General features: G+C 59.3%; 319 protein-coding genes, 10 tRNA genes, 1 other RNA gene, 4 pseudogenes and 4 riboswitches (1 of these 338 only partly in view). Of the genes and pseudogenes, 175 read left to right on the top strand and 159 right to left on the bottom strand.

The features are described 5' to 3' along the window. Positions 1-55: 55 nt before the first annotated feature. Together HUV26_RS02920 and HUV26_RS02915 are read left to right on the top strand one after the other, a co-directional pair. Entirely contained in the window at positions 56-814 is a 759-nt protein-coding gene (locus HUV26_RS02920; RefSeq protein ID WP_174408570.1) for an HI_1402-related protein, read from the top strand. Positions 815-1,309: 495 nt separating this feature from the next. Next, complete coding sequence (locus tag HUV26_RS02915) at positions 1,310-1,564, top strand: hypothetical protein (RefSeq protein ID WP_174408569.1); 255 nt, start codon at positions 1,310-1,312, stop codon at positions 1,562-1,564. Positions 1,565-2,185: 621 nt separating this feature from the next. Here HUV26_RS02915 and HUV26_RS02910 read toward each other — a convergent pair. Continuing rightward, positions 2,186-2,261: transfer RNA gene (locus HUV26_RS02910), tRNA-Thr, on the bottom strand. A gap of 332 nt (positions 2,262-2,593) precedes the next feature. Here HUV26_RS02910 and HUV26_RS02905 point away from each other — a divergent pair. After that, entirely contained in the window at positions 2,594-3,772 is a 1,179-nt protein-coding gene (locus HUV26_RS02905; RefSeq protein WP_174408568.1) for a MerR family transcriptional regulator, read from the top strand. Positions 3,773-3,905: 133 nt separating this feature from the next. On the opposite strand, the gene HUV26_RS02900 is transcribed toward HUV26_RS02905, so the two are convergent. The 4 genes from HUV26_RS02900 to HUV26_RS02885 all read right to left on the bottom strand — a co-directional run bounded on the left by HUV26_RS02900 (position 3,906) and on the right by HUV26_RS02885 (position 8,047). Then, entirely contained in the window at positions 3,906-4,652 is a 747-nt protein-coding gene (locus HUV26_RS02900) for a UPF0280 family protein (RefSeq protein WP_174408567.1), read from the bottom strand. Positions 4,653-4,689: 37 nt separating this feature from the next. Beyond that, positions 4,690-5,832 carry a glycosyltransferase gene (locus HUV26_RS02895; RefSeq protein ID WP_174408566.1) on the bottom strand — a complete coding sequence of 381 codons (1,143 nt, stop codon included), beginning with the start codon at positions 5,830-5,832 and terminating at the stop codon, positions 4,690-4,692. 91 nt (positions 5,833-5,923) lie between these two features. Next, complete coding sequence (locus HUV26_RS02890) at positions 5,924-6,862, bottom strand: glycosyltransferase family 2 protein (protein ID WP_174408565.1); 939 nt, start codon at positions 6,860-6,862, stop codon at positions 5,924-5,926. 30 nt (positions 6,863-6,892) lie between these two features. Beyond that, complete coding sequence (locus HUV26_RS02885; RefSeq protein WP_174408564.1) at positions 6,893-8,047, bottom strand: glycosyltransferase family 4 protein; 1,155 nt, start codon at positions 8,045-8,047, stop codon at positions 6,893-6,895. Between the two features lie 372 nt (positions 8,048-8,419). Between HUV26_RS02885 and argF the strand changes: the two genes are divergently transcribed. The 4 genes from argF (at position 8,420) to rbp (HUV26_RS02865) (ending at position 12,626) form a co-directional block, all read left to right on the top strand. After that, positions 8,420-9,319: an ornithine carbamoyltransferase gene (gene argF / locus HUV26_RS02880; protein ID WP_174408563.1), complete on the top strand. Its 900-nt coding sequence runs from the start codon at positions 8,420-8,422 to the stop codon at positions 9,317-9,319. Between the two features lie 90 nt (positions 9,320-9,409). After that, on the top strand, positions 9,410-10,606 hold the full coding sequence (locus HUV26_RS02875) for an argininosuccinate synthase (protein WP_174408562.1): 1,197 nt from the start codon (positions 9,410-9,412) through the stop codon (positions 10,604-10,606). A gap of 27 nt (positions 10,607-10,633) precedes the next feature. Next, positions 10,634-12,013, top strand: a complete 1,380-nt coding sequence (gene argH, locus HUV26_RS02870; RefSeq protein WP_174408561.1) for an argininosuccinate lyase — start codon at positions 10,634-10,636, stop codon at positions 12,011-12,013. A 349-nt stretch (positions 12,014-12,362) separates the two neighbouring features. After that, positions 12,363-12,626: an RNA-binding regulator gene (rbp, locus tag HUV26_RS02865; RefSeq protein ID WP_174408560.1), complete on the top strand. Its 264-nt coding sequence runs from the start codon at positions 12,363-12,365 to the stop codon at positions 12,624-12,626. Positions 12,627-12,756: 130 nt separating this feature from the next. On the opposite strand, the gene HUV26_RS02860 is transcribed toward rbp (HUV26_RS02865), so the two are convergent. Beyond that, entirely contained in the window at positions 12,757-13,830 is a 1,074-nt protein-coding gene (locus HUV26_RS02860) for a branched-chain amino acid aminotransferase (protein WP_174408559.1), read from the bottom strand. A gap of 600 nt (positions 13,831-14,430) precedes the next feature. Between HUV26_RS02860 and rbp (HUV26_RS02855) the strand changes: the two genes are divergently transcribed. After that, positions 14,431-14,703 carry an RNA-binding regulator gene (rbp, locus tag HUV26_RS02855; RefSeq protein ID WP_174408558.1) on the top strand — a complete coding sequence of 91 codons (273 nt, stop codon included), beginning with the start codon at positions 14,431-14,433 and terminating at the stop codon, positions 14,701-14,703. A gap of 217 nt (positions 14,704-14,920) precedes the next feature. Here rbp (HUV26_RS02855) and HUV26_RS02850 read toward each other — a convergent pair. Continuing rightward, positions 14,921-15,015 (bottom strand) — tRNA-Sec (locus HUV26_RS02850). A gap of 326 nt (positions 15,016-15,341) precedes the next feature. Here HUV26_RS02850 and ftsH point away from each other — a divergent pair. The 13 genes from ftsH (at position 15,342) to HUV26_RS02785 (ending at position 30,867) form a co-directional block, all read left to right on the top strand. Beyond that, a complete protein-coding gene (ftsH, locus tag HUV26_RS02845) occupies positions 15,342-17,393 on the top strand; it encodes an ATP-dependent zinc metalloprotease FtsH (protein WP_174408557.1) in 2,052 nt (683 codons plus the stop codon). Continuing rightward, positions 17,393-18,259, top strand: coding sequence for a dihydropteroate synthase (gene folP / locus HUV26_RS02840; RefSeq protein WP_174408556.1), 867 nt, complete (start codon positions 17,393-17,395; stop codon positions 18,257-18,259). Before ftsH ends, folP begins: the two co-directional genes overlap by 1 nt. A gap of 129 nt (positions 18,260-18,388) precedes the next feature. Next, the gene (gene cdaA, locus HUV26_RS02835; RefSeq protein ID WP_174408555.1) at positions 18,389-19,138 is read left to right on the top strand and encodes a diadenylate cyclase CdaA; all 750 of its coding nucleotides are present in this window, start codon (positions 18,389-18,391) and stop codon (positions 19,136-19,138) included. A gap of 2 nt (positions 19,139-19,140) precedes the next feature. Continuing rightward, on the top strand, positions 19,141-20,043 hold the full coding sequence (locus HUV26_RS02830) for a CdaR family protein (RefSeq protein ID WP_174408554.1): 903 nt from the start codon (positions 19,141-19,143) through the stop codon (positions 20,041-20,043). A 67-nt stretch (positions 20,044-20,110) separates the two neighbouring features. After that, positions 20,111-21,463, top strand: a complete 1,353-nt coding sequence (glmM, locus tag HUV26_RS02825) for a phosphoglucosamine mutase (RefSeq protein WP_174408553.1) — start codon at positions 20,111-20,113, stop codon at positions 21,461-21,463. Between the two features lie 40 nt (positions 21,464-21,503). Further along, the gene (gene galU / locus HUV26_RS02820) at positions 21,504-22,376 is read left to right on the top strand and encodes a UTP--glucose-1-phosphate uridylyltransferase GalU (protein ID WP_174408552.1); all 873 of its coding nucleotides are present in this window, start codon (positions 21,504-21,506) and stop codon (positions 22,374-22,376) included. 147 nt (positions 22,377-22,523) lie between these two features. Then, a complete protein-coding gene (gene priA / locus HUV26_RS02815; RefSeq protein ID WP_174408551.1) occupies positions 22,524-24,950 on the top strand; it encodes a replication restart helicase PriA in 2,427 nt (808 codons plus the stop codon). Between the two features lie 107 nt (positions 24,951-25,057). Then, complete coding sequence (locus HUV26_RS02810; RefSeq protein ID WP_174408052.1) at positions 25,058-25,414, top strand: hypothetical protein; 357 nt, start codon at positions 25,058-25,060, stop codon at positions 25,412-25,414. Between the two features lie 201 nt (positions 25,415-25,615). Further along, entirely contained in the window at positions 25,616-26,002 is a 387-nt protein-coding gene (locus HUV26_RS02805; RefSeq protein ID WP_174408550.1) for a response regulator, read from the top strand. Positions 26,003-26,007: 5 nt separating this feature from the next. Next, positions 26,008-27,627 carry a response regulator gene (locus HUV26_RS02800; protein ID WP_174408549.1) on the top strand — a complete coding sequence of 540 codons (1,620 nt, stop codon included), beginning with the start codon at positions 26,008-26,010 and terminating at the stop codon, positions 27,625-27,627. Between the two features lie 346 nt (positions 27,628-27,973). Further along, positions 27,974-29,218 carry an OmpP1/FadL family transporter gene (locus HUV26_RS02795; protein WP_174408548.1) on the top strand — a complete coding sequence of 415 codons (1,245 nt, stop codon included), beginning with the start codon at positions 27,974-27,976 and terminating at the stop codon, positions 29,216-29,218. A gap of 77 nt (positions 29,219-29,295) precedes the next feature. After that, positions 29,296-29,754, top strand: coding sequence for a tRNA (cytidine(34)-2'-O)-methyltransferase (locus HUV26_RS02790; RefSeq protein WP_174408547.1), 459 nt, complete (start codon positions 29,296-29,298; stop codon positions 29,752-29,754). A gap of 12 nt (positions 29,755-29,766) precedes the next feature. Further along, entirely contained in the window at positions 29,767-30,867 is a 1,101-nt protein-coding gene (locus HUV26_RS02785; RefSeq protein ID WP_174408546.1) for a CobD/CbiB family cobalamin biosynthesis protein, read from the top strand. Here HUV26_RS02785 and HUV26_RS02780 read toward each other — a convergent pair. After that, positions 30,856-32,049, bottom strand: a complete 1,194-nt coding sequence (locus HUV26_RS02780; RefSeq protein WP_174408545.1) for a BaiN/RdsA family NAD(P)/FAD-dependent oxidoreductase — start codon at positions 32,047-32,049, stop codon at positions 30,856-30,858. The genes HUV26_RS02785 and HUV26_RS02780 overlap by 12 nt on opposite strands. Before the next feature lie 127 nt (positions 32,050-32,176). On the opposite strand from HUV26_RS02780, the gene HUV26_RS02775 reads away from it, so the two are divergent. Then, entirely contained in the window at positions 32,177-33,172 is a 996-nt protein-coding gene (locus HUV26_RS02775) for a YheT family hydrolase (RefSeq protein ID WP_174408544.1), read from the top strand. 257 nt (positions 33,173-33,429) lie between these two features. Here HUV26_RS02775 and HUV26_RS02770 read toward each other — a convergent pair whose 3' ends face one another. The 5 genes from HUV26_RS02770 to HUV26_RS02750 form a co-directional block, all read right to left on the bottom strand. Beyond that, positions 33,430-33,783 carry a hypothetical protein gene (locus tag HUV26_RS02770; protein ID WP_174408543.1) on the bottom strand — a complete coding sequence of 118 codons (354 nt, stop codon included), beginning with the start codon at positions 33,781-33,783 and terminating at the stop codon, positions 33,430-33,432. 156 nt (positions 33,784-33,939) lie between these two features. Further along, positions 33,940-34,770: a Fur family transcriptional regulator gene (locus tag HUV26_RS02765; protein WP_174408542.1), complete on the bottom strand. Its 831-nt coding sequence runs from the start codon at positions 34,768-34,770 to the stop codon at positions 33,940-33,942. Continuing rightward, positions 34,767-35,597: a metal ABC transporter permease gene (locus HUV26_RS02760; RefSeq protein ID WP_174408541.1), complete on the bottom strand. Its 831-nt coding sequence runs from the start codon at positions 35,595-35,597 to the stop codon at positions 34,767-34,769. Before HUV26_RS02760 ends, HUV26_RS02765 begins: the two co-directional genes overlap by 4 nt. Beyond that, positions 35,597-36,460, bottom strand: a complete 864-nt coding sequence (locus HUV26_RS02755) for a metal ABC transporter ATP-binding protein (RefSeq protein WP_174408540.1) — start codon at positions 36,458-36,460, stop codon at positions 35,597-35,599. The genes HUV26_RS02760 and HUV26_RS02755 overlap by 1 nt, the downstream gene beginning before the upstream one ends. Before the next feature lie 3 nt (positions 36,461-36,463). Continuing rightward, positions 36,464-37,552: a metal ABC transporter solute-binding protein, Zn/Mn family gene (locus HUV26_RS02750; protein ID WP_174408539.1), complete on the bottom strand. Its 1,089-nt coding sequence runs from the start codon at positions 37,550-37,552 to the stop codon at positions 36,464-36,466. 338 nt (positions 37,553-37,890) lie between these two features. Here HUV26_RS02750 and ispG point away from each other — a divergent pair, with 338 nt between their 5' ends. The 11 genes from ispG (at position 37,891) to HUV26_RS02695 (ending at position 49,133) form a co-directional block, all read left to right on the top strand. Then, on the top strand, positions 37,891-38,973 hold the full coding sequence (gene ispG, locus HUV26_RS02745; protein WP_174408538.1) for a flavodoxin-dependent (E)-4-hydroxy-3-methylbut-2-enyl-diphosphate synthase: 1,083 nt from the start codon (positions 37,891-37,893) through the stop codon (positions 38,971-38,973). Then, positions 38,973-40,703 carry a proline--tRNA ligase gene (locus HUV26_RS02740; protein WP_174408537.1) on the top strand — a complete coding sequence of 577 codons (1,731 nt, stop codon included), beginning with the start codon at positions 38,973-38,975 and terminating at the stop codon, positions 40,701-40,703. The genes ispG and HUV26_RS02740 overlap by 1 nt, the downstream gene beginning before the upstream one ends. A gap of 132 nt (positions 40,704-40,835) precedes the next feature. Continuing rightward, a complete protein-coding gene (xseA, locus tag HUV26_RS02735; protein ID WP_174408536.1) occupies positions 40,836-42,239 on the top strand; it encodes an exodeoxyribonuclease VII large subunit in 1,404 nt (467 codons plus the stop codon). Between the two features lie 68 nt (positions 42,240-42,307). After that, positions 42,308-43,255, top strand: a complete 948-nt coding sequence (locus HUV26_RS02730; RefSeq protein WP_243451234.1) for a M23 family metallopeptidase — start codon at positions 42,308-42,310, stop codon at positions 43,253-43,255. Positions 43,256-43,340: 85 nt separating this feature from the next. After that, entirely contained in the window at positions 43,341-43,586 is a 246-nt protein-coding gene (locus HUV26_RS02725; protein ID WP_174408535.1) for an exodeoxyribonuclease VII small subunit, read from the top strand. Further along, positions 43,567-44,463, top strand: a complete 897-nt coding sequence (locus HUV26_RS02720; RefSeq protein ID WP_373869047.1) for a polyprenyl synthetase family protein — start codon at positions 43,567-43,569, stop codon at positions 44,461-44,463. Before HUV26_RS02725 ends, HUV26_RS02720 begins: the two co-directional genes overlap by 20 nt. Positions 44,464-44,592: 129 nt before the next feature. Next, on the top strand, positions 44,593-46,497 hold the full coding sequence (gene dxs / locus HUV26_RS02715) for a 1-deoxy-D-xylulose-5-phosphate synthase (RefSeq protein WP_174408533.1): 1,905 nt from the start codon (positions 44,593-44,595) through the stop codon (positions 46,495-46,497). Positions 46,498-46,795: 298 nt separating this feature from the next. Continuing rightward, positions 46,796-47,362, top strand: a complete 567-nt coding sequence (locus HUV26_RS02710) for an RNA polymerase sigma factor (protein WP_243451233.1) — start codon at positions 46,796-46,798, stop codon at positions 47,360-47,362. Continuing rightward, positions 47,355-47,681, top strand: a complete 327-nt coding sequence (locus tag HUV26_RS02705; protein WP_174408531.1) for a hypothetical protein — start codon at positions 47,355-47,357, stop codon at positions 47,679-47,681. The genes HUV26_RS02710 and HUV26_RS02705 overlap by 8 nt, the downstream gene beginning before the upstream one ends. 11 nt (positions 47,682-47,692) lie before the next feature. Beyond that, complete coding sequence (locus HUV26_RS02700; protein ID WP_174408530.1) at positions 47,693-48,124, top strand: hypothetical protein; 432 nt, start codon at positions 47,693-47,695, stop codon at positions 48,122-48,124. A 349-nt stretch (positions 48,125-48,473) separates the two neighbouring features. Beyond that, entirely contained in the window at positions 48,474-49,133 is a 660-nt protein-coding gene (locus tag HUV26_RS02695; protein WP_174408529.1) for a Spy/CpxP family protein refolding chaperone, read from the top strand. A 111-nt stretch (positions 49,134-49,244) separates the two neighbouring features. Here HUV26_RS02695 and HUV26_RS02690 read toward each other — a convergent pair whose 3' ends face one another. From HUV26_RS02690 to HUV26_RS02645, 11 genes and pseudogenes are all read right to left on the bottom strand, one after another. Next, the gene (locus HUV26_RS02690) at positions 49,245-50,105 is read right to left on the bottom strand and encodes a zinc metalloprotease HtpX (protein WP_174408528.1); all 861 of its coding nucleotides are present in this window, start codon (positions 50,103-50,105) and stop codon (positions 49,245-49,247) included. Between the two features lie 347 nt (positions 50,106-50,452). Next, a complete protein-coding gene (locus HUV26_RS02685; protein ID WP_243451232.1) occupies positions 50,453-51,577 on the bottom strand; it encodes a 4Fe-4S binding protein in 1,125 nt (374 codons plus the stop codon). A 433-nt stretch (positions 51,578-52,010) separates the two neighbouring features. Further along, positions 52,011-53,750: a phosphoribosylanthranilate isomerase gene (trpF, locus tag HUV26_RS02680; RefSeq protein ID WP_444979611.1), complete on the bottom strand. Its 1,740-nt coding sequence runs from the start codon at positions 53,748-53,750 to the stop codon at positions 52,011-52,013. Between the two features lie 201 nt (positions 53,751-53,951). Continuing rightward, positions 53,952-54,482, bottom strand: a pseudogene (locus HUV26_RS17065) (ATP-binding cassette domain-containing protein); the annotation flags it as partial. Positions 54,483-54,600: 118 nt separating this feature from the next. Continuing rightward, a complete protein-coding gene (locus HUV26_RS02675; protein ID WP_174408526.1) occupies positions 54,601-55,422 on the bottom strand; it encodes a histidinol-phosphatase in 822 nt (273 codons plus the stop codon). 15 nt (positions 55,423-55,437) lie between these two features. Then, the gene (locus HUV26_RS02670; RefSeq protein WP_174408525.1) at positions 55,438-55,728 is read right to left on the bottom strand and encodes a late competence development ComFB family protein; all 291 of its coding nucleotides are present in this window, start codon (positions 55,726-55,728) and stop codon (positions 55,438-55,440) included. A gap of 212 nt (positions 55,729-55,940) precedes the next feature. Beyond that, positions 55,941-57,110 (bottom strand): phosphate ABC transporter permease PstA, encoded by a 1,170-nt coding sequence (gene pstA / locus HUV26_RS02665; protein WP_174408524.1) that lies wholly within the window; start codon positions 57,108-57,110, stop codon positions 55,941-55,943. A gap of 13 nt (positions 57,111-57,123) precedes the next feature. Continuing rightward, positions 57,124-58,368, bottom strand: a complete 1,245-nt coding sequence (gene pstC, locus HUV26_RS02660) for a phosphate ABC transporter permease subunit PstC (protein WP_174408523.1) — start codon at positions 58,366-58,368, stop codon at positions 57,124-57,126. 96 nt (positions 58,369-58,464) lie between these two features. After that, positions 58,465-59,499 (bottom strand): PstS family phosphate ABC transporter substrate-binding protein, encoded by a 1,035-nt coding sequence (locus HUV26_RS02655; RefSeq protein WP_174408522.1) that lies wholly within the window; start codon positions 59,497-59,499, stop codon positions 58,465-58,467. Between the two features lie 118 nt (positions 59,500-59,617). Beyond that, the gene (locus tag HUV26_RS02650) at positions 59,618-62,161 is read right to left on the bottom strand and encodes a methyl-accepting chemotaxis protein (protein WP_174408521.1); all 2,544 of its coding nucleotides are present in this window, start codon (positions 62,159-62,161) and stop codon (positions 59,618-59,620) included. 276 nt (positions 62,162-62,437) lie between these two features. Then, the gene (locus HUV26_RS02645; RefSeq protein WP_174408520.1) at positions 62,438-63,628 is read right to left on the bottom strand and encodes a PhoH family protein; all 1,191 of its coding nucleotides are present in this window, start codon (positions 63,626-63,628) and stop codon (positions 62,438-62,440) included. Positions 63,629-64,082: 454 nt separating this feature from the next. Between HUV26_RS02645 and HUV26_RS02640 the strand changes: the two genes are divergently transcribed. After that, positions 64,083-64,538: a hypothetical protein gene (locus tag HUV26_RS02640; protein ID WP_174408519.1), complete on the top strand. Its 456-nt coding sequence runs from the start codon at positions 64,083-64,085 to the stop codon at positions 64,536-64,538. Positions 64,539-64,638: 100 nt separating this feature from the next. On the opposite strand, the gene HUV26_RS02635 is transcribed toward HUV26_RS02640, so the two are convergent. Continuing rightward, complete coding sequence (locus HUV26_RS02635; RefSeq protein WP_174408518.1) at positions 64,639-66,885, bottom strand: DUF3536 domain-containing protein; 2,247 nt, start codon at positions 66,883-66,885, stop codon at positions 64,639-64,641. 274 nt (positions 66,886-67,159) lie between these two features. Between HUV26_RS02635 and HUV26_RS02630 the strand changes: the two genes are divergently transcribed. Both HUV26_RS02630 and HUV26_RS02625 read left to right on the top strand, forming a co-directional pair. Beyond that, on the top strand, positions 67,160-68,116 hold the full coding sequence (locus tag HUV26_RS02630) for a tetratricopeptide repeat protein (protein WP_243451231.1): 957 nt from the start codon (positions 67,160-67,162) through the stop codon (positions 68,114-68,116). Between the two features lie 166 nt (positions 68,117-68,282). Further along, entirely contained in the window at positions 68,283-69,065 is a 783-nt protein-coding gene (locus HUV26_RS02625; RefSeq protein ID WP_174408517.1) for a tetratricopeptide repeat protein, read from the top strand. Between the two features lie 124 nt (positions 69,066-69,189). Here HUV26_RS02625 and HUV26_RS02620 read toward each other — a convergent pair whose 3' ends face one another. The 3 genes from HUV26_RS02620 to HUV26_RS02610 form a co-directional block, all read right to left on the bottom strand. After that, positions 69,190-69,501, bottom strand: coding sequence for an FmdB family zinc ribbon protein (locus tag HUV26_RS02620; protein ID WP_174408516.1), 312 nt, complete (start codon positions 69,499-69,501; stop codon positions 69,190-69,192). A 162-nt stretch (positions 69,502-69,663) separates the two neighbouring features. Then, on the bottom strand, positions 69,664-70,731 hold the full coding sequence (locus tag HUV26_RS02615) for a phosphodiester glycosidase family protein (protein ID WP_174408515.1): 1,068 nt from the start codon (positions 70,729-70,731) through the stop codon (positions 69,664-69,666). A 111-nt stretch (positions 70,732-70,842) separates the two neighbouring features. Continuing rightward, positions 70,843-71,121 (bottom strand): hypothetical protein, encoded by a 279-nt coding sequence (locus HUV26_RS02610; RefSeq protein WP_174408514.1) that lies wholly within the window; start codon positions 71,119-71,121, stop codon positions 70,843-70,845. 245 nt (positions 71,122-71,366) lie between these two features. Here HUV26_RS02610 and metF point away from each other — a divergent pair, with 245 nt between their 5' ends. Further along, entirely contained in the window at positions 71,367-72,239 is an 873-nt protein-coding gene (metF, locus tag HUV26_RS02605) for a methylenetetrahydrofolate reductase [NAD(P)H] (RefSeq protein ID WP_174408513.1), read from the top strand. Positions 72,240-72,403: 164 nt separating this feature from the next. Here the strand turns inward: metF and HUV26_RS02600 are convergent, their stop codons facing one another. Further along, positions 72,404-73,054: a nitroreductase family protein gene (locus tag HUV26_RS02600; RefSeq protein WP_174408512.1), complete on the bottom strand. Its 651-nt coding sequence runs from the start codon at positions 73,052-73,054 to the stop codon at positions 72,404-72,406. A gap of 306 nt (positions 73,055-73,360) precedes the next feature. On the opposite strand from HUV26_RS02600, the gene HUV26_RS02595 reads away from it, so the two are divergent. Both HUV26_RS02595 and HUV26_RS02590 read left to right on the top strand, forming a co-directional pair. Next, positions 73,361-73,870 (top strand): MarR family winged helix-turn-helix transcriptional regulator, encoded by a 510-nt coding sequence (locus tag HUV26_RS02595; RefSeq protein ID WP_174408511.1) that lies wholly within the window; start codon positions 73,361-73,363, stop codon positions 73,868-73,870. Positions 73,871-73,934: 64 nt separating this feature from the next. Further along, a complete protein-coding gene (locus HUV26_RS02590) occupies positions 73,935-74,429 on the top strand; it encodes a hypothetical protein (RefSeq protein WP_174408510.1) in 495 nt (164 codons plus the stop codon). A 104-nt stretch (positions 74,430-74,533) separates the two neighbouring features. Here HUV26_RS02590 and HUV26_RS02585 read toward each other — a convergent pair whose 3' ends face one another. The 4 genes from HUV26_RS02585 to HUV26_RS02570 all read right to left on the bottom strand — a co-directional run bounded on the left by HUV26_RS02585 (position 74,534) and on the right by HUV26_RS02570 (position 77,826). Next, the gene (locus tag HUV26_RS02585; protein WP_174408509.1) at positions 74,534-74,905 is read right to left on the bottom strand and encodes a hypothetical protein; all 372 of its coding nucleotides are present in this window, start codon (positions 74,903-74,905) and stop codon (positions 74,534-74,536) included. Between the two features lie 321 nt (positions 74,906-75,226). After that, on the bottom strand, positions 75,227-76,327 hold the full coding sequence (locus tag HUV26_RS02580) for a carbonic anhydrase (protein ID WP_174408508.1): 1,101 nt from the start codon (positions 76,325-76,327) through the stop codon (positions 75,227-75,229). A gap of 179 nt (positions 76,328-76,506) precedes the next feature. Continuing rightward, a complete protein-coding gene (locus tag HUV26_RS02575) occupies positions 76,507-77,409 on the bottom strand; it encodes a LysR substrate-binding domain-containing protein (protein WP_174408507.1) in 903 nt (300 codons plus the stop codon). A gap of 204 nt (positions 77,410-77,613) precedes the next feature. Then, positions 77,614-77,826 (bottom strand): hypothetical protein, encoded by a 213-nt coding sequence (locus HUV26_RS02570; protein WP_174408506.1) that lies wholly within the window; start codon positions 77,824-77,826, stop codon positions 77,614-77,616. Between the two features lie 608 nt (positions 77,827-78,434). Here HUV26_RS02570 and HUV26_RS02565 point away from each other — a divergent pair. Genes HUV26_RS02565 through HUV26_RS02555 form a run of 3 tightly spaced genes read left to right on the top strand, consistent with a single transcriptional unit; the run spans position 78,435 to position 80,720 of the window. Further along, positions 78,435-78,884 carry a DUF2318 domain-containing protein gene (locus HUV26_RS02565; RefSeq protein WP_174408505.1) on the top strand — a complete coding sequence of 150 codons (450 nt, stop codon included), beginning with the start codon at positions 78,435-78,437 and terminating at the stop codon, positions 78,882-78,884. Further along, on the top strand, positions 78,884-80,047 hold the full coding sequence (locus tag HUV26_RS02560) for an ABC transporter permease (RefSeq protein WP_174408504.1): 1,164 nt from the start codon (positions 78,884-78,886) through the stop codon (positions 80,045-80,047). The genes HUV26_RS02565 and HUV26_RS02560 overlap by 1 nt, the downstream gene beginning before the upstream one ends. A 7-nt stretch (positions 80,048-80,054) precedes the next feature. Next, positions 80,055-80,720 (top strand): ABC transporter ATP-binding protein, encoded by a 666-nt coding sequence (locus tag HUV26_RS02555; RefSeq protein WP_174408503.1) that lies wholly within the window; start codon positions 80,055-80,057, stop codon positions 80,718-80,720. A gap of 76 nt (positions 80,721-80,796) precedes the next feature. On the opposite strand, the gene HUV26_RS02550 is transcribed toward HUV26_RS02555, so the two are convergent. Further along, a complete protein-coding gene (locus HUV26_RS02550) occupies positions 80,797-83,910 on the bottom strand; it encodes an efflux RND transporter permease subunit (RefSeq protein WP_174408502.1) in 3,114 nt (1,037 codons plus the stop codon). Between the two features lie 2 nt (positions 83,911-83,912). Next, on the bottom strand, positions 83,913-85,190 hold the full coding sequence (locus HUV26_RS02545; RefSeq protein WP_174408501.1) for an efflux RND transporter periplasmic adaptor subunit: 1,278 nt from the start codon (positions 85,188-85,190) through the stop codon (positions 83,913-83,915). Between the two features lie 361 nt (positions 85,191-85,551). Here HUV26_RS02545 and HUV26_RS02540 point away from each other — a divergent pair, with 361 nt between their 5' ends. Then, complete coding sequence (locus HUV26_RS02540; RefSeq protein ID WP_174408500.1) at positions 85,552-86,133, top strand: NanQ anomerase/TabA/YiaL family protein; 582 nt, start codon at positions 85,552-85,554, stop codon at positions 86,131-86,133. A 143-nt stretch (positions 86,134-86,276) separates the two neighbouring features. Here HUV26_RS02540 and HUV26_RS02535 read toward each other — a convergent pair whose 3' ends face one another. The 8 genes from HUV26_RS02535 to HUV26_RS02500 all read right to left on the bottom strand — a co-directional run bounded on the left by HUV26_RS02535 (position 86,277) and on the right by HUV26_RS02500 (position 94,531). After that, positions 86,277-88,238, bottom strand: coding sequence for a PAS domain-containing sensor histidine kinase (locus HUV26_RS02535; protein ID WP_174408499.1), 1,962 nt, complete (start codon positions 88,236-88,238; stop codon positions 86,277-86,279). A gap of 84 nt (positions 88,239-88,322) precedes the next feature. Beyond that, positions 88,323-88,676, bottom strand: coding sequence for a response regulator (locus HUV26_RS02530; protein ID WP_174408498.1), 354 nt, complete (start codon positions 88,674-88,676; stop codon positions 88,323-88,325). 118 nt (positions 88,677-88,794) lie between these two features. After that, positions 88,795-89,400, bottom strand: coding sequence for a DUF1641 domain-containing protein (locus tag HUV26_RS02525; RefSeq protein WP_174408497.1), 606 nt, complete (start codon positions 89,398-89,400; stop codon positions 88,795-88,797). A gap of 11 nt (positions 89,401-89,411) precedes the next feature. Continuing rightward, a complete protein-coding gene (gene sqr, locus HUV26_RS02520; RefSeq protein ID WP_174408496.1) occupies positions 89,412-90,656 on the bottom strand; it encodes a type III sulfide quinone reductase, selenoprotein subtype in 1,245 nt (414 codons plus the stop codon). Between the two features lie 227 nt (positions 90,657-90,883). After that, complete coding sequence (locus HUV26_RS02515) at positions 90,884-91,303, bottom strand: RrF2 family transcriptional regulator (RefSeq protein WP_174408495.1); 420 nt, start codon at positions 91,301-91,303, stop codon at positions 90,884-90,886. Between the two features lie 593 nt (positions 91,304-91,896). Continuing rightward, positions 91,897-92,328, bottom strand: coding sequence for an RrF2 family transcriptional regulator (locus tag HUV26_RS02510; protein WP_174408494.1), 432 nt, complete (start codon positions 92,326-92,328; stop codon positions 91,897-91,899). A 522-nt stretch (positions 92,329-92,850) separates the two neighbouring features. Continuing rightward, entirely contained in the window at positions 92,851-93,042 is a 192-nt protein-coding gene (locus HUV26_RS02505) for a hypothetical protein (protein ID WP_174408493.1), read from the bottom strand. A 517-nt stretch (positions 93,043-93,559) separates the two neighbouring features. Next, complete coding sequence (locus HUV26_RS02500) at positions 93,560-94,531, bottom strand: radical SAM protein (protein ID WP_174408492.1); 972 nt, start codon at positions 94,529-94,531, stop codon at positions 93,560-93,562. Between the two features lie 206 nt (positions 94,532-94,737). Here HUV26_RS02500 and HUV26_RS02495 point away from each other — a divergent pair, with 206 nt between their 5' ends. Continuing rightward, positions 94,738-95,580, top strand: coding sequence for a sulfotransferase family 2 domain-containing protein (locus HUV26_RS02495; RefSeq protein WP_174408491.1), 843 nt, complete (start codon positions 94,738-94,740; stop codon positions 95,578-95,580). A gap of 41 nt (positions 95,581-95,621) precedes the next feature. On the opposite strand, the gene ablB is transcribed toward HUV26_RS02495, so the two are convergent. After that, positions 95,622-96,605, bottom strand: coding sequence for a putative beta-lysine N-acetyltransferase (gene ablB, locus HUV26_RS02490; protein ID WP_174408490.1), 984 nt, complete (start codon positions 96,603-96,605; stop codon positions 95,622-95,624). Beyond that, positions 96,592-97,905, bottom strand: a complete 1,314-nt coding sequence (gene kamA, locus HUV26_RS02485; protein WP_174408489.1) for a lysine 2,3-aminomutase — start codon at positions 97,903-97,905, stop codon at positions 96,592-96,594. Before kamA ends, ablB begins: the two co-directional genes overlap by 14 nt. A gap of 598 nt (positions 97,906-98,503) precedes the next feature. Here kamA and HUV26_RS02480 point away from each other — a divergent pair. Then, positions 98,504-100,312 (top strand): c-type cytochrome, encoded by a 1,809-nt coding sequence (locus HUV26_RS02480; protein ID WP_243451230.1) that lies wholly within the window; start codon positions 98,504-98,506, stop codon positions 100,310-100,312. A 107-nt stretch (positions 100,313-100,419) separates the two neighbouring features. On the opposite strand, the gene HUV26_RS02475 is transcribed toward HUV26_RS02480, so the two are convergent. From HUV26_RS02475 to HUV26_RS02450, 6 genes are all read right to left on the bottom strand, one after another. Next, positions 100,420-103,017, bottom strand: coding sequence for an ATP-binding protein (locus HUV26_RS02475; protein ID WP_174408488.1), 2,598 nt, complete (start codon positions 103,015-103,017; stop codon positions 100,420-100,422). Positions 103,018-103,112: 95 nt separating this feature from the next. Continuing rightward, positions 103,113-103,646 carry an HAD family hydrolase gene (locus tag HUV26_RS02470; protein ID WP_174408487.1) on the bottom strand — a complete coding sequence of 178 codons (534 nt, stop codon included), beginning with the start codon at positions 103,644-103,646 and terminating at the stop codon, positions 103,113-103,115. Next, on the bottom strand, positions 103,634-104,446 hold the full coding sequence (locus HUV26_RS02465; RefSeq protein WP_243451229.1) for an ABC transporter ATP-binding protein: 813 nt from the start codon (positions 104,444-104,446) through the stop codon (positions 103,634-103,636). Before HUV26_RS02465 ends, HUV26_RS02470 begins: the two co-directional genes overlap by 13 nt. A 38-nt stretch (positions 104,447-104,484) precedes the next feature. Then, on the bottom strand, positions 104,485-105,372 hold the full coding sequence (locus tag HUV26_RS02460) for an ABC transporter permease subunit (protein ID WP_174408485.1): 888 nt from the start codon (positions 105,370-105,372) through the stop codon (positions 104,485-104,487). Next, positions 105,369-106,247 (bottom strand): PstC family ABC transporter permease, encoded by an 879-nt coding sequence (locus HUV26_RS02455; protein ID WP_174408484.1) that lies wholly within the window; start codon positions 106,245-106,247, stop codon positions 105,369-105,371. The genes HUV26_RS02460 and HUV26_RS02455 overlap by 4 nt, the downstream gene beginning before the upstream one ends. Position 106,248: 1 nt before the next feature. Beyond that, positions 106,249-107,082 (bottom strand): phosphate ABC transporter substrate-binding protein, encoded by an 834-nt coding sequence (locus HUV26_RS02450; RefSeq protein WP_174408483.1) that lies wholly within the window; start codon positions 107,080-107,082, stop codon positions 106,249-106,251. A 445-nt stretch (positions 107,083-107,527) separates the two neighbouring features. Here HUV26_RS02450 and HUV26_RS02445 point away from each other — a divergent pair, with 445 nt between their 5' ends. From HUV26_RS02445 to HUV26_RS02430, 4 genes are all read left to right on the top strand, one after another. Further along, the gene (locus tag HUV26_RS02445; protein ID WP_174408482.1) at positions 107,528-108,004 is read left to right on the top strand and encodes an NfeD family protein; all 477 of its coding nucleotides are present in this window, start codon (positions 107,528-107,530) and stop codon (positions 108,002-108,004) included. Positions 108,005-108,143: 139 nt separating this feature from the next. Next, positions 108,144-109,076: an SPFH domain-containing protein gene (locus tag HUV26_RS02440; RefSeq protein ID WP_243451228.1), complete on the top strand. Its 933-nt coding sequence runs from the start codon at positions 108,144-108,146 to the stop codon at positions 109,074-109,076. 481 nt (positions 109,077-109,557) lie between these two features. Further along, on the top strand, positions 109,558-111,114 hold the full coding sequence (locus HUV26_RS02435; protein WP_174408481.1) for a sigma 54-interacting transcriptional regulator: 1,557 nt from the start codon (positions 109,558-109,560) through the stop codon (positions 111,112-111,114). A gap of 172 nt (positions 111,115-111,286) precedes the next feature. After that, positions 111,287-111,880, top strand: coding sequence for an HAD family hydrolase (locus tag HUV26_RS02430; RefSeq protein ID WP_243451227.1), 594 nt, complete (start codon positions 111,287-111,289; stop codon positions 111,878-111,880). Between the two features lie 103 nt (positions 111,881-111,983). Here HUV26_RS02430 and HUV26_RS02425 read toward each other — a convergent pair whose 3' ends face one another. After that, entirely contained in the window at positions 111,984-112,253 is a 270-nt protein-coding gene (locus tag HUV26_RS02425; RefSeq protein ID WP_174408480.1) for a hypothetical protein, read from the bottom strand. Positions 112,254-112,390: 137 nt separating this feature from the next. After that, positions 112,391-112,494: riboswitch (SAM riboswitch) on the bottom strand. Between the two features lie 260 nt (positions 112,495-112,754). On the opposite strand from HUV26_RS02425, the gene murJ reads away from it, so the two are divergent. Beyond that, complete coding sequence (murJ, locus tag HUV26_RS02420) at positions 112,755-114,338, top strand: murein biosynthesis integral membrane protein MurJ (RefSeq protein WP_243451226.1); 1,584 nt, start codon at positions 112,755-112,757, stop codon at positions 114,336-114,338. A gap of 188 nt (positions 114,339-114,526) precedes the next feature. Here the strand turns inward: murJ and HUV26_RS02415 are convergent, their stop codons facing one another. Beyond that, positions 114,527-114,919, bottom strand: a complete 393-nt coding sequence (locus HUV26_RS02415; protein ID WP_174408479.1) for a hypothetical protein — start codon at positions 114,917-114,919, stop codon at positions 114,527-114,529. Positions 114,920-114,963: 44 nt separating this feature from the next. After that, complete coding sequence (locus HUV26_RS02410; RefSeq protein WP_174408478.1) at positions 114,964-115,269, bottom strand: hypothetical protein; 306 nt, start codon at positions 115,267-115,269, stop codon at positions 114,964-114,966. Positions 115,270-115,672: 403 nt separating this feature from the next. Here HUV26_RS02410 and HUV26_RS02405 point away from each other — a divergent pair, with 403 nt between their 5' ends. Continuing rightward, positions 115,673-116,236, top strand: a complete 564-nt coding sequence (locus HUV26_RS02405) for a hypothetical protein (protein WP_174408477.1) — start codon at positions 115,673-115,675, stop codon at positions 116,234-116,236. Positions 116,237-116,269: 33 nt separating this feature from the next. On the opposite strand, the gene HUV26_RS02400 is transcribed toward HUV26_RS02405, so the two are convergent. Then, on the bottom strand, positions 116,270-116,860 hold the full coding sequence (locus HUV26_RS02400) for a hypothetical protein (RefSeq protein ID WP_174408476.1): 591 nt from the start codon (positions 116,858-116,860) through the stop codon (positions 116,270-116,272). A gap of 241 nt (positions 116,861-117,101) precedes the next feature. Between HUV26_RS02400 and HUV26_RS02395 the strand changes: the two genes are divergently transcribed. After that, entirely contained in the window at positions 117,102-118,835 is a 1,734-nt protein-coding gene (locus HUV26_RS02395; protein WP_174408475.1) for an aldehyde ferredoxin oxidoreductase family protein, read from the top strand. Positions 118,836-119,185: 350 nt separating this feature from the next. On the opposite strand, the gene HUV26_RS02390 is transcribed toward HUV26_RS02395, so the two are convergent. Together HUV26_RS02390 and HUV26_RS02385 are read right to left on the bottom strand one after the other, a co-directional pair. Continuing rightward, positions 119,186-120,346: an AI-2E family transporter gene (locus tag HUV26_RS02390; RefSeq protein WP_174408474.1), complete on the bottom strand. Its 1,161-nt coding sequence runs from the start codon at positions 120,344-120,346 to the stop codon at positions 119,186-119,188. Between the two features lie 24 nt (positions 120,347-120,370). Further along, the gene (locus HUV26_RS02385; protein WP_373869046.1) at positions 120,371-120,526 is read right to left on the bottom strand and encodes a hypothetical protein; all 156 of its coding nucleotides are present in this window, start codon (positions 120,524-120,526) and stop codon (positions 120,371-120,373) included. A gap of 353 nt (positions 120,527-120,879) precedes the next feature. Between HUV26_RS02385 and HUV26_RS02380 the strand changes: the two genes are divergently transcribed. After that, positions 120,880-121,077: a hypothetical protein gene (locus HUV26_RS02380; protein ID WP_174408472.1), complete on the top strand. Its 198-nt coding sequence runs from the start codon at positions 120,880-120,882 to the stop codon at positions 121,075-121,077. Between the two features lie 224 nt (positions 121,078-121,301). Here HUV26_RS02380 and HUV26_RS02375 read toward each other — a convergent pair whose 3' ends face one another. The 3 genes from HUV26_RS02375 to HUV26_RS02365 form a co-directional block, all read right to left on the bottom strand. Next, complete coding sequence (locus HUV26_RS02375; RefSeq protein ID WP_174408471.1) at positions 121,302-122,603, bottom strand: hypothetical protein; 1,302 nt, start codon at positions 122,601-122,603, stop codon at positions 121,302-121,304. 93 nt (positions 122,604-122,696) lie between these two features. Beyond that, positions 122,697-123,542, bottom strand: coding sequence for a nucleoside triphosphate pyrophosphohydrolase (mazG, locus tag HUV26_RS02370; RefSeq protein ID WP_174408470.1), 846 nt, complete (start codon positions 123,540-123,542; stop codon positions 122,697-122,699). A 68-nt stretch (positions 123,543-123,610) separates the two neighbouring features. Further along, entirely contained in the window at positions 123,611-124,081 is a 471-nt protein-coding gene (locus tag HUV26_RS02365; RefSeq protein WP_174408469.1) for a CvpA family protein, read from the bottom strand. Between the two features lie 260 nt (positions 124,082-124,341). Between HUV26_RS02365 and HUV26_RS02360 the strand changes: the two genes are divergently transcribed. From HUV26_RS02360 to HUV26_RS02340, 5 genes are all read left to right on the top strand, one after another. Continuing rightward, the gene (locus HUV26_RS02360; RefSeq protein WP_243451225.1) at positions 124,342-125,604 is read left to right on the top strand and encodes an HDOD domain-containing protein; all 1,263 of its coding nucleotides are present in this window, start codon (positions 124,342-124,344) and stop codon (positions 125,602-125,604) included. Beyond that, complete coding sequence (locus HUV26_RS02355) at positions 125,597-126,577, top strand: PAS domain-containing protein (protein WP_174408468.1); 981 nt, start codon at positions 125,597-125,599, stop codon at positions 126,575-126,577. The genes HUV26_RS02360 and HUV26_RS02355 overlap by 8 nt, the downstream gene beginning before the upstream one ends. After that, the gene (locus HUV26_RS02350; protein WP_174408467.1) at positions 126,574-127,641 is read left to right on the top strand and encodes an HD domain-containing phosphohydrolase; all 1,068 of its coding nucleotides are present in this window, start codon (positions 126,574-126,576) and stop codon (positions 127,639-127,641) included. Before HUV26_RS02355 ends, HUV26_RS02350 begins: the two co-directional genes overlap by 4 nt. A gap of 1 nt (position 127,642) precedes the next feature. Continuing rightward, a complete protein-coding gene (locus HUV26_RS02345) occupies positions 127,643-127,867 on the top strand; it encodes a MoaD/ThiS family protein (RefSeq protein ID WP_174408466.1) in 225 nt (74 codons plus the stop codon). A gap of 376 nt (positions 127,868-128,243) precedes the next feature. Then, a complete protein-coding gene (locus tag HUV26_RS02340) occupies positions 128,244-130,880 on the top strand; it encodes a putative bifunctional diguanylate cyclase/phosphodiesterase (protein ID WP_174408465.1) in 2,637 nt (878 codons plus the stop codon). 6 nt (positions 130,881-130,886) lie between these two features. On the opposite strand, the gene recQ is transcribed toward HUV26_RS02340, so the two are convergent. From recQ to HUV26_RS02255, 17 genes are all read right to left on the bottom strand, one after another. After that, a complete protein-coding gene (gene recQ / locus HUV26_RS02335; protein ID WP_243451224.1) occupies positions 130,887-133,172 on the bottom strand; it encodes a DNA helicase RecQ in 2,286 nt (761 codons plus the stop codon). An 11-nt stretch (positions 133,173-133,183) separates the two neighbouring features. Continuing rightward, a complete protein-coding gene (locus HUV26_RS02330) occupies positions 133,184-133,681 on the bottom strand; it encodes a putative phage head morphogenesis protein (protein WP_174408464.1) in 498 nt (165 codons plus the stop codon). A 195-nt stretch (positions 133,682-133,876) separates the two neighbouring features. Then, positions 133,877-134,611, bottom strand: a complete 735-nt coding sequence (gene hisA, locus HUV26_RS02325; protein WP_174408463.1) for a 1-(5-phosphoribosyl)-5-[(5-phosphoribosylamino)methylideneamino]imidazole-4-carboxamide isomerase — start codon at positions 134,609-134,611, stop codon at positions 133,877-133,879. Continuing rightward, positions 134,608-135,252: a hypothetical protein gene (locus tag HUV26_RS02320; protein WP_174408462.1), complete on the bottom strand. Its 645-nt coding sequence runs from the start codon at positions 135,250-135,252 to the stop codon at positions 134,608-134,610. The genes hisA and HUV26_RS02320 overlap by 4 nt, the downstream gene beginning before the upstream one ends. Further along, positions 135,249-135,842, bottom strand: a complete 594-nt coding sequence (hisB, locus tag HUV26_RS02315; protein ID WP_174408461.1) for an imidazoleglycerol-phosphate dehydratase HisB — start codon at positions 135,840-135,842, stop codon at positions 135,249-135,251. The genes HUV26_RS02320 and hisB overlap by 4 nt, the downstream gene beginning before the upstream one ends. 70 nt (positions 135,843-135,912) lie before the next feature. Continuing rightward, positions 135,913-136,683, bottom strand: coding sequence for a twin-arginine translocase subunit TatC (gene tatC / locus HUV26_RS17060; protein ID WP_444979610.1), 771 nt, complete (start codon positions 136,681-136,683; stop codon positions 135,913-135,915). A gap of 437 nt (positions 136,684-137,120) precedes the next feature. Beyond that, on the bottom strand, positions 137,121-137,564 hold the full coding sequence (tatB, locus tag HUV26_RS02305) for a Sec-independent protein translocase protein TatB (RefSeq protein ID WP_174408459.1): 444 nt from the start codon (positions 137,562-137,564) through the stop codon (positions 137,121-137,123). 30 nt (positions 137,565-137,594) lie between these two features. Continuing rightward, on the bottom strand, positions 137,595-139,145 hold the full coding sequence (gene guaA / locus HUV26_RS02300) for a glutamine-hydrolyzing GMP synthase (protein ID WP_174408458.1): 1,551 nt from the start codon (positions 139,143-139,145) through the stop codon (positions 137,595-137,597). 27 nt (positions 139,146-139,172) lie between these two features. Continuing rightward, entirely contained in the window at positions 139,173-140,630 is a 1,458-nt protein-coding gene (guaB, locus tag HUV26_RS02295) for an IMP dehydrogenase (RefSeq protein WP_174408457.1), read from the bottom strand. A gap of 733 nt (positions 140,631-141,363) precedes the next feature. Then, positions 141,364-141,963, bottom strand: coding sequence for a tetratricopeptide repeat protein (locus HUV26_RS02290; protein WP_174408456.1), 600 nt, complete (start codon positions 141,961-141,963; stop codon positions 141,364-141,366). Beyond that, positions 141,953-142,105 (bottom strand): CcmD family protein, encoded by a 153-nt coding sequence (locus HUV26_RS02285; protein ID WP_174408455.1) that lies wholly within the window; start codon positions 142,103-142,105, stop codon positions 141,953-141,955. Before HUV26_RS02285 ends, HUV26_RS02290 begins: the two co-directional genes overlap by 11 nt. A gap of 30 nt (positions 142,106-142,135) precedes the next feature. Continuing rightward, on the bottom strand, positions 142,136-142,810 hold the full coding sequence (locus HUV26_RS02280; protein WP_174408454.1) for a cytochrome c biogenesis protein: 675 nt from the start codon (positions 142,808-142,810) through the stop codon (positions 142,136-142,138). 73 nt (positions 142,811-142,883) lie between these two features. Continuing rightward, positions 142,884-143,561 carry a heme exporter protein CcmB gene (locus HUV26_RS02275; RefSeq protein WP_174408453.1) on the bottom strand — a complete coding sequence of 226 codons (678 nt, stop codon included), beginning with the start codon at positions 143,559-143,561 and terminating at the stop codon, positions 142,884-142,886. Continuing rightward, positions 143,555-144,202 carry an ABC transporter ATP-binding protein gene (locus tag HUV26_RS02270; protein ID WP_174408452.1) on the bottom strand — a complete coding sequence of 216 codons (648 nt, stop codon included), beginning with the start codon at positions 144,200-144,202 and terminating at the stop codon, positions 143,555-143,557. The genes HUV26_RS02275 and HUV26_RS02270 overlap by 7 nt, the downstream gene beginning before the upstream one ends. Next, a complete protein-coding gene (locus HUV26_RS02265; RefSeq protein WP_174408451.1) occupies positions 144,192-146,105 on the bottom strand; it encodes a heme lyase CcmF/NrfE family subunit in 1,914 nt (637 codons plus the stop codon). Before HUV26_RS02265 ends, HUV26_RS02270 begins: the two co-directional genes overlap by 11 nt. Positions 146,106-146,182: 77 nt before the next feature. After that, a complete protein-coding gene (locus tag HUV26_RS02260) occupies positions 146,183-146,599 on the bottom strand; it encodes a cytochrome c maturation protein CcmE (RefSeq protein ID WP_174408450.1) in 417 nt (138 codons plus the stop codon). A gap of 424 nt (positions 146,600-147,023) precedes the next feature. Then, entirely contained in the window at positions 147,024-148,061 is a 1,038-nt protein-coding gene (locus tag HUV26_RS02255) for a CNNM domain-containing protein (RefSeq protein ID WP_174408449.1), read from the bottom strand. Between the two features lie 206 nt (positions 148,062-148,267). Between HUV26_RS02255 and HUV26_RS02250 the strand changes: the two genes are divergently transcribed. Then, positions 148,268-148,924 carry a D-glycero-alpha-D-manno-heptose-1,7-bisphosphate 7-phosphatase gene (locus HUV26_RS02250; protein ID WP_174408448.1) on the top strand — a complete coding sequence of 219 codons (657 nt, stop codon included), beginning with the start codon at positions 148,268-148,270 and terminating at the stop codon, positions 148,922-148,924. Further along, complete coding sequence (locus tag HUV26_RS02245) at positions 148,921-149,976, top strand: glycosyltransferase family 9 protein (protein WP_174408447.1); 1,056 nt, start codon at positions 148,921-148,923, stop codon at positions 149,974-149,976. The genes HUV26_RS02250 and HUV26_RS02245 overlap by 4 nt, the downstream gene beginning before the upstream one ends. A gap of 96 nt (positions 149,977-150,072) precedes the next feature. Here HUV26_RS02245 and HUV26_RS02240 read toward each other — a convergent pair whose 3' ends face one another. The 4 genes and pseudogenes from HUV26_RS02240 to HUV26_RS02225 form a co-directional block, all read right to left on the bottom strand. Next, positions 150,073-150,858 (bottom strand): energy-coupling factor ABC transporter ATP-binding protein, encoded by a 786-nt coding sequence (locus HUV26_RS02240; RefSeq protein ID WP_174408446.1) that lies wholly within the window; start codon positions 150,856-150,858, stop codon positions 150,073-150,075. After that, on the bottom strand, positions 150,855-151,634 hold the full coding sequence (gene cbiQ / locus HUV26_RS02235; RefSeq protein ID WP_174408445.1) for a cobalt ECF transporter T component CbiQ: 780 nt from the start codon (positions 151,632-151,634) through the stop codon (positions 150,855-150,857). The genes HUV26_RS02240 and cbiQ overlap by 4 nt, the downstream gene beginning before the upstream one ends. A 174-nt stretch (positions 151,635-151,808) precedes the next feature. Continuing rightward, positions 151,809-152,408 (bottom strand): annotated as a pseudogene (gene cbiM / locus HUV26_RS02230) (cobalt transporter CbiM); the annotation flags it as partial. A 226-nt stretch (positions 152,409-152,634) separates the two neighbouring features. Further along, positions 152,635-154,014 carry a sodium:proton antiporter gene (locus HUV26_RS02225; protein ID WP_174408608.1) on the bottom strand — a complete coding sequence of 460 codons (1,380 nt, stop codon included), beginning with the start codon at positions 154,012-154,014 and terminating at the stop codon, positions 152,635-152,637. Between the two features lie 496 nt (positions 154,015-154,510). Here HUV26_RS02225 and HUV26_RS02220 point away from each other — a divergent pair, with 496 nt between their 5' ends. After that, positions 154,511-155,101: a TrmH family RNA methyltransferase gene (locus tag HUV26_RS02220; protein ID WP_174408443.1), complete on the top strand. Its 591-nt coding sequence runs from the start codon at positions 154,511-154,513 to the stop codon at positions 155,099-155,101. Between the two features lie 305 nt (positions 155,102-155,406). Here HUV26_RS02220 and HUV26_RS02215 read toward each other — a convergent pair whose 3' ends face one another. After that, on the bottom strand, positions 155,407-156,654 hold the full coding sequence (locus HUV26_RS02215; RefSeq protein ID WP_174408442.1) for a glycosyltransferase family 2 protein: 1,248 nt from the start codon (positions 156,652-156,654) through the stop codon (positions 155,407-155,409). Between the two features lie 5 nt (positions 156,655-156,659). Continuing rightward, positions 156,660-158,327 (bottom strand): glycosyltransferase family 2 protein, encoded by a 1,668-nt coding sequence (locus tag HUV26_RS02210; protein ID WP_174408441.1) that lies wholly within the window; start codon positions 158,325-158,327, stop codon positions 156,660-156,662. Between the two features lie 164 nt (positions 158,328-158,491). Here HUV26_RS02210 and HUV26_RS02205 point away from each other — a divergent pair, with 164 nt between their 5' ends. The 10 genes from HUV26_RS02205 (at position 158,492) to HUV26_RS02160 (ending at position 170,912) form a co-directional block, all read left to right on the top strand. Further along, positions 158,492-160,138, top strand: a complete 1,647-nt coding sequence (locus tag HUV26_RS02205; protein ID WP_243451223.1) for a glycosyltransferase — start codon at positions 158,492-158,494, stop codon at positions 160,136-160,138. Positions 160,139-160,169: 31 nt separating this feature from the next. Next, on the top strand, positions 160,170-161,384 hold the full coding sequence (locus HUV26_RS02200; RefSeq protein ID WP_174408440.1) for a THUMP domain-containing class I SAM-dependent RNA methyltransferase: 1,215 nt from the start codon (positions 160,170-160,172) through the stop codon (positions 161,382-161,384). Positions 161,385-161,756: 372 nt separating this feature from the next. Next, positions 161,757-162,245: a xanthine phosphoribosyltransferase gene (gene gpt / locus HUV26_RS02195; RefSeq protein ID WP_174408439.1), complete on the top strand. Its 489-nt coding sequence runs from the start codon at positions 161,757-161,759 to the stop codon at positions 162,243-162,245. A gap of 114 nt (positions 162,246-162,359) precedes the next feature. Next, positions 162,360-163,508 (top strand): BMP family ABC transporter substrate-binding protein, encoded by a 1,149-nt coding sequence (locus HUV26_RS02190; RefSeq protein ID WP_174408438.1) that lies wholly within the window; start codon positions 162,360-162,362, stop codon positions 163,506-163,508. Positions 163,509-163,546: 38 nt separating this feature from the next. After that, positions 163,547-164,677, top strand: coding sequence for an ABC transporter permease (locus tag HUV26_RS02185; protein WP_174408437.1), 1,131 nt, complete (start codon positions 163,547-163,549; stop codon positions 164,675-164,677). Beyond that, a complete protein-coding gene (locus tag HUV26_RS02180; protein WP_174408436.1) occupies positions 164,674-165,594 on the top strand; it encodes an ABC transporter permease in 921 nt (306 codons plus the stop codon). The genes HUV26_RS02185 and HUV26_RS02180 overlap by 4 nt, the downstream gene beginning before the upstream one ends. A 4-nt stretch (positions 165,595-165,598) precedes the next feature. After that, positions 165,599-167,146 carry an ABC transporter ATP-binding protein gene (locus tag HUV26_RS02175; protein WP_174408435.1) on the top strand — a complete coding sequence of 516 codons (1,548 nt, stop codon included), beginning with the start codon at positions 165,599-165,601 and terminating at the stop codon, positions 167,144-167,146. Between the two features lie 80 nt (positions 167,147-167,226). Beyond that, positions 167,227-168,285, top strand: a complete 1,059-nt coding sequence (locus HUV26_RS02170; RefSeq protein ID WP_174408434.1) for a ThiF family adenylyltransferase — start codon at positions 167,227-167,229, stop codon at positions 168,283-168,285. A 273-nt stretch (positions 168,286-168,558) separates the two neighbouring features. After that, positions 168,559-169,485, top strand: coding sequence for a cation diffusion facilitator family transporter (locus tag HUV26_RS02165; RefSeq protein WP_174408433.1), 927 nt, complete (start codon positions 168,559-168,561; stop codon positions 169,483-169,485). 278 nt (positions 169,486-169,763) lie between these two features. Next, positions 169,764-170,912 (top strand): alpha/beta hydrolase, encoded by a 1,149-nt coding sequence (locus tag HUV26_RS02160; RefSeq protein WP_205245103.1) that lies wholly within the window; start codon positions 169,764-169,766, stop codon positions 170,910-170,912. 46 nt (positions 170,913-170,958) lie between these two features. Here HUV26_RS02160 and HUV26_RS16960 read toward each other — a convergent pair whose 3' ends face one another. The 5 genes from HUV26_RS16960 to HUV26_RS02130 form a co-directional block, all read right to left on the bottom strand. Beyond that, entirely contained in the window at positions 170,959-173,388 is a 2,430-nt protein-coding gene (locus HUV26_RS16960; protein ID WP_308483137.1) for a dihydrolipoyl dehydrogenase family protein, read from the bottom strand. Positions 173,389-173,565: 177 nt separating this feature from the next. Then, entirely contained in the window at positions 173,566-174,585 is a 1,020-nt protein-coding gene (locus tag HUV26_RS02145) for a glucokinase (protein ID WP_243451222.1), read from the bottom strand. A gap of 241 nt (positions 174,586-174,826) precedes the next feature. Continuing rightward, positions 174,827-175,327: a hypothetical protein gene (locus HUV26_RS02140; protein WP_174408431.1), complete on the bottom strand. Its 501-nt coding sequence runs from the start codon at positions 175,325-175,327 to the stop codon at positions 174,827-174,829. Between the two features lie 56 nt (positions 175,328-175,383). Next, the gene (gene msrA, locus HUV26_RS02135; RefSeq protein WP_174408430.1) at positions 175,384-176,088 is read right to left on the bottom strand and encodes a peptide-methionine (S)-S-oxide reductase MsrA; all 705 of its coding nucleotides are present in this window, start codon (positions 176,086-176,088) and stop codon (positions 175,384-175,386) included. A gap of 269 nt (positions 176,089-176,357) precedes the next feature. Beyond that, positions 176,358-177,380 carry a phosphotransferase enzyme family protein gene (locus tag HUV26_RS02130; RefSeq protein WP_174408429.1) on the bottom strand — a complete coding sequence of 341 codons (1,023 nt, stop codon included), beginning with the start codon at positions 177,378-177,380 and terminating at the stop codon, positions 176,358-176,360. Positions 177,381-177,857: 477 nt separating this feature from the next. Here HUV26_RS02130 and HUV26_RS02125 point away from each other — a divergent pair, with 477 nt between their 5' ends. Then, positions 177,858-179,444, top strand: coding sequence for a DEAD/DEAH box helicase (locus tag HUV26_RS02125; protein ID WP_174408428.1), 1,587 nt, complete (start codon positions 177,858-177,860; stop codon positions 179,442-179,444). Between the two features lie 98 nt (positions 179,445-179,542). Beyond that, entirely contained in the window at positions 179,543-180,034 is a 492-nt protein-coding gene (locus tag HUV26_RS02120; RefSeq protein WP_174408427.1) for a YajQ family cyclic di-GMP-binding protein, read from the top strand. A gap of 157 nt (positions 180,035-180,191) precedes the next feature. On the opposite strand, the gene HUV26_RS02115 is transcribed toward HUV26_RS02120, so the two are convergent. From HUV26_RS02115 to HUV26_RS02105, 3 genes are all read right to left on the bottom strand, one after another. Beyond that, on the bottom strand, positions 180,192-180,575 hold the full coding sequence (locus tag HUV26_RS02115; RefSeq protein WP_174408426.1) for a hypothetical protein: 384 nt from the start codon (positions 180,573-180,575) through the stop codon (positions 180,192-180,194). Between the two features lie 238 nt (positions 180,576-180,813). Further along, the gene (locus HUV26_RS02110; protein WP_243451239.1) at positions 180,814-181,674 is read right to left on the bottom strand and encodes a methyl-accepting chemotaxis protein; all 861 of its coding nucleotides are present in this window, start codon (positions 181,672-181,674) and stop codon (positions 180,814-180,816) included. A gap of 17 nt (positions 181,675-181,691) precedes the next feature. Continuing rightward, a complete protein-coding gene (locus HUV26_RS02105; RefSeq protein ID WP_174408425.1) occupies positions 181,692-182,519 on the bottom strand; it encodes a nitrogen regulation protein NR(II) in 828 nt (275 codons plus the stop codon). A gap of 633 nt (positions 182,520-183,152) precedes the next feature. Here HUV26_RS02105 and HUV26_RS02100 point away from each other — a divergent pair. From HUV26_RS02100 to HUV26_RS01985, 24 genes are all read left to right on the top strand, one after another. Continuing rightward, entirely contained in the window at positions 183,153-185,138 is a 1,986-nt protein-coding gene (locus tag HUV26_RS02100) for an ATP-binding cassette domain-containing protein (RefSeq protein WP_174408424.1), read from the top strand. 202 nt (positions 185,139-185,340) lie between these two features. After that, positions 185,341-186,177: a hypothetical protein gene (locus HUV26_RS02095; protein ID WP_174408423.1), complete on the top strand. Its 837-nt coding sequence runs from the start codon at positions 185,341-185,343 to the stop codon at positions 186,175-186,177. 339 nt (positions 186,178-186,516) lie between these two features. Further along, complete coding sequence (locus tag HUV26_RS02090) at positions 186,517-187,017, top strand: transporter substrate-binding domain-containing protein (RefSeq protein ID WP_373869045.1); 501 nt, start codon at positions 186,517-186,519, stop codon at positions 187,015-187,017. A gap of 78 nt (positions 187,018-187,095) precedes the next feature. Then, positions 187,096-187,872 carry a substrate-binding periplasmic protein gene (locus HUV26_RS02085; RefSeq protein WP_174408421.1) on the top strand — a complete coding sequence of 259 codons (777 nt, stop codon included), beginning with the start codon at positions 187,096-187,098 and terminating at the stop codon, positions 187,870-187,872. Positions 187,873-187,884: 12 nt separating this feature from the next. After that, positions 187,885-190,344: an ATP-binding protein gene (locus tag HUV26_RS02080; protein ID WP_174408420.1), complete on the top strand. Its 2,460-nt coding sequence runs from the start codon at positions 187,885-187,887 to the stop codon at positions 190,342-190,344. A gap of 310 nt (positions 190,345-190,654) precedes the next feature. Then, positions 190,655-190,939, top strand: a complete 285-nt coding sequence (groES, locus tag HUV26_RS02075; protein WP_174408419.1) for a co-chaperone GroES — start codon at positions 190,655-190,657, stop codon at positions 190,937-190,939. Positions 190,940-190,974: 35 nt separating this feature from the next. Next, positions 190,975-192,618, top strand: coding sequence for a chaperonin GroEL (gene groL, locus HUV26_RS02070; RefSeq protein WP_174408418.1), 1,644 nt, complete (start codon positions 190,975-190,977; stop codon positions 192,616-192,618). Between the two features lie 140 nt (positions 192,619-192,758). After that, complete coding sequence (locus HUV26_RS02065; RefSeq protein ID WP_174408417.1) at positions 192,759-193,097, top strand: Hpt domain-containing protein; 339 nt, start codon at positions 192,759-192,761, stop codon at positions 193,095-193,097. A 123-nt stretch (positions 193,098-193,220) separates the two neighbouring features. Then, a complete protein-coding gene (locus tag HUV26_RS02060) occupies positions 193,221-193,919 on the top strand; it encodes a hypothetical protein (RefSeq protein WP_174408416.1) in 699 nt (232 codons plus the stop codon). Between the two features lie 12 nt (positions 193,920-193,931). After that, entirely contained in the window at positions 193,932-194,771 is an 840-nt protein-coding gene (locus HUV26_RS02055) for a FlgO family outer membrane protein (protein WP_174408415.1), read from the top strand. Between the two features lie 393 nt (positions 194,772-195,164). Beyond that, the gene (gene rpmH, locus HUV26_RS02050; RefSeq protein ID WP_174408414.1) at positions 195,165-195,299 is read left to right on the top strand and encodes a 50S ribosomal protein L34; all 135 of its coding nucleotides are present in this window, start codon (positions 195,165-195,167) and stop codon (positions 195,297-195,299) included. Further along, on the top strand, positions 195,287-195,676 hold the full coding sequence (rnpA, locus tag HUV26_RS02045; protein ID WP_308483139.1) for a ribonuclease P protein component: 390 nt from the start codon (positions 195,287-195,289) through the stop codon (positions 195,674-195,676). Before rpmH ends, rnpA begins: the two co-directional genes overlap by 13 nt. Next, entirely contained in the window at positions 195,673-195,930 is a 258-nt protein-coding gene (gene yidD / locus HUV26_RS02040) for a membrane protein insertion efficiency factor YidD (RefSeq protein WP_174408413.1), read from the top strand. Before rnpA ends, yidD begins: the two co-directional genes overlap by 4 nt. A 10-nt stretch (positions 195,931-195,940) precedes the next feature. Then, the gene (gene yidC, locus HUV26_RS02035; RefSeq protein ID WP_174408603.1) at positions 195,941-197,551 is read left to right on the top strand and encodes a membrane protein insertase YidC; all 1,611 of its coding nucleotides are present in this window, start codon (positions 195,941-195,943) and stop codon (positions 197,549-197,551) included. 41 nt (positions 197,552-197,592) lie between these two features. Beyond that, complete coding sequence (locus tag HUV26_RS02030; RefSeq protein WP_174408412.1) at positions 197,593-199,056, top strand: protein jag; 1,464 nt, start codon at positions 197,593-197,595, stop codon at positions 199,054-199,056. Between the two features lie 118 nt (positions 199,057-199,174). Continuing rightward, positions 199,175-200,608, top strand: coding sequence for a tRNA uridine-5-carboxymethylaminomethyl(34) synthesis GTPase MnmE (gene mnmE, locus HUV26_RS02025; RefSeq protein ID WP_174408411.1), 1,434 nt, complete (start codon positions 199,175-199,177; stop codon positions 200,606-200,608). Positions 200,609-200,981: 373 nt separating this feature from the next. Then, positions 200,982-201,626 (top strand): 4Fe-4S binding protein, encoded by a 645-nt coding sequence (locus tag HUV26_RS02020; protein WP_174408410.1) that lies wholly within the window; start codon positions 200,982-200,984, stop codon positions 201,624-201,626. Next, the gene (locus tag HUV26_RS02015; protein WP_243451219.1) at positions 201,623-203,023 is read left to right on the top strand and encodes a 4Fe-4S binding protein; all 1,401 of its coding nucleotides are present in this window, start codon (positions 201,623-201,625) and stop codon (positions 203,021-203,023) included. Before HUV26_RS02020 ends, HUV26_RS02015 begins: the two co-directional genes overlap by 4 nt. Before the next feature lie 114 nt (positions 203,024-203,137). Continuing rightward, positions 203,138-203,755: a 3'-5' exonuclease gene (locus HUV26_RS02010; RefSeq protein ID WP_174408409.1), complete on the top strand. Its 618-nt coding sequence runs from the start codon at positions 203,138-203,140 to the stop codon at positions 203,753-203,755. Positions 203,756-203,990: 235 nt separating this feature from the next. Continuing rightward, the gene (locus HUV26_RS02005; protein ID WP_174408408.1) at positions 203,991-204,680 is read left to right on the top strand and encodes a response regulator; all 690 of its coding nucleotides are present in this window, start codon (positions 203,991-203,993) and stop codon (positions 204,678-204,680) included. Positions 204,681-204,706: 26 nt separating this feature from the next. After that, positions 204,707-205,456, top strand: a complete 750-nt coding sequence (pstB, locus tag HUV26_RS02000) for a phosphate ABC transporter ATP-binding protein PstB (protein WP_174408407.1) — start codon at positions 204,707-204,709, stop codon at positions 205,454-205,456. A 10-nt stretch (positions 205,457-205,466) separates the two neighbouring features. After that, on the top strand, positions 205,467-206,126 hold the full coding sequence (phoU, locus tag HUV26_RS01995) for a phosphate signaling complex protein PhoU (protein ID WP_174408406.1): 660 nt from the start codon (positions 205,467-205,469) through the stop codon (positions 206,124-206,126). Positions 206,127-206,471: 345 nt separating this feature from the next. Beyond that, positions 206,472-206,723 carry a hypothetical protein gene (locus HUV26_RS01990; RefSeq protein ID WP_174408405.1) on the top strand — a complete coding sequence of 84 codons (252 nt, stop codon included), beginning with the start codon at positions 206,472-206,474 and terminating at the stop codon, positions 206,721-206,723. Positions 206,724-207,116: 393 nt separating this feature from the next. Further along, positions 207,117-208,319 carry a GAK system CofD-like protein gene (locus HUV26_RS01985; RefSeq protein ID WP_174408404.1) on the top strand — a complete coding sequence of 401 codons (1,203 nt, stop codon included), beginning with the start codon at positions 207,117-207,119 and terminating at the stop codon, positions 208,317-208,319. A gap of 94 nt (positions 208,320-208,413) precedes the next feature. Here the strand turns inward: HUV26_RS01985 and alaS are convergent, their stop codons facing one another. Both alaS and recA read right to left on the bottom strand, forming a co-directional pair. Then, the gene (alaS, locus tag HUV26_RS01980) at positions 208,414-211,059 is read right to left on the bottom strand and encodes an alanine--tRNA ligase (RefSeq protein WP_174408403.1); all 2,646 of its coding nucleotides are present in this window, start codon (positions 211,057-211,059) and stop codon (positions 208,414-208,416) included. A 111-nt stretch (positions 211,060-211,170) separates the two neighbouring features. Beyond that, positions 211,171-212,217: a recombinase RecA gene (recA, locus tag HUV26_RS01975; protein ID WP_174408402.1), complete on the bottom strand. Its 1,047-nt coding sequence runs from the start codon at positions 212,215-212,217 to the stop codon at positions 211,171-211,173. Between the two features lie 168 nt (positions 212,218-212,385). Here recA and HUV26_RS01970 point away from each other — a divergent pair, with 168 nt between their 5' ends. Then, positions 212,386-213,510, top strand: a complete 1,125-nt coding sequence (locus HUV26_RS01970; RefSeq protein WP_174408401.1) for an adenine nucleotide alpha hydrolase family protein — start codon at positions 212,386-212,388, stop codon at positions 213,508-213,510. 496 nt (positions 213,511-214,006) lie between these two features. Beyond that, the gene (locus tag HUV26_RS01965; RefSeq protein WP_205245102.1) at positions 214,007-215,365 is read left to right on the top strand and encodes a sodium-dependent transporter; all 1,359 of its coding nucleotides are present in this window, start codon (positions 214,007-214,009) and stop codon (positions 215,363-215,365) included. 204 nt (positions 215,366-215,569) lie between these two features. On the opposite strand, the pseudogene HUV26_RS17055 reads toward HUV26_RS01965, so the two are convergent. From HUV26_RS17055 to HUV26_RS01945, 5 genes and pseudogenes are all read right to left on the bottom strand, one after another. After that, a pseudogene (locus HUV26_RS17055) lies at positions 215,570-216,178 on the bottom strand (methyl-accepting chemotaxis protein); the annotation flags it as partial. Positions 216,179-216,481: 303 nt separating this feature from the next. Next, positions 216,482-217,945, bottom strand: a pseudogene (locus HUV26_RS17050) (Cache 3/Cache 2 fusion domain-containing protein); the annotation flags it as partial. Positions 217,946-218,227: 282 nt separating this feature from the next. After that, a complete protein-coding gene (locus HUV26_RS01955; RefSeq protein WP_174408399.1) occupies positions 218,228-220,090 on the bottom strand; it encodes a peptide ABC transporter substrate-binding protein in 1,863 nt (620 codons plus the stop codon). Continuing rightward, positions 220,068-220,625, bottom strand: a complete 558-nt coding sequence (locus tag HUV26_RS01950) for a thermonuclease family protein (RefSeq protein ID WP_243451218.1) — start codon at positions 220,623-220,625, stop codon at positions 220,068-220,070. The genes HUV26_RS01955 and HUV26_RS01950 overlap by 23 nt, the downstream gene beginning before the upstream one ends. Before the next feature lie 323 nt (positions 220,626-220,948). Then, positions 220,949-221,311, bottom strand: a complete 363-nt coding sequence (locus HUV26_RS01945) for a molybdenum cofactor biosynthesis protein MoaE (protein WP_174408397.1) — start codon at positions 221,309-221,311, stop codon at positions 220,949-220,951. A 32-nt stretch (positions 221,312-221,343) separates the two neighbouring features. Here HUV26_RS01945 and HUV26_RS01940 point away from each other — a divergent pair, with 32 nt between their 5' ends. After that, complete coding sequence (locus HUV26_RS01940) at positions 221,344-223,956, top strand: tetratricopeptide repeat protein (protein WP_174408396.1); 2,613 nt, start codon at positions 221,344-221,346, stop codon at positions 223,954-223,956. Between the two features lie 70 nt (positions 223,957-224,026). Here HUV26_RS01940 and HUV26_RS01935 read toward each other — a convergent pair whose 3' ends face one another. Beyond that, on the bottom strand, positions 224,027-225,004 hold the full coding sequence (locus HUV26_RS01935; protein WP_174408395.1) for a LysR family transcriptional regulator: 978 nt from the start codon (positions 225,002-225,004) through the stop codon (positions 224,027-224,029). Between the two features lie 118 nt (positions 225,005-225,122). On the opposite strand from HUV26_RS01935, the gene HUV26_RS01930 reads away from it, so the two are divergent. Beyond that, positions 225,123-226,547, top strand: coding sequence for an APC family permease (locus HUV26_RS01930; protein WP_174408394.1), 1,425 nt, complete (start codon positions 225,123-225,125; stop codon positions 226,545-226,547). 49 nt (positions 226,548-226,596) lie between these two features. On the opposite strand, the gene HUV26_RS01925 is transcribed toward HUV26_RS01930, so the two are convergent. Continuing rightward, positions 226,597-228,327: a YcaO-like family protein gene (locus tag HUV26_RS01925; protein WP_174408393.1), complete on the bottom strand. Its 1,731-nt coding sequence runs from the start codon at positions 228,325-228,327 to the stop codon at positions 226,597-226,599. A gap of 1 nt (position 228,328) precedes the next feature. Next, the gene (locus HUV26_RS01920; RefSeq protein ID WP_243451217.1) at positions 228,329-229,072 is read right to left on the bottom strand and encodes a class I SAM-dependent methyltransferase; all 744 of its coding nucleotides are present in this window, start codon (positions 229,070-229,072) and stop codon (positions 228,329-228,331) included. Between the two features lie 275 nt (positions 229,073-229,347). On the opposite strand from HUV26_RS01920, the gene HUV26_RS01915 reads away from it, so the two are divergent. Beyond that, entirely contained in the window at positions 229,348-229,854 is a 507-nt protein-coding gene (locus HUV26_RS01915; protein WP_174408391.1) for a peptidylprolyl isomerase, read from the top strand. 200 nt (positions 229,855-230,054) lie between these two features. Here HUV26_RS01915 and HUV26_RS01910 read toward each other — a convergent pair. The 5 genes from HUV26_RS01910 to HUV26_RS01890 form a co-directional block, all read right to left on the bottom strand. Then, a tRNA-Gly gene (locus tag HUV26_RS01910) sits at positions 230,055-230,129 on the bottom strand. Between the two features lie 34 nt (positions 230,130-230,163). After that, positions 230,164-230,238 (bottom strand) — tRNA-Gly (locus tag HUV26_RS01905). Positions 230,239-230,316: 78 nt separating this feature from the next. Beyond that, a tRNA-Gly gene (locus tag HUV26_RS01900) sits at positions 230,317-230,391 on the bottom strand. 4 nt (positions 230,392-230,395) lie between these two features. Continuing rightward, a tRNA-Cys gene (locus tag HUV26_RS01895) sits at positions 230,396-230,470 on the bottom strand. Positions 230,471-230,897: 427 nt separating this feature from the next. Continuing rightward, a tRNA-Gly gene (locus HUV26_RS01890) sits at positions 230,898-230,972 on the bottom strand. A gap of 485 nt (positions 230,973-231,457) precedes the next feature. Between HUV26_RS01890 and dksA the strand changes: the two genes are divergently transcribed. The 3 genes from dksA (at position 231,458) to HUV26_RS01875 (ending at position 235,095) form a co-directional block, all read left to right on the top strand. Then, positions 231,458-231,820 (top strand): RNA polymerase-binding protein DksA, encoded by a 363-nt coding sequence (gene dksA / locus HUV26_RS01885; RefSeq protein ID WP_174408390.1) that lies wholly within the window; start codon positions 231,458-231,460, stop codon positions 231,818-231,820. Between the two features lie 21 nt (positions 231,821-231,841). After that, entirely contained in the window at positions 231,842-233,596 is a 1,755-nt protein-coding gene (locus HUV26_RS01880; RefSeq protein WP_174408389.1) for an NFACT RNA binding domain-containing protein, read from the top strand. Positions 233,597-233,853: 257 nt separating this feature from the next. Then, positions 233,854-235,095 carry an EAL and HDOD domain-containing protein gene (locus HUV26_RS01875; RefSeq protein ID WP_243451216.1) on the top strand — a complete coding sequence of 414 codons (1,242 nt, stop codon included), beginning with the start codon at positions 233,854-233,856 and terminating at the stop codon, positions 235,093-235,095. Between the two features lie 52 nt (positions 235,096-235,147). Here HUV26_RS01875 and HUV26_RS01870 read toward each other — a convergent pair whose 3' ends face one another. Continuing rightward, entirely contained in the window at positions 235,148-235,939 is a 792-nt protein-coding gene (locus HUV26_RS01870) for a NikL family nickel/cobalt ECF transporter subunit (protein ID WP_174408387.1), read from the bottom strand. 174 nt (positions 235,940-236,113) lie between these two features. After that, positions 236,114-236,227, top strand: a riboswitch (TPP riboswitch). Between the two features lie 166 nt (positions 236,228-236,393). After that, positions 236,394-236,502: riboswitch (TPP riboswitch) on the top strand. 76 nt (positions 236,503-236,578) lie between these two features. Here HUV26_RS01870 and thiS point away from each other — a divergent pair. The 7 genes from thiS to HUV26_RS01835 all read left to right on the top strand — a co-directional run bounded on the left by thiS (position 236,579) and on the right by HUV26_RS01835 (position 241,664). After that, positions 236,579-236,779: a sulfur carrier protein ThiS gene (thiS, locus tag HUV26_RS01865; protein ID WP_174408386.1), complete on the top strand. Its 201-nt coding sequence runs from the start codon at positions 236,579-236,581 to the stop codon at positions 236,777-236,779. Next, entirely contained in the window at positions 236,779-237,570 is a 792-nt protein-coding gene (locus HUV26_RS01860; RefSeq protein WP_174408385.1) for a thiazole synthase, read from the top strand. Before thiS ends, HUV26_RS01860 begins: the two co-directional genes overlap by 1 nt. Next, positions 237,571-238,698: a 2-iminoacetate synthase ThiH gene (thiH, locus tag HUV26_RS01855; protein WP_174408384.1), complete on the top strand. Its 1,128-nt coding sequence runs from the start codon at positions 237,571-237,573 to the stop codon at positions 238,696-238,698. Positions 238,699-238,737: 39 nt separating this feature from the next. Continuing rightward, positions 238,738-239,406: a sulfur carrier protein ThiS adenylyltransferase ThiF gene (gene thiF, locus HUV26_RS01850; RefSeq protein ID WP_174408383.1), complete on the top strand. Its 669-nt coding sequence runs from the start codon at positions 238,738-238,740 to the stop codon at positions 239,404-239,406. Then, entirely contained in the window at positions 239,403-240,032 is a 630-nt protein-coding gene (gene thiE, locus HUV26_RS01845; RefSeq protein WP_174408382.1) for a thiamine phosphate synthase, read from the top strand. The genes thiF and thiE overlap by 4 nt, the downstream gene beginning before the upstream one ends. A gap of 225 nt (positions 240,033-240,257) precedes the next feature. After that, positions 240,258-240,635 carry a hypothetical protein gene (locus HUV26_RS01840; RefSeq protein WP_174408381.1) on the top strand — a complete coding sequence of 126 codons (378 nt, stop codon included), beginning with the start codon at positions 240,258-240,260 and terminating at the stop codon, positions 240,633-240,635. Between the two features lie 42 nt (positions 240,636-240,677). Continuing rightward, on the top strand, positions 240,678-241,664 hold the full coding sequence (locus HUV26_RS01835) for a type I glyceraldehyde-3-phosphate dehydrogenase (protein WP_174408380.1): 987 nt from the start codon (positions 240,678-240,680) through the stop codon (positions 241,662-241,664). A gap of 127 nt (positions 241,665-241,791) precedes the next feature. Here HUV26_RS01835 and HUV26_RS01830 read toward each other — a convergent pair whose 3' ends face one another. Further along, positions 241,792-243,144: an ATP-binding protein gene (locus HUV26_RS01830; protein ID WP_174408379.1), complete on the bottom strand. Its 1,353-nt coding sequence runs from the start codon at positions 243,142-243,144 to the stop codon at positions 241,792-241,794. Positions 243,145-243,154: 10 nt separating this feature from the next. After that, positions 243,155-244,108, bottom strand: a complete 954-nt coding sequence (locus HUV26_RS01825; RefSeq protein WP_174408378.1) for a hypothetical protein — start codon at positions 244,106-244,108, stop codon at positions 243,155-243,157. Between the two features lie 424 nt (positions 244,109-244,532). On the opposite strand from HUV26_RS01825, the gene ybgF reads away from it, so the two are divergent. Genes ybgF through HUV26_RS01795 form a run of 6 tightly spaced genes read left to right on the top strand, consistent with a single transcriptional unit; the run spans position 244,533 to position 250,619 of the window. Beyond that, entirely contained in the window at positions 244,533-245,771 is a 1,239-nt protein-coding gene (gene ybgF / locus HUV26_RS16750; protein ID WP_243451215.1) for a tol-pal system protein YbgF, read from the top strand. A gap of 15 nt (positions 245,772-245,786) precedes the next feature. Further along, a complete protein-coding gene (gene dprA, locus HUV26_RS01815; RefSeq protein ID WP_174408377.1) occupies positions 245,787-247,205 on the top strand; it encodes a DNA-processing protein DprA in 1,419 nt (472 codons plus the stop codon). A 42-nt stretch (positions 247,206-247,247) separates the two neighbouring features. Then, positions 247,248-247,697, top strand: a complete 450-nt coding sequence (locus HUV26_RS01810) for a hypothetical protein (RefSeq protein ID WP_174408376.1) — start codon at positions 247,248-247,250, stop codon at positions 247,695-247,697. After that, positions 247,694-248,536, top strand: coding sequence for an HDOD domain-containing protein (locus HUV26_RS01805; RefSeq protein ID WP_174408375.1), 843 nt, complete (start codon positions 247,694-247,696; stop codon positions 248,534-248,536). The genes HUV26_RS01810 and HUV26_RS01805 overlap by 4 nt, the downstream gene beginning before the upstream one ends. 9 nt (positions 248,537-248,545) lie before the next feature. Then, positions 248,546-249,499, top strand: a complete 954-nt coding sequence (locus HUV26_RS01800) for a GGDEF domain-containing protein (RefSeq protein WP_174408374.1) — start codon at positions 248,546-248,548, stop codon at positions 249,497-249,499. Further along, positions 249,474-250,619 carry a tyrosine recombinase XerC gene (locus tag HUV26_RS01795; RefSeq protein ID WP_373869044.1) on the top strand — a complete coding sequence of 382 codons (1,146 nt, stop codon included), beginning with the start codon at positions 249,474-249,476 and terminating at the stop codon, positions 250,617-250,619. The genes HUV26_RS01800 and HUV26_RS01795 overlap by 26 nt, the downstream gene beginning before the upstream one ends. A gap of 145 nt (positions 250,620-250,764) precedes the next feature. Here the strand turns inward: HUV26_RS01795 and HUV26_RS01790 are convergent, their stop codons facing one another. From HUV26_RS01790 to HUV26_RS01775, 4 genes are all read right to left on the bottom strand, one after another. Next, a complete protein-coding gene (locus HUV26_RS01790) occupies positions 250,765-251,493 on the bottom strand; it encodes an MgtC/SapB family protein (RefSeq protein ID WP_174408373.1) in 729 nt (242 codons plus the stop codon). 130 nt (positions 251,494-251,623) lie between these two features. Beyond that, complete coding sequence (locus HUV26_RS01785; RefSeq protein ID WP_174408372.1) at positions 251,624-252,331, bottom strand: aspartate/glutamate racemase family protein; 708 nt, start codon at positions 252,329-252,331, stop codon at positions 251,624-251,626. A 224-nt stretch (positions 252,332-252,555) separates the two neighbouring features. Next, positions 252,556-253,854 (bottom strand): nickel pincer cofactor-dependent isomerase, group 22, encoded by a 1,299-nt coding sequence (locus tag HUV26_RS01780; RefSeq protein WP_174408371.1) that lies wholly within the window; start codon positions 253,852-253,854, stop codon positions 252,556-252,558. 3 nt (positions 253,855-253,857) lie between these two features. After that, the gene (locus HUV26_RS01775) at positions 253,858-254,301 is read right to left on the bottom strand and encodes a PPC domain-containing DNA-binding protein (protein WP_174408370.1); all 444 of its coding nucleotides are present in this window, start codon (positions 254,299-254,301) and stop codon (positions 253,858-253,860) included. A gap of 229 nt (positions 254,302-254,530) precedes the next feature. On the opposite strand from HUV26_RS01775, the gene HUV26_RS01770 reads away from it, so the two are divergent. Both HUV26_RS01770 and HUV26_RS01765 read left to right on the top strand, forming a co-directional pair. Next, positions 254,531-255,193 carry a TetR/AcrR family transcriptional regulator gene (locus HUV26_RS01770; protein ID WP_174408369.1) on the top strand — a complete coding sequence of 221 codons (663 nt, stop codon included), beginning with the start codon at positions 254,531-254,533 and terminating at the stop codon, positions 255,191-255,193. Between the two features lie 132 nt (positions 255,194-255,325). Then, a complete protein-coding gene (locus tag HUV26_RS01765; protein ID WP_174408368.1) occupies positions 255,326-256,699 on the top strand; it encodes a sensor domain-containing diguanylate cyclase in 1,374 nt (457 codons plus the stop codon). 204 nt (positions 256,700-256,903) lie between these two features. On the opposite strand, the gene HUV26_RS01760 is transcribed toward HUV26_RS01765, so the two are convergent. From HUV26_RS01760 to HUV26_RS01745, 4 genes are all read right to left on the bottom strand, one after another. After that, positions 256,904-258,007 carry an NAD(P)H-dependent flavin oxidoreductase gene (locus HUV26_RS01760; protein WP_174408367.1) on the bottom strand — a complete coding sequence of 368 codons (1,104 nt, stop codon included), beginning with the start codon at positions 258,005-258,007 and terminating at the stop codon, positions 256,904-256,906. A 122-nt stretch (positions 258,008-258,129) separates the two neighbouring features. Further along, the gene (locus HUV26_RS01755) at positions 258,130-261,291 is read right to left on the bottom strand and encodes a PD-(D/E)XK nuclease family protein (protein WP_174408366.1); all 3,162 of its coding nucleotides are present in this window, start codon (positions 261,289-261,291) and stop codon (positions 258,130-258,132) included. A 13-nt stretch (positions 261,292-261,304) separates the two neighbouring features. Then, positions 261,305-264,721: a UvrD-helicase domain-containing protein gene (locus HUV26_RS01750; protein ID WP_174408365.1), complete on the bottom strand. Its 3,417-nt coding sequence runs from the start codon at positions 264,719-264,721 to the stop codon at positions 261,305-261,307. A gap of 62 nt (positions 264,722-264,783) precedes the next feature. Further along, complete coding sequence (locus tag HUV26_RS01745) at positions 264,784-266,127, bottom strand: ATP-dependent 6-phosphofructokinase (protein ID WP_174408364.1); 1,344 nt, start codon at positions 266,125-266,127, stop codon at positions 264,784-264,786. Between the two features lie 260 nt (positions 266,128-266,387). On the opposite strand from HUV26_RS01745, the gene pdxA reads away from it, so the two are divergent. The 3 genes from pdxA to HUV26_RS01730 all read left to right on the top strand — a co-directional run bounded on the left by pdxA (position 266,388) and on the right by HUV26_RS01730 (position 270,455). Next, the gene (gene pdxA / locus HUV26_RS01740; RefSeq protein ID WP_174408598.1) at positions 266,388-267,386 is read left to right on the top strand and encodes a 4-hydroxythreonine-4-phosphate dehydrogenase PdxA; all 999 of its coding nucleotides are present in this window, start codon (positions 266,388-266,390) and stop codon (positions 267,384-267,386) included. A 110-nt stretch (positions 267,387-267,496) separates the two neighbouring features. Next, entirely contained in the window at positions 267,497-269,161 is a 1,665-nt protein-coding gene (locus HUV26_RS01735; protein WP_174408363.1) for a hydantoinase/oxoprolinase family protein, read from the top strand. A gap of 19 nt (positions 269,162-269,180) precedes the next feature. Further along, a complete protein-coding gene (locus HUV26_RS01730) occupies positions 269,181-270,455 on the top strand; it encodes a glycoside hydrolase family 3 protein (RefSeq protein WP_243451214.1) in 1,275 nt (424 codons plus the stop codon). 184 nt (positions 270,456-270,639) lie between these two features. On the opposite strand, the gene HUV26_RS01725 is transcribed toward HUV26_RS01730, so the two are convergent. The 3 genes from HUV26_RS01725 to HUV26_RS01715 all read right to left on the bottom strand — a co-directional run bounded on the left by HUV26_RS01725 (position 270,640) and on the right by HUV26_RS01715 (position 272,743). Then, positions 270,640-271,350 (bottom strand): TVP38/TMEM64 family protein, encoded by a 711-nt coding sequence (locus HUV26_RS01725; RefSeq protein WP_243451213.1) that lies wholly within the window; start codon positions 271,348-271,350, stop codon positions 270,640-270,642. 216 nt (positions 271,351-271,566) lie between these two features. Further along, positions 271,567-272,001 carry a hypothetical protein gene (locus HUV26_RS01720; protein ID WP_174408362.1) on the bottom strand — a complete coding sequence of 145 codons (435 nt, stop codon included), beginning with the start codon at positions 271,999-272,001 and terminating at the stop codon, positions 271,567-271,569. Between the two features lie 19 nt (positions 272,002-272,020). After that, positions 272,021-272,743 (bottom strand): glycosyltransferase family 2 protein, encoded by a 723-nt coding sequence (locus HUV26_RS01715; protein WP_174408361.1) that lies wholly within the window; start codon positions 272,741-272,743, stop codon positions 272,021-272,023. A gap of 89 nt (positions 272,744-272,832) precedes the next feature. On the opposite strand from HUV26_RS01715, the gene HUV26_RS01710 reads away from it, so the two are divergent. Beyond that, positions 272,833-272,909 (top strand) — tRNA-Met (locus HUV26_RS01710). Positions 272,910-273,388: 479 nt separating this feature from the next. Continuing rightward, positions 273,389-274,183 (top strand): class I SAM-dependent methyltransferase, encoded by a 795-nt coding sequence (locus HUV26_RS01705; protein WP_174408360.1) that lies wholly within the window; start codon positions 273,389-273,391, stop codon positions 274,181-274,183. A gap of 232 nt (positions 274,184-274,415) precedes the next feature. On the opposite strand, the gene HUV26_RS01700 is transcribed toward HUV26_RS01705, so the two are convergent. Next, a complete protein-coding gene (locus HUV26_RS01700; RefSeq protein WP_174408359.1) occupies positions 274,416-276,413 on the bottom strand; it encodes a multicopper oxidase family protein in 1,998 nt (665 codons plus the stop codon). Positions 276,414-276,561: 148 nt separating this feature from the next. After that, entirely contained in the window at positions 276,562-276,780 is a 219-nt protein-coding gene (locus tag HUV26_RS01695) for a rubredoxin (protein ID WP_174408358.1), read from the bottom strand. A 420-nt stretch (positions 276,781-277,200) separates the two neighbouring features. Between HUV26_RS01695 and HUV26_RS16910 the strand changes: the two genes are divergently transcribed. The 4 genes from HUV26_RS16910 to HUV26_RS01680 all read left to right on the top strand — a co-directional run bounded on the left by HUV26_RS16910 (position 277,201) and on the right by HUV26_RS01680 (position 282,084). Continuing rightward, positions 277,201-277,332 carry a hypothetical protein gene (locus HUV26_RS16910; protein ID WP_274602446.1) on the top strand — a complete coding sequence of 44 codons (132 nt, stop codon included), beginning with the start codon at positions 277,201-277,203 and terminating at the stop codon, positions 277,330-277,332. Between the two features lie 118 nt (positions 277,333-277,450). Further along, positions 277,451-279,130, top strand: a complete 1,680-nt coding sequence (gene ilvB, locus HUV26_RS01690; RefSeq protein WP_174408357.1) for an acetolactate synthase large subunit — start codon at positions 277,451-277,453, stop codon at positions 279,128-279,130. Continuing rightward, positions 279,123-279,413 carry an acetolactate synthase small subunit gene (ilvN, locus tag HUV26_RS01685; RefSeq protein ID WP_174408356.1) on the top strand — a complete coding sequence of 97 codons (291 nt, stop codon included), beginning with the start codon at positions 279,123-279,125 and terminating at the stop codon, positions 279,411-279,413. Before ilvB ends, ilvN begins: the two co-directional genes overlap by 8 nt. Positions 279,414-279,735: 322 nt before the next feature. Beyond that, positions 279,736-282,084 (top strand): methyl-accepting chemotaxis protein, encoded by a 2,349-nt coding sequence (locus tag HUV26_RS01680; protein WP_174408355.1) that lies wholly within the window; start codon positions 279,736-279,738, stop codon positions 282,082-282,084. 142 nt (positions 282,085-282,226) lie between these two features. On the opposite strand, the gene HUV26_RS01675 is transcribed toward HUV26_RS01680, so the two are convergent. After that, the gene (locus tag HUV26_RS01675) at positions 282,227-283,999 is read right to left on the bottom strand and encodes a methyl-accepting chemotaxis protein (protein WP_174408354.1); all 1,773 of its coding nucleotides are present in this window, start codon (positions 283,997-283,999) and stop codon (positions 282,227-282,229) included. 283 nt (positions 284,000-284,282) lie between these two features. After that, positions 284,283-286,622 (bottom strand): GGDEF domain-containing protein, encoded by a 2,340-nt coding sequence (locus HUV26_RS01670; RefSeq protein ID WP_174408353.1) that lies wholly within the window; start codon positions 286,620-286,622, stop codon positions 284,283-284,285. Positions 286,623-287,187: 565 nt separating this feature from the next. Here HUV26_RS01670 and HUV26_RS01665 point away from each other — a divergent pair. Then, positions 287,188-288,225 carry a glycosyltransferase family 9 protein gene (locus HUV26_RS01665; protein WP_174408352.1) on the top strand — a complete coding sequence of 346 codons (1,038 nt, stop codon included), beginning with the start codon at positions 287,188-287,190 and terminating at the stop codon, positions 288,223-288,225. Here HUV26_RS01665 and HUV26_RS01660 read toward each other — a convergent pair. Continuing rightward, positions 288,197-289,024 carry a tetratricopeptide repeat protein gene (locus HUV26_RS01660; protein ID WP_174408351.1) on the bottom strand — a complete coding sequence of 276 codons (828 nt, stop codon included), beginning with the start codon at positions 289,022-289,024 and terminating at the stop codon, positions 288,197-288,199. The genes HUV26_RS01665 and HUV26_RS01660 overlap by 29 nt on opposite strands. A gap of 258 nt (positions 289,025-289,282) precedes the next feature. Between HUV26_RS01660 and HUV26_RS01655 the strand changes: the two genes are divergently transcribed. Next, positions 289,283-291,037, top strand: coding sequence for a diguanylate cyclase domain-containing protein (locus HUV26_RS01655; protein ID WP_274602449.1), 1,755 nt, complete (start codon positions 289,283-289,285; stop codon positions 291,035-291,037). Here the strand turns inward: HUV26_RS01655 and nadD are convergent. Both nadD and HUV26_RS01645 read right to left on the bottom strand, forming a co-directional pair. Continuing rightward, on the bottom strand, positions 291,027-291,719 hold the full coding sequence (gene nadD, locus HUV26_RS01650; RefSeq protein ID WP_174408349.1) for a nicotinate (nicotinamide) nucleotide adenylyltransferase: 693 nt from the start codon (positions 291,717-291,719) through the stop codon (positions 291,027-291,029). The genes HUV26_RS01655 and nadD overlap by 11 nt on opposite strands. A gap of 1 nt (position 291,720) precedes the next feature. Then, positions 291,721-292,980, bottom strand: a complete 1,260-nt coding sequence (locus tag HUV26_RS01645; RefSeq protein WP_174408348.1) for a glutamate-5-semialdehyde dehydrogenase — start codon at positions 292,978-292,980, stop codon at positions 291,721-291,723. A 260-nt stretch (positions 292,981-293,240) separates the two neighbouring features. Here HUV26_RS01645 and HUV26_RS01640 point away from each other — a divergent pair, with 260 nt between their 5' ends. From HUV26_RS01640 to HUV26_RS01625, 4 genes are read left to right on the top strand one after another with little or no spacing between them, the layout of a single operon-like run. Continuing rightward, positions 293,241-294,053, top strand: a complete 813-nt coding sequence (locus HUV26_RS01640; RefSeq protein WP_174408347.1) for a tetratricopeptide repeat protein — start codon at positions 293,241-293,243, stop codon at positions 294,051-294,053. A gap of 60 nt (positions 294,054-294,113) precedes the next feature. Next, complete coding sequence (iorA, locus tag HUV26_RS01635) at positions 294,114-295,952, top strand: indolepyruvate ferredoxin oxidoreductase subunit alpha (RefSeq protein WP_174408346.1); 1,839 nt, start codon at positions 294,114-294,116, stop codon at positions 295,950-295,952. Continuing rightward, a complete protein-coding gene (locus HUV26_RS01630) occupies positions 295,953-296,543 on the top strand; it encodes an indolepyruvate oxidoreductase subunit beta (RefSeq protein ID WP_174408345.1) in 591 nt (196 codons plus the stop codon). A gap of 15 nt (positions 296,544-296,558) precedes the next feature. Then, positions 296,559-298,139, top strand: a complete 1,581-nt coding sequence (locus tag HUV26_RS01625; protein ID WP_174408344.1) for a sigma-54-dependent Fis family transcriptional regulator — start codon at positions 296,559-296,561, stop codon at positions 298,137-298,139. Positions 298,140-298,284: 145 nt separating this feature from the next. Here HUV26_RS01625 and HUV26_RS01620 read toward each other — a convergent pair whose 3' ends face one another. Continuing rightward, entirely contained in the window at positions 298,285-299,940 is a 1,656-nt protein-coding gene (locus HUV26_RS01620) for a gamma-glutamyltransferase family protein (RefSeq protein ID WP_174408343.1), read from the bottom strand. A 199-nt stretch (positions 299,941-300,139) separates the two neighbouring features. On the opposite strand from HUV26_RS01620, the gene HUV26_RS01615 reads away from it, so the two are divergent. From HUV26_RS01615 to HUV26_RS01595, 5 genes are all read left to right on the top strand, one after another. Beyond that, a complete protein-coding gene (locus HUV26_RS01615; protein ID WP_174408342.1) occupies positions 300,140-300,409 on the top strand; it encodes a 4Fe-4S dicluster domain-containing protein in 270 nt (89 codons plus the stop codon). Positions 300,410-300,411: 2 nt separating this feature from the next. Continuing rightward, positions 300,412-301,560, top strand: coding sequence for a 2-oxoacid:acceptor oxidoreductase subunit alpha (locus HUV26_RS01610; protein ID WP_373869043.1), 1,149 nt, complete (start codon positions 300,412-300,414; stop codon positions 301,558-301,560). Positions 301,561-301,567: 7 nt separating this feature from the next. Continuing rightward, positions 301,568-302,389, top strand: coding sequence for a 2-oxoacid:ferredoxin oxidoreductase subunit beta (locus HUV26_RS01605; RefSeq protein WP_174408341.1), 822 nt, complete (start codon positions 301,568-301,570; stop codon positions 302,387-302,389). Beyond that, positions 302,389-303,009, top strand: coding sequence for a 2-oxoacid:acceptor oxidoreductase family protein (locus tag HUV26_RS01600; protein WP_174408594.1), 621 nt, complete (start codon positions 302,389-302,391; stop codon positions 303,007-303,009). Before HUV26_RS01605 ends, HUV26_RS01600 begins: the two co-directional genes overlap by 1 nt. 348 nt (positions 303,010-303,357) lie before the next feature. Further along, positions 303,358-303,648 (top strand): hypothetical protein, encoded by a 291-nt coding sequence (locus HUV26_RS01595; protein ID WP_174408340.1) that lies wholly within the window; start codon positions 303,358-303,360, stop codon positions 303,646-303,648. A 108-nt stretch (positions 303,649-303,756) separates the two neighbouring features. Here HUV26_RS01595 and HUV26_RS01590 read toward each other — a convergent pair whose 3' ends face one another. The 4 genes from HUV26_RS01590 to HUV26_RS01575 all read right to left on the bottom strand — a co-directional run bounded on the left by HUV26_RS01590 (position 303,757) and on the right by HUV26_RS01575 (position 307,844). Continuing rightward, positions 303,757-303,990, bottom strand: a complete 234-nt coding sequence (locus HUV26_RS01590) for a hypothetical protein (RefSeq protein ID WP_174408339.1) — start codon at positions 303,988-303,990, stop codon at positions 303,757-303,759. An 80-nt stretch (positions 303,991-304,070) separates the two neighbouring features. Further along, positions 304,071-304,511, bottom strand: a complete 441-nt coding sequence (locus HUV26_RS01585; protein WP_174408338.1) for an AMIN domain-containing protein — start codon at positions 304,509-304,511, stop codon at positions 304,071-304,073. A 75-nt stretch (positions 304,512-304,586) separates the two neighbouring features. Continuing rightward, a complete protein-coding gene (locus HUV26_RS01580; RefSeq protein WP_174408337.1) occupies positions 304,587-306,452 on the bottom strand; it encodes a DegV family protein in 1,866 nt (621 codons plus the stop codon). Between the two features lie 222 nt (positions 306,453-306,674). Further along, entirely contained in the window at positions 306,675-307,844 is a 1,170-nt protein-coding gene (locus HUV26_RS01575) for an MFS transporter (protein WP_243451211.1), read from the bottom strand. A 295-nt stretch (positions 307,845-308,139) separates the two neighbouring features. On the opposite strand from HUV26_RS01575, the gene HUV26_RS01570 reads away from it, so the two are divergent. After that, entirely contained in the window at positions 308,140-308,301 is a 162-nt protein-coding gene (locus tag HUV26_RS01570; protein WP_174408336.1) for a hypothetical protein, read from the top strand. Positions 308,302-308,388: 87 nt separating this feature from the next. On the opposite strand, the gene ybeY is transcribed toward HUV26_RS01570, so the two are convergent. The 3 genes from ybeY to HUV26_RS01555 are packed head-to-tail and all read right to left on the bottom strand — an operon-like array spanning position 308,389 to position 312,426. After that, positions 308,389-308,955, bottom strand: coding sequence for an rRNA maturation RNase YbeY (gene ybeY / locus HUV26_RS01565; RefSeq protein ID WP_174408335.1), 567 nt, complete (start codon positions 308,953-308,955; stop codon positions 308,389-308,391). A gap of 14 nt (positions 308,956-308,969) precedes the next feature. Then, the gene (locus HUV26_RS01560; RefSeq protein WP_174408334.1) at positions 308,970-311,462 is read right to left on the bottom strand and encodes an HD family phosphohydrolase; all 2,493 of its coding nucleotides are present in this window, start codon (positions 311,460-311,462) and stop codon (positions 308,970-308,972) included. Next, a complete protein-coding gene (locus tag HUV26_RS01555) occupies positions 311,425-312,426 on the bottom strand; it encodes a PhoH family protein (RefSeq protein ID WP_174408333.1) in 1,002 nt (333 codons plus the stop codon). The genes HUV26_RS01560 and HUV26_RS01555 overlap by 38 nt, the downstream gene beginning before the upstream one ends. 246 nt (positions 312,427-312,672) lie before the next feature. Between HUV26_RS01555 and HUV26_RS01550 the strand changes: the two genes are divergently transcribed. The 3 genes from HUV26_RS01550 to HUV26_RS01540 all read left to right on the top strand — a co-directional run bounded on the left by HUV26_RS01550 (position 312,673) and on the right by HUV26_RS01540 (position 315,587). Continuing rightward, positions 312,673-313,314, top strand: coding sequence for a hypothetical protein (locus HUV26_RS01550; RefSeq protein ID WP_174408332.1), 642 nt, complete (start codon positions 312,673-312,675; stop codon positions 313,312-313,314). A 111-nt stretch (positions 313,315-313,425) separates the two neighbouring features. Then, the gene (locus tag HUV26_RS01545) at positions 313,426-314,541 is read left to right on the top strand and encodes a glycosyltransferase (protein ID WP_174408331.1); all 1,116 of its coding nucleotides are present in this window, start codon (positions 313,426-313,428) and stop codon (positions 314,539-314,541) included. Positions 314,542-314,555: 14 nt separating this feature from the next. Further along, entirely contained in the window at positions 314,556-315,587 is a 1,032-nt protein-coding gene (locus HUV26_RS01540; RefSeq protein WP_174408330.1) for a threonine aldolase family protein, read from the top strand. Between the two features lie 74 nt (positions 315,588-315,661). Here HUV26_RS01540 and HUV26_RS01535 read toward each other — a convergent pair whose 3' ends face one another. Continuing rightward, positions 315,662-316,762 (bottom strand): polysaccharide deacetylase family protein, encoded by a 1,101-nt coding sequence (locus HUV26_RS01535; protein ID WP_174408329.1) that lies wholly within the window; start codon positions 316,760-316,762, stop codon positions 315,662-315,664. Positions 316,763-316,896: 134 nt separating this feature from the next. On the opposite strand from HUV26_RS01535, the gene HUV26_RS01530 reads away from it, so the two are divergent. The 5 genes from HUV26_RS01530 to HUV26_RS01510 all read left to right on the top strand — a co-directional run bounded on the left by HUV26_RS01530 (position 316,897) and on the right by HUV26_RS01510 (position 322,130). Further along, positions 316,897-317,835, top strand: coding sequence for a DnaJ C-terminal domain-containing protein (locus HUV26_RS01530; RefSeq protein ID WP_174408328.1), 939 nt, complete (start codon positions 316,897-316,899; stop codon positions 317,833-317,835). Between the two features lie 24 nt (positions 317,836-317,859). Then, entirely contained in the window at positions 317,860-318,177 is a 318-nt protein-coding gene (locus tag HUV26_RS01525; RefSeq protein ID WP_174408327.1) for a chaperone modulator CbpM, read from the top strand. Between the two features lie 59 nt (positions 318,178-318,236). After that, complete coding sequence (gene clpB / locus HUV26_RS01520) at positions 318,237-320,849, top strand: ATP-dependent chaperone ClpB (protein WP_174408326.1); 2,613 nt, start codon at positions 318,237-318,239, stop codon at positions 320,847-320,849. Positions 320,850-321,134: 285 nt separating this feature from the next. After that, positions 321,135-321,629 (top strand): peptidylprolyl isomerase, encoded by a 495-nt coding sequence (locus tag HUV26_RS01515; RefSeq protein ID WP_205245101.1) that lies wholly within the window; start codon positions 321,135-321,137, stop codon positions 321,627-321,629. A 51-nt stretch (positions 321,630-321,680) separates the two neighbouring features. After that, positions 321,681-322,130: a polyribonucleotide nucleotidyltransferase gene (locus HUV26_RS01510; protein ID WP_205245100.1), complete on the top strand. Its 450-nt coding sequence runs from the start codon at positions 321,681-321,683 to the stop codon at positions 322,128-322,130. 125 nt (positions 322,131-322,255) lie between these two features. Here the strand turns inward: HUV26_RS01510 and HUV26_RS01505 are convergent, their stop codons facing one another. Then, on the bottom strand, positions 322,256-324,679 hold the full coding sequence (locus tag HUV26_RS01505) for a cyclic nucleotide-binding domain-containing protein (protein WP_174408324.1): 2,424 nt from the start codon (positions 324,677-324,679) through the stop codon (positions 322,256-322,258). 670 nt (positions 324,680-325,349) lie between these two features. On the opposite strand from HUV26_RS01505, the gene HUV26_RS01500 reads away from it, so the two are divergent. From HUV26_RS01500 to HUV26_RS01485, 5 genes are all read left to right on the top strand, one after another. Next, the gene (locus tag HUV26_RS01500; protein WP_174408323.1) at positions 325,350-326,069 is read left to right on the top strand and encodes a cyclase family protein; all 720 of its coding nucleotides are present in this window, start codon (positions 325,350-325,352) and stop codon (positions 326,067-326,069) included. Positions 326,070-326,935: 866 nt separating this feature from the next. Further along, positions 326,936-327,328, top strand: coding sequence for a DUF2589 domain-containing protein (locus HUV26_RS16905; protein WP_205245099.1), 393 nt, complete (start codon positions 326,936-326,938; stop codon positions 327,326-327,328). After that, complete coding sequence (locus tag HUV26_RS16900) at positions 327,325-327,516, top strand: DUF2589 domain-containing protein (protein WP_205245098.1); 192 nt, start codon at positions 327,325-327,327, stop codon at positions 327,514-327,516. The genes HUV26_RS16905 and HUV26_RS16900 overlap by 4 nt, the downstream gene beginning before the upstream one ends. Before the next feature lie 145 nt (positions 327,517-327,661). Beyond that, positions 327,662-327,940, top strand: coding sequence for a hypothetical protein (locus HUV26_RS01490; RefSeq protein ID WP_205245097.1), 279 nt, complete (start codon positions 327,662-327,664; stop codon positions 327,938-327,940). Positions 327,941-327,963: 23 nt separating this feature from the next. Next, the gene (locus tag HUV26_RS01485; protein ID WP_174408322.1) at positions 327,964-328,527 is read left to right on the top strand and encodes a DUF2589 domain-containing protein; all 564 of its coding nucleotides are present in this window, start codon (positions 327,964-327,966) and stop codon (positions 328,525-328,527) included. 136 nt (positions 328,528-328,663) lie between these two features. Here the strand turns inward: HUV26_RS01485 and HUV26_RS01480 are convergent, their stop codons facing one another. The 14 genes from HUV26_RS01480 to HUV26_RS01415 all read right to left on the bottom strand — a co-directional run bounded on the left by HUV26_RS01480 (position 328,664) and on the right by HUV26_RS01415 (position 344,490). Continuing rightward, entirely contained in the window at positions 328,664-329,386 is a 723-nt protein-coding gene (locus tag HUV26_RS01480; protein ID WP_174408321.1) for an SIMPL domain-containing protein, read from the bottom strand. Between the two features lie 247 nt (positions 329,387-329,633). Beyond that, positions 329,634-330,086 (bottom strand): 4Fe-4S dicluster domain-containing protein, encoded by a 453-nt coding sequence (locus HUV26_RS01475; RefSeq protein WP_174408320.1) that lies wholly within the window; start codon positions 330,084-330,086, stop codon positions 329,634-329,636. A gap of 18 nt (positions 330,087-330,104) precedes the next feature. Beyond that, a complete protein-coding gene (locus tag HUV26_RS01470; RefSeq protein ID WP_174408319.1) occupies positions 330,105-332,201 on the bottom strand; it encodes a molybdopterin-dependent oxidoreductase in 2,097 nt (698 codons plus the stop codon). 22 nt (positions 332,202-332,223) lie between these two features. Next, on the bottom strand, positions 332,224-332,385 hold the full coding sequence (locus HUV26_RS01465; protein WP_174408318.1) for a hypothetical protein: 162 nt from the start codon (positions 332,383-332,385) through the stop codon (positions 332,224-332,226). A 321-nt stretch (positions 332,386-332,706) separates the two neighbouring features. After that, positions 332,707-334,311 carry a PAS domain-containing sensor histidine kinase gene (locus HUV26_RS01460; RefSeq protein ID WP_174408317.1) on the bottom strand — a complete coding sequence of 535 codons (1,605 nt, stop codon included), beginning with the start codon at positions 334,309-334,311 and terminating at the stop codon, positions 332,707-332,709. A gap of 10 nt (positions 334,312-334,321) precedes the next feature. Then, a complete protein-coding gene (locus HUV26_RS01455; RefSeq protein ID WP_174408316.1) occupies positions 334,322-335,779 on the bottom strand; it encodes a sigma-54-dependent transcriptional regulator in 1,458 nt (485 codons plus the stop codon). A gap of 8 nt (positions 335,780-335,787) precedes the next feature. Continuing rightward, the gene (locus tag HUV26_RS01450) at positions 335,788-337,053 is read right to left on the bottom strand and encodes a phenylacetate--CoA ligase family protein (protein ID WP_174408315.1); all 1,266 of its coding nucleotides are present in this window, start codon (positions 337,051-337,053) and stop codon (positions 335,788-335,790) included. 60 nt (positions 337,054-337,113) lie between these two features. After that, on the bottom strand, positions 337,114-337,911 hold the full coding sequence (locus tag HUV26_RS01445) for an ABC transporter ATP-binding protein (RefSeq protein WP_174408314.1): 798 nt from the start codon (positions 337,909-337,911) through the stop codon (positions 337,114-337,116). A gap of 98 nt (positions 337,912-338,009) precedes the next feature. Beyond that, positions 338,010-339,167 (bottom strand): ABC transporter substrate-binding protein, encoded by a 1,158-nt coding sequence (locus HUV26_RS01440; RefSeq protein WP_174408313.1) that lies wholly within the window; start codon positions 339,165-339,167, stop codon positions 338,010-338,012. A 49-nt stretch (positions 339,168-339,216) separates the two neighbouring features. Next, complete coding sequence (locus HUV26_RS01435) at positions 339,217-340,260, bottom strand: branched-chain amino acid ABC transporter permease (RefSeq protein WP_174408312.1); 1,044 nt, start codon at positions 340,258-340,260, stop codon at positions 339,217-339,219. A 2-nt stretch (positions 340,261-340,262) separates the two neighbouring features. After that, entirely contained in the window at positions 340,263-341,150 is an 888-nt protein-coding gene (locus tag HUV26_RS01430) for a branched-chain amino acid ABC transporter permease (RefSeq protein ID WP_174408311.1), read from the bottom strand. Between the two features lie 9 nt (positions 341,151-341,159). After that, entirely contained in the window at positions 341,160-343,055 is a 1,896-nt protein-coding gene (locus HUV26_RS01425; protein ID WP_174408310.1) for an AMP-binding protein, read from the bottom strand. Beyond that, on the bottom strand, positions 343,056-343,850 hold the full coding sequence (locus HUV26_RS01420; RefSeq protein ID WP_174408309.1) for an ABC transporter ATP-binding protein: 795 nt from the start codon (positions 343,848-343,850) through the stop codon (positions 343,056-343,058). Next, positions 343,837-344,490: a CBS domain-containing protein gene (locus tag HUV26_RS01415; protein ID WP_174408308.1), complete on the bottom strand. Its 654-nt coding sequence runs from the start codon at positions 344,488-344,490 to the stop codon at positions 343,837-343,839. Before HUV26_RS01415 ends, HUV26_RS01420 begins: the two co-directional genes overlap by 14 nt. A 412-nt stretch (positions 344,491-344,902) precedes the next feature. On the opposite strand from HUV26_RS01415, the gene HUV26_RS01410 reads away from it, so the two are divergent. Beyond that, complete coding sequence (locus tag HUV26_RS01410) at positions 344,903-345,202, top strand: type II toxin-antitoxin system RelE/ParE family toxin (protein ID WP_174408307.1); 300 nt, start codon at positions 344,903-344,905, stop codon at positions 345,200-345,202. Continuing rightward, a complete protein-coding gene (locus tag HUV26_RS01405; RefSeq protein ID WP_174408306.1) occupies positions 345,202-345,504 on the top strand; it encodes an addiction module antidote protein in 303 nt (100 codons plus the stop codon). The genes HUV26_RS01410 and HUV26_RS01405 overlap by 1 nt, the downstream gene beginning before the upstream one ends. A 44-nt stretch (positions 345,505-345,548) precedes the next feature. On the opposite strand, the gene HUV26_RS01400 is transcribed toward HUV26_RS01405, so the two are convergent. The 4 genes from HUV26_RS01400 to HUV26_RS01385 all read right to left on the bottom strand — a co-directional run bounded on the left by HUV26_RS01400 (position 345,549) and on the right by HUV26_RS01385 (position 347,651). Further along, positions 345,549-345,812 (bottom strand): Txe/YoeB family addiction module toxin, encoded by a 264-nt coding sequence (locus HUV26_RS01400; protein ID WP_174408305.1) that lies wholly within the window; start codon positions 345,810-345,812, stop codon positions 345,549-345,551. Beyond that, positions 345,812-346,069, bottom strand: coding sequence for a type II toxin-antitoxin system Phd/YefM family antitoxin (locus tag HUV26_RS01395; RefSeq protein ID WP_174408304.1), 258 nt, complete (start codon positions 346,067-346,069; stop codon positions 345,812-345,814). Before HUV26_RS01395 ends, HUV26_RS01400 begins: the two co-directional genes overlap by 1 nt. Positions 346,070-346,390: 321 nt before the next feature. Continuing rightward, positions 346,391-346,749, bottom strand: a transfer-messenger RNA (tmRNA) gene (gene ssrA, locus HUV26_RS01390). Positions 346,750-347,066: 317 nt separating this feature from the next. Further along, a complete protein-coding gene (locus tag HUV26_RS01385; RefSeq protein WP_174408303.1) occupies positions 347,067-347,651 on the bottom strand; it encodes a hypothetical protein in 585 nt (194 codons plus the stop codon). Between the two features lie 357 nt (positions 347,652-348,008). Here HUV26_RS01385 and HUV26_RS01380 point away from each other — a divergent pair, with 357 nt between their 5' ends. Together HUV26_RS01380 and HUV26_RS01375 are read left to right on the top strand one after the other, a co-directional pair. Continuing rightward, the gene (locus tag HUV26_RS01380) at positions 348,009-348,272 is read left to right on the top strand and encodes a hypothetical protein (RefSeq protein WP_174408302.1); all 264 of its coding nucleotides are present in this window, start codon (positions 348,009-348,011) and stop codon (positions 348,270-348,272) included. A 2-nt stretch (positions 348,273-348,274) separates the two neighbouring features. After that, positions 348,275-352,015, top strand: a complete 3,741-nt coding sequence (locus tag HUV26_RS01375) for a PAS domain S-box protein (protein WP_174408301.1) — start codon at positions 348,275-348,277, stop codon at positions 352,013-352,015. 126 nt (positions 352,016-352,141) lie between these two features. On the opposite strand, the gene HUV26_RS01370 is transcribed toward HUV26_RS01375, so the two are convergent. The 3 genes from HUV26_RS01370 to HUV26_RS01360 form a co-directional block, all read right to left on the bottom strand. Continuing rightward, positions 352,142-352,218 (bottom strand) — tRNA-Met (locus HUV26_RS01370). Between the two features lie 148 nt (positions 352,219-352,366). Next, positions 352,367-352,443 (bottom strand) — tRNA-Met (locus HUV26_RS01365). A 112-nt stretch (positions 352,444-352,555) separates the two neighbouring features. Beyond that, on the bottom strand, positions 352,556-353,362 hold the full coding sequence (locus HUV26_RS01360) for an undecaprenyl-diphosphate phosphatase (protein WP_174408300.1): 807 nt from the start codon (positions 353,360-353,362) through the stop codon (positions 352,556-352,558). A 194-nt stretch (positions 353,363-353,556) separates the two neighbouring features. Here HUV26_RS01360 and HUV26_RS01355 point away from each other — a divergent pair, with 194 nt between their 5' ends. The 17 genes from HUV26_RS01355 to ribB all read left to right on the top strand — a co-directional run bounded on the left by HUV26_RS01355 (position 353,557) and on the right by ribB (position 371,966). Continuing rightward, the gene (locus tag HUV26_RS01355; RefSeq protein WP_174408299.1) at positions 353,557-353,739 is read left to right on the top strand and encodes a hypothetical protein; all 183 of its coding nucleotides are present in this window, start codon (positions 353,557-353,559) and stop codon (positions 353,737-353,739) included. Positions 353,740-353,766: 27 nt separating this feature from the next. Continuing rightward, positions 353,767-354,930, top strand: a complete 1,164-nt coding sequence (gene lptF / locus HUV26_RS01350; protein WP_243451210.1) for an LPS export ABC transporter permease LptF — start codon at positions 353,767-353,769, stop codon at positions 354,928-354,930. Further along, the gene (locus HUV26_RS01345; RefSeq protein ID WP_174408298.1) at positions 354,927-356,105 is read left to right on the top strand and encodes an LptF/LptG family permease; all 1,179 of its coding nucleotides are present in this window, start codon (positions 354,927-354,929) and stop codon (positions 356,103-356,105) included. Before lptF ends, HUV26_RS01345 begins: the two co-directional genes overlap by 4 nt. Before the next feature lie 130 nt (positions 356,106-356,235). Further along, positions 356,236-357,141, top strand: a complete 906-nt coding sequence (locus tag HUV26_RS01340; RefSeq protein WP_174408297.1) for a hypothetical protein — start codon at positions 356,236-356,238, stop codon at positions 357,139-357,141. 61 nt (positions 357,142-357,202) lie between these two features. Next, positions 357,203-359,248, top strand: coding sequence for an elongation factor G (gene fusA / locus HUV26_RS01335; protein WP_174408296.1), 2,046 nt, complete (start codon positions 357,203-357,205; stop codon positions 359,246-359,248). Between the two features lie 62 nt (positions 359,249-359,310). Then, entirely contained in the window at positions 359,311-360,000 is a 690-nt protein-coding gene (locus HUV26_RS01330) for a DUF2062 domain-containing protein (protein ID WP_243451209.1), read from the top strand. A gap of 57 nt (positions 360,001-360,057) precedes the next feature. Then, positions 360,058-360,876: a 16S rRNA (adenine(1518)-N(6)/adenine(1519)-N(6))-dimethyltransferase RsmA gene (gene rsmA, locus HUV26_RS01325; protein ID WP_174408294.1), complete on the top strand. Its 819-nt coding sequence runs from the start codon at positions 360,058-360,060 to the stop codon at positions 360,874-360,876. 194 nt (positions 360,877-361,070) lie between these two features. After that, positions 361,071-361,343: an HU family DNA-binding protein gene (locus tag HUV26_RS01320; RefSeq protein ID WP_174408293.1), complete on the top strand. Its 273-nt coding sequence runs from the start codon at positions 361,071-361,073 to the stop codon at positions 361,341-361,343. 24 nt (positions 361,344-361,367) lie between these two features. Beyond that, positions 361,368-361,562, top strand: coding sequence for a hypothetical protein (locus tag HUV26_RS16740; protein ID WP_243451236.1), 195 nt, complete (start codon positions 361,368-361,370; stop codon positions 361,560-361,562). A gap of 277 nt (positions 361,563-361,839) precedes the next feature. After that, positions 361,840-362,043 (top strand): 30S ribosomal protein S21, encoded by a 204-nt coding sequence (gene rpsU, locus HUV26_RS01315; RefSeq protein WP_174408292.1) that lies wholly within the window; start codon positions 361,840-361,842, stop codon positions 362,041-362,043. Between the two features lie 126 nt (positions 362,044-362,169). Next, entirely contained in the window at positions 362,170-362,613 is a 444-nt protein-coding gene (locus HUV26_RS01310) for a GatB/YqeY domain-containing protein (protein WP_174408291.1), read from the top strand. A gap of 22 nt (positions 362,614-362,635) precedes the next feature. Next, a complete protein-coding gene (locus HUV26_RS01305; RefSeq protein WP_174408290.1) occupies positions 362,636-364,942 on the top strand; it encodes an endonuclease MutS2 in 2,307 nt (768 codons plus the stop codon). 78 nt (positions 364,943-365,020) lie between these two features. Next, positions 365,021-367,039 (top strand): DNA primase, encoded by a 2,019-nt coding sequence (dnaG, locus tag HUV26_RS16735; protein WP_243451208.1) that lies wholly within the window; start codon positions 365,021-365,023, stop codon positions 367,037-367,039. Then, positions 367,026-368,795: an RNA polymerase sigma factor RpoD gene (rpoD, locus tag HUV26_RS01295; RefSeq protein ID WP_174408289.1), complete on the top strand. Its 1,770-nt coding sequence runs from the start codon at positions 367,026-367,028 to the stop codon at positions 368,793-368,795. The genes dnaG and rpoD overlap by 14 nt, the downstream gene beginning before the upstream one ends. A 56-nt stretch (positions 368,796-368,851) precedes the next feature. Then, positions 368,852-369,694, top strand: a complete 843-nt coding sequence (locus HUV26_RS01290; protein WP_174408288.1) for a thermonuclease family protein — start codon at positions 368,852-368,854, stop codon at positions 369,692-369,694. Positions 369,695-369,811: 117 nt separating this feature from the next. Continuing rightward, the gene (locus HUV26_RS01285; RefSeq protein ID WP_174408287.1) at positions 369,812-370,888 is read left to right on the top strand and encodes a GGDEF domain-containing protein; all 1,077 of its coding nucleotides are present in this window, start codon (positions 369,812-369,814) and stop codon (positions 370,886-370,888) included. A 127-nt stretch (positions 370,889-371,015) separates the two neighbouring features. Then, positions 371,016-371,179, top strand: a riboswitch (FMN riboswitch). A 124-nt stretch (positions 371,180-371,303) separates the two neighbouring features. Further along, positions 371,304-371,966, top strand: a complete 663-nt coding sequence (gene ribB / locus HUV26_RS01280; RefSeq protein WP_174408286.1) for a 3,4-dihydroxy-2-butanone-4-phosphate synthase — start codon at positions 371,304-371,306, stop codon at positions 371,964-371,966. A 168-nt stretch (positions 371,967-372,134) separates the two neighbouring features. Here the strand turns inward: ribB and cimA are convergent, their stop codons facing one another. Further along, a protein-coding gene (gene cimA / locus HUV26_RS01275) for a citramalate synthase (protein WP_174408285.1) crosses the window boundary here: on the bottom strand, positions 372,135-372,699 show its end. It continues 1,055 nt past the right edge of the window; the window shows 565 of its 1,620 coding nt (coding positions 1,056-1,620); its start codon lies off the right edge, out of view; it ends in the stop codon at positions 372,135-372,137.

Here is a 372,699-nt window from a genome sequence, read left to right as displayed (position 1 = left end):
GCGGCGATGGCGGGAATGGCTCTGTTATTCAACACACCATATTGTAGGAGCAACCATGCAATATAAATACAAAGACGGCTCCATAGCTGCTGCGCGAGATGTGGTCCACGGCGGGCATGTGTATCCCCGATCCAGTCTGGCCCGGTGCACTGGCGAGGTGGAGCAGGCATGGGCAGACCGGCTCGCGGCCATAGGCGTGGTGCCGGTGCGGGTGAGCCCGCCCGACGTGGACATTAATCGGTACGATTTCGGCGACCCGCTGGAAACGAACGAGGATGGCGTGCTGGTGATCAGCTACCCCAACCCGGTGGCCAAGACGCCCGTGTGGTCCACGTCCACGCGGGAACGGATGTACGTTTCCGCAGGCGCGGACGTACCGCCTAGCTATACACCGCAGGAGCCGCCGGATAGCCCGTATGCAGTCTGGGGCGGCGATGCGTGGCTGGTTGATGTGGATGCCGCCCGCTCCGCAAAACGGCGGGAGATAGTTGCTCGCGCTGATGCGTTCATGGCAACGCTGACCGCAAACTATTCCGAACATGAGAAACTGTCGTGGAGCAAACAGGAGGCGGAGGCCCGCGCGCTGTCAGCAGACCCGGACGCTGCCGCACCGCTGCTCACCGGCATTGCCGCAACGCGCGGTATTCCGCTGGCCGATCTGGTAACCCGCGTACTGGCCAACGTGGCCACGTATGAGGCCGTATCCGCCGCAGTGCTGGGCCAGCAACAGCGATACGAGGACCAGCTGGCCGCCGCCGGTGATGATGCCGGGGCTATTGCAGCCATTGACCCTGTGTACGTGCTGCCGGGATAGCGACAGCAGACAAAGCCCCCTAAACCAAACTACAAGCGCCCGGCTGACAACCGGGCGCTTGAATTTTGTTCCGCATTATGGAACCAAATGGACTACATCGTTATATCGCACCGAGCGGCCGCGTTTTCGCGCCGCGCATCACAAGTGCTTTTGTTTTATGCTCAGGTCTCCTCTTCCTTCATTCGTCCCTTCCCACCCCTTGACACCCCCCACCCCTCTCTGTAATCCTGATCTCCTCAAATCTACAGGGCTCCCCCGAGTCCTACGCCTTCGTGCGTCCAGTCGGGGATTTTTTATGCGCTTTTCCCAGTGAACAGACGGGAGGGGTGCATCCCCAGTTTGTCTGCTTTTGCCGCATAGCCGTCACTATGTGGTATAACGAGCGGCCAAGTGTCCGGATCGCCGTGAGGTCCCGGGGGTTCCTGTAGAACCTGAGAGCACTTGGTCGCTCTTTTATTGGTTTTCTCTCAAACTCAAATCTACAGGAGGCCCGGAATGACCCACAATGCCAACACCACCCTGAACGTGGAAAGCCCCCTAGCCCCCAACCCGGTAAACAGAATGTACGGCGTGGCCCGCGCCATGAACCGCATGGCCGAGATGATGGACGCAGCAGAAGACCCTTTGGCTGAAATGATGCGTTTGCTATCGGAAGATATGGAGCGCTGCGCCGCCTGGGTTGATGACCATGCCGCCAGCATGCAGCCCCATGCAGACAGCGGTGAGCGTGATCGGCCAGCAGAGCATTGATGCCTGTGGCTGTTGCTGGATGAAACAGGAAATGAAGAAGCCCCGCCGGATGGTGGGGCTTCTCTTATGCAGGGCGCTTTACGCAAAAAAAACGCCGCAGGCGGGAAAAATCGAACTCTGCAGCCCCCCGCCTTCGCGGTTTATGGGGCGTTTTTGTGCAATACGAATAGGGGCGCAATGGGGGAAGCAGAGCGCGCGGCGTATGGCTATTTACCACGATGCCTCAATTGCACGATGTGCAGGACTGTGCAAAAAATTGCAAACCGTGAACAGGGGCGGAGAGGGGGCGGGATTCTGTATAGCGACAGAGAATGCGGTCTGCAGGCTTTTTTTCAAAATGCGAGCGCACCGTGCTGCATGTAATTTCTTCTGCGCGATTGTTGGGTATAAAAAACGAGAGTGGCTATGGTTGGCGCGGGTTGAAAGGATCATGCAAGGATGAACTTGGAATTGCACAATCAGATTGTAGAGGCTTGGGGTGATGGTGAGGCTTTTGCGTAAAAAAGTCTTTACGCAAACTTTACGCATTGGTGCGTAAAAAACTGACCAGTATTGACCATTTTTGACCAGTACAAGAAAAGGCCTGATGCGGTTAAACCCCGCGTCAGGCCTTACTTTTCCTGGAGCCAGTAGTCAGAATTGAACTGACGACCTACTGATTACGAATCAGTTGCTCTACCGACTGAGCTATACTGGCAGGATCTGGCGAAATGAGAAGGGCCTTATAGCTTTAAGGGCGGGAGGCGTCAAGCGTTTCGTGCGGTCTGGTTTGGCGGGGCCGGATATGTTTGTAGTGGTGGCGGGTGGGATGCTTTTTCCTTGCCGGTTCAAACGGAGAGCGGGGCAGTGAATTGCTGCCGGTAGGGTGGCGGGAGGGTGTCGTGTGGGTTTTTAGTTGGTTAATCATTGGTTATTTGTTGTTTTATTAGGCAGGCGATGAGGGCTTAACTTTTTGAAATAGATGTTGACAATACTTATTGATCAAGTATGGTGTTCAAAATCCAACAGTAGGACAACTATTCGGCAGCCATGAGAGAATCGTACAGCCTGAGAGAGATTGGGCGGCAGCTTGATATTCCGCCCTCCACCATCTCGTACTACAAGGACAGGTTTGTCCGGTTTATCCCCGTTGCGGGCGGTAGGGGGCGGCGCGTGCGGTATACTGCCGAGGCAGTGGTTCTATTCAGGGAGATACGGGAAATGTTCACCAGAAACTGGTCGGCTGAAGAGGTCGAGGAACGGCTTTTTGCCATGTGTCAGGGCGTTTCCGGGGATGTGGAGGCTGCTGCGGGTGATCCTGCCAGCTCTGCAAGTTCTGCCAACTCTGTCGGTTCGCACGGCTTGATAGGTTCGCATGGTTTGATCGGTCCGCATGGTCAAGCCGGGCAGGCCGGGTCCGTCTTTCAGGCTGACCGCTCTGCGGGGCAGCGGGGTTCCGGCGGGGTTTCTTCTCCTTCCGGCACGGCGGCGTTCGGTTCCTCTTCCGCCGCAGGCGCAGCAGCGGACAGGCAGGGCTTTCACAGCAGCGTGCGCCCCGGTCAGCATACGCTTGTGCAGGAGCTTTCCGGCATACTGGACACCATGTCTTCCGTTCTTGAGGTGCAATCGCACCTGCGGGCAGAGGTGGCGGCATTGCGCGGCGAGGTGGCGCATCTGCGTCAGGAGCGGGCGGACCTAGTGCGCGGTTATGAAGAACGGCTTGCGGAACTGGATGCGGAGCTTGAGCGGTTCCGGCGCGAGCGCGCGGATATGGTGGGCCAGTTTCTGGACGATTACTATGCGGCGACGGGAAGCGGACGTGCTGCTTCCTCTGTGTCTGGCGGGCATGGAGGCGCTACGGTCATGCCTGAGCGCGCGCTTATGGAGCAGCCGCTGGTGGTCCGCTCCGGAGGGGAGTATCTTGGTGTGGCGGGCAAGGGCAAGCCGTTTTCGCTGCATGAGCTTATAGGTCTTATCCGCCGCAACGCGGGCACCCAGAAGGTGCAGGGAATGGACTGGCAGCATGCCGAAGGCGTGTGGCAGCTGCGCATTCTTTCGCAGGACGATGCAGGCAAGGGCCACGAGTACCGGCTGGAGGTGGTGCACACGATAACCCCCAGCAAAAACGCGGTGACGGAACTGCGCAGCATGCACGTGGACGGCGAGCAGGTGCCTGATAAATTTGTTCTTATGCTCTTCAAGAATGTGAAGGAAGGGCTGGAGCGGTAGCGTAAGACCGCGAAGGCGCAGGGCTAGCAGGTTTGCAGGTTAGCAGTTCACCGGCGTAAGTGTGGGCTGCCGGGCTTGCTGAGTTTGTTCCGACACACGGCAGAGCTTATGCGGAACTGGCGGGCGGGGAGGTCTACACCACCGCCAGTTCCATCTTCCCCCAAATGGCGACACGCCCGCCGCATTGTGCGAACACGCCCTCGATGCCCTGTGCTTCGAGGGCGGCGGCGCGTTCTGTGACCAGCGTTATGGCATCCGGCGCGGTGAGCAGGTTGCACAGGGCGGTGGCACAGGCGTCCGCAAGGCTGCCGCAGCGGGAACGCACGGCCACAAGGTCGCCTTTGCCCAGACTCAGCGAGTGGCCGATGGTGGCCGAAGAGGCGCATATGCTCACGGGAAATTCGTGCGCGTGTACGACAATGCCGATGGTGGCATCGCTGTGCGGGTCGGGCAGCAGACCCGCAACGCGGTCGCGGGTGGAGAGCATGTACACATCGCCGCCGTTTTCCACGATGAGTTCCGGGCTTTGTGCGGCAAACTCTTCGCATACCATCTGGGAAATGGTTCCTGCCACAGCGGCCATGGGGCCGACTCCGGCGATGGCGGCGGCATGGGCCATGCGGCGGATTATGGGGGCCGCAGAGGCGGGAACCTCTACGGGCACACGGCTTGTGAGGAATTCCGGATGCAGCAGCATGTATGCCTTGAGCTGCCCGCGTAAGGCGGAGACGTAGCGGCCCATGTCTGCGGCAAGGTCTGCGCTTGCGGTTACGTGCAGGTCCGTTTCTTCCACGACCACCTGAAACGCGTGCTCGCCTGCGTGCCGGGTGTATTGCTGCCTGTAGTGCCGCAAGGGGCTGAGGAATACGTTGTTGTTCATGCGGGGGCTATACTGCTGCGTGCTCCGGTTGACAACCCTAGCGGGCAGGATGTTCCTGCGCGCGGTTGTGGAGCAGGGCAAGGTAGAGCGCCCGAGTGCGTTCCGCCATGGCCTCTATGCTGAAGCGGTCGCGGAAGGCCAGCTGGTCTGCGGCGGGCAGGCGCAGGGCGGCTTCCAGGGCGGCAGGCGGGGCCGTATTGTCATCCATGAACAGGATGCGGGGATAGTAGGCGGATATCTCGCGCACGGGGGCGGTCTCGCGCGCCAGCACCGGCAGACCGAAGGAGCATGCTTCCAGCACGACGCCGGGCATGCCTTCCCATTCCGCATCGGACGGGAAGAAATAGAGGTCGAACAGGTTGTAGAAGTTGGCCACGTCTTTGCGCTCACCCGTGAAGACCACGCTTGCCCCGTCGCCCCAGCCTGAGGCGGCCTTGCGCAGTGAGCGGAGCTTTTCTTCCGGTGCTCCGCCCACGATAACAAAGGCGTAGCGGTCTGAAGCGGCAAGGCACTGTTTTGCGAATTCCATGCAGAACTCCACGCCCTTGCCTTCTACCAGCCTGCCCACGAAGCCTATGATGGTTTTGTGGCGGGCAATGCTCAGCGAGGCGCGCAGGGCGGCCGGGTCTGTGTCGGGCAGCATGGCATTGAAGTCCACACCGTTGTGCAGCACGGCGAGCTTGCCGGAGGGCAGCCCGGTCTGCTGTGCGAAATAGTCCAGCGATTCCTGCGAAACGTGCAGTACCTTGTCCGTGAACAGGCGGTGGATAAGGGTTTCTTCTGCCTTCTGCTTCCAGCGGTGCAGGGGGCTGCGGGCGTACCAGTGCACGCCGCGGTGGTGCACCTGCCCGATGCGGACGGGCACTTTTGCCAGTGCGGCGGCCAGAATGCCTGAAATGTTGCCGCCCAGAGAGTGGGTGTGCACGATATCGGTCCCGCACTGGCGGAAGAGTGCTGCCATGCGCCGGATGCCGCCCATGTCCCACTTGCCGTTCAGGGGGACAAAATGCGTCTGCACGCCGTGGTGGGGGAGTTCTTCCCAGAAGATTCCCTTGTCTTTGTAGGTGACCACGTGCACGTCAAACGTATCGGTCAGCAGGGGCAGCACGGAGCGGATGCGCCGCTGCACACCGCCGATATTGAGATTGTTTGTAACCCGGAAGAGAACTGGTTTGCGCATTCCGTATCCTGTGAATGATGTGACGGGCCTGTTTGCGGTTTGGCTGACGGCAGGGCATGTGGCTGCGGTATGCCGCTGCCGGCGGGGGCCGTCACTGGTATGGTAAAAGGCTTTTGCCGTATTTGACAAGCAGGCGGGGCGACAGCGCACAGCGCACGGCAAGCAGCCCGAAGCGGGCGTACAGGTGCCGGAGAAACGTGCGCAACCCCTGCCTGTCTTTGTGTTTGATGAATTTGCTTATGGCACCGCGCGCGTACTTGCGCACCATGGTCGACCGCCAGCGGCGCAGGGCGGCGGGCGGGGCCAGTTGCGCCTTCAGGGCATGGTCATGCGGGTTTGTCACGAAGGCGAGGTCGTCCATGAGCACCTGCGGTTCCCTGTTGCGCGAATAGCCGCCGGAAAAATCTCTGTGGTCGCATATGATGGCGGGTTCCCATGCCACGTCACCCGCCAGAGCGGCACGCAGCCCCATCAGTTCGTCAAGGCTGATCATCCGGGGCGGGATGTCTTCCGCGAGCAGGGCCTTTGCCACATCGGCTCGGATGAGCATGCGCGAGAACAGCGTGAGCGGCACCTTGGCATAGGTTCGCAGAAAATAGTCCATGCCCTGCGTGCGCGGGGGCAGCGGCTCCCGTTTTTCCATGACCGCGCCGTTTTCCTTGAGCATACGGCAGCCGCCGAGCACGAGGCTGACACTGGCATCGGTGCGGCGCATGAGCCGCTCCAGCCCTTCAGGGTGCAGGATGTCGTCATCATCAAAAAATTTCAGCCAGCGGCAGGAGGCGAGGCGGGCAAGCTGCAGGTAGTTGGCCGCCAGTCCCAGCGACGGCGTGTTGCGCACGTAACGCAGGCGCGGGTCTGCAAGGTGCGGCTCCACAATGCGCCGGATGTCGTCTGTGGGACAGTCGTCCGAAATGATGATCTCCCGTGCGGGCAGGGTCTGGGCAAGGCAACTGCGCAGGCACTGTTCAAACCATTCCGGCTTGTAGGCGGGGATGAGGAGCGAGACGTCTGTGTCCGTATTCTGCATGGGCGGGTGGTGCTACAGGGGTTTGGGTGGTCAGCGCACGCGCGCCACGCGCTCTATGAGTTCCACGTAACGCGAAAATACTTCGGTATCGTCCTGAACGCTGCCGAAATTCTGTCCGGCGGTGATTCCTTGCAGGTCCAGAATGGCGTTTGCAAGCGCCTCCGGTTCCGGAACCGGCACTACAACGCCGTTTACGCCGTTGGTGATGAGGTCGCAGGCACCCACATCGCGCGTGGTGACGGCGGGCACGCCCATGGCAAGCGCCTCTGCCACCACGCTGCCAAAGGTGTCGTAGAACGAGGGGTGGCAGAACACGTCCAGCGCGGCGTAGAATTTGGGCATATCTTCTACCTTGCCCGGGAAAAAGATGCGCTCATGCACCTTCAGCTTTCTGGCGTATTCGATGTATTTGGCGTGGTTTCGTCCGCCTGCGGCAATGACGACGTATTCCTGCGGCAGCAGGGGGAGCGCCTTGATGAGCCTGTCCAGTCCCTTGAGTTCGAAATTTGTGGAACAGAACCCCACGGCTTTTTGCCCCTCGCGCAGCGAATACCATATGCGTGCCTGTTCCCGCAGTTCTTCCAGACGGGCGGGATTGAAGCGCGATGTGTCCACGCCGTTGGGGATGACGACCACCTTGCCCCGCGTGCCGGGAAAGGCTGTTTCCGCCGCCTCGCGCACTTTTTCGGAAATAGCGAGGATGCAGCGGGTGCGCGGGTGGGAGTATATGGAAACATCCAGCATGGGCAGAAGCCAGTTAACCGGTGAAAACGCTCGGCTGAGAGCCTTGCCCAGTCTGCGCAGGGGAGACCGCTGTGCCCGCAGGCTGCGCCGCATGAAGTCTACATGGGGGCCGCCGGAGCGGTAGATGCTGCACCCGGCAAAGTTGCCGAAGCAGAAGGATACCGTTTCCGGGGGCAGGTGGGCGAGGCGTCGTCCCATCTTTTGATATAGGCTGAAATGCTTGAGAAAGCGACCGGGGCGCCACATGCCCACGGTGGTTACTTCCGGGCGCGGATGGCCTGCCTGTGCCTCGTCGGACATATCTTCGCCGCAGAACACGGTTACGGGATACCCCCGCTGCTTGAGGTATTCCGTGAACCTGTAGCAAAACTGCTCCACCCCGCCGTAGCGGGAGAAGGTTTTTACGAACAGGGCAACCGGAGGGCGTGGAGATTCCTGCATGGGCATACCGGGTGAAAGGGTGTGTGCCGCCTGCCGGGCGCGTGGGTCTGTCGCGGGCCGGACGGCGGTTTGAGAACAAGTTCGCTGGCCTGTCGCGTTGCGGGGCTGCCCGGTGCATATCCCGGTAATTACAGCGATGCGTGCGTGCTCCGGGCTGAATGCCCGTTGCGGCGCAGCTGGTTGGCAATGTGCAACAGCCTATGCAGGCGTGTGTAGCAGATGAGGCGGGCAGGATGCAAACATTCCCGGGGCAGGCAAAAAATCTGCGGCGCATGCGCCTAACTGCGGGTTTACAAATATGGACTTTTGGGCCTAAAAACACTCTTTTCGCAACGAGTGCGGAATGAACGACATACTGAGAGGTTTTCCCGAATGACCAGACACTTCACGAAAATACGGGACTTGGGCTGTGAGAGCGCGCATCGGCTTTTGGTCCGCGCCAAGGAAATGAAGGACACGGATTTCCGCAGCGATCTTATGCAGGGCAAAACCGCCATTCTGCTGTTCGAGAAAGCCTCTACCCGGACCCGCGTGTCCTTTGAGACCGCTCTGTTCCATCTGGGAGCCAAGACAATTTTCATGACGCCCGCCGAAAGCCAGCTCGGCCGCAGCGAACCGCTGAAGGATACCGCGCGGGTTCTTTCCCGCTATAATGACTGCATGATCGTGCGGACCTTCGGGCAGGAAAAGATTGACGAGCTGGTGCGTTATGGCACCATTCCTGTGGTGAACGCGCTGACCGATCAGGGGCATCCCTGCCAGGTGATGAGCGACCTGCTCACCATATATGAGCGCACACCGGACCTCAGCAAGGTGCGCGTGGCATGGATTGGCGACGGCAACAACATGGCCAATTCGTGGATTGAAGCCGCCATCTATTTCCGGTTTGAACTGTTCATGGCCTTCCCGCAGGGATACGAGCCGGACAAGAGCCTGCTCACACTGGCGTTGCAGGCCGGGGCCAAGATATTCTGCACCAATGATCCGCAGATGGCCATTGACGGTGCACACTACGTGAATACGGACGTGTGGGCCTCTATGGGGCAGGAAGCGGAGCAGAAACGCCGCGAAAAGGCCTTTGCGGGCTTTATGGTGGATGAGCAGCTGATGAAGTATGCGGCGGCCGATGCCAAGTTCATGCATTGCCTGCCCGCGCACCGGGGCGAAGAGGTGAGCGAGGGCGTGTTTGAAAGCCCTGCTTCCATTGTTTTTGATCAGGCGGAGAACCGCCTGCATATGCAAAAGGCCATTCTGGAGTGGATTTTCTCCTGATTGCCTGAAAAATAACTTTGCAGTCCGGGCCGGAACGCGCGGCAGACTGCAGAACGCGCTTCATTGTATGCGAGACGATAAGGAAAGAGAATGAGCAAGGATATAAAGAAGGTTGTGCTCGCCTATTCCGGCGGGCTTGATACGTCTGTGATCCTCAAGTGGATCGCCCTTACCTACAACTGCGAGGTGGTAACCCTTACCGCCGATCTGGGACAGGAAGAAGACCTTGACGGCGTGGATGCCAAGGCTTTGGCCACCGGTGCTTCCCGTGCGTATGTGGAAGACCTGCGCGAGGAGTTTGCCCGCGACTTCATCTATCCGATGATGCGCGCCAACGCCGTGTACGAAGGGCGCTATCTGCTGGGTACCTCCATTGCACGACCGCTTATTGCCAAGCGTCTGGTGGAAATAGCGCATCAGGAAGGCGCACAGGCCGTGGCGCACGGCGCCACGGGCAAGGGGAACGATCAGGTTCGCTTTGAACTTGCGGCCATGGCGCTGGACCCCAGACTGAAGGTTATTGCCCCGTGGCGCGAGTGGAACTTCCGTTCCCGCACCGACCTTACCAATTTTGCTCAGGAGCACGGCATTCCGCTGCCGGTGGCCGCATCGCGCAAGCAGTACAGCATGGACCGCAACATGCTCCACTGCTCCTTTGAGGGCGGCGAACTGGAAGACCCGTGGAGCGAACCGCTGGAAGGCTCGTACCTTATGGCTGTTCCCATGGAAAAGGCCCCGGACACTCCGGAATACATCGAACTGGAGTATCTGAACGGCGATGCAGTGGCCCTGAACGGCGAACAGCTTTCTCCCGCTGCCATGATAAAGGCGCTGAACACGCTGGGCGGCAAGCACGGCATTGGCCGTCTGGACATGGTGGAGAACCGCTTTGTGGGCATTAAGTCGCGCGGGGTGTACGAAACGCCCGGCGGCACTATTCTGTACAACGCCCACCGTGATCTGGAAGGCATCTGCCTTGACCGTGAATCCATGCACCTGCGCGACTCGCTCATCACCCGGTATTCCGAATGCGTGTACAACGGGTTCTGGTTCGCGCCGGAGCGCGAGGCGTTGCAGAAGCTCATAGACGAAACGCAGCGTAACGTTACCGGCACCGTGCGTATGAAGCTCTACAAGGGGCATGCCGTTCCGGTGGGGCGCAAGTCTCCCTATTCCCTCTACCGCATGGACCTTGCCACCTTTGAGGAGGACGAGGTGTACAATCAGGCGGACGCGGCGGGTTTCATCCGCCTGCAGGGGCTGCGGCTGCTCGGCTACAAGAAGTAGCGACAATCCTCTTTGCACGGAAACATCATGGCAGAAAAGAAGATGTGGGGCGGGCGGTTCCGCCAGAAGACCGCCGCAAGGGTGGAGGAATACACCCAGTCCGTTTCATACGACAGGCTTATGTATCGGCAGGATATTGCCGGGTCCATGGCGCATGCCCGCATGCTGGCGCGGCAGGGCGTTATCTCCGCGCAGGACGCGGAACAGATTGTGGACGGGCTTGAGCGCATCCGGCAGGAGATTGAATCCGGCCAGTTTGTGTGGCGTGCGGAACTGGAAGACGTGCACATGAATATTGAGAGCCGCCTTTCCGAACTGGTGGGCGATGCGGGCAAGCGCCTGCATACCGGCCGATCGCGCAACGATCAGGTGGCGCTGGATTTCCGGCTCTACGTTTCAGACGCCGTGCGAGAATGGCAGGAACTGGTGCGCGGGGTGATTGCGGAACTGGTGAAGCAGGCGGAACAGCACGTGGATACGCTGCTGCCCGGCTGCACCCATATGCAACCCGCACAGCCTGTGAGCCTGGGGCATCATCTGCTTGCCTATGCATGGATGTTGCGCCGCGACTATGACCGTCTTGCGGATTGCGACAGGCGCACGCGCGTGTGCCCCCTTGGTGCAGCCGCCCTTGCGGGCACCACGTATCCGCTGGACCCTGCGTCCGTGGCGGAGGAACTGGGCATGCACGGCACTTTCCGCAATTCCATGGATGCCGTATCGGACAGGGATTTCGCCTTGGAAGCCCTGTTCTGTGCCTCGCTGATCATGGCACATCTTTCCCGCTTCTGTGAGGAGATGATCATTTGGGCGAACCCGAACTTCGGCTATATTTACCTGCCGGATGCCTATGCCACCGGTTCCAGCATAATGCCGCAGAAGAAGAATCCGGACGTGGCGGAGATTATGCGCGGCAAGGTGGGGCGTGTTTACGGTGCGCTCATGACCCTGCTGACCACGGTCAAAGGGCTGCCCATGACCTACAACCGCGACCTTCAGGAAGACAAGGAACCGTTCATGGATACGGACAGAACCGTATCCGCATCCCTGTCGCTCATGGCGGGTATGCTCTCGGAACTGCGGTTCAACACGGGGCGTATGGCGAGCGTTCTGCGTTCCGGTTTTCTGAATGCCACGGAGCTTGCGGACTATCTTGTGGGCAAGGGCATTCCCTTCCGCGAGGCGCACCATCTTACCGGTGCGGCGGTTGCGCTGGCAGAAGACCGGGGCAAACCGCTGGAAGACCTTACCATGGATGAATTCCGCACCATCTCCGAGTGTATTGATGACGATGTGTACGCGGTTCTGGCATATGATGCGGCTGTTGCCCGTCGCAGAACGCAGGGCGGCACCGGGCCGGATTCTGTCCGGGCGCAGATTGCTGAGCTTGCGGACTGGCTGGAGTAGGCCGGGTTGCAGTCGCTCTTGTTGTGAGAGAGATCGCTTCTATATTGAATGGTTACGATTGCCCCGCTCCGGCGGGGCAATCGTTGTTTGCAGGGGCTGCAATTATGCGCGCGGAATGACTGAATGGAAGCGTACGCATCAAGCTATAAACGTGTTGACATGATTTGTATGATTCAGCTACTCGGGGTTTACGTGGAAGAGCGGATTGGCCCTCTCCCGCTGTGTGGAGCGGGGCTGTTGCCGGTCGTGCTGGTGCATCCTGTATGATTTCCCGCAGGGGTAGGTGTGTTTTTAAGGCCATGAGCAGGATGCGGCACTTTTTGAATCTTTTTTATCGGAGTTGTTGGTCATGTCGAAGAACATTTATGTTGGAAATCTGGCCTGGTCCGCGAAGGATGAAGATTTGCGTACCCTTTTTTCTTCCTATGGTACCGTGCTTTCCGCCAAGGTGGTAGAAGACCGCGAGACCGGGCGTTCGCGCGGTTTCGGGTTTGTGGAGATGGAAGCCGCCGATGCTTTGCAGGCGATTGAAGCCCTGAACGGGCAGAACTTTCAGGGACGCGATCTGCGCGTGAACGAGGCACAGCCCCGCGAACGCCGTCCCCGCTACTAGAGACGTCTACCCGCGCGCACAGATATCCCGCCTTTCGGCGGGATTTTTTTGGAAGCGGTCGGGCATTATAAAACGCCCCGCCATGGGAGGCGGGGCGATGTGCGTTCTGCAGAGCGGCAGAGGGCGTGGGTTAGAAGTGAGGCACCTTGGCCAGCCAGCCCTTGGTGTCCGGGATGATTCCCTTCTGGATGCCGGTATAGGTATCATACAGCTCCTGGGTGATGGGACCGATGGAGCCGTTGCCCACGGCGAAGGAATCACCGGCATCGGTGATATATTTGCCAACGGGGGTAATGACAGCCGCCGTGCCGAAGCCGCCGGCCTCCACGATATCGCCGGATTTAACCATGGAAACGAAATCGGAAAGCTTCACCTTCTCCTGCCGTGCGTTGGGCAGCAGCTCCAGAACGGATTCGGAGGTTATGGAGCGCAGGATGGTGTCTGTGAATTCCGGAATGATCAGCGAGCCGTCTTTCAGCACATGGAAGTGGTTCATGGCACCCACTTCTTCCAGATAGGTGTTGCTGGCATCCAGATACAGCACCTGTGCGGCTCCCTTGGACTGAGCGAAAAGCTGTGCCCGCAACGAGGCGGCGTAGTTGCCTGCTGCCTTAGCCGCGCCGGTGCCGCCGGGGGTTGCGCGGTGGAACTGTTCCGTGATCAGCAGGGTGACGGTCTTGTTGAAGCCACCGGCATAGTAGGGGCCGCTGGGGGAAAGCATGATACAGAATGTGTACTTCTCACTGGGCTTTACGCCCAGAGCGTCTTCCGTTGCGAACAGGAAGGGGCGGATGTACAGCGATGATTCCGGTATGGTGGGGCACCATTCCCGCTCTATGTCCAGCAGACGCATGAGACCGGCAATCTGCATTTCCTCCGGAACGGAGGGCATGCACATAATGGCTGCGGAGCGGTTGAGACGCTCGGCGTTTTTTTCGAAACGGAAGGTGTAAATCTCTCCGTCTTCGTGGCGGAAGGCCTTGGCTCCTTCGAAAATGGCCTGCCCGTAATGCAGCGCGATGGCGCCGGGGGGAATGCTGAAGTTGCCGTAGGGCACTATGCGCGGGTTGGACCATGTCTTGTCGGCGTAGTCCATCAGGAACATGTGGTCGCAGCGCAGCTTGCCAAAGGGCAGGCTGTCCATGCCTTTAAGAACGGAGTGCCGCCTTTCCGATTCGGGCAGCAGGTTAAGCGAAATTTCCATTGTCCTTCCCTTCGGTTCATGAATGACGTGCGGATTGGCGAGATGCCCCTTCCGGTTCCGGCGGTTGCGAATCAGGGATATCCTGCAGTTTCGGCTTTCCGGCCAGGTGGTTGCAGGGGAGTGCCGTGCCGTTATGGCGAAAGATAATTCCGTGAGCGGCGTGTTTTGTCAATGGGGGACCGCGGGACAGGCGGGACAGGCGGGAGAGCGGGAAGCGGGGGAGAGTGCCGGAAGAACGTGGGGGAGCGGGGTGATGCGTGGACATGGCACAGGCGAAGTATGGACGAAATATGGAAGAAGCGCGGGAAGCGTTGTTGCGGAGCGGCTGGGAATGCGGGAATGGCGGAATTCTGACCCGTGCCCGAGGAGACGAACGAAGCAGGGGAGAAAGACCGTGCGGGAAATGTGTAGCGGAATTGTATGGATTACGGCTTGTTGTGCGGAAAAAATAAAATGGGGACAAAGAAAAAAATATCATGAACTTCACTTGACATGGATGAGTGAAACCCATTATGTCAGCGATAGCAGTGCTGTCATTTCCTGAGTTGGTTTAGGATTTTGCGGTACATCCCTTTCCTTTTTATTTTCGGAGATATTGTCTTGTCTAAGAACATTTACGTTGGCAACTTGGCTTGGTCTACCACTGATGCGGATCTGCGCAACCTCTTCGCTGATTATGGCGATGTTATTTCCGCTCGCGTCATTGAAGACCGTGAAACCGGCCGCTCCCGTGGTTTCGGTTTCGTGGAAATGGACGATGCCGGCGCTGCGCAGGCCATTCAGGCACTGAATGGCAAGAGCATCGGTGGCCGCGACCTGAAGGTTAACGAAGCTCAGCCCCGTGAGAGCCGTCCGAGCCGTCCCCGCTACTAAGCGAACGATCGAAAGCGAATCACGAAGCCCCCGCCCTGCGGGGGCTTTTTCGTTGCAGGGATGCAAGGGGTGCGCCTTTGCGGTTTTTCCATCATACGCCTCGTCTCGTGGCGGGCCTGCGTGTGTTGAAGGTGGACTTGGGTGACAAGGGACAAGGCGCTGCGCGATCTGTGTGCCGGATGGCAAAAAAAAGCCCAGCAGGGCTGGGCGTGTGTGCTGGCGGAAGCGTATAGGAGTCGAACCTACCGGGGACATCTCTGCCACCCCACCGGTTTTGAAGACCGGGCGCCACACCGGTGACGAAACGCTTCCACGGGAAAGCTCAAACTGATGTGGTGCTTCCGATGGTGAGCGCGGGGTTTGCCGTTGCCCGCCATAGCTTGCTGGTGCTCACTGTTGCTCACGATTGCTCAGGTCTCCGTGAGGTTCCATGGAAAAGCTCAATTTGAGTCGGCATTTCCTAGCAGGTTTTGCAATGGCGGGCAAGCAGATGGATTCATTCGGTCAAATGTTCTGATTGTTCGTGAAAAATTGGGAAATCAGCAAAGCTTGTCATTGTCAAATGCGGCGGTACGTCTTAGTAATAACAATTCGGACCCTGCAAGAGTAATCCGACACAACCTCGGAGGCATAGACGCTTGAATCAGTTTTCACGAAATCTCGTCCTGTGGGCGGTTATTTCCGTTCTCATGGTAGTATTGTTCAATCTTTTCAGCCAACCTCAATCCGCGCAGAACAAGGTAAGCTACACCGAGTTTTTGCAGCTGGTGGAAGGCGGGCAGGTGATGCAGGTGGACATTCAGGGCCAGCGGCTCACTGCGCGCCAGCAGGATGGCAGTGCTGTTGTCACCTTTGCACCGGATGACCCGCAGCTTGTCCAGCGCCTGCTGGGACAGGGAGTGCGGGTGAACGCCCTGCCGCCCGAAGATTCTCCGTGGTACATGACCTTGCTTGTATCGTGGTTCCCCATGCTGCTGCTCATAGGCGTGTGGGTCTTCTTCATGCGGCAGATGCAGGGGGGCGGCGGCAAGGCCATGTCGTTTGGCCGTTCCCGTGCCCGGCTCATTTCGCAGGAGCAGACCCGCGTTACCTTTGACGATGTGGCGGGCGTGGACGAAGCCAAGGAAGAATTGACCGAAGTGGTCGATTTTCTGTCCAACCCCAAGAAGTTTACCCGCCTTGGCGGGCGCATTCCCAAGGGCGTGCTGCTCGTGGGGCCTCCCGGTACCGGCAAGACGCTGCTTGCGCGTGCGGTGGCAGGCGAAGCGGGCGTTCCGTTCTTTTCCATTTCCGGTTCCGACTTTGTGGAAATGTTTGTGGGCGTGGGTGCCTCGCGCGTGCGCGACCTGTTTGTTCAGGGCAAGAAAAACGCTCCCTGCCTTATCTTTATAGATGAAATTGACGCCGTGGGCCGTCAGCGCGGTGCGGGTCTGGGCGGCGGTCATGACGAACGCGAACAGACCCTGAACCAGTTGCTGGTGGAAATGGACGGTTTTGAGTCCAATGAGGGCGTCATCCTTATTGCGGCAACCAACCGGCCCGACGTGCTGGACCCCGCGCTGCTGCGTCCCGGCCGTTTTGACCGGCAGGTGGTGGTGCCCACCCCCGACCTTAAGGGCCGCAAGCACATTCTGGAAGTGCACGCCAAGCGCACGCCCCTTGCCAAGGATGTGAACATGGAAGTGCTTGCCAAGGGCACTCCCGGTTTCTCCGGTGCAGACCTTGAGAACCTTGTGAACGAGGCGGCCCTGCAGGCTGCCAAGAATAACAAGGATCAGGTCAACATGTACGATTTTGAGATGGCCAAGGATAAGCTTCTGATGGGCAAGGAGCGCCGCAGCCTTGTCATGAGCGACCACGAGAAGCGTGTTACCGCCTATCATGAGGCCGGTCATGCCCTTACGGCCATGTTGCTTCCTGAGACGGACCCCGTGCATAAGGTGTCCATTATTCCGCGCGGACGCGCCCTGGGCGTGACCATGCAGTTGCCTGACGGTGACCGCCACGGATATACGCGCACCTTCCTTGAAAACAACCTTGTGGTGTTTTTGGGCGGACGTGTGGCCGAGGAGCTCATTTTTAACGAAATGACCACCGGCGCGGGCAATGACATTGAGCGGGCCACCAAGATGGCCCGGAAGATGGTCTGCGAATGGGGCATGTCTGACACTATTGGCCCCATGAATATTGGTGAACAGGGTGAAGAGGTCTTCATCGGACGCGAATGGGCGCATTCGCGTAATTACAGTGAGGAAACCGCCCGCCTTGTGGATGCGGAAGTGAAGCGCATTATGGAAGAGGCGCGTCATCGTGCCCGCCAGCTTCTTGAGGACAACATCGAGCACCTGCACAAGATTGCGGATGCCCTGCTTGAGCGCGAAACCATAAGCGGAGCCGATATTAAGATTCTGCTGGACGGTCAGGAGCTGCCGCCTGCCGAGATTCTGAATGATCCTGCGGAAGCCGAGGAGCGTGACAACCGCGCCCGTGCGGCAGCCGCATACAGGGATCAGCAGACTTCTGCCCGGCCTTTTGCCCGGCCTGCCGCCGCGCCGCGCGAGCAGTCGCCCGCTGCGGGCGGGGGAGAGTTTACGCTGGAAGAAGAGCCGGGTGAGGCAAAGGACGGCGAGGGTCGTTCCGATGACTCAGACAACGAAACGAAGAAACCCGAAGGCGGAGAGCAGTGCTGATGCTTGCTCCGGTACACTGGGAAATCCGGGGGGGCAGGTCTTTGGGCCCTGCCCCCTTTCTTATATTCGGTATTTTGAATGTGACGCCGGATTCCTTTCATGACGGTGGCCAGTATGCAAACACGGATGCCGCCCTTGCCCATGCCGCAGTGCTTGCGGGGGAGGGGGCGCACGTGCTGGACGTGGGGGGTGAATCCACCCGGCCCTTTGCCGAGCCTGTGCCGCCGGAAGAGGAGCTGGAGCGGGTGATTCCCGTCGTACGCGGGTTGAACGGGCTGCGATGCGGCAACGGCATGCCGTGGGCTGTTTCCGTGGATACCTATAAGGCGCGCACGGCGGCTGCCGCACTGGATGCCGGAGCGGATATCATAAATGATGTTTCCGCCTGCGCTTTTGACCCGCAACTGCTGGATGTGCTTGGGCAGTACAGGCCCGGCTATGTGCTCATGCACAGCAAGGGCAGGCCGGAGGATATGCAGAAGGCTCCGGAATATGAGGATGTGGTGGAGGAAATTCTGGACTTTTTCGAGAAAAAGCTGAAAGAATTGACCTCAGCGGGAATGCCGGAGGCGCGCATACTGCTGGACCCCGGTATAGGGTTCGGCAAGACGCTGGAACATAATCTCGCAATTTTGCGCAGTATGGACAGGTTTGCGCAGTTGGGGCTGCCCCTTATGGCGGCGGTTTCCAATAAATCCATGTTCGGCGCGCTGTGTGATGCCCCGCCCGGGCAACGGCAGAATGCCACGCAGGCGGCCACGGCCATTCTGGCATCTCGCGGGGTGTTTGCGCACCGGGTACACGATGTGGCCCTGACGGTGCAGACCCTGCGGGTGGCGGAGGCGCTGGCGCCACGGGTTGCGTAACCGCCATGGAGTGAAGGGAAGCGGAGGCTTCGGCCGCAGGCGTATGCGTTTGCGGCAAAGGCAGTGTGCAGGAACAGGGGCGGGAAGGCTGCGGCCGTCCGGCCCGGAACGTATGGAGCACCCACGGGCATGCTGCAAATCGGCAATATAAGCGTCGGATGGCGCGACATGGTGGATGTCGCGCTGGTCACGCTGCTTTTCTACCGCATCATACTCATGGTGAAGGGCACGCGCGCCGTGGCTTCCATCTACGGCCTGCTGCTTGTGCTGGTTGTCTATTTTGTGGCCGAGGAGGTGGGGCTGTATACCCTGCACTGGCTGCTCGGTAATTTTCTTGGCTCCATCTTTCTGGTTATCATCATCCTCTTCAACCGCGATATACGCCGCGCCCTGACGGAAATGGGGGCGAGGGGGTTCTGGCGTAAGCAGGTGGTGGAGGACGATTTGCTCAACGAAGTGGTGGGAGCTGTGCTCAGCCTTGCCCAGCGGCGCGTAGGGGCGCTTATAGTGCTGGAACGCAACGTGCCCCTGGGGGATACCGTGGAGCGCGGCGTTCCGCTGGATGCCAAGGTGACGAAGGAGCTTCTCATATCCGTGTTCCAGACCTCCACCCCGCTGCATGACGGCGCGGTGGTGCTGCGTGGCGGCAGGCTGAGTGCGGCAGGCTGTATTCTGCCTCTGGCCGTTGCGCCGCAGGACAGGCCGGAATACGGCACACGGCACAGGGCGGCCATGGGTATTACGGAAGAAACCGATGCGGTGGCCATTGTGGTTTCCGAGGAGCGGGGAGCTGTGACGGTTTCCATAGCCGGAAGGCTGACCACGGCGCTTGACGCCACCCGGCTCAAGCGCGTTCTGCGCAATGCACTGGAGCGATAGCTATGCGCGCGAATTGGCAATTTTTTCTTCTCGCGCTGCTTATGGCATGCACCCTCTGGTTCATGGTTTCGGGCCGTGAAGAGGTGGAGGCGTGGGCCAAGATGCGTATTGAAATGAAGGGCATGCCGCCCAACCTGATCGTCATGCAGGGGCTGGAACCCACTGTGGACGTGCGCGTCCGCGCGCCCAAGGGGTTGCTGCGGGGCATAACGGACAGGCAGCTTGCCTATTCGCTGGACCTTTCTGCCCTTACGCCGGGAGTGAACATTATTCCCGTTCAGCCGGAAAGAGTGCCTCTGGGCAGTGCCTATGAGGTGGTGGAGGTTCGTCCCTCGCGCCTGACGCTGAACGTGGACAGCATAGAAAGCCGTGATGTGCCTGTGAGCGTGCAGGTTGTCGGTTCGCCCGCAACAGACATGAAGGTGACAGGAACCACTGCCGCTCCGGGGGCGGTTTCTGTGCGGGGGCCTTCTTCACTGCTTTTGCAGGTGGAGGGGGTTGAGGTTGTGGCAACCGTGCCGGACGTGACTGAGCCCGGCGTGGTGGAGGTGCCCGGTATTGTGAACGTGCCTGAAGGGCTGGAGGCGATTCCGCCGAGGGTGCAGGTGGCCTTTGTTCTCAGTTTGAAGACCGTGCGCCGTGAAGTGGTGCGCACGGTGGAGATTACGGCCCCTGAATCTTTGGAGGTAAAGGCCAAAACCCGCAGGGTGACGTTGCAGCTTGAGCTTCCTGAATCCAGAAGCACTGATGCCGAACTTTTGGAATCCGTGCAGGCGGCACTTGAGGTGCCGGAGAATCTGGAACCGGGGACGCATTCCCTTCCCTACCGTGTGCATCTGCCGGAGGGCGTGTGGATGCGGTCTGCAACGCCGAGCACCCTGTCCGTGACAATCCGGGAGAGATAGCGTATTGCTTCCGCGCCGTGGCGGAGCAGGTTCCGCCCGGCTATTCCAATGTGCATGAGGATGACTGATGGGAAAACGACTCTTCGGTACCGACGGCCTGCGCGGGCAGGTGAATATATATCCTATGGTTCCCGATGTGGCCCTGCGTCTGGGGCTGGCAGCGGGGACTTTTTTTCGGAACGGCAAGCGCCGCCACAGGGTGGTTATAGGCAAGGACACGCGCCTTTCCGGTTATATTTTTGAAACGGCCCTTACGTCCGGGTTGTGCGCCTCGGGCATGGACGTGTTTCTTGTGGGGCCGCTGCCTACTCCTGCCATTGCCTTTCTTACCCGCAATATGCGCGCGGACCTTGGGGTGGTTATTTCTGCCTCGCACAATCCGTTTATGGACAACGGCATAAAGTTCTTTGACAGCGCGGGCTTTAAGCTGGCGGATGAGGCAGAGGACGCCATAACCGAGATGGTGCTGAACCCCGAATATGCTTGGAACTATCCTGCCCCGGAGAACGTGGGCAGGGCCTACCGCATAGAGGACGCTCCCGGCCGGTACATTGTTTATCTGAAGAACAGCTTCCCCACCGACCTGACGCTGGACGGCCTGCGTGTTGTGCTGGACTGCGCCCACGGAGCCAACTACCGCGTGGCACCGCTGGCTCTGGAAGAGCTGGGGGCTGATGTGGTGAAGATAGGCGTTTCCCCGGACGGGCTGAATATCAACCAGCAGTGCGGGTCGCTGTATCCGGGCGTTGCGGCGGAGCGGGTGCTTGCCCATGGTGCTGATATAGGTCTTGCGCTGGACGGCGATGCGGACCGCCTTATCGTTGTGGACGAGAAGGGGCACGTGCTGGACGGTGACCAGATTATGGCCATCTGCGCGCAGGATATGATGGAGCGCGGTGTGCTGCCGGGGAACACGCTGGTGGCAACGGTGATGAGCAACATGGCGCTGGAAGTGTTCATGAACGAGCGCGGCGGGCGTCTTGTGCGCACCCCCGTGGGCGACCGGCACGTGGTGGAAGCCATGCGCAGGGAAGGCGCGACCATGGGCGGGGAACAGTCCGGGCATCTTATTTTTTCGCAATACGGCACAACCGGAGACGGTCTGCTTGCGGCCCTGCAACTTTTACGTATCATGAAACAGAAAGACAGGCCGCTTTCCGAACTGGCGGGCTTGCTCCAGCCCTTCCCGCAGCAGCTTGTGAATGTGCATGTGCGCCGGAAGATTCCTTTTGACGACTGCCCCGAAGTGGTGGAAGCAAGAAGGAAGGTGGAGAACGAGCTGGGCACGCGGGGGCGCGTGTTGCTGCGCTATTCCGGCACGGAGGCTGTGTGCCGCGTGATGGTGGAGGGCGAGGACGAGGAGCAGGTTCGCCGGCTCACAGAATATCTTGCCGAGGCTGTTCAGACGCATCTGAAGTAGACGGGAGTTTCAGCACTACAACCGCAAAGGAGCACTGGGCATGAACATCCGTAAGGTCGTGATTCCCGTTGCAGGGTGGGGTACCCGGTCCCTGCCTGCGACAAAGAATATTCCCAAGGAAATGCTGCCGGTCTACAACAAGCCGGCCGTGCAGTACGTGGTGGAAGAAGCCATGCGCTCCGGCATGAGCGATGTAGTGTTTGTGACCAACCGCGATAAGAAGATCATAGAGGACCACTTCGACCACAACCTGCAGCTTGAGTCGATTCTGGAACGCGCGGGCAAAAAGCCCATGCTGGATGTCATCCGCGAAGTGGCGAACATGGTCAACATAATCTCCATTCGCCAGAAGCAGCAGCTCGGACTGGGGCATGCGGTGCTGTGCGCCAAGCATGTGGTCAGCGAGGAAGCGTTCGGGGTTATGGTGGGTGATGACCTTATGTTCGGCATGGAGCCGGGCCTGCGGCAGCTTATGGACGTGGCTGTAGCCGAGAGACTGCCTGTTGTGGGCGTTATGGAGGTGGAGCCGGACAAGGTGAGCCGCTATGGTATTGTGGCGGGCGACGAGATTTCTCCCGGCACATACCGTGTGACCAGTCTGGTGGAAAAGCCTGCCGCCAACAAGGCACCTTCCCGTCTTGCCATTGTGGGACGCTACGTGCTTACGCAGGACATCTTTCCTGCGCTGGAGAAAACGGCTCCGGGAGCGGGCGGGGAGATTCAGCTTACCGATGCGCTTTCCACCCTTGCCTCCGGACGCGGACTGCTGGCGGTGAAGATGCGCGGTATGCGGTTCGACGTGGGTGACTGGGTGGAGTATCTCACTGCCAACATTTACTTTGCGTTGCAGGACGAGGAAATTCGGGACGACCTTGTCAAGCACCTCAAGCCGTTGCTTCCGTGGAAGTGCTGATGCGCCGTGCGGTTCCGCGCCTGCGGTATCGTCTGTTCCGGACCGGATGCGGTCCGCAGGCCGGCAGGATCGGCAACGAGTGAAATGACTGGGCGGTCTGCACGGACCGCCCGGATTTTTTTGTCGAATGTGCAGACAGGACGCACCATGCCTGTAAGGACTCCGCCCATGCTTTCCGTTGCCCTTCTCAGCCCGCCGTATGTTACGTTGCACTATGCCGCGCCCTCGTGGCTGCCCGTCTTTGCGTGGCAGCCGGGTATGCGTGTGGCCGTGCCGCTGGGCAAGGCCGGTGGCTTGCGGGTGGGCGTGGTGCTGGATGCCGATGCGCCTGCCGCGCCGGAGGGGGTGGAGGTGAAAGAGGCGCTGTGGCCGCTTGAGCGCATGCCGTTGCTGACGCCGGATTATCTGGAGATGGTGCGGCAACTGGCCGTGCGGCATCTTGCCTCTCCGGGCGATGTGCTGGGCAGCCTGCTTCCTGCCGGGCTGCGTACCTCGCGCGTGCGGCTGCGTCTGTTCGGCGAGGGAAAGCCGCGCACCTTGCAGCTTAAGGACGTGGGCAGGATGGGCGAGGCGGAACGGCGTGTGCTTGGCGAGGCGTGGACAGGGGGACAGCTGGAAATGCTGGATGCCGCTTTTGACGCCGATGCCAGCGAGGTGTGTGTGGTGACCAAGGACCCGCCGTGGCCTGTGCGTCCCTCTGCCAAGCGGCAGATTGAGTTGCTGGAATATCTTTGGGAAAAGGGGGCGGTGCCGCGCAGCGTGGTTACGGGGGCCTTTGGTGCTTCCTGTGCAGCGGTGCTGGGCACGCTGGCGGAGCGGGGCCTTGTGGCTGTGGGGCCGCCGCAGGCCGTATGCGCATGTGCGCCGGAGGACGATGACGCAGGAGCGGGCGGAGAAAGCGGCCCTGCGTGCGTGGCGGAGCTTGCGGACGGTAACGGCCATGGTGGCGGGTATGTGCTTACGCCCGCGCAGCGCGGAGCGGCGGATGAGTTTGCGGCGGCACTGGATGCACCGCACCCGGAGACCCGTCTTCTTTACGGCATTACCGGAAGCGGCAAGACTGCCGTGTATCTGGAGCTTGCCGCGCACACTCTGCGGCAGGGGCGTTCCGTCATGCTGCTTGCGCCGGAGGTGGCACTGGCCTGCAAGCTGCACCGGGCCGCCCGCACCGTTTGCGGCGGGCAGGATATTTTTCTGTTCCATGGCTACCAATCCCCCGGTGAACGGGAGCGGACATTCAGAGCCATTGCCGCGCGCACTGAGCCGTGCCTTGTGGTGGGAACGCGTTCGGCGCTGTTTTTGCCCGTGCCTGCTCTTGGGACCATTGTGCTGGACGAGGAGCATGATGCCTCGTTCAAGCAGGATGAGGGCATGGTCTATCAGGCCAAAGAGGTGGCGCATTTCCGGATGCAGCAGGTGCGGGGCCTGCTTGTGCTCGGTTCCGCCACGCCCGATGTGAAGACCTTTCATGCCGCACGGTCCGGGCATATTCCCGTGGCCCGCCTGTCTGACCGGGTGGGAGGCGGCACGCTGCCTGATGTGGAGCTGGTGGACATCAAGGGGCTTTCCACCGCAGAGAGCCTGCTTGCGCCCCAAAGCCTGCAGGCCCTCAGAGAGGTGGTGGAACGCGGGGAGCAGGCCGTTATTCTGCTGAACCGCCGCGGGTATGCTCCCCTGATGTATTGTCTGGACTGCGGTGCCGTGGCGCGTTGCCCACAGTGCGAGATAGGCCTGACCTACCACAAGGGGCGTGAACGGCTTGTGTGCCACTATTGCGGACATTCCGTCCCCTACCCGGCCCCGTGCGAGGCGTGTCGGGGGCTGCATTTTCTGCCCATGGGAGAGGGAACCGAGAAGCTGGAGGAGAGCCTTGCCCATCTGTTGCCTCCGGGCAGCCGGGTGCTGCGTCTGGACAGGGATTCCACCCGCCGCCCGGGCCGCATGGAAGCCATTCTGGACAGCTTTGCCCGGGGCGAGGCGCAGGTGCTGGTGGGCACGCAGATGCTCTCTAAGGGGCACCATTTTCCGGAAGTTACGCTGGCCATTGTGGCGGACGGTGATCTGGGATTGAATCTGCCCGACTACCGTGCGGCCGAACGGACGTTTCAACTGCTGGTGCAGGCATCGGGTCGCGCGGGGCGGGGTGAGAAGCCGGGACGCGTGTTCATTCAGACGCGGGATCCGGCCCATTACTGCTGGCAGTTTGTGCGCGCCGCAGATTACGAGGGTTTTTTCGATGAAGAGATACGTCGCCGTGAACGACGGCGGTATCCGCCTTTTGTCAAACTTGCGCTGGTACGGGCCAGTTTTCCCGCAGACTGGGACAAGGGCATGGCGTATGTGGAGCAGCTTACCGCCCTGGCGCGGGAGCGCGGGCGGGCGCATGGTGTGATGGTGCTGGGGCATACCCCGTCGCCCCTTGCCTTGCTCCGGGGACGCAAGCGGTTTCAGTGGGCTCTCAAGGGGCCGGAATGGCCGGGCATACGGGCGGTGTTTCACGAAATGCGCGCTGCTGCGCCGCGGGGCGGGCAGTTGCGGCTGGGGCTGGATATTGACCCTGTGAATATGTTGTAGGGGCGGGGTTTCCGCATAACGGAAGAACCGCATCGGAAGCCGGATATTGGCGTGCGGGAAGGAGCAGGAATATGATATGGGTTGCAGGAACATGCGCGGAGTGCCCTATGTATTGGACGGATGGGCACGGCGCGGGCGATGTGGGTGAACACGGGTTCTGTGCCGCGCCTGCGGCAAAGCGGCCCGGGTTTGGCCCCAAGGAAGCCGCAGCGGGGCGTCCGGATTGGTGTCCGCTGGAGGCGGGGAGCATACAGGTTCGGGAATCTGATGAAGGAGCCTGTGCGCCTGGTGCTGCGCCGGGCAGCGTGTGTGCATGCGATGACTGTCCGTTTTTCTTTCAGACCGACAAACGCCGCTGCAATATTGCCACGCCCAAGGGGCGTCCTTTGCTGACGGATGAGCCGCGTCCTTTGTGGTGCCGCTTGCGCAGGGAAGGGGTTATTATCCGAAAACGGGCAAAGTGAGCGGGAGTTGCTGTTCGGCATTGCACACTTTTCAAGGTAACGGTATGGTAAGTGTATACAGGGTAGGCATGCCTGCGCCGGGCATGCATCCCTTTGCCGCAGCTTTTGCATGACAGCCCCGTGAATCCGGGTAGCCGGAGGCGGGGCGATGTATGCGGCTGTCGGGAGGCAGAGACCAACGGACAAGCCCCGGGAGTGCCGATGTCAAACGAACCGATAGTAATCCTGGTCGTGGATGACGAAGAGATGGTGCGCGAAAACCTTGAGGCCTATCTTGAGGACGAGGGTTTCGTGGTTCACACGGCAGGGAGCGGCGAAGAAGGGCTTGAAGTGCTTGCCGGGGTGAGCCCGCATGCGGGAATCATCGACATGCGGCTGCCAGGCATGAGCGGCAACGATTTTATCGTGAAGGCGCATGAGCGGCGGCCCGGGCTTAAATATCTTATCCATACCGGGTCCACCAACTACAAACTGCCCCTGGAGCTTATGAATATCGGCATTTCGCGTGACGATGTGTACATTAAGCCGTTGCAGAATATGGATGATCTGGTGGAAGGCATTTTCCGCATTCTCAAGCTGGAAAGGTAAGCCGTATGGCACGTTCGTTCAAGGCAAGGATTCTGGCCATTGACGATGAGATTCTGGTCCGGGAGAGCCTTGCCGCCTTTCTTGAGGACAGCGGGTTTGAGGTGCTTCAGGCCGCCAACGGAAAAGACGGTCTGCGGGAATTCACTGAAAACGCCCCCGACCTTGTGCTCCTTGACCTGCGCATGCCCGGTATGGACGGGCTGGAACTGCTGGACAACCTCTCTTCTCTTGCACCGGAAACGCCGCTTGTGGTGGTATCCGGAACCGGTGCCATCAAAGATGTCATAGAAGCCCTGCGACGGGGCGCGTGGGACTACATCACCAAGCCCATTCACGATCTCACCTTCCTTGAATGCGTGGTGCAGAAGGCTCTTGAGCTGGCACGTATCCGGCGGGAGAAGCGCAGCTATCATGAGCGGCTGGAGGCCGAGGTGGCCCAGCGTGCGACCGAACTGGAGCAGGCGCGGGATGAGGCGGAATCTGCCAGCAAGGCCAAGACGCAGTTTCTGGCCAATATGAGCCACGAATTGCGCACGCCGCTGAACGGCATCATCGGGCTTACGGATCTGCTGCTGGGAGGCGAAACAACGCCCGAGCAGGCAGAGTATATGCAGATGGTCCGTCAGGCAGGGCGCGAACTGCTGGCCATAGTCAACAATCTTCTGGATATGTCCAGCATTGAGGCTGGCAAGATGGTGCTGCGGGAATCTGTGTTTTCCGTGCGCGGGTGTCTGGCTGACGTGCTCAAGGTGCTGGATGTGCAGGCCCGGTGGAAGAATCTGCATCTGGACCACATGGTGGACGACAATGTGCCGGAATCGGTCTGCGGGGATTCGGGCAGGCTCAAGCAGGTTATCAGCAACCTTGTGGTCAATGCCATTAAGTATACGCAGCGGGGCGGCGTGACCGTGCATGTGCGGCTGCACCGCCAGCGTAAGAAGGATGTGTGCCTTGCCTTTGTGGTGCAGGACACAGGGGTGGGCATTCCGCAGGAAAAGGTGGAGGAGGTGTTTGAACCGTTCTCGCTTGCGGAAAGCTTTATGACCAAAAAGTATGGCGGAGCAGGGCTGGGGCTGGCCATTTCACGCGAGATAGCACGCAAGATGGATGGGGATATCCACCTTGAGACGGAACCGGGAAGGGGCAGCACCTTTACCTTTACAGCCTGTTTCCGCAACGCCAAGGGAAAGGAAGACGAGGAGGAGGCGGAAGGGATGCCCGTTATTCGCGGGATAAGCCGTCCTTTGCGCATTCTGCTGGCGGAAGACGACATCATCAACCGCAAGCTTGCCGTCTACTTCTTTGAGAATCAGGGCCATGAGGTGGTGTGCGTGGGCAACGGCGTGGCCGTGCTGGAAGCCATGGTCAAGGAGACGTTTGACCTCATCCTCATGGATATTCAGATGCCGGACATGGACGGGGTGCAGGCCACCCGTGCCATACGGCAATCCGCAAGCCCGGAAATCCGCCGGGACATCCCCATTATTGCCATGACTGCCCATGCCATGAAGGGCGACCGGGAACGCTTTATTGAAGCAGGTATGGATGAATACATATCCAAGCCTGTGGATTTTGCTCATCTGGTGGCCGTGGTTGAGCGGGCACTTGCTCCAAAAAAGGTGTAACTCTCACTTTTTTTACGCTTTCACTCCACTTTTTTGCGCAAAACCGCGTTCAGGCGGTTGCCTAAGTGAGAGTGTTCCTATTATAACCCCACAAGTTTTTTGATTGGAAGAGGAGAACCGCGCGTGTCCGCTGCACTGCCAGCAAGCGAGGGACGGGACGCCGCGGTGTCTGAGTGTTGTCCGGTGGCTGCAGGGGAACGGCTGGCGGTCTGCCGTGTTGTGCGGAAAATGGCCTTGCTTTGGGGCGGGGGATTTTCCTGACGGCGCGGCGGGTGACGGATGCATCCGGGCACGGGTGCGTTCACGGGATGCCATGCGTTGCCGGACGTGAATCAAAGGGGTTATCATGAAGCGACGTCTCGTATCCGTTACCGTCTGTCTTGTCTGTCTGTTCGCCTTTACCGTCTCCGCTTCCGCTGCCGGATTCGCCCTGTATGAATACAGCGCGCGCGGCAATGCACTGGGTGGTGCCGTTATCGCCCGCGCGGATGATCCTTCCACCATTGCCTTTAACCCCGCAGGCCTGACGCAGCTTGAAGGCACGCAGGTGGCCACCGGTGTTTCCGCCATTCTGCCCAACATGGACGTGAAGGTGAACGGCGATAAGGTTCACGGGCAGAACAATGTCTGGCTGCCGCCGCACCTGTACATGACGCACAAGTATAACGACAAATGGTCGTTCGGCGTGGGCATGTACACCCGTTTCGGGCTTGGCACCGAGTATGATGCCGACTGGGCGGGCAAGGCCAACGTGACCCACGCGGTGGTGCAGTCTTATTCCATCAATCCCAACGTGGCCTATCAGGTGAACGATAATCTTTCGCTGGCCGTGGGCGTGGAATATATCCATGTTATGATGGAGATTGACAAGACCATCTCGCTGGCCCCCTTTGCCTTAGCAGGAGGCGTGCTCAGCAAGACCAAGGCGGAAGGCTACGGCACGGCACTTACCCTTGGCATGCTGTACAAGTTCAATGACCAGTGGCGTCTGGGCGTGGGCTACCATAGCCAGGCCGAAATAGGGGCCAGCGGCGACCAGCGTTTCCACGACGTACCTGCTGCAGTGGGCGGACTCTTCCCCAACAACCACGTGACCGGCACGGTTATTCTGCCGGAAATGATCAATGTGGGCCTTGTCTACTATCCGTGGGAAGACCTGAGCATTGAAGTGGGCGGTGTGTATACCCGCTGGTCCACCTACAACCGTCTGCGCTTTGAATTCTCCAAGCCTGTGGGCGGCTCGTTCCATAGCGATACCCCCAAGGACTGGGAGGACGTGTGGCGCTACAATGTGGGCGTGGAGTATGCCGCCACCGACTGGATGAAGCTGCGCGTGGGCTACACCTATGACGAATCGCCCCTTAACGACAGCCAGCTGGACTACCTTATTCCCGGCAATGACCGCCAGCTGTACAGCGTGGGCGTGGGATTCAACTACGATGCGTGGACGCTGGACCTTTCCTACACCTACCTGTGGATGAAGGGCCGCGACTACGCCAATACCCGCACGGTAACCGGGGTGAACCCCAACTCCCATTCCATGAATGCCCGCACGGACATCTACGGCGTGACGCTGGGCTACAAGTTCTAAGTTTCTGTTTTACGCTTGCCACGGGGCCGGTTCGGGTGCATTCCTGAACCGGCCCTTTTTACGACAGGACGGCGATTATGCAGATAGTTTTGTTCCAACCGGAGATACCGCCCAACACGGGCAACGTGGCGCGCCTGTGTGCCGCGACACAGACCCCGCTGCACCTCATTGAGCCGCTTGGGTTCAGTCTGGACGACCGCTATCTCAAGCGGGCCGGGCTGGACTACTGGTCCCATGTGAACGTGCGAGTGTGGCCGGACTGGGAAACCTACGCCGCAGAGGGCGGGGCGGGAAGACGGCATGTCATGACCAGTGCGCGGCAGGGGGAGGCTGTGCATCGGTTTGCCTTTACGGAGCGGGATGCCCTTGTCTTCGGGCCGGAAACGCGCGGCCTGCCTGAGTGGCTCACGGAACGCTACGCGGACCATGTGCGTATTCCCATATGGGGAGAGGTGCGAAGCCTCAACCTTTCCACCGCTACGGGTATAGTGCTGTATCAGGCCTACGCTGCGCTGGGCACGCTGGAGGGACGGTAGGTGGCATGGGACATGCCTTGGGCAATACCGTGGAGTGGATTGCCGGGGGCAGCGGGCTGGAGCCTGTGGCTGCCGCCTTTTGCGCTGGCTCTGGACCTTGTGCTGGCTGACCCGCGCAGACTGCCGCATCCTGTGCAGGCCGTGGGGTGGCTGCTTGACCGCATGGAGGCGGTGGTGCGCGCCCGCGTGCATCCGCCCACCCGGCTGGCGGGAGTCTGCTGCCTGTGCCTGCTGCTTATCGCGGTTGCTGCGTGCGTGCAGGGGATTCTGGCTCTGCCCGTGGCGGGCGCTCTTGCGGCCTGCTATCTGGCGTGGGCCGGCCTTGCGGCCGGGAGCCTGCTGCGTGAGTGCGGCAGGGCGCTTGAGGCGGTTGCCCATGAAGATATTGCCGTTGGTCGGCATGCCGTGAGCATGCTGGTAAGCCGCGATGTTTCGCAGGCGGGCAGGGACGATCTGCACCGCGCGCTGGCGGAAACCCTTGCCGAAAATTTTAATGACGGTGTGATCGCGCCCTTCTTCTGGCTCGTGCTGGGCGGCCCTCTGTGGCTCTGGCTCTACAAGGCGGTTTCCACAATGGATTCCATGTGGGGCTACCGCACGGAGCAGTGGCGTGCGCTGGGTTGGGCAGGGGCGCGGCTGGACGACTGCCTTGCCTTTGTACCCGCGCGGCTTGCCGCCCTGTTTTTGTTGCTTGCGGCACCGCTTGCGGGCGTTCGTGCTGCAGATGCGGGCGGCAGGGCAAAGGGGGCGCCGGATGTGTGGTGCTGTTCCGGCCTTTTATCCCGCCTGAAGGGAGTATTTTGTTTGATCGGCCTCATTGCGGCAGACGCCCGGACCATGGAAAGTCCCAACGCGGGATGGCCCATGGCTGCAGCCGCATGGCTGCATGGCAGACGCATGGGAGGGCCTACGGCCTACTTCGGGCAGACCAAGGACAAACCCGTGCTGGGACCCCGTGAGGGGCGTGGGGATGAAGCGCAGCCAGAAGTGCAGCCAGAAGCGCAGGCTCCGGGGTGGGATGCCGTTTCTGTTCGGGCCCTTTTGCGGCATGTCCGCGTGGCAGTTCTGCTGGGATGCGCCGTCATGTGGGGCGCGGTATCGTTACTCTTTTGAAGCGGGGCGCAGGGCCAGCCCTGCCGCCTGACCGGAAGCCCATGCCCAGTGCAGGTTGAATCCGCCCAACTGGCCTGTTACATCCAGCACTTCTCCGATGAAATACAGACCCGGTTGCAATGTGCTTTCCATGGTTTTGGAAGAGATGTGCCCGGTGTCCACGCCGCCTGCGGTGACCTCTGCCCGGCGCATGCCCTCTGTACGGGCGGGCGTGGCGGTAAGAGCGTGCACCCGCTGGCGCAGGGTGTCTGTATCCTGCCGCGAGAGTTGGGCCACCTGCATACCGCCCAGTTTTTCAGGCACAAGCGCCAGTGCCAGCCGTTCCGGCAGGAGCCTGCCGAGAACCGTGCGCACCAGCGGTTTGCCTCCGGCCTCCCGCAGGGCGTTCTCTACGGACAGTGCGGGCAGAAAATCCATTTCCAGCGGCATGCCGGGTTGCCAGAGGCACGAGGCGTGCAGAACGGCGGGACCGCTTATGCCCGTGTGGGTGAAGAGCAGGTTTTCTTCAAACCGTCTGCCCGCACAGGTTATGGCGGCGGGGACGGCAATGCCCGAAAGCCCGTGCAGGGGCCAGTCGCCGGGCATGGCGAAGGGGACGAGCGCAGGGCGTGCGGGTACGACAGGGTGCCGGAACTGCCGGGCCACGCGGTGGCCCATGTCCGTAGCTCCCGCCTGCGGCCATGCGGGGCCGCCCAGCGCAATCACAAGGCTGGAGGATGTCAGTTCTTCCACCCCTTCAGCACCGGAGACGCGCACCGTGTATCCCGTGGCTGTTGCGGCGATGTTCTGGACCGTGTTCCGCAGCATCCAGCAGACACCGTGCCGGGTGCATTCGGCTTCCAGAGCACAGGCAAGCTCGTCCGCGCTTCCGGTGCAGAAAAGTTGCCCGTGGTCGCGCTCTTCCCACGCGATGTTATGGACGGAGAGGTATTCCACCATGTGCCACGGAGAAAAGCGGGCCAACGCGGATTTGCAGAAATGGGGGTTGGCTCCGGTGTAGTCGCCGGGATGGACATGCAGGTTGGTGAAGTTGCATTTGCCGCCCCCGGCGATGCGGATTTTCTTGCCCGGTTTTCGGGCGTGGTCCACAAGGCAGACCGAGAGTCCGCGTGCGGCGGCTGTTTTGGCGCACCACATGCCGGATGCGCCCGCGCCGAGGATGATGGCGTCGAAGGTCTTCATGCTGTCCTTTTGTCATAAAATGGGATAGTGCGGTATCCGCCCGTGGCGGCGTACCGTGAATACTCCGGTTTGTCCATGCCGTATGCCGCCCTGTGGCGTTTATGATTCATTAAGGAGCCGTTTCGCCATGCCTTTGCTTTCTGCCTCGTCGTATACCATGCCCTTTCCGTTTACCAACGGCCATGTGCAGACCCTGTATCCGCCGCTTTTCCGTGCAGTTCCGGACGCGCCTGCCCGCCGGGAGCGTCTGGACACGGCGGACGGGGATTTTCTGGATATGGATTTTTTGCCCTGCGGGGCATACGGCGCGCCGCTTGCCGTGGTATCGCACGGTCTGGAAGGGCATTCGCGCCGCAAGTATGTGCGGGGTATGGCACGTTGCCTGAACGCCCATGGATGGGACGTGTGCGCGTGGAATTTCCGGGGGTGCAGCGGCGAACCCAACCGTACTGTGCGCATGTACCACAGCGGTGTGACGGATGACCTGCACAGCGTTGTCACCTACTGCGCGGGGCTTGGCTATGCTGCCATCGCGCTGGTGGGGTTCAGCATGGGCGGCAACCAGATTCTCAAGTATCTTGGTGAAAAGCCGGAAGCGGTGCATCCCGCCGTGGCGGCGAGCGTGACCTTTTCTGTGCCGTGCGACCTGGTGGGGGCGGCGCAGGTGCTGGACCGGCCTTCCAACGTCATTTATATGCGGTATTTCATGCACTCGCTGCGGCAGAAGATGGTGCAGAAGAAGGCGGTTTTTCCCGATATGCCGAGCATTGAGGGGCTGGAGAGCATGCGCACCTTCCGCGAGTTTGACAATCGCTTCACCGCGCCCCTGCATGGCTTCCGCGATGCGCTCGATTACTGGGAACGCTGCGGCTGCGGGCAGTTTCTGCGGCGTGTGCGTGTGCCTTCCCTGCTGGTGAACGCCGCCAATGACCCTTTTCTCAGCCCGTCATGCTACCCCGTGCATGCGGCGGAACAGTCCGCATCGCTGTTTCTGGAGATGCCCCGGACAGGAGGGCATGTGGGTTTTGTGCGGTCCCGCGAGGACGGCTACTACTGGTCGGACCTGAGGGCAGCCGCCTTTCTTGCGGAAGTGCTGGGCATGCAGATGCCGCAGGGGCTGTGAGGGGGCGTTTTTCATCAACAGGACGCAGGCACGCGCGGAAAGGTCTGTCGGGCCTCGTTTCGTTGGACGGGTGCCTGATTGCGCCGTTCAAACGGGCAGACCGGGCATATCGGGCACGCGGGGCGCAGTGATCCCACCGGGCGGACCGCAGATGGGGTGAAACACTGCTCCGTCAGTTTTGCCTTTTCCTCTATACAGGGGATGATGCCCCGTTCTGCGCGAAAACGGGCGGGGCTGCTGCACCGGTGTTTCGTGTCTCAGTTGGCGCGCGAAGCAGCGGCGGGCATGGAGGCGAGCAGGGCCTCCTGATCAAGCGATTCCGACTGTTCCACAAATTCCTGACACCGCATGGCAGACTGCGCCAGTTGCAGCATCACGGCCTGATACCGGTCCAGATCTTCTTCCGTGAGCGAGTAGATGAACTTGTACTGCTCCAGCATGTTCAGCAGTTGCAGCGAGGTTCCGGCCAGAAGGCGGTATTCGGTTATCATGGCCTTGCGCAGGTTCATGTCCGTGACGCTTTGCATGCGCGATTCGCCCAGTTCCCTGCGCATGCGTTCCAGCATTTCAAACTGTTCCACCAAACCCGGTGCGGAAGTATCTGCTTTCATGGAATTTCCTTGTATACCTGAGGTGAATCGCCGCCGGGAAGTTGTTTCCCGTATGGTTTTGCTCAAGCAAGGTTTGCGCCATGATTGCAGTGTGTTGTTTTTATAGGGTTTTTTTATTCAGGATGGATTGGCGGCACCGCGGGTGACGGAAAACCGTCAGCGCGGCGCCCCGAGACATCGGGCACATATGCCGTCCAGCCGTATCTCCACAGCTTCCACCCGGCCGGGCAAAGTGGGTAAAGTGGGCAAAGTGGGCAAAGTGGATAGAAAGGCAGGGGATTGGGCTGCAGGGTCGCGTTGCGGCGGTGCGGAGGGGAGCGGTGCTGTCTCTGCGTCCGCATGCAAAGGTGGTTGGGTGAGTGCTGTGCCGCAGCAGGACGCAGGCAGAGAGCCTTCCTGCGTTGGGATGCTGACAGACGGTGTGAGAAGGCGCAGCATGTCCGGTTGGGGCATTTCCAGACAGGACATGGTGCCGCAGCGTGTACAGTAGAAGTGGCCGTGAATGGTCTGACAGAGGGTCTGGCGGAAGGGCTGGCTGACAGCCTGCTGGTCGTCAGTATGGCGGGCTGCCTGTTCGTCAGAACGGGGGGCTGTCAGTTCGCCAGAAAGGTGGTCTGTCTTTTCGTCAGAACGATGGTTTGTCTTTTCGTCAGAATGGCAGGTTGTCTGTTGGCCGGTATGGGGCGGACCGGCCATGCAGTAGCGGAAAGACCTGTCGCCCGCGCTGTGCCGCTGGATGATGCCGCGTTCTGTGAACAGGTCCAGAGTGCGGTACAGGGTGACCTTGTCGAAAGGGCCGTCTTTGCGCAGCACGGCAAGCAGGTCCTGCGCGCTCACGGCAACGGGAGTGGTGCCGTGAGGCGCATGCAGTGCGGCAAGAATGCGTCTGCGCGCCTGCGTATCTTCCAGTCCCGCGGCGTGCAGCAGCGCGGCAGGATACTCCGGTTGCACGCAAACGCGCTCTTTGTGGCCGGATGTGCCGGTCATGCTGTTCTCCTGCGTCCCTGCCATGCGTGTTTCAGGCCGTCCGCGCCCAGTGCGGCAAAGAAGCAGACGGCGGCCACGGCGATGATGGAAGCTCCTGATGTGAGATCGAACCGGTAGGAAAGGGCCAGCCCGCCAAGGCAGAACAGGATGCTCCAGCCCGTGGCGGCGAGCATCATGCCCGCAAGGGAGCGGGCGTGCCGCTGTGCCATGAACGGCGGGATGGTGAGCAGGGCGATAACGAGGATAAGGCCCACTACGCGGATGATCATGACCACACACAGAGCCGCCATGCCCACCATGAGGCAGTGCAGCATGGGCACGGCAAGCCCTCTTGCGCGGGCAAATTCGCTGTCGAAGGAAAGCAGCAGCAGGCCGGGGTAATGGTAGGCCGTGAGCAGCAGCACCACCGCATTCAGGCCGGCCATGAGCCACAAGTCTTCCACGGGCACGGCAAGGATGGAGCCGAAGAGAAAGCTCATCAGGTCCACGTTGTATCCGGGAGTGAGGTCCAGCAGGATGATGCCGAAGGCCATTCCCGCGGCCCAGAGAACGCCTATGGCTGTATCTGCCTTGTCACGGTAGCGCAGGGAAACACCCGCCATGAGCAGGGACGCGCCCAGAGAGAAGCCCACCGTGCAGGGAAGTACCGGCAGGCCGAGGAAAAAGGCCAGACCCACGCCGCCATAGGCCGCGTGGGCCACGCCTCCGGCAAGGAAGACGAGCCGGTTCACCACCACCAGACTGCCCACCACGCCGCAGGCCACCGAGGCCAGCAGACTTGCCAGAAGGGCGTGCTGCATGAAGTCGAAGCTGAGCATGTGCAGCATCAGGCGTTATCCTCCGGTCCGGGTGCAGGTTGCTGTGGCTGTTGCCCCGCATGGGGTTTATACGGCTGGAGATTGGTCATGGTGGGAAACATGCTGGAAACCGTGCTGATGAAGGTGCCCATGGGGCACGAAGGTTCGTGGGTTCCGTAGAGCATGGCAAGCTGCCCTTCGGTGAGGGTGTTGCCACGGTTGTAGAGCAGGGTGCGGTTTACAATGGCTATGCCCGTGAAAGCGGACGCGGTTATGGACAGGTCGTGGCTGACGACGATGGTGGTTATGTGGCCCGGCAGCGAAGCGAGGAACTCGTAGAAGCAGAACTTGCCCTGCGGGTCTATGTTGGCTGTGGGTTCATCCAGCAGAAGCAGGTCCGGGTCGCCCATAAGCGCACGGGCCACTATGACCCGTTGCCTCTGCCCGCCGGAAAGCTGGCGCAGGGTTAATTTTTCACGTCCCTCCATGCCCACCAGCTGCAGGGCGTGCAGGGCTTTTTCCGCATTGCCTTTGCCGCGCTTCCACCCGGAGGTGAAGATGGTGCTGGAACCGTTCATGGCACCCATGAGCACCACATCCAGCACGGTGATGGGAAACGCCTCGCGCGCGGTGGCGTATTGCGGCACGTAGCCTATACGGCCCAGAGCTTCTTTGGGCGGCTTGCCGAATACGCGCACGCTGCCGCGTTGCGGCGTGAGCATGCCCAGCAGGCACTTTATGAGCGTGGTTTTGCCGCCGCCGTTGGGACCCAGAATGGCGATATAGTCCCCCCGGCGGGCGGTCAGGTTCACATTGTCCAGCACCGGGTCGCCGCCGTTATAGGCGAAGTGCAGGCCGGTGATGGAGAGAACTTCTTCGGATTGTACGGTCATGGGCTACTCTTGGGTGAAGGATTGCGCCAGCAGCTTGCCTACAGCACGCATGTTTTCCATCCAGTTTTCATCCAACGGGTCTGCTACCACCAGATGGCCCTTAATGTGGCTTGCAATGGTTTCTGCGCTTTTGCGGGAGAATTGCGGCTGGATGAAAACGGTGCGTATGCCGTGCCGGGCGGACTCTTCCATAAGATGTGCCATGATGCGGGGGGTAGGCTCCCTGCCCTCATACTCTATGGAAATCTGGGTCAGGCCGTAGGTATGGGCAAAGTAGCCCCACGAGGGATGGAAGACCATGAAGATGCGCTTTTCTGGAGGGATGGGAGTGAACAGGGCGAGCAGTTCGTTATGCAGGGCATCCAGTTCCTGTTCAAAGGCGGCCAGATTGGCGCGGAAAAAATCTGCCCGCTCCGGCGCGGCTTCCGACAGCGTGTCGGCTATGGTGTGTGCCATCTGCTTTGCCAGCAGGGGGGAAAGCCATACGTGCGGGTCCGGTCCTGTGTGGTCATGGTCGTGCGCGTTTTCATGGTCGTGGTCATGGTCGTGTCCATGCGGGACTGCTGCGTGTTCGTGACCATGGTCATGTCCGTGGGCATCTTCATCGTGCTTGCCGGGGGTTTCGGCGGCGTGTCCGTGTGATGCTGCTGCGGCGTGCCCGTGATCCTTGTCATGATCATGCCCGTGCGCATCTTCATCGTGGCTGTGTTCTTCCATCATGAGCTTGGTGATGCCCGCATCCATGGCGACAATGCGCATCTTCGGGCTGGCGGACCGGATGCGCGGCAGCCACGCTTCTTCAAAGCTGACCCCGATGGAAAAATAGAGCCGGGTGTCCGCAAGGGCCGTCATCTGCCGGGGGCGGGGTTCGTAGGTATGCGGGCTGGCACCGGGCTGCACCATGACGGAAACATCCACGGCATCGCCGCCGATGCGTTCTACAAAGAACTTTTGCGGAGCAATGCTGACAAAAACAGGGATTTTGTCTGCCTGCGCGGGCAGGGCGCACAGAGCGAGCAGCACAAAGGCGGCAGGCAGCAGTACATGGCTGAGGCGCAGGGCGGACCATGCGGGGAGATGCGGGCGGGGCATAATATCCTCCGGAAAGTGGGTTGGCGTGTTGATGCAACAGAGTTGCATAGTATATGCGCGGGAGGACACCGGGAGTCAACAGGATTCTGAACTGCCGCAGTTACCCATGCTTGGCTTGCCGTGTGAAATGGCGTATGGGTTGGGCGCGCGGCGGCTGACCGCTCTTGCGGGAGCCGGGGGGCATGCGGGTTTGCCCGGTTCTGCCCGGTTCTGCCCGGTTCTGCTCGGTTCTGTCCGGTTTTTTCCGGTCCGGGCAGGGCTTGCAAAGATTCCGTTATGGCCAGTGAGTTCGCGCACCCCCGGCGGGGGGGAATCCACAAACAGACAGGATACGCCAAATGGTTACAGAACGCAGAAAAACGCGTGAGATCAGGGTGGGGAGCGTCCGCATAGGGGGGGACAATCCGGTGGTGGTGCAGAGCATGACCAACACGGATACCCGGGATGTGGAAGCCACGGTGGAGCAGATACGGCAACTGGCCGAAGCCGGGTGCGAAATTGTGCGCGTGGCCGTGCTGAACGAAGGGGCCGCGTGGGCCATAGGACCCATCAGAAATCAGACGGGCATGCCGCTTATTGCGGATATTCATTTTGATCATCGCCTCGCCATAATGGCGCTGGAAGCGGGAGCGGACGGCCTGCGTATAAATCCTGGCAATATAGGCGGGAAGAAGAACGTGGATGCGGTGGTGGATGCCGCCCGCGCGCGTGGTGCGTCCATACGGGTGGGGGTGAACAGCGGTTCTGTGGAAAAGGCACTGCTGGAAAAGTACTGCGGCCCCACTCCCGAGGCTATGGTGGAGAGTGCGCTGGGGCATGTGCGCATGCTTGAGGAACGCGGGTTCCACGACATTAAGATTTCTCTTAAGTCCTCTTCCGTGCTGCACACCATAGACGCGTACCGGCTTCTTGCAGGGCGGTGCGACTATCCGCTGCACATAGGCGTAACCGAGGCAGGTACCCTGCTGCGCGGGGCCGTAAAGTCGTCTGTGGGGCTTGGCATATTGCTCTGGCAGGGCATTGGTGATACCTTGCGCATCTCCCTGACGGATGATCCCGTAAAGGAAATGGCCGTGGCGTGGGAGCTGCTGCGCGCGCTCGGGCTGCGCTACCGCGGGCCGGAAATCATCTCCTGCCCCACCTGCGGCAGAACCGAGATAGGCCTCATCAACCTTGCCGAGGAAGTGGAGCGGCGTCTGGAAGGCGTGACGGACTCCTTTAAGGTGGCGGTTATGGGGTGCGTGGTCAACGGTCCCGGAGAGGCGCGCGAGGCCGATATAGGCGTTGCGGGCGGCAGGGACAAGGGCATCATCTTCCGCAAGGGAGAAATTGTGAAGACAGTAAAGGGCGGGGCCAGATTGCTCGAAGCCTTCATGGAAGAACTCGACTCGTTTCTTGAAGAACGGAGAAAGGACAGATAATGCGTTGGAGCCGTTTTTATATCCCCACCCTCAAGGAAGCCCCCAGCGACGCAGAAGTGGTAAGCCACAAGCTGCTCACCCGCGCGGGCATGATACGCAAGCTTACTTCCGGCGTGTACACCTACATGCCGCTGGGGTTGCGGTCTATATCCAAGGCTGCCAGCATTGTGCGGCAGGAAATGGACAAGGCAGGAGCCAACGAGGTGAGCATGCCCATGGTGCAGCCTGCGGACCTGTGGCAGGAATCTGGCCGCTGGGATTTTTACGGGCCGGAGCTTCTGCGCTTTAAGGACAGGCACCAGCGCGACTGCTGCCTTGGTCCCACGCATGAGGAAGTGATAACCGACATAGTGCGCGGCGAAGTGCGTTCCTACCGCCAGCTGCCCATGAATCTGTACCAGATACAGACCAAGTTCCGGGATGAGATTCGCCCCCGGTTCGGCCTGATGCGCGGGCGTGAATTCATCATGAAGGATGCGTACTCCTTTGACAGGGACCAGCAGGGGCTGGATGTCAGCTACCAAGCTATGTACGATGCCTATATGTCCATATTCTCCCGCATGGCCCTGAGCTTCCGCCCTGTGGAGGCGGACAGCGGCTCCATTGGCGGCAGTTTTTCCCATGAATTCATGGTGCTGGCCGATACCGGCGAGGATACGGTGGTGGTGTGCAAGGAATGCTCCTACGCTGCCAACATCGAACGCGCCGAAGTCTTCTGCACGGGGGACGAGTGCGACAGGCTGGATATTCCCTTTGAGGAAACCGCTACCCCCGGCAAGTGCACGGTGGAAGAGGTGGCGGCGTTTCTTGATGTGACTCCCGCCGCCATTATCAAGACCCTTATCTACGTTGCGGACGGTGAACCCGTGGTGGCGCTTGTGCGCGGCGACCGCGAGCTTAATGATATTAAGCTGAAGAATCTGCTCCATGCCGATACGCTGGAAATGGCCACCCCCGAGCAGGTGCAGAAGTGGACCAACGCTCCGGTGGGGTATGCCGGTCCTGTGGGCATTCAGGTATCGCGTATAGTGGCGGACAATGAACTGCGTCTTGCCACGGACTGGATTACCGGTGCTAACAAGGCGGACACGCATCTGAAGCACGTGTCGCTTAAGCGTGATGTGAAGCTTGCCGGTTTTGCGGACCTGCGCCTCATTACGGAAGGCGATGCCTGCCCCAAGTGCGGCGGGGCCATTTCCCTGACCAAGGGGATAGAAGTGGGCCATGTGTTCAAGCTGGGCACCAAGTATTCCGAGGCCATGAACTGCAAGTATGTGGACGAGCAGGGCAGGGAGCAGACCATGCTTATGGGCTGCTATGGCATAGGCGTTTCGCGGGTTGTGGCCTCGTGCATAGAACAGAACCACGACGCGGACGGCATTAAGTTTCCGCCGCCCATTGCTCCCTTTGAGGCACTGGTGCTGAATCTGGACATCCGCACCGAAGACGTGTGCGCCAAGGTGGACGAGATAGAGACGCTGCTTGCCGCACAGGGCATGGACGTGCTGGTGGACGACCGTGAAGAGCGTCCCGGCGTGAAGTTCAAGGATGCGGATTTGATCGGCATTCCCATGCAGATTGTGGTGGGCGGCAAGGGGCTTGCCAGAGGCGTGGTGGAGGTTAAGGACCGTCGCACCGGAGAAAAGGCCGAACTGCCCGTGCAGGGATTCGCCGAAGCGTTTGCAGGCTGGAAAAAGGCCGTGTACGCAGGATGGGGCATTACCGATTAGGGGCACGCCGGGAGCAGGGCCGCATAAGGCGTTGCGCCCGGATATCCGGCCATTGCAGAGTTTGCGCGCTCCTGCCGCCCAAGGGGTGGCGGGAGCGTTTTTCATGAACGGACAACCGGCGGGAACAGGGACATGAGCCGCATCTACACGGTCAGGGAACTCACGGAATCCGTCAAGCGGACGCTTGAGGGCACGTATCCGTTCGTGTGGGTGCGGGGGCAGGTGACCAACCTTACCCGTGCCGGGTCAGGGCATATGTATTTTTCCCTGCGCGATGCGGATGCACTGCTCGGGTGCGTGTGGTTTCGCGGCAACCAGCGGGGGGAAGAGAGCTTTGATCCCCTGACGGGCGAAGTGTATGAGGAGGGGCCGCGCCCCGGCCTTGCCCAGACCATGCGCGAAGGCATGGAGATGATGTGCGCGGGCAGGCTGAACGTGTACCCCCCGCGCGGCAGCTACCAGCTTGTGGTGGAGGTGGCGCAGGAGGCCGGACTGGGGCGGTTGTTTCTGGAGTTTGAGGCGCTTAAACGGTCGCTGGCGGAAAAGGGATATTTTGACGCACAGCGCAAGCGGCCGCTGCCCTACCATCCTGCCAGAGTGGCGGTGGTAACGGCTCCTACGGGGGCTGCCATACGCGATTTTCTGCGTATTGCGGGGGAGCGGGGCTGGGGGGCTTCCATCCGGGTGTATCCGGCACTGGTGCAGGGCGATGCCGCACCGGAGCAAGTTGCGCGGGCCATTCAGCAGGTCAATGAACACGGCTGGGCGGATGTTATCGCGCTGATACGCGGCGGAGGCTCACTGGAAGATTTGTGGACGTTTAACGACGAGCGTGTGGCCAGCGCCATATTCTCTTCACGGGTGCCGGTTATTTCCGGGGTCGGGCATGAGGTGGACGTGACCATAGCGGACCTTGTGGCCGATGTGCGGGCCGCCACACCGACCCATGCGGCGCAGATGCTGTGGCCGGAGCGGGCGGTGCTGGCGCAGTCGGTGGATGAGTTGCAGATGCGTCTTGTACGGCGGTGGGAAAGTACCATGCGCGAGCGCGAGGCCACGGTGGCGGCACTGGGAAGGGGGCTTGCGTGGCTTTCTCCTGCCGAACGGCTGCGGCGGCTGGATGAGCGGCTGGCGGAATTTACGGGTAGGCTGGAACGCGGAGTGCAGGGAGTTTTTGTCCGGGCTGACGGGCGTGTACAGGCGGTTGCCGCAAGGCTGAAGGCGGCGTTCGGACCGCAGGTGGCTGAGCAGGGGCAGGCGCGCGTGGATGCGCTGGGTGAACGCCTGCACAGGGCAGCCGCCATGAAGATTTTTAAAGGCGAGCAGGTGTTTGAGCGGCTTGCCGTGCAGCTTGCCGCGCTGGACCCCATGCGTCCGCTTGAGCGGGGGTACAGTCTGGTGCGCAAGCGCGACGGAACCTTTTTGCGCAGCGTGGAAGAGGTGCTGCCGGGTGATGGGGTTACCATTGCCGTGCGTGACGGTGTGGTGCAGGCGGATGTGACGGGCCTTGCCCGTAGGGAAAAAGGGAAGGAGTAGGCGTGCGGAAGGAAGGGATGTTCCGGTGGTGCCGGTGCTGTCGGTGGAGTCGGGGGTGCCGGGGAGTTTTGATAGGGCTGGCACTGTGCCTGTTTTCTCTTTCTCCTGTGTGGGCCGGGGCGCAGAGTCCGGAACGGGTGAGTCTGGCGGTGCCGCAGGAGGTGTTTCCCGGACAGCCGTTTGTGGCGGAGGTTGTGGTTGCCGGATGGGCAACTAAAGGGCAGCCCCTTTTGCCGTATCCGGCAGACGGGACATCGTCCGGGGATGACGGTGCGGCAACTGGAGAACACGGGCAGCCGCCGGAAGTTTCCGTTCTGTGGAATGGGAAGACGGTGCCCGTGCAGATGGATGCGCATGAAGGCGCGTGGCGCGGTGCAGTGCTGCTGGGGGTGCCGCATGGCAGTGAGCAGGAGCCGCGCACCCTGCGTGCCGTTGTGCGGACAGCCGCAGGACGGGAGACGGTGGAACGGGAATTGTCTCTGCTTTCCAGACAGTATCCGGAGCAGCACCTGAACGTGGACCGCAAGTATGTGGAAGTGGCGCAGGACGATCTGGACCGCCATGCCGCTGAGCGTGCGCGGGTAGTGGCGGCGCTTTCCCGTATGGAGGTGCTGCGGCAGTGGGAGCTGCCCATGCTGCGTCCGGTGCCGGGACAGGTTTCCAGCGCTTACGGGCTGACGCGCTATTTTAACGGCAAGCCGCGCAAGCCCCATATGGGAGTGGACCTGCGCGGCGCGGAGGGGACAGCCATTCGCGCCTGCGCAGACGGTGAAGTGGTGCTGGCGGAGGATCATTTTTTTGCAGGAAAGTCCGTTTACATAGATCATGGTCAGGGTGTGGTGAGCATGTATTTTCATCTGTCCGCCATAGGCGTGGCTCCCGGTGACAGGGTGCGGCGCGGCGAGGTGGTGGGCATGGTGGGCAGCACGGGCAGGGTGACGGGGCCGCATCTGCATTTCGGGCTTTCCGTTCAGGGAGAATTGGTTGACCCGCTGCCCCTGCTTGCCGCAGAGTAGGCGGCGCCGGACAGAACAGCAGCCGCTGGTGCGGCATGTGACGGCGGGCGGACGCAGGCATGCGGCGCACGGCGAGGAGAAAAACATGGCAGCGAAGAAAGAAAATTTTGAAGACCAGCTCAAGCGTTTGCAGAGCGTGGTGGAGCAGCTGGAACGCGGCGACCAGCCTTTGGAAAAGGGTGTGGCCCTGTATAAGGAAGGTATTGCGCTGGCCAAGGCCTGCCGTGATCAGCTGGAGAAAGCGCGGAACGAGATTGCCCTTTTTTCGGAGGGGGCGTTGCAACCCTTTGGTGTAAGTGAGGATGCCGAGGATGACCCCGCAGGAGATTAAGGAACGGCTGAGTGCATGCGCCCGCACGGTGGAGGCGTATCTGGCCCGCTGCCTGCACGGGCGCGGCATTCCGCAGGGGCTGCTGGAGGCCATGGAGTACAGCCTGCTGGCGGGTGGCAAGCGGCTACGTCCTGTCTTGTGCATGACTGCCGCCGGGGTGATGGGGTTGGACGGACGCACGGTGCTGCCGTTTGCGGCGGGCATAGAGTGCATTCACACCTATTCGCTCATCCACGATGACCTGCCCGCCATGGATGACGATGACCTGCGGCGGGGCAAGCCTTCCAACCACAAGATGTTTGGGGAAGCCACAGCCATACTTGCAGGGGACGGACTGCTGACCGAGGCGTTTGCGCTGATGGGAACAGTTGCCGAAACCGTTCCGGCGGACAGGGTTGTGCGGGCCATGACGGAAATGGCCGTGGCGGCAGGTTCCGGCGGCATGGTGGGCGGCCAGCATCTGGATATGGACTATACGGCCCGGAGCGGTGTTTCTTACGACGAATTGCGCGGCATGCACGCCATGAAGACCGGGGCGCTTATCCGCGCCGCCTGCGTGAGCGGGGCGATGCTTGCCGGGGCGGACGGGGACGATGTGCGGCGGCTGCGTGTGTACGGCGAATCTATTGGCGCGGCGTTTCAGATTGTGGACGATATTCTGGATGAAGTGGGCGATGAGGCGCAACTGGGCAAGCCCGTGGGCAGCGATGCCGCGCAGGGCAAGACAACCTACCCCAGTCTTTTGGGCATTGCCCGGAGCCGGGAGATAGCGCAGGAGCATGTTGACAGGGCGGTGGAGCATCTGCGGCCCTATTCGGGCGGTGATGCGGACTTCCTGCGTTCGCTGGCGCAATACATTGTTGACAGGGTATCGTAAGCGCGTAAGTTGCTCTGTGCGTAGCAGATTGTCGTGGCTGCTGACCCGTGCAATGCGGTTTGGCGCAGCTGTTTGCTGAAGAGTTGAGTACAGGAAATCAGGAAGATAGCTATTGTGCGGGATGTGTGCATGACAGGATCGGGAATGCCGAAAGGGCTGCTGGGAACCATACGGTCGCCCCGGGATGTTCAGTCGTTTGATGCGGTGCAGCTTGAACAACTGGCAGCGGAGTTGCGACAGGCCATTATACAGGCCGTGTCGCATAACGGCGGCCACCTTGCCCCTTCGCTGGGCGTTGTGGAGCTTACCGTTGCCATGCTCTCCTGCTTTAATTTTGAGGAAGACAAGGTTGTCTGGGACGTGGGGCACCAGGCGTATGCGTGGAAACTGCTTACCGGACGCAGCGACTGTTTTCACACCCTGCGCACCAAGGGCGGCGTGAGCGGTTTTCCCAAGATGTCTGAAAGCCCGTATGACCATTTTGGCGTGGGGCATTCTTCCACATCCATTTCCGCCGCGCTGGGCATGGCTATGGCACGCGACCTTGCCTGCGCAAAGCACGAGGTGATGGCGGTTATCGGCGACGGTTCCATGACGGCGGGGCTGGCGTTTGAGGGCTTGAATCAGGCGGGCCATATGGACCGCAAGCTGCTGGTCATTCTTAATGACAACGAGATGTCCATTTCCCGCAACGTGGGTGCCCTGTCTCATTTTCTGTCGCGCAATCTTTCCTCGCGCTGGGTGCGCCGGTTCAAGAAGGATGTGGAGACGGTGCTGGGGTCCGTGCCCGGTATAGGCGAGGAAATGCTTAATTATGCCAAGCGCAGTGAGCACAGCCTGAAGAGCTTCTTCACCCCCGGAATGCTGTTTGAAGCCTTTCATTTCAACTACATGGGGCCGGTGAACGGGCACAGCATAAAGGATTTGCAGCGGGCATTTGAGCTGTGCAAGGAGCTTGATGAGCCGGTGCTGCTCCATGTGATGACCCAGAAGGGCAAGGGGTATCCGCCTGCGGAGTCCAACCCCACATATTTTCACGGAGTGGGCCAGTTTGAGCCGGAAACGGGGCAGGCCAAAAAATTTGCCGCGCTGAGCAATCTGCCCAGCTATACCGATGTGTTCGGCTCTGCCCTGTGCCGCATGGCGCGCGCGGACAAGCGCATTATCGCCATTACAGCCGCCATGCCGGAAGGAACGGGAACAGCCTGCTTTGCGGAGCAGTTTCCCGAACGGTTTGTGGATGTGGGCATATGCGAGCAGCACGCCGTGACCTTTGCCGCCGGACTTGCCACGCAGGGACTGAGGCCCTTTGTGGCCATATATTCCACCTTTCTGCAGCGCTCCTATGACCAGATAGTGCACGACGTGTGTCTGCAGAACCTGCCTGTGGTGTTCTGTCTGGACCGTTGCGGGCTTGTGGGCGAAGACGGACCCACCCACCACGGCGTGTTCGACCTGAGCTACCTGCGGCATATTCCCAATCTGGTGGTGCTGGTGCCGGGCAACGAATCCGAACTGGCGGACTGCATGGCGACGGCGCTTGCGCACAACGGTCCCGTGGCTATACGGTATCCCCGTGGAGCCGGATACGGCGTGCCGTTGCGGGCCATGCCGCTCATATTCCCCATCGGCACAGGCGAGGTGCTGGAGCAGGGGAGCAAGGTGGCGGTTGTTGTGGTGGGGTCGCGTGTGCATCCCGCGCTGGAGGCATCCCGTGAGGTGGCTGCCCAGACGGGGGTTCAGGTCACGGTGTTCAACGCACGCTGCGTGAAGCCTCTGCCGGAACAGCAGTTGCTGGAAATAGCCCGCAGCCATGAGAAACTGCTGCTTATTGAGGAAAATGCCCTGATAGGCGGTTTTTCATCGGGTGTACTGGAATTTTTGGCGGACAATGATGCTCTGAACGGGCTGACCGTGCGCAGGCTGGGTGTGCCGGATGCCTTTGTGGAACACGGTCTGCAGAAGGAGTTGCGCGCCATGCTCGGCATAGACAAGTGCGGCATTGCCGCCACCCTGCGTTCTATGCTCGAATAAGCTGATGCCGGGGGCAGCTGATGCGCCCGGTGGCCGCGGTGCGCCTTATGCCTTTACTATGCCTGATGTACTTGGTGCGCGCAGTATACTACAGACGCCCCGCATGGTTGCCCGTGCGGGGTTTTTTGCAGGAGCGGCCTGAGGAAGGTGCGGTGCGGGTGCTGTGCACCATGGTCTTTTTGCCCTGTGCCGTGTAACCTCTGCCGGGCGGGTATCGTCTAAGGGGTAGTCACCGGATTGCCCATGACTGATTGTCCGAAACAGAGGTACTGCGTTGTCTTTGCCAGATGATATTATTGTGCAGAATGTGTTGCGCGGTGACGTGAACGCTTTTGAATCGCTTGTGACCCGGCACAGGCGGCATGTGGCCCGTATTGTGGCCGGGCATGTTCCTTATGACCGGGCGGAAGAAGTGGCTCACGATGCCTTTGTGAACGCGTATCGCGGGCTGGCTTCCTACAAGGGCGGAGACAGGTTTGCCGGTTGGCTTGCCCGGATAGCGGTGCGGTGCTGCTATGACTTCTGGCGGGAACAGTATCGTTCCCGCGAGGTGGGGGCGGGGAACCTGTCCATGGATTCGGTGGAACTGATGGACCGCGTGATGGCGGATACTGCCATGCGCACCTATCAGTCGGAAGCCGGAAAGGCCGAGGCACAGGAGGTGCTGCGGTGGGCCATGGGGCAGCTTTCGCCGGAAGACAGGATGGTAGTAACCCTTACCGCCCTTGAGGAGAAAAGCGTGGCAGAAGCGGCTGACCTGCTCGGCTGGACGCAGGTGAACGTGAAGGTCCGGGCACTGAGGGCGCGCAGGAAACTCAAGGATATACTCGGAAGGGCCGGAATTACGGAGGTGGACTATGACTGATCGTCTGGAACGGTTCATGATGTTTCTGCGGCATGTCCACGCCCACGGGCGGACGGATGCGGCGGTACGGTTGGAATATGCTTCGGGCACGGGGCTTGTGGCGTCCGTTATGGACGATGTCTTTTTCCTTTCTCTGGACGACGGCTGGATGGGCTTTGCCCGCAGGGCGTATTCTTTTTCTGCGGTGGCGTGCATGGCTGCCCTGGTGCTCTTTCTTGTTTCCGGCACCATGGGGCACGGCGTGCTCATAGAGCGTGCTCTTTCCGGTCTGCTGGAAGACCCTGCCGGACTTTTTGCCCTGTATTATCTTGAATTTTAACGAGGCATGACATGCGTTTATCTCATTCTACCCCTCTCAGGCACTATTGTGCCGCACTTGCCCTGCTGATTTCCGGCATTGTGGTGGGTGCTTTTGGCATGCATGTGTGGCAGCGGGCTCAGGGACCGGGATTTCCTCCCCCCGGCGACTTTAAGGTGCGCATATGGGAGCATTTTGAGCGGGAACTGAAACTGACTCCGGAGCAGGTGGTCCTTATCCGCCCTGACTTTGAGGAAGCTTGGGAGCAGGGTGATGCCATACGCCGCACTGTGGAACCGCAGATGAAGGCTTTGTTTGCGCAAGCCATGGAGCGGGTGCGCGTGCATCTTACGCCGGAACAGCTGGTGTTGCTGGAAGAGTTTGACAGGCGCATGGAGGAGCGGCGCAACAGGCATGACGGACCGCCACCGCCGATGTTTGAGCTGCCTCCGCCTGCCAAGTAGCTACGGCACGTGAGGTGGGTGCGGGGCGTGAGGTGGGTGCGGCACGTGAGGTGGGTACGGCAGGGGCGATGGTGCCTGAAGAGCAGGCTGAGTTTTTTGTGTAACCGCCGTGGTTTTGTGCGCGTCTTGGTTGCAAGGCCGAAGAACACATGCCCGGTGTGCGCTGTGCGCATATGTCTCTCCTCTCACGGGTAATGTGTTTTTTGGCCATAGTATATTGCGGCTCTGCATTCTCCCCATGCAGAGCCGCTTTTTTTATGTAACACATGTGTAGAATGATGCGTCTTTGTGTGTAGGCGCGACTTTTGTGCGCAAAATGCAATTTATGATACACGCAAGGAGTTTTGTTATGAAGAAGTTACTGTTTGCAGCGATCTTATTGCTGGTGGTGAGTGCGGGGAATGCATACCCCAATGGACCTGTTCACGGGATGACACCCGGAATGCCTGCGGGCGGGCCGGGGATGATGGAAAGCAGTCTGGTGGCGGCGTTGGACTGGCTGGACCTTTCTGCCACGCAGAAAGGGAAGATGACGGAGTTGTTCAAGGCACGCATTGCGGACATGGATAAGGCCGAGCAGGGGGCGGAGGCGCGGTTCAAGCGTATGGAAGCATTGCGTGAGGCGGCGGAGAAAGGCGATGTGGAGACGGTGCGCGCCCTGATGCGCGAGGAAGGCGCGGAACGTGAGGAGCGGATGCTGCAGGGGGTTCGGTTTGTGGCGTCTTTTCGCAGCGTGCTCACGGATGCGCAGCGCGCCCGGGTGGACGACGTGCGCGCACGGTTCAAGGCCCGCATGCAGCCCGGGGGGGAACCGGAACGCGGAGCCATGCAGAAGGGGCCCGGGATGCATGCCCCTGCACCGGAGGCCATGGGTGACGGCCCCGGCCATGCTGGCGGGAATGCAGGAATGCCCCCGAAAGCACAGGGCAGACACGGCAAGCCTTATGGCGGCCCCGCCCCTGCGGACCTGAAGCAGATGCTGGAGCGCTGGATACACGAGAACGCATAGCGGCAGACTGACCACACGAAAAGGCCCGGTCCGGAAGAATCCGGGCCGGGCCGCATACGTGTGTGCCGGGAGGAATGCCTGCACGGATGCAGGTTCTGCGGGAGCGGATCGTTACCGGCGGGCCATGCCGCGCAGGCGCTGTACCCGCTCCTCAATGGGGGGATGTGTGCTGAACAGGCGGGCCATATTGGCCCCCGCAAAGGGGTTAACGATGAACATGTGTGCGGTGGCCTCGTTGCCGGAGTGCATGGGCACGCGCTGGGAATAGGCGTTCAGCTTTTCCAGCGCGGAGGCAAGAGACATGGGGTTGTTGCACAGGCGCGCACCCGTGTCGTCCGCGAGATATTCGCGCGAGCGGGAAATGGCGAACTGGATGAGGCTTGCCGCAACAGGGGCGAGAAAGGCCATGAGCAGCGCGGTGAACATGTTTCCGCCGCCTCCGCCTTCTTCATCGCTGCTTCTGCCCAGACCGAAGATGGCGGCCCACTGCATCATGTTGGCGATCATGACAATGGCGGATGCCAGTACTCCGGCAACGGACTGCACCAGAATGTCGCGGTTGGCTATGTGGCCTATCTCGTGCGCGATGACGCCTTTAAGTTCTTCCGGGGTGAGCAGGGTCATAAGGCCCCGTGTGACGGCCACCACACCGTGTTCCGGGTTGCGCCCGGTGGCGAAGGCGTTGGGGGCGTCTTCATTGATGATGCACACGCGGGGTTTGGGGATGCCTGCGTTGCGCGAAAGCTCATCCACCATGGCGTGCAGGGCGGGGGCGTCTGCCGGGCTCAGTTCCTGTGCGCCGTACATGCGCAGCACGATTTTGTCTGAATACCAGTAGCTGCCCACGTTCATGAGCAGGGCGAAACCGAAGGCAAAGACAAGGCCGGTTTTACCGCCCATGGCACCACCCAGAAAGATGATGATGCCCGAAAGCAGGGCGAGAAGCAGAGCGGTCTTGAGGTTGCTGGTCATTGTCGGATTACTCCTTGCAAGGTCCAAAGGGTGCTGTGATGGGCGGTCGCGCCGGGAGGCCGACCGTTGGTTCGCGATTGTTCCGCGCCTTGCCTTTCCGGCGGGCGCAGGGCGGTTTACCCGTGCCGGGTTGCCCGACTCTATGTGTAATGCCTTGCGGGTGTTTGGCAAGGGGCGGAGAGGCGGAATTGCACGTAATGGTGTGGTGTTGTGTGCGGAATGGCGCAGGTTGCCCTTTCCGTCATGTTCCGCCGTGATCTGGCGTGTTCCTTCGTGATCTGGCTCGGACAGGCGTAGTCGGGCGGGGTCAGGCGCGATCTGGTGTGGTCAGGTACAATCTGTTGCGGTCAGCCGCCGAACTGCATTATGTGCAGCCTGCGGAGCATGGCGGGCGGGATATCTGACACCCAATGCCCGGTGCTGACCGCCCACAGGTACAGGGCGAACAGAACGCCCGCGCTGCCCAGTGCAACCGACCAGACGGGGAGACGCAGGCCGAAGGCGCGCAGGGACAGGCAGTCCGGGACCGGACAGGCTTCTGCGCAGGCGGCGCAGCCGATGCATTCCGGCGTATCCATGCGTCGGCGTGAGTCTACGCTGATGCCGGAGGGGCAGGCGCGGGTGCAGCGGCGGCAGGAAATGCAGCGGCCCGCATCGCGCGATACGGCCACGGGACTTGCCAGCGCCAGCAGGCCGAGGAGTGCGCCGTATGGACACAGGAAGCGGCACCATGCGTTGCGCAGGACCAGAGAGAACGCGGCGAGGGCTGCCAGCACAATAAGGGAGGTGCGGGACGGAGATGTGAAGAAGGCGAGCATTTTCGCATCTGCCACCAGATTGTAGGGTGAGGCGAGGAAGGCTTCGATCTCCCGCAGGGGCATGCCGATGAGGATGAAATAGAGAAATGCGGCCAAGAGCAGGTATTTTGGGCCCCGGAGCAGCACTGCAGCCGGATGTGGCAGGTTGGGCATGGTCCGGGTGAGACCTGTGCGCTGGCCGAGACGTTCCAGCAGGGCGGAGAGGAAACCCACCGGGCAGATATAGCCGCAGAATCCTTTGCGGAAGAGCAGGGCCGTGAGCAGGATGGCAAAGAAGATGGTGAGCCCCGCCGGGTGGACGGTATCCCACTGACCGGTCATGAAAAAGCGTTTGGCTGCCATGAGGGCGCTGATGGGCAGGAATGCTTCCACGGAGGGCGGCTTGGGTGTGAACGTGTCTGTTTTGTCTGTCATCCACAGGAAGTAGCTGTGGAAACGGTAGCCCGCGTAGAGGCAGAACAGCGTGAAAGCCCCCTGAACCGCCATTCGTATGGCGGAAGGAGACAGGTGGGGGCGTTGCGGCAGGGCGGACGGAGTGCCGGGTATGCCGGGTATTTCGGATATGCCGGAGGTTTCGGAATTTCCCGATATGTTGGGTATCTCCGGCTGTGAGGATGGCGCTGGTGTATACGGGGTGCAGGATTGTTCGGGCATGGAAGTATCCAGAAGCTGCGGTGTGGCCCGCTGCGGGGCGTGATATGGAGGCAGGATAGCGCGGAGCGGGGGGCGGGGTCTGTCGGCTTGCAGACAGTTGGCGGGAAAAGAAAAAGGACATGGCTTGCCCGAGCACATGTCCTTGAGACCGGAAATGCCGGTCTGCCCGAATTTCCGCAGCGGTGCGACCATGACAATATGCCGGGATGGCAATATGCCGGGCTGCCGCCGGGGGAAAAAGGGGCCCGCGAAGCTAGCTGGTCTTTTTGATGTAGTACAGCGCACCGAGAACGGCGGCGATACCCACAAAAAATACGATGAAGTCCATGTCTCCAACTCCTGGGTAGGCTGTCAACTTGTTAAAAAATTCTCAAGCCCGATGGGGTAGATGTACTGTAAAACGGCATGGGGCACAAGTCTTTCCCGTGCATTTTCACAATGTTGATGCGTGAATTTCTGTAAAAGCCTTTTTTGCTTGAGAAACGAATCGTTGCACAAGCCGGGGGGCCTTTCTGCCGTCCGGGCCTTCCACGCCGGTATGCGCGTCTACTCCTGCGGGGCGGACAGTGCGGATGGCCTGTGCCACATTGTCCGGCGTGAGGCCGCCCGCCAGAATGACGGGGCGCGGGGAAAGGCGGACCAGACGGGCCGAGGCTTGCCAGTTGTGCACCATGCCCGTTGCGCCGTCTGCGCCTGTGGCGGGATTGCGGGTATCGGTGATGAAGGCGTCCACATGGGGGGCGGCCTGGGCGAGGGTGCGTTCCAGTTCCGGCAGGTTGCCGCCGTCCGGGTGGAGGACAAGGCTTTTGATGATGAACAGGTGGGGAGCCATGTGGCGCAGGCGTTCCAGCTCATCCGGGCTGACCGGGCCGTGCAGCTGGACGCGGGACATGTGCAGTTGCCGGCAGAAGGCCGCTATGGCGTCTGCCGTGTTCAGATAGCAGATGCACACGGGGATGGCGGTGGTGCTGCCGTTATTACCTGAAAGGGCGCGGGCCATGTCTGCCGCAGCCTGTTCCGTGCAGTCGGGTGTGTTGACGGGCAGCCGCAGGGGGTAGCCCAGTGCATGAACGCCGGAGCGGATGAGCATGGTTGCCTCGTCCATGTCGTGGATGCCTGCTATCTGGATGAGGCCGCGAAAGGGCGTGCCGGGAGTGAGCAGCGGTGCCGGTTCCGATTCCGCGCCAGAGCATGTGCCGGAGGATGTGCCAGTGCTGATATCGGTAACGGACAGGTGTGCATTGCCCTGTGCGGTTGCGGAGCTGCCTGCATCGCTGCCGCCGGGGAGGTCGTGCCCGCGCGGACCGCAGAAGGTGACATGGCCAGATTCCAGCCGCAGGATGTGTGAGATTTCCGGGATGAGTTCCGATGTGTAATGCGAGACGTACACCACCTGCATGCCCGACTGCACAAGGCCGCGCAGGGTGGCGAGAAAGTGGTCGCGTGCGGCGGGGTCCAGGCCGGAGCAGGGTTCGTCCAGCACCAGCAGGTCGGGGGAGGGGGCAACGGCGCGGCAGAGCATGAAGCGCCGGAGTCTGCCGTAGGACATGTCGCGGATGCGCTGTGCGGCGTGGTCTGCAAGGCCCATGTGGTGCATCCACGCGGCGGCGGCCTGTTTCTGCTCAGGAGTGATGTGCTGCCATTCCCACAGCCCCACGCTGGCGGAAAAGCCGGACCAGACGAGTTCTTCGCCGGTGAGGTCGAGCAGGGTGCCGTGGTAGGCATCGTGCCCGTAGGTTGCCTGCAGCCTGTCGGAGACGTAGCCGATGCGGCGGCGGAGGCTGTGCATTTCCGGCGTTTCCTGCCCGAACCAGCGCACGGTGCCGCCCCATGCCTGACGGGTATCGCCCAGCAGCAGGCGCAGCAGTGTGGATTTGCCCGCGCCGTTGGGACCGCAGACGGCCCAGTTCTGTCCGGGGAGGATGGACCATGTGATGTTGTGCAGGACGGGGACGCGGTTGATGAACACGGTGGCGTCTGCGATGTCGATGAGCGGTTCTGCCGGGGTGGTGCGGCTGATGCGGCCAATGTGGCCTGTGCGATCGGTGTGGCCGGTGCGACAAGTACGATCGGATGAGGCTGAGCTGCTGTCGGGAAAGGGCGGCGGGAGGACGGATGAAGGAGCCGCCTGCGGCGACCGGGGGCAGAGAGATTCGCGGTGCTTCTGTTCCATGGCCTGAGTGACATCTGCCACGCTGCCCTGCACGGCGATGCGGCCGCAGGTAAGGAGCATGCCGTGGGTGATGCAGGCGGGGAGTTCTTCCAGCCGGTGGGTGGCGAAGAGGACCGTGGTGCCCAGTGCGGCGGCGCGGTCTGTTGTTTCCAGAACGCCCGCGCGGGAGGCGGGGTCCAGCCCTTCGCACATTTCGTCCAGCACCAGAATGTCCGGCGAGCCGATGAGGGCACGGGCAACAAGCATTTTGCGCAACTGGCCCTGTGACATGGCGGGCAGGTGCATATCCAGCAGGTGCTGTACGTCCAGCGCACGGGCCAGGTCCTGCGCGGCATAGCGCTGGGGCTGCGTGGGTGTTTCGTACAGCAGGGGGGAATCGAACCAGCCGGTCAGCAGCAAATCTTCGCCGGAGAGCCGCCACTGCTGGCGCACGTAGTGTTCCTGTATGCCGGAAGTCACGCAGGCGATGCGGCGGCGCACGGCAAGGGGGGTGGTTTCCGGCGTGCCGTCCAGAAGCCACGTGACGGAGCCTGCGTGGCCAGTGTAGCCAGTGTGGTCTGTTTGGCCTGTATGTTCCGGCGACTGGAGCGGTTGCGTCTGAGGCGGAATCTGGTCGGGCCGCTGCTCACCACGGATGACGCGCAGCAGGGTGGATTTGCCCGCGCCGTTGGGGCCGATGATTGCCCAGTGCTGCCCTTTGTGCAGGGTCCACGAGAGGGAGTCCAGCGCGATGATGCGGAGGGCCTGCGCGGAGGGAAGAAAGGAGACGTGCACCCGGTCGAGGATGAGAAGAGGAGCGTTCATAGTGATTGTGTCGGTTGCTGGTGCGGTAACGGGCGTGGGGGACCGGTCAGAACGCTCTGACCTGCATGGTGCGTTTTTCAAAGAAGACGCTTTGGGAATAGCCGTATGTGCGGGCGTAGGTTTCCAGAACAGTGAAGGCGTAGCCCACGGAGGCCGTGGAATGCGCGTCTGAGCCGAAGCTTATGGGCAGGTGCAGGTCGCGGGCGGTTTCCATGAAGAAGGGGCAGGGGTAGATTTCGGCGCACAGTTTGCGCAGGCCTGCGGAGGAGACCTCCATGGCCATGCCTGCCTTTTGGACGGCGCAAAGGGCGCTGCGGACGGCATCTTTTGCGGAGGCGGTCTGCATCCAGCGGGTGAAGGCGTCCACGGAGAAAATCTTGATGATGTCCGGGTGGGCGACGATATCAAAAAGACCTGTCTGCGCCATGTGGGTCATGGTTTCGAAAAAGGCCTCGTAGCGGGCGAATTTTTCATCGTCCGACCAGTATGCCCAGTCCTGCGGGGCGAAGTCGAATCCCCACGTATCCAGAAAGTGGATGCCCGCGATGACGTAATCGAAGGGGTCTGCGGCGAGCTTTTGGCGGATATAGTCCTCCTGCCCGACGGTCCAGTCCATCTCTATGCCCAACAGCACCTGAACGCCTTGCGGGTTTTCCTTAAGGGCGGAAACCTGCCGGAGGTAGTCCGGCCATGCGGCGGTGAGTTTCTGCTTGTAGTCGGTGGGGTAGTCGAATCCGTCCGGGCGCGGGGAGTGCTCGGAAAAGCCGAACACCTTCATGCCCTTAGCCAGTGCCGCATCAAACATTTCCTGCACGGAGGCCTTTCCGTGGGAGAAGTGGGTGTGGATGTGTGTGTCTACGGTGATCATGATTGCGGAGGAGCCTCAATATTTGGGATTTTGTACCACCACGGCAAAGGCGTTGCGCACGGCGGCGAGTATTTCTTCGTCTTTCACGGGGTCGCGCAGGACAATGGTTCCCGTCTGGGTGTACCGCGGGGGCAGGGCATTGAGGGCAAGGGCGTAAATATCGTGCAGCGAAAGCTCGTCCGGCTGGTATCCGGGCGGTTCGCTCATGACTTTTTCCATCATGCGCAGGACACGGGTTTCGTTGCGGTTGCGTATTGCGGAAAAGTCTGCGGTGCCGATGCGGTATCTGTGCTGCTTGTCCGACATGCTGCCTCCGGGATCAGGTTGTGACGAGTGGGTAAGTATAGCAGGGAGTGCGGCGCCGGGGCAAGTGCGGGCTTGGCGTCATGCGGGATTGCCGGGGAGGGGCGGGGAGCGAAAGAACGGCCTGCTGAAGCGGAGACTCCGGCAGGCCGTTTGCGGTTGGTACTGAGGTATGTGCTACCGTTTCCGGCATTAGCCGGAAAGATGCGACGGGGCTACCATTTGCGCTCGTACTTGTTGCGCAGCCATATGGCCGTGGCGTTCATGCTCAGCAGCAGGACGAGCAGGACCATGATGCCTGCGGCGGTGCGTTCTGCAAAGGCGCGCTGAGAGTCTGAGGCCCATGTGTATATCTGCGCGGGGAGTACGGTGGAGGCACTGGAGAAGCTGGTGGCGACGTCCGGGATATAGGCCATCATACCCACGATGAGCAGGGGCGCGGTTTCGCCCATGGCGCGGGAAAGGCCGATGATGGTACCCGTGAGAATGCCCGGCAGCGACAGTGGCAGCACGTGGTGCCACACCACCTGCAGGGGCGTTGCGCCCAGTGCCAGCGCGGCTTCGCGTATGGAAGGCGGGATGGAGCGTATGGCCGCGCGCGTGCTGATGATGATGGAAGGCATGGTCATGAGCGAGAGCGTGAGGCCGCCCACCAGTACGGAAGAACGGGTGACGCCCATGAAGTTGATGAAGATGGCCAGACCCAGCAGCCCGTAGATGATGGAGGGAATGGCCGCAAGGTTGTTGATGTTTACTTCTATGATTTGGGTCAGGCGGTTATCCGGAGCGAATTCTTCCAGATAGATGGCGCACATGACCGCCACCGGGAAGCTGAACAGCAGGGTGAGCAGCAGCACATAAAAGGAGCCTACTGCGGCGGAGAATATGCCCGCAAGTTCAGGCAGCTTGGAATCGCCCGACGTGAAGAACCCGGTATTGAAGGCGAGCTTGGCCGTGCCCTGCTGCATCATGGAGTCCACGAGCTTTTGCTGGCGGGGTTTAAGCCGGTTGGGGCGCTCCTTCATGTACTGGTCCGTATCCGCGCTGGCGAGCACCCAGAGTTCGCGCGTGGTGCCGGAAAGGGTGCTGTCCTCGTCCATCATAGAGGGAATGAGGCGGATGAAGCTGCGGGAGACAATCTGGGCTACTTCCGGGTCCAGCGCCATGTTGGGGTTGGCGTAAATTTCCGGTGAGTAGTTTACCGTGATAAGCAGTTCACCCTGCCGGAAGGCGGAAGCACCCTTTATGGAGATATCCACCATGAAGAACACCAGAAAGAGTCCCGCAAGCGCAATGGCGGTGATAGCGTAAGCCCTAAAGCGCCGTTCCCGTGCGTGCCGCCTGGCGCGCATGGCTTTTTCGTCAAATCCGAAGGTAGATGCCATTCTTCGTATCCTGTTACTCGTACTGTTCACGGAATTTGCGGATGACCACCAGTGAGACCACGTTCAGGCAGAGCGTAACCACCAGCAGCACAAGGCCGAGGCCGAAGGCTGAGAGGGTTTGCGGGCTGTCGAAAGCCTGATCGCCGGTCAGGGAGTCTACTATGCTGACTGTGACCGTGGTCATGCTCTTGAGCGGATTCCAAGTGAGGTTGGGCATGAGGCCCGCCGCCATGACCACGATCATGGTTTCGCCCACGGCGCGGGATATGGCCAGCAGCAGGGCGGAGACCACGCCGGGAAGGGCCGCAGGGAGAATGACCTTGGTGATGGTTTCCGACTGGGTGGCGCCCAGCGCGTAGGAACCTTCGCGCATGGCCTGGGGCACAGCGTTGATGACGTCGTCCGAAAGAGAGGACACCAGCGGAATGATCATAACACCCATGACCAGACCCGGGGCGAGGGCGTTGGTGAAGTCCGCCTGCAGGCCCAGAGAAGTGGCCACCTGCACAATGAAGGGGCTGACGGTGATGGCGGCGAAGAAGCCGTATACCACTGTGGGGATGCCCGCCAGAATTTCCAGCGCGGGTTTGGCTATCTTGCGCACGGCGGGGGTGGCGTATTCCGCCATGTAGATGGCGGCGAACAGCCCCATGGGACCGGCAACCAGCATGGCGATGGCCGTGATGTAAAAGGTGCCCGCAAACAGCGGAACGGAGCCGAATTCCGGCGGAGCCACGCTGCTGTCTGCACGGCCTGTGGAGAAGAGGAAGGCTGTTTCCGGACTCCATTTGGTTCCGGTGAGGAAGTTCCAGAGGCCCACCAGCTTGAAGAAGTGCATGGCTTCGAACACCACGGACACTACGGTGCCGATGGTGATGAGAATGGAGATGGAGGATGCGGCAATGAGGGTTACCCGCACCACCTTTTCCACCCGGTGGATGGCTCTGAATTCCTTGGAAATGGTTTTTTGAGAGAAATACAGGCCGAAGATGCCCAAGCCCACCGCACCTACCAGAAGGATTGTGCTTGGAATGGTAACCAGATGCAGCAGATGCAGCAGCGAGGCGAAGAAAAAGATGAGTATGGCAGGCAGTGCCACCCAACAGACGGAATACCACGCGTAGTAGGCGCGTGGTGAGTGGTGTTCTGTTCCCCGGGCGTTGTCTGCCTGTGTCTGCCGGTTGGCAAGGGCGAAGCCCAGTACCGCTAGCGGCACGATAAGCATGAAGGCCAACTGCAGGGCGCTTCCTAACGTCATGAGTGTTCCCGGTTTGCGGAAGGTGCCCCTTCCGGAAAGTGTGAAGGCCGGCGGAGGCTTGGTGTGCCTCCGCCGACCGATGGGAGCGGGTTATTTCTACTTCAGATCTTCAAGGGCAAGCTTCTTGAAGCCGGTGACGTCTTTACGCACCTGCTCGCGCTCTGCGGCAGGCAGGGGAATGAGGCCGATGGTCTTCAGGTAGCCGTTTTCGCCGATCATGTTCTCAGACATGAACAGTTCCACGTATTCCTTGAGGCCGGGGATTTTGCCGATGTGAGCGTTCTTGATGTAGAAGAAGAGGCTACGGGAAATGGGGTATTTGCCGCCGGAGATGTTATCGAAGGTGGGGGCAACGCCGCCCACGGGGCAGCCCTTGATCTGGTCCTTGTTCTCGGAGAGGAAGCTGTAGCCGAAGATGCCCACGGCTTCAGTGTCCTTGGTCAGCTTCTGGACGATGAGGTTGTCGTTTTCACCGGCGGGCACGTAGGGGCCGTCCTGACGGATCTTCTTGTACTTGCTGGCATCCTTGCCGAGCACAGCGTTGAAGGTTTCGTCCTTGGCGGTGAACACTTCCACGACCATTTCCACAAAGGCGTCACGGGTGCCGGAGGTGGCGGGGGGGCCGTAGATTACGATCTTGCGGTCGGGCAGGTTGGGATTGATGTCTTTCCAGGTCTTGTAGGGGTTGGGCACGAGCTTGCCATCTGCAGGAACTTCTTCCAGCACGGCAAGGGCGAGTTCCTTCAGGGAAAGGTCGAGGTCGGCGTTGCCGATGTTCTGGGCGATGACGATGCCGTCAAAACCGATCTTGGCTTCGGTGACTTCGGTCACGCCGTTCTTGATGTTGGTTTCCAGTTCGCTTTTCTTCATGCGGCGGGAAGAGTTGGTGATGTCCGGCGTTTCGGGACCCACACCGGCCATGAACAGCTTGTGCCCGCCGCCGGAACCGGTGGATTCGACAACCGGGGACTTGAACTGGGCGTTGATGGCGCCGAATTCTTCTGCCACCGCGCTGGAGAAGGGATAGACGGTGCTGGAGCCGACGATGCGGATCTGGTCACGTGCATGGGCGAATCCGGCAAGCGACAGGGTCAGCGCCAGCGCCAATGCGATTTTCGAAAAGCCTTTCATCAGAGACCTCCAAAGTCTGTAGAGTTATTTACGTGAAGTGCGTTGTAACGCGCAGAACCTTTCTATGCCGTGTGCGTTACGACTCGTTGTAGCGTTCGTTACAATACCGTGTCGGTAATTATATCTCTGCACGCCGATCAGCGTTCCCGGCCCTGCGGCTTTCGGAAAGAGCGTCCGTCTGCATGTTGTGCTGTGTATCATCTTGATTTTCCAGAGACATTCCGTCCATTGCGCGCTGCAGTTCATGGGCGAGGCGTGAGAGTATGTTTACCGCATCTGCCGATTCCGCCATGGCCTGCGCGGTTTCGCGGGCGATGCCGTCCACGTCTGTTACAGCGGCGGACACGCTCTTTACGCCGAGGGTCTGCTCCTGTGCCATGTTTGCAATGACGCAGATTTCGCTTTCCGACTGCTGGATACGGCTGAGGATATCATCCAGCGCGCCGCCTGAACGGGTGGCGAGGTGGTCGCTTTCCTGTACGGCACGGGCAACGGAGGCTGTGCTTTCTATGAAGCCGCGCGTGGATTCTTGTATGGACCGGATGCGCTGCCCCACCTGTCCGGTGGCGCTCATGGTTTTTTCCGCAAGCTTGCGCACCTCGTCCGCGACCACGGCGAAACCACGGCCCGCGTCGCCCGCGCGTGCGGCTTCTATGGCGGCGTTCAGTGCCAGCAGGTTGGTCTGGTCCGCAATATCTGAAATAACGCCCATGATCTGGCCAATGCCCTCTGCCTGTATGCCCAGTTCTTCCACGGTGTTCTGCATGTGGGCCACCTGCCCGTGCACGCGGTGCATGACCTCCATAGAGGACTGCACCACTTTGCGCCCTGCTTCGGCTACCTGTACGGAGCCTTTGGCCAGTTCCACCGCGCTGCCTGCCTTGCGGCCTATTTCCGTGACCGAGGAGTCCATGTGGTCCATGGCTGAGGTGACTTCGCGCACGTGCTCAAGCTGCCGCGCCGCGCCTTCGCTGGCGTGGCTGACCTGCAGGGAAAGCTCCTGTGCCGAGGAGGCGACGCGGCGGGCTATCTCGTCCGCCTCGCGCGCGGTGGCGGCGATGACCGCGTTCTGCGCATCCAGCCGCGCATGCTGCGCGCGTTCGTGCGTGAGGTCTATCCACAGGGAGATGGCTCCCAGAAGTTCGCCGTCCATGTCGTAAATGGGGGTGGAAACGATGTGCAGCACGACTTCGCGTCCGTCGCCCTGCGGGTCGAACACGGCGTCTTCCGCCACGCGGGCGTGCTGTTCCATGCTGCGACGGGTGAAGGTTCTGCGGTCTGCGCCGGAGCCGTTTGCCGCGCCGTACAGCAGTTCTCCGAGGGGTTTGCCCGTGTAGTCCCACGGGGCGCCGCTGCGGCGAAGCACCGAGAGTGCTTCGGCGTTGACATGGGTTATCTCATTTTTGAGGTTCACCACGGCGCAGGGTACCACGATGCCGTCCAGCACGCCCTGACTGAAGCCGAGCCGCCTTTTGAGTTCGCCCACCATGGTTTTTACCGCGCGCACGGTGGTGCCTATGGTGTCGTTGGGCACGTAGTCGAAGGTGTAGTCGAAGTTGCCCTGTGCCACTTCCTGCGCCAGCATGGAGAGGCGGCGCATGGGAAGCATGAGCTGGCGCACCATAAGCCAGATGACCAGTGCCACCAGAGGAAGGGTGACGGCGGCGGCAACAGCTGCGCTTGTCCAGAGGCGTTTGTCCACTCCGGCCATGAGGTCTTCTCTCTGCACGGTGGTAACGAAGGTGATGCCCCACGGAGCATAGACATCGGCATAGGCTTCGTATTCCGCATCATCATGGACATAGGTGAGGCTACGGGCTGCCTTTTCCGGTGATGTGCCTGCCTGTTGCAGGGCCGTTGCCCAAGGCTGCTCATGGATGTTTGTGCCGAGCAGGTGTTTGTCCGGATGGATGAGAATGACGCCCTGTGCATCGTAGGCAAAGGAATAGCCCTTGCCGTCCACGTTGTGCCGCACCACGGCGGCGGCAAATTCCGGTGAAAGCAGGGGACGCGCCACTTCCATGGCACCCAGTATCTCTGCGCCCTCCATGCCCTTGATGGGAGCGTACATGGCAAGCTGCCATTCCCCGGCTATTTTATAGATGCCGGTGACGCTGGTTCCCGCATTGGTTGCTGCTACGGCCTGATGCGTCTGCGGCAGATAGGTCCACTGGTCGGTTGCACCGGAAGCATTGCGGACGCTGGTAGCAACACGGATCAGCTTGCCCTGATGCAGTTGCAGCACGGAGGCCCCCACCCCCGCGAGATCGTGGATGCGGTCTACAAGGTCTGTGTTTTCGTTCAGGTAGACAGCCCCGAGCTTGAATCCCGGCAGCACGGTCTTTTCCCGTTCTCCGGTCGATTCGTGCACGATTTCCGCTTCCACTTCCATGAATATTTCCGGGATGGGGAAGCCGGACAACCCGAACTGCAACTGCATGAGCTTGAGGTCTGAGCCTATCTTGTTGCGGTTGAGGGTATCTTGAAACTGGGCGGATTCCATGAGGATTTGGGATACGTTGCGCAGCGCCTCGCGCCCCTGCCGGATGTAGCCCCGCTTGGTATCCACGAAGCTGGTGGCCAGCATGCTGACCATGGCCGTAAGCACCATGACCAGCGAACCGACTATGAGTTTGTTGCGGAAGGAGAGGGTGTTGAACATGGCGGTGTGCACCTTGAAGTTGCGGGAACCCCGGGCAGCGGGGAGGGAGTGTCTCATGTGTTACGGAAATGTGTATGCCCGCCCCGCCGTGCGGCGGGTATGGACTGCGTCTACATGGAGCATGTGGGCGAAGATGACGTGACGGCTTTGTCACGTTTGTGTGACAGAGAGAGGTGGTGTGCCTGATGCCGCAAAAATAAAGCCCCCGCCGTGGCTTTGTATGGCACACGGCGGGGACGGTATCGGGCAGCCGGAGTCTTTTTTCGCCTGCGGGTATCAGAGTTTGGACTTGAGGACCATGTCTGTGATGGGACCGCGCGAGCGTTCGCCCTTGAGCACCATGTGAGCGTAGTTGGGGAACCCCTTGAGTTTGCGGACCACCCAGTTCAGGCCGTTGTTGGCATCATTGAGATAGGGGTTGTCTACCTGCCGGGTGTCGCCAAGGCAGAAGCATTTTACGTTTTCGCCCATGCGGGTGAGCAGGGCGCGCATTTCCACACGGGAGAGGTTTTGCGACTCATCTACAATGACCACCGCGTTTTCGATATTCATGCCCCGGATGTAGGCAAGGGGGAGGATTTCGAACCGTTTGGGGTTATAGCGCAGGGTGTCTTCGCCGGGGTTGGCGAAGATACGGTTGGCGGGGCGCAACGTGTGGAGCTTGACCAGCAGGTCTTGGATGTATTTGACGTATGGCTCCATTTTTTCGCGTACATCGCCGGGCAGGTAGCCCATTTTGGTGCCGAGTTCGATGAGTGGCTTCACCACGTATATCTTTTCATAGAGCTTGCGTTCCAGTGCCAGATAAAGGGCTGTGGCAAGGGCGAGGTAGGTTTTGCCGTAGCCTGCCTCTGACTGCACGGAGACGAGGTCCAGATCTTCGCGCTGCATGAGCATGAGAGCAAGGTTTTGGTAGATGTTGCGAGGTTTTACGTTCCACACGTTCATCTGGTAGGTGATGAGGACATCACCTTCTGTACCATGAAACATGGGCTTGCCCTCATGCCATGAAAAGGAGTTGGGCACTTTGGGCTCGGACGGGTCTACGAATCCGGTGTAGCGTTGTGATTCGGATTCAAAGGGGCGGGAATCGCGCAGTTCTTCGCTTTCAATGCCGGAAAGCCCGGCTTGGAGGCGCAGGATCTTGTCGTTGGTGACGAGGATGGGGGTATCTATGTGCGCGGCGGTTATTTCGCGCAGGATGAAGTTATCCACTACCTCCTCGGTGAACCGGGAGATGCTGGAATCGTTGCGGATGAACTGAATGACCTCTTTGTTGGCGAGCAGGGTGTCCACCACGCGCGAGATGATGTGTCTCAGGCGTGGGTTCGTCTTCAGGGAATTGAGTTCGATGAGGACGTGATAGGGGATGAAGATGTTGTTCTCTTCACCGTTGCGCAGGTTGTGGATGCAGTCCGGATTTTCGATAAGCACGTTGGTATCGAGGACATAGTTTTTCCTGCCCATGAAGACCCCTTTGGTTGAGGTGGCTGGTGCGGTGTACCCCGCAGGGGCATGTGCCCCGTGCCGGGGGATTGCGATGTGATGATACTGTAAAAAGCCTGTGCGTGTCGATTGCTCCGCGCAGAGCGGCGGGGAAGGACCGGGGAAGCCCAGAAAGCGACCCGGTGGCGGGGGTGCGGCATGCGTACCTCTGTGACGGTATGGTCGCGGCAGGCGCAGGGGGCATACTCTGCTGCTGCCGATGCCCAAGAATAGGGTGGGCATGTTACGGGCGTGTGTCTGCGCACGGACAAGCAGATGTCGTGCTGCGGAAGCGGAGGATACGCTGTGCTGCGGTAGAACCTGCGGGCGGCACTTGCTTCTGCGTCTGAGAAGGCGTATCCTTAACCTTGGTAAGGCTGTTACCTGCTGAGTGCAAAGACTGCACAGAATCCGCTGACAATGGTTAGGAGAGTATATGGAGATTGACGTCACAAGTAGCGCCGTGCGCGGGTTTTCTGCCTACGCACGTGCTGCGGCAACCGAGCGGCTGGAAGCCGCGGCGGCGGCTCGTGACGTGCGTACCTCCACCCGCATGGGATTTCGCATTGGCAAGTTTGGGGTGCGCTATGAGACGGAAGAGGGTGCTTCTTCCGAAGAAACGCTTGGGCGCGCCCGCTCCGCCATGGGAGATTCCGGCGGGGCGTCTTTGCAGGATGAAGCGGTGCGGAATGCTGATATTCCGGGGCTGCGGCAGGCAGCAGGCGTGCCCCTGCAACTGCTTTCCGGCATGAATGGGCAGGACGACCTGAACGGGCTGGCAGGGCAGGAGGCAGGAGCATGGACGCGCAAGGTGGGCATGGCCGCCTATGCGCGCGCGGATGAAGCTTTTCGGGCATCGCAGGCTCAGCCCATGCTGCGCGGAGCCGTGTAGAAAGACCCTTCATAAACGCAGATTTTCTCCACGCCGCATACGGATTCCGCATGCGGCGTGGCTTTTTTTGTGGGCTGAATGCGTGGCCTTATACGCTATGTCAGACGCGGAAGCCGATGGCGGCGGCAAAGGCGCGCATGGCGTCTCCCTTAAGCCCCTTTTCCCACGCCCTGTTCTGCACGGCCCAGAGGTCCGGGTGCGAAAGCAGGGTGTGCGCGCGCGTTACAAAGGACGCCGCCCGTTCCAGCTTGTCTTCCGGTCCTTCCAAAAACCGCAGCAGCCGCTGGGTGAGCCATGCGGTTATGAGTTCTCTGCCGCCTGCCGCGAGCAGGCCCGATTCCGTGAGGTAGCGGGCTATCTGTCTGCGCTGGGGCTCTGTGAGCGAGGGGTGCTTCATGTAGGCGATGGCCAGGGCGGGGGCGATGGCCTTCCAGTGGTGGCCCATGGGCTGGTCGTGCTGGGCCTCTGTCCACGGTTCGAACAGGGCGGCGGCATTGGCGGCGTCTTCCTCAAAGGCGGCAAGACGCTGGATGTTTGCCATCTCCATGGCGCGCATGGCAATGGCCTGCCGCTTGTTGCGCGGCAGTTGCTCAAAGGTGTGGGTGACGTTGCCCCCCGGGCCGGAAAGGGTGATGGAGGTCTGGCGGATGCCGCCCGCTTTGGGAGGTGTCCATTCCCATTGCACGGGTGCGCCTTCCGGTTCCGGGAACCACCGGATGCGGGCCTCGCCTGAAAGACTGCCGCCCACGGCATCTGTGGGCAGGATGACCACAGACACGTTACGCCACTGCACGGTGCTGCGGATGCCGGGGCAGGGCAGGCGTTTTTCTGCCCACAGGCGCAGCATGGCCTGCAGGATGATGCTGGCCGCGCCTTCTCTGCGCGGGAGAACATGGTTGCGGAATATGTCTTCTCCCGTGCCTTCTTCCGGTTTGTTGGAGCGGGCGAGGGAAAGGGCCTGCGCAAAGGGCTGCTCCATGTCCGGCCCGCCTGTGGCTTTGAGCAGCTCCATGGCGCGCAGGGCGAAGGTCATGCCGTTTACGGGTTCTATGCGGGATATCTCGTCAAAAAACCATGCGCAACTGGCGAAGGCGGCCAGAGATTGCTCCTGCATGGCGAGCAGCTGCCATGCGGTGCGCCGGTGCTCATCCGTGAGGGTGGGCAAAAGGTGCGCGGCGGCGAACTGTTCGCGGGCATCGCGGTCGCACAGGGTTTCGCCGTAGGCGGTGAGAGCTTTGGCCGGATGAATGAACAGCGCGGGGGCGGTGGCCTGAAAATGGGTGTCTGCCGCCTTTTTCATCAGGGTAAGGGCATCGCGCAGCGGGCCGCGCCAGCGCTGGTTCCACAGGGGGTGGCCGCCGTCTGTGCAACCGCAGTCGCTTTTCCAGCGTTCCACACCGTGGGCGCAGCTCCATGAACTGGGTTCGTGGATGCGGACCTTGCGGGTGGGCGGGTGGGCTTCCAGATAGGCGGCGTAGTTTGTGAGGCGCGTGTCGTCTCTGCCGCTTATGGCTTGCCCGAGCACGTGGGCAAGCGCCATTTCGCCGAAGGTGAAGTGGTGCCCGTAGGTTTCTCCGTCTGTGCAGACGGTGAGCAGACCGTTGCCAGCGGCACCGCTCAGCCGGTTCCAGAACGTTTCGCCGTCCTGCAGCAGCCGTTCAAAGGCCGCGGCCTGCGAGAGGGGGCCGTTGTAGAAGAATACCGCCATGCTCGCACCGGAGGGCAGGTCCACGGCATAGGGGACGGAGATGTCCACATGCCCGTCATGCACGGGGTGCCATTCCTGTGAGTCTATGTCTGCTACAAAGGCGGCCTGACGTGGAGCCAGAATGGTGAAACGGATGCCTTGCCGCGCCAGTTCTTCCAGCGTGGGGATATCTGCCGCGCATTCTGCCAGCCACATGCCTTCCGGCTCGCGGCCGAATCGTTTTTTGAAGTCGGCACGGGCCCATGCAATTTCTAAATTCTTGTCTTGCGCGGAAGCCAGAGGCATGATGATATGATGAAATACTTGTGCCATTGCGTTGCCGTGACCCCAACGGGCAAGGCTTATCTTGTCGCCTTGCAGCATGCGGGCGTAGGTGGAGGGGGCGGCCTGCTCCAGCCATGAAAGCAGCGTGGGGCCTACGTTAAAGCTCATCCACTCGTAGCAGTTCATGATGTCGGCAATGCGCCCTTCACTGTCCAGACGCCGGGCCCATGCGAGCGGGGCGTAGCTTTCCCGCGTGATGCGCTGGTTCCAGTTTTCGGCGGGGGCGGCACTGTCTTCGGGGAGGATGTCTCCCAGCCACGGGTCTTCGCGCGGCGGCTGGTACAGGTGGCCGTGGATACAGAGATGGCGGGGCATGGGGTTCCTCCTGCGGTGGTCGGGTAACGGTTGGTGCCGTTTCTTCGTCTTGTCACATACGGGGAGCAATATGGATAGTCATAGCATGCAACAGGGCGGATGCCTATGGGCAGGAAGGTCATTTGAAAATGGTTGACTGCCGCGTTGACGTGAAATGGTCAGGCCCAGGCGTGTGCGTGGCCGTGGTCCGGTCCTGATGGTTCTTTGCTGAGGGGCCTTGCGGGGGCGCAGTCTTTTGGCGGGCCGTCTGGAAGGGAGGCTGGAGGAGGAGTCCGTGGCATACGGTGAGTATGAGCTTATGTATCCTGTCCGGGGGGTGTTTTCCACGGACAAGGAGATGAAGATCGGGTTCGGGGCAACCCGCCGTACCGTTATGCAGAATGTGCTGGTCTATGTTGAGCAGGAGCCGGACGGCGCGCCTGAACCCCTGCCGGTAACGGAAGAGGCGGAGAGCGGACCCGCGGAGACGGGCGGAAGCGGCAACGAGCCGGGGTCGTCTGAGTTGTCTGACCTGCCTGAATTGCCTGATCTGCCTGACCTGCCTGATCTGCCTAATTTTATGGACATGCCCGGTCCGAAGGATGCTTCTGCAGAGCAGGGACGCAAAAAGACCATACGGCTGTGGGGGCAGACCATCAATGATCAGGATGTGCCGTCCGGCGAGCGGTTCCGCATAAGCATGGAAGAGTTGCTGAATGCGTATCTGCCTGATCCGGCGGCGTATCAGTTGCGGGTGCTGCCCGCCATGCGCAGGCTGAACGGAAACATAGCGCGCGGAGAACGGCACAGGCAGAACGGAGAGCTGTACAGCGCGGAGTTTGAGTTCCAGAATGCGTTGCAGGTGGATGAAACCAACGTGCGCGCCACCTTTGGGCTGGGACTGGTGTATCTGGACAGGCGGGAGGCGGAAAAGGCCGGACGCGTTTTTGAGCGGCTGGTTGAGCTGGAGGCGGCGTTTCAGGCACCGCATAAACATATGTTCAACGAGTTTGGCATAAAGCTGCGCAAAAATGGCATGTATACGCAGGCATTGCGGTTTTATGCCCGGGCTGTGCAGCTTGCCTCGCACGATGACCACCTCATGTACAACATTGCCCGGTCGCTGCACGAATCCGGAGACAGCGAGGCTGCCGTGAAGTACATGCATAAGGCGCTGGATTTGAATCCCAAACTGGAAGCCGCGCAGAAGCTTTTGAAATTTTTGAAGAAAAAATTGACCCCGGAAAATTGAGCCTTTTCATGCGCTTGGGGGCGGCCGGGAGAATGACACACAATTTTCAGTTGCCACGCGGTGCGAATGTGTTCATCTTTGAAAAACAGGCCGGGCTTCTGCGGCCTGCGGTGAGGCACTCTTTTTTTCCCGGACATGGGGACTTTTTATGACTCCTGGGGGAACCATGAGTTCGGCATGCAAGGCAGATGTTTCTGCAATGGCCTGCGCGTTTACGGAAAAACCCATGCGGGGGGTTTTTTCCCTGGAGCAGGCAGCCGTTATAGGGCACGGCACCACAAAACGCACCACGGTTTCCGTGCAGTATTTTTACGCGCTGGAAGAGGATGACGGGCGTTTTTCCGTGCGCCTTGTCAACGACAAGCATCTGCCCACAGGCGATGCGGAGTATCTGACGCTGGAGGAGATTCTGGAGCGGTACAACCCGGAACCGGGCATGTATCACGAGAAGGTTTTTCCCGCCATGCGCGAGATTGCAAAGATGGTGGCGCGTGGTGAGCGGCACCTGACCAACGGTGAGCCGTACAGTGCCGAAATGGAATTTCTGGCAGCCCTGAAGCTGGATGAGGACCATGTGCGTGCCACATTCGGGCTCGGGCTGGCTTATCTTGCGCGGCAGCAGACGGAAAAGGCGGACAAGGTGTTCCAGAAGCTGGTGAAGATGCGTGCCGCCTTTGAAGAAGAGCACAAGCATATGTTCAACACCTTTGGCATACAGCTGCGCAAGAACGGCATGTATCCGCAGGCATTGAAGTTTTACGCCCGCGCACAGCAGTTGTGCGGTGCGGACGACCACCTTATGTTCAACATGGCGCGTTGCCTGTGCGAGGTGGGCGATGCCGAAAACTCCTGCAAGTACCTGCATAAGGCGCTGGAACTGAACCCCGGCCTTACCGAGGCATCGCGCCTGCTCCGTTCCCTTGAGAAGGGAAGCTGCAATCTGGCGTAGGGGGGTATGCCGAACTGTTCGCCGCTTTGCCGGACCACCGACGCAAAGCCGAGGGTGGTGGGAGCACGATAGCATACAATAAAAGGCCGGGAACAGTCCCGGCCTTTTTTATTTTCATAACGCGTTACTTGGCGCCGCTGCATCCGCCGCATCCGCCCGGAGACCCGCATCCGCCGGGGCGGATGACAGGGCGTTTGGGAATGGGCTTTTTAAGTTTGGGCATGGGAACATTTTCCATCTTTGCTCCGCCGCCGCGCAGCAGGCTGCCGGGGACCCTGTTGGTTCCGCTGCCGGGAAGGGGGCTGTGTGCGCTGAGGCGGCGTTCCGTATCCGTGCTGCCGCAGGCGGGGCAGGTTTCGCCGCCGGTGGAGTCGGGATGTGCCAGTTCTTCAAACTGTCCGCCGCAGACGCGGCATTCAAAATCGTATAACGGCATGGAAGCTCCTTGCGTATGGTTTTGATGTGAGGGAGATAACCATTCCCTTGCGGCATGGCAACCGGGGAGATTGCCCTTACGGGGGGCGTACATGCGCTGCGCCGGGTGCGGGAATGGGCCCGCACGGGCAGGCGGTGCTGTGTGCGGCGTTTCCGCCGGGCCTTATTTCCGCTTGCGCGCGCCTATGACGTTGGGCAGCGGCCGTTCTGTCTGCACGCCGCCCCAGAAGTCGCTGGCGTATCTGCCTGTCCATGTGCGGCGGATGTTACCCGCCTGAATATGCAGGCTTGCCTGCGGGCCGCCTTCCACATACATGGCCTTTTGGATACGCAACGGCAGGTCCAGAAGCATGCGGGTAAGGTTGTATACGCTGAGCGGGGTGCGGCAGTGGATGAACAGCAGGTTTCCCTGCGCGTCCAAAGCCACGGCGGCTATGGAAAAGGCGTTGCCGTCCTCCGGCCATAAGGGCATCCGCGCGGCGTTGAACATGCGGAAGTTCTGCACCACAACGGCATAGCGGTCTATCAGGGGGTTCCAGTCGTCCGTCTGCCTGTCCAGCAGGGTGGCGGAAGGCATTTCGCCTTCGAAAGATCCGGTCTGACCTTCAGGAAGCGGAGAAGATTCTCCGGTGTCCTCGTCGGCAGGCTGCTCCTTTTCGCGAAAGAAAACCCGGCCGTCCGGAAACGGCGAGGCGACAAAGAAGGATCCGAAGCGTTTGTGGATGAAGTCGTTGTTCACATGGTCGCCGTTGCGCATGTAGCCGGTGCTGGTTTTTGCATCCGGCAGGTACATGGAGGCGTTTATGACGGCGGAAAGCCCATGCTGCGAAGCCCACTGGAAAGGCGAGAGCGAATGCCCCTGCTCCGAGTGCGACAGCAGGAGAAACTCGTAGTGGCGCGGGTCGATGCGCAGTATGACCAGCGGGTTGTCCAGCCCCGTGATCTGAGAGGGGGTATGGGCGGAGGAGCGGGGTGAAGTTGTGTCGGACGTTGTGTCGGGCGTTTGGCCGGCAGTGTGTTCGTAGGGCCTGCCGGCGGGGGTGTCTGCAATGACCATGGAGGCATTGGCGGACGGGGGAGTGAAAATGGCGAAGGTTGCTATGTCCAGCCCGTCATCCAAGCTCTGCCAGAGCCCCGCTGCATGAGCCTTTTCCGCAGGCGGCAGGAGCAGCATGCAGAGCATGCCAGCTGCAAGCAGGCTTGCGGATATGGTGCGCAGAAGGCTTTTCATGGTATGCAGTACGCTTGGGATAGTCCGTCCCGCTGTTGCGCCGGAAGGGTTGGAGGGTTGGTTACACGGCCATTACGCGCGTTTGCCATGCCTGTTCGTACCGGGCATCTTTCAGCCGATGTCCCGTTTGAGAAAGAGAAAGAAACACGCAGCCGCAGAGAACAGAAACACCATGGCCACCATGCCGGACTGCAGGAGCAGGGCGCACAGCCCCACGGTGATGAACACGTAGGGAACCACCCATATCATGAGTTTGCGAAGCCGCAGGGCCAGTTTGTCATTATACGGACGGGAAAGGGCTGTAGCCGCGATGCAGGCGACAACCACCAGAAGCAGTATTTGCCAGAAAAACATGTCATTCTCGATGCTGTAGTGTATGAACCGTACCATGCGGTACCTACGCCGCGCATGCGGATGCAAGGCCGCGTTGACGCCGTTATCTCCCTGAGGAGGTACATCTCCGGGGGGCTAAAGTCCAGCAGGGGGGAAAATCCCTTGCAAAAATCAATGTAACCGGATATTGACGTATCAAGTTTTCTTGATATATAGAGCATCCGTGGCGTCTTTTGCAGACGCCAGCCGCCCGCAGGGCGGCGAAACGGGATGACAGATAGCAAACAGACAAGGAGCCTCCCTTGAAGATAATCGACCTTATGGCTGCCCGTACCAGCCCTTTTTATTCTCTGGAATTTTTTCCGCCCAAGGAACGCGAAAACTGGCCGGGCTTTTTCCGGACCGTGGAAAGGCTGAAGGCTCTTGATCCGCTGTTTGCCTCCGTAACGTATGGTGCGGGAGGCTCCACGCAGGACAATACGCTGGAGATTACGGCGCATATTAAGAACGCCATAGGCATAGAACCCATGGCGCACCTTACCTGCGTGGGCGCGGACGGGGAGAAGATCACGGATTTTCTGGACAAGCTCCGTGCCGCCGGGGTGCACAACGTGCTTGCGCTGCGCGGGGATGCCCCCCGTGGGGTGGAGATTGACTGGAATACGCAGGCGTTTCGCTACGCGTCCGACCTGGTGACCTTTGTGCGCGACTGCTGCCCGGATTTTGGCATAAGCGTGGCCGGGTATCCCGCTGCGCATCCTGAGTCGCTCACGTTCAGCGATGATCTGGCGTACACCAAGGTCAAGCTGGATGCAGGCAGTGATTTTGTGGTTACCCAGCTGTTCTTTGACGTGCGGGAGTATTTTAATTTTGTGGCCCAGCTGCGTGCCGCAGGTGTGAACAAGCCCGTGCTGCCCGGCATTCTGCCCATTCAGAGCCTTGGCTCCATACGCCGCATTCTTACGCTGTGCGGGGCAAATATTCCCGGCAAGCTGTATCTTGCGCTGGAAGAAGCCAACGAAAAGGGCGGCGATGAAGCCGTGAAGGAAGCGGGGCTGGAATTTGCGGTACAGCAGATTCGACGTCTTGTGGACGGCGGTGCCCCCGGCATTCATCTGTACACGCTGAACAAGGCCGACATGTGCCTTGAGATTGCGGAGCGCGCGGGCCTGTAGCAGGTCTGTTCCGGAAGGCGCACGGCTGGCTGATGCCGGGCGTTATTGTATGGGCATTGTCTTTGATTGTGCGCTTGCTGTTTGTGAGAACGCGCCCCTGTGCCATGCGGTAACTGCTGCAACTGCGGAAACTGCTGTAACAGGGGCGCGTTTTTGTGCGGCGGTCAGCCCTGTGACGGCGTGTCGAAACGCACCACGATATCTTCGTATGCCTTGCGCCATTTGGGTTCGGGGCGGGTTTCTCCCGGACGGAAATAGCCCACGGCCATGAGCAGCGGTATCCAGTATCTCTCCGCAGGGATGCCGAATTCGCGCATGACGCCTTCATGGTTGAAGCCGTCCATGGGATGGGTGTCCAGACCGAGACTGCTTGCGGCGTACATGAGGGACATGGCGAAGAAGGCGGTGTTTTTCACACCGAAGGCCAGTTCCGTATCACGGCTTGTGCCGTAGAGTTTACGGCAGGCACCGTAGAACCACTCCCGCTGCTCCTCCTTCATGGAGCCTGCGGCGAGCATTTCTGAGAAGTTGCGCTCCAGAGTGGGGTGGCCCTTTTCCCAGCCCTTGGTATCCGCCAGAACAATGAACACCACGGGTGCCTCGCTTACTTTGGGCTGGTTCATGGCGACTTTGCGGAGCCGCATTTTCTCTTCCTGCCCGCGCAGGACAATCAGGTTCCATGGTTGCAGGTTGAAACCTGAAGGGGCATTGGCCGCCATGTGCACCATCTGCTCCAGCAGAGCGGGCGGGACATCGCGTTCCGTATCGAAAAAGTTGACGGCGCGCCGCCGTGCAAGGATGTCTGAGAAATTCATGGTCGTTTCTCCGTGGTTTGGGGTGCTGTGACAACGTGTACGCAGGAATACCCCGCTGCGGCGCTGAGGGACGTTCAGCTTTTGCACGGGGGAATGTGACGTTGTTAAACCGTTGTGGCTCCGTGTATCGTTCTTCCCGAATGGCCTGTTTCCGGATTCGGGGAGGAATAGTGATCTGAAGGATACACCCGATGCCGGAAGAATAACAACGGATTTCGTTTCTTCGCCGCTGGGTTGACGCATGGCATGGGGCGGGATAGGTGCTGAGCACCCGGCCACGGAAACGGCAGGGCGGCAGGAGGTTTCATGCATGAACGAAGGGTTTCGTTCGGTTACAGGATAGGACAGTTGCACAGGCTTGCGGCGCAGCATATCCGCCGTAATCTGGCTCCGCTGGGCATAGAGCAGGGGCAGGTGCCTTTTCTTGCGGAGTTGTTCCACGAAGAGGGGCAGACGCAGGAAATGCTGGCCGCGCGGCTGCACATAGACAAAGGGGTAACAGCGCGCACTCTTGCCCGGCTGGAGGAGGCGGGGCTTGTGCTGCGCAGACAGAACCCGGCGAACAGGCGGCAGAAACTGGTTTATCTTGCGGAGTCCATGCGGAGCAGGCGAGAGGAATTTTTTGCTCCGCTGCACAGGCTTACGGAGGAGCTGGCGCAGGGATTTTCTGAAGAGGAGCGGGCAGCCACGCTGGCTTTGCTGGACAGGATGATAGGCAATCTGTGCTGCCAGCGAATAGTCGATGACGAAGCGGTGCGCGGACATGCCCAGTGCGCGGTGCCGCCTTGCCGTTCCGTGCCGGATTCTGGTGAATGATGGTGCGCGTCGTTCATGCTGTGCGCTATGGCTTTATGCGCAATCCTGTTGTACCATCAGCATCATGAATACCATGAATACCGTGGAGGGGCGAGGTTGCGAAATCAGGGGGACAGGCAGGATTGTTGTGCCCCCCGTGCTTCCGGCATCATCCGGCGGGTATTCCCGCATTGCCGGGGCAGGGTGCCTGATCATGCTTTTGCTGGTGCCTGTTCTGACGGCGTGCATAACAGCGCCCATTGAAGAGGTGCGGGCGCAACGCTACAGCAGTATGCAGAATGTGGTGCTGCTCTCCATAGATGAAATTGAAAACAACCTTGTGCTCTACCATGCCCGGTGCGGCAACGGACACTGGATGAAGCCGGGAAAACCCGGTGAACCCCGCCAGATGGTGTGGGGGAAGTGGGAAAACGCCCGCCGGTTCCGGGTGGATGCATGGCTTGATTTTCAGCCCATGGAGGCCGGGCGGACGCAGGTGACCGCCTACGCCAATGCCGCCAGCGGCGGCGTAGTGAATGACTATATGGTCATTATCGTGGACCCTACGGTCTGCCGCTGACGACTGCACAGGCATGTTGCCCTGTATGGGGGCATTCTCTCAGACATACTGGGGCATGACGGGGACGTGAAAGGCGGTCCGCAGCAATGGCGGGCGCGCTTTTTTTATTTGGGCAGGGCGATGAGTGTCCACGGCAGATGCCGCTGCTGGTGCTGTTCCGCCATGTCTATTATGTACCGCGCACCGGATACGTTGAGCACGCGCGGCGCGACCAGCGGCTTTTTTTCGGCTGTCATGAGCTGGTAGCCCGTTCCTTCCGCTTCCGCTATGCGCAATATTTCCTGCCCTACGGTATATTTGTTCCACTGCATCCAGCACAGCATGAGAATGAGCACAGAGGTGGCGATGGTGCCCGTAAGCCCCAAAATTCCGCCCACACGGCGCAGGCGCAGGATGAACATATACAGCAGGATGCACGAGAGGAGCATAAGCCCCCAGTCGCTTCCGATAAGCAGTCTGAATTCCGTGAATGTCATGGACTAAACCTTTTTATGAACAGCTCCCGGCATGGCTGCAATGTGTTGCGGGACAGCCGGGGATGCGGTTGCGGGAGGATGACTTTTTTAACAGCGTGGCAGATTACCCTGCCGGGGGACATGCCTGCGGAAACGTGAAGGCATGGTGCCCCGTGCGCCAGCGCACCCTAACGGGGATGGCGTTTCTGTGCAAGCCCGTGCAAGCCCGCACAAGCCAGTACAAGCCCGTGCCGCAAGCGTGCCCGCAGGCACGTATCCCGGAACGGAAAAGGGCCGCCCCGCATTGGAGACGGCCCCTGTATGACAAATCCGGGGAAATGGCTACTGCGCGGCACCGGTTGCGCGGGCAGCTTCTTCTGCTGCACGTGTGGCGGTTTCCGCTGCATCTGCTGCGACCTTGGCGGCCTCTGCAGCCTTGGCTGCAAGCTCCTGCAACTGTTCCACGGTAAGCGGGGCTTCTGCGGCCTCATGGCCCGCTGCCGTAGCGGCTTCTTCCTTGGCAGCTTCTTCTCCAGCGGGGGCTGCGGCATCTGCCGCATGATCGCCTTCTGCCTTACCTTCGGTCATATCGTGCTTGTGTCCCGCTTCCTGCGCATGGCCGTGGGCGGCGTGGTCTTCATCAGAGTGTCCTGCCATGGCTTCTATGGCGCGTGCGGGGTTTTCCTCAACTTCCTTGAGGATGGCGAGGGGCCTGTCTTCCTTAAGCCACTGCACGCGACCGGTTTCCACCTCGTACATGGCACCCACAACCTTAACCTTGCCGCTCCTGACCAGTTCGCGGGTGCTGGGGCTGCGCATGAACAGATCGGTGATGGACTGCCATACGTTCTGTTCCGTAGCCTGCGGCACCAGCGCTTTGCCTGAAAGGCCGGTGTGCTTTTTGGTACGCTCCACAGCGGGGACGATGGAGGCAACAAGGCCGGGGATGTTGCGCTCCAGCTCGTGCCCGTGTCCTTCCACGGCTTCGGTCACGGCGGTCACGGCACCGCACTGCGTATGGCCGAGAACCACCAGCAGCGGGGTGTTTACGTGGGAAAGTCCGTATTCTATGGAGCCTGCCTCGTTGCCCTGCACCACGTTGCCCGCCACGCGGACCACAAAGATATCCATGACCCCTGCATCAAAAATGCGTTCTACAGGTACGCGGGAGTCAGAACAGGAAAGCACGGTGGCAAAGGCGTGGTCGCCCTGACTTTCCTTGCCTGCCTGTTCAAGGCGTTTGGCATCTGTGCGGGGGTGCTCCGCATCGCCTTTGGCAAAGCGTTCATTGCCTTCCTTGAGCAGCTTGAGCGAAAGTTCCGGGGTGCGCTTGTCCTTGGTCTGCACCTTGTTTCCGCTGTCGCTGCAGGTTGTCACAAAGAGCAGAACAGCCAGAAACAGTGCTGCAAGGATGATGAGGTTACGTTTGGATATGGAAGACATGCGTTTCTCCTCTAAGACGAGTTCTTACGGAAAGGGCTTCGGACAACGGCGGGGCTTCCCGCCGGGGGCGCTCCTCTTTCGCAGGGGGAGTGAGGTGCGCTGGTATTACACAGTATTCACAAGTCTGTGACGATTAGCAACGAAATTGTGCCCGTTTGCCCGCAAAGTTTGCCGTAACGCTATTCCTCGTGGAAAATCTGCCTGTCCGTGCCCAGATACGCCTCCACACCGTGGAAGAAGGTGTTCAGCAGTTTTGAACGGTATTTGTCCTTGTGCACCACGGCATGGAAGTGGCGGATAAGGCGGATGTTTTTAAGGTGCACCCGGAACAGCTCGCCGTATTCCAGTTCGCGCTGGATGGCGAAGGGGGAAAGGCAGCTTATGGTATCTGAGTTTTGCAGGACGCGTTTGATGGAAACCGTATGGTGCATCTGCAGCGTTATACGCATTCTGTCCATGTAGCTGCCGAGGTAGGCATCGAAGGTGTCACGGGAGCCTGCTCCCGGTTCGCGCAGAATCCATTTTTTCTGCAGGAGTTCTTCTATATCATACGGGCCTTTTTTGGCGAAAATCTCGTCACTGGAAACCACGAACAGTTCGTCCTGACAAAGGCGGGTGGCTTCCAGCACCGGGTTGTCGATTTCAGTCTCCACCAGCCCTATGTCTATGGTGCCATCCTCCAGACCGTCCGCTATGTCGTGCGGATTGGTGAACACCGTTTCCACTGTGGCGTGGGGGTAACGGTCTTCGAATTCAAAGAGTATCTGTGGCAGAATGTAGTCGGCAATGGTGGACGATGCCCCCACCACCAGCACGCCGGTCATGTTGTCACCCTCAAAGGTGCGCAGAACCTGCCCCAGGTTGTGCATGGCGGGTTCCAGCTGACGCAGGAAGGTGCGTCCGTGCGGATTAAGGGCGAGCCGCCTGTTCAGACGGTCGAAGAGCTGTACGCCCAGATCCTGCTCCAGCCCTTTAAGGGCAACGGAAACGGCAGACTGGGTGAGGTAGTGTTCTTTGGCGACCTGTGAAATGTTCGGGTTTTTCGCAAGGGAGATGAACAGCTCCAACTGGCGAAGATTCATACTGCCTCCGGGCGGATGAAAAGAATATGGGAGTGTGAAGTATAAGCCGGAGTCATTACTCTGGCAAGATTTGATGAATTTCCTGAATGGATGCGCGGCAGGCGTGCAAAACAGGAACGCCGTTACGGCGTGAACCGTAACGGCGTCCGCTCGGGACCGGCAGGTTGCGCCGCCTGTCCCGTGGTCCGGCGTATTCCGAATCCGTTAGTTCTTCAGGAAGTAGCGGATGAAGCCGCGTTCGCGCTTCTCGGCACTTTCGCTCCTGAACTGGAGGTACAGCACGGTGCATCCGGCTACTGCGGTTGCAAGCACAATGGCGGCAAAGACAACACGCTGACCTGCATCATAGCTGCCCACGATGAGATCCTGAATGGTGAACATAACGAGCATGAGCAGGGACATGAGTGCAAAAGACATGGTAAGACTCCTGATAGGGTGTATTGTTTTCTGTTGTCTGCGCATGGCGTAGTGCCACAGAGCGCAGGCAACGGTGTTGTTGCAAAGACTGGGGCGTTACAGACCGGATACGTTCCGGTTGTTACCCTTTCCGGTGCGGGCGGCTCCATGCAACCGGAGTTACGGTTGATCATGGGGCACGTGTGCCGCAGTCGGATTGTGAAAAAAAGCTCTTGTGTTGTTAGTCTGCATGCGCTGTCGCGTCTGTATGCACTTGCCGGATATATCCGGGGTGCTTTCCGGTGACGCAGGGCTGCGGAGATGCGGGCTATCTATCGTGAGGAAGGGGTATTTCACACAACTTGTGAAATGCTTTTCCTGTTCACGATACCGTGCCGATAACCAAGTACAGGGTATCGGGCGAAGAGTTGCAACGGCACTGCATATTGCTCTGTGGCGTTGCGGCGTGAAGAGAACATACGCCAGTTTGCGGAATGCGCAAACGAGAAATTTTCATGTGACTCATAAGTAAAATTGATCATTCAAACGGTCGGGTGCCCTTGCCAGGGCTGCTGTGTCTGCTTACCTTATCCTTCATGCTCAACCATACTCCATCTGAGGGAGGAAGAATGCGACGTATCCGGACAGCCCTGCTGATCATGCTTGCCCTGCTTGCCGTATCTCCGGCGCACGCTTTTTTCGGTATGTTTTCCAAATATGCCGAGGTGAAGGCGGATAACGGTCTTGTTGCCATACCGCTTGCGGATATTGCCGAAGGCAAGGCGCAGCACTACCGGTTTGTTCACGGCGGCAAGGAAGTGAAGTTTTTTCTGCTTAAAACCCCGGACGGGGTTGTGCGCGCCGCCTTTGACGCCTGCGATGTGTGCTTTCATTCCAAGAAAGGATACACGCAGGATAAGGATTTCATGATCTGCAACAACTGCGGCATGCGCTTCCACTCATCGCGCATCGGCGATGTGGAGGGCGGCTGCAACCCTGCCCCCCTGCCGCGCAGCATTAAGGATGGCAGCGTGGTCATGAGCGTGGAAGACCTGATGACCGGGCAGAGGTTCTTCTGATGAACATTCTGACCATTCCGCTGCGGACCATGCGCAAGAAGTGGCTGAAGACGCTTCTTGTCTTTGTGGTGTTTGGCCTGAGCGTTGTGTCCATTGTCTCGCTCAACTATGTTTCCATGGTGGTGGGCGAGTCGCTGGAAAAGAAACTTACCGCCTTTGGAGCCAATATTCTTGTCACCCCCAAGAGTGAAAAGCTGACCGTGAGCTACGGCGGTTTTTCCATGGGCGACATGGTGATGGGCGTGACCGACCTGCGCGAACAGGACGTGGAGGAGCGGGTTCTTTCCATCGGGTATAGCGACCGCATAAGCGTTGTGGCTCCCAAGCTGGTGGCCATGACCCGTGTGCGTGATGTTGCCGTGGGCGTGATAGGGGTGCGTTTTGCGCGGGAAGAGGTGCTCAAGGGCTACTGGGCCATTGAGGGCGGATTTCCCGAAAGGGCGGACGGCGTTCTTGTGGGCGCAAAGGCGGCCCGGAAGCTGGATATAGGCGTGGGAGATACCATTGATATAGGCGGGTACAGCGCCCACGTTTCAGGTGTCATTGCGCCGACCGGCGGGGATGACGATTCGGTGCTGTTTGCGGACCTTGGATTTGTGCAGCATGTTTTCTCCCGCCCCGGCGAGGTAAGTTTTGTGGAGATAGCGGCCCTGTGCGCGGGGTGCCCCATAGAGGATATTGTCGTCCAGCTGGTGGAAGCCCTGCCGGAGACAGAGGTGCAGGCCCTGCAATCCATAGTGAAGCAGCGCATGTATGCCATGCATTTTGTGGAGCATCTCATCCTCACGGTGAGCCTTGTCATTCTGTTCATTGCCTGCTGCATGGTGGGGGCGACCATGCTCGCCTCGGTAAACGAGCGCGTGCGGGAGATAGGCCTTTTGCGCTCGCTCGGGTTCTCCCGCCGGGGCGTGTTCGGCATCTTCTGCTTTGAAGCTGTGTTCATAGGCATGGCGGCGGGGGTGCTGGGGTATCTGGGCGGCTTTGCCTTGAGCCTTAAGGTGCTGGCATTGATGGATATGGCAGGGGAAACGGCGCTGAGCATGCATCCCGGTCATCTGGCCCTGACCTGCCTGCTTGTGGTGGGTGTTTCCGTGCTGGCGGCCTTTTTCCCTTCGTGGAAGGCGGCCTCTATAGAACCTTCCACCGCGCTCATTTCCCTGTGAGGACTCCATGCTTGAAGCCTTGAATATTTCCAAGAGTTTTCAATCGGAAGGGGTTGTCACTTCCGCCCTGCGCGGGGTGAACCTTTCGCTTGCTGCCGGAGAGTTTGTGAGCATTGTGGGGCGTTCCGGGTCCGGCAAGACGACCTTTTTGAACGTGCTTGCCACGCTGCTGGCACCGGACAGCGGGCAGATTCTGTACCGCGGGGAGGATGTCACCACCTTTTCTCCGGCGCGGTTGAACAGTCTGCGCAACCGCGACTTTGCCGTTGTTTTTCAGTTCCACTACCTGCTGCCGTATCTTACGGCGCGGGAAAATGTGCTGCTGCCTTTTATGAGCGGGTTGCGCGCGGTGAGCACCGCTGCCCGCGAACGGGCGGAAGAATGCCTGCGGCGGGTGGGGCTGGGCGACAAAGGCAGCAAGCTGCCCGGACATCTTTCCGGCGGCGAGCAGCAGCGTGTGGCCATTGCCCGCGCGCTGGTCAAGGAATCTACCGTGCTTTTTGCCGACGAACCTACGGGGAATCTGGACAAGACCACCGGGGAATCCATCATGGAACTGCTGGCAGACCTGAAGAGGGACGGCCTGTCCATCGTCATGGTTACGCATGATGAGTCCTACGCCCGCAGGGCGGACCGGGTTGTGCGTATGGCGGACGGTGCGCTGGTGGAATAGCCTGCGCCATTTTGAAAGAGAAAGGGCTGCGGAGCGGTGTGCTTCGCAGCCCTTATGTTTTTTGGGGCGGAGTGGGTCAGGCGTTGCCGGGGTGGGCAGGCAGCGGGTCTGCCTTGCCGAACAGGGCGCGCAACCTGCGCTGGGCGGCATCCAGATACATGTAGTACACGGGCGTGAAGTAGAGTGTGAGCAACTGCGAGAGCAGCAGACCGCCCACAACGGCAAGGCCCAGAGGTCTGCGGGCATCTGCCCCCGCGCCGATGCCGAGGGCGATGGGCAGCGTGCCCATAAGCGCGGCCATGGTGGTCATCATGATGGGACGGAAGCGTATGAGCGCGCCTTCGCAAATGGCCCGGCGCGCGTCAAGGTTGCGGGTGCGCTGCGCTTCCAGAGCGAAGTCTATCATCATGATGGCGTTCTTTTTCACTATGCCTATGAGCATGATTATGCCCACGAAACCGTACAGGTTCAGGTCCACATTAAAGAGCATGAGCGTGAGCAGGGCACCCACCCCTGCCGAGGGAAGCCCGGAAAGGATGGTGAGGGGGTGGATGAAGCTCTCGTACAGAATGCCCAGCACCAGATAGATGACCAGAACGGATACGCCCAGCAGCATGGCGAGGCCCTTCATGGAATCCTGAAACGCCTGTGCCTCTCCCTGAAAGGTGGTGGAGATGCTGGCGGGAACCACCTCTGCGGCCACGGCTTCCACCTGCGCAACCGCAGACCCCAGTGAAACATCGGGCCGCAGGTTGAAGGAGATAGTGGCGGAAGGCAACTGCCCGGAATGGTTGATGGAAAGAGGGCCAACGCCCATCCGGCGTTCCACGAGCGTGTCCATGGGAATGAGTTTGCCGTCGCCTGACCGCACATGCAGGAAGGAGAGGGCGTCCGGGTTGGCCTGATATTCAGGGGCAAGTTCCATGAGAACGCGGTAGGTATCATTGGCCGCGTAGATGCTGGAGACGCGCCGGTTGCCGAAGGAGGTGGCAAGGGCATCCTCTATCTGATAGGCGCTTACGCCCAGCGCAGCCGCCTTGTCGCGGTGGATGAGGAGTTGCAGTTCCGGGTTGGTGAGTTCCATGTCGGAGCTTACGTCCTGCAGGTCGGGCATGACAGCCAGACGTGCTTCCAACAGGGCTGCGGAGCGGTACAGTTCTTCCGTGTTGGGACTTTGCAGGGTGAACTGGTACTGCCCCTTGCTGGAGCGTCCGCCGATGTTGATGGCGGGCGGGTTTTGCAGATAAACCTGCACGCCGGGCACCTGCGAAAGGCTTCTGCGCAGCCGTTGCAGCACCTGTTCAGCCGTTTCCTTGCGTTCCGCGTGGGGCTTGAGGTTTATCATCAGCCGTCCCGCGTTGCTGGCGGCGTTGGGCCCGCCTGCTCCTGCCACGGACATGTAGCCCGCCACGGCTTTGTCCTTATCCAGAACAGCCATCAGTTCCTTCTGGCGGCGGACCAGTGTGTCGAAGGCGATGCCCTCTTCATACACAAGCGATGCCTGCAGGCGCCCCGTATCTTCCTTGGGCAGGAATCCCTTGGGAATGACCACGAACATCCATGCGGTAACCCCCACCAGAAGGATGGAAAAACCCATGGTCAGCGCATGGTGGCGCACGCACCAGTTGAGCGTAACCTCATAGAGCCGGTGCCATGCGTTGAACATGGCTTCCATGGCGTTGTAGAACCTGCCGTGGGTTTCTTTTTCCTTACGCTGCCGCAGGATGAGGTTGCACAGCATGGGGGTGAGCGTGAGCGAAACCACGCCGGAGATGAGAATGGCGGCAGAGATGGTGACCGCGAATTCATGGAACAGCCTGCCCACCACGCCCCCCATGAACAGCACGGGAATAAACACGGCGGCGAGGGAAATGGTCATGGAAACGATGGTGAAGGCTATCTCGCGTGAGCCGTCCATGACGGCGGCGCGGATGGTTTTGCCCATCTCCTGATGCCGGACGATGTTTTCCAGCATGACGATGGCGTCGTCCACCACAAACCCCACGGAGAGCGTGAGTGCCATGAGTGAGATGTTGTTCAGGCTGAAGCCCATGTAATACATGACGCCGAAGGTGCCCACGATGGACATGGGCAGCGCAAGCCCCGGAATGATGGTGGCAGAAACTTTGCGCAGGAACATGAAGATGACCATGATGACCAGACAGATGGTCAGCACCAGCGTGAACTTTACGTCATCCACAGATTCCTTGATGGATTGGGAACGGTCGTACAGCACATCAAGGCTGGCTGCGGCGGGCAGCATTTCGCGGAATTGCGGCAGCAGTGCACGGATGGCGTCTACCACCTCCACGGTGTTGGTGCCGGGCTGCCGCTGCACGGCAAGCACCATGCCCGGCGTGCCGCTGTGCCAGTTGAGACGGCGCACGTTTTCCACGCTGTCCTGCACCAGCGCCACCTCGCCAAGCCGCACGGGCGAACCGTTGCGCCATGCCACGATGAGCGGACGGTAGGCATCGGCGTTGAGCAGCTGGCCCGATGAGCGCACCGTGTATTCTCGTGCATCGCCGGTAATGGTGCCCACGGGCAGGTTCACGTTGCTGGTGCGGATGGCGTTTGCCACCTCATCCACGCCGATTTCGCGCGATGCCAGCGCCTCCGGATTCAACTGGATGCGCACGGCGTATTTCTTGGAGCCGTAGACCTGCACCTGTGCCACGCCGTTTACCATGGAGAGGCGCTGCGCCATCATGCCTTCCGCGTATTCGTTCACATCGGAAAGCCGCATGGTGGGCGAGGAGATGGCAAGGTACAGAATGGGAAAGTCCGCCGGGTTCACCTTGCGGAAGGTGGGCGGGGAATCCATGTCTTCCGGGAGGTTGCGCGAGGCGGCGGTGATGGCCGACTGCACGTCCAGCGCTGCGGCGTCTATGTTCTTTTCCAGCGAAAACTGCATGGTTATGCGCGTGCTGCCCATGGAACTGACCGAGGTCATGGAATCCAGTCCCGCAATGGTGGAAAATTGTTTTTCCAGCGGCGTGGCAACGGCGGAGGCCATGGTTTCCGGGCTTGCGCCGGAAAGGCTGGCGCTGACCTCAATGGTGGGAAAATCCACATTGGGCAGGTCGTTCACCGGCAGGCGCGAATAGGCCATGATGCCGGAAAAGAGGATGCCGAGCATGAGCAGGGTGGTCATGACCGGCCGGTTGACGAATATGGCGGACGGATTCATGGCTATTCACCCTTGCCCGCTGCAGGGAGCGGCTGCGGCGCGGCTTGCGGGGACTGCCCGGCTTGCGGAGTCTGAGTGGACTGCGGGGACTGGGGGGCGGCACCGGGTTGCGGGCGCACCTCCACGGTCATGCCGGGGGCAAGGCGCACCTGCCCGTCCAGCACCACCCGCTCGCCAACGGCAAGCCCGGAGGCGAGAACGGTATTTTTTCCGGAGAGAAAGTCTACGGTTATCTGGCGCGCCTCTGCCTTGTTATCCGGGGTGATCACGTAAACGTAAGAGCCCTGAATACCGTCCAGCACCGCAGAGGTGGGAATGAGCAGGGCATCCGGCTTATCCCGCAGCACCAGGCCCACACGGACAAACTGGCCGGGCCACAGGCGTTTTTCTGCATTGTCAAACTGTGCGCGCAGGCGGATGGTGCCTGTGGTCGTATCCACGGCGTTATCCATGGCGGAAAGGAAGCCGCGCACCGGCTCGCGGGCCGGTGCGGACTGGCCGGACTGGGAGGACACGGCATCGGATGATGCCGGAGTGGCTTCCACAGGCACGCTCCCCGAACGCTGCATATCCAGTACCTCGGTCAGGTACCGTTCCGGCAGGGCAAACGATACGGAAACAGGGTCCAATTGGTTGATAACGCACAAGGTGCGGTCGTCGTTGGCCTTGATGACGTTACCTTCCGTTACCTGAATCATGCCCACGTTGCCGGAGATGGGAGCCTTGATGACCGTGTAGGCAAGGTCGAGCCGCGCCCGTTCCAGCGTGGCGAGGTTAAGCTGAATGTCGCTTTCCAGCGATTTGGCCTCGGCGTAAGTTTTGTCGTACTGCTCCTGCGCCACGGCGTTGATTTTGCTGAGCTGCGCGTAACGTTCCAGATCCTTGGCGGCCTTGGCAAGTTGCACCCGGTTGCGGTCCAGCCGCGCCTGCGCCTCACGGATAACCAGTTCAAAGGGACGCGGGTCCAGCCTGAAGAGCAGGTCGCCCTCGCGCACGCTCTGGCCGTCGCGCACGCGCTGTTCCACTATGATGCCGCCCACCTGCGTTTTGATCTGCACGGTAGCCTGCGGCTGCACGTTGCCCACGGCGGTTACGACCAGCGGCGTTGCCTGCTGCGCAACTTCGACCACGGTGACCGGAACTGCCGGAACTCCTTTGGGTTGCGCAGGCTTGCTGTCGCCGTTTCCGCAACCGGCAGCAAGGAGCACGGCAAACAGGAGTGCTGCCGCAGTAAAAAACGATGGGCGGCGCAGGGAGGCTAGGGGGAAAGGTGTGGTCACTCTGATTCTCCGATAGAGAAGGGGGTGGAAATTGGTCTGGACAATAACCGGAAAATGATTGTCAAAACGGGGTGGATAGTCAACGCCAATCCGGCGGCTGCATAAAATTGATACACTTGTTACAGCCAGAAGGCGCAGGTTGAGGTGCCCGCAAGGCGGAGACGCCGGACGGCTCACAGCGTGCCGGCAGGCTCCGGAGGCGGGCGGAAGGAGGCGCAAACAGGCGTAAGGGCGCGATTGGGGCACGCCAGCATACGGAGAATATTCAGGATTGACTCACGCAGGGACATGCGAGAAGACGTGTGCGGGCCGGAGCAACAGGCGGCCCCTCTTTGCCTATTTGTATAACGGGAGAAAAGGCATGATAGCGGACACCTTGGAGCATTGGCGGCGGTATCCTCTGGGAGCGGCGTGGGAGAAGGCGTTTGCCTTTCTGGAAGGTGTGTCGCCGGATATCCCCGCCGGACGGTATGCCATTGCCGGAGACGATATCTTTGCGGAAGTGGCGGAGTATGTTCCTGTTCCGGGCGGTACCAAGCCGTATGAGGCGCACCGGGTATATATGGACCTGCAGTATCTTCTGGCAGGCCGGGAATGGCTGCTGAACGCCCCGCTGGATACGCTGCGGCTGCGCCAGCCGTATAATGCCGAGCGGGACTTCGCGCTGTACGAGGTGCCCGCACAGGAAAGTGCGCGGGTTCCCCTTGGTGGAGGCATGTTTGCCGCACTGTATCCGCACGACGGACATTGCCCCGGTATTGCACGGCATGGCGGACTGGTTGGCGAACCGGCTGACGAATTGGCTGACGAATCGGCTGACGAACCGGATGCCGGAGTGGCTACTGACGTGGCTGGAGCAGCGGCGGTACGGGCAGGGCAGCCCGTGAAAAAGGTGGTGGTAAAAATACGCGTGGCCCTGCTTGCCGGAATGGGGAACGGGTAAGGTTTTTGGGGGAGGCATCTGCTGTCGCGCCCATTTCGCCCATTTCGTTTTGTCTGCCCCGTTAAGTCCCGTCCGTCCCGTTAGTCCTGTTCTTTCCTTTCCTGTTCAGCGGCAGCGGGAAGTGTGATGAGGCAGGGGGGCTATCAGAAGCCGGAAGCGCGTGACGGACACGATTCCTGCCGCAGGGGGAGCCGGATGTGGAACCGCGTTCCCTTGCCCACTTCGGAGGTGACATCAATCTCGCCGCAATGGCGGCTGATGACCTCATGGGCGTAGAACAGGCCTATGCCCGTACCCACTGAGCCCTTGGAGGAAAAGAACATGGTGAACATGTTCTGGCGGGTTTCCGGGTCCAGTCCCACGCCGTTGTCCTCTATTTCGAAATGGGCGTACCCCTCGTTGCGCCATGCCCGCAGATGCACGGCGTGGTCTGTCTTGCTTCTGTCGTACAGGCAGGCATCCACGGCATTATCCAGAATGTTGGTGATGGCTGAGGTCAGGATTCCGGCGTCCGCCTCCAGCGTGCCGCTGGCCTTTTCCGTGTCCACGTAAAGAGGAATGCCGTGGGATTGCGCCTTGTGGCGCACGGCATCCACCTGCTTTTCGGCAAAGCTGCGCAGGTCCGTTACGCCCAGTTCCAGTTCTCTGGCTTTGGCGAAGTCCAGAATATCCATCGACATCTTGCGCAGTGTGGCCAGCTTGCCCCGTACCTGCGCCCACCCGGAGGCGATGCGTTCCATGTCGTTTTTGCGCAGGCCCGCCTCTACATTATAGGCACCGCCGTCTATGGCCATGAGCAGGCCCTTCATGCCGTGGGACATGGACCCGAGCATGATGCCCAGCGTGGCGAGGTGCCCCTGCAACTGGCGGATCATGGTGATGTCTGCGGAAAGCTCTATCACATGGGTGATGTTTCCGTCTTCGTCATGCACCGGCGCTGTCTGCACCAAAATGTTGCAGGGGGTTCCCTTTTGCGTGGAGACCTGCATCTCTGCCTGATGGGATTGCCCGTCTTCGAATGTTTTCAGAATGGGACAATCCATGCACGGTTCGGACCGGTGCTTTAGAATTTCATAGCAATGTCCGCCCTCGGAGTAGGGGAAGTGCTCCTTGAACAGCCTGTTGGCGTCTACAATGCGCAGGTCTTTGTCCTGTACGGTGATGAAGCAGGGGGCTTCGTCAAAAAGTTTGCGGTACTGACGCTGCGCGCGCAGGAGTTTTTGCTGCTGTTCTTCCACCTCGGAAACGTCTACCGCGATTTCCAGCACAAGGTCCTGATCCTTTGACGGTCCGCCCACGGGAAAGGTGTAGATGAGCGCGGGAAGTTCTTCGCCGGTGGCCGTGAAAATGGGTTCGCACCGCTTGCAGGCATGGCCGGAGGTGAAGGTTTCCTCCACGGGGTGGGTCCAGTTTTCGTTGTCAGCCGACTGGTAGGTGATGCCCTGCGCATCGTTGGTGCAGAAGCGGGAGCGGAATGCGGCGTTTGCGGCTACAACCGAGCCGCACCGGTCGTGCACAGAGACGTATGTGGGGAGCTTGGCCACGTATTCCGTGCATTTGGCGTCCTCCACTGCCTCGATCATGGCGCGGGAAAGGCCTTCCACAATCTGGCTTGCGGCGGCTATGCGCTCATCATGCAGCAGGTTTGCAGCCTGTTTGCGGGCAACGGCGTTGGCATCGGTGCGCAGTTGCAACAGTTCGTGCTTTGCCAGCGCATCGTCCCACGCCTTGCGAATGGTGGCCAGCAGCAGGCCGGGGGCATAGGGCTCCGGCACAATGGCGGATGCGCCTTCATCCAGCAGAGTGGCGGCGTCGTCAAATTCTTCGGGAAAGGCAAGGATGACGATTTCCGAATCCAGAATGTCCGGCACGGAATGGGGACGGGCGAGGATGACCGTGGGGGGATTCTGGCGATCCACGGCAAAGCCCGAAGTGCCGCACAGGCCACCTATTCCGCGGGGAGTTTCCAGAACCGAGAAGCCCGCACGGCGCAGCAGGCTTACTATATCCGGCGCATCAAAGGTGACAAGCACTGTGGGCATGGAAGGCGCACACGCCGGGTCAGATGCGTACGAATGGCGGAAGAGCGGTATGGAGTGCGGCATGGTGGTTATCCTTCACCCGGTGGCGGATGCAAAAGAGCCGTGCGACAGTATTCCTGCCGCACGGCCATAAGCATTTGAGCAGACCTAGGCGATTCGCTCTGCAACGGTGCTGAGCAGCAGCGACACGTTGACGGGCTTTTCTATGGTGGGAATACCCTTGCGCAGCGCCGGGGGACGGGGCCCCACACCGCTGACGACAACAACAGGCGTATCCTTGATCTCTCCTTCCTTGCGCATGTTCACGTAGAACATGGTGCCGCCCTTATCGGGCATTTCCATGTCCAGCAGAACGAGGTCCGGTTTTTCCTTACGAACTTTTTCAAGACCTTCCGCACAGCTGTAAGCGGCGCAGGTGGAATAGTCGTTATCGCGCAGCAGGTCTTCGAGGAATGCGACAATTGCCGGATCATCATCAACGATGAGGATTTTCTTGGGCATAAGCCCCTCCCGTCTTCCCGTTTCCGGGCTTTGACCCCGGTTCTGTGCGCCTGTTCCGCAGCGTGCAGCGTTACGATGCGGAGCGGGCGCACAAACCGTTGCGGGCCGTAGTTACGTGTTAGCTCTTTTGTCTGCCGAGGGCAGTAAGCAGTTCTGCCATTATGCCCAGAGCCTGCTTGGATTCCTTGCTGTGCAGCTGACCCACCATGCCGATGGGGCTTACGCTTCTGGCATTCTGGATATCTGCATCGGCAAGGCGTTCCAGCAGTCCGGCCATGTTCACCAGTGCGGTGCCCATGCGGCCGAATTCTTCCGGGGTGTATTTCTGGGTGATCTGGCCCATGGAACCGGACAGTGCGCCCAACGCGGCGAACACGCCATTACGCTCCAGCTCATCGAACTTTTCGATGGAGGCAAGGAAGGTGGGCTTGATCATGGGTTCGCAGGTGCGCCACAGTTCGATGATGTTTTCCATGGATTCCAGCATCCACGTAAGGTCGCGGACGCTCATGAGGAAACGCTTGGACAGGGCACCAAGGTCCTGCATCTCGCAGCGTTCCTGCACGTCGCTGAACCCCTTGAGCATTACGTTGTTCATCACATCGCGGACGATGGGCGTAATGGTTTCCTGAAGATCCTGCATGGTTTCCGCACGGCTGTGCATCATGCTGATCTTTTCCTCAAGGGATTCGAGGCGTTCGAGTATGCGTTCTTCGTTGGTCATGTGTACCGCCCCTAGTCTTTCTTGGCCTTGCGGACGTCCATTTTGCCGGCCATGTACATGTCCGGTTCAAACGGCAGTTCGTGCCCCTTCATCATGAGGTTGAAGTATATCCAGCGGAACATCAGCTTGCCGTAGTAGTTCATGCGGCTTTCGCCTAGCAGGTCGAAGGGACCCACGCCGGGCAGGGGGAACTTGCCGGGCAGCGGCTCCACCGTGTAGTTGAAGTCGATGAGCGAGGCCTTGTCGAAGCCGGTGACGATGAAGCAGTTGGAATGGCCGTCGAAGTGGTGGTGGGGCTCCTGACCGTTGATTTCGGCGTACAGGTTGGCGCACACGATGTCGCACTCGAAGTGAGCCACGGAACCGGCCTTGGAAGTGGGCACGTTGGTGGTATCACCCAGCACGTACACATTATCCATCTGCTCGGCCTTGAGGGTGGCGTTGTCTGTGGGGATGTACATCATGGCATCGCCCAGACCGGAATCTTCGATGACCTGCTGGCCGAAGTTCGGGGGAATGGAAACCAGCATGTCGTATTCGAGTTCATTACCCGTAACATCGGTAATGACCTTGTTCTCGGCGTCCACGCTGTCGAGCACGAAGTTGGGAACAACCTTGATGTTCTTGTCGTCGCACAGCTTGCCCAGTACCTCGGCGGCAACAGCCTTGGTGAAGGCACCGGTGAGCGGGGTGACCAGTTCGATCTCTATGTTCTTTCGCACGCCCATCTTGGTGAAGAACCAGTCGGCCATGTACACGAACTCAAGGGGGGCAACCGGGCATTTGATGGGCATTTCCGCAATGTTGAACACCATGCGGCCCTTCTTGAAGTTGTGCATCTGGGGGCACAGTGCCTTCGCGCCGTCGGGGGTGTAGAAATCGAAGATATTCTTGCGCCAGCCGTCGGACATGCCTTCAATTTCTTCGGGCATGATGCGGCAGCCGGTGGAAATGACCATGTAGTCGTATTCGTACTTGCCCTGCTTGGTGGTGACGACCTTGGCAGCAGGGTCTATGTTCACGATGGTGTCGAGAACGAAGTTGACGCCGCGGGGGATGAAGTCGGACTTGGGCTTCACACAGTCTTTCAGCGTGTATATGCCAAAGGGCACAAACAGCCAGCCGGGCTGGTAGTGGTGCACGGGGTCGCGGTCAATGATGGTGATGTCCCATTCGGACTCCGCCAGCAGCTTCCGCATCTTGGCCGCAACCATGGTGCCGCCGGAACCGGAACCGAGAATGAGCAGTTTTTTCATGCCAGGTCTCCTTTATCGAATTCTATTCTCTAAACCGTTATTGAGTGTCCCCTGTCGCAGGGGCGCGTGTTCTTGCTGTTCCGGCTGCAGCGCACACCGGCACCCAACCCCTTACGGGAAAGGGGTATTCAATCATTTGTAGGAGCGATAAAGCAGCCCGGCCGTGAAAGGATGAACTGTTTCCGCAACATGCCCGCCCGTGCGGGGAAAATTGCCGTGTCCGGCTGCTACTGGCAGGGGTATGACGTGATGTTGTCCTTCATCAGGTCTGCCAGCGTTATGGATTCCAAGGTTTGCTCCAGAGCCTGCGCAACGTTGTTCCATGCGGAACGGGCGTTGCAGTCATGGTCGCCGCACATATTGTCCGGGCAGCACTGGGGAGGCTGAACGCCGCCTTCCATTACACGCAGCACCTGACCCAAGGTTACTTCCTCAGGGCGGATGCACAGCAGATGACCGCCGGATGCGCCGCGTACGCTGCGGACAAAACCCGCCGTCTTGAGGGGGCGGATAATCTTTTCGATGAACTTCACGGAAATGCCCGTGCTGTCGGAAAGAACTGTTGCCGGGATGGGCTTGTCGGAATCGTGCATGGCAAGCTGTGCGAGAAGTCGGGATGCGTAATGCGCGGTGGTGGATATTCTCATACATGTTCTCCCGGGTGTGTTCCGTTTCGGTGCGGAGCCTTATGCCCGCCTGCGGCGCGGATTGGTCTGCCACATGGCTTTGGTCGGCGTTCCGCCCTGTTCTCCAGAAGATTAACCGGAACTTCTTAATCTGGGATTGATTTAATTCCGATTAAATTTATCTGGATTCGTTACGTCTGAATTAAAGCAAAGTGAAAAATGTGTCAAGCGACCCGCTTCAAGATTTATTGTCTGTTATTGCAATGTGTTGCTGTTTTTATGTAAAAAATAAGCATGGTTGTGCGCTCAGTCTTTTCTGCTGCCCGGGAGGGGGCAAGGCTGACTGTCCGCAGTGCGGGAGGCGTTTTTATGGCCGTGGAGTGCGAGGGGCAGGGGATAAAAGAAACCGGAAGCGGATTGCAGGAAAATGACGATGAAGTTTGTCGCCCCAGCATAAGTGTTCTTTTGCTGGTCGGCATACCTGCTGATCGGAACCTATTGAGAAGGAAAGAGGGATGTGCGCAGCCGGTGGGATGCGATAAGGCGGGAAGGGGGGGGCGGGGCGGTGGCAGGTGTTGCCGGTGCGCAGCGGATTGCTTTACGGTGCGGGGCCGTTATTCGTCATCCAGCGTAATACCGCCCTCTATAAGGTCTTTAAGAGTTATGGAATCCAGTTCGCGGGCGAGGGCGCGGGATGCCCGCAGCCAGACCACCCGCGTGAGACATCGCCCCGTGCGGGGGCATTCTTTGGCAATGTCTTCCTGACAACAGTGCGTGAGGTCGATGCCGCCTTCCATTATCCGGATGACATCGCCTATGGTTGTTGCTTCGGGTTTGTGGGCAAGCATGTGTCCGCCGGAGGCACCGCGTAAGCTTGTCACCAGTCCCGCCTTTTTCAGCGGTTTGAGGATTTGTTCGATAAACTGGACGGAGATGCCGGAAACTTCAGAAAGAGTGGTGGTGGTCACCGGGGTTTCCGCATCGCTGTGCTGGGCGAGGTCAAGAAGGAGGCGTGTGGCATACCGTGTGCGGGCGGAGAGTTTCATAGGCTGTGTACGCTGGTTGATGGGTTGGCGTGCCTCGCGTGACACTGAACTCGGTATTACCCAATACCCCTACATGAGCCATCTCTTTGCGTCAAGAAACCCGCCGGATTATGCGGGACGTACCTGGTGGGTACATTGTGCCGGTGTGTTGTGCCGGTATGTTTGGGTGGAAGGAGAGAGGATGAAACGGGGTGGCCTTGTGAAGGATGCGGATGCACCCCGTTTCATCGCCCTATACACGCTGATATGCATGCGGAACGTCTGCTCCGGCTTTGCCGCCGGGGCACGGCCCGTTGGCGGTGCCCTGAACGGTCATGCCCGTTCCGGTGAAATTTTTCCGGTTTCAGTCCCCGGTGCGGTCATGCGGGAAGGCGCATGCCGCCGGAGGCTTTTCCGTGAATCCGGTTAACCGATGCCTCTTCCTGCCCCGCAATCTGTTGCGGAGAGGAGTGTGGACAGGTGTGCGCACGTGGGGGAACCGCACCGCCCTGCCGTGTGGCATGGGTATGTTCCGGCACTGCCCTAGTGCTTACGGAAGGGCTTCCACATATCCCAGTCCATGGGACGGTTCACGGCCTCTTCCTGCGCTTCGCGGGGCTTAGCTGCCCTTTCCTTGGCACGCTGTTCCCACCGCTTCTTGTTGAAACAGGTCCACATATCCCAGTTCATGGGCTTCTGCTGTTCGTCCTGCGTCATGTGGTTGCGCGTTGTCATAGCCAGTCTCCTTCACTAAAGGTTCTCAAACCGTTCCGTATCCATCTCCTACCTCACAGGTAGGAATTGAACATACAGGACTTCCCGGTTGAACCGTCTTTCCCTACCTGTGTTTTATACATGTACCCGGTAGGGGTTTGTTGTGTCGGACAAGCCGGTGCGAGCAGGTGTGTCGTTCCGTTTCCGAGGGGCCGTCCGGACCTTGACTATACTATACGTCAGGTCGGGCCGTTTGGCATCCCCTGTGTCGGAAAATTCGGTATTCCTGTGAAGTGGTGCAGTGTTGCGCCCTTTCGCGTGGTTACCGCCGACCCCTTGCCCGTTGTCTCCGGCTAAACCATACCGATCTTGTATGCTTTAGGCAAGATTTTTCCTACAAAAAAGGTATGAATTTAAAAAAGAAGATCCTCAGAGCAGGTCTGTTAATAAATTATCTGTAATATCATGTTCTTGAACGATTGGCCGTTTGCCCCTCTGGCAGATGCCGGGAAGGGGTATGGCTGTATGGGCCGCTGTATCAGTCTGGCTGAAAGAATCCCGTGCAGTGCCTGCAGAGCGGAATCTCGTGCTTTCGCCCCTGCTCCATGAGGCGGCGCATGGCGGTGCGGATTTCCGAGCGCGCTATGGCGCCGATGTCGGTAGTATGTATGTTGCCGAGTACAAGGCGTGCGTTCAGGTCATTGCAGCATGCCGTTACATCGCCCTCAGGCAGCACGACCAGATTATGCAGCAGCAGGAAGCAGCACTTGCCCTGCATACGGGAGGCGGTTTCCCGGTAGCCCGAATCGTCCACGCCAAGCTCTGCGCTGCCGTCCCAGTTGTGCGGATGGCGCAGGGACACGGTATCGAAGTGCGAGAGAAGCGAGGCAAACTCCGGGGCAAAGGGCTCCGCGTGTCCGGCGGGAAGCAGGCAGATGGCTTCCGTCTCCGCCCGGTGCGCGGCATGGTTGTTATGCGTCATGAAACGCAGCACGTTTCTTGTAAGCGCCTGCCAGCGGGCGCCTCTGCGTATGGATTCATATTGCCCGGGTGATCCGCCGTCTATGCTGAACCGCATCCGGTCAATAACGCCGCTCTGTGCAATCTGCACCGCCTTGCGCTCTGAGAGCGCCATGCCGTTTGTGAGCAGGCGTATGCGGGGGCTGCCGGGGAGAAAAGGCTTCCAGCGGCGCAGCACGTTCAGCATGGAAGACATGTCCGGGTGCAGCAGGGTTTCTCCGCCGTTATGCAGGTCTATGTGCCGGAGGGCGGGCAGGGCGTTCTGTGCCAGTTGCCGCAGCAATGCATCCAGCGTTTCCGGAGACATGCTCCTGCGCGGGCGGCTGTGGTCCAGCGAACACCAGCGGCAGCGCAGGTTGCAGGACGAGTTGAATTCTATGTTCAGCAGGGTTGTGGTTTCCGGCATGGTCAGTTTTTCCTGCCCGCGGGCTACGCGGGTATCGTGGAGCGTGTGGTTTGCGTAGCCATCTGATGTGTTCGGATTGCTCATCCGGGCTGATTGCGGTCGCGCGCCTGGGCACCTGCCATAGCCATGGAGAGGGCGGTATTACGATAAACCGGAAAACATACGGTACGCACGAATCTGCAAGAGAGTGTGCTGCGCGGCTGGGCGTGCAGCGAGCGCACAGCCCGCCGGACTCCTGACATCTGCTGAAATTCTTGCAACAACGGTGCCGTATGCGGTACGGAACATCCATGGATACACGCCTTCATTTTTTCCTGCATCTGCCCCGCACGGCGGGCACAACGCTGAACGCCATCATCAGGGACAATTTTGCCCCGCACGAGATTTTCAGCGTGTACAGCGCGGAAGAGTACCACAGGCACCGTGAAATACGCCCTGCGGCGCTGGAAGGGGTGCGGGTCATTCAGGGGCACCTTTTTCTGGAAAATTACCGCCCGCCGCGCATCTATTCCCGTGATGTGTCGGTATTCACCTTTCTGCGCGACCCGGTGGAGCGCCTTGTTTCCGAATATATCTTTCTTAAGTCGTGGCCGCAGAACCACATGTATGCTTACCTGAACGAGAACAACATAGGGTTTGGCGACTATGTGGAGAGCATGGAACCAAGGCTGGTCTACCGTGGCAAGAATTTTATGACCCGCTTTTTTTCGGGCGAGGATTTTGACGTGCAGTCGTATCCGGAACAGGCACTGCGGGCTGCCATGCACAATCTGGAGCATGTGTTCGATTTCGTGGGGATTCAGGAGCGTTTTGACGAAAGCCTGCTGCTGCTGGCCGAGCATCTGGGGTTGCGTTCCCTGTGCCACGAAAAGCGCAACGTGCTTGCACCGGAAAGCAGAATGACCCCGGATGCGGATGCGCTGGCCCTTGCCCGTGAGCGCAACGCGGCCGATTTGGTCCTGTACCGTTTTGCCTGCGACCTCTTTGACAGGCGCGTGCGGGAACGCGGCGAGACCTTTGCCCGCAAGGTGCGGGAATTTGCCAGCCTGAATGCACGATACCAGAAAATGTGCCGCCTTATCACCGCAGAACTGGCGGGGCAGCAGGACGGAGCCATCCTGCTGCCCAAATAGTATCGCATTTCTGTCTGGTGTACGCAGTCCGCTTCTGCCGGTCAGCCTTGGTTCCGGATGGCGGAGTGCAGGCCCTGTCCCGCAGGCAGCGGCTTGGACCAAACATTCATACTCTCCAGTCCCCCGGCTATATGGGTGTTGTTGGTCAGTGTGCCGTCATACCTGTAGCCCGCACGGGCGAAGACAATGTTCATGCCGGGACTTACCCCACGGGCAATGGTATACGCCGTGAGAATGCCCAGCCGGGAAACCGTCTTTTCCATGCTTGCGAGCAGGGTGGCTGCGGCACCTCTTCCCCTGAATTCCGGCAGAGTGGCAAAATCGGTCATCTCTGCACACCGCCAGTGCATATCCATTTCTGAAGAGGCTGCGGCCACAAGCCGGTCGCCTTCGCGGATGCCGAAGAACACGGTAGCTTCCGCCATGGCTTCGCGCAGGTAGGCGGGGTCGAAGATGGGGAAGGGGTAGCTGGAAAATACCTTTTCATACAGCGCCGCCAGTTCATGCGCATGTTCCGGTGTAAGCTTGTGCACCTTTGGCGGGGTGGGTTTCTCCGGGGCTGTCTCGACCCCTTTGGCCGCAGAGAGGGCCAGAGCAAGAGTCCGGGAGAGTGTTGCCCTGTCATCCGCCACGCCGCGTTCGGGAGAAAGATATTTCCCCATGAAGCATCCGGCGTTCTGCCCCCTTACCAGCAACGGAGAGCGCGCCTCCCGGACGAACCCCCGCCGGGAGAATGCCTGCTCTGTGTCGTCAGAAACCTTGGCAAAGAGTTTGGAGTAACCGTGTTTCCTGCCCAGTGCGACCATGTTGTCCACAATGTCAGGCAGGTCTGCCCGGTCCAGTTTCATAAGGTAGACGCGGTTGCTGGCGGGACCATGCTGCACCAGCGAATTGCCCAGATACTCTATTACGTCCGGTCGCCGGGGCTTTTGCGGCACCCGCTGATGCGGCTGTATTGCCCGGTATCTGTTTTGTGAGCCTGCGGTGCTGCCGGATGAAGGATGCACTGCGTTACGGCGTTTCATCGCGCCGCTCCATACGGATATTGTCACGGGGGGTAAGGCTGGTGGTGTCGTCCCAGTCTGAGAGCAGTTTTACGATGCCGATGGCGCGTTCTTCCGCATCTTCCTGCTTTAACTGGAGGTTGCAGCTGCTGCATTGCCTGTCGCAGTAGCTGGCTTCGTAGGAATCCGGTTCGTTGTAGGTGGTGATTACCCCTTCGTAATTACGCAGCACCACCTTGTTCACCCCCCACGAAACCACATAGTTGGGGGTTACGGGAATTTTGCCGCCGCCTCCCGGGGCATCGACCACGTAAGTGGGAATGGAGAATCCGGTGGTGTGTCCGCGCAGGCTTTCCATGATTTCTATGCCCTTGCTGATGGGCGTGCGGAAGTGAGAAAGCCCTTCCGACATGTCGCACTGATACAGGTAATAAGGCCGCACCCTGTTCTGCACCAGTTTCTGGTTAAGCCTTTTGATCAGCTTGGGGCAGTCGTTCACGCCTGCCAGCAGCACGCTCTGGTTGCCGAGGGGAATGCCTGCGTCCGCGAGTTTTTTCAGTGCGGCGCGTGAGGAAGCGGTGATTTCACGCGGGTGGTTGAAGTGGGTGTTCAGCCAGACAGGGTGGTGTTTTGCGAGGGTGCGCACCAGGCCGTCTGTTATGCGGCAGGGCAGCACCACGGGCATGCGCGTGCCTATGCGCACTATCTCCACATGCTCTATCTCCCGCAGGCGGGTCAGGATCCAGTCCAGAAGCTCATCGGCAAGCATGAGCGGATCGCCGCCGGAAAGAAGCACGTCCCGCACCTGAGGAGTGTTGCGGATATATTCCAGCCCCTGCTCCAGATCGTCGGGTGTGGGAATGGAGTCTGCATCGCCCACCTTGCGTTTGCGTGTGCAGTGGCGGCAGTACATGGAGCAGACGTTGCTCACATGAAAGAGCACCCGGTCCGGGTAGCGGTGGGTAATGCCGGGCACGGGGCTGTCTTCGTCTTCGTGCAGCGGGTCCGACATGTCGTGCCGTTCTATGTGCAGTTCGGAGAGGGAAGGAAACGACTGCATAAACACCGGGTCGTTACGGTAGTCGTCGGCGTCTATGAGGGAGAGGTAGTAGGGGGTGACGGACATGGGGAAGGTCTCCAGCGTCCGCTCGTATTCTGCCTTTTCCGATGCGCAGAACCGTATGCCCAGCGCTTTCTCGAACGCGTCTACCGTGCGTACGGCTTTGCGGACGTGCCATTTCCAGTCCTGCCAGTCATCGGGGGAAACCGTCCTGCCAGCCAGTTTGGCCAGTGCCTGCTGGCGTTCATTGAAGAATTTCAAACCTGCTCCTTGGTTGAGGTGGTGAGGTGAAGCCGGACCCGACCGGGGCTTACAAGCCCGGACGCCCGTTGCGCTGTACCGCTTGGCGCCATGCGGGGCGGTATGCGCCTGCTTCGGATAATCGGCGTTACGCAGGGCGTATCCGGTGCAGTGCATTGTTGCTGAGCGACCTGCGGATACGTGCTGCAGTATACCGGCGGGGGGGAAGGTGGTTGTGCCCGAAGAACCATGTATACGACCCGAAAGCGGCCGAATAAGACCGTGTCTAATCGTATTTGGTTGTATCTACCGGATACGATATGCCGAGTTGCAGTAAGGCTAACAACAAAGTGCTGCCGGAAACAGGGGGTGTTTCGGGCAGGCATCGGGTATGTACGCATACCCGTACTCTGTTGTGCTCTGCAAAAGCAGACTTGGCCGGTCAGGTATTGAGAATATCATTTGCGGGCGGATATAGCGTCTGTATCAGGGTAAGAGGTGGGATTTGCGCCTGCTTTGTCTGTTGCGCCTGCTTTGTCAGTTGTGCCAGATGTGCCAGATGTGCCTGTTGTGGCAGATGTGCTGTTGCGCTGTGAAGATACAAACGCCGGAGGCTGTTATGCTTTGTGTTGTCTCCCTGTTTTCTAAAGCCGATGACCGGGCCGTGGCTGTTGCACACCGGAGGGACGTTGCGCTGTGGTCCCGGAGTGCCCGCCTGTTCCTTACTGCCGGAATGACCGGGTTGCTGCTCTGTGTATTTTTCTTACAGTCCGTGCGGGTGGCATCGGGCGCGTCTGCTGTATCCGGACCGGCCAGTCCGGAACAGATTGCTGAGGGCGGCCTCCTGTTTGCCACGTATTGCGGCCCTTGCCACAGCACGGGACAGGGCGGTCTGGATATCATGCCGCTGACGGCGCACCTAACCCGGCTGGGGCTGGCTTCCTACATAGAAGGGCAGGGGCTTATCTTTGACCATATGCCCGTGTTTACCGGCAACCGGGAAGAGCGCGACGCCATTGCCGCCTACGTTATGGAAGGGCTGCACGGTAAGCGCGAGGCAGGCGAAGGAGCACGTCCCCTGCCGCAGTTGCCTGCTCCTGTGCCGCCCTTTGATGCCGACTCGGCGGAGCATGTGCTGCTGGCGTGGAACACGCTGGGCATGAAATGCATTACAGACTGTGATGCCGCCTATTCCTACCTGCCTCCGGGCAATGCGCTGGGGGCTGTGCTTATCCGCCGGGGGGCAAAACCGCAGCTTGTGAACGAAGGTGTGGAGGTGCGCTACGCGGCACCGGAAGGATTTCGCAATCCTTCCCGCCATGTGCGGTACTGGGAGTTTGCTGCGTCCATATCGGGCAAGGTGCTGGAGCCGGATACATCGGTAACGGGAAAGGGGATGCAGGGGACTATGGCATGGAATCCCCAATCCGCCACCTTTGAGGCGGCGGGGATACCCGTGGTGCCGTATGACGATGACGGTACTGTGAACCCGTACCCGCTGTTTGCCGTGCAGGCGGTGGAATCCGGTTCCGGCAAAGTGCTGGCAAGCACGTCTGTGGTGGTGCCGGTGGGAACGGAAATGAGCTGCTGGCGTTGCCATGGCGGTGAGTGGGGACGCCCCGCAGACGGCACAGGTGTTTCCATGGAAACGGCCCGTTCCATTCTGACCGTGCATGACAGACGGAGCGGCACCGACCTGCTCGCCCGTTCCGAGGCAGGCAAGCCCGTGCTCTGTCAGAGTTGCCACCCCGACCCGCTTCTCAACGCCAAGGGGGACCCGGAGCGCCTGAATCTGCCCGCCGCCCTGCACGGTTTTCATGTGAATTATTTGAAAGGAGGCGGGGCGGAAACCTGCTCCTATTGCCACCCGGACAGCACCATAGGCCTGACGCGGTGCCTGCGTGACAGCCACGGAACAGCGGGCATGACCTGCGTGCCCTGCCATGGCTATCTGGAAGACCACGCCCTGTCGCTGCTCAAGAAGGAGCAAGAGATAGGCAAGGAACGGGCAGGGCTCTTCATGCGGGCCGTATCTCCCAGAAGCGTGCCGGATGTGGCGGCCATTAACGCCAGAACGCCCTGGGCGCAGCAGCCGGACTGCCTTACCTGCCATACGGAGGCGTATGTGCGTCCGGGCAGGGACGCCGTGGCGTTTAATACCTGGACCGCCGACGCCAGCGTGCTCTACAGGGTGCGCAAGGATATGACCGGCACCGTGCCGTGCATAGCCTGCCACAACAGTCCGCACGCCACGCATCCTTCGGACAACCCCTTCGGGAAGGACAGGGATGCCGTGCAGCCGTTGCAGTATCAGCAGCTTAATGCGGCTATAGGGGCGCAGGGTAATTGTCAGGTCTGCCACGGGCCGGATTCGGGACTTACTCCTGAAATGTCGCCGCACCACCCTATGCCCCCCGTTGGGAGATAGCGGCCTGTAAACTCCGCTTCTCAGCGAATTATGCGAAACGCCCCGTCACACCTTCCGGTGGCGGGGCGTTGTCTGTGGTCAATGAAACAAGCTTTTGTGTATGGCGGCTACCCGATGCTGCGTATTTGTATTTTGCCGCGCACGCTGTCGATGGTCCGGGCAAGGGAGTCGGTTTCCACCGGCTTGGCAAGGTAGCCGTCCATGCCCGCGTTCAGGAAGGTTTCCCGGTCGCCGTCCATGGCGTAGGCAGTGAGGGCAATGACGGGAATGGACGCCACGGCGGTGAATTCCGGTCCGGTGCGTATGCAGCGCACGGCTTCCACGCCGTCCATGACCGGCATCTGGATATCCATAAGCACAAGGTCAAAGCTGTCTTCTTTCAGGGCGGTAAGCGCCTCCTGCCCGTTCCGCGCCGTTGTTACGGAATGCCCCAGCAGTTCAAGCTGGCGGCGTGTTGCCAGCCTGTTTACGTCTTCGTCTTCTGCCAGCAGGATGCGGAGCGGGCTGGAGATGGGGGCGAGCACGTCTGTGTTATCGGTTTTCTGCGTTTCCGGCTTTTCTGCGGGACGGAAGGTGACGCAGAAGTAGACGCTGGTGCCTGCGCCCTCTTCACTGGAAATGGCCATGTTGCCACCCATGAGATGTACCAGCCGTTTGCAGATGGAGAGGCCCAGTCCGGCTCCCTGATACTGCCGGGTGTAGCCTTCGCTCGCCTGCGTAAACGGCTCGAAAAGAATGTGCATCTTGTCATCGGGAATGCCTACTCCGGTGTCGGTGATGGAGAAAAGTATCCGCACTGTTCCCGGTCTGGCGGCGGGCATGGGGTAGGCTTCTATGTGCACGCTGCCGCGCTGGGTGAACTTGAAGGCGTTGCCTGCAAGGTTGGTGAGCACCTGTTGCAGCCGGGCAGAATCTCCCATTACTGTTTCCGGAATGCGGGGGTCTGCGTATACATGCAGGGCAATTCCGGTCTGCTTGGCAATGGGGAAAAACAGATCCTGCGTTTCCCGCAGCAGGGCGGCAAGGGAGAAGGGGGCATCGTTAATGGGCAGTTTGCCCGCCTCTATGCGGGAGAGGTAGAGGATGTCTGAGAGCAGTTGCGAAAGTCGCTTTGCCGATTGCAGGGCCGTGTTGGCATATTGCCGCTGTTCGCCTGAGAGGGCATCGGCCTGCAACAGTTGGAGCATGCCCATTATGCCGTTCAGCGGCGTGCGTATTTCATGACTCATGTTGGCGAGGAACTCGGATTTGGCCTTGTTTGCGGCCTCTGCTTCTTCTTTGGCCTGAATGATCTGGCTCTGGAAGATGCGCCGTTCTGTAATGTCCAGATGGATGCCCATCATGCGCAGGGTTTCTTCATCGCGCCGTTCTATGGCCCTGCCTCTGGCAAGAATCCACCGCCAGTTTCCGTCTTTGGCGAGCATACGGAACTCCGCTTCGAAGGTTGCGCCGGATTGCAGGTGTTCCGCGATCATTTTGACCACGCCGGGCAAGTCGTCCGGGTGTACCAGATTGCGCCATGTTTCCAGAGCTTGGGGCATTTCATAGGGCGAGTAGCCGAGCATGGTGTACCAGTGGGAGCTATAATACACCTGATTGGTATCTGTTCGCCAGTCCCATACGGCGGCGTTCACCGCGTCCAGTGCCAGAGTGAGCCGCTCTTCGCTGCGGGCGAGGTTGCGCTCTGCCTGTGCGCGTACCGCCACCTCTTCCTGCAGGGTTCTGTTCAGTTCGGTCAGCCGGGCAGTGCGCAGACGAACCTGCATGCGCAGGAAAATACTCAGGGCAACGGACAGGATGACGGCGGTTATGAGGCCGCCCATGGCAAACAGAAGCCAACTGGGCATTTCTCCGTTGCTTTCTGCCGTTATCCACAGCCGCATGCCGCGTGTGTAGGCGGAGTCGTTTGTATGCATCAGGTCCGCTATGACACCGTTGAGACGGGGCAGCAGAGAGTGCGGGTCCCCCTTGGGCACGGCAAAGCGCATCTGTATGGGATTGAAGATGATGGGGGTGCCTTTGAGATCATGCGCCGCCTTGTGCCGTAATCCGAACATGCGGTTTGCGGCTGCCGCATCGGCATTGCCCGCCGCCACCGCAAGGAAGCAATCTGCGTAGGAGGAGAACTCCACGGCAGTGAATGGCAGCCCGAAACTCTGCATGATTTCGGTAAGTGCCTTGTTATGGGTGTCGCCCTTGAGCAGGGCAATGCGTTTTTCTCCGAGGTCGGGAAAGCTCTGTATGCCGGAATGGCGGGGAACGAAGATTTCGCCCCAGTTGGTGAGCAGGGCTGTTTCGGAAAAATCAAAAATCGCCAGCCTGTCATCCCGCAACGCCACGGCAGGCAGAAGGTCCAGCGAGCCTCTGGCAGTCATCTCATACAAGGTGTCCCAACTGCCGGGGACGATGACAATCTCCCATCTGAGCCTTGTGGCCGCTTCTTGCAGGATGTCGCCGAACAGGCCCGATGGTTTTCCTTCCGGTGAGAGGAACAGCAGCGGGTTGTTTTCATACACGCCCACGCGCACGGTTTCGGAGTGGGCAACACGTGCAGGGACAGTGGCGAGCAGGACCAGCAGCAGGCTGAAGGTCAGCACCCGGAGCAGGAAAGGGCATGTGTCCCCTCCGGTAGCAGCCGGGGATGAAGGAAGCGCCTGGATGATTGAGAATGCCGGAGGGGAATCGGTTGCATCTGCACTGTTCATGAGTGTGTGTCCGTTATGTGCTACAGGAAAGCCGGCAACGGCAGAGTCCTGCTGCCAGCATACACAAAACGGACCGGACGGCAATGAGAATGCAATCAGCAGCGCAAGGTCGCCCGCAGCCTGTCGGGATGCAGCAGAAGATCAAGCCCATCCTCAATGCTGTATACGGTCACATGGGCGGCAAGCAGTGCCTCGGCGGCAACGCCCTCACGCCCCATCACGGCAACGGCAAGGGCGGCCCGTCTGAGCATCAGTCCATCATTGCGTCCGTTGCCGAAGGCGACGCATCGGGTGGCATCCAGCCGCAGCAGGGCTTGCAGCTTGGCACTGTCCTGCGGGATGGAAGCGGGGACAGAGCTGCACTCCGGCTTCTGCGGTGCGGCATTTCCATTCTTGCCGCCGGAAGGCCCTATGACCATAACCTCAGCCGGTAAGCCCTGCATGGCGCGGGTAACCGTGCCGTGTGTATCGGCTGTGAGCACGACAATACGCAGGGCCGGTGCCAGCCGGGTAAGGCGTTCTGCCACGCCGGGCAGCAGCTCTCCATCCAGCGCCACGGTGCCGTTGTAATCCAGAACAAGCGTTTCAAGGGCAAGGGATGCCCCGCCGGGAATGGTTATCTGCAGCATGCATCTTCCTCCTGTGCGGCTTCGAGCAGTGATTCCAGTTGGGCGATATCCGGGAGGCCGTGCGCTCTGTCCCAGCATTGGCGTATGCGTCCTGCACTCATGAGTACCAGCCTGTCCGCCAAGCGGAGAGACTGCCCAAGGCTGTGCGATACCATGATAACCGGTATGCGTTGCTTCAGCGTGACGAGCAACGATTCGATTGTGCGCGAGGCAACGTTGTCCAGAGAGGCTGTGGGTTCGTCCAGCAGCAACAGGTCCGGGCGCATGGCAAGGCAACGGGCGAGGCACAGGCGCTGTTGCTGGCCTCCGGAAAGTGTTTCGGCAGGCGTATCCAGCCTGTGGGCCACTTCGTCCCACAGGGCGGCTTCTTTAAGTGCCTCTTCCATGCGGGGAGTGATGGATGCCTGCGAAAGGCCCAGCGCATGACGCAGGGGCAGTTCCATGTTCCGGCGTATGGAAAGGGGCAGCACATCCGGCGACTGGAAAACCATGCCCACGCGGACACGGAGGCGTGAAGGATCGCTGAAGGCGGAACCATAGATATCCATATCCCGGCCATCCAGCCGCAGAGTGGCGCAGCCTGCTGTGCGGCTGCCGGGCAGGCATTCATTCAGGCGGTTGAAAACACGCAGCAGCGTTGTTTTGCCGGAACCGGATCTTCCCACCAGCACCGTAGCGCCCTGCGCAGGCACATTGAGGGTTATGTCATGCAGCACTTTTGCGTTGCCGAAGAAGACGGAGACATCAGCCAGCCGCGCGGCACTGGAAACGATGGAAGGAAAGTGGTCTGGCGAAATCATGCGGGGTTCCTGTGAACTGATCTTTGCTATGAAGAAGGTTAGCGGACAACAGTCCCTTCCCATCTGCGTTCCAGCGCCAGTTGCAGCATGCGGGCGCCGGCGAGCAGGCTCAGGGAAAGGGCCAGAAGCACAAGGGCGGCGGCAAAGCCCTGCTGGAGTTCCGTGGCATCTCGGTATTCTGCTGAGCGGTAGAAGATGGTAAAGGGCAGGGCTTCAAATCTGGCGGTCACACCGGCTGGCAGCCCTGCATTGGCAACCACGCCTGTCAGCATGATGACAGCCGTATCTTCTGCGGCGCGTCCGGCGGCGAGCAGCACGCCGCCCAGAATGCCCCGGCCCGCAGCCGGAAGCAGCACGCGGCGCATGGTGGCCCATTGCCCCAGCCCCATGGCGGCACTGCTCAGGGATAACTGGCGTGGAAGCGCCTCCAGCGCGCCGCGGGTGGTGGTGACGAGCACGGGCAGTACGAGCAGGGCAAGACAGGCAGATGCCAGCAGTAGGGAAGGGCCAGTCTGTGGCAGCAGGGTGCGTCGCAGGGTGAGCAGCAGGGTGAAACCGAACAACCCCATGACAATGGAGGGAATTCCGGCCAGCAGGTCCAGTGCCAAGCCCAGCCATGCCCGGACTGCAGGGCGGGCGAATGCGGCAAGGTATACGCCGCAGCCAATGCCGGGAATAAGGGCGAAAAGCATGGTCAGGCCAAGGAGGGAGAGGGTGCCCACACACGCGGGCCAGATGCCGTCCCATACGGGAATGCGTCCGGTCATGGCGTCCAGTGCCGGGACGTTGCCGAAAAACAGTTCGCTGCCCAGTGCACCGTGTCCGCGTACAAGCAAAACTCCGGTCAAAGCGGTCAGTGCCGCCGGAACCACAAGGGCAGAGAACCACGCCCATGCGGTGATGAGGGAAAGCTGCGGGTGCTTCATGCGCCGTATCCGTAGGTGGCCGAAGAGCCGTTCTTTGTCGGCAGCGCCCTGAGAGCCAGTTGCACTGCCACGTTGACAAGCAGCAGAAGGCAGCCAGCCACAAAGAGCGAACCGTAGGCCGCGCTGTGGGTGTCTGTGGCGAGCACAAGGCCGATGTGAGCTGTGAGGCTGCGGATGCTGTCAAAGACAGAGTGGGGCCATTGCGGGGCGTTGCCTGCCAGCATAAGCGGAATGAGCGTATCGCCTATGGCGCGGCCGAATCCGAGAGCGGCGGCGGCAGACAGGTTACCCCGGCAGGCAGGCAGCACAAGATGGACAAGGATTTGGCGGCGGTTGAACCCCAGAGCGGCCCCGGTGAGGTGTAAGCGCCTTTCCATCTGCTGTATTCCGGCATCCATAACCAGCACCATGGTCGGCAGCGCCACCAATGCCAGCACCAGTGCCGCCGTTGCCCAGCACAGGCCGGAGCCGCGACCCGCTGCTTCCCGCATAAAGGGAACCAGCAGAAAGAGTGCGGCAAATCCGTAGACCACAGTGGGAAAGGCTGTCATGCCGCGCAGCAGGGCAAGGAGCAACCGTGCAAGCGGCGCGGGAACAAAACCACGTATGCTGCAACACAGTCCCAGTGCCAGCGGCCAGCCCAGTGCCAGAGCGGAAAGCGCAAGACACACAGACGCCGCCAGCATGGGCAGAATACCGAATTGGCCGGTTTCGGGTTGCCATGTGCCGCCCAGAACGGCAAGACCCTGCCCGCCTGTGAAGACGGGCAGGGCAAAGAGGAACAGAAAACCGAACACAGCTGCCACGGCGCATGCCACTGTTGCGGCAGCTGTACCGAGCAGCAGGCCCGCAATGCGGTCCTTGTTGCCGGGCATATTATCTTCCGGTCGGTATGTAGCCGCTGGCGCGGATGATTTCTTCACCTTCGGCAGTGTACAGGTAGTCGATGAAATCCTTCACCACCCCCTGCGGCTCGCCCTTGGTGTTCATGTACAGCTTGCGGGTGATGGTGTAGCTGCCATCTGCAGCATTTTCCTGCGAGGGGGTCATGCCGTCCACGGTGGGGGCCTTCACTGTGGTGTCTATGTGGCCTATGCCCACATATCCGATGGCACCGGGGTCCTGTGCCACGGAGGTCTTCATGGCACCGTTGGAGGGCACCACGTTGGCGGAAACGACAACGGGACCCTTGGCAAGCATTTTGCCGTCGAACACTTCGCGGGTGCCGCTTGCTTCGTCACGGGTGTATAGGGTGATGGCCCTGTCTGCGCCACCTACTTCGTTCCAGTTGGTTATCTTGCCTGCATAAATATCGCGAACCTGTTCGGAGGTGAGCTCGGTTACAGGGTTTTCCGGGTGCAGCACCACCGCCACGCCGTCTATGGCAAAGGCAAAGCTGACGAGCCCGTACTTTTCTACTTCTTCGGGAGAGAGCGGGCGTCCGGCATTGCCGATATCCACAAGCCCCTCGCCCGCCTGCTGAACGCCCAGTCCGCTTCCGCCCCCGGCAACGCTGATGCGGATGTCGGTGTTTACGGTCATAATGCGCTTGGCGGCTTCTTTCATAACTGAAATATGAGCGGTGCCACCGGCAATGTTTATGCTGCCCTGTTTGCCCTGAAAGGCATCAAGAGGGGCTGCCCATGCCATGGGAACGGCAAGGGCCAAACAAAAGACAGCAAGCATAACAGGACGGAAGATGCGCGACATGAGTCTCTCCTTGCTTGGTGTGGAATAGGGGGGCAATGGCGCGTGCCATTGGCCGGATGTTACGATCAGGTGACGATATCCGCAGGGAACGTCGTGGACAAATTGATTGTGATGATGAATATATCTCTTATATATTTATAATATCTATATTACATCGTTTCGGACCCTCTGCCGGTTAGCGGATTGCGGGCATCCGGGGCAGACCTCGGCACGGGCAAAGCTTCCTGTGGTGTGTGCATTGCAACAACAGGAAATGGCACTGTGCCCGGAGATGCCTTTTGCAGCGCAACCCAAGAAGTATCTGATTGTTGCGGATGTTCCATGACAGTCGCGCACAAATGCGTTATAGAAGAATACAGCCCCTTTGCGGGGCGGCATAAACACTGTTCGAACACTCAAGAAATCTGTCTCCCATCGGATGCACCAATCGCAAGGAGCCGTTACAATGACGTCTTTTCTTTCCCCTTGGCTCATATGGTTTCTGGCCGGAGTGCTCATCATGCTTGCCGAACTGGGTGCCCCCGGGTTCGTTATTATGTTCTTTGGCGTAGGGTGCCTGGCAGCGGCCATAGTGGCAGCCGTGGCACCGGACGCCTTTGCCGTGCAGGTGGGGGTGTTTATCGTGGTAACACTGTTCTCCCTGCTCACCCTGCGCAAAGTGGCGGTGCGTGTCTTTGTGGGGCGCAGCGAAGGGGGCATGCAGGAGGATACCGGCAACGTGCAGGTGGGCGCGCGGGTACGGATTGAGGTGCCTTTGCAGGCGGGCAGGCACGGCAGGGTAAGGTTCAGGGGAACCATGTGGACCGCCGTGGCGCAGGAAGACATAGCCGCCGGAGAAGAGGCCGAAATAACAGGGGTGGACAGGAACAACCGTTCGTGCCTGCTGCTGCGTCGAGTGCCTGCGGGTGGCGGCGAGAACTGACAAATGATGGCGGAATGCGGTGCCGGGTGAAACGTGTTTTTGCCCGCCCGAGAGTGTCCGCGTGGAACCGTAAATGGATATGCTTCCGGAGGCGCGGCCTCCGGTGGCCAACGGACCTTCCTACAAAAGGAGAATACCTGTGTTAACACCGGCAACAATAGCATTGATAGCAGTGGCCGTACTGCTTGTTGTGGTTCTTATCAAAGGGGCGGTCATCGTGCCCCAGAAAAGTGCGGGCATAGTGGAGCGGCTTGGCAAATACAGCCGCACCCTTGAAGCGGGCTTTCATGTGCTGGTGCCCTTTGTGGACCGCATCGCCTATTCGTTCAGCCTGAAGGAACATGTGGTGGATGTTCCCGCCCAGATATGCATCACCAAAGACAACGTGAGCGTGGAAGTGGACGGCATCATCTATCTGGAAGTGCAGGATGCCTTCAAGGCTGCCTACGGCATAGACAACTACCTGCGCGCGGCCTCGCAGCTGGCACAGACCACCCTGCGGTCCGCCATTGGTAAGATCGATCTCGACAAGACCTTTGAGGAGCGGGAAAAGATTAACACCGAAGTCATTGACGCCATTGACCAGGCGGCCATGTCGTGGGGTGTGAAGGTACTGCGCTACGAAATTAAGGATATAACGCCTCCTCATTCCGTCAAGGAAGCCATGGAAGCGCAGATGACGGCCGAACGCCAGAAGAGGGCGAGTATCGCCACATCCGAAGGTGTGCGCCAGAGCATGATCAACCAGTCTGAAGGTGAAAAGCAGAAGCAGATCAACGAAGCGCTGGGTAAGGCGGCGCAGGTTACGCTGGTGGCCGAAGCAGACGCAAAGCGCATAGAACTGGTTGCAACGGCTACGGCGCGCGGTATCCGCGATGTGGCGGAAGCGGTTAAGGGAGACGGCGGGCTGGAAGCTCTGAACATGCGCCTTGCGGAGCAGTATATTACGCAGTTCGGCAACCTTGCCAAGGCCACCAACACGGTGCTCATGCCGAGCAACGTGGCGGACGTGGCAGGCGTTATTGCTACGGCCATGTCTACCGTGAAGGAAGTGGGCGGGCAGGGAAGATAGCATTTTCCCATCCGTTTTTTAGCGCGGAACATATGCAAGCGGCCCTGCCGCATTCGTAGCTGCGGCAACATGCCGGAGACGGGTGCGCAGGGCCGCATCGTTTTACAGAGATGTCAAATAACAATTTTGTAAACACAAAAATGGATGTTGAAAGGGGTGGGGAGCGTAATCCGCACTGCCCATCCTACAATTTTGCCTGTTTCAGATCGCCGGAACCCCTCGTTTGGGGGATATCGCCGTGGATGTGCAACGGATAGTACGGGACGACAGGAGGATTGCCGCTCTGATTTATGTTGTTAATGCCAAAATTGTAAAAATAGAAAATTTTGAAATGACAAATTTGTTTTTCAATATCCCTGTTTCCGGTGAACGGTCTCGTCCCCACTTTTTTGAAGGTTTGCTAAGTGGCTGATACCATATCGGATAAAAGAAAAAAGGGTGCAGTGTGCAGTTTCGGCATCGGCTTTGCTTGATGCGGTGTATGAACGATACCCTTGCCAGCCTCAAGATTAAGGTCCTTGCAGACATCAGCAATGTCATCAACAAGGCGCTCGACCTGGAACAGTCCATGGGCGAGATTCTGGCCATTCTATCTGACAACCTGAGCATGAAGCGCGCCACCATAACGCTTATGGACCGCGCCAGCGGGGCGCTGGTCATTACGGCGTCGCACGGGCTTTCGCCTGAAGAGAAGAAGCGCGGGGTGTACAGGCTGGGCGAAGGGGTAACCGGCATGATCTTTGAGACTGCCCGCCCTTATATCGTGCCCGATGTGCACAATGATCCGCTTTTTCTGGACAAGACAGGTGCGCGGAAGGTGGAGCGTGACAGGGTTTCCTTTCTCGGAGTGCCCATTCTGCTGCATGCCACCCCCATAGGTGTGCTTAATGTGGACCGCCTGTTTGATGACGATGTGTCCTTTGACGAAGATGTGGGCTTTCTGACCATTGTTGCCACGCTTATTGCGCAGTTCATCAGCCTGAACGAGCAGGTGGAAGAGCGCGTGGATGAGCTGAAGCGCGAAAATGTTTCTCTTCGGTACCGCGTCTCCAAGGAGATAAAGGGGCCATACATTGTTGCCCGCAGTCCCGCCATGCTGGATGTGGAACGGCAGGTGGAGCGCGTTGCCCCCACCCGTGCCACGGTGTTGCTGCTGGGGGAATCCGGCGTGGGCAAAACGCTTATCGCCCGCGTTATTCATGACCTTTCTGACCGGGCAAATTTTCCATTTGTTAAGGTGAACTGCGCCTCCATTCCCGAAAATCTTCTGGAATCTGAGCTGTTCGGCTATGAGCGTGGGGCGTTTACGGGCGCGGTGAATTCCAAGGCCGGGCGGTTTGAAGAGGCGAACAAGGGAACCATTTTTCTGGACGAGATAGGCGAGCTGCCTCTTGCGTTGCAGGCAAAGCTGCTGCGCGTGATTCAGGACCGCGAGTTTGAACGGCTGGGCAGCAACCTCACGCGGCGGGTAGATGTGCGCATTATTGCCGCCACCAACCGCGACCTTGAGGATTTGGTGGAACAGAGCCTGTTCCGGCAGGATTTGTTCTATCGCCTGAGTGTTTTCCCCATCCTCATTCCTGCCCTGCGGGAACGCAAGGAAGACGTGGTGGGGCTTCTCAATCACTTTCTCGGGAAGGTTGCCACCGAATACGGCCGCCAGATTGCCTTTGAAGCCGACGCGCTGGACATGCTGCGCCGCTACGACTGGCCCGGTAACGTGCGCGAGATGGAGAACCTTATCGAGCGGCTGGTCATTATGGCGGAAACCTCGCGCATTGAAACCCACATGCTTACGCCGCTGCTGGCGTCCAACGGTTCTTCTGGCGATACGGGCAGCTTTTCGGATGGTGCAAGCCCCCATCATTCGCTCAGAGATATTGAGCGCACAGAGGTCATTAACGCCCTGAAACGTGTGGGCTGGATTCAGTATAAAGCCGCAGATGAACTGGGTCTTACCCCCCGCCAGATGGGGTATCGCGTAAAGAAATTCGGGCTGGAATCTCTTATCGCCTCCGAACGCGCCCGCTACCGCTGAGCGCAGGATTTCCTTCCTCCTTCCTCGCCTGAAGGGCGGCTGCGTCCTCTGCTGCACACGGCCTGTGCAGCAGAGACGCATGACCGTCGCGAGCATTCCAATTGACCGGTTGACGTTTTGCCCGCTTGTGCTGCATGTGCATAACTGACGTTGCGGCGTGGCGGAATGCAACATGCGGAAACTATTCAGACAGGTGGACGCATGTGCTGCGCTTGCCCCTGCACAGGCAGTTCATCGCACACACGGAACATGGGGTGACCGGCACATGAAAGACAGGGCCATTTTGTTCGACTGGGGTGGGACGCTCATGGAATCCATGCCTTACTATCTGGGGCCGGGCAGCGGCTGGTCTCAGGTGCCGCCCGTGGAAGGCGCTGCGCAAACCCTGCAGCTTCTGCGTTCTTCATGGCTCATGGGGCTGGCGTCCAATGCGTCTGAATCTGAAGAAGGCGAGATACGGAAATCGCTGGAGTGCATGGGCGTGGGGCTGCTGCTGGACAGGATATACACCTATCGCAGCATCGGGCGGCCCAAGCCCTGGCCGGAATTCTGGCGGCATGTGCTTGCCGACCTTGGGCTTGCGCCGGGCCGTGTGGTGATGGTGGGTGACGACTTTATGGGGGATGTGTGGGGCGCGACGAATGCAGGAATGAGCGCCGTGTGGTTGAACCTTGGCTCCGCCGATGTGCGGAGTGGTGACCGTTATACGACGATTCACCGGTTTGCAGACCTGCCGCAGGCGTTGCGCCTGCTGGGGTTTGACTGATAACCGCGTAAGGACCAGAGTCAAATAGCCATGCACTGATGAAAGCAAAAAAGCCGGGGAACGCCCCGGCTTTTTTTTACGCTGTTCCGGATGGTTGAGTGCGTTATACCACCATGCCGAAAGAATGGATCACGTTCTTGCGGAAGGCGCGGGTACGCCACACTTCTTCCGCTCCTTCACGGTGCAGGTCTTCCGTCACCAGCGAGCGCAAGGTCTCCATCTGGGCAGCTGTCAGTTGCAGCAGCCGTATGTCTCCCAGCAGTGCCAGAGGGTCGCTGACATCCGCAGGCATGGGATCGCTGCCCGTGTCGTGGTACAGAAAGCGTATGGTGCCCTGAGGGCTGGCCTTGCAACGTTCCAGAAAGCTGATCATCGTTATTCTCCTGTCCGCACAGTACGTCACCGTCCGGCGTGTTCCGGGACCATGGTTCCCGGTACCAACTCCGGATGCGGCACCCGACAACAAAAAAAGACCTCTCATGCCGAAAGGTCGATGCGTTTGCTGACATCGCCTCATGGATCCGCGCAACGCGCGGGTCGGCTTTGGCACCTTGCCCACAGGGCAGGTTGCCGGACGGTCAAAGGGCCTTTCCCTCGCGTCCTCGTCATGAGTAGTGACAGGGGTGGATATATGAATCTTGCTCCGCTGTGTCAACAAGGAAATGTGGTATTTGTCATATAGCAGGAAAAACAGAATGTTACCGTCCTGTATGCGGGGATTGCGTCGTACTTTTCAGTACTACTTTTCGGGCGTTGTTCACGAAAATGTCATATGATGAGTACTGCTCCTTTTTCCCGCGCTGGCGTTTCGGGGCATGATAGGATAGGCAGTACGCGAAAACAGGGCATTCACGCACAACGAGGCATCGGGCGTATGGGGAATTTTTTCGGTAACATGGTCACCGGGCGGCAGCGCATGGGGGTAGCCGCCCTCATCATGGCGGCAAGCGTGTTTCTTTCGCGCTTCATGGGACTTATCCGCGACAAGGTTATATCCTATTACCACGGTGCCACCGTGGAGTCGGACATTTATTTCGCCTCCTTTGTCATTCCGGATTTCCTGAACTACCTGCTGGCGGGCGGCTATTTTTCCATCACGCTCATTCCGCTTCTGGCCGAATATTTTGAAAAGGGCGAGGAGGAGGGGTGGAATTTTCTTTCCGCCGTTCTGTGCTGGGTATTTCTGGTGGCGGGCGCGCTTACCGCACTGGCTTGGGCGGGGGCACCGGGGCTTGCCGCTGTTGCCGCGCCGGGTTTTGGTGGCGAGGCTATGGCCCGTCTGGCTTTTTTCCTGCGCATCATTCTTCCCGCGCAGGTGTTCTTTCTGCTGGGAGCCTGCCTCTCCGGCGTTCTGTACATGCGGCGTCAGTTTGCCGTGCCCGCCCTTACTCCGCTTGTGTATAACGCCTGCATCATTCTCGGCGGTCTGCTGATGATAGACCGCGGTATGGAAGGTTTCTGCTGGGGGGTTCTTGCGGGGGCAGGTGCCGGGAGCTTTCTGCTGCCTCTGCTGGCGGTGCGCGCCGGGGGGGGGATGCATCTGCGTGTGCGGTTCTTCCATCCGGGAGTGCGCCGTTTTCTGCTGCTGGCGCTGCCGCTCATGATCGGGCAGTCCATCGTGGTGCTGGATGAGCAGTTCGCGCGCATTTTCGGCTCACTGACCGGGGACGGAGCCGTTAGCCTGCTGAACTACGCCCGGCGCATCATGCAGGTGCCTGTGGGCGTGATTGCACAGGCGGCGGGCGTGGCTTCCTTTCCTTTTCTGGCAGCTTTGGTGGCAAAAGGGGATGAGAAGGGCGTGAACACGACCCTGAATTCGGCCATGCGTAACACCATGCTGGTGATTATTCCTGTCAGCGCGTGGATGATTGCCGCAGCGGAACCCACCCTGCGGCTCATCTTCCAGCAGGGCGGATTCGGGCATGAGCAGACCGCCCAAACAGTGCCCTTACTGCGTATCATGCTGGTGGCGGTGGCCTTCTGGGGTGTGCAGCAGCTTACCGGGCGCGCCTTCTACGCGCGCAAGGATACCATTACCCCGGCGGTGACGGGCACGGTGGCAACGATTGTGGCATTGCCCCTGTACTGGTGGCTGTCCGGGCTTTGGGGGGCACTGGGGGTGGCCGCTGCGGGAACGGTTTCTGTGGTGTTGTACAGCATTATGCTGGCGGGAGTGTGGCGCATGCGCTACGGAGCACAGGCGTACGAAGGCGTGGCGCGTGTTTTTGCCGTTGCTGCGCTGTGCTGCCTGCCTGCCGCCATAGGGGCGTGGCGTGTGGCGGATATGGTGTCTGCGTTTATGCCGCAGGCTCCGCTGTGGGGAGCGTTCTGGTCGCTTGCGGCCAGCTTTGGCGTGTTCGGCCTTGCGTATGCTGTTGCGGCGCGTGTGGCGGCTCCTTCTCTGCTGGACCCGTTGCTGCGCCTTATCCGCAGGAAAGGACAGCGTACACGGCAATAAAACAGGGCACCGGCCTTTTGTTATGCCGGATGCCCTGTGGAGCGATCTGTCAGGCTTTCTGCCGGAATATCTGCCGGAACATCTGTCCGAATATTTGCCGGAATCTCTATCAGGCGTTGTGGCAAAATTTTGCCAAGCTCATTTCAGTCGCGCAGTCAAAAGCTCTTCTGGAGCGGGCTGCGGTATGGCTACTGCTCCAGACCTCCGCTGCCCGGGCCGTCGAACATGGGGCCCGTGCCAGCCGCTTCCCATTCCGCTTCCAGCGCAGAGAGTTTTTCATCCAGCCACTCATACAGGGCGCGGGCGGTATTGTAATTCATGACAATGCGTGAATGCACGTTGCGCGTTACCGCCTTCTGTTCACCCTCTGCAGGAATGATCTCATGCCCAATGGAGCCGTCCGGGGAGATAATGCGTTCTGAAAAGGAGGGCAGCTTGTCACTTTCTGTGTAAAAGTTCATTTCCACTTCGCCGTGGGGGTTCACACCACCCCACACGCCGTGAGCGTATTCGAGAGCCGCGTCAGGCTTAATTTCGTACTCGTAGCGGATTCTCGCGGGGAGCTTGTATCCCTTGCTCATGTCTTCTCCTTTATGCGTGGAAGGCGGCTGCTGCCGCCGATGGATTATGAGGAAGTGTCCAGAATGCTGCCGGTGGCTCTTTCCGGTGCGGCAAGCGGAGTCTGTATCGCCAGCGGGCCATGCTGGGGCAGCTGCCCTGCGCGGAGCCGGGAAGAAAATCCGGCCATGTGCCGCCGCTGCGCATCGGAAACCATGTCGCCTATGATGATTTCCGTATCATCCCGGAACGTGGTGTAAGGCCTGCTGAACATGGGCCTGCGCACGTCCTCCAGTCCCACATGGCGCTGCGGAACAATGGTGAGCATGCCCGGCAGCTGCTTGTTTTGCGGAATAATGGAAGATTCTGCCATGGGGTCCTCTGCTGCATGGGGGTGTCCGATGCGGACGCGCCGGGAGCGGGTTCGGCCTGCTGACCGTCACAGTCTGTGGCAGACCATAACAGGCCGTTCTCCCTTGGCAGATACTACGGCAGGAGAGGGGGGAAGTAAAGCGCACGTGCTGTCTGTTCCTTCCGGCGGAATGCCGCGATTGCCCGTGATTACTTGACGCGGACCCCGGAATACCGCAAAGTCACCCCCAATCAGAGAGTACAGCCTGTAGATGATTCCATTCTCGCAGGCCGTTTGAAAACGGCACAACTGAACCGCAGGAAGAAGTCCGGACCGGTGCGTGGTGAAACCGCACGGAATGCAGGACGGTCCTTTCCCGCGGGTGCCTTTTTAACGGTCCGCTAACAGCAAGCCGGGGACGAGTATGAGCGAATATACGAGCGAAGTGGTGGAAGTGCGTCCGTATCTGGACATGGAACTGCTCATGAGCGTGAGTCAGGAGAACCGTGTGGACGGCAACACCATGGAAATGATGACGCAGTTCTGGGAATCGTGGGCACCGCGCCTCCATGTCCGCAAGCTCAAGGTGGGCAAGATTCAGTACCTTGCCGTGTGGCTGGATGAATCTGTGGAAGCCGATGTGGACGGAGTGTGGGATACCTCGCCTTCCAGCGCGTTTCTTGCGGGTAGCCTAGCGCAGGTTATGGTGATGTGCGCCGTGAACCAGGTGCTGCCGGAGGTGCAGGATGCCGGATGCGCTCCCGCGCCCAAGCCCACGGACGGTCTTGTGGAGGCTCTGGAGGAAGAGGGCTGTCCGTACAATGCCGATGCCACGGCTCTTTCCCGCCGTTTTGCCGTGATAACCCACTTTCCCTTCAAGGGAGCCTGCGAAATCTGTTATTTGCAGAAGGACTGCCCCAAGGGTGCAGGCATGAACAAGGATGCTTCCTCTATCGTGCTTCCCGGCTATGAGCGTGGACAGGACTAACCCGCGCGGGGAGTCCGGTTTTTCGCTGTCTTGTTATTCCGCAATGGCAACCCGGAGGCGTATGCTCGCTTCCGGGTTTTTTTGTGCCCAGTCGAGCAGCTCCTGCCGTTTACAGTTTTCTGCGGCAACGGAAGGCGCGTCTGCAAGCAGGGCGGCGGTGGCAGGGTGTTCCGCGAGCATTCTGCCGAAACGGTATCCGGTCGTTTGCACGCCCTGCGACAGAAACTGTGCGCCTTTCTCCACCATGATGAGGTTGAAGAGCAGCAGGGTTATGTGTCCGGGCACGATTTCTTCTTCAGCTTCTGCGCCGCGCGTTATATCACCGCGCAGTGCGGCGTAGGGGCTGTTGCGGCGCATGGCAATGCCTGCGGCACCGGGCAGGGCTGCAGCCAGCCCCATGCGTGCCCCGTCGTGCACCACGGCGGTGTCTATGTTGTCCACCGGCATCCCGTCGATGAATACGGTCTTAATCCTGTCTTCCACGTAGCCGTGGGCAAAGTCGAACCCTGTTTCCAGCACATACCGCACCGTGCCGCCCACCGGAGATTCCACCACCACACCGTGCTGCATGATGCCGGCCCAGTGGTTCATGCCTTCCGCATCCGTTCGAATAGAGATGTCCATAAAAGTTATTCCTGGTAGTTTATGGTTCGAATTTGTCTTTCTCTGATTTCAGGCTAACTATATATAACCGAGTCAGATAGAGGAAAAAGTCGAATTATTTGTGGATGATTGCAGAAAAATGGCATATTCTGCACTCACTTTCGTATGTATCCCATGTTTTCCATGGGAGCAATTGCATAATCGGACTGTGGTGCAAATGTGCATCGCAGTAAATGCCGCATAGGCCAAGAGGGTATACGCCATGTCAAAGATTCTCAGAGTGAATACGAAGGATCGCACCTTCCGTTATGAAGAACCGGGTCAGTACGCAGGGCTGGGCGGCCGGGGTCTGACCTCGCGCCTTATCCTGAACGAAGTGCCTGCCGATGTGCACGCCCTGAGTGGCGACAACAAGCTTGTCGCTGCCATAGGCACACTTTCCGGCACTGCCGCCGCAAACTCGGGGCGTATCTCCGTAGGGGCCAAATCTCCGCTCACAGGCACCATCAAGGAATCCAACTCCGGTGGTTCCTTTTGCCAGAAGCTGGCCCGTCTGGATATTCTTGCCATGGTGCTGGAAGACAAGCCCGCCGATGATGCTCCCTTCTGCAATATCATTATCACCAAAGACGGCGTGAAGTTTGAAGATGCCGCCGCCATCACCGGCAAGGGCACGTATGACTCCATGGGCTACATTCTGGACAAGTACGGCAAAAAGGCCTGCGGCATGCTTATCGGACCCGCTGGCGAAGCCTGCCTGACGGCCGCATCCATCCAGTTTTCCGACCCGTGGGGACGTCCCGCCCGAGCAGCCGGTCGCGGCGGTCTGGGTGCCGTGATGGGCTCCAAGAAGGTGAAGGCCATTGTGGTGGACGATACGGATGGCGAGCGTTTTGCCTACGCCGATGAAGAAAAGTTCAAGATTGCCTCCAAGCGCTGGGCAGAAATTCTGCGCAGCCACCCCGTCACCGGCGAAGGCCTGCCTGCGTTCGGCACCGCCGTGCTGGTGAACATTGTCAACGAAGCCGGAGCGTTTCCCACCAAGAACTTCCGTGATGGCCGCTGTGCGCACGCTTCTGATATCTCCGGCGAGAAAATCGCCGAGTTTATCACCAAGCGCGGCGGCAAGACCAAGGAAGGTTGCCATGCGGGCTGCATCATCCAGTGCTCGCAGAACTATGTGGACGAAAAGGGCGAATACGTTACCTCCGGTTTTGAGTATGAAACCGTGTGGGCCTTTGGCGGCAACGCCCTGATCAAGGATATCGATCAGATTGCGGCTCTTGACCGTGCCTGCGATGACCTTGGCGTGGACACCATCGAAACCGGCAACACCGTGGCCATTGCCATGGACGGCGGCGTCATTCCGTGGGGCGATGGTGAAGCGGCCCACAAGCTGGTGTACCGCATGCTGGACAAGAAGGACTACCTCGGCAAGATTGTCGGCAGCGGTGTGGACTTTGCGGCGCAGGCATTCGGCGTGGACCGCGTGCCCACCGTGAAGGGACAGTCCATGCCCGCTTACGACCCCCGTGCGGCAAAGGGTATCGGCGTAACCTACGCCACCACGACCATGGGTGCGGACCATACCGCAGGATACGCCATCTGCCAGAACCTGCTCAAGGTGGGCGGCGATGTGAACCCGCTGGGCAAGGCTGGGCAGGTGGAAACCTCCAAGGCCCTGCAGATTGCCACCGCCACTGTGGACAGCCTTGGTCTGTGCCTCTTTGTGGCCTTTGCAGTGCTGGATACGGCGGATGCCGCACAGGTAATCTGCGACATGGTTTCTGCCCGTCACGGCATTAACTTCACTCCCGACGACTTTGGCGCACTGGGCATAAATACCCTGAAGGATGAGCTTGCCTTCAACCGCGCTGCAGGCTTTACCAAGGAGCATGACCAGCTTCCCGCCTTCATGATGAAGGAAAAGCTGGCACCCCACAACGTGGTGTGGGATTTCACCACCGACGAACTGCAGGGTGCTCTGGTCGATTAGTTCCGGAACCGCTTTGCGACTGATATGAGCAGGGCCGGGCAGCGCAAGCTGTCCGGCCCTTCAGCATGATGAAAGGAGTTCTTGAGTTTTTTCGCCTCCGGCGGGCAGGGACCAAGCGGCCCCTGCACCCCGCATAAGCGAGGTACATCCGTTTTTTGATTTCAGGCCCGGCTTTACAGAAATCTGTCTTTTCGAAAAGACACGGTTTATCAGCTATCTGCGGGGCCGGGCAGCACAAGCTGTCCGGCCCCTTTAGCGTGGGCAAATATGGGTGAAAGGGGCACCGTGGCGGCAGCCTGTGGTGTCCTGTTTACGTGTTAACGCATGGATTGCTGTGGTTCCGGGGGCAGCTACTTGGCGCTGGCGGGCTTGTCGCCCAGCACGTCCGAAAATTCTTCTCCGTAGATGGTGAGCATGACCATGGTGAAGCTCAGGATCAGCGGACCGTAGAGAATGCCCAGCATGCCGAAGGCCTTTATGCCGCCGAGAATGGACATGAAGATGAAGAAAACGGAAACGCCTGCGCTGTCGCGCATGAAGTAGGGGCGCAGAAAACTGTCTATGGCGGCAACGGGCAGGGCGCACCACAGGGTGAGGAACAGGGCGTTCTGCCACTCGCCCATGATGAGCAGGTAGAGTGAGGCGGGAATCCACACCAGCCCTGTGCCGATGACGGGAATAAGGGAGCAGAATCCCATCACCGTTCCCCAGAAAAGAGCCGGAATGCCCACAAAGGCAAGGCCAAGGCCGCCCACTATGCCTTGCAGCACGGCCACCAGCAGCCCCCCCACCAGCACGGAGCGCGAAACCTGACGCAGGGTGTTGATGATGTGGTCTTCCTGTTCCTCTCGCATGGGGCACAGGTATTTTACCGCCGCCAGCATCTTTTTGCCGTCCTTGAGCAGGAAGAAGATGATCAGCAGCATGAGCAGGAAGTGGAAGAAGAATGTCACCGTATCTCCCAGTGCTGTGGTGGCAAAGGAGATGACGTTTTGCCCCACGGTCTTGGAGAGCAGGGTTATGTTGTGCTTAAGGTCCAGTTCCACCGGGTCCACGAACGGCAGTTTGGCCTGCAGCCACGCTATGGCAGGCTCTATGTGTGTTTGCTGGAGCAGGGAATCAAAGTCCGTTACGCCCAGCCAGTGGTTCACGGCACGGATGCTGTCCAGCGTCTGCGGTATGAGGCCGGAGAGAAAAACGGCTACCGGCAGGGCAAAGCAGATAACCAGCACACCCATGACGGCTGCCGCGGCCGGAATTTCCCTGTTGCCGAATCGGTTCAGCACGCGCGTGTAGAGCGGAGAAAAACAGGCTGCAACCACGATGGACAGGATAACAGTGTGCAGGAAGGGCCGTATGAGCCCGTACATAAGGTACAGGGCAAGCAGCAGCAGTACGATGAGGAAGTAGCCGTACAGCCCCTGACGCGAAAAGCTGCGCCGTAACTGTTCCAAAGGTGTCTTGTTTTCTTCTGCGGGGAAGTGGTCAGTGTTTTCCGGTTGTTCAGACATGGGGTATTATCGGCCTTATGACGGCTACATGGCTCCGGCGGGTTTTCCCGCCAGTCCGCAATAGCCGGGGTCGTTTTCATCGTTTCGCTGCGGGTTTTTAAAGTGCCACATCATGCAGTCCTGCCCGATGCAGAATTTCATCTTGTCGTCCGATGTCTTGAGAAACGGGCAAATTTTCATCCTTGCCTCCTTTTCGGGTAGCAACATTTCCGCCTCCTCATGACAGAGTTGAAACATGGTTGTAAAGCAGCGTGTTAAATGGGTGCCTTTACAACATATCCTACTGTAAACGGCAACCGATTGCACTCCTTTTCCGATTTGCGTGGCCATGTGCCCGGGGGGAGAAAATGCAGGCGACGGCTGTTTTTTTTCTTTTTCCCCTAAAGGGAAAGTCAAGTTGGCCGATAAGCCTAATGTTATGGTGTGGTAGGTGATTCTTTTTTACGCATGCTTTTCGGCGTTCATCCATATGTATCCCCGCTGCGGCGGGTATGCCGGGGATGACCGGAAACAGGAGACACAGGAGAAGTATAATGGATATAGGTTCTATGAAGGGCGGCGCGGAAGGTGCCTTTAACGTAATGGAAATGCAGCGCATGGCGCAGGCAGAGAATCAGACCGGCGTTCAGGACCAGAACAGGCTTGCCCGGCCCGAGCCGCAGGCCGGTGCCAAAACGGAAACCCCTATGGCTGTGCAGGGGCTGGGCGAAAATCTGGATGTGATGGTTTAGCGGACTTTAGTGAGCATTCATTTTCGCAGCATCGCCGTAGGGTACGTTTTTCAACACCTTTTTAGCCGCTGCGGCGGTACTGGGGTGTGATTCCGCCGTAAGGCGGAAGGTGCGAACGGTTGCGGAAAAGACCCTGTAAGCGAATGAGAGTCGGGCGGTGGTGCATTACGCGCTGCCGCCCGCTTTGCTTGGGATATGCCTTTCCCCCGGCGCTGCCTTGCCGTTTACCTGTCCAGAAGACGCATGGTGCGCAGTACCGCGTCCATGATGTCCTCGCTGTGCTGTCTGCCAGCATGCGGTCCACTTCGGTCATCCGGTTGGCCAGAGGGCAGGTCATCCGTCAGGCCAGCGGACAGATCGTCTGGCAGACCATGAGGCAGACCATGGAGCCGCCCGCCCGAATCGTCACCCGGCCATGGACCGGGCCTTTTGCCAGTTTGTGGCCCGGCCATGGACGCGGGCAGGGGCAGAGTGCCGAAGTCCGCCTCACGCATACCCCCTTCGCCTGCCAGAGAGGTGTCGAACATGGCAAGCCCTATGCGCTCCATTATGCGCATGGTGGCGCGTGCATGTTCTTCATGGATAAACGGTGCCTGCGCCCCCTGCATCATGAGCATTTCCATGGAATAGCGCTGCAGCCGCTCGGCAAACTCCCGTGTCTGTCTGAGCGCCTTTTCCAGTCTGCGATACCGGCGGAGCAGAACAGCCTGCGGGTCTGCATCTTGGGGCAGTGTGGAAAGAATGTGCAGCCAGAAATCCAGCACTTCCGTATACGCCGGGTCGGAAGCGGGATACCGCTCCAGAAAGCGCAGCAGGAGTGCAGGGCAACCGTAACGCGCCGCCCGCAGGCGGATGCGGGCGTGGCGTGCAACGGGCGGCGGCAGTACCCGGTGGATGGTGTTCAGCACTTCGTGCGGAATGACCGCGCAAAGGCGCAGGCGCGGGACAATGGTTTTCCACAGGTTGCCCGGAATCCCGAACGGCACCTTGGAGCCATTGTCCAGCAGAAGCGTGCCCGTGCGCGGATGGGACTCCAGCACCGTGGTCAGGTACCGGGCTTCGTGGGGCAGCAGGGGGCCGCAACTGTCTCCCGGTGTTCCTGAAGCGTGTTGCGATGCACTTGGTGAACCGCCCTGTGAATCGCGCCGTGAAACGGCCTGTGAGTCGTCCCGGAAGTCGCCCCGCGAGTCTCCCTGACAATCTTCTTGTGAACTGGCGGGCGTGAGCACGGTGTCCAGCTTTGCGTGCAGCACCGTATCGGGAAAAAGCAGAAGTTCAACAAAGGTTTCGTGGTCCGGGTGGTCCGGGCACAGCACGGCGCGTAGCGTATCCGGGTCATCCCCGCCCAGAGATGTCTGTGCATAGCGCAGGCCGTCCGTACCCGGTGTCCGCTCTGCCTGCGCCCATTCTAGCAGCAGGTGCAGCACCGTCCGCACATGCGGCCTGATTGTTCCCGCAGCCGGAAGGCCAGTGGTTTCGGCAACAGTGCTTGCCGTATCCCGCGTTTCGCCGTGGAGTTTCGGCACGGCCTTTCCCGGCGTGGCACTGTGCAGGGTGTGTCCCCTGACGGCGGTTGTGTGCGGCAAGCGGCTGCGCGGCACGTGCGTGCTCCCTGTCTCTTAGCTGGCCGGACCCTGCGGGGATGTGCGGGCGGGGTCCGCCGATTCAATTTTTACCTCGTTCCACAAGGCATCCATCGCCTCGAAGGAAAGGTCTGCAAACTGGAGCCCTCTTTCCCGCGCCAGCGCCTCCATGCGTTCGAACCGCTCAAGGAATTTCAGGTTGGTCATGTTCAGCGCGGCATTGGCCTTAAGCCCCTTGCGTCTGCCGAATTCCACCATGGTGAAGAGAATGTCGCCGAATTCCCTTTCCTGCGCCTGCGTATCGCCGCTTGCGCAGGTATCGCGAAATTCCTGCCATTCGGCATCCAGCTGGCGTTCCACTCCCGCGTCATCGGGCCATGTGAAGCCGATGCGGGCAGCCTTGGAATTAAGCCTGTAGGCTTTGAGAAGCGGCGGCAGGCCCTTGGGCAGGCTGTCAAAGGTGCCCTTGGGCCGCTGGGGGGCGTTCTCCTCTCCCACCTTTTTTTCCGAGCGCTTAATGCGTTCCCAGTTGGCCCATACGTCCGCCACGCTGCTTACGCTGGCGTCATCAAATACGTGGGGGTGGCGGCGGATCATTTTGGCCGCGTTTTCGTTTATGGAGTCGGAAAGGGAGAAGCCCTGACATTCATACAGGCGGCTGATGAACAGCATGAGAAACATCACATCGCCCAGTTCCTCACGCACATCCACAATTTTTCCGGCGCGGATGGCGTCTACCAGTTCAAAGGTTTCTTCCAGCAAGTAGTCGCACAGCGACTGCGGTGTCTGTTCCTTGTCCCACGGGCAGCCATCCGGCCCGATGAGTTTTTCGATGACGTTTTGCAGGGCTGTTACTGCTTCCGGCAGGGTGGTCTTGTTCATGTGTGCTTCCGTAGAAAGAATGTGGAAAGAAGAGGGTCGCGTATGGCAGCCGTCCGGTTCGGCGGCGTTCAGTACAGGCGCTCCGGCATGAATTGACGCAGAAAGGCGGTTGTCTGCTGCAGGTAGGGGGCGGTTTGCGAATTGTACACAAAGTCGGCGTTTGGCATAAAATAGGTTATGCAGGCCAGCAGCACGGTGCAGATGAGCACACCTTTCACGCCTCCCAGCAGCAGACCCGAAAAATGGTCCAGCCAGGCGGCCGGTGTAGCCCCTATGAGCTTGTGCAGAATGGCCGCAAGAAGGGACGTGCCGATGATAACGCCTATGAAAATGCCCGCGTAGGCCGCAATGCCCGCCCATGCGCTGTCTGCAATGACGGTGCTTACATAGGGTGCGGCTTGGGCGTAGTATGCATTGGCGGCCAGAAAGCCCCCGATAACGCCGACAATGGCGCCCATTTCTGTGATAAGCCCCCTGAAGAGCCCCCGGATGAGAAAAAAGCCGGTGATGACGATGAAGGTTATGTCCAGCGCGTTCATGATGCGGATATCCGGCATGGGTATGGGTTGTTGCGGATGTGGGCACCGTGGTGCCGCATTGCAGACACTGGATAGCAGAATCCCTTGGCGAGGGGAAGGGCGGCAAGTGTCGCGTTCCGGCAGCAGGGAGGGTATCGCATGACGATAAAATTCTGTCGTGCCGGCAAAACGCGTTGCCGCAGGGCGGTATTCTTTGTAAGGAGTGTAGTGTCGCATGCGGCGGCAGAACAGGAACGAATGATGCGCGGAAGCGCAGGAGGATGATGGGCACTCTCTCTCTGGCAGCTCTTAAGGCGGGTATGCGCCTCACGGCCGATGTGATGGACAGGAACGGAAGAAAACTGCTTTCCGGCGGAGAGCTTCTGACTGAACAGTCACTGCGCGTAATGAAGATTTGGGGCGTGACCGAGGCGCAGGTGGACGGTGCCGGGCAGGACGGGGAAGAAGCCGGATTGCCTGACGAGATTTCGCCGGAAGTGTACGAGGCGGCCCGGCATCGCACGGCAGAGCGTTTTCGCCATAACGACGAAGCGTTGCCCGTGGTGCAGGAGCTGATGCGCCTGTGCACCATGCGCCTTGCCCGCCGCGTGGCGGAGCGGCAGGCGGAAGGGGCAGACAATCCGCTCGGGGTTCTGGATGAGCCTGTAGTGCCCAAGCCCGGCATACCGCAGCCTGCCCCGGTGGAAGCGCAGGCGCTGATGCAGGAGGATATGAAGCTCGGCTCCCTGCCGTCCGTATTCCACAAGCTGGTGGAGGTGGTAAACGACTCCCGCAGTTCCGCAACCGATGTGGCGGAGGTAATAGCCAACGATACCGACCTTGCCGCGCGACTGCTGCGGATAGTAAACAGCCCGTTCTACGGCCTTCGGGCGCGTATAGACACCATTTCGCGGGCTACAGCCATTATCGGCAGCAACCAGCTGGTTTCTCTGGCCATGGGGGTTTCCGTCATTTCCTCGTTCAAGGGTGTTCCCCATGCGCTGGTAAGCATGCGCCATTTCTGGGAGCATTCCATTGCCTGCGGAGTGGCTGCGCGTATACTGGCAAGCCATCATCGTGCGCCCAATACGGAAAGGTTCTTTGTGGCGGGCATTCTGCATGATATAGGAAGGTTGGTAATCTACAAAAGGCTGCCGGACCACGCCTCCCATCTGCTGTATGTGGCGCAGCAACGGGGAAGCCTTGTGCACCAGTGCGAAAAAGAGGTGGTGGGGTTCACCCATGACCGGCTGGCAGGCATGTTGCTCAAGGCATGGAAGTGCCCTGTTTCGCTGGAGAAGAATGTGCGGTATCATCACCTGCCCGGCATGGCGCACAATACGCTTGAGGCGGCGTTGATGAGCGTGGCGGATGTGCTTGCCAATGCGCTGGAAATGGGAACAAGCGGCGAGAGGCTTGTGCCCGTGCTGGACCCTGCGGCATGGGAGGCATTGGGCCTGCCCGTGAGCCTGCTGTGGCAGACGGCTGTTCAGATGGACTATCAGGTCGCGGAAATTGTACGCTTAATGGAAGTCGATGGCTGACACATCATCTTTTTCCCTGTCGGGAAATCATAGCCTGGAGCAGCGTCTCCGGCACCTTGAGGAGCAGGCCCGCTTCACGCTGGATGTGCTGGAAATGGCGTCCACCCTTGGTGATTTTCAGACCAGTATCAACAAGCTGCACGAGCCCACGGCACTGCTGGAAGAAACCATTTTGCGCATAGGCGAGCTTGTCCATTTTCCGGTATCGGCCTTCTATCTTGTGGACGAAGCCAGTTCGGACTTTGTTCTCTCCCTGTGCAGACCTTCTGACTTTGCGGACGAACTGGAAGCAGAGGTGCGGCAGCTCATCGACAACGGCGTGTTCTCCCTTGCGGTGCGTGAAAACAGGCCCATTACCGTTTACTCCCGCGACAACCGGTACCGTCTGGTGTTGCACGTGCTTGCCACCACGTCGCGCACACGGGGCATGTTTGTGGGACTTATGCCAAAAGGGGAGCGGAATCTTTCCGGCATTCTTCTGTCTCTTTTGTCCATCGTGCTCAAGCACTGCGCCAATGCCATAGAGAGCTTTGAACTGTACCGGCTTGTCCGGCAGGGGGAACGTGAACCCCGCGAGGCGCTGGAGTCGCTGCCTGTGGCGGTATTTGACGTGGCCGGAGACGGCGGGGTGGTGTATGCAAACAGTTGCGCCCGCAGGCTGGCTGTTGCCGCCGGGGCGTGGGGCGCTCTACCGTTGGGTCTTGCGGGCGATGATCACATGGCCGGGTTCGGTCTGCACCTGCTTGTTGTGCCGGAAGATCGTCCGGTCCTTCAGTCATTGCTGGAGAGCAGCCGTGCGGGCGAACTGCCTGAGGGAACAACCCTGCGGCTTGCCGTTGCCGCCGATGCGGAGCAGGCATGGGCTGCCGTGCATGCCTGTGCCATACCCGAGCAGTTTCCCGCCACGCGGGTGCGCTGCGTTTTTTCGCCTCTTGAGAAACCGGCGGAGCCAAAGGGGGGGAAGGGGCTGTGAAACTGGCGTCTCTTGTCAATGTGCGTGTACTCGCTGTGGATGACGACCCTGCTATCCGCGATAACATGCGGGTGTATCTGGAAGATTGCGGCAGCGTGGTTACCACGGCGGAAAACGGCCGTGCAGGTCTGGCTGCGTTGCGTGCCGACATGCCGGATATTGTGCTCGTGGACCTGCGCATGCCGGAAGTGGACGGCATGGAGTTCATCCGCAAGGTGTGCAGTGCTAACCCGTTGCTGCCCGTGGTGGTGGTTTCCGGAACAGGGGTGATGCAGGATGTCATAGACGCCATGCGGTGCGGTGCATGGGATTTTGTGACCAAGCCCTTGGTGGACATGCAGATTTTGGATTACGTGATGGGGCGGTGCCTCTCCCGGGCGCAGCTGCTCAGGGAAAACGAGGCGTACCGTCAAGGTCTGGAAAGCAAGGTGGCCGAGCGGACTGCAGACCTTGAGGCCTCATACAGAAAGATGCGCAGGCTTATGCGGGCTACTGTGGCTTCGCTTTCCGGCGTTACGGACATGCAGAGCAGCTTTACGGGCATGCATCAGCAGCGGGTTTCCCTTCTGGCGCGCACCCTTGCCGATAATATGGGATTTACGGCGGCGCGGGTGGAAGGCGTGGAAACCGCCGGCCTGCTGCACGACATAGGGTTGATGCATGTTCCTTCGGAATTTCTGTCCAAACCTGGTGCCCTGTCCAAGCTGGAATGGGCTTTTGTGTACCTGCATCCCCGTTCGGCATACGATGTGCTCAGCCGGGTTCCCTTTGAGCAGCCTGTGGCAGATATTGTTCTGCAGCACCATGAACGGATGAACGGTTCCGGGTATCCGCAGGGCTTGCAGGGAGAGGCTATCTTGCCGGAGGCCCGTATTGTCGCCGTGGCTGACGTTGTGGAAGCCATGCTTTCGCACAGGCCGTATCGTCCTGCCCGTTCGGTGGATGAGGTTATGGAAGAATTGCGCGTGCATCGTGGTACGTTGTATTGCCCCGCTGTGGCAGATGCGGCTATGGGTATTCTGGCACGGGCGCAGTCCGTTGAGGCCGTTTTCAAGGAAGAATGATATGCGTATAGAAATCAAATGTTTTGCCACCCTTGCCCACTATGCTCCCGCAGAGGGCGTGCTGGACGTGGAAGAGGGAACGCGGGTGGAAGAGGTCATCGCCCTGCTGCAGATTCCGGCAGATGAGGTGAAAATCCGTTTCATAAACGGCGTACATGTGCAGCCGGAGGCTGTTCTTTCATCCGGCGACCGGCTGGGTCTTTTCCCTGCGGTGGGCGGAGGCTAATTTTTCCTGATCCGGACACGCGATTGTCCGGGGCAACCGGCTGCCACAATACCTGCTGGGCAGCCGGTGACAGGCATCACGGTCCACTGCCTTTCCTTGCTCGTGCAGGCGGTTGCACAGATATCCTGCCGGATTCTCATTACGCTGTGCGCCGCATTGGCACCGCTTCTCAGCACCCCAGATTTGCCCCCTTCCGTGCCTTTTCCGTACCCCTTCCGTACCTCTTCCGTACCTTGGCCGTGCCCCTTTTCTTGCCCAGAATGACCTTTTTAAGGGATGTTGCAGCCGCATTTTACTGCCTGTGGCAACAGGTTAGTGGTTGCCTTGGCCCTTGCCGGGACGTATAGTCCGGCGTTCTGTATTCATAGGAACCCGAATGCCGCAGCAACAGACTTTAGCGCAGACCGGATCGCGCCCGTTTGACGGTGCGCTTTTCAGGCTGTTTGATGCCGCTTCCGTGGGAGTGGCCGTCTATACGTGCGCAGGTGAGCCGGTATATTTGAATGCAGAAATGGAGCGGGTTACAGGCTGCAACGTCCACTCCCGGCACCGGTTTTTTGCAGAGACGTCTCCTGCCGGTGGCAGCCCTGCGGACGAACAGGCACTCTTCAGGGCTGTAGCCTCAGGCGGGCAGGATTCCGGAAGCCTGCGTACCTGCGTCCGCTCGGGGGGCGGGAACAATGTTGCCGCACAGGTTGACCTGTTCCCCCTTACCGATGTGCAGACCAATACACGCTATGTTCTGCGGCTGTTACGCCTGTTGCCAGCGGAGACAGGCGGCGCGGCAGAGGAGCCACGGGGCGCGAGAAGCGAAAAGGCTTACGCCGCTCTGCAACTGCTTACGCAGACCATTCTGGGCGAACACACCCTGAGCGGTCTCATGAGCGGGGTTCACCGCGTCATGCGCAAACTGATGCCGGCGGAAAACTGCTCCATAGCCCTGACGGACGGTCCCGGTTCCCGGATTACTTTCCCTTATTTTTCAGACACCCGCCGCACCACCCCTTCGGGGCGCGATTTCGGGAACGGCCTCACGGAGTTTGTTTTCGTGTGGGGGCGTCCCTTTCTCATCACGCGATGCGAAATTGAGGAACTGGAAAGCAAGGGCATTGTCTGCCCGGCCATTCCCCGTCCCGCCGTATGGTTGGGAGTGCCTCTGCGTACCCATGCGGGGCGCAGCGTTGGTGTGCTTGCGGTGCGCAGTTATTCCGACGACGATGTTTATACCCCTGACGACCTGAATTTGCTGGAACTCATCTCCGGCTATGTGGGCGGGGCCATAGAAACATTTCAGCAGCGCGAGGCATTGCGCGCCAGCGAGGCCCGTTTTCGCGCGGTATTTGAACATTCCGGGTTGGGCGTGTGCATGGTCGGGCCGCAGGGCGCGGTTCTGGAAAGCAACGGGCGCATGGCAGAAATGTTCGAGATGCGGACCGATGCCTTGCCCGGCACCGACATTACGGACTGCATCGTGGATCAGCACGATCGTTCCGAAGCCCTCAGACAATTTGGCGAACTGCGTTCCGGCAGGCTGGAATCCTTTACGCTCTCCTGCGAATGCCGCCTTGCTTCCGGCGCGCTATTCTGGTGCAGGCAGACCTTCACCGCCGTACTTGATCTGCGCGGCACGTTTTCCTTTGCCGTTGTGCTCATGGAAGATATTACCGAGCACAAGCTGGCCGATGACAGGCTTATGCACATGGCGTTTCATGATGCACTCACCGGGCTGCCCAACCGCAGCCTTTTCATGGACAGGCTCACAGGGGCTGTGCGACGCGCCCGCAGGTATCCGGACTACCGGTTTGCCGTGCTGTTCATGGATATGGACCGGTTCAAGGTGGTGAACGACAGCATGGGGCACAAGGCGGGCGATGCCCTGCTCATGCAGTTTGCACGGAGAGTGAAGTGCTGCCTTCGCGACTGCGATACCCTTGCCCGGTTTGGCGGTGATGAATTTGCTATTCTTCTGGACGATATCGGCGAAGCCATTCAGGCCACCCATGCGGTGCAGCGCATACTGAACGAATTGAAGATGCCCTTCAGTGTGGACGGCGTGGACGTGTATAGCGGAGCAAGCATAGGCGCGGTGTTTCAGGCGCGCGACTATGAAAAGCCCGAAGATATTCTGCGCGATGCCGATGCCGCCATGTACCGCGCCAAAGAAGCGGGACCTGGGCGCTATGAGGTTTTTGACCGCAAGCTGAATGAGCGTATGAAGGATATGCTCCAGCTGGAAAACGCCATCCGGCGCGGGCTGGAGTTCTCGGAATTTATTCCTGTGTTTCAGCCATATGTTACCTTGCAGTCCGGCAGGGTGCGCGGCGCTGAGGTGCTGGCACGCTGGCGGCAGCCGGGCGGTGCGTTACGCATGCCCGATGAGTTTGTGGAGGCGGCGGAAGAGGCGGGCCTTGTGTTCGGGCTGGATTGCCAGATGCTGGAATTCGGGTGTGCCGTCATTGCGTCATGGCGCGAGCGGGGCGAAGCTGTCCGGCCCATGGTGCTGAACCTGAATGTTTCTGCCCTGAGCTTCCGCCGCTGGGATTTGCTGGACGTGTTCACCCGCATTATCAGCCGTTCCGGGTGCGTTCCTTCCGACATCTGCCTTGAGATTACGGAAAACACCCTGCTCAAGGGGGAAGAGGCTGTGCGAGAGCGCCTGTGGAAGCTCAAGGAGCTTGGCGTGCGCGTGGCGCTGGATGATTTCGGCACCGGGTTCTCTTCATTCAACTATCTGCGTCAGTTCCCCGTGAATATGATCAAGGTTGACCGCACCTTCACCTCCACCGTGCTGGAAGACAGGGCTTCGCGCGGCATAGTGCAGGCCATTGTCAGCCTGGGACGGGGGCTGGGCATAGAGGTGGTGGCGGAGGGGGTGGAAACGCAGGAACAGGCCGCCGTGCTAGCGGAACTGGGGTGCGAGGCTGCGCAGGGGTATCTTTTCTCGCGTCCCGTCACACAGGATCGCCTTTTCCGCATCATGGAACACGGCAGGTTGCCTTTTGAGGTAGGCTAGGCAGGACTACCAGTCTTCCGTTTCTGCGTGCGGGCCGTTTTCTCCGGAAGAGAGCCGCAGGTCTGTGGCAACGCACCGCAATAATCCATACGTATACCGTCCCTGCAAGGATTCGAAGGCACCCCGGATGCCCGCTCCCGTGGCGTTGCATGCGCCTATGGCTTCGCGCATTTCGTCCACCTGTTCAGGGGGGATGCCCCTTGTCATCTCATCCAGCGTCAGTTCGCGGAATCCTATAGCCTGCGCCAGATGACCGTAGACCGTGCCGTCTGCCAATCCGCGTTCACGGGCTACGGCTTCCGCATTGCCCAACCGGCGGAAAAGCTCCACCGATGCGCGCAGGGTATCGGTCATGCCCCGGTTCTTGCGGGCAGCGCGGCGTTTTTCCTTTTCCCCGGCACGTTGCGGAATGGGCAGAACCGCCTGAGGCCTGCCGTGCTCGGCCTCGCACCGGGCCACAATATCCAGAAAAACGCGCCCGTACATGGTAAGCTTGGCCTGCCCCACGCCGTAGAGATTGCTCATCTCATCCAGCGAGGAAGGGCGGTAGGCCGCCATTTCCATGAGGGTTTTGTCCGGAAAGATGGCATAGGGGGGCACGTCCTGCGTTTCCGCCAGCCGGAGCCTTTCCTCCCGCAGGGCGGTGAGCAGGGCGCTGCCTGCCGGATGGGCCAGAGCAGCGTGCAGTTCGGCATCCGTCTCTGGCGAAGCGTTCCGGTGTGTGCTGCGGGTGTCCGCAGTGTCCTTCCGCAGGCGGACACCCCGTTCCGCCCGGAGCACCTCCCAGCTGTGCCGGTTCAGCAGCAGGCTGCCATGCCCTTCCATATCCACATCCAGCAGCCCTTGCGCCACAAGCTGGCGGAAGACGGACTTCCACATATCCTTGCCCAGCTCTTTGCCGCAGCCGAAGGTTTTCAGTTCATTATGGCGGTGATCAGATACCCTGCGGGTGAGTTTGCCTGCAAGAATATCGGCAAGGTGGGCCACACCGAAGCGTTGCCCCGTGCGGTAGACGGCGGAAAGTGCCTTTTGCGCGGCCACGGTGCCGTCCCATGTGTGCGGCGGGGTGATGCAGGTGTCGCAGTTGCCGCAGGGGGCCGGGGGTGTTTCCCCGAAATAGCAGAGCAGGGCGTTGCGGCGGCACTCCGTTGTTTCCAGAAATCCCAGCAGGGCATCCAGTTTGTTGTGTTCCACGTGGGCGCGCGGGTTCTCCTGTGCAGAGCCTATCATTTTGCGCAGCATGACCACATCGGCAAGCCCATATGTAAGAAATGCCTCTGCCGGAAGCCCGTCGCGCCCCGCACGTCCGGTTTCCTGATGGTAGGCTTCAAGGCTTCTGGGGGGTTCCATATGGGCCACGAAGCGGACGTTTGGCTTGTCCACACCCATGCCGAAGGCAACCGTGGCCACCATGACCACCCCTTCCCCGCGCATGAACCGTTCCTGATTATGCGCCCGCTGAATGGCTGTCATGCCTGCATGGTACGGCAGGGCGGCAAGGCCGTGCTCCTGCAGCAGCGAGGCCGTCTCCTCCACCTTGTTGCGGGAAATGCGGTAGACTATTCCCGCCTCTCCCCGGTGGCGGCGGGTTATGAACTCCAGCAGTTGGTCCGCGCCACGGCTTTTCGGCACCACGGTGTAGGAAATGTTGGGTCTGTCAAATCCCGTGGAAAAGACAGAGGCGTTCTGGAGCTGCAACTGCTCCGCGATATCGCGGCGGGTGGGCCCGTCCGCCGTGGCGGTGAGCGCAATGCGGGGCACCTGCGGAAACAGGCGGTGGAGCAGGCTCAGCTGCGTGTATTCCGGCCGGAAGTCGTGGCCCCATTGCGAAACGCAGTGTGCTTCGTCTATGGCAAAGAGGGCTATGGGCAGGGAGCGCAGCAGTTCCTGAAATACCGGGGTGACGAGCCTTTCCGGGGCCACATAGAGCAGGTCCAGCCCGCCCTGCCGGAGCCGGGATTCCACCTCCCGTTGCTGGGCAGGGCCTATACTGGAGTTCAGGAAGGCGGCCCGGACCCCCATTTGCGTGAGCGACTGCACCTGATCCTGCATAAGGGCGATAAGCGGAGACACAACGATGCCCGTTCCCGGACGCATCAGCGAAGGAATCTGGTAGCACAGGGATTTGCCGCCGCCTGTGGGCATAAGCACAAGCGCGTCGTTACCGGCCACGACATGCCGTATGACTTCTTCCTGACGCCCCTGAAAGGCGTGGTAGCCGTAGACGGTGCGCAGCACCTCCAGCGGATCGTCGCACGGAAGCGCAGAGCGGTTCGAAAGGATTTGCTGCACGGCCCGCCCCGTCAGGACTTGCGGTGCTTGGCCCACGGAACGGAGAATATCCACTCGCTGGCGCAGTGCAGTTCACGCCGGGGCATTTCGCACGAGAAGATGAGCGGTGCGTTTGGGGGGACCTGTTCGGTGGTAATTATCTCTGCCCGGCAGCGGCAGCCCAGCGCAAAAGGCGGCAGGCAACGGATGATGTCCGGATGCGATGCAGGCAGAATGGCACCGTGGAGCGAGCGGCAATGCTTGCATGGCGGGCGCGAGGCAATGTGCGGCGCATCGTTCCCCGTGTTGAGAGGCGGGTCTGTGGTAATGCGCAGATAGGCTCCCCTGTTGGCTTCCAGCGCGGCCATGACGGAAAGCTGTTCGTTCCGCCACGCGAGGTAGTGTTCCATAAAGGCGTCTATGTCTTCGGAAGAGGCCTTGTGTTCTTCAAAGAGCAGCCAGATGACCTGTCCTGTCAGCCGGGAGAACAGCGGGTGACGGCTGGCGAGATCTTTGAAATCAATGCTCATGGCGGGTGGTCCGTATTCTGTGCGTTGGGCGGCCGGTTGCGTTATGGAGAGATGCCCGGTGCCCGGCGTTGTTGTTTATGGAATAGGGCGCGTAAGCCCGGAGGGGCCGGAAAGCCGAAGCCGGATATACCCGCGAAACGCCCGAAACATACGAACGGGCGCATACGCAGGCGTATCAGGCGGCAAAAGGGAGCGTTATCCCTGTGCGGCAATCCACGCTGTGGCTTCCCGCAGATTGAGGGTGCCCGTGTAGATGGCGCGTCCGGAAATGGCTCCTTCCAGATTGGCAGTGCGGCTTAGGGGGTACAGGGCCTTCACATCATCCATGGTGGCTACACCGCCTGCGGCAATGACCGGCAGCGAGGACGTTTCTGCCAGTGTTTTCAGAGCCGGCAGGTTTACGCCGGTCTGCATGCCGTCACGGTCAATGTCTGTATAGATGATGAAGGCTGCACCTTGTTTTTCCAGACGGGGAAGCACATCGTAGACCGTAAGGCCGGAATCTTCCACCCATCCCTTTGTCCTCAGCCTGCCGCCTTCGGCATCCAGAGAGACGCCGATTCTTCCCGGAAACGTCTTGCACAGCGAGCCGAAGAGGTTCGGTTCGGCAAGAGCCATGGTGCCGATGATAAGGCGGGAGACGCCGGAATCAAGGTAGGCGCGGGCTGTTTCAATGTCGCGTATGCCGCCGCCCAGTTGCACCGGAATGTCTATGTTGGAGCAAATGCGCCGGATGAGGGAGCGGTTTACAGGTTCACCGGAAAACGCGCCGTCCAGATCCACCACGTGCAGCCATTGTCCGCCTTCGTCCTGCCATTGGCGGGCCATTGCTACAGGATCGGATGAAAAAACGGTTTCCTCGTCCGCACGGCCCTGCTTCAGGCGAACGGCCTGTCCACCCTTTATGTCCACAGCGGGAAAGATGATCACAGGCCCAGCTCCTTTATGCCCGTGCGCATGCCTTCTTCCGCAAGCTGGCGGGCGGTTATCCACTTACCCTTGCGTTCCATGAACTTGTCAAAGTTCATGAGGTTGCTGGCAAGGTTTTCCTGAGTTTCCTCAAAGTGGTAACGGGCGCTAACCCGCTCTTTGACGATGTCGACGACGAAAATATCCATGGTAACGGCGGAGGGAATGAACGTGCCCATATCTCCCCCGTCGCGCTCCTTCCATGCCAGAATATGCGGCACGATGAGCAGGTCCACCTTCATGCAGCGGCCCACGTCCAGCCATGTTTCCAGCGCGGTGGTGGAGCCGTTGCGCTTACGCATGTCCATTTCCAGGCAGCGGGTGCTTGCACCGGAGCTGACGTACCGTCGCTTGGTCTGCCGAAAGAGCAGGGTCTCGAAGGATTCGTCCAAATCGCGCAACACCTTGTCGTCAACCTTGGGCTGGCCATCGGGAATATACCCCGCGAGCAGATCCCACGTATGGGTGGGCTGGGTGAACTGGGCAACGCCTATGGCCTGCTCCGGGAGCGGCCGCGGGCCTTGGGTTATCTGCTGGCATGCTCCCAGGGTGAGCACCGCCGCCACGGCAAGGGCCAGTTGGATGAGGGTGCGGTATTTCATGAATCCAGACTCCCTTTTGTGCTGAGAAGTTGTGCGCGTGTACGGCTTGCTGCCATGCGTAATGCCAGACCCAGCCCCTTGCAGGCCGATTCGAGCAGATGGTGGCCGTTTTTGCCATACAGGTAACATATATGCATATTCATCTTTGCGGCAAAGGCAACGGACTTGAAGAATTCCCTCCACAGGTCCGCTTCTTCTCCTGCCATAACCGGGGGCAGAAGCTCATCTCCGCGGTAGACCAGATAGGGGCGGCCGGAGATGTCTATATTCACCTCGGTCATGGCTTCGTCCATGGGCACCTTGGCAAAGCCTATCCTCTGGATGCCCGTCTTGTCCGCAAGGCACTGGTTCAACGCCTGCCCGAAACAGATGCCCACGTCTTCCAGCGTGTGGTGTGCGTCCACATGCGTATCCCCCTTGCAACGCAGGGTGAGGTCAAACCCGGCCCAGAAGCCGATGAGCGTGAGCATGTGGTCGGCAAAACCCCAGCCGCTGTCAACCTGCACGGCACCTGTGCCGTCAAGATTAAGCGAAAGGGCTATGGTCGTTTCGCTGGTGGTGCGTTCTATGCTGGCGGTTCGTTCCGTCATGATAGTATCCTCCCGCTGCATGGAACCGGGCAACCGGCCCCGTCGTGGGCGTTGTATTGGCATGCAGCCGCTAGCTTTCCGCCTTGGCGGCTTCTTCCGTTTCTTCTTCTTTTTCTTCTTCAGGTTCCTCGGCTCCCCGGCGTTTTTTACCGAACACCTTGGCCACGATAATGGACACCTCGTACAGGATGAGCAGGGGGCCCGCCATCAACAATTGCGAGAAGATGTCGGGCGGAGTAAGAATGGCCGCCACAATAAACGCTCCCAAAATGGAGTAGCGGCGAGCTTTGCGCATCATGTCTGCCGTGAGGATGCCTATGCGGCTGAGAATGAGAGCGAAAAGGGGCATTTCGAACACCAATCCGAAGGCCAGCAGCAGTTTGATGGAGAAACTCAGATATTCATCCAGCTTCAGCATGGCCTGAATGTGCTCGTTATTGAAACTCATGAAGAATTCGAATGCGGCAGGGAAGACGATGAAATAGCCGAACGATGCCCCGCCGATGAAGAAAATGGCAGAAAAGAGTGCCACGGGAATGATGTATTTCCGTTCTTCATCATACAGGCCGGGCGCGATGAAAGCCCATATCTGATAGAATATGTACGGGCTGGCCAGGAATATCCCTGCCAGAGCAGCCACCTTCAGATAGGTGAGGAAGGCTTCATGGGGTGCCGTGAAGATGAAGCTGCTCGCTTCCGGCATGTAGTCCACCATGGGAGCCACAAGATAACCGAAAAGGCGCTCGGCAAAACCGTAGCAGGCCAGACATCCGGCTATTGCTGCAAAGGCTATGTACTTCAGCCTTTTGCGCAATTCGTCCAGATGCTGGATGAGGGTCATGGGGGATTCTTCCTCCTCCTCCTCTTCCTCTTCTTCTTCTTCTTCTTCTTCTTCTTCGTCGTCGTCATCATCCTCAGAGGAGGCGGTCAGGGAAGGATCGTCCGACGCTCCGGTCTCCGGGTCCTGTTCAAAAGGGAAAGGCGGCGGAGGGTGGGGAACGGATTCCGAATCCGCCGGGCCGGAATCGTCAACTGACTCGCCAGCAGGTTCGCCTGCGGGCATGTCAACAGACGCATTCGGCCCGGCGTTGGAATCATCTTCTGTGCCGCCAGACGGGGTAACGGAATTACCGGAAACCGCACCGGTCGTGTCCGAAACGGCGTCTCCGGGCGTGATTTCAGACGCTCCGGAAGAAATGCCGGAATCCTCTCCGGGGGTATCCGCAGAAGCGTCCTGTTCTTCCCGCCCGTCGTCAAGCGGGGTCTTGGGGGTATCGCTCATGCCTTATCCCCGGTGGCATTGTTTGCGGCAGCATCGGTTGCGGCGGCAACGGGGTCCTTGCCTGTACCGTCAGTATCGACGGGTTCGGTTCCCGCCTTCTGTTCAGGCTCAGGCGCAACGGCAAGGTCACCCGTCACTTTTTTTTCCGTCTTGGCTTCAGCCGTTTTGGCGGCGGCTTTTTTCTTCTTTTTGGGTTTGGGCTTCGTCTCTTCCGTGTCCTCGTCACCATACAGGCGCTTGGCGGCTTCCTTCTTACGCTTTTCGTGTTCCTCCATGTCTACTTCCAGATTTATGGTTCGCTGGAAGTCCGTGGAAACACGGCGGAATTCCGCCAGCCCCTTGCCCATGGAGCGGGCAATCTTGGGCAGACTCTTCGGACCGAGAACGATAAGGGCCACAACAAGAATGACCAGTATTTCAGTAGTGCCGATTCCGAACATGCAGTTTCGCCTGAGGTGATGAGGTTTACACTATTCCCATTCAATGGTGCTCGGGGGCTTGGACGAAATGTCGTAGACCACCCGGTTCACACCCTTAACTTCATTGATAATGCGGCTGGAGATGCGCTCCAGAATCTCGGAGGGCATGCGCACCCAGTCCGCCGTCATGGCGTCCACGCTGTCCACAATGCGCAGGGCGATAACGTGCTCATAGGTGCGCCCGTCGCCCATAACGCCCACGGTCTTAAGGGGCAGCAGAACGGCAAATCCCTGCCACACTTTGCGATACCAGCCGGAAGCAGTCAACTCGTTCTGCACGATCTTGTCCGCTTTTCTGAGGATTTCCAGCCGCTCGGCCGTAATTTCGCCGATGATGCGGATGGCAAGCCCCGGACCGGGGAAGGGATGGCGCCATACAATGGAATCGGGCATGCCCAGTTCCATGGCCACCTTGCGCACCTCGTCCTTGAAAAGCTCGCGCAGGGGTTCGATGAGCTTGAGCTTCATCTTCTCCGGCAGCCCGCCCACGTTGTGGTGGCTCTTGATGACGGCGGAGGGGCCCTTGTGCGAGATGGATTCGATCACGTCCGGGTAGAGCGTGCCCTGTGCGAGATAGGCCACATTTTCAATGCGGTGTGCTTCTTCATCAAATATCTCGATGAACTCGTAACCGATGATCTTGCGTTTCTTTTCGGGGTCGTCCACGCCTGCCAGCTTGGAGAGGAACCGTTCGCTGGCGTCCACAACTGTGAGGTTAAGGTCGAAGTGCTCACGCAGATAGCTGGAAACCTCTTCCACTTCCTGCGCGCGCATAAGGCCGTTATCCACAAAGATGCAGTGCAGGCGGTGGCCTATGGCCTTATTCAGCAGCACGGCGACCACGGTGGAGTCTATGCCGCCGGAAAGCCCGCAGACCACATTGCCTTCCGGTCCCACGGCTTCGCGCACATCGCGGATAACGCTTTCGATGAATCCGGACATGGTCCAGTCCGGCTTGATTTTGGCGATTTTGAACAGGAAGTTGTTGATCATCTGCGTGCCGTCCACGGAGTGGTGCACCTCCGGGTGGAACTGGAGCGCATAGATGTTTCTGGATTCGTCCGCCATAGCGGCGATATCCAGCGTTTCCGTGCGGCCCACAACGTCAAACCCGGCCGGGGCTGCCTTCACCTTGTCGCCGTGCGACATCCAGACGCGGGAGGCATCTTCCTGCGCAATGCCTTCAAACAGGGGGCAGGACTTCAGAATCTGCAGGTCGGCAGGGCCGTATTCACGGGTTTCCGAGCTTGCCAAGGCGCCGCCCATGTTGTGCGCCAGCAACTGCATGCCGTAGCATATGCCCAGCACGGGCACGCCCAGTTGCAGAAAACCCATGTCCAGCGCGGGGGCATCTGCATCGCCCACGCTGGCGGGACCGCCGGAAAGAATGACGGCAGAGGGGCGCATGGCCTTCACTTCCTGCGCCGTGACGATGCAGGGGTGGATTTCAGAATACACGCCTGCTTCACGCACGCGCCGCGCGATAAGCTGCGTGAACTGCGAACCGTAGTCTATAATGATGACTTTGCTGATGGATTCCATGGATATCCTTTGCGGGAAGACGAGTCCCTAGTTTTCCATTTTGTAGTTGGGGGCTTCCTTGGTGATGATAACGTCGTGCACGTGCGATTCGCGCAGGCCGGCGGGCGAAATTTCCACAAGGCGGGCCTTGCGGGTCAGATCGCTTATGGTAGCCGCACCCACATAGCCCATGCCCGAGCGCAGGCCGCCGATGAGCTGGTGGATGGTGTCCGACACGGGGCCCTTGTAGGGAACGCGGCCCACAATGCCTTCGGGCACCAGCTTCTTGCTTTTTTCCTGGAAGTAGCGGTCGGAGCTGCCTGCCTTCATGGCGTCTATGGAGCCCATGCCGCGGTAGTTCTTGTAACGACGGCCCTGATAGAGCACGGTTTCACCCGGCGATTCATCCGTTCCGGCGAAAATGGAACCTATCATCACCGTGCTTGCGCCCACGGCTATGGCCTTGACAATATCGCCGGAGTACTTGATGCCGCCGTCTGCGATGATGGTGCGGTCCACTTCCAGCGCAGCCTTGTAGGCTTCCTGCACGGCAGATATCTGCGGCACGCCCACACCGGCCACAATGCGCGTGGTGCAGATGGAACCGGGTCCTATGCCCACCTTCACGGTATCTGCGCCCGCCTTGAACAGGGCCTTGGCTCCGTCATAGGTGGCAATGTTGCCTGCCACCACCTGTGCGGCGGGAAAGCTGCCCCGGATCATGGCAACGGCGTCCAGAATGTTTTTGGAGTGGCCGTGGGCAGAATCCAGCACCAGTGCGTCCGCACCGGCTCTGAGCAGCGCTTCGGCGCGCATTTCGCAATCCTTGCCCACCCCCAGAGCGGCGGCAGCGCGCAGCCTGCCCTGCTCATCCTTGGTGGAATGGGGGTATTTTACCACCTTGTCTATGTCCTTCATGGTGATGAGGCCCTTGAGCGTGCGGTCAGCGTCCACCACCAGCAGTTTTTCAATGCGGTGTTCGTGCAGGTGGCGCTTGGCTTCTTCCAGCGTGGTGCCCACGGGAACGGTCACCAGATTTTTGCTGGTCATCATCTCAGAAACTTTGGTTGTCTCAGGGGATTCGATAAACCGGACATCACGGTTGGTGAGAATGCCCACAAGCTCCTTGCCGCGCAGCACGGGCAGGCCGGAAACCTTGTAAACGGACATCACTTCCAGAGCCTGCGCAATGGTGAGGTCGGGTTCAATGGTCACGGGGTCCAGAATCATGCCGGACTCGGACTTCTTCACCTTCTGCACTTCCAGGCACTGCTGTTCCAGCGGCATGTTCTTGTGGATGACGCCTATGCCGCCGTTGCGGGCCATGGCAATGGCCATTTCGGATTCCGTCACCGTATCCATGGCTGCGGAAATGAGGGGAATGTTCAGGGGGATGGAGTGTGTCAGGCGCGTACTTACGTCTACCATGTCCGGTGTGGTTTCCGAGTAACCGGGAAGCAGGAGGACGTCGTCGAACGTCAAAGCCTTGCCTATGATTTCGCTCATCGTGTGGGTCTCCCAAAGGTTTGTGTGGCTATCATTTTCAAGGCCTTACAACGAGTGGACTCGTTTTGCGGTCTTTTGCTGGCGAGTGTGGCAGACTGCCGCAGGTTTCCGGCTCATCGGGACGGCATGGGGCGCTTCGCAAACGGCGAAAAGCCCCGGAGTATGTGCGCATCCCGGCGCGGTCCGGCGGGCCGGGCAATCTTTGACAAAATTGTTAAAGTATAATTTACTACTATACGCTGTCTGTTCCGGGTGTGTCAATCTCGGCAATGGGCGCAGCAACGGGCTTAGCAACGGGCTTAGCAACGGGCTTAGCAATTGGTGCAGTAATGGGCGCAGCAGTGGGCCGGGCGACGGGCGTTGCAACGCGAGCGGCAGTGATGGCTGCAGGGCGGATGACAGCGGGTGTAATCCCCGGCGGGGCAGGCATCTTTGAGAAGCGGGTGGCAAGAGCGGTGTATGCTGCGGTTGTGCGTGCTGTGCCGTGTGCCGCAACGGTCTGTCCGGCGCGCAGGGGCATGCGGATGCAAAAGGGCGCACACGGGGCAGAGAAGGGGCGGGCCGCGCAAGGGGCCGGGAGAGCATGGCGCAAGACCTGTCCGCAGGAGAATTCGTTTCCGCAAGTGGCGGAAAAAAAGAGATGCCGTGCAGCATTCGCCACCCTACTGCACAAACGAAAAACGGGCAACATGGTTTCCATGTTGCCCGGAAGGTATCCATAGGCCGTATGCGGCTATTTGTGTTCCGTTTCCAGTTCCTGCTGGGCGCGTTGTTTCAACTCGGGCTCCGCATTGTCGTTGGCGAGCAGGGCGGAAAAATGCTCCTGCGCCTTTTCGGGCTGCTTGAGGAAGTGCTTGTAGATGATGCCAAGGTTGTACCGGGCCGAGGCATCGTCTTCTATGGCCAGAAGGGACTCAAAGGCTGCCGCAGCTTCTTCGGGCTTATCCTGATTAAACAGCACTATCCCGTGCATATACAGTATCTGCGGGTCGGAAGGGGTGGCGACCATAGCCTTCTGCAGGAAAAAGAGTGCCCGTTCCCAGTCCTTGGTGCGGATGAACAGGTCCGATATTTGCTTGAGCACGTCCGGGTTGTTGGGGTCTTCCTGCATCAGGGCCATAAGATGCGCCAGTTCTTCGGTGGATGCTCCCTGCTGAGCACCGTTTTGCGGCATCTGCGCCGGGGGCTGTTCGCGGACGACCTCGGTAATGTGCGGGTGCATGGTGCGGTAGACGAACGAGGTGACCAGAATCGCCAGCAGGCTTACGCCCAGAAGGGCGAGTACGATCATCTTGCCGCCATGTACACTGTGGGCGGTACTGTTATTCTTCACGCTGCGACTCCGTGTTGAGCAATTCCATTTGGCGGATGCGTCTGTCCAACTGTTTCTGGGTGTGTGCCAGAAGGCACAGATAGCTGCCTATGCCAAGCCATATGGCGATATTGGCCATGAGGAGCCATGAGGAACTTTCCATACGATTCTCCTGTATGATGCCCGGCGTAAATTATGCTTCTCCGTGTGCCGCAATGGTGTCCAGCCTGTCCGTGAGGGCGGCCTGCCGGGTGCGCACGGCGCACATGGCCAGCCATATCAGGCCGAAGGAAAGAACGCACAGGATGACGGTGAGTTTCATCTCCGGTTCCAGACCGCCCTCTTTGGAGGCAAACACGGCGGGGTGGATGGAACGCCACAGCCGCGCGGAAAGGAATACCAGAGGCACATCGACAAAGGCTGCAATGCCCAGCACGGCGCAGACCACAGCCCTGCGTTCGCGTGAAAGGGCCATGGATCGCAGGATAAGGTATCCCGCGTAGACAAACCACATGATCAGGGTTGTGGTGAGGCGCGGGTCCCATGTCCACCAGACGCCCCAGCTGTGCTTGCCCCAGACCATGCCCGTGGCAAGGGCAAGGCCGCTGAAAAGCACGCCCAATTCCGCTGCGGCTCCGGCAAGGTTGTCCCAGAACCAGTCGCGCTTGCGCAGGTACATGATGGAAGCCACAAATACCACGGCAAAGCTGATCAGTGCCCACCACGCCAGCGGCAGGTGGAAATAGAAAATCTTCTGCACAATGCCCATGGTCTGCTCCACAGGCGCGTAGACGAAGATGAAATACTGGCATACGGCAAAGCTCAGGCCCGCCGCCAGCGATACGGGAGCTATCCAGTTGTCGCGCATCGCGTCCTCGCAAGGGGTTTGCGGTTCTCAGAAGAAGGCTGTTGTCTGCCCGGGGCAGACGGTGTGTGGTGTATCATTCTTCCCCGCTGTAGACAAAGCCGAAAAGCAGCAGGCCCGTGCCTGCGAACAGGGCGTCAAAGGCACCGGCAAGCCCCAGCCAGTTGGCTGTGCCTTCCGGGATGTCGCCTGAAAAGGCTGCCGCACCTATACGTATGCCCGCCAGCAGCACCGGAATGAGCAGCGGAAAAAGAATGATGGAAAGCAGCGATTCGCGCGCAGCCTGCCCCTGTGACAGGGCGCCCAGCAGCGATCCCAGCAGCACTATGCCCAAATCCGTGAGCAGCAGGGCAGCAAGGCCCGTGCCCCATAGCGCGGAGACATTCTGTCCCAGAAAGACCACCGTGGCCGGAACAAAGATGGCTTGCGCGCACAGCAGCAGCCCCAGCCCGGCCAGAGCTTTGCCTATCCAGACCGACTGCACGGGCATGGGCGCGAGCAGCAGCCCGAACCGTGCGCCGTTCTGTTCTTCCAGCCCGAACAGGGTGTTGAAGATGAGCACCTGACAGAAGGCGGAGGCCAGCCAGAAGATGGCAGACGCGCCTTGCGGCTGCATGGTCTGGCCCACTTCCAGCGACAGGCTGAAGACAAAGATGAGCAGCAGCCCCAGCAGCAGGGCCTGAATAAGCCCCGTACCCCGTGCCAGCACCAGCCGCAGGTCTTTTGCGGCTATGGCCGCAGCCTGCCTCAGCATGCAGCCTCCGGCGTGTATCCTGCGGCGGGGCCGTAGTAGTCCACGCGCCTGTCGCGGATGGAGAGCACCGTGTCTGCCCGCGGCAGGTCAGAGGCCACGGAATGGCTTATCCAGACCAGACCGGCTCCGCGCTTCCGGGCAGCCTCAATTTCGTTGTGCAGTATGGTCATGGAGCGTACGTCCAGTCCGGTACCCGGTTCATCCAGCAGGATAAATGCCGGATTAAGCAGGAATACGCGGGCCAGATTCAGCCGCTGCGCCATGCCGCGAGAAAAGGTTCCCGCCCGTTCAAAGGCAAAACGCTTCAGTTCCACCCGGTCCAGGGCCTCAAGAAGGGTGGATTCCTCCACTGTCAGATTATGCAGTGAAGCCCAGAAAGACAGGTTTTCCAGTGCCGAAAGGCCGGGGTAGATGAAGGTTTGGTGCCCCACATACCCTATGCCTTCCTCGCTGACAGAACGCTCCACCGCGCCTGCGCTGGGCCGGGCAAGCCCGGCCATAATCTTCAGCAGTGTGGACTTGCCGGCCCCGTTGGGACCGGCCAGCAGCGTCACGGTGCCCTGTTCCACGCAGCAGCTTATGTCTTTGACGACCAGCCGCGTACCGTAGAACTTGGCCACCTTGTCCAGCTTACACAGCATCGGGGTCCCCGTTTTCACGCTTGCGGTACGTGGAGAGCCCAAGCAGCGGGAACAGGCACATCAGGGTGCCGCCTATCCATACCCAGTTCACCAGCGGATTCACGCTCAGCTTGAGTGTGGCCTTGTGTCCTTCGTTTGCACCGAGCAGGGTGGCATACATTTCATTGCCCAGCGAGAAGATGGTTGCAGCCTCGGAAAACGCGCTGCTGGGGAACTTGTGGTAGAGCCTGCGCTGCGGGTGCATGGGGCCCACGGCCTTTCCGTTGCGGGTTACTTCAAGGTCTGCTTCGATGAAGATGTAGGCACGGGTTTCGCCCTGATTGAGTTGCTTGTAGGTAAAGGTGTAGCTGCCCACCTGCACCGATTCGTTCAGGCCGAGCTCTATCTGCTGTTCCTGCTTGTAGGGGCCGGATATGGCCACGCCCAGTACGGTAAGTGCAAGGCCCACATGCACGCCGTAGGCCGCAATGCTGCGCATGCTGCGGCGCATGGCGGGTTCCGTGGCAAAGAGCAGGGCAATGCCCGCAAGGCATGCAATGGCCGTGGCACCGCCCGCAACGGCCATGGGCAACGTGTATCCCATGGATATCAGCACGCCCGCTGCAACGGCAGCACTGGCGAGAACGATGCCGAATCGTTTCGGGTCGCGGATTCCGCCTTTCCAGCCGAGCCACGGACAGACCATTAGCAGGGCGGATATGACCACGAACAGCGGCAGGCAGACCCGGTTGTAGAAGGCCGGTTCCAGACCAAGCGGGCTTTCGCTCCAGAACTTGGAGAACACGGGCCACATGGTAGCTACAAGGATGATGATGCCCAGGGCCAGCAGCACCCACGCCGTGAGCACCAGAAAGCCTTCGCGGCTTGCGGGTTCGGAGAGGGGGCGGGATTCCGGGTGCTTGTACTGCAGGGCCGTGAGCAGGCTTATGCCCGTGAAGAGGATGATGAAGATGAGCAGTGGGGTGCCCACGCCGCCGTCGCCGAAGGCGTGCAGCGAATCCACTACGCCGCTGCGGACCAGATAGGTGGCGAAGAAGGCTGATATGGTGGTCAGCGCCATGAGGAAGATGTTTATGCGGTGCAGTTTGTTGCGGCGGCTTTCAATGACCGATGTGTGCAGGAAGGCAGTGCCCACCAGCCAGGGAATAAGCGAGGCGTTTTCCACCGGGTCCCATGCCCAGTAACCGCCCCAGCCCAGTTCCATGTATGCCCACCAGCCGCCGAGAATGATGCCCGCGCTCAGACACAGCCACGCGATGAGCGTGAAGTTGCGGGATATGGCGGTCCATGATCCTTCCTGCTTCACGGAGCCGTTCAGCGCCTGCGCAAGGGCAAGGCAGCCGGGAATGGCAAACCCGCCGTAGCCGAGGAACAGCAGCGGAGGATGGAATATCATGCCGGGGTTCTGGAGCAGGGGGTTCAGCCCGTTGCCGTCTCTGGGGGCGGGGCTGATCATGGTGAAGGGGTTGCTCCATGAGGTGAGCAGCAGCAGCATAAAGGCCATGACACTGAGGAAAATGAGCCAGAACCAGACCTTGGTGCCTTCTGAAAGTGCCTTGTAGGCGTCGGAATAGAGGAAAAATACTCCGAAAATGGCTACGGACCATGCCCAGAAAAGCAGCGAACCGGCCTGCCCTGCCCAGAAGGCGGTCATGCGGTAGAAGGTGGAAAGGTCCAGACTGGTGTACCGCGCAACGTAGCTGTTGGAAAAATCAAAGTTGACGAGTGCCCAGAGAAGAATGAGCGAACTTACCGTCATCAGCGCGGTAACCATGAGGTGGGCTTTTTCCATCCACGGCAGCACAAGGGTGCGGCCTTGCCAGAGTTGCATCACGGCAATGGTGCCGAAGCCGATGCAGAACATAAGCGATGCGACAAGCAGAAGATACGCGAGAAGATGCATGGTTCTCCTTCAGCCGGTAAGCGGCGGGGCATTGGGTAAAGGGCGTATGATGTCGAAGGGCGCGCGGGAAGTGCGTGTCAGCCTTCCCGGTTCTCTTTCTGGTATTTGGAGGGACATTTGGTCATCAGGGTCTTGGCGGCAAAGGTCTTGCCGTCCGGGGCAAGGCCGCCTTCCACTATGACTTCCACCCCGGGTTTGAAGGTGTCCGGAACGGCTCCCTTAAAGTCTATGCGCATTTCAAGAGATTTGTTGTCCTTGTCTTCAATGAGAAAGCTGACACCGAGCCCGTTGGCGTTTTGTTCCAGCCCTTCCTGCTTGACGGTGCCGAAAAGACGCACAGACGTCAGCTTTTCCGGCGGCATGGCCATTGCCTCGGAAACATTCAGAAAGTAGACGCTGTTTTCGGAAAAACCCGAGAAAAGAAGGTAGCCTACACCGCCCAGAAAAAGAAACAGGGCGGCAAGGTATACACTTTTACTGTTCTGTTTTGCCACGTGGCCTCCTGACGGAAACGGTGTTGCCGCCCATGCGGGCAGCAGAGATTACAGTTGGCATGCTTCCATCTTAGTGAGAATAATTCCTGATTGCAAGGCATTTTGAACTGCGTTACGAGGTTCTCGTCCCGTCAAAATACCGCAATCTCTTCGCCTGCGGAGCAGGCTCGCATCAGACCCCCGTATGAGCAGCCTGTGTCGTGCTTCTGTTCTTGTCTGGCCCTTTCGGGCAGTTTTCCCGAACAGATAGCCGCCTTGCGCAACGTATAAGCGCGTACAAGGCGATGTACCCCATGGGGGCGGGCTTTCCAAGTAAAAAAAATATACACAACAGCCTGTTATTGCCTGATAACAACCCGAAATGCATTGATAATAGCGCCATGTGAAGAAAACTGCACATGGCGCCGGCCTGTGTGCTGATAGCCTATATTCCTGACCCCTTGCTCAACTGTCCCCGTTTGCGGCGGGCCAGTTGGCGCATGTCTTCCACGCGGTCGGTCTCGTCCACTATCTCCTTGCCCAGAATCTCCTCCACCACGTCTTCAAGGCTCACCACGCCGGAAACCCCGCCGTATTCGTCTAGAACCACAAACAGGTGCATGCGCGTTTCCAGAAAGTTTTCCAGCAGTTTATCGAGTGTTACGGATTCCAGAATAAACTGCACGGGGCGCATTATTTCCGAGAGCTTGGTTTCATGCCTGTCGGCAGCAAGTTCTTCAAGAATGGCGCGGCGCAGTACAATGCCCACCATGTCTTCGTTGTGTTCGTCATATACGGGGATGCGGCTGTAATGCCAGAAGTCGCCCTTTTCCTTTGCTTCACGTACGGTCAGATTTGCCGAAAGGGAGAAGGTGACCGTGCGCGGGGTCATTATGTCTTCCACACGCTTGTGGTCCAGCGAGAGAATGTTGCGGATGGCGGTTTCTTCATACGGCTTAATGGTGCCGGACCGTTGAGAAAGGCTCACAACTGCCCGTATGTCGTCTTCATTGGTGTGCGGGCCGCTTTTGCTCGGAGTAAACAGTCGCGACAAGGCTCCGCATACTACAATGATTGGTTTGAGAAGCCACACCAGTGCGTTGAGCTGTGGCGCTATGATTGGCGCAAGCGGGCGTGCGTAGGCTACTCCTATGGTCTTGGGCAGGATTTCGGAGATAACAAGCACTGCTATGGTGAAAAGTCCTGCAAAAATAGCCATGTATCTGGCACCGAACACATCGGCAAAAGCCGCTCCCGCCACGGCTGCCCCTGCCGTGTGCGCTACGGTGTTCAGTGTGAGGACGGCGGTTATCGGGTTCTCAATGTGCTTGCGAAGCTTATAAAGCAGTTCTCCTGAACGATGGCCGCTGGCGCGTAGGCGTTCTATATAGCTCCACGGGACAGAGTAAAGCACGGCTTCCGCCACGGAACAATAGGAAGAAACAAGCAGAGCTATGGTTACTGCCAGGGTCAGTTCCAACATATCGAAATGTCCTTGAGCATGGTTAGGCTGGGGTGATGTGAAACGATCGTTGCTTCTGGGTATATTCTATAGGGCGTATGCCCTGAAAAGCAACAGGATTGAGGCAGAATACCCGCAGGCAAGCGGTGCGCGCAGTTCTGCTGGACAGTCTTGCCAAAAAGCCGCGTGCATGCAACAACACGCGGCAACCGCACGAGGAGCGTTTCATGTCCCCTATCCGCAACATTCTTCTGGACCGGGATGGCACGGTCATTCACGACAAACACTATCTGAGCGACCCGGAGCAGGTGGAATTTCTGCCGGGGGCTGTGGAGGGGTTGCGTCGGCTGTCCGCAGCCGGAATGCGCCTGTTCATCCTGACCAATCAGTCCGGCATCGGGCGCGGGTATTTTTCGGAGCAGGACTTTCTGGCCTGCACCCGCAGGCTGGCTGCCATGCTGGCTGCCCATGGCATTATCGTGGAGAGAACGCTGCACTGCCCGCATGCCCCCCACGAGAAATGCCCATGCCGCAAGCCGGGGATCGGCATGTGGGATACCCTGCATAGGGAGAACAGGCTCGTGCCAGAAGAAAGCGTGATGCTGGGTGACAAGCGGGCGGATGTCGTGTTCGGTCTGAACGCGGGCCTTGCCGCGTCGGTGCTCGTGCTTACGGGCAAGGGGCGGGTCGAGGCGGAGAAGCTGGGAATATCCGGCACAGACCGCTTGTCCGAAAATGCAACCGTCCGCTGGAAAGCGTTCCCGGAATCTGAGCCATACGGGCCAGACCGGCCATACGGGCTATACGGGCCGCACTGTGTGGCTGCTGATCTGGACGCCGCCGCGGACTGGATTCTCGGAACAACGCGGGAGGCGGAGCAATGAGCGTCATCGGTGTATGGAATACGGCGTTTTTGGGAGATGCGGTGCTCACGCTGCCGCTCATCCGCACGCTGAAGGCTGCGTATCCCCATTCCGCCATTCATTTTTACGTGCGCAGGGGGTTGAAGGGGCTGTTCGAGGCGCAACCGGAGCTGGACGCCGTGTATGAATACGACAAGCGCGGGGGAGAGAACGGCCTCGGCGCTGCCGTTGCCATGGGACGCAGGCTTGCCGCCTGCAACTATTCCCTGTGGATTTCGGCCCATTCAAGTGTGCGCAGCGGCATTATTGCCCGCTGGACCAGCGCGCGCACGCGCATAGGGTACAATCGTCCTTTCATCAACAACTGGTTCTATACCCACACGGTGGACCGGAGCTTTGACAGGCTTGATGAAATCGAGCGTCTGCTGCAACTGGTGAAACCGCTGGGAATTGAGCATATGGAGCATTGGCCGGAGATGGTGCTCCCGCATGAAGCCTATGCTGCCGCTGCCACGTTCTGGCGCCAGCATGTGACCCGGCCCGTTCTGGGCGTGCATCCCGGTTCCGTGTGGGGCACAAAACGCTGGCCCGCCGCAGGCTTTGCGCAGGTTGTGCGCCGCGCGGCAGAAGCAGGGGCGCAGGTGCTGCTCTTCGGCGGTCCCGGCGAGGAAGCCATGGCCCGCGAGGTGCTCGAACTGAGCGGAGTGGGAGACGGCATGGGCGGTCCGGGCATGGTGACCGATCTTTCCGGGCAGCTTTCGCTGCCGGTTCTTGCGGCCTATCTGGGCAGGCTGAACTGCTATGTGACCAATGACTCAGGCCCCATGCACATTGCATGGGCGCAGCGCACTCCTGTCACCGCCATTTTTGGCCCTACGGTACGCGCGTTGGGCTTTTTCCCGCGCGGCAACGGCTCCACAGTGCTGGAGGCAGACGTCCCATGCCGTCCGTGCGGTCTGCACGGCCCGCAAACCTGTCCCAAGGGCCACTTCGACTGCATGAAAAACGTTACGCCGGACCGGGTGTGGGAGGACGTGCAGCCCAAGTTGTTTTCGCCGCGTCAAGACATCTGAAGTCAGATGTCTGATGGACCTTGCGGCACCATCAGAAGCCGCAGAAGCCGCAGAAGCCGCAGAAATCGCTATGATTGCCAGCGTTCTCGGCAGGGGTTAATCGTGGTCTTCGTGCCTGTGTTCGGTATCTCCGCCGTCATGGATGTGCACATGCACATGCGGAACATGATCCGTCTTGTGTACGCTGCCCTGACGCAGCGAAACAAAGCTGCTGCATGTGCGTTCCAGAAAATCCCAGTCGTGGGAGATGATGCAGCGCGTTACCGGCAGCGCGTTGAGCTGTTCAATAAGGTGCTCGCGGGTGTGCGGGTCCAGATCATTTGTGGGTTCGTCCAGCAGCAGCACCTGCGGCTGCATGGCGAGCACTGCCGCCAGCGCAACCATTTTCTTCTCACCGCCGGAAAGCCTGTGGGTAATGCGCTGTTCAAAGTTGCGCAGCCCCACGTTGCGCAGCGTTTCTCTGGCAATATCCCGCGCTTCGTCAGGCGTCTTGCCCAGATTCAACGGCCCGAAGGCCACGTCTTCCAGCACCGTGGGGCAGAACAGCTGATCATCCGATTGCTGGAACAGCAGCCCCACTTCCCTGCGCAGTTGCCGGAAGTCTTTTTCCGTGCGCATGGGCCGTTGCAGAAAGCGCACCTCGCCCGCGTGCGGCGTAACCAACCCCATGATGATGTGAAACAGGGTGGTCTTGCCGCTGCCATTGTGCCCCATAACTCCTATTCGCATTCCCTGTTCAATCCGCAGGGAGGCATCTTTGAGGGCGGGCGCGGATGCTCCGGGATAGGTGTAGGCAATGTCGAGCGTCTCCAGCAGGACGGAAGGATTCTGCTGCCCGCCTGACGATGTGCAGGCTGAAACGGCGGAAGGCGTATGCGTCATGATGTTCCTGAAATGGGCATGAGGGTGGAAATAAGCCGGGAGAGTCCGTACACAAGCGGGGGGAGCGAAAGCAGCACCGCAATGGCTGCATCGCCTCCGGACAACGGTGCCGGGCGCAGGGAGCGAAACGTGCCGGTGAATCCCCGCAGGCGCATGGCGTCGTTTACCCTTTCCGCCCGGTCCCAACTGCGTATCAGCACCATGGCGGCCAGATTAGCGTAGGTGCGGTAGGTATGCATGGCGGTGGAAGGAACAAAGCCCCGCACCTTTGCCGCCGTATGCAGCCGGGAGTATTCCTGTGCGATGACATGGACATAGCGCCACGTGAAGAGAAACAGCAGCGAGAGTTTGTCCGGCACACGCAGGGCGCGGAGTGCCCCGCCCATGGCAGTGATGGACGAGGTAGCCGCAAGGGCGATAAAAGAGAGCACTATGGCATTTGATTTCAGGGTGATGAGGGTGGCAAGCTGCAAACCTTCGTGCGTGGCCGTGAACGGCCCGAGGGTGGTAACGGGGGTGCCCGGTGTGGAAAAGGGCAGAAAGAGCCAGAGAAGCCCGATAAAAATATTGACCACGGCAAGGCGTTTCAGCAGGGAAAACAGGGGCAGCCTTGCCACGGCAACCAGCAGGACGGCATAGCCAAGGGCAGCGGCAGCCGCTTCGGGTGACTGTATCAGGGCGAAGACAAGGGCGCACAGGCAGGCAACGGGCAGCTTGCAGCGGGCATCCATACGGTGCAGGCGGCTGCTGCCCAGAGAGAACGGCTCGTCCAGCATGGTCGGTGCCTAGCGCGCGGTGGCGCTGAGAGGTTGCGGGGAATCCGGCGCCGCGTTGTCCGTGTTACCTGTACTGTCCGCGCGGCTCGAGTGCTTATCATGTGCTGTTTGGCCACATGCCGTTTGATCTGACGGCACTGTCGGTGCGCTTGTAATACCGTACCTGCCGGGAGCGGAGGCGAAAAACAGCACCTCCGGGCGCACCTTGGCGAGAAAGCCCACAATCCCCGCCGTTATAACCCCCTCAATGAGCATGACAGGAATGCTGGAAAGCAGCAGCACCTGCGCTACATGGAAGAAGGCATCCCCCGCAAGGGCCAGCGTGGCAGCCGTAAATACTGCAGAAAGGCCCACGGCGGTTGCGCCGCAGGCAAAAGCGGCCACAGAGCGGCGCGAAGCTGAGCCGCCCAGCATCGGGCGGAAAATATAGAAGCAGAGCACCGGAGGCAGCGCCATGTTCAGGGTGTTTGCCCCGAGCGTGGTCAGGCCGCCGAACTGGAACAGCATGGCCTGCAGGGTCAGCCCCACAAGAATGGCGGGAAAGGCGGCCCAGCCCATGATAACGCCCAGCAGCCCGTTCAGGATAAGATGGGCCGAAGTGGGCCCGATGGGCACGTGGATGAGCGAGGCTACAAAAAAGGCGGCGGCAAGAATGGCAACGGTGACGAGGTTGTCGTAATCGAGCTTTCTCAGTCCAATGGCGGTACCCGCTACAGTGAGGCAGGCGGAACCGGCAAGGATGAGCGGCGGCAGAACGCCTTCGGATATATGCATGGTGTGCTCCGTTGCTGGCGGCAGAGTGCGCAGAGCCGGAAAGGCCGGTGCGCAGCGAATGCCCTAGGATGTGCTGCATACCATCCGGAAGAGTTTTCCGTCAACGTGCCACAAAACGGAAAAAAGTGTGCGAATGCTCAATGTCGTTGCCACTCTTCGGCAGGAGTAAAAAGGCCCCGGCAGGGCGTGTGCCTTGCCGGGGCCGGTGAAGCGGAATCTCCCGTGCCTATATGAAGATGATAGACAAGAGAATGAAGCAGGGAATCAGGAACGCTACGGACCATGCCATGTAGCCGAAGAAGCTGGGCATTTTCACACCCTGATCTTCTGCGATGGAGCGGACCATAAAGTTGGGAGCGTTGCCTATGTAGGTCATGGCTCCCATGAACACCGCGCCCATGGAGATGGCAATCAGGGTTTCCACATGGTCCATAAGGTATACGGCGTCACCACCTGCGGTGTTGAAGAACACCAGGTAGGTCGGCGCATTGTCAAGGAATGCAGACAGGGAGCCGGTGAGCCAGAAGTACATATCGTTCACAGGTTCGCCGTCGCGCGTGACCAGATTGATTATGCCGGCAAGCGCGCCGCTGGTTCCCGCCTTCAGGATGGCAATAGCGGGAATCATGGAAATGAATATGCCCGCGAAGAGCTTGCCCACTTCCACAATGGGGAACCAGTTGAAGTCGTTCTTGCGACGGCTTTCCGGGTCGGTAAGCTTGAGGGAAAGCCCTGCGATGGTGAGCAGCAGAAGATCGCGCACAATGTTCTGCAGTTCCACATGCGTGTGGTAAACGTCAACATACACGCCGGGACGCCACATGCCGGAAAGCAGCACGGAGCCGACAACGCCGAGCAGGAGCAGCAGGTTAACCTTGCCTTCCATGCCGAACTTTTCGCCTGCTTCAGCACCGGCGTTCTTGGGCATGGGCTTGCCTTCCTTGCCGAACAGGATGGTGTCCATGATGAAGTAGGCAGGAAGCAGCAGGCAGAGCAGGAACATCATGGGCAGGAACATGTGAATGGTGGTCCAGAAGAAGGAAACACCCTTCAGGAAGCCCAGGAACAGCGGCGGGTCGCCCAGCGGCGTCAGGGAGCCGCCTATGTTGGCGACAAGGAAGATGAAAAACACAACGGTGTGCACCCGGTACTTGCGGTGCGCGTTGGCGCGCAGCAGGGGACGGATAAGCAGCATGGCTGCGCCGGTGGTTCCCATCCAGCTTGCCAGCAGGGTGCCTATGATCAGGATGATGGTGTTCAGCATCGGGGTGCCCACGAGCGTACCCGTGAGCCGCACGCCGCCCGCCACAGTGAACAGGGCGAACAGCAGGATGATGAACGGAATGTATTCAAGGAACAGCGTATGCAGGGTCTCATACAGCGCAAGGGAGAAACCGAACTGGATGGTAAAGGGAATGAGGAATGCAAGCGCCCAGAATGCCGAAACTTTTCCGAAATGGTGGTGCCAGAAGTGAGGGGCAGCCAGAGGAAAAATGGCGATGGAGAGCAGCATGCAGGCAAAGGGAATGACCCAGAGGGCGGAAAGTTCGCCGCCGTCCAGATGCGGTGCGTCGGCACCGGCGGCAACAGCCAGTGCGGGCAGCATGATGGCAGCCAGTGTGGCAGCAGTGACAGCCAATGATTTGATGGTACGCCAGGTAAACACCGTATCAGCCTCCTTGTTGTCTTCAGTCAACGTCCATACTCTTTCGCGATGTAGAAATGCCTTGCGACGATGACTCCGGAGAACCCCTTCAGCCGGAATACCGTCGGCCTAACCCAGTCTCAGCTTCGATGGAAGCTGGCACCTATGGTGCTGTTAAGGTGTAAAGAATTTGCATGACCTGTGTACTTCTACCCAGACGGAAGGTACTTTTCAATAGACGAAGACAGAAAAATTTAATAAAACCCGGTAGAAAGCTTATTTAATCAATGTATTCAGAATGTTGACCCGTAAAAGCGGACAAAGGGGAAAGATGTTGGTTTTTCGGTTTTATACCCCACCGCCGGGGGTGACAATTGAAGGAAACATCCGTAAAGCGAAGTTCGCGTTTTTACTGCGGTGAACCTATTAAATATGATGTATGCATCGGTGAAAAAGAATGGTGAGAGAAAGAACTACACAAAGGCTTGAAAAGCTGCGGCGCGTGCTTGCGCTCAGGCAGAAGGATCTGACGTTGGTGCTTGCCAACATCCACGACCCGCACAATGTGTCGGCCATATACAGAAGCTGTGATGCCTTTGGTGTTCCCAGGGTGCATCTGTACTATACTGACACCGCTTTTCCCACACTGGGAGCCAGTTCGTCCGCCTCTGCGCGCAAGTGGGTGGATACTGTGCGGCACAAGGATGAGCAGAGCCTGATGAAGGCTTTGCGTGCAGAGGGCATGCAGGTGCTGGCCACCAGTTGCACACCTGCCGCAAGGCCGTTGCAGGAGTATGATCTGGCGCGGCCCACGGCTGTGATCATGGGGAACGAGCATCGGGGTGTGGACTCTGAACTGGTGGGGCTTGTGGATGGCGAGGTCTACATTCCCATGTATGGCATGATCCAGAGCTTCAATGTTTCCGTTGCCGCAGCCGTCATCCTGTCGGAAGCGGCCCGCCAACGGCAGTTGGCAGGAAAGTACGATTCTCCTACCTATACGGAAGAAGAGTACAACGCCATATTGGAAAAATGGGTGGAAAAATAATACGCAGGCAACACGTTTATTTTGTGGTGTAAAACCACCTTTTTCTGCCGTACATGTTCCGTTTTTTTGTGCGCTGCATGCAGTGCGCGGAGTGTGAGCATGTGTTTTGCGTGCGTGTGCTGCGTGCTTTTTGTGCTCACCTGCACCGGCGGACAGACCTGCACCTGCCAACACCGGCAAGGCAGGCATTGCAGCCCGTTCTCTGTCAGTCCGGCAGCAGGAGAGGGCGCGGGCTGCCCGTGCTATATTCCCGCACTTACCGTCCTATAATCCTGCTCTGGCCGTGCCCGGGCCGGATTTTTCCGCTACAGAACGCCGAGATCGCGCAGCCAGTTTTCGTAGAGGCGTTGCAGGTCAGCTTCCCCTGCCTTGCGCGCCCAGTTGGCCAGTCCTGCCGCCTTTTTGATCAGCGGGCCGGGGTCTTCCAGCAGCGATGAAACGTGTTCCGCTTTGTCCACCGCCTGTTTGGCCAGAGACAGATTGCCCGCTTTGGCGGCGGTAGAGGCAAGCTGCCTGTAGTGCGGGAGCATGGGAAAGAAATTGGTCTGCAAAAGGCGCAGGCCGCTTGCCTCCGCGAATTTGCCGTGCTGTTCCAGCACGGCGGCGAGCAGGCTGTAGCCCGTATGCCAGAGCGGCTCCTTTTGCAGCATGCTCCAGCAGGCAGCGGCGTCAAAGGGGCTGGTCAGCGACTCGGTGAGCGCCTGTTCCCGTTCCGCCGGCAATACCAGATAGGATTCCAGCCACGGGGTAAGGGCCATCTCGTAGCCATCTCGCCGTCCCAGCCGGTGTACGTCAGGCCCGAAACAGCCCTTGCACCGTTCGTTGAGCAGGGCGGCGTTGGCCGGGTCATCATCTCCCCGTCCGGGGGTCTGGCTTTCCAGATGGTATATGCGGCTTTCCGCAACCACCTCCAGCCGCCTGCCCGCTTCCCGGATGCGGCAGCACAATTCAAGATCTTCAGAACCGTTGCGGTAGCCCGGAAAGAACCCCCCGCAGGCCAGAAACAGTTCTTTTGTCACCATGAACGCCGCACCTGTAATGGCCTGCAAGGTGCGCTTGGCGTGTACGGCGGGGTGGCTGGCGGGAAAATTCGCGTAGAGGTGTTCCGTGCGCAGCGACGGGGTGAACGCTATGCCGCAATGCTGCACCCTGTCAGAATCAGGATAAAGGAGCAGCGGGCCTGCCGCGCCCGTCCGGGCGTCGGAGGACATGGCTTTGAGCAGCGGCGGCAGCCAGTTCTCCGTGAGCAGGGTGTCATTGTTCAGGAAAAAGAGCATCGGGCTGCGTGCCGCCTTCGCCCCCGCGTTGCAGGCGGGGCCGAATCCTTCGTTCCGCAAAAGGCGCAGGCGCAGGAACCGTTCTCCGAAAAGGCTTTCGCCCAGCGGTTGCAGCGCGGTGGCGGTGGTATCTTCCGAGTGGTTGTCCACCACGATCACATCGAAAAAATTGCCGGGCGTGTGCGCGCGCAGGCTGCGCAGGCAGGCCTCTGTGAGATCCCAGCGGTTCCATACGGGTATGATGATGCTGAGGCGGGTGCTTGTGTGTTCGGGCATGGGGCTCATTGACCGAGCAGCCTGTGCAGGCTGTCCGTTTTTTGTTTCAGGTCGTCACGGGCCATAAGGCGGGCGGATTCACGCAGGCGGTCTACTTCCTTGCCCTGGTGGATGAATTCCAATTTGATTTTGTTGCCCAGCACCCTGCCGCGCTGTTCTCTGGTCGCGGCCTGCCGGAGGCTGGAGTGCTGCATGTGGCCTATGCGGACATTGCCGTTGTATACGCAGGGAAAATCCTTGCTGAAAGCCCGCATGTCGCGCTCCAGATCATCGAACTGGCTGGGGGTGAAGCGGACGTCAAACCCGCCGCAGGCTTCCACGCTGCGCATGTTCACCAGATGGCAGCACCCGGAGACATGCAGGCAGGGGCGTATATAGCGCGCAAGGTCCGGTTCGCACAAGCCTGCGGCGTTGGCATGAATGTATGTCTGTTCAGCCAGATCCGAGAAGCTTCGCTGGCCAAAGTCCATCGGCAGCAGGAAGAAGTCGGCGCACTGAATGCGGTTTGGCGGTGTGTGGTCTGTAATGGTGCCGCCCACCGCTCCCGCATGCGGATGGGCGCAGGCGGTGCTCCAGAGCAGGCGCAGCCAGTCCGCAGGCAGCACAAGGTCGTCATCCAGAAATGCCGTCCACGGGCGGGCCTTGATTTCCGGGAGCGAGAGCAGCCAGTTGCGTGCGGCGGGTGCGCCTATATTCACGGGCAGGGCAATACGCCGGAAAAGATGCCCGGGCCATTGCTGCTGCATGGCGTCCAGCACGGCGGTGGTGTGGTCGGTGGAACCGTTGTCCAGAACAAAGACGGGGCACCCGCCTGTCTCGGAGGCGCGCAGGCTCTCCAGCGTCTGCCGCAGTTCTTCCGCCTTGTTCCACGAATACAGGGCAATGGCCGGCGCGCTTTCTCCGTCAGGCAGGGCGGTTTCGGGCTGCGGAAAAAGCAGGTCATAAAGATGCAGGCTGAGGTTGGGGTGAAACCCCAAGCGCATCCACAGGCTTGTATACAGCGAAACTGCGCCGTCCATATCGCCGAGCGTACGCATAAGATATGCCGTCTGCCTGTCGCGCCACAAAGAGAAGGCCGGGTGCTCCACCTGCCGGACCGCTGCGAGTGCCTCTTCCGGCGGCAGCGAGAACAGAGAGCACTCCGCCAGAAGCCGGGCGGTCAGTGGCTCTCTTCCGGGAAGGTCCGGGGGAAGGGCGGCGACTGTTTCGCGGGCCAGATCAAACTGTCCCAGTGCCAGTGCCCGGTAAAAGAGGGCACCCAACCGGAACAGCATGTGCTCTTCCATCGTTCGTGCGGTTCTGAGCGCGGCGGGCAGATCGTCTGCGTCGAAGGTTTCCGTCCAGCCGTCGTGACCGGGGTTGCCGGCTGGCGGCCGGGATGCCAGCCTCAGCCATGTCTCCACGGGCAGTTTGTGCAGCAGAGCTTCCAGCGGCGGATGGTTGCAGGCGAGCCAGAGCAGGTTTTCATCCAGCGGCGTATCCTGCAGGGCCCACAGGCCCAGTTCGGTCACAAACCGTCCGAACACGGGTTGGTGCTCTGTGTCGGCGTGAACTGCTTCCAGCGCAAGGGAGATATGCCGCCATGCGTTGTCGTGGCCCAGTGCGCCCAGTTTGAGTGTCGGCACGGCATCAAACAGAATGTCCAGTTGCGCGGTGGTAAAGGCGTGGTTCATGGAGTGTCCGTTGGCTATGGGACGCCGGAGGCTGGCCGGGAACCCCCTTGCCCTGTTGGGTATTGATTCCGGGGCGGAACCAAGGCACACTGCGGAAGCTGAATCCTCTGCGAACTTTGAAGGGGACCGAACGGGATGTCAACCCTGAAACCGAGGAACTGTCCGTGATCATTGACTGGAAGGGACTGGTGCCTGAGTTGTCGCGCCCGCTGCTCAAGGGCGGTGTGGGAAAGGTGCATCTGCTGGGTATGGCGGATACCGCGCTGGGGCTTGCGGGCAAGGGCGGACCCCGCGCCGCCTTTCATGCCGGGCTGGGGTCCGACATGCTCCTTGCCGCATGGGAGCAGGATTGTCTGGACGGCGACACGGCAGGGCAACTGCTTGCCCTGCATGGAGTGCGTCCCCTGCTTGCGCCGCAGGTGCGCCCTGTTGTCGCCGCCGTGCAGGCGGGATGGCGGCGTCCTGATAATCCGGCCTACCTGAACAGATTACTGCAGAAGCGGGAAACGGAAAAGACGTTCCGCTTCCTCGAGCAGCAGAAGCTGAAGGAACCGGAATCCCTGTTCTGGACGGCGCAGGCGCTGATGGTGGGGTTCTACGAAGGACAGTACGACCGTGTGGACTCATGGGTCCGTGCGGACGGAGCATTGCCGCGTCCGCTGGCGGAACGCGTGCTGGGCGATACGGCCTTTGCGCGCGGCAGATATGCCGATGCGGCACTGCACTGGGAGCGGGCATTGGCCGAACTTCCGCTGCCCTTCATGCGGGCGCGTCTGGCAGAGGCGTTATACCGGGCGGGTGACGCCGTGCAGGCAGTGCGGCTTTGGCAGGAAGTGGCGCACGCACGTCCTTGGTGCGTGAATACGCTGCTCCGCCTGCATGACGTGCGCACCGGGCTGGACAAAGATGTGCGCCTGCCGGAAGGACACGGCGCGGCCCTGCTGTATACATGGAACAAGGCGGACTGCCTTGACAGGGCGCTGGAGTCAATCGCCGCCAGCCAGATGGGATCGAATAGTGTGGTGGTGCTGGATAACGGCTCAGTGGATGCCACGCCGCAGGTGCTGCGCGCATGGCGCGAACGCATGGGGCGTGACCGCATGCAGATCATCTCGCTGCCGCTGAACGTGGGCGCGCCTGCGGCCCGGAATTGGCTCATGCAGGCGCGTGAGCTTGCGGATTGTCGCTGGGTGGCGTATCTGGACGACGACGCCATGCTTCCCCCCGACTGGCTTGGCCGTTTCGGGGCTGCCATGAACGCCTATCCCGATGCGCTGGCATGGGGATGCAAGGTTGTGGACCATGATAATCCCATGGTTCTGCAGGCCGTGGACCTGCACCTGAATGAAGGCGGCGAGGTGCTGCCCGCCCCGGAGCGGATGGAGCCGTATCAGCGCCGGTTCAGCGTTTCCGACATTCACCATCAGGAACTGGATTTCGGCTGGTTCGACTACATGCGCCCCTGCGCCTCCGTCACCGGATGCACCCACATGTATCTGCGGGAGACGCTGCTGGAGCACGGCGGGTTTGACCTGCGATTTTCACCCACGCAGTATGATGATCTGGAGCACGACCTGCGGGGCGTGCTGCACGGGCGTCTGCCCGTGTACACGGGGCATCTGCGCGTTACCCACATGAAGCGTACAGGCAAAACCGCCCACTCGGACAGCGGGGAGTTCGGCAACGCCTACGCCAACATGTACAAACTGCAAATGAAATACACGGCCTCTGAGTACGAGACCATGCGCTGCAACGATGAAGCGGCGGCTCAGGCGGATATCATCGCCAAGCTGTCGGCACCTGCGGCGTAGCGGAAGAACTTTGGGCCGGAACGGACATATCATGAGTGTTTTCGAAATATCGCGTCCCGTGCTGGCAACGTGTCCCCGTGGGGCTGCCCCTTTCCTTGCGCAGGAACTTGCAGCCCTCGGCTTTCCTGTAGGAGCCGAGCATACGGCCGGTGTGGAAACACAGGCCACGCTGCGGCAGTGCATGCGGCTTAACCTGCACCTGCGTACCGCAAACAGAATCCAGTACGTCCTTAAAAGCTTCCGGGCGTTGGACGCGGAAGAGATGTACCGGCAGGTGCGGGATATTCCGTGGGAAGACTACATCGCGCCGGACGGATACCTCACCGTGGATTCCTACGTCACCGGCAACGACAGCATGCGCGATACCCGCTTTGCCAACGTCCGGGTAAAGGACGCCGTTGTGGACCGATTGCGCGGGCTTTCCGGTGTACGGCCAGATTCCGGCCCGGACGCCACGGGCACGGTGCTTTTTCTGCATTGGGTGGGCGACAGCTGCACCCTGTATCTGGATACTTCGGGTGAGCCGCTGAACAGGCGGGGCTACCGCAAACTGCCGTGCAAGGCCCCCATGCAGGAAACGCTGGCTGCAGCCGTTATTCTGGCTTCCGGCTGGCGGGGCACCACCCATTTCGTGAACCCCATGTGCGGCAGCGGAACCCTTGCCGTGGAGGCTGCGCTTATAGCCCTGAACAGCGCGCCGGGGCTTATGCGCGAAAATTTCGGGTTCATGCACGTGCCCGGCTATGACCCTGCGGAATGGGATGCCCTGCTGGACGAGGCGGAAGCTGCGGAAACAGGCGGCGATCTGCCCATCCGCATTATCGCCACAGACATAGACCGGCCCACGGCAGAGGCAGCCTACCGCAATGCCAAGGCTGCGGGCGTGGAACGGTATATCGAGCTGGGAACCGGAGACTATTCGGAAGTGCCCGTGCCGGAACTGTCCGCTGCGGACGGGCCGGGCATGGTTATCATGAACCCGCCCTACGGCGAGCGGCTGGGAGACAGGGAGCAGCTGGGAGCCCTGTACACGGGCATGGGGGATTTTTTCAAGAACCGCTGCCGGGGATATATGGGCTACGTGTTCACAGGCAATCCGGAACTGGCCAAGCAGGTGGGGCTGCGCACCAAGCGCAGGCTGCCGTTTCATACCGCCAAGATTGAATGCCGCCTGCTGGAGTACGAACTGTATGAGGGAACCCGCAAGGCAAAACGTGATGCGGAAGGAGCAGAGGAGCAGGCATAGTCAGGCGGGGCGGGGGCTTGCGAAGGCCGCATGTAAGTGCTGCCTTACTTGACAGATTGCGCACAACTGGGCAAATGACGCAGCAACGAAGGCGCACCTTCCCCGTGCGCAGAAATGGTTTGTGCTGTGCAGGCAATAGCCTTTGCGCGCCTGTCGTGTGTACGCCGCGAGCCCGCCGCGAGCCTGTTGCGCGAATACCGTTCTGGTTGCGCCACTATAGGGTGCGGCACAACGCCTTTGTATGTAAAGAAGTGCAAAGAAATCCTTATTACTGCATGGCGCCGCAGAAACTATGCGCACATGCGTTGTCCATCATCTTCCGGCGCGTGATGATACGCCGGAAACAACCGGGTCTGAACAAGGCAGGATTGCGTGTCCAAAGCTGAACGCTACAAGAAGATGTTTCCCGTCTCGTGGGAGCAGTTGCACCGGGACGCCAAGGCTCTGGCATGGCGGCTGCTGGAAAAAGGCCCGTTCAAGGGCATTGTGGCCATAACCCGGGGCGGGCTGGTCCCTGCGGCGGTGCTTGCCCGTGAATTAGAAGTGCACCTCATAGAAACGGTGTGCATTTCCAGCTATAACTGGAAGGATCAGGACGAGTTGCGGGTGCTCAAGCATGTGGATGGCGACGGCGAAGGCTGGCTTATCGTGGATGACCTTGTGGATACGGGCACCACGGCCAAAGTGGTGCGCGACATGATGCCCAAGGCGCATTTTGCCACCGTGTACGCCAAGCCAAAGGGCAGGCCCATGGTCGATACCTTCATCACCGAAGTCAGTCAGGATACGTGGATTCTCTTCCCGTGGGATTCGGAGGTGCGCTTTGTGGCACCTATTGTCAATTTGGCTGAAGAAGGGTAATTTTTCTTTTTTCCGAAGTGGCTCTGTGTGTCAGGCGTGAACCGGAGAAAGCCCGCGCCGCGTGTGCTGCGTGGGTTGCCGGGATGAGCTGAATTTTTGTTCTGGAGGAACACGATGCGTATACGTTTTGCTGCGCTGTTGATGGTACTGCTGCTGGGCGTGTTCGGCCTGGCTGGTTGCGGCTCCGAGGAAAAGAAGCCTGCGGCGGAAGCCCCCAAGGCTGAAGAGACCGCAAAGCCTGCGGAACAGGCCGCAGCCTCTGCTGAAGTGAAGCCCATGCAGGTTGGCTTTGTCTACGTTTCCCCCATCGGGGACGCAGGCTACTCCTATGCCCACGATATGGGCCGTCAGGCTGTTGCCGCCATGGAAGGCGTGACCACCTCGTATGTGGAATCCGTTCCGGAAGGTGCTGATTCCGAGCGCGTGATCATGAACATGGCCCGCAAGAACTTCGATATCATCTTCACCACCAGCTACGGGTACATGGACCCCACCCTCAAGGTGGCTGGCGAGTTCCCCAATCTTACCTTCCTGCACTGCTCCGGCTACAAGACCGCCGAGAACATGTCTGCCTACTTCGGCCGTATCTATCAGGCCCGTTACCTTACCGGCATGGTCGCAGGCAAGATGACCAAGTCCAACATCCTCGGCTATGCCGCCGCCTTCCCCATTCCTGAAGTCATTCGCGGAATCAACGCCTTCACGCTGGGTGCCCGTGCCGTGAACCCCGACGTGAAGGTGCACGTGGTGTGGACCAAGACCTGGTACGACCCGGCCACCGAAAAGGAAGCCGCCAAGTCGCTGCTGGATATCGGTGCCGACGTGATCGCCCAGCATCAGGATTCCCCCGCCCCGCAGGAAGCCGCACAGGAACGCGGTGCTTACTCCGTGGGCTATAACACCGACATGACTGCCTTCGCTCCCAAGTCGCACCTCACCGCCGCCGTATGGAACTGGGCTCCCTTCTACACCACCGTGGTGGACAAGGTGCGCAAGGGCGAGTGGAAGTCCGATCATTACTGGTGGGGCCTTGCAGAAGGTATCGTTGACATCGCCCCCTACGGCGAAATGGTGCCCGAAGAGGTCCGCGCCCTTGTTGACGCACGCAAGGCTGAAATCAAGAGCGGCGCGTACAAGGTATTCACCGGTCCCATCAACGACCAGTCCGGCAAGGAACGCATCGCCGCAGGCGAAGTGGCTCCCGACGACGTGCTTCTGGGCATGACCTGGTTCGTGGAAGGTGTTGTCGGCTCCAACGAATAGCGTACGCCATTGTCAGGGGTACTGGAGACCTCCGTTTCATGCTAGGATTCAGGATAGCAAAAAGACAGGAGCCCCTTCGGTGGGGCTCCTTTTTTATTTTTTTCGCGGCACTGGCCCTTTCGCTGGGCATCAGTTGCATGCTGCTTGCCATTCAGGGCAAGCCGTTCATGCGCGCCCTGTTCATGCTGTGGGACGGCGCGTTCGCCCACGACTACGCGCTGGAAGATACCGCCCTCAAGAGCATACCCATTTTCCTGTGTTCGCTGGGCGTTGCGGTGTGCTTTCGCATGCAGGTCTGGAACATCGGGGCAGAAGGGCAGTTCGCGCTGGGTGCCATAGGGGCCACGTGGGCCGTGCTTTCGTTCCCCAACCTGCCGGCGTGGGCGCTCATGCCGTTCATGTTTTTCTGTGCCGCCGTGGCCGGGGGGCTGTGGGCCGCCGTGCCTGCCTTTTTGCGGCTGCGGATGGGCCTTAACGAGATCATTTCCACGCTTATGTTCAACTACATAGGCATACTGCTCATGGAATATCTCGTCTACGGCGTGTGGAAAGACCCCGCCAGCTTCGGCTTTCCCATGACAGTCATCTTTCCGGATGCCGCCATCATAGGCTCCCTGTTCGGGCGCATCCACTGGGGGGCGGCTGTGTGCGCGGTGGTGGCAACCCTGCTTTCCGTGTTCCTGCGCAGAACCCGGCTGGGCTTCGAGCTTATGGCAGGCGGAGAAAACCCCCGTGCTGCCCGGTATGCGCGTATGCCTTACGGGTTTCTGGTCATGCTGGTCATGGTGGTGTGCGGCGCGCTTGCGGGCTGGGCCGGTCTCATAGAAACCTCCGCCACGCTGAACCGTCTGCAACCCAATGTGCTTGCGGGATACGGCTACACCGCCATAGTGGTGGCGTGGCTTGCACGGCTGCGCATTGTTTCCATCGCCATGTATTCCATCCTGCTCGCCGGTCTGCGCGTGGGGGTGGAGAACCTGCAACTGGAATTGCAGGTGCCTGCGGCGTTTGCGGGAATAATGCAGGGGCTTCTGCTCATTACGGTTCTGGCCGGCCAGTTCTTCATCTGGTATGAAATTCAGCGGGTTCCCGGCGCAGAAACCTCCGGGAAGGGGAAGAAAGGCGCATCGTCCACGGACGGGAGCGCCGACGGGGGAGAGCGGTCATGAGTCTTGAGCTTGTCATTCCCATTCTGGCGGCGGCCATTCAGTCCGGCACGCCCATCCTGTATGCCACCCTTGGCGAGATGCTCACGGAACGTTCCGGCGTGCTCAATCTGGGTGTGGAAGGCATGATGATCTTCGGAGCCTTCGGGGCCTTCCTCTTCACGTATTTTTCCGGCAACCCGTGGCTCGGGCTGTTCATGGCGGGCTTTTTCGCCGGTATGCTCGGGCTTGTCCACGGGGTGGTCTGTCAGGTATTTCAGGGCAATCAGGTGGTCTCCGGCCTTGCCCTGACCATTTTGGGCGTGGGTCTGGCGGACTATCTGGGCACGCCGTATGTCGGCGTTGCCACGCAGGGCTTTTATCCCTTCGACTTTCCCGTCCTTTCCGCCATTCCGCTGATCGGCCCTGTGTTTTTCCGGCAGGATGCGCTGGTCTACATCTCCTACCTGCTGCCGCTGCTGTTCTGGTTTTTCATGAACCGCACCCGGTGGGGGCTGGCTGTTGCCGCTGCGGGAGAAAACCCCGCCGCCTGCGCCGCCGCCGGGCTCAGCCCCCGCCTCATGCGCTGGATGGGCGTATTCTGGGGCGGTTTTCTGGTGGGGCTGGGCGGAGCTTATATGTCGCTGGCCTACACGCATCTCTGGACCAACAACATGACCGGCGGGCGCGGATGGATAGCGGTCGCGCTGGTCATCTTCGCTTTCTGGCGTCCGGGCCGGGCCGTGTTCGGGGCGTATCTCTTCGGGGGGATTATGGCCTTCCAGATGCGTCTGCAGGCCATGGGGGCCACGTTACCCTCATCGCTGCTGCTCATGCTGCCGTATGCGCTGACCATTGTAGTGCTGCTGTTCTCCTCTTCCAGAGGTAAGGGCAGGGCGGCACCGGCGGCCTTGGGCGTGAACATAGAGCCGGGAGAATAGGCACATGCAGGAACGCACCGTCACCAACAAACGCGAAAACCGCAACGCATTCGTCCATCTTCCGCCGCTGGTCCGGCTGGAAGGCATCTGCAAATCCTTCGGCCGCGTGCGCGCCAACCACGATATATCGCTGGATATCCGCCCCGGCATGATCAAGGCCCTGCTGGGCGAGAACGGGGCGGGCAAGTCCACGCTCATGTCCATCCTGTCCGGCAGGTTCGCCCAGACCAGCGGCACCATCTATGTGGATGAAAAGCCTGTACGGTTCGGGTCGCCGAGAGACGCCATCCATGCGGGAATAGGCATGGTCTACCAGCACTTCATGCTGGTGGAATCCATGACAGTGGCCCAGAACGTGCTGCTGGGGCAGGAGAATAGCTGGCGTATCTCCCCCCGTGCCATGGAAGCGGAGGTCGCCGCCCTTTCCGGTCGTTACGGGTTGCCCATAGACCCTGCCGCGCGCGTGTGCGACCTTTCCATGGGCGAGAAGCAGCGGGTGGAGATCCTCAAGCTGCTCTACCGCGACAGCCGCATCCTCATTCTGGATGAGCCTACAGCCGTACTCACCCCGGCAGAGACAGACCAGCTTTTCGAAGCCATGTGGCGCATGGCTGATCAGGGCAAGTCCATCGTCTTCATTTCCCATAAGCTCACCGAGGTGCTGACCGTGGCGGACGAAATCGCCATCCTGCGCCGGGGAGAGATTGTGGATGAATTCCACGAAAGCGACGTGCCTAACGAAACCGTGCTTGCCAACCGCATGGTGGGACGTGACGTGGTGCTCGCCGTGGAGGCGGAACCCGTCACCCCCGGCAATGTGGTGCTCGATATCGTCAACCTTTCCGGTGACGGGCTGGAATCCCTGAGCCTCACCGTGCGCAAGGGCGAGGTGCTCGCCATCGCCGGGGTTGCCGGTAACGGGCAGAAGGAACTGGTAGAGGTGGTCTGCGGACTGCGCAAGCCTGTAAGCGGCAGGGTGGAAATTCTGGGGCTGGAGTGGCACAGGTTCTATCCCCGTCCGCCGCGCAAGGGCAAGTCTCTGGCCTACATCCCGGAAGACAGGCAGGGGCTTGCAACATGCAAGTATCTGAATCTGGTAGATAATTTCCTGCTCACCACGCGGCACGCCTTTACCAACGGGCCTTTCCTGAACCGCAAGGCCGCGGCGGAAACCACGGTGCGCATCATAGACGAATACAACGTGCAGCCCGGACACATCGACGGCACGGCCCGTTCGCTTTCCGGCGGCAATTTGCAGAAACTGGTCATCGGGCGCGAGTTTTTCCGCGAACCGGACATCATCGTGGCAGAAAACCCCACACAGGGGCTGGATATTGCCGCCACGGAAGAGGTGTGGCAGCGCCTGCTGGAGGCGCGTAAACGGGCGGGCATTCTGCTCATCACCTCGGAACTGAACGAGGCCCTGCAACTGGCGGATTACATCGCCGTTATGTACAGGGGGCGGTTCATGGGGCTGTTCCATAAGTCCGATACCGCCAAGGTGGAGGCCATTGGGCTGATGATGGCGGGGGTGGCGTCTCCGGCTGCCTGAATTGCCTGAATCGCCTGAATCGTCTGGCTTGGCCTGTTTCTGACCGGACAAACCTGTTCTGCCGGAGAAGGGAGGATGCCATGACTGCGGAATCCGATACGCCGGATATGCGGCCCACAGTGCAGCCCGACATGCAGTCCGGCAAGCAGTCTGGCATGCAGCCCGACATGAAATCTGGCATGAAATCTGGCGGGCAGGCCGAAGCCATGCGCGCAGCCGTGTTTGCGGTTTCCGTTCCGCTGCCCGGATGTGAGGATGAGGCATCAGCCGTACAGGGCGGAGACCGAGCCTGTGCCAGTCCTGAACGGACAGGACAGGAGCATGGTCCCGTGCGCCGCATCATCACCATGGAGGCGTTGAATGCCCTTGGTGTGCGCCACGGCTGGACTGCACGGCAACTGGAACGGCAGGCCCTGCGTAGCGGAGTCATGCCGGAACGCTATGTGCGCAATGCCAACCATCTTGATTGCGCGCAGCAACTGTGCCTGCTGGATGCCCATGTGCTTCTGGTAGGTCTGGGCGGTCTGGGCGGGTATGTGCTTGAACTGCTCGCCCGTATGGGCGTGGGCACCATCACCGGCGCGGACGGCGACGCCTTCGTGCCCAGCAATCTGAACAGGCAGCTTCTTTCCGACGAGTCGCGGCTGCACGTTCCCAAGGCGCAGGCTGCCGCAGACCGGGTAGCTGTCATCAACAGCGCCGTCACCTTTATCCCCCTCTGTGAATATCTTTCCGGCGAGCGCATGCGGGCCTTATGCCGGGGTAAAACCCTTGTGGTGGATGCCCTTGGCGGTTTGCAGTATCGTCTGGAACTGCAGCAGGCGGCTGCGCAGGCGGGCGTGCCCATGGTAACGGCGGCAGTGGGCGGGCTGAGCGGCTATGTTGCCGTGGTCATGCCCGGCGAAACCGGCCCTGCCGAACTGCTGGGAACAGGCGGTGCGGCGGAAGACGTGCTGGGAACCCCCGCGCCCGTGGTGGCGTGTGCTGCTGCCTTGCAGTGTGCGGAGATCATGCGCCTTATCACGGGGAAGCATCAGGCGGGCGGGCAGGGGGCTCCGCATGCCGGTGCCGAAAGAGACCGCGGCATCCTGTTCTTCGACCTCGCAGACCGCACCTTCCAGAATGTCCGGCTGGGCTGACAGGCCGCGTCCGTTCCCTGTCTGCCGCGTTGCCGCGCGGCATGCATCCGGTATTCTCCCGCACTCCGTTGCGCTTCTTCAGCGTGGCTGCCGTCTGTTTTCCCGCCTGCGCAGCATGTTCTGAAATCGACTCTCGCTTTCACACGTTTACAGGATTTATGCGTATGTTATGTGTGGTGAGCATAGCTCCTGTATGCACGGTGAATGTTCGTACTGAAACGGCAGGTTGCCGTATCCGGCGGTCTGAGGGCATGTGTTCAGAAGAGGGTATCCATGCGGAGCGAAGAACAGGCGCGGCACATTGCCGCCGTTAGCCGGGTAACGTGGGCGGGGCTGGTCATTAACCTGTTGCTGGCTGCGGGAAAAATTGTGGCCGGTGCGGCGGGAAACAGCCGTGCCGTGGTGGCGGACGGGGTGCATAGCCTGTCAGACCTTGTCACAGATGTGGCACTGCTGGTGGGCGTGCATTTCTGGACTGCCCCGGCGGATGACGGCCACCCATACGGGCACGGCAAAATGGAAATGCTGGTCACGGTGGGCATAGGGCTGCTGCTTGCTGCCGCCGGGGTGGGCATAGGCTGGGATGCCATAAACGCCTTTCAGTCGGGCGAGCAGACGCAGGCAAAATTTATAGCCTTCCTTGCGGCCGTCGCTTCCATTGTGAGCAAAGAGGCGCTGTACCGCTGGACCGTGCGCGAGGGGCGGCGGCTTAATTCTTCTGCCGTGGTTGCCAACGCGTGGCACCATCGCAGCGATGCCCTGAGCTCCATGCCCGCAGCCCTTGCGGTGGGTGTGGCCATGTTTTTGCCGGGCTGGGGTTTTGTAGACCTTGTGGGGGCCATTGTTGTGGCAATATTCATCCTGCACGCAGCGTGGAACATCTGCCGCCCCGCCCTCGATAAGCTGTTGGACAGGGGCGCTCCCGCTGATGTCACGGAGCGTCTTTATGCTCTAGCCTGTTCTGTTCCGGGCGTGCAGAGCGTGCACAGGCTGCGCACACGCTATCAGGGGGCTGGGCTTTTTGTGGATATGCACATAGGCGTGGATGCCGAAGTGACAGTGCGCGAAGGGCACGACGTGGCCGATGCCGTGGAGCAACTGCTGCTGGCAGAGGGCGAGGGCGTGGTAGAAGTGATGGTGCACGTGGACCCGTGGCAGACCGGGGAGAATGCCTGTGAAAATCCGGTGCAGGGCACATAGCCGCCCATACCGTTTTTTCGCGGCAGGCACTGATGGTTACTGATGGCTTTTGAATAAAATTTCATTCTTCCCGCATAATTGCTGATTTTCAATACCTGCCTGTCTTGCGACAATCCGGCGTTTATCATATGCAACGGCTTCCGGATCGTGTGCGTTGCACATCATGCAGAGTGCTGCATGATGTGGAGTACGTATATCCCAAGAACGGAAGATACAACGCATCTTATTCTGTCCCCTGCGAAAAAAACGAGCGGAACCGAAGTCAAATGAAAGCCGGATTGCTGATACTTCTGATGTTGCCCTTCCTGCTGAGCGGTTGTCTGGAAAATCCTGTCGGCCCCCTGTACACGGCGTCTGAATCGTTACCACGGTATGATCAGCCTGCGTTTCAGCAATACGTGGACGAGACAAGGGAGTGGATTGAGAAGAACCGCTATTTTCTTACAACGGCAAGAGAGACGGAACTTGCCGTCAACACACCGTTCGAGCTGCGTCCTTCTCAGGAAACCCGGCCCGGACGAGGGATTCTGTTGGTGCATGGTCTGGGCGATTCTCCGGGGTATTTCAAGGATGTTGCAGAGGTGCTCGTGCGCGAGGGATTCCTCGTGCGGGCAATGCTCCTGCCGGGGCATGGTACCCGTCCTGCGGACCTCATGCTCCCGAGCGTGGAGGACTGGAAGAATGCTGTCGCCCATCAGGTGGCGTTGTTGTCTGAAGAGGTGGATGAAGTCTGGCTGGGCGGTTTTTCCACAGGTGCCAATCTGGTAACGGCGTATGCCCTGCAATCCGAAGAGGTGGGCGGATTGCTGTTGTTCTCTCCGGGATTCGTTCCCAGACAGAAAAGAATTGCGCTGGCTTCCGTTGCCAATCTCTTCATCGACTGGGTAGACGTGGATGAACCGGCCAATAACTATATGCGGTATGAGGCGCTATCCGCCAATGCGGTGGACCTGTACTACAAGACAACGCAGGAAGTGCGTTCCCTGCTGCGCTGGAAAGGATTCGACAAACCAGCCCTTGTGGTCATGAGCAGGGATGACAGCATCATCGATCCCTATGGCGTGCTGGATATTTTTGAGAAGCGGTTCTCTCATAAGGGTAGCCGGTTCGTATGGTACGGACCGTCTCCCGGAACAAGCGATGCGCGGGTTATTTCCAGACCAACGCGGCTGCCCGAGCAGCGTATCAGCAGTTTTTCCCATCTGTGCGTGCTGTTTTCTCCCGGTCATCCGTATTACGGCCAAAACGGGACCATAATCATGCTGGATAACGGGCAGCATCTTTCCGTGAGCGGGCCTGCACGTGAAGATCTGTGGTATTCTGCATACGGCTACACAGAGCCGGATAAGTTTCACGCACGGCTTACATGGAACCCCTATTTTGATGAGCTTGTCTCAGAGGTACGGTCACTGGTCAACCGCCGGTGATTAGTGGGCGGCTCCTCAGGATATCTGCCCTTCAGTGTGGCAGGTATCAGGAAGCCATCCCCGCACTGCCGCGGTAGCGGAAAAGCAGGCGCAGCAATCCGCGTACACGGTTTGAGAACAGTTTTTCTCCCAGCAGGTTGCCTGCTGCCCGCTTGTTAATCTCGCCCAGCGTGGGGTAGGGGTGTATGCCTCCCGCAAGGGTGGCAAGCGATATGCCGCCGCCCAGCACCGCCACCCATTCGTTGATGAGCTCGCCCGCGTGGGGTCCGGCAATCTGCACGCCCAGCACTTTGCCCCGCTTGTCCAGCAGCATTTTGAGCATGCCTTCCGTTTCCCCCTCTGCCCGCGCCCTGTCATTGCCGGAAAACGGCTCCGTACGGACCGTGTACGGTATGTTGCGTGCTCTGGCCGTTTTTTCGTTCATGCCTATGGAGGCCAGTTCCGGGTCGGTGAAGGTGGCCCACGGAAGCCATGTGTAATCCGCCTTGCGCGGCAGGCGGAACACGGCGTTTGCCAGCACTATGCCGCCCTCGTACCCTGCCGCATGGGTGAACTGGTACTGTCCCGTCACATCGCCGCAGGCAAAGATATGCTTGCGGCTGGTGCGCATGCGGGCATCCACGGCAATGCCTTTGGCGGAATAGTCCACCCCGGCGTGCTCCAGCTGCAATCCCTGCACGTTGGGGGTCCGGCCCATGGCCACGAACAGAGAATCTGCATACAGGGTGTGGGGCATGCCGTTGGGCTGCTCAATATCCACGGCGATCATGGGGCGTTCTCCGTTGCCGCATTGCAGCCCAACAGTCTGCGAACCAGACGGCTGCGAACCAGACGACTGCACACCGGGCGACGGTGAACTGGGCGACTGCGAGTCGCTCGTCTCGGGATCAACCGCCTGCGCGCCAACCACTTGGGATTCGGGCGACTGTGCAGCGGCTGTCTGCGGGGCGAAGCCCGCATGGGCAGGCGGGGCGTCCGTGCAGGTGCCGCAGGTGGCATAGCGCACCTGCCGCACTGCCGTATTCAGCATGAACCGCACGCCTTCCCGCTGCATGGCCTGCTGAACAATATCGGCCATGTCCTTGTCTTCCTTGGAAAGTATCTGCGCAGAACGCTGGATCACCGTCACCTCGGAGCCAAGGCGGCGGAATGCCTGCGCCATCTCCATGGCAATGGGCCCGCCGCCTAGCACGATAAGGGATTCCGGCAGGGCAGGCAGGGCAAAGATGTCTTTGTTGGTCAAAAAACGCACATCCGCAAGGCCGGGAATGGGCGGAACCTGCGGTGATGACCCGGTGGCAATGACAATGCGCGGCGCAGAGACGGTGCGGTAGGCACCGTGCGCTTCGCCCTGCCGGGCAATGCGGATGGTGTTCGCATCCATGAATGCCGCATCTCCGAAGGCGACCTCTGCCCCCAGCCTGCGGAAGCGTTCCGGCGAGTCATGGGGCTGAATATCTGCAATCACGGAACGAATACGGGCCGATACGGCGGAAAAGTCCACGACGGGACTTTCAGACGTTGCAAATTCCGGCTGTGGCAGGCCCCATCGCGGGGCGTTGCGCATCTGGTGAAAAACCCGTGCGGAAGAAATAAGCGTCTTGCTGGGCACGCAACCGTTATGCAGGCAGTCTCCGCCGAGCAGCGGCTCCCTTTCCACCAGCAGAACCTTCACCCCCAGCTGCGCGGCTCCCGCCGTTACGGTAAGCCCGGCGGCTCCCGCACCAAGGACGATGAGATCGTAATCGTGCTCTGCCATGCGTTTCTCCTTGTCATCGTGTGCTTCGGCTGCCTTGCGGTTGCGTATCCACTGCACAGCCTTGCGCGTTGCCAGCGGAAAAATGCCCAGAAGGGCGAATGAGACAATGAGCGATGGGGAAAGAATGCCGGAAAGGCTTTCAACCTTGCCCAGTTCCTTCCCCGCGTTGACGAATACCGCCGTTCCCGGAAGCATGCCCACCTGCGAAACCCAGTAGAAGGTGCCCACGCGCAGGGAGGTCAGTCCCATGCCAAGATTGATGAGGAAAAAGGGCACCGCCGGCACAAGGCGTAAGGTGAAGAGATAAAAATAGCCTTCGCGGGCAATGCCGTCGTTTATTCTTTGCAGACGCGGGCCAAACCGTGCCTGTACCCAGTCGCGGAGCATGAACCGTGCTGCCAGAAAAGCAAGGCTGGCACCTATGGTAGAGGCGAACGAAACCACCAGCAGGGCAGGCCAGAATCCGAACACCGCTCCGCCTGCCAGCGTCATGACCACGGCACCCGGCAGGGAAAGGGCCGTGACCGCCACGTACAGGGCAAAGTAGCCGAGCAGCATGGGCACAGGATGGCGATTGTACTGTCCGGCAAGGTCGCCCTGTTGGGCCTTGATGAAGTCCAGCGTGAGGTATTGCTCAAGATCAAAGGCAAAGAACAGCCCCGCGAGTACCGCCATAACGGCGAGAAGCAGCAGGCGCAGGGGGGCGGGGCGTTGCATGTGTTCTCCTTGGTAAACCGGGGCAAACCGGGGCAAACCGGGGCAAACCGGGGCAAACCGGGGCCGACCGGCTGGCTGACCGGGGGCTGGCCGGGGGTCGTCCGCATTGTCGGCTGGCCGGGTGGCCGACTGAGTTGTTGGCTTGCTTTTTTCCGGCAGCGGCAGGGCGCGGGAAGGTTACGGAAGCCTCATATCTTTGCCTTGCAGGGCAAATGCTCCCAGTTGCGCGGCTCCCCACAGGCCGAATTCCTCGTCCGTGTTCAGCCGGACGGGAACATTTTTCAGCAGGGCGCCATGGGTGTCGCTGGCCGTAAATTCTTCCGCAAAGGCCGGATGAAGCGCCACATCCGGGGTGCCTGCCGCCACGCCGCCTGTGAGGACCAACCCTCCGAAGGCCAGCGTTTGCAGCACAAAATCATGACAGGCGCGGCCGAAGAGCCGTGCAAACCATTCCAGTACGGGCGAATCCGGTTTGATTTTGGCCGTCACCTCCCGCGAGGTAAGGCGTTCTCCGGTCAGAAAGGTATGCAGGTTGCGGATGCCGGAACCGGTAATGACCATGTCGCCCACCACCTGCCTTCTGCCCGTCTCCTCACGGAGAAAGTCGGCAAAGGCGAACTCCTCTTTGCCTACGAAGGGGAAATGGGCGTGTCCCCCTTCAGACGGCACAGCCCGGAAGTGACCGGGGGCCGTCTCCAGCAGCAGGGCGTGGCCGAAACCCGTTCCCGCCCCCATCACCGCCACGGGCGCACCGGGCACAGCATTGCCGGGCAGCACCGTCCGCGCCGCATGCAGGGCCGGGCTTACACAGGCGTAGGCCTGTGCCAGAAAATCGTTCACCAGCAGTGCGTCCTGCATGCCGTATGCGGCGGGCAGCAGGTCAAGATCAATGTCCCATGCAATATTGGGCGGGGTAACACGGCGCCGCTCCCGCACAGGCCCTGCCACGCCAAGGACGATAACGTCCGCTTCCTGCGGCGTAAGCGGCAGTGAGGATTTCGCAAGCTGGTCCAGCAGTCCGGCAAAGCTTTCTGCGTTGGTTGTAGAGAGCCATACGCTGTCTTCCCTCCGCAGTGTGCCGGATTCCAGTATATACGCGGCAAACCGGCTGTTGGTGCCGCCTATGTCCGCAGCCAGTATACGTGCGGGCTTCTTTGTGCGCGGCGGACGTTCCATGCGGTGAGAAAGCTGGGTCATGGGGCGGCTCTCCGTTCCGGTTGCGGATGTTGCGGTATCCCGAGCCTGCACTATGCCAGATGGTACGCGGGCTGTACAGCGCACAACGGAAGGAAGGCCGCACTGTCCGGGGCTGCCCGTACAACCGCGTCGTCAGGGGCTGCCTGCGCAACCGCGCAGTCCGGGGCTGTCTGTGCAACCGCGCCGTCAGGTGGCCGTGTTCCGGAAGGCGGCTGAGAAAATCTCCCTGCCCGTCGTCTGCTCACCGACCGTCGGACTGGGGCTGCTGCCTGTGCAGCACCGTCTCCCATGCGGATATGAGTATACCGTCCATAAAAAGGGCCCCACGGTTCTCGTAGGTGTCCGCATCTATCTGGCGCATGGTTTCCATGCTGGTTCCCTGCGGGGTGTAGGCACAGGCGAGAATGGTGTTGCCCACCATGGCAAAGTTGCCGGACATACGCCCCATGGGCAGCGTTTCCGCTGTCCACGTTGTGTGGTTGCTGCCCGGCATCATGGGGGCGATTTCGTAGACACACTCCATGTCCGAAGGTGGCACGGTGTGTATGAGCATGGCGGCGCGGTTGTACCATATGCCTCTGTCGTGCGTTATGGTACTCGTGCCCGAAACCGCATGCTGCGTCCCGTTGCCGTCCGTGAAGTTGCCCTTTGCGCTCCACACGCCGGGCATGACGAGGTAGGTGTGCCTGTGCTTCATGGTGTTTTCTCCGGCGTTATGGAGCATGTCTGGTTGTTCCTGCATACTGTTCTTGCGTTTGCTGCGTACAAAGCCGTGTGAGCACGGCATTGCTCAGGGTATCAGGGGGTTCCCCATAGTTCCTTCAGCCGTCTGTCCCGTCCGCAGTTGTAGCGATAGAACTTGTAGCGGACAGGATTCTTCGCGGGATAGTCCTGATGATACTCCTCCGCCGGCCAGAATCTGGAGGCGGGCAGAAGTTCCGTGACCACGGGCCCCGTGAGCTTGCCGGATTCATTTAGCTTTTTTATGGAAGATTCCGCAAGGGCGCGTTGTTCCTCGGTATGGAAAAAGATGGCGGAACGGTACTGTTCTCCCTTGTCGCAGAACTGCCCGTACGGGTCCAGCGGGTCTATGTTGCGCCAGAAAATATCCAGCAGTGTGGCATACTCCACCTTGTCCGGGTCATAGAGCACGCGCACGGCTTCCATGTGGCCGGTAATGCCTGCGGAAACCTGTTGATAGGTAGGGTTCTCGGCATGTCCGCCCGTGTACCCAGAAGTGGTTTCCAGCACGCCGTCCAGCACGTCAAACGGTGGCTCCAGACACCAGAAACAGCCCCCCGCAAAGGTGGCTACAGCATGGGGATGCTCTTTCTTTTCAATGGCTTCCGCATTATCCGCCGTGGCGGCAGCGCTGGGCAGTGACGTTTCAGACTGTGATGTTTCGGACTCCGGAGTTCTCTGTGCCGCACGTACTCCACTCGGCAAGACGGCAAGCAGGGCAAAAGACAGCAAAGCGGTGAGCAGGGCTGCGGATGTTGTCATGGCGTACCTCCCAATGTCGAACGACTTCGCACGACTTCGCAGGACTGCGCGCGGTGTCGTACGGTTACGCGCGGTGTAGCGCGGCGGCGTATCGGCCGGTGATAAAACAATCTGCGGTGGTGCATCCGCTACGGCACCCGCACAATGCGCGGTGCCCTGTCTGGCAATATAATGCCTTTTGCAAAAAAGGGGAGGGGGGAATGTCACGCATCAGGTAACAGACAACAAGCAAGATGGAACAGGTAACAGGCAACATGGACCGCAGAATGTCAGCACTGTCGCCAGCGGGTCAGAATATCCTTCTGATGCCGCAGGAGAATCTCCATGTAGTCCAGCTCCATTTCCACCATTTCATGGTCGCGTTTCCGCAGCCATTCCGACAGCCATGCAAAGCGCAGGGCAAGCACAAAGGGGGGCAGCCAAGGCAAGGTCTCAGCCGTCAGCATATCCGCTCCGCGCAAGCCTGCAATCATGGCGGGAACCATGCCGTTCACCAGACCATCCGGGTGTTCAAACCCGACGCAGCCTATGCAGTTTGCGGCATCGTACAGCACGGGCTGCATGCCGCAGAACTCCCAGTCTATCAGCCCGAGAATGCTGTCTGCCCCCCATATGATGTTAAGCGGGTGGCAGTCGCCGTGGGCAAGGGTGCGGGGCAGGGTGCTCCATGCTTCAAACAGCGGAGCAAGCGACCGGACTACAGGTTCCGTGCGGGCGTGCACACCGGGTTCACGAAGCCGCAGTGTGTCCTGCATATGATCAATATATGCTGGCAGGGGAGGCACTTCCGCATTTTCCGGGCAGCGGGCACCGCCATCCGCCATCCTTTTCCACGCCTGCCCGATGCCCGCAATGCAGTCGGCAATATGGGTGCCCCGCCACGCATGGCCCAGATATTCCGGCCTTGGCAGTTCAACGCCGGGGATGAAGGGCGAGCACTGCCACGCGCAGCCGTCTTGCAGCACGGTGTATGCGCCTGTTTCCGATGTGAGCTCCGATATGCGCCCCGGCGTCCTGTCCGGTGTTTCATAGGCAGCACTCACCGCAGAGGGGCCCGCGCGGCGGAATCCGTGCACGCCCTGCGCCCCCGCTGCCGCAAGGGTGCTGACCAGCCAGCCCACGGTTTCACGCCGCTGCCTGCGCGAAAGGGGAAGCCGCTCCACGAGCCACAGGCGTTGGCGCGTGTCTTCCGCCACACAGCGGGCGATACACCGCTCCGGGCTGCCGGGAATGAAAATGTCGTCCCGCACGCGGTGCAGGGTAAGGTCGAAACGGCTGAGTATATCGCGCATGCGTCTGTTCCTGTTTGGTGGTATACCCGGAAATCGTTCCGCCCTTTACATGACAGCGCGTGCCGTGTCTGCGCATGGCGTGGGGTTCGCGCAATGGTTCCGGGGTGCATCCGGTGTCCGGATAAGCAACCGGACCGGATTATGGGCGGCACTCTTCCACGGTGCTGTGTTTCTGTCCAGCCGGATTGGGGGCAGGACGGGCGTTGCGGAAATGGCGCAGTCGGCATATGATTATTGTTTGCGGGCTTCTGCATGTCTGACCGGACGCTCTGCGCTTGGCATACGACTCGACGCTCCGCGTCTGGGCGTATGACTCGACGCTCTGCGTCAGGCGCATGACTCGACGCTCTGCGTCTGGTGCAGGAACGGACTCTGCCCGCCTGAACAGCTTGCCCAGTTCGCCCAGTTAGTCCGGTCAGATACATCTGATCAGTGTAATAGTCCTGACCTGCGGAATCTGTCGTAAAGGGAGCACCGTTGAGCTTCACCCATTTTTCCCTGCACCCCAGCCTGCTGGAAACCGTGGCGGAACAAGGCTTCATCGCGCCCACGCCCATTCAGGAGCGGGCCATTCCCCCCGCCATGGAGGGCAGGGATGTGCTCGGGCTTGCCCAGACAGGCACGGGCAAAACGGCGGCCTTTGTCCTGCCCATGCTGGACAGCCTGCACGAAGGCCCCCTGAACGTGGTGCGCGGGCTGGTGGTGGCTCCCACCCGGGAACTTGCCGGGCAGATCCATGACGATATCCGCCTCTTTGCGCGGCGCACGCGGCTGCGCAGCGTGCCCATCTTCGGCGGGGTGGGCTTCCACGGTCAGGTTCTCCAGATGCGGGCGGGGGCAGAAATTCTTGTGGCCTGTCCGGGGCGGCTGCTCGACCATGTGCGGCAGGGCACGGTAGACCTTTCCGCTGTGGAGATTTTGGTTCTGGACGAAGCCGACATGATGTTCGACATGGGTTTTCTGGACGATGTGCGCGAAATTTTGCGGCTTACCCGTACCCGGCGGCAGACTCTCATGTTTTCCGCCACCATGCCGGAACCCGTGCAGGCGCTGGTGGAAGACAATATGCGGCATCCCGTGCTTGTGGAGGTAAATACCGCCTGCCCGGCAGAAACCGTCTCCCATGCCCTGTATCCCGTTGCCCCGCACCTCAAAACCCCTCTGCTCAAGACCATGCTGCGCACGCTGGGGTATGATTCCATGCTGGTGTTCACCCGCACCAGGCACGGGGCGCGGCGGCTGTGGCAGCAACTGGGCAAGGTGGGGTTCAATGTGGCCTGCCTGCAGGGCAACCTGTCCCAAAGGCGGCGGCAGGCCGCGCTGGAAGGATTCAGGCGGGGCAAGTATGCCGTTCTTGTGGCTACGGACATCGCCGCCCGCGGGCTGGATATTTCTTCCGTATCCCATGTCATTAACTACGATTTTCCGCCCACGGTAGATACCTACATCCATCGTATAGGCCGAACGGGCAGAGCCTGCCGCACGGGAAAGGCCATCACTTTTGTCACGCCCGAAGATGAGCCCATGGTGCGCACGCTGGAACGCGCCATGGGAGAATCGCTTCCCGTCTGCCTCGTTCCCGGTTTTGATTACAGCGAAGACAGGCGGAGCATGGACGCGCGTCCCGCCAAGGTACCACGGGTGCCCCGTCCCAAAAGGGTGGCCCGTGCCTTCATGCCCACCCAGGTGGAGCATGAGACGCCGGATGCGCTGCGCAATCAGCGCCCGCCAAGGCAACCCGCCCCTCATGCGGGTAACGTACGCGGCATTCTTCACCCTCTGCCGCCGCAGAACGCCCCCGATGGGGGAAAATCCCCCGGTACCGGCAAGGCGGGATCGGTCGTACCCGGCAGAACGCAGAAGGCTGCGGGGAGTGCAGGCGGCAGAAGCAAAGGGACTCAGAAAGTTCAGACAGGCGCAAGACCGCCGCGTGCCGGAAAAGGAATTGTCGCCCCGCCTGCGGGTCGTGCGGAAGAAGCCTGTGCAGAAAAGCGAGGGACCCGCATGGACCCATCTGTAAAGATACTCGGCGAAGAACCGGAAGGCGGCAAGGGCCGGGATTAACCGGGAAACGGCCTGCCGGCTTGAATCCGGCGGGCGCTTCTGCTACAACCCGCCCAAGAGAATACTGGCCGGATGCCAAAGAAACGGAGGAATCCAGAATGCCCTCATTTGACGTTGTGAACAAGGTGGACTTGCAGGAACTGGACAACGCCGTGAACAACGTGAAAAAGGAAGTGGAAACGCGCTTCGATTTTCGCGGTTCTCAGACGGAAATCACGCTGGATAAGGGTTCCAAGCGTGTCAGCATTGTCACCGCTGATGAGATGAAGATAAAGGCTGTGGGCGAAATGCTGCAGGCCCACTGCATAAAGCGCAAGCTGGATCCCAAGGTGCTGGAGTTCAAGAATATGGAACCCACATCGCGCGGAGCGGTAAAGCGCGAGGTGCATATACGGGAAGGCATTTCCAAGGAACAGGCGCAAAAAATCGTCAAGGATATCAAAGCCACCAAGCTTAAGGTGCAGGCTGCCATTCAGGATGAGCAGGTGCGCGTTACCGGAAAGAAAATTGACGAATTGCAGGAAGTGATCACCCTGCTCCGGGCAGGGGAGTACGATGTGCCGCTACAGTTTGTGAATATGAAATCCTGATCCGGCTGCCCGCCGGAGTGCGGGCGGAGTGCGAAAAGCACCAGAACGGCAGGCAGAAATGAACGGGGCGGGGAGTAGTGCACTACTCCCCGCCCCGCGTTTGTTGGTGTTGCGCCTTCAGGCACTGTAGATGTTCCGCGTCTGTTGGGGGCGTATCTCAGGCAGACTTGGCTGCCTGCCGTACCGAGTCCATGAATATTTCAAGGTCGTTCTTCTCTCCCGGCCTGTGGTCCTCCGGGTAGAGCAGGGCAGACATGTAGAAAACGGAACCCACCCGTTTCGCCACCATGGCGCTGTGCGAAAATCGGGCAAGCCCCTCTTCCACCATGTTGCGCGTCGGTTGCGGCAGCTGCGCGGTAAACGGGGCAGCCTCGTCTGCAAGGGTTGCCAGCAGGCTGGCCTTTTCAAGCATAAGCTGTTTGTATCGGGCCTGATCCTGCTCCTCATGCAGAGAGATGCGGGCCTTCTCCTCCAGCATGGCAATCTTGGCGGCCTTTGCTTCCAGCCATTCCGTCAGCGGGGGGAACGGATTTTTTCCCATGGCACACTCCTTTGACTATAGGCACCATAGCAGGCCCCGGAAAAATGGCAATCTGCTACGGGCCGTGAAATATCCAGCTCTCTGCACATAGCGGAATATCCGCCCGCCCGCACTGAATATTTACTGAGAGAAGCACCACCGTTTTTTCGGGGAACCTGCGGAGCGGGTGTTCGTTGCACTCAGGCGGTATTGCGGGCAAGGGGGCAATGCCGCCTGCCGCGGGGCACAGCGCAGCTGTTCAGCGAAGCGGTATACGGGGCTTGAGGCCGGGGCCGGAGGGCGCCTTTTCAAAGGCCGCGTGTATACTTTCCCGGTCATAGTGGGTGCTTTTAAAAAAGTCGCACTTGGCACAGTTGGCTATCTTTTTGGCAAAGGTTTCCTGCACCACCCCGCCGCAGTAGGTTCCGGTAACCGAGGCGCAACTGAAGCCATGGTCGGGCCATGCGGGGCACACGCCCATTTCTTTTTCCTTTTTGCCGCCTTTTTCCCTTCCGCAGTTCTTGTGCACCCAGCACGGAACGGCCTTGCCGTCTGCATGGGCCTCGGTGCAGGCGTGGTCTTCTCCGTTTTGCATGCGCGAGATGATAAGCTTAAGGTCGCTTGCCCTGCCGGAAAGGCCAAAAACGTCTGTTGCCGCAAGGTTCATGGTCTCCATGGTGTCTGTGGCAATGCGGGTTATCTCTTCCACGGCCCGGTTTATCTGTTCCGAGGTGGCAGACTGCTCCTCAGCGGCTGTGGCTATGGACTGCACCTGCATGCTGGTCTTATCCGCAAGCTCCACAATCCTGCGCAGCGCCAGACCGGAGGCGTTGGCGCTTTCCGTCACTTCCTGCACGGCAGCAAGGGCCTGCTGCATTTCACTGCCCGCGGCCTTGGAGCTTTCCTGTATGGACTGGATGGCGCTGCCCACTTCCTTGGTGGCGGTCATGGTTTTTTCTGCCAGCTTGCGCACCTCGTCGGCAACCACGGCAAATCCCCGCCCGGCATCTCCCGCACGGGCAGCCTCAATGGCCGCGTTCAGAGCCAGCAGGTTGGTCTGGTCCGCGATGTCGTTAATGACGTTCATCACCTGTCCTATGTCCACGGCGCGCGTGCCCAGATCGGCAATGCGTTCGCTCAGGTTGGAAATGACTGTGCCCCCCCGGCGATGGAATGTTCCAGATGCTGCATGCGCTCTGCACCTCGTGAAGAATGCTCACGCGTGGTAGAAGCCAGTTCCGCCGCCTCTCCCGCACTCCGGGCAACCTCCATGACCGTGGCGTTCATCTGCTCCATGGCGGTGGCTGTTTCCGTGGTGCGCTCCTGCTGCTGCGTAGCTCCCGCATTGGCACTCTGTATGCGTTCTGCAAGATGTTCCGAGGCATCGCTCACCTGTTGTGCCGCACGGAGCGATTGAGTGGTCATTTCCGCCGTGTGCACTTTGCGGGCAACGGCTTCCCTCTCCAGCTCCCGCTGTTCGGTAAGGTCAGTAAGGAAAATACAAGCACCGAGCATGCTGCCGGAAGGCGTCATGAGCGGTTCTGCCGTAACAAGCAGGCAGGTGCCGGACGAGTGCCCCGGCAGTCCGGAAACCTCTTCATAAACCGCATGTTTTTCACGCAAAGCCCGTTCCGCAAGGGAACCAATGCTGCCCGCCTGTCCGGGCAGAGAGGCAAGGGGCCTGCACACATGCTCTTCCGCCGTGCCGGAAAGGCCCAGCAGCGGCACTGTGCGATCATCCAGCCGAAGTATATCCCCGTTCGCATTAATGATAACAAACGGTCTTGCTCCCGCCAGCGCGCCAAGCGCAGTGTCAAAGAGCGATTCGGCGTGCTGTTTTTCCGCCCGCAGCGTCAGGATGGCACAAGCGGCTCTGCCCGCAGGGCTGTCAGCCCGCAGCAGGGCAAGGTCGGCAGTTTTGCCGGATGTGATGCGGTGCAGCAGCATCTGTGGTGTATTTACCATGTAATGCAGGCATAATCCGGATATAACCGCAGTACCTGCCGCTGTGATGAATGCAATAGATACCATACCTGTAAAGGATGGATTTGTTGTAGCGGAATAAGCTAATATGCTTGTCGCCGCTGCTGCGGCAGAAGTTATGCAGAGCAATGCAAATGTTGGAAATAATGAAATGCGCATGTGCGTATCCTCCGGATAATGAAGCGTAGAAGAAAAGTTCTTCTGCATTGGTGTGTTGCCCCCAAGGCCGCTATAGTATTATTTGACATGAGATTGCAACGTAAATGCCATATGAATGTCGTTATCAGTGCGTCGATGCAGTATGTGTATGCTCACTCCTGTTGTCCGGTGCATATCTCTTTCCGGCAGTATGGAATCGGGCCACCGGGCAATACAGAAAAAAACCATTCGGGCCGTCCGGAACAGTCGTTTGCCCGGAGCACCTGTCCGTCTGGAGCGCCCGCTGGATCACCCGCTGGAGCACCTGTCCGGTCGGAGTACCCATCGGTAAAGAGAGGCCGTTCGTCCGGAGCAGCCATACGGGCAGAGGCGGGCCATGCTTGCCGTTTCAGCGGATGACGGCTACAACTCACCGCTGCCGGTCCGGTTAATCTTCCGGCGTTAAGGAAACATCCCATGGCATTACTCAGTCTGCATAACGTGTCTCTTTCTCTCGGCGGCCCGCTGCTGCTGGATGGCGTGAACCTTCAGATAGAAGAAGGGCAGCGCGTCTGCCTGCTTGGACGTAACGGGGCGGGCAAGTCCACCTTTCTTAAGGTCATGCATGGTGACATTTCCCCCGACGGGGGAACGGTGGCCCTGCAGCAGGGGCTGCGCGTATCCATGCTGGCGCAGGATGTCCCGCGCGATATTTCCGGGCAGGTTTACGGCGTCATTGCCGGTGGGGTTCAGGGAGCGGGCGGCGATGGGCGTGTGGGGCAGGCGCTTGCGGAGTATCACCTCGCCGCTTCCCGTATGGAGGCAGGCGATATGTCGCCGGAAACGGCGCAGCGCATGGCGCGGGCGCAGCAGGTGCTGGATGAGGCAGACGGCTGGCAGGCCCATAGCATGGTGCAGGGCATAATCAACCATCTGAAGTTGCGCCCGGATGTGGAATTTTCAAGCCTTTCCGGCGGTATGAAACGCAGGGTCATGCTGGCCCGCGCCCTTGCCGCCGAACCGGACATGCTGCTGCTGGATGAACCCACCAACCATCTGGATGTGGATTCCATAGACTGGCTGGAAGAGTTTCTGCTCCGCCGCGTGCGCACGCTTGTGCTGGTAACGCATGACCGCATGTTTCTGCGCCGCGTGGCCAATCGCATTGTGGAACTGGACCGCGGGCATCTGGCGGACTGGTCATGCGATTACGATACCTTTTTGGAACGCAAGGAAGGGCAGTTGCATGCCGAACAGCAGGAGTGGAACCGCCATGACAAGAAGCTGGCATCGGAAGAGGTGTGGGTACGCAAGGGCATAAAGGCAAGGCGCACCAGAAACATGGGAAGGGTGCGTGCGCTGGAGGCACTGCGCGATGAGCACAGGCAGCGGCGTGAGCGTACGGGCACGGTAAACATGCATGTGCAGGAGGCGGAGCGATCCGGCAAGCTGGTGGTGGATGCGCGTGCTATCACCTACACGTACCCCGATGCTTCTGAGCCGGTCATCCGTGATGTCTCGCTGGTCATAAGCCGGGGTGACAAGGTGGGGCTGCTGGGGCCCAACGGCGTGGGCAAGACGACCATGCTCAAACTGCTTCTGGGCAGGCTGCAGCCGCAGGAAGGCTCCGTGCGCCACGGCACGCGGCTGGAGGTGGCCTATTTCGACCAGTTGCGGGCGGAACTGGATGATAACCTCTCTGTGCGCCGGAGCGTTGCGGACGGTGGCGACACGGTGGAGATAAATGGCGTGCAGAAGCATGTGGTGGGATACCTCAAGGAATTTCTTTTCGATCCCGAGCGCATCCACATGCCTGTAAAAACTCTTTCCGGAGGAGAACGTAACAGGCTGCTGCTCGCCCGTCTGTTTACCAAACCGTCCAATGTACTGGTTTTTGACGAACCCACCAACGATCTGGACATGGAGACCCTTGACCTGCTGGAAGACCTGCTGGTGCAGTATTCCGGCACTGTGCTTGTGGTGAGCCATGACCGGGAATTTTTGAACAACGTGGTCACCTCCACGCTCGCCTTCGAGGGCGGGGGACGGGTGCGGGAATATGTGGGCGGCTATGATGACTGGCTGCGGCAGCGCAGCGCGCCGGGGTCTGTATCCGCAGCCGGAGCAGTGGTGCCGGATGCCGGGAAGGATGGAGCGGAGCCTCCAGCTTCCGCAACATCTGCAGGCGTACAGGTCCGCAAGCTGACCTTTAATGAACAGCGGGAGCTCAGCGCACTGCGCGAAGAATTGGCCGGTCTTCCGTCCGTGCTTGAATCGCTGGAGGCGGAACAGCGAGAACTGGAGACGCACCTTGCGGACTCCGGCTTCTACACCCGCGACCCCGCCGGGTTTACCGCTGCCGGAGAGCGAATGACGGTACTGGAAGAAGAGCAGTTGCGTACTCTGGAGCGGTGGGAAGCTGTGGAGTCGCGCATTGCAGAACTGGAAGCGCTGCGCGGGTAGCGGCAGAAGAAGCGTTGCGGGCGGCTAAGAGCGCGCCTCGCGTTGTTATGGTTGCATATCTGTGATTACTCTCTGAATTTCCCGTGTGTTAAAGGGAACCCTCCGCAATATGGCTGTGTGGAGGGTTTTTTCGTTTTCATTATATAGGCAAACTGATAAATAGCGTGTCACTAAATACCTCTTCACAAATAAGGAGTGGAGCATGTGGCACGATGACAAAATCTCACCCAATCAGGGTATCCGGTCTGACGCGCAGAAGGCGTTTGCAGAAGCTGCATCCGGCAGGGAACTGTATGTGGCCAAGTTCAGGAATCTGCAGTTCGAAAAACAGGCCCTGTACGACAATATCTGTTTTGTGCCCATCAGCCTCGGGCAGGAGTACCATGAGGGTGGCAAGTTTGCGTCCATTATGCGGTTGGTGGAAAAAAGTTTCAAAGAATGTGTGATCATTGTGTCCGACGTGTTGCACAGGCACACGCTGGTCATTGAAGATGCGTCACTCGATGCGGAGCAAGCATTGTCGCGCGCGCTGGAGAAAGGCAGGCAGTGGGTTGCAGCCAACAGCGCTCACTGGAAAGACCTTTCCATACCGTGCCGTGTTGTCTACTGGGGAGAGTTGCTGCATTCAGAGGCTTACATGCGTCACCGCCGCGAGCTGGATGCGCTGTGCTCCAAGAGTTACTGCGCAAATCATCTTGTGGATGAAATGGTGGGCCATTTTGTGCGGTCTGCCTGCGCGGCAGATGCCGGTGAATCGGAACGGGCACGTGTTGCGGCGTTAAGCCGCGAGTATCTGCTCGAAGAACACGCCATTCAGTTGCGCATGATCCCGGAACAGTTTCCGGAACATCACTTCGTGTACCCCCATACTAACCGGCTTGACCCGTTAATGGAGCTTTATCGTATTATATCCGGCTGCCAGTGCCGCTGGCTGCGCGTTCGCATTTCGCGGCGCGACGGGGGAGGAGTTCCCGGTACGGGAGGTGTGGAACAGTTCCGGGAAACTGCTGTTTGTTCGGGCACTCACATTCCTGTATAAGATGGTGCACTCGCACAAAGCGGAAGGATGTTGCAAAACACTATTGCTCACCGCCTGTTGCCTGTTGTAGGGTGTGTAGCATACAGGCGGTGAGTACTTATGCGTACGGCAATATTTGTTGTATGGTTGTTTTGCGCTTGCTTAGGCAATGCTTTTGCTCAAAATATCGATGAAGTGATAGTCGTCGGTCCCTCATGGGAAAGATTTACGAATAAAGATGGAACCGGTCTCTATCATGAGATATTGAACGAAGTTTTTGCTCTGCACGGAATAGCAGTCGTGCGGCAGTATGTGCCTTCAGAGAGGGGATATGATCTTGTCCGTTCCGGCAGGGCGGATATGATGACCTGTCATGACGTGGCCGTGGCTCCGTTGCAACTGGCCAAATATCCCATGTACGAAGGGGCCTACCATGTGTTCTTCAACAAGGAACGCATCGGGGAGTGGAAAGGGGGCGAATCGCTCCGGGACCGTTCCGTTGTCTGGCGTATAGGCTACTATGCAGAAGCCAACTTCCACGTGCCCATACAGGCGCGGGAAGTAAAGACGGGCAGTGCGGCGCTGGGCATGGTGCTGCTCGGGCGGGCCGATTTTTATGTGGACGACTTATCCTTTATAGACGACTCCATCCGTCAGAACAAGATTCCGTTCAATCCCGCCGAATACGGAGTGGAGGTAGCCGGATACAGAACCTACCATCCCGTGCTGCTTCTTTCTGAACGGGGCAACAAGGTGCGCGACCTGTACGACAACGGCATGGAGCAGCTTATCCGCGAAGGCAGGCTCAAACCTATTTTCGAAAAATGGGGCTTCCCGTATCCCCGTTATTCGCAGGAGTAGCCGGGGCAGCTTTGCTTTTTATGGCTTGCGGCGTTGCGTCTGCGTGTCCATTATGGCATTATGCATAGGAATTTTTGCATGATGCATCAGGCGCGTGACAGGGGGCAACGGATGAGGCGGACGGGACTGGCTTTTTTTCTGATTCTTGCGTTTGCCCGTGCGTTGTGTGCTGCTGATCTGGGAGCCGTGGTTGTGGTCGGTCCGGAATGGGAACGCTTCACAAACCGCGATGGTACAGGGCTGTATCATGAAATACTGGATAACATATTCACGCGGCAAGGGGTGCATATCGCGCGCACATACGCTCCCCCGCAACGCTCCAATGATCTGGTTCAGGCGGGCAGGGCAGATATGATGACCTGTCGCGACAGGGCGGCCGAACCGCTCTTTGTTGCCAGATATCCCATGTATGAGGCGGATTTTCACGTTTTTTTCAACCGCAGGCAGCAGCCGGAGTGGGAGGGGCCGCAAACATTGGCGGGAAAAACCGTGGTATTCCGTATGGGGTACTATTCAGAGAGGAATTTTCCGGAGTCCGTGACCATGCGTGAAGTAAGAACGCCGGACGCCGCGCTGTCCATGGTTCTTCTGGGGCGGGCGGATTACTATGTGGACGATCTGAACTTCATACAGGAATCGCTTGCGGACGCGCGCATCCCGTTTAACAGGGATGATTATGCCATTCAGGTGGCAGGCAGGCGTCAGTATTTTCCCGTGCTGCTGGATTCACCACGGGGCAGAGCCATTGAGCAGTGGTACGCCCGGGGTATGGAACGCCTGCATAATACAGGGGAACTGCGTGAAATTTATGAGAAATGGGGATTCGCCTATCCCTGTTTCAATTTCCCGCAATAAGGGGATGGTGCGGTGGCAGAGAACAGTCGTAGTCCCTTCTTCGTTCCGCTTCACGATTCCGTGGCCACCCTGCTGCTGCGCAAGGTTTTTGTTGTCTATGTCATCGTTACCTGCATCCTCACAAGTCTGCAGCTGTTCAACGCCTACCTGAACTCCCGCGACAAGGTCATCCGTTCTATCTATTCCATGGAAATCATTGTGCGCGACGGCCTCGCCGCCGCCATTTATAACGTGGACGAGGAGCAGGTGCACACCATCGTGCGCGGCATGCTGGAAAGCCCCGTTGTGGTCGGGGTGCGTGTTGAGACAGAGTTCCAGGGTATTTTTGAGGTGCGCAATACCGAAACATCCCTTCCGCTCACCACTCCCGCCTTCGGGCGTGACGGTGAACTGCTGCATGTGGAAGGCGGCGGCGGCCGTGAGGGCCTTTTCTGGTTCACCACACCGGTCATTTATACGGAATACGGGGGCGAACCCTACACCATAGGCGCGTTGACGGTTTTTTCCAGTCACGGGGTGGTCCTTTCCGAGGTGTGGCAGGAGTTTGTCATCATCTTCGTGAACGCGGTGCTCAAGACCGCTGCGCTGTGGATTATCTTCCTCTGGTTTGCCCGCAGATTGCTTTCAAAGCCGCTGGAAGAACTCACGCAGGCCACCACGCACGTCAGTCTGGATACGCTGGAACACGTGCGCGTGCGGGTAAACACGCACGGCCGCAACGAACTTACCGTGTTGTGCGATGCGTTTAACGCCATGCTGTCCAACCTGCTGGTCATGCGTAAAGAGTCGGAACGGCTTGCGCGCAGCCTCACCGAGGCGAGCAGGCAGATTGAGGAATATAGCTGGACACTGGAAGACAAGGTGGACGAGCGCACCCGCCAGCTTGATGAAAAAAACGATGAATTAAAGCATGTTATCGAAAATCTCCAGAAGGCCAAAGAGCAGGCGGAGGCCGCCACCCGCTCCAAGAGCCAGTTCCTCGCTACCATGAGCCACGAGATCCGCACGCCCATGAACGTGATTCTGGGCATGGCGGAACTGCTGGAAGAGGGAGAACTGGGCCGGGAGCAGAGGGATAACCTCAAGGTGCTGCGGTTTGCCGGTGCAGGGCTTTTGGACATCATCAACGATATTCTGGACATCTCCAAGGTTGAAGCCGGCCAGTTGTCCATGGAGAATATCGACTTCGACCTCCACGAAGTGGTGGACAAGGTCGTCCGCGCCATGGCTGTGCGCGCTCACGAAAAGGGGCTGGAAATTGCGTGGCGTATTGCTCCGCATGTTCCCGGTAAGCTGGTGGGCGACCCCACGCGACTGCGTCAGGTGCTCATGAATCTTGTGGGCAACGCCATCAAATTCACCGATGAGGGCGAGGTCCTTCTGGAAGTGGAGCCAAACCCGGATACCTTTGATTCCGGCAACCTGCTGTTCAGCGTGCGCGATACAGGCATGGGCGTGCCCAGACACCTGCATGACCGCATTTTCGATACCTTTTCGCAGGCAGACTCCTCCATAACCCGCAAGTTCGGCGGAACAGGTCTGGGGCTGTCCATCTGCCGTCAGCTGGTCACGCTCATGGGCGGACGCATCCGGGTAGAGAGTGATGGAGTAAAAGGCGCGGTGTTTTCGTTTACCGCCATGTTCGGGGTACGGCACGCCCCCCTTGCCCGCAAGGAACACTCTCTTACCGTGGCGGGCAGGCGTCTGCTGGTTGTGGAACCTCACGATTTCAGCCGCACGTTCATGCGGGAGCATCTGGAGGCAATGGGTGCCTCTGTGGAAACCCTCAGCGATCCCGTCCTTGCCCCGGAACTGGTGCGCAGGCTCTTTTCCCGCGGGTGGGCGGTAGATGCCGCCGTGACCGTGCTGCCCTTCGAAGGAGCAAGGGAGTATCTCGCCGCCCTTGCGGAAGAAGGAGTGCCGCGCTGTATTATTCTGCGCACAATAGTGAATAGTGCCAAAGATCCTGTCATTCCCGCCGATATGCTGGTTTCAAGAATCATCAAGCCCGTTGCGCCGGAATCGCTGGAATCCGCTCTGTGCGATGTGTTTGACGCCTCATCGGAACAGATAAACGAGCCTGAGCAGGGGGAAACCATAACCCGTCCTCTGCGCATCCTGTTGGTGGACGATTCTCCCAACAACAGAATGGTGGTGGAACTGTTTCTCAGGCGCACACCGCATGAGCTCGTCATGGCGGAAAACGGTCAGCAGGGTGTGCAGTTGTTCGGGCGTGAGCATTTTGACGTGGTGCTTATGGACATAGAAATGCCGGTCATGGACGGGCTCACCGCCACACGGCGCATCCGTGAAATGGAGGCGGAGCGGGGCCTGCCCCCGGTGCCCGTGGTGGCACTTACCGCCCATGCCCTGGATGAAGAGCGCGCCAAGGCGTTTGATGCCGGGTGTACAGGATTTTTAACCAAACCGCTGAACAAGTCCGTTTTGCTCAAAGAAATTTCAGTCATTTAATATGCTGATATTAAAGGAGTATTGAGAAAATTTTAAAAAATTATTCTGCTCCCCCTTTTCATCGTGAAAAACTGCTTTATTATCCCCTCAGCGCCGGGTAGGTTTTACGGCTCCCGGTAAGTCAGCCCCGCGATTTCTGCGGGCTTTTCATGTGTAGTCCTAGCGGCTTTTTGCTGCGCCTTGCGCGGAAAGTGCTCTTCTGGCTTGACAGAAGAGCAGGAGAGGGTGAAAAGCCGTCCTGTGCTGGCACTCGTCGTAGGTGAGTGCTAGTAAAACCAGATTAATACAAGTAATGTTGGAGGTTTATAGTATGAATCTGAAGCCCCTGAGCGATCGAGTTCTGGTGAAGCGTCTGGAAGCCGAAGAAAAGACCGCTGGCGGTCTGTACATCCCCGACACCGCCAAGGAAAAGCCTTCCCGCGGTGAAGTCGTGGCCGTTGGCCCCGGCAAGGTGGAAAACGGCAACGCCATCGCCATGACCGTTGCTGTCGGCAACCGCGTGCTCTTCAACAAGTACGCAGGCTCCGAGATCAAGATCGACGGTGTGGACTATCTGGTGATGCGCGAAGACGACATCCTTGCAATCATCGCTTAACTTCTCTCATTAGCTAGATATTCAGGAGAATACACATGGCCAAAGAAATTCTTTTTGACGCCAAGGCACGCGAACGTCTTTCCCGCGGTGTGGATAAGCTTGCAAACGCCGTTAAGGTTACCCTCGGACCCAAGGGCCGCAATGTGGTCATTGAAAAGTCCTTCGGTTCCCCCGTCATCACCAAGGACGGCGTTTCCGTAGCCAAGGAAATCGAACTGGAAGACAAGTTCGAGAACATGGGCGCGCAGATGGTGAAGGAAGTTGCCTCCAAGACTTCCGACATCGCAGGCGACGGCACCACCACCGCCACCATTCTTGCCCAGTCCATCTACAAGGAAGGCGTAAAGCTGGTTGCCGCAGGCCGTAACCCCATGGCCATCAAGCGCGGCGTTGACAAGGCAGTGGAAGCCCTGGTGGCAGAACTGAACACCCTTGCCAAGCCCACCCGCGACCAGAAGGAAATTGCCCAGGTCGGCACCATTTCCGCCAACTCCGACTCCACCATCGGCAACATCATTGCCGAAGCCATGAACAAGGTGGGCAAAGAAGGCGTCATCACTGTAGAGGAAGCCAAGGGTCTGGAAACCACTCTGGACATCGTGGAAGGCATGCAGTTCGACCGCGGCTACCTCTCCCCCTATTTCGTGACCAACGCCGACAAGATGATCGTGGAGATGGATTCTCCCCTCATCCTCATCTGCGAAAAGAAGATCTCCAATATGAAGGACATGCTCCCCGTGCTGGAGCAGGTCGCCAAGATGAACAAGCCCCTTGTCATCATCGCCGAAGACGTAGACGGCGAAGCCCTTGCAGCTCTCGTGGTCAACAAGCTGCGCGGCACCCTGCAGGCTGTTGCCGTTAAGGCTCCCGGCTTTGGCGAACGCCGCAAGGCCATGCTGCAGGATATAGCCACTCTCACCGGTGGTCAGGTTGTTTCCGAAGAAATGGGCGTAAAGCTGGAAAGCATCTCCGTTGCCGACCTCGGTTCCGCCAAGCGCGTGGTGGTCGACAAGGAAAACACCACCATCGTTGACGGCGCAGGCAAGAGCGACGACATCAAGGCCCGCGTGAAGATGATCCGTGCGCAGATCGAAGAAACCACCTCCGATTACGACCGCGAAAAGCTTCAGGAACGTCTCGCCAAGCTGGTGGGCGGCGTTGCCGTCATCAATGTCGGCGCAGCCACCGAGACCGAAATGAAGGAAAAGAAAGACCGCGTGGAAGACGCCCTGAACGCTACCCGCGCTGCCGTGGAAGAAGGCATCGTGCCTGGCGGCGGTACCGCGCTTGTGCGTGTTGCCACCGTGCTGGAAGATGTGAAGGTTGCCGATGACGACGAGGCTGCCGGTGTCTCCATCGTCCGCCGCGCCATCGAAGAGCCGCTGCGCCAGATCGCCGCAAACGCAGGCTTCGAAGGCTCCATCGTGGTCGAGAAGGTTCGCGAAGGCAAGGACGGCTTCGGCTTCAACGCTGCCAGCGGTGAATACGAAGACCTGATCAAGGCCGGTGTCATCGATCCCAAGAAGGTTACCCGTATTGCCCTGCAGAATGCCGCTTCCGTGGCTTCCCTGCTGCTCACCACCGAGTGCGCCATTGCAGAAAAGCCTTCCGAAAAGAGCGCTGCTCCCGCAATGCCCGGCGGCATGGGCGGCATGGGCGGCATGGGCGGCATGTACTAAGCTGCCCCGTATTGTCCCTGATTGTATGGGCCGGAGTTCGCTCCGGCCCTTTCCTTTTTCCGCAAGAGAAAATAGTGTGAAGAAGGGGCGTGTCCGGCTTCCATTCTTTTGTCATCTGAACACCGCGAGGAATCTATTGTATGCAAACCCCGTCTGAAAACTGCAAGGCGCTGGACCGTGAAGCCGCCATGGAACTGCTGGGCATAGACCGTCAGTCGCTGGAAACTCTCATCGTTCTGTTCAGTAAGGAACTTGGGGAGTGGACGGATTTTTTCACCACCGTCGTAGGGGGCGATACGAATACCATCAAGTCCAAAGCGCACAGGCTGAAAAGCGATGCAGCCAACGTGGGAGCCATGCGTGTGAGCAGGGCGGCTGCCGCGTTGGAGGCGGCCTGCGTGCGCGATGCGGATGCCGTGGAACCCTGCCGTGCTGCGCTGGTGAGCGCGCTGTGGGAACTGCATGAAGAGCTTGTGTAGTCCTTTGTGCCCCTAAAGGTTTGTGCCCCTGTGGCCGATGAGAAGGATGCAGGACGGGTGTGGAGCGTGCCCCTCGTCTGTTGCCGTGCAAATGTCATTGCGTCCGTCATATTGGGGGCGACCATGAAAAGATATACCTTCGGATGCTTGCTGCTTGCCTGCGCGACTCTGCTCGCGGGGTGCGAGGCATATCGGTCGCAGGTGCCTGTGCCGGTTACGCATAAGGCAGACTGGCAGTTCAAAATGCAGTCGGCCGGGCACTGGCAGGTTCTTGCAGGCGATGTGGCCGACCGTATTTTAAAAGCCATAGGTGATCGTGACGACCTGCTCATGAAGCCGCTGTACGTGCAGCCGCCCAACAGCCGCCCCTTTGCCATGGGTTTTTACAAGCTGCTGACCAGCGAACTTGTCTCGCGCGGAATGCAGGTTTCGCTCCACCGTGAGCGCGATGTGGTAGATGTGGAGTTCGACGTGCTCTCCATCCTGCACTCCTCACGGGCACAGCGGCCGCCCATAGGCACCTTCACCTCCATAGCCGCAGGAATAAGCGTGGCCCGTGCTCTGGACTCCATGGCGGAGTGGATTCCCGCCGCCATCGGTGCCGGGGTGCTGGCAGACTTTGCCAGCGGGGCCATAACCGGCGTATCCAACCACGAGATGCTTATCTCAGTCTCCATGTCCTACAACAACCGCTATGTGGTGCACACATCTTCCGTCTATTACATCAATGACCCGGATTTCGAGCAGTATGTAGACCCGCTCGCCCCCGGCCATTTCGTTCAGGAATTCCGGTCCCGCCCCGTGCGTGTGACCAGCCAGTAGGAGGCGATGGCCATGAAAATTCTCTCTTGCCTGTTCGCCGCTGCGGCTCTGCTGATAGCGGGCCACGCCCTTGCCGGTCAGGGGGCCGTTCCCCGCCAGCCGGCGCAGTACGAGGCTGCCCCCGCGCCCCAGAACGGCGGTTCGGTGCTTGTGGCCTCCAGCCATTATGCTGCCGATGTGCTGCACAACATGCTTTCCGCCCGCCTCAGCAAAGAAAGCCCGGTGCTGGTGGCCAGTATGGTGCAGCTGGACGATCTGGAAAAGACCTCGGGCCTCGGCAGGGTGGTCATGCAGCAGGTGGGGTCGCGGCTCAGCCAATACGGATACCGCATTGTGGACTCGCGCCTGCGCAGCAGCATGGTCATGCGCCCGCATGAAGGGGAGTTTATGCTCTCGCGCGATGTGGCCCGGCTGATGCAGACAGAGTATGCCGCGCAGGCAGTGCTGGTGGGCAGCTATACGGAAAGCCTGTCCGCAGTGTATTTTTCGCTGCGCCTCATCCGGTTGGATGATGGCGCGGTGGTGGCAGCCTACGAATACTATCTTCCCAACAGGGGCGAGGTGCGCAGTCTGTTGCAGCAGGGCCGCAAGGCATCCGGTGACGGAAGCATGTGGTCATCCTTTGCCGGCAGGCCCGAAGCATACGCCAGCAATGGTGTTTCGCTGCCTCCCGTTAAGAACCTGAACGTGCAGCGGCCGGACAGAGTCCCGCTTGTGGGGCATGTGCCGCCACGTGGAACGGCGGGAACTCCGTTCCCGGCGACAGGAGCTGCATCTCCTAGTGCTCAGACCTATACGGAAGACCCTCCCGTCATGCCCATGACCAGTGTGCCGGACGAGGGGATAAAGTAGCCGTCTGCAAGCCCTGTCCGGTATTCCGTATGCTCTGCGTCCGTCCGCTGCGTGGCCCGCATCACGTGTCCTCCTGATGTCCTGCTGATGTCCTGCTGATGCGCGGCGGGGTACACTGCGCAAGCATCAGGCTGGCTGCATAAGCTGTGAGCAGCCTGCGGGAAGGCTCTCCGGGCATCGCAGGTGCGGAAAATTGGGAAAAGCGGCCTTTTCCGCTTGTATTAATGAACGAAACAGCCTATGGGTGTTGCGCGGTCGCCAGAGCAGGCGCGGGCGAACCCCTGTCCGGCGCGGCAGCGGGGCGACTGCGTGTATATCCCCACCGGGTCAAACTTGACGCGGGCCGTTTTACACTGTAAAAGGGTCCGTTCATTTTTTTAAAGGAGTATTCCCATGAAGAGAACGTATCAGCCGAGCAAAATCAGACGTGCACGCGCATGCGGTTTTCGCGCTCGCCTTAAGACCGTGGGTGGTCGCGCTGTTCTGCGTCGTCGTCGTGCGAAGGGGCGTAAGAGATTATCTGCCTAACGCATCCGAGAGCGCATCGTTTGATCCGGCGGCCTGATTTTGTCAGCTGTTACAATACAGGCCGCCGTTACTTTTCAAAAAATTTCATCCTGTTTGTTCTGTTCCGTCCCTCCGGAGAGCCCGGCTGGCGGATGGGGATGGCGGTAACCAGAAAAACGGGGCCGGCAGTCACGCGCAATCGCATAAAACGTGTGATCCGCGAGTTCTTCCGGCTCAACCAGCATGAAATATGTGGTAGTCTGGATATCGCCGTGGTGCCCAAGCGCAGCATGGACCCGGACAGGGTGAACCTGAAGAGCGTTTCGCAGGAACTGCTGCCTCTTCTCCGCACAATCTGCGAAAACAGTACCCCGAAGTCGGGAAGCGAAGCGTCATGAAAACACTCGCACAAAGGTTGCTGGTGCTGCCAATCCGCTTCTACCAGCGGTGCATATCACCATTGTTTCCACCTGCCTGCCGATTTGTGCCCACGTGTTCAGAATACGCAGCGCAAGCCGTGTTGCGTCATGGCGTTTTCAAGGGAACCGCATTGGCGGTGTGGCGCATTTTGCGGTGTCATCCCTTCAGCCGCGGCGGCTATGATCCCGTCCCTCCCCTTCGGCGTCAATCCCCCTTGCACAGGAGTTTTTGAGGACTACATGATGGATAACAAGCGCATAATGATCGCTGTGGTGCTTTGTCTGCTCGTAACTGTAGGCTGGAATTATCTGGCGGATTACATGGGGTGGATATCCAAGCAGCCCGTTGCCCAGCAACAGGCTGCGCCCGCCGCACCGCAGGAAGCCGGTCAGCCTTCCTTTGATTCGGGCATGGATGCCCCCGCCATTGTTGAGTTCAAGCCCACTGAAGGGCGCGAAGTTACCGTTTCCACCCCTCTCTATACCGCCACCTTCCATTCGCAGGGCGGCGTGCTCAAGTCCTTTACCCTGAACGACTACAAGGAAACCATCGCGGAATATTCGCCGCTGGTGGATATGGTGGGCGAAGCAGCCGCCAACCTTGGCGCGCTGGGCGTTATGCTGGACGGCAAACGTTCGTGGGTGGAAGGGCAGTGGAGCTTTGAAGGCGATAACCTTGCGCTGCAAGGCGAAAAGAGCGGGCTGCTTGTCTTCACCGGCGAGGTGGAAGGCATCCGCGTTGTGCGTGAACTGCATTTCTTTGCCGATTCCTACGTCGTCAAAGAAAAGATCCGTCTGCTGAACGCCGGGGAAACCCCGCGCAGCGTGCGTCTGGACTTCACGCTTGGGGCGTCTTCCCTGAGCGGTCCGGAAGATAAGTACAACCCCACCAAGGTGGCTTGGTTCTCCGACTCGGAAGGGCTGGACAGCGAAGCCGATGCCAAGGATCTGGAAGCAGGGCTTGCCAAGCGGCTCCCCCTGCTCTGGGCCGGGGTTGAGAGCAACTACTTCCTTGCCGCCATCGCGCCGGAAAGCACTGATGTGGCAATGAAGGCCAAGTTCCAGTACGGTGTGTACCGCGTGGCTGTGGAACACAATGCGCTGGGCCTTGCTCCCGGAGCAGAAGTGGAGGCGGGAACGAGCTATTATCTGGGCCCCAAGCTTTCCATGCATCTGGAAAAGGCGCCCAACCTGCTCGGAAGCGCCGTGGATTACGGGTTCTTCTCCATTCTTGCCCGGCCCATGGTGGAGATGATCAACTTCTTCCACAAGTATGTGAACAACTACGGCGTTGCCATCATCATTCTCACCATTCTTATCAAGCTTGCTTTCTGGCCCCTTTCCCACAAGAGCTACAAGTCCATGGAGCAGATGAAGAAGCTTCAGCCCATGATGCAGAAAATCCGCGAAAAATATGCGGATGACCGGGAAAAGCAGAATCAGGAGGTCATGAACCTCTACAAGACCTACAAGGTCAACCCCGCCGGGGGCTGCCTGCCCGTATTGGTGCAGATTCCCGTGTTCTTCGGTCTTTATCAGGCTCTGATGAATTCCATAGAACTGCGTCACGCTTCGTTCATCCACAATCTGCCCTTTACGGACTACGTCTGGCTTGCCGACCTTTCCGTGGCCGACCCGTTCTACATTACCCCCGTTGTCATGGGGCTGACCATGCTGCTGCAACAGCTTATGACCCCCAGTTCCGGCGACCCGCTGCAAAGGAAGATGATGTTGATGCTGCCTGTGGTATTCACCTTCATGTTCCTGAGCTTCCCCTCCGGTCTGGTGGTGTACTGGCTGGTAAACAACGTACTCTCCATCTTCCAGCAGTGGCTCATGCTCCGCAAGGCATAGAGCCTTGCCTGTTAATCGCGAGTACACCTTGAGGTGAATGCATGGATGCATACAAGGAGTTCCAGGGAAAAACCCTGGACAGCGCTATCGAAGCGGCTTGCAGCTACTTCAACAGCGCACGAGAGAAGCTTGAAATAGAAATAGTCAATGACGCCAAGACCGGCATATTCGGTCTGGTGGGAGCCAAAAAGGCAAAGATCCGCGCCCGGCGCATGCAGCTGAATTTTGAAGCTGGTGTGCTGAACGGCGGTGAAGGAACGGGCACGGCAGATGGTCGTGACCGGAAAAAACCCAGCTCCGGGCGCAATGAAAAGCCCCGTGACGAACAGCGCAGAGAGCGCGGCGAACAGAGGCCGCGCGAGGAACGTTCCGAGAAAAGCCGTGTTCAGAACGGACAGGAAGGTGCCCAGCAGGCAGCTCCCGAAAGCCGTTCCAGACAGGGCGTAAAGGATGCGGACCGTGCGCAGGGAAAAGGCCGTCCCGAAAGACGTGCCGAAAAGCCTGCCGAAAAGCACCTTGGAGCGGAAGCCGGTACGGAAACGTCCGGTTCCGAAAAGGGACGTGGCAGACAGAAGCCTGAAGCCCAGTCCGAAGCCCGCACAGAACATTCCGAGGCGCGTTCGGAATCCCGGAACGACAAGTCCCGGCGTCAGGACCGGGGCAGAGGAAGCAGGCCTTCTCGTCAGCAGGATGAGACGGCTGCCCCGCGTGCCGAAGCGCCTGTAAATGGCGAGCAGGCAGCGCAGGAAGGATCGGCGACGGAGGAAGAACGCTCCGGCAGCCGTCGCAGCCGTGGCGGTCGCCGCCGCCCGCGTGGCGGTCGTGGACGTGGCGGTCGCAAGGAAGAGGGCACAGCCGATGGCGTGACCTCGGCAGAAGGCGATGCCGCTCCCGATGACTTTGCCGCATTCGGCAGCGAAGGCGACCTGATGAATGGCGCCGGATTTGGTGCCGGATTCGATGCCGATTTCGAAGATGACTCCATGGACGACATCCTCCGGGAGCCCATGGCAGAGGCAAATCTTGACGAACTGGACAAGGAGCTTCTGCTCTCCGTCGTCACGGAAGCCGTAAAGCGGATGGTGGTTCCCGTTATCGGGGAAACTCCGGTGGAGGCAGTCATTGAAGAAAACCGGGTGAAGGTCACCGTTTCCAGCGGCGACAATTCCGGCCTGCTCATCGGACGTGAAGGGCAGACCCTCGCTTCCTTCCAGTATCTGGTGAACCGCATTGTGGCCAAGCGCATGGGCGTTGCCGTGCGGGTACAGCTGGATACGGGCGACTACCGCGAGCGGCAGGACGATAAACTCCGCGAAATAGCCCTGCATCTGGCCGACAAGGCCAAAACGCTGGGCAAGCCTCAGTCCACACGGCCGCTCAGCTCCTACCACAGGCGCATCGTGCATCTGGCCTTGCAGGAAGATGATGAGATTCAGACCCGCAGCAAGGGCGATGGCCCCATGAAGCGGGTAATCATAGGCCGCAAGCGCAAAAGCGCTCAGTAGCGCATCTGCCCTTGGCATACCGATTCGGAGGAGGCTCATAAGGGCCTCCTTTTTCTTTGAGGTGTCTTTCCCCTAAAACGACTTGCCCGCAACCACCGGACAGGACTACACAACGCTCATGCAACATCTTCATTCATCGTACAGCGGAGACACCATTGCCGCCATAGCCACTCCTCTGGGACAAGGCGGCATAGGCATTGTCCGCATCAGCGGGCCGCAGGCGGGCACCTTGGCCCGCCGCCTGTTCAGGTCTTCATCGCGCACGTTCAGGGACTTCAGGCCCCGTGTCCTGCATTACGGTATGGTCACGGACGCGCAGGGAGAACCTCTGGACCACGTTCTGGCCGTGTTCATGCCCGGGCCACACACCTTCACCGGGGAAGATGTGGCAGAATTCCACTGTCACGGCGGCCCCGCCATTGTTACCGCCGTGCTGGAGGCTGCCCTCGCGTGCGGTGCTCGTTCAGCCGATGCTGGCGAGTTTACCAAGCGGGCCTTTCTGAACGGGCGCATGGACCTTACACAGGCGGAAGCTGTGGCCGAAATGATCGCCGCTCCCGTGAAAGGCGGGATACGCCTTGCAAGGGCTAAACTGGACGGAGAACTGGGCAGACGCATAGCCGCCCTGCGGCAACGGCTGGAGATGGTGCGCATGAAGCTGTGCGTGGCTGTGGATTTTCCCGAAGAAGACGTGGAGTGCCTCAGCCCGCAGGAATTTCTGGATGATGTGGAGCACGTACGCCATTCCTTGCAGTCCCTGCTGCGCAATTACGATCGTGCCCGTTGCTGGCGCGAGGGCGTGCTGGTGGTTCTGGCGGGGCAGGTGAACGCCGGTAAGTCCAGCCTCATGAACGCCCTGTTGGGGCGTACCCGTGCCATTGTAACGGATATCCCCGGCACCACCCGCGACTTTCTCGAAGAGCAACTCAGCTTCAACGGCCTGCCCGTGCGTCTGGTGGATACGGCGGGGCTTCGCGAGTCCGGCGACATTGTGGAACAGGAGGGGGTGCGGATAAGCCGCGACCTTGCGGCACAGGCCGACCTCGTGCTGCTGGTGGTGGACGCGCGTCTCGGACCCGGTTCTGCGGAGAAGGAGCTTGTGGCTGCCGTGGGGGCAGAAAGAGTGCTGCTTGTGCTGAATAAGTTCGATCTGCTTGATTCCCCTGAATGGGATGAAAGGGATGAAAAGGACAACAGAGCAGGGGATACTGCCGCGCCCCTGTCCGGCTGTGCGCAGGTGCGTGTTTCCGCCCGCGAGGGCAGAGGGCTGGATGCGCTTGTGGAAGCAGCGCGTGCTCATATACTGGAAAGAATGGGCGGCGGCGAGCCTGCTGCGGGTGATGTGGCCCCCAACCTGAGGCAAAGCATGGCGCTGCGGGATGCGGAGGAGGAGCTGCGCGCCCTGCGGGAAGACATCGGGAGCGGCGTCCCGTACGATATTCTGGGAGTACGGCTGGAAACAGCCTGCGCCATGCTCTCGGAAATAACGGGCGAAACCACGCCGGACGATATTCTGAACAGCATTTTTTCCAGCTTCTGCATCGGCAAGTAGGTCCGCGGTGCGCTGCGGAATGTGATGTGCGTCACGGACGCACGAGGCGGATAGGACTATCAGTTGAGAGCGCCCATTTTTGCAGATCATTCAGGAATGATGCACCGCCCTGCACGGGATACGGCCCGGTGCCGTTTTCCAAGGTCGCGCCGTGAGAGAGCCATAAACCCGCGGGCCGTTCCCACATGGCGGGCGGCAAGGCGCAGAACATGTTCGGGCTCTGTTGCCGCCGTGCGTGTCGAGAACAGGGCGCGAACGGCAGAACATTTCCCGGTTCCGCTGCGGATCATCACGTTTCAATAGTATGTAAAGCCGGGCACACTGCTGGTTCCGTGACCTCTTCCGCTTCACCTCAGCCGTATACGGAGCGTCCATGTCTGCCCCCTCAACACCCCATGAAATGACCGTCTGCCGAGGCGTTCAGGCGCAGACCAACTGCCGGTTCGCCATGCCGGTACCGGAATCCCTTGCCGTGCAACTGGAACAGTGTCTGGCGCAGAGCGGCTGGGCGCAGTTTCTGCATGGTGCCGTAACCGGGCCTGTGCTGCACCATCATACCTTCCGGGTGGCGCTGGCAGCCTGTCCTAACGGATGCTCACGCCCCCATGTGGCCGATGTCGGCATCATCCGCGCCATTACGCCTGAACTGGATACTTCCCTCTGCACCCGTTGCGGCCTGTGTGCACGCGTCTGCCCGGACAAGGTCATGACCATGCACGCGCATGGCCCGGTATGCGACCATGCACGCTGTATGCGCTGCGGGATTTGCGTGGACAAGTGCCCGGAGCGGGCGTTGCATGCAAGGGAATCCGGCTACAGGATAGTGCTTGGCGGCAAGCTGGGCAGGCACCCCCGGCTGGCAACGGAATTGCCCGGCGTGTTTGACGGGGAGCAGGCCGTAGCCCTTGTGAGCGGCTGCGTCAATTTGTACATGCGGCACTACCGGAAAGGGTTGCGCTTCGGCACCCTCGTGGAGGAATTGGGCGATTCCGTACAGGACGCACTGGAGCGGCCATGAACAGTGAACAGCTCGCGGATTCGTCCAAAGAACGTCCGGTTTCGTCCACATTTCGTCCAGTTCAAGAAGCACCTTCTCATACCCCTATGCGGTATGGACTGGCAGTGCCGCTGTTGGGTATTCTCCTGCTGGGAGCCCATACGTTACGCACGGGTGATGTGTGGCTAACATCCTTTGTGGTAACGATTTTTTGCCTTGCCCTCACCCGTCAGGGCTGGGCACGGCTGGTCACTGCCGCAGTTTTATTCGGGGCCAGCCTGCTCTGGGTGCGCACCGGTATCTCCCTGGTGCACATGCGCATGATGATGGGCCAGGACTGGCTGCGGCTGGCCGCTATTATGGGCGGAGTGTCGCTGTTTTCGCTCACCGGAGCCGGCATGCTTCTTTCCGCTCCGGCCCGCGCGCGGTACATGCGGCATGCGGCGACTGCCGTTCCGCAGGCGGCAGCATTCATGGTGTGCGCCTTGCTTCTTCTCGTCAGTCGTGATCAGGCAACCCGTGTAACCCTGCTGCTTTCCGACAGATTTTTCCCCGGCAGCGGCATGCTGCAGATTGTCCTCATGTCCATATACGCCGCCGTGGTGTGCGGCCTGCTTCTGGATAATCGCAAGGCCCGCCGCGTAAGGGCGGCCACCTGGGCCTTCTTTTCTGCCGTGTTTTTCGGGCAGCTTGCGCTGGGACTTGCGGGAGTCGAACGGCTGCTCATGACGGGTACTCTGCACATGCCTGTTCCTGCACTGGTCATTGCCGGTCCCCTGTTCCGGGGTGACGGATTCTTTATGCTCATCCTCTTTTCGGTATCGGTTCTGCTGGTGGGACCCGCATGGTGCAGCCATCTTTGCTACATCGGCGCATGGGATGACAGGCTGAGCAGGGTGCGCAAAGGGGCTCCCGCTCCGCTGCCCGCATGGGCAGGAACCGTCCGTGCAGGCATTGCCGTGACAGTGTTCGGTACGGCTTTGGGGTTAAGACTGGCTGGCGCGTCTCTGGGGCTTGCTCTGGCACTGGCGGCGGCGTTCGGTCTGGCGGGAGTGGCGGTGATGATGGCCTGCAGCTCCCGTGCTGGAACCATGGCGCACTGTTCAGCCTTCTGCCCGCTGGGGCTGGCAGGCAACCTGCTCTCTGCCGTGAGCCCGTGGCGGCTGCGCATTAATGACCGTTGTACAAGATGTGGTGCCTGTACACGTGTATGCCGGTACAATGCGCTTGCACCCTGCCAGGTGGAAAAAGGTCGGCCTGCTCTCTCCTGTTCGCTGTGCAGAGACTGCACCACCGTGTGTGCTCATGGTGCCATGGAGCTTACCTTTTTTCGTGCTTCTCCTGCGTTTTCCAAGCGCCTGTTTGTGGTGCTGGTTTCTTCGCTGCACGCCGTATTTCTTGCCGTGGCCCGCATTTAATGGGCATTGCCCTTTCCTGAAAACACTTTACGCCGTTGCAGGCATAATGTATGAAAGGCGACCGTCGGTGCCCAGCGTGCATACGGCGAGTGGTCAGAATACACGATGCAGCACATGAAGAACATTCCAGAAGAATATAAACGCAAAATTACCAAAGAAGAGATAAACGAACTTCCCCTGCACCGATATGAGGGCAGGGTGGAGGTTGTCCGTACTGATGAGGAGCTTGCGGTGGCCATTGCCCGCATGCGTCAGGAAAACCTGCTCGGATTTGATACGGAAACACGGCCCACCTTTCGCAAAGGGAAGCTGAACCTCCCGTCGCTGGTGCAGTTTGCGTGCAGCGATGTTGTTTTTCTTATCCAACTGAACTGGTTGCCCCTTACGGACAGTCTGAAAGACTTGCTTTCCGATTCTTCCATTATCAAGACCGGGGTGGCAGTGCGGGATGACATAAAGGATTTGCAGCGTCTTTCGCACTTTGAGGACGCTGGCGTAATGGACCTTGGAGAGGTGGCGCGGGCTGTGGGGTTGGAAACGCACGGCTTGCGCAATCTGGCTGCCAACTTGCTTGGATACCGCATTTCCAAAGGTGCACAGTGTTCCAACTGGGCCAGCCGTGAACTGACCGCGCAGCAAATTCAATATGCCGCCACAGATGCGTGGATAAGCAGAGAAATTCATTTGCGCATGGAAGCATTGGGATTTATTAAGGAACTTGTTGCTGCGTAATGCTTTTGTCACATTTTGAGCGGATGTGACAAAAAAGGCCGGGCGGAATGCGCCCGGCCTTTTTTGTTTTGCTTTCTTCCCTGAGAGAGTGGCATAATCGCGGGAAATTTCATGCAATAGAGTGCCTTGCTGTGGCAAGCACCGCCGCAGTTGTCATCATTATGTAACGGAGACACCATTAACCTGTCACGGGAATGTGGTGTACGTCTTTGGGTACTTATCCGGAGGAATCGGCATGACGAAAGAGAAGATTCTCGTTGTTGAGGATGACGAAGACATTCTGCAACTGCTCACCTTCACCTTTGAATCCGCCGGATTTGATGTCCGCACGGCTTCAAACGGGCGCGATGGTCTGGCGCGGGCTATGGATTTCCGTCCGGACCTTATTGTGCTGGACCTGATGCTGCCCGGCATGAGCGGTTTGGAGGTGTGCAAAGAGTTGCGGCGCCTGCCGGAGGTTGCCTCCACTCCCGTGATCATGCTTACCGCACGGGGCGAGGAAGTGGACCGCATTGTCGGTCTGGAGCTTGGCGCGGATGATTATCTGGTTAAGCCTTTCAGCCCTCGCGAACTGGTTTTGCGCATTCATGCCATTCTGCGTCGCACGCTGGGCGTGGAAGATACGGCGCAACGCGCCCACCTGCGCATGGATGGCCTGATCATTGATACTGACGCGCACAGGGTGGAAATTGACGGAGAGGAAGCGCTGCTTACCGCAACCGAATTCAAGCTGTTGACGGAACTGCTCAAGAACAAGGGACGGGTGCGGACCCGGGACCAACTGCTGAACACTGTTTGGGGATATGAATTTGAAGGGTACGCCCGCACCGTGGACACACACGTCCGCCGTTTGCGCCAGAAAATTGGTGACTATGCGGCGTACATAGAGACCATCCGGGGAGTCGGCTACCGGTTCAAGGAATAGCCTGCTGCGGATACAGGACACAAGACATGAAAATGCATTCCAAGGGACTGAATTTTTACTACGGTGATTTTCAGGCCCTGTATGACGTGAATCTGGATTTCAGGAAAAATCAGGTAACGGCGCTGATCGGGCCTTCCGGTTGCGGAAAATCCACCTTTATCCGTTGTCTGAACAGAATGAATGATCTCATCACCACCTCCCGCGTGGAAGGTGAGATTTTGCTGGAAGACATGAACATTTATGACCCTAAGGTGGACGTGGTGGAGCTGCGCCGCCGGGTGGGCATGGTGTTTCAGAAGCCCAACCCTTTTCCCAAGAGTATTTTCGAAAACGTGGCATATGGATTGCGCGTGAACGGAGTGAAGGATAAGACCTTTCTTGAGGAAAGGGTGGAAGAGAGCCTGCGCAGCGCGGCACTGTGGGATGAAGTGAAGGACAGGATGCAAACCTCGGCACTGGGGCTTTCCGGCGGGCAGCAGCAACGGCTGTGCATAGCGCGAGCCCTTGCCGTGGAGCCCGAGGTGGTGTTGATGGACGAACCAGCCTCCGCGCTGGATCCCATTGCCACCCAGAAAATTGAAGAGCTTATTCACATTCTCAAGCGGAATTATACCATCATTATCGTAACCCACAGCATGCAGCAGGCAGCCCGCGTTTCGGACATTACCGCCTTTTTCTACATGGGCCGCCTCATTGAAGTGGGTGATACGGAAATGATGTTCACCCGTCCCGGAAACAAGCAGACGGAAGACTACATAACTGGCCGGTTCGGCTAGGAGCCATACAATGGAAACACATTTTCACGCACAACTGGATAAGATGCGCCTTAAGGTGCTGGAAATGGCCGCCTACACACAGAAGGCCATTGAAGACGCATGCAAGGCACTGCTGGAGCGCGACGGAGACCTTGCGCAGAAGGTGATCGACAACGATATGCAGATTAATCTGCTTGAATGCGAGATTGACGACATGAGCCTGCGGCTGCTCGCGCTGGATCAGCCGTTGGCGGTGGATCTGCGGTCCATCGTGGGCATTATGCGGGTTTCCGTCAATCTGGAGCGTGTGGGTGACGAGGCCGTGAACATTGCCGAAAAAGCCATGTTTCTGTCGACGCGTCCTCCGCTGCCCTTTGGCGGACAGCTGAAGGAACTGAGCGATGTGGCTCTGGAAATGTTCCGCGCCTCCATCATGGCGTTCCGTGAGGGGGATCCCGACCTTGCCCGCGACATCTGCCGCTGGGACAGCCAGTGCAACGCGCTGGACGTAATGGTCATTAAGGATCTGGTCAACTACATGAGTAAAGAAGCCCCTGCTGTGGAACGGGCTGTGAGCACCGTTCTCACTTCCCGCAGCCTTGAGCGGGTGGGCGATCTTTCCACTAATATTGCCGAAGCGGTTGTGTTTATTGTGGAAGGGGTGAGCATTAAACACCGTATATGCAGATAGTGCGGCAGTAACCTGACAACATGCACCCCGGACTCGTTCGGTGGCTCTCCTGTTGTGAGTCTTTTGCTTATTTCACGGCGTACGGCAACGTGCGCCGTTTTTTTTGCACCGGAGAAAAGTGCAGCAATCTGGTTCATCCATCGTATCATGCTGTACACTCGGCTTTTTTTCGGTCGGTTTATGATGGCATGCTGTGGATGAACGGGTGGCGACATGGTTCATTGCGGTAACAAGGGCAGACCTGCGGGGGGAAATATTTAGCCGTCACGTTGCGGATTGCCTTTTTTCAAAGGCCGGATATACTATTCTGCGCCCCGAGCAAGCGGGCAGAAGGAGAACATACCTATGACCAAGACCGGAAAACGCAAGTTAGAACTCCCCATTACCCCGGAAGAAGTACCCGCCGTGCTTAAACAGCTTGGCGAGCAGGTGGAAGCGGGCGTGCTCTCGCTGGGCGGCAAGGAGATTGCCGTGGACGAGTACGACACCTTTTCCGTTTCGTTCAGGCAGAGCAAATCGGGTATGCGCCTTCGTCTGAAGGTGAAATATGCCAAACCCGGTGAAGAAGCGGACGATCAGGACGATTCCGACGAGTAATTGTGCCTCGACACAGACGTCTGGAAGCGACCTGCGGAGAGCATGCATCTTCGCAGGTCGCTTAACATTGCCCTCCGGCAGTTTTGCCCACCGCACACCTCGTGCAAAGCTCCATGCTGTCTATCGTGGCGCCCAGTTCCGGTATGGCGTGTATGGATGATGCAACGAGTCGGGAGAGTTCATACGGCTGCGTTCCCCGCCTGACCTCTGCTTTGTTGTGTGCGGGGTGTGCGCCGGATTTTCGAGGCGGGGATTACCGTTCCGCGTCTGCTCTATGGCGTGAAACCTTGTTCATTATCAGTTTTTTCAGGCACACTGGTGTTGAAACCGCAGAGCAGAAAATGGGGGCTGACAGGAGATGACGAAGAGGCTTGCCGGGCGTGCGGAGCGTGCATGATTGCTGAAATCACGGAAACTGTGCCGCAGGGGCTGGAAGAACGCCCCGGTCATGGACCCCGCATTGTCTTCTTCAGCGGTGGAACGGCGTTGCGTGAAGTAAGCCGGGAACTTGTCCGGTTTACGCATAATGCCCTGCATCTGATAACCCCGTTCGATTCCGGCGGCAGCACAGCGGAGCTGCGCCGTCATTTTTCCATGCCCGCCGTGGGGGATGTGCGTAACCGCATGACGGCACTTGCGGACCCGGAACGGGTACCCACCGGGCTTGTTTCCCTTTTTGCGTATCGCCTTGATGCCGGTGAACCGGAGAATGTGCTGCGGGAGCGGCTGCATGGTCTTTGTGCCGGAACTGACCGGCTTATGCTGGATTTACCTGTCCTTGTAAGGGAGGTATGCGCACGACATTTCAGGTATTTCGCAGAACGAATGCCGGATGATTTTTTGCTTGGCGGGGCGTGTCTGGGGAACCTGCTGCTCACCGGCGGTTATTTGCGTGCCGGGAACGATCTGTTTCCGGTTCTTTCTCTTTTTTCACGGCTCCTGCGCGTGCGCGGGCAGGTTGCCCCCATTGTCACAGATGATTTACACCTCGCTGTAGAACTGGAAGATGGTGTGCGGCTTGTGGGGCAGCATCTCTTTACCGGCAAAGGAGGACCGTGCATCAACGCTCCGGTGCGGCGGATGTATTTGACGGATGCCCGCCCGGACGACTGGCATGAAGGCAGATGGGCATGCAGCGGCAAGTGGAGGGCGGGAGAGTGCAGGGTAGTTCGCCCGGAGGTGTCGGAACACCTGCTGGAACGCATCCGGCAGGCGGATCTTATCTGTTATCCCATGGGCAGTTTTTACTCCTCCGTCATAGCCGCGTTGCTTCCGCGCGGGGTGGGGCGCGCCATTTCGGAAGCCGATTGCCCCAAGATTTTTGTACCCAACGTCGGACGCGACCCGGAAGAACTGGGGATGGGTGCCCAAGGGCGTATCCGGGTGTTGCTGGACGTGCTGCGTGCTGATGCAGGGGAGGTGGAAACCCACAGGCTGCTCACGCATGTGCTGCTTGATGAGGGGCAGGAAGTACCTTCGCATCGGTATCCCGGACTGCATGTCCGCCGTGCCCCTTTGCTGCTGCCACATTCCGATGGAGCGCACGATGCGCCCCATGTGGCGCGGGTTCTGGCATCGTTGGCGTGGATGGGGTAGGCCCGGATGTGACGGTGTATATGAAAGCCCCCGTTCCGTGCGTTGCGTTGGTTCGCTGTGACGGAACGGGGGCTTTGGGTGCGTATGGGAATGATCAGGCGCTGATGGTTTCGCGCAGCTTGGCGAAGGCAGCTTCTATCCCGGCGGGGTTGGTGCCGCCTGCCTGCGCCATGTCGGGTCTGCCGCCACCCTTGCCGCCTACTTCGGGAGCGATGGCAGCAATCAGGGCACCGGCCTTAAAGCGTTCGGTAAGGTCCTTGGTCACAGCCACCAGCAAGGTCACCTTGCCGCCATCTTCTTCAGAGGCAAGGCAGGCAATACCCGAACCCAGCTTGGAGCGCACATCGTCCATGAGCGTTCGCAGGGCGTTTACGTTGGGGGCATCCACCTTGGCGGCGAGCAGCTTGACGCCGTTCACCTCTGCAACATTATCCATGAGGTCGCCACCCTGACCGGAAGCGGCCTTGGCCGCCATGCGCTCCATTTCCTTGCGCAGGCTGCGAATTTCCAGTTGCAGGGCCTGTACACGCGCAGAGACCTGACCGGGCTTGCCTTTGACAAGGCCTGCCACCTCCTGCAATTCCGTCCGCTGCTGCATGGCAAGCGCAAGGGCGTTCCAGCCGGTAACGGCCTCTATGCGGCGTATGCCTGCGGCAACGCCGCTCTCAGAGATAATGAAAAAGCTGCCCGCCTGACCGGTGGAACGCAGGTGGGTGCCACCGCATAGTTCCACGGATTCTTTTTCTATGGAGACCACGCGCACGTTGGAGGAGTATTTTTCACCGAACAAGGCGATGGCTCCCTTGGCAACGGCATGGTCATAGGCCATTTCTTCCGTCGTCAGAGGGGTATCTGCCATGATGGCCCTGTTCACATCGTTTTCAATGGCCAGAATCTCTTCCGGGGTGAGCGCGGCAATGTGCGTGAAGTCGAAGCGCAGACGATCCGGGCCTACCAGTGAGCCGGACTGCTTAACGTGATCGCCCAGCACGCGGCGAAGGGCGGCATGCAGCAGGTGGGTGCAGGTGTGGTTGCGTGCGGAGGCCATGCGGTCATCTTCCGTCACCTCAAGCCGTACGGACTGGTCCTGAAGGATTTCACCCTCCGTGACCTCCACTTCATGCACGGTAAGTTCCGGGCTGGGCTTCAGGGTGTTGACGACCCGTGCTTTGCCCGTTTCGGAGATGATGGAGCCAGGGTCGCCCACCTGCCCGCCGGACTCGCCGTAAAAGGGCGTGCGGTTGGTAACGATATAGCCTTTGCTGCCGGAGGGCAGGGAGGGCGCAGTGTCTGCTTCCGCATCCATGAGGGCGGCTATGCGCCCTTCTCCCTGCATATGCTCATAGCCGGTGAACTCGCTGCACAGGCCTTCTTCCAGCAGCGACTGGAAACGGGCCGCAAGGGTTTCTTTTCCGCCGCCCTTCCAGGCAGCCTTGGCGCGCTGCTTCTGCTCCTGCATGTGAGCTTTGAAGCCTGCCTCGTCCACGACGAAGCCGCGCTTTTCCGCCACGTCATTCACGATATCCAGAGGGAAACCGTAGGTATCGTAAAGCCGGAAGGCGGTTTCGCCGGAAACCTGCGTGGAGCCTGCAGCGGTAAGGGCAGTGAGCTCGTCTTCCAGCAGGGTAAGGCCCTTGTCCAGCGTCTTGTTGAAGCGCTCCTCTTCCTCTGTCACCACGCGGGCCATGAAGCCGGCATTGTCGCGCAGTTCCGGATAATGGTCGCCCATGATGTCCACGATCTTAAGCGCGGTCTTGTGCAGGTAGGTGCCGGTAAGCCCGATGAGCCTGCCGAAACGGTACGCGCGGCGGATGAGGCGGCGCAGCACGTAGCCCCGGCCCTCGTTGGAAGGCAGTATGCCGTCGGCAATCATGAAAGCAATGGCGCGGCTGTGGTCCGCAATGACGCGCAGGGCGGTATCCACTTCGTCCCCCTGCTGTCTGTAGCGTACGCCCGCCATGTCGGCGGTGAAGCCGATAATGGCCTGAAAGAGGTCGGAATCGTAGTTGGAGTTTACCCCCTGACAGACGGCCGCAATACGTTCCAGTCCCATGCCCGTATCAATGGAGGGGTTGGGGAGGGGGGTGCGGGTGCCGTCCGCAGCCTGCTCAAACTGCATGAACACGAGGTTCCAGATTTCGAGAAAACGGTCGCAGTCGCAGGTGCCGATTCCGCAATCAGGGCCACAGGTCATGTGCTCACCCTGGTCCACGTGTATTTCCGTGCAGGGGCCGCAAGGGCCGGTGTCGCCCATGGACCAGAAGTTGTCCTTTTCGCCCAGACGGAAGATGCGTTCGGCAGGCACGCCTGCCTCGGACTGCCACAGGGCGTGGGCTTCATCATCATCCTTATAGACGGTGATGTAGAGATTATCCTTGGGCAGTTTCAAATCTTCGGTGATGAATTCCCACGCGAAGCGGATGGCGTCTTTCTTGAAATAGTCGCCGAAGCTGAAGTTGCCCAGCATTTCAAAAAACGTGTGGTGGCGCGCGGTGCGGCCCACGTTTTCCAAATCGTTGTGCTTGCCGCCCACGCGCAGGCATTTCTGCGAGGTGGTGGCGCGGACATAGCCGCGTTTTTCCTGCCCCAGAAAGGTCTTTTTAAACTGCACCATGCCCGCGTTGGTGAAGAGCAGGGTGGGGTCGTCATTGGGGATGAGGGCTGAGGAGGAAACTACTTCGTGTCCTTTGGATTTGAAGTAGTTCAGAAAGCGGGTTCGTATCTCATTTGCGGTTATCACGGTGTACTCCCTGTGAAGAAAATATGCTGTCGTCCGACCTGTGCGTGGAGCAGACAAACGCCGCCCTCGGGCGGCGTTCGGGTGCTTTCGGGGAGCCGGAACGTAGCTGCGCTATTCCGTTTCCGCCTCGGAGGCTTCGGAGGGCTTGACGCCGAAATGGATGAGTAGCTTGTCTTCAATCTGTTTGGCAAGGGCCTCGTTTTCCATCAGGAGCAGGCGCACGTTTTCTTTGCCCTGCCCAAGGCGCTCGGACCCGAAGGAATACCACGCGCCGCTCTTGTCTATGATGTTGTTTTCTACGCCAAGGTCAATGACTTCGCCCAGGCGTGAGATACCCTGACCGTACAGAATGTCGAAGTTTGCTTCGCGGAAGGGCGGTGCAACCTTGTTTTTGACTATCTTGGCGCGCACGCGGTTGCCGTAAACCTCTTCCTTGTCCTTGAGCGACTGGATGCGGCGTACGTCTATGCGGATGGAGCAGTAGAATTTGAGCGCGTTGCCGCCGGTGGTGGTTTCCGGGTTGCCGTAGCCCATGGTGCCTATCTTCATGCGTATCTGGTTGATGAAGATGACGCTCGCCTTGGACTTGTGGATGGTGCCGGTGAGCTTGCGCATGGCGTGGGACATGAGCCGTGCCTGTCCGCCCACCTGCATTTCGCCCATGTTGCCTTCCAGTTCCGCCTGCGGGATGAGGGCTGCCACGGAGTCTATGACGATTATGTCCACCGCGCCGGAGCGGACCAGCATGTCTGCCACATCCAGAGCCTGTTCGCCGTAATCCGGCTGGGATATGAGCAGTTCTTCCGTATTTACGCCAAGGCGTTTCGCGTAGGAAGGGTCCAGCGCGTGTTCGGCGTCTATGAAGGCGGCGGTGCCGCCTCTCTTTTGGCATTCTGCAATCATGTGCAGAGCAAGGGTGGTTTTGCCGGAGGATTCAGGACCAAAAATTTCCGTCACGCGGCCGCGCGGAATGCCCCCTACGCCAAGGGCGAGGTCCAGCCCGATGGAGCCGGAAGGAATGACGGGGATGCTGACATGGGCGTTGTCGTCCAGACGCATGACCGAGCCCTGCCCGTATTTGCGTTCAATGGAGCTGAGGGCAGTCTTCAGGGCGTCGCGACGCAGGTCTTCGGTACTCTGAGCAGGTTTTTTTGCCATGGGTGATGGTCTCCGGAGCGGATAGTGGTTCGTTCAAAGCCCAAAACCAATAGCAGAACCCGCCACGGGGGGCAATGTTTCATACGGTGCAATGCCGTGTGATGGCCGCTGCGGGCGTCTTTGCGGTCAGTGCTTGCTTTTCCCTGCGTTGCGCCGTATCTGCCTGCCATGCAAACGGACACTTCATCTGCATTTCCCGGCTATGATGCCGTGGCTCTGCTCTCCGGCGGTCTGGATTCGATTCTCGCCGTTAAACTGATTCAGGAACAGGGGCTGCGCGTCAAATGCCTGCACTTTGTCACTCCCTTCTTCGGCAAGCCGCACAAGCGGCGGCACTGGGAGGGCCTGTACGGCATTGATATAGAATCGGTGGATATTTCCGCCGATTTTGTCCGCATGCTTGTGGAACGCCCTGTGTACGGCTTCGGCAAGGTGCTGAATCCCTGCGTGGACTGCAAGATACTCATGATGGGCAAAGCGCGTGAGATGATGGAGCGCTACGGCGCACGGTTCATCATTTCCGGCGAGGTGCTCGGGCAGCGGCCCATGTCGCAGCGGCAGGATACCCTGAACGTCATCCGCCGTGACGCGGATGTGCGCGACCTGCTGCTACGTCCGCTGTGCGCCAAGCATCTTGAGCCTACCCGTATGGAACTGGAAGGATTGGTGGACCGTGAACGGCTGCTGGACATACGGGGACGGGGGCGTTCAGAGCAATTGGAACTGGCACGGCGCTATGGGTTTGCAGAAATTCCCACTCCCGGCGGCGGGTGCAAGCTGGCGGAAAAGGAAAACGCGAGCCGCTACTGGCAGGTGCTTATGCATTCGCCGCAACCCTGCGCGCGTGAATTCAAGCTTTCCAACATAGGGCGGCAGTTCTGGTCCGGGGGGCGGTGGATGGCCGTGGGAAGAAACCGCATGGACAACACTGGGTTGCTCAAGGTGTGCGGTGATGATGACCTTGTGTTTCGGGTGCGGACATTCCCCGGCCCCGTAGCTGTGGGAAGGCAGTTTTCCGGCAGCCCGTGGGACGAGGTAACGATGGCGGACGCTGCTGCCTTTGCTGCTTCGTTTTCGCCCAAAGCGGTCCGTAGCGGCAGTCCGGTGGATGTGCGTGTGTGCCGTGCGGGCGATCTGCGCCTGCTTGCGGAAGGAGACGAACATGCCCCCGTGCCCGGAGAGGCAGTGGTCTCCGTCATGCCTGCCCGGACGACGGGAGCAGGCTGGGCCGAGCCTCTGTGGGTTGAGGCGCGTGAGGAAATTCGGGCCGAGGCGCGTGACAAACGCGGATGAGGCACTATATATTGTTTGAACCTGGTGAATGCGTGAGACGTTGATACGGAGGCAGAATCAATACGTTTATTACGGGGCAACTTGCCGTCGTCATTAAGGGAGATTGAGTTGCTTCCGGCGGCGGCTGCCTTATACTGGCAAAAGAGATTTTGCATGTGACTCCGTCCACGGTTCTACCGGGTACAAACCCCTTTCGCCTTTGGGTGGAAGGGGTTTTCTGCGCCATCATCTTGCCGTGTTTGATTCTTTGAGCAATTCAGCGGCTCCTGATTGGTGAGGAACGCATTTTTCTTGAAAATAAGGACGGAACAGACTACATGGGCTCGGCACGACTGTCGCCGGGAGGTGGAGCTGTTATCATTGCACCTGCCGGAAGGCTTTGCGCATGCTCCTGCGGAGGTATGCGTTGTCGGTATGCTGCGCCGTTGTGTGGGCAACGGAAGAGGCTTTGTGAGCGGGATGGGGTTTTTCGTACACAACCGGAAAGAGGAAAATCATGGCACTGACCAACAGGCATACCGACGGTTTCGCCACGCGGCTGGGGGTTCTTACCGCCACCCTGGGCTCTGCCGTGGGGCTGGGCAATATCTGGAAATTTCCCTACATGACGGGTGACGGCGGCGGAGCCGCGTTTCTGATAATCTATCTGCTGGCAACTCTGGCCGTAGGGCTGCCCGTGATGATCGGGGAGATCATGCTCGGACGCGAAGCCCGGGCCAACGCAGTGGGAACTTGGAAGAACCTTGCGCCGGGTACGCCGTGGTTTCTGGTGGGCGCAGCGGGCGTGCTGGCTGCGTTCCTGATTATGGCGTTTTATACGGATGTTGTGGGTTGGGTATTTTCATTTATCGTGCGCGCAGCCACAGGACAGTTGAATTCCACGGACCCTAAGGTGGGCGAGGCGGCATTCTCCGCCATGGTTTCCCATCCCTGGCACGCGCTGTTTTGGCAGTGGGGAGTGCTGGCACTTGTGGGCGGCATTCTTCTGGGCGGAGTTTCCAAGGGCATAGAAAAAACCACCAAGGTGCTCATGCCGTTGCTGTTTCTCATGCTGCTGGCGGTGTGCGTGCGTTCCCTCATGCTGCCCGGTGCGGCGCAGGGGCTTGCGTTTCTCTTTGCGCCGGACTTTTCCAAGGTGACGGTGGACGTGGTGCTTAACGCTATGGGGCTTGCCTTTTTCAAGCTTTCCATCGGCATGGGCACCATGATGACCTACGGCAGCTATTTCCGCAGCGATGCGGATATTCCGCTGACCACGGCGCGGGTAATGCTTGCCGACCTTGTGGTTTCGCTGCTGGCGGGCATTGCCATCTTCCCCGCCGTGTTCAACTACGGGCTGGAGCCTACCGCCGGTCCCGGGCTTTTGTTTATGACCATGCCTGCCGTGTTCAGTTCGCTGCCTCTGGGGCAGGTGTTCATGACGGTGTTTTTCCTGCTCACGGGCATTGCCACCATAGGGGCCATGCTTTCGCTGTTTGAAGTGCCTGTGGCCCTGTTTGCGGGAAGCGGCATGATGAGCCGTAAGGCCGCGGTCATAGCCACTGCTCTTGGTCTTGCAGCCTTTGGTGTACCCGCCACGCTCTCGTTCAGCACATTGGCGGATGTGAGCGTGTTCGGGAAAAACTTTTTTGATCTGTATGACTTTTTGAGTTCCAACATCATCCTTCCGCTGGGCGGCATCTGCATCTGCCTGTACGCGGGGTGGGTGTGGGGCGGGGCCCGTTCGCACGCCGCACTTTCCAACGGCGGCACTCTTGCTAACGCGGCGGTCATCCGCGTGTGGTATGCGTTGGTGCGCTACGTTACCCCTTTGCTGGTGGTGCTGGTACTGCTCAAGGGGCTGAAGGTATTCTGATAGCTGTGCCGGGACAGGTGCCTTGAAGGGGAGTCTTTTTCTGCAGCCCTGCTGAACGAGGTCTTTCCGTTACTGGCTGGCTCCGGCTTTGAACGGGTATGGCACGGCGAGTCTGAATGGTTTTCAGGATTGCCTTGAAATATAAGATGGATAATGGAAAAGGCTCCCTTGCGGGAGCCTTTTTTGTGTCGTTGCCTTGGGGGATTATTCGTTGGAATCGGCAGCCAGTTCATGGATAAGAGCTTTGAGCTGCTGGGCGAGGCCAGCCAGTTCGTTCACGGCGTCCGCAGCCTGCTCCATGGCCTGCGCGGTTTCCCGGCTCAGGGTGTTAATCTCATCCGTGGCGCGGGTTATTTCTTCCGATGTGGCAGACTGTTGTTCTGCAGCCGTGGCAATGGAGCGTACTCTGTCAGAGGTGCCGAGTACCGTTTCCACGATGCTGGCAAGGGAATCGCCCGCCCTGTGCGTCTGTTCCGCGCTTTGCCCCACAAGTTTTGCCACGCCCTGCATGTGCCTGAGTGTGGTAGACGTACTGCCCTGAATGGCCTTGACCACGCTTTCCACTTCTTTGGTGGCGGTCATGGTCTTTTCCGCAAGTTTGCGCACCTCGTCCGCCACCACGGCGAAACCGCGTCCTGCTTCGCCTGCGCGTGCGGCTTCTATGGCGGCGTTCAGCGCGAGCAGGTTTGTCTGGTCCGCTATGTCGTTAATGACGCCGATTATCTGGCCTATGCCCTCTGCCTGCTTGCCCAGCTCCGTGAGGGTGGTTTCCATCTGTTTGGCATGGGAGTGCACCTCGTCCGTGGACTTGATGACATCCTGCACCACCCGCGCGCCTTCCTGTGCAATTTTCTGGGCTTCTTCTGCTTTTTCTGCGGCTTCCGATGCGTTCTGGGCCACTTCCAGCGTGGTGGCGTTCATTTCTTCAATGGCTGTTGCAGATTCGCCTATACGGTCATTTTGCAGGCCGGATGTCTGGCTGGCTTCGGACACCTGCTCCGCCAGCTGGGCAGAGGCTTCCGAAACCTGATCGGCAATATTGTTCGCTTCTGCCGCCGCTCTGGAGATACGGGCATTCTGCGCAATGATGCGCTGTTCGTTCTGCTTGGTGGCGGTAAGGTCGTGCCAGAAGGTTATGGAGCCGAGGAGGACGCCGTCCGGGTCGTGGAACGGCGTGGTGTTTACATCGATGAAATGTCGTTTTCCCGACGGGGTGATGATCTCCATTTCCGCACTGAGCGGTTTCTGTTCGCGCACAGCCCTGTCGGACAGGGTTTCACGCGAGGCATCGTTAAAATAGAACTGCCCGGATGGTGTGCCCACATATTCTTCCGGCGCGCGCGATTTTTCCAGGAAGTCGCAGAGTTGCCGGTTTACCCATGTCATGGTGAAGTCCGGGCCCACGATGCCGCAGGGAGAAGGAATGCCGTTCAGCACGCCCTGCGCGAATCCGAGCTTGTTTTTCAGTTCGCCCACCATGGAGTTCACGGAGGTAACCGTTTGGCCTATTGCGTCATCCGCTGTGTAGGTGCTGCGTGCGTTGAGGTCGCCCTGTGCAATTCGCCGGGTGACGGCGGAAAGGTCGTTCAGCGGGCGCAGAAGGAAGCGGATGAGGAAGCTGAACAGGACAAGCGCAAAGGCGGCGCCTCCCGCAATGATTACGGCAGAGGCGGTGAGCAGCTGTCCGTCTGCACCAAGGTACAGGCGTTCTTCAGGCAGGGAAAAGGTAATGTGCCAGTCCCACGGTGCATAATGCAGCTTGTATGCTAGGTGGGAAGCGCCATCTTTATCAAATTCCACAAATCCGTCCGGCGATTCCAGCAGAGCCTTGCCGTGGGTCGTGTCAGTGAACAGGGCGTCTTTGGCAATCTGCCCTGCTGTGTACGCATATTTGCCGTCACTCAGTGTGATGACGGTTTCTCCGTATCCTTCGTAGCTGAGTTTTTCCACCACGTGGCGCAGTTCAGGAGTCATCATCTGCCGCCCCACGTAGATGACAGCCACAATGTTGCCATCGTCATCCCGCAGGGGCTTATAGGCGGTGACGTACCAGTCGCTGACCACAAAGGCTTTGCCCCGGTAGGTTTCGCCGCTCATGACGGTCTTGTATACGGGGCTGCTGGAAGGAATGTAGGTCCCCACTGCGCGTTCTCCGGCAAGGGTAAGCACATTGGTGGAAACTCGCAGCAGCTTGTCCGGCAGAACTTGGAATATGGTAGCTGTACCGCCGAGCAGTTTCTGCACCTCGTCCACGGTATCAAAGTTTCCGTTGAGCGTGGTGCTGGAGAAGCGGTTGCCCAGTTGCAGGGGCGGAATGGAAACTTCTTCCCGCTCTCCGGTCATCTGGTTAACAATGGACGTTTGGAAGGATTTGTCCGTGGCAAGAAACACGTTGCCCAGTTTTGCCATCTCCCGCTCCATGACTACGAGATCGGCATTAAGCTTTTCCTGCGTGATCTTGTTTTGCAGGTCTATGGTGTCCTGCAGCCCGTCCAGCATGGACGAGATAAAGGCCCGCCCGAGCGTGTTCAGATTCTTTTTGGAAATAGTGTACGAATACAGGCCGGAAACCAGCAGCATGAATATGACTGTTCCTACAATGCCCAGAAGCAGTTTTTTATTGAAGTTCAGGTGCACGCTTCCCTCCCTGTTTTCAGGTGACTATGCTGAAAAGACTATCCCATTCCTTTTGCGGTGAGAAGGGGTTTTGGGTAGTTTATTCACTGCTTACGGTATGTTGCAAGCGTTTTTACAGGCGGTGACTGCTTAAAAACGGGCTGCCTGCAGATACGGGACAGAAAGCCGTATAGCGTCGTACTTTTGTCCTGCCCGGAAATTAATGCACTATCCGGGCCAGATGTTTCATTCTTTGGCGGAAGCGGCTGGTTTTGAGGGGAGAGTTTTGGAAAGCCAGCGGGAGAGGCGAGCGCCATAGGGATTATCCTGCCAGCCGGTGACAAAGGGAGAAACGAGGGACAGGCTTGCGCCGTGGAAAAGGGGGATGAGCGCAGCCTGTTCCACGAGAAGGGCTTCCGCAGCTTGATACATGGCCGTTTTACCTTCCGGGGTTCGCGCAGACTCGGCGGACGCCATAAGGCTGTCAAACTGGGGGTTGGCCCAGCGGCTGAAATTCGTGGCGGAAGCACTGTGGAAAACATTCAGGAAATATATGGGGGAGGGCAGCCCCGTTGTCCACGCACGGCGTGATACGGTGTAGTCTCCTGCCCGAAGGCTGGACATCAATTCCGGGAATGTCTTGTATTCTATGTCGGCGAAGACGTGAATTTTGCGCCAGTTACGGATAATGGCGGCCGTTATGAGGTTGCTTGAGGCTTCCTGCGTGGTCTGAATGGTGAGCCGCAGCGGGCGCGCATCGGAGTACCCGGCCTCGCGCATGAGCAGGGCAGCTTCTGCAAGGCGGACCTCATACGCCGAGGTGGGGGCGGCGAGGGGCGCGTATCCCTTCATGCGGGGTATGAGTCCGTAGGCGGGAACAGCGCCGTTATCCAGTCCTTCCGTAATTTTTTCGCGGTGAATGGAAAGATAGAGTGCGCGGCGCACCTTGAGCGAGGCAAGGCGGGGGTCTTTATGGTTCAGCGAAAGCCAGTAGGTGTTCAGTTGCGGGTTGGCGCGCAACCATCCGGGCATGTGCCGCTTGGCATACTGCACCTGATGGGCAGGCAGATGCTGCACAATATCTACATGCCCCGCCTGCGCCATACGGCAGGGGTTGTCATCGTCTTCCGTTACCAGATAGCACACTTTGTTGGGAGCAACCTGCGAGACCGAGTGAAAGTGCGGGTTCCTATGCAGGGAAAGCAGGTTGTCATTTTCTCGGGAAGAAATGGCAAACGGACCGTTAACAATCAGGTTTTCCGGTGTGCTCCATAGGTCGCCGTGGCGCTCTATGGCGTGCCGGGGAACGGGAACGGCACCCGTGTGGGTGAGCATGCGCAGGAAAAATGGGTTTGGTTCACGCAGCCTGATGATGAGCGTGCGGTCGTCCGGCGCGGCAATGCCCAGATTGGTGGCATCTCCTGTCTTGCGGGGCAATTCAGCCCCTTCTATGCCGTGAAAGTCGTAGCCTCTCGGGGCGTTTTCCCCAAGGGCAAAAAGTCGCGTGAAGGAGTAGAGAAAATCGCGGGAGGTGAGCGATGTTCCGTCTGACCAGCGCATATTGCTGCGCAGCCGGAAAGTGTATGTACGTCCATTGGGCGAAACGGTCCATTTCTCCGCTGCGCCCGGCAGAAGCTCTCCGTCAGGACCAACGGTGATAAGGCCTTCAAACAGGTCGGCAAGGATGGTGCTTGCCGCATGCGTATGTGCGCGGGCGGGGTCGAACTGTTCCGGAATGGTTCTTATGAGAATGCGCAGGGCATCCTGCGGGGCAGCGGGAGCAGTTGCCTTGTCAAGCGGTCGGGCATGGGCGGTTGCCACCAGCAGCAGGGTGTACAGTATGGCCAGCAGCAGGGGAGTGAAGAGGGCACGTACCGGAAAAGCATGGCTGATGGACGCTGGGGCTTGCTTTGTGCCGTGAATGGAGTGCATGTTTCTCGTGCAGTATGAGAAGTGGCGATAGTGCTTCTTCATGGTGTAGTTTCTGCGCGGATAGTACATCGGCAGCAGAAACAGTGCAAGCAGCGGAATGGCGAAGCGGAAGGACGGGATTTGCATTTCCTGAAAAGGGCTTACTGTGGCAACGCTATTCGCGTTTGCCTCCATCATACGGTTTTGCATAGCCATGAAGGATTAGCAGGGATGAAATATCCGCCCCGTGGGTGTCTGTCTCTGCTGAGCGCGGCTGCGGAGAAAGGAGATAATACTCGGCGGGGATCTCGGAGTCTGAAGGGCCTGCGCGCGTGTCCGCAAGGAATGGAGAGGCGTGGCTCGGCAATTCCACGCGGGCCACAAGGCGGAAGTATTTTCCCCTTCGTATATCCCGCAGTATAACCGTGCGCCCGGCGAGCAGGTCATGGACAAAGGCCTTTGCCTCGCGGGCCTTTTCTCTCTTCTCCGGGCTCTTGTCGCGCAGTTCCGGGGTATCGCACCCCGCAAGGCGGATGCTGATGTGCCTGCCTACAACGTCCGGAAAGGCTGGAATGTCAACAACGAGGGTGTCACCGTCCACCACGCGGACCACATGGGCTAAGGCGTCTCCGTAGGATGCTTCTGCCCCGAAGGCAATCTGCAAGGAGGTGCCTGCCAGAAGGGAGCAGCTCAGGAGCAGACGAAGGAGGGAGCGGAAAACCATGTTGCACATATAGTATTTGCTATATGCCGTGAGGCACAGTGTCAAGCCGGGGAAAAGTATCTGCGGGGGCTCTGGGCACATGGTGAGAGAGGAATGAAAATTGCAAATATCTTTCGTACATTGTACGAGACAGGAAAATGGCGCTTCCCCCCGGGGAGGAAGCGCCCGTTGCGCTTAATGCGCCTGGCGAACGCCTGATGTACGCTTGGCGAACGCCTGGTGAGCGCCCGATGTGTTTAAAAGGGCACTTGGAGAATAAGGCACGGCAGGCCGCAGAGGATGCGCTCTGGTAGGCGAAAAATCCTCAGGAACGGCAAGGTGCCGTGTGCGATTTAACCCGGGACTTCTTCCTTGGTAATGGCTTCAGCCTTTACGCGGTCCAGAAGTTCCGAGAAGACGGCCTTCACGTTTTCACGGATGTCGCCTGCAACGATGAGGAAGAGCAGGTCATCGCCGGGGCGGAGCTCGCCTTCATTGGCTTTGGCCACGATGCGGAAAATACCTTCGCGCTGTTCCATCTCCTTGCATATGGCCTGTATTCTGGCATGATCGGGACGAACCCGGACCGCGACAACATTGCTTTTGTCCTTGCGTGACCATGCCCGCACAACGCCATTATGCACGAGCATCATGCCAACGTGATCGGCAAAGCCCGGCTCCTGCTTCAGTTCGGCAAGGGCCTTGGTAACATCCATAGAGCCTCCGTGGTCTTAAATGGGAATAACGAATGTCCAGACTTTCCTCACTGCTTAGCAAACTGCCGCAATTCAAGGAAGCCCGGATGGTGGCTTCCGGCTACGGGTTGTGGGTCAACTGGAGTGGTGATCTGAACCCGTCCATAATCCAAACATTTCAGGATTACGGTGGGTTGCATCTTGCCACGGAACGCGGGCAGGCTTTGTGGTTTTTCTTCTCCACAGATGTATTTCTTGCGCTTGCGCGTCTTGAAATATGGGGAAAGTTCAACCGGTTGCCTGTTTTCGCGCAGGTTTTCTCCGCAAAGCTCCTGTTCAGCAGCAAGCGGGAGATAAATCTTTCCGTTGATACGGTGCTGGCGGCGCAAACAGCCATAGTCCCGGATGAGTTTGAGGTGTGGGTGCACCCGCGTGCCAGAGAGGATGGCAAGGGGCTGCCCGGCCTCACCTTTGAGGAACACAAACCCTACACCGGCCTTGCCTCTGCCGAATGGTCGTTGCTGCATGCGGATTCGCGTCTGCCCTATCAGTCTTCTCTTGGCTGGTATGGTGTGCTCAAACCGCTGGGAAATCCTCTGGAAAAAGGGTTTCAGGCAGGGTGGAGAGAGTTCTTCAAAGAGGTGGAGCAGGCCTTTCAGCGTCTTAAGATCAAGTTCATGCTGTTTGAGAACTATGTTTTCTTTCAGGTGGATAACCTTAGAACGCTGCGGCTGTGGTGCAAAGAATACCTGCATCTCATAGGTTCTCTCAAAGAAGAGGCACCGGAGCGCTACTGGCCCTGTGTTCAGGCGCTTGTAGACCGCAAGGGGTTGAATTTTAACAACGAGCTGCACAAAAAGGTGCGGCTGGACTGGGACCAGCTTGTGCCGGATTTTCCGCACATGAGCTACCGCAACGCCTATCTTCTGGGCGAAGGATTCGAGGTTCATGATACGCGGTTCAATGCAGATTCGAGCAGCGTGGACGACTGGTGCAATATAAACCTGACCCTCAGCGATTCGGACACGATAGGCATTTTACCTGTAGACATTTCCAACCGGCTTGTGGCGGGTGCGCATAACTACTGCTTCTATTGCGGGTTGCGAACGCATGAACCGGCCGCCTGCCCCACCCGGCATTTTGAAGATCTGGATACCTCCATCTGGAATAAAGTAGCGGCAATGGATTTTGAAACCATTAATACAGGTTTCAGAACCATAGATGCCGCCCTGCAGGGTGATGTGCATGAAGGGGTGAAGACCGTTCTCGGACGAGAGGGGCTGGATAACGTCCTGTTGCGGGCCGTGTTTTCCGTAACGGATACGTTTCAGTTGCGCATGATGCGCCGCATGTGGCTGGCGCGGGGAAAAGAGTACCCCAAAGGCGTGGATGAACTGGCTCCCAAAGACGATAACCCCATATGGGGCACGCTGAATACCATGCTCGCCGGGGAACTTATCCCGGCTGAAAAGGAACTGCAGCAGGTGGTCATACGGTTTCCGCGTGATTTCCGTTCCCGTACCATTAACGGGTTCATCGCCATGGAGCGGGGAGACCTCATCCGCGCGCAGCAGTTGTGGAAAGAGGGCGAATCGTTTTCCACCTCGCCGCTGCTGCAGGCGTACCACGTGTTTTTGCAGGGTCGTAATCTGGAGATTCAGGGCCGGTTTCAGCAAGCGAGCAATATGTACAAGCAGGTGCTGCGCCTGTGCCCGCAATGGCTTGAGGCGCTGTATCGTCAGGCCGTTTGTCAGGTGAAAATGGGATTTGCCGATCAGGCTATGGGGTTTTTGCTGGGGCTTATAGATAAGGACCCGCACATGTTCAACCGTGTGCTGCTGGACCCGGAGATGGAGCGCGGGCATATACAGATTCTTTCCGCCCTGAATGTGCCGTGGACAGAAACCGAGGCTAAAGCAGGGCAGATGCGTGACGGGCTGGAAAAGCTCCGGCTGGATATCGCCACATGGTTCCCGGAGGAACATCCTTTTGCCGAGCAGGCTTTGGCCCGCATTTCACGGCTGCTGCAACTGGCTCAGGTGAAGAACTTTGTTCCCTTTATGGGGCTTTTGCAGGGGCGGGAGCGACTGGACCGTGACATGCAGATGCGCATCAATCAGGAAGCGCGCGACCTGAAGCAGAAGTTCAAATATTATCTCGACAGGTTGGCATACATTCGGGATGAGGCTGCGTGGTTTCCTTTTCCCGGTATTCTCATCGAGTTCAATAAGCAATACAACATGTGTGCGGCCAATCTGAACTGGGCGCTTAAAACGCATTTTCAGGTGGCGGAAACATTCAAGCGTGCACAGAAAATGGCCGAAGTGGAGGAGGAGCGGCTTAAACTGCTGGAAACGCGCCTGCGTTTTCTGAGAGTCGTCCGCGATGCCACACTGTTCATGCTTATCATGGGAAAAACGTTCTTCTGGCTGGAACTGGCCTTCATGCTGCTTACGCTTATCGGGCTGCCCCTCACTATCTATTACGGCCAGACTATCATGGCAGACTGGGCCACAGATCTGGTGGTGAAGCAGAAATGGCAGATACAGAAGGGGCTTATCCTTATTCTTTCCGTTCTGGCACTGGGAGTTGCCGCGCTGCGTACCGCAGTGGTTTTTGAAAAGGTGCGCGAGAAGCTCTTCCGCAAGGCGCGGGGATTGGGATAGCCGAAACCCTGTGGGGAGTCGCTTTTCCGGCAGGCGGCTGGCATATCTGTTACTGTAGAAAGGCGCGCGATCAGGCTGACCATACGGCCAGTGCTCTTTCCACAAGAGCCTGTATAAGCGGGTCCTCTCTGCGGCGGGCAAGGCAGGCTAGGCTGAGCGGAACGCTGAGCGGACTGCCCTGATTGACCGAACTGGCCGAACTGACCGAACTGGCTGAACTGGCCGGCTGTCTTTGAGCGGAAGGGGTATTCCGGAACATGTCCGGTTCGTCCCACACCACGGCAAGGCCCTCCTCTTCCAGCAATTCCCCCATGTCGCGTCGCATAACCGATGCGCCTTTTCCGTTGGCCACCATTTCCCGGACGATGTACTCGTCCAGAGCGTCCGCAACAGGACGCGGGCGTACCCCGTATTCCGCCATGCGGTCTGCCACCAGCTTGTGGAACGGGCACTCGCAGGTGGTCCACAGCCATGGCAGGGCGGCAAGCGATTTCCATGTGAAGTCGCGCACGGTCATGCCGTTTCGCACGAACCGGGTGGGAATGACCACGCACAGTGGCACATCGGCAAGTGGAATCTCGTCTATGCCTTCATCGCCGCTCAGTCCGAAGCGGAATCCGGCATCCAGCACGCCCTCGCGCAGCAGGCTTGTGGTCGCAAGGGTCTGTGACGGAATAAACTCCATTCTGATTTTGGGATAATGGCGCTCCATCTGGGCATCCAGCGTGCGCATGCGCAGGAAGGCGGGGTCTGTGTTCAGTCCCATGGTAATGACCCCGGTGGGCGTCGCGGAAAGCCTGCCCGCCGCATCCCTGAGAGCCTGCGCGGCATTGAGCACCTGCCGTGCCTGCTGGTGCAGGGTTTTACCGTGGGCTGTGAGTTCCATGCCCCGTGCTTTACGTTCAAAGAGAACGACTCCCAGCGATTCTTCAAGTCCCCGTATCTGCGTGCTGAGTGCGGACTGGCTTATATGCAACACACGGGCGGCTCTGGTGAGGTTTCTTTCCCGCGCCACACAGAGAAAAGATTTGAGCTGGTTAAGTTCCATGGCTGTTCCGGGGATGCCGTTCGGAAAAACAGAATGCACCCATCAGGTTAATCTGTTGGAAAGATGGTTCTGAATACGGCATTACGGGTTCTGATACAAGACCATACAGGAGCTGTACATGCGCGGAAAGAAGTTGGGACCGTTCCTTCTGAGCGGATTGATGGTGGGGCCGGTACTGGGGTCGGGCATATTCATTCTGCCGCCGTTGGTGTACGGCGAGGCGGGGGAATGGGCCCTGCCCGCATGGATGATAACCGTGTGCCTGAACGCGGTGTTTGCTTTTGTGTTCGGATTTCTCTCCATCCGTTTTCCGGGCAGCGGCGGGGTGTCGGATGCCATTGCCCACGCCTTCGGCATACGGGCAGGGATGCTTGCATCGCTGTATCTCATCTCGGCGGTCATATTCGGTCCTGCCGCAGTGTTGCTGACCATTGCCCAGTATCTGCCCTTGCCTCCGGTGTTTCCGGAGGCAGCGGAGTGGCTGGCCGCTGGTGTTTTTTCAGGGCAGGGAGAGCAGGGACAGCGTATGCTGCTGGCTCTGGGGCTGGTGGGGCCGGGATATGTGCTCCTGCTGCAGCGTATCCGCGCCGTGGGGACTGTGGCACTGGTGCTTTCTTCCGTTTCCGCAGTATTGTTGTTTGCCGGAGGTATTCTGGTGCTGGCACTGCATGACGGTGGGCAACCGCTGCTGCCGGAAACGGGGAGCTTCGAGACAAGCGTGTTTGGGCACGCCCTGCTCATGCTGTTCTGGATAATCGTGGGCTGGGAAGTGGTAGGGAATTACAGCGGCGATGTGGAAACTCCCGGGCGCACCATACCGCGTGCCGTTCTGGGCAGTGTTGCGGCGGTAACGCTGGTGGAGATGTGCGTGGCGCTGGCTGTTCAGCGCGAGGCGTTGCCTACGGCGGCGGGGTACGGCGTGGCGAGACTGTTGTACCCTCTGTTTGGTGATGCGGGGCAGATGGTATGTGCCCTGCTGGTTACGGCTCTGTGCACGACCACTTACCTGATGTTTGTGGGAGGGGTGGCACGGTTGGTGTCATCTCTGGCTGCATCACTGACTTCAGCCATTCATGTGTCATCGGCCTTTGGGACACGGTCGGTCGTGCGGGGTAACCGGAAGTACGGGCGCGGAGCCGTTGCCGTATTCCTGCCGCTGCTCCGGCTGCTGGAACGACGGAACGGGGCGGATGTGCCCGTGGGGGCTGTAACTCTGCTGTGCGTTGCGCAGGCGGCCACCCTGATTGCCTGCATGGCCGGGCTGGCGCGGCTTGAATCACTGGTATCCGTTGCCAGCGGGTTCTTTCTCGCCAATGCACTCATGGGCATTGCAGCAGCCATTGTCATGCTGCACGTGCCATGGCAGCGGGGAGCCGCAGGGCTGCTGGCAACGGTACTGCTTGTGGTGCTGTGGCAGGCTGCGTGGTTTGTTCTGGCAGTGGTGGCTGTGCTTGCCGTGCTTTGTCTTGTGCCGTGGAAAAGCACGCAGCGGCGGGATATGGCCGCACCGCTGCGTGTGCAAGGCAGTGAAAAGAGAAGTTAGTACCTAATTATCTGTTCAGGAGTAGCTGATCTGCGCCATATGCAGCCCGTCATGCTCCGCGCAATTCTTCCAGATGTGTGCGCGCGAACTCGATGGAAGGGTCGATTTCCAACGCGGCGGAAAGGTATTCTTCCGCCTCGTCCCGCCGGTCGAGAAACTTGCAGCACAGGCCCAGATTGGCGAGGTCTATGGCAGACCCCTTGTCCAGGTCTTTTATCAGGGTGCGGAAATCTTCCGCAGCCTCTGCGTACATGCCGAGCTTGAATCGTGTGACACCACGGAAGTTGAAATATTCCTTCATCTCCGGGCACAGGGCTACGGCGCGGTCCAGAGCGGGCAGGGCGGCCTGCCAGTCCTCCCGCAGAGTGTGGCAGTAGCCGCTGTAAAAAGCGGCAAGGCCGCGGGCATCGGCTTCCGGCTGTAAGGGTTCCGCTTCTTCAAACAGGGCGCAGGCAGCATCAAAGGCTTCTGCCCGCAGGGCCAGCATGCCTTTGAAGAAAGGCAGAAAGTGTGCGCCGGGATAGATGTCTTCAAGGACCTCCAACCCCTGCATGGCGGATGCCGCGTCATGTTCCTCGCTCAGGATGCGGCCTACAAAAAGCCCGAGGCTGGCGTTTTTATCCCGTTCGCGGAACTGGAAGCCGGGAACAATGTTGTAATTGGCGGAAACGTTCAGTTCCGGGTTGGTGGTCTGCACGGAGTAAAGCGTGTAGCCCGCGGATTCAAGGCCGCGCGCCAGCGCCATGAGTTCCTCGTAGATATCGGCATGCTCCACACCGGGCAGCGAATCCAGAGGAACCGTAGGGCCTTCCAGCAGCCATGCCATATCTTCCGGGCGGGCGTATTTGGGCAGCCCGGATGCCTCGTAGCAGGCTCCGGATTCGAAGTCGCCCGCAAGCTGTGCCACCTCCGTGAGGGCGCGTACCGCTGCCTTGACGGGAGAGGAAGCCGTTCCGGCAGTGTAGACTATCTCCGATTTGTGCGGGAAGGTTGCGGGATCCCATGCAATGGCCGCCACGGTGGGGACAGGCAGACCCAGCGAAAAGTCTTTGAGCACCACCACGATGCCGTTCTCCGTGAATTTGGCGTGGAGCCGCTTGAGCACGGAGTCGGAAATGGAGGCCGGGTCAATGGTGGGAACCGGCGTGCCTGCCCTGTCTATGAGGCAGCAGACGTGGCGCTCCACCAGTTCACATGCGCCCTGAAAGATGGATTCTTCATCGGTGTTGCCCGCCGAAGACCCGTTGAATTCACCCAGTTTGCGGAACCAGTCCAGCGGGATCATGCGTTCCGCACCGTACAGCACGTCTGTGGCAGGGCAGAACCACCATTGGGTCAGGTCCAGAACGCGGGCTGCATCGGCAGGAGAGATGGTTTCCGAAACGGATTGCAGCATCTGCTCCATGGGGATGAGCCGGTCGCCGAACCGGGCCGCTGCTTCTGACCATGTGCACCGTACCATGCGGGGTTTGCTGTCCCAGAAGGTCCAGTAGCTGTAACGCTCCATCAGTTCCATGAGGGCAGAGGCTTCTGCCTGCTCCACTGAAGCACCTTTACCCATCTGTTTGCGGGTGGGCATGAACTTTCTGGCATCCGCACCACAGACCGAAAGGAAGACGGGAATGTCCAGCCGCCCGGTATCTATTCGGCGGGTTTCCGCCAGAATGCGGGTTTCCAGCTGCTCCAGCCGTGCCCGAACGCGGGCTACCGTTTCGGCGGGAGTCATGACCTTGTCCTGATCAGTGGTATAGTGCTTGGGGCAGGGCTTGAGTGTAATCATGCTATTTGGCTCGCAATCTGTGAATGGTGAACAGGGAACGGGTGGTCTGGGGCGTGGCCGCATCGTCCGCTCCGACGCTGTCTGCTTCCGTTATCTTTGTGCCCACGGTGCGCTCCTGCATCTGGAATTCCCGCTCGGCCAGCTTGAAGAATTTTTTTGCCTTGCGGCGGTAGTCCTTGGCAAGCAGGGCTTCGGAGGAAGGGCCGGGGGCAAGGTGGTGGCGCAGGCATTTGACCAGTGCCCGGTGCAGCGATTCCAGATACAGCACCTCTGCGCCGGCAATATAGTCGAACGTACGATTCAGGCGGGTTTCGGCAATGTCCATGCGGCATACGGTTACCCTGTCACCAAGGTCGTTGCGCAGGGCGTTAATGCGGGCAAAAAGCAGAGCGTCTTCGTTGATGTCTGTGATGAAGACTTCGGAAAATCCGTGCGCGGCGGCGATGAGGCCCGATACGCCGCAACCCGCCCCTATCTCCAGCAGGCTTTTGCCTTCTGCGGACAGGTGGCGCAGAAAATGCCCCAGCATGATTGAGGCAGGCCATATCTTGGCCCAGAGGGGCATAGCCTTGAGTGCGTCTTCCCTGAGCGTGGGAATGAGTTGATCCAGATACTCCCGCATGTTCTGCACCTGCAGGATTTCCAGCCTGATGTCGCCTACGGCAAGTTGCTCGAACTCCACGGAAAAACGCTGGCGTGCCATATCAAGAAGTTCGTCTAGGGGGGCGTCCAGACGGTATTGCATGTTCATTCCTTGGCTGCGTTGTGTGGGCCTTTGGCCCTGTTGTGTGCCGCGGGTTCCGGGGTGTTTCCTGCGGCGGCACCTGCCGTTCATGCCCTATGACGGGCGTTTGCGCAAGGCGGAGTGGGGGTATGTTTCTCAGCTTCGGGCGGACGCGGGACGGCAGACGGGGGCTGACCTGCGCTTCGAGTTCTGCTACACAGACTCCGGTGCCGCTGAATGACTGACAAGGCATGCGGCGGTATCTATTTCATACGCGCTGGCGCGCAGGAGAAAGCATGGAAAATCCCTATGTTCTGCTGGAAACGACCCTTGGAGATATTCTCATTGAACTGCTGCCGGAACAGGCACCCGCAAGCGTTGCCAATTTTCTGCGGTATGTGGATGCCAAGCACTACGATTATACTATTTTTCACCGCGTTATACGCGGATTTATGATTCAGGGGGGCGGGTACGACAACCGCCTGCAACGCAGGGAAACGTTTGAGCCTGTGGTGAATGAGGCCACGAACGGGCTTTCCAACCTCAAGGGTACCGTTGTGTTGGCGCGGGCTACGGAAAAGGATTCTGCCTGCGATGAGTTTTTCATTAACGCGGAAGACAACGCCGACCTTGATCATCAGGATGATACCGATGAAGGCTTCGGCTACGCCGTGTTCGGACGGGTAGTGGAAGGCATGGACGTGGTGAAGAAGATAAACTGGAAGGTGACCAAGGCCAGAGACGGCTTTGATGACCTGCCTGTGGATGATATTGAGATTATTTCGGCACGGCGGTTCGAGTAGGCTGCATGCTGATGCGGCATACCTGAACAGGACGGGGCGTGTTCGTCAGTCAGTCAGGCAGGCAGGCAGGCAGCCCCGGTGCCCCGACATTAGAGGGGTGGAAGAAAAATGGAAAATGGCGGACGAGTGGAGACGATGAGGCTTTGTGCGAAGAGGAAAATGGAAAAGGCCGGTCTTTGGGACCGGCCTTTTCCGAAGTGTGGAGCGGGAAACGGGATTTGAACCCGCGACTTCAACCTTGGCAAGGTTGCACTCTACCACTGAGTTATTCCCGCAGGAAATATATCTGCCTTGCGGCGTATCGACTTATGGAGCGGGAAACGGGATTTGAACCCGCGACCTTCAGCTTGGGAAGCTGACACTCTACCGCTGAGTTATTCCCGCACGTATGTAAAACGGCTCCTGATCAACATTGCCTTTTCGGGCAAATGCCGGTGGCTTGCGCCACCGGCCCTTGTTCTCTGGAGCGGGAAACGGGATTTGAACCCGCGACTTCAACCTTGGCAAGGTTGCACTCTACCACTGAGTTATTCCCGCATTATGGAGGCGGCATCCAGATTTGAACTGGAGAATGGAGGTTTTGCAGACCTCTGCCTTACCACTTGGCTATGCCGCCTCATCGTTCCTTCGGCGTGGATACAGTGACAGTGAAGTCATTTGTATCCTTGAGGAATCACCATGGATTGCCTCTCGCCGGAGTGCTTTTGCCTGAACCCGGAAAGGATTGCAAGCACTTTTTTGAAAAACTTATCCCGCCCCGGCACCGTGCTGTCGTAACCGCTGTTGGAAGCGGCTTTGCGCGCCGTACCAGTGCTTGGGGAAGCAGGAAGTTGCCATAGCCACGGCTACTTGTCAATTCAATGTTCGCGGAAGAACGAAACGGGATGGCTGCTTGCCGGGAGTGGGGGGAAGCCGGACAGAACCGGACGAAACTGGACGAGACTGGACGAAAAAGGAAGAACCCCGGAAAGAGGGCCGGGGTTCATCATGTGTATGAAAGGCCGCATATGGAGTCGTAAGGCCATGTGCGGCAGATGATCAAGTGGAGCGGGAAACGGGATTTGAACCCGCGACTTCAACCTTGGCAAGGTTGCACTCTACCACTGAGTTATTCCCGCTCGTATTGTGTGAAGACCGCAGTGCCGACCGTTCATTCAGATGTAGGTCTTTCAGAAGCGCTCCGCACTGACGAGGTGGGTTTATACGCAAAGAGTTTTGGAGGGTCAAGTGGAAAGTGAAAAAAGCTTGCCTAGGTCGTTTTTCGTATTATGTTGGAGCTTTGACAGGCAGTGTGGTTGGTCCGGATTTTCTGCGGGCCGGTTTGCGGGCCCGCAGGTGGCTTTTCCGGAGCTGCGCGGGTGGGCCGGGAGAGGCCGGAAGGAACGCAATAACGGTCCGGTGAACTTTATCTGCCCGGAATTTTGTGGGTTTTAGTGTGAAAGCAAGTAGTGCTTTACTTATGCACGAGCATTGGTATATGCCTGTGTGCTCTTTATACTGGATACCGACGTGGTTCCGCTGATTGTTGTTAGCCGTTCACCCTCTGTGAACCGTGCCGGGGCATGCCGAGACGTGACATGCCGAGACATGCCGAGGAGGACTTATGGAACAGAAAGACCTGGATTATTTCCGAGATCTGCTGCACGCCATGCTGGAAGAAGCCCAGCAGAAGGGCGATGCCACCCTCGACGAACTGACGGACAGCAACGAGATTTTTGCTGATCCTGCGGATAGAGCCACTGCGGAATCTGACCGCGCTTTCACGTTGCGCATCCGTGACCGGGAAAGGAAGCTCATCAAGAAAATCCGTGCCGCCATAGGGCGCATGGAAGAGGGAAGCTACGGCGTTTGCGAAGACTGCGGATGCGACATTGGCGTGCCGCGGCTCAAGGCTCGTCCTGTGACCAAGCTGTGCATCAACTGCAAAAGCAAACAGGAAGAGGACGAACGCGAGCGGGCCGACTAGCCGCTCCGTTACTCTGCGGGCATGGACGCGCATTTTTTCAGACGGCTGGCGCAGGAACTTGCCGAAGCGCTGCAAGGCGCACGCGTGGAGCGGTTTTATGCGCCCGCGCCGGATGTTACCACCATTGTTTTACACGGAACCGGCCCCAAGCGGCATTTGCTGCTTCGGGCCGGTCGTCGTTTTCCGCTGCTGATGCTGGCCGATGAGCGCCCTGCAAACCCGGATACGCCTTCCGCCCATGCCATGTGGTTGCGTAAATACGCCGGGAACCGGCGGTTGGGAAAGGCTGTTGCCGATTGGCTGCAGCGCCGCATGGCGTTTCCGCTTTCCGGAGAGAAGGGCGGCTGGCTAGTGCTGGACCTGCGGGACGGGGTTACGGTGCTTGACGCTCTTCCGGACAATTTCGGGCAGGTGCCGCCGTGGCCGCCCCACGAAGACTTTGCCGCCATGCTTGAGTCCAAGGGTGATTCCAAAGGTGATGCCGGAGGTGATGCCGGTGGCGATGGCGGAAGGGATGGCGACGTGTGGCGCAGATATCCTCACTATACGCCGCTGCTGCGGGAGACGCTGGCGTGCATGGCGGGATTGGGGAAGGGGGCGCACAAAGACGTGAATCCGGGCGGTTTGGAACCGGATGCGTACCTTGAGGCGAGGGCGCTGCTGGCAGATGTGGAGTTTGGTCCCGGCGGGTGCGATACCCCCGTGTATTGCTATGTGCGCCCGGGCAGGGCTGCGATGCTCAGCACATGGCCGCTGCATCCCGCCCAATATGAAGGGTACGGGGAGCGGGAGTTTGCCACGGCGCTGGAGGCAGCCCTTGTTGCCGGGGAGCCGGAGCTGTTTGGCACTATGGACCGCGCGCGGCAGGCACAGGAAGATGCCCCCCTGCGCAGTGCGCTCAAGCGGGCGCGTAAAACCCTTGCCAAGCTGGATGCCGAGGAGCGCAGGCTTCAGGCCATGATGGCCGGGCATGATGATGCGCTTGCCCTGCAGGCAGAACTGTGGCGCATAGGGACGGACGCGCGGCTTGAAGCGGTGGAGGTGCCGTTCCCGGATGGCGGATGCAGGCGTATTGCGCTGGATTCCTTACGCACCGTGCACGAAAACATGGAGCACCTTTTCCGGCAGGCGGCACGCGGCAGGCGGGGCATAGGTATGCTGGATGCGCGGCGCGGGCAGTTGCGGGAACAGATTGCGCGGCTTGAGGCAGGCGATGCCGGCGCGGTGCCGCTCCCTCGTTCCGGGAAGGCGGACAACATTTCCGGTACTCGGACAGGCGGGAAGACCGTTCAGGGTATGCGCAGCGGCGGCAAAGGGCAGCGGAAAGAAGTGAAGGGGCAGCGCAATGACGCAGGGGTGCATAAGCTCTTTCAGCGTTTCCGCAGTTCTGACGGTCTGCTTATGCTGCGTGGCAGGAATGCCAAGGGCAATCATGAAATTTTGAACCGGGCGCAGCCGCATGACCTGTGGTTTCATGCGGAGGATGGTCCCAGCGCGCATCTGGTGCTGCGGCTTGAGTTTCCCGGGCAGGAAGTGCCTGAGCAGACCCTGCGCGAGGCGGCTGTTCTGGTGGGACTGAAAAGCTGGCAGCGCGAGGGCGGGCAGGCACGGGTGATGTGCGCGTTTGTCCGCAATGTGCGCAAGGTGAAGGGGGCTGCTGTGGGGGCGGTGCATGTTGCGCGCATGGAGCGGTCTTTGCTCGTGGAGCTTGCGGAAGAAGTGGAGCGGCGTCTTGCGCCGGAATGCCCTGAGGCTGTTGACGAGTCTCTCCCGTGACGGGGGAGATGAGGAAGATAGCTGGCCGTTTGCCGTAGCCGGGTCAACAAGCATTTGACTGGGCGGTGGGCGCGTGTAATAAATGGGAACACACAAAGTCGGGAATTCGACTGCTGCGTGCGGGCATTGGCCGGGGGGCGTCTCTTGCAGCGAAGGCAGTCTACATGTTGAAAAGGCTACGAAATTTGCTCGCAGCCCCGCAGGCGATAGCCCGGGTGTGCGCTTCTGACTCTGCCTATTCCCACGCGGATTCTACCGTGACGGGGGGAGGTCAGGGACATACCTCCGCTACGCTGGTTGCACGTCAGCCCATCTTTGACCGTGACGCGGCCATATGGGGGTATGAGCTTCTCTTCCGCCGCCCGCCGGACACCGAGAATTTTCCCAGCGAGGTGGATTCTAACGTTGCCACCTCTTCCGTCATTGCGGACGGTTTTTCCATCGTTCAGCCCGCCTTGCTCCCCAACCAGAAGGTACTCATCAACTTTACCGCAGAACTGCTGGAACAGCAGATTCCCAAGGTGCTGCCCGCCGCCCAGTGCGGTGTGGAGATTCTGGAGAACGTGGTTCCCAGCCGGGAGGTGCTGCGTTCTCTGCTGCACCTCAAGCATGACGGGTATCTGCTTGCCGTGGATGACTATGTGGGACAGGGCGAACTGGAGCTGTTCCTCAAGGTGGCGGACATTGTGAAGGTGGATGTGCTGGGGCGCCCGTTGCGCGATGTGTTCGGCAACGTGAAGGATCTTAAGCAGTATCCCTGCCTGCTGCTGGCGGAGAAGGTGGAAGACCAGAATACCTTTCAGGTATGCCACCGGATGGGGTTTGACCTGTTTCAGGGCTTTTTCTTCTCCCGTCCCGAGATTATGCGCGGGAAAAAACTCTCTGCCTCGCAGGCGGTGAAGATGCGGCTTTTGACCAAGCTTTCCGACGAGAATTTTTCCGTTGCGGAAATTGGTGAAGCGCTGCGGGCCGATGTTTCGCTTGTGTACAAGCTTATGAAATACCTTAACTCCGTACATTTTTCCCTGCCCATGAAGGTGCGGAGTGTGGAGCACGGCATTGCCCTTCTGGGGAGCAAGAAGCTGAAGCAGTGGTTGTGCGTGACGGTGCTTTCTGAACTGGAAACCGCGCCCATGGCCAAGCATGTGGTTTCGCAGGCGGCGCAGCGGGGCAAGTTCCTGGAATTGCTGGGCACCGGGGCGAGGGGGGGCGTGGAGTCCAACAGCCTGTTCCTGCTGGGACTTTTTTCCCTGCTGGAGACGCTGCTTTCCGTATCGCTGGAAGACATGCTCAAGGACATGCCGCTGGACGAGGAGATTGTCAGTGCCCTGCAGGGAGGGGAGAGTGCCTACACCCCGTGGCTGCAACTGCTGACCTCGTATGAACGGGCCGAGTGGGATGAAACCATGGCGGTCATGGGGCAACTGGGCCTGAGTGAGGAACGCGTGGTAAAGGCGTACGAAGAGTCTTTGCAGTGGGCTATGGCGTTTTTTGACTGATGCCGGTTGTAACGCCGACATTACTGTGCATAACCTGCGAGAGAATCGCAGGTTATTTTTTTCTGCGTGCCGCCATGAACGCGGCAATGCCCGCAAGCCCGATGATATACCCAATGCCGCCTATGATATCCTGCAGGCTGGGGCCGCGTTGGGATTCTTCTGCAAGCTGTCTGCGGATGGGCGCGAGTTTTTTTTCCAGAGCCTCTTCCACGATGGTCCGCAGTTCATCCGATGCGGGCAGGGCTGCCTGCGGCTTGCCTGTCTGTGTTTTTTCGGCTGGCGTGGGTGCGGTGTGGGATTCCATAAACGGGGGCATGTCGCCGTCATCGCCTGTGACGGGCTTTTTCGCCTGCGGTGAGGCAGATGCGGGCGCGTGCTGCGTTTGTGACGGGGCTGGGGCGTATTCCGCACCCTTCACCGTCCACGTGTTCACATGGCCTTCATTGGCGTTCAGGGAGATGAGGATGTCCGGCCCTGCTGAGAGGATATGGGGCGGTATGGTGAAGCTCCATACGCCCGCTTCATCGGTCATGCCTTGCGCTATGGCGTCTCCCGTATCTTTGATGGTGGCCGTTACCTGACTGCTGCGGGCCTTGTTGCCGTTGCTGAAGGAGGATTCCGTGTGGATGGCGTTTCCTTCCACCCATGCGAAGATGTTCACGCGGTGGGCGTGGGCGTGTGTTGCCCAGAACAGGGAGGACAGCATGAACGCGGCAAGCATGGCGCACAGCAGACGGGACGGGGCTGCGACAAGGCACTGCGGGCGGGATGCCGGGGCAGTGCCTGATGTGCGGGTGGTTGGTGATGGCAGGGAGATGCGAGATATGCAGGAGATGCGTGACATACGGGGCCTCCGGTTTGTGCTGATGTGGTGTGACAATATTTCTAATCGTGCCACTGTGCAAGGAAAAGGAACCATGGTCGGGGATTACGGGCCCTATTCCGTTGCGGCGCACGGGGCAGCGATGCGGGGAGCATAAAGGTCTTTACAACGTGACCGCCGTTGCGTACTGTTCACGTAAACAGCTAGGGGAGCCATGCGGCAATGCAGCACGGCTGAGAGTGGGTGAAGCCCAGACCCTTTGAACCTGAACCGGCTTGCACCGGCGGAGGGAAGCTACAGCAGCCGCTGTTCCGTACAAGGGTTGCCGCCACGCTTGCCTCATCAGGGCAGGCGTTTTTTTGTTTGAGGCGCTCTGTTGCTTTTTGCCTGTCCGTTCATGGCGCACCGTTTTCGGGCGGTTTGAGAGTTGTTGAATTGTTCACCCGTGCTGCGGTAACGCGCCCGCACGGGTGCCGGGATTGGCTGGGGGAGTCCGCTTTGCGGCGGGCTGAGAGTGGGCATGGCCCAGACCCCTTGAACCTGAAGCGGTTCGGACCGCCGGAGGGAAGCCTGTGCTCCATGGGGGAGTGCGTTTACGGCTTGCCTTGCGGCAGGCCTTTTTTTGTTCCGGTCCGGTGCCGGACAACGGTGGGAGAGGGCATGATCATTCGTGTGAACGGTGAACAGGTGGAATGCGCGGAAAACATGCCCCTGCGGACTTTTCTGGAGGGCAGGGGGCTGGATGTGCGTTCCGTGGTGGTGGAGCATAACCGCTCCGTGGTTATGACCGATGCGTGGGAAGACGTCCGGCTGGCGGACGGGGATGAACTTGAAATCCTGCACTTTGTAGGAGGGGGCTGATGGAACACGACAACAACAACGATCCCTTGGTTATCGGCGGCAGCGTGCTGCAGAGCAGGCTGTTTGTCGGTACCGGGAAGTACGGCTCTGACGCAGTCATCCCCGAAGTTTGCCGGGCTTCCGGTTCACAGGTCATAACCGTGGCCCTGAGAAGGGTGGATATGCGCGCCGCCACGGGGAATGTGATGCAGCACATTCCGAAGCATATGCGGCTCCTGCCCAACACCTCCGGCGCGCGCGATGCCGAAGAGGCCGTGCGTATTGCCCGGCTGGCTCGCGCCGCCGGATGTGGCAACTGGATAAAGATTGAAGTCATCTCCGACAGCCGCTACCTGCTGCCAGACGGTTATCAGACGGCGCGGGCTACGGAAATACTGGCAAAGGAGGGGTTTGTGGTGCTGCCCTACATGAACCCTGACCTGTATGTGGCCCGTGATCTGGAAAATGCGGGAGCCGCCGCGGTGATGCCGCTGGGGGCACCCATAGGCACCAACCGGGGGCTGCGGACCAAGGAGATGATTGGGATTCTGATTGAGGAAATAGGGGTGCCCATTGTGGTGGATGCCGGAATAGGCAGGCCCTCTGAGGCGTGTGAGGCCATGGAGATGGGGGCGGATGCCTGTCTTGTGAATACCGCCATAGCCACGGCGGGCGACCCGGTTGCCATGGCCATGGCGTTTGGCGCGGCGGTACGGGCCGGACGGCAGGCTTTTCTTGCCAAGGCGGGACCTGTGCTCTGCGGCGGGGCCGATGCCTCTTCGCCCCTGACGGGCTTTTTGGGGGAGGCGTAAATGTCGTTCCTGCGGGTTGTGCAGGGGTATGAGGGGGCGGATATTCCGGGTGCGGCGCAGGCGGTGACCGAGGCGGACGTGCGCCGGGCACTGGAAAAACCCGTGCTGGGCCCGGATGAGTATCTGACCCTGCTTTCTCCCGCTGCGGCAGGGTTGCTGGAAGCCATGGCACAGCGCGCGAATGCGCTTTCTGTGCAGCACTTCGGGCGGACCATTCAGTTGTTCACGCCGTTGTATCTTTCCAACCACTGCACGAACCAGTGCGTGTATTGCGGATTCAACGCCCGCAACGATATTGCCCGGACCATGCTGGACGAGGAAGGAATTCTCCGTGAAGGGGAAGCCATTGCGGCTTCCGGGTTGAAGCAGCTTCTGCTGCTTACGGGGGATGCGCCGCGCAGGGCTTCCGCAGAGTATATCGGGCAGGCTGCCCGGACATTGCGCGACTTTTTTCCTTCGCTCGGCGTGGAGGTCTTTGCCATGCGGGAGGAGGAGTATGCGCATCTTTTGCGGTGCGGTGTGGATTCGCTGACGCTGTTTCAGGAGACATACAACCGCAGCCTGTATGCGGCGTTGCATCCCGCCGGCCCCAAGCGTGACTACACCTTCAGGCTGGATGCGCCGGAGCGCGGATGCCGCGCGGGGATGCGCTTGGTGAACGTGGGGGCGCTTCTGGGACTGGATGACTGGCGGCGCGATGCCTTTTTTACGGGTATGCATGCCCGGTATCTGCAAAAGAAGTATCCGCAGACAGATGTGGCGGTTTCGCTGCCGCGCATGCGGCCCCATGCCGGAGCGTTCCAGCCTGCCTCACTGGTGGGAGACAGGGAACTGGTGCAGATACTGCTTGCCCTGCGCATTTTTCTGCCGCGCTGCGGCATAACAATTTCTACCCGTGAGCCTGCCGTGTTGCGCGACCATCTTATTCCCCTTGGCGTGACCCGCATGTCTGCGGGAGTGAGCACCGCCGTGGGCGGACATGCCGGTGAAACGGAGAGTGTGGGGCAGTTTGAGATTTCCGATCCCCGGAGCGTGGAAGAGGTGTGCGATGCCATACGGCGGCGGGGGTATCAGCCGGTCTTCAAGGACTGGGAGCCTTTGGACGGCGTTTGCGCCGTGGCGGTGTAGCCGGGGCGTATGCGTGACGGAACACATAGGGAAGGGGTGATGGAAAACGGGACCGAGACGCTGTTCGACAGCGGGTTACGCCGGTATCTTACGCCGGAACAGGTGGAGATTCTGGCGACAGCGCGGGTGGGCATTGCCGGTGCGGGAGGGCTTGGGTCCAACTGCGCCATGCTGCTGGCGCGCTGCGGTGTGCGACAGTTTGTCATTGCAGACCATGACTGCGTGGACGGCTCCAACCTGAACCGGCAGTTCTATTTTCCCGATCAGGCCGGGCGCGCCAAGGTGGCGGCTCTGCGGGACAATCTTCTGGCGATTAATCCCGCCGTGTGTGTGACCATGCACCGGATAGAGCTGACACCTGCCTGCGTTTGCGGGGTTTTTGCGGGGTGCGGTGTGGTGGTGGAGGCACTGGACGGCGTGGACGGCAAGAAGATGATGGCGGAGGCTTTTTTGGGCCGCGGGGCGTTTTTTGTTTCCGCTTCCGGTATGGCGGGCTGGGGCGGTGCCGACATGCGGCGGCGCGCAGTGCGGGACGTGGCGGTGTTTGTGGGAGATTTTTCCAGTGACATAGCCACGATGCCGCCCATGGCGCCGCGTGTGATGATGGCGGCAGCCATGCAGGCGGACGCGGTGTTGGCGCATCTGCTCGGCACCTGCGTTGCGGACGGCGGTGCGTGCATGACGGAATCCACAGGGAGGGAGCCATGAAGCGGGTACTGGATACGGATATTTATGCGCTGACCGATGCGGGGCTTTCGCGCGGGAGGTCGGTGATAGAGGTGGCGGATGCCATGCTCCGCGCAGGCATACGGGTGCTGCAGTACCGGGAAAAGGAGCGCAAGGCGGGCGTGATGCTGGACGAATGCCTGCAGCTGCGCCGCATGACCCGCGAGGCGGGCTGCACCTTTATTGTGAATGACCATGTGGACATTGCCCTGCTGGTGGATGCGGACGGTGTGCATGTGGGGCAGGAGGACCTGCCTGTGGAGGCTGTGCGGCAGCTGGTGGGTCCGGACAGGATTATCGGGCTTTCCACCCATTCCCCGGAGCAATGCAGGGATGCCATAGCGCGGGGGGCGGACTACATAGGCGTGGGGCCCATATTCGCCACCAAAACCAAGAAGGATGTGTGTGCGCCCGTGGGATTGGAGTATCTGGACTACGTGGTGCAGAATCACGATATTCCCCATGTGGCCATAGGCGGCATAAAGCTGCACAACGCGGGCGAGGTGGTGCGCCGGGGGGCACGGTGCTGTGCGCTGGTTTCCGAGATTGTGGGGGCGGAAGACATAGGGGATATGGTGGCACGGCTGCGGCGCGCCATGGCGGTTTGACGCGGACGCGGGCTTGACGGTTGCTGTTTGCGGGACTAGAAGCTCTTTCGGACTCGGGGTTGTCACGCGGGCGGGGTATCCGTATGGTATGCGCCGTTCGTCCGGCAGCGGCGTAACGGTATGCCGTCTTGCCGGGTGATGGCTGAAGTGTGCGCGCGGAGGTGTTCCGCCGCATATACGGGTTTGCCGTCTGAACGGGACGATACCACCATCTGAGAGGAAACCATGTCCATAGATGATGAAATTCTGGATCTTCGGGATGATCTGGCTGATGCCGTCATCGAGGCGTTGATGGAATCTGGCTACAAAGACCTGAAGGTGGAAGGGTATGAGGATTTTCCGGCCCCGGAGCCTGTGAACGGGCATGTTCCCGACATTACCGCGCGCAACAAAAAGGGGATTACCTTTATTTTTGAGGTGATAACCAAGGAATTTTTTGCGGAGCAGGAAGTGGCGGACCGGATAAAGGCCTTTGCGGAGTTTGGTGATGAGGCCGAAGCGCAGTTTGTGGTCATTGTGCCCGAAGGTGAGGAAGGCTTTGCCAGCGCCTTCATCGAAGATCTTGATATTCCGCAGGACAGTGTGGAAATCTGGGAGGCCTGATGGCCTGCCCGTTCCGCACTCCACCCCGAGGAGCCTTTTCCCTTGCCCGCAACCATTGCCATTAACGGATTCGGCCGCATTGGCCGTTATCTTGCCCGTTTGCTCAAGGATGATCCGCACCTGCACGTGACGGCGGTGAATGATCTCATGAGCCTGCAGGAAGCCATGCACCTGCTGGAATATGATTCCGTGCACGGGCGTTTTTGTGACGTGCGGCCTTTGCCGGGAACGGAACAGGGGTTTATGCTGGGCGGGCGGCCCGTGCGCTACGGCAGCGCGAAGCCTGAGCAGTGGGACTGGAGCGGGTGCGACATTCTTGTGGAGGCGGCCGGACCCTTTGCCGACAGGGAAAGCTGCCGGAAGCATATGCAGGCCGGGGCCCGCAGGGTGGTTGTGGCGTGTCCTGCGCCGGATGCGGACGCCACCATTATTCCCGGCGTGAACGGGCATACGCTTGCTGCGGAGCAACGTGTGCTTTCATGCGCCTCGTGCACCACGAACTGCCTTGCCCTGCCCGTGCAGCATATTCAGCGGGCGTTCGGCATCCGCAGCGGATACATGACCACCATTCATCCCTATACCATGCGGCAGCGGCTGCTGGACGGCAGCCATGACGACCTGCGCCGCGCGCGTGCCTGCGGCATGAACATGCTGCCCACGCCCACGGGGGCCACCTGCACGGTGGCAAGCGTTCTTCCCGAGCTTGCGGGCAGGTTGCAGGGGATTGCCTTCCGGGTGCCCACAGCCAGTGTTTCGCTTATAGACCTTGTGTGTGAGCTGGAGCGGGAGACCTGCGCGGAAGAGGTGAACACCCTGCTGCGGTCACACGCGGACGAGCATATGGGGTACACGGAGGAGCCGCTGGTTTCGGTGGATTACAAGGGCTGCACATGGGGCAGCGTGGTGGACGGGACGCTCACCACGGTGACGGACGGCACCATGCTGCGGCTTGTGGCGTGGTATGACAACGAGGCCAGTTTTTCCAACCAGCTTGTGAGGCTGCTGCGCATGGTGGCCCGGCTGGGGTAGCGGCGCGGCACGCATCTGTCCCGCACTCCCTTTTGCTATGCGCCTGCGAAGGGCGGATAATCCCGTAAGGCTTTCGCCTTTACGGGCCTTTTTTGTGCCTTACCCCCCCCACACCCGACATAGGCCTTTATGAACCTGTTGCGCTGCGGATGGCCTGCAGGAAGCGTGAGCGCAGAGCATCGCCCATGAGGGCCTTTTTAACCGGGGAGAGGCGGAGAAAGCCGCCGACGAGGCCGCGCATGAAGGCTTGTGTGCGGCTGTTCGGGTTATCGAAGATGAGGTTCTGGAAGGTGCCGCGTTCCAGACATTGCAGGATGACGCGCTCAAAGGAGTCTTCCGGATGGAAGACGCGTTGGGCGCGTTTTTTCAGGTGGAGGCTCTGCTGCGGGCATTTGAGGGCGCAGACGCCGCAGCCGAGACAGAGGGAGGTGTCTACCACGGCTCTACGCTGCCTGCGGGGGGAGGTTCCGCGCTGCGGAGAATCCGGGCCGGCGGGAGCAGAGTCCGGGCTGACGTGTACAGGACGGGGCATGTCTTCAAGGCGGATGGCATTGATGGGGCAGGCTTTGGCGCACAGTCCGCAACCGTTGCAGGTCTCTGCCGCACAGTGGGCGATGTAGCCTGAGGAAACCAGTATGCCCGCGTATCCCGTGGTGCGGATGCCGTGGAGCAGGTTGCAGCAGCAGCCGCAGCAGTGGCAGATGAATCCTGCCCCCTGACGGACGTTGTCGGTGGAGAGCACGAAGCCCATGTCGCGGGAGCGGTGGAGGATATCGAGCATCTCGGCGCGGTCTATGGGGCGGGCAAAGTTGTTGCGGATGAGGAAGTCTGCCGCTGGTCCCATGGAGGTGCAGGTTTCCATAGGCACATCGGGCACATCGCAGCCACGGGTGCCGAGGTGGTGCTTTTCGTGCCTGCATGAACAGAGGCCCACCGCGAAACGTGTGTTCTGTTCGATGAGGGCGGAGGCTTTTTCGTAATCCAGAATTTCTGTGTGGTCGGCCTGAGGGATGGCCTGCTCGTGCGGCAGGGCGCGCATGACGGATACCTGCTGGGCATCGCCGAAGTTGGCGTCCAGAAAGGCGGTGTCGCCGAACATATAGCGCTGGAACAGTTCCGCCCACTGGGCGCTTGCCAGTCTGCCCCCGGTGCGCATCATGCTGAATTCAAAAAAGCCGATGACAAAGGGGCTGATCATGTAGAGGTATTCGTTGCCTTCCCAGATGTCGCAGACAAGGCCCTTGCCGCACAGGGTTTCCAGCATGGGGCGCAGGGCGGTTTCGTCCATGCCGGTTATGGCGGCGACCCGTGCGAGGGGAGAGGGGCGGTAGGGCATGCGGAGGACGAGATCGGCCTCTGCGGGGGTGTACAGGGCAACGAGCAGGTCGCGGAACGCATCGTTCCACGGGGTGCGCACGGAAGTGTTGTCTATCTTTTCTCCGAGCTTGCGGTAGATATCTTTGCCGACGATGTGGCCCATGGCGTGTGTTCTATCGCGCCATGTGGTGCAGCATGGCGGTGGCCTGTGCCGCGGCAGCCACCAGTACGAGCGGGATGGCGAGCACGATGGAAGCCTTGTGGCGCAGGGGTGTTTCGCTGCACATGACCCGCAGCCAGAGCAGTGAGGCGGTGATGGGCAGCACTGCGGCGGCACCCCACAGCCATATGGCCGGGTCTGCCAGAGGAGTGGCGGCCGCGTGGGGGCGCAGAAGCAGGAAGGCCAGCCACGAAGCGGGAATGAGCTGGAGGAGCAGGGGGGCGATGCTCCAGCGTACGCAGTAGGGCAGGGCGAACTTGTAATAGTCGCGTCCGAAGTCGTCCTGATTGCGGCGCATGAGCAGGTAGGCCTGAGCGAACATGCCCGCAGCCCCAAGGCCGCCAACTACGCACTGGGCGAGGAAGAACCAGAATCTGGCATCGGGGATTGCGGTGTACACGGCGAGGAGCAGTTCCGCCGTGGTGGCCTGCGGGGCAACGTGGTGGCCGGGTTTGAGCATGGCGGCGGCAAGGCCGAGGAACAGGAACAGTGCGGCGAGCATGGCAACGGAGGCAAAGCCGCCCAGCAGGGAGTGCAGGGACTTGTTGCCGCGCAGGGGAGTCCACGAAAGGGTGTAGGCGGTGCTGAGCACCATGCCCAGCGCCAGTGCGCCCACGCATATGAATACGGGCAGGCGGAAGGGACCTTCAAACAGGTCCGGGTGCTGTATGGCGAGGTGTGCGGTGCCCGCTGCTGCGGAGGCGAACAGGACGCCGCCGACCATGGTGCCCATGGTGGCTATCTGCCGTGCGCATTTGTCGTAGAAGACCTTGCTGCGCCGGACGGCAAGGCGCTGGCTGACCACAGCGATGAGCGGACTTGCCACTGCCGCCAGAAGGATGGTGAGCATGAGGCCGGCCATGAGGCCGGTGGCGGCGAACTGGGCTATCATATGCATTGGAGTCATGCGGTGTGCTCCTTGTCTTGCGGTTGGGCAATGGCGGTGCGGGTTGCGGCGGAATGAGCGGGCTTCCGCGCTGTTTTGCTGCGGGTGCCCGGAACAGTTCCTGTGCTGCGCTTGTGCCCCTATTCCGTGTGCAACGCGGGGGAAAAGGCGTTTACGCTGGCGCAGAGTGCCCGGACCGGCAACGGTCTTGTGCCTCAATTTGCCGTGGGTGGCAAGGCCCGTGTGGGATGGCAACGGGGTCTGAGGGGGGATTAACGCGCATTGTTTCTTGAAAAAACTCGACGGCTCGCCTATTGCTAGGGAGGCAACGGATTAGGGAGTGTTCTTATCCCGGCGCACGGGCATGCGTTTATCTTTTGCCGCTGTTCTCACCGTTTGCCGCATTTGTGAGGATGCCGTGTGCGGAAACCAAGCCGGAGGCGTTATGGGTTACAGGATATTGTGTTGTCTGCTGTTCGTCGCGTGCACGGCGTGCACACCCAGTCAGGTGTCGCAGGACAGGGCGCACAGTGATGAGTGGCGGCTGCAGAATATCGAGGCGCGGTTTCTGGAGTTTCAGGAGGCGAGCAAAGCCCGTGAAGCTGAGTTGCTGGAGTCTGTACGCAGGCTGGAGGGCGAGCTGGTTACTGTGAAGCAGGAATTGGGCGACACAAGAACACGTGCCGCTGAGCTGACAGCGGAAACCGCCGCTACGCGTGAGGCGTTGCGTGCGCGGCATGTGGCGGCGGGCGGCAGTCCTGCGGATTTTCCGGCCCCGGTGCCGGTAAGCACGGCATCATCCGCATCGGGTGAGGGCCGGGTGCCTGCTCCTGTTGCTGCTCCTGCCCCTGCAAGCACATCTGCGAGCACATCTGCGGGAGTGGCTTCCGCTGCGGGGGTAACGGCAATGGCGGCTTCCGGTTCCGGTACTGCCGCTTCTGCGGGCGGCCCGGTGACCGACAAGAGAACTGGGCAGGTATCAGAACAGGCATCAGAACAGGCATCTGGCCAAACATCCGGCCAAGCATCTGGCCAAACATCTGGTCAGGCATCTGGCCAAACATCTGGTCAGGCAACAGGACAGGTAGCAGCGTCCGCCAAGGCGGCGTCTGATGCACCCGGCCATTCCCCGCAGGCAGCATCATCCGCATCGGCTGCTTCTTCCGGTGCTCCGGCAGACCAAGGTGGCGCTGCTTCTGCGTCCGCCGGGGCTGCTGTGGCAACGGCTGTGGAAGAGGCGGCATCCGCAGCCCGTGCAGAACCTGAGCCGCAGCAGGTTGCCATGGATATTCCCGCGTTGCGGGGAGAGCTTTCCGGTGCTGAACGGCGCTATGAGGAAGGGCTTTCGCTGGTGCGTGCGGGCGAGGTGGATAAAGGGCGGCGGGTTCTGGATTCCTTTATCGGCGATTTTCCCAACCATGCCCTTGTGCCCAATGCCCTGTACTGGATGGGAGAGACCTACTATCACGAAAAGCGCTACGCGCAGGCGGTGCTGACCTTCAAGGAGGTTGTGCGCCGTTTTCCCAAGCACGACAAGGCCGCTGCCGCCATGCTCAAGGTGGGTTTCTCCTACGAGAAGCTGGGGGACAACAGCAACGCCCGGTTTTATCTGCAAACGCTTGTGGACGAATATCCCGACTCCGCTCCGGCACAGATGGCGCGTGAACGCGTAGCCACCCTGTAGGTTCGTGCCAGACATATGACACAGCAAGAACCCGGCCCGCAGCAGATTCCGGCATCGCAGCCGCACACAGGCAGGCATGCCGGAGCCTACACCCTTGGCGGTATGAACGCCGCGCAGCGCACGGAATTCTGGGCATCTCTGGCCTTGCGGCACACAGCAAGGCTTGGGCCGCGTACATGGAAGCGGCTGCTTGAGGAGTATCCTTCTCCCTACGCCGCTGTGCTGGATGCGGCTCATTGGGTGCGCCGCTGCGGTATTGCCGCGCGTCTTGTTTCCGAATTTAGGTCCGAGAGGTGGCGTGGCCCTGCCCGGCTGGAGTGGGAGACCGCAGGAGCGGGGGGATGGCGCGTGCTGCTGTGGACGGATGCCCGGTATCCCCAGCGGCTGCGGGAAATAGCTGACCCGCCCATATTCCTGTATTATGAAGGAGATGCCGGTCTGCTTTCCAACCCTGGCGTGGGGGTTGTCGGCTCGCGGTCGTGTTCGCGGGACGGCATTGCCACCACGCGTGAGTTGTGCCGCCGACTTTCCGTTTCCGGCGTGACCACCGTTTCCGGCCTTGCGAGAGGCATAGACAGCGAGGCACACCGCGCAGCCCTTGCCGGGTGGGGCAGCACCATTGCGGTGCTGGGTACGGGGCCGGACTGTGTGTATCCGCCCGAGAACGCTCAACTGCATGCGGCCATACGCGAGGGGGGATTGATTCTTTCCGAGTTTGCTCCCGGCACAATGCCGGAGGCCAGAAATTTTCCCATGCGCAACAGGATTATCAGCGGACTTTCGCTGGGAGTGCTGGTGGTGGAGGCGGCCAAACGCAGCGGCAGCCTGATTACGGCGAAACATGCCCTTGAACAGGGCCGGGAAGTGTTTGCCGTTCCCGGCAGTGTGCGGGCGCGTACGTCTTCCGGCTGCCATGACCTTATCCGGCAGGGGGCCAAGGCGGTGTTCTGCTGTGATGATGTGCTGGTGGAGATTGCGCCACTGCTGGGCATGAGCATAACCGACTGGCCTGCCCCCGGTGAAGCATGCCGCAATGGCCGAGATGATTCCCTTGACGATTCCCTTGATGATGCCCGTGACGAGGCGGGCGACGAGGCGGAAGCCGTTTCTGTTCCCGCCCGGCGGCCCGGCGGCAGGGCTGCGCGGAGAGGGCCGGGTTCCGGTGATGTGGGCGGTAACGCCTTTCAGGGCGTGCCCGGTGCCCGGCGTGAGGTCAGAAAGGATGCCGGACAGGGTGCTCCCTGCACGGACGATATGACGCCGGATGAAAAATTGGCATACGAACTGCTTGCAACGTGTGAGTCACTGCATATTGACGAATTGTGCCGCAGCCTGTCGTGGCAGGCGGGCAAGGCAAGCGGTGTTCTGCTGATGCTGGAAGTGCAGGGCGCGGTACGCCAGTTGCCAGGCATGCATTACAGCGTTACCCTGTAGCGCGTTTCGGAACCTTGTTTCTTCTTGCACACGTGAGAGACCATGCAGAAAATTCCTGTCAAACTTGCCGCACCGGGCATGATTCTCGCCAAGCCCGTGGTTCGGGACAACGGCATAACCCTTGTGGGCGAGGGCGTGGAGCTTACCGAATCGCTTATTGCGCGTTTTGAGCAGTCCGGCGTGGGGTCTGTGACCGTGCAGGGCAACCCCGTGCAGATGGACGGGCTTGCGGGGGGAACGGATTTCGGCAGGCGGGCGGAGCGGATGGAACACCTGTTCCGCAAGCATGGTGATGACCCGTTCATGATGACCATGAAGAAGGTGCTGGTGCAGTACTTCAGGCTGAAGGCGGCTTCGGCTGCCGCAGCAGCCGCTGCTGAAAGGGTGACGGACGAAAACGGCGGTGCGCCGGAGGAAACGGGCAGGGGGAATGAGGCGAATGGGGTGAACGGCAAAGTCGCACCGGGCAGCGCAGGGAGGGCAAAGGCATGACGACGCAGGACATGCGTACCGAATACAAAGGTAAGGTTCTTGCCGTGAAGAATCTGCCTACCCTGCCCAAGGTGCTGGAAGAGGTGACCGCCCTGATGGAGGACCCCAATACCTCTATAGAGCAGATAGCCAAGGTCATTACCTTTGATCAGGTGCTCTCCGCCAAGGTGCTGAAGATGGTCAATTCGCCCGTGTACGGATTTCCGGGGCGCATAAGCTCCATTCAGCACGCGCTGGTACTGCTGGGGTTTAACGTCATCCGGGGGCTTATCATATCCACCTCTGTGTTTGACGAGATGAACAAAGCCATGGTGGGACTGTGGGAACACAGCGTGGGCTGCGCCCTTGCCAGCGGTGAAATTGCCAAGGTGCTGGGACTGAAAGACCCGGAGGAGTATGCCGTGGCGGGGCTGCTGCACGATCTGGGCAAGGTGGTTTCGGCAGTGCAGTTACCGGAGATCAAGCCGGAACTGGAAGCCATGGTGCGGGACGGGGACATAAGTTTTCTGGCGGCGGAAAAGAAGTTACTGGGATTCGGGCATGACCGGGTGAACGCGTGGCTTGCGGCGCACTGGAACCTGCCCCCCGCCATTTCCGAAGCCATATCCTATCATCACAAGCCGCTCAGTGCCCGCAACTACACCAAGTATGCCTGTGTGGTACATATGGGAAATTTTTTGACCCGCGTGTTCGAATACGGCAACGGCGGCGACGACAACGTGCCCGTGATGCAGCCCCACGCCATGAAGCTGCTGGGACTGAACCAGCGGATGCTGGAGAATGTTCTGGACAGGCTTTCCGACGCGTTCATGGATATTTCCGACCTGAAGTTGACCTAGGCGGCAGCCATGCTAACGGCGAACAGGGACAAGGAACCGATCCGGGCGTTTCTTATTTCGGGGGACGGGGCGTTTGTGCGCAACGTGATATCCCTCTGGGACGGGAGCGTTATTCAGTGGACCGTGTTCTCTAAGGCGGGACCGGCTGTGGACCAGTTGTTCACGGACCCGCCGGAGTTGCTCGTTTCTGACGCCGTGCTGCCGGATATGTCCGGCGAAGCACTGGTGGCGCTGGTGAAGGGAGAAAACGTGTACAGGCAGATTCCGGTGCTGCTCTGCCTGCCGCGCGAAACGCTTTTTGCCCCGAGGGACTGGTCCGCCATGGAGGCGGACGATTTTGTGCTGCTGCCGTTTGAGCCGGAAGAGTTCCGTGCCCGGGTTGAACTGACGCTGAACCGCATGTCCCGTTCGCTGGACGCCAATCCGCTTACCCGGTTGCCCGGCAACACCACCATTATACAGTTTATCCGGGAGCATATTGAACGCAGGCGCGATTTTGCCCTTGGCTATGCTGATCTGGATAATTTTAAGGCATTTAACGACAAGTACGGTTTTGCGCGCGGCGATGAGGCGCTGATGATGACGGCGCGCATCATCGTGAACACGGTGCGACGGTTTCCCGGTCCGCCTTCCTTTGTGGGGCATGTGGGCGGGGATGACTTTGTGTTTGCGCTGCCGCTTCATTGCGTGGAGGAGGCGTGCAGGCAACTGGTTTCCAGTTTCGACGCCATTGTTCCCAGCTTGTATGATGAAAAAGACAGGGAATGCGGGTGCATTCTTTCTACCGACAGGCAGGGGCGACCACAGAGTTTTCCGCTTATGGGCATTTCCATTGCCGTGGTCTGCAACCGCAACGGGAGCCTGACGCATTACGGGCAGGTATCTGCCATTGCCATGCAACTGAAGAAGAAAGCCAAGGAAGACCCCGGGAGCGTGTATGTCATCGACCAGCGGGCGCAATAGGGGAAGGACGGCGGAGCGGCAGGGCGGGCATGGCACCATGCCGGAACTGCCGGAACTGCCGGATACGGCGGAGATGTATATGGGGCATCTGGCCGTGGAGAAAGGCTATTCCGACGCCACTGTTGCCGCCTATGCCCGTGACCTGCATCAGTTTGAGTCCTACTTGCAGACGCGTTCGCTCTCGCTGGATGCGCCGCAGGACATAACCCGGCAGGCGGTGCAGGGATTTTTGGCGGACCTGCACCGACAGCGGATGAACAAGACCTCCATGGGGCGCAAGCTCTCATCCCTGCGCGGTTTTTTTCGTTACCTTGCCAGACGGAAGATGATTCAGGCCATTCCTACGGACGGAGTGCGCAACCCCAAGACCGAGACCCGCCATCCCAAGGCGTTGAACGTGGACCAGACCTTTGCTGTGCTGGACGGGAAACGGCAGACAACGGCGGAGGCGACCCGCAACAGGAGCAACGCGCGTGAGCAGCTTGCCCGTGACCTTGCACTTGCGGAGTTGCTGTATGGTTCTGGGCTGCGCATATCGGAGGCGCTGGCGCTGAACGTGCACGACGTGAACCCGGCATCCGGCATGGTGCGGGTGATGGGCAAGGGCAGCAAGGAACGCATGGCACCGCTTTCTGACACGGCGAAGGATGCCTTGCAGGAGTGGATGCGCCAGCGTGAGACGCTGGATGCGGGCGGAAGGGAGCCTGCCCTGTTTGTGGGGGCGCGGGGAGGCAGGCTGAACCGCAGGCAGGCGGCACGGATTATTGAGGATTTGTGTTTGCGCGTGGGGTTGCCGCAGGCTATTTCGCCGCACGGGTTGCGGCATTCGTTTGCCACGCACCTGCTTGAGGCGGGAGCGGACATGCGCTGCGTGCAGGAGTTGCTGGGGCATGCCCGGCTGACCACCACGCAGCGGTATACCCACCTGAATCTGGCGCGGCTGGTGGAGGTGTATGACAAGGCACACCCCAAGGCGCATGCTCCCGGCCCCGCCCGGTCTTCCGCAGCGGCGTCCGCTTCTGCGGCCCCTGCGTCCGCTCCCCGGACGGAGGATAGCTATACGTCCGGGCAGGCACCTGTTCCGCACAGGAGCGCCAAGGGGCGCACCGGAAAGTCGTAACCGGGGCACAGGAACGGTGCTTTGTTCCTCTGTTGTTCCTGCGCCATGGTTGGACTGGGTCTGAACTGTTTCTGAACTGGGGCCGAACCGGGTCTGCCCTGCTTTTCCAAGTATTTTGAGTGCCCTGTCCGGAATCGGCCGCTGATTACGGAATGGGGGATTCTTCAAAGGCTACCCGGCACACGCCGTCCAGCGTGCGCAGTTTTTCATACAAATCTACCCACCCCGCGTTTTCACGTCCCATGAGCCGGAACCTGTAGGTGGTGACGGCGGCACATGTATCCACTTCCAGCCCGACTGTATGGGAGACGAAGGCTTTGCTTTCGTTGATCATGCCGACCAGTTCCTCGTGCCGTTTTCCTTGCGGTGTACCTTCCTGCCGGAAGACCACGGTGAGCACGACCAGAATGTTACGCGGCGGGATGCGCCGGATGACGGCGGGCAGGAGAAAGAGGACGAACATGATGATGGCGGTGGCCATGGTGGCGGGCAGCACAAGCCCTGCCCCCACGGCAAGCCCTATGCCTGTGACCAGCCACAGCCCTGCGGCGGTGGTGAGACCGCGTACACTGCCTTTGCCCTTGATGATGGCGCCGCCGCCCACAAAGCCGATGCTGGCAATGGCGTAGGACGCTATGCGGCCCGGGTCCAGACGGACCACGGTGTCTGAACTGAGATGCCGGTACAGGTCTTCCATGTACAGGGAAAGCTGCATCATGAGGCAGGCACCGACAGCCACGAGGATGTTGGTGCGGAATCCGGCCGCCTGCCCGCGTCTTTCGCGTTCATAGCCTATACATCCGCCGAGTATGCCAGCGAGCAGCAGCCTGAGCAGGTTGTCCAATTGTATCTGGTGCAGCAGGGCTTCCGGCATGTGCGCCTCCGTTCGGGTACTCTTTATAGATATCCGGCAGGTTTTGTCACAGAGTTGTCACATTGCCGTGGAAAGTCAACAGCAAGTTCAGTGAAAATGGTTAAATGGCAGTATTTTGCGGTTTATTTTTTCAGACGGCGGGAGCGGGGCCAAGGGCCATGTCCAGTGCGGCCTCCACGTGCAGGCGGGTGGTATCCAGCAGGGGCAGGGGTGGGATGCAGCCTTCCAGCAGCATGCATATTTCCGTGCAGCCCAGAATGATTGCCTGTGCTCCCTGTGCGGCCATGTGGCCGATGACGCGCAGGTAGGCGTCTCTTGACCCGGGCAGAACGCATCCCTGACAGAGCTCGCGGAAGATGATTTCGTGCACGAGGGTGCGGTCTGCCTGAGAAGGAACGAGCACGTTCAGGCCATGCCTGTCGGTAAGCCTGCCCTTGTAGAAATCGTGCTCCATGGTAAAGGCGGTGCCCAGCAGCCCCACGGTGTGCAGGCCTATCTTCCGGGCGTGGGCGGCGGTGGCATCTGCTATGTGCAGAAGGGGAATGTCCACCGCCCGGCTGACGTTTTCTGCCAGTTTGTGCATGGTATTGGTGGCGATGACCAGAAAATCTGCTCCGCCTGCCTGAACGGAGAGTGCCCCTTGCACGAGGTGTGATTCCACGGTTTGCCAGTCTCCGGCACACATGGCGGCCTCCACGGGGTGGAAGTCCACGCTGTGCAGCACCATGCGTGCGCTGTGCAGACCGCCCAGACGCTGACGCACGCCTTCGTTTATCCATTTGTAATAGAGCAGGGAGGATTCCCAGCTCATGCCACCCAGAATGCCTATGGTTTTCATGCGTTGCTCCTTTTGTTGCATTGCATCATGTGCGGCTGTTTGCGGCAAGATACAGTCTGCGGAGCGGGACATGGATACAGGCGCAAACTGTTATGCCCGTACGGCACTATGGAATCATGGCGTCATGGGAACAGGGAAACAGGGAAACAGGGAATCAGGGGAGGCATTACAGCCAGTATGGGCGGACAGTGCGCTGCGGCTGGTTTTTCCCCCTGTGGTGCGCATTAACTGCCGAAGGGCGGGAGGTTTCCGTCCTGCATGAAGGTTATGGGGCGGGCGGGGGCGGTTTGCCGCAGTGCGGGGGCGGAGGCGTTTTCCTGCGCGGCGAGCAGAGCAGGCGAGGCATACAGTTGTTCCAGCCGCAGGGTGTTGGCAATGCGCACGATGCGCACCGTTTCCGGCTGCCAGTCGCCGAGGGAGTGCAGGGCAGCCTGCAGGGCCTGTCTGTCGGAAGGGTAATGGATGGGGATGGCGGCCTTTTCCGGACTGATGCCGGTGAGGGCATTGGTGACGGTTTTGGCGTAGTCCATGGCGTTGACCAGCCTGTCGGTGGTGAAATCGGCAAAGCCGATGCCGAGGGCATTGCCTTCTGACTCCGGGGTGAGGTCGCGCACGAAGATGCGGCTGACGCGCGGGGTGGAGGTGAAATCGCCGAGGATGTCTCTGTTGCGTCCGGTGACGTTGACGTCCATACCCGTGCCGGAGATGTTTTTGCCTATGGCATCCACGATGAGCAGGTCGATATCGTGAAAGGGCAGGCCCGGTGCGAGGCTTTTGCTGAGCGTGAGCAGGGCTTCTTCTTCTGCCTCCAGTGTTTGCGGGGCCATGGCGCGCACGGTGTGCAGCTTGCCGAAGGCGTTTTCCACCAGACCGAGGCCGAAGAGTATGGGGGACTTGGCAAGGGCCACGCGGCCTGCCGCCCGGATGACATGGGCGAACCCGTGGCGGATGGCCAGCTTGTGGTAGAGGGCTGCGCCTTCGTGCTTGCCGAGGCCGATGCAGGCCATCTTGAACAGGCCGCTTTCTATGGGTGCCTTGAATTTGGTGTGTGACTTCACCCGGTTGGCAATGACGATGTGGTCTGCCTGCATGGCGAGGGCGTCCATGAACACGGGGATGCCGTCTGCCGTTTCCCCCAGCCGGACGACCTGCATGGAGGAGCGGATGGGGGCACCCACCGATTCTTCCGTGATGCCCAGCGAGGCGAGCACGCGCACCTGACCCTCGGCAGTGGCGCCGCCGTGGCTGCCCATGGACGGCACGATGAAGGGTTCCAGTCCCATGCGGCGGCAGGCTTCCACGAGGGCGGCGGTGACTTCCGCTATGCGGTCTATTCCCCTGCTGCCCGCCGTGATGGCAACGGTCTGGCCGGGAACCACAGGACGCATGCCGCCGGCTGCGTCTTCACGCAGGGCGGTTACGGCAGTGCATACGGCGGTGCGGACATCATCTATACAGGTGTTGTCGAACTGCTGAAGGACGGGGGCGAGGCTGGGCCATTGCGCAATGTCCGGTGTCCACATGGGTTACTCCGGCGAGAGGAGTTCGAGATTGAAGGCAGGGTCCAGCTTGCGGGTCATGCCCGAACCGGTGATTTCCAGAATGACGACCTCTGCGATTTTCCAGACGTCTATGCCCTGCCGGATGCAGCCGACAAGGGCGCTGTCGCCGCGACCGAGGGCCGCGTGCATGTGCAGCCTGGGATGGCCGGAGGAATCGGGGAACAGGGTGCCCAGTGCCGCTGCCTCGTGCACCTGCGAGAAGAGGCGGAGCATGGGAGTGATGTGGGCTGCCGCGCCGTCTTCCGGCCCTGTGACCAGCGTGCCGGAGCCGATGCCTCCCACAAGCGCGACAAGGCCCCCGGCGATGCCGTTTTGGCGGGCAAATTCCTCTATGCAGCCGGGGAGGGAGTCGCCGTCTTCCAGTCTGAGGACGAAAACCCGTCCCATGGAGCCTTGTGCCGATTTCATGCGTGTTCCTTCGGGGGAGCCGTGAATGCTGTTTCGGGGAGCGCAGTGCATGCGACTGACTGCCGGAAAGCATGGGGGCGGACAGGTGGTCCGCATGGCCTGCAAGTGCTTTCAATCTCCCGGGTTTGCTTCGTACGTCTGGGAGATAGCGCATTCCGCCGGTGCGGGCAATGGTGCATTGCCATTGGGGCGGGGATGGCCTATCCCGGAAGAAGGAGACAGATTATTCATGAAAAGACGGCACTTGAAGACGGAAGAACGGCGGGAGCAGATTGCTGCGGCAGTGGTGGATATTTTGCGTACAGGAGGGCTTGGCGGGTTGACGGCGGAGGCCGTGGCGCGGGCTGTGGGCATGGTGCCCTCTGCCCTGTACAGGCATTTTCCCGGAAAGATGGCCATGCTGGAAGCGGGCATGGAGTTGCTGGCAGGGCGTATTTTGGAACGGGTGGACGCTTGCATGGCTGACACAGGGGGCGCACCTGACGACATGCCCGCCGGGGAAGCGGGAAACGTGCCGGAGTGCTGTGGCAGGCACCTTGACGCCCTGTACCGCATTTTGCAGACAATGACCCGGATGCTGCACGACATGCAGGTGGTGCCGCGTATTCTCTTTTCTGATGAAACCATGGCAGGGCATGCCGAATACAAGGAAACGGTGCTGCGCATGCAGCGGATGCTGCTGGGCAGGGTGCGGGATCTGCTTGCGGCAGGGCAGGCGGAGGGATGCGTGCGTGCGGACATTGCAGCGGACAAGCTTGCCGTGGCCTATATGGGCATGTTTGTGCCTGTGGCCGTGCTGTATCATTCTTCCGGCGGTGCCATAGATATGCAGGCGCATATTCACGCCAACTGGAAGTTCTTTCTTGCAGGTATTGCACCGTGCGGGAACTGATGATTTCTTTGCCGGAGTGAGTGGTTACGTTACATGCTCTCGACATGCAGGGCGAATTGTGGTGTATCGTCATGCTGTTGGAATGGCGGGCGGGGGCTGTGCGATGCGTTATGATGCCATGCGGGAGTTGCTGTGAGGAACGCTGTTGATTATGTGACAGACAAAATGATGGGGAAGGGATACCGCAAGATGCTGTGGGGAAGGTTCTTCCTTGGTTTGAGCGGTACGGTGGGGGTGTTTTTGCTGTGCATATTTGCCGGGTTTATGCTGCATGAAAGGCATGTGACGGCACAGGAGCTTGTGAAGCGGGCGCAGATGCATTTTCATGCCATCTTCATTATGCGGCAGTGGAATGCGGGGTATGACGGGGTGTATGTGGAAAAGCGGCCCGGTGTGCACTCCAATCCGCATCTTGCCCATGCGGACCTGACAGCCGTGAACGGCACGCTGCTGACCAAGCGTAATCCCGCCCTGATGACCCGCGAGATATCGGACCTGTTCAACGAGGCGGGTTTGCTGCGGTTTCGCGTGACCAGCCTTGCCCCCATCAATCCGGAGAATCAGGCGGACGCCTTTGAGCGGCGGGCATTGCACGCCTTTGCCGAAACGGGTGTGCGTGAGGTGTATGAGGAAAGTGCGGAGGAAGGGCGGACGTATTTTAGGTATATGGCACCGCTGCTGGTGGAGGAGAGCTGCCTTTCCTGCCACGGCGGGCAGGGATATGCCCCCGGTGATGTGCGCGGCGGCATAAGCGTGCGGTATGACATTACCGAAAGCAAGCAGGCTGCTCTGGAGCGCACCGTTTTGCTGGTGGCGCTGAGTTTTGCCGCTGTATTGCTGCTGCTTGGGGGCATGTATCTCATGACGCGGCGCATAATGGGCAGGCTGTGGATTGCCCAGCGGTTCATAGAGCGCATGGCGGTGACGGACGAGCTTACCGGGCTGTATAACCGCCGGTATGCGTACAGCAAAGTTGTTACTGAACTGGCTCTTGCGGGCAGGCATCATGCGCCGTTCAGCTGCCTGATGATAGATATTGACCACTTCAAGGCCGTGAATGATACGTACGGGCATCCTTCCGGCGACAGGGTGCTGCGTGATCTGGCGAGGATAATCAAGGGATGCTGCAGAGCAAGTGACGTGGCGGCGCGGTTTGGCGGAGAGGAGTTTCTGGTCATTTTGCCGCTGACGGACGCTGCCGGAGCGCGTTCTGCAGCGGAGAAGATTCGCACGACAGTGCTGGAGAACACCTTTTCCACGGTGGAGGGGCAACCGCTGCGTGTTACCGTGAGCCTTGGGTGTGCTGCCGTGGAGTTTGGCGGGGCGGGCACTGTTTCTACTGAAGATGTTATTGCGGCGGCGGATAAGGCCCTGTACGCCGCGAAACATGGCGGGCGCAACAGGGTGGAGGGAGAGCTTTTTACTGTGGCTTCCGTGGTTTCTGTGGTTGGTGAGGCGAGGTATTTGGGCGGGCGCGATGCCGGGGTGGACGACGGCGAGGCCTGACCTGCGACAGTTCTCTATGATGGAAAAACGGAAGATGAAGGTATGTGCGCTGCCTGAACGCAAAACGGCAGGCACGGAAACAGTGCAGGATAAGGAAAGGCCGGGGCGCGCAGAGTGCCCCGGCCTTGTTTGATGATCTGTGTGGTTTTCTTCCCGATATCAGGTGGTTATCAGGTGAAAATGGGGGGGGAACCTGGGGAGGTGTTATGCCTTTGCGCAGGCGGCGTCGTATTCCGCGGTAAGGGAGTCTACAAGTTCCTTGACGGAGACGATGCGGTCCACACGGTAGACATTGGAGCCGGAGAAGGCAAAGCCCTTGTCGAAGTTGCCGCGCTTGGCGTTCAGCAGTGCGGCGGCAATGCAGTAGGGGCTTTCTTCCTTCTTGCAGTTGTGGATGCACTCGAAAATGCACTTGAAGGGCTTTTTCAGCCCCTGACGGGCCTCTTCCACAAACTTGCCGAGAATGGCTCTGCCGGGCATGCCGACAGGGCTTTGGATGATGGTTACGTCTTCTTCGCGGGCATCGATGTATGCCTGCTTGAAGCGTTCGTCGGCATCGCATTCATGGGTGGCCACAAAGCGGGTTCCCATCTGCACGCCGGATGCGCCCATATCGAGGAACTTTTTGATGTCCTCGCCGGAATAGACGCCGCCAGCCGCGATGACCGGAATTTTTTTGCCGTGCTTTTCCTCGAAAACCCTTACGGCTTCCACCACCTGCGGAACCACGTTTTCCAGCGCGGAGGCGGGATCGTTCAGTTCTTCAGGGCTGAAGCCGAGGTGGCCGCCCGCCTTGGGGCCTTCTACCACGAAGGCATCGGGAAGGTAGTCGAATTTGGACAGCCACTTCTTGCAGAGAATGGTGGCGGCACGGGCGGAGGAGACAATGGGCACCAGCTTGGTGTTTGCCTGCTCTTTTTTGTCTTCGTAATATTCCTTGAGGTATTTGGGCATGTCCAGCGGAAGGCCTGCACCCGAGAATATGACATCCACCTTTTCTTCGATGGATGTTTTCACCAGATCGGCAAAGTTGGTCAGGGCGACCATGAGGTTTACGCCCAGAACGCCGGATGAAAGTTCGCGGGCCTTGCGTATTTCCTTGCGCATGGCGCGTATGTTGGCCTCGCGCGGGTTTTTGCCCACATCCGGCTCACTCATGCCGATCATGGCACCGGCTATGACGCCTATGCCACCCTCGTTGGCAACGGCGCTGGCAAGGCCGGAAAGGGATATACCAACCCCCATGCCGCCTTGCACAATAGGTATTCTGGCAACGATGTTGCCAATCTTCAATGACGGAAAAGGCATGATTCAGTCCTCCAAATAGCGGTGCTTCACGCCGCATTGGTTATGAATGCCGTACGCGATGTACGACAGAGGAGAGCCGCGCTGCGGGCGCAACTCTCCCTTTGGTCCCTCAAGCGGGGTTCTTACACAGAACAGCAATTTGCGCAAGCGCACCACTGGCAATGCTTTCCGCGGATGGGACGGTAGACAGGGGCCTGTTCCATGTGGCGGAACAGAAATTCCATAAGCTGCGGGATGCGGGTGTGGATGATGGTTTCGCGGGTGTCGTCATCCATCTGGGTGCCGAGGAGGAAGAGTTCTTTCCCTTCGTTGCGCAGTTCTACCCAGCCCGCATCGTGCACAGGGTCGCCGGAACCGGTTTGGATGCCTGAGGAAACGTTGCCGGATTGGGTGATACCGGATTGGTCGATACCGGGCAGGGAGGTGCCGGACATGCCTGTGCGGGAATAGACGTGGAGGTACGCAGGCAGCTGGACGCTAGGCATGGCCTGCGCCAGCCGCTCCAGTGTGTCGTCATCTGCGCCCTGCCAATTGCGCAGGCGTTTCCAGAGGTCTTCATCATCCCATACCGCAAGATGCGGGCGGTGTACCTTGCCCGTCTTGTAGTCCAGAATGATGATGTTGCCATCGCGACTGTCCACGCGGTCCATGCGTCCGGCGAGGAAGCGGGTATTTCCGTTCACGGAAACAGCAGCCTGCATACGCTGTTCCAGCGCAAGGACGGTGGTGGCGGGCTGGTTTTTCAGGAACCGTTCCAGCCGGATTTTGCCTGCCTCTTCCAGCATGATGAAGGAATCGTAGGGCAGGGTGTCGCGGATGGGGCTCTGGTAGAGTTCACGGACAAAGAGGGCTTTAAGGCGCTCTGCATCATCCTCCGTGAAGGTGACGGGCCTGCCCGTAAGCGGGGTGAAGAAGGTTTCCAGTACCGTGTGCAGCAGTTCGCCTATGCCTGCCATGTCGTCGCCTTCGTTTACCTGATCAATGGCGGAGAGGCCGCAGAGGCGTTCATGGAAGAAGCGGACAGGGCAGGTGAGGTAGGTATCCAGTGCCGAAGGGGAGAGCGGGCGGCGCAGGTATTCATCCAGCCGTGCGGCGATGGCGGGGCTGCGCAGCACGGGGCGGTCTTCATGCCGGGGGGAGGGCATGGGATAGGTGACGGCGTGGAGCGGGGGGGTGCCGGGTTTGAGCAATGCGCCGCGCGCCCGTTCTTCCTGCCAGAGCATTTCCTCCACGAAACGGGAACGGGCCTTTTTTTCTTCAAACAGGCCGGAACGGTCCACACCCGCCTGATAGTAGATGTGGACATGGTTTGCGCCATGGATGAGGCGATGGAAGTTGTGGGCGGCCACCTGTTCGCGGTGGCGTGTATCCGGCAGGCCGAGCATGGCGCGCAGAGAGTCCGGCAGGAGCGGGTCATGGGCGGGGGCACCGGGGAGTTTGTCTTCCGTGGCGTCCAGAATGTGCAGGCTGTCGAAGCGCAGCAGGCGCGTTTCCAGCATGCCGAGCACCTGCACGCCGGTGAGCGGGTCTGCCTCGAAGGGGACGCGCTCCAGCCGGATGGTTTCGCGCAGGATGGTGAACAGCACGTCGCGCGGGAAGGGCTGGTGCGCCAGCGAGCATTCGCGCAGCATGGGAATGACCCGGCGCATGAGCCGGAAGATGGATTCTGCGTCCAGCGGGAAGCGGTCCCACAGGTCGCCGCCGTGGGCAAGCAGCAGGGAGCACAGGTCGGCCAGCGTATCTGCCATGTCCGCCGGGGTGGTCAGGGTTTCCCAGCGGGTGACGGTGAGGTCGAGCACGGCGTGCAGCAGGGCGCGGGCATCTGCTTCCGGCACAGCTGAGTGGGGGTCCGTGTCCGGGTGCTGGGTGCGCGGGTCGGTATGGCGTCTGCCGGTGCGGATGGCGGTTTCCATATTGTGCAGCATGAGCCCGAGGGGGCGTTCTCCCTGCAGGGAGAGCATCTTGAGATACGGATGCCGGAGCAGGCGTATGAGTTCCTTCCAGTAATACTGTCCGTTACGGGCGGTTTCCTGCAGGCGCATGACGGTTTCCAGCAGGCGGAACAGGGTGGAACGGCCCAGCGGATAGCCCATGGAGATGTTTACGTCGCGGCGGGGGAGGTGATGCAGCACGGGCATGAGCAGGCCGGTATCCGGCAGGACCACGGCTGTGCCCTGAGTTTCCTGCGGTGCGTCCCCGTCTGTTTGGGTCGGCTGGGACGGCTGGGGCGGTAACTCCAATTCTGCCGGTTCTGCCAATTCCGGCAATCCAGGTAGTTCCCCCGACTTAGCCGACAGTGCCGACTGTATAGGTTCAGCAACATCTGACGGTTCTGCCGTGCCCTGCTCTCTGAGCGTGCGTTGCAGCACATCCAGTTGCGAGTGCAGGTCAAACCCTTCATGAAAAATGACGGAACGCTGCCGGGGGTGAGCGGGTTGCGCTGTCTCCATGCGTGCGCCCCAGCGTGTCGCCCAGCGGGCGTGCTCCCGGCATGCCCAGTGCGCTTCGCCCTCTTCCTGTGCGGCATCATGGGCAAGGCGTGCATCCGTATGCAGGACGATGCGCGCGCCGCAGTGCTGCCACAGGTGGCGGAAAAGGGCTTCTTCCACTCCGGTGAGACCGTAGAATCCGGCAATGAAGATGCGTCTTTCGCGCAGACAGGCAAAGTGGTCCTGTTCTCCGGACTGGGGCAGGCGGCGCACTACCCGGAAGGCATCATAGCCCGGCGTGGTCCAGCCGCCTGCATCCAGCCGCTGCGTGTAGGCGGCGTGGATGCGTCCCAGCGAGGCAAGCAGGTCTGCCGCAAAATCCGCAACCTGCCCGTGCATGTGGGCGATATCTTCCGGTACCAGATTTTGTTTATGGAAATCTTCCAGCAGGCTGGCAAGGCGCATACCCCACGGGAAGAAGCGGTTGGCGTCCTGCACGGGCAGGGGAAGGGCGGTTTCTGCGCCGGCACCTGAGGGGCACGCCTGCTGCACGCAGTCGAGCAGCAGACCTACGCGGTCCAGCAGTTCCAGCGGTTCCGGGGGCATGCCTTCCATCTCTGCCCGCAGGGTGCGGAACAGATCGTTCACGGTGAGCATCTGCGGCAGCACGAAGGGCTTTGGCAGGGTTTGCATATGCAGCAGGGTGCGGGAGAAATAACGGCCGGGGCGGCTGTGCGGCATGATGATGCAGGCATTGCCGGGATTGCCCTGCGTCTGTTCAAGGACCAGACCGGCAAGGGCAGTGAGGAAGTCGTTTTCCCAAGGTATGATGATGAAAGGGCTGTTCTGGCGCATGGTTCCTGTTTCTTTACGCAATGGCGGAGCTGGAGTGCGGGTGCCGGGTAACAACGGTTTCGCGCAGGTCCAGATAGACGATGACGCTCTGCAACTGCCTGTCCGCGTAGGCGGGGACAGCCGCGAGAAGGTTCACGTAGCGCGTTGCCTGCTGCCGGTGGGCGGGAGACGGCTGCCCGGTTTTATATTCCACCACGGTGAGGGTGTGCCCGTTATCCACGAGCAGGTCTGTTCTGTGCAGCCCGCCCCGGGCGTCCATGATGGCACATTCCGGTGTGCCGTGCCGCTGCCATGCGGGATATTCCGGAAGTGAGGCAACCCACCGCAGCATGTCTTCCAGATCTTTTTCCACGGCTGCCCTGTCTGGTATGGGCAGGGGGTGGGCGCGCATGCCGTATCGTATGGCACGCGCCACGTCCAGTGCGAGGTTTTCGCCTTTTGCCGTCCCTGTGAGCCGCAGCCGTTCCAGACAGGCGTGGGCGAGGGTGCCGCGACGTCGTTCATCAAAGGTTATCTCTTCCAGCGGGTTGCGGAAAATTTTCAGGCGCGGCAGCCACTGCATGGGCTTCCAGTCCGGGCTGCCTTCTTCATACTGTTCGGGCAGCGCAGCCTGTCCGGCAGGGATGTGACAGTCCGGTATATGATCGGTCGGCACATGGCTGGCTGCGTCTGATGGATGCGGTTCTTGCGGGAGGCCGGAAGGGGCGGGGGCAAACGTTGCCTGCGGCGGAGTGCCGAAAGAGACCTCTTTTTCCCGTTCATCACGGGTATTGCCCATGCCGAAGGTATCCAGCAGCAGGCGCAGGGCGCAGAGCATGGGGGAGCGCGGTTCGTGAAAGGGGGTGGAGGTGATGAAGGCGTGCAGTTCCTCCACCGGGCGTGTCCACGCCACATACAGCAGGTTGAGCTGTTCCCGTGCTTCTGCGGCAACGGCGAGGTAATAGGCGTCTCCCAGCTCCTTGCAGCGGGGAACCAGCAGGGTGCGGCCCTGAACCGTTACCGTTTCCGGGGTGGTGCTCCGGGTGAGGATGTGATGGTGGAAGGGGACGACCACCACCGGGAATTCCAGCCCCTTGGACTTGTGCATGGTCATGACCCGGACGGCGTTTACGTTTTCCGGCATGGGCACTTTTTCTTCCCCGCCGCTTTCTGTCCAGTATTCGAGGAAATCGGAAAGGGAGCGCAGACCACGCTCATCTGCGGCGAAGACTACCTCCAGAAAACGGCGCAGGAAAATGGCGTCCTGCGGGAAGCGTTCCAGCACCCGGAAACGTCCGAATGCCTCGCGCACGGTATCGTAAGCGCTCATAAGGCCTGCCTGCGAGTAGAACGGAGCAAACCACGCCCGCCATTGGGTGGGGTGCGCCTCACGGAAGGCGGCGAAGAGGCTGCCCTTTCGCGGGGCTGCCAGCCAGTCGTCCAGCCGATGGGCAGGCAGGCAGGGAGCGCCTGCCAGATACGGAGGCGGGACGGGGCCTGAGGATTGACCAGAATATTGGCCGGGATAATGCCCGGAAATGTCGGCGCGCGGGCCGCCGGACAGCAGGGGGCCCCCGCTCAGGCATTCCCAGAAGGCGAGGTCATTGAGGGGGTAGTCCAGAAAATGCAGCAGGGACACAATCTGCCGGATAACCGGGTGGGCAGCGAGAGAGAGGCTGTTTTCCGTGATGACCGGAATGTTCTGGGTGACCAGCCATTCGGTGACGAGGGCGGCTTCCGAATTCTTGCGTACCAGCACGGCTATGTCGCCGGGACGCCTGCGGAGAAGGAGGTCTTCTGTGAACAGGCGTATCATGTGCTGCTGCATCTGTTCGTGCAGGTTTTCCGTTTTTTCGCCGGAAACATCGTACAGGCGGACCAGCCCGCCGCTTTCGGCTTTGTGCTCCGGGACGCTTTGGACGCAGTGGTCGAAACTGTGCAGGATGTCGTCTGCGGCCAGCCGTATGACACGGTCCGATGCGCCGGAGAGGACCTGTTCCGCAAAGGCGAGCGCGGTGTCCGGTTCAGCCAGGCGGCTGAACACGGCATTGTTGAACTGCACGATTTCTTTGCAGCTACGCCAGTTATTGGGCAGGTTGACGCGCTTGGGCGCCGGGACCACGGCGCGGATTTCCGGGTCCTGAAGGACAGATTCGAACAGGGCGGAATCGCCGCCGCGCCAGCCGTAGATGGCCTGTTTCACATCGCCCACGTAGACGAGGGAGCCTGCCTTGGAAAGGCATTCCTGCGCCAGAGGGCGGATGGCGTTCCACTGAGGGACGGAGGTGTCCTGAAATTCGTCTATGAGCAGGTGGGTGAGGCGGGTGCCCATGCGGCAGAAGGCCTCTGAGGCACCTGCGCCGCCGGTGAGAATGCGTTCCGCGTAGCGCGGCCAGAGGGAGGCGGGTACTTTGCCCTGCTCGCGCTGCGCTTCTTCCACCAGCAGGGCCAGTGATTCCGCCAGTTGCGCGAAGGGGGTTATTTCCAGAGCCTTGCGCAGCAACTGTCCCGGACCTTCCAGATCGGCATGGCATTGTACCAGATCGGCGTAGGCCTTTTGCAGATCCGGGGATGCCTTGTCACGCGAGGCTTTGAGCAGGCATTCGTCCACATGGTTCTTGGCGGCATAGGCGGAGGATTTTGGCTTGCGGAACGGGCCGGATTCGGCGCACGCGGACAGGAATTTGCTGAAATTTGCCTGTGGCTCCAGCCCTTCGTCCCGCATGAGGCGGGTAACGGCGGTGGCAGCGGCGGTGTAGTCCGTATGGAGGTTGACCAGCCAGCCGCGCAGGGTTTCCGCATCCATGAAGGGGGGGGCGTCTTCCTGCTGACTGGCAGTGTCTGCAAGACGTGTTTCTGTAAGCTCGTAGAGTCTGTCGCGGATGCTCTCGCCGGGGACGAAGCCTTCCTTTTCCGTATGCAGGAGCAGGGTGCGGCATGCTTCCGCAATGAGGCCGTGTTCCGGTCCGCCCGCGCTGGCGGCTTCCAGCAGGCGGTCATAGAGCGGGTCGTACAGGTCGCGCCTGTCGAAAACGGGTTCAAAGTCCGGGGGGAGTCCCAGTTCCAGTGCCGAGAGACGCACCAGCATGTTCAGCAGGCTGTCTATGGTGCGTACGTTCAGTGAGGAAAGGCGGCGTAGCAGGATATGCACCCAGCGTTGTGCGGATTCGCTGCTCCAGTCCGATGCGGCGTTGTGGGGTTCTGTATCCAGCGCACGTTCCTTGAGCGACCGCACGATGCGTTCGCGCATTTCTGTGGCGGCCTTGTTGGTGAAGGTGACGGCGAGGATTTCCGGCCAGCAGTGAGGGTCGCCGGGGGCGCGGGATAGGGTGCAGGCGGGGCTGCGGGATTCTTCTGCGGCGTTTTTGAGCAGCGTAAGAAACTGCCGGGTCAGGGTGTATGTTTTTCCTGACCCGGCAGAGGCTTGTATCTGTTGCAGCGTGGCGGACATGGTGTTGTGCGTTTTCCTTATCTGGCTCTGGCTCTGGCTGAGACGGGAACTTGTGCTCCGTTTCAGTCGCAGTAGCTGGCGGGCACCATGCCCTTGAGGGCGGACTGGCCCGTGGATTCGACCACGGCGCGCCAGTAGACGGAGTGGATGTTTACCTTATGCCGTTTGCGGGTGACCAGATGCAGCGGCAGGTGCACGTAGCGGTCCATGATTTTGCCCACCACCATGGAGGTTTTGCCCGCCATGGCCGCATGCACCGCGCTTTGACCGAGGAAGCCGCAGTAGATGCGGTCGTTGGCGTTGGCGGGCACGGAGCGGATGATGTAGCTGGGGTCTATGTATTTGAGGGAGTAAGCCATGCCTATGGAGTCCATATGCTGTTTGATCCGCTCGCGTAGCAGGGAGGTGAAGTCGCCCAGCACGGGGTTGCCGGAGGCATCTGTTTCCTTGCTGGTGGACATGAGGTGCTGGCCCGCGCCTTCTGCCACGACGATGACGGCGTGCTTGCGGTGTTTGAGCCGTTCCGCCAGGGCTTCCAGCAGGCCGCCCGGGCCGTCCAGTTCGAAGGGCGTTTCGGGGATGAGCACGAAGTTCACCTCTTTGATGGAGAAGGTGGAGTGCGCGGCGATGAAGCCCGATTCGCGGCCCATGAGTTTGACCAGACCGATGCCGTTCATGGCTCCCTGCGCCTCGGTATGGGCGCACCGTATGGCCTCCGTGGCTTTGTCCACGGCAGTTTCGAAGCCGAAAGACTGCGGGACGAAGCTGATATCGTTATCAATGGTCTTGGGGATGCCGATGACGGCGATCTTGAGGTTGCGCTTGGTTATCTCTGTGACGATGGACTGGACGGCCTTCATGGTGCCGTCGCCGCCGATCATGAACAGGCAGTTCACGTTCATGCGTTCCAGCGCGTCCACAATGTCTTCCGGGTTCTGGGGGCCGCGGGAGGAGCCGAGCACGGTGCCGCCGAACTGGTGGATGTCTGACACCGAATCCGGTGTGAGGTTCACGATCTCGTGCCCGTATTGGGGGATGAACCCTTCAAGCCCGTACCGGATGCCCATGACGCCCGCCACGCGGTAGTTGTGGAAGGCTTCCATGACGATGGCGCGGATGACATCGTTTATGCCGGGGCACAGCCCGCCGCAGGTGACGATGGCGCATTTGGTCTTGGAGGTGTCGAAAAAGAGGTGGCGGCGGGGGCCTGCGCTTTCGAAACGGATGGGAATGGGCGGGGCATCGCCCAGTTCTTCCAGAAATTCCTTATCCAGAAACATGTTCACGCCATTGACGTCATCCTCGAACCGGCAGTGGGAAATGGGGGACGGGATTTTGGGGGTGCCCAGCGTGGGGATGGCGGTATCTATGGATATATCTGCGGTGTTCACCTTGCGTTTGGCCATGGACAGCTCCTGGGGATGGGGTTTCAACATGCAGACAAGATTAGCACATCGCGCGGCACAAGGCTAGCCCGACCGCACGGAGGAAGGGATTTTGAACGGCGGGGCGGGGCGCGCTGCCGCTTTACAGGCAGTGGAAAACTGCATAGGTTTGCCCGATGCGTCTGACGGCGGCAAAGGCCGGATTGGCAGGCGTTTATGCGGTTGTGAGGTGGCTTTTTTGTGCGTTCATCTTCAGCCTTACCAATGGTGATGCCGTGACCATGCGTCCCCTGCTTGTTACCCTGGGTGATCCCAACGGCCTTGGGCCGGAACTGGCCTGCCGTCTGCTCGGTATGGGCGGAAGCGGATCGCTCCCTCTTGTGCCGCTTATTTTGGTTGGTCCCGAGGCCGCGCTCCGCATGCATGCGGAGCGGCTGGGCACGGGCATATTCTGGACCCGCATTGCTGATCCTGCCAGAGTTACGGGGGATGAACCCGGCGTTTTTCTGTATGAGCCGCCCGCGCTGGAAGGACTGCCCCTGCATATGGGCACGGCGACGCCGCATGGCGGGAGAGGGGCCGGTGTTTCACTGGAGGCCGCGTGCAGGCTTATCCGGGACGGTGTGGCCGAGGGAGTGGTGACGCTGCCGCTGCACAAGGCCATGTTGCAGGAGGCGGGGTTTGATTTTCCCGGTCACACGGAGTTTCTGGCGCGTTTTGCCGGACTGCGCGACGACGAGGTGTGCATGCACCTGTGCGGACCCAAGCTGCGCGTGAGTCTGGTAACGGCGCATCCGCCCCTGCGGGAGGTGCCGGACCTGATAACGCGGGAGAGGGTAAAGCTGTGCATAGCCCTGACTGTGGGGTTTGTGCGGCGGCTGGGGCTGGGAGGGCCGGTGGCCGTGTGCGGTCTGAATCCTCATGCGGGCGAATCGGGCCGTATAGGCCGGGAAGAGGTGGAAATTATCGGGCCTGCCGTGGAGGATGCCCGCAAGCGGGGTCTGGCCGTTGAGGGGCCGCTGCCTGCGGATACGGTGTTTTTCCGTGCCGCTAAGGGCGAGTTTGCCGCCGTGCTGGCCATGTATCATGATCAGGGACTCGGACCGCTGAAGCTTATGCATTTTTCGCGTGCCGTGAACGTGACGCTGGGGCTGCCCTTTGTGCGCACCTCTGTGGACCACGGCACGGGGTTTGACATTACGGGCAGGGATGTTGCCGAAACGGGCAGCTTTGAGGAAGCCCTGAAGCTCGCCGCCATGATGACCGGATGGCTGGGATGAGGGAAGCCGGGTAAGCCGTACAAGCCGTACGGTGTTGCTGCGGCAGAGGCGGAAACGGGACAGGAATGGCCGGACGCGCCGTTTGGCGGACAGCCGCAGGGAGGTAGGGCGTGCGTATAGGCATTGACGTGGGCGGAACCCACACGGATGCGGTTGTCATTGAAAAGGGCAGGGTGGTCGCTTCTGCCAAGGTTTCCACAGACCATCACAATCTGCTGCTCTCTGTACGCGGGGCGCTGGAGGCCGTGCTTGCCGGGGTGGACCCCAAGGAAGTGAGCCGGCTCAATCTTTCCACCACGCTGTCTACCAATGCCATTGTGGAAGGCAAGACCGAGGATGTGGGGGTGCTTGTCTCTGCCGGACCGGGGGTGAATCCCGATGATTATCAGGTGGGGCGCTTCTACTACACGGTGAGCGGCTCGGTGGACCATCGCGGCAAGGAGATTGCTCCCCCGGACCCGGAGGAGATAGGCGCGCTGGTGCGCGACTGCTGCGATACCGGACTGAAGGTTTACGCCGTGGTGGGGAAGTTTTCCACACGCAATCCGGCCCATGAGACGCTGCTGGCGGAGGAGTTGATGGCCTGCGCGGATTTTGTCTCGCAGGGGCATCGGCTTTCCGGCCAGCTCAATTTTCCCCGGCGCATCGCCACTGCCTACTACAATTCCGCCGTATGGCGCGTGTACAACCGATTTGCGGACGCGGTGGAACAGTGCGTGCGCGAGTACGGCGTGTATGCGCCGGTGCATATCCTGAAGGCGGACGGCGGCACCATGCCTCTTGCCATCTCTCGCGAGCACCCTGTGGAATCGATTCTCTCCGGCCCGGCAGCCAGCGTTATGGGAATTATCGCCCTGTGCGACATACGGCAGGATTCCATTATTCTGGATATAGGGGGCACCACCACGGATATTGCCATTTTTGCCTCCGGTTCGCCGGTGATAGAGAATGACGGCATTGAGGTGGGCAGCTATCCCACGTTGGTGCGGGCTTTGCGTACCCGGTCTATAGGCGTGGGCGGAGATTCCCGTCTGCACGTACAGGCCGGTGCGGTGCGGGTGGGGCCTGAGCGGCTGGGGCCGTGCATGGCCTGCGGGGGTGCGCAGCCCACACTCATTGATGCGCTGATATACAAGGGGCTTGCGGAATTTGGGGATGTGCAGGCCAGCAAGGAGGGCATACGCCGCCTTGCGGCCCTGTGGGATATGTTTCCGGATACGCTGGCGGATGAGGCCATTCAGACGGCTGTTTCCAGCATTTCGCGCGCGGTGGATGAGTTGCTGGATGAGGTGAATTCGCGCCCCGTGTACACCATTATGGAGCTTATTGAAGGCGGCACGCTTGCCCCGGCCCATGTGTATGTGATGGGCGGACCCGCGAAGGCGTTTCAGGGGCTGCTCGCAAAAGCCATGCACCGCAGGGTGGACGTGCCGCCGCAGCACGCCATTGCCAATGCCATAGGCGCGGCATTGACGCGGACCACCTTTGAACTGGAATTGTTTGCGGACACGGAGAAGGGGGTACGGTTTATCCCCACGCTGGGGCTGCGGGATACCGTGACCCGCCAGTATGTGCTCAAGGATGCGCAGCAGGATGCCGTGACGATGCTGCTGGAGCATCTGGGCGAACAGGGGGTGACCCTGAAGGCGGATGCCGTGGATATTCTGGAGGCCAACAGCTTCAATATGGTGGGCGACTACGGCACTGTGGGAAGGAATATCCGCGTGAAATGTCAGATACGACCGGGTGTGACAGAGGCATTTGTTCATGAATGATACGGGCGCGGAACAGGATATGTTTTTATTCAGCGCGGGCAGCGGATTGTCCGCGTTGTGGTGCAGTGTACGGCGGACCGTAGCGGCGGTGCTTGCGGTGCTGGTGGCTGTGGCGGCGGTGCTGGCAGGCCCGGCGTGCGTATGGGCACAGCCGTTGTCGAAGCCGGAGGGGGCACCCGTTTCCTCTGTTTCCTCCGTATCCTCCAGTGCCTCCATTGCCTCCGTCGCGTCCGGTTCGCCGTCGCAGGCTTTCAACGCGAAGCCGACCTTGCAGGAGATGCTGGGGCAGATGCTGCTGGTGGGGTTCCGTGGGCTTGAAGCAGGCGAAGACAGCGCCATTATGCGCGATGTGCGCCGGTATCATCTTGGCGGGGTGCTGCTGTTTGATTATGACGTGGCCCTGAAAAGCCGGGGGCGCAATATCGCCAGCCCGGAGCAGGTGCGCAGCCTTGTGAGCAGTCTGCAGGCGGCGGCCCGTGTGCCGCTTTTTGTGGCCATTGATCAGGAGGGCGGGCGAGTTGCCCGGCTGAAGCCGGAATATGGGTTTGCCGCTTCGCCTTCTGCGGCGCAGCTTGGCAACGGCACGGTGGAGGATACGCGGCGTGCCGGTGAGGCTGTGGGGAGAATGCTTGCCGATGTGGGGGTGAACTGGAACTACGCCCCGGTGCTGGATGTGAACGTGAACCCGGACAGTCCGGCCATAGGCAGGCTGGGCAGAAGTTTTTCCGCTGATCCGGTAACGGTGGCGGCGCACGGGCGTGCCTTTGCGGAGGGACTGAACGCGCACGGCGTGATCGCGTGCCTGAAGCATTTTCCCGGTCACGGCAGTGCGGGAGCCGATTCGCATCTGGGCGTGACGGACGTGACCGGTACGTGGTCGCAGCGGGAGCTTGTGCCGTTTGAGACGGTGTTGCGTGCGCCGTTGCAGCGGGCGGTGATGACTGGGCATCTGTTCAACGCCCGGCTTGACCCGGAGTATCCTGCCACGCTTTCGCGCAGCACCATTACGGGTTTGCTCCGCGAAAGGATGGGGTACGACGGGGTGGTCATAACCGACGACATGCAGATGCGGGCCATTGCCGATGAGTACGGGCTGGAAGAGGCGGTGGAGCGGGCTGTTGCCGCCGGGGCGGATATTTTGCTGTTTGGCAACAACCTTGCCTATGACGAGGATATTGTGCCCAAGGTGGTGCGTATTCTCGCCAGGCTGGTGGAGGATAACCGCATACCGCGTACGCGGGTGGAGCGTTCCTACCGCCGGGTGATGGAATTGAAACGCGCCCTGCCGCGCTGAGTGTGCCGCCGCATGGCGATGGGACAGGGGCGGCTGGTGCCGGTAGGAACGGCATATCCCGTATCAACCCGGTCGGCAGGTTGTTGTTCTGTCGGGGCGGAAGTACGTTGTTTTCTTTGGACAGGAAGGCGCTGTTCCTGTCGGGACGGGAGGGTGTTGTCTGTCGCAGCGTGAGTCCGGTATCCTATCGGGGAGACGGGCTGTTCTCCGGTTCAGCCGAAGGTTCGTCTTCCAGCGTGTCCGCTACCCTGAAGCGGCGGTAGAGGCGGTATCCCAGCAGGCTGGAGAGCACCAGAAGTACCGCGCTGAGAGCTGTGCGCCAGAGGGGGTCCACATGCACGCCGCTGCCCAGAAGGGCGAAGATGAAGGTCTGCGGCACGTACCCGACCAGTGAACCGCCGAGAAACGACAGGGCGGAAATGGACGTGACTCCGGCAATCATGTTGGTGAGGATGTTGCTGCCTACGGGAAGCAGGCGGATGACTACCGTCATCTGGAAGGGGCCGCGTTCCAGAAAGGCGTCCAGCTTGGCAATGCGTTTGCCCATGCGGCGCTGGATGAGGTTGCGGCCTGAAAACCGGGAATAGTAGAAAACAAGGGCGCAGCCAAGGGCGGTGCCCAGCGTGCCCATGACCGTGCCCATGGCGGCACCGTACACATAACCCGCGAAAAAGCCTATGATCTGCCGGGGAAGGCCTACCGAGGTGAAGCCCGCCGCAATGGCAAGAAAGAGCATGTAGCCGGTAAGGCCCTTGTCGCGGATGTGGGCATCCATCCAGTGCTTGTCCAGCACATCGTCCAGATGCGAGATTCTGAAGACGTAAATGGCTGCGGCAAGCAGCGAGAAGATGAGGAAGGCCTTGAACAGGGCCTTGATTGTCTTTGCGTTCAGCAAACCGGGGTTCCTTCTATCCGTTCATGCGGTCGCTAGCTGGCTGCTAGAAAGGCAATATGCCTCGCTGCCGGGAACTGTACAGGCGGGGGCGTATGACGTTGCGCGCACCTTTTGAAGCGGGGCCTGAACACTTCCTGCGTCTGGCATCTTACCGTTTCGGGCCAGAAAAAATGAGTATCAAAAAAGCCGGTTACGTATCTGTTCCGTAAAATGTGCCTACTTGCTGCTGCGGCTGCGGGAAGACGGGGCGTTCCGCTCGGTGCCGTGTAGCGGGTCTTCATCCCCGGTGCGGCTGGGCAGAGGGGAGCGGCGGGCCTCCATGAGGAAGAAGGCGGCAATGAGCAGTTGCGCCATGAGGAAAACGGCATCGCTCTCATGGGCGGAGATGCTTCCCAGCAGCAGGCAGGACAGTATTCCGGCGGTCTGCCATGCCTTTTGTCCGCAAGAAATACGTGTTCCGCAGGGCGGAGAGGCACTGCTGCCATGAATATGCTGCGGACGGGTAGCCTCATCTGCTTTGGGCGTACCGGAAGGGCTTTGTGCCTGTGCAACGTTTGGAGCCTGTTCACGGCGCAGCATCAGCCGTATGAGGCAGGCTGCCTGTATGGCGACCCCCATGCCGGTTAATGTCCATCGCAGCCAGAATTCCACCGTGTATCCTGTGCCGTGGCTACTTCTGTTCCTTGATGCTGTAGCGGAATGAGCGCTTCTGCATCCAGCGGATGGCGAGTAGGTCGAAGAACGTGGCCTTGGCGCGGTCCCATACGCCGTACTTGGAGACGCCGTGCCGCCGGGGGCGGTGGTTCACCTTGATTTCCGCCACGGTTGCGCCCTGCATCTTCATGAGCGTGGGCAGGAAACGGTGCATGCCGGTGAACATGGGAAGACGCTGCGCCATGGTGGTTCGCATGACCTTGAGCGAGCACCCTGTATCTTTGACGGTCTCGTTGCTCAGGCGGTTACGCACGGCGTTGCCGAAACGGGAAACGAGTTTTTTGACCAGCGAATCCTGCCGCTTGGCGCGCCAGCCGATGACCATGTCAAAACCGCGCTCATATTGCGCCAGCATGTCCGGGATATCCGCCGGATCGTTTTGTAGGTCCGCGTCCATGGTGACGATGACGTCGCCGGTGGCGGCATCGAAACCTGCCTTGAACGCGGCGGACTGTCCGCAGTTGGCGGCAAAGGCCACATAACGGGCGGAAGGATGCTTTTCCGCCAGTGTGCGCATTACGGGCAGGCTGTTGTCTGTGCTGCCGTCATCCACGAAGATGACATGCCATTCTTTATCGGTGCGCGCCATGGCGCGCTCTATTTCTGCGAACAGGACGGGGAGGTTGTCCTGCTCGTTGTATACGGGGACGACGATGGATATGGTATTGATTCTTGTCATAACCGGAGACACATACCCAATTGGCCTAAAGTTGTAAATCAGTGATTGACAGCACATGTCTGAACACGTAGTACCTCCCCTGCACATGACGCGGGGTGGAGCAGCTCGGTAGCTCGTCGGGCTCATAACCCGAAGGCCGTCGGTTCAAATCCGGCCCCCGCTACCAAAAGAAATCAAGGGTTTGCAATGAAAATTGCAAACCCTTTTTCTTTATCTTTTGCATTAAAGCGGGATTAGTGGGTTGCAAGAGGGGGACGAGACTTCTTGTAAGCGGACACCCTATTTGAGAGTTTTCACAGTTCAAAATGAGAAAGCTCTGGACTTGGAGTTGCACCTGCCACTCGTCTTTGGGAGCCAATATCATTCCATTTATCAAGTTTTGACAACCAGCAAATTTTTAAGCGAATATCTGATGGGAAGCTACCATATTTCCCCTATAGACTTTTGAGCCCGAACCTTAAGCACGGGCACTTGAGATGAGACCTCGACATCGTTGTTTCCCTTGACATCTTGATTAACTCCTCCTTATGAAAATATTAAGCATTCATCAATGCGCGTCCGCATAGTATTGTCACGAAGCATAAGGCCGGAAAAATTATATTGCAATAAATGGAGTTGGTTTTAAAAATATGGAGAAATAAGCACATGTTAAAAATTTTAAAAAAAATATACAAATCCAAGTTTGCAATATTTATAAGAACAAGCCGTCTTTATGGCTATATGCATAGTAAATACTATTTCAAGAAAAATAGACATCATGTCGTGCAATTTCCTGAACTAAACGGAAAAATAATAGATAGATGGGAAGACCTCAAAGAAGCATCTAGATTGAAGCACCTTTACCAAGAAAAAATATACTCTTTTCTTAGTGGTAAGAATCATGATGAGGTAGTTATAATAGGGTGCTCTTTTGGTCACGAGGTTGTACATACTCACAAACAGTTCCCGAACACGAAAATAATTGGCATTGACATCGACAAAGAATGCATACAATTTTGTAAATCTTTATCTATTCCAGATTGTGAATTTTACGAAGCAGACGTAACAAATAAAGAATTACTAGAAAAAATATTCCCAGATGATGGAAAATCGCGAGTTGTAATATCGTTTGAGACTATATATTTCATCTCTCCTTCGGGCATTAAAGTTATGTTTGATTTTTTTGCGAAAGGTGGAGTCAAAGATATTCTCATTCATACGAACACAAACATAAACAATACAGGATTTAACTTGTTTAGTTGTAAAAAATCAAAATATTCAGGAATACAAGGGGCATGGGATCATGCAATGCTTAATATTCCTAATTATTTTCCATATCATATACAACTTCTTGACCAACGCCTGAGGGCTACCTCCGTCCATTACTATCAGGAGCCATGGTTAATTAGCTATCGATTAAATGGGTCATGGAATGACTTTTTTTTTGATCAGACAGAGTAGTAGTCAAGATTCGTACTTGAACTAGCCATGGGATTTGTTTTCCATAACTCTTACTCCTCAATCTGTTCCCACTGAATCCCCAGAGCCGCAGCAATCTTCTTGAGTGTTGCGGCTCTGTTGTGTGTTTCCTCAGCCCCATCGTGGCATACGTGGGCAGGCTTCTGTCCATGCGAGGGGAAACCTCTGCCTGCGATATGCCGGGAGAGTTCCGCCGTGTTCGCATCGGCAACCGTTACTCCACCAGAACATTGAGCATCATTCCGGCATCCTCATGTTCGAGGTTATGGCAGTGGAACATGAACAACTGTGCTTCTTCCGGGTAGGGGTGGGAGAAATCCACCAGAATGCGGACTGTTTCTCCGGGCCAGACGAGCACGGTATCCTTCGGGCCCAGATCGGTGGCAACGCGGCCTTTGGCATCCTGCGCGAGTTCCTGTACCTGCTGCGGACTGTTTACCCGTGCAAGGACTTGGAAGAAGTAGCCGTGCAGGTGCATGGGGTGCGGCATGCTGCGTTGTTCATTTTCCAGTTCCCAGATTTCGGCAGAACGCGCAGGCACCCGGATGGGGGTGGCGTGCATGTCGAACGTGAGCCCGTTTATGGTCCATTTGGCCTCATGACCGCTGCCGGACAGTGCCAGCCGGAAACGTTGCACCGGGATTTCATCTTTTGTGGCCGGGTGCTCACTCAGGGCGATGGCTGCTTTGAATGACGGGGAGTACGAATCCGGCAGCGCGGGCGGCACATCGGAGAGTGGCGACTGAGATGGTTTTGTGTCGGGAAGGGTCGTTTGGAGCGTGGCGATGACGAAGGGGCTTCCTTCCGGGAGTATGTCCTGCGGCAGGGCGTGCGCCCCGTGAGAGACGGGAGGGGCTGAAGCCCCGTGCTGTATGTGGGCAGCAGTCTCTTCCTGTTCCCGGTGCCCTTCGTGTGCCCCATGGTTTTCTTGTTCGCTGTGTGCTGCGTGCGGGGAGGGATGCGAACTATTCAATCTATTGTCCGCCGCATGCGGTATTGCCTGCTGATGATCAGAATGGGCCGCAGAGGTTTTCTGTCCCGCCTGTCCGTCATGCCCGTTATGCCCGTCATGCCCGGCGGCTCCGTGCCCTTCATGTTCATTGTGCATGGGATCGAACGGGAGGTTGACGATGCTGACAGCTGTTTCCGGAGCGAATCTGCGCAGGTCCAGCAGAATTTCTGTCCGTTCACCGGGAGCCATAAATACAGCCTTTGCGGAAACGGGGGCGGTGAGAAAACCGCCATCGGCAGCAATGACGGTGAACGGCAGCGGTGCATCGTGTGCCATAACGCCGAGTTTAAGCAGGCGGGCGTTGCAGGCGTTGAGCAAGCGCAGGCGGACATATCCCGCCGGAACGGAAATACGGGCATGGCGTTCATTATTGCAGAACACGGCGTTTCCCAGCCAGCCCATCTGGAAGTCCTCGGGGGTTGGGGCGTATATCGGCTGGCCGGATGGGTCCAGCCGCCTGTCGTGTATGGCGACAGGCAGGTCTGAGACGCCAAGCCGCACACCGAGCCGTTCCGCAAAGGATTCTTCTTGCGCATCGCGCACAATGAAGAATCCTACAAGTCCCTGATGCGCCTGTTTTCCTGTGACGCCGTGGGGATGAGGGTGATACCAGAGCGTTGCCGCCCTGTTGGTGACGGGAAAATCATAGTTGTACGTCTGCCCCGGCCCTGCCTCATAGCGCGGGTGCCCGGCCTGCCGCCAATCGCACTCCACTCCGTGCCAGTGAATGATGGTGGGTTCCTTCAGGGTGTTTTCCATGCGCAGTGCAAACCGCTCGCCCCGGCGGACCACAAAGGTGGGGTTATGCACGACTCCGTGCTCTGTCTGTGCTTCGTAAACAAGCGGGGGCAGACCTTGCGCCCGGATTCCTGCTTCCTTCACCGTCAGCACCTTCGGGATGTTGTTCACGGGAGCATGCAGGCTGCTGCGGACGGTTTGTGCGGGGTGTGATGTGTGCGCGGCGTGGCCTGTCTGTGCCAGAAGGCGGACGGGGGGCAGCAGGAGCAGGCTTCCCGCTGCTGCCATACGCAGGAATGTGCGTCTGGAGATATCTTCGGGTGCGACACTGTGTTCGGAAGCACGTTTGGTCGGTTCCGCATCGGCATGATTACAGGTAAGGGGCGATGTGGCTGCGGAGTGCGTATGCGAAACGGCTGCGGAGCAGGGTACTCCTGCAGGGTGGGGTGGGAGTGTTGCCATGCAGCGTCTCCTTGTGCGCTATGCGTTGCCCCGGGGAAGGGGATACACCCCGGATCGCCGCGTGCCGGTTTGTCTGGCAAACTGTTCACTTGATAGCCAGTCCGCCTTCTTTGCCTTCTTATCAGCAAGAGGGGTGGTATGGCACAGTTCAGGGCGTTTCGCAGGTTACCTCACGGGCGGAACCGGGACCGGCAAGGGGGCGGAAACATTTCTTGGTTCCGCCGCAGATGGGGCAACGCCATGATTCCGGCAGGTCTGCAAAGGCGGTTCCTGCGGGAACTTTGCCTTTTCGGTCACCTTTGTCGGGGTTGTAGATGTAACCGCAGTTGGTGGTCTGGCACTGGTACATTTCTTCCGGTTTTGCCATGGAGGACTCCGTGAGAGTGGTTGGGGTGCAGGCACTGGCTTGATAGGCCTGCGCCATGTGAACGTCCGGTAACGGAACACGTTGCGTTGTTCTTTCATGGCAACGGTTGTGCAACCTTATGCTGGCCTTTGGGAAACATGGCACTCTGCTAAGGCATGGGTCCGCAGCCTGATTGCAGCCTGAAAGACCGACCTATAGCCCGTGTTGTAGCATATCTTGTAGCATGTCGGGAGTGAAGATGTCAGCCGTTTCTGATTTCTTTCCGCTTGCCGGGCGAAACCGTTCACCGGCCCGTTTCGACCGTTCACCGATGCAGGTGTTGCGTTCCCCATGAAAAGCGGTCCCCCGCTTGACATAATCGCCCGCGGGCCTCTATTGTGCCGTGAACGTAGTGATTTTCCTTACCAAAAGAAGAAGCCCATGCGTGACCCCATGCAGAACATCCGAATCTTCGCAGAGAACAGCCTGAAGCAGGCTGCGGTTGTTCTATTGGTCGTCAATGTCGTCGTCAACGTCGTCGTCTCACGCGATGCCGGTGCCTTAGCGATGTAACGGGCCAGTCTCCCCACGAAGGAAACCTCACCCCCGCCAGCGTTAAGGCTCCGGCGGGGGTTTTTGTTTGACCCGCCCCCCGCCGGTTGCAAGTAAGGGTCCGCAGGAGGAATGCTGCATGTTCAGGATGACCGGCGCAGAGCTTACCATAAGGCTGCTTGAACGACAGGGGATACGGATTGTTTCCGGCATACCGGGAGGGGCCAACCTGCCCCTGTATGACGCGCTCTCCCGCAGTGAACACATACACCATGTTCTTGCCCGCCATGAGCAGGGGGCGGGATTCATCGCGCAGGGCATGGCCCGTGTGACGGGGCAGCCTGCGGTGTGCCTTGCCACATCCGGGCCGGGGGCGACCAATATTCTTACCGCCATTGCGGACGCCAAGCTTGATTCTGTTCCCCTTGTCTGCATTACGGGGCAGGTGCCCAGCCCGCTTATGGGCACGGACGCCTTTCAGGAGGTGGACACCTACGGGATGAGCATAGCCATTACCAAGCATAATTTTCTTGTCCGCTCGGCGCAGGAGCTGCTTTCTGTCATACCGGAGGCATTCCGGCTTGCCGCGTCCGGGCGTCCCGGTCCTGTGCTTGTGGATATTCCCCGCGATATACAGACTGCGGAAATTGCCTTTGCCCAATGGCCGGAACCGGGCGAGGCGGACCCTGCCCCGCAGGCCTATGATGCGGATATTGAAACTGCTGCCGCCATGATCAACGCGGCGCGCCGCCCGCTGCTGTGGGTGGGCGGGGGCGTGATAGCAGCCGGTGCGGGCGGGCAGGTGCGCGCCCTTGCGGAAAAGGCTTCTATGCCCGTGACCATGACGCTTATGGGGCTGGGGGCCATTCCCCGTGACCATCCCCTTTCCATCGGCATGCTGGGCATGCACGCGGAGCGCTATACCAATATGGCGCTGGAGGCGTGCGACCTGATTATCGCCGCCGGGGTGCGTTTTGACGACCGGGCTACGGGCAAGGTGCAGGAGTTCTGCCCTGCGGCCAAGGTTATTCATATTGATATTGACCACAGCGAGATTGACAAGATTCGCACTGCCTCTGTGGGGATTCTCGGCGATATTGCCGAGGTGCTGGATGTGCTTATGCCCAAGGTGCAGCCCAACGGGAGAGCCGAGTGGCTGGAGTATATTGCGGCACTGAGGGCCGCCTTCCCGCAGCATGCGCCTGTGCAGGGCGGATATGAGACGCCGCAGAAGCTTATCCGCCGTATAGGCGAGATTGCGGATGAGGGGGCCATTGTGTGTACCGATGTGGGCAAACACCAGATGTGGACTGCCCAGAGCTATCCCTTCCGCCGACAGAGGCAGTGGCTTACCTCCGGCGGGCTGGGAACCATGGGGTTTGGCCTGCCCGCTGCCATAGGGGCTTCGCTTGCCGCTCCGGACAGGCGGGTTATCTGCTTCAGCGGGGATGGAAGCCTGCTCATGAACATTCAGGAGTTCGCCACCGCGGCGGAGCAGAAAGTGAACGTGACTGTGGTGCTGCTGAACAACAATTGTCTCGGGCTGGTGCATCAGCAGCAGGAACTGTTCTTCAGGGGGAACTATTTTTCATCGGAATACCAGATTGCGGTGGATTTTTTGAAGATAGCGGAGGGGTTTGGCTGGCGCACGGTGGATTTGGGAACGAGTGCTGACCCTGATGCCGACATTGCCCGTGCTTTTGCGCAGCGTGGTCCGTGCCTTGTGCATGTGCCTGTGGACAGGGAGGAGAAGGTGCTGCCCATGGTGCCGCCCGGAGCCGCCAACCGCATTATGATTGAAGGAGAAGCCCATGCCTAGGAGTGTGCCGCGCACGGTTCTGGATGTGACGGTGAACAACCATCCCGGTGTGATGTCTCACGTTTGCGGGCTTTTTTCCCGCAGGGCGTTTAACGTGGAGGCTATTCTCTGCCTGCCCATGCACGGAGGGGAGGCGAGCCGCATATGGCTGCTGGTGGACGAGGATGACCGGCTGGAGCAGATGATACGCCAGATGCGCAAGTTGCAGGATGTGCATGATGTGCGTGTGAGCACGGAGAAGACCGCCGTGTTTGACCAGCTTGGGACGGTGATGGGCGGATGAGTCCGCCCGGAGGGTGGGCTGAATTGGGCGGAGATGTTCACCTTTTGCATTGTAAAAGAGTGTAGCCGGGGCGGTGCCTGCCACGCGTGGCGTGCGGGTGCCGCCTTTGCGTTGCGGGAGCGTGCGGCGTGCGCGATGTGCGCTGTCTGCAAGCTGTCACCGATTTGTGTTTGAAATTGGCTGGTTCCGGTATCTGCAAAGTCTGTTTGAAATCTCATGAAAAAAGGATTAGTCGCATCATTCAGCGATACTCGTCGGTTTTCGGCAATAATCATAATCGTCCGGCGTAATCCATCGGCGGGGTTCATCCACGGAGAACGGTATGCGAATCGGTTCAAGGATTTTCTGGGGATTCGGCCTGATGTTTGCCCTTTTGGCTGTTCTGGCGGTGATGGGGTGGGAAGGCCACCGCAGGCTCACCGAGGCACAGAGCGTGCTGGAGCGGCGGGCATCGCTTGAGTCGGATATCCGCAGCATGCAGACGGGGGCGCAGGCCGTGATGCTGGACCCCAAGCCCGGAGCACTGGATGCCGTGCTCTCGCGCAGCGGTATGTTGGATCAGGCTCTGTCGCAGTTCAAGCTGTATGTGGAACACGACATGCTCGTGCGTCTGGACAGAGCCATGCGGGCCAACATTGAGTTCCGGGGAGCCATGGAAAAATGGCAGGCCGTGGCTGATGCCCGTGCGGCAAGGGCGCAGGAGGCCGAAAGTGCCGCTGCCGAGTATGCCCGGTTGCTGGAGGAGATGGGGGGAGGAAGAAGCGCTATGCCCAGCATGGCCGATGCCTTTTCCATTTCCGAACCGGCAGGAGGGCTTGAGGAACTGCGGCTTTTGAATGTTGCCCTGCGGGAATACTATGAATCCCGCCTGCTGCTCCGCCAGTGGCAGGACAGCGGTGATGTGCGCACTCTGGAAGAGGTGCGGTCCCGCATGGGGGCTTCCATGACGGCCGTTTCGGGGCTGCGTTCCCGCATGCCTTCCATAACCGACCGCGACAGAGCCGATACCTTGCTTGCTCATGGACGGGACTACCTGGCCGCCCTTGGCGGGTTGGAAGATTCTGCCGCTGCAATGAACGAGGTGCGCGCAACGCTTGCTTCCGCCGTGGCGGATATGCGCGCCCCTTTGAATATGCTTTCTGACAGGTATCTTGCCGCCATAGACTATGTGCGCGATATCGGCATGCTGGCCGTGGGGGGGACGCTGGCCCTTGCCTTTGTTGTGTCGCTGATTTTCGGATTATCCATAAGCGGGGCGGTGCGCAGGCGGAATATGGCCGTTGCATCAGCGCTTCAGGCGATTGCCGAGGGCAAGCCGCCGGTGGACAAGGATGGGCGTGCGGGTACCGGACGATTGCCGGAAGAGATGGCTGCGCTCATGGATGCCGTGTACAAGGCGGTTCGTGCAGGAGGAGGGCTGACCGAGCAGGTGCAGGCCGTGGCGCAGGGCAAGCTGGATGTGCGGCTTGCCGTGCGGGCAGAGGACGATGTTCTGGGGGCTGCGTTGAGCCAGCTTGTGGAAGGCGAACGTGTGGTGCGCGATGTTCTGGCCGGTCGTTCTCAGGGAGACTATCGGCTGCCCGTGGTGGTGCGTTCGCGCGGGGATGAGCTTATGGCCGCCCTTGCCGCGCAGGGCCAGTTTGTGTGCGCCCGGATAGCCGCAGCGCGGACATCCGCCTCTCTGCTGAAGGAGCACGCGGGCAGGGCTATGGAGTCGCTGAAGGCGCTTGAAGGCTCATTGGTTTCGGACGTTGCACAGCGGAGTACGGCGGTTCAGCAGCAGGTTTCGGAAATGTACCCGCGTATGGAGGCTGTTTTTGCGGCGGTGAAGGATGTTGACCGCGTGGTGCGCTCTGTGGCGCAGGAGGCGCAGCGTATGCGGGAGCTTTCCGGCAGGGTGGACGGCGGGCTCCGGGCACTTACGGGCAAGGCTTCGTTTCTTGAGGATGTGGCCCGGCAGGTTGAGGCACTGGCCATAAACGTGAATATAGAGATGGCGCGGGCCGGAGACGACGGACGGGGCTTGCAGGCCATAGGGACCGAGATGCGCTCTGTGGTGGAACGCTGCCGTGAGCACGCAGCGGATATGCATGAATTGATGTACAGCGGAAGGCGCGCCTCCGATGACCTGGAAGATGCCGCGCGGAATCTGCTGGAAGACCTTGAGGTGGCCGCGCGGGGGGTTGCCGAGGGGCTGGGAGTGCTTGGGCCGGAAGTTGCCCGGTTGCGGGATATGCCGAGGCAGGCGCGTGCGGTGGTTTCCGGCGGGGCTGCGGATGCCGCCCCGGACAGGGAGGCGCAGGTGCGCAGGCTGACGGCGGGGCTTGGCAAGGCGTTCAGCGGGCTGGTAATGGAATTGAATTCGCTGCGCGCCGTGCTGGATTCTTTTAAAACACCGGAAGATCCGGGGAGTGAGCGCGAACAGGGCAGGGGCGGCGTTGCCGCAGAGGCGGGGCGGTCTGCCGCGCGAGCCGGGAGTGTTGTGCCTGCCGGAAAGACGTTGCCTCCGTTGCAGGTGGGGGCGGGAGGCATGCCCGAGCTGTGGGGAGCGGACAACGGACAACCGGTGCCTGCCGGAGAAGCTGCGGTGCAGCCCGGCAGAAAGGGGAAGGAGCTTCCTGCCATGCCGGAACTGCACATGGAACCTTCCGGAAAGAAGGGCAGGCAGTAAAAGTCTCTTGCCATCACAGGCAAGGTGTATTTATTGAAACAGACGGGCGCACCGGATAGAAGGTGCGCCCGTTTTCATTTGTGATCTTCCGGGAGCCTGTCTTATAAGGGCTGGCCGGGAAGCAGAGAAGATGTGATTACGATCAGCTTTGCTGTAATTCGTGGATGAGGCTTTTTAAATCCTCGCTGAGCCGCGCAAGGTTTTCTGTTGCCAGTGCAGATTCTTCCATGGCCTGCGATGTCATCTGCGCAATGTTGCTTACCTCGTCCGTGCCGCGCGTTATTTCTTCCGACGCGGCGGATTGCTGCTGGCTGGCGGAGGCAATGGCGCGCACCTGTTCCGATGTGGATTCCACAATGGCGTAGATGGTCTTGAGGGAGGCACCTGCCTTTCCGGCAAGTTCCGTGCTTGCCTCAACATTGCGGACCGTTTCTTCCATGCTTTTGATGTTATTGCTGGTACCGCTTTGAATAGCGTGAATGGCCTGACCGACTTCCTTGGTGGCGGTCATGGTTTTTTCTGCCAGTTTGCGCACCTCGTCCGCCACCACGGCGAATCCGCGCCCCGCCTCGCCTGCCCGGGCTGCTTCTATGGCCGCATTCAGCGCAAGAAGGTTGGTCTGGTCGGCAATGTCGTTGATCACGTTCATGATGTTGCCGATGGATTCTGCCTGTCTGCCCAGATCATTCAGGCCGGATTCGAGGGTGCGTGCTTCTGTGTTAAGGCGGGAGATGGAGCTGACCACCTCTTCCACCACGGTGCTGCCCTCACGGGCGTTGCGGCATGCTTCTTCCGCGTTGGTTGAGGCCATGTGCACGTTATTGACCACTTCTACCATGGAGGCGTTCATCTCTTCCATGGCGGTGGCTATTTCGCTTGTGCGTCTTTGCTGGATATCCGACCCCTTGCTTGATTCTTCTATCTGGGCGGAGAGTTCGGTGGATGCCGTGGTTATCTGTTCCACAATGCTCTGCAACCGTTGAGCGGCCTGATGCATGCCTTCCTGCTTGGCTTGTTCTGCGCGCTGCTTGGCGGCGTTGGCTTCAGCGGAAGCGATTTCTGCCTGCCGGGCTTTTTCTTCGGCAAAGCGGCTTTGCTGCTGCACTTCTAACAGATTGCGTTCCAGATTGCCCGCCATATCCGAGAAGGAGGCGGCAAGTTGTCCCACCTCGTCCCGCTGGTGTATGTCCAGCACGCCTGAGAAGTCGCTGGCTGCTACCTGCTTCGTGTAGGTGAGCATCTTCGCCAGCGGGGAGGTGAGGCTGCGGGTGACGATAATTGTGAAGATGGTGCCGATGGCGATGCTGCCCGCAGTAAGTAGGACAATGAACAGGGTGAGGGATTGGAATTCGTTTTCCGCGTCTTCCTGCGCGGCTTCACCCTGTTCCACCACGTCGTCGGTCAGATCGTCTATGTGCTTGCGCATGGCCTCGAAAAGCTCTTTGGCCTTTCCGGTGGAAAGGGCCTCGGCCTTTTCAATATCTTGCAGTAAGCCGCTTTGCAGCAATGCAAGCACGTTGCGGGAAGTTGCTTCCCATTCTTTCCGGTCACGGAAATAGGCATCTACGAGGGGTTTGTGCTTCTCCGAACCTTCCAGTTGGGCGAATTTGCCCACCCGTGTGTCGGCCTGCCCTATGTTCAGTTCGTAATCCTTAAGCTGCTGTGCATATTCTTTGCTGTCTACGGGAAGGAAGATCATGGTTCTTTCGGCAATGAGGGTCTGGTGCAGGTCTCTGTCGGCTTGCAGGAGAAGCTCGATGCCTTTGAAATCTCTGTTGAAGACTTTGTTGAGGTTTTGCTGGATATCCTGTGAACTGGAGTAGCCGAGCCACCCCATGAGGACCAGCAGCAGGATGTTCAGCAACAGAACAAGCCCCAGTTTGTTGCCGGTTTTCATGTTTTGCAGTGCGCCCATATTCTCCTCCGATTCTCTTCGGTGATGATTCCCGCCTGTGGGCCCAAGTGTTTTGTTCAGAAGCCCGCATTGCTGCTGAGGCAACGAAAAGCCTTTTCCATACTAGCAACGTGCTCCTGATGATGGGGTTCTGCCATGATAATTATGGGTGGGGAAAGCTCTGCTCAGGTGGCGGTGCAATGGGGAGAAGGCGGATGCTTTTCGCAGCAGGGCACGTTGCAGGAGAGAAGTGTAACTATTCGGCTGGTAAAGCGGGACCGGAAGGGGGCAGGAGCCGGCGGTGCTACATGTGTGACGAGTTGTCCATCTGCACGGCTCCGGCGCAGTGGCATTCCGTACCTGTGGAGCCTGTTCCCACAGGGCTGCGTCTGTCTACCACGAATACGTTGCCGGGAATGGATTTGGCGAAGTGCTTCATCTGTGCTGCGCGTTCGCCTATTTCCATCAGTGAGCAGTTGCCCTGACAATCTATGACCGCCAGAGAGACGGATACGAGGGGAAATTCCCGTTCAACGCCATCGCGACCGCGGGCCAGAATCCATCCGCGGTCCCGGTCGTGGGCACTGTAGCAGGAGCGCACCAGACGTTTGAAACAGCGGGTGACGGCAAGGCAGATGCGTTCTGCCTTCTGGCGGGAGAGCACGCAGACAAAGTCATCGCCGCCGATGTGGGCGACGACGTCGCCCCGGATGCCGTGGCGGTTGACGGCCCATGTGAGAATCTCTGCCAGCAGCAAGATGATTCTGTCACCGTTCTTGAAGCCGTAGTAGTCGTTGTAGGCTTTGAAATTGTCCAGGTCTGCATAGATGAGGGCAAAGGCTCCGCCTGTTTTGAGGCGCTTTTCTATTTCATTTTCCAGCGCCACGTTGCCGGGAAGCCCGGTCAGGGGATTGGTGCCCTTTGCGAGTTCCACCTGCAACTGTGCCAGCGAGTGCAGGAGGGCCTGCACGGAGACGAGGCCGAGAAGTTTGCCGTCGCGCGTGACGATTATGTCGTCATATGCCTGCAGCTGATTGCGGTTCATGGCCATCTGCGCCGTATCTTCCACAGGCACGGCTTCATCCACGATGAGCGGGTTTGTATCCATGACGGTGCGCGCGGGGCGTTTGAAGTAGAGCGCGACCCCGTATTGGGCGGAAAGCTGCCTGTTCAGATGGTATTCCATGACAAGGCCCACGGGGACGCCGTTTTCTGTTACCGCGATGCTGTTATGGGGCTGTTTTTCTTTGAACAGGTCACGCATTTCGCTGACCAGTGTTGCAGGAGTGACGGATACGACGGGGCGGGCAAGGCTGCCCACGGGGATGGAGCACCCGATGTTGCGAAGGGGAATGGGCTGCACCGAAGGACGGATGGATGAGAGTTCCTGAACGCTCTGCTGCTTGGGGAACTGGGGTTTGCCCAGAAAGAAACCCTGCCCGTAGTGGGTGCCTATCTGGAGCAGGGTTGCAGCCTCTTCGCGTGTTTCTATGCCTTCTGCTATGACCTTGGAATCGATTTTATCCGCAAAGGTGACAATGGTTTCCAGCAGCGCCCGCCGGACGGGGTCGCGGTCTATGTTGCGGATGAGCGACATGTCTATTTTGATGAAATTGGGCTTGAGTTCCGCGATGGTGGACAGGCCGGAGTATCCCGTTCCCGCATCATCGATAGCGACCTGAAATCCCTGTCCCCGGTAGTGGTCCAGCGTTTTATAGAAGAGGCTGAAGTCGCGGATGGAGTGGCGTTCCGTTATTTCCAGAACGATGTCTTCTGCGCGCAGGCCTTCTTTTTCGATAATATCGCGGGTGCTGCCCGGAGTGAAGCCGGGGTCGGTAAGGGTGCGGGGGTGGATGTTCAGAAAGAGTTTTTGCCCTTCTGCCAGCCTGCCGATGCGCTTGATGGCGTTTTCACGGCAGACGCGTTCCAGCGCGAAGAGCATGCCCATTTCTTCTGCCAGATCGAAAAGCATGGCGGGAGAGCGGAAGGGAGAATCTGCAGGGCCCCTGCTCAACGCTTCCCACGCCATGATGCTGCCTGTTTCGAAGTGGACGATGGGCTGGTAGAGGGTCTGGATATCGCGGGTTTGAAGAATGGCCTTGAATTCGCGCGAGAGGCGCAGGGCGTCCAGATCGAACCCTTTGCGGGCAAGAATGCGGCATTCGCGTACCGCCTGCATGAAATCGTCTTCGGGCTGCTCGTTGTTTCTCCGGCGGTAGCTGGCGCAGCCTACGTTTATCTGCGGCTCGCGTCCGGTCCAGCGGAGCAGGTCGCGCTTCAGATGCTGCTGGATGCGCAGCTTCATGGTGAACGCCGCATCCGAGAGGCGGTATTTGCGGGTGCCGTTATCCGGCCACAGAAGAAGATATTCGCCTGATTCAAGCGGATAGAGGCAGGTGCCTTTGGCCTCCGGGTCGTGCAGGTCGGTTATGGCTTCGTGCACGCCTTCGCGGAGCAGGGTATCTATGCTGCTGGCCACCTCGTCGCCATAGAGTTCGCGCAGGAGGATATGGTCGCTGATACGGAAAATGATGAGATTCAGGCCGGTATGACCGGCGACGAAGCCCTTGATGGACGTATTCGATAATGCGCCGGACAGGCGCGTGCCGGGTTGCTGCATGGAGTGGCCGAGTGTGTCGAGCATGATGTCTCCCTCCGTGGCAACGAGCCGTTTGCGTGCTATGTGTCACGTGGCCGTGGCGCACGTTCATACCATGCAAGTGTGCCGCATGGTTGTGTCAATTGTGTTCCGAGCTGGTTTTGCCAGCAGATGTACCGCACCTCGAGCTATTACGCTCTGCGGCAATTTGGTTGTTACGTGTGGGTTACAGCGGTAAGAAAAGTGTGTGTCGCAGTGTTTAAGAAGGGTCGCCTGTTGAAATGTCACGTTCTGTGGACCCACCGGAAACAGGGCGTTGCAAGGTGCAAGAGGTGTTCGGGCCTGTTTTCAACGTGGGGCGCAGCGAGGCGGACGCGGATGTGAGGGCATGTGCAGCTACACAGCAGGTTGCCTTTTCCGAAGGTTTGCCGGAGGCGGTACGTGCGGATGAGGGAGCCGGTTGCCCGGAAGGCATGAGCCTGTCCGCTGGTGGCGGTATGCGCCATGGTGTAACAGTTTGTCCTTGAAACTTGCGCGCATCAAAGGTATCCCCCAATGGCATCTGAACGGGTTTATGACCTTTTTCGCGACGGAAGGACGTTTTTATACTATGCAGTTACCGCGTCAGTGGCTTGTTGTGCGGTTGAGCGCACTGGGAGATATTGCCCTTACAACTGGGGTGCTGGACCGTTGGAACAGGCTGCATGGCTGGCGGTTCACTTTTCTGGTTTTTTCCCAGTGGGCTTCTGTGCTGGAGGGGCATCCGGCCATTGACAGGATAGTGGGGGTGAGCAGGGATGACGTGCGTGCCGCCGCCATGCTGCGTCTGTTCCGGTCGCTTTCATCTGAGCTTGCCGGGTATGGCCTGATAGACCTGCACGGCAGCCTGCGTTCCCGGTTTCTGCGGCTCATATGGCCCGGTCCGGTGTTTCATTACCCCAAGTTCAGCATGGAGCGCAGGCTGTTCCTTCGTTCCGGCGGCACGCTGTGCCGTGAAAAACTGCTGCAGTACAATGTGCCGCAACGGTACGCCCTGTCTTTGGACGAGGTTGCGCCGGAGCGGGGGGAGGTGCTGCCCAGAATATTCCTGAGCGGGTCAGAGCGGGAGGACGCGACGGCGATTCTGGAGTCGCGGGGTATTACGCAGGAAAGGGGGCTTGTGGCACTGCACCCCTATTCCACCCATGCCAATAAGGCCTGGCTGCCCGAGAACTGGCTGGCCCTGACACGGATGCTTCTGGCGGACGGATACCGTGTGCTGGTTGTGGGCAGAGGGGAGCGTATTTTCAAGGATATGCCGGAGGTGCACGATCTTACCGGCGTGACGACCCTGCGCCAGACATGTGCTTTGCTGGAACGGTGTTCGGTGGTGGTGACCGGGGATTCCGGCCCCATGCATCTGGCCTGCGGCGTGGGTACGCCTGTGGTGGCCCTGTTTGGACCCACGCACAGCGTGTGGGGATTTTATCCGGAAGGGGAACATGATGTGGTGCTGGAAGCCGACGAGGACTGCCGCCCGTGCTCCCTGCACGGAAGCCGCCCGTGCGGCAGGGAACACATATGCATGACTTCACTCACACCCGGTATGGCGTTTGACGCTGTGCAGCGGGTAGCATCCGTCAGAAAATTCTTGCTTCCATCTCTTTAATGATGGCCTTGGCCTCTTCCAGTGTGGGGTCTGCGGAGAGTGCCCGCCGGGCAAAGTCGTAGGCTTCGTCCGGTTTACGCCAGCGCTTGTACAGTTCGGCCATGTTCAGCAGGGTTCGCGGGTGCGAACCGAACTGTTTGAGGGCGCGCAGGTATACTTTTTCGCATTTTTCAAACTCGTGCAGTTCCTTGTAGCAGCGTACCGCACCGCCGTATGCCTTGCTGTCTGCCGGGTTACGTTCTATGGCCTGCTCGAAGAGGTCTGCCGCCTCCATGCAGAGGTGGTGTTCCAGAAAAAGCATGGCAATTTCCGTAACGAGTCCTTCCTCCTGCCCCCAGCCTTCCACCACGCGGCGCAGCACACCTTTGCCCCGTGCGTAGTCCTTGGCCGCCATGAGTTGCTGGCCACGCTCCAGCAGTTCCTGTTTTTTGGAAAAGTGCCGCTCCTCGTGCTTTTCCCGCGCGGTTTCGCTTTCTTCTCTCATGCCGTGGAGAATACTTTCCAGCCTGTCCAGACAGTCCCGCTCACGCCCTTTGATAAATCGGATATAGGGCGTGGCGTGAATATTTCTTTTAAAAAAGAATGCCTTTATTTCAGGATGCTTATTAAGTTCCGTTATATATTCCTGAATGAGAACCTCAACTTCGAAGCGTGCCTGCCCGATAAGACGCGAGTCCAGTATTTCGGTGAAGGCGCTGCATGCCGATTCCAGAGAGCGGACAATTTCGTTGCGGCGCATATAGGCGCGCGCGCGGGCCAGATTCTCCCGGGCGAGTTTCGGGGTGGTGGTTGTCATCATGCTTCGGCGATTCTCCATGGGCGAATTGATCGGACGTACACTAGCCGCCTGTGCCGTTTCAGTAAAGTATTGTTAAGCGGAACCGATTTTGTAAGGCAGTTTCCGATTGCAAATAATTTGGAATGGGATATTAGCTTGGACTTGCCTTGACCCTGTTGACGGTTAGCGTCGAATGTCGACATTGTACAGGGGTAGGGGCGTTTTCCGGCCGGACAGAGGTGCGGTCGTTGAGGTTGAAGGGGGTGGAGCGTGTCTGAGATGTTATCGGGTACTGCAGTACGCGTGCTTGTGGTGGAGGACGGGTCCGTTTCGGCCCGGACTTTGCGCATGCAGCTGGAAAATATGGGGTATGACGTCGTTGGTGTATTTGCCAGCGGTGAAGAGGCCGTGCAGTGTGTGCAGGCCATGAAGCGCGAGGCGCAGGCGTGCGGTGGCGCGCAAGCGGCGGCGGGACAGGGGCTTGGTCTGCCGGATATTCTTTTGGTAGACATTTCCCTTGCCGGTTCGATGGATGGCGTGGAGGTGGTGGAGCATGTGCGTCGCGTGCATGACGTGCCTGTTATCTATCTTACAGCCGCCACGGATGACGCCACGTTCCAGCGGGCCAAGGAGACCAATCCCTTTGCATGGCTGGCAAAGCCCGTGACACCGGACAGCCTGCACCGCTCCATCGGCATGGCGCTGTATAAGCGGGAACTGGATGCCCAACTGCGCAGGAATGAAGAGAAGTACCGGAGCATTGTACAGACCATGTCCGAGGGGCTGGTCATTCTGGATACGGACCTGCATATTGTTTTTTCCAATGCCAGCTTCCTGTCTATGGCCGGAGGCGAGTATGCAGGCGTTATGGAGCCGTTGCTGTTTGAATCCCTGCTGTGCGATGCCACACGCAGGGATTTTTTTATGACCCTTGCGAAGGTGCGGAGCGGCGGACGTGGTGTGCTGGTGGGCAATATTCTGCGTGCCGGAGGGGGCAGTGTGCCTGTGCGCATATCCATGACCATGTGGGGCGAGCCTTCTGCAGAAGATGATGCGGCCAACCCCGGCTGCGGCATCATTTGCGTTATCACCGACCGGACTGAACAGCTTGCCTCTGCCAGCGCACTGCGTGAGGTGGAAAGCAAGTACCGCACCTTGTTTGAGAATGCGCTGGACGGCATTTACCAGTCCACGCCTGAGGGCCGGTTCCTTGAGGTGAATCCGGCCATGGCAGCTATTTTCGGCTATGATTCCCCGTCTGCCATGGTGGACCTGGTGCGCGACATAGGCACGCAGATGTATGCGGATGCAGGGGATCGCAAGGTGTTTTTGCAGGCCCTTTGGGAGAACGAGCAGGTGAGTCGTTTTCAGGTCCGCATGAAGCGGCGGGGGGGAGAGAGGATATGGGTGGAGCTTTCTTCCCGCGCTGTATGGGGTGCTGATGGGTCCATAAGCCATATTGAGGGCATGCTTTTTGACGTGACCGACCGCAAGAAGGTGGAGATGGACCTGCGGCGGCGCGCCTCGCGGGATGACCTGACCGGGCTGTATAACAGGCATTACTTTCGTGAATGGCTGAACGGGGCGCTTGCCTCCGCATTCCGCAACGGAACGCGCGTGGCTTTGCTGTATATTGATCTGAACGGATTTAAGAACGTGAACGATACCTACGGGCACCTGGAGGGGGACCGCGTGTTGCGGGAACTGGCCGTGCGTATTCGGGACAGGGTGCGTGAGTGCGACATGGTGGCCCGCATTGGCGGAGACGAATTCTGTGTGGTGCTTGAGGGGCTTAATGACTCGGACGATGCGCGGCGCGTGGCGCACGAGATAGGAGAGGCCCTGATGCAGCCTTTGTCGGGAAACGGCCCCGTGCACAGCATAAGCGGCAGTGTAGGTATTGCGGTGTTTCCCGATGATGGCGGCGATGTGGACTCGCTGCTGCATTGTGCGGACGAGGCCATGTATTGTGCCAAGATGGACGCCTCCAGCGCGTTTGCCTTCTGGAGCAGGAAGGGCGAGGCTAGGAAGTGACCGACGGTTCCTCCCGCTGCCAGCAGGCGGTTATTTCGTCCCGGTGCTGCTGCATGGTATTTAGCACGGCTTCCGGTACGAGATAGGAGAGGTTTCTCCCCCGCAGCCAGCGTTCGCGTATTAACGTGGCGCTTATGTCCAGCCGGGGCTGGGGAAGAAAGCGGACGTGGTGACCCGAGGGGAGTCTGTACAGGGCCTCCAGCGGGGCAGGGGCACGTATCTCTGCCGCGTCCGGCCAACAGGCGCGGGTTGCATGGTGAAAGGTTTCGATATCTCTGCCGGAACGGGGCAACACAACGATATCCGCCATATCCGTCAACTGCCTGCCCCTGTGCCAGTCGGGCAGGGTGAGCAGGTCTCCCGCACCCAGAATGAAGAACAGCCCGGAGTGCGGGTACAGACGCCTGTATTCGCACAGCGTGTCATAGGTGTAGGAAGGGCCGCTGCGTTCGTTTTCCATGGTGTTTACCCGCAGAAAGGGAAAGGGACGTGCCGCAGCCTCCAGCAGGCGTACACGCAGGTCGAAGGGCAGCAGGTTTCCTTCTGTCTTGTGCGGGGGGGAGGCGCAGGGAAGCAGGTCGATGCGGACGGGGCGCAGTGCTTCGAACACCTCCACGGCGGGGCGTATGTGCCCTATGTGAACCGGATTGAATGTGCCGCCCAGAATGCCTATGCACTGCATGTTATGCCCGCACCTGTCCCCTGCCGAAGACCACGAACTTGGTTGTGGTGAGTTCCGTTACCCCCATGGGACCGTAGGAATGCAGCTTGGACGTGCTGATACCTATTTCTGCTCCCAGACCGAGCTGACCGCCATCGTTGAACCGGGATGAGGCGTTTACCGCCACCATGGAGGCATCTACCTCCCGGACGAACTGCATGGCCCGGTTGTGGTCGCGCGTGCAGATGAGTTCTGTGTGGTTGGAGCCGTATGCGGCGATATGGTCCTGCGCCTCACGCATGGAATCGACCACCTTGACCAGCAGGATGAGGGCGTGAAATTCCGTTCCGGGGTCGTCTTCCCGCATGGGAACGGCGGTCTTGCCCAACAGGGGCAGGGAACGGGGACAGGCCCGGAATTCCACCCCGGCACCGCCGAGACGCTCTGCCACCATGGGGAGGAATGCCTGTGCCTCGTCCGCGTGTACCAGAAGCCCTTCCAGCGCGTTACACACACCGGGGCGGTGGGTCTTGGAATTCATGACCACCTCAAGGGCCTGCGCAAGGTCGGCTCCCTGATCGACGTAGGCGTGGCACACGCCTTCGTAGTGTTTCAGCACGGGCATGGTGGCCATCTGCACCACGTTGCGGATGAGCGATTCGCCCCCGCGGGGGATGATGACATCTATGTATTGCTCCAGTTTGCACATGGCCTCTATGGCGGCGCGGTCTGTGGTTTCCACCACCTGCACGGCGTGGCGGGGCAGGCCGGCTGCTTCCAGCGCCTCGTGCACCAGAGCGGCAAGCGCGAGATTGGAGTGGATGGCCTCGCTGCCGCCGCGCAGGATGACGGCGTTGCCCGCCTTGAGGCAGAGGATGCCCGAATCGACCGTGACGTTGGGACGGGATTCGTAAATCATGGCGATAACGCCGAGGGGGATGCGCATTTTGCCCACCAGAAGGCCGTTGGGGCGCTGCCATTGCGATTCCAGCGCGCCGACTGGGTCGGGCATGGCGGCTATCTGCCTGCAGGCCGAAGCCATTTCCGCAATGATGGCGGGAGTGAGGCGCAGGCGGTCCATGCGGGGGGCGTCCATCCCGCGCTGGCGGGCGGCTTCGAGGTCCAGTTCGTTGGCGGCGGTTATCTGAGCCTCGCGCTGCACGAGCAGGTCCGCCAGCCGTTCGAGGGCTTCGGACTTCATGGCCGGGGGGGCTGCACCGATGATTCTGGCGGCCTCTTTTGCTTTCTTCCCCATCTGCGTCATGTATGCCGAAATATCCATGAACCCTCCACCTTGTGTGTTGTTCGTAAGTATAATACATGATAATACCCGGTTGGCGGGGCTTGCGCAAGCATGCGCAATCGTGCATTCTGGGCTTCGCATTCTGCGAAAATCCGCTTTGCGGCGTACGATAGTTCCGAGCACGGACGCCGAAATCCCTTTTGACATTTTCGTAAGACCAGCTTACAAGTGAGTGCGTTTTTGTGCTGTGCGCAGCGCGAGTCAACTGTCATACGACACAATTTAGGAGAGAATACTGCATGTCGGAGAACAGGGAGTCTCATAAGGCCGGGTCCAAGGATTCCGTTAAAGCAACGGGAGCCGCACACTCTTCCAGTTCCGCAGGGCCTGTGGGCACGGCGGCGTTGGCGGGTTCTTCCTGCGCATCTGGTGCGCAGCCCGGTTGCAAAGGGGGCATGGCGCAGCCCGGCGGTGCCGGATTTATGGATGAATTGCAGCATGGTGTTTCCCGCGAGGCGCAGCCGCTGCTTACGTTTCTGACGGATAATTACAAGAAAATTCTTGTGGGAATAGGCGCTGTTCTGGTCATTGTGGCCGGATACGGCGCATATGAATACAGCAGCAGGAGTGCTATTGTCTCTGCCCGTACCGAACTGGGTGAGATACTGGTGAACCGAGACGGGCAGGCCAGGCTGGAGGCGTTGGAGGCTTTTGCCGCCAAGGCCCCCGTTGCCGTGCGCACGTCTGCGTTGTTTGAACTGGCCCGCCTGAGCCTTGAGGCCGGTGCGTATGACCGCGCAGGGGCCGCTTGGGATTCGCTGGTGGCCACCGCCACGGGAGATGCCGTATTCATTGCCCGTATGGGCAGGGCGCAGACGCTTGTGGCCGCCGGAAAGGCGGAAGAAGCGTTTGCAGCCATGGAGGCTGCGGAGGCGGCCGCGCCTGAGAGCTTTAAAAATATTGCACTGCTGCAGCTTGCGGTTGTCGCAGAGCAGGTTGGCAGGCTGGACCGGGCTATTGCCGCGTATGAAAGCCTGATGACGCAGGGTACCGACGGAGACAAGGAGATGTTTGCCCACAAGATTGCCGACCTTAAGGCGCGCAAGGGCTAGGCTCTATCCATCATCATGACCGGGCCGGGAATTCCGGCCCCTTCAGGAGTACAATCTACCATGGCGCATCCGATTCTGGCCGGAAATTCCGGTGAAAAACACCTGCTGCTCGGCAACGAGGCCATTGTGCGTGGCGCGTTGGAAGCGGGCGTGAATGTTGTTACCTGTTACCCGGGTACACCTTCTTCCGAAGTTCCCGACACGTTTCATCGTCTTAAGGACGGCAGCTACTATTTTGAATATTCCGTGAACGAAAAGGTGGCCATGGAAGTGGCTGCCGGAGCGGCGCTTGGCGGAGCCCTGACGTTGGTGACCATGAAGCACGTGGGCGTGAACGTGGCGGCGGACCCGCTGCTGACCATGACTTACACCGGTCTTCCCGGCGGATTGGTGCTGCTCTCTGCCGATGACCCGGGATGCCATTCCAGCCAGAACGAGCAGGATAACCGCTATTACGCCCGCATGGCGAATATGCCCTGTTTTGAGCCTTCCACAGCGCAGGAAGCCAAGGATATGGCCCGCGAGGCCCTGCTGCTTGCCCGCAAGACCCAGCAGCCTGTGATGCTGCGCACGACTACCCGCGTGAACCATCTGCGCGGCCCGGTTGTTTTTGACGAGCGGCCGAAGCCGGCGGAGATAGTGGAGTTTGCCCGTAATGTAAGGCGCTTTGTGCCTGTGCCCGCCGTGGCGCGCGCCCGGCACGTGGAACTGGCCAAGGCCATGGAAAATATCCGCGAGGTGGCGGAGAATTCTCCGTGGAACACCGTGCGCGGTACCGGCAGGGTGGGGATAATTGCTTCCGGCATTGCGCGGTCCTATCTTGCCGACGTGCTCGCCGAGCAGGGCTGGGAAGACAAGGTTTCTGTGCTGGATCTGGGTATGAGCTGGCCTTTGCCGCTTGCGCTTATTGAAGATTTTCTGCGCAACGTCACCAAGGTGATTGTGATTGAGGAGCTGGAACCCCTGTTGGAAAAGGATATCCGCGCGCTGGTGCAGGAGCGCGGACTTGGGTTGCAGGTGTATGGCAAGGGTGAGTACCTGACCATTCAGGGTGAATACACCACCACGGCTATTCAGATGGCGCTGGCGCAGCATCTGGAGGCTGAGCCTGTTTCTCCCGTCTGTTTTGAAGGAGATGCGGACCTGCCCGTGCGTCCGCCGAACCTGTGTGCGGGCTGCTCGCACCGGGCGGTCTATTACGTGGTGCGGCAGATATTTGGCGACGATGCCTACTATTCCAGCGACATCGGCTGCTACACGCTGGGGCTGCTGCCCCCGCTGCGGATGGCGGATTTTCTGTTCTGCATGGGTTCTTCCGTTTCTTCCGGCACCGGGTTCGCCCGTTCTTCCGGCAAGGACGTGGTGGCCTTTATCGGCGATTCCACCTTCTTCCACTCCGGCATCACCGGGCTGGTGAACGCGGTGTTCAACAAGCACGATGTGCTGGTAGTGGTGCTGGACAACGGCACGACTGCCATGACCGGGCATCAGCTTAACCCCGGCGTGGACGCCAAGGTGCTGGGCGATGCCTGTGTGCATCTGGACATAGAATCCATTGTGCGCGGGTGCGGCGTGACCGAAGTTGCCAAGGTGAAGCCTTTTAACCTGAAGGCCACCACCAAGGTATTTGAGGAAATGAAGGCCAAGTCCGGAGTGCGGGTTATCATTACCGAAGAACCTTGCATTCTGTATGCGCGGCGTGCGTTCAAGCTGGTGCGTCCGCAGGCTGCCTATGTGGCGGAGCAGGGGCCGGAGACGGACCGCGTGCTGAACGATTTTGCCTGTCCTGCCTTCTACCGTGACGATACGGGCGTGCAGGTGGATGAGTCTCTCTGTTCCGGCTGCATGGTGTGCATGCAGATCAGCAAGACCTTCAAAGCCCGCAAAAGGAGTGCCTAGATGGATCGCATCCGCATATTCATGACCGGCGTTGGCGGGCAGGGCACCCTTACCGCGACCACGCTGTTTGCCCGTGCCGCCCTTGAACAGGGACTGGACGTGGTTTCCGGCGAGATTCACGGTATGGCGCAGCGTGGCGGGGTGGTGGAATCTACCGTGCTGCTGGGCGGCTGGAAGAGCCCCAAGATAAGCCATGGTGAAGCCGATATCGTGCTTGGGTTCGAACCGCTGGAAACCCTGCGCGCGCTTCCCTATCTTGCCAAGGGCGGCAGTGTTATCAGCAATACTGAACCGTTGCCTCCCGTAGGCGTTTCATGCGGCAGGGAAAGCTATCCCTCCATGGAACACATATCGGAGCGGGTGAAGGGGTGTTCCGCCAAGTGTTGGTTCCTGCCGTGCAGGACACTGGGCGTACAGGCCGGGTCTGTGCAGGCGGGGAATATTGTGCTGCTTGGCGCGCTGTGCGCCTCCGGGTTGTCGCCGTTTGGCCCGCAGGCGCTGGAAACCGCAATCCGGAAATATCTGAAGCCTTCGCTGGTGGATATGAACCTTAAGGCTGTGGAGCTGGGAGTTCAGGCACTGGCCGGCTAGGAAAACACAAATTCTATGAGTGTAACCAATCTACAAGACGTCAGTCTGCAGCCGTATCTCGGTACGCTTCAGCGCATTGTTTCTGAAATGGGGCCTCAGCGCCCCTTTCAGTCCACTCTGAAGTCGCTTCTGAAAACGCTGGCGGAGAACCATGATTTTCAGCGTCCGCATCTGGTCATCTTTGACCCGGAAACGCGCACGCTCAAACTCAGCCTGACGCATACTCCCATTAAGCAGGCGCATGTGGAATACGAGCCGGGAGTGGGCGTGACAGGGCAGGTGTTCTCCACCGGCCAGCCGGTCATTGTGCCGCGCATGAAGGATCATCCGGCATTCCTTAACCGTGCTTTTGGACGGACTGAGGAGGAGCTGAAGTCGCTGGCATTCATCTGCGTGCCGGTGCTTGGGCCGGGCGAGGACGACGATTCGCGGGAGGTTATCGGCACGTTGAGTGTGGATACCCCCGTGAGCGAGATGCAGAAGCTGAACGGGCAGTCCAAGTTCCTTGCCGTGGTGGCGGGCATGATTGCCAACCACGCCGCCTACCTGCAGGAGGAAATGGCGAGGCAGAAGCATCTGATGTCGCAGGGGCTTATTGCGGGCGACAACGTGGAGACGGGATTTATTCCGCCCAACATCGTTGCCGCTTCCAAGGCCATGCGGCTGGTGCTGAACCAGACTGCGCAAGTCGGACCCAGCCGTGCCACCGCGCTGCTACGCGGGGAATCCGGCACGGGCAAGGAATTGCTCGCGGAGGCCATTCATCAGGCCAGCCCGCGCAGGGAGCAGCAGCTTATCAAGCTCAACTGCGCGGCTCTGCCATCCGAACTGGTGGAGAGCGAACTCTTCGGCTACCAGAAGGGCGCTTTTACCGGCGCAGTGCAGGACAAGAAGGGCCTTTTTGAACTGGCGAACAAGGGTACCCTGTTCCTTGACGAGGTGGGCGAGCTTAGTCCCACGGCGCAGGCAAAGGTGCTGCGTGCTATTCAGGAGCAGGAAATACAGCGCCTTGGCAGCGAAAAGACCATAACGGTTGATGTGCGGCTCATCTGCGCCACGCACCAGCCCCTTGAAGAGCTGGTGGAAAAGGGGCTGTTCCGCGAAGATTTGTACTACCGCATTAACGTTTTTCCGGTGTTCATTCCGCCGCTGCGGGAGCGGCGTGAGGATATTCTGCCGTTGGCGGAGCATTTCCTCAGTCTGTACGCCGAAGAGTATACCCGTGATATTAAACGGATATCTACTCCGGCCATTGACCTGTTCACGCAGTACCACTGGCCGGGTAACATCCGCGAATTGAAGAACTGCATTGAGCGGGCAGTGCTGGTGTGCGATGAGCACGTTATCCGCACGTACCATTTGCCGCCATCGTTGCAGACGGCGGAAAGCACGGCGACGGATTCCAACCTTTCCTTCTGCGAGGCGGTAGCCAAGTTTGAACAGGAACTGCTGGTGGATGCCCTGAAGAAGGCACGCGGCAACATGTTGCAGGCAGCCCGTGACCTGCGCGTGAGTTACCGTATTGTGAACTACAAGGTGAAGAAGTACGGGCTGGACGCCAAGAAGTTTGCCGTGGCTAAGGGCAGACCTCGCTAGCGTGTGGCTGGCCTCCTGTGTGCAGCCAGGGTGAGGCATTGAAGGACTAATTTGAGGGGCGGCGTTGTGATGACGCCGCCCTTTTTTTAGGTGTTGGGCGCAGGGGAGCCATCGGAAAGAGGGTGCTGCTGCGCTGAATGCCAGCCTATATGCCGAAGGCGCAGCCGTCTGCTCTGGGATCGCTGCCGCCTTCGTAGAACCCGTTGCCGTCCCGCAGGATGATCTGCCCGCGTCCGAAGAGTTTGCGCTCGAATCCCGACACCACCTGCACAGGATGCCGCATGGTTCCCAGAATTTCCGCCGCGTGTTCGGGCAGACCTTCTTCCAACGCCACGCTTCCGTCCGGTTGAACGCAGAAGCGGGGCTGGTCCAGAGCAGTCTGCGTATCGCATCCGTCATCCAGCATGGCGGAAAGCACCTGAATGTGCCCCTGCGGCTGCATGAAGCCGCCCATAACCCCCAGTGCGGCGTGCAGGGAACCGTCCGGCAGGGTGGTGAGGCAGGGGATGATGGTGTGATAGGGGCGTTTGGCGGGAGCGGCACAGTTTGGATGATCCGGGACCAGAGAGAAATTGCAGCCCCGGTTCTGGAGGGCGAAGCCGAGCCCGTACGGCACGATGCCGCTGCCGAAGTTGCCGTAGACGGAGTTGACCATGGAGACGGCGTTGCCGTCGCGGTCTGCAGCGCAGAACAGGACGGTATCGCTTCCGGTTTCCGGCGTGCCGTGCATGATGGCGGGGTTGCGGCGGTCCGGCAGGATGCGTTGGGCGCGCTGCGCCGTGTATTCCGGGGCGATGAGGGCAGACCAGAGGGATGCGTCTGCGTGGGCGGGGTCGCAGATGTAGCGGCGGGCATCGGCAAATGCCAGACGCAGGGCTTCGATCTGCCGGTGCAGTCGCTCCGGGGAGAGCGGCGCATGGGCAAGATGGTCCGTGTGGCTCAGAATGCCCAATGCAGAGAGGGCAACGATGCCCTGCCCGTTAGGCGGGCATTCATGAACCGTTACCCCGCCGTAGGCAAGCGACAGGGGGGTGACCCACTCAGCCGTGCATGCGGCGAGATCCTCTTCTTCCAGCACGCCGCCCGCTGCCTGCACTGCCTGCGCCATGCAACGGGCCGTTTCGCCTTCATAGAAGGCCTGCGGCCCCTTTTGGGCTATGGCGGAAAGGACGGCGGCAAGGTGCGGATTGCGTACGCGCTCTCCCGGCATGGGGGCCCGTGCGCCCGGAAGCAGGGCGGCGTGTGGGGCTGTTGCGCTATCGCCGGAGGCATGGGCGCGCAGGGCATCTGCATGGGACCACAGCTCGGAGGTGACCGGACCGATGCTGAATCCTTCTTCGGCAAGGCGGATGGCGGGCTGGAATACTGCCGTGCGCTCCAGTCTGCCGAAGCGTGCGTGCAGGGCGCACCACGCCGCCACGGCTCCCGGTGTGGTTACCGCCAGGCCGTGATGTTCCGGAATGTTTTCCCAGCCCTGTGCAAGCAGTGCATCCAGACCAAGGCGCGACGGGCTGCGCCCGGACCCGTTCAGGGCGTGGACGGTCTTGGTGGCGGCATGGTGGTACAGGACGAATGCATCGCCCCCGGGGCCGGTTGAACAAGGTTCCGTAACAGCCAGAACGGCGGCCGCAGCCACGGCGGCATCTGCAGCGGAACCGCCCTGCCGCAGCATGTGAAGGCCCGCTTCCACCGCAGAGGGTTGGGAAGCGGCGACCATGCCCCCTTCCGCATAGACGGGCGACCGGCGGGAGGAAAAGGCAAACGGGGCAAGGCGGCGTGAAGAACTGCTTATTCCGGGCATTGTGTTCCCTTTTGCACTGTGCAATCGCACAACATGAAGATTTTTTTGTCGAAATTTTCCGTTTTGGTATTGCGGCCTAATTTTTCTCAAGGTAACAGGATAGGCCAGACAATTTTCTGGAATCGGCGTGCGGTGCGCCGGTTGCTGTTTTTTTCCTACGGCAGCATGCTGCCACAAGCAACAGGTATCCGGTACGGTAATGCCAAAGAAAACAAAAGGGCAAACGCTGGTTTGCGTGTACCCGGACTGGTGCAAGGGATGCGGCCTGTGTGTCGCGTTCTGTCCGGGAAAGGTGCTGGAGATGAGCGTGCTGGGCAAGGCGGAGCCCGTGCGCGAAGAAGACTGCATCAATTGCGGATTCTGCGAATTGCACTGTCCCGATTTTGCCATCTCCATCCGTCCCAAGGAGAAGGGAGCTTCGTGCCCCACTTTTCCTTCCGGTCCCCCCACTGAAAGCGAGGTATGCTGATCATGCCCAATATGAACACGAGACGCAAAAGGGTAGAAGTGTTCGCGCAGGGGAACGAGGCCATTGCCGAAGGCGCGCTGCTTGCGGGCTGTTCTTTCTTCGGCGGCTATCCCATTACGCCGTCTACCGAGATTATGGAAGTGATGTCTCAGCGGCTTCCCCCTTCCGAGGACGGCGTGTTTATTCAGATGGAAGACGAGATTGCGAGCATGGGGGCCATTATCGGGGCATCCCTTGCGGGGCGCAAGGCCATGACGGCCACGTCCGGGCCGGGGTTCTCGCTGATGCAGGAGCATATTGGCTATGCCTGCATGGTGGAGGCTCCGCTGGTGGTGGTGAACGTCATGCGCGGCGGACCCAGCACGGGGCTGCCTACCAGCCCGGCGCAGGGAGACGTGCAGATGGCCCGCTGGGGCACCCACGGCGACCATTCCATCATTGTACTTTCCGCATCCACCGTGCAGGAGTGTCTGGAGATGACGGTGGTGGCCTTTAATATGGCGGAAAAATACCGCACGCCGGTCATTCTGCTGGTGGACGAGGTGACGGCCCACACCCGCGAAAAAATTACCATTCCTTATCGCGATGAGCTTGAGATACTCTCCCGCGTGACGCCTACGGTGCCGCCGGAATGGTTCAAGCCATTTGCCGAAGCCACCCGTGCCGTGCCCGCCATGGCTCCCATAGGTTCCGGCTACCGTATTCATGTGACAGGGCTTACCCATGACCAGATGGGTTTTCCCACCTCGCGGCCTGATGAAGTGAACGAGGCCATGAAGCGCATGTTCCGCAAGATTGACCAGTTCTACGGCGATATCATGATGGTGGACGAGTTCATGACCGATGACGCCGAGGTGGCGGTGCTTGCCTACGGCAGCGTGGCGCGGTCTGCCCGGTATGCCGTTGAGCAGGCACGCGCGCGGGGAGTGAAGGCGGGACTGCTGACCTTGAAGACCCTGTTCCCCTTCCCGCGACCTGCGGTGGAGAAGCTGTGCCGCCGGTGCAAGCATGTGCTGGTGCCGGAGATGAACATGGGCCAGATTTCCCGCGAGGTGAAGCGTGTGAACAACGGGTACACCCGTGTGCGGACGCTTAACCGTGTGGACGGGCAGATCATCACTCCTTCCGAAATCCTTAAAGCCATACTGTAGGTGCGCCATGGCGGATGTAACGCAACTCATTCATGAATACCTGCGGCACAACAAGAAGTTTCCGCATGTGTTCTGCCCGGGCTGCGGGCACGGTATTGTGCTCGGCTCCCTCATACGCAGTGTGCACGCCCTGCAACTGCCCAAGGACGACGTGGTGGTGGTGGCGGGCATAGGCTGCTCGGGCCGTATGGCCGTGTATGTGGATTTTAACACCGTGCATACCACGCACGGCAGGGCGTTGACCTTTGCCACCGGCATCAAGATGGCCAACCCCCGGCTTAAGGTCATATGCGTCATGGGAGACGGCGATGCCCTGTCCATAGGGGGCAACCATCTCATTCACGCTGCCCGCAGGAATATAGGCGTGACAGCCCTCGTTCTGAACAACATGATCTACGGCATGACCGGAGGGCAGTGTTCCCCGGCCACGCCGCAGGGCAACACGTCCATGACCACCCCCCACGGCTCGCTGGAGCAGCCCTTTGACGCGGTGGAGCTTGTATCCGCCGCCGGAGCGAATTATGTGGCACGGGGCACGTCTTTTCACGCTAACATGCTGGACAGGCTGATAACAGACGCGATTCAGCACCCCGGTTTTTCCATGGTGGAAGCGCTTTCTCCGTGTCCCACCCAGTACGGGCGCAAGAACAAGTTCCGTGACGCGGTGTCTATGTATGAATGGCTGAAGAAGAACACCGTGAAACTGGAAAATCGCAAGGAAGATGACACCCGGATTCCCATAGGCGTGTTCCGTGCGTTGGACAGGCCCGGTCTGGAAGACCGGTATGCGGAGCTTAAGGCCTCGTTGCGGGCAAAGGGGCGTGCGTGATGAAGAAACTTCAGCAGATTGAGCGATTTGAAGTGCGCCTTTCCGGCACGGGCGGGCAGGGCCTGATAACCCTTGGCAGGATGCTGGGCTATGCTCTGGCCATAGGCCACGGGTATCATGTTACCCAGACCCAGAGTTACGGGCCTGAGGCGCGCGGCGGTTCCAGCCGGGCGGACGTGGTGGTGAGCAGCAAGCCCATCAGCTATCCCAAGACGGAGAATCTGGACCTGCTGGTGGCGCTTTCGCAACAGGCCTGCAACACGTATTATCACTACATGAAGCGTTCCGGCATTCTGCTTGTGGATACGACACTGGTGCAGCAGCCGCCCACCAACGTGTTTCTGGGATTGCCGTTTACCGAGCTTGCCACCAAGAAGATAGGGAATCCGCTGACGCTGAATACACTGGTTCTGGGGGCGGTGACACATCTGCTGCCCTTTGCGGAACCGCGTACCATGCGGACGGCCTTGGTGGAAAACCTGCCGGCCAAGATTCATGAGGTAAACCTGAAGGCATTTAACCTTGGCCTTAAGCAGGCGCGGCAGCAGTTTGGTGAAACACCCGGACTCTGGCAGGCGGCAGAGGCGCAGGCGGAGGCTGAAGCGGATTTTTCTGACTAACGGGCCGGCGTTTGCCTGTTATGGCGAGAACAGCTTGTATGGCACACAGTTGTTATGCCAGCCAGTTGTTATGTCGGGCAGATTGCCTGTGCAAGCGGCCGGCACGCAGTGCGGACAGCAGGCAGTGTTTGCCCGCAGGCTTTCCGGTCTGTTATTTGCTGACAGCCGGGACATGAGACGTACGGCATGGTGTTTGACGGAGGCGGAGGCAAGGGACTCCGCCTCCGTTATTTTAGACGGCGTGGCTCTTGCCATGTGCAGGGTGGCATAGTACCTGTGCCGCAAACGTTGTGCCGAAAGGGTTGCCGCATGCAAATGCTGTGGGATCCGGCACGGAAGAGGAGCAGTATGAGCACGACAGTGGATGAATTGACGGTGAACTACGAGGAAGACGGCAGACTCGTGGTGGAGGAACTGGACAAGGTGGTGCTTACCAAGGGAGCGTGGGCCACTGTGATGTTCCGCTACAGGCAGTGGGATAATAAGCTGGACGACTATGGACCGGATAAGTACGTCATCCGCCGCTATCAGAAGTATGAGGGGGAGTACCGGGCCAAGTCCAAGTTCAATATTTCCAGCGTGGATCAGGCGAAAAAGATTATTGAGACCTTGCAGATGTGGGTGAAGGATACGGAGTAGTCCGTCTCTGCGGTCCCGCTTCGGGCCGGGTACGTAAAATACCCCCGGAAGGCATGTTGTAACTGCTTCCGGGGGTGTTTTTTGTTCAGGCAGAAGAGGTGTGGGCTGTCAGATATCTATGTTGGCGAACATGCCCAGCAGGTATTCGTTCAGGTTGGTCTGGTTGCCTGCCGTGTGCACGCGCATGGGGTATTGTTCCGCAATGCGCAGAGACATGAAGTACTGCATGAGAATGTCGTCCGTCACGCTGATGCGTCTTCCGGTACGGATTTGCTGCGCGAATTGCTGTTCCAGCATGCGCCGGCCTTCGAACATGACCAGATCTGAGCGGATGATTGCCATATGTGCCACTCCCCATGGTTACAGCTATACTGTAAGACGTGCAGGAGGAAAAGGAAACCCGTGAAATCTGTTTTTTGTGGCTACCGCACGGACCGGGCGGAAAAAGCTACACAGAAGAGGTTGTATCTGTCGTCGAAAGACGGCTCCACATTGTAGTTGTAGACGGGAGCCAGATCGATAACCACGCGTAGTTTCTTATCCTTGCCGTTGTACCCCGTGCGGACCTGTTTGATGAGCGAGCCCTTGATTTCGTATGTCGACTGGCCTTTCCATTCCGCGATGGCCGGGATGTCGAAGAACACGCGGGGGTTGGCCTCATCGTCAATGGTCTGAAGGTCGGGCACGCGCGGGTTACTGAAATCCATGCAGAACAACTCCACGTCGCCGTCCTTGGTGACGCCCATGTTCTTTACGGTCGCGGGGGTGAGCTTTTTCTCTTCCTTCTTTCCCTTTTCGGCAGAAACGGAAAAAGGCATCAGGGCAAGGCAGAGGACTGTAAGCAATATGGCTGTCAGACGCATGGCGTGGCGTGGCTCCGTTGAAGGTGACTGAGTATAGTATGATGCAATACGGCGGGAAATGCAAAGAGCTTTCCGCTATTCCGGCAGGAGCATGGCTACGGCGCACGCTCCGGGACCGCTGTGGCAGCCCAGAACGGGTGACGCCTGCATTATGTACAAAGGGTCGGTGCCGAATTGCCTGCGGATACGCTCCGCATAGCGATGGGCTACTTCTTCCACGTTTACGTGGGTAACGGCGAACATGGGGGTGCCTTTACCGTGGGCAGCCGCATCCCGTTCCAGCAGCGCGAAGAGGCGGTCTTCGCATCGTTTGGGGCCAATGGCCTTGGCTACGGCGGAAACTTGGCCCTGCTGGCGGGAATTGAACTCCAGAACAGGCTTTACGTTCAGCAGGCGCGCCAGCATGCCCTGACTGCGGCTCATTCTGCCGCCGCGTACCGCAAAATCCAGTGTGTTCATGGAGACGAAGACACGCACGTTCTGCGCGTCCTTGCGGGCAAGGTGTACGATTTCTTCCGCGCTCATGCCCAGACGGGCGCGCTGCGCCGCCTGCAATGTCACCATCCCGAGTCCGCCGGTGAGGGTGCCGGTATCCAGACTTTCCAGTGAAGGCCATACGGAGCAACCCACCGCGCGGGAGGATTGCAGCGTGCCGCTGTACATGCCCATGACATGCAGGGCGGCTACTTCCCGGAAGGAAGCGCGCATCTCTTCATAGAGGAGCAGAAAGTCGGCGGGGACGGGCTGTGAGGTTCTGGCTGAGGCAGACCCGGCAAGGCGTGTATTGAATTCTTCCGTGCTTATGGTGACTTTGTCCACGAACTCTTCCTCATTGAGGAAAAGGCGCAGGGGGGCAACCCGGATGCCGTATTCGTCCAGCAGGTTCTGTGGCAGGTCGCAGGTGGAATCTGTGAGGATGCCAGTGCGCTGCAGCGCAGTTTGCGGGATGACCTGTGCGGAGACGGTTTCTTCCAGCAGGTTGCGGTGCTGTTCGAGCATGTTTTCAGCCTTGCGGCAACTGACGGAACCGTAGCGTGAGGCGATGGTGAAGACGGTTTCCGGTTCGTTGGTGTGCACATGGATGCGCACGTTGTCCGCCCCGCCCGCAACGATGAGGCTGTCGCCCAGCGGGGCGAGGAGGGTGCGCAGGGCGTCTCTGTCTATGGGGGCTGTTCCGGTTGCCGCGATGAGGCACTCTGTGCAGTAGAGGTATTCCAGTGAATCTACGGCAACGCGGTCCTGCACCGGAGTGGTGTGCTGACCGGAGGAGGGGGAACGCAGGGCAGGGGCTGCGGAGTCGCGCAGGGACCCTTTTTCTGTGAATTCGACAATGCCTTCCAGCAGGTAGACGAATCCGAGGCCCCCGGCATCCACCACATTGGCGGATTTAAGAGCGGCAAGCTTGCCCGTGGTGCTGCGCACGGATTCTTTGGCGCGCTCCAGCGAATCGTGCAGCAGGTCGTGGAAATTCTGGTAGGAGTGGCAGTTCTGCTTCAGGTGGGTGGCCCAGTCGTTGATGACGGAAAGGATGGTGCCGTCTCTGGGGTCGGAAATAGCCTCGCGGGCGCGGCTTGCCGCTGTGGCTGCGGCCTGCGCGAAATCGCTGGGAGAAATGCGCCGCAGGTCTTTGACGCCTTCTGAAAAACCGCACAGGAACTGCGCGAGAATGACCCCGGAGTTGCCGCGTGCGCTCATGAGGGCCGACTGGGCGATGATGCCGCTCATCTTGCCTATGGAATGCTCTATGGACTGGGCGGAACGGCTGACAATGCTGCGCATGGTGCCTGCCATGTTGCTTCCGGTATCGCCATCCGGCACGGGGAAGACGTTTATGTCGTTGAGGTGGCCGTGGTGCTCCACCAGCCGCCGGGTGGCGGCTTCAATGACACGTTTGAACCGTTTGCCGTCGAGATACTGTATCCTGTTGGGGCTCTGTTTCAAGGCGTGATCCTTATGGGATGGCGCTTATGGCTGATGATGAATCCGTCCGCAGCGGCACAGCAGCGGCAGGGCTTGTATAAAGAAGATGACGCGGCTGTGCAAGGTGTGCGTTTGCATAGTGGAAAATGCTTGTGCGGCACGGTGAGCGGCGTGATTGTTGCGGCCACTTGCGGCCAGCGTTAGTTGGTTACAGCCCGTTGGAGCCCGTTGGAGTTTGCAGGGTCAGTTATTTGTGGACGGGCGGACATAGCGGACGGTGAGGAAGAGCATGGCAAGCGCAACGCAGGCACCGGCAAGGTATACGGCAGTGAGTCCGCCCACCCAGAACATGAGGGTGAAGAGTATGGGCGCGATGGTCTGGGCAAGGCGCAGGACGGTGCCGTTGACGGACATGACGACTGCCCGGTGTTCTGTAGCGGCAAGGCCGGTGAGCAGGGTGGTGAGGTTGGGAAAGTTGAACCCCTGAGCAAGCCCGAAGGCGAAAACGGGGAAAAGCAGCCACCAGAATTGCGGGGTGAACGGAATGAGCACCATGGAAACGAAATAGAGAATGTGGCCTATGCACAGCATGGTGCGTTCGCTGAGCCAGCGGGTGAGCTTGCCGATGCACGCCGCGGCAAGGGCCGTGGCAAGGGAGGATGCGCCGAAGAGTCCGCCAATGGCAGAGGGGGGCATGGTAAAGCGCGTGTCTGCCAGCACGGGAAAGAATGTGACGATGGGGCCGTAGAGGATGGAAAAGGTGAGCAGAGTTATGGTGAACAGGGCCATGGCCTGCGGGCTTTTGATGATGGAGAGCGCGGACTGGAAGTAGCTGCGCAGGCTCTGGGTGGAATCCGGTTCCGGGATATCCAGCCAGGTGATGACCGCGTAGCACAACGGGAGCGCCAGCAGCGGCATGAAGAAGGGCCAGTGCCACCCCAGTTCACCCAGCAGGCCGCCGAGCATGGGGAATATGGCTGTGCCCATGCCCAGAACTCCGGCGTTGTAGCCCATGATGCGGGTGCGGTCCGGTCCGGTATAGAGATCGGCTATGATGGTGGTGTAGAGCACGCCAAGCGGGGCGGCCCCGATACCCTGAACAAAGCGTAGTGCGATGAGCGTGGTCAGATTTTCTGCAAAGCCGCAGGCACTGCCTGCAAGTCCGAAGATGAGCAGGCCGGGAACGAGAAGGCGTTTGCGGCCCAGCCTGTCTGCCAGTATGCCTGCCACGGGAGCGAGAAACACCCCCGGAAGGGTGAAGGCGGTGAGTATCAGCCCCATGGATTCTATGGGGGCATCCAGTTCTCTTGCCAGCATGGGGAGCACGGGCATGATGCTGGAAACGCCCATGACAACCATGAGAGTGATGCCGAAGATGATGAAAAGAGTGCGGTTGAAGCTGATGACGGGCAATGGCGGCTCGCAGGGTAGTTGTTTGGTGCCTTGGAGTTACTAGTGTGGCGCGGCGCGGCAGTCAAGGGTTTGGAAGGATTCGTTTCCCGGAGTGGTCTGAGCGAAGCGGTTGCTATCGGCAGGCGGACACGATATGAAGACATTGCTGCATGGTGTGCGCTGCTGCATTGCCGTGCGTTCCGTTTTTCAGTTTTTCCTACCACCCGAGCCCCCGATGCGCGCACCGGCGTGGCGTTTCCGGGATTATGGTCCCGCGAACTGCCTATGTATCCGGGTGCGCCCGCATGGAGATAGTATGAGTGATGAGAAGCGAATCCGCTGCCCCTACTGCCAGAAAGTGTTCAAGCTGAAGGTGAAGCCCATTCGGGATGACCAGAAGAAGCTGAACCTGCAGTGCCCCTACTGCAAGGAAAGTCTGGCGATTACCCGTGAGATGATAGCTTCGTCTCAGTCCTGATTTTTCAGCATGTTGCCGGCATGCAAGATGGCGGCAGCAAACCATGAGCGTCGGGAGCGCGTCTGGCCTTTCAGCGGGTTCCGCGATTTATGAGGACAAGCTGTCGAGGGCGGCGTTCAGAGCACTTTCTGTGAGCGAAAACATTTCTTCGCTGTGGTCGTAGCCTGCAAGATGCAGGATGCCGTGAGCAAGCAGGCGGATGGCGTGTTCGGATATGTCCTGTCCGTAGAGATGGGCCTCGCGGACGGTGGTTTCCAGCGACAGAGCGAGCCAGCCTATGTGGCAGTTTGCCCGTGCGTCCGCCTGGCCGGAGGCTGCGTCCGTTCCGGCGGAATAGAGTGTTCCGGCCAAAGTATTCGGACTTTCAGGGCTTGAGATTTTCCAACCGGTTGCATGTGCCGATATGTCGGCATGTGCAGCCGGTTCGTCTTTTTCTTCGGTGCCCACCGGGAATGACAGGATGTTTGTGGGGCCGTGACAGCCCAGAAAGGCACTGTTCAGTTCCGCTATTTCTGCATCATCCACCAGATTGATATCCAGCGAAGCCCCGTCGTGGCCGATGTGGGTGCAGATGACCGCTGCGGCCGCGCGGAGTTCGCGCGTGCAGAGGGGCAGCATCCATGTGATACCCGGTGTTTTGGCTATCCGTATCATGATTGACCCGGCCTTCAGCTTCCGGCGGTAAAGAGTGCGGCGGGGCGCAACCCTGTTTTGCTACGTACGGGCGAAACAGGACGGGGCTTTTCCTGCTTTGCCTCATGCACATGCGTTGTGCCGCGTCCTGCTGATTTGCTGCCGGAGAGTTTGCTCCGGTTCATGCCCGCAGGAGTTGCGCCTGCGTCTGCCGCGGCATCCGGTTGGGGGTCGGGCTGGGTTTCGTGCTGCTTGGATTCTCCCTTCTTGCCGCCATTCTTGTCCTTGCGGTCGTCCGGGTATTCAATGCGCCGATGGAAAATGCCCGTGAGAATGCGGTGGAAGCTTTCCGTCAGCGTATGCAGGTCGCGGAGCGTGAGTTCCGATTCGTCGAGCTGACCTTCAGCAAAAATGGATTTGACTATGGAGTCTATGTGCCCCCGGATGCGGCTTGGGGTGGGGTCTGCCAGTACGCGGCTGGATGCCTCTACGGCGTCTGCCAACATGACAATGGCTGCCTCTCTGGTCTGCGGCTTGGGACCGGGGTAGCTGTAGTCTTCTTCACGCGGGTTGTCGCCGTTTTCTTTGGCTTTGTTGAAAAAGAAGCGGATGAGCGAGGTGCCGTGGTGCTGGGCGATGATGTCTGCGATTTCGTCACCCAGTCTGTGCTTGCGGGCCATTTCCACACCGCGCTTTACATGGGTGCTTATGACCAGCGTGCTCATGGAGGGGGCTATCTTGTCGTGCGGGTTTTTGGCGCGGCCTTGGTTTTCGATAAAGTATTCGGGTTTGGCCAGTTTGCCCATGTCGTGATAGAGCGCGGCGACTTTGCATAGCAGGCTGTTGGCTCCCACGGCTTTGGCTCCCGCCTCCACCATGTTGGCCACGATGAGGGAATGGTGGTAGGTGCCGGGGGCTTCCAGCATGAGGCGTTGCAGCATGGGCTGTTCCAGATTCATCAGTTCCATGAGCCGGAAGCGGGTGGTGTAGCTGAAGACGATTTCTATGAGTGGGCTGATGGCGAAGAGGACCAGCAGGGAGAGCAGGCCGTTAGCGCCCACGTACAGGCAGCCTGTCCATATCTGGGTGCTTTCCATTTGCTGCAGAAGCGCAACGCCGAACCATGTGGCCAGCAGGCCCATGGTGTGCGGGAAAACGCTGAGGGCAATATCTGTGCGGGTCTGGGCCCGTTTGACCAGCAGAACGTACCACATGGAGCCTATGAAGTAGAACAGGAAGAGCCAGATGGTGCCGCCTGTCATCATGCTGCACATGAAGGACAGGATGAGGGCCGCGACACTGCACCGCTTGAAGCCGAAGACCATGGCTACAAGCCCGAGCCCGCCTGAGACGGGGAAGAGCAGGGGGAGCAGCTCGGTCCGTACGTTGGGGGTCTGGTCGGTAAAGGAGCCGTGAGCCAGCATGAGCATTTTTGCACCGACGGCGAAGAGCAGCACCAGCAGGCCCATGAAATAGAGATCTTTATTCTTAACATCGGAAATGCGTTGGCCCGGTTTGGCAAAGGCCAGCCCGCCGCCCAGCAGCAGGGTGGTGATGAACAGGCCGGTTATGCGCATGGGGAAGATGGTCTGGGGCTTGTGGCTGAGCAGAGCCTGCAGTTGCAGTTGGTCTTCTTCCGTCACCTTTTGCCCCTGACGGACGATGATCTGGCCTTTCTTGATCTGGTAATAGACGGGGGGAACGGAATCCAGCGCAAGCTGCATACGCTGGGTGGAAGCTTCTCTGTTCAGTGTGAGCGTGGGGGCGATGAGAGGCGTGGTAAGTGCCGTGACCGAACGGCGTATGCGCAGGGAAAGTTTTAGGTCGTCTTTGATGTGTTCAGCAAGGGCGGTGCGGATATCTTCAATATCCGGAATGCCTTGCAGCTCCGTGCGCAGTGTTTCGGTTTCCGTCATCAGGTCGCGGACCATGATGCCGTGCCGGTACTGTTGCAGCAGGGATTTATCCGTTACCACGCCTTCGCTGAGCCGGAAGGACAGCCACGGCAGGATTTTGGTGCGCATGACGGTCTGAAAGGCTTCTCTGCGCCAGTCTTCCATGGTTTGCGGTGTGATTTCGGCGTTCAGCGTTTCGGAAATGAGCCAGCGCAGGTGCTCCTGATCGGCCTCATCTTTATCCGGTGACGTCAGTGCCTCGAACAGGTCGGCCACCCGGGCGTGCATCTGGTCCAGTGGTTCCTGGCTGAGGTCGAAGACGGGGGGTTGCACCTCGGCCACCTGCTTGCGCTTGGCAAGGGTGGAGGGCTGGTCTTCCAGCAGGAGGTCCTGATCGGCGGTTACGTCCTGCGTGGCTATCTCTCCCGCTACGAAAAGCTGGAGTTGCGGGCGCAGGTGCAGACCGCCCATGACGGATATGCCCGCAAGCACCAGCACGATAAAGATAAGCCCGAACACGGGGCGACCGGATTTTTTCGGCTTTCTGCGCCTGAAGAGGGGCAACAGGGCCATCAGGCGCGACAGTTTGCCGTCGCTAGCCGTTTTTGGCTGATTCTGTTTGGTTACGCTCATATGCCTGTACGATCCGGCCTACCAGAGGGTGGCGGATCACGTCGTCTTCATGGAAGGTGAGAAACCGGATTCCCTTGACACCGTCGAGGATGCGCGCAGCATCCACCAGCCCGGACCGTTGCAGGTTCCTGCCCCTCTCGCCTGCGGGCAGGTCTATCTGGGTGATGTCTCCCGTTATGACAGCCCGCGAGCCGAAGCCGAGGCGGGTGAGAAACATCTTCATCTGTTCCGGGGTCGTGTTCTGCGCCTCATCAAGGATAATGAAGGCATCATTGAGGGTTCTTCCGCGCATGAAGGCGAGAGGAGCGATTTCTATGACGCCGGTTTCCAGCATCTCCGAAACCTTTTCGAAGTCCAGCATGTCGTGCAGGGCATCATACAATGGACGGAGGTAGGGATTTACCTTTTCCACCATGTCACCGGGCAGGAATCCCAGCTTTTCACCGGCTTCCACGGCGGGGCGGGTGAGTATGATGCGCTTGACCTGCTTGGAAAGCAGTTTGGAAAGGGCCATGGCAACCGCAAGATAGGTTTTTCCCGTGCCTGCCGGACCGACGGCGAAGACCATGTCGTGATCCCGCAGGGCGGACACGTAGTCGCGCTGGCTCAGGGTTTTGGGGGTGATGGTCTTTTTGGGGGAGGCGACAAACACCGCCTCTTTGAAGATGGCCTTGAGGTCTGTGCCCGGCTCCCGCGAGAGCATGCCGTAAGCATAGACCACATCTCGCGGGTAGAGCGGATTGCCGGATTTGAGCAGGCCGTAGAGCTGCGTCATAAGATTGAGCACGGTGTTCAGTTCGGTTGCGTCGGCGCAGGTGGCGGAAAGGGTTGCGCCCTTTGTGTGCAGCGCCACGCCGCTTTTCTCCGAAATGAGGGCCAGATTGCTGTTCTGAGGGCCGAACAGGTCGTTGGCCAACCGTGCGTCATCGAATTCCAGCTTTCTGGTGATGGTCTGTTCTGTCATATAATTTCAATGCCTTGCGGCAAAAAGCTGTCTTGGGAAAATATGGGTGTGCAGACGCTACCCTTTTTCGGTCACAGCGTCCAATACTTTGCTCGTTGCGCAACAGTCTGTCAATATTAGTAAAAGTCTAGAGATGGCATTGGTTTGAAGAGGTGAGGCAATATCTGTTCGTTGGTACGGATGCTGCAAGGGAATTGCCAGTCGGAAGACTCTGCCGCGCATGGCAGATTGCAGGGAGGAACGGACATGTATACCACAAGCATAGAAAAGCTGGACGGCATAGCCTACAGCGGACTGCGTACAGACAACAAGGCCGCTGATTCGGCAACCGCAAAAGAGACTGCTGCCGAACGGACCGCTGCGCGCCGCGCCACCATGTACACCGGGAGCAACACCATGGCGGGTATTGCCCGGCAGGTGGAGGCGGCCCTTGCCAACGTGCAGCCGGACAGTAACGGGCGCATTACTTTTCAGCAGGTGGCGGACCACAAGAAGAAGCTGGAAAATGATTTTGCGGAAGAAGTAAAGAAGGACCTGCGCGCGCTGGGGGTGGATGAGGATATCGAATTCCGCCTTGTTTCCGTGAGTGGTGGCGGTATATCCGTTCTGTCCGACCATAAGGACGCAGCCATGGTGGAGCGGTATTTCAAGGCCAACCCGGAGATGGTGGAGCGCTTCAACCAGATTGAGACGCTCGGCAACTTTGACCGGGCGCGGCAGTTCCAGAACAGGCCCATTACGGACATGCGCCGCGAAATACAGATGCAGGGCGTGGAGGTGTTTATGAGTGCCGCGCAGGGCAACGGCATGTCGCTGGCCTCTGAACTGATGGATTTTTCCGCATCAGGCTATTCTGCGGGTATGTTCGGGCTTAACCTCACGGTGTAGCATGCGTTTTGACAAAAGATAGACGGGGCGGCCTTGTGGCTGCCCCGTTTTTGCATGTACTGCCATGTACTGCCCTTGTCTTTTCATGATGTTGCTGTCATGAATGCGCCCATGCGCACGCTTCAGATAATCAATGTCCGCTGGTTCAACGCTACGGCGTGGTACGGGCTCTACCTCGCCACGCTGCTCCGCAATGCCGGGCACGATACTCGCGTTCTTGTGCTGGAGGGCACAGCAAGCGCCGCAAAGGCGCGGGAGTGGGGGGCCGATGTTGTTCCCATGGACCTGAACGCGGCCAATCCGCTGCGCCTTGCCCGGACCTATGCTGCCATGCACCGGCTTGTGCGTGAGTTCCGGCCCCATGTGGTGAACTGCCACAGAGGGGAAGGGTTTCTGCTCTGGGGCATCCTGAAGCGGCAGATGGCGGGGGAAGCTGGCGGGTTCCGGCTTGTGCGTACCCGGGGCGATCAGCGTCTTCCGAAAAACAACGCGGCTAACCGCTGGCTGCACGGCAGCGTGGCGGATGCGGTGGTGGCCACCAACAGCGTTATGGCCCGCCATTTTACCGATGTGCTCGGGGTGTCGCCCGAAAGGGTGCATACCATTCTCGGCGGTGTGGACGCCCGGCGCTTCCGGTTTGATGAAGCAGGCAGAACGCGTGTGCGGGCGGAATTCGGCTACGATGACGGGCATTTTGTGGTTGGTCTGCTCGGGCGGTTTGACGAGGTGAAGGGGCAGCGCGAAACCATTGAGGCTGTGGCCGAACTGTACCACGGGCAGGGGCTGCGGCACCTGCGGCTGCTGTTGCTGGGGTTTGACAGTGCGACCCCGCAGGCGGAGGTGGAAGGCTGGATACGCCGCTACAAGTTGCAGGACATTGCCGCAATATCCGGCAGGCGTGATGATGTGGTTGCCTGCCTTTCCGCGCTGGATGCCGGGGTGGTCGCTTCCAAGTGGTCCGAGACCATTGCCCGCGCCGCGCTGGAGATCATGTCCTGCCACAGGCCGCTGGTTTCCACGTCTGTGGGGGTTATGCCCGACCTGCTGGATGGGGAGGCCCTTTTTCCGCCTGCGGATGTGCCCGCCCTTGCAGAGGCTGTGCGCCGTCTGGCGACCGAACCGGAATACCGTACCACATTGCTTGCCGGTCAGCAGCCGCGCATCCGCTCGCTGAGCGGCGACGATTTTCTCGGGCGCACCCTCGCCCTGTACAACAGCATTCTCTGAAAGGTTCTTCACATATGATCAATTTTGCCAGCGACAACGCATCCGGCGTGCATCCGCGAGTACTGGAAGCCCTTGGCCGCGCCAACAGCGGCTTTGCCCGCGCCTACGGTGATGACCCCTTTACGCAGGAGGCGGACGATGCTTTCCGCAGGATTTTCGGCGATAATATTGCGGTATTTTATGTGGTGAACGGCACAGGGGCCAACGTGCTTGCGCTGAAGAGCCTTACCCGGTCGTACCATGCGGTGGTGTGCGCGCAGATGGCGCATATTAATGTGGACGAGACAGGTGCCCCGGAAGCGCAGGCAGGCTGCAAGCTGTTGCCGCTGGTTTCCGCCAACGGCAAGATAACTCCTGAGCAGGTGCGTCCGCTGCTTGCCGCCAAGGGGGTGGTGCACCACAACCAGCCCAAGGGTATTTCCATTACGCAGGCAACGGAGTTTGGAGAGGTGTACACTCCGCAGGAGGTGCGTGCCCTTGCAGATCTTGCCCATGAGAATGGCATGTTCCTGCATATGGACGGCGCGCGCCTTGCCAATGCCGCAGCCTCGCTCGGGGGGGACGTGAATGCCTTTACCCGCGATGCGGGTGTGGACGTGCTTTCTTTTGGCGGTACCAAGAACGGGATGATGTTCGGCGAGGCGGTGGTTTTTTTCCGGGCCGGAGAACGCAGGGACGCCGTTGCGGATTTTCCCTACCTGCGCAAACAGAATCTGCAACTCTTTTCCAAAATGCGCTACGCCTCGTGCCAGTTCGCAGAAATGCTGCGCGACGGGCTGTGGCTGGAGAACGCGGCCCATGCCAATGCCATGGCCACGCGGCTGGCGGAAGGACTGGCGGCACTGCCCCATGTGCGGCTTGCCAACAGGGTGCAGGCCAACGAGGTGTTTGCCTGTATGCAGCCCGGGCATATTGCCGCGCTGCAGGAGCATTTCTATTTCTATGTGTGGGACGAAGCGGCGCATCTGGTGCGTCTTGTCTGCTCCTTCGACACCACGGAGGAAGAGGTGGACGCCTTTCTGAACATGCTGGGCGCACTGGCCTGATGATAGCCCGGCGTTGGCCTAACGTTACCTGATACCTGATGTTGTTCTGACTTGCGAGCGGGCCGAAGGTGTCTTCAGATGCGCATGGATGCGTACAGCCCCGCCAGCCACGGGCGGGAGTACAGATGGAGACGGAGCGAGAGCCACGCGCCGGATTTGTCCTTGGCCTTGAACCGGTGGATATGCTCTGCCTGTCCCGCCGGATTGGACCCCATGGCGGTGGTGAAAAACACCGTGTAGCCCACTTCTTTGGCAATGCGCAGTGCCAGCGGCGAAAAGGCCCCCCACGGCCAGCAGAGTGCGTTTTCCGGTCTGCCGAGTTTCCGTTCCAGCAATTCTTTTGATTCGGCCAGTTCGCGCCGTATGGCGTGCTCCATGGTCCGGTCATCTTCATAACCGCCCAGATACTCCGGTGCGAATCCGCGTACCAGCGCGGCAAGCCGTTCTTCATTGGCCGGGTCTTTAAAAAAGGCGAAGGCGGCGTCCTTATCCTGCGGCACCAGCGCGCGGACGGCTTCCGTGAGTGCCGCAGAGGGGACGAACGCCCTGTTGGCAAGGCGGGGGCGCGCCTTGAAGCGGGGCAGCCCCCACACGACTTCGGCGTCCACGCGGTCAAAGGTGCGGGTGCGTTTTTCCGGTTTATGGAACCCGTCATATTCCGGGCTGACGAACACGGTACGGTGCCACATGGAGTGTGAGGCCACGCGCATGATGCCGCTCTGTTCCATGGCCCGTGCTTCGTTCCAGTTCAGGAACATATCCTGCCGTTCTTCAAATCCCAGCCTGTGCGGGACGTAGGGGGCATCCACCCGGGGGAGAGCATCGGGCATGCACCGACCGTTCCGGACATCGGCCATGGTGGGGCGCACGTCACCTGCCGTTTCCAGTTTGCCCGCTACCGCAAACACCGTGCCTTTGTGGCCGTATTGTTCCAGAATGGGCAGGGCGTGAACGTGGTTGTCCAGAAATCCGTCGTCAAAGGTAATGAGCACGGATTTGGGCGGCAGGGGCGTGCCGCGCAGGAAAAAGGCTTCTGCCTCTTCCAGTCCCACTCCGCGCCAGCCGCCGCGCCGCATGGTCCGGCAGTGCTCCTCGAACCGTTCGGGCGAGACGGCGATGGGGTTATTCCAGCAGGAAATGTAATGGTACATCAGTACCGGAAGGGATAGGCTCATGAATAACTTGAGGGGGTGGCAGGTTGACTATGAATTATGGTGCGTTATGTTAGCATTCGAAAATGCAGAACGCTTGTCTGTACATGTTCGCGGCGTAGTACCGCCAGTCGTCTTACTGAGGAGAGCTATACGAGATGGGTGTTGAATACAAGGATTATTACAAGCTTCTGGGCGTTTCCAAAAGCTCATCCAAAGACGATATCGCCAAGGCATTCAAGAAGTTGGCCCGTCAGTACCATCCTGACCTGAATCCGAACAACAAGGGATCGGAAGCCAAGTTCAAGGAGATTAACGAGGCGTATGAAGTTCTGAAGGATGATGAAAAGCGGAAGCTCTATGACCAGTTGGGCCCTAACTGGCAGCACGGGCAGAACTTTCAGCGTCCGCCCGGATTTGAGAACGCGCATTTTGATTTTCAGGGCGGAGGCGATTTCAGCGACTTCTTTGAAACCATTTTCGGCGGGGGCGGGTATCGCCGCGCCGGTGGCGGCTTCGGGGCGGACCCGTTCGGCGGCTATTCGTCCGGTCGCCCGCGCCGTGGCAGGGATGTGGAGGCCACACTCAGCCTTTCGCTTGAAGAAGCCTTTGCCGGTGGCAGAAAGGCTGTGACCATTCAGGATTCCGGACCCGGCGGAACCAAGACGCTGGAAGTGAATATTCCCGCAGGCATCAAGGATGGCGCCAAGATTCGCCTTTCCGGGCAGGGGGATAAGGGGATGGGCGGCGGACCCGCCGGGGACCTGTATCTTAAGGTGGCTATTCTTCCGCACCACCGCTTCCAGCTTGACGGGGTGAACGTGGTGCTGGATCTGCCGCTGGCACCGTGGGAGGCCGTGCTGGGAGCTACCGTGCGCGTTCCCACGCTGGACGGAGATATAGAACTGAACATACCCCCCGGCACGGGCAGCGGGCGCAGATTGCGGTTGCGCGGCAAGGGGCTTGGGCCTGTATCCGCACGGGGCGACCAGTACGTGCGTATTGTGGTTAAGGTGCCTGATTCGCTTACGGAAAAGGAGCGTGCACTGTGGGAAGACCTGCGTGATGCCTCTCCGTTCAAGGCGCGTGAATACTAGCCCGGTTTCCTGCGGAGGTTGCTGATGGATAAATACCGCTACGAAGAAGATTTGCCCATTCAGTCTGAGTATATTGCCTGGGCTGAATTTCTGGAGCTGACCGCCGTGCATCCCACAAGGCTTGGCGAACTGCTGGAGCTTGGCTGGCTTAATCCGGCACGCACGGGACAGCAGGAATATCTTTTCACCCGTAAGGACGTGTACCGTTTACGCAAGCTGGAACGTATCTGCACTGACTTTACCCTTTCCGCGCTGGGCGGCTCCATTATTGTGGACCTGCTGGAGCGGATAGACCAGCTTGAACGCAAGGTGCAGGAACTGGAATTGTTGCTCAGGGAGTAACCGTACAGCCGCATTTGCGGCCCGGCAGTGCATCCGGGCCATGCAGGGAGTGAACAGACATGAACTTGAATCAGTTTACGGAAAAATCACAACAGGCTGTAAGCGAGTCGCAGAATATCGCCGTCCGTCTCGGACATCAGCAGGTGGATGTGGAACACCTTGTGGTGGCGCTTATGGAGCAGGACGGCGGGCTTGTGCCGCGGCTGCTTGAACAGATGGGGCACAAACCCAAGGCGTACCGCGATGCGGTGGACAAGGTGCTGCGCAAGCGTCCCGCCGTGAGCGGTCCCGGTGCCAGCCCGGACTCCATCTATGTGACGCAGCGCCTGAACCGCCTGCTGGTGCGGGCGCAGGATTTTGCCAAACGGCTGCAGGACGAATACGTGAGCGTGGAACACCTTTTCTGCGCCGCGCTGGACGAGCCGGTATCCACGGATATGGGGCGCGTGAACAAGGATTTCGGCCTTACGCAGGACTCGGTGCTTGCCGCGCTGACCCGTGTGCGCGGCGCGCAGCGCGTAACCTCCCAGAATCCTGAAGATACCTACGAGGCACTGAAGAAGTACGGACGCGATTTGGTGGAAGAGGCCCGCAAGGGCAAGCTTGACCCTGTGATCGGCCGGGATGCGGAGATTCGCCGCACCATCCGCATTCTTTCGCGGCGTACCAAGAACAACCCCGTGCTCATAGGTGAGGCAGGCGTGGGCAAAACCGCCATTGTGGAAGGGCTTGCCCACCGTATACTCAATGGTGACGTGCCGGAAAGCCTGAAAGACAAGAGCCTGTTCGCGCTGGATATGGGCTCGCTTATCGCCGGAGCCAAGTATCGCGGTGAGTTTGAGGAGCGCCTGAAAGCCGTGCTCAAGGAAGTGGAGAAGGCGGAAGGCCGTATTCTCATGTTCATAGATGAACTGCACACCATTGTGGGAGCGGGCAAGACGGAAGGAGCCATGGACGCCAGCAACCTGCTCAAGCCCATGCTGGCGAGGGGCGAGCTGCACTGCATAGGCGCGACCACGCTGGACGAGTACCGCAAGTACATTGAAAAGGACCCCGCCTTTGAGCGCCGTTTTCAGCCTATTCTGGTGGACGAACCCACGGTGGAGGATACCATCTCCATTTTGCGCGGTCTGCGGGAGCGGTTTGAGGTGCACCACGGCGTGCGCATAAGCGACTCCTCCATTGTGGAGGCGGTGATGCTCTCTGACAGGTACATTTCAGACCGTCAGCTGCCGGACAAGGCCATTGACCTGATTGACGAGGCTGCTGCCATGATCCGCACGGAGATAGATTCCCTGCCTGCGGAACTGGACGAGGCCAACCGGAAGATTATGCAGCTGGAGATAGAGCGGGAGGCCTTGAGACGCGAGAGCGATGAGGCTTCACGCGAGCGGCTGAAGAAGTTGGAGAATGAGCTTGCCGGGCTGCGTGAGACGCAGGCCGCCCTGTTGGCCCAGTGGGAGCGCGAGAAGGGGTCCATAGACTCCGAGCGCAGTCTCAAGGAAGAGATTGAACGCACCCGACGTGCCATTGAGGAGGCGGAACGCAATTACGATCTCAACCGGGCGGCCGAGTTGAAGTATTCCACGCTGCTCAATCTGGAGAAACGTCTTGCGGAGCTGAGCGGAGGGGAGAGCAAGGACGGCAGGCTGCTCAAGGAAGAGGTGCACCCTGATGACGTGGCCGAGATAGTGGCCCGCTGGACGGGGATACCTGTCTCCAAGCTGCTGGAGGCCGAGCGGGAAAAGCTGCTGCGGCTTGGTGACGAACTGCACCGCCGGGTTGTGGGGCAGGAAGAGGCCGTGGCTGCGGTGGCGGAAGCGGTGCTGCGTTCACGCGCCGGGCTTTCGGACCCCAACAGGCCCATAGGCTCGTTCATTTTCCTTGGCCCCACCGGGGTGGGCAAGACAGAGCTGTGCAAAACACTGGCTGCGGCGCTCTTTGATTCCGAAGACAATATTGTGCGCCTAGACATGAGCGAGTATATGGAAAAACATACCGTGGCACGGCTTATAGGCGCGCCGCCCGGGTATGTGGGGTATGACGAGGGAGGCCAGCTTACCGAGGCTGTTCGCCGCAAGCAGTACAGCGTGGTGCTGTTTGATGAAATAGAAAAGGCGCACCCGGATGTCTTTAACGCCCTGCTGCAGATACTGGATGACGGAAGGCTGACGGACAGCCACGGGCGCACGGTGAACTTCAAGAACACCATTGTCATAATGACCTCCAATATCGGCGCGCCGCTGATGCTGGAAGGCATAACGGATGAAGGCGAATTCCGCCCCGGCGTGCGGGAGGCGGTGCTGAACGAACTGCGGGCGAATTTCAGGCCCGAGTTTCTGAACCGCGTGGACGAGACCGTGCTGTTCCGTCCGCTGCTGCGGGAGCAGATACAGCGTATCGTGGACCTGCTCATGCAGCGTATTCAGGCGCGGCTGGCAGACCGCAAGATAACCGTGACGCTGGACGAACCGGCACGCGAGTTCATCGCCGCCGCTGCGTATGATCCTGTGTACGGCGCGCGGCCTTTGCGGCGCTATCTCCAGCAGCATGTGGAAACGCCGCTGGCACGCAAGATCATTGCGGGCGAGTTGCCGGACGGCAGGGCTGTTTCGATTGGCCTGCGTGAAGGAAGGCTGGTGTTTGAGGTGCCCGGCAGCGACCGGGCGTAACGTCTTCAGTCCTGCTGTTCATGCACCTTTTAACAGATGTTTGATTCCGTGCTCCACAAGGCCGCCCCGTCTCGCTGATCAGCGAGACGGGGCGGCCTTGCTGCGTGCTTTTTCCGGCGGTTGCCGGGCAGGGAGACTTCTGGTAAGAAACCCTGCGCTCAGGATCAGCCCTCTCACGTATAAACAGGGAGCATTTCCATGCGGTTTTTTCATTTGGTGCGCGTTTTCGCGCTTGCGTTGCTAACCATGACCGCCGGCCCCGCGCTGGCTCAAGGGGAATATCCCATGATACAACTGGAAACCACCATGGGAACCATGGTACTTGAACTGGATGCCGAAAAAGCCCCCAAGACCGTTGCCAACTTTGTGCAGTACGTGCGGGAAGGGCATTACGACAATACCATTTTTCACCGTGTCATTGACGGATTTATGATTCAGGGCGGCGGGTTTGATGCCCAGATGGTGCAGAAGCCCACCCGTGAGGAGATTGAGAACGAAGCGGACAACGGACTGAAGAACGACCGCTACACCATTGCCATGGCCCGTACGGCAGCCCCGCATTCCGCCAGTTCCCAGTTTTTCATCAATGTGAATGACAACCATTTCCTTAACCACACCGGTAAGACCATGCAGGGCTGGGGATATGCCGTGTTCGGCAAGGTGGTGCAGGGAACCGAGGTGGTGGACAAGATTAAGGCCGTGGCTACAGGTTCCTATGGTTTTCATGAGAACGTGCCTGCGGAGCCTGTGGCCATTCTTAAGGCCAGCGTGGTGGAATAAGCGGTTCGCGGGGTTTTCAGGGGGGTAACTTCAAACAGCGAGGTTGCTTTCGTGCGCATTTGGCAACGACTTGTTTCTCTGGCAGTCTGTTCCGTTCTGCTGGTTCAGTTGGCGGGCTGCGGCATTATTCTGTACCCGGAACGCAAGGGGCAGAAACCCGGAAGGATAGACCCCGGCGTGGCCATTCTGGACGCTGTGGGGCTGTTTTTCTTCATCATCCCCGGTGTGATAGCCTTTGCCGTGGACTTTGGCACCGGCGCTATTTATCTGCCCGGAACAGCGGATTCCGGGACCGGAAGCCAAGTCGCCTCAGATGAGGCGGGAGCGGGCGGCATGCGTGTGGTGCAGGTTGATCCCGCCCTGCTGCAGGAAGAGTATATTGAGGCCGTTGTCGCGAACCACACCGGAAAGGATGTGGACCTGAGCGCCCCCGGTGTTATTCTGCGGGAGGCCCGTTCAGGCGAAGCCGCGGACCTTTCCGGAGAGCGGGTGCGGATGTAGTTTCTGCACCGCTCCGTCTATGTAAAGCAATCGGCCTTTTCCGCAGAAATGCGGAGAAGGCCGATTTTTTTGTATGCTGGGGGGGTGCCGTTGACGCTGGAAGCTCGGGCAGCTCAATCGTGTTGTCAGCGCAGCAGGTCCATGACCCGGAAGTTGGCATCGTTCACGCGCTGCGAAAGCAGGTGGACGATGAACCTGTGGATGGCCGAAAGTAACTGTGGATCTGAGTGTTGCATGTGGTCCAGCGTGGTTTGCGAAAGCCGGTAGAGAACGCACTTTCCGGCGGCAACGGCAGAGGCGGAGCGGGGGGCTTGGGTGTAGATGCCCATTTCGCCAAAGACGGTTCCCGGGCCCATCTTTTTGAGGCGGGTGGTCTTTCTGGCACCCAGTTCCAGCTGGATGTTTACCATGCCGGATTCGATGAAATACATGGCGTCTGCCGTATCGCCCTGCCGGAAGACGACCTCTTTGTTGCGGAACTCCATGCGTTCCAGAAAAGGCATGAGACGGGAGAGCTTGTCCGGTTCCGGGAAAAGCGGAGCCAGCATGTCTGTGAGGGATTTATCCTCTTCGTCGTCCAGTCCTTCCTCGGAGAGGATGCGGTCTTCGCACCATTCCAGCGCGTAATCCATGTCCACGAAGGAGATGGAACTGCCGTCTGCCTCGTTCAGGGCATAACCGGCGGATTCCAGTTGCTGCTCAACCTCGAAGGGGACGTTGGTGAAGATGAGTAGGAAACCGTTTTTGGAGGCGAGTTGTTTGAGCTGGGTGAAGCTGATGGCGACCTGCGCTGCCAGCCCGTTTACCAGCGAAAAGTCCAGAATGAGGTAGCGCAGGGAAGGCAGGGCATCGTCGCGCAGGCGGTTGCGGATGGCGGCGATGACGGGAGTGGTGGAACCGAGGAATATGAAACCCTGCAGGCGCATCATCAGTATTTCATTGCCCCGCGTTTTGAGCATGGCCAGATGATTGGCACTTCTGTCCACCCGGCTGCGGTGGGTGCTGCCGGGCAGAAGATGTTTGATGACGGTGCTTTTGCTGTAGCGGTGCGCCAGAACGAGGATGGAAAGCAGAAAGGCGGCTGCCATGCCGGCCAGTATTCCGAATACGGCGGCGGTAACAAATATGATGACCAGAAGGACGTAATCGTCCATCCGGGTGAACTGGCGTTTAGTGTCTACAAGCCATTTGCGCAGCAGGGCGAGACCGAAAAAGACAAGCAGACCGGCGGGAACGAAGCGCGGAAGGTAGCCCGCCAGCGGTCCCGCCCAGAAGAGGGCCGAGCCGCAGAGCACGCCCGCCACCACACCGGCCAGCGGTCCGTGCCTGCGGGCGGAACCGGCACCCATGCTGCGGTTTACGGATATGGAACCCGGAAGCCCGCCCAGCATGGCGCTTATTGTGTTGGACATGGCAAGGCTGCGCAGCAGGTCGTTGAGGTCCACGTCGTCTTCCAGAAGCAGTTCCAGCGTATAAACCTTGTCAGCAAGGGAGAGGATGACCAGCACCATGGCGGCTGCAAGATAGGGTAGTCCTTCCAGAAGAACCGGCCACTGGATGTCTGCGAGTATGCTGGCGTGCAGTATGTGCCAAGGCATGGCCGGAAAGACGGGAGCCAGCAGCGTGCCTGCATCCTGCGCAGAGGAGATGCCCGTGCCTGAGAAAATGTATAGGCCGTGAGCCGCGCCGATGACCAGTGCGAGCAGCAGAATCTTACGCAGGGCGCTCTTGGAGCGGTAGACAAAGAGCAGGAGTATTATGCCCAGTCCGAGGGCAGGAAGCCACTTCATGCACTGGCCCGCGCTTATGGCCGGAGCTATTCCGGCCAGGCAGAACGGGTCTGCCGCCGTTATCCTGTATGCCCCCTGAAGGAGGACCAGCCCCACGGCAGCGAGAAGGCCACCTATGACCGGCTGGGGAATGAACCTGAGGACACGGCCTGCATCCATGCGCGCGGCCAGTTGTGCCGCTATGCCCGTGAGCAGGGCGGTGATGATCATGCCTGCAATGAGTGTGGCACTGGCCTGCTCCGGTGACAGGGAGCCTGTTTGCCCGTGCAGGAAGAGGGCAAACAGGAACAGCAGGCTGCATGTTACGGTTTCCGGTCCTGCCGCGAGAACGGGCAGGCGGCCCCGCACCGACATGACGATGCAGAAGACCGTGGAGGAAGTGAGCGCCATGCCGAACACCAGATCAGCCGAGCATAGGCCGGGGGCGGCTTCATGGATGAGCATGGCAAAGGAGAGGCAGAAGAAGATGAGCAGCAGGCCGCTCTCCAGACCGCTCAGCACGTTTCTGGTTATTCCTCCGTGCAAAAGGGGGAGGCGACTGTGCGTCTGACGCAGGCCAAAATCGACAGAGGGGGCTGGTGCCGCAGGTTTTGCGTTATTATCCCTGGCTGTGCGGGAAGGGTCGGATGGTGCGCGCGCGGCATCTTGAATATGCAGGGAGGCAAGAAAAGCCTCGCCTTCTGCCTGCTCTGCCGTACTGCCGGATTTGGGGAGGGTGTTTCCGGCAGCATTGGCGAGCGCATTGTCCGTGCCGTGCATGCCGGATTTTTCAAGCTCCCCTGAGGGGGCTTTTGGGGCCTGTTCCGGGGTTGGCGTGACAAGTACCGCCTGTCTGCATGAGGAACAGCGCACTTTGGTACCCGCAAATCTGTCCGGGACGTTCTTTTGGACTCCGCATGCCTTGCAGTGGAATAGGGCCACGATGTTACCTCGGTCTTGCTTTCCGGCCATTTGTTCAGCACGGCGGGTATCGGCATGTACCGCCTGCCGTGGAACCGTGGAACATATATCGCTAGGCAATGCCGCTATGAGCGGCTATGGTTTGCGAAAACATTGTAAGCAGCATTTAACCCTTTGTATAGCATGGATATTGGGTGACGGGCAACTGGCTATGCCGGGTGGGCTTTGTCCGCCCTATTTTTTGCTGCGGGGCTGCGATAGTTGATTCTTTGAAAATACTATTTGTAATCATGTGGTTACCATTTTTGAACGGGATGCCGCAGGGGCGGGCGCACTGAACGGACACGTGGCCGCCGAATGGCTTGCCGACCGATCTGCTGAATGATCTGGCGAGTGATCTGGTGAGTGGCGGGATCTGGCGAGTGGCCTTTCGGGCGGGAAACGGCAGGTGAACGTTGTACAGGCTGAGAATGGCGCCTTTTCGTTTGCCCGTTGTTTATTACTATTTTTCAAAACCTGTGAGCCAGTTATGAAGCACTGCATAACCTATAGTCGCATTGTGGATTGTTCCCACCCTGTTTATGAGGGAATGCCTCTGTGGCCGGGGGATCCGGCTACGCGGTTTATGCCCTGCGCTGATATTGCAGAGCACGGGTTTGCCCTGCGTGCTTTTTCCATGAGCGAGCATGGGGGCACGCATTGCAATGCGCCGAATACCTTTTTCCCCACCGGACCCGATATAGCGCAGGTGCTGCACGAGCCGCCCGTGCTGCCCATTGCCGTGGCTGACTTTTCGGAACATGCGGCACGGGATGCCCGTGCCCTGTTTTTGCCGGAACATCTGGCGGGCTGGGAAGGGCGTAACGGGCTCGTACAGCCGGGAACGCTGTTCTGTGTGCATACAGGATGGGATGTGTTGTGGGCGCAGCCCCGGCAGTTCCTCGGACTGTGCCGGGAACAGGAGGGGAAGGGTGTGATGTGCTTTCCCGCCTTTGCGCAGGAGACGGCAGAGCTGCTCATGCATGGGCGGGGCGCTGCCGGGGTGGGCATAGACACGCACGGCGTGGATAGTCCGGCGGATGATGGCTATGCCGTGAACCGCACCGTGCTGGCGGCGGGCGGATTGGTGCTGGAATGTCTTGCCGGTCTGAACGTGCTTCCCGCCACAGGAGCCACGGCTGTTATCGGCGGGCTGCGTCTGGAAGGCGGGACGGGGTGTCCTGTCAGCGTGACTGTTTTTGTTCCGTAATACGGTGCTATGGCGGGCTGGAGGAGGGCGGTGTTTGGAGGGCGTACGGGAGCGTAAGCGGACCTTCGGAGTCCGCTGAGTGAACGCCCTGTGCAAAAGGAAGCCGCTGTGAATACCTGCCGTCTGTTCCCATCTGCCTGAAAGTATGGCCGTTTCGCACCCTGCTCTGTACCCTGTTCTGTATTTTGTTCCGTGCCCGCAGCGTTGTCTGCCGTGAGGCATGATCTATTGCTCTGCTATGCAATCCCCCTTTGCCCTCTCAGCCTATTTCGCCTGACTTTCCAGTCAATTCCATTATACCAGCTGTGCCCGTCGTGCCCGTCGTGCCTGTCGGGCCTGTCGGGCCAGCCGTGTTATGCTTGGCGTATGTCGGCTGTCTTCCTGCCAATAGATTTTCCCTTTCAATCCTGCCCGCCTAACTGGTTAACATTTTTCAACCAGTCTTGGTCAGCCCTGTAATGGGCCGCTTTCTTGAAACGATTCTTTAATCTTTCCAAACGTGCTGTGGTCAGTATATAATAACATATATCGGCTATACGTTTTATGATCGCTCCCAGAAGCCCTGCGAATGCCCTTAAAGGATCGCCATACTGCATACCAGAGGAGAAAAAATGGCCTATTGTATTGAAAATTTTCAGAATAGCGTAAGCGGCGTGATGGTGCGGGTGTATTGGAGATGCAACACGCATGTGCATGATGCAACGCTTATAACGCGCATTGAACGATGGCTGGGAACAACGCTCGGCGGCATGTGGAATGTCAGGGCGGGATCGTATCGGTCGAATCAGTCATCTCCGCCGGAGAACGGATTGGAGTTTACGGGCTGATCAGGAGAATGATTTTCACCGAAAACACAAGGAGTTGTTATGGCAATGGGTGATGAATTCAGGGGCTTGCCCATGGAAGAGCTTATCGGCAGCCCGCTTTCCGCAGCATGCACCGCCAACCTCAAGCTGGCACAGGCAACCAGCGATTTCATTCAGGCGGTGGGATTTCAGATAGGTGACGACGGAAAGCCTAATCAGGAAGTGCGCACTGCGGATTTCCGCTACAGCGTGCCCGGACCGGACAACAAGCCGGTGGAGTATCAGATTTCCACGCCGCTGCTCGCCATTGTTCCCATTCCCAGCCTGAAGGTGAGCAATGTGGACATTACCTTTGATATGGAGGTGCGCAGTAGCGAATCGAGCAAGGAATCGTCCGACAAGCAGGGAGCGTTTGAAGCTCCGGTTCGGTGGGATGGGGTCCTTTTAAGGTGAGCGTCAAGGTTTCCGGCTCTGTTTCCACGCATCAGGAAAACACGCGGTCCACGGACAAGTCCGCAAAATACCACGTGCAGGTGACAGCCGTGGATAACGGCACTTCCGAAGGGCTTGCCCGTGTGCTCGATATCATGAACAAGAGCGTGGTTCCCGTGCCGCTGGCTTCTGCCGAACCCAAGCAGTAGGCGTGAACGGATTGCTCAAGGCACCGGTCCGGCAGGGTGCAGTGCTGCCGGACCACACGGAAGACCGGAGGCAGGACACGCGGCATGGGTCTGGAGCATTCATGCATCAATGTGTAGCCGTGCGTGACCAGCGTTCTGACAGCGCATGCAGAGGGCGGGAATGAACAACGACGTTGCCTTGGAAGATGTGCGGTTCATCAAGAAAATTACCGTGGGGTCGACGAATCCCAATCTTCAGGCCACCGATGCCGAGAGGGATCGTCAGGTAAGTGAGCTTAACAGATGCCTCAACGAGGTGCCCCGGGGACGGATTATCGGCCGGGACGTAAGCTTTGGTGTGTATTCCGTGGGGGAGCATCAGGTGGTGATGCAGGCGACGACGTATCATGTGGGATTTCCTCGCAAGCCGTCATGGGACGAATAGGACAGGGGCAGGGAGGATGAGCCGTGGCTATCAAACTGGACGACATGTTGCGTGCCATGCACAATTCTGTGGTCAGGGCGCAGCAGATATCGGAGCAGCAGCACATGCGCGTGCTGCTGCGTTATTTCAATTTTGATGACGAAAACGCAACGTATGATGACCTGGAAAAGGGCAGGCCCAAGGTTACTGTGGTGCAGCTACCCTTTGTGGAGAGCGGGGAGGTGCGGTACAGGGCCGTTGAATTGCCGCTGATAGCCCTTACCCCGCCTTCATCGCTGGTTATTGATACGGTGCGTATCAACTTTAAGGCATCGCTGACTGGTTTTGAGGAAGCTAAGGAGACCAAGAAGGGGTTTGATTTTAAAACCATGGTCCGGGCCATTACTGGGCTGGGGCGTGATGCGGTCCCTGTTATCCAGATGCCTGTGGCGGAGAGTGAAGACAGGCACCGGGGTGCCCCGGTCATGGATATGCAGGGCAAGAACCCTGCCGCCATGGCTGATATTGAGATTACCTTCAAGAACGGAGACCCGCCGGAAACCGTTGCCCGCATAGGCGACCATATTATCAGGATGCTGCCTCTGTAGGTTGGGCGGGGGCTGGCCCGGACGGTGGCCCGGACTGTGGTTGAGCTGCGGCCCGGTTGTGATCGGACTGCTGGCCCGATTGTGGCCCGGTTGTGATCGGATTGCGGGCCGGATTCCGGCCCGCCCAGTATAGCCGTTATTTTTCCAGAAAGAAATCCACGCTTGTCACCACGCGGACAACCTTTATCTCGGGCGAGTAAGGGTCGCGCTGGTCTATGGTGAACACTCCCTGCCGTGCCGTGCGGATGCTGCCCACCGTGCTGCCTGAATCGGCGGCAAACTGGTTGGCGGCTTCGCGCGCATTGCGCGTGGCGGCGGCTATCATCTCCGGTTTTACCTCGTTCAGTCTGGTGAAGTCGAACCGGGGCTGAAAGTCATAGGAATAGACCAGCATGACGCCCTGCGCGAGAAGGCCGCCGGAGGCTGCCATGGCGGCCTTAACAGCCTGTATGCGGTCGGAGCGGACGGTGAGCACCGCCTCTGCGGAATACCGGTGGGGCGGGCGCTGGTCCGGGTTGGCCCCGTAGGCATAATGGTCTGTTATGCGGGGCGTGGAGCGGGTCTTGTCGGCTGCCTCCAATTGGTGCTGCGCCAGAAATGCCTGAATGCGCAGCTCCGATTCTTCAATCTTCTGTTGCAGGACCGGCAGTTCGTTGGCGGTAACGGTGAAGCTGATAGGCCAGATCACGCTGTCTGCGGGGAATTCCTGTTCCGCAAGGCCTTTGACCGAGACGTAGCGGTCGTAGGCTTTGAACTCTCCGACGGCTTTTCCCAGAATGACGCTTGCCGCAACAATGGCCACGGCGAGGGCAAGGGCAGAAAGCACGAGGGCCGAGGACTGGCATTTTTGCTCGTTCATGGATTCTCCTTTAGGCATGTGCCCGCAAGGGGCTATGGGGAACAGTCTATCAGAATGCGGTTCAGGTTGAAAGCGGCGGATGCGGTTTGCGGCCTGACTGTGCATGTTGGTTGCCCCAAAGGAGCAGGGGAGCAAGTGAGCAGGGGAGATCAGACGGGAAAACCCCCGCACCGGCATTACCGGCGCGGGGGTGAGTGTATGACAGGGACCAGCGCTTTACAGCGCCTATTGAGCGGAGTGGGGAGCGCTATTTCTGCTTTTCTCCGAAGGACAGGGCGTGCGTGGTGCACGCTGTGACACAGGCGGGCTTGAGCCCCTTATCCACGCGGTCCATGCAGAAGTCGCACTTGAGGACGGTGTTGGTTGCCGCGTTGAACACGGGGATATGCCACGGGCAGGCTTCTATGCAGGCCTCGCAGCCAATGCATTCTTCCTGAACCACGTAGACAATGCCGTCTGATTCACGCCGCTTCATGGCTTCGGTGGGGCATACGTCCACGCAGGCGGGTTCCTCACAGTGATAGCAGCACTGGTAGGACGCTTTTATGAACGGCACGCCGTCTTTCATGACCGGTAGGGAAGAGGTGTGCACCCCCAGCTTGATACCGAGCGGGGTGTTGTTCTTGGATTTGCAGTGTACTTCGCATGCCTTGCAGTGGATGCAGCGGTTCTTGTCCAATTTCAGTCTGTACTTGCTCATGGTGCTCTCCTGACTCGGCTATGCCTTGCGGACGGTGACGAAATGTTCCTGAAGCGAAAGGCCTCCGCCTGAACGGTCCCATACTTCAAGGCCGCCGGGCATGAGTTCATGATCGGCTACGCCCCTGCCGATGGCGCGGGATTCCACGGGCAGCCTGTGCCCGAATCCGTGTACCATAAACAGGGCTTCCGGGTGGATACATTCGGTCACAAAGGCCTTCATGCGTCCGGCGGATTTGCCTGCGGAGGCCACCTCGACCATGTCGCCGTCTGCTATGCCCAGTTCTTCGGCACGGGATGTGTGCATCCAGGCTACGTTTTCAGGCATCTGCTCATGCAGCAGGGGGTTGTTTACGGTGTGCCCCTGCGTGTGCACGCCCACGCGCCCGAAGGCTATGCGGAACTCGCCGGGGGCGGGCCGGGCAGGAGACGTGTAGGGCTTGAGGGTGTCTATATTGGCCTTGGACCATTTGCCGCTTATCATTTCCAGCTTGCCGGAGGGGGTGGGGTAGGCTTCCACCTCGCGGTAGAGCGGGGCGTCCGCCAGTTCCACAAAGCCCTTGGCGGCGAAGTCTGCCACGCTTACGCCCGTATCCTGCAACTGGTAGTTCCAGATATCCTCGATGGACGTGAAGGCCAGTTTTTTCATTTCCGGATTCACATCGCTGAGGCGTGCGGCCAGCCCGCACAGGATTTCCCAGTCTGCACGGGTGTTCAGCAGTGGCTGCATGGCGCGCTTGCGCACGAAGAACTGAGGCTTGAGACCGGCCTTGGAGGCGATGATGCTCTCGCGGGAAAGGTAGGTGGAAAGGGGGAGCACCACATCGGAATGCCATGCCGTATCGGACCAGCTGAAGGTAACGCTTACCAACAGGTCCAGTGCTTCCCATTTGCGCTTCAGGGCTTCCGGGTCGGGCATGGCCATAAGCGGGTCGTGCCGGAAACATAGGTATGCCTTGACGGGATAGGGATCGCCGGTGGCAATGGCGTCATAGGCGAGGTTTACAAGGCCGGGACCGGCATCAAACTGGGGATGCTTCCAGCCTACGCCGTCTGCACGTTTTTCTTCCGGCTTGGGGAAGAGGTCCACCAGTTTTTTGAGTCCCTTGCGGCCCACATCCTTGGGGGTGTTTACCAGAGGCAGGCCGCCCTTTACGCCCACGGAACCGAGCAGGGCGTTGATGATGTAAGCGGTGCGGCAAACGTTGAAGGAATCGTTGTAGCGGGCCACCATCCAGCCGGGATGCCAGATGACGTTGGGGGCGGATTCCGCCAGTTCCTGCGCAAAGGCGGTGATGCGTTCTGCGGGAATGCCTGTTTCTTTTTCCGCCCATTCGGGAGTGCAGGGCTGGACGAAGGCGGACAGGGCATCGAAGCCGTCTACGTATTTTGCCACGTAGTCGGCCTGGTAGAGCTTCTTTGTGATGAGTTCATGGATGATGGCAAGGTTGAACGCATAGTCCGTGCCGGGGCGTACCATGAAGAAGTTGCTTGCCTTGCTCGCGCTGACGGAGGAGCGGATGTCTATGACCGAGAGCTTGCAGCCCTTGTCCAGTGCGTCCATGACCGCATTACATTCCGCCACGTTAATGGCTTCCAGAATATTGCGGGTTTGCAGGATGATGTGCTTGGCGTTGCGGAAATCGTATGCCACGAGTTTGCGGCCCATGCCGAGCACGGAAAGGGCGGCATGCTGCACGTTGCGGGCGCATGAGGCATCGTGATTGCAATAGTTGGGGGAGCCGAGACCGCGCATGAACGCCTGATGCAGGTCCACGAAGGGGCCGCCGCGGTCTGACCACAGGACGCTGCGCGCTCCGTGCATGGCGGTAATTTCCTTCAGGCGGTCGGCAACATAGTCCAGCGCCTCTTCCCAGCTTGCCTCGCGCCATTTGCCTTCGCCCCGTTCGCCCACGCGGATAAGCGGTGTGGCGGGGCGTTCCGTATCGCGCTCAAGGGCAATGCCTGCCGCGCCGCGGGCGCAAAGTCCGCCTTTGAGGGGAGAATGAGGGTTGCCCATGATCCATGAGGCTTCGCCGTTGCGTTTTTCCACCAGAATGGGGCAACGCACGCTGCACATTCCACAGACGCTGTATACGGATTCTTCTGCTGCCATGCTTCCTCCTGAGACAGAAAGGCTATAAAAAAGTTACCATCGTTGAAGGGCAGAAAATGGTTTTGCCGGACGTTACATTGGCATCGGTGCCGGAACTGGCGGCCTGCGGGGTTGCCGGAGCGGGCAATGTGTTCGTATTGTTCCGCGCCGCGATGCCTTGTTTGGTCTCTTTGTTCAGTGCCATACCGGATCAGTTCGGACCAGTCCGGACCAGTTCTGACCAGATCGGATCAGACCGGCCTGAGCTGTGGCTATGGATACATGCGGGATACCTTTAGGGATGCCTGCATGTTGCATAGAGGTACGGCAAGAACACTGCATTTTCTATTATATAGCATATGTGCAACAGATGGGAAAATTTGTGAAAAATGGCTCAAGCTGTTGGTTGGACGATCAGTCCTTAGCAGTATTTCATATATTCTAGCCAAATACGGTGAGTCTTGTGGGGCGGCGCGCCAAAGGGGGGGCGTGGCGTTGCCGGACAAGCGGAGAAAATGCAGGGCACTTATGCGGACAGAGGCAGCAGCATGCGTGCCGTGGTGCCCTTATCGGGGGCGGTATCGAACTCCAGCCTGCCGCCGTGGTCGTGCATGATGGCGGTGGAGATGGAAAGCCCCAGACCAGTGCCGCCCTGTTCGCGCTTGGTGGTGAAGAATGGGTCCTGAATGTATTTGAGGTCCATAGAGTCTATGCCGCAGCCGTTGTCGGCAACCTCTACCCCTGCCCATGCCGCGTCTTCGCCCCAGCGGGTGAGGACGTGCAGGGTGATGTGACCGCCCGATGGAGGAAGCGCCTCGCAGGCGTTGACGAGCAGGTTGATGAGCACCTGAATCAGCCGCTGGGGGTCTGCCTCTACCAGCACGGGTTCCGGTGCGAGGCGGATGATGTATCCCGGTGCCGCATTTTTGAGTTTGTGCCGAACAAAGGATAGTGCGCCTGCCGCCACATTATTCAGATCTGTTGTTTCACGCTCCCCTTCCGGGCGCTGGCGGGAGTAGTCTTTGAGGCGGGAGACGATTTCTTTAATGCGGGCGGAACCTTCCTCCATGCCTTGCAGAAGCAGGGGCATCTGCTGGCGCAGTTCGGAAAATTCCAGACCGCCGAGCACGAAGTCTCCGTGCTCCTTGCCGTATTCGTCCAGCAGGGTCAGGGCGTCTGTCCAGACATCGCGGAGCAGGGGCAGGTTCAGGGTGAGGAAGCTGTTGGGGTTGTTTATCTCGTGCGCCACCCCCGCCACCAGCACGCCCAGAGAGGCCATTTTGTCTGCCTGAATCATCTTCTGCCGTCGCAGTTCCGCCTTGCGCTCCGCCTGTTTGCGGGCGGTGATATCTGTGAGTTTGCCTTCTATGAACACGGTTCGGTTGTTGGCGTCTTTCTCTATGCGGGCGTTGAATTCCACCCAGATTTCGCTGTGGTCCTTGCGGCGCATGCGGGTTTCGAAGTCTTTGACCACTCCGTCGCGGCGCAGGATGGAAAAGACCCGTTCCCTGTCGGCAGGGTCGCAGTAAAGCTGCTGGCTTATGTTGGTGATGGAGGCCATGAGGTCTTCCGGCGAGGTGTAGCCCAGAATGCGGGCCATCTCGCGGTTTGCCTCAAGAAAACGGCCGCCTGCCGTGGAGCGGTAGATGCCTTCCAGCGCTTTTTCGAAGATGGCCCGGTATTTTTTGCCTTCTTCTTCGCGTTCGCTCCATTCGGTGATGTCGTGGGCGAAGACGGTGGCTCCCAGAATCTCGCCGCCCTTGAGGATGGGGACGTAGGTATTCTGGTAGAAGCCGGTTTCTCCCTTGGGTTTGCGGTATCTGCGGCGCAGGATGTAGGATTCTCCGGCGAGAACCCTGTCGAAATTACGCCGCGAGGCGGCCCGCTCTTCCGGGTCCGGCAGGATGTCGAACACGTGCATGCCGGGGTGGATGTCCAGATTCCAGTTATGCTTGACGAATTCGCGGTGGGCCTGATTGAAGGCGATATAGTTGTAGTTGAGGTCAAAGGAAAAGAGCATGACGTTGCGCGGCGTATCTACCAGCGTGCGCAGGTCGTCCAGTTCACGGGCGAGGAGGCGGTTTTTGCGCTCTGCTTCTCGCAGCCGGGTGAGCAGGTCATCTCCTGTCATGCACGCCTCTTCAGTCTCTGGCCTTGTGCAGGCGTTTGTTGAGAGCCTGACGGGAAATGCCCAGCAGGGTTGCCGCAAGGGCCTGATTGCCGCCTGTGCGGCGCATGGCCTCGCTTACCAGCGCATCACAGGCGTGCCTGAGGGTGGGCAGTTCCGGCCCGAAAAGGATGTGCCCGTTGCCTGTTTCCGTTGCGGGCAGGGCCGGGGATACGGATTCCGGGGTTTCTTCCTTGTGCGGCGGATGGACAGCATGCGGGATGAGACCTGCGGAGGGATGTTTGCCGATATGGGTGCTGATGCGTTCCATATCCAGCATATCGGAACCGGAACAGCTCAGGGCGTCCAGTATGAGGAACTGCAGTTCCCGCACGTTGCCGGGAAAGGGGTAGGCGGCGAGCATGGGCAACAGGGCCGGGGGCAGGGCGGGCTTTTTGCGGTTGCCGCACCCCTTGCGCAGGAAGTGATCTACCAGCAGGGGCAGGTCTTCGCGCCGGTCACGCAGGGGGGGGAGGTGTACATGGTGCGCGCGCAGCCGGTAGTAGAGGTCTGAACGGAAGCGGTCCGGGTCGTTGAGGGCTTCCGGTTCCGCATTGGTTGCCGCGATGATGCGCGCATCGGTCTTGCGCGTTACATCTGAGCCTATGGGCAGGTATTCGCGTTCCTGTACCAGCCGGAGCAGCTTGACCTGCGAGGCGGGAGCCAGATCGCCTATTTCGTCCAGAAACAGTGTGCCGCCGCGGGCGTTTTCCACCAGTCCCGGACGGGCCTTGTCCGCGCCGGTGAAGGCCCCTTTGCGGTGTCCGAACAGGGTGTCTGCGAAAATGTTGTCGTCCAGCCCCGCCACGTTGACAGGGATGAATTCCCCCTGCCTGCCGCTCAGCCTGTGTATGGCCTGAGCGACCAGCTCCTTGCCCACGCCCGATTCGCCGGTGATGAGAACGGGCTGGCTGCTGGGGGCTATGGCCTCTATGTACTGGAAGACGGAGCGCATGGTCTTGGAGCAGGTGACAATGGATTCGAAGGCCTCCGGATGTTCCAGCGTATCGTGCAGGAACCGTGAGCGCAGGCTGCTGTTTTCGCGTTTGAGTTCGCGTATCTGGATGGCGTGGCGGATGCCGGAGACAAGGCTGCTCTTGTCGTTGGTTTTGACGAAGAAGTCGAAGGCTCCGCGCTTGATGCACCTGACCGCCGTTTCTACCTGACTGAGGCCGGTGATGACCAGCACGGGGATGTCCGGATAGCGGGCAGTGACCATGTCGATGAGTTCATCGCCGGGAATGCCGGGCATGGCAAGGTCTGCCGCGATGACCTCTATTTCCGTTTCCGCCAGAATTTCCGGAACCTTCCGGCTGTCCTGACAGCAGATGATGTTGTCTATGCCCTGCGATTTGAGGGCAAGCGAGAACGAGCGGAGCCAAGTCTCTTCATCATCCACGAGCAGGACGGGGTAGGTGGGGAATCTGGTCATGGGCTTCTCTAATCGTATTTGCGCTCATCCACAAGAGGCGGGGCGTTTTCCGGCAGAGTCTCGCCGGGGGGGAGCACGGTGACCGCAGGGCGCAGCTTGAGGGCAGCCTGAAACGCCGCGCCCACTTCCGCTGGGTCTACTGTGCCGGGGGCACCTTCCACCTGAATGCGCAGGGAGAGGGAGTCTTTGCCGCCCGCGTTGCCGATATGCACCTGATGCCGCCGTATCTGCGGGAAGCCTGCCATAACCTGCGCCACCTGCGCGGGGTAGATGAACTGGCCGCGCACCTTGGCGGTATCGTCCACGCGGCCGAGGATGCCCTGCAGCTTGGGGGCGGTGCGTCCGCAGGCGCAGGGAGCGGTGCTAAGCCGGGAAAGGTCGCCCGTGGCGAGGCGGACCAGAGGATAGTCTAGCGTGAAAGGTGTGACCACCACCTCGCCCATCTCGCCGGGGGAAACGGGGCGTCCCGTGGCGGGGTCGCATATCTCCACAAGGCAGCGGGTGGACAGGTGCATGCCGCCGAGGTGCGGGCATTCGTAGGCGATGCAGCCCACGTCTGCCGTGCCGTAGCCTTGGCGTATGGTCATGCCGAACATGTTCTGCACCTCTGTACGCAGGCTTTCCGGCAGGCGTTCCGCAGCCACGAAGCCGACGCGAAGGCGCAGGTTTGCGGCAGGATCAAGGCCCTTGCCCAGCGCGTTTTCGCCCAGTGATTTCAGAAAGCTGGTCATGCCCACGAAGGCGGTGACGGGAAGCTCCGTCATGAGCTGCAACTGCACGGCGGAGTTGCCGGGACCGGCAGGAATGACCGCGCAGCCGAGCGTGCGCAGGGGCTCTTCCAGCATGAGGCCCGCAGGGGTGAGGTGGTAACTGAAGGTCATCTGGGCGAGGTCTCCCGCGCGGAAACCCGCTGCGTAAAAGGCTTCTGTCCAGCCCCAGTAGTCCGGCGCGTTGCCTTCCGGGTCGTAGAGCGGGCCGGGGGACTGGTAGATGCGCGAAAGTCTGCCCGGCTGGCAGGAAAGAAACCATTCCAGCCCCTTCTCGCGTTGCAGGGAGGAAATATCCTTTTTGCGCAGCACCGGGATGGCGGAAAAATCTTCCAGCGAGCGGATGTCGCTGGCCTGTATGCCTGCTGCGGCGAGGCGGGAGCGGCATTCGCCTTCAAAGGAAACGGCCTTGTCCAGCACAGCCCGGACAGAGGTCCACTGCCGTTCGGCGCGTTGCTCGGGAGATTCCGCCTCTTGCTGATGATAGAGTTCCTGCGTGGCGTTCATGCTTCCTCCGGCTGGGGATTGGTGTCCTGATTCTTCATTGGGCTGTTGGCGGGCAGGGGGTTAGCCGAGCCAGCGTTTGCGGCGTCTGTAGTGTTTTACATCGCGGTAGCTGCGTTTTTCTCCGCCGTGGCCGAGGCCGAGGTAGAATTCCTGCACATCCGGGTTGTTGAGCAGGTCTTTGCCGTTGCCGTCCATGACGATACGGCCGTTTTCCATGATGTAGCCGTAGTCGGCGATGGAAAGCCCCATACGGGCGTTCTGTTCCACAAGCAGCACGCTCACGCCTTCTGTACGGTTGATTTTGCCAACGATCTCGAAGATTTCTTCCACCAGCAGGGGAGCAAGGCCGAGGGAGGGTTCATCCAGCAGCAGAAGTTTGGGGCAGGCCATGACCGCCCGCCCGATGGCCAGCATCTGCTGTTCGCCGCCGGACATGTAGCCTGCAAGCTGGGTGCGCCGCTCCTTGAGCCGTGGGAAATAGGTGTACACCTTTTCCGCGTTGTGCGCAAAATCCTTGCGGGGCTGGGTGTATGCTCCGCAGCGCAGGTTTTCTTCCACGGTCAGGTCCTCGAAGATGCGGCGGCCTTCCATGACCTGAAACACGCCGGACCGCACCAGCTTTTCCGGGTTATGGCGGACGGTTTCGGCACCGTTGTACAGGATGCTGCCGGAGGTGACTTTGCCGTTTTCGCCTGCCAGCAGGCCGGATATGGCCTTAAGCGTGGTGGACTTGCCCGCGCCGTTGGCACCGAGCAGGGTGGTGATGCTGCCCTTGGCCACATCCAGAGAAAGGCCTTTGAGCACCAGCACCACATCGTTGTAGACCACTTCCAGGTTCATGACCTGAAGAACATTCATGCATTCATCTCTCTTTGGTTGTTGCGGCCGCTGTGGCCGGGAATCTGCCGGAATATGGCGGGCATGGGCTGAGTGCCCGTGCCCGCCGGTATGACAGGCTATTGGCCGAGCCACTCCATCTTGCGTTCCAGCGTTTCGGTTTTAACGAATTCCAGCTTGCCTTCGCGGAAGGTGCAGATGTTTACGGCCATGTTCGGGCGATGGTCGTTCTCGAAGAAGCTGACGGCCGGGGCAAGGCCCATGGGGTCGTAATCGCGCATGGATTCCAGCGCGTTTTTCAGGCTCTCGCCGGTTACCTCGCCCTGAGCGGCAGCCATTTTCATGCCTTCGCACATGACAAGGGCAGAGACAAAGCCGCGCAGGTAATGGGTCATCTGCGGGGTGTCGCCCGTGATGTTGCGGATGACTGCCATTCCCGGCACATCCTGCCCGTAGATGGCGGCGGCCTGTATGCCGAAGTGGCCTGTGGCGGCTTCTCCCGCCAGCTTGAAGATGTCTTCGTCACTGCTCCAGATGTTGGTCAGGAAGGTGGAGGCAATGCCCAGCTTCTGCGCGTCTTTCATTATCACGGCGGTGGAGGGGGTGGTGCCGCCTGTCCAGATGAAGTCCGGTTCCACCTTTTTGAGGCTCAGAAGCTGCGGGGTGGCGTCAATGGCCTTGAGGTCCACGTTTTCCTGTCCCACGACCTCGAAGCCCAGCTCTGCCGCGTATTCCTTCATGGCGGCAATGGGCACTGTCCCGTAAGGATTATCCGGGAACATGAAGGCCAGTTTGGGGGCGCGCTCCTGCTGCCATGTTTCGCGCAGGTATTTGAGTCCGGCCCTGCCCTGTGTGGAATAGTCCGGGGAGATGGTGAAGTTGTAGGGAGCCTTGGAGGGGTCCATGAGGTGCGGGGAGTAAGAGGCGGAGAATACGGGAATTTTGTCCTTGGCGACGAACTTGACCAGAGCTTCCGTGTCGCCCGTGCCCCAGCCCTGCAAGGCCACTATGCCGCTGGAGAGAAACCGTTTGTAGGCGGCAAGGGCCTGCTGCACGTTGTAGGCGTAGTCCACCTGAATGAGCTCCACAGGCTGGCCGTTTATGCCGCCGTTCTCGTTCACGTAGGTTATGCAGTCCTTGATGCCCTGCGCATAGGAAACCCCCACGCTGGACGTGGGGCCGGTAAGATCTGAGAGCACGCCCACCTTGTAGGCGGCGGAAGCAGGCCCCGTGCTCAGAAACAGGGCCAGCATGGCCAGAGCGATAATTCTTTTCATGTCGTTCTCCATTTTCCGGGTGTTGCGGATGCGCCTTGCGGTGCCGCCGTCAGTAGGCAAAGGGATAGAGTTTCCAGTACGCCTTGGTCAGGCGCCATTTGCGGGCCAGCCCTTCCGGTTCGAAGATGAGGAAGAGGACCAGCATGAGGCCGAACACGCCTTCCTTCATGGGAATGATGAGGGCGCTCATGTCCGGGGCGATGCCGGCAAGGCCGGTGGTGATAAGGTTGAGCGCTTCGGGCAGCAGGGTGATGAAGATGGCCCCGAAGATGGAACCGAGCACCGAGCCCATGCCGCCGATGATGATCATGGCAAGGTAGCTTACCGAGAGGGAGATGGAGAACTGTTCCGGCGTGATGTACATGGTGTAGTGCGCCCACAGCCCTCCTGCGATGCCCGCCAGAAAGGAACTGAAGCCGAAGGCCTGAAGCTTGAAGGTGAACAGGTTCACCCCCACGTTTTCTGCGGACTGGTGGTAGTCGCGTATGGCCACAAAGGCTCTGCCGGACCGGCAGCGTGCAACGTTGCTTACGGCAAGCACGGACAGCGTGGTGACGCCGAGGATGAGGTAGAAGATGCTGGCATCTGAATCAAAGGAATAGCCGAAGATCTGCGGGGGTTCTACGGGCAGGCCGTTAGCCCCGCCCGTGAAGCCGGACCAGTGCAGGAACACGTATTCCAGAATAAGCTGCGCTGCCAGCGTGGAGATGGCCAGGTAGATGCCCTTGAGTCGCAGGGAAGGAATGCCGAAGAACATGCCCACCATGGCTGCGAGAAGACCGCCCCCGAGCAGGGCGGCGAAGAAGGGCAGCCCCATGTTGGAAAGCACCGCAGCACCGTAAGCTCCTACGCCCACGAAGGCACCATGGCCAAGAGACATCTGGCCGCACATGCCCGTGAGCAGGTTCAGAGAAACCGCGCCGATGACCGCGATGAGGATGAGGTTAAGCACCGATATGGCATAGGCATCCAGTGCCAGCGGGCAGGCCAGCAGGGCCGCAAAGAAGAGGGCAAGGCACCCTTTCTGGAAGCGCGAGGGGAAGAGGGCGTCTTCCGCCGCGTAGGATGTGTAGAAAAGACCGCATTTTTGCATGATTATACCCGCTCAATCTCTTTGGTTCCGAACAGGCCGTAGGGTTTGACCATAAGGATGATGACCAGCACGATGAAGGAAGCCACTTCGCGGAAGCCGCCCAGCCCGAACAGGTCTTTCACCACGCCTTCGCACAGGTTTTCCAGCACGCCGATGATGAGGCCGCCCAGAGCGGCACCGAGCAGGCTGTCCAGCCCGCCCAGAATGACGGCGGGAAAGACCTTGAGGCCAAGGTGGCCCAGCTGGGCGTTTATGCCGTTAATGTTGCCCAGAATGATGCCGCCTATGCTGGAAACGACCGCCGCAATGCACCATGACAGGGCGAAGATGGATTTGATGCCTATGCCCATGGACTGCGCTGCCTGCTGGTCGAAGGCGGTGGCGCGCATGGCTATGCCCAGCGAGGAGTATTTGAAGAACAGGCTGAATATGCCGAACAGCAGTAGTGAAAGGCAGAAGGCGGCCACGTATACCGGAGCGATGGGCAGGCCCATGAGCACAAACGGGTCCTGCGGCAGAATGGGCGGGAAAACCTGAATTTGCGTGCCCCAGCACATCTGCACGAAAGCCTTGAGCATGGAGGAGAGGCCGATGGTGACCATGATGACGGATATGATGGGTTCGCCGATGAGGGGGCGCAGCACCATGCGTTCCACAGCCAGTGCCAGAAGCACGGAAAAGGCCAGCGTCATCAGGAAGGAGAGCAGGAAGGGCAGTTGAAACTGCACGGTCAGGGCAAAGCAGACATAGGCGCCCACCATGACCATTTCGCCCTGTGCAAAGTTGACCACCTTGGTCGCCTTGAAAATGATGACGAAGCCGAGAGCAACCAGGCTGTAGATGGAGCCGACAACAAGGCCGTTGATGATGAGTTGCAGGTAGTATTCCATGGCGTTTCCTTACTGTTCTCCCACCGTGCGGATGGCGACGGGGCCGGATATCTGCCGCCGGGAGCCGTCCTGATAGGTGATCTCTATGGAAAGGTCGGTGATTGACGTGCCGTTATACAGGGCGTGGATGAGCGGCGCGTAGCGTTCGCCTATGATCTTGCGCCGTATCTTGCGGGTACGGGTCAGCTCGTTGTCGTCCGCATCCAGCTCCTTGAACAGCAGCGCGAACCGCCGTATCTGCGTGCCGTTTTGCAGCGCGGGGTTTATGGCGGCTATTTCGGCCTCTATGAGGTCATACAGCTCCCGTTTGGCGGCAAGGTCCTGATAGGTGGTGTAGGTGAGGGCATTGGATTCCGCCCAGCGGCCGGCAATGTCGCCGTCCAGACAGATGATGGCCGTGATGAAGTCCCGCTCGTGCCCGAGCACCACGGCTTCCTGAATGTAGGTGGAGAACTTGAGTTTGTTCTCGATGAACTGCGGCGAGAAACGGGTGCCGCCTGCTGTGGTCATGACGTCCGACAGGCGGTCTATGATGACGAGCTGGCCGTTGTCGTTAACGTATCCGGCATCGCCGGAGTGCAGCCAGCCTTCTGTGATGGTTTCTGCAGTTGCTTTATCGTTGCCGAGGTAGCCGTGGAAGACGGCGGGGCTGCGGGAGAGGATTTCGCCTTCTTCCGAGATGCGGATTTCCGTTTCGGCAATGGGTTCGCCCACGGTTTCGAAGCTGACGGCTCCGTCACGGTGGATGCAGGATATGCCCGCGATTTCCGTTTGCCCGTATATCTGCTTGAGATTGACGCCGAGCGCGTGGAAGAAGGTGAAGGTATCCGGCCCCAGCGGTGCGCCGCCTGTGGAGGCGGAACGGATGCGCGAGAAGCCCAGCCTGTCGCGCAGGGCACGGAAGAGACCCCACTGGGCGAGGGTGTAGGCTATGCGCAGGCCGGCGCCGGGTTTTTCGCCGCGCAGCACGGTGGAGGCGTGGCGCATGCCCACGGGCATAAACAGGTTGAAGAGCAGGCGTTTGAACGGCGTGGTTTCCATGATGCGCACGCGCACCTTGGCGGCCATGTTTTCCCACACGCGTGGCGGGGAGAAGATGAGATGCGGGCCGATTTCGCGGATGTTTTCCTGCACGGTGTCCGGCTCTTCGGGAAAGTTCACGCAGAATCCGAACAGCAGGGCGGAGGAGGCGGCCATCATCTGCTCGCCCATCCACGCCAGCGGCAGGAAGGAGACGAATTCGTCCGTCTGGTGCTTGGGGTCCGAAAGGCCGAGGTTCCACGCCATGGAAAGCAGGTTGCGGTGCGAGAGCAGGGCAAGCTTGGGACGCCCGGTGGAGCCTGAGGTGGTGGCGATGAGAGCTATTTCGTCCGGGGAGACTTCTGCCGCCCAGCGGTCGAACTCTGCAGCGCGGTCTCTGCCCAGGGCGCAGATTTCGTCAAAGGACTTCAGGCCCGACGCATCGTAAGCAATGAGGCCTTTGGGGTCGTGGTAGACGATGTATTGCAGGAGCGGCAGCGATTGCCGGATGGAGAGTATTTTATCCACCTGCTCCTGATCTTCCGCCACCACAAGCCGGGCTGAGGAGAGTTCGAACACGTAGCCGATTTCTTCTGCCGGAGAATCCTGATACAGGCCGAGCGACCTGCCGCCCAGCCCCTGTATGGCAAGCTGCGCCCACAGCCATTCCGGGCGGTTGTCGCCTATGATGACGATGGTGTCGCCTTTGCCGAAACCCAGCGCCTTAAGCCCCGCGGCAAATTCTGCGGTGATGGCGTGGTAGCGTGCGTAGGTGAAGGGCTGCCAGACGCCCATGTGCTTTTCGCGCAGGGCAGTGTGGTTTGGTCTGGTGAGGCTGTTTTCCAACAGCAGCATGGGCAGCGTGGTATCGTAAAGGTTGGCCATCTAACGTCCCTTGTACAGGCCGTCATCTTCGCCCAGATAGGCGCTGATGACTTTGGGGTTGGTTTGTATGTCCTGCGGTGTGCCGCTTGCGAGGATGCGTCCGAAGTCCAGCACCACCACGTGGTCGGAAATATCCATGACCACGCCCATGTCGTGTTCCACCAGAAAGACGGTGATGCCCCATTCTTCGTTAATGTCCAGAATGTAGCGGGCCATGTCTTCGGTTTCTTCCAGATTCATGCCCGCCATGGGTTCATCGAGCAGCAGCAGGGATGGTTCCGCCGCCAGCGCGCGCCCGAGTTCCACCTTTTTCTGCACCCCGTAGGGCAGGTGCCCGGCTATCTGGTGGCGGTAGGGGGAGAGGTTAAGGAAATCTATGATCTCTTCTACCCGTTCCCGGTGCCTGTCTTCTTCCGCACGGGCCTTGCCCAGATAGAAGATGGAGGCCAGCAGGCCGTATTGCAGGCGCGAATGGCGGCCCACCATAAGGTTATCCAGCACGGAGAGGCCGCGGAACAGGGCGATGTTCTGGAAGGTGCGCGCAAGCCCGAGCCCGGTGCGCTTGTGCGCAGGCACGCCGTTCAGTTCGTTCCCGCGCATGCGGATAGTGCCCTTGGTGGGGGTGTACCGACCGGAAATACAGTTCAGCATGCTTGTTTTGCCCGCGCCGTTGGGGCCGATGAGCGAGGTTATGCTTCCCTCCGGCACCGAGCAGGAGACGCGTGACAGGGCGGCAACGTTCTTGAAGGTGAGCGTAACCTCCTGCACCTCAAGCACGGGGTTACTGCCACTCATGCTTGAAGTCCTCCGGCCCGACCACATCGTACCCGTTTTTTTGCAGCGCGGCGGCAATGGTTGAGGGATTGGGGGTATCTACCCGGATAACCACCATGCGGCGGTCACGGTGGGTGAAGGTGCCTGTAGAGATGATGGAGTAGCCCATTTCGTCTATGATGCCGGAGACCTGCTTGAGCACGCCGGGGCGGTCTACTACCTCGAACACGATGCGTGAGCCGCCCTTGCCGTAGCCCATTTCTTCTGCCAGCACTTCCAGCATGACGGTGCGGTTTATGTAGCCGATGAGGTCGCCCGCCGGGTTTACCACCGCGAGTCCGGCGAGGTTTTTATTGTGCATGAGCATGGCGGCGGATTCTATTTCCGTTTCCGGTGTGACGGAGGTGATATCTGTGCGCATGATGCGGCCCACGGTAAGCTTGGAGAGCAGGTAGTTGATCTCGTGCCTGTCCAGCCCGGTCATGAGGGAAGGCATGGCAGCGTGGATATCCTCTGTACGGACATAGCCCACGAGCCTGCCTTCCTTGACGACGAACAGCATCCAGAACCGTTGCTCCTCCATGAGGCGCTGCGCGTCCTCCACAAGGGCGTCCGGGGGCATGGCGATGAAATTTTTAAGCATTTTAAGCCCGACAAACATGGTGGCTCCTTCTTCTCGGGTGAACGATGTGGGAGCCTATAGGAAGGTTCGTGCCAGAAGGCGCAGGACGGGAGTGGTGAGCAGGGAGTGTTTGCAGGCTAAGTAAGTGATTTAAGGGTGTTGTATTGTTTTTTGCGATACTGAGGTGATGGCGGATAAGGCTATGGCGCGGCAGAATGCCTTTGGCGGGCAACGGGGGCGTGCAACCAAGGTTGACGGATGAGCGCTATGTTGGCGGGTGGCGGGGAAAAATGAAGGGCGTGGTGAGCAACTTTTGTTGCAGGTGCAACGTTGGTTGCGGGGCAGGGCAGAACCAATTCTACCTCGCCACAGCTTGCAATTGAACACCGTATGCAGCCATTGTCGCCTGCTCATCATTGACATTGTGTATCCGAATGGATACCCATGTGACATGAACCATTTTGACCGCACAAGCCAATTTGACCGTTGGCTTACCAAACTGAAAGACCCCATGGGCAAGGCCAAGGTGCTCATTCGGATTCGGTCTGCGGAGAAGGGTAACTTTGGCGACTGTGCCCCTGTTGGGGAAGGCGTATCAGAGATGCGCATTCATACAGGGCCGGGGTATAGGGTGTATTTCACCAAGCGAGGTAGTAAGGTATATCTGCTGCTTGCCGGAGGCAATAAGTCTTCGCAGCAAAGGGACATAGACCTTGCGAAGAAGTTGGCCAAAGAACTAGGAGATGAATAATGAGCAATTCAAAAATCACCAAATTTGATGCCGCCGACTATCTGGACAGCGAAGAAACCATTGCCGCGTACATTAATGCCGCACTGGAAGAGGATGATCCTGATATTCTGCTTGTAGCCATTGCCGATGTAGCTAAGGCCAGAGGTATGAGCAGGCTGGCGAAGGATGCCGGATTAGGCCGCGAAAGCCTTTACAAGGCGTTGGCCCCCGGAGCAAAACCCCGGTATGATACTATTCATAAGGTGCTTTCCGCGTTGGGGGTTTCGCTGCATGCAAGGCCTAATGCGGCTGTGCATCATTAAGATAATGAAACGCGCCCATCCAAAAACGGGTGGGCGCGTTAGCATTAGTAGTGATAGCGGCATTGCAGTATGACAAGGGTGTCGGTCTTGTCATCGTAGCTGTACACTATTCTATGTTCCTGATTTATGCGTCGTGACCAGTAGCCGGCAAGGTCAAAGCGCAATGGTTCCGGCTTGCCACTCCCTTCAAATGGGGTGCGCATGGCGTTTTTAATCAGCGTGTTTATACGCTTGACCATCGCTTTATCGGTCTTTTGCCAATACAGGTAGTCTTCCCATGCATGGCCTGTCCACGTAAGGTTGGGCATTACGCTTCCAGCAGCGTATGTGCGGTTGTTTTTTTCGCTTCCGCAGCCTGAATGCTCTCGCGCAGGCGTGCTGCGTTGGCGGGGCTGTGGAGGAGATAGGCTGTTTCCGCAATGCTGTTGTAATCTTCCAGCGACATCATGACCACGGGCTTTGCCTTGCGCCGGGTGATAATGACGGGGTCGTGCGTGTCGCATACCTTATCCATGGTTGAGGCAAGGTTTTTGCGGGCATCGGAATAGGTAAGTGCTTCGGGCATTGCGGTATCCTCCATAGTTGTACAAAGAGTAGTACAATTTCGGCATGGGGTCAAGGTGTGGGGCGTTGGCAGCGGGTGCTATGTGCGGTGCAAACGTTACAAGATGGATACTGCGGTCAAGCGTGGGCAGTAACGTACGATATGTTCCGGAGGGGCAGCCGGAACCCTGAAGCGGATTCCGTAGCCTGTGGGAGGGGGTATCAGGTAGCTATAAGACAAAGGCCAGCGCCTCATTATGCATCGTCAATGCGTTTCACTGACGATTCTGAGATGCTGGCCCTTTGCGTAACGCGCTGTAAATCAACGTGTTACATCTAAGAATGGTGGAGGCGGCGAGAATCGAACTCGCGTCCGAGAACGGTCCGCTCGAAGCTTCTACAGGCTTAGGTCATGTTCATAATCTCGCTGCAAGTGTTACCCATGACCAGGTGGCTTGCAGCCAGTTTGTCTGAAAGTTCTTACTTCCTCAGGGGCAAACGCCATCGGAAGCCAGCCTGATGCTTTTTGTCACCCGTGCAGCCTATCAGGCGTCCGCTGCATGGATGTGACTGCAATTAAGCAGCCAGTGCGTAGTCGTAATTATCGTTGGCAATTACTTTTGTGCCGCTTTTAACGAGGCCAGCGGCGCCTCGGCCTGCCACTCCGGCATCTTCAATCCCCGTCGAAACCAGGGCGCCCCCATTTGATTCATTCTGGCGGCTTGGTGCCGTTGCTGTGGGGAATATAATCCCCATTTCGTCCGTGGCAACCGCAGTACGCAAAAAAGCGGTGCCGGACGGGAAGACTGCTTACGTCTTTTCCCTCGGAGGTGCAAGGGATTTTGCGTTCAGGCTTGTGCGGGAAAGGAAGGGGGGCATTCTGCCGAGTGCGTTAGCTGCGTACCGTGTTACGGGCGATGCCGCTCTGTTGACACGGGCAGGGGGGCGGAAAAGGGGCTATACGCGGGTCGGGAAAGACTGAGGGCAACTGCGGTGAATCAATTATCCGGCAGGGTGGATTACCCTTCCGGGGAGAAATAGAAGTGCGAGAAGGAGCCGCGCATGCTCAACTGATAAGCGTCTGCACTGCCGCTGTTTTCCTGCGCCATCTGTTCGTACTGTGCAACGCCGCCCCGGGTGCCCACAACCTTACGGATGTTCCTGATATCGCGCACCAGTTCGGACTGTCCGGCTATCTCCTGAAACGCTTCTTTGAGGTCCGGGTTGGCGGAGAGCACTTCTTCTATGCGTGTCCTGTCCGGATGGTTGCCCACCAGTTGCAGTGCATCATCGTTTCCGAGACGAAGGGTGATCTTGTCGTCAAGACTTACGCCCGCCGCAGACAGGCGGGTATGCAGGGTTTCTACGAATCCTTCCTGAAGCGTGTTGATATTTCCTTCGAGCGCGTCCACCACGTTGCCGCCGCGGACGGAAATATCTTCCAGCACGGCACGCAGCTTGGGATCGATGGATGACAGGCTGATGGAGTCGGTGAGCCGGGCGAGGTCAACCCCCGTACCGTCCGGTGTCCGCTCTTTGTCGGCATCGCGCGACTGGATGCTCATCATGCTGTTCAGGTTATTGTATACGCCATCTATGGTCACGGCGATCACCTCCTATGATGCCCTGCATTTATTTCCCCTCATGCAGTCTGCTCTGTTTGAGCAAGAAGAGTGCCATGTTTTCCGGCCACCGTGCGGAGCCCCCATGAATAAACCGGGTTTGCGGCACAGGGGCAGCGTGGTCGCGCCCTGCGGGCTGTCGGGGACATGACGCATGGTGTGGCGGCGTGTGTTTATTGCATCCGTGCCGCTGGTGTGCCATAGTCTCTAGAATGCTCAGGGGGCTTGCCGGGCAGGGGGCAGCCGTTGCGACTGGCGGCTGCATTGGGAGCGTAACACAACTGACGCAACCGGTTTTTCTTCCGTTACGACCAGTCTTTCGGGGAACACGGATTCGGCATGCATGAGAAAAAACCCTTCGCAGCCACAAGCACGTATCTTCTCTGTGTCATCGCGCTGACCTTTCTGTGCGTTGTCTGGCCCTTTCCTACCGTTCTGGAAGCAGCCTCGCCGCAGGTGATGTATCTGTATCTTTTCGGCATGTGGGGGGCGGGGATTGCCGCCATTTTCGTTTGGGCCGTGGTTTCCGCCCGGTACGAGTCCTCCCGCAGGGGAGGGGGCGCACGGCAGGCACTGCATGACGATGTGGATTCCGGAGGCTAGGCATGGGGCCGGAGACTGTATTCCCCGTCGTTTTCGTGTTGTATGTGGCTGCGCTTCTCTGGTTTGCGCTGCGGGTTGAAAAAACGCCCGGCCTGCGCCGGAAAGTGGCCTCCAGCCCCTACGTCTACGCGCTTTCCCTAACGGTATACATGACCGCATGGACCTTCTACGGCAATGTAGGACAGGCGGCACAGTCGGGGATGGCGTTTCTTGTTTCCTTCATTGGCACCTTTTTCGGCGTGGCGGTGTGGTGGTGGGTTTTACGGCGCATGATACGCCTTAAATCCCGCTACCGTATCACCAGCATAGCCGACTTTTTCAGCGCGCGGTATGGCAAGTCCCATTTCATCGCCGGGGTTGTGGCGTTGTTTTCCGTGCTGGGCAGCCTCCCGTATGTGGCCATTCAGTTCAAGGCCATTCTGGCAACGCTGGGGATAATGCTTGCCGCGCATGGTCCGGCAGATTCTGCAGTTAACGCGGGAACGGGGCTTTGGGACCACTCTTTGTCCCTTGTTCCGTGGGAGGGGGCTGTATTGCAGGTGCAGGGCGGTTTTGCCGGTCCTGCGCTGCTTGGATTCTCCATTTTGTTCACCATCCTTGCCGGTGTGCGCAGGCTGGACCCCACTGAACGGCATCAGGGGATGGTGGCCGTTATTGCCGTGGAATCTGTGGTGAAGGTTGTTGCGTTTATGGCTGCCGGAATATTTGTCACCTACGGCATGTACAACGGGTTTGGTGATATCTTTTCACGCAGCGTTGAGGTGGGGTTTGCCTCACTGCTTAGCCCCGGGCGTATTGAGGGCGGCTATATGGAGTGGGTTATGCGGGCGTTTCTGTTCGCGCCCGCGGTATTGCTGCTGCCCCGCCAGTTTCATCTGGCTGTGGTGGAGAACTCCGATGAACGGCATGTGCGCACGGCCATGTGGCTGCTCCCTCTGTATATGCTGCTTATTACCGTCTTTGTCATGCCTATGGCGCTGGCGGGACTTCTGCAGGGATATGATGCGACGCACGGAGACTGGTTTGTGCTGCTTCTGCCGTTGCAGGAAGGCGTGCACTGGCTGAGCATGCTGGTTTTTCTGGGCGGGTTTTCCGCCGGGATGAGCATGCTTGTCATTGCCACCATGACCATGACGACCATGCTGACCAATGACCTTCTGCTGCCTGTTCTGAATCTGCTGCCGCGTATGGCGTGGCTGCGCCGCTATATTCTGCAATGCCGCTGGGTGGTTGTGTGCGCCTATCTGACTATGGGGTACGGCGTGTATCTGCTGGTGGGCGAATCGTATACGCTGGTCAGCCTTGGCATAGTATCCATGATGGCGTTTGCCCAGCTCGGACCGGCGGCGGTGGGCGGGTTGTTCTGGACCACGGGCAACAGGGCGGGAGCCGTGAGCGGCCTTTTGGCCGGGTTTGGGCTGTGGTTTTACACGCAGTGTGTCCCGGTGCTTATCCGTAGCGGCGTGCTGGAATCGTCCATGCTGGAGGCCGGTCCCTTTGGCATAGGATGGCTCCGTCCTGAGCAACTGCTGGGGCTTGAGGTGTTCTCGCCCCTGGCGCACACGCTGTTCTGGAGCATGCTCATGAACGTGCTGTGCTATGTGGTCGGCTCGTGCCTCTGGACACCGCGTGAGCGGGATGTGGCGTCTGCACGGGATTTTGTCTCCGTTATGGAGGCGGACAGGGAGATGATCCGGGACTCCGAGCGATTTGAGCGATCTATCCCCCTTGCAGGCAAGTATGCCGAACTTTCTTCTCTTTTTTCCGAATTCTATGGCCCTTCGCTGGCGGAGCGAATTGTGGGCGGCGCGGTGCAGGCTGTGGGGCTGCAGGGGGTGAGCCATATCTCGGTGGTGGAATTGGCCTCCCTTTCCGGCGAAGCGGAGCGGCGGCTTGCGGGGATGGTGGGATCGGCCTCGGCCAGCAAGATTATACGCTCATGCAATCTCTTTACTGATGCTGAACGGGAAGAATTGGCCGCAGCCTACAAAACCATGCTTGCCAGCCTGCATATCTCGCCGGAGGAACTGCTGAAGCGGCTGGATTACTACAAGGAACGCGAGGTGCTGCTGCAAAGCCACGCACAGGAGCTTGGTGCGGCAAACGAAGCACTGCGCGCACAGATTTTTCAGCGGGAGCAGGTGCAACGGGATTTGCAGGTTGCTGAAGAGCGGTATCGGTCCATATTCGAGAACGCGGTGGAGGGGATTTTTCAGACCCGACCGGAAGGCAGCATTGTGCACGGCAATACGGCAGCTGCCCGGATTTTGGGGTATGACAGCGTGGAGGAGCTTGTCCGCGGTGTGCAGGATATACGTGGAGAGCTGTATGTGGATGGAGGAGACCGGGACCGGTTTCTTGCCCTGCTCCGTGAAAACGGGGAGGTGAGCCATTTTGAGACGCGGCTGCGCCGTAAGGACGGGAGTGCGGTGTGGGTTGCTCTGCATTCCCGGGCCATATTCGAAGCCGATGGCAAGCTGGCGCTTATAGAAGGAATTCTGGAAGACATTTCCGACCGCAAACGCGCGGAGGCGGAAATGTACAGGGCCAACCGATTTGTGCGCAGCATCATTGACGCCATGCCTTCCGTGATGGTGGCGGTGACGCAGGACAGAGATATAGTGCATTGGAACCGGGAGGCGGAACTGCGCTACGGTATGTGCAAGGATGAGGTTACCGGGCGTTCGCTGTTTTCTCTGCTGCCGTGGCTGGTTTTTCTGGACGACATAATCGGTGATGCGTTTGAAAGTGGTGAGACCCGGCGGAAGCAGCGGCTGCAGGAAGTCAGAGATGGCGAGGAGCACATATTGGACGTGGTGGTTTATCCTCTTGAGGCGCAGGACGGCTCGCGCCTTGTGGTCCTGCGGCTGGATGACGCCACAAGCCGGGTGCGCATGGAAGAGATGATGGTGCAGACGGAGAAGATGATGTCTGTAGGGGGGCTGGCTGCGGGCATGGCGCACGAGATTAACAACCCCCTCGGAGCTATTCTCATAGGTGTGCAGAACATTCTGCGGCGGGTGGAACCATCGCGCCCCGCCAACCAGCAGGTAGCTGGAAGAGTTGGGGTTTCGCTGGACCAGATGAATGCCTACCTTGAAGAGCGCAAGGTGCTGGACATGCTTCGGGGAGTACGATCTGCCGGAGAGCGTGCCGCATCCATTGTTTCAAACATGTTGGAGTTCAGCAGGCGGAGCGAGACCCGGTTTGCCCGGGTTGCCGTAGCCCCGTTGCTGGATAAAGCCGTGGAACTGGCCCGGAATGATTATGATCTGAAAAAGAAATATGATTTCAGGCAGGTTGAGATTGTTCGGGAGTATGATCCCGGTGCGCCCGATGTCTACTGCAACAGTACTGAAATTGAGCAGGTGCTGCTTAACCTGCTACGCAACGCGGCACAGGCCATGTATACGGCAGGGGCAAACCGGCAGAAGCCGGTAATAACCCTGCGGACTCTTGGCGAAGGTGATCTCGTGCGCATTGAGGTGGCGGATAACGGTCCCGGGATGGATGAAAGTGTGCGGCGTCGTGTGTTTGAGCCATTTTTCACCACCAAGCCGGTGGGGGTGGGGACGGGGCTTGGGCTTTCCGTTTCCTATTTCATCATCACGACCAATCATGGCGGTCAGTTCTTTGTGGACGCGCGCAAGGATCAGGGCACAACCTTCACCATTCTGCTCCCCACCCGGCCCGCTGCGGACGCTGAGGGACGCGGGCAGGCAGAGAGGCAGCAGAATCCGTAGTCGGTTATCGGGAAAAAAGGTGCGCGGGAAGGGGCTTGGCGTTTTTTGCGGCGGGTGTTCAAGGACCGGCCTATGGTGACGCATGAAAAAATCCCCCGGATGATGAATCCGGGGGATTTTGCCGTCTGGTAGCGAGGGAGGGGATTGAACCCCCGACACTGCGGATATGAGCCGCATGCTCTGACCATCTGAGCTACCTCGCCGTATGAACCCTGCACGGCACCTTGCGGTTCCCGCGCTTGGCGTGCAGAGGCTTTTGCTTGAAGAGCGTTCGGAAGTCAAGAAGAAAATTGGACAAGATCTGAAAAACGAAAGCCCCCGAAGGCTATGAACCTTCGGGGGCGTGCTTGCTGGTAGCGAGGGAGGGGATTGAACCCCCGACACTGCGGATATGAGCCGCATGCTCTGACCATCTGAGCTACCTCGCCATAGGTGCGTCGGTCTGCAAGCCGAATCAGCGGGCGGACGACAACGCAACGGGCACTTGCTTATACAAAAGCGGCGGGGATGGCAAGTCTTCAGCAGGGTGTTTTTTACCTGTCATGACCAGAAGTAGAGCACGGCAGGGGCAAGGGCGAGGCGATACCATGCGAAGGGCCTGAAGGTTATGCGTCCCACAAGCGAGATGAACGCCTTGACGGCGACCCATGCCGAAAGGAAGGAGACGCCGAATCCCACGCTCAGGAAAACAAGATCGTCCGCCGAAAAGAGGTGATAGCTCTTCAGCATGTCGTAGCCAGTGGCGGCTACCATAATGGGAACGGCGGCCACGAATGAATACTCGGCAGCCAGCGACCGCTTTGTGCCCAGCAGCATGCCGCCCATAATGGTGGCGGCGGAGCGGGAAAAACCGGGCCACAGGGCGAGGCACTGGAAGAGGCCAATGCCCAGCGCGAGCCGTGGTGTAACATCGTCCAGCGTGGCGTAGCGTTCTTCCGTTTCCCGGCCGGCAACGTGATGCTCTACAAACAGTATGTAGAGAGCTCCTACGCCGAGAGCCAGCCCCACCATAATGGGATTGAACAGATACTGCTTTATGGTGCTGTGGGCCACCAGCCCCAGAAGGCTTGCGGGCAGAGAGGTGAGAAAAAGCAGCCACAGGCCGCGCAGGCCGGAAAACCGCATGGTGGATTTGGGTATGATGAGGCCCATGAACCGTTCCCAGTACAGAACCACCACAGCAAGGATGGCTCCCAGCTGGATGACCACGGAAAACGTATCGGCCTTGGGACCGGTAACATCCAGAAGATTGCCTGCGATGATGAGGTGGCCGGTGGAGGACACGGGGAGGAACTCGGTCAGCCCCTCAACAATACCCAGCCATACGGCAGGAAGAATATCTGTCATTGCAAAATCCTGTTGGTGTGAAATGGGTGGAAATGGTGTGGCCGGGACGCGTGCCCACGGAATACCGCAAGGGTGGGGTGTGTTGCAAGCGCGGCGCGAGTGGTGTAGGTTTGTTCGGTTTTGACGGGCCGCTGCGGACTGCGGAACACTGTTCCGCCATGAGCGGAAAACAGCAATCAAAGGGGACAGGGGCCATGGCTACGATAATGCCCACAAGCGAACTTGTGCGTAAGGCAGCGCAATATATTGAAGACGAGCGCAAAGAAGGGCGACCTTTGCCTGTGCTGCTGGATGAGGCTGGCATGCGGTTCAATCTGAGTCCCAAGGATGCGCAGATGCTGCAGGATTTGTTTAAACCCACAAAGGCCGAACGTTAGGGGGCCTCACTGTTTACGTATCCTCTGTTGCACCGGGAGATATTCCGGGAGCTTCTTTCCCTTTTCGGGCTTTGCCTCGGATCGTTGCTGGCGCTTATCCTTATTGGGCGCATTCTTCAATTGCGGGAGCTTTTTCTGGGGCTGGAGGTGGGGCTTGTGGATATGGCAATGCTTTTTGTCTATCTTGGGCCGTTTTTCCTGCTGCTGATTGTGCCCATTGCCTGTATGCTCAGCGTTTTTCTTACCTTTTTACGCATGAGCACGGACCGTGAGCTTGTCGCGTTGAAGGCAGGCGGTCTGAGCCTGTATCAGATGCTGCCTGCACCGGTGCTGTTCTGCATTCTGTGCACGCTGTTTAACCTGTTCATTTCTTTCTACGGGCTCTCGTGGGGGATGGGACATTTTCGCTCCACCATCATCGACATTGCCCAGACCCGTGCCCGCATCGTCATGCAGCCCGGCGTGTTTAACCAGAGCATTCCCGGAATTACGGTGTATGCGCGTCAGGTGGACAACGCCAGCGGCAGGATGGAAGAGGTGATGGTGGAAGACCGCTCACGCGGGAAAGCCGGCATCACCATCATTGCGCCTGAAGGCAGGCTGGAAACGGACAAGGTGCACGGCGACATTCTGGTGCGCCTGAACAACGGCAAGGTCTACAGGCAGCAGGAGGGGGGCATAAGCGTTCTTTCCTTTGACGAATACGTTGTGCGTCTGGACCTGAACAAGCTTTTTAAAGGGTTTGATCTTGGTGAGGTGAAGCCCAAGGAAATGTCGTGGGAAAGTCTTGGACTGCTTATGACGGGCGCCGGTGAAATAGGGGAAAACAGCGCCTACATGCTTAAGGTGGCTGTGGAGATGCAAAAGCGTATTGCCCTGCCGTTTGCCTGCATAGTGCTGGGGCTTTTTGCCATGCCGCTTGCCTGCGCCTTTGAGGGGCTTGAAAGGCAGATGGGCGTGGTGCTGGCACTGCTTAACTTCCTTGTTTATTACAGTCTGCTTTCCGTGGGGCTTACGGTGGGCGAATCCGGCATTGCTCCGCCTGCTGCGGTGATATGGTTACCCAACCTGCTGTTCATGATTCTGGGGGTATGGGGGCTGCGACGCGCCACCCGCGAGCGTTCGCTCAACGTGGTGTCCATGTTGCGGCACATTCCGTTCCGTCTGCGGCGCAGAGAGCGTGAGGCATGAGTCTGCTTTCGCGCTATCTGCTCCGGCAGAACCTTTTTCTCATGTTCACCGTACTTTCGGTGGGGATTGGTCTGTACCTGCTTTCCGATCTGTTCGACAGGCTGGATGATTTTTTGGAAGCTTCTGTGGGCGTAGGTATTATTGCCACGTATTTTCTGTCCAAGATTCCGCTGATCATTTCCCAGATACTGCCCGCCGTCTTCCTTATTGCCTGCATCTTGCAGCTATGTTTCATGGCCCGTGCCCGTGAACTGGTTGCCTTGCAGGCTGGAGGAATATCCTTTGCCAGAATGGCTTCCTTTTTCATCCTGTACGGGCTGATGTGGGCCATGGTGCAGCTTTGTTTTTCACAGTTTCTCGGAGTGAAGGGGGAAGAGCTTTCGGCCCGCATATGGCGGGAGGAGGTGCGCAAGAAGAGCATTGAAGCTGCAACGCTGCATAGCGTGTGGTTTACCGAAGGCGACAACATGGTGCACCTGGGGCGTGTTCAGCCCGCCCGTAACACGGGTGAGGATATTACCGTTTATGAACTGGATGGCGAGGGACGCAATATCCTGCAAGTGCTGCGGGCGAAGTCGTTTACGGTTGAAAAAAGTGGGTGGCTGCTCAGGGATGTGCGCATTCTGGATCCGGGCATGTTCACAACAGGCCGTGCCGACATAATCAGCCTGCCCCTGAAGCAGGATGTTGCGGCTTTTCAGGCCATTGACCCCCGAGCTGATATGCAGAAGTTGCCGCTGTGGAAGCTGTGGGATGCCATTGGCCAGCTACAGGCCTCCGGTTCCAATGTGGAGGGGCTGCGCACCGTCTTTCACATGAAACTTGCCTATTCTGGATCGTTGGTGGTCATGGGGCTTGTGGCGCTGATGTTGCTGACGTGGAAGGACAATCTGTATTTTTGTGTCGGAGTGGGACTGGTCATAACCTTTGCCTACTATGCGCTGTTCACCCTTGGCGGTTCATTGGGTGAGAAGGGGCTGGTCTATTCCGTTATGGCGGCGTGGGGGGCGGATATCCTGTTCGCCGCAGTGGCGGGAGGGCGTATTTTGTGGTTTACGAGGCCCCGTGGAAAAATCGCGTACAAAGATGAAGACGGGCCCAGAAAGTGGGGCAACCCCCACCATGCCCATCCCATTGTGCGCAGGAAGGAGAAGGGGGCTGCGGATACCCGGTAGCCGATGTGCCGGTTCCGGTTGCCCTGAACTGTGGCCGGATATACACTGTTTGTGCGTAATTTTTCTACGAAGGGCAGCTGAAAGACCGCACCGGGCGCGCATGTGGCCGGGCACAGTGAAGTGAGGAGCGATGTTCGAGGAGAGTTCTTTTCCCCAATGGCTTTATGACCATCTTGTGCCGGACGATGTGTTCGGGGCGGCATATGACGATGTGCCAGCCATGCGCAGGGCGTGGTTGAAGACAGCCATTGCGCGGCTGCACACCCTGCACGGTTCTTCGGGTGTTTCTTGGGGCACTTCGTGGAGGCGTGATGAGCGCCAGTGGCGGCAGGGGTTTACGAGCATAGCCGAGGAGCGGCCCGTGGAGTGGTGCGTGGTTGTTTTGTCGCGCGACCACGTTTCCGGTCCCCGGCTGCTGGCCGGGCTGCTGCCCGCGCTGCTGGCTGGGGTTGCCGATATTCTTGTGGTGCGTGTGGCGGAGGGCGGACATGCCTGGCATGCTCCTGTTCTTGCGGCACTGGAGCTGGCAGGACAGGAGGCTGTGGTCAGTCTTTCACCGGATATGATGACGCAGTTGTCCGAGCATATGCGGACGTGCGGTGCCGGAAGGTTTCTGTTGTTCGGAGATGAGGCGCGGCAGATGCCCTGCTTTTACGGATGGTGCGGGGGGGCGGTGCAGGTTTGGCGCGAACCGTTGCTGCACGATATAGCTGTGGCACAGGAGGCTGGACATGCCTTTGAGACTCATGGTGCTTCAGACGAAGAACGTGTGGACGTGGAGGTGCTGCGGTGGTCGCATCCTGACTGGAGCGTAGTGCCCGTTCACGCACCGGACGGAGACTGGGAACGCGCCCTTATATCCGCCGGAGACGGGCAGGGATTCGCGGCCTTTGCAGGTCCTTCCCGCATGGTGGACATTGTGCCGGACAGCATTCCCCTTATGCTGGGGCCGGGGCAGGAGGCCTGCTGGGTTTGGCCCGGGCTTCCTCCGGCGTTTTTTATGCAGCGTCGCCTTTCTGTTCTGAGCGGGACATAGCGTTCTGTGCAGGTAGCTACGGCTTTACATTCACACTCTTCCGTCGGCGCAGGAACGGGACATGACAAAAGCAGTATCGCCAAAGTACTTGGAACGGCTCAGGAATATAGGGGTTATTGCCCATATTGACGCAGGCAAGACCACCCTTACGGAACGCATTCTCTTTTATAGTGACCGCATTCACAGAATGGGCGAGGTGCATGAGGGCACAGCCACCATGGACTTTATGCCTGAGGAGCAGGAGCGCGGCATAACCATTGCCTCTGCCTGCACGCGCTGCCAATGGGGCCCCTACACCATAAACATTATTGATACGCCGGGGCACGTGGATTTTACCATAGAGGTGGAACGCTGTCTGCGCGTGCTGGACGGAGCCATCGGCGTGTTTTGCGCTGTGGGCGGCGTGGAGCCGCAGTCTGAAACGGTGTGGCGGCAGTCTGAGAAATTTCATGTTCCCAAGCTGGCCTTCATCAACAAAATGGACCGTTCAGGAGCGGATTTTGAGGCTGTGCTGGAGGCCATGCGCCAACGGCTTAAGGCCAACCCGTTGCCGGTTGTCATTCCGCTCGGGCAGGGGGAGGGGTTTCGGGGTGTCATTGATCTTGTGACAATGGAACGCGTGGAGTTTGATCAGGAATCGCAGGGGCGCGAGTATACGCGGTCGCTTCTGACCGGCGAGGAGCGCGAGTATGCCGCGCCATGGCGCGAGCGGCTGCTGGAAGGACTTGCCGATGTCAACGACGCCTTTATGGGGAAGTACCTTGCGGGAGAAGAGATTGCAGAGGCGGAAATCCGGTCGGCCATTCGCGCGGCAACGGTGAAATTGCAGGCTGTTCCTGTTTTTGCGGGGTCTGCCTTGCGTAATGCCGGGGTGCAGCTTGTTCTGGACGGTGTTGCGAGCTATCTTCCCGGCCCTCTGGACGTGGAGCCTGCTGTGGCCGTTATGGCCGATTCCGCCCAGAAGCGGACGCTGGAAGTTTCCCCATCTGCGCCGCTGGGGGCGCTGGTCTTTAAGATAGTTATGGATGAGGGGCGCAAGCTTGCGCTTATGCGCCTGTACTCCGGAACCATCCGGGCGGGAGAGGTGTACAGGAACATCACACAGGGGGAGTCGGAACGCGTTTCACGCCTGTACCGGCTGCATGCATATCATCAGGAACGCATAGACGAAGCCCACGCCGGGGATATTGTGGCCGCAGCCGGGCTTAAGTCTGCGCGTACCGGCGATACGATTGCCGAAGAGGGTGTGCCCTATATTCTTGAAAATATTGCTGCATACCGACCTGTTATTTCGCTTGCGCTTGAGCCGAAGAATTCGGAGGAGGGCGATAAGCTGGATGAGGTTCTGGAGAAGTATCTTCAAGAAGATCCTACCCTTACCTACGTTCTGGATAAGGACACGGGGGAGCGTGTCATTTCCGGTATGGGGGAGTTGCATCTGGAAGTGGTAATTGACCGGTTGCGGAGAGAATACAAGTTGTCACCCCGGGTAGGGAATCAGCAGGTTGTTTATCAGGAAGCCGTGTCACGCGAAGCGCAGGCGACCGGTGTGTTTGACAGGGAGCTGGGCGACCAGCCGCATTTTGGCAAGGTGACTGTGGGCATCGCGCCGAGGGAGCGGGACAAGGGGAACCGCGTGCGTTTTGGCATGGATACGGAGGGGTGGCCTGCTGCGTGGCTTGACGCGGTGGAGCAAGGTATTACGGATAGTCTTATGAGCGGTGTGCTTAAGGGATATCCTGTGCAGGATGCAGACGTGGCTGTTCTGCAGATGGAGCGGAAGGACGGGGCGTCTTCACCCGCAGGGTTTCACATGGCTGCCGCCCTGGCTGTGAAGGAGGCCATGGAGCTTGCGGGGCCGTTGTTGCTGGAGCCCATCATGCAGGTGGAAATAGGCGTTCCCGATGAGCATGTAGGCGATGCCATAAGCCTTTTGGGTATGAAGGGGGCGCGGGTGGGGAATATGTTTGACCGCGCGGGGCTTAAGATTATACAGGCTCTGGCACCCATGAGCAGGCTTTTCGGTTTTTCCACCGATCTGCGGTCTGTGACACAGGGCAGAGCGGGATTGGCGCTGACTTTTGCCCGTTTTGACACGCTGGCGTAACTGTTTTCTTTCTATTCGGGCTAGTCTTTTTTCCTGTGTATAATTACATGGAGTGCCTGTTCGTGCAGAGATGGGAATCATTCAAACGTATTTTTCGTTTCAACTACCTTAAGTTGCTGCGTCTAAAGGCAACTACCCACTCTATTGCCATAGGGTTGGCTGTAGGGGTGCTGGTGGGTTTTATGCCCATTATCCCTTTTCAGACCGTGGTGGCGGTGGCGCTTGCTTTTTTGGTACGGGGTAGCAAGATTCCTGCAGCCATCGGGACGTGGGTTTCCAATCCGGTGAATGTCATTCCCTTTTATTCCCTCATGTATTATGTGGGCAAGGCCGTGTTGCCTTTTGATGTCCCCAGGCTTGATTTTCGCAACCTCGAGTTAGAGGCCATGATCCAGCAGGGATGGGGACTGGTGCTGACCATGTTTGCCGGGGGCATGTTAATGGGCATTCCGGCAGCCTTTCTGACCTATGTGCTCTCTTTTAAGGCTGTGCATGGGTATCGGCAGAAGCGTATGATCCGGCTCATTAAGAAGTACCAGCTTAAGCAGGGGAACCGAGAGGGAGCGGAGGCTGCCGGAACACTCTTGCAGACAAGCGGTTCCGTTGGTGCGGAGCAGGCTCCTGACGGTTCTTCCTCACGGGCGGAAGTTGGAAGCACCGGGGAAGGAATGGGAGCCGGAACGGACGGAACTGCCTTTACCGGTGCTAATGGCGAGGCACGCCGTACCCCGTCGCAGGACCCGACTCCGTAACCGGAGTATTGATCGGTCCGTTTTGCGGAAATCATCATTTTATCCGGGAATCACGCCATGACTCTGGACATTCATTCCGGCCCACGTGCTAAAAAGAGCTTGGGCCAGAATTTTTTGCATGACAAGAACATAGCCAATCGGATTGTGGACGAGCTGGATATTGGCCCCTGTGACAAGGTAATTGAGATCGGTCCCGGCCCCGGCGCGCTCACTCATCTGATCCATGCCCGCAAACCGGCATGGTTTGCTATTCTTGAAAAAGACTTTCATTGGGCCACTGAGCACAGGCGGAATCCGCCGGCAGGTGCGCCGGATATGCAGGTGGTGCTTACCGACGCGCTGCTTTTTCCGTGGGAGAATCTTGCACCGGGGCAGCGCTGGAAGGTCATTGGCAATCTGCCCTACAATGTGGCTTCTCCGCTCATGTGGGACATATTGAGCAGGGCGACTGGCCTTGTGCGCGCGGTGTTCATGATCCAGAAGGAGGTGGCGGACCGCATTGTCGCCACGCCGCACGGGAAGCAGTACGGTGCCCTGTCTGTCTGGTTGCAGAGCTTTTGTGTTCCCAAGCGTTTGTTCATAGTACCCCCCAGCGTGTTCAAGCCGCGCCCCAAGGTTGATTCCGCTGTGGTGCGGTTTACCCCTCTGCCCTTAGAGGAACGGGACTTTGACGCCGCTGCGCTTTCCTGGTTGCTGAAGGCGTGCTTTCAGCAGAGAAGGAAGCAGATTCAAACAATTCTGAAGGGTTATCTTGGAAAAGATATGGAGTCCGTGTTTGCGGAGGCGAACGTTCAATCCACCGCACGGCCTGAGAACCTTACGCCAAAGCAGTTCCAGATTCTTGCAACTACTATGAAAAATTGGATTCCTGCTTGACTTGACGTATAAAATCGTGTTTCGCTTTGGGCGAGGCAATATTTACCATTGCGCCAGATTTACGCATCTGATAGGGGTTTTCTGGGTTTGAGAAAAAAATCTCAAAGTCGCCTGGGTGCGTGAGTGCGAGCTTTAGGTGATACATTTTTGCCAAGCGTGTATTTTGGTAAACCCCAGAGAGGAGGACGTGGCAAATGACGAAGGCAGATCTCGTTGAGAAGATTGCTGAGAAGGCCAATCTGACCAAGGCGAACGCGGAACGTTCGCTTAATGCGTTCATTGAAGCGGTTGAAGGTGTGCTGGTAAAAGAGGGCAAACTTACCCTGACCGGTTTTGGCACCTTTGTCGTGGAAGAACGCAAGGAGCGCAAGGGGCGTAACCCCCGTACAGGCGCAGAAATTTCCATTCCCGCCGCAAAGGTGGTCAAGTTCCGTCCCGGAAAGCTTCTGAAAGAAGCTATCAAGTAAATAGCTTCGGAGGCTGTAACAATGATGCTGCACGGTGAAACTCTGCATAGTCCTCTGCCACAGGATATTCCGTGGTGGATGGCTGATCATTTTGTTTTCTTTGGTGTTTTATACGCCGTTCTGTTCGTCATCGGTTCCGGGCTTGGGTACGTTATTCTCAAATCTATCCGGGAAGCTCGTGAAGATGACGGTCACGGTCACGGGCACGGAAGCCATTAGTGTTCCCTGCTGATCTGAGGGGCGCAAGATTGTTGTTCCGGCTGGCCGATACGGGTGTTCGGGCGGCATTCCGATAGGGTGACGACTGCTAATGGCCGGTGGAATGTTGTGTATTCTCGGGCCTGCCTTCGGGCAGGCCTTTTTCTTTGCCTTTGTTTGATGTCTTTTAGGCGTCTTTGGGCTTGCCATTTACAGTAAACCGGTTTATGAAATCTCCTTGCCTCGAGGTGCCTTGAGGGTGCTTCTGCGGAATGTTGCATGAAGGTGGTGATTTTTAATGCCCGGTGTATTCCTTGAAGATGGCGATTACAACTTCGACATCGCCCTGCGTCGATTCAAGAAGCAGGTGGAAAAGGCTGGCGTGCTCTCCGAAATGAAGAAGCGTCAGCACTTTGAGAAGCCCAGCGTGATGCGCAAGAAGAAAAAGGCTGCTGCACGCAAGCGTCTCATCAAGAAGATGAGAAAGATGAACGTGGGCTAGGCCCGCGTCTTCCCGTTCCGACGGGGAGCATTCATGTATACTGCATGGTGCGATATGGCGGGGATTCGGATAACCACGAGTCCCCGCATTATTCTTTGTTATTCCCTCCTACACAAGGTTGCCGCCATGAGCCTCGCAAAGCAGATAGAATCCGACTATATTGCCGCCTACAAGGCCAAAGATCAGGTCCGTCTGGGCGTTTTGCGCCATCTTAAAACCGCTGCCAAGAATCTTCAGGTGGAGCTTTTGCGTGAACTGACGGATGATGACCTGTTTACAGTCATCATGAAGCAGGCAAAGCAGCGTCAGGATTCCATTGAGCAGTTCACCTCCGCAGGCAGGGAAGATCTGGCCGCCATTGAACGCGGAGAACTGGAAGTGCTGAAGGCGTATCTTCCCCAGCCTCTTTCCGAAGAGGAACTTGTTGCCATTGTGGACAGGACCATAACGGAAACAGGTGCCGCAGGAGCCAAAGACATGGGTAAGGTCATGAATCCTATCATGGCGGGATATAAAGGGCGTGTGGACGGCAAGGTGCTGAGCGCGCTTGTCCGCGCACGTCTTGCCTGATCTTCGTCCAAGTATTCGCCGCATGGAACAACGTACTCTCCAGAATCTGGAATTTGACAAGGTGCTGACGCACCTTGCGCGGTTTGCTGTATCCGAAGCCGGGCAGCAGGCTTGCCTTGCCCTTGCGCCTTGCGACAGGCCTGAGGAGGCGCGCGAACGTACGGAGTTTTTCCGGCAGGGACAGGTGTGGGCGCAGTTTTCTGCATTCAGGCTGCGGCCCTTTGCTCCGCTTACCGGTATGTTCGAGTTTGTGCAGGGTGCCGCCAATGTGCTTGATCTGGATGATCTGTGGGCGCTTAGGCAGGTGTTGGCACAGGCACGGGAACTGGTGGATTCCATTGCTGCCGTCCCGGGCAACGGCGTGCAGTGGCCTTTGCTGCAAGACGCCGTGCAGGCATATCCCTGGCCGGGGCAGTGCTGGTCCGGTCTTTCGCGTTGTCTGGGCGAGAACGGGCAGATACGTGATGAGAGTTCGCCCGAACTGCTGCTGGTGCGTCAGGAAGTGCGGCGTATTCACCAGACCTGCACCCGCAAAGTTAAAGAGGTTGTGCAGACGTACAATCTTCTGCAATACATGCAGGATGAGTACATCACCCTTGCCAACGACCGTTATGTGCTGCCGCTGAAGAGCAACTTTAAGGGACGGGTGCAGGGAATTATCCACGACTATTCCCAGACCGGGGAAACCTGCTACTTTGAGCCCATGTTCCTTGTGGAACTGAATAACGAGTTGCAGGAGCTTAAGCGACAGGAGCGGGAAGAGGAACGCAAGGTTCTCGTCTACCTGACCGGACTTGTGCGCTCGCAGTTCGTTTCGGTGCGGGGGGTGCATGATCTTTTGGTCACGGTGGACGTGCTGCTGGCAAAATGTGCCCTTGCCGATGCCTTTGCCGGAGGAGCACTGGAGCTTTTGGCGGATGCGCCGCTGCAGCTTCATGCGGCCCGCCATCCGCTGTTAGCCCTTTCTGAGCAGGGATCTCTGCCGTTGGATATCGTTCTTAAGCCGGGCCAGAAGGCGCTGGTTATAAGCGGAGGCAACGCCGGGGGCAAGACCGTGTGCCTGAAGACACTCGGGCTTATCACGCTTATGGCCATGAGCGGACTGCCCGTGCCTGTGGCGTCCGGGAGTTCGTTGCCGCATTGGAGCAGGGTGTTTGCCTTTATCGGCGATGAGCAGAGTCTGGAGACACATGTTTCCACGTTCACGGCGCAGATAAGGCATTTGAGCGCGCTGTGGGACCGGGCGGATGAACAGGCGTTGGTTATTCTGGACGAATTTGGCGCGGGAACGGACCCCGCGCAGGGGGCGGCGCTGGCGCAGGCAGTGATAGACGGGTTGCTTGAGAAGGGAGCCTGTGTGGCTGCGGCGACACATTTTCCTGCGCTTAAAGCCTATGCGCTTGGGCGCGAGCAGGTACGCGCAGCGTCTGTGCTGTTTGACCCTGCCACCAAGAAGCCTTTGTACCGTCTTGCCTATGATCAGGTAGGAGCCTCGCAGGCGTTGGATGTGGCCCGTGAGCACGGCATGCCGGAGAGCGTGCTGCGCAGGGCGGAAAGCTATCTTTTGATGGATGGTGAAGACACCTCTGCGCTTATCGACAGGCTGAACAGCCTTGCCGTGGAGCGGGAAAAGGAAATTGAGACACTGCAACGCGAGCGGGATAAATTCCGGACCAAGCGCGACAGGTTGGAGGAACGGTTTGAGAAGGACCGTGCCACCCTGTTTTCATCCGTGCAGGCTCAGGCACAGGGCGTACTGCAGGACTGGAAAGCCGGACGGGTAAGCCATAAGATGGCGCTCAAACAACTGGCCAAAACCCGTGAAAAACTTGTGGAAAAAGACAAGGAGCCTGTGCGTGCGTTCGGCATTGAGGATGTACGTCCGGGGCAGCGCCTGACCTATTTGCCGTGGAACAAGACCGGGGTTGTGGAAGAGGTGGACGGACGGCGCAACCGGGTAAAGCTGGACCTTGCAGGTGTTTCTATGTGGACTGAGGCTAAAGACCTTGCCGTTATTGACGAAAAGAACGCCACGCCTGCCGCTGCACATACTCTGGGCGGTGCAGTGGTGAAGGCGGAAAGAAATATTTCCCTCAGGCTTGACTTGCGGGGCATGCGGACTGATGTAGCACTTAGTGAACTTTCCCGTTTTCTTGACAAGGCTTTGTTGGGCAGCGTCTTACAGGTGGAGGTGGTTCATGGGCGCGGCACAGGTGCTCTTCGCAAAGAAGTGCACAGGCTGCTCAAGGAGTTTCCTGCCGTTGCCAATTTTCGTCTTGCATCGGAAGAGCAGGGCGGTGATGGCATGACCATTGTCGATTTTAAATAATCCGGGCGGCAAAATGCCGCCGGAACGCCCCTTTTGCGCGATTCCGGCGGGCGTTTTTGTGCAGCCGGGAGAATGCAGATGAGTGCTCGCGATCAATCCGTGGTGCGGGAAATTAAGGCCCGGCTCAACCTTGCCGATTTGGCGCGTCGCTATATGGAACTGCGTCAGGTGAGCGGCCGGTGGAAGGGGTTGTGTCCTTTTCATCAGGAAAAAACGCCTTCGTTCTCCATAAACGAGCAGGAAGGGTTTTACTATTGTTTCGGCTGCCATGCCTCCGGCGACCTGATTGATTTTTATTGCAGAGTGAACGGGTTGGAATTTCGCGAAGCGCTGGAACAACTGGCTGAAGAGGCCGGGGTGGAGCTTCAGGAATATCGGCCTGACCCCAAAGTGCAGCTGGAACGGGGGCTGCGCAGGCAGTGCCTGCACATGTACGCGGTGGCGAGGGATCATTTTCGTGATAATCTGGCCCGTCCCGATGGTGAAGACTGCCGTAAGTATATTGAACGGCGGGCACTTGCCCCGCATATTGTGGAGTCTTTTGAGCTGGGCTGGGCTCCTGACGCGTGGCAATCCCTGAGTGATGCATTGCGGCGGGAGGAGTACTCCCCGGAACAGGGCGTGGAGGCCGGACTGCTTTCCCGGAACGAGCGGGGCAGGATTTTTGACCGGTTCCGGGGCAGGCTTATCTTCCCCATCAAGGATTTGAGCGGGCAGGTGATTGCCTTTGGCGGGCGTATCATCATTGCCGACCCGGAGAAGGAGCAGGCCAAGTACATTAACAGCAGTGACACCCCTATCTATAAGAAGGGTGAGCACCTGTACGGGCTGTTTCAGGCCCGGCGGGCCATAAGTGCCCGGAGGCGCGCACTGCTGACGGAAGGCTACATGGACGTGCTTTCCCTGCATCAGTACGGCTATGATAACGCCTGTGGTGTGCTGGGAACGGCTCTTACGCCTGAGCAGGTGAAGCGGCTTGGAGGCTTTTGCTCCAGCATAGACCTGATTTTTGACGGAGACGAGGCCGGACGAAAGGCCGCGTTGAAGAGTTGCGAGATGATTCTGGGCCGGGGAATGCAGTGCCGGGTGGTGCTTATGCCTGAAGGCGAAGACGTGGACAGCCTGCTGCAGCGTGACGGTACAGGAGCATTTGAGCAGTTGCTGAACTCCGCCCCCGATGGATTGGACTATTGCATGGGCGTGGTGGCGCAGCTTGCCCCGCGCGAGGTTCTGGACTGGGTGAAACGTTTTCTTGATTCACTGGCTCAGCCTGAATTGTGCTCTTTTTATATTTCACGGCTGGCCAGCGGTCTTGGGCTGGACGAGACAGAACTGCGCGCCACCATTGCCCCTGCGCGCAGGACACAGCAGCCGCAGCGGTATGCACAGAAGCCCGGACAGGGAACCGGGCATGGGCATGCACCGGGTGGCAACCCTGTGTCGGCCCGCTACGGAATGGAAAACGGCCCGGGGTGGCATCCTGACCGGACGGGCGGAGCCGCGGGTGCTGGCTACAATCAGGGTTACCAGTCGGGTCGGCAGTCCGGGCAGCCGTTTGGTCCGAAGTCTGGCCCGAAGTCCGGCCAGAAGTATGATCAGAATTCTGGTCGGGCATCCGGCGGATATGGCACATACAGGTCCAAAGACCGCCGTACGCCGTATCCGCAGCCCCCGGCGGTTCGGCCATCGCTGGCGGTGCCGCTGGAAGAGACCGTGTTGCAATTTCTTGTGCGTCATCCGCACCTTCAGGCTGTGCTGGAGGAACATGGAGGGCGCGAGTTGCTGCAATCCCCGTGGGCCGAACGGCTATGGGAGGCAGTGGTGGAGCATGGTGCGGGCGATGTAGCCCTGTACCTGACCGGCAAAGAAAAGGAATTTTGGATACGGCACCGGATGGAAACGTCCATGCCTGCCGAAAAGGAGCAGGAAGAGCTTCATGATGTCTGCGGTTTTCTGGATCGCAACCGCCGCCAACAGCAAGGGCAATCGCTCGTGGCCGCCATGCGGCATATGAAACAGGGCGGCGAACCGGACGCGGACTTGGAACTTCTTCGTGTGCTAAACGAATCCTTGGGGAGGTCCAATGGGGAATATTAAGGACATCCAGCAGATCAAGACCCTCATCGCAAAAGGGAAGGTGAGCGGCTTTCTGACCTTTGACGAGGTCAACAAGGCGCTGCCTGCTGAAGTCAACACGCCTGAGCAGATTGAAGAGATCATCGGGATCTTCGATCAGCTCGACATTGCCATTGTCGATACGGAAAAGGAAGGCAAGGCAATAGCGGTGACTCCCAGTGAGTCGGAAGACGAGCCCGCCGATGTGGATATTGAACTGACGGAGGATGAAGACTCTGCCGATTACGCCACCCGCAGCACGGACCCCGTGCGTATGTATCTGCGGGAGATGGGGGCAGTGCCTCTGCTGGACCGTGACGGCGAAGTGGTCATTGCAAAGAAGATAGAAATGGGTGAACAGGACGTTCTGTACGCCCTTGTAGAAGTGCCCGTTGCCGTTGAAGAACTCATTCATGTGGGTGATGACCTCAAGGAAAACCGCATCAAACTGAAGGATGTGGTAAAAACCATAGAGGAAGACGACCCCAGCGAAGACGAGTTGAATCAGCGCGAGCGCGTTATCAAACTGCTGGATGAGATTAAGTCTGTCTACAAGAAGCGGAAGAAGATCTATCTGAAGCTGGATGAATGCGCCACGCTGGATAGGCGTGTGGCAGGCTTGCAGAAGGAAATCATTTCTTTCAAGGAAGAGATAGTTGACCGCCTGCGCGATATCAAGCTGGAAAAGACCCTCATAGACCGTATTATTGAAACCGTGGAAGATTATGTGCGGCAGATGCATAACTGCCAGCGCGACCTTTCCGCCTATATCCTTTCCACCGGCAAAACGCAGGTGGATATTCAGTCCCTGTTCCAGAAGCTTGAGGAGCGCGAGATCAATCCCGTGCTTGCTGCTGACGAGCTTGGTCTTACCGTGGAGGAGTTGTTCTCCTTCAAGGAAATGATCGTGGGCAAGATTGAAATCCTGAAGCGTTTGCAGGAAAAATGCTGCCACAATGTGGGCGATCTGGAAGAGGTGCTCTGGCGTATCAAGCGCGGCAACAGTGCCGCCATGCGCGCCAAGCAGGAACTTATCCGGTCTAACCTGCGTCTTGTGGTGAGCATAGCCAAAAAGTACACCAACCGCGGACTGCAGTTCCTGGACCTGATTCAGGAGGGCAACATCGGCCTTATGAAGGCGGTGGACAAGTTCGAATACCAGCGTGGCTACAAGTTCTCCACCTATGCCACATGGTGGATACGGCAGGCCATTACCCGAGCCATTGCGGATCAGGCGCGGACCATCCGTATTCCCGTGCATATGATTGAGACCATAAACAAGCTTATCCGCACATCCCGCTACCTTGTGCAGGAACTGGGACGGGATCCCACGCCGGAAGAGATTGCCGAGCGTATGGATTACCCCATCGACAAGGTTAAGAAGGTGCTCAAGATTGCCAAGGAACCCATTTCCCTTGAAACGCCCATCGGTGACGAGGAAGATTCTAGCCTGGGCGATTTCATAGAGGATAAGAAGGCCGTGGCTCCCTCGGAAGAGGTGGTGAACACCAAGCTGAGCGAGCAGATAGCCAGCGTGCTGGCGGATTTGACTCCACGAGAGGAGCAGGTGTTGCGCAAGCGGTTTGGCATTGGCGAGAAGTCTGACCATACGCTTGAAGAGGTGGGTAAGCTGTTCAACGTTACACGTGAACGTATCCGCCAGATTGAGGCCAAGGCCCTGCGCAAGCTGCGGCACCCTGTGCGCAGCCAGACGCTGCGGTCTTACTACGAAAGCTGATCGGTGACGGGCGGCTCCTGTTTGGAGCCGCCCGTTTTTCATGGTACGCTCTTCTCATGACGGCCCGCTCATCCCGAATATTGCTGCACGCCACGCATGCACTGCATGTGCTGCTGGCTTTGGGCATTCTGCTGCTTACGCTTCCTCTTGGTGCGGATGCCGCCCATGGCGTTGTGCACTTTGTGCCGGACGGTGATACCGTGGTGTTGGAGGGGAGCGGTACAGTGCGGCTTGCAGGCATAGACAGCCCGGAAATGGGCAGGGACGGCACTCCGGATCAGCACTTTGCCGAAGCCGCAAGAACCCGCCTTGCGGAGTTGGTGGGGGGCAGGCAGATTGTTCTGGCCTCTGCGGAACAGGTTGTGCGCATGGTGCAAGCCGGTTCGGTAGTTACCGGCAGCAACGGCCGGGGCGGTCCGTCAGCATCTTCTGATTTCTCTCTGCATGCTATTTCGCCGGGCAAGCTCTCTGGCCTTGGGGAAAAAGGACTCCTCTCAGACTTGCCGCGGGACAGGTATGGCCGTTTTCTGGCCGTCATCCTTTTGCCTGATGGACGGAATGTGAATGAACTGCTGGTGCGTGAAGGCGCGGCCATGGCGTATTTTGTCTCAGACGGGAGTGATGCCGCCCGCACAGTGCACGACCGGATGGTGACCCTGCAACGGCAGGCCATGCGTGAGAAGCTGGGCATGTGGGCAGGACTTGCGGACAAGATAACGATTGCAGGTCCATTCATAGGCAATAGGCGGAGTATGCGGTTTTTCCCTGCCGCATGTGCGGATGCCGGCCGCATTTCCCCAAAGAACAGGGTTGCATTCCGCAATGTGGAGGAGGCTTTTGAGGCCGGGTATTCTCCCGCCCGCCACTGTGGCGTGTGGCCATTGTCTCCGGGCCGATAGATTGCGGTGACAGGATGGGATTTTTGATGCATAGTGGAGTCATTGGACAGAGGTTTGTCAGGCCTTTGCCGCGTTTTTTTCTCTCTTAACCGTCAGCCGGATGCTTCGGGAATATGGATGCGTAGTTCCAATCAGTCATGCGATAGAGTGGAATGTGATTTCAGTCTGGACGGCAAGTTTTGCGAGATGCTGGACCGGGCTGGCATTCCTAAAGACGCGAAGTGGCGAACACTTATTCTGTATATGCGGGGTATTAAGGAGTATAGCTACCTCTCTGAAATGCAGAAGGGGCAGGTTCAGAATCTGCTGATGGAGGTGTTGCAGGGCGGGGACTTCAGCGATGACAAGTTCCGTGACGTGTTGCAGCGGGAAAAGGAGATCATGGTCGCGCCCTACGAGCACAGGCTCAAGGCCGCTCTGCACGAAACCGCAGCCCTTGCCGACGAATTCAAGCAGATGGTGCAGCGGCGCAAGGGCGATGTGAAGCATCTGGAAGACAGGAGCGTGCAGGCGGTGACAAGCGGGCAGGACCCGGAAGAGATTGTCTCCATGCTGCAGGCCACGTTTCGCGAAGTTCTCCATATGATGGAGCAGGATGCTGCCGCGTTGGACCAGCTGAGCAAGACCGATCCTTTGACCGGATTGAACAACCGGCGTGCCTTTGACGAGGTGCTCTCGCACGGCGTGCGGGAATGGAAGCTGCACAATACCCCGTTATCTCTGATGATGCTGGACATTGACCACTTTAAAAACTTTAATGATGAGTTCGGACACCGTATCGGCGATCAGGCTCTGACCACGGTTGCCACAATTATCCGCAAGTCCATTGCCCAATTCGGGGATGAAGGGGTGGATATCACGCCCTGCCGTTACGGCGGAGAAGAGTTCGGCATTATTCTGCACGGCGGAGCGGCTTTGATTGCGGACGAATTGGCCTTGAGTGTCCGCCGGCGTATGGAGAACTATAACTTCATCATCCGGGACGGCAATGGCGACATTATCCGCAAGGGGATTCACATCACCATCTCCAGCGGCATTGCCGAAGCAATGGAGGAGTGGCGTTCTGCCATGACCGAGAACCTTATCGATGCCGCTGACAAGGCCCTGTACTACGCCAAACGCATGGGGCGGAACCGGGTAGCCAAGTTTGTGCCCGGAAATCCGGACAGCTTTACCATTATTGACGGGAGTTGACCGTCTTTATCCTTTCCGCAGCCTTAGCCCCGTGCTTCATCGGCCAAGCGTCTTCTGACGGCGCAGCAGGCATGGTGAACAAGGTTTTACATTGACACACCATCCCATTACACCATAGTTTCAAGCTGCTTATTCTCAGGGCAGGGTGCAATTCCCTACCGGCGGTGATTCCGGCATGTTCCGGAAAGCCCGCGAGCGTTCCGTCTCCGGCGATGGTCAAAGGAGACGGAAGTCAGCAGATCTGGTGCGATTCCAGAGCCGACGGTATAGTCCGGATGAAAGAGGATAAGACAGTTGCGTCCCGCCGGGCATCTTTCATGATGCTCTGCGCCCGGTTGCGTAAAATTGCGCGGCTGCGGCATCTGTCTCTTTCCACGCCCTGATTCTGGTATCTTCGCAATACGGGAGTGCTGCCATGAATCAGTCGTTATTGACCCCCTTCGGAACTCCGTACCAGCGTGTTGAAAAGGCGCTGGATGCCCTGCGTAACGGCAGGGGCGTTCTCGTGACCGATGACGAGGACCGGGAGAATGAAGGCGACCTCATCTTCTCTGCCGAGCATCTTACGCAGGAACAGATGGCTATGCTCATTCGCGAATGCAGCGGCATAGTCTGCCTGTGCCTGACGGACGAGAAGGTGCACCAACTCAAGCTGCCCATGATGGTGGAACACAACGGGAGCAGGCACCAGACAGCGTTTACCGTGTCTGTGGAAGCTGCCGAAGGCGTGACCACGGGCGTTTCTGCCGCTGACCGTGTGCGCACCGTGAAGGCCGCTGTTGCCCGTGGCGCACGGCCTGATGATTTGCGCCGCCCGGGGCATGTGTTCCCGCTGAGGGCGCGGGAGGGTGGAGTGCTGACGCGCAGGGGGCACACCGAAGCAACGGTGGACCTTATGCGTCTTGCAGGACTGGAACCGTGCGGTGTGCTGTGCGAGGTGACTAATTCTGACGGCAGCATGGCCCGGCTGCCGGAGATTGTGGCCTTGGCCCGCAGGCATGAAATGCCGGTGCTGACAGTGGATGATCTTGTGCAATACCGCACGGCTATGGGCGCTGAAGAGCGCAAGGCCGTGTAGACCTGTTCCCCGGAAGGCATGCCGCCACACCCTTCCTTCCCCGTGCCGTGAGACTGACGGCTATGCGGGAGAATCTTCCCACAACGAAAAAGCACACACGAATGGAAAAGGCCGGGGATCGCTCCCCGGCCTTGTTCTTTACTATGAAGGTTCGGAATGCCCTGCGGGTTATTCCTCGTCTTTCTTGCGCTTTTCGTATTCGTCTTTGTACAGCTTGTAGGTGATGGAGTCCACCAGCGCCTGCCAGCTTGCCTCAATGATGTTGTACGAAACGCCAACGGTGACCCAGCGGGAGTTGTGGTCGCCGGATTCGATGAGTACGCGCACCACTGAGGCAGTGCCGCCGCCGTCCGGGTTGGTGGCTGTCATGACGCGCACCTTGAAGTCCAGCAGCCGCATCTCGTTCAGGCGCGGATAGAAGCCTATGAGCGCCTTGCGCAGGGCGTTGTCCAGCGCGTTGACCGGGCCGCGTCCGGTGGCGGCGGTGTGTTCGGTTATTCCTTCAACCTGCACCTTGACAGAAGCTTCGGAGATGGGTTCGCCCCCGTGGGCGTCTTTGAGTTCCAGTACGCGGAACTGCACAAGGTGGAAGAATTCGCGCACGCCGCGCCGGGCCAGTTTTTTCAGCAGCAGAAGTTCCACGGAAGCTTCAGCCGCAGCATAATCATAGCCCATGCTGGAGCGTGTTTTCAACTCGTTGAGCAGCCCCTTGACCACGGGTTCGTCCTTATCC

The sequence above is a fragment of the Desulfovibrio psychrotolerans genome (assembly GCF_013340305.1).
Lineage (GTDB): Bacteria > Desulfobacterota > Desulfovibrionia > Desulfovibrionales > Desulfovibrionaceae > Halodesulfovibrio > Halodesulfovibrio psychrotolerans.
This window is presented reverse-complemented; position numbering and strand designations above follow the sequence as displayed.

Excerpts from the sequence above, each read along its gene's own strand:
- HUV26_RS02920 (WP_174408570.1), top strand. The coding sequence starts at position 56 with ATGCAATATAAATACAAAGACGGCTCCATAGCTGCTGCGCGAGATGTG.
- HUV26_RS02915 (WP_174408569.1), top strand. The coding sequence starts at position 1,310 with ATGACCCACAATGCCAACACCACCCTGAACGTGGAAAGCCCCCTAGCC.
- HUV26_RS02905 (WP_174408568.1), top strand. The coding sequence starts at position 2,594 with ATGAGAGAATCGTACAGCCTGAGAGAGATTGGGCGGCAGCTTGATATT.
- HUV26_RS02900 (WP_174408567.1), bottom strand. The coding sequence starts at position 4,652 with ATGAACAACAACGTATTCCTCAGCCCCTTGCGGCACTACAGGCAGCAA.
- HUV26_RS02895 (WP_174408566.1), bottom strand. The coding sequence starts at position 5,832 with ATGCGCAAACCAGTTCTCTTCCGGGTTACAAACAATCTCAATATCGGC.
- HUV26_RS02890 (WP_174408565.1), bottom strand. The coding sequence starts at position 6,862 with ATGCAGAATACGGACACAGACGTCTCGCTCCTCATCCCCGCCTACAAG.
- HUV26_RS02885 (WP_174408564.1), bottom strand. The coding sequence starts at position 8,047 with ATGCAGGAATCTCCACGCCCTCCGGTTGCCCTGTTCGTAAAAACCTTC.
- argF (WP_174408563.1), top strand. The coding sequence starts at position 8,420 with ATGACCAGACACTTCACGAAAATACGGGACTTGGGCTGTGAGAGCGCG.
- HUV26_RS02875 (WP_174408562.1), top strand. The coding sequence starts at position 9,410 with ATGAGCAAGGATATAAAGAAGGTTGTGCTCGCCTATTCCGGCGGGCTT.
- argH (WP_174408561.1), top strand. The coding sequence starts at position 10,634 with ATGGCAGAAAAGAAGATGTGGGGCGGGCGGTTCCGCCAGAAGACCGCC.
- rbp (WP_174408560.1), top strand. The coding sequence starts at position 12,363 with ATGTCGAAGAACATTTATGTTGGAAATCTGGCCTGGTCCGCGAAGGAT.
- HUV26_RS02860 (WP_174408559.1), bottom strand. The coding sequence starts at position 13,830 with ATGGAAATTTCGCTTAACCTGCTGCCCGAATCGGAAAGGCGGCACTCC.
- folP (WP_174408556.1), top strand. The coding sequence starts at position 17,393 with ATGCTTGCTCCGGTACACTGGGAAATCCGGGGGGGCAGGTCTTTGGGC.
- cdaA (WP_174408555.1), top strand. The coding sequence starts at position 18,389 with ATGCTGCAAATCGGCAATATAAGCGTCGGATGGCGCGACATGGTGGAT.
- HUV26_RS02830 (WP_174408554.1), top strand. The coding sequence starts at position 19,141 with ATGCGCGCGAATTGGCAATTTTTTCTTCTCGCGCTGCTTATGGCATGC.
- glmM (WP_174408553.1), top strand. The coding sequence starts at position 20,111 with ATGGGAAAACGACTCTTCGGTACCGACGGCCTGCGCGGGCAGGTGAAT.
- galU (WP_174408552.1), top strand. The coding sequence starts at position 21,504 with ATGAACATCCGTAAGGTCGTGATTCCCGTTGCAGGGTGGGGTACCCGG.
- priA (WP_174408551.1), top strand. The coding sequence starts at position 22,524 with ATGCCTGTAAGGACTCCGCCCATGCTTTCCGTTGCCCTTCTCAGCCCG.
- HUV26_RS02810 (WP_174408052.1), top strand. The coding sequence starts at position 25,058 with ATGTATTGGACGGATGGGCACGGCGCGGGCGATGTGGGTGAACACGGG.
- HUV26_RS02805 (WP_174408550.1), top strand. The coding sequence starts at position 25,616 with ATGTCAAACGAACCGATAGTAATCCTGGTCGTGGATGACGAAGAGATG.
- HUV26_RS02800 (WP_174408549.1), top strand. The coding sequence starts at position 26,008 with ATGGCACGTTCGTTCAAGGCAAGGATTCTGGCCATTGACGATGAGATT.
- HUV26_RS02795 (WP_174408548.1), top strand. The coding sequence starts at position 27,974 with ATGAAGCGACGTCTCGTATCCGTTACCGTCTGTCTTGTCTGTCTGTTC.
- HUV26_RS02790 (WP_174408547.1), top strand. The coding sequence starts at position 29,296 with ATGCAGATAGTTTTGTTCCAACCGGAGATACCGCCCAACACGGGCAAC.
- HUV26_RS02785 (WP_174408546.1), top strand. The coding sequence starts at position 29,767 with ATGCCTTGGGCAATACCGTGGAGTGGATTGCCGGGGGCAGCGGGCTGG.
- HUV26_RS02780 (WP_174408545.1), bottom strand. The coding sequence starts at position 32,049 with ATGAAGACCTTCGACGCCATCATCCTCGGCGCGGGCGCATCCGGCATG.
- HUV26_RS02775 (WP_174408544.1), top strand. The coding sequence starts at position 32,177 with ATGCCTTTGCTTTCTGCCTCGTCGTATACCATGCCCTTTCCGTTTACC.
- HUV26_RS02770 (WP_174408543.1), bottom strand. The coding sequence starts at position 33,783 with ATGAAAGCAGATACTTCCGCACCGGGTTTGGTGGAACAGTTTGAAATG.
- HUV26_RS02765 (WP_174408542.1), bottom strand. The coding sequence starts at position 34,770 with ATGACCGGCACATCCGGCCACAAAGAGCGCGTTTGCGTGCAACCGGAG.
- HUV26_RS02760 (WP_174408541.1), bottom strand. The coding sequence starts at position 35,597 with ATGCTGCACATGCTCAGCTTCGACTTCATGCAGCACGCCCTTCTGGCA.
- HUV26_RS02755 (WP_174408540.1), bottom strand. The coding sequence starts at position 36,460 with ATGACCGTACAATCCGAAGAAGTTCTCTCCATCACCGGCCTGCACTTC.
- HUV26_RS02750 (WP_174408539.1), bottom strand. The coding sequence starts at position 37,552 with ATGCCCCGCCCGCATCTCCCCGCATGGTCCGCCCTGCGCCTCAGCCAT.
- ispG (WP_174408538.1), top strand. The coding sequence starts at position 37,891 with ATGGTTACAGAACGCAGAAAAACGCGTGAGATCAGGGTGGGGAGCGTC.
- HUV26_RS02740 (WP_174408537.1), top strand. The coding sequence starts at position 38,973 with ATGCGTTGGAGCCGTTTTTATATCCCCACCCTCAAGGAAGCCCCCAGC.
- xseA (WP_174408536.1), top strand. The coding sequence starts at position 40,836 with ATGAGCCGCATCTACACGGTCAGGGAACTCACGGAATCCGTCAAGCGG.
- HUV26_RS02725 (WP_174408535.1), top strand. The coding sequence starts at position 43,341 with ATGGCAGCGAAGAAAGAAAATTTTGAAGACCAGCTCAAGCGTTTGCAG.
- HUV26_RS02720 (WP_373869047.1), top strand. The coding sequence starts at position 43,567 with ATGACCCCGCAGGAGATTAAGGAACGGCTGAGTGCATGCGCCCGCACG.
- dxs (WP_174408533.1), top strand. The coding sequence starts at position 44,593 with ATGACAGGATCGGGAATGCCGAAAGGGCTGCTGGGAACCATACGGTCG.
- HUV26_RS02705 (WP_174408531.1), top strand. The coding sequence starts at position 47,355 with ATGACTGATCGTCTGGAACGGTTCATGATGTTTCTGCGGCATGTCCAC.
- HUV26_RS02700 (WP_174408530.1), top strand. The coding sequence starts at position 47,693 with ATGCGTTTATCTCATTCTACCCCTCTCAGGCACTATTGTGCCGCACTT.
- HUV26_RS02695 (WP_174408529.1), top strand. The coding sequence starts at position 48,474 with ATGAAGAAGTTACTGTTTGCAGCGATCTTATTGCTGGTGGTGAGTGCG.
- HUV26_RS02690 (WP_174408528.1), bottom strand. The coding sequence starts at position 50,105 with ATGACCAGCAACCTCAAGACCGCTCTGCTTCTCGCCCTGCTTTCGGGC.
- HUV26_RS02685 (WP_243451232.1), bottom strand. The coding sequence starts at position 51,577 with ATGCCCGAACAATCCTGCACCCCGTATACACCAGCGCCATCCTCACAG.
- trpF (WP_444979611.1), bottom strand. The coding sequence starts at position 53,750 with ATGGAACAGAAGCACCGCGAATCTCTCTGCCCCCGGTCGCCGCAGGCG.
- HUV26_RS02675 (WP_174408526.1), bottom strand. The coding sequence starts at position 55,422 with ATGATCACCGTAGACACACACATCCACACCCACTTCTCCCACGGAAAG.
- HUV26_RS02670 (WP_174408525.1), bottom strand. The coding sequence starts at position 55,728 with ATGTCGGACAAGCAGCACAGATACCGCATCGGCACCGCAGACTTTTCC.
- pstA (WP_174408524.1), bottom strand. The coding sequence starts at position 57,110 with ATGGCATCTACCTTCGGATTTGACGAAAAAGCCATGCGCGCCAGGCGG.
- pstC (WP_174408523.1), bottom strand. The coding sequence starts at position 58,368 with ATGACGTTAGGAAGCGCCCTGCAGTTGGCCTTCATGCTTATCGTGCCG.
- HUV26_RS02655 (WP_174408522.1), bottom strand. The coding sequence starts at position 59,499 with ATGAAAGGCTTTTCGAAAATCGCATTGGCGCTGGCGCTGACCCTGTCG.
- HUV26_RS02650 (WP_174408521.1), bottom strand. The coding sequence starts at position 62,161 with ATGTTCAACACCCTCTCCTTCCGCAACAAACTCATAGTCGGTTCGCTG.
- HUV26_RS02645 (WP_174408520.1), bottom strand. The coding sequence starts at position 63,628 with ATGGGCAGGAAAAACTATGTCCTCGATACCAACGTGCTTATCGAAAAT.
- HUV26_RS02640 (WP_174408519.1), top strand. The coding sequence starts at position 64,083 with ATGGAGATTGACGTCACAAGTAGCGCCGTGCGCGGGTTTTCTGCCTAC.
- HUV26_RS02635 (WP_174408518.1), bottom strand. The coding sequence starts at position 66,885 with ATGCCCCGCCATCTCTGTATCCACGGCCACCTGTACCAGCCGCCGCGC.
- HUV26_RS02625 (WP_174408517.1), top strand. The coding sequence starts at position 68,283 with ATGAGTTCGGCATGCAAGGCAGATGTTTCTGCAATGGCCTGCGCGTTT.
- HUV26_RS02620 (WP_174408516.1), bottom strand. The coding sequence starts at position 69,501 with ATGCCGTTATACGATTTTGAATGCCGCGTCTGCGGCGGACAGTTTGAA.
- HUV26_RS02615 (WP_174408515.1), bottom strand. The coding sequence starts at position 70,731 with ATGAAAAGCCTTCTGCGCACCATATCCGCAAGCCTGCTTGCAGCTGGC.
- HUV26_RS02610 (WP_174408514.1), bottom strand. The coding sequence starts at position 71,121 with ATGGTACGGTTCATACACTACAGCATCGAGAATGACATGTTTTTCTGG.
- HUV26_RS02600 (WP_174408512.1), bottom strand. The coding sequence starts at position 73,054 with ATGAATTTCTCAGACATCCTTGCACGGCGGCGCGCCGTCAACTTTTTC.
- HUV26_RS02595 (WP_174408511.1), top strand. The coding sequence starts at position 73,361 with ATGCATGAACGAAGGGTTTCGTTCGGTTACAGGATAGGACAGTTGCAC.
- HUV26_RS02590 (WP_174408510.1), top strand. The coding sequence starts at position 73,935 with ATGAATACCATGAATACCGTGGAGGGGCGAGGTTGCGAAATCAGGGGG.
- HUV26_RS02585 (WP_174408509.1), bottom strand. The coding sequence starts at position 74,905 with ATGACATTCACGGAATTCAGACTGCTTATCGGAAGCGACTGGGGGCTT.
- HUV26_RS02580 (WP_174408508.1), bottom strand. The coding sequence starts at position 76,327 with ATGTCTTCCATATCCAAACGTAACCTCATCATCCTTGCAGCACTGTTT.
- HUV26_RS02575 (WP_174408507.1), bottom strand. The coding sequence starts at position 77,409 with ATGAATCTTCGCCAGTTGGAGCTGTTCATCTCCCTTGCGAAAAACCCG.
- HUV26_RS02570 (WP_174408506.1), bottom strand. The coding sequence starts at position 77,826 with ATGTCTTTTGCACTCATGTCCCTGCTCATGCTCGTTATGTTCACCATT.
- HUV26_RS02565 (WP_174408505.1), top strand. The coding sequence starts at position 78,435 with ATGCGACGTATCCGGACAGCCCTGCTGATCATGCTTGCCCTGCTTGCC.
- HUV26_RS02560 (WP_174408504.1), top strand. The coding sequence starts at position 78,884 with ATGAACATTCTGACCATTCCGCTGCGGACCATGCGCAAGAAGTGGCTG.
- HUV26_RS02555 (WP_174408503.1), top strand. The coding sequence starts at position 80,055 with ATGCTTGAAGCCTTGAATATTTCCAAGAGTTTTCAATCGGAAGGGGTT.
- HUV26_RS02550 (WP_174408502.1), bottom strand. The coding sequence starts at position 83,910 with ATGAATCCGTCCGCCATATTCGTCAACCGGCCGGTCATGACCACCCTG.
- HUV26_RS02540 (WP_174408500.1), top strand. The coding sequence starts at position 85,552 with ATGATAGCGGACACCTTGGAGCATTGGCGGCGGTATCCTCTGGGAGCG.
- HUV26_RS02535 (WP_174408499.1), bottom strand. The coding sequence starts at position 88,238 with ATGCCGCACTCCATACCGCTCTTCCGCCATTCGTACGCATCTGACCCG.
- HUV26_RS02530 (WP_174408498.1), bottom strand. The coding sequence starts at position 88,676 with ATGCCCAAGAAAATCCTCATCGTTGATGATGATCCGGCAATTGTCGCA.
- HUV26_RS02525 (WP_174408497.1), bottom strand. The coding sequence starts at position 89,400 with ATGACCAACGAAGAACGCATACTCGAACGCCTCGAATCCCTTGAGGAA.
- sqr (WP_174408496.1), bottom strand. The coding sequence starts at position 90,656 with ATGAAAAAACTGCTCATTCTCGGTTCCGGTTCCGGCGGCACCATGGTT.
- HUV26_RS02515 (WP_174408495.1), bottom strand. The coding sequence starts at position 91,303 with ATGAGAATATCCACCACCGCGCATTACGCATCCCGACTTCTCGCACAG.
- HUV26_RS02510 (WP_174408494.1), bottom strand. The coding sequence starts at position 92,328 with ATGAAACTCTCCGCCCGCACACGGTATGCCACACGCCTCCTTCTTGAC.
- HUV26_RS02505 (WP_174408493.1), bottom strand. The coding sequence starts at position 93,042 with ATGACAACGCGCAACCACATGACGCAGGACGAACAGCAGAAGCCCATG.
- HUV26_RS02500 (WP_174408492.1), bottom strand. The coding sequence starts at position 94,531 with ATGAGCAATCCGAACACATCAGATGGCTACGCAAACCACACGCTCCAC.
- HUV26_RS02495 (WP_174408491.1), top strand. The coding sequence starts at position 94,738 with ATGGATACACGCCTTCATTTTTTCCTGCATCTGCCCCGCACGGCGGGC.
- ablB (WP_174408490.1), bottom strand. The coding sequence starts at position 96,605 with ATGAAACGCCGTAACGCAGTGCATCCTTCATCCGGCAGCACCGCAGGC.
- HUV26_RS02480 (WP_243451230.1), top strand. The coding sequence starts at position 98,504 with ATGCTTTGTGTTGTCTCCCTGTTTTCTAAAGCCGATGACCGGGCCGTG.
- HUV26_RS02475 (WP_174408488.1), bottom strand. The coding sequence starts at position 103,017 with ATGAACAGTGCAGATGCAACCGATTCCCCTCCGGCATTCTCAATCATC.
- HUV26_RS02470 (WP_174408487.1), bottom strand. The coding sequence starts at position 103,646 with ATGCTGCAGATAACCATTCCCGGCGGGGCATCCCTTGCCCTTGAAACG.
- HUV26_RS02465 (WP_243451229.1), bottom strand. The coding sequence starts at position 104,446 with ATGATTTCGCCAGACCACTTTCCTTCCATCGTTTCCAGTGCCGCGCGG.
- HUV26_RS02460 (WP_174408485.1), bottom strand. The coding sequence starts at position 105,372 with ATGAAGCACCCGCAGCTTTCCCTCATCACCGCATGGGCGTGGTTCTCT.
- HUV26_RS02455 (WP_174408484.1), bottom strand. The coding sequence starts at position 106,247 with ATGCCCGGCAACAAGGACCGCATTGCGGGCCTGCTGCTCGGTACAGCT.
- HUV26_RS02450 (WP_174408483.1), bottom strand. The coding sequence starts at position 107,082 with ATGTCGCGCATCTTCCGTCCTGTTATGCTTGCTGTCTTTTGTTTGGCC.
- HUV26_RS02445 (WP_174408482.1), top strand. The coding sequence starts at position 107,528 with ATGACGTCTTTTCTTTCCCCTTGGCTCATATGGTTTCTGGCCGGAGTG.
- HUV26_RS02435 (WP_174408481.1), top strand. The coding sequence starts at position 109,558 with ATGAACGATACCCTTGCCAGCCTCAAGATTAAGGTCCTTGCAGACATC.
- HUV26_RS02430 (WP_243451227.1), top strand. The coding sequence starts at position 111,287 with ATGCGGAAACTATTCAGACAGGTGGACGCATGTGCTGCGCTTGCCCCT.
- HUV26_RS02425 (WP_174408480.1), bottom strand. The coding sequence starts at position 112,253 with ATGATCAGCTTTCTGGAACGTTGCAAGGCCAGCCCTCAGGGCACCATA.
- murJ (WP_243451226.1), top strand. The coding sequence starts at position 112,755 with ATGGGGAATTTTTTCGGTAACATGGTCACCGGGCGGCAGCGCATGGGG.
- HUV26_RS02415 (WP_174408479.1), bottom strand. The coding sequence starts at position 114,919 with ATGAGCAAGGGATACAAGCTCCCCGCGAGAATCCGCTACGAGTACGAA.
- HUV26_RS02410 (WP_174408478.1), bottom strand. The coding sequence starts at position 115,269 with ATGGCAGAATCTTCCATTATTCCGCAAAACAAGCAGCTGCCGGGCATG.
- HUV26_RS02405 (WP_174408477.1), top strand. The coding sequence starts at position 115,673 with ATGAGCGAATATACGAGCGAAGTGGTGGAAGTGCGTCCGTATCTGGAC.
- HUV26_RS02400 (WP_174408476.1), bottom strand. The coding sequence starts at position 116,860 with ATGGACATCTCTATTCGAACGGATGCGGAAGGCATGAACCACTGGGCC.
- HUV26_RS02395 (WP_174408475.1), top strand. The coding sequence starts at position 117,102 with ATGTCAAAGATTCTCAGAGTGAATACGAAGGATCGCACCTTCCGTTAT.
- HUV26_RS02390 (WP_174408474.1), bottom strand. The coding sequence starts at position 120,346 with ATGTCTGAACAACCGGAAAACACTGACCACTTCCCCGCAGAAGAAAAC.
- HUV26_RS02385 (WP_373869046.1), bottom strand. The coding sequence starts at position 120,526 with ATGAAAATTTGCCCGTTTCTCAAGACATCGGACGACAAGATGAAATTC.
- HUV26_RS02380 (WP_174408472.1), top strand. The coding sequence starts at position 120,880 with ATGGATATAGGTTCTATGAAGGGCGGCGCGGAAGGTGCCTTTAACGTA.
- mazG (WP_174408470.1), bottom strand. The coding sequence starts at position 123,542 with ATGAACAAGACCACCCTGCCGGAAGCAGTAACAGCCCTGCAAAACGTC.
- HUV26_RS02365 (WP_174408469.1), bottom strand. The coding sequence starts at position 124,081 with ATGAACGCGCTGGACATAACCTTCATCGTCATCACCGGCTTTTTTCTC.
- HUV26_RS02360 (WP_243451225.1), top strand. The coding sequence starts at position 124,342 with ATGATGGGCACTCTCTCTCTGGCAGCTCTTAAGGCGGGTATGCGCCTC.
- HUV26_RS02355 (WP_174408468.1), top strand. The coding sequence starts at position 125,597 with ATGGCTGACACATCATCTTTTTCCCTGTCGGGAAATCATAGCCTGGAG.
- HUV26_RS02345 (WP_174408466.1), top strand. The coding sequence starts at position 127,643 with ATGCGTATAGAAATCAAATGTTTTGCCACCCTTGCCCACTATGCTCCC.
- HUV26_RS02340 (WP_174408465.1), top strand. The coding sequence starts at position 128,244 with ATGCCGCAGCAACAGACTTTAGCGCAGACCGGATCGCGCCCGTTTGAC.
- HUV26_RS02330 (WP_174408464.1), bottom strand. The coding sequence starts at position 133,681 with ATGAGCATTGATTTCAAAGATCTCGCCAGCCGTCACCCGCTGTTCTCC.
- HUV26_RS02320 (WP_174408462.1), bottom strand. The coding sequence starts at position 135,252 with ATGAAATACCGCACCCTCATCCAACTGGCCCTTGCCGTGGCGGCGGTG.
- hisB (WP_174408461.1), bottom strand. The coding sequence starts at position 135,842 with ATGACGGAACGAACCGCCAGCATAGAACGCACCACCAGCGAAACGACC.
- tatC (WP_444979610.1), bottom strand. The coding sequence starts at position 136,683 with ATGACCCTCATCCAGCATCTGGACGAATTGCGCAAAAGGCTGAAGTAC.
- tatB (WP_174408459.1), bottom strand. The coding sequence starts at position 137,564 with ATGTTCGGAATCGGCACTACTGAAATACTGGTCATTCTTGTTGTGGCC.
- guaA (WP_174408458.1), bottom strand. The coding sequence starts at position 139,145 with ATGGAATCCATCAGCAAAGTCATCATTATAGACTACGGTTCGCAGTTC.
- guaB (WP_174408457.1), bottom strand. The coding sequence starts at position 140,630 with ATGAGCGAAATCATAGGCAAGGCTTTGACGTTCGACGACGTCCTCCTG.
- HUV26_RS02285 (WP_174408455.1), bottom strand. The coding sequence starts at position 142,105 with ATGGAAAGTTCCTCATGGCTCCTCATGGCCAATATCGCCATATGGCTT.
- HUV26_RS02280 (WP_174408454.1), bottom strand. The coding sequence starts at position 142,810 with ATGCGCGACAACTGGATAGCTCCCGTATCGCTGGCGGCGGGCCTGAGC.
- HUV26_RS02275 (WP_174408453.1), bottom strand. The coding sequence starts at position 143,561 with ATGCTGAGGCAGGCTGCGGCCATAGCCGCAAAAGACCTGCGGCTGGTG.
- HUV26_RS02270 (WP_174408452.1), bottom strand. The coding sequence starts at position 144,202 with ATGCTGTGTAAGCTGGACAAGGTGGCCAAGTTCTACGGTACGCGGCTG.
- HUV26_RS02265 (WP_174408451.1), bottom strand. The coding sequence starts at position 146,105 with ATGCATCTTCTCGCGTATCTTCTGCTTGTCGCATCGCTTATGTTCTGC.
- HUV26_RS02255 (WP_174408449.1), bottom strand. The coding sequence starts at position 148,061 with ATGTTGGAACTGACCCTGGCAGTAACCATAGCTCTGCTTGTTTCTTCC.
- HUV26_RS02250 (WP_174408448.1), top strand. The coding sequence starts at position 148,268 with ATGTCCCCTATCCGCAACATTCTTCTGGACCGGGATGGCACGGTCATT.
- HUV26_RS02245 (WP_174408447.1), top strand. The coding sequence starts at position 148,921 with ATGAGCGTCATCGGTGTATGGAATACGGCGTTTTTGGGAGATGCGGTG.
- HUV26_RS02240 (WP_174408446.1), bottom strand. The coding sequence starts at position 150,858 with ATGACGCATACGCCTTCCGCCGTTTCAGCCTGCACATCGTCAGGCGGG.
- cbiQ (WP_174408445.1), bottom strand. The coding sequence starts at position 151,634 with ATGCTGGACGAGCCGTTCTCTCTGGGCAGCAGCCGCCTGCACCGTATG.
- HUV26_RS02225 (WP_174408608.1), bottom strand. The coding sequence starts at position 154,014 with ATGCTGCCCGCACTGGCTGTTGCCGCCGGTGCCGACGCACCGCATCTG.
- HUV26_RS02220 (WP_174408443.1), top strand. The coding sequence starts at position 154,511 with ATGGTGAGAGAAAGAACTACACAAAGGCTTGAAAAGCTGCGGCGCGTG.
- HUV26_RS02215 (WP_174408442.1), bottom strand. The coding sequence starts at position 156,654 with ATGCCCGAACACACAAGCACCCGCCTCAGCATCATCATACCCGTATGG.
- HUV26_RS02210 (WP_174408441.1), bottom strand. The coding sequence starts at position 158,327 with ATGAACCACGCCTTTACCACCGCGCAACTGGACATTCTGTTTGATGCC.
- HUV26_RS02200 (WP_174408440.1), top strand. The coding sequence starts at position 160,170 with ATGAGTGTTTTCGAAATATCGCGTCCCGTGCTGGCAACGTGTCCCCGT.
- HUV26_RS02190 (WP_174408438.1), top strand. The coding sequence starts at position 162,360 with ATGCGTATACGTTTTGCTGCGCTGTTGATGGTACTGCTGCTGGGCGTG.
- HUV26_RS02185 (WP_174408437.1), top strand. The coding sequence starts at position 163,547 with ATGCTAGGATTCAGGATAGCAAAAAGACAGGAGCCCCTTCGGTGGGGC.
- HUV26_RS02180 (WP_174408436.1), top strand. The coding sequence starts at position 164,674 with ATGAGTCTTGAGCTTGTCATTCCCATTCTGGCGGCGGCCATTCAGTCC.
- HUV26_RS02175 (WP_174408435.1), top strand. The coding sequence starts at position 165,599 with ATGCAGGAACGCACCGTCACCAACAAACGCGAAAACCGCAACGCATTC.
- HUV26_RS02170 (WP_174408434.1), top strand. The coding sequence starts at position 167,227 with ATGACTGCGGAATCCGATACGCCGGATATGCGGCCCACAGTGCAGCCC.
- HUV26_RS02165 (WP_174408433.1), top strand. The coding sequence starts at position 168,559 with ATGCGGAGCGAAGAACAGGCGCGGCACATTGCCGCCGTTAGCCGGGTA.
- HUV26_RS16960 (WP_308483137.1), bottom strand. The coding sequence starts at position 173,388 with ATGCAACGCCCCGCCCCCCTGCGCCTGCTGCTTCTCGCCGTTATGGCG.
- HUV26_RS02145 (WP_243451222.1), bottom strand. The coding sequence starts at position 174,585 with ATGACCCAGCTTTCTCACCGCATGGAACGTCCGCCGCGCACAAAGAAG.
- HUV26_RS02140 (WP_174408431.1), bottom strand. The coding sequence starts at position 175,327 with ATGCAGGAACAACCAGACATGCTCCATAACGCCGGAGAAAACACCATG.
- msrA (WP_174408430.1), bottom strand. The coding sequence starts at position 176,088 with ATGACAACATCCGCAGCCCTGCTCACCGCTTTGCTGTCTTTTGCCCTG.
- HUV26_RS02130 (WP_174408429.1), bottom strand. The coding sequence starts at position 177,380 with ATGCGCGATATACTCAGCCGTTTCGACCTTACCCTGCACCGCGTGCGG.
- HUV26_RS02120 (WP_174408427.1), top strand. The coding sequence starts at position 179,543 with ATGCCCTCATTTGACGTTGTGAACAAGGTGGACTTGCAGGAACTGGAC.
- HUV26_RS02115 (WP_174408426.1), bottom strand. The coding sequence starts at position 180,575 with ATGGGAAAAAATCCGTTCCCCCCGCTGACGGAATGGCTGGAAGCAAAG.
- HUV26_RS02105 (WP_174408425.1), bottom strand. The coding sequence starts at position 182,519 with ATGGTAAATACACCACAGATGCTGCTGCACCGCATCACATCCGGCAAA.
- HUV26_RS02100 (WP_174408424.1), top strand. The coding sequence starts at position 183,153 with ATGGCATTACTCAGTCTGCATAACGTGTCTCTTTCTCTCGGCGGCCCG.
- HUV26_RS02095 (WP_174408423.1), top strand. The coding sequence starts at position 185,341 with ATGTGGCACGATGACAAAATCTCACCCAATCAGGGTATCCGGTCTGAC.
- HUV26_RS02090 (WP_373869045.1), top strand. The coding sequence starts at position 186,517 with ATGATGACCTGTCATGACGTGGCCGTGGCTCCGTTGCAACTGGCCAAA.
- HUV26_RS02085 (WP_174408421.1), top strand. The coding sequence starts at position 187,096 with ATGATGCATCAGGCGCGTGACAGGGGGCAACGGATGAGGCGGACGGGA.
- groES (WP_174408419.1), top strand. The coding sequence starts at position 190,655 with ATGAATCTGAAGCCCCTGAGCGATCGAGTTCTGGTGAAGCGTCTGGAA.
- groL (WP_174408418.1), top strand. The coding sequence starts at position 190,975 with ATGGCCAAAGAAATTCTTTTTGACGCCAAGGCACGCGAACGTCTTTCC.
- HUV26_RS02065 (WP_174408417.1), top strand. The coding sequence starts at position 192,759 with ATGCAAACCCCGTCTGAAAACTGCAAGGCGCTGGACCGTGAAGCCGCC.
- HUV26_RS02060 (WP_174408416.1), top strand. The coding sequence starts at position 193,221 with ATGAAAAGATATACCTTCGGATGCTTGCTGCTTGCCTGCGCGACTCTG.
- HUV26_RS02055 (WP_174408415.1), top strand. The coding sequence starts at position 193,932 with ATGAAAATTCTCTCTTGCCTGTTCGCCGCTGCGGCTCTGCTGATAGCG.
- rpmH (WP_174408414.1), top strand. The coding sequence starts at position 195,165 with ATGAAGAGAACGTATCAGCCGAGCAAAATCAGACGTGCACGCGCATGC.
- yidD (WP_174408413.1), top strand. The coding sequence starts at position 195,673 with ATGAAAACACTCGCACAAAGGTTGCTGGTGCTGCCAATCCGCTTCTAC.
- yidC (WP_174408603.1), top strand. The coding sequence starts at position 195,941 with ATGGATAACAAGCGCATAATGATCGCTGTGGTGCTTTGTCTGCTCGTA.
- HUV26_RS02030 (WP_174408412.1), top strand. The coding sequence starts at position 197,593 with ATGGATGCATACAAGGAGTTCCAGGGAAAAACCCTGGACAGCGCTATC.
- mnmE (WP_174408411.1), top strand. The coding sequence starts at position 199,175 with ATGCAACATCTTCATTCATCGTACAGCGGAGACACCATTGCCGCCATA.
- HUV26_RS02020 (WP_174408410.1), top strand. The coding sequence starts at position 200,982 with ATGTCTGCCCCCTCAACACCCCATGAAATGACCGTCTGCCGAGGCGTT.
- HUV26_RS02015 (WP_243451219.1), top strand. The coding sequence starts at position 201,623 with ATGAACAGTGAACAGCTCGCGGATTCGTCCAAAGAACGTCCGGTTTCG.
- HUV26_RS02010 (WP_174408409.1), top strand. The coding sequence starts at position 203,138 with ATGAAGAACATTCCAGAAGAATATAAACGCAAAATTACCAAAGAAGAG.
- HUV26_RS02005 (WP_174408408.1), top strand. The coding sequence starts at position 203,991 with ATGACGAAAGAGAAGATTCTCGTTGTTGAGGATGACGAAGACATTCTG.
- pstB (WP_174408407.1), top strand. The coding sequence starts at position 204,707 with ATGAAAATGCATTCCAAGGGACTGAATTTTTACTACGGTGATTTTCAG.
- phoU (WP_174408406.1), top strand. The coding sequence starts at position 205,467 with ATGGAAACACATTTTCACGCACAACTGGATAAGATGCGCCTTAAGGTG.
- HUV26_RS01990 (WP_174408405.1), top strand. The coding sequence starts at position 206,472 with ATGACCAAGACCGGAAAACGCAAGTTAGAACTCCCCATTACCCCGGAA.
- HUV26_RS01985 (WP_174408404.1), top strand. The coding sequence starts at position 207,117 with ATGATTGCTGAAATCACGGAAACTGTGCCGCAGGGGCTGGAAGAACGC.
- recA (WP_174408402.1), bottom strand. The coding sequence starts at position 212,217 with ATGGCAAAAAAACCTGCTCAGAGTACCGAAGACCTGCGTCGCGACGCC.
- HUV26_RS01970 (WP_174408401.1), top strand. The coding sequence starts at position 212,386 with ATGCAAACGGACACTTCATCTGCATTTCCCGGCTATGATGCCGTGGCT.
- HUV26_RS01965 (WP_205245102.1), top strand. The coding sequence starts at position 214,007 with ATGGCACTGACCAACAGGCATACCGACGGTTTCGCCACGCGGCTGGGG.
- HUV26_RS01955 (WP_174408399.1), bottom strand. The coding sequence starts at position 220,090 with ATGATGGAGGCAAACGCGAATAGCGTTGCCACAGTAAGCCCTTTTCAG.
- HUV26_RS01950 (WP_243451218.1), bottom strand. The coding sequence starts at position 220,625 with ATGTGCAACATGGTTTTCCGCTCCCTCCTTCGTCTGCTCCTGAGCTGC.
- HUV26_RS01945 (WP_174408397.1), bottom strand. The coding sequence starts at position 221,311 with ATGGATGTTACCAAGGCCCTTGCCGAACTGAAGCAGGAGCCGGGCTTT.
- HUV26_RS01940 (WP_174408396.1), top strand. The coding sequence starts at position 221,344 with ATGTCCAGACTTTCCTCACTGCTTAGCAAACTGCCGCAATTCAAGGAA.
- HUV26_RS01935 (WP_174408395.1), bottom strand. The coding sequence starts at position 225,004 with ATGGAACTTAACCAGCTCAAATCTTTTCTCTGTGTGGCGCGGGAAAGA.
- HUV26_RS01930 (WP_174408394.1), top strand. The coding sequence starts at position 225,123 with ATGCGCGGAAAGAAGTTGGGACCGTTCCTTCTGAGCGGATTGATGGTG.
- HUV26_RS01925 (WP_174408393.1), bottom strand. The coding sequence starts at position 228,327 with ATGATTACACTCAAGCCCTGCCCCAAGCACTATACCACTGATCAGGAC.
- HUV26_RS01920 (WP_243451217.1), bottom strand. The coding sequence starts at position 229,072 with ATGCAATACCGTCTGGACGCCCCCCTAGACGAACTTCTTGATATGGCA.
- HUV26_RS01915 (WP_174408391.1), top strand. The coding sequence starts at position 229,348 with ATGGAAAATCCCTATGTTCTGCTGGAAACGACCCTTGGAGATATTCTC.
- dksA (WP_174408390.1), top strand. The coding sequence starts at position 231,458 with ATGGAACAGAAAGACCTGGATTATTTCCGAGATCTGCTGCACGCCATG.
- HUV26_RS01880 (WP_174408389.1), top strand. The coding sequence starts at position 231,842 with ATGGACGCGCATTTTTTCAGACGGCTGGCGCAGGAACTTGCCGAAGCG.
- HUV26_RS01870 (WP_174408387.1), bottom strand. The coding sequence starts at position 235,939 with ATGTCACGCATCTCCTGCATATCTCGCATCTCCCTGCCATCACCAACC.
- thiS (WP_174408386.1), top strand. The coding sequence starts at position 236,579 with ATGATCATTCGTGTGAACGGTGAACAGGTGGAATGCGCGGAAAACATG.
- HUV26_RS01860 (WP_174408385.1), top strand. The coding sequence starts at position 236,779 with ATGGAACACGACAACAACAACGATCCCTTGGTTATCGGCGGCAGCGTG.
- thiH (WP_174408384.1), top strand. The coding sequence starts at position 237,571 with ATGTCGTTCCTGCGGGTTGTGCAGGGGTATGAGGGGGCGGATATTCCG.
- thiF (WP_174408383.1), top strand. The coding sequence starts at position 238,738 with ATGGAAAACGGGACCGAGACGCTGTTCGACAGCGGGTTACGCCGGTAT.
- thiE (WP_174408382.1), top strand. The coding sequence starts at position 239,403 with ATGAAGCGGGTACTGGATACGGATATTTATGCGCTGACCGATGCGGGG.
- HUV26_RS01840 (WP_174408381.1), top strand. The coding sequence starts at position 240,258 with ATGTCCATAGATGATGAAATTCTGGATCTTCGGGATGATCTGGCTGAT.
- HUV26_RS01830 (WP_174408379.1), bottom strand. The coding sequence starts at position 243,144 with ATGGGCCACATCGTCGGCAAAGATATCTACCGCAAGCTCGGAGAAAAG.
- HUV26_RS01825 (WP_174408378.1), bottom strand. The coding sequence starts at position 244,108 with ATGACTCCAATGCATATGATAGCCCAGTTCGCCGCCACCGGCCTCATG.
- ybgF (WP_243451215.1), top strand. The coding sequence starts at position 244,533 with ATGGGTTACAGGATATTGTGTTGTCTGCTGTTCGTCGCGTGCACGGCG.
- dprA (WP_174408377.1), top strand. The coding sequence starts at position 245,787 with ATGACACAGCAAGAACCCGGCCCGCAGCAGATTCCGGCATCGCAGCCG.
- HUV26_RS01810 (WP_174408376.1), top strand. The coding sequence starts at position 247,248 with ATGCAGAAAATTCCTGTCAAACTTGCCGCACCGGGCATGATTCTCGCC.
- HUV26_RS01805 (WP_174408375.1), top strand. The coding sequence starts at position 247,694 with ATGACGACGCAGGACATGCGTACCGAATACAAAGGTAAGGTTCTTGCC.
- HUV26_RS01800 (WP_174408374.1), top strand. The coding sequence starts at position 248,546 with ATGCTAACGGCGAACAGGGACAAGGAACCGATCCGGGCGTTTCTTATT.
- HUV26_RS01795 (WP_373869044.1), top strand. The coding sequence starts at position 249,474 with ATGTCATCGACCAGCGGGCGCAATAGGGGAAGGACGGCGGAGCGGCAG.
- HUV26_RS01790 (WP_174408373.1), bottom strand. The coding sequence starts at position 251,493 with ATGCCGGAAGCCCTGCTGCACCAGATACAATTGGACAACCTGCTCAGG.
- HUV26_RS01785 (WP_174408372.1), bottom strand. The coding sequence starts at position 252,331 with ATGAAAACCATAGGCATTCTGGGTGGCATGAGCTGGGAATCCTCCCTG.
- HUV26_RS01780 (WP_174408371.1), bottom strand. The coding sequence starts at position 253,854 with ATGTGGACACCGGACATTGCGCAATGGCCCAGCCTCGCCCCCGTCCTT.
- HUV26_RS01775 (WP_174408370.1), bottom strand. The coding sequence starts at position 254,301 with ATGAAATCGGCACAAGGCTCCATGGGACGGGTTTTCGTCCTCAGACTG.
- HUV26_RS01770 (WP_174408369.1), top strand. The coding sequence starts at position 254,531 with ATGAAAAGACGGCACTTGAAGACGGAAGAACGGCGGGAGCAGATTGCT.
- HUV26_RS01760 (WP_174408367.1), bottom strand. The coding sequence starts at position 258,007 with ATGCCTTTTCCGTCATTGAAGATTGGCAACATCGTTGCCAGAATACCT.
- HUV26_RS01755 (WP_174408366.1), bottom strand. The coding sequence starts at position 261,291 with ATGCGCCAGAACAGCCCTTTCATCATCATACCTTGGGAAAACGACTTC.
- HUV26_RS01750 (WP_174408365.1), bottom strand. The coding sequence starts at position 264,721 with ATGTCCGCCACGCTGCAACAGATACAAGCCTCTGCCGGGTCAGGAAAA.
- HUV26_RS01745 (WP_174408364.1), bottom strand. The coding sequence starts at position 266,127 with ATGGCCAAACGCAAGGTGAACACCGCAGATATATCCATAGATACCGCC.
- pdxA (WP_174408598.1), top strand. The coding sequence starts at position 266,388 with ATGCGTCCCCTGCTTGTTACCCTGGGTGATCCCAACGGCCTTGGGCCG.
- HUV26_RS01730 (WP_243451214.1), top strand. The coding sequence starts at position 269,181 with ATGTTTTTATTCAGCGCGGGCAGCGGATTGTCCGCGTTGTGGTGCAGT.
- HUV26_RS01715 (WP_174408361.1), bottom strand. The coding sequence starts at position 272,743 with ATGACAAGAATCAATACCATATCCATCGTCGTCCCCGTATACAACGAG.
- HUV26_RS01705 (WP_174408360.1), top strand. The coding sequence starts at position 273,389 with ATGTTAAAAATTTTAAAAAAAATATACAAATCCAAGTTTGCAATATTT.
- HUV26_RS01700 (WP_174408359.1), bottom strand. The coding sequence starts at position 276,413 with ATGGCAACACTCCCACCCCACCCTGCAGGAGTACCCTGCTCCGCAGCC.
- HUV26_RS01695 (WP_174408358.1), bottom strand. The coding sequence starts at position 276,780 with ATGGCAAAACCGGAAGAAATGTACCAGTGCCAGACCACCAACTGCGGT.
- HUV26_RS16910 (WP_274602446.1), top strand. The coding sequence starts at position 277,201 with ATGCGTGACCCCATGCAGAACATCCGAATCTTCGCAGAGAACAGCCTG.
- ilvB (WP_174408357.1), top strand. The coding sequence starts at position 277,451 with ATGTTCAGGATGACCGGCGCAGAGCTTACCATAAGGCTGCTTGAACGA.
- ilvN (WP_174408356.1), top strand. The coding sequence starts at position 279,123 with ATGCCTAGGAGTGTGCCGCGCACGGTTCTGGATGTGACGGTGAACAAC.
- HUV26_RS01680 (WP_174408355.1), top strand. The coding sequence starts at position 279,736 with ATGCGAATCGGTTCAAGGATTTTCTGGGGATTCGGCCTGATGTTTGCC.
- HUV26_RS01675 (WP_174408354.1), bottom strand. The coding sequence starts at position 283,999 with ATGGGCGCACTGCAAAACATGAAAACCGGCAACAAACTGGGGCTTGTT.
- HUV26_RS01670 (WP_174408353.1), bottom strand. The coding sequence starts at position 286,622 with ATGCTCGACACACTCGGCCACTCCATGCAGCAACCCGGCACGCGCCTG.
- HUV26_RS01665 (WP_174408352.1), top strand. The coding sequence starts at position 287,188 with ATGCAGTTACCGCGTCAGTGGCTTGTTGTGCGGTTGAGCGCACTGGGA.
- HUV26_RS01660 (WP_174408351.1), bottom strand. The coding sequence starts at position 289,024 with ATGATGACAACCACCACCCCGAAACTCGCCCGGGAGAATCTGGCCCGC.
- HUV26_RS01655 (WP_274602449.1), top strand. The coding sequence starts at position 289,283 with ATGTTATCGGGTACTGCAGTACGCGTGCTTGTGGTGGAGGACGGGTCC.
- nadD (WP_174408349.1), bottom strand. The coding sequence starts at position 291,719 with ATGCAGTGCATAGGCATTCTGGGCGGCACATTCAATCCGGTTCACATA.
- HUV26_RS01645 (WP_174408348.1), bottom strand. The coding sequence starts at position 292,980 with ATGGATATTTCGGCATACATGACGCAGATGGGGAAGAAAGCAAAAGAG.
- HUV26_RS01640 (WP_174408347.1), top strand. The coding sequence starts at position 293,241 with ATGTCGGAGAACAGGGAGTCTCATAAGGCCGGGTCCAAGGATTCCGTT.
- iorA (WP_174408346.1), top strand. The coding sequence starts at position 294,114 with ATGGCGCATCCGATTCTGGCCGGAAATTCCGGTGAAAAACACCTGCTG.
- HUV26_RS01630 (WP_174408345.1), top strand. The coding sequence starts at position 295,953 with ATGGATCGCATCCGCATATTCATGACCGGCGTTGGCGGGCAGGGCACC.
- HUV26_RS01625 (WP_174408344.1), top strand. The coding sequence starts at position 296,559 with ATGAGTGTAACCAATCTACAAGACGTCAGTCTGCAGCCGTATCTCGGT.
- HUV26_RS01620 (WP_174408343.1), bottom strand. The coding sequence starts at position 299,940 with ATGCCCGGAATAAGCAGTTCTTCACGCCGCCTTGCCCCGTTTGCCTTT.
- HUV26_RS01615 (WP_174408342.1), top strand. The coding sequence starts at position 300,140 with ATGCCAAAGAAAACAAAAGGGCAAACGCTGGTTTGCGTGTACCCGGAC.
- HUV26_RS01610 (WP_373869043.1), top strand. The coding sequence starts at position 300,412 with ATGCCCAATATGAACACGAGACGCAAAAGGGTAGAAGTGTTCGCGCAG.
- HUV26_RS01605 (WP_174408341.1), top strand. The coding sequence starts at position 301,568 with ATGGCGGATGTAACGCAACTCATTCATGAATACCTGCGGCACAACAAG.
- HUV26_RS01600 (WP_174408594.1), top strand. The coding sequence starts at position 302,389 with ATGAAGAAACTTCAGCAGATTGAGCGATTTGAAGTGCGCCTTTCCGGC.
- HUV26_RS01595 (WP_174408340.1), top strand. The coding sequence starts at position 303,358 with ATGAGCACGACAGTGGATGAATTGACGGTGAACTACGAGGAAGACGGC.
- HUV26_RS01590 (WP_174408339.1), bottom strand. The coding sequence starts at position 303,990 with ATGGCAATCATCCGCTCAGATCTGGTCATGTTCGAAGGCCGGCGCATG.
- HUV26_RS01585 (WP_174408338.1), bottom strand. The coding sequence starts at position 304,511 with ATGCGTCTGACAGCCATATTGCTTACAGTCCTCTGCCTTGCCCTGATG.
- HUV26_RS01570 (WP_174408336.1), top strand. The coding sequence starts at position 308,140 with ATGAGTGATGAGAAGCGAATCCGCTGCCCCTACTGCCAGAAAGTGTTC.
- ybeY (WP_174408335.1), bottom strand. The coding sequence starts at position 308,955 with ATGATACGGATAGCCAAAACACCGGGTATCACATGGATGCTGCCCCTC.
- HUV26_RS01560 (WP_174408334.1), bottom strand. The coding sequence starts at position 311,462 with ATGAGCGTAACCAAACAGAATCAGCCAAAAACGGCTAGCGACGGCAAA.
- HUV26_RS01555 (WP_174408333.1), bottom strand. The coding sequence starts at position 312,426 with ATGACAGAACAGACCATCACCAGAAAGCTGGAATTCGATGACGCACGG.
- HUV26_RS01550 (WP_174408332.1), top strand. The coding sequence starts at position 312,673 with ATGTATACCACAAGCATAGAAAAGCTGGACGGCATAGCCTACAGCGGA.
- HUV26_RS01545 (WP_174408331.1), top strand. The coding sequence starts at position 313,426 with ATGCGCACGCTTCAGATAATCAATGTCCGCTGGTTCAACGCTACGGCG.
- HUV26_RS01540 (WP_174408330.1), top strand. The coding sequence starts at position 314,556 with ATGATCAATTTTGCCAGCGACAACGCATCCGGCGTGCATCCGCGAGTA.
- HUV26_RS01535 (WP_174408329.1), bottom strand. The coding sequence starts at position 316,762 with ATGAGCCTATCCCTTCCGGTACTGATGTACCATTACATTTCCTGCTGG.
- HUV26_RS01530 (WP_174408328.1), top strand. The coding sequence starts at position 316,897 with ATGGGTGTTGAATACAAGGATTATTACAAGCTTCTGGGCGTTTCCAAA.
- HUV26_RS01525 (WP_174408327.1), top strand. The coding sequence starts at position 317,860 with ATGGATAAATACCGCTACGAAGAAGATTTGCCCATTCAGTCTGAGTAT.
- clpB (WP_174408326.1), top strand. The coding sequence starts at position 318,237 with ATGAACTTGAATCAGTTTACGGAAAAATCACAACAGGCTGTAAGCGAG.
- HUV26_RS01515 (WP_205245101.1), top strand. The coding sequence starts at position 321,135 with ATGATACAACTGGAAACCACCATGGGAACCATGGTACTTGAACTGGAT.
- HUV26_RS01505 (WP_174408324.1), bottom strand. The coding sequence starts at position 324,679 with ATGCACGGCACGGACAATGCGCTCGCCAATGCTGCCGGAAACACCCTC.
- HUV26_RS01500 (WP_174408323.1), top strand. The coding sequence starts at position 325,350 with ATGAAGCACTGCATAACCTATAGTCGCATTGTGGATTGTTCCCACCCT.
- HUV26_RS16905 (WP_205245099.1), top strand. The coding sequence starts at position 326,936 with ATGGCAATGGGTGATGAATTCAGGGGCTTGCCCATGGAAGAGCTTATC.
- HUV26_RS01490 (WP_205245097.1), top strand. The coding sequence starts at position 327,662 with ATGCAGAGGGCGGGAATGAACAACGACGTTGCCTTGGAAGATGTGCGG.
- HUV26_RS01480 (WP_174408321.1), bottom strand. The coding sequence starts at position 329,386 with ATGAACGAGCAAAAATGCCAGTCCTCGGCCCTCGTGCTTTCTGCCCTT.
- HUV26_RS01475 (WP_174408320.1), bottom strand. The coding sequence starts at position 330,086 with ATGAGCAAGTACAGACTGAAATTGGACAAGAACCGCTGCATCCACTGC.
- HUV26_RS01470 (WP_174408319.1), bottom strand. The coding sequence starts at position 332,201 with ATGGCAGCAGAAGAATCCGTATACAGCGTCTGTGGAATGTGCAGCGTG.
- HUV26_RS01465 (WP_174408318.1), bottom strand. The coding sequence starts at position 332,385 with ATGGCACTGAACAAAGAGACCAAACAAGGCATCGCGGCGCGGAACAAT.
- HUV26_RS01460 (WP_174408317.1), bottom strand. The coding sequence starts at position 334,311 with ATGACAGGAGATGACCTGCTCACCCGGCTGCGAGAAGCAGAGCGCAAA.
- HUV26_RS01455 (WP_174408316.1), bottom strand. The coding sequence starts at position 335,779 with ATGACCAGATTCCCCACCTACCCCGTCCTGCTCGTGGATGATGAAGAG.
- HUV26_RS01450 (WP_174408315.1), bottom strand. The coding sequence starts at position 337,053 with ATGAACGCCACGCAGGAACTCTATCATCAGCAAGAGGCGGAATCTCCC.
- HUV26_RS01445 (WP_174408314.1), bottom strand. The coding sequence starts at position 337,911 with ATGAATGTTCTTCAGGTCATGAACCTGGAAGTGGTCTACAACGATGTG.
- HUV26_RS01440 (WP_174408313.1), bottom strand. The coding sequence starts at position 339,167 with ATGAAAAGAATTATCGCTCTGGCCATGCTGGCCCTGTTTCTGAGCACG.
- HUV26_RS01435 (WP_174408312.1), bottom strand. The coding sequence starts at position 340,260 with ATGCAAAAATGCGGTCTTTTCTACACATCCTACGCGGCGGAAGACGCC.
- HUV26_RS01430 (WP_174408311.1), bottom strand. The coding sequence starts at position 341,150 with ATGGAATACTACCTGCAACTCATCATCAACGGCCTTGTTGTCGGCTCC.
- HUV26_RS01425 (WP_174408310.1), bottom strand. The coding sequence starts at position 343,055 with ATGGCCAACCTTTACGATACCACGCTGCCCATGCTGCTGTTGGAAAAC.
- HUV26_RS01420 (WP_174408309.1), bottom strand. The coding sequence starts at position 343,850 with ATGAGTGGCAGTAACCCCGTGCTTGAGGTGCAGGAGGTTACGCTCACC.
- HUV26_RS01415 (WP_174408308.1), bottom strand. The coding sequence starts at position 344,490 with ATGTTTGTCGGGCTTAAAATGCTTAAAAATTTCATCGCCATGCCCCCG.
- HUV26_RS01410 (WP_174408307.1), top strand. The coding sequence starts at position 344,903 with ATGAACCATTTTGACCGCACAAGCCAATTTGACCGTTGGCTTACCAAA.
- HUV26_RS01405 (WP_174408306.1), top strand. The coding sequence starts at position 345,202 with ATGAGCAATTCAAAAATCACCAAATTTGATGCCGCCGACTATCTGGAC.
- HUV26_RS01400 (WP_174408305.1), bottom strand. The coding sequence starts at position 345,812 with ATGCCCAACCTTACGTGGACAGGCCATGCATGGGAAGACTACCTGTAT.
- HUV26_RS01395 (WP_174408304.1), bottom strand. The coding sequence starts at position 346,069 with ATGCCCGAAGCACTTACCTATTCCGATGCCCGCAAAAACCTTGCCTCA.
- HUV26_RS01380 (WP_174408302.1), top strand. The coding sequence starts at position 348,009 with ATGCATGAGAAAAAACCCTTCGCAGCCACAAGCACGTATCTTCTCTGT.
- HUV26_RS01375 (WP_174408301.1), top strand. The coding sequence starts at position 348,275 with ATGGGGCCGGAGACTGTATTCCCCGTCGTTTTCGTGTTGTATGTGGCT.
- HUV26_RS01360 (WP_174408300.1), bottom strand. The coding sequence starts at position 353,362 with ATGACAGATATTCTTCCTGCCGTATGGCTGGGTATTGTTGAGGGGCTG.
- HUV26_RS01355 (WP_174408299.1), top strand. The coding sequence starts at position 353,557 with ATGGCTACGATAATGCCCACAAGCGAACTTGTGCGTAAGGCAGCGCAA.
- HUV26_RS01345 (WP_174408298.1), top strand. The coding sequence starts at position 354,927 with ATGAGTCTGCTTTCGCGCTATCTGCTCCGGCAGAACCTTTTTCTCATG.
- HUV26_RS01340 (WP_174408297.1), top strand. The coding sequence starts at position 356,236 with ATGTTCGAGGAGAGTTCTTTTCCCCAATGGCTTTATGACCATCTTGTG.
- fusA (WP_174408296.1), top strand. The coding sequence starts at position 357,203 with ATGACAAAAGCAGTATCGCCAAAGTACTTGGAACGGCTCAGGAATATA.
- rsmA (WP_174408294.1), top strand. The coding sequence starts at position 360,058 with ATGACTCTGGACATTCATTCCGGCCCACGTGCTAAAAAGAGCTTGGGC.
- HUV26_RS01320 (WP_174408293.1), top strand. The coding sequence starts at position 361,071 with ATGACGAAGGCAGATCTCGTTGAGAAGATTGCTGAGAAGGCCAATCTG.
- HUV26_RS16740 (WP_243451236.1), top strand. The coding sequence starts at position 361,368 with ATGCTGCACGGTGAAACTCTGCATAGTCCTCTGCCACAGGATATTCCG.
- rpsU (WP_174408292.1), top strand. The coding sequence starts at position 361,840 with ATGCCCGGTGTATTCCTTGAAGATGGCGATTACAACTTCGACATCGCC.
- HUV26_RS01310 (WP_174408291.1), top strand. The coding sequence starts at position 362,170 with ATGAGCCTCGCAAAGCAGATAGAATCCGACTATATTGCCGCCTACAAG.
- HUV26_RS01305 (WP_174408290.1), top strand. The coding sequence starts at position 362,636 with ATGGAACAACGTACTCTCCAGAATCTGGAATTTGACAAGGTGCTGACG.
- dnaG (WP_243451208.1), top strand. The coding sequence starts at position 365,021 with ATGAGTGCTCGCGATCAATCCGTGGTGCGGGAAATTAAGGCCCGGCTC.
- rpoD (WP_174408289.1), top strand. The coding sequence starts at position 367,026 with ATGGGGAATATTAAGGACATCCAGCAGATCAAGACCCTCATCGCAAAA.
- HUV26_RS01290 (WP_174408288.1), top strand. The coding sequence starts at position 368,852 with ATGACGGCCCGCTCATCCCGAATATTGCTGCACGCCACGCATGCACTG.
- HUV26_RS01285 (WP_174408287.1), top strand. The coding sequence starts at position 369,812 with ATGCGTAGTTCCAATCAGTCATGCGATAGAGTGGAATGTGATTTCAGT.
- ribB (WP_174408286.1), top strand. The coding sequence starts at position 371,304 with ATGAATCAGTCGTTATTGACCCCCTTCGGAACTCCGTACCAGCGTGTT.